At 34.6% G+C, this 461,373-nt stretch carries 465 protein-coding genes, 3 tRNA genes, 2 rRNA genes, 1 other RNA gene and 3 pseudogenes (2 of these 474 running past the window's edge); 141 read left to right on the top strand and 333 right to left on the bottom strand.

The annotated features are described in order from the left end of the window. The 5 genes in view from CVULP_RS04430 to mobB are tightly spaced (at most 9 nt apart) and all read right to left on the bottom strand, a layout consistent with a single transcriptional unit that may run on beyond the window. Nucleotides 1–75, bottom strand: the beginning of a protein-coding gene (locus tag CVULP_RS04430; protein WP_213242854.1) for a hypothetical protein. Its footprint begins 870 nt before the window's first position; 75 of the gene's 945 nt are visible here — the first part of the coding sequence; its start codon is at nt 73–75; its stop codon lies beyond the left edge, outside the window. Next, nucleotides 75–1,952 (bottom strand): methionine--tRNA ligase, encoded by a 1,878-nt coding sequence (metG, locus tag CVULP_RS04425; RefSeq protein ID WP_099507674.1) that lies wholly within the window; start codon nt 1,950–1,952, stop codon nt 75–77. Before metG ends, CVULP_RS04430 begins: the two co-directional genes overlap by 1 nt. A 9-nt stretch (nt 1,953–1,961) precedes the next feature. Next, nucleotides 1,962–2,150, bottom strand: a complete 189-nt coding sequence (locus CVULP_RS04420) for a hypothetical protein (RefSeq protein WP_099507673.1) — start codon at nt 2,148–2,150, stop codon at nt 1,962–1,964. Next, nucleotides 2,143–2,988: a class 1 fructose-bisphosphatase gene (locus tag CVULP_RS04415; RefSeq protein ID WP_099507672.1), complete on the bottom strand. Its 846-nt coding sequence runs from the start codon at nt 2,986–2,988 to the stop codon at nt 2,143–2,145. The genes CVULP_RS04420 and CVULP_RS04415 overlap by 8 nt, the downstream gene beginning before the upstream one ends. After that, nucleotides 2,972–3,469, bottom strand: a complete 498-nt coding sequence (gene mobB, locus CVULP_RS04410) for a molybdopterin-guanine dinucleotide biosynthesis protein B (protein WP_099507671.1) — start codon at nt 3,467–3,469, stop codon at nt 2,972–2,974. Before mobB ends, CVULP_RS04415 begins: the two co-directional genes overlap by 17 nt. Nucleotides 3,470–4,031: 562 nt before the next feature. Between mobB and CVULP_RS04405 the strand changes: the two genes are divergently transcribed. After that, nucleotides 4,032–4,520 (top strand): hypothetical protein, encoded by a 489-nt coding sequence (locus CVULP_RS04405; RefSeq protein WP_099461588.1) that lies wholly within the window; start codon nt 4,032–4,034, stop codon nt 4,518–4,520. On the opposite strand, the gene CVULP_RS04400 is transcribed toward CVULP_RS04405, so the two are convergent. The 3 genes from CVULP_RS04400 to gltX are packed head-to-tail and all read right to left on the bottom strand — an operon-like array spanning nt 4,417 to nt 7,602. Next, on the bottom strand, nt 4,417–6,021 hold the full coding sequence (locus CVULP_RS04400; protein ID WP_099507670.1) for a lytic transglycosylase domain-containing protein: 1,605 nt from the start codon (nt 6,019–6,021) through the stop codon (nt 4,417–4,419). The two genes, CVULP_RS04405 and CVULP_RS04400, sit on opposite strands and share 104 nt — an antisense overlap. Continuing rightward, entirely contained in the window at nt 6,018–6,302 is a 285-nt protein-coding gene (locus tag CVULP_RS04395) for a YggT family protein (protein ID WP_099461590.1), read from the bottom strand. Before CVULP_RS04395 ends, CVULP_RS04400 begins: the two co-directional genes overlap by 4 nt. Nucleotide 6,303: 1 nt before the next feature. Further along, nucleotides 6,304–7,602: a glutamate--tRNA ligase gene (gltX, locus tag CVULP_RS04390; RefSeq protein ID WP_099507669.1), complete on the bottom strand. Its 1,299-nt coding sequence runs from the start codon at nt 7,600–7,602 to the stop codon at nt 6,304–6,306. 103 nt (nt 7,603–7,705) lie between these two features. Between gltX and CVULP_RS04385 the strand changes: the two genes are divergently transcribed. The 10 genes from CVULP_RS04385 (at nt 7,706) to CVULP_RS04340 (ending at nt 17,749) form a co-directional block, all read left to right on the top strand. After that, nucleotides 7,706–8,830, top strand: a complete 1,125-nt coding sequence (locus tag CVULP_RS04385) for a metallophosphoesterase (RefSeq protein ID WP_099507668.1) — start codon at nt 7,706–7,708, stop codon at nt 8,828–8,830. Next, complete coding sequence (locus CVULP_RS04380) at nt 8,827–9,633, top strand: phosphatidylserine decarboxylase (RefSeq protein ID WP_099507667.1); 807 nt, start codon at nt 8,827–8,829, stop codon at nt 9,631–9,633. The genes CVULP_RS04385 and CVULP_RS04380 overlap by 4 nt, the downstream gene beginning before the upstream one ends. A 113-nt stretch (nt 9,634–9,746) precedes the next feature. Further along, nucleotides 9,747–11,951 carry an NADP-dependent isocitrate dehydrogenase gene (locus CVULP_RS04375; RefSeq protein WP_099461594.1) on the top strand — a complete coding sequence of 735 codons (2,205 nt, stop codon included), beginning with the start codon at nt 9,747–9,749 and terminating at the stop codon, nt 11,949–11,951. Further along, nucleotides 11,948–12,850: a malate dehydrogenase gene (locus CVULP_RS04370; RefSeq protein WP_099461595.1), complete on the top strand. Its 903-nt coding sequence runs from the start codon at nt 11,948–11,950 to the stop codon at nt 12,848–12,850. The genes CVULP_RS04375 and CVULP_RS04370 overlap by 4 nt, the downstream gene beginning before the upstream one ends. After that, complete coding sequence (gene sucC / locus CVULP_RS04365; RefSeq protein ID WP_099507666.1) at nt 12,851–14,014, top strand: ADP-forming succinate--CoA ligase subunit beta; 1,164 nt, start codon at nt 12,851–12,853, stop codon at nt 14,012–14,014. Nucleotides 14,015–14,023: 9 nt separating this feature from the next. Continuing rightward, complete coding sequence (gene sucD, locus CVULP_RS04360) at nt 14,024–14,893, top strand: succinate--CoA ligase subunit alpha (protein ID WP_099507665.1); 870 nt, start codon at nt 14,024–14,026, stop codon at nt 14,891–14,893. A 10-nt stretch (nt 14,894–14,903) separates the two neighbouring features. Then, on the top strand, nt 14,904–15,215 hold the full coding sequence (locus CVULP_RS04355; protein WP_099461598.1) for a 4Fe-4S binding protein: 312 nt from the start codon (nt 14,904–14,906) through the stop codon (nt 15,213–15,215). 8 nt (nt 15,216–15,223) lie between these two features. Further along, nucleotides 15,224–16,348, top strand: coding sequence for a 2-oxoglutarate synthase subunit alpha (locus tag CVULP_RS04350; RefSeq protein WP_099461599.1), 1,125 nt, complete (start codon nt 15,224–15,226; stop codon nt 16,346–16,348). Between the two features lies 1 nt (nt 16,349). Further along, nucleotides 16,350–17,195 carry a 2-oxoglutarate ferredoxin oxidoreductase subunit beta gene (locus CVULP_RS04345; RefSeq protein WP_099461600.1) on the top strand — a complete coding sequence of 282 codons (846 nt, stop codon included), beginning with the start codon at nt 16,350–16,352 and terminating at the stop codon, nt 17,193–17,195. Next, a complete protein-coding gene (locus tag CVULP_RS04340; protein WP_099461601.1) occupies nt 17,192–17,749 on the top strand; it encodes a 2-oxoacid:acceptor oxidoreductase family protein in 558 nt (185 codons plus the stop codon). Before CVULP_RS04345 ends, CVULP_RS04340 begins: the two co-directional genes overlap by 4 nt. Nucleotides 17,750–18,211: 462 nt before the next feature. Here CVULP_RS04340 and CVULP_RS04335 read toward each other — a convergent pair whose 3' ends face one another. The 3 genes from CVULP_RS04335 to CVULP_RS04325 form a co-directional block, all read right to left on the bottom strand. Further along, nucleotides 18,212–18,388: a hypothetical protein gene (locus CVULP_RS04335; protein WP_180753078.1), complete on the bottom strand. Its 177-nt coding sequence runs from the start codon at nt 18,386–18,388 to the stop codon at nt 18,212–18,214. 306 nt (nt 18,389–18,694) lie between these two features. Next, the gene (locus tag CVULP_RS04330) at nt 18,695–19,015 is read right to left on the bottom strand and encodes a hypothetical protein (RefSeq protein WP_213276675.1); all 321 of its coding nucleotides are present in this window, start codon (nt 19,013–19,015) and stop codon (nt 18,695–18,697) included. Nucleotides 19,016–19,352: 337 nt separating this feature from the next. Continuing rightward, complete coding sequence (locus tag CVULP_RS04325) at nt 19,353–19,673, bottom strand: helix-turn-helix domain-containing protein (RefSeq protein WP_213276674.1); 321 nt, start codon at nt 19,671–19,673, stop codon at nt 19,353–19,355. A 623-nt stretch (nt 19,674–20,296) separates the two neighbouring features. On the opposite strand from CVULP_RS04325, the gene CVULP_RS04320 reads away from it, so the two are divergent. Beyond that, nucleotides 20,297–20,494 carry a hypothetical protein gene (locus tag CVULP_RS04320; protein ID WP_180753077.1) on the top strand — a complete coding sequence of 66 codons (198 nt, stop codon included), beginning with the start codon at nt 20,297–20,299 and terminating at the stop codon, nt 20,492–20,494. On the opposite strand, the gene CVULP_RS08760 is transcribed toward CVULP_RS04320, so the two are convergent. From CVULP_RS08760 to CVULP_RS04220, 21 genes are all read right to left on the bottom strand, one after another. Then, entirely contained in the window at nt 20,437–20,622 is a 186-nt protein-coding gene (locus tag CVULP_RS08760; RefSeq protein ID WP_099507663.1) for a hypothetical protein, read from the bottom strand. The two genes, CVULP_RS04320 and CVULP_RS08760, sit on opposite strands and share 58 nt — an antisense overlap. A 4-nt stretch (nt 20,623–20,626) precedes the next feature. After that, nucleotides 20,627–20,962 carry a hypothetical protein gene (locus tag CVULP_RS04315; RefSeq protein ID WP_099507662.1) on the bottom strand — a complete coding sequence of 112 codons (336 nt, stop codon included), beginning with the start codon at nt 20,960–20,962 and terminating at the stop codon, nt 20,627–20,629. Further along, nucleotides 20,949–21,344 carry a hypothetical protein gene (locus CVULP_RS04310; RefSeq protein ID WP_099507661.1) on the bottom strand — a complete coding sequence of 132 codons (396 nt, stop codon included), beginning with the start codon at nt 21,342–21,344 and terminating at the stop codon, nt 20,949–20,951. Before CVULP_RS04310 ends, CVULP_RS04315 begins: the two co-directional genes overlap by 14 nt. Nucleotides 21,345–21,354: 10 nt before the next feature. Beyond that, the gene (locus CVULP_RS04305) at nt 21,355–21,813 is read right to left on the bottom strand and encodes a DUF5675 family protein (protein WP_099507660.1); all 459 of its coding nucleotides are present in this window, start codon (nt 21,811–21,813) and stop codon (nt 21,355–21,357) included. A 645-nt stretch (nt 21,814–22,458) separates the two neighbouring features. Then, complete coding sequence (locus tag CVULP_RS04300; protein ID WP_099507658.1) at nt 22,459–22,644, bottom strand: hypothetical protein; 186 nt, start codon at nt 22,642–22,644, stop codon at nt 22,459–22,461. Beyond that, nucleotides 22,641–23,033, bottom strand: a complete 393-nt coding sequence (locus CVULP_RS04295; protein WP_099507657.1) for a DUF1353 domain-containing protein — start codon at nt 23,031–23,033, stop codon at nt 22,641–22,643. Before CVULP_RS04295 ends, CVULP_RS04300 begins: the two co-directional genes overlap by 4 nt. Before the next feature lie 596 nt (nt 23,034–23,629). Continuing rightward, nucleotides 23,630–23,758 carry a hypothetical protein gene (locus tag CVULP_RS04290; protein ID WP_257874403.1) on the bottom strand — a complete coding sequence of 43 codons (129 nt, stop codon included), beginning with the start codon at nt 23,756–23,758 and terminating at the stop codon, nt 23,630–23,632. 11 nt (nt 23,759–23,769) lie between these two features. After that, nucleotides 23,770–24,258 carry a DUF4376 domain-containing protein gene (locus tag CVULP_RS04285; protein WP_099507656.1) on the bottom strand — a complete coding sequence of 163 codons (489 nt, stop codon included), beginning with the start codon at nt 24,256–24,258 and terminating at the stop codon, nt 23,770–23,772. A gap of 490 nt (nt 24,259–24,748) precedes the next feature. Then, nucleotides 24,749–25,972 carry a hypothetical protein gene (locus tag CVULP_RS04280; RefSeq protein ID WP_213276799.1) on the bottom strand — a complete coding sequence of 408 codons (1,224 nt, stop codon included), beginning with the start codon at nt 25,970–25,972 and terminating at the stop codon, nt 24,749–24,751. A 373-nt stretch (nt 25,973–26,345) separates the two neighbouring features. Next, nucleotides 26,346–27,320 carry a hypothetical protein gene (locus CVULP_RS04275; RefSeq protein ID WP_099507655.1) on the bottom strand — a complete coding sequence of 325 codons (975 nt, stop codon included), beginning with the start codon at nt 27,318–27,320 and terminating at the stop codon, nt 26,346–26,348. After that, nucleotides 27,317–28,282, bottom strand: coding sequence for a hypothetical protein (locus tag CVULP_RS04270; protein ID WP_099507654.1), 966 nt, complete (start codon nt 28,280–28,282; stop codon nt 27,317–27,319). Before CVULP_RS04270 ends, CVULP_RS04275 begins: the two co-directional genes overlap by 4 nt. Further along, nucleotides 28,282–29,196, bottom strand: a complete 915-nt coding sequence (locus CVULP_RS04265) for a hypothetical protein (protein WP_099507653.1) — start codon at nt 29,194–29,196, stop codon at nt 28,282–28,284. The genes CVULP_RS04270 and CVULP_RS04265 overlap by 1 nt, the downstream gene beginning before the upstream one ends. 454 nt (nt 29,197–29,650) lie before the next feature. Next, nucleotides 29,651–30,829, bottom strand: coding sequence for a phage capsid family protein (locus CVULP_RS04260; protein WP_099507651.1), 1,179 nt, complete (start codon nt 30,827–30,829; stop codon nt 29,651–29,653). 11 nt (nt 30,830–30,840) lie between these two features. Then, nucleotides 30,841–31,197 carry a hypothetical protein gene (locus CVULP_RS04255; protein ID WP_099507650.1) on the bottom strand — a complete coding sequence of 119 codons (357 nt, stop codon included), beginning with the start codon at nt 31,195–31,197 and terminating at the stop codon, nt 30,841–30,843. A gap of 12 nt (nt 31,198–31,209) precedes the next feature. Beyond that, entirely contained in the window at nt 31,210–31,764 is a 555-nt protein-coding gene (locus CVULP_RS04250; protein WP_099507649.1) for a Coiled-coil domain-containing protein, read from the bottom strand. Nucleotides 31,765–32,460: 696 nt separating this feature from the next. Further along, entirely contained in the window at nt 32,461–34,044 is a 1,584-nt protein-coding gene (locus CVULP_RS04245; RefSeq protein WP_099507648.1) for a terminase large subunit domain-containing protein, read from the bottom strand. Between the two features lie 188 nt (nt 34,045–34,232). Continuing rightward, nucleotides 34,233–34,580 carry a hypothetical protein gene (locus CVULP_RS04240; protein ID WP_099507647.1) on the bottom strand — a complete coding sequence of 116 codons (348 nt, stop codon included), beginning with the start codon at nt 34,578–34,580 and terminating at the stop codon, nt 34,233–34,235. Nucleotides 34,581–34,837: 257 nt separating this feature from the next. Next, entirely contained in the window at nt 34,838–35,089 is a 252-nt protein-coding gene (locus CVULP_RS04235) for a DNA adenine methylase (protein ID WP_099507646.1), read from the bottom strand. A 268-nt stretch (nt 35,090–35,357) separates the two neighbouring features. Beyond that, nucleotides 35,358–35,987, bottom strand: coding sequence for a hypothetical protein (locus tag CVULP_RS04230; RefSeq protein WP_099507645.1), 630 nt, complete (start codon nt 35,985–35,987; stop codon nt 35,358–35,360). Next, entirely contained in the window at nt 35,984–37,657 is a 1,674-nt protein-coding gene (locus CVULP_RS04225) for a portal protein (protein WP_099507644.1), read from the bottom strand. Before CVULP_RS04225 ends, CVULP_RS04230 begins: the two co-directional genes overlap by 4 nt. Nucleotides 37,658–37,660: 3 nt before the next feature. Beyond that, a complete protein-coding gene (locus CVULP_RS04220; protein ID WP_099507643.1) occupies nt 37,661–38,053 on the bottom strand; it encodes a hypothetical protein in 393 nt (130 codons plus the stop codon). Nucleotides 38,054–38,460: 407 nt separating this feature from the next. Between CVULP_RS04220 and CVULP_RS04215 the strand changes: the two genes are divergently transcribed. Continuing rightward, nucleotides 38,461–38,691: a hypothetical protein gene (locus tag CVULP_RS04215; RefSeq protein WP_099507642.1), complete on the top strand. Its 231-nt coding sequence runs from the start codon at nt 38,461–38,463 to the stop codon at nt 38,689–38,691. 96 nt (nt 38,692–38,787) lie between these two features. On the opposite strand, the gene CVULP_RS04210 is transcribed toward CVULP_RS04215, so the two are convergent. Together CVULP_RS04210 and CVULP_RS04205 are read right to left on the bottom strand one after the other, a co-directional pair. Beyond that, entirely contained in the window at nt 38,788–40,233 is a 1,446-nt protein-coding gene (locus CVULP_RS04210) for a hypothetical protein (RefSeq protein WP_099507641.1), read from the bottom strand. Beyond that, the gene (locus tag CVULP_RS04205) at nt 40,233–47,573 is read right to left on the bottom strand and encodes a PBECR2 nuclease fold domain-containing protein (RefSeq protein WP_099507640.1); all 7,341 of its coding nucleotides are present in this window, start codon (nt 47,571–47,573) and stop codon (nt 40,233–40,235) included. The genes CVULP_RS04210 and CVULP_RS04205 overlap by 1 nt, the downstream gene beginning before the upstream one ends. Before the next feature lie 294 nt (nt 47,574–47,867). On the opposite strand from CVULP_RS04205, the gene dcm reads away from it, so the two are divergent. Next, nucleotides 47,868–48,815 (top strand): DNA cytosine methyltransferase, encoded by a 948-nt coding sequence (gene dcm, locus CVULP_RS04200; RefSeq protein ID WP_099507639.1) that lies wholly within the window; start codon nt 47,868–47,870, stop codon nt 48,813–48,815. Further along, nucleotides 48,793–49,674 carry a group I intron-associated PD-(D/E)XK endonuclease gene (locus CVULP_RS04195; protein WP_099507638.1) on the top strand — a complete coding sequence of 294 codons (882 nt, stop codon included), beginning with the start codon at nt 48,793–48,795 and terminating at the stop codon, nt 49,672–49,674. The genes dcm and CVULP_RS04195 overlap by 23 nt, the downstream gene beginning before the upstream one ends. Before the next feature lie 390 nt (nt 49,675–50,064). Here CVULP_RS04195 and CVULP_RS04190 read toward each other — a convergent pair whose 3' ends face one another. After that, nucleotides 50,065–50,847, bottom strand: a complete 783-nt coding sequence (locus CVULP_RS04190; protein WP_099507636.1) for a hypothetical protein — start codon at nt 50,845–50,847, stop codon at nt 50,065–50,067. A 631-nt stretch (nt 50,848–51,478) separates the two neighbouring features. On the opposite strand from CVULP_RS04190, the gene CVULP_RS04185 reads away from it, so the two are divergent. Next, on the top strand, nt 51,479–51,745 hold the full coding sequence (locus CVULP_RS04185) for a hypothetical protein (protein WP_099507635.1): 267 nt from the start codon (nt 51,479–51,481) through the stop codon (nt 51,743–51,745). Nucleotides 51,746–51,749: 4 nt separating this feature from the next. Here CVULP_RS04185 and CVULP_RS04180 read toward each other — a convergent pair whose 3' ends face one another. The 9 genes from CVULP_RS04180 to CVULP_RS04140 all read right to left on the bottom strand — a co-directional run bounded on the left by CVULP_RS04180 (nt 51,750) and on the right by CVULP_RS04140 (nt 57,177). Beyond that, nucleotides 51,750–51,881: a hypothetical protein gene (locus CVULP_RS04180; RefSeq protein ID WP_257874400.1), complete on the bottom strand. Its 132-nt coding sequence runs from the start codon at nt 51,879–51,881 to the stop codon at nt 51,750–51,752. Between the two features lie 195 nt (nt 51,882–52,076). Next, nucleotides 52,077–53,663 carry a DNA primase gene (dnaG, locus tag CVULP_RS04175; RefSeq protein ID WP_180753075.1) on the bottom strand — a complete coding sequence of 529 codons (1,587 nt, stop codon included), beginning with the start codon at nt 53,661–53,663 and terminating at the stop codon, nt 52,077–52,079. Beyond that, nucleotides 53,660–54,856 carry an ATPase domain-containing protein gene (locus tag CVULP_RS04170; protein WP_099507633.1) on the bottom strand — a complete coding sequence of 399 codons (1,197 nt, stop codon included), beginning with the start codon at nt 54,854–54,856 and terminating at the stop codon, nt 53,660–53,662. The genes dnaG and CVULP_RS04170 overlap by 4 nt, the downstream gene beginning before the upstream one ends. A gap of 318 nt (nt 54,857–55,174) precedes the next feature. Further along, complete coding sequence (locus CVULP_RS04165) at nt 55,175–55,531, bottom strand: hypothetical protein (RefSeq protein WP_099507632.1); 357 nt, start codon at nt 55,529–55,531, stop codon at nt 55,175–55,177. Continuing rightward, nucleotides 55,528–55,734, bottom strand: coding sequence for a hypothetical protein (locus CVULP_RS04160; protein WP_099507631.1), 207 nt, complete (start codon nt 55,732–55,734; stop codon nt 55,528–55,530). The genes CVULP_RS04165 and CVULP_RS04160 overlap by 4 nt, the downstream gene beginning before the upstream one ends. After that, nucleotides 55,695–55,898, bottom strand: coding sequence for a hypothetical protein (locus CVULP_RS04155; protein WP_099507630.1), 204 nt, complete (start codon nt 55,896–55,898; stop codon nt 55,695–55,697). The genes CVULP_RS04160 and CVULP_RS04155 overlap by 40 nt, the downstream gene beginning before the upstream one ends. A 1-nt stretch (nt 55,899) precedes the next feature. After that, a complete protein-coding gene (locus CVULP_RS04150) occupies nt 55,900–56,907 on the bottom strand; it encodes a helix-turn-helix domain-containing protein (protein WP_099507629.1) in 1,008 nt (335 codons plus the stop codon). A 1-nt stretch (nt 56,908) separates the two neighbouring features. Further along, complete coding sequence (locus CVULP_RS04145) at nt 56,909–57,046, bottom strand: hypothetical protein (RefSeq protein WP_180753074.1); 138 nt, start codon at nt 57,044–57,046, stop codon at nt 56,909–56,911. Beyond that, nucleotides 57,043–57,177 carry a hypothetical protein gene (locus CVULP_RS04140; protein ID WP_257874399.1) on the bottom strand — a complete coding sequence of 45 codons (135 nt, stop codon included), beginning with the start codon at nt 57,175–57,177 and terminating at the stop codon, nt 57,043–57,045. Before CVULP_RS04140 ends, CVULP_RS04145 begins: the two co-directional genes overlap by 4 nt. Before the next feature lie 49 nt (nt 57,178–57,226). Here CVULP_RS04140 and CVULP_RS04135 point away from each other — a divergent pair, with 49 nt between their 5' ends. Then, the gene (locus tag CVULP_RS04135; RefSeq protein ID WP_099507628.1) at nt 57,227–57,535 is read left to right on the top strand and encodes a hypothetical protein; all 309 of its coding nucleotides are present in this window, start codon (nt 57,227–57,229) and stop codon (nt 57,533–57,535) included. A gap of 6 nt (nt 57,536–57,541) precedes the next feature. Here the strand turns inward: CVULP_RS04135 and CVULP_RS04130 are convergent, their stop codons facing one another. Further along, nucleotides 57,542–58,147, bottom strand: a complete 606-nt coding sequence (locus CVULP_RS04130; RefSeq protein WP_099507627.1) for a hypothetical protein — start codon at nt 58,145–58,147, stop codon at nt 57,542–57,544. Nucleotides 58,148–58,311: 164 nt separating this feature from the next. Between CVULP_RS04130 and CVULP_RS04125 the strand changes: the two genes are divergently transcribed. Then, entirely contained in the window at nt 58,312–58,563 is a 252-nt protein-coding gene (locus CVULP_RS04125) for a hypothetical protein (protein WP_099507626.1), read from the top strand. 1 nt (nt 58,564) lies between these two features. Here the strand turns inward: CVULP_RS04125 and CVULP_RS04120 are convergent, their stop codons facing one another. Continuing rightward, nucleotides 58,565–58,690, bottom strand: a complete 126-nt coding sequence (locus CVULP_RS04120; RefSeq protein ID WP_257874397.1) for a hypothetical protein — start codon at nt 58,688–58,690, stop codon at nt 58,565–58,567. After that, a complete protein-coding gene (locus CVULP_RS04115; protein ID WP_180753073.1) occupies nt 58,687–58,854 on the bottom strand; it encodes a hypothetical protein in 168 nt (55 codons plus the stop codon). Before CVULP_RS04115 ends, CVULP_RS04120 begins: the two co-directional genes overlap by 4 nt. Nucleotides 58,855–58,902: 48 nt before the next feature. On the opposite strand from CVULP_RS04115, the gene CVULP_RS04110 reads away from it, so the two are divergent. Then, the gene (locus CVULP_RS04110) at nt 58,903–59,253 is read left to right on the top strand and encodes a hypothetical protein (RefSeq protein ID WP_099507625.1); all 351 of its coding nucleotides are present in this window, start codon (nt 58,903–58,905) and stop codon (nt 59,251–59,253) included. A 126-nt stretch (nt 59,254–59,379) separates the two neighbouring features. Here the strand turns inward: CVULP_RS04110 and CVULP_RS04105 are convergent, their stop codons facing one another. The 7 genes and pseudogenes from CVULP_RS04105 to CVULP_RS04075 form a co-directional block, all read right to left on the bottom strand. Continuing rightward, complete coding sequence (locus tag CVULP_RS04105; RefSeq protein WP_099507624.1) at nt 59,380–59,676, bottom strand: hypothetical protein; 297 nt, start codon at nt 59,674–59,676, stop codon at nt 59,380–59,382. 2 nt (nt 59,677–59,678) lie between these two features. After that, a complete protein-coding gene (locus CVULP_RS04100) occupies nt 59,679–59,858 on the bottom strand; it encodes a hypothetical protein (protein ID WP_099507623.1) in 180 nt (59 codons plus the stop codon). Nucleotides 59,859–60,072: 214 nt separating this feature from the next. Further along, the gene (locus CVULP_RS04095) at nt 60,073–60,339 is read right to left on the bottom strand and encodes a hypothetical protein (RefSeq protein WP_099507622.1); all 267 of its coding nucleotides are present in this window, start codon (nt 60,337–60,339) and stop codon (nt 60,073–60,075) included. Between the two features lie 18 nt (nt 60,340–60,357). After that, nucleotides 60,358–60,594: a hypothetical protein gene (locus CVULP_RS04090; RefSeq protein ID WP_099507621.1), complete on the bottom strand. Its 237-nt coding sequence runs from the start codon at nt 60,592–60,594 to the stop codon at nt 60,358–60,360. Nucleotides 60,595–60,825: 231 nt separating this feature from the next. Then, the gene (locus CVULP_RS04085; protein WP_099507620.1) at nt 60,826–61,959 is read right to left on the bottom strand and encodes a tyrosine-type recombinase/integrase; all 1,134 of its coding nucleotides are present in this window, start codon (nt 61,957–61,959) and stop codon (nt 60,826–60,828) included. After that, nucleotides 61,946–62,344, bottom strand: a complete 399-nt coding sequence (locus CVULP_RS04080) for a hypothetical protein (protein WP_099507619.1) — start codon at nt 62,342–62,344, stop codon at nt 61,946–61,948. The genes CVULP_RS04085 and CVULP_RS04080 overlap by 14 nt, the downstream gene beginning before the upstream one ends. 987 nt (nt 62,345–63,331) lie before the next feature. Continuing rightward, nucleotides 63,332–63,550: pseudogene (locus CVULP_RS04075) on the bottom strand (S24 family peptidase); the annotation flags it as partial. Between the two features lie 78 nt (nt 63,551–63,628). Between CVULP_RS04075 and CVULP_RS04070 the strand changes: the two are divergent. Then, entirely contained in the window at nt 63,629–64,639 is a 1,011-nt protein-coding gene (locus CVULP_RS04070; protein WP_213315917.1) for an SIR2 family protein, read from the top strand. Nucleotides 64,640–65,180: 541 nt separating this feature from the next. On the opposite strand, the gene cmoB is transcribed toward CVULP_RS04070, so the two are convergent. Together cmoB and rpsO are read right to left on the bottom strand one after the other, a co-directional pair. Beyond that, entirely contained in the window at nt 65,181–66,023 is an 843-nt protein-coding gene (gene cmoB, locus CVULP_RS04065; protein WP_099507700.1) for a tRNA 5-methoxyuridine(34)/uridine 5-oxyacetic acid(34) synthase CmoB, read from the bottom strand. A 38-nt stretch (nt 66,024–66,061) separates the two neighbouring features. Next, nucleotides 66,062–66,334: a 30S ribosomal protein S15 gene (gene rpsO / locus CVULP_RS04060; protein WP_004275432.1), complete on the bottom strand. Its 273-nt coding sequence runs from the start codon at nt 66,332–66,334 to the stop codon at nt 66,062–66,064. A 123-nt stretch (nt 66,335–66,457) separates the two neighbouring features. Here rpsO and CVULP_RS04055 point away from each other — a divergent pair, with 123 nt between their 5' ends. From CVULP_RS04055 to CVULP_RS04035, 5 genes are read left to right on the top strand one after another with little or no spacing between them, the layout of a single operon-like run. Then, nucleotides 66,458–66,859, top strand: coding sequence for an Rrf2 family transcriptional regulator (locus tag CVULP_RS04055; protein WP_099461256.1), 402 nt, complete (start codon nt 66,458–66,460; stop codon nt 66,857–66,859). Continuing rightward, on the top strand, nt 66,852–69,029 hold the full coding sequence (flhA, locus tag CVULP_RS04050) for a flagellar biosynthesis protein FlhA (RefSeq protein WP_099507701.1): 2,178 nt from the start codon (nt 66,852–66,854) through the stop codon (nt 69,027–69,029). Before CVULP_RS04055 ends, flhA begins: the two co-directional genes overlap by 8 nt. A 9-nt stretch (nt 69,030–69,038) precedes the next feature. Next, a complete protein-coding gene (locus CVULP_RS04045; RefSeq protein WP_099507702.1) occupies nt 69,039–70,079 on the top strand; it encodes a DHH family phosphoesterase in 1,041 nt (346 codons plus the stop codon). After that, the gene (locus tag CVULP_RS04040; protein WP_099507703.1) at nt 70,072–70,290 is read left to right on the top strand and encodes a hypothetical protein; all 219 of its coding nucleotides are present in this window, start codon (nt 70,072–70,074) and stop codon (nt 70,288–70,290) included. Before CVULP_RS04045 ends, CVULP_RS04040 begins: the two co-directional genes overlap by 8 nt. A gap of 29 nt (nt 70,291–70,319) precedes the next feature. Next, a complete protein-coding gene (locus tag CVULP_RS04035) occupies nt 70,320–70,898 on the top strand; it encodes a hypothetical protein (RefSeq protein ID WP_099507705.1) in 579 nt (192 codons plus the stop codon). Here CVULP_RS04035 and CVULP_RS04030 read toward each other — a convergent pair. Next, a complete protein-coding gene (locus CVULP_RS04030) occupies nt 70,876–71,022 on the bottom strand; it encodes a hypothetical protein (RefSeq protein WP_004277266.1) in 147 nt (48 codons plus the stop codon). The genes CVULP_RS04035 and CVULP_RS04030 overlap by 23 nt on opposite strands. A gap of 47 nt (nt 71,023–71,069) precedes the next feature. Beyond that, on the bottom strand, nt 71,070–72,134 hold the full coding sequence (locus CVULP_RS04025; RefSeq protein ID WP_099507704.1) for a tyrosine-type recombinase/integrase: 1,065 nt from the start codon (nt 72,132–72,134) through the stop codon (nt 71,070–71,072). 537 nt (nt 72,135–72,671) lie between these two features. Between CVULP_RS04025 and CVULP_RS04020 the strand changes: the two genes are divergently transcribed. Beyond that, nucleotides 72,672–73,295, top strand: coding sequence for a disulfide bond formation protein B (locus tag CVULP_RS04020; protein WP_099462119.1), 624 nt, complete (start codon nt 72,672–72,674; stop codon nt 73,293–73,295). 44 nt (nt 73,296–73,339) lie between these two features. After that, a complete protein-coding gene (locus tag CVULP_RS04015; RefSeq protein ID WP_099462117.1) occupies nt 73,340–73,984 on the top strand; it encodes a thioredoxin domain-containing protein in 645 nt (214 codons plus the stop codon). Nucleotides 73,985–74,010: 26 nt separating this feature from the next. Here the strand turns inward: CVULP_RS04015 and pepE are convergent, their stop codons facing one another. The 32 genes from pepE to CVULP_RS03855 form a co-directional block, all read right to left on the bottom strand. Then, complete coding sequence (gene pepE / locus CVULP_RS04010) at nt 74,011–74,832, bottom strand: dipeptidase PepE (protein ID WP_099462115.1); 822 nt, start codon at nt 74,830–74,832, stop codon at nt 74,011–74,013. Between the two features lie 165 nt (nt 74,833–74,997). Continuing rightward, the gene (locus tag CVULP_RS04005) at nt 74,998–75,645 is read right to left on the bottom strand and encodes a M48 family metallopeptidase (RefSeq protein WP_099506979.1); all 648 of its coding nucleotides are present in this window, start codon (nt 75,643–75,645) and stop codon (nt 74,998–75,000) included. After that, a complete protein-coding gene (locus CVULP_RS04000; protein WP_099462111.1) occupies nt 75,621–76,934 on the bottom strand; it encodes an MATE family efflux transporter in 1,314 nt (437 codons plus the stop codon). The genes CVULP_RS04005 and CVULP_RS04000 overlap by 25 nt, the downstream gene beginning before the upstream one ends. Before the next feature lie 129 nt (nt 76,935–77,063). Further along, nucleotides 77,064–79,073: a methyl-accepting chemotaxis protein gene (locus CVULP_RS03995; protein WP_265415691.1), complete on the bottom strand. Its 2,010-nt coding sequence runs from the start codon at nt 79,071–79,073 to the stop codon at nt 77,064–77,066. Between the two features lie 164 nt (nt 79,074–79,237). After that, nucleotides 79,238–79,771: a molybdopterin adenylyltransferase gene (gene mog, locus CVULP_RS03990; protein WP_099507322.1), complete on the bottom strand. Its 534-nt coding sequence runs from the start codon at nt 79,769–79,771 to the stop codon at nt 79,238–79,240. Between the two features lie 11 nt (nt 79,772–79,782). After that, the gene (gene corA / locus CVULP_RS03985; protein WP_099461946.1) at nt 79,783–80,760 is read right to left on the bottom strand and encodes a magnesium/cobalt transporter CorA; all 978 of its coding nucleotides are present in this window, start codon (nt 80,758–80,760) and stop codon (nt 79,783–79,785) included. A 9-nt stretch (nt 80,761–80,769) separates the two neighbouring features. Beyond that, the gene (gene purU, locus CVULP_RS03980; RefSeq protein ID WP_004277284.1) at nt 80,770–81,594 is read right to left on the bottom strand and encodes a formyltetrahydrofolate deformylase; all 825 of its coding nucleotides are present in this window, start codon (nt 81,592–81,594) and stop codon (nt 80,770–80,772) included. Continuing rightward, complete coding sequence (locus CVULP_RS03975; RefSeq protein ID WP_099507321.1) at nt 81,579–82,691, bottom strand: tRNA nucleotidyltransferase/poly(A) polymerase family protein; 1,113 nt, start codon at nt 82,689–82,691, stop codon at nt 81,579–81,581. Before CVULP_RS03975 ends, purU begins: the two co-directional genes overlap by 16 nt. Further along, nucleotides 82,660–83,154: an effector protein CiaD gene (gene ciaD / locus CVULP_RS03970; RefSeq protein ID WP_099507320.1), complete on the bottom strand. Its 495-nt coding sequence runs from the start codon at nt 83,152–83,154 to the stop codon at nt 82,660–82,662. The genes CVULP_RS03975 and ciaD overlap by 32 nt, the downstream gene beginning before the upstream one ends. Beyond that, nucleotides 83,151–83,399 (bottom strand): hypothetical protein, encoded by a 249-nt coding sequence (locus CVULP_RS03965; protein ID WP_099462039.1) that lies wholly within the window; start codon nt 83,397–83,399, stop codon nt 83,151–83,153. Before CVULP_RS03965 ends, ciaD begins: the two co-directional genes overlap by 4 nt. Before the next feature lie 43 nt (nt 83,400–83,442). Continuing rightward, the gene (locus CVULP_RS03960; RefSeq protein WP_099461955.1) at nt 83,443–84,015 is read right to left on the bottom strand and encodes a LysE family translocator; all 573 of its coding nucleotides are present in this window, start codon (nt 84,013–84,015) and stop codon (nt 83,443–83,445) included. A gap of 8 nt (nt 84,016–84,023) precedes the next feature. Continuing rightward, nucleotides 84,024–84,341: a branched-chain amino acid transporter permease gene (locus tag CVULP_RS03955; protein WP_099461957.1), complete on the bottom strand. Its 318-nt coding sequence runs from the start codon at nt 84,339–84,341 to the stop codon at nt 84,024–84,026. Further along, the gene (locus tag CVULP_RS03950; RefSeq protein ID WP_099507319.1) at nt 84,334–85,005 is read right to left on the bottom strand and encodes an AzlC family ABC transporter permease; all 672 of its coding nucleotides are present in this window, start codon (nt 85,003–85,005) and stop codon (nt 84,334–84,336) included. The genes CVULP_RS03955 and CVULP_RS03950 overlap by 8 nt, the downstream gene beginning before the upstream one ends. Continuing rightward, complete coding sequence (locus CVULP_RS03945) at nt 85,002–85,166, bottom strand: hypothetical protein (protein WP_099507318.1); 165 nt, start codon at nt 85,164–85,166, stop codon at nt 85,002–85,004. Before CVULP_RS03945 ends, CVULP_RS03950 begins: the two co-directional genes overlap by 4 nt. 46 nt (nt 85,167–85,212) lie before the next feature. Beyond that, the gene (locus CVULP_RS03940) at nt 85,213–85,548 is read right to left on the bottom strand and encodes a chaperone NapD (protein ID WP_099461963.1); all 336 of its coding nucleotides are present in this window, start codon (nt 85,546–85,548) and stop codon (nt 85,213–85,215) included. Next, nucleotides 85,548–86,483: a WD40 repeat domain-containing protein gene (locus CVULP_RS03935; protein ID WP_099461966.1), complete on the bottom strand. Its 936-nt coding sequence runs from the start codon at nt 86,481–86,483 to the stop codon at nt 85,548–85,550. Before CVULP_RS03935 ends, CVULP_RS03940 begins: the two co-directional genes overlap by 1 nt. Then, on the bottom strand, nt 86,483–87,004 hold the full coding sequence (locus CVULP_RS03930; protein ID WP_099507317.1) for a nitrate reductase cytochrome c-type subunit: 522 nt from the start codon (nt 87,002–87,004) through the stop codon (nt 86,483–86,485). The genes CVULP_RS03935 and CVULP_RS03930 overlap by 1 nt, the downstream gene beginning before the upstream one ends. Beyond that, entirely contained in the window at nt 86,994–87,785 is a 792-nt protein-coding gene (napH, locus tag CVULP_RS03925; protein ID WP_099507316.1) for a quinol dehydrogenase ferredoxin subunit NapH, read from the bottom strand. Before napH ends, CVULP_RS03930 begins: the two co-directional genes overlap by 11 nt. Beyond that, nucleotides 87,782–88,531 carry a ferredoxin-type protein NapG gene (gene napG, locus CVULP_RS03920; protein ID WP_099461974.1) on the bottom strand — a complete coding sequence of 250 codons (750 nt, stop codon included), beginning with the start codon at nt 88,529–88,531 and terminating at the stop codon, nt 87,782–87,784. The genes napH and napG overlap by 4 nt, the downstream gene beginning before the upstream one ends. Nucleotides 88,532–88,533: 2 nt before the next feature. After that, nucleotides 88,534–91,308: a periplasmic nitrate reductase subunit alpha gene (gene napA, locus CVULP_RS03915; protein ID WP_099507315.1), complete on the bottom strand. Its 2,775-nt coding sequence runs from the start codon at nt 91,306–91,308 to the stop codon at nt 88,534–88,536. A gap of 143 nt (nt 91,309–91,451) precedes the next feature. Continuing rightward, nucleotides 91,452–93,230, bottom strand: coding sequence for a penicillin-binding protein 2 (mrdA, locus tag CVULP_RS03910; protein ID WP_099507314.1), 1,779 nt, complete (start codon nt 93,228–93,230; stop codon nt 91,452–91,454). Continuing rightward, nucleotides 93,230–93,724, bottom strand: coding sequence for a hypothetical protein (locus tag CVULP_RS03905; protein ID WP_099461980.1), 495 nt, complete (start codon nt 93,722–93,724; stop codon nt 93,230–93,232). Before CVULP_RS03905 ends, mrdA begins: the two co-directional genes overlap by 1 nt. Beyond that, the gene (gene yihA, locus CVULP_RS03900; protein WP_099462041.1) at nt 93,721–94,311 is read right to left on the bottom strand and encodes a ribosome biogenesis GTP-binding protein YihA/YsxC; all 591 of its coding nucleotides are present in this window, start codon (nt 94,309–94,311) and stop codon (nt 93,721–93,723) included. The genes CVULP_RS03905 and yihA overlap by 4 nt, the downstream gene beginning before the upstream one ends. Beyond that, nucleotides 94,301–94,765 (bottom strand): LptA/OstA family protein, encoded by a 465-nt coding sequence (locus tag CVULP_RS03895; RefSeq protein ID WP_099461982.1) that lies wholly within the window; start codon nt 94,763–94,765, stop codon nt 94,301–94,303. The genes yihA and CVULP_RS03895 overlap by 11 nt, the downstream gene beginning before the upstream one ends. Beyond that, nucleotides 94,750–95,259: a hypothetical protein gene (locus tag CVULP_RS03890; protein WP_099507313.1), complete on the bottom strand. Its 510-nt coding sequence runs from the start codon at nt 95,257–95,259 to the stop codon at nt 94,750–94,752. Before CVULP_RS03890 ends, CVULP_RS03895 begins: the two co-directional genes overlap by 16 nt. Further along, nucleotides 95,250–95,738: an HAD-IIIA family hydrolase gene (locus CVULP_RS03885; RefSeq protein WP_099507312.1), complete on the bottom strand. Its 489-nt coding sequence runs from the start codon at nt 95,736–95,738 to the stop codon at nt 95,250–95,252. Before CVULP_RS03885 ends, CVULP_RS03890 begins: the two co-directional genes overlap by 10 nt. A gap of 1 nt (nt 95,739) precedes the next feature. Beyond that, nucleotides 95,740–96,570, bottom strand: a complete 831-nt coding sequence (locus tag CVULP_RS03880) for a septal ring lytic transglycosylase RlpA family protein (RefSeq protein ID WP_099461987.1) — start codon at nt 96,568–96,570, stop codon at nt 95,740–95,742. After that, the gene (locus tag CVULP_RS03875; RefSeq protein ID WP_099507311.1) at nt 96,533–97,645 is read right to left on the bottom strand and encodes a lytic transglycosylase domain-containing protein; all 1,113 of its coding nucleotides are present in this window, start codon (nt 97,643–97,645) and stop codon (nt 96,533–96,535) included. Before CVULP_RS03875 ends, CVULP_RS03880 begins: the two co-directional genes overlap by 38 nt. Continuing rightward, the gene (locus CVULP_RS03870; RefSeq protein WP_099507310.1) at nt 97,645–98,442 is read right to left on the bottom strand and encodes a TatD family hydrolase; all 798 of its coding nucleotides are present in this window, start codon (nt 98,440–98,442) and stop codon (nt 97,645–97,647) included. The genes CVULP_RS03875 and CVULP_RS03870 overlap by 1 nt, the downstream gene beginning before the upstream one ends. Further along, entirely contained in the window at nt 98,433–99,674 is a 1,242-nt protein-coding gene (cbrR, locus tag CVULP_RS03865; protein ID WP_180753039.1) for a bile resistance response regulator CbrR, read from the bottom strand. The genes CVULP_RS03870 and cbrR overlap by 10 nt, the downstream gene beginning before the upstream one ends. Before the next feature lie 53 nt (nt 99,675–99,727). Beyond that, a complete protein-coding gene (locus tag CVULP_RS03860; protein WP_099507308.1) occupies nt 99,728–101,251 on the bottom strand; it encodes an AAA family ATPase in 1,524 nt (507 codons plus the stop codon). Then, on the bottom strand, nt 101,251–102,111 hold the full coding sequence (locus tag CVULP_RS03855) for an NAD(+) kinase (protein WP_099461998.1): 861 nt from the start codon (nt 102,109–102,111) through the stop codon (nt 101,251–101,253). The genes CVULP_RS03860 and CVULP_RS03855 overlap by 1 nt, the downstream gene beginning before the upstream one ends. 79 nt (nt 102,112–102,190) lie before the next feature. Between CVULP_RS03855 and aspS the strand changes: the two genes are divergently transcribed. After that, a complete protein-coding gene (gene aspS, locus CVULP_RS03850) occupies nt 102,191–103,942 on the top strand; it encodes an aspartate--tRNA ligase (RefSeq protein ID WP_099507307.1) in 1,752 nt (583 codons plus the stop codon). Further along, the gene (locus CVULP_RS03845) at nt 103,939–104,514 is read left to right on the top strand and encodes an adenylate kinase (RefSeq protein ID WP_099507306.1); all 576 of its coding nucleotides are present in this window, start codon (nt 103,939–103,941) and stop codon (nt 104,512–104,514) included. Before aspS ends, CVULP_RS03845 begins: the two co-directional genes overlap by 4 nt. Nucleotides 104,515–104,611: 97 nt before the next feature. On the opposite strand, the gene CVULP_RS03840 is transcribed toward CVULP_RS03845, so the two are convergent. Beyond that, on the bottom strand, nt 104,612–105,832 hold the full coding sequence (locus CVULP_RS03840) for an argininosuccinate synthase (RefSeq protein WP_099462004.1): 1,221 nt from the start codon (nt 105,830–105,832) through the stop codon (nt 104,612–104,614). Between the two features lie 122 nt (nt 105,833–105,954). On the opposite strand from CVULP_RS03840, the gene CVULP_RS03835 reads away from it, so the two are divergent. From CVULP_RS03835 to CVULP_RS03820, 4 genes are read left to right on the top strand one after another with little or no spacing between them, the layout of a single operon-like run. Further along, nucleotides 105,955–106,200 (top strand): RNA-binding S4 domain-containing protein, encoded by a 246-nt coding sequence (locus tag CVULP_RS03835; RefSeq protein WP_099462043.1) that lies wholly within the window; start codon nt 105,955–105,957, stop codon nt 106,198–106,200. Next, the gene (gene tsaE / locus CVULP_RS03830) at nt 106,197–106,604 is read left to right on the top strand and encodes a tRNA (adenosine(37)-N6)-threonylcarbamoyltransferase complex ATPase subunit type 1 TsaE (protein ID WP_099462007.1); all 408 of its coding nucleotides are present in this window, start codon (nt 106,197–106,199) and stop codon (nt 106,602–106,604) included. The genes CVULP_RS03835 and tsaE overlap by 4 nt, the downstream gene beginning before the upstream one ends. Next, nucleotides 106,597–107,325, top strand: coding sequence for an LPS export ABC transporter ATP-binding protein (gene lptB / locus CVULP_RS03825; RefSeq protein ID WP_099462010.1), 729 nt, complete (start codon nt 106,597–106,599; stop codon nt 107,323–107,325). Before tsaE ends, lptB begins: the two co-directional genes overlap by 8 nt. Beyond that, complete coding sequence (locus CVULP_RS03820) at nt 107,325–108,581, top strand: RNA polymerase factor sigma-54 (protein WP_099507305.1); 1,257 nt, start codon at nt 107,325–107,327, stop codon at nt 108,579–108,581. Before lptB ends, CVULP_RS03820 begins: the two co-directional genes overlap by 1 nt. A 2-nt stretch (nt 108,582–108,583) precedes the next feature. On the opposite strand, the gene flgH is transcribed toward CVULP_RS03820, so the two are convergent. Continuing rightward, entirely contained in the window at nt 108,584–109,282 is a 699-nt protein-coding gene (flgH, locus tag CVULP_RS03815; protein ID WP_099507304.1) for a flagellar basal body L-ring protein FlgH, read from the bottom strand. A gap of 97 nt (nt 109,283–109,379) precedes the next feature. Here flgH and pta point away from each other — a divergent pair, with 97 nt between their 5' ends. After that, nucleotides 109,380–110,885 (top strand): phosphate acetyltransferase, encoded by a 1,506-nt coding sequence (gene pta / locus CVULP_RS03810; RefSeq protein ID WP_180753040.1) that lies wholly within the window; start codon nt 109,380–109,382, stop codon nt 110,883–110,885. Between the two features lie 9 nt (nt 110,886–110,894). After that, nucleotides 110,895–112,091 carry an acetate kinase gene (locus tag CVULP_RS03805; protein WP_099507302.1) on the top strand — a complete coding sequence of 399 codons (1,197 nt, stop codon included), beginning with the start codon at nt 110,895–110,897 and terminating at the stop codon, nt 112,089–112,091. Here CVULP_RS03805 and CVULP_RS03800 read toward each other — a convergent pair. Both CVULP_RS03800 and CVULP_RS03795 read right to left on the bottom strand, forming a co-directional pair. Further along, nucleotides 112,088–112,816, bottom strand: coding sequence for an amino acid ABC transporter ATP-binding protein (locus CVULP_RS03800; RefSeq protein ID WP_099462022.1), 729 nt, complete (start codon nt 112,814–112,816; stop codon nt 112,088–112,090). The two genes, CVULP_RS03805 and CVULP_RS03800, sit on opposite strands and share 4 nt — an antisense overlap. Next, nucleotides 112,809–113,549 (bottom strand): amino acid ABC transporter permease, encoded by a 741-nt coding sequence (locus CVULP_RS03795; RefSeq protein WP_099462025.1) that lies wholly within the window; start codon nt 113,547–113,549, stop codon nt 112,809–112,811. The genes CVULP_RS03800 and CVULP_RS03795 overlap by 8 nt, the downstream gene beginning before the upstream one ends. A gap of 248 nt (nt 113,550–113,797) precedes the next feature. On the opposite strand from CVULP_RS03795, the gene panB reads away from it, so the two are divergent. Genes panB through queA form a run of 6 tightly spaced genes read left to right on the top strand, consistent with a single transcriptional unit; the run spans nt 113,798 to nt 119,125 of the window. Beyond that, nucleotides 113,798–114,622, top strand: coding sequence for a 3-methyl-2-oxobutanoate hydroxymethyltransferase (panB, locus tag CVULP_RS03785; protein WP_099507301.1), 825 nt, complete (start codon nt 113,798–113,800; stop codon nt 114,620–114,622). Nucleotides 114,623–114,631: 9 nt separating this feature from the next. Beyond that, nucleotides 114,632–115,480 carry a pantoate--beta-alanine ligase gene (gene panC, locus CVULP_RS03780; protein WP_099507300.1) on the top strand — a complete coding sequence of 283 codons (849 nt, stop codon included), beginning with the start codon at nt 114,632–114,634 and terminating at the stop codon, nt 115,478–115,480. Nucleotides 115,481–115,520: 40 nt separating this feature from the next. Continuing rightward, a complete protein-coding gene (tatB, locus tag CVULP_RS03775) occupies nt 115,521–115,877 on the top strand; it encodes a Sec-independent protein translocase protein TatB (protein WP_004277326.1) in 357 nt (118 codons plus the stop codon). After that, the gene (gene tatC, locus CVULP_RS03770) at nt 115,870–116,616 is read left to right on the top strand and encodes a twin-arginine translocase subunit TatC (protein ID WP_099507299.1); all 747 of its coding nucleotides are present in this window, start codon (nt 115,870–115,872) and stop codon (nt 116,614–116,616) included. The genes tatB and tatC overlap by 8 nt, the downstream gene beginning before the upstream one ends. Beyond that, nucleotides 116,613–118,106, top strand: a complete 1,494-nt coding sequence (locus CVULP_RS03765) for a methyltransferase regulatory domain-containing protein (RefSeq protein ID WP_265415690.1) — start codon at nt 116,613–116,615, stop codon at nt 118,104–118,106. Before tatC ends, CVULP_RS03765 begins: the two co-directional genes overlap by 4 nt. Beyond that, on the top strand, nt 118,106–119,125 hold the full coding sequence (gene queA / locus CVULP_RS03760) for a tRNA preQ1(34) S-adenosylmethionine ribosyltransferase-isomerase QueA (RefSeq protein WP_099507297.1): 1,020 nt from the start codon (nt 118,106–118,108) through the stop codon (nt 119,123–119,125). The genes CVULP_RS03765 and queA overlap by 1 nt, the downstream gene beginning before the upstream one ends. Here the strand turns inward: queA and CVULP_RS03755 are convergent. The 15 genes from CVULP_RS03755 to rpmH all read right to left on the bottom strand — a co-directional run bounded on the left by CVULP_RS03755 (nt 119,122) and on the right by rpmH (nt 134,128). Continuing rightward, nucleotides 119,122–119,433: an SMR family transporter gene (locus tag CVULP_RS03755; protein WP_245821686.1), complete on the bottom strand. Its 312-nt coding sequence runs from the start codon at nt 119,431–119,433 to the stop codon at nt 119,122–119,124. The genes queA and CVULP_RS03755 overlap by 4 nt on opposite strands. 1 nt (nt 119,434) lies before the next feature. After that, the gene (locus CVULP_RS03750) at nt 119,435–119,776 is read right to left on the bottom strand and encodes a DMT family transporter (protein ID WP_099462722.1); all 342 of its coding nucleotides are present in this window, start codon (nt 119,774–119,776) and stop codon (nt 119,435–119,437) included. A gap of 116 nt (nt 119,777–119,892) precedes the next feature. After that, nucleotides 119,893–122,850 (bottom strand): autotransporter domain-containing protein, encoded by a 2,958-nt coding sequence (locus CVULP_RS03745; protein WP_265415689.1) that lies wholly within the window; start codon nt 122,848–122,850, stop codon nt 119,893–119,895. 151 nt (nt 122,851–123,001) lie between these two features. After that, the gene (locus tag CVULP_RS03740) at nt 123,002–124,717 is read right to left on the bottom strand and encodes an AAA family ATPase (RefSeq protein WP_099507588.1); all 1,716 of its coding nucleotides are present in this window, start codon (nt 124,715–124,717) and stop codon (nt 123,002–123,004) included. A gap of 8 nt (nt 124,718–124,725) precedes the next feature. Beyond that, nucleotides 124,726–125,196, bottom strand: coding sequence for a hypothetical protein (locus CVULP_RS03735; protein ID WP_099507589.1), 471 nt, complete (start codon nt 125,194–125,196; stop codon nt 124,726–124,728). Then, complete coding sequence (locus tag CVULP_RS03730; RefSeq protein WP_099507590.1) at nt 125,193–125,684, bottom strand: YajQ family cyclic di-GMP-binding protein; 492 nt, start codon at nt 125,682–125,684, stop codon at nt 125,193–125,195. Before CVULP_RS03730 ends, CVULP_RS03735 begins: the two co-directional genes overlap by 4 nt. After that, the gene (locus CVULP_RS03725; RefSeq protein WP_099507591.1) at nt 125,674–126,606 is read right to left on the bottom strand and encodes a D-2-hydroxyacid dehydrogenase; all 933 of its coding nucleotides are present in this window, start codon (nt 126,604–126,606) and stop codon (nt 125,674–125,676) included. The genes CVULP_RS03730 and CVULP_RS03725 overlap by 11 nt, the downstream gene beginning before the upstream one ends. A 9-nt stretch (nt 126,607–126,615) precedes the next feature. Next, nucleotides 126,616–127,386 carry a molecular chaperone DjiA gene (locus tag CVULP_RS03720; protein ID WP_099507592.1) on the bottom strand — a complete coding sequence of 257 codons (771 nt, stop codon included), beginning with the start codon at nt 127,384–127,386 and terminating at the stop codon, nt 126,616–126,618. Further along, nucleotides 127,383–129,563 carry a phosphoribosylformylglycinamidine synthase subunit PurL gene (gene purL / locus CVULP_RS03715; RefSeq protein ID WP_099507593.1) on the bottom strand — a complete coding sequence of 727 codons (2,181 nt, stop codon included), beginning with the start codon at nt 129,561–129,563 and terminating at the stop codon, nt 127,383–127,385. The genes CVULP_RS03720 and purL overlap by 4 nt, the downstream gene beginning before the upstream one ends. Before the next feature lie 10 nt (nt 129,564–129,573). Continuing rightward, nucleotides 129,574–130,902, bottom strand: coding sequence for a tRNA uridine-5-carboxymethylaminomethyl(34) synthesis GTPase MnmE (gene mnmE, locus CVULP_RS03710; RefSeq protein ID WP_099507594.1), 1,329 nt, complete (start codon nt 130,900–130,902; stop codon nt 129,574–129,576). After that, a complete protein-coding gene (locus CVULP_RS03705; protein WP_099507595.1) occupies nt 130,895–131,734 on the bottom strand; it encodes a Jag N-terminal domain-containing protein in 840 nt (279 codons plus the stop codon). Before CVULP_RS03705 ends, mnmE begins: the two co-directional genes overlap by 8 nt. Next, nucleotides 131,731–133,341, bottom strand: coding sequence for a membrane protein insertase YidC (yidC, locus tag CVULP_RS03700; RefSeq protein ID WP_099507596.1), 1,611 nt, complete (start codon nt 133,339–133,341; stop codon nt 131,731–131,733). The genes CVULP_RS03705 and yidC overlap by 4 nt, the downstream gene beginning before the upstream one ends. Then, nucleotides 133,342–133,686 carry a membrane protein insertion efficiency factor YidD gene (gene yidD, locus CVULP_RS03695; protein WP_099507597.1) on the bottom strand — a complete coding sequence of 115 codons (345 nt, stop codon included), beginning with the start codon at nt 133,684–133,686 and terminating at the stop codon, nt 133,342–133,344. It lies immediately after the preceding gene. Further along, entirely contained in the window at nt 133,674–133,997 is a 324-nt protein-coding gene (gene rnpA / locus CVULP_RS03690; RefSeq protein ID WP_099460881.1) for a ribonuclease P protein component, read from the bottom strand. Before rnpA ends, yidD begins: the two co-directional genes overlap by 13 nt. Continuing rightward, nucleotides 133,994–134,128 carry a 50S ribosomal protein L34 gene (gene rpmH / locus CVULP_RS03685; protein WP_004277342.1) on the bottom strand — a complete coding sequence of 45 codons (135 nt, stop codon included), beginning with the start codon at nt 134,126–134,128 and terminating at the stop codon, nt 133,994–133,996. The genes rnpA and rpmH overlap by 4 nt, the downstream gene beginning before the upstream one ends. A gap of 134 nt (nt 134,129–134,262) precedes the next feature. On the opposite strand from rpmH, the gene CVULP_RS03680 reads away from it, so the two are divergent. Genes CVULP_RS03680 through CVULP_RS03670 form a run of 3 tightly spaced genes read left to right on the top strand, consistent with a single transcriptional unit; the run spans nt 134,263 to nt 136,540 of the window. Further along, nucleotides 134,263–134,742: a GNAT family N-acetyltransferase gene (locus CVULP_RS03680; RefSeq protein ID WP_099507598.1), complete on the top strand. Its 480-nt coding sequence runs from the start codon at nt 134,263–134,265 to the stop codon at nt 134,740–134,742. Beyond that, a complete protein-coding gene (locus CVULP_RS03675; protein ID WP_099507599.1) occupies nt 134,739–135,347 on the top strand; it encodes a uracil-DNA glycosylase family protein in 609 nt (202 codons plus the stop codon). The genes CVULP_RS03680 and CVULP_RS03675 overlap by 4 nt, the downstream gene beginning before the upstream one ends. Next, the gene (locus tag CVULP_RS03670; RefSeq protein ID WP_099461363.1) at nt 135,344–136,540 is read left to right on the top strand and encodes a hypothetical protein; all 1,197 of its coding nucleotides are present in this window, start codon (nt 135,344–135,346) and stop codon (nt 136,538–136,540) included. Before CVULP_RS03675 ends, CVULP_RS03670 begins: the two co-directional genes overlap by 4 nt. Here the strand turns inward: CVULP_RS03670 and CVULP_RS03665 are convergent. Then, complete coding sequence (locus CVULP_RS03665) at nt 136,532–136,906, bottom strand: YbgC/FadM family acyl-CoA thioesterase (protein WP_099507600.1); 375 nt, start codon at nt 136,904–136,906, stop codon at nt 136,532–136,534. The two genes, CVULP_RS03670 and CVULP_RS03665, sit on opposite strands and share 9 nt — an antisense overlap. Nucleotides 136,907–137,034: 128 nt before the next feature. Here CVULP_RS03665 and CVULP_RS03660 point away from each other — a divergent pair, with 128 nt between their 5' ends. The 5 genes from CVULP_RS03660 to CVULP_RS03640 are packed head-to-tail and all read left to right on the top strand — an operon-like array spanning nt 137,035 to nt 140,731. Further along, nucleotides 137,035–137,712 (top strand): alpha-2,3-sialyltransferase, encoded by a 678-nt coding sequence (locus tag CVULP_RS03660; RefSeq protein WP_265575626.1) that lies wholly within the window; start codon nt 137,035–137,037, stop codon nt 137,710–137,712. A 43-nt stretch (nt 137,713–137,755) separates the two neighbouring features. After that, nucleotides 137,756–137,911 carry an alpha-2,3-sialyltransferase gene (locus CVULP_RS03655; protein ID WP_252195900.1) on the top strand — a complete coding sequence of 52 codons (156 nt, stop codon included), beginning with the start codon at nt 137,756–137,758 and terminating at the stop codon, nt 137,909–137,911. Further along, nucleotides 137,911–138,951 carry an N-acetylneuraminate synthase family protein gene (locus CVULP_RS03650; protein WP_099507033.1) on the top strand — a complete coding sequence of 347 codons (1,041 nt, stop codon included), beginning with the start codon at nt 137,911–137,913 and terminating at the stop codon, nt 138,949–138,951. Before CVULP_RS03655 ends, CVULP_RS03650 begins: the two co-directional genes overlap by 1 nt. Beyond that, nucleotides 138,948–140,063, top strand: a complete 1,116-nt coding sequence (gene neuC, locus CVULP_RS03645; RefSeq protein ID WP_099507034.1) for a UDP-N-acetylglucosamine 2-epimerase — start codon at nt 138,948–138,950, stop codon at nt 140,061–140,063. Before CVULP_RS03650 ends, neuC begins: the two co-directional genes overlap by 4 nt. Then, the gene (locus tag CVULP_RS03640) at nt 140,060–140,731 is read left to right on the top strand and encodes an acylneuraminate cytidylyltransferase family protein (RefSeq protein ID WP_099507035.1); all 672 of its coding nucleotides are present in this window, start codon (nt 140,060–140,062) and stop codon (nt 140,729–140,731) included. Before neuC ends, CVULP_RS03640 begins: the two co-directional genes overlap by 4 nt. A 56-nt stretch (nt 140,732–140,787) precedes the next feature. On the opposite strand, the gene CVULP_RS03635 is transcribed toward CVULP_RS03640, so the two are convergent. Genes CVULP_RS03635 through CVULP_RS03615 form a run of 5 tightly spaced genes read right to left on the bottom strand, consistent with a single transcriptional unit; the run spans nt 140,788 to nt 146,301 of the window. After that, nucleotides 140,788–142,983, bottom strand: coding sequence for an endonuclease MutS2 (locus tag CVULP_RS03635; RefSeq protein ID WP_099507087.1), 2,196 nt, complete (start codon nt 142,981–142,983; stop codon nt 140,788–140,790). Next, nucleotides 142,976–143,320 (bottom strand): hypothetical protein, encoded by a 345-nt coding sequence (locus CVULP_RS03630; RefSeq protein ID WP_099507036.1) that lies wholly within the window; start codon nt 143,318–143,320, stop codon nt 142,976–142,978. The genes CVULP_RS03635 and CVULP_RS03630 overlap by 8 nt, the downstream gene beginning before the upstream one ends. A gap of 13 nt (nt 143,321–143,333) precedes the next feature. Further along, nucleotides 143,334–145,418, bottom strand: coding sequence for an AAA family ATPase (locus tag CVULP_RS03625; RefSeq protein WP_099507037.1), 2,085 nt, complete (start codon nt 145,416–145,418; stop codon nt 143,334–143,336). After that, a complete protein-coding gene (locus CVULP_RS03620) occupies nt 145,415–145,705 on the bottom strand; it encodes an ATP-dependent Clp protease adaptor ClpS (protein WP_099461050.1) in 291 nt (96 codons plus the stop codon). The genes CVULP_RS03625 and CVULP_RS03620 overlap by 4 nt, the downstream gene beginning before the upstream one ends. Further along, nucleotides 145,705–146,301 carry a thioredoxin domain-containing protein gene (locus CVULP_RS03615; RefSeq protein ID WP_252195529.1) on the bottom strand — a complete coding sequence of 199 codons (597 nt, stop codon included), beginning with the start codon at nt 146,299–146,301 and terminating at the stop codon, nt 145,705–145,707. Before CVULP_RS03615 ends, CVULP_RS03620 begins: the two co-directional genes overlap by 1 nt. Before the next feature lie 219 nt (nt 146,302–146,520). Between CVULP_RS03615 and CVULP_RS03610 the strand changes: the two genes are divergently transcribed. Next, entirely contained in the window at nt 146,521–147,546 is a 1,026-nt protein-coding gene (locus CVULP_RS03610; RefSeq protein ID WP_099507039.1) for a hypothetical protein, read from the top strand. Between the two features lie 38 nt (nt 147,547–147,584). On the opposite strand, the gene CVULP_RS03605 is transcribed toward CVULP_RS03610, so the two are convergent. From CVULP_RS03605 to hypB, 14 genes are all read right to left on the bottom strand, one after another. Next, nucleotides 147,585–148,607, bottom strand: a complete 1,023-nt coding sequence (locus tag CVULP_RS03605) for a YeiH family protein (protein WP_099507040.1) — start codon at nt 148,605–148,607, stop codon at nt 147,585–147,587. Between the two features lie 13 nt (nt 148,608–148,620). Beyond that, nucleotides 148,621–149,073 (bottom strand): SsrA-binding protein SmpB, encoded by a 453-nt coding sequence (smpB, locus tag CVULP_RS03600; RefSeq protein ID WP_099461054.1) that lies wholly within the window; start codon nt 149,071–149,073, stop codon nt 148,621–148,623. Continuing rightward, on the bottom strand, nt 149,070–149,831 hold the full coding sequence (locus tag CVULP_RS03595) for a 4-(cytidine 5'-diphospho)-2-C-methyl-D-erythritol kinase (RefSeq protein ID WP_099507041.1): 762 nt from the start codon (nt 149,829–149,831) through the stop codon (nt 149,070–149,072). Before CVULP_RS03595 ends, smpB begins: the two co-directional genes overlap by 4 nt. Next, nucleotides 149,828–150,055, bottom strand: a complete 228-nt coding sequence (locus CVULP_RS03590) for a carbon storage regulator (RefSeq protein ID WP_099461056.1) — start codon at nt 150,053–150,055, stop codon at nt 149,828–149,830. Before CVULP_RS03590 ends, CVULP_RS03595 begins: the two co-directional genes overlap by 4 nt. Next, a complete protein-coding gene (truB, locus tag CVULP_RS03585) occupies nt 150,049–150,867 on the bottom strand; it encodes a tRNA pseudouridine(55) synthase TruB (RefSeq protein WP_099507042.1) in 819 nt (272 codons plus the stop codon). The genes CVULP_RS03590 and truB overlap by 7 nt, the downstream gene beginning before the upstream one ends. Further along, nucleotides 150,864–152,897, bottom strand: a complete 2,034-nt coding sequence (locus tag CVULP_RS03580; RefSeq protein WP_099507043.1) for an ATP-dependent helicase — start codon at nt 152,895–152,897, stop codon at nt 150,864–150,866. Before CVULP_RS03580 ends, truB begins: the two co-directional genes overlap by 4 nt. Further along, complete coding sequence (locus CVULP_RS03575; RefSeq protein ID WP_099461059.1) at nt 152,894–153,325, bottom strand: hypothetical protein; 432 nt, start codon at nt 153,323–153,325, stop codon at nt 152,894–152,896. The genes CVULP_RS03580 and CVULP_RS03575 overlap by 4 nt, the downstream gene beginning before the upstream one ends. Continuing rightward, on the bottom strand, nt 153,319–155,043 hold the full coding sequence (locus CVULP_RS03570) for a M3 family oligoendopeptidase (RefSeq protein ID WP_099507044.1): 1,725 nt from the start codon (nt 155,041–155,043) through the stop codon (nt 153,319–153,321). Before CVULP_RS03570 ends, CVULP_RS03575 begins: the two co-directional genes overlap by 7 nt. 1 nt (nt 155,044) lies before the next feature. Then, nucleotides 155,045–155,929 (bottom strand): aspartate carbamoyltransferase catalytic subunit, encoded by an 885-nt coding sequence (locus CVULP_RS03565; protein WP_099461061.1) that lies wholly within the window; start codon nt 155,927–155,929, stop codon nt 155,045–155,047. Between the two features lie 10 nt (nt 155,930–155,939). Next, on the bottom strand, nt 155,940–157,154 hold the full coding sequence (sstT, locus tag CVULP_RS03560; protein WP_099461062.1) for a serine/threonine transporter SstT: 1,215 nt from the start codon (nt 157,152–157,154) through the stop codon (nt 155,940–155,942). 80 nt (nt 157,155–157,234) lie between these two features. Then, a complete protein-coding gene (locus CVULP_RS03555) occupies nt 157,235–157,627 on the bottom strand; it encodes a group III truncated hemoglobin (RefSeq protein ID WP_099507088.1) in 393 nt (130 codons plus the stop codon). A gap of 30 nt (nt 157,628–157,657) precedes the next feature. Beyond that, entirely contained in the window at nt 157,658–158,746 is a 1,089-nt protein-coding gene (gene hypD, locus CVULP_RS03550) for a hydrogenase formation protein HypD (protein ID WP_099507045.1), read from the bottom strand. Continuing rightward, nucleotides 158,730–159,011, bottom strand: a complete 282-nt coding sequence (locus CVULP_RS03545; RefSeq protein WP_099507046.1) for a HypC/HybG/HupF family hydrogenase formation chaperone — start codon at nt 159,009–159,011, stop codon at nt 158,730–158,732. Before CVULP_RS03545 ends, hypD begins: the two co-directional genes overlap by 17 nt. Beyond that, a complete protein-coding gene (hypB, locus tag CVULP_RS03540; protein ID WP_099462793.1) occupies nt 159,011–159,766 on the bottom strand; it encodes a hydrogenase nickel incorporation protein HypB in 756 nt (251 codons plus the stop codon). Before hypB ends, CVULP_RS03545 begins: the two co-directional genes overlap by 1 nt. A gap of 110 nt (nt 159,767–159,876) precedes the next feature. Between hypB and hypE the strand changes: the two genes are divergently transcribed. Beyond that, nucleotides 159,877–160,851, top strand: a complete 975-nt coding sequence (gene hypE, locus CVULP_RS03535; protein ID WP_099507047.1) for a hydrogenase expression/formation protein HypE — start codon at nt 159,877–159,879, stop codon at nt 160,849–160,851. Continuing rightward, nucleotides 160,851–161,195 carry a hydrogenase maturation nickel metallochaperone HypA/HybF gene (locus CVULP_RS03530; protein WP_099507048.1) on the top strand — a complete coding sequence of 115 codons (345 nt, stop codon included), beginning with the start codon at nt 160,851–160,853 and terminating at the stop codon, nt 161,193–161,195. Before hypE ends, CVULP_RS03530 begins: the two co-directional genes overlap by 1 nt. Nucleotides 161,196–161,522: 327 nt before the next feature. Here CVULP_RS03530 and glpQ read toward each other — a convergent pair whose 3' ends face one another. After that, nucleotides 161,523–162,566 carry a glycerophosphodiester phosphodiesterase gene (glpQ, locus tag CVULP_RS03525; RefSeq protein ID WP_099507049.1) on the bottom strand — a complete coding sequence of 348 codons (1,044 nt, stop codon included), beginning with the start codon at nt 162,564–162,566 and terminating at the stop codon, nt 161,523–161,525. An 18-nt stretch (nt 162,567–162,584) separates the two neighbouring features. Continuing rightward, nucleotides 162,585–163,907 (bottom strand): esterase-like activity of phytase family protein, encoded by a 1,323-nt coding sequence (locus CVULP_RS03520; protein ID WP_099507050.1) that lies wholly within the window; start codon nt 163,905–163,907, stop codon nt 162,585–162,587. Nucleotides 163,908–164,180: 273 nt separating this feature from the next. On the opposite strand from CVULP_RS03520, the gene CVULP_RS03515 reads away from it, so the two are divergent. Next, nucleotides 164,181–164,255, top strand: a tRNA-Asn gene (locus CVULP_RS03515). 85 nt (nt 164,256–164,340) lie between these two features. On the opposite strand, the gene CVULP_RS03510 is transcribed toward CVULP_RS03515, so the two are convergent. From CVULP_RS03510 to CVULP_RS03430, 17 genes are all read right to left on the bottom strand, one after another. Beyond that, nucleotides 164,341–164,673, bottom strand: coding sequence for an ArsC/Spx/MgsR family protein (locus tag CVULP_RS03510; RefSeq protein WP_099462580.1), 333 nt, complete (start codon nt 164,671–164,673; stop codon nt 164,341–164,343). Continuing rightward, on the bottom strand, nt 164,670–166,013 hold the full coding sequence (locus CVULP_RS03505) for a class II 3-deoxy-7-phosphoheptulonate synthase (protein WP_099507051.1): 1,344 nt from the start codon (nt 166,011–166,013) through the stop codon (nt 164,670–164,672). The genes CVULP_RS03510 and CVULP_RS03505 overlap by 4 nt, the downstream gene beginning before the upstream one ends. Nucleotides 166,014–166,066: 53 nt before the next feature. After that, nucleotides 166,067–166,423, bottom strand: coding sequence for a 50S ribosomal protein L19 (rplS, locus tag CVULP_RS03500; RefSeq protein ID WP_099462576.1), 357 nt, complete (start codon nt 166,421–166,423; stop codon nt 166,067–166,069). 10 nt (nt 166,424–166,433) lie between these two features. Beyond that, nucleotides 166,434–167,138, bottom strand: coding sequence for a tRNA (guanosine(37)-N1)-methyltransferase TrmD (gene trmD / locus CVULP_RS03495; RefSeq protein ID WP_099507052.1), 705 nt, complete (start codon nt 167,136–167,138; stop codon nt 166,434–166,436). After that, nucleotides 167,135–167,665, bottom strand: coding sequence for a ribosome maturation factor RimM (gene rimM / locus CVULP_RS03490; RefSeq protein ID WP_099507053.1), 531 nt, complete (start codon nt 167,663–167,665; stop codon nt 167,135–167,137). Before rimM ends, trmD begins: the two co-directional genes overlap by 4 nt. Beyond that, nucleotides 167,658–167,900 carry a KH domain-containing protein gene (locus tag CVULP_RS03485; protein WP_099462570.1) on the bottom strand — a complete coding sequence of 81 codons (243 nt, stop codon included), beginning with the start codon at nt 167,898–167,900 and terminating at the stop codon, nt 167,658–167,660. The genes rimM and CVULP_RS03485 overlap by 8 nt, the downstream gene beginning before the upstream one ends. 1 nt (nt 167,901) lies before the next feature. Beyond that, nucleotides 167,902–168,129 carry a 30S ribosomal protein S16 gene (gene rpsP, locus CVULP_RS03480; protein ID WP_004277416.1) on the bottom strand — a complete coding sequence of 76 codons (228 nt, stop codon included), beginning with the start codon at nt 168,127–168,129 and terminating at the stop codon, nt 167,902–167,904. Nucleotides 168,130–168,191: 62 nt separating this feature from the next. Next, the gene (gene ffh / locus CVULP_RS03475; RefSeq protein WP_099507054.1) at nt 168,192–169,529 is read right to left on the bottom strand and encodes a signal recognition particle protein; all 1,338 of its coding nucleotides are present in this window, start codon (nt 169,527–169,529) and stop codon (nt 168,192–168,194) included. Nucleotides 169,530–169,589: 60 nt separating this feature from the next. Then, nucleotides 169,590–170,342, bottom strand: coding sequence for a pseudouridine synthase family protein (locus CVULP_RS03470; RefSeq protein ID WP_099507055.1), 753 nt, complete (start codon nt 170,340–170,342; stop codon nt 169,590–169,592). After that, nucleotides 170,323–171,468, bottom strand: a complete 1,146-nt coding sequence (gene waaA / locus CVULP_RS03465; RefSeq protein WP_099507056.1) for a lipid IV(A) 3-deoxy-D-manno-octulosonic acid transferase — start codon at nt 171,466–171,468, stop codon at nt 170,323–170,325. The genes CVULP_RS03470 and waaA overlap by 20 nt, the downstream gene beginning before the upstream one ends. Continuing rightward, complete coding sequence (locus CVULP_RS03460) at nt 171,465–172,187, bottom strand: zinc ribbon domain-containing protein (RefSeq protein ID WP_099507057.1); 723 nt, start codon at nt 172,185–172,187, stop codon at nt 171,465–171,467. The genes waaA and CVULP_RS03460 overlap by 4 nt, the downstream gene beginning before the upstream one ends. Before the next feature lie 10 nt (nt 172,188–172,197). Beyond that, a complete protein-coding gene (locus tag CVULP_RS03455; RefSeq protein ID WP_099462560.1) occupies nt 172,198–172,923 on the bottom strand; it encodes a Nif3-like dinuclear metal center hexameric protein in 726 nt (241 codons plus the stop codon). Beyond that, nucleotides 172,910–173,773 (bottom strand): glycine--tRNA ligase subunit alpha, encoded by an 864-nt coding sequence (gene glyQ, locus CVULP_RS03450; RefSeq protein ID WP_099462558.1) that lies wholly within the window; start codon nt 173,771–173,773, stop codon nt 172,910–172,912. The genes CVULP_RS03455 and glyQ overlap by 14 nt, the downstream gene beginning before the upstream one ends. Continuing rightward, complete coding sequence (locus CVULP_RS03445; protein WP_099462556.1) at nt 173,773–174,267, bottom strand: DUF3972 domain-containing protein; 495 nt, start codon at nt 174,265–174,267, stop codon at nt 173,773–173,775. The genes glyQ and CVULP_RS03445 overlap by 1 nt, the downstream gene beginning before the upstream one ends. Then, on the bottom strand, nt 174,268–174,762 hold the full coding sequence (gene purE / locus CVULP_RS03440) for a 5-(carboxyamino)imidazole ribonucleotide mutase (RefSeq protein WP_099462554.1): 495 nt from the start codon (nt 174,760–174,762) through the stop codon (nt 174,268–174,270). It abuts the gene before it with no gap. Beyond that, complete coding sequence (locus CVULP_RS03435; RefSeq protein WP_099507058.1) at nt 174,759–176,015, bottom strand: peptidase U32 family protein; 1,257 nt, start codon at nt 176,013–176,015, stop codon at nt 174,759–174,761. Before CVULP_RS03435 ends, purE begins: the two co-directional genes overlap by 4 nt. Then, complete coding sequence (locus CVULP_RS03430) at nt 176,012–176,713, bottom strand: chemotaxis protein (protein WP_099507059.1); 702 nt, start codon at nt 176,711–176,713, stop codon at nt 176,012–176,014. The genes CVULP_RS03435 and CVULP_RS03430 overlap by 4 nt, the downstream gene beginning before the upstream one ends. A 186-nt stretch (nt 176,714–176,899) precedes the next feature. Between CVULP_RS03430 and glnA the strand changes: the two genes are divergently transcribed. Continuing rightward, complete coding sequence (gene glnA / locus CVULP_RS03425; RefSeq protein WP_099462548.1) at nt 176,900–178,330, top strand: type I glutamate--ammonia ligase; 1,431 nt, start codon at nt 176,900–176,902, stop codon at nt 178,328–178,330. Between the two features lie 64 nt (nt 178,331–178,394). Here glnA and CVULP_RS03420 read toward each other — a convergent pair whose 3' ends face one another. The 4 genes from CVULP_RS03420 to groES all read right to left on the bottom strand — a co-directional run bounded on the left by CVULP_RS03420 (nt 178,395) and on the right by groES (nt 182,131). Next, entirely contained in the window at nt 178,395–179,000 is a 606-nt protein-coding gene (locus CVULP_RS03420) for a thiamine phosphate synthase (protein ID WP_099462587.1), read from the bottom strand. Further along, complete coding sequence (gene thiH, locus CVULP_RS03415; protein ID WP_099507060.1) at nt 178,990–180,123, bottom strand: 2-iminoacetate synthase ThiH; 1,134 nt, start codon at nt 180,121–180,123, stop codon at nt 178,990–178,992. Before thiH ends, CVULP_RS03420 begins: the two co-directional genes overlap by 11 nt. 99 nt (nt 180,124–180,222) lie before the next feature. Beyond that, a complete protein-coding gene (groL, locus tag CVULP_RS03410) occupies nt 180,223–181,860 on the bottom strand; it encodes a chaperonin GroEL (RefSeq protein WP_099507061.1) in 1,638 nt (545 codons plus the stop codon). Nucleotides 181,861–181,870: 10 nt separating this feature from the next. Continuing rightward, nucleotides 181,871–182,131: a co-chaperone GroES gene (gene groES, locus CVULP_RS03405; protein ID WP_099462542.1), complete on the bottom strand. Its 261-nt coding sequence runs from the start codon at nt 182,129–182,131 to the stop codon at nt 181,871–181,873. Between the two features lie 160 nt (nt 182,132–182,291). Here groES and CVULP_RS03400 point away from each other — a divergent pair, with 160 nt between their 5' ends. The 4 genes from CVULP_RS03400 to CVULP_RS03385 are packed head-to-tail and all read left to right on the top strand — an operon-like array spanning nt 182,292 to nt 187,253. Next, nucleotides 182,292–184,832 (top strand): translocation/assembly module TamB domain-containing protein, encoded by a 2,541-nt coding sequence (locus CVULP_RS03400; protein WP_099507062.1) that lies wholly within the window; start codon nt 182,292–182,294, stop codon nt 184,830–184,832. Next, nucleotides 184,832–185,440 carry a riboflavin synthase gene (ribE, locus tag CVULP_RS03395; protein ID WP_099462538.1) on the top strand — a complete coding sequence of 203 codons (609 nt, stop codon included), beginning with the start codon at nt 184,832–184,834 and terminating at the stop codon, nt 185,438–185,440. The genes CVULP_RS03400 and ribE overlap by 1 nt, the downstream gene beginning before the upstream one ends. After that, nucleotides 185,404–186,084, top strand: coding sequence for a polyphenol oxidase family protein (locus tag CVULP_RS03390; protein WP_099507063.1), 681 nt, complete (start codon nt 185,404–185,406; stop codon nt 186,082–186,084). The genes ribE and CVULP_RS03390 overlap by 37 nt, the downstream gene beginning before the upstream one ends. 2 nt (nt 186,085–186,086) lie before the next feature. Beyond that, nucleotides 186,087–187,253, top strand: coding sequence for a glutathionylspermidine synthase family protein (locus CVULP_RS03385; protein WP_099462534.1), 1,167 nt, complete (start codon nt 186,087–186,089; stop codon nt 187,251–187,253). A gap of 16 nt (nt 187,254–187,269) precedes the next feature. On the opposite strand, the gene accA is transcribed toward CVULP_RS03385, so the two are convergent. The 3 genes from accA to acpP are packed head-to-tail and all read right to left on the bottom strand — an operon-like array spanning nt 187,270 to nt 189,684. Continuing rightward, nucleotides 187,270–188,211 (bottom strand): acetyl-CoA carboxylase carboxyl transferase subunit alpha, encoded by a 942-nt coding sequence (gene accA, locus CVULP_RS03380; protein WP_099462532.1) that lies wholly within the window; start codon nt 188,209–188,211, stop codon nt 187,270–187,272. Between the two features lies 1 nt (nt 188,212). Further along, on the bottom strand, nt 188,213–189,427 hold the full coding sequence (locus CVULP_RS03375) for a beta-ketoacyl-ACP synthase II (RefSeq protein WP_099507064.1): 1,215 nt from the start codon (nt 189,425–189,427) through the stop codon (nt 188,213–188,215). Between the two features lie 23 nt (nt 189,428–189,450). Then, nucleotides 189,451–189,684 carry an acyl carrier protein gene (acpP, locus tag CVULP_RS03370; RefSeq protein ID WP_004275459.1) on the bottom strand — a complete coding sequence of 78 codons (234 nt, stop codon included), beginning with the start codon at nt 189,682–189,684 and terminating at the stop codon, nt 189,451–189,453. Nucleotides 189,685–189,793: 109 nt separating this feature from the next. Here acpP and tenA point away from each other — a divergent pair, with 109 nt between their 5' ends. Beyond that, nucleotides 189,794–190,459 carry a thiaminase II gene (tenA, locus tag CVULP_RS03365; protein ID WP_099507065.1) on the top strand — a complete coding sequence of 222 codons (666 nt, stop codon included), beginning with the start codon at nt 189,794–189,796 and terminating at the stop codon, nt 190,457–190,459. A 17-nt stretch (nt 190,460–190,476) separates the two neighbouring features. Here the strand turns inward: tenA and CVULP_RS03360 are convergent, their stop codons facing one another. The 6 genes from CVULP_RS03360 to CVULP_RS03335 form a co-directional block, all read right to left on the bottom strand. Then, nucleotides 190,477–190,911, bottom strand: a complete 435-nt coding sequence (locus CVULP_RS03360) for an META domain-containing protein (RefSeq protein WP_099462525.1) — start codon at nt 190,909–190,911, stop codon at nt 190,477–190,479. Nucleotides 190,912–190,921: 10 nt separating this feature from the next. Then, nucleotides 190,922–192,514 (bottom strand): methyl-accepting chemotaxis protein, encoded by a 1,593-nt coding sequence (locus CVULP_RS03355; protein ID WP_099507066.1) that lies wholly within the window; start codon nt 192,512–192,514, stop codon nt 190,922–190,924. A gap of 85 nt (nt 192,515–192,599) precedes the next feature. Next, nucleotides 192,600–194,132 (bottom strand): bifunctional phosphoribosylaminoimidazolecarboxamide formyltransferase/IMP cyclohydrolase, encoded by a 1,533-nt coding sequence (purH, locus tag CVULP_RS03350; protein WP_099507067.1) that lies wholly within the window; start codon nt 194,130–194,132, stop codon nt 192,600–192,602. Between the two features lie 44 nt (nt 194,133–194,176). Next, the gene (gene hypF / locus CVULP_RS03345; RefSeq protein WP_099507068.1) at nt 194,177–196,360 is read right to left on the bottom strand and encodes a carbamoyltransferase HypF; all 2,184 of its coding nucleotides are present in this window, start codon (nt 196,358–196,360) and stop codon (nt 194,177–194,179) included. Further along, nucleotides 196,341–197,852: a hypothetical protein gene (locus CVULP_RS03340; protein WP_099507069.1), complete on the bottom strand. Its 1,512-nt coding sequence runs from the start codon at nt 197,850–197,852 to the stop codon at nt 196,341–196,343. The genes hypF and CVULP_RS03340 overlap by 20 nt, the downstream gene beginning before the upstream one ends. 13 nt (nt 197,853–197,865) lie before the next feature. Then, nucleotides 197,866–198,627, bottom strand: coding sequence for a thiazole synthase (locus CVULP_RS03335; protein WP_099462514.1), 762 nt, complete (start codon nt 198,625–198,627; stop codon nt 197,866–197,868). 117 nt (nt 198,628–198,744) lie between these two features. On the opposite strand from CVULP_RS03335, the gene pheS reads away from it, so the two are divergent. The 8 genes from pheS (at nt 198,745) to abc-f (ending at nt 209,940) form a co-directional block, all read left to right on the top strand. After that, nucleotides 198,745–199,737, top strand: a complete 993-nt coding sequence (gene pheS / locus CVULP_RS03330; protein ID WP_099462512.1) for a phenylalanine--tRNA ligase subunit alpha — start codon at nt 198,745–198,747, stop codon at nt 199,735–199,737. Next, nucleotides 199,734–202,055: a phenylalanine--tRNA ligase subunit beta gene (gene pheT, locus CVULP_RS03325; protein WP_099507070.1), complete on the top strand. Its 2,322-nt coding sequence runs from the start codon at nt 199,734–199,736 to the stop codon at nt 202,053–202,055. The genes pheS and pheT overlap by 4 nt, the downstream gene beginning before the upstream one ends. Next, nucleotides 202,052–203,329, top strand: a complete 1,278-nt coding sequence (gene aroA / locus CVULP_RS03320) for a 3-phosphoshikimate 1-carboxyvinyltransferase (RefSeq protein WP_099462508.1) — start codon at nt 202,052–202,054, stop codon at nt 203,327–203,329. The genes pheT and aroA overlap by 4 nt, the downstream gene beginning before the upstream one ends. After that, nucleotides 203,319–204,158, top strand: a complete 840-nt coding sequence (locus CVULP_RS03315) for a 4-hydroxy-3-methylbut-2-enyl diphosphate reductase (RefSeq protein ID WP_099462506.1) — start codon at nt 203,319–203,321, stop codon at nt 204,156–204,158. The genes aroA and CVULP_RS03315 overlap by 11 nt, the downstream gene beginning before the upstream one ends. An 89-nt stretch (nt 204,159–204,247) precedes the next feature. Beyond that, entirely contained in the window at nt 204,248–205,918 is a 1,671-nt protein-coding gene (locus tag CVULP_RS03310) for a 30S ribosomal protein S1 (RefSeq protein ID WP_099462504.1), read from the top strand. Between the two features lie 4 nt (nt 205,919–205,922). Beyond that, complete coding sequence (locus CVULP_RS03305; RefSeq protein ID WP_099507071.1) at nt 205,923–206,405, top strand: hypothetical protein; 483 nt, start codon at nt 205,923–205,925, stop codon at nt 206,403–206,405. After that, a complete protein-coding gene (gene serA / locus CVULP_RS03300; RefSeq protein WP_099462501.1) occupies nt 206,402–207,985 on the top strand; it encodes a phosphoglycerate dehydrogenase in 1,584 nt (527 codons plus the stop codon). Before CVULP_RS03305 ends, serA begins: the two co-directional genes overlap by 4 nt. 35 nt (nt 207,986–208,020) lie before the next feature. Further along, entirely contained in the window at nt 208,021–209,940 is a 1,920-nt protein-coding gene (gene abc-f / locus CVULP_RS03295; protein WP_099462499.1) for a ribosomal protection-like ABC-F family protein, read from the top strand. A 14-nt stretch (nt 209,941–209,954) separates the two neighbouring features. On the opposite strand, the gene CVULP_RS03290 is transcribed toward abc-f, so the two are convergent. The 4 genes from CVULP_RS03290 to pgp2 all read right to left on the bottom strand — a co-directional run bounded on the left by CVULP_RS03290 (nt 209,955) and on the right by pgp2 (nt 213,915). Further along, nucleotides 209,955–211,415: an alanine/glycine:cation symporter family protein gene (locus CVULP_RS03290; protein ID WP_099462497.1), complete on the bottom strand. Its 1,461-nt coding sequence runs from the start codon at nt 211,413–211,415 to the stop codon at nt 209,955–209,957. A gap of 99 nt (nt 211,416–211,514) precedes the next feature. Then, a complete protein-coding gene (locus tag CVULP_RS03285; RefSeq protein WP_099462495.1) occupies nt 211,515–211,979 on the bottom strand; it encodes a tRNA (cytidine(34)-2'-O)-methyltransferase in 465 nt (154 codons plus the stop codon). Beyond that, nucleotides 211,979–212,965 carry an alanine racemase gene (locus tag CVULP_RS03280; RefSeq protein ID WP_099507072.1) on the bottom strand — a complete coding sequence of 329 codons (987 nt, stop codon included), beginning with the start codon at nt 212,963–212,965 and terminating at the stop codon, nt 211,979–211,981. Before CVULP_RS03280 ends, CVULP_RS03285 begins: the two co-directional genes overlap by 1 nt. Beyond that, on the bottom strand, nt 212,965–213,915 hold the full coding sequence (pgp2, locus tag CVULP_RS03275; RefSeq protein WP_215728779.1) for a cell shape-determining L,D-carboxypeptidase Pgp2: 951 nt from the start codon (nt 213,913–213,915) through the stop codon (nt 212,965–212,967). Before pgp2 ends, CVULP_RS03280 begins: the two co-directional genes overlap by 1 nt. 155 nt (nt 213,916–214,070) lie before the next feature. On the opposite strand from pgp2, the gene CVULP_RS03270 reads away from it, so the two are divergent. Genes CVULP_RS03270 through CVULP_RS03260 form a run of 3 tightly spaced genes read left to right on the top strand, consistent with a single transcriptional unit; the run spans nt 214,071 to nt 215,476 of the window. After that, entirely contained in the window at nt 214,071–214,490 is a 420-nt protein-coding gene (locus CVULP_RS03270; RefSeq protein WP_099507074.1) for a copper chaperone PCu(A)C, read from the top strand. A gap of 3 nt (nt 214,491–214,493) precedes the next feature. Beyond that, nucleotides 214,494–214,934, top strand: coding sequence for a hypothetical protein (locus CVULP_RS03265; protein WP_099507075.1), 441 nt, complete (start codon nt 214,494–214,496; stop codon nt 214,932–214,934). Continuing rightward, entirely contained in the window at nt 214,931–215,476 is a 546-nt protein-coding gene (locus CVULP_RS03260) for an SCO family protein (protein ID WP_099507076.1), read from the top strand. Before CVULP_RS03265 ends, CVULP_RS03260 begins: the two co-directional genes overlap by 4 nt. Nucleotides 215,477–215,522: 46 nt before the next feature. On the opposite strand, the gene CVULP_RS03255 is transcribed toward CVULP_RS03260, so the two are convergent. Both CVULP_RS03255 and ciaB read right to left on the bottom strand, forming a co-directional pair. Continuing rightward, the gene (locus tag CVULP_RS03255; protein ID WP_099462218.1) at nt 215,523–215,819 is read right to left on the bottom strand and encodes an HU family DNA-binding protein; all 297 of its coding nucleotides are present in this window, start codon (nt 215,817–215,819) and stop codon (nt 215,523–215,525) included. A 92-nt stretch (nt 215,820–215,911) separates the two neighbouring features. Beyond that, nucleotides 215,912–217,756 (bottom strand): invasion protein CiaB, encoded by a 1,845-nt coding sequence (gene ciaB / locus CVULP_RS03250; RefSeq protein WP_099507077.1) that lies wholly within the window; start codon nt 217,754–217,756, stop codon nt 215,912–215,914. A gap of 66 nt (nt 217,757–217,822) precedes the next feature. Between ciaB and CVULP_RS03245 the strand changes: the two genes are divergently transcribed. Beyond that, entirely contained in the window at nt 217,823–218,245 is a 423-nt protein-coding gene (locus tag CVULP_RS03245; RefSeq protein ID WP_099507078.1) for an acyl-CoA thioesterase, read from the top strand. A 23-nt stretch (nt 218,246–218,268) separates the two neighbouring features. On the opposite strand, the gene kcuS is transcribed toward CVULP_RS03245, so the two are convergent. Together kcuS and CVULP_RS03235 are read right to left on the bottom strand one after the other, a co-directional pair. Further along, the gene (gene kcuS / locus CVULP_RS03240) at nt 218,269–218,478 is read right to left on the bottom strand and encodes a KCU-star family selenoprotein (RefSeq protein ID WP_245821642.1); all 210 of its coding nucleotides are present in this window, start codon (nt 218,476–218,478) and stop codon (nt 218,269–218,271) included. Further along, the gene (locus tag CVULP_RS03235; protein ID WP_099507079.1) at nt 218,456–220,567 is read right to left on the bottom strand and encodes a carbon starvation CstA family protein; all 2,112 of its coding nucleotides are present in this window, start codon (nt 220,565–220,567) and stop codon (nt 218,456–218,458) included. Before CVULP_RS03235 ends, kcuS begins: the two co-directional genes overlap by 23 nt. A gap of 168 nt (nt 220,568–220,735) precedes the next feature. On the opposite strand from CVULP_RS03235, the gene CVULP_RS03230 reads away from it, so the two are divergent. Both CVULP_RS03230 and CVULP_RS03225 read left to right on the top strand, forming a co-directional pair. Continuing rightward, nucleotides 220,736–221,332, top strand: coding sequence for an MBL fold metallo-hydrolase (locus CVULP_RS03230; protein WP_099507080.1), 597 nt, complete (start codon nt 220,736–220,738; stop codon nt 221,330–221,332). Beyond that, nucleotides 221,332–221,625 carry a hypothetical protein gene (locus CVULP_RS03225; RefSeq protein WP_099507081.1) on the top strand — a complete coding sequence of 98 codons (294 nt, stop codon included), beginning with the start codon at nt 221,332–221,334 and terminating at the stop codon, nt 221,623–221,625. The genes CVULP_RS03230 and CVULP_RS03225 overlap by 1 nt, the downstream gene beginning before the upstream one ends. On the opposite strand, the gene CVULP_RS03220 is transcribed toward CVULP_RS03225, so the two are convergent. From CVULP_RS03220 to CVULP_RS03170, 11 genes are read right to left on the bottom strand one after another with little or no spacing between them, the layout of a single operon-like run. Continuing rightward, nucleotides 221,612–222,286, bottom strand: coding sequence for a DUF2920 family protein (locus CVULP_RS03220; protein WP_265415688.1), 675 nt, complete (start codon nt 222,284–222,286; stop codon nt 221,612–221,614). The genes CVULP_RS03225 and CVULP_RS03220 overlap by 14 nt on opposite strands. Further along, nucleotides 222,243–222,800, bottom strand: a complete 558-nt coding sequence (locus CVULP_RS03215; protein WP_265415687.1) for a DUF2920 family protein — start codon at nt 222,798–222,800, stop codon at nt 222,243–222,245. Before CVULP_RS03215 ends, CVULP_RS03220 begins: the two co-directional genes overlap by 44 nt. After that, nucleotides 222,790–223,452, bottom strand: a complete 663-nt coding sequence (locus CVULP_RS03210; protein ID WP_265575627.1) for a DUF2920 family protein — start codon at nt 223,450–223,452, stop codon at nt 222,790–222,792. Before CVULP_RS03210 ends, CVULP_RS03215 begins: the two co-directional genes overlap by 11 nt. Continuing rightward, the gene (locus CVULP_RS03205) at nt 223,413–224,027 is read right to left on the bottom strand and encodes a DUF2920 family protein (protein WP_265575625.1); all 615 of its coding nucleotides are present in this window, start codon (nt 224,025–224,027) and stop codon (nt 223,413–223,415) included. Before CVULP_RS03205 ends, CVULP_RS03210 begins: the two co-directional genes overlap by 40 nt. After that, the gene (locus CVULP_RS03200) at nt 224,024–224,536 is read right to left on the bottom strand and encodes a prepilin-type N-terminal cleavage/methylation domain-containing protein (protein WP_099462239.1); all 513 of its coding nucleotides are present in this window, start codon (nt 224,534–224,536) and stop codon (nt 224,024–224,026) included. The genes CVULP_RS03205 and CVULP_RS03200 overlap by 4 nt, the downstream gene beginning before the upstream one ends. 9 nt (nt 224,537–224,545) lie before the next feature. Beyond that, nucleotides 224,546–225,553: a tRNA (adenosine(37)-N6)-threonylcarbamoyltransferase complex transferase subunit TsaD gene (tsaD, locus tag CVULP_RS03195; protein ID WP_099507085.1), complete on the bottom strand. Its 1,008-nt coding sequence runs from the start codon at nt 225,551–225,553 to the stop codon at nt 224,546–224,548. Next, a complete protein-coding gene (pgp1, locus tag CVULP_RS03190) occupies nt 225,550–226,938 on the bottom strand; it encodes a peptidoglycan D,L-carboxypeptidase Pgp1 (protein ID WP_099462243.1) in 1,389 nt (462 codons plus the stop codon). Before pgp1 ends, tsaD begins: the two co-directional genes overlap by 4 nt. Continuing rightward, the gene (gene dxr, locus CVULP_RS03185; protein ID WP_099462245.1) at nt 226,913–227,998 is read right to left on the bottom strand and encodes a 1-deoxy-D-xylulose-5-phosphate reductoisomerase; all 1,086 of its coding nucleotides are present in this window, start codon (nt 227,996–227,998) and stop codon (nt 226,913–226,915) included. The genes pgp1 and dxr overlap by 26 nt, the downstream gene beginning before the upstream one ends. After that, nucleotides 227,995–228,723: a phosphatidate cytidylyltransferase gene (locus CVULP_RS03180; protein ID WP_213243384.1), complete on the bottom strand. Its 729-nt coding sequence runs from the start codon at nt 228,721–228,723 to the stop codon at nt 227,995–227,997. The genes dxr and CVULP_RS03180 overlap by 4 nt, the downstream gene beginning before the upstream one ends. 11 nt (nt 228,724–228,734) lie before the next feature. Further along, nucleotides 228,735–229,112 carry a hypothetical protein gene (locus CVULP_RS03175; RefSeq protein ID WP_099462179.1) on the bottom strand — a complete coding sequence of 126 codons (378 nt, stop codon included), beginning with the start codon at nt 229,110–229,112 and terminating at the stop codon, nt 228,735–228,737. Nucleotides 229,113–229,114: 2 nt separating this feature from the next. Then, entirely contained in the window at nt 229,115–230,425 is a 1,311-nt protein-coding gene (locus CVULP_RS03170) for an NFACT family protein (RefSeq protein ID WP_099462207.1), read from the bottom strand. 64 nt (nt 230,426–230,489) lie between these two features. Between CVULP_RS03170 and CVULP_RS03165 the strand changes: the two genes are divergently transcribed. The 3 genes from CVULP_RS03165 (at nt 230,490) to CVULP_RS03155 (ending at nt 233,888) form a co-directional block, all read left to right on the top strand. After that, on the top strand, nt 230,490–231,062 hold the full coding sequence (locus CVULP_RS03165; protein ID WP_099462181.1) for a molybdenum cofactor guanylyltransferase: 573 nt from the start codon (nt 230,490–230,492) through the stop codon (nt 231,060–231,062). Further along, nucleotides 231,059–232,057, top strand: a complete 999-nt coding sequence (locus CVULP_RS03160) for a phospholipase A (RefSeq protein WP_099462182.1) — start codon at nt 231,059–231,061, stop codon at nt 232,055–232,057. Before CVULP_RS03165 ends, CVULP_RS03160 begins: the two co-directional genes overlap by 4 nt. Nucleotides 232,058–232,232: 175 nt before the next feature. Continuing rightward, nucleotides 232,233–233,888, top strand: coding sequence for a motility associated factor glycosyltransferase family protein (locus CVULP_RS03155; protein ID WP_141085325.1), 1,656 nt, complete (start codon nt 232,233–232,235; stop codon nt 233,886–233,888). Here the strand turns inward: CVULP_RS03155 and CVULP_RS03150 are convergent. The 5 genes from CVULP_RS03150 to CVULP_RS03130 all read right to left on the bottom strand — a co-directional run bounded on the left by CVULP_RS03150 (nt 233,877) and on the right by CVULP_RS03130 (nt 241,471). Continuing rightward, nucleotides 233,877–236,024, bottom strand: a complete 2,148-nt coding sequence (locus CVULP_RS03150; protein ID WP_099462209.1) for a polyribonucleotide nucleotidyltransferase — start codon at nt 236,022–236,024, stop codon at nt 233,877–233,879. The genes CVULP_RS03155 and CVULP_RS03150 overlap by 12 nt on opposite strands. Before the next feature lie 66 nt (nt 236,025–236,090). Continuing rightward, entirely contained in the window at nt 236,091–238,136 is a 2,046-nt protein-coding gene (locus CVULP_RS03145; RefSeq protein WP_099462210.1) for an LPS-assembly protein LptD, read from the bottom strand. Then, the gene (locus CVULP_RS03140) at nt 238,126–238,578 is read right to left on the bottom strand and encodes an RDD family protein (RefSeq protein WP_099507345.1); all 453 of its coding nucleotides are present in this window, start codon (nt 238,576–238,578) and stop codon (nt 238,126–238,128) included. The genes CVULP_RS03145 and CVULP_RS03140 overlap by 11 nt, the downstream gene beginning before the upstream one ends. Then, nucleotides 238,578–239,825, bottom strand: a complete 1,248-nt coding sequence (purD, locus tag CVULP_RS03135) for a phosphoribosylamine--glycine ligase (RefSeq protein ID WP_099462188.1) — start codon at nt 239,823–239,825, stop codon at nt 238,578–238,580. The genes CVULP_RS03140 and purD overlap by 1 nt, the downstream gene beginning before the upstream one ends. A 230-nt stretch (nt 239,826–240,055) precedes the next feature. After that, nucleotides 240,056–241,471 (bottom strand): hypothetical protein, encoded by a 1,416-nt coding sequence (locus CVULP_RS03130; protein WP_099462190.1) that lies wholly within the window; start codon nt 241,469–241,471, stop codon nt 240,056–240,058. Nucleotides 241,472–241,629: 158 nt separating this feature from the next. Here CVULP_RS03130 and CVULP_RS03125 point away from each other — a divergent pair, with 158 nt between their 5' ends. Together CVULP_RS03125 and CVULP_RS03120 are read left to right on the top strand one after the other, a co-directional pair. Continuing rightward, nucleotides 241,630–242,559 (top strand): DNA adenine methylase, encoded by a 930-nt coding sequence (locus CVULP_RS03125; protein WP_099507346.1) that lies wholly within the window; start codon nt 241,630–241,632, stop codon nt 242,557–242,559. Nucleotides 242,560–242,561: 2 nt separating this feature from the next. Next, nucleotides 242,562–243,167: a GIY-YIG nuclease family protein gene (locus tag CVULP_RS03120; protein WP_099507347.1), complete on the top strand. Its 606-nt coding sequence runs from the start codon at nt 242,562–242,564 to the stop codon at nt 243,165–243,167. Between the two features lie 111 nt (nt 243,168–243,278). On the opposite strand, the gene pheA is transcribed toward CVULP_RS03120, so the two are convergent. The 4 genes from pheA to gpmI are packed head-to-tail and all read right to left on the bottom strand — an operon-like array spanning nt 243,279 to nt 247,376. Beyond that, on the bottom strand, nt 243,279–244,340 hold the full coding sequence (gene pheA / locus CVULP_RS03115; RefSeq protein WP_099462195.1) for a prephenate dehydratase: 1,062 nt from the start codon (nt 244,338–244,340) through the stop codon (nt 243,279–243,281). Next, on the bottom strand, nt 244,340–245,095 hold the full coding sequence (locus tag CVULP_RS03110) for an HAD-IIA family hydrolase (RefSeq protein ID WP_099462197.1): 756 nt from the start codon (nt 245,093–245,095) through the stop codon (nt 244,340–244,342). The genes pheA and CVULP_RS03110 overlap by 1 nt, the downstream gene beginning before the upstream one ends. 8 nt (nt 245,096–245,103) lie before the next feature. Further along, nucleotides 245,104–245,847, bottom strand: coding sequence for a 3-oxoacyl-ACP reductase FabG (gene fabG / locus CVULP_RS03105; RefSeq protein WP_099462199.1), 744 nt, complete (start codon nt 245,845–245,847; stop codon nt 245,104–245,106). Between the two features lie 50 nt (nt 245,848–245,897). After that, nucleotides 245,898–247,376, bottom strand: coding sequence for a 2,3-bisphosphoglycerate-independent phosphoglycerate mutase (gene gpmI / locus CVULP_RS03100; RefSeq protein ID WP_099507382.1), 1,479 nt, complete (start codon nt 247,374–247,376; stop codon nt 245,898–245,900). 76 nt (nt 247,377–247,452) lie between these two features. Here gpmI and mraY point away from each other — a divergent pair, with 76 nt between their 5' ends. Then, nucleotides 247,453–248,514 carry a phospho-N-acetylmuramoyl-pentapeptide-transferase gene (mraY, locus tag CVULP_RS03095; protein ID WP_099462203.1) on the top strand — a complete coding sequence of 354 codons (1,062 nt, stop codon included), beginning with the start codon at nt 247,453–247,455 and terminating at the stop codon, nt 248,512–248,514. A 110-nt stretch (nt 248,515–248,624) separates the two neighbouring features. Continuing rightward, on the top strand, nt 248,625–249,983 hold the full coding sequence (locus CVULP_RS03090; RefSeq protein ID WP_099507348.1) for a DASS family sodium-coupled anion symporter: 1,359 nt from the start codon (nt 248,625–248,627) through the stop codon (nt 249,981–249,983). A gap of 239 nt (nt 249,984–250,222) precedes the next feature. Here CVULP_RS03090 and lepA read toward each other — a convergent pair whose 3' ends face one another. The 10 genes from lepA to lgt all read right to left on the bottom strand — a co-directional run bounded on the left by lepA (nt 250,223) and on the right by lgt (nt 266,230). After that, nucleotides 250,223–252,013: a translation elongation factor 4 gene (lepA, locus tag CVULP_RS03085; RefSeq protein ID WP_099462212.1), complete on the bottom strand. Its 1,791-nt coding sequence runs from the start codon at nt 252,011–252,013 to the stop codon at nt 250,223–250,225. Between the two features lie 1,137 nt (nt 252,014–253,150). Next, nucleotides 253,151–253,267: ribosomal RNA gene (gene rrf / locus CVULP_RS03080) — 5S ribosomal RNA — on the bottom strand. A gap of 339 nt (nt 253,268–253,606) precedes the next feature. Continuing rightward, nucleotides 253,607–256,648: ribosomal RNA gene (locus CVULP_RS03075) — 23S ribosomal RNA — on the bottom strand. Between the two features lie 505 nt (nt 256,649–257,153). Next, a complete protein-coding gene (locus CVULP_RS03070) occupies nt 257,154–257,858 on the bottom strand; it encodes a tetratricopeptide repeat protein (protein ID WP_099507349.1) in 705 nt (234 codons plus the stop codon). Then, entirely contained in the window at nt 257,855–259,684 is a 1,830-nt protein-coding gene (locus CVULP_RS03065) for a dynamin family protein (RefSeq protein ID WP_099507350.1), read from the bottom strand. The genes CVULP_RS03070 and CVULP_RS03065 overlap by 4 nt, the downstream gene beginning before the upstream one ends. Then, nucleotides 259,674–261,857: a dynamin family protein gene (locus CVULP_RS03060; RefSeq protein ID WP_099507351.1), complete on the bottom strand. Its 2,184-nt coding sequence runs from the start codon at nt 261,855–261,857 to the stop codon at nt 259,674–259,676. Before CVULP_RS03060 ends, CVULP_RS03065 begins: the two co-directional genes overlap by 11 nt. A gap of 30 nt (nt 261,858–261,887) precedes the next feature. Continuing rightward, entirely contained in the window at nt 261,888–262,613 is a 726-nt protein-coding gene (locus CVULP_RS03055) for a fumarate reductase iron-sulfur subunit (protein ID WP_099507352.1), read from the bottom strand. Beyond that, the gene (locus tag CVULP_RS03050; protein WP_099462057.1) at nt 262,606–264,597 is read right to left on the bottom strand and encodes a fumarate reductase flavoprotein subunit; all 1,992 of its coding nucleotides are present in this window, start codon (nt 264,595–264,597) and stop codon (nt 262,606–262,608) included. Before CVULP_RS03050 ends, CVULP_RS03055 begins: the two co-directional genes overlap by 8 nt. Further along, nucleotides 264,581–265,360 (bottom strand): fumarate reductase cytochrome b subunit, encoded by a 780-nt coding sequence (locus tag CVULP_RS03045; protein WP_099462059.1) that lies wholly within the window; start codon nt 265,358–265,360, stop codon nt 264,581–264,583. The genes CVULP_RS03050 and CVULP_RS03045 overlap by 17 nt, the downstream gene beginning before the upstream one ends. A gap of 45 nt (nt 265,361–265,405) precedes the next feature. Beyond that, complete coding sequence (gene lgt, locus CVULP_RS03040) at nt 265,406–266,230, bottom strand: prolipoprotein diacylglyceryl transferase (RefSeq protein ID WP_099507353.1); 825 nt, start codon at nt 266,228–266,230, stop codon at nt 265,406–265,408. 83 nt (nt 266,231–266,313) lie between these two features. Here lgt and CVULP_RS03035 point away from each other — a divergent pair, with 83 nt between their 5' ends. Further along, nucleotides 266,314–267,165 carry a hypothetical protein gene (locus CVULP_RS03035; protein ID WP_099507354.1) on the top strand — a complete coding sequence of 284 codons (852 nt, stop codon included), beginning with the start codon at nt 266,314–266,316 and terminating at the stop codon, nt 267,163–267,165. Nucleotides 267,166–267,171: 6 nt separating this feature from the next. Here CVULP_RS03035 and pyk read toward each other — a convergent pair whose 3' ends face one another. The 6 genes from pyk to CVULP_RS03005 all read right to left on the bottom strand — a co-directional run bounded on the left by pyk (nt 267,172) and on the right by CVULP_RS03005 (nt 272,542). Further along, the gene (pyk, locus tag CVULP_RS03030) at nt 267,172–268,614 is read right to left on the bottom strand and encodes a pyruvate kinase (RefSeq protein ID WP_099462108.1); all 1,443 of its coding nucleotides are present in this window, start codon (nt 268,612–268,614) and stop codon (nt 267,172–267,174) included. Nucleotides 268,615–268,621: 7 nt separating this feature from the next. Continuing rightward, nucleotides 268,622–269,968 carry an FAD-dependent oxidoreductase gene (locus CVULP_RS03025; protein ID WP_099507355.1) on the bottom strand — a complete coding sequence of 449 codons (1,347 nt, stop codon included), beginning with the start codon at nt 269,966–269,968 and terminating at the stop codon, nt 268,622–268,624. Between the two features lie 113 nt (nt 269,969–270,081). Next, the gene (locus CVULP_RS03020) at nt 270,082–270,714 is read right to left on the bottom strand and encodes a type III pantothenate kinase (RefSeq protein ID WP_099462067.1); all 633 of its coding nucleotides are present in this window, start codon (nt 270,712–270,714) and stop codon (nt 270,082–270,084) included. After that, the gene (locus CVULP_RS03015) at nt 270,701–270,955 is read right to left on the bottom strand and encodes a hypothetical protein (RefSeq protein WP_099462069.1); all 255 of its coding nucleotides are present in this window, start codon (nt 270,953–270,955) and stop codon (nt 270,701–270,703) included. The genes CVULP_RS03020 and CVULP_RS03015 overlap by 14 nt, the downstream gene beginning before the upstream one ends. A gap of 7 nt (nt 270,956–270,962) precedes the next feature. Continuing rightward, nucleotides 270,963–271,967, bottom strand: coding sequence for a hypothetical protein (locus CVULP_RS03010; protein WP_099507356.1), 1,005 nt, complete (start codon nt 271,965–271,967; stop codon nt 270,963–270,965). Next, the gene (locus CVULP_RS03005; RefSeq protein WP_099507357.1) at nt 271,964–272,542 is read right to left on the bottom strand and encodes a hypothetical protein; all 579 of its coding nucleotides are present in this window, start codon (nt 272,540–272,542) and stop codon (nt 271,964–271,966) included. Before CVULP_RS03005 ends, CVULP_RS03010 begins: the two co-directional genes overlap by 4 nt. 115 nt (nt 272,543–272,657) lie before the next feature. On the opposite strand from CVULP_RS03005, the gene gatC reads away from it, so the two are divergent. The 8 genes from gatC (at nt 272,658) to CVULP_RS02965 (ending at nt 278,943) form a co-directional block, all read left to right on the top strand. Then, nucleotides 272,658–272,945, top strand: coding sequence for an Asp-tRNA(Asn)/Glu-tRNA(Gln) amidotransferase subunit GatC (gene gatC / locus CVULP_RS03000; protein WP_099507358.1), 288 nt, complete (start codon nt 272,658–272,660; stop codon nt 272,943–272,945). 68 nt (nt 272,946–273,013) lie between these two features. Further along, nucleotides 273,014–273,577, top strand: a complete 564-nt coding sequence (locus CVULP_RS02995) for a CvpA family protein (protein ID WP_099507359.1) — start codon at nt 273,014–273,016, stop codon at nt 273,575–273,577. Next, a complete protein-coding gene (locus CVULP_RS02990; protein ID WP_004276395.1) occupies nt 273,578–274,048 on the top strand; it encodes a Fur family transcriptional regulator in 471 nt (156 codons plus the stop codon). Continuing rightward, complete coding sequence (gene lysS, locus CVULP_RS02985) at nt 274,049–275,557, top strand: lysine--tRNA ligase (RefSeq protein ID WP_099507360.1); 1,509 nt, start codon at nt 274,049–274,051, stop codon at nt 275,555–275,557. Then, on the top strand, nt 275,554–276,798 hold the full coding sequence (locus CVULP_RS02980) for a serine hydroxymethyltransferase (protein WP_099462080.1): 1,245 nt from the start codon (nt 275,554–275,556) through the stop codon (nt 276,796–276,798). The genes lysS and CVULP_RS02980 overlap by 4 nt, the downstream gene beginning before the upstream one ends. Beyond that, on the top strand, nt 276,795–277,340 hold the full coding sequence (locus CVULP_RS02975) for a DUF1882 domain-containing protein (protein ID WP_099507361.1): 546 nt from the start codon (nt 276,795–276,797) through the stop codon (nt 277,338–277,340). The genes CVULP_RS02980 and CVULP_RS02975 overlap by 4 nt, the downstream gene beginning before the upstream one ends. An 11-nt stretch (nt 277,341–277,351) precedes the next feature. Continuing rightward, nucleotides 277,352–278,164 (top strand): SPOR domain-containing protein, encoded by an 813-nt coding sequence (locus CVULP_RS02970; RefSeq protein ID WP_099507362.1) that lies wholly within the window; start codon nt 277,352–277,354, stop codon nt 278,162–278,164. Beyond that, nucleotides 278,161–278,943, top strand: a complete 783-nt coding sequence (locus CVULP_RS02965; RefSeq protein WP_099507363.1) for a shikimate dehydrogenase — start codon at nt 278,161–278,163, stop codon at nt 278,941–278,943. The genes CVULP_RS02970 and CVULP_RS02965 overlap by 4 nt, the downstream gene beginning before the upstream one ends. Here CVULP_RS02965 and murC read toward each other — a convergent pair. From murC to rho, 16 genes are all read right to left on the bottom strand, one after another. Further along, nucleotides 278,940–280,232: a UDP-N-acetylmuramate--L-alanine ligase gene (murC, locus tag CVULP_RS02960; RefSeq protein WP_099507364.1), complete on the bottom strand. Its 1,293-nt coding sequence runs from the start codon at nt 280,230–280,232 to the stop codon at nt 278,940–278,942. The genes CVULP_RS02965 and murC overlap by 4 nt on opposite strands. A gap of 92 nt (nt 280,233–280,324) precedes the next feature. Beyond that, the gene (locus CVULP_RS02955) at nt 280,325–283,255 is read right to left on the bottom strand and encodes a type I restriction endonuclease subunit R (protein ID WP_099507365.1); all 2,931 of its coding nucleotides are present in this window, start codon (nt 283,253–283,255) and stop codon (nt 280,325–280,327) included. A 1-nt stretch (nt 283,256) separates the two neighbouring features. After that, nucleotides 283,257–284,681, bottom strand: a complete 1,425-nt coding sequence (locus CVULP_RS02950; RefSeq protein ID WP_099507366.1) for a restriction endonuclease subunit S — start codon at nt 284,679–284,681, stop codon at nt 283,257–283,259. After that, entirely contained in the window at nt 284,682–285,065 is a 384-nt protein-coding gene (locus CVULP_RS02945) for a type II toxin-antitoxin system death-on-curing family toxin (RefSeq protein WP_099507367.1), read from the bottom strand. After that, nucleotides 285,062–285,253, bottom strand: coding sequence for a hypothetical protein (locus tag CVULP_RS02940; RefSeq protein WP_099462095.1), 192 nt, complete (start codon nt 285,251–285,253; stop codon nt 285,062–285,064). Before CVULP_RS02940 ends, CVULP_RS02945 begins: the two co-directional genes overlap by 4 nt. A 41-nt stretch (nt 285,254–285,294) precedes the next feature. Next, nucleotides 285,295–287,217 carry a type I restriction-modification system subunit M gene (locus CVULP_RS02935; RefSeq protein WP_099507368.1) on the bottom strand — a complete coding sequence of 641 codons (1,923 nt, stop codon included), beginning with the start codon at nt 287,215–287,217 and terminating at the stop codon, nt 285,295–285,297. 136 nt (nt 287,218–287,353) lie between these two features. Then, a tRNA-Ser gene (locus CVULP_RS02930) sits at nt 287,354–287,443 on the bottom strand. A 58-nt stretch (nt 287,444–287,501) separates the two neighbouring features. Continuing rightward, entirely contained in the window at nt 287,502–288,074 is a 573-nt protein-coding gene (locus CVULP_RS02925) for a hypothetical protein (RefSeq protein WP_099507369.1), read from the bottom strand. Between the two features lie 89 nt (nt 288,075–288,163). Further along, nucleotides 288,164–289,987, bottom strand: coding sequence for an ammonia-forming cytochrome c nitrite reductase subunit c552 (locus CVULP_RS02920; RefSeq protein WP_099507370.1), 1,824 nt, complete (start codon nt 289,985–289,987; stop codon nt 288,164–288,166). Between the two features lie 14 nt (nt 289,988–290,001). Continuing rightward, the gene (nrfH, locus tag CVULP_RS02915) at nt 290,002–290,502 is read right to left on the bottom strand and encodes a cytochrome c nitrite reductase small subunit (RefSeq protein ID WP_099462106.1); all 501 of its coding nucleotides are present in this window, start codon (nt 290,500–290,502) and stop codon (nt 290,002–290,004) included. Between the two features lie 302 nt (nt 290,503–290,804). Then, nucleotides 290,805–292,157, bottom strand: coding sequence for a TIGR00366 family protein (locus CVULP_RS02910; protein WP_213273040.1), 1,353 nt, complete (start codon nt 292,155–292,157; stop codon nt 290,805–290,807). Beyond that, nucleotides 292,157–292,798 (bottom strand): 3-oxoacid CoA-transferase subunit B, encoded by a 642-nt coding sequence (locus tag CVULP_RS02905; protein ID WP_099507371.1) that lies wholly within the window; start codon nt 292,796–292,798, stop codon nt 292,157–292,159. The genes CVULP_RS02910 and CVULP_RS02905 overlap by 1 nt, the downstream gene beginning before the upstream one ends. Before the next feature lie 3 nt (nt 292,799–292,801). Then, on the bottom strand, nt 292,802–293,488 hold the full coding sequence (locus tag CVULP_RS02900) for a CoA transferase subunit A (RefSeq protein ID WP_099507372.1): 687 nt from the start codon (nt 293,486–293,488) through the stop codon (nt 292,802–292,804). 3 nt (nt 293,489–293,491) lie between these two features. Then, nucleotides 293,492–294,673 carry a thiolase family protein gene (locus CVULP_RS02895; protein ID WP_180753044.1) on the bottom strand — a complete coding sequence of 394 codons (1,182 nt, stop codon included), beginning with the start codon at nt 294,671–294,673 and terminating at the stop codon, nt 293,492–293,494. A gap of 180 nt (nt 294,674–294,853) precedes the next feature. Continuing rightward, on the bottom strand, nt 294,854–296,365 hold the full coding sequence (locus tag CVULP_RS02890; protein WP_099507373.1) for a DNA polymerase III subunit gamma/tau: 1,512 nt from the start codon (nt 296,363–296,365) through the stop codon (nt 294,854–294,856). Between the two features lie 3 nt (nt 296,366–296,368). Further along, complete coding sequence (gene rho, locus CVULP_RS02885; RefSeq protein ID WP_099462702.1) at nt 296,369–297,664, bottom strand: transcription termination factor Rho; 1,296 nt, start codon at nt 297,662–297,664, stop codon at nt 296,369–296,371. Nucleotides 297,665–297,769: 105 nt separating this feature from the next. Between rho and CVULP_RS02880 the strand changes: the two genes are divergently transcribed. Further along, nucleotides 297,770–300,124, top strand: coding sequence for a heavy metal translocating P-type ATPase (locus CVULP_RS02880; protein ID WP_099507374.1), 2,355 nt, complete (start codon nt 297,770–297,772; stop codon nt 300,122–300,124). Then, nucleotides 300,121–300,333, top strand: a complete 213-nt coding sequence (gene ccoS / locus CVULP_RS02875; RefSeq protein WP_099507375.1) for a cbb3-type cytochrome oxidase assembly protein CcoS — start codon at nt 300,121–300,123, stop codon at nt 300,331–300,333. The genes CVULP_RS02880 and ccoS overlap by 4 nt, the downstream gene beginning before the upstream one ends. On the opposite strand, the gene CVULP_RS02870 is transcribed toward ccoS, so the two are convergent. Further along, nucleotides 300,334–300,633, bottom strand: a complete 300-nt coding sequence (locus CVULP_RS02870; protein ID WP_099462707.1) for a c-type cytochrome — start codon at nt 300,631–300,633, stop codon at nt 300,334–300,336. Between the two features lie 97 nt (nt 300,634–300,730). Here CVULP_RS02870 and CVULP_RS02865 point away from each other — a divergent pair, with 97 nt between their 5' ends. From CVULP_RS02865 to CVULP_RS02850, 4 genes are read left to right on the top strand one after another with little or no spacing between them, the layout of a single operon-like run. Continuing rightward, a complete protein-coding gene (locus CVULP_RS02865) occupies nt 300,731–301,249 on the top strand; it encodes a D-glycero-alpha-D-manno-heptose-1,7-bisphosphate 7-phosphatase (protein WP_099462709.1) in 519 nt (172 codons plus the stop codon). Continuing rightward, nucleotides 301,240–302,187, top strand: coding sequence for an ADP-glyceromanno-heptose 6-epimerase (gene rfaD, locus CVULP_RS02860; RefSeq protein WP_099507376.1), 948 nt, complete (start codon nt 301,240–301,242; stop codon nt 302,185–302,187). The genes CVULP_RS02865 and rfaD overlap by 10 nt, the downstream gene beginning before the upstream one ends. Continuing rightward, a complete protein-coding gene (rfaE1, locus tag CVULP_RS02855; protein ID WP_099507377.1) occupies nt 302,180–303,577 on the top strand; it encodes a D-glycero-beta-D-manno-heptose-7-phosphate kinase in 1,398 nt (465 codons plus the stop codon). Before rfaD ends, rfaE1 begins: the two co-directional genes overlap by 8 nt. A 31-nt stretch (nt 303,578–303,608) precedes the next feature. Beyond that, a complete protein-coding gene (locus CVULP_RS02850) occupies nt 303,609–304,208 on the top strand; it encodes a glycosyltransferase family 25 protein (RefSeq protein WP_252195542.1) in 600 nt (199 codons plus the stop codon). Between the two features lie 61 nt (nt 304,209–304,269). Here CVULP_RS02850 and lpxD read toward each other — a convergent pair whose 3' ends face one another. From lpxD to CVULP_RS02820, 6 genes are all read right to left on the bottom strand, one after another. After that, a complete protein-coding gene (lpxD, locus tag CVULP_RS02845; RefSeq protein WP_099507379.1) occupies nt 304,270–305,223 on the bottom strand; it encodes a UDP-3-O-(3-hydroxymyristoyl)glucosamine N-acyltransferase in 954 nt (317 codons plus the stop codon). 10 nt (nt 305,224–305,233) lie between these two features. After that, entirely contained in the window at nt 305,234–306,613 is a 1,380-nt protein-coding gene (locus CVULP_RS02840) for a replicative DNA helicase (RefSeq protein ID WP_099507380.1), read from the bottom strand. A gap of 88 nt (nt 306,614–306,701) precedes the next feature. Beyond that, nucleotides 306,702–307,496 (bottom strand): DUF2972 domain-containing protein, encoded by a 795-nt coding sequence (locus CVULP_RS08805; RefSeq protein ID WP_407644559.1) that lies wholly within the window; start codon nt 307,494–307,496, stop codon nt 306,702–306,704. Nucleotides 307,497–308,758: 1,262 nt separating this feature from the next. After that, entirely contained in the window at nt 308,759–310,426 is a 1,668-nt protein-coding gene (locus CVULP_RS02830; RefSeq protein ID WP_252195533.1) for a DUF262 domain-containing protein, read from the bottom strand. A gap of 45 nt (nt 310,427–310,471) precedes the next feature. Further along, complete coding sequence (gene ispG, locus CVULP_RS02825; RefSeq protein WP_372441761.1) at nt 310,472–311,533, bottom strand: flavodoxin-dependent (E)-4-hydroxy-3-methylbut-2-enyl-diphosphate synthase; 1,062 nt, start codon at nt 311,531–311,533, stop codon at nt 310,472–310,474. Nucleotides 311,534–311,584: 51 nt separating this feature from the next. Beyond that, on the bottom strand, nt 311,585–312,418 hold the full coding sequence (locus CVULP_RS02820; protein WP_099507339.1) for a cysteine ABC transporter substrate-binding protein: 834 nt from the start codon (nt 312,416–312,418) through the stop codon (nt 311,585–311,587). A gap of 126 nt (nt 312,419–312,544) precedes the next feature. Here CVULP_RS02820 and CVULP_RS02815 point away from each other — a divergent pair, with 126 nt between their 5' ends. Together CVULP_RS02815 and CVULP_RS02810 are read left to right on the top strand one after the other, a co-directional pair. Next, nucleotides 312,545–313,642: a JlpA family lipoprotein adhesin gene (locus CVULP_RS02815; RefSeq protein WP_099507338.1), complete on the top strand. Its 1,098-nt coding sequence runs from the start codon at nt 312,545–312,547 to the stop codon at nt 313,640–313,642. After that, a complete protein-coding gene (locus CVULP_RS02810; protein WP_099507337.1) occupies nt 313,639–314,373 on the top strand; it encodes a YaaA family protein in 735 nt (244 codons plus the stop codon). The genes CVULP_RS02815 and CVULP_RS02810 overlap by 4 nt, the downstream gene beginning before the upstream one ends. Here CVULP_RS02810 and flhB read toward each other — a convergent pair. From flhB to CVULP_RS02795, 3 genes are all read right to left on the bottom strand, one after another. Further along, the gene (flhB, locus tag CVULP_RS02805; RefSeq protein ID WP_099462606.1) at nt 314,370–315,440 is read right to left on the bottom strand and encodes a flagellar biosynthesis protein FlhB; all 1,071 of its coding nucleotides are present in this window, start codon (nt 315,438–315,440) and stop codon (nt 314,370–314,372) included. The two genes, CVULP_RS02810 and flhB, sit on opposite strands and share 4 nt — an antisense overlap. Before the next feature lie 105 nt (nt 315,441–315,545). After that, the gene (locus CVULP_RS02800) at nt 315,546–315,779 is read right to left on the bottom strand and encodes a hypothetical protein (RefSeq protein WP_141085324.1); all 234 of its coding nucleotides are present in this window, start codon (nt 315,777–315,779) and stop codon (nt 315,546–315,548) included. Nucleotides 315,780–315,964: 185 nt separating this feature from the next. Further along, nucleotides 315,965–316,561, bottom strand: a complete 597-nt coding sequence (locus tag CVULP_RS02795; protein ID WP_099461778.1) for a peroxiredoxin — start codon at nt 316,559–316,561, stop codon at nt 315,965–315,967. A 211-nt stretch (nt 316,562–316,772) separates the two neighbouring features. Here CVULP_RS02795 and CVULP_RS02790 point away from each other — a divergent pair, with 211 nt between their 5' ends. The 6 genes from CVULP_RS02790 to CVULP_RS02765 all read left to right on the top strand — a co-directional run bounded on the left by CVULP_RS02790 (nt 316,773) and on the right by CVULP_RS02765 (nt 320,053). Then, nucleotides 316,773–317,057 (top strand): DUF362 domain-containing protein, encoded by a 285-nt coding sequence (locus CVULP_RS02790; protein WP_099461775.1) that lies wholly within the window; start codon nt 316,773–316,775, stop codon nt 317,055–317,057. A gap of 105 nt (nt 317,058–317,162) precedes the next feature. Further along, complete coding sequence (ndk, locus tag CVULP_RS02785; RefSeq protein ID WP_099461772.1) at nt 317,163–317,576, top strand: nucleoside-diphosphate kinase; 414 nt, start codon at nt 317,163–317,165, stop codon at nt 317,574–317,576. After that, nucleotides 317,576–317,935 (top strand): DUF177 domain-containing protein, encoded by a 360-nt coding sequence (locus CVULP_RS02780; RefSeq protein WP_099461770.1) that lies wholly within the window; start codon nt 317,576–317,578, stop codon nt 317,933–317,935. Before ndk ends, CVULP_RS02780 begins: the two co-directional genes overlap by 1 nt. An 18-nt stretch (nt 317,936–317,953) precedes the next feature. Further along, nucleotides 317,954–318,100, top strand: a complete 147-nt coding sequence (rpmF, locus tag CVULP_RS02775; RefSeq protein WP_004276400.1) for a 50S ribosomal protein L32 — start codon at nt 317,954–317,956, stop codon at nt 318,098–318,100. Nucleotides 318,101–318,105: 5 nt separating this feature from the next. Continuing rightward, nucleotides 318,106–319,086, top strand: a complete 981-nt coding sequence (plsX, locus tag CVULP_RS02770; protein ID WP_099507603.1) for a phosphate acyltransferase PlsX — start codon at nt 318,106–318,108, stop codon at nt 319,084–319,086. Then, the gene (locus tag CVULP_RS02765) at nt 319,067–320,053 is read left to right on the top strand and encodes a beta-ketoacyl-ACP synthase III (protein ID WP_099461768.1); all 987 of its coding nucleotides are present in this window, start codon (nt 319,067–319,069) and stop codon (nt 320,051–320,053) included. Before plsX ends, CVULP_RS02765 begins: the two co-directional genes overlap by 20 nt. Before the next feature lie 26 nt (nt 320,054–320,079). On the opposite strand, the gene serC is transcribed toward CVULP_RS02765, so the two are convergent. The 10 genes from serC to hisC form a co-directional block, all read right to left on the bottom strand. Further along, complete coding sequence (gene serC, locus CVULP_RS02760; protein ID WP_099461766.1) at nt 320,080–321,153, bottom strand: phosphoserine transaminase; 1,074 nt, start codon at nt 321,151–321,153, stop codon at nt 320,080–320,082. A 12-nt stretch (nt 321,154–321,165) separates the two neighbouring features. Continuing rightward, the gene (gene xseA / locus CVULP_RS02755; protein WP_099507601.1) at nt 321,166–322,329 is read right to left on the bottom strand and encodes an exodeoxyribonuclease VII large subunit; all 1,164 of its coding nucleotides are present in this window, start codon (nt 322,327–322,329) and stop codon (nt 321,166–321,168) included. Further along, nucleotides 322,319–323,032, bottom strand: a complete 714-nt coding sequence (gene ubiE / locus CVULP_RS02750) for a bifunctional demethylmenaquinone methyltransferase/2-methoxy-6-polyprenyl-1,4-benzoquinol methylase UbiE (RefSeq protein WP_099507602.1) — start codon at nt 323,030–323,032, stop codon at nt 322,319–322,321. The genes xseA and ubiE overlap by 11 nt, the downstream gene beginning before the upstream one ends. Before the next feature lie 5 nt (nt 323,033–323,037). Next, nucleotides 323,038–324,144, bottom strand: a complete 1,107-nt coding sequence (locus CVULP_RS02745) for a hypothetical protein (protein ID WP_213242994.1) — start codon at nt 324,142–324,144, stop codon at nt 323,038–323,040. A gap of 47 nt (nt 324,145–324,191) precedes the next feature. Next, entirely contained in the window at nt 324,192–324,602 is a 411-nt protein-coding gene (perR, locus tag CVULP_RS02740) for a peroxide-responsive transcriptional repressor PerR (RefSeq protein WP_099461508.1), read from the bottom strand. A gap of 81 nt (nt 324,603–324,683) precedes the next feature. Beyond that, a complete protein-coding gene (dxs, locus tag CVULP_RS02735) occupies nt 324,684–326,522 on the bottom strand; it encodes a 1-deoxy-D-xylulose-5-phosphate synthase (protein ID WP_099507437.1) in 1,839 nt (612 codons plus the stop codon). Next, entirely contained in the window at nt 326,512–327,327 is an 816-nt protein-coding gene (gene fliH, locus CVULP_RS02730) for a flagellar assembly protein FliH (protein ID WP_099507436.1), read from the bottom strand. Before fliH ends, dxs begins: the two co-directional genes overlap by 11 nt. 8 nt (nt 327,328–327,335) lie before the next feature. Beyond that, nucleotides 327,336–328,364 (bottom strand): flagellar motor switch protein FliG, encoded by a 1,029-nt coding sequence (fliG, locus tag CVULP_RS02725; protein WP_099461505.1) that lies wholly within the window; start codon nt 328,362–328,364, stop codon nt 327,336–327,338. Beyond that, nucleotides 328,364–330,046, bottom strand: a complete 1,683-nt coding sequence (fliF, locus tag CVULP_RS02720) for a flagellar basal-body MS-ring/collar protein FliF (protein ID WP_099461504.1) — start codon at nt 330,044–330,046, stop codon at nt 328,364–328,366. The genes fliG and fliF overlap by 1 nt, the downstream gene beginning before the upstream one ends. A gap of 72 nt (nt 330,047–330,118) precedes the next feature. Next, nucleotides 330,119–331,219: a histidinol-phosphate transaminase gene (gene hisC, locus CVULP_RS02715; RefSeq protein ID WP_099507435.1), complete on the bottom strand. Its 1,101-nt coding sequence runs from the start codon at nt 331,217–331,219 to the stop codon at nt 330,119–330,121. Between the two features lie 102 nt (nt 331,220–331,321). On the opposite strand from hisC, the gene CVULP_RS02710 reads away from it, so the two are divergent. The 3 genes from CVULP_RS02710 to CVULP_RS02700 are packed head-to-tail and all read left to right on the top strand — an operon-like array spanning nt 331,322 to nt 333,950. Next, on the top strand, nt 331,322–331,708 hold the full coding sequence (locus CVULP_RS02710) for an HAD-IIIC family phosphatase (RefSeq protein ID WP_099461502.1): 387 nt from the start codon (nt 331,322–331,324) through the stop codon (nt 331,706–331,708). Beyond that, nucleotides 331,699–333,210, top strand: coding sequence for a capsular biosynthesis protein (locus CVULP_RS02705; protein WP_099507434.1), 1,512 nt, complete (start codon nt 331,699–331,701; stop codon nt 333,208–333,210). Before CVULP_RS02710 ends, CVULP_RS02705 begins: the two co-directional genes overlap by 10 nt. Beyond that, nucleotides 333,207–333,950, top strand: coding sequence for a glycosyltransferase family 2 protein (locus tag CVULP_RS02700; RefSeq protein WP_099461039.1), 744 nt, complete (start codon nt 333,207–333,209; stop codon nt 333,948–333,950). The genes CVULP_RS02705 and CVULP_RS02700 overlap by 4 nt, the downstream gene beginning before the upstream one ends. Here the strand turns inward: CVULP_RS02700 and CVULP_RS02695 are convergent. Continuing rightward, nucleotides 333,925–334,554, bottom strand: coding sequence for a MarC family protein (locus CVULP_RS02695; protein ID WP_099461043.1), 630 nt, complete (start codon nt 334,552–334,554; stop codon nt 333,925–333,927). The genes CVULP_RS02700 and CVULP_RS02695 overlap by 26 nt on opposite strands. An 11-nt stretch (nt 334,555–334,565) precedes the next feature. Further along, entirely contained in the window at nt 334,566–334,913 is a 348-nt protein-coding gene (locus CVULP_RS02690; protein WP_099461038.1) for a methionine-R-sulfoxide reductase, read from the bottom strand. 140 nt (nt 334,914–335,053) lie between these two features. Here CVULP_RS02690 and CVULP_RS02685 point away from each other — a divergent pair, with 140 nt between their 5' ends. Genes CVULP_RS02685 through CVULP_RS02675 form a run of 3 tightly spaced genes read left to right on the top strand, consistent with a single transcriptional unit; the run spans nt 335,054 to nt 336,925 of the window. Then, on the top strand, nt 335,054–335,449 hold the full coding sequence (locus tag CVULP_RS02685; RefSeq protein ID WP_099507433.1) for a DUF4878 domain-containing protein: 396 nt from the start codon (nt 335,054–335,056) through the stop codon (nt 335,447–335,449). A gap of 51 nt (nt 335,450–335,500) precedes the next feature. Beyond that, complete coding sequence (locus tag CVULP_RS02680; RefSeq protein ID WP_099461036.1) at nt 335,501–336,115, top strand: YiiX/YebB-like N1pC/P60 family cysteine hydrolase; 615 nt, start codon at nt 335,501–335,503, stop codon at nt 336,113–336,115. Between the two features lie 12 nt (nt 336,116–336,127). Then, on the top strand, nt 336,128–336,925 hold the full coding sequence (locus CVULP_RS02675; RefSeq protein WP_099461035.1) for a ferritin-like domain-containing protein: 798 nt from the start codon (nt 336,128–336,130) through the stop codon (nt 336,923–336,925). Here CVULP_RS02675 and pssA read toward each other — a convergent pair. From pssA to CVULP_RS02620, 11 genes are all read right to left on the bottom strand, one after another. Further along, entirely contained in the window at nt 336,922–337,644 is a 723-nt protein-coding gene (gene pssA / locus CVULP_RS02670) for a CDP-diacylglycerol--serine O-phosphatidyltransferase (protein WP_099461034.1), read from the bottom strand. The two genes, CVULP_RS02675 and pssA, sit on opposite strands and share 4 nt — an antisense overlap. Before the next feature lie 9 nt (nt 337,645–337,653). Further along, a complete protein-coding gene (locus CVULP_RS02665; protein ID WP_099461033.1) occupies nt 337,654–338,268 on the bottom strand; it encodes a phosphatidylserine decarboxylase in 615 nt (204 codons plus the stop codon). Beyond that, nucleotides 338,265–340,187 (bottom strand): ATP-dependent zinc metalloprotease FtsH, encoded by a 1,923-nt coding sequence (gene ftsH, locus CVULP_RS02660; RefSeq protein WP_099461032.1) that lies wholly within the window; start codon nt 340,185–340,187, stop codon nt 338,265–338,267. The genes CVULP_RS02665 and ftsH overlap by 4 nt, the downstream gene beginning before the upstream one ends. Then, nucleotides 340,184–341,020, bottom strand: a complete 837-nt coding sequence (locus CVULP_RS02655) for a 50S ribosomal protein L11 methyltransferase (protein WP_099461031.1) — start codon at nt 341,018–341,020, stop codon at nt 340,184–340,186. Before CVULP_RS02655 ends, ftsH begins: the two co-directional genes overlap by 4 nt. Nucleotides 341,021–341,037: 17 nt before the next feature. Further along, a complete protein-coding gene (locus CVULP_RS02650) occupies nt 341,038–341,427 on the bottom strand; it encodes a chemotaxis response regulator CheY (protein ID WP_099461030.1) in 390 nt (129 codons plus the stop codon). 80 nt (nt 341,428–341,507) lie between these two features. Further along, nucleotides 341,508–342,413, bottom strand: coding sequence for a PDC sensor domain-containing protein (locus CVULP_RS02645; protein ID WP_099461029.1), 906 nt, complete (start codon nt 342,411–342,413; stop codon nt 341,508–341,510). Next, nucleotides 342,407–344,194: a UDP-N-acetylglucosamine 4,6-dehydratase (configuration-retaining) gene (gene pglF / locus CVULP_RS02640; protein WP_099507432.1), complete on the bottom strand. Its 1,788-nt coding sequence runs from the start codon at nt 344,192–344,194 to the stop codon at nt 342,407–342,409. Before pglF ends, CVULP_RS02645 begins: the two co-directional genes overlap by 7 nt. Then, nucleotides 344,191–345,348, bottom strand: coding sequence for a UDP-N-acetylbacillosamine transaminase (gene pglE / locus CVULP_RS02635; protein WP_099507431.1), 1,158 nt, complete (start codon nt 345,346–345,348; stop codon nt 344,191–344,193). The genes pglF and pglE overlap by 4 nt, the downstream gene beginning before the upstream one ends. Nucleotides 345,349–345,391: 43 nt before the next feature. After that, nucleotides 345,392–347,203, bottom strand: coding sequence for an ATP-dependent DNA helicase RecG (gene recG / locus CVULP_RS02630; RefSeq protein WP_099461026.1), 1,812 nt, complete (start codon nt 347,201–347,203; stop codon nt 345,392–345,394). Next, entirely contained in the window at nt 347,193–348,410 is a 1,218-nt protein-coding gene (locus CVULP_RS02625; protein ID WP_099507430.1) for a M16 family metallopeptidase, read from the bottom strand. The genes recG and CVULP_RS02625 overlap by 11 nt, the downstream gene beginning before the upstream one ends. Continuing rightward, nucleotides 348,410–349,456 (bottom strand): dehypoxanthine futalosine cyclase, encoded by a 1,047-nt coding sequence (locus CVULP_RS02620; RefSeq protein WP_099507429.1) that lies wholly within the window; start codon nt 349,454–349,456, stop codon nt 348,410–348,412. Before CVULP_RS02620 ends, CVULP_RS02625 begins: the two co-directional genes overlap by 1 nt. A 153-nt stretch (nt 349,457–349,609) precedes the next feature. On the opposite strand from CVULP_RS02620, the gene CVULP_RS02615 reads away from it, so the two are divergent. Then, nucleotides 349,610–352,219 carry a hypothetical protein gene (locus CVULP_RS02615; protein WP_099507428.1) on the top strand — a complete coding sequence of 870 codons (2,610 nt, stop codon included), beginning with the start codon at nt 349,610–349,612 and terminating at the stop codon, nt 352,217–352,219. Nucleotides 352,220–352,240: 21 nt separating this feature from the next. On the opposite strand, the gene CVULP_RS02610 is transcribed toward CVULP_RS02615, so the two are convergent. After that, nucleotides 352,241–352,996: a HugZ family heme oxygenase gene (locus CVULP_RS02610; protein ID WP_099461023.1), complete on the bottom strand. Its 756-nt coding sequence runs from the start codon at nt 352,994–352,996 to the stop codon at nt 352,241–352,243. Nucleotides 352,997–353,186: 190 nt separating this feature from the next. Here CVULP_RS02610 and CVULP_RS02605 point away from each other — a divergent pair, with 190 nt between their 5' ends. Genes CVULP_RS02605 through CVULP_RS02590 form a run of 4 tightly spaced genes read left to right on the top strand, consistent with a single transcriptional unit; the run spans nt 353,187 to nt 357,850 of the window. Beyond that, a complete protein-coding gene (locus CVULP_RS02605; RefSeq protein WP_099507427.1) occupies nt 353,187–355,319 on the top strand; it encodes a TonB-dependent receptor in 2,133 nt (710 codons plus the stop codon). Further along, nucleotides 355,294–356,277, top strand: coding sequence for a FecCD family ABC transporter permease (locus CVULP_RS02600; RefSeq protein WP_099461042.1), 984 nt, complete (start codon nt 355,294–355,296; stop codon nt 356,275–356,277). Before CVULP_RS02605 ends, CVULP_RS02600 begins: the two co-directional genes overlap by 26 nt. Beyond that, the gene (locus CVULP_RS02595) at nt 356,277–357,053 is read left to right on the top strand and encodes an ABC transporter ATP-binding protein (RefSeq protein WP_099461041.1); all 777 of its coding nucleotides are present in this window, start codon (nt 356,277–356,279) and stop codon (nt 357,051–357,053) included. Before CVULP_RS02600 ends, CVULP_RS02595 begins: the two co-directional genes overlap by 1 nt. Continuing rightward, nucleotides 357,050–357,850, top strand: coding sequence for an ABC transporter substrate-binding protein (locus CVULP_RS02590; RefSeq protein WP_099461021.1), 801 nt, complete (start codon nt 357,050–357,052; stop codon nt 357,848–357,850). The genes CVULP_RS02595 and CVULP_RS02590 overlap by 4 nt, the downstream gene beginning before the upstream one ends. On the opposite strand, the gene CVULP_RS02585 is transcribed toward CVULP_RS02590, so the two are convergent. From CVULP_RS02585 to exbB, 3 genes are read right to left on the bottom strand one after another with little or no spacing between them, the layout of a single operon-like run. Beyond that, nucleotides 357,847–358,452: an energy transducer TonB gene (locus tag CVULP_RS02585; protein WP_099461020.1), complete on the bottom strand. Its 606-nt coding sequence runs from the start codon at nt 358,450–358,452 to the stop codon at nt 357,847–357,849. The genes CVULP_RS02590 and CVULP_RS02585 overlap by 4 nt on opposite strands. Then, entirely contained in the window at nt 358,449–358,838 is a 390-nt protein-coding gene (exbD, locus tag CVULP_RS02580; protein WP_099461019.1) for a TonB system transport protein ExbD, read from the bottom strand. Before exbD ends, CVULP_RS02585 begins: the two co-directional genes overlap by 4 nt. Continuing rightward, nucleotides 358,831–359,256 carry a TonB-system energizer ExbB gene (gene exbB, locus CVULP_RS02575; RefSeq protein WP_099461018.1) on the bottom strand — a complete coding sequence of 142 codons (426 nt, stop codon included), beginning with the start codon at nt 359,254–359,256 and terminating at the stop codon, nt 358,831–358,833. The genes exbD and exbB overlap by 8 nt, the downstream gene beginning before the upstream one ends. Before the next feature lie 142 nt (nt 359,257–359,398). Here exbB and CVULP_RS02570 point away from each other — a divergent pair, with 142 nt between their 5' ends. Continuing rightward, on the top strand, nt 359,399–360,589 hold the full coding sequence (locus CVULP_RS02570; RefSeq protein ID WP_099461017.1) for an MFS transporter: 1,191 nt from the start codon (nt 359,399–359,401) through the stop codon (nt 360,587–360,589). Here the strand turns inward: CVULP_RS02570 and CVULP_RS02565 are convergent, their stop codons facing one another. Genes CVULP_RS02565 through CVULP_RS02485 form a run of 17 tightly spaced genes read right to left on the bottom strand, consistent with a single transcriptional unit; the run spans nt 360,590 to nt 377,808 of the window. Then, complete coding sequence (locus tag CVULP_RS02565; protein ID WP_099461016.1) at nt 360,590–360,877, bottom strand: FlhB-like flagellar biosynthesis protein; 288 nt, start codon at nt 360,875–360,877, stop codon at nt 360,590–360,592. It lies immediately after the preceding gene. Next, complete coding sequence (locus CVULP_RS02560; RefSeq protein WP_099507426.1) at nt 360,874–363,057, bottom strand: flagellar hook-length control protein FliK; 2,184 nt, start codon at nt 363,055–363,057, stop codon at nt 360,874–360,876. The genes CVULP_RS02565 and CVULP_RS02560 overlap by 4 nt, the downstream gene beginning before the upstream one ends. Continuing rightward, nucleotides 363,050–364,240, bottom strand: a complete 1,191-nt coding sequence (locus CVULP_RS02555) for an MFS transporter (protein ID WP_099507425.1) — start codon at nt 364,238–364,240, stop codon at nt 363,050–363,052. Before CVULP_RS02555 ends, CVULP_RS02560 begins: the two co-directional genes overlap by 8 nt. Further along, the gene (locus CVULP_RS02550; RefSeq protein ID WP_099507424.1) at nt 364,233–364,709 is read right to left on the bottom strand and encodes a hypothetical protein; all 477 of its coding nucleotides are present in this window, start codon (nt 364,707–364,709) and stop codon (nt 364,233–364,235) included. Before CVULP_RS02550 ends, CVULP_RS02555 begins: the two co-directional genes overlap by 8 nt. A gap of 2 nt (nt 364,710–364,711) precedes the next feature. After that, nucleotides 364,712–364,975 (bottom strand): AtpZ/AtpI family protein, encoded by a 264-nt coding sequence (locus CVULP_RS02545; RefSeq protein ID WP_099461012.1) that lies wholly within the window; start codon nt 364,973–364,975, stop codon nt 364,712–364,714. Further along, nucleotides 364,972–366,249 carry a glutamate-1-semialdehyde 2,1-aminomutase gene (gene hemL, locus CVULP_RS02540; RefSeq protein WP_099507423.1) on the bottom strand — a complete coding sequence of 426 codons (1,278 nt, stop codon included), beginning with the start codon at nt 366,247–366,249 and terminating at the stop codon, nt 364,972–364,974. Before hemL ends, CVULP_RS02545 begins: the two co-directional genes overlap by 4 nt. Continuing rightward, entirely contained in the window at nt 366,249–366,593 is a 345-nt protein-coding gene (locus CVULP_RS02535; RefSeq protein ID WP_099461010.1) for a c-type cytochrome, read from the bottom strand. Before CVULP_RS02535 ends, hemL begins: the two co-directional genes overlap by 1 nt. After that, on the bottom strand, nt 366,593–367,177 hold the full coding sequence (gene pglD / locus CVULP_RS02530; RefSeq protein ID WP_099507422.1) for a UDP-N-acetylbacillosamine N-acetyltransferase: 585 nt from the start codon (nt 367,175–367,177) through the stop codon (nt 366,593–366,595). Before pglD ends, CVULP_RS02535 begins: the two co-directional genes overlap by 1 nt. Then, a complete protein-coding gene (pglC, locus tag CVULP_RS02525; protein ID WP_099461008.1) occupies nt 367,164–367,766 on the bottom strand; it encodes an undecaprenyl phosphate N,N'-diacetylbacillosamine 1-phosphate transferase in 603 nt (200 codons plus the stop codon). The genes pglD and pglC overlap by 14 nt, the downstream gene beginning before the upstream one ends. Then, nucleotides 367,759–368,889 carry a N,N'-diacetylbacillosaminyl-diphospho-undecaprenol alpha-1,3-N-acetylgalactosaminyltransferase gene (pglA, locus tag CVULP_RS02520; protein ID WP_099461007.1) on the bottom strand — a complete coding sequence of 377 codons (1,131 nt, stop codon included), beginning with the start codon at nt 368,887–368,889 and terminating at the stop codon, nt 367,759–367,761. The genes pglC and pglA overlap by 8 nt, the downstream gene beginning before the upstream one ends. Next, complete coding sequence (locus CVULP_RS02515) at nt 368,886–371,243, bottom strand: STT3 domain-containing protein (RefSeq protein ID WP_099507421.1); 2,358 nt, start codon at nt 371,241–371,243, stop codon at nt 368,886–368,888. Before CVULP_RS02515 ends, pglA begins: the two co-directional genes overlap by 4 nt. Beyond that, a complete protein-coding gene (gene pglJ, locus CVULP_RS02510; protein WP_099507420.1) occupies nt 371,240–372,343 on the bottom strand; it encodes an N-acetylgalactosamine-N,N'-diacetylbacillosaminyl-diphospho-undecaprenol 4-alpha-N-acetylgalactosaminyltransferase in 1,104 nt (367 codons plus the stop codon). The genes CVULP_RS02515 and pglJ overlap by 4 nt, the downstream gene beginning before the upstream one ends. Then, entirely contained in the window at nt 372,331–373,251 is a 921-nt protein-coding gene (pglI, locus tag CVULP_RS02505; RefSeq protein ID WP_099507419.1) for a GalNAc(5)-diNAcBac-PP-undecaprenol beta-1,3-glucosyltransferase, read from the bottom strand. The genes pglJ and pglI overlap by 13 nt, the downstream gene beginning before the upstream one ends. After that, the gene (pglH, locus tag CVULP_RS02500; protein ID WP_099507418.1) at nt 373,248–374,306 is read right to left on the bottom strand and encodes a GalNAc-alpha-(1->4)-GalNAc-alpha-(1->3)-diNAcBac-PP-undecaprenol alpha-1,4-N-acetyl-D-galactosaminyltransferase; all 1,059 of its coding nucleotides are present in this window, start codon (nt 374,304–374,306) and stop codon (nt 373,248–373,250) included. The genes pglI and pglH overlap by 4 nt, the downstream gene beginning before the upstream one ends. Continuing rightward, on the bottom strand, nt 374,303–376,003 hold the full coding sequence (gene pglK / locus CVULP_RS02495; RefSeq protein ID WP_099507417.1) for a BC-type lipopolysaccharide transporter PglK: 1,701 nt from the start codon (nt 376,001–376,003) through the stop codon (nt 374,303–374,305). The genes pglH and pglK overlap by 4 nt, the downstream gene beginning before the upstream one ends. Then, entirely contained in the window at nt 375,997–376,983 is a 987-nt protein-coding gene (gene galE / locus CVULP_RS02490) for a UDP-glucose 4-epimerase GalE (RefSeq protein WP_099507416.1), read from the bottom strand. Before galE ends, pglK begins: the two co-directional genes overlap by 7 nt. A gap of 45 nt (nt 376,984–377,028) precedes the next feature. Further along, a complete protein-coding gene (locus CVULP_RS02485) occupies nt 377,029–377,808 on the bottom strand; it encodes a 3'-5' exonuclease (protein ID WP_099461000.1) in 780 nt (259 codons plus the stop codon). 65 nt (nt 377,809–377,873) lie between these two features. Between CVULP_RS02485 and waaC the strand changes: the two genes are divergently transcribed. The 4 genes from waaC to CVULP_RS02465 all read left to right on the top strand — a co-directional run bounded on the left by waaC (nt 377,874) and on the right by CVULP_RS02465 (nt 382,304). Then, nucleotides 377,874–378,896, top strand: coding sequence for a lipopolysaccharide heptosyltransferase I (waaC, locus tag CVULP_RS02480; protein ID WP_099507415.1), 1,023 nt, complete (start codon nt 377,874–377,876; stop codon nt 378,894–378,896). Continuing rightward, nucleotides 378,886–379,761: a lipid A biosynthesis lauroyl acyltransferase gene (locus tag CVULP_RS02475; protein WP_099507414.1), complete on the top strand. Its 876-nt coding sequence runs from the start codon at nt 378,886–378,888 to the stop codon at nt 379,759–379,761. Before waaC ends, CVULP_RS02475 begins: the two co-directional genes overlap by 11 nt. A 2-nt stretch (nt 379,762–379,763) precedes the next feature. Beyond that, nucleotides 379,764–381,290 (top strand): glycosyltransferase family 2 protein, encoded by a 1,527-nt coding sequence (locus CVULP_RS02470; protein ID WP_099507413.1) that lies wholly within the window; start codon nt 379,764–379,766, stop codon nt 381,288–381,290. Nucleotides 381,291–381,416: 126 nt separating this feature from the next. After that, on the top strand, nt 381,417–382,304 hold the full coding sequence (locus CVULP_RS02465; RefSeq protein ID WP_213276696.1) for a glycosyltransferase: 888 nt from the start codon (nt 381,417–381,419) through the stop codon (nt 382,302–382,304). Between the two features lie 23 nt (nt 382,305–382,327). Here the strand turns inward: CVULP_RS02465 and CVULP_RS02460 are convergent, their stop codons facing one another. The 5 genes from CVULP_RS02460 to mapA are packed head-to-tail and all read right to left on the bottom strand — an operon-like array spanning nt 382,328 to nt 387,141. Further along, complete coding sequence (locus CVULP_RS02460; protein WP_099460996.1) at nt 382,328–382,774, bottom strand: hypothetical protein; 447 nt, start codon at nt 382,772–382,774, stop codon at nt 382,328–382,330. Next, a complete protein-coding gene (gene flgP / locus CVULP_RS02455) occupies nt 382,750–383,271 on the bottom strand; it encodes a flagellar assembly lipoprotein FlgP (protein WP_004275808.1) in 522 nt (173 codons plus the stop codon). Before flgP ends, CVULP_RS02460 begins: the two co-directional genes overlap by 25 nt. A 57-nt stretch (nt 383,272–383,328) precedes the next feature. Further along, complete coding sequence (gyrA, locus tag CVULP_RS02450; RefSeq protein ID WP_099507334.1) at nt 383,329–385,887, bottom strand: DNA gyrase subunit A; 2,559 nt, start codon at nt 385,885–385,887, stop codon at nt 383,329–383,331. A gap of 37 nt (nt 385,888–385,924) precedes the next feature. Beyond that, nucleotides 385,925–386,500, bottom strand: a complete 576-nt coding sequence (locus tag CVULP_RS02445) for a ComF family protein (RefSeq protein ID WP_099460993.1) — start codon at nt 386,498–386,500, stop codon at nt 385,925–385,927. Beyond that, nucleotides 386,497–387,141: an outer membrane lipoprotein MapA gene (gene mapA / locus CVULP_RS02440; protein ID WP_099507333.1), complete on the bottom strand. Its 645-nt coding sequence runs from the start codon at nt 387,139–387,141 to the stop codon at nt 386,497–386,499. Before mapA ends, CVULP_RS02445 begins: the two co-directional genes overlap by 4 nt. Nucleotides 387,142–387,270: 129 nt before the next feature. Here mapA and murD point away from each other — a divergent pair, with 129 nt between their 5' ends. The 5 genes from murD to CVULP_RS02415 all read left to right on the top strand — a co-directional run bounded on the left by murD (nt 387,271) and on the right by CVULP_RS02415 (nt 392,534). Beyond that, complete coding sequence (gene murD, locus CVULP_RS02435; RefSeq protein ID WP_099507332.1) at nt 387,271–388,479, top strand: UDP-N-acetylmuramoyl-L-alanine--D-glutamate ligase; 1,209 nt, start codon at nt 387,271–387,273, stop codon at nt 388,477–388,479. Nucleotides 388,480–388,487: 8 nt separating this feature from the next. Then, entirely contained in the window at nt 388,488–389,012 is a 525-nt protein-coding gene (locus CVULP_RS02430; protein WP_099507331.1) for an adenylyl-sulfate kinase, read from the top strand. Between the two features lies 1 nt (nt 389,013). After that, on the top strand, nt 389,014–389,295 hold the full coding sequence (locus tag CVULP_RS02425; protein ID WP_213273145.1) for a hypothetical protein: 282 nt from the start codon (nt 389,014–389,016) through the stop codon (nt 389,293–389,295). 100 nt (nt 389,296–389,395) lie between these two features. Next, nucleotides 389,396–390,388, top strand: coding sequence for a DUF2972 domain-containing protein (locus CVULP_RS02420; protein ID WP_213315886.1), 993 nt, complete (start codon nt 389,396–389,398; stop codon nt 390,386–390,388). A 55-nt stretch (nt 390,389–390,443) separates the two neighbouring features. Further along, on the top strand, nt 390,444–392,534 hold the full coding sequence (locus CVULP_RS02415) for an RNA degradosome polyphosphate kinase (protein WP_099461398.1): 2,091 nt from the start codon (nt 390,444–390,446) through the stop codon (nt 392,532–392,534). On the opposite strand, the gene CVULP_RS02410 is transcribed toward CVULP_RS02415, so the two are convergent. Next, entirely contained in the window at nt 392,531–392,980 is a 450-nt protein-coding gene (locus CVULP_RS02410) for a low molecular weight protein-tyrosine-phosphatase (protein WP_099507090.1), read from the bottom strand. The genes CVULP_RS02415 and CVULP_RS02410 overlap by 4 nt on opposite strands. A gap of 107 nt (nt 392,981–393,087) precedes the next feature. On the opposite strand from CVULP_RS02410, the gene CVULP_RS02405 reads away from it, so the two are divergent. Next, nucleotides 393,088–393,663, top strand: coding sequence for a hypothetical protein (locus CVULP_RS02405; protein ID WP_099507091.1), 576 nt, complete (start codon nt 393,088–393,090; stop codon nt 393,661–393,663). Here CVULP_RS02405 and CVULP_RS02400 read toward each other — a convergent pair. Together CVULP_RS02400 and CVULP_RS02395 are read right to left on the bottom strand one after the other, a co-directional pair. Further along, the gene (locus CVULP_RS02400; RefSeq protein WP_099461395.1) at nt 393,649–393,837 is read right to left on the bottom strand and encodes a hypothetical protein; all 189 of its coding nucleotides are present in this window, start codon (nt 393,835–393,837) and stop codon (nt 393,649–393,651) included. The two genes, CVULP_RS02405 and CVULP_RS02400, sit on opposite strands and share 15 nt — an antisense overlap. A gap of 8 nt (nt 393,838–393,845) precedes the next feature. After that, a complete protein-coding gene (locus CVULP_RS02395) occupies nt 393,846–394,364 on the bottom strand; it encodes a thermonuclease family protein (RefSeq protein WP_099507092.1) in 519 nt (172 codons plus the stop codon). Nucleotides 394,365–394,421: 57 nt separating this feature from the next. Between CVULP_RS02395 and CVULP_RS02390 the strand changes: the two genes are divergently transcribed. Beyond that, complete coding sequence (locus CVULP_RS02390; protein ID WP_099507093.1) at nt 394,422–395,690, top strand: M20/M25/M40 family metallo-hydrolase; 1,269 nt, start codon at nt 394,422–394,424, stop codon at nt 395,688–395,690. 13 nt (nt 395,691–395,703) lie between these two features. Here CVULP_RS02390 and CVULP_RS02385 read toward each other — a convergent pair whose 3' ends face one another. From CVULP_RS02385 to CVULP_RS02345, 9 genes are read right to left on the bottom strand one after another with little or no spacing between them, the layout of a single operon-like run. Next, nucleotides 395,704–396,483 (bottom strand): enoyl-ACP reductase, encoded by a 780-nt coding sequence (locus tag CVULP_RS02385; protein ID WP_099507094.1) that lies wholly within the window; start codon nt 396,481–396,483, stop codon nt 395,704–395,706. Continuing rightward, complete coding sequence (gene dapA / locus CVULP_RS02380; RefSeq protein ID WP_099461391.1) at nt 396,483–397,379, bottom strand: 4-hydroxy-tetrahydrodipicolinate synthase; 897 nt, start codon at nt 397,377–397,379, stop codon at nt 396,483–396,485. Before dapA ends, CVULP_RS02385 begins: the two co-directional genes overlap by 1 nt. Further along, nucleotides 397,372–398,622: a M16 family metallopeptidase gene (locus CVULP_RS02375; RefSeq protein WP_099507095.1), complete on the bottom strand. Its 1,251-nt coding sequence runs from the start codon at nt 398,620–398,622 to the stop codon at nt 397,372–397,374. The genes dapA and CVULP_RS02375 overlap by 8 nt, the downstream gene beginning before the upstream one ends. Further along, complete coding sequence (locus CVULP_RS02370; protein WP_099507096.1) at nt 398,619–399,674, bottom strand: quinone-dependent dihydroorotate dehydrogenase; 1,056 nt, start codon at nt 399,672–399,674, stop codon at nt 398,619–398,621. The genes CVULP_RS02375 and CVULP_RS02370 overlap by 4 nt, the downstream gene beginning before the upstream one ends. A 38-nt stretch (nt 399,675–399,712) precedes the next feature. Beyond that, on the bottom strand, nt 399,713–401,428 hold the full coding sequence (locus tag CVULP_RS02365; RefSeq protein ID WP_099507152.1) for an ABC transporter ATP-binding protein: 1,716 nt from the start codon (nt 401,426–401,428) through the stop codon (nt 399,713–399,715). Further along, nucleotides 401,428–402,792 carry a cysteine--tRNA ligase gene (cysS, locus tag CVULP_RS02360; protein ID WP_099507097.1) on the bottom strand — a complete coding sequence of 455 codons (1,365 nt, stop codon included), beginning with the start codon at nt 402,790–402,792 and terminating at the stop codon, nt 401,428–401,430. Before cysS ends, CVULP_RS02365 begins: the two co-directional genes overlap by 1 nt. Then, the gene (gene murJ / locus CVULP_RS02355) at nt 402,779–404,233 is read right to left on the bottom strand and encodes a murein biosynthesis integral membrane protein MurJ (RefSeq protein WP_099507098.1); all 1,455 of its coding nucleotides are present in this window, start codon (nt 404,231–404,233) and stop codon (nt 402,779–402,781) included. The genes cysS and murJ overlap by 14 nt, the downstream gene beginning before the upstream one ends. 56 nt (nt 404,234–404,289) lie before the next feature. After that, on the bottom strand, nt 404,290–405,477 hold the full coding sequence (locus CVULP_RS02350) for a glycosyltransferase family 8 protein (protein WP_099507099.1): 1,188 nt from the start codon (nt 405,475–405,477) through the stop codon (nt 404,290–404,292). Between the two features lie 15 nt (nt 405,478–405,492). Continuing rightward, nucleotides 405,493–406,362, bottom strand: a complete 870-nt coding sequence (locus tag CVULP_RS02345; protein ID WP_099507100.1) for a glycosyltransferase family 2 protein — start codon at nt 406,360–406,362, stop codon at nt 405,493–405,495. 49 nt (nt 406,363–406,411) lie between these two features. Between CVULP_RS02345 and CVULP_RS02340 the strand changes: the two genes are divergently transcribed. Then, entirely contained in the window at nt 406,412–407,356 is a 945-nt protein-coding gene (locus CVULP_RS02340) for a glycosyltransferase family 9 protein (protein WP_099507101.1), read from the top strand. Here the strand turns inward: CVULP_RS02340 and CVULP_RS02335 are convergent. The 17 genes from CVULP_RS02335 to CVULP_RS02255 all read right to left on the bottom strand — a co-directional run bounded on the left by CVULP_RS02335 (nt 407,346) and on the right by CVULP_RS02255 (nt 426,767). Beyond that, nucleotides 407,346–407,879, bottom strand: coding sequence for a HyaD/HybD family hydrogenase maturation endopeptidase (locus CVULP_RS02335; RefSeq protein WP_099461383.1), 534 nt, complete (start codon nt 407,877–407,879; stop codon nt 407,346–407,348). The two genes, CVULP_RS02340 and CVULP_RS02335, sit on opposite strands and share 11 nt — an antisense overlap. Next, nucleotides 407,876–408,568: a Ni/Fe-hydrogenase, b-type cytochrome subunit gene (cybH, locus tag CVULP_RS02330; RefSeq protein ID WP_099461382.1), complete on the bottom strand. Its 693-nt coding sequence runs from the start codon at nt 408,566–408,568 to the stop codon at nt 407,876–407,878. Before cybH ends, CVULP_RS02335 begins: the two co-directional genes overlap by 4 nt. A 9-nt stretch (nt 408,569–408,577) precedes the next feature. After that, on the bottom strand, nt 408,578–410,293 hold the full coding sequence (locus CVULP_RS02325; RefSeq protein ID WP_099507102.1) for a nickel-dependent hydrogenase large subunit: 1,716 nt from the start codon (nt 410,291–410,293) through the stop codon (nt 408,578–408,580). A gap of 2 nt (nt 410,294–410,295) precedes the next feature. After that, nucleotides 410,296–411,435, bottom strand: a complete 1,140-nt coding sequence (locus CVULP_RS02320) for a hydrogenase small subunit (RefSeq protein ID WP_099507103.1) — start codon at nt 411,433–411,435, stop codon at nt 410,296–410,298. Nucleotides 411,436–411,541: 106 nt separating this feature from the next. Next, complete coding sequence (gene mnmC / locus CVULP_RS02315; protein ID WP_099507104.1) at nt 411,542–413,383, bottom strand: bifunctional tRNA (5-methylaminomethyl-2-thiouridine)(34)-methyltransferase MnmD/FAD-dependent 5-carboxymethylaminomethyl-2-thiouridine(34) oxidoreductase MnmC; 1,842 nt, start codon at nt 413,381–413,383, stop codon at nt 411,542–411,544. Further along, on the bottom strand, nt 413,380–415,272 hold the full coding sequence (locus CVULP_RS02310) for an N-acetylmuramoyl-L-alanine amidase family protein (RefSeq protein ID WP_099507105.1): 1,893 nt from the start codon (nt 415,270–415,272) through the stop codon (nt 413,380–413,382). Before CVULP_RS02310 ends, mnmC begins: the two co-directional genes overlap by 4 nt. Further along, nucleotides 415,272–416,363, bottom strand: coding sequence for a nitronate monooxygenase (locus CVULP_RS02305; protein ID WP_099461377.1), 1,092 nt, complete (start codon nt 416,361–416,363; stop codon nt 415,272–415,274). The genes CVULP_RS02310 and CVULP_RS02305 overlap by 1 nt, the downstream gene beginning before the upstream one ends. Further along, complete coding sequence (tyrS, locus tag CVULP_RS02300) at nt 416,360–417,568, bottom strand: tyrosine--tRNA ligase (protein WP_099507106.1); 1,209 nt, start codon at nt 417,566–417,568, stop codon at nt 416,360–416,362. The genes CVULP_RS02305 and tyrS overlap by 4 nt, the downstream gene beginning before the upstream one ends. Before the next feature lie 12 nt (nt 417,569–417,580). Beyond that, a complete protein-coding gene (locus CVULP_RS02295) occupies nt 417,581–419,773 on the bottom strand; it encodes a RelA/SpoT family protein (RefSeq protein ID WP_099461375.1) in 2,193 nt (730 codons plus the stop codon). Next, nucleotides 419,757–419,978, bottom strand: coding sequence for a DNA-directed RNA polymerase subunit omega (locus CVULP_RS02290; protein WP_099507107.1), 222 nt, complete (start codon nt 419,976–419,978; stop codon nt 419,757–419,759). The genes CVULP_RS02295 and CVULP_RS02290 overlap by 17 nt, the downstream gene beginning before the upstream one ends. Before the next feature lie 16 nt (nt 419,979–419,994). Beyond that, on the bottom strand, nt 419,995–420,711 hold the full coding sequence (pyrH, locus tag CVULP_RS02285; RefSeq protein WP_099461373.1) for a UMP kinase: 717 nt from the start codon (nt 420,709–420,711) through the stop codon (nt 419,995–419,997). Between the two features lie 50 nt (nt 420,712–420,761). Further along, on the bottom strand, nt 420,762–421,946 hold the full coding sequence (locus CVULP_RS02280) for a murein hydrolase activator EnvC family protein (protein ID WP_099507108.1): 1,185 nt from the start codon (nt 421,944–421,946) through the stop codon (nt 420,762–420,764). After that, on the bottom strand, nt 421,943–422,749 hold the full coding sequence (locus CVULP_RS02275) for an ABC transporter permease (protein ID WP_099461371.1): 807 nt from the start codon (nt 422,747–422,749) through the stop codon (nt 421,943–421,945). The genes CVULP_RS02280 and CVULP_RS02275 overlap by 4 nt, the downstream gene beginning before the upstream one ends. Further along, the gene (locus CVULP_RS02270) at nt 422,736–423,401 is read right to left on the bottom strand and encodes a cell division ATP-binding protein FtsE (RefSeq protein ID WP_004275773.1); all 666 of its coding nucleotides are present in this window, start codon (nt 423,399–423,401) and stop codon (nt 422,736–422,738) included. Before CVULP_RS02270 ends, CVULP_RS02275 begins: the two co-directional genes overlap by 14 nt. 48 nt (nt 423,402–423,449) lie before the next feature. Continuing rightward, on the bottom strand, nt 423,450–424,622 hold the full coding sequence (trmB, locus tag CVULP_RS02265; RefSeq protein ID WP_099461370.1) for a tRNA (guanosine(46)-N7)-methyltransferase TrmB: 1,173 nt from the start codon (nt 424,620–424,622) through the stop codon (nt 423,450–423,452). After that, nucleotides 424,622–425,842: a fibronectin type III domain-containing protein gene (locus tag CVULP_RS02260; RefSeq protein ID WP_099461369.1), complete on the bottom strand. Its 1,221-nt coding sequence runs from the start codon at nt 425,840–425,842 to the stop codon at nt 424,622–424,624. Before CVULP_RS02260 ends, trmB begins: the two co-directional genes overlap by 1 nt. Beyond that, a complete protein-coding gene (locus CVULP_RS02255; RefSeq protein WP_099461368.1) occupies nt 425,790–426,767 on the bottom strand; it encodes an RluA family pseudouridine synthase in 978 nt (325 codons plus the stop codon). The genes CVULP_RS02260 and CVULP_RS02255 overlap by 53 nt, the downstream gene beginning before the upstream one ends. Nucleotides 426,768–426,838: 71 nt before the next feature. On the opposite strand from CVULP_RS02255, the gene CVULP_RS02250 reads away from it, so the two are divergent. The 11 genes from CVULP_RS02250 (at nt 426,839) to CVULP_RS02200 (ending at nt 435,429) form a co-directional block, all read left to right on the top strand. Further along, nucleotides 426,839–427,939, top strand: coding sequence for an FtsW/RodA/SpoVE family cell cycle protein (locus tag CVULP_RS02250; protein WP_099461367.1), 1,101 nt, complete (start codon nt 426,839–426,841; stop codon nt 427,937–427,939). 51 nt (nt 427,940–427,990) lie between these two features. Further along, nucleotides 427,991–428,067, top strand: a tRNA-Ile gene (locus tag CVULP_RS02245). Between the two features lie 234 nt (nt 428,068–428,301). Then, nucleotides 428,302–429,009: a YebC/PmpR family DNA-binding transcriptional regulator gene (locus CVULP_RS02240; RefSeq protein ID WP_099461366.1), complete on the top strand. Its 708-nt coding sequence runs from the start codon at nt 428,302–428,304 to the stop codon at nt 429,007–429,009. Then, nucleotides 429,006–430,115, top strand: a complete 1,110-nt coding sequence (locus CVULP_RS02235; RefSeq protein WP_099507109.1) for a motility associated factor glycosyltransferase family protein — start codon at nt 429,006–429,008, stop codon at nt 430,113–430,115. The genes CVULP_RS02240 and CVULP_RS02235 overlap by 4 nt, the downstream gene beginning before the upstream one ends. Continuing rightward, nucleotides 430,070–430,936, top strand: coding sequence for a motility associated factor glycosyltransferase family protein (locus CVULP_RS02230; protein WP_099507110.1), 867 nt, complete (start codon nt 430,070–430,072; stop codon nt 430,934–430,936). Before CVULP_RS02235 ends, CVULP_RS02230 begins: the two co-directional genes overlap by 46 nt. Further along, nucleotides 430,917–432,773 (top strand): motility associated factor glycosyltransferase family protein, encoded by a 1,857-nt coding sequence (locus tag CVULP_RS02225; protein WP_180753022.1) that lies wholly within the window; start codon nt 430,917–430,919, stop codon nt 432,771–432,773. The genes CVULP_RS02230 and CVULP_RS02225 overlap by 20 nt, the downstream gene beginning before the upstream one ends. After that, entirely contained in the window at nt 432,767–433,249 is a 483-nt protein-coding gene (locus CVULP_RS02220; RefSeq protein WP_099507111.1) for a peptidylprolyl isomerase, read from the top strand. The genes CVULP_RS02225 and CVULP_RS02220 overlap by 7 nt, the downstream gene beginning before the upstream one ends. Further along, entirely contained in the window at nt 433,249–433,857 is a 609-nt protein-coding gene (locus tag CVULP_RS02215; protein ID WP_099507112.1) for a DedA family protein, read from the top strand. Before CVULP_RS02220 ends, CVULP_RS02215 begins: the two co-directional genes overlap by 1 nt. Next, nucleotides 433,854–434,630, top strand: a complete 777-nt coding sequence (locus CVULP_RS02210; protein WP_099461219.1) for a threonine/serine exporter family protein — start codon at nt 433,854–433,856, stop codon at nt 434,628–434,630. The genes CVULP_RS02215 and CVULP_RS02210 overlap by 4 nt, the downstream gene beginning before the upstream one ends. Beyond that, complete coding sequence (locus CVULP_RS02205) at nt 434,627–435,130, top strand: threonine/serine exporter family protein (protein ID WP_099461218.1); 504 nt, start codon at nt 434,627–434,629, stop codon at nt 435,128–435,130. The genes CVULP_RS02210 and CVULP_RS02205 overlap by 4 nt, the downstream gene beginning before the upstream one ends. Nucleotides 435,131–435,174: 44 nt before the next feature. Continuing rightward, the gene (locus CVULP_RS02200; protein WP_099461217.1) at nt 435,175–435,429 is read left to right on the top strand and encodes a TFIIB-type zinc ribbon-containing protein; all 255 of its coding nucleotides are present in this window, start codon (nt 435,175–435,177) and stop codon (nt 435,427–435,429) included. On the opposite strand, the gene argS is transcribed toward CVULP_RS02200, so the two are convergent. From argS to cetC, 15 genes and pseudogenes are all read right to left on the bottom strand, one after another. Further along, nucleotides 435,426–437,018 (bottom strand): arginine--tRNA ligase, encoded by a 1,593-nt coding sequence (gene argS, locus CVULP_RS02195; RefSeq protein ID WP_099507113.1) that lies wholly within the window; start codon nt 437,016–437,018, stop codon nt 435,426–435,428. The two genes, CVULP_RS02200 and argS, sit on opposite strands and share 4 nt — an antisense overlap. Before the next feature lie 9 nt (nt 437,019–437,027). Further along, a complete protein-coding gene (tatA, locus tag CVULP_RS02190) occupies nt 437,028–437,264 on the bottom strand; it encodes a twin-arginine translocase TatA/TatE family subunit (protein ID WP_099461215.1) in 237 nt (78 codons plus the stop codon). Nucleotide 437,265: 1 nt separating this feature from the next. Then, on the bottom strand, nt 437,266–437,883 hold the full coding sequence (gene gmk / locus CVULP_RS02185; RefSeq protein WP_099507114.1) for a guanylate kinase: 618 nt from the start codon (nt 437,881–437,883) through the stop codon (nt 437,266–437,268). After that, nucleotides 437,880–439,295: a hypothetical protein gene (locus CVULP_RS02180; RefSeq protein ID WP_099507115.1), complete on the bottom strand. Its 1,416-nt coding sequence runs from the start codon at nt 439,293–439,295 to the stop codon at nt 437,880–437,882. The genes gmk and CVULP_RS02180 overlap by 4 nt, the downstream gene beginning before the upstream one ends. Nucleotides 439,296–439,349: 54 nt before the next feature. Further along, the gene (gene fliR, locus CVULP_RS02175; protein WP_099461212.1) at nt 439,350–440,117 is read right to left on the bottom strand and encodes a flagellar biosynthetic protein FliR; all 768 of its coding nucleotides are present in this window, start codon (nt 440,115–440,117) and stop codon (nt 439,350–439,352) included. Continuing rightward, nucleotides 440,104–440,739, bottom strand: coding sequence for an ABC transporter ATP-binding protein (locus CVULP_RS02170; protein WP_099507116.1), 636 nt, complete (start codon nt 440,737–440,739; stop codon nt 440,104–440,106). Before CVULP_RS02170 ends, fliR begins: the two co-directional genes overlap by 14 nt. 1 nt (nt 440,740) lies before the next feature. Next, on the bottom strand, nt 440,741–441,817 hold the full coding sequence (gene tsf, locus CVULP_RS02165; protein ID WP_099507117.1) for a translation elongation factor Ts: 1,077 nt from the start codon (nt 441,815–441,817) through the stop codon (nt 440,741–440,743). Beyond that, nucleotides 441,817–442,605 carry a 30S ribosomal protein S2 gene (rpsB, locus tag CVULP_RS02160; protein WP_099461209.1) on the bottom strand — a complete coding sequence of 263 codons (789 nt, stop codon included), beginning with the start codon at nt 442,603–442,605 and terminating at the stop codon, nt 441,817–441,819. Before rpsB ends, tsf begins: the two co-directional genes overlap by 1 nt. A 152-nt stretch (nt 442,606–442,757) precedes the next feature. After that, a complete protein-coding gene (locus CVULP_RS02155) occupies nt 442,758–443,885 on the bottom strand; it encodes a c-type cytochrome (protein ID WP_099461208.1) in 1,128 nt (375 codons plus the stop codon). Next, the gene (locus tag CVULP_RS02150; RefSeq protein ID WP_099461207.1) at nt 443,882–445,132 is read right to left on the bottom strand and encodes a cytochrome b; all 1,251 of its coding nucleotides are present in this window, start codon (nt 445,130–445,132) and stop codon (nt 443,882–443,884) included. The genes CVULP_RS02155 and CVULP_RS02150 overlap by 4 nt, the downstream gene beginning before the upstream one ends. Before the next feature lies 1 nt (nt 445,133). Then, nucleotides 445,134–445,637 (bottom strand): ubiquinol-cytochrome c reductase iron-sulfur subunit, encoded by a 504-nt coding sequence (gene petA, locus CVULP_RS02145; protein ID WP_099461206.1) that lies wholly within the window; start codon nt 445,635–445,637, stop codon nt 445,134–445,136. Between the two features lie 123 nt (nt 445,638–445,760). After that, nucleotides 445,761–447,611 (bottom strand): tRNA uridine-5-carboxymethylaminomethyl(34) synthesis enzyme MnmG, encoded by a 1,851-nt coding sequence (gene mnmG / locus CVULP_RS02140; protein ID WP_099507118.1) that lies wholly within the window; start codon nt 447,609–447,611, stop codon nt 445,761–445,763. A gap of 55 nt (nt 447,612–447,666) precedes the next feature. After that, entirely contained in the window at nt 447,667–448,161 is a 495-nt protein-coding gene (cetB, locus tag CVULP_RS02135; protein ID WP_099461204.1) for a bipartate energy taxis response protein CetB, read from the bottom strand. Between the two features lie 2 nt (nt 448,162–448,163). Further along, nucleotides 448,164–448,922: pseudogene (gene cetA / locus CVULP_RS08830) on the bottom strand (bipartate energy taxis response protein CetA); the annotation flags it as partial. 700 nt (nt 448,923–449,622) lie between these two features. Beyond that, complete coding sequence (cetC, locus tag CVULP_RS02125) at nt 449,623–450,117, bottom strand: energy taxis response protein CetC (protein ID WP_099507119.1); 495 nt, start codon at nt 450,115–450,117, stop codon at nt 449,623–449,625. A gap of 166 nt (nt 450,118–450,283) precedes the next feature. Between cetC and CVULP_RS02120 the strand changes: the two genes are divergently transcribed. Then, nucleotides 450,284–451,645 (top strand): cation:dicarboxylate symporter family transporter, encoded by a 1,362-nt coding sequence (locus tag CVULP_RS02120; protein ID WP_099507120.1) that lies wholly within the window; start codon nt 450,284–450,286, stop codon nt 451,643–451,645. Here the strand turns inward: CVULP_RS02120 and CVULP_RS02115 are convergent. Then, the gene (locus CVULP_RS02115) at nt 451,642–452,466 is read right to left on the bottom strand and encodes an inverse autotransporter beta domain-containing protein (protein WP_099461200.1); all 825 of its coding nucleotides are present in this window, start codon (nt 452,464–452,466) and stop codon (nt 451,642–451,644) included. The two genes, CVULP_RS02120 and CVULP_RS02115, sit on opposite strands and share 4 nt — an antisense overlap. 131 nt (nt 452,467–452,597) lie before the next feature. Between CVULP_RS02115 and CVULP_RS02110 the strand changes: the two genes are divergently transcribed. Further along, a complete protein-coding gene (locus CVULP_RS02110) occupies nt 452,598–454,121 on the top strand; it encodes an inorganic phosphate transporter (RefSeq protein ID WP_099507121.1) in 1,524 nt (507 codons plus the stop codon). Here the strand turns inward: CVULP_RS02110 and mnmH are convergent. From mnmH to CVULP_RS02070, 8 genes and pseudogenes are all read right to left on the bottom strand, one after another. Continuing rightward, a complete protein-coding gene (gene mnmH, locus CVULP_RS02105; protein WP_099507122.1) occupies nt 454,099–455,103 on the bottom strand; it encodes a tRNA 2-selenouridine(34) synthase MnmH in 1,005 nt (334 codons plus the stop codon). The two genes, CVULP_RS02110 and mnmH, sit on opposite strands and share 23 nt — an antisense overlap. Then, nucleotides 455,087–455,575, bottom strand: coding sequence for an HIT family protein (locus tag CVULP_RS02100; RefSeq protein ID WP_099507123.1), 489 nt, complete (start codon nt 455,573–455,575; stop codon nt 455,087–455,089). The genes mnmH and CVULP_RS02100 overlap by 17 nt, the downstream gene beginning before the upstream one ends. After that, a complete protein-coding gene (trpC, locus tag CVULP_RS02095; RefSeq protein ID WP_099507124.1) occupies nt 455,575–456,357 on the bottom strand; it encodes an indole-3-glycerol phosphate synthase TrpC in 783 nt (260 codons plus the stop codon). The genes CVULP_RS02100 and trpC overlap by 1 nt, the downstream gene beginning before the upstream one ends. After that, the gene (locus tag CVULP_RS02090; RefSeq protein WP_099461195.1) at nt 456,344–457,624 is read right to left on the bottom strand and encodes a tetratricopeptide repeat protein; all 1,281 of its coding nucleotides are present in this window, start codon (nt 457,622–457,624) and stop codon (nt 456,344–456,346) included. The genes trpC and CVULP_RS02090 overlap by 14 nt, the downstream gene beginning before the upstream one ends. Beyond that, nucleotides 457,597–457,970: pseudogene (locus CVULP_RS02085) on the bottom strand (YkgJ family cysteine cluster protein). Before CVULP_RS02085 ends, CVULP_RS02090 begins: the two are co-directional and overlap by 28 nt. Continuing rightward, the gene (locus tag CVULP_RS02080) at nt 457,948–458,661 is read right to left on the bottom strand and encodes a tRNA1(Val) (adenine(37)-N6)-methyltransferase (RefSeq protein ID WP_099507125.1); all 714 of its coding nucleotides are present in this window, start codon (nt 458,659–458,661) and stop codon (nt 457,948–457,950) included. The pseudogene CVULP_RS02085 and the gene CVULP_RS02080 overlap by 23 nt, the downstream one beginning before the upstream one ends. Nucleotides 458,662–458,674: 13 nt before the next feature. Next, nucleotides 458,675–459,033, bottom strand: a transfer-messenger RNA (tmRNA) gene (ssrA, locus tag CVULP_RS02075). A gap of 1 nt (nt 459,034) precedes the next feature. Beyond that, nucleotides 459,035–459,445, bottom strand: coding sequence for a histidine phosphotransferase (locus tag CVULP_RS02070; RefSeq protein ID WP_099461192.1), 411 nt, complete (start codon nt 459,443–459,445; stop codon nt 459,035–459,037). A gap of 254 nt (nt 459,446–459,699) precedes the next feature. Here CVULP_RS02070 and CVULP_RS02065 point away from each other — a divergent pair, with 254 nt between their 5' ends. Beyond that, on the top strand, nt 459,700–461,373 hold the 5' portion of the coding sequence (locus CVULP_RS02065) for a S6 family peptidase (protein ID WP_099507126.1). The gene runs 2,265 nt beyond the window's last position; the window shows 1,674 of its 3,939 coding nt (coding positions 1–1,674); it begins with the start codon at nt 459,700–459,702; its stop codon lies beyond the right edge, outside the window.

The raw sequence follows: 461,373 nt of genomic DNA, 5'->3' as shown, positions 1-461,373 counted from the left end.
GCCACCCACACTTAGCATACTGCCTTCATTTAGCACTTTTGCGTTTAAAAGTTCGCTTAAATTTGAAATTTGCATTAGCCTATTAAAGAACCGCTTTCTACAAGTTCCCTAGGGCTAATTAGCACGAGCTTATCGCCACTTTTAGCAGAAAGTATCATACCATCACTTTCATAGCCAAAAATTTTTGCCTTTTTAAGATTAGAGATGAGACAAACTTGTTTTCCTATAAGCTCTTCTGGTTTATAGAATTTTGCTATACCCGAAAGCACCTGTCTTGTTTCGCCATTTTCAAGCTCAAGTATGAATTTAAGCAATTTTTCGCTACCTTCAATCCTTTCGCACTCTTTCACTAAAGCCACTTTAAGCTCGATTTTAGCAAAATCGTCAATCTTAATTTTTGGCATTTGAATTTTTTCTTCTTTTTTTTCTTCGCTTAAAAGTGCTTTTTCAATTTTTGGAAATAATGCCTCACAAGCACTAGCCTTAAAATCTAAAAGCGAATTTTGCAAAATAAGTTTTTGATAAATTTGCGGAGTGATTTCAAAATTTAAGGCTTTAGCCACTTTTTGTGTGCTTTTGGGCAGAGTAGGGTGCAAAAGAATACTAACCTTAGCCAAAATATTCGCACATAAAGAAACTAGGGCATTTGCCTTACTTGCTTCATTATTTTTTATCAAATTCCAAGGCTCATATTTACTAATACTTAAATTTGCTACACTCAAAGCCTTAAAAAGCTCTTCTAAATAGCGATTAAATTGAAAATTTTCTATGAATTCTAAGGCATTTTGAAGATGTAAATTTGCTTCATTTAATTCTGCTTCATAAAAATGCGAAACTTCATTGTGTAAAATTTCACCATTTGAGTATTTAAGACTCATTCCAACAATGCGGTTTAACAAATTGCCAAATTCGTTACTAAGCTCGGCATTAATGCGGCTTATAAGCATTGCTTCGCTAAAGTCCCCGTCATTTCCAAAAGGCACTTCTCTTAGTAAAAAATAGCGAAAAGCCTCTAAGCCATAGGCATCTGCGATGATTTTTGGGTGCAGGGCATTTCCCTTTGATTTACTCATTTTTTCTCCGTCTTTAGTCCACCAGCCGTGTGCGGCGATGTATTTTGGTAGGGGTAAATTAGCACTCATCAAAAAAGCAGGGAAATAAATCGCGTGAAAACGCAAAATATCCTTACCAACCAAATGCACAAAAGCAGGTAAAAAGCCTAAATTTTCGCTTTTTTTATCAAGTTCTAGTGAGCTAATGTAAATAAACAAAGCGTCAAGCCATACATAAATAATGTGCTTATCGTCATTTAAATTTTGAGGGATTTTAATCCCCCACTCAAAGCTCGTGCGTGTGATAGAAAGGTCTTTTAGTCCATTTTCAATAAAATTAATCAGTTCAGTTTTTTTATTTTTAGGCACTATGGGGTCGCTTTCATACCATTTTAAAATATCTTTTTCATATTTTGAAAGCTTGAAAAAATAGCTCTCCTCCTTTAAAAGCTTCGTTTCTTTTCCGCAATCAGGACAGCCACAGCCATTTGTAAGCTGGGTTTGCGTGAAAAAACTTTCACAAGAAACGCAGTAGTAGCCCTCATATTCACCCTTATAAATGTCGCCTTTCTCCCACATTGTTAAAAAAACTTGTTGAACGAATTTGATATGCCTTTCATCTGTGGTGCGTGCGTAAATATCATAGCTTATCTCAAATTCGTCCCAGAGCTTTTTAAATTCAAGACTGATTTTATCGGCGTATTCTTTAGGGCTGTGATTTTTATTTTTAGCGGCTTGTTCGATTTTTTGTCCGTGCTCATCTGTGCCTGTTAAAAAGAGTGTTTTGTGTCCGCTTAGTCTATAAAAGCGCGCTAAAGTATCGGCGATGATGGTTGTATAAGCGTGTCCTAAATGAGGGACATCATTGACATAATAAATCGGTGTGGTAATGTAACGCATTTTACTCCTTTAAAATTCAAATCCGCCTTCGGTTTTACCCTTAGACATACTATTATAAACGGCATCTACATAGCTTTTTCGCGTAGTGCAGTTAAAAATTTCTTCGCACTTATAGCAGGAATTTAAGCCTTTATCATTTTGACATTTTTGCAAAATGTCTTTTTTTACTCTCATATCCTCTTCAAATTTATCAGCCATTGTATGCCTTTAAAAGTTTATTAATTTCATATTTACTTCCAAAAAAACAAGGGCTAGTAGCGTGAATTTGATGAAATTCAAGCTCGAGCAAGGAGGCATTTTGTCCGTTGCTAGTCGCCCCTCCAGCTTTTTCAACGATGAAAGCAAGAGGAAAAATTTCAAAAAAGGCTCTTAATTTTCCATTTGGAGCATCTTTTGTGGCAGGGTAGCTAAAAAGCCCTCCGCCCTTAAGTAAAATTTGATGAATATCGCTTACCATAGCTCCGCTATATCTTAACCTATACCCCTCTTCAAAAAGTTCTTTAATGAAATTTGCGTGTTTATTGTCCCAGAATTTTTGTGTGCCTCCTGTGGCGTTAATTTTGCCTTTTTCAGCCATTTTAAGCTCTTTGACAAAGTCAAATTTGCCACTTTCATTTAAGCGATAAAGCCTCACTTCCTTACCCTCGCAAAAAACAAACTCAAGCCTCGCTCCATAAATGCTATAAAGTGCTGCTTTTAAATTTTTAGGCGAAACTTCCTCTTCGTAAATGGCAAAAATAGAGCCTATGGCAAAATTCACATCCATTAAAGAAGAGCCATCAAGAGGATCGTAAGCTACGATAAATTTGCCCTTTTCATTGAGTTTTAGGATTTCTTCTTTTTCTTCGCTAATGAGAGCCTTTAGAGCTTTACTTTCGCTTAAGTTTTTAGTGATAATTTCATCGCTTAAAACATCAAATTTAAGTTGAGTATCGCCACTTGAGTTTTTTTCTTCACTATATGAGGTGTCTGGAAATTTCAGTGCGTTTGCAATGTCTATCACGGCTTTTTGTATAAGTTTAACGAGTTCTTGCATCAAATTCTCCTTTTAAGGCATTATTAAGTATGAAGGAAGCGATTTGCTCTAAGTCGCTTAAATCAAGCCAAGTAAGATTTTTATAAGAAATTTTTTCATAGCTAGCTACCGCATTTGAGTAAGCAAAATAATCCTCATCAATATCCTTATAAAAAACACTAATTCTAGGCAAATCAAGCTCTTTAAATCCCTCAATCAAACACAAATCAAATTCCACAAATCTCAAAACTTCGAAAAGATCTTTTTTTTCGTGAGAAAAAAGAGTTGTTCTTGTCGGGCTTAAAATGATAGTTTCTGCACCACTTTGAAAGAATTTAAAGCTGTCTTTACCCTCTATATCAAAATTCGCCTTATCGGCTGGGTCGTGCTTAATCACAAGCACCTTTAAGCCCTTTTGAATAAAGTGTTGCGTTAGTTTTTCTATCAGCGTGGTTTTACCAGAATTTGACGGACCACTAAAAGCCATAATGAGTTGCTTCATACATACTTCCTAAAAAATATAAAATTATATCTTTTCTTTTTAATGAAAATTAAATTTTCGCCTTTATTTTTGTTTTAGCTTTGAATATTGTGAATAGTTCATCAGTAAAATGGTCTAAATTTTATCTTGTATCTATTAATAATTTCATCAAAATCTCGCACAATTTCTTACCTGCTAATATTTTTAATTCAAAAATGCTTATTTTTGTTTTAAATATTTTGCTATAAAAAAAGAAATTTTAACACTAAAATTTTGAGAAAATTTAACTCAGTCTTCCTTATTAATACCAAATGTTTCGCCGTTTTTTTTACTTTGATAACTTTACAAATGAATGACCCATTTGCAGCAAAAATGAACGCTTTTTATCTAAAATTAAAGGACTATCCTTATACTTTATCTCGTCTGGTATTTGTAGAAATTTTAATCCGTTTATTTTTTTATTGAGTAATGTCGCTTCTTTATGATTTTATGCTAAATTGTGCATTTTTACCTTTCTTTTAAGCATAATTTGCGTTAAATTATATAATTTTATATAATATTAAGGATTTTTTAAAGGATAAAAATGAAAAAAATAATTTTAATATTCTCTTTATTTTTAAGTGCTTGTGTGCATAAAAATGAGGTGCAAAAAGAAGTGAATTTAAAAACCCAAACGCTAATGTTCGCACAAAAACATAAATTTAGCGTTGCTGATGTAAGCATTGTAGCGACTCTAAGTTATCTTAATCCTACCTTAGATGAGGGGAGTGAGGAGGATATTTTTATTTTATCTTTTACGCCAAATAGCTTGGAACTTCACAATCTAAAAGCCTTTATCAATGGAAGGGAAGCAAAAATTGAAGCACTTGAGATGAAAGATACGCTTTTAAAATATGTGATTAATAATAGCTATACGAAGCATTTTAAAATAAGTTTGCCTAGCTTTAAGAGAGAAAATGCTCTTAAAGCTAAGATTTGTTCGCTTGAGTTTGCGTGTTTTGAATTAAATTTTCAAAGATATCCAAAATCTTTATATTATCGTTCAGAAGATGTCGATACGCAATATAATTAGCCAAAACCTTTTTTCCATAAATTCGAGTCTCTTGATAAGGCACAAGTTCCATAGATAAAAAAGGCTCATATTTTCCCTCTTTAAACATATCATTTCTTTTTAAAAGTCTAGTGGTAAAGCCTATGCCTGCATTATAAGCGTAAAAAACATAAAGCGGAGAGTTTAGGTGCTTTTCTAAATAATTTAAGTGATGATTAGCAAATAAATAGGCAATTTCAGGTTTAAACATAAAATCTTGGTCGAAATTTGCGATTTTAAGCTCTTTATGTCCGATGTGATTTGCTAAAAAGGGCATAAATTGCATAGTTCCAAGTGCGTAAGAAGTCGAAATCGCCGTAGGGATAAAGCGACTTTCTTGTCTAGCTATGGCTAAAATAAGGGCTTGTCTTTTTACATCATAGTCCTTAATATACTCAAAATAAGGCATTATGAAATAATTTTTCTTATCGATTTTTTCTTTTATGAGAGCATAAATGGGTAGAGTGCTTTGCGTTTTGAATTCTTTTTCTAGTCTTTTTAACTCATTTGCATCAGCATTTCTTATGCGTCTGGCAAGCTCTTGCCACGCGAAAGGATTACTCATATCAAATTTGCTTTTTGTATCGGGTGCTTTCAATACCTTAAGTTCAACAAAAGGTGCATTAGTAAGCTCCCTAGCATAAAGACTATAAATATTTAAGGACTGGCTTTTAGCAAGTTCTTTTAGGTGCTTTTCATCTTTTTTAATGAGCCACAGCCAAAAAAGTGCATTATCTTGGTTTGCTTTTTGCTTAAAGCTTTCATAGGCACTTTTAAAAAAATGATACGCTAAATCTTCTTCCTCAAAAACAAGGGCATTAACCCCCAAATAAAAAGCAGTGTCCTCCTTTACCTTGCTAGCATTAACTTCTAAAAGTGATTCTGCAAATTTGGCATTTTCTTTTTTGATAATGATATTTTGTGCAAAATTTTTAAAGCTATCCTGAGTGGTAAGTTTATTAACAAAATTTGCATTTAGCTCAAAATCCGTTTTTTTAGAATAATTAAAGTATTTAAAAAAGGCATTTGCGTCCTCTTTTTTAACGATATAGTTCATAGGATTTTTTTCATTAAAGGCAAGGAGTAGGGTGCTAAAATTTGGCAAATTTTTTGCAAGAACCTTTCTTGTATCTGGCGTGAGAGAGGCGATGAAATTAAGAGAATTTAAACGCACACTTTGACAAGTGGCATTTGCATCAAGTATGGTATCCTTAGTGTAGGTATAGCACTTTGCATATTTTGAATTAACATAGGGCTTTAAGGGGGCGAGCTTATCCAACTCCTTTTTTAATACCCCAACATAGCGAAAAATATGCGAATGTAAATTTTGCACTTCTTTTTTTTCTAGGGATTTTTTTTGCAAAAGTCGGTAAATATAATAATCTTTAGCTATGGAATTTTCATATTTTTTTAAGGTTTCAAGCTCATAATGAGCGGCATTTAAATAACACAACGCAAAAGCAAGTAAAAAAAATTTTTTCATCTTAACACTCCGCCTAAGATTAAATTACTTAAAAGATTATTGATAAACCATAAAGCAAAAACGATGATTAAAGGCGCTAGGTCTATATTTCCTATGCGTGTCGGAATTTTACTTACAAGTTTATAGGCAGGTGTGCTAAGTTTGTATAAAATTTGCACGATAGGATTGTAAGGGTCTGGATTAACCCAACTAATTAAAGCTGTGATAATAATTACCCAAGTATAAGCCGTGATGAAAAATTGCACCGCCTGAATTAAAGATATTAAAATAGCATCTGTCATCTTAAACCTTTCTCGCTAGTTCTTTTATAAAGGGCTTTAGGTAAGGATAAAGCTCGGTAAGCTCGGGTCCGTGTGTGCTGCCTGTAAGCACAATTCTTAAAGGCATAAAAAAGTTTTTACCCCTTAAGCCACTAAGTTTTATTAATTCTTGCTTAAATTCCTCGTAGTTTTCTTTTAGCTCACATTTTTCTAAAGCCTCTTTTAAAATCACACATTCTTTCTCAAATTCACCATAAGCTTTTTTGGCAAAAATGGCTTCCAATTTCTCTTTAAGCTCCACCAAAGTGCTAGCCTCTTGCGTGTAAAATTTCGCTAAAGGGGCTAAGTTTTTATCCGTCTTTAAAAGAGCGTTTAAGCTTGTATCATCAAGTCTTTTAATATGCTCCCTATTGATTTGCAAAAGCTTTTTTAAGTCAAATCTAGCCGGTGCTTTAGAAAGTTTTTGCAAGTCAAACCACGAAATTGCCTCATCAAGGGTAAAAATTTCGCAAGGGGTTTTATTGCCAAGTAATAATAAATAATTCGCCACCGCACTTGGTAAAATCCCACTCTCTAAAAGCCATTTTACGCTAGAATGTGCCTCTCTTTTACTCATTTTTTGCCCCTCTTCATTAAGGATAATGGGCAAATGTGCATAAGTCATAGGCTTTTCATAATTCAAACTTGCACGGATATGCTCTTGCTTGGGCGTGTTAGAGACATGATCCTCGCCTCTTATAATGCACGAAACACCCTCAAGCATATCATCAACCGCACAAGCGAAATTATAAGTAGGCGTTTTATCCGCTCTCATAATGACAAAACTATCGATATTTTCAGGCTCAAAGCAAAGCTCCCCCTTAATAAAGTCTTTAAATTTCATCGCTTTTTCTGGTTTTTTAAGGCGTATAACAAAGGGCTTTTCATTTTCTAAAACATCGTTATCTTGCAAATTCTCACAAGTTCCATCATAGCGGTAAGGTTTATTTTGTGCCTTAGCAGCTTCTTTTTTAGTGTTTAATTCTTCTTCGGTGCAAAAACAAGCAAAAGCCTTTTTTTCGCTGACTAATTTTAAAGCCATTTGGCGGTGAAATTTCAAATTTTCACTTTGCACATAATAATGCTGCCAAGAAATGCCAAAAAGTTTTAAAATTTTCTTAATTTCCTCTTCTTTTCCTGCGATATTTCTAGCCTTATCTGTATCTTCTATGCGTAAGATAAAGTCTGTTTTTTCCTGCTTAGAACAAAGGTAATTAATCAAAGCCGCTCTTAAATTTCCTATATGCATATCTCCAGTAGGAGAGGGTGCGAAACGATACATTTTATAACCTTTTATGGATTTTGAGTGGGGATTATAACAAAAAAGTTTATATGGATATTTAATTTTAGCTTGTTATAATTCGCATTTTATTTTGGAGGGCTTGATGATATTTTTAATTTTTTCTTTTGGTGTAACTTTAATTTTTGGCTTGGCAAATATTTATATTTACAAAAGATTAGTGCTTAAATTCATCACACTTAAATATTTAAGGCGACTTTTTGCCTTAATACTTTTCACACTTTTTTTAGCACAAGCTTTTTTTATGGTTTTTCGCTCAAGCGAATATTTAAATGATACTTGGTATAGTTTTTTTGCTTCTTTATATGCGCCGACTTATTGCTTTTTCTTTGTAACTTTACTTTTAGATTTTTTAAGGCTTGTTTTAACGCTTTTGGGAAAAAGTTTTATGAAAATTGCCTCTTTTCTTAAAGTGAGTTTTGAAATTTTTGTGCTTTTATTTGGAGCTTTCATAACTTATTTTAGTATTTATAGTGCGATTAAAGTGCCTGAATTTAACGAAGTTGATATTGAAATTTCGCATTTAACAAAAGAGCTTAAAATCGCTATGCTAACGGATATTCATTTAGGAAAAAATTTGCACGAAAAATTTCTAAGTGAAATTATAGAAAAGGTTAATAGTAAAAATGTCGATATGATCGTTATCGTGGGTGATTTGGTCGATGCAAAGCCTGAAACTTTAAAGCCCTACATCTCAAAACTCAATGATTTAAAATCAACTTACGGCACTTTTTATGCTTTGGGAAATCACGAATATTATCACGGAATCAATGAAGTTTTAGAGCTTTTAAAAGGTCAAACTAATATGAGAATTTTAGTCAATGAAGGCGTAGATTTAGGCTTTATCAATATCGCTGGAGTAGGGGACTTAGTAGGACTTAGAAAGGGTATCTTAGCACCTGATTTAGCAAGGGCTAAGGTGGATTTAAATTTAAGCAAACCAAGCATTTTACTCGCCCATCAGCCTAAAACCACACAGCTTTATGATGTGAGTGATTTTGATTTGATTTTAAGCGGACATACGCACGGAGGGCAAATTTTCCCTTTTGCACTTTTGGTAAAGCTTCAGCAAGGTTTTGTTTCAGGGCTTTATCCTTTGAGTGAAAAAACGCAACTTTTTGTGAGTCGTGGGGCAGGCTTTTGGGGACCTAGCCTTAGAACTTTTTCTCAAAGTGAGCTTGTTATTTTAAATTTAAGGGGCGATAAATGAGTTTTGATAGAGATAGTTCAAGGTTTTTTGGAATTATAGCGGGTTTTAAATTCTTTAAAGCTTTGCAAAGTTTTATTAATGAGCGTTATGTGAATCATTTTAACATTGATATGAGTGAATTTAAAAAACCAAATGAATATGAAAGCTTAAACGCACTTTTCACAAGAAAGCTAGAAAAACTAAGAAATTTAGAAGATGGCTTTATCTCTCCTAGCGATGGGTGCATTTTGCAAAGCGGAGAGGCTTTTTTGGCAGAAAATGAACTTTTTGCTTTTAGCATTAAGGGGCGAACTTATAGCGTAGAAGAGCTTTTAAGGGATAATTATGAAAAAGAGGAGCTAAAAAATGGGCTTAATTACGCAAATATCTATCTTTCTCCAAAAGATTATCACCGCTATCACGCCCCTTGCAATTTGCAAATTTTAAGCTTAACTTATACGAGTGGCGCACTTTTTAGCGTCAATGAAAAGCATTTGTCAAAAATAGCAAATCTTTACACACAAAATGAAAGAGTGAGTTTAAAATGTAAAAGTGTAGAAAAAAATTTCATTTTTTGGCTTGTATTTGTTGGGGCGCAAAATGTCGGCAAAATGTGCTTTGATTTTGATAAAAGCGTGCAAACAAATATGAAAACGGCACATAATTTTACAAGAAAATATAATGATTTGATTATAAAAAAAGGCGAAGAGCTTGGAAATTTTGAGTTAGGTTCTACCATAGTTGTTTTGTCGCAAAAGGGACATTTAAATTTTGAGCCAAAAACAAGAATTAAATTTGGAGAAAAACTTGCAAATTTTCTTTAAGGAAAATTTGTTTTTTTCTTATTGATAAAACTAAAAAAAAATTTAAACTTACTCTTGCATTTTTTCGAAATTTTATTATACTTTGAAGAAATATTAGCAAATAAGGATAAAAGATGCATATTACTTATACTCTAACTGATGAGTCTCCAGCACTTGCAACTTACTCGTTTTTACCTATCGTCAAAGCTTTTTTAAGTAAAGCTAATATAAGAGTGGTAAGCTCTGATATTTCTTTATCAGGTAGGATTATAGCCGAATTTAGCGAGAGTTTGAAGGAGGATCAAAAATGTGAAAATGCCTTAGCAAATTTAGGCGAACTTGTGAAAAAAGCGGATGCAAATCTTATTAAAACTCCAAACATTTCCGCTTCTATCCCACAACTTAAAGCGGCGATTGAAGAATTGCAAAAAAAGGGATATATGTTACCAAATTACCCAGATGAACCAAAAAATGACGAAGAATTTCAAATTAAATCGAAGTATCAAAAAATTCTAGGTTCCGCAGTCAATCCCGTTTTGCGTCAGGGTAATTCAGACCGCCGCTGCACTAAGGCTGTGAAAGATTATGCAAAGCATAATCCTTACCGCGTTGTTCCGTTTAATCCTCAGTCAAAAAGTAGGGTTTCTTATATGAAAGATGGCGATTTTTTCTCTAATGAAAAAGCAGTTTTAATTAAAAATGATTGTTTAGCTCACATTGAATTCGTTAGTGAAAATGGCACAAAAACGATTTTAAAAGAGGGCTTAAAGCTTGAGAAAAACGAGCTTTTAGACGCAACCTTTATGAATGTAGAAAAATTAATGCGTTTTTATGAGGAGCAAATTAAGCTTTGTAAAGATGAAAATTTGCTTTTTTCCTTGCATTTAAAAGCTACAATGATGAAAGTGAGTGATCCTATTATTTTTGGTTATGCTGTGAAGACTTATTTTAAAGAGCTTTTTGAAGAATTTGGTAAGGAATTTGAAAGGTTAAGCATCAATGCAAATAATGGCTTAAACGAGCTTTTGAGCAAGGTAGAAAATTCAAGTCAAAAAGATGCTATCCTTAAAAAATACCAAGAAATTTTAAGCAAAAGTGCGGATATTTCTATGGTGAATTCAGACAAAGGCATTACAAATTTACATGTTCCAAGCGATGTGATAGTCGATGCTTCTATGCCTGCTATGCTTAAAAATGGTGCAAAACTTTGGGATAAAGAGGGTAAAGAAAGAGACACCAACGCTTTAATTCCCGATAAGACTTATGCGACTATTTATCAAGCGGTAATTGAAGATTTACATAAAAATGGCACTTTAAATCCCGCAAAACTTGGTAGCGTTTCAAATGTCGGCTTAATGGCTAAAAAAGCACAAGAATACGGCTCACATGATAAAACTTTCATCGCACCAGAAAATGGCACAATGAGAATTGTTGCAAATGGAGAAGTTTTACTTGAACATAAGCTTAATAAAAATGACATTTATAGGGCAAATCAAGCTAAATTTGATGCGATATTAAACTGGATTGACTTAGGAATTCAAAGGCAAGAATTAAGCGGCGATGAAGCGATTTTTTGGCTTGATGAAAAAAGAGCAAGTGATAAAATAATGATAGATTTAGTGCAAAAAGAACTTAAAGCAAAAGGCAAAGAAATTAAAATTTTAGCTCCTTATGAGGCTTGTTTGAAAAGCTTAGAATTAATTAGAGCTGGAAAAAATGTCATCGCAATTACGGGTAATGTTTTAAGGGATTATTTAACTGATTTATTTCCTATTTTAGAGCTTGGCACAAGTGCTAAAATGCTTTCAATCGTGCCTATGCTAAATGGCGGTGCAATGTTTGAAACAGGAGCAGGGGGGTCAGCACCTAAACAAGTAGAGCAACTTGTCGAGGAGAATCATTTGCGTTGGGATAGTTTGGGCGAATTTTTAGCCTTACAGGCAAGTTTAGAATTTTACGCACAAAAATGTAAATCAAATAAGGCTGAAGTTTTAGCTAGTTGCCTAGATGAAGCCATTGGCGAGTGGCTTGAAAATAATAAAACACCTTCGCGTAAAGTTGGTGAAGATGATAATCGCACAAGCCATTTTTATTTAGCGATGTATTGGGCAAATCATCTATCAAGACAGGCACAAGATGTGGAATTGCAAAGCTTTTTTAAGGATATAGCTTTGGAATTTAGCTCTAATGAAGAGGAGATTAGAGGACAATTTAATAATGCTCAAGGCGTCAAAGCAGATCTTGGAGGTTACTATAAGTTTGATAATGCAAAAGCTGAGGCAATTATGCGTCCTAGTGCTTTATTTAATGATATTATTGCAAAGATAGGGCAAAGATGAAAATTACCATTATAGGTGCTGGAAATGTCGGCACAAGCGTAGCTTATGCTTTGATTATGAGAGAATTTGCAAAAGAAATTGTTTTAATTGACATTAATGACGACTTGCTTTTAGCAAAAGAACTTGAACTTTCTCAAAGCATAGCAGCTTTAAATTTGGATATAGAATTAATTTGCACTAAAGAGTATTCATATACGCAAAATTCTCAAATTATTCTTTTTACGGCTGGTTTGGCTAGAAAAGATGGACAAAGTAGAGATGAGCTTTTGCAGATTAATGCGAATATTATGCTCGATTGTGCTAAAAGGGTTAAGAGATTTAATGAAGAGCCGCTCTTTATCATTTTAACCAATCCTGTAGATTTTCTTCTCAATACTCTTTATGAAAGTGGAATTTTTAATGCTAAGAAAATTGTCGCTATGGCTGGAGTTTTAGATAATGCACGCTTTAAATATGAACTTGCCAAAAAACTTAAGGTAAAAACTTCAAGTGTAGATACGAGACTTATGGGTTTTCATAATGATGATATGGTTTTGTTAAAATCGCATTCAAGTGTGGGTAATCACAAATTAACAGAACTTTTAAACGAAGAAGAATTTGAAGATGTGGAAAATGAAGTGAAAACGGGTGGAGCGAAAGTTATCAAACACCTTAAAACTTCAGCTTTTTTAGCCCCAGCAAGTGCTTGTCTTAGAATGCTTGAGTCTATGCGTTCTGGAGAATTTTTACCTATGAGTGTAATTTTAAATGGAGAATTTGGGATAAAAAATAAGGCTTTTGGTGTTATGGCAAGGCTAGGACTTGACGGAGTGAGAGAGATAATGAATTTAAATTTATCTTTCGAAGAACAAGAAAAATTAGAAAAATCGTTAATTAAATATCAATACAAAGGAGAATAAATGAACATACACGAGTATCAAGCAAAAGCAATTTTTGCGGAAAATGGAGTGCCTACTTTAAAAGGTAGGGTTGCTTTTAGTGTCGATGAAGCGGTGGCTAATGCCAAAGAGCTGGGTGGCTCTGTATGGGCTGTGAAAGCTCAAATTCACGCTGGTGGTCGTGGGCTTGGAGGCGGAGTTAAGATTGCTAAAAGCTTAGATGAAGTTAAAAGTTATGCTGAGCAAATTTTAGGTATGACTTTAGTCACGCATCAAACAGGACCTGAGGGAAAACTTGTTCAAAAACTTTACATCGAAAGCGGAGCAAATATCGTTAAGGAGTATTATTTAGCCATACTTTTTAACAGAATGGCAGAGCAAATTACCATCATCGCTTCAAGTGAGGGCGGTATGGATATAGAAAAAGTAGCTAAAGAAAATCCAGAAAAAATCGCTAAAGTTGGCATTGACCCACAAATAGGCTTTAAGCTTTTTCACGCCTTAGAAGTGGCGAAAGTTTTAGGACTTGATAAAGATGAGAGTAAAAAACTTGCCGTAATGATAGAAAAGCTTTATAAGCTTTATATGGATAAAGATATGAATATGCTTGAGATTAATCCTCTCATTAAAACAGCTGAGGGTGATTTTTACGCTTTAGACGCAAAATGTAGTTTTGATGATAGCTCTTTATATAGACATAGTGATATAGCAGCACTTAGAGATATTACGGAGGAAAATGACGCTGAGCGTGAGGCGGGAGAATTTGGACTTAGCTATGTCAAGCTTGATGGAGATGTTGCTTGTATGGTTAATGGTGCTGGTCTTGCTATGGCGACTATGGATATTATTAATTATAGCGGTGCAAAGCCTGCAAATTTCTTAGATGTGGGTGGTGGTGCTTCTCCAGAAACTGTGGCTAAGGCTTTTGAGATTATTTTAAGAGATAAAAATGTCAAGGTTATTTTTATTAATATCTTTGGTGGGATTGTGCGTTGTGATAGAATAGCAAATGGAATTTTAGAAGCGACTAAAAATGTCGAAGTTAATGTTCCTATTGTGGTGCGTCTTGATGGCACAAATGCGGCAGAGGCAAAAAGTATTTTAGATAATTCAAATCTTAAAAATATTAAAGCAGCGACTAGTCTTAAGGAAGGCGCTGAACTTGTAAAAAGTCTAGTAGGATAAGGAAGAAAAATGAGTATTTTAGTTAATAAAAACACAAAAGTTATTGTTCAAGGTTTCACAGGTAAGGAGGCGACTTTTCACGCCGAGCAGTGTATGGCTTATGGCACACAGATAGTCGGCGGGGTAACGCCTTTTAAGGGTGGTACAGAGCATTTAGGAAAGCCTGTTTTTAACACAGTTAGCGAGGCTGTTAAAGCCACAAAAGCAGATGTGAGCTTGATTTTTGTTCCGGCTTTTGCAGTGGGAGATAGTGTGATAGAAGCTGCTGATGCAGGCATTAAACTTGCTGTTGTGATTACAGAGCATACGCCAGTTAAGGATATGATGTTTGCTAAACAATATGCAAATAAAAAAGGTATGAAAATCATAGGACCAAATTGTCCGGGCATTATCACTTCCCAAGAATGTAAATTAGGCATTATGCCGGGCTTTATTTTTAAGAAAGGTTGTGTGGGTTTAATTTCAAAATCGGGCACACTCACTTACGAAGCTGCTAATCAAGTCGCACAAAGTGGCTATGGAATTTCAACTGCCGTAGGTATAGGAGGCGACCCTATTATAGGACTTGCTTATAAAGAATTACTAAGTGAATTTGAAAAAGATGATGAAACTAAGGCTATTGTAATGATAGGTGAAATTGGTGGAAGTTTAGAAGTAGAAGCGGCAAAATTCATTAAAGAAAATATCACTAAACCAGTGGTAGCCTTCATAGCAGGTGCAACTGCTCCTAAGGGTAAAAGAATGGGACACGCAGGTGCTATTGTAGGAAGTAGCGATGAGAGTGCGGCAGCGAAAAAAGAAGCCTTAAAAAGCTATGGAATTCATGTTGTCGATTCTCCAGCTTTAATCGGCGAAGAAATTAAAAAAATACTAGCTTAAAGGAAATTGTATGAGTATAGTAGCTCCAAAAGATACGCCCGTTTGGGTTGATGAGCATAGATGTAAAGCGTGTAATATCTGCGTTAGTTACTGCCCTGCTGGGGTTTTAGCAATGCGTGATGATATTCACGCTGTTTTAGGGCAAATGATAGAAGTTGTGCATCCTGAATCCTGTATAGGTTGCACAGAATGCGAGACGCATTGTCCTGATTTTGCAATTATGGTAGCAAAAAGAGATGAATTTAAATTTGCTAAACTTAGCCCAGAAGCCAAAGAGAGAGCTTTAGCGGTGAAAAATAACAAATACAAAAAATTAGCATAGGAAAAGATATGAGAGAAGTTATAGCAACGGGAAATGTTTTGATTGCAAAGGCGGCTATTGATTGTGGGTGTAAATTTTTTGGAGGTTATCCCATTACTCCAAGTTCGGAAATCGCTCACGAGTTAAGCCATATGCTTCCTGCTAATGATGGCACTTTTATCCAAATGGAAGATGAAATTTCAGGTATTAGTGTGGCTATTGGTGCGGCTATGAGTGGCGTTAAGGCAATGACGGCAAGTTCAGGTCCGGGAATTTCACTCAAAGCCGAACAAATCGGTCTTGCTTTTATTGCTGAAATTCCTTTAGTGATTGTCAATGTTATGAGGGGAGGACCATCGACTGGCTTACCAACGCGTGTGGCTCAAGGAGATTTATTCCAAGCTAAAGCCCCCACTCACGGCGACTTTGCTAGTATAGCCATAGCTCCTGCTTCTTTAGAGGAGTCTTATACGGAAACTATTAGGGCTTTTAATTTGGCTGAAAAATATATGACTCCTGTATTTTTGCTTATGGACGAAACTGTGGGGCATATGAATGGTAAGGCACTTTTACCAGATTTAAAAGATATTAAGATTATTAACCGTAAGAAATTTGAAGGCGATAAAAAAGACTATAAGCCTTATGCTGCAGGAGAAAATGAAGCAGCGGTTTTAAATCCTTTCTTTGAAGGTTATCGTTATCACATCACAGGACTTCATCACGGCGACATAGGCTTTCCTACCGAAGATGGGGCTATTGTGAAGAAAAATATAGAAAGATTAATAGGTAAGATTAAAAATAATAAAGATGATATTTGTGCTTATGAGGAATATAAGCTTGACGATGCCGAATTTTTAATCATAGCTTATGGAAGCGTGAGTCGCTCGGCTAAAGAAGCAATCAATCGCTTGAGGGAAGAGGGCATTAAAGTAGGACTTTTCCGTCCTATTACTCTTTATCCTGTGGCGGAGGAAAAGATTGCCGAAGTTGTGGCTAAATTTAAAAAGGTTATGGTTAGTGAGCTAAATATGGGGCAGTATCTTGAAGAAATTGAAAGAGTAAGCTCAAGAAAAGACTTCATTTCACTTCATAGAGCTAATGGACGCCCTATCACACCGAGTGAAATCATCGCTAAAGTAAAGGAGAATTTGTAAAATGGCATTTGATTATGATGAATATTTAAGAGCAGATAAATTACCAACCCAGTGGTGCTGGGGCTGTGGCGATGGAGTTGTGTTAAAGTGCATTATTAGGGCAATTCAAAAATTAGGCTGGAATATGGACGATGTATGTTTGGTTTCAGGTATAGGTTGTAGCGGAAGAATGAGTTCTTATGTGAATTGCAACACTGTGCATACCACGCACGGCAGGGCTATTGCCTATGCTACGGGTATAAAACTTGCTAATCCTAGCAAACATGTTATTGTGGTAAGTGGAGATGGCGATACCTTAGCTATCGGTGGAAATCATACTATACACGGCTGTCGTAGAAATATCGATTTAACGCATATTGTAATTAATAATTTTATTTATGGCCTTACAAATTCACAAACCTCTCCTACAACACCAAAAGGCTTTTATACGGTTACTGCACAATTTGGAAATATCGATCCAAATTTTGACGCTTGTGAATTGACTAAGGCAGCGGGAGCGTCTTTTGTGGCAAGAGGCAATGTTATCGAAGCAGCAAAGCTTGAAAATTTAATTTACAAGGCTCTGGCACACAAGGGTTATAGCTTTGTTGATGTGTTTTCAAATTGCCATATTAATTTAGGTCGTAAAAATAAAATGGGCGAAGCGGTGGCTATGCTTGATTGGATTAAGAACCGCGTGGTTGATAAATCTAAATTTGAAACAATGGATTTTGAAGAAAGAAGAGATAAATTTCCAACGGGAATTTTGCACGAGGATAATACTCAGCCTGAATACTGCCACGCCTATGAAGAGGTGCGTAAAGCAGCGAAAGAAAAAAGAATGGTGGATTTAGGAGCTTTGAAATGAAATATCAATTAAGATTTGGAGGTGAGGGCGGTCAGGGCGTTATCACTGCTGGTGAAATTTTAGCTGAAGCTGCGATTAAAGAGGGGCGTCAAGCTTTCAAGGCTTCAACTTACACTTCTCAAGTGCGTGGAGGTCCTACTAAAGTCGATATTATCATCGATGAAAAGGAAATTTTATTTCCCTATGCGATTGAGGGAGAGATTGACTTTATGCTTTCAACGGCAGATAAGGGCTATAAAGGCTTTCGTGGTGGAGTAAAAGAGGGGGGGATTATAGTCATTGAGCCAAATTTGGTGCATCCTGAAGAAGAGGACTATAAAAAATGGCAAATTTTTGAAATTCCTATCATCACCATAGCTAAAGAAGAGGTTGGTAATGTCGCCACTCAATCAGTCGTTGCCTTAGCCATAGCTGCTTATATGAGTAAGTGCATAGAACTTGATGTTTTAAAAGAAACAATGCTTCATATGGTGCCACCTAAAACTAGGGACGCTAATGCTAAGGCTTTTGATTTGGGCGTAAAATACGCTAGTCAAACAAAACCACATTCATAAATTCAAAGAAGAGTAAAAACTCTTCTTTGAATTTTTAAAATCTTTCTTTAAAAGAATTTTTATTTCATATTAGCTTTTTGTTTTTTACAAAATACACTCTACATTTTACTTAAAAGGATTTTTAGCAAAAAAGTTTTAAAAAATTGCGTTAATGAGCGGTATTTTAGCTTTTGCGTTTTGGTAGTGGTATGATTGATAAATATGAAAAACTGAAAAACCAAATATTATTTTGATGAAACAAAATTAAGATTTGATTTAGAACCCCCATAAAGCCTACTAGTAGCATTTAAATCTTTATTAATGTGTCCTTTTGTGAAAAAAGACCCAAATAAAAATTAACCAAATTTTACGCTAAAATAGGCATTTTGTCAAGGACATTTTTTAAAAAATAGCATTTTTCGCAAAATTTCCCAAAATTTAGCCATTTTCGCCACTTCTTTCAATGTTTCACAAAAAAAGCCCTTATTTTAAGCTAGTTTTAAGCCAAATCACCCAACTTACGCACCCAAATCGCTCACACCACACCCACTTCCAAGCACAGCCTACAAAAGCACGACAGCCCTCAAAGCTCTTTAAAATTTCATTTTCATTTTGCATTTTGATTTTACGCACCTTAAGCAAGGCAAAAAAAAGGCTCAAGCCCTTTTCATACTTATTTTAACGCCCAAATTCACACACAAATAAGCTTTTTTTAAACCGACTTATGCGGGCGGCGGCAAAGGCTCGTTTATCGCTCTTTTATGCGGGCGTGAAAGTCGGCATAAGAAGCTAAGCGTGAAAGGCGACTTGAAACGCCGTGAAAGGATACAAACAGCAAAAGCCGTGAGTGAAACCCCTTTCAAGCGAAGTTTAAGCCAAAAGCAAGGCACCGCAGAACTAACCCAGCAAAGCCGACTTTAAAGCCGCAAATTCATCGCCGCAAAGCACAATCAAACGCCGTGAAAGCTACAAAAGCACCCTTTTTAGCACGCTTTTAAGCTCCTCATACTCCCTTAACTCCTCCCTAAGCCTCACATTTTCAAGCCTCAAAGCCTCCACATTTTCAGCCGACCCAGCCGACCCCAAATCCACGCCAGAGCCTAAAGCCTCGTCGTATTTTTTGGCTTTGATATAGTTTTCAAACCACGATTTAAGGTATTTAGGATAGGGCTTGACACTTCCCCACGCATTGACACTGCTATAATTTAAGCCCAAAAGCTCGGCCAATTCTTGCTTACCTTTAAATCCCGCTTCCACAAAAAGCTTTTTAAAATTTTCTTTAGTCATTTCCAACTCCTTTTTTGTGATTATAACATAAATATTAAAAATAATATTATTTTTATAAAAAAATATGCAAAAGTTTATATTTTTAAGTTTAATTTAATATTATTAAGGCTATAATTATCTTAATTAAATATTCAAAAGGGTATTTAAGGCAGGGTGGGTGGGTAGATACCACTTGAAAGGCTTTGAAATGAAAGTTTTGAAGTTCAAAAAGGTGGTTTTAAAAATTAAGCTCTTAGGGCTAAAAATAGCCCTTAAGCTTAAATAACAACCACTTCCCAGCCCATTTTGGGTTGGGTTTAGTGGATTATAGCTAAAAAGCTTAACAAATCCAAATTTTTTAAGCCAAAGCCTCTTTTAACGCCCTTTTTAAAGCCTCATATTTCTCACACTCCTCCCTAAGCCTCACATTTTCAAGCCTCAAAGCCTCCACATTTTCAGCCGACCCAGCCGACCCCAAATCCACGCCAGAGCCTAAAGCCTCGTCGTATTTTTTGGCTTTTACAAGGGCATTTAAAAAAGGCTCTACATAAGGGGGAAATTTTTGCACATTCCCCCAATTATTCACAGAATTATAGGGCATATTTAAAATTTTTGCTAACTCTTTTTTATTTTTACAACCTAGCTCTTTCATCATAGTTAAAAATTGCTCTTTATCCATTTTTACTCCTCAAATTTTTACAAAATAATACTATTTTAATGTTAAAAAGTCAATATTTTAATAAATTAGTGTTAATTTAAGTTAATATTAAGTATTAATCTAGTATAATTATCACATAAAAACATTAAAAAAGTGTTTTTATAAGGTTTCAGCCAAAGTCGCCTTAAAAGGTCAATGCAAACTTTTTTAAATGAAAGGGCTTTTATGAAGTCAAAGAAGTTTAAAGGGTTTGTTTTAAGGTTTAAAATGAAGCTCTTTAAAATCAAGCTTCAAATTAAACTTTACAAATAAACTCAGCCCCTATTATACAAGGGGCGAGTTTAATGAAAGCTTAAAGGATATAAAATAATTATATCATTACTTACAAAATAAGTAATATCGTTTAAGTTAGCTAGACTTTCTTTAATGCAGAAAGGAGGCTTAAATGTGGATTAAGATTTTAGAAATTTTAATTTTAGCCTTAAGGCTAGTTAAAGAGTTTTTGAAACTCTTTAACTAAAACCAAAACATTTTATAAGCGTTAAATTGTAGTCTTTACCGCCTTAGCTTACGCTTAAACGATACCACGCATTAAAGAAAGGGCGGTTCTTTAATGCTAAAAATCAAACTTAAAAGGACAACAAATGACATTTTTAACCTGCGATTACAACGGACATAAAGAAGTTTATACAGCAGACGGCAAAGAGGTCGATTACTCCACCTTTTGCGATTTACGCACCCAAAACGCCCTAGAGGCAAACCCTCAAAGCTTTCTTAGCAATAGTTACTTGCTTAGCTCCCTTATTTTTTCTATATTTATCACGCATTGCTTATACTTATAAAAGAGCATTGAATAAGCGTTTAAGATGTCTATTTCGCTTTTTATAATGGGCTTTTGTAAAGGCTCAAGCTCTAGCAGCTCACTTGGCACTTTCACCCTCTCCACTCTCACGCTTTGCACGACGCTCACGCCCTTACTCGAACAGCCTATCAAGCATAGCGTTAAAAAGCTTAGTAAGATTATTCTCCCCACGCTCAACCTCCTTATAGATGTATTCTTTGACCTTTTGCACTCTCACATTTTCCGCACTTTTTGCACGACTTGCCTCAAAAGAAAGCTTTAAAGCCTTTTCATTTTCAGCCTTTAAGTAGGCTAAATTCTGCATTAATTGCTTATTGGTATTAATCGTAAGCCTTAAACTATCCTCAAGCCTTGCATTTTCACTCTTTAAAGCCTTGATGTAAAAAAGAGAACTCAAACAAGCAAGAGCCAAAATCCCCACAGCCAAATAGCTCTTAACTCCGCTCATTTTTCTCCTTTAGCATAGCCTCTAAACGAGGATTTAGGCTTATTCTTCGATTAAGCTCACTCAAATCCCCATCTATCTTGCCTAATTTCTCATTTGCTCCAGCACAATGAAGCTCGATAAATTTCATCATATTCTGGTTATTTTCCTTTAAATTCTTTATCTGCTCTTTAGCTAGAGTATTACTCTCCTTTATGCCCTCTTTAATCTCCTCTATGCCCTTAACCTGCTTTTCTTGCCTTACTATGATGATATTTTGTTGTTGTTTATATAAATGTGCGACTATATAAACAAGCACCACCACAAGCAAAGCCAAAAGCCCAGTTGAGGACAAAGAGCTGATTAACTGCCCTTGATTGATTAATTCTACCGCACTAGAACCCATTTTCTCCCCTTTATTCTAACTCATCTTTTACCACTAGCTCGACCATATCTAAATTTACGCCTCGCATTAGCTCATAAAACTCCTTGCAAGCCGCTCTACTTCCTCCAATGCTTTCATTACTTGCCTTTGTCTGCCCAAGTAAAATGCAGCCCTGCGTATCTTTGTCTGTGTTTCCCCAGTGTATCAAAATATGCCTTTCATAAGGCACTAAGTCATTATATACATTTAGCATTTGATCTTTTTCGTTGCCTGTAATTTTCCTCAAAGTTGCCTCAAACCTACTTCCTGGGTGTCTTTTTAGCTTATACACCCCAGCGGGAATTCTTAAGTCCTTGCCACTTTCAAGCCCAGCCGTATCCTCTTGCAAAGCAAAGCACTCAAAGAGCATTTCGCTATTTTCATCATAAACCTTAAACTTGCCAATAACGCAAGATTTCCCCTGATACCTGTTAATAATTTCTATTTTCATTTTATACCTACCTTTTTACCTACTTTCATCAGGCGAAGTAAATTCGCCTTAAAGTAGCAAACCTAAAGGCGTCCCCACCCTTTTGCTAACGCAAAAGCCCCGAGTTACGCCCAGAATTTTCTAAGCCCAGTCCGTCCCAAATGCTTCGCATTTGCCTTGTTTAGCCTTTAAATTTGCTTTTAAGAAATCAAAATCTTTCATAACGAGACGCTTTGACCCTTTAGAAAACCCGTTAGGGTTTAAGTTTCTAAAGTGGGCAACCGCGCCTAAGTTGAAAGCGTTTTGATTTTCGCCTAAATGCACCCCTTTAGTAAAGATTTAAAATAAGCACCTTAAAAATTTCATCTTAAAACAATTTTTTGCAAAATCTTAGAAAAAAGTTAAAAAGAAAAAAAGGGTTAAGAAAGGCAGTTTTTAAGCTAAATTTAGTTAGAATTTGTGCGTTTAAGTTGCTAAACTCGGTGGAGAAAGGTGGCTAAAATGGATTTATGGATTAAGATTTTAAAGCTTATCGTAGAGACATTAAGGCTAATTAAAGAGATTTTAACACTCTTTAACTAACCCAAACCATTTAACGAATTATAGAGTAGCCTTACTTAGCTTATCCTTAAACAATACTTACTGCCGATTTGTAAGGCTCTCGGCTTAAAGCAAATTATGCGTTTTTTCCAAATTTTCCTTTAAATTCTCCAGCGTTTCGCCATATTTATCAAAGATTTCATCATCATTTATAAGTTCAAGCACTAATTCTAAGCTGTCTTCATTTAAATGATAAAGCTCCTCGCAAATCACCCTAGCCTTAACAACCCTATTTTTCATCAAAGGCGTCATTTCCACCCTTTAAAATAGCATTTAAGCTTATGAAACTTATCCACCCAGTGATAAAAGATAAAGCAGGTTAAAGCATTGACATTTAAAGCTTTTAAATGCTTATAAAAAACCAAATCCGCCCTTTTATAAGCCTCTTTTATGCTTGTTTCATGCATTGCACGGCTGCATAGATAATCATGCAGCACGCAAGCGCTAAAATACTCACTTTTATAAGGAGGATAAAAACTCCAAAAAATGCGTGGTATACTTGCTCCATCAGTCGTGTAACCTTTCGGCACGACCCCACTTATAAACTCATTTTCATTTAGCTTTATTTGATAGCTAAAATCCTCCCAAACCTCAAATTTATACCTATCATAAGGCTTTACAACAACCCTTTTTAAACTCATTTTTTATACCTTTTTTTACCTACTTTCATCAGGCGAAGTAAATTCGCCAACCCAAATTTTGCCTTTTAAACTTGCTACACCCAAAGCCCACGCCGTGTCTTTGAATTTGCTTTCCTAGCTTATTTTAAACTTTCCTAAGAAAATCAAAATCTTTCATAACGAGACGCTTTAAGCCTTTCAAGTTTCTAAAGTGTCTTAACCGCGTTGAGTGTGAAAGCGTTTTGATTTTCGCTCAATCTGCCGAATAAGCACCTAAACAAAGCGTTTTAAATTTCACCTTAAAGAGTTTTAGCTCTTGTCTTAATTTTGCAAAATCTTAGAAAAAAGTTAAAAAGAAAAAAAGGGTTAAGAAAGGCAGTTTTTAAGCTAAATTTAGTTAGAATTTGTGCGTTTAAGTTGCTAAACTCTGGAGGCTTATGCTAAAGGAGGTAAGATGGGTGAAATTATTGCTTTTGTAGTAGTTTTAATCGTCCTTATTTTAGCCCTTAAAAGCTAAAATAAGAAACTAAATATAATCTTAAAATTATACTTTGCTCCGCTTAGTTTAAACTTAAACGCTTTTATTTTTAAGCCTCTTTAGCGGAGTAAAGAGGCCCTTAACGCCTTTCAAAAAGAAAATTCACAAAGCAAAAGCCCACCAAAGCACTCACGCTATAAACCAAAGCAAAAAGCCCCGTGATTTTTAAGCACTCTAGCACATCATCAAGCCCAAAAGTGGCAACCACCTCAAACACCTTTAAAACTCCACAGCTATCTTTTCAAGTGCAGCCACGCTTTTAGCCTTTTCGACCCTATCTTTTAGCTCTCTTGCCTTCATCGTGTGTAAATTTACAGCATTAGCCATAATCCCACCTAAATTGATTAAATCCTCCAAAGTGAAACTTACAGCCTCATTATCCTTAGCTATCCATTTAAAGCCCTGCGGCACTTGTTTGGTTATGCTAAAAAGTGCAGTCGTGGAAGTTAGCAAATTTCTATCCTTTTCCCCACTTTGAAAAGTCTTACCTTTATACTCCACACCTCCATTTATAGCCTCGTCCCTTTTTTGTGTAATTTCTCTTTTTTTAAGCTCTTTTTTGACTTCTAAAAGCTCACTAGGCTCTGCATTTTCAAGCCACTGGTTAAAATAAGGATGCGTCAAAGCCCATTCCCAATTTGCCTTTATACTCTCTACACTCAAATCCGCCCACAGCGTGCTTAATTCTACATTTTGCATTTTTGTCATATTTATCCTTTCTATTTAATTTACTTTTTAACGCAAAAATTGCGATTTTTGCTAAAAGTAACTTCTCAAGCGATAGCGTTCGCACCTCGTGGGACGAAAACGCACAGCGTTTGAAGTAAAAAACCTAAAGGCGTCCCCACCCTTTTGCTTACGCAAAAGCCCCGAGTTACGCCCACAACTTTCTAAGCTTATTTTAAATCTTGCGTAATGAGGTAATTTAAGCCTTTAGAAAAGAAAGCTTTTAAGCTTTGGGGTTTCTAAAGTGCTTAACTCTTTGCAAATGCTTTAAATTTCCTTTTAAGCACCTTTTTGAATTCTCACCTAAACTTTCCTAAGAAATTTAAAACCTTTCATAACGAGGCAATTTAGCCCTTTAGAAAAGAAAGGCGAAAGCCTTTCAAGTTTCTAAAGTGGATAACTCTTGCCGAGTGTGAAAGCGTTTTAAATTTCACCTTAAAGAGTTTCTAAACTCAACCAAGCCAAAATTCCCCTAAGTCCTATTACCATAAAAGCACCAGCTACCATGAGCTGACCACACATTAACCGCTTGATTGGCATCATTTCCAGCCCCGCGTGAGTAGCCATTTCCAGCCACGGTGACTAAGGATCCTCTAATTATGGCTAGTTTTTGATTATTCCCCGTGGTGCCGTTTGTGAAATTACAGCCGCCGTGATTGATGAGCCTTGAGCCATCAGCGAGTAAGTGTTGATGAGCGGAGCGTCCGCTTATGGTGATGTTTCCTATATAAGCACTTGAGGAGGTGACTATAAACACGCCGTTATGGCCGCTATTTCCGCTTATGGTGATGTTTTCTATATAAGCACTTGAGGAGGTGCCTATAACCACGCCGTTATAATTATTATTCCCCCCGCTTAGGATTAAGTGCTCCACATAAGCCCTAGAGTTTTCACACACACAAAAGCCTTCATTAGTAGCGGCACTTTTGATAATCTCTATCTTATGAGCCAAAAGCTGTGAGCCATCATCTGTGAAGATGGTATATCCCCCAGCCGTGCCACGCGCCCTAGTTGTTAGCAAACTATCATCAAGCTTTAAATGCTCTATAAACACCTTACTTCCAAAGCGTGAGTAAATATAATTATTAAACCAACACGCATTTTCCGTAAGCTCCTTAGCCTTCGCCTTTAAATTTAGCTTTTTAATGCTTATTTTAGAATTATCTAAATAAAGCTTGACTAGTAAGCCATTATCCGCATGCATATTTTCCCTACTAAAATCGCACATTATCGGCACATCAAAATTCTTTTGCGTTAAGATGATATGAGATAAGTCTATATGATAAAGCCCTATCGGCTCGACCCACTCCCAGCCCTCTTGGATCTCCACAACGACCCTATTTTTTTCACGCGTTACATTTGCAGGTATGCTAGGGGAGTATTTTAAAGCTAGGTTTAAAGCCTCTTTTAAAGAGGCGATTTCCCCATTATCGGCGTTATTTCCTACTTTGATTAAGATTTGATTTTCGTCCGTGATGAAAAGGCTTTCCAAAGCCCTGATTTTCTCACCAAGCTCGGCCTTACTTGCATCAAGTGCCTCTAGTGCCTGTGTTTTTTTAGCTTCAAGCTCATTTTTGCACGCTTCATTTGCCTCATTGATCTTAACCAAAGCCCCGTCATACTTGCTTCTTAAATCCTGCAAAGCCTCACTACTTTGCCTTAAATCCGCCTCGATTTGCGTTAAATTTTCACTCATTTTTTTACCTCCTTTTTTTTATTAAAAACTACCCTAATTTGCCTAAAATCCGTCAGGGTTAAGGCACTTTCCAAAGAAATTTAAAACCTTGCGTAATGAGGTAATTTAAGCCTTTAGAAAAGAAAGGCGAAAGCCTTTCAAGTTTCTAAAGTGCTTAACTCTTGCCGAATTAGCAAGCGTTTTAAATTTCACGCTTAAAGATTTTGAATTCTCGCCTAAACTTTCCTAAGAAAATCAAAATCTTTCAAAATGAAACGCTTTAGCCCTTTTGAAAAGAAAGGCGATAAGCCTTTCAAGCTTCAAAAGTGGATAACCGCGCCTAAGTTGAAAGCGTTTTGATTTTCCCTTTAAGCACCTAAAAAACCTTTAGTTTTCACTCAACAACTGCTTCGCCTAAATTCACCACGCCTTTTTCCATTAAAAGCCTTTCAATGTCAAAGATGTGAGACCAAACCGCACCCAAATTATTCCTAACGCTTTCTTTTAGCTCCTCTTTCGCCTCCTCTTTTGTCTCGTTGATTTCAGCCTTAATGCTCTCTTTTTGGCTTTCAAAATCAGCCCTTGTCATATCCACAAAGGACTTAAAGCCCTCAAATTGTGCGATAGCCTCGTTTAAAGTGTGCGTAAATTCCGCTTTTTTCTCCCCATAAAGCGTTTCAAACTTAGCGATGAGCGTAGCCGCTCTTTCTAGCCTTGTGTCTATGCTATCTAATTCTAGCCTCAAAGCCTCGACCCTAGCTACAAAGAGCTTAATCTGCTCTTTATCGTGTGCGATGTTGTTTTCTGCTTCGATTATCTCGTCTCTAAAACGCTCAACACTTTGCATAATTTCACGCGCATTATTGACCAGTTCTTCGAGCTTTGCACTTTTAAGCTCCATAAGCTTTAAATGAGCTTTTATAGTCTCTTTTACATCTTCATTAAGCTCGGCAGTGCTTTCTTTTATGGCTAGAGTGTCGTTATAAACGCCTCTTGTATCCTCTAGGATTTTATTTGCCTCACTTAAAACAAATTCATAGCCTTTTTTAAGGCTCTCGTGTGTTTTAAAGAGACCATAAACAGCCAAAAGGGTTAGTTTCACTTGCTCTAGCCAAGCGGTATTTTTATCTAGGGCATTTTCAAGCTTTTTTAATAATTCCGCTTCACTTAGTTCAGGCTTTTGCGTGTCAGCCTCGCCGTCAATAGCCTCGCCTTGATTTAAATCCGCTTGCGTGTTCCCGTCAGTCGTGCCGCTTCCGTCAGTCGTGCCGCCCTCTACCGCACCGCCTTGATTTAAATCTCCGCCCTCAGTATCCAAGCCGCCGCCGTCAGTCGTTTCAGCCTTTAAAACTTCTTTTAACTCGCTCACTTTTTACCTCCTTTAAAAAATTCTCCATATTTATACACCTTTTCAAACTCGTCTTTGTCAAATTCATTGCTTTTTAAATACTCGTAAGCCTTTCTATTATTGATGAAATTATTCCGTCCCTCCTCGCCTAAAGCCTCAAAGATTGTCCCCTCATCATAACCCTTACTTTTTAAAACCTTTAGGGCATTATTTTGCCTTTGAAAAAAGTTTTCATAAATGCTTAAAGCCTTTTGCCTTGTCGCCTCGGCGTTCAGTCCTCCGAAATTCAAAGCCTCCGTCATTCTCGCTCTTTCTTTTTGCGTGCCTCCGCTTCTTAGCTTGATGGCGTTTAGGTAGTTTCCATAAAGATTACTTTCATCAAAAATGCGTTGTTGATTTCCCTCATCAGCACTAAAAATGAAATGATTAGTCATATTACTCCATTTTCTTGCTAGATGGTTTTGAATTCCGCTTGTTTCGTTTGAGTTCGCTACTATGCTATTTAAGTTTTCAAAAGCGTTATTAAGCTCTTTTAACTGCTCGTAATCCTTATCGCCATTTAGCCTTTTTACCCTAGCACCAAATTCGCCTTTAAGGCTTAGGCTATTTTCGCCGTTTTCGCCTCCTACAATGACGCTTTTATCTTTCATCGCCTCGTTTAAAGCCGTGCTATTTAAGCCCATTTTCTTTAAAGCATAGATGTCATATAAGCTTAATTCTTTCTTTTTTATCTTTTCATCTAAAATTTTGCTTCCCGTGCTTACATTAGAAGGCAGATTAAGCACACGCGGAGGGGACGGCTCGTTTTGCTCTTGCAGAGCTTCTTTATTTGCCTCATCTAAGGCTTTGATATTTTCATCTAGCTTTTCATTTTCTGTGTTTTGAGCGTTTTCCTCTTTTAAAAAGCTTTCTAAACTTGGTTTTTTAGGCTCTTGTTCCTCAAAAGCCTCTTCGCCTTTATGTCTTAAAACTAAATCACTCATTAAATTACCTTAAATACTTTCTTATTGGCTAAATCCTCGCCGTTCTCAAAGCCTATTAAATTGCTCATTATCTCGCTTATATGTCTTAATTCATTATTTAAATTCATAGCACTTAAAGTAAGGCTTTGTAAAAAGGCTTGTTCCTTGATGAAATGAGAGTTGAAAAAGCCCTCCGCTAAGTCAGCATTTATCTTTAAAAGTGCCTCACTCGTGCTTTCTAAGTGGTTTTGCTCTAAAAATTCCTTAGTCGCTCTTTTACTTTCAGCACTTACCTTGCCTCTAAAATACTCATCATTTAAAAAGCTATCTTTTAAAAAATGCAGTGAAAAGGGCTTAAACACCTCTACGCTATTTTTTGCGATATAGCTTTTAAGTTCCTCATCAGCCTTGATTTCCACCGCTCTTTTTACGCTTAGATCAAGCTCATTTAAGGCCGTGTTTAAAGCCTCTTTTTTAGCCTCTTTTTCGCTTTCAAATTCTTTGATTTGCTCTTTTAAAGCCTCTTTATTTTCAGCGATAAAGCTTTCTAAGTTTTCAGCCTCTAAGAAGTCCCTTGCTATTTGATTAAAGCTTTCTTTATTTTGCTTTAAAAACTCCCTAGCTATTTTTTCGCTTTCATTTTCTAAATTGAGATTTTTCAAAACAAGACTTAAAAGCTCGGTTTTATTTTCGCCAAATAAAGCCGTAGTTTTTTCGCTTATTTGATTATCCATACTTGCCTTAAGCTCGGTAAAAGCATTAAGGCTCGTTTCTGTTATTTTGTCATTTTGTGCTTTTTCAAGCTCTTTAAAACTCCCGCTTAAAAGCTCTTTAGCCTTAGCTTCGTTAAATTCCTCACGCACCTGGCTTATTAGCGTGTTTATCTGCTCTATTTTAGCGTTTATATCATTTAATGCACTATGTTCGTAGTTCATTTTCGACCCTTACCCTGATTACACTTTTAAGAATACAAAAAGCTTTAAGAAATTTAAAACCTTTCATAACGAGGCAATTTAGCCCTTAGTGGATAACTCTTGCCGAATTAGCAAAGACTTTAAATTTCCTTTTAAGCACCTTTTTTTCAATTCTCGCCTAAACTTTCCTTTAAAAAAGCTTCAAAAAAGCCTTTTGAAAAGATTACTTTCTAAGAATTTAAAAGCTTTCAAGTTTCTAAAGTGGATAACTCTTTGCAAAGACTTTAAATTTTGTCCTAAATTCACTTTCCAAGAGAATTGCAAAAATTAGCGTAATGAAACGCTTTAATCCAAATGAAAAAACGCTTTTAAGCGTTTAAGCTTCATTTGTGATTAACCGCGTTGAATAAGCAATTTTTGAATTCTCGCCTAAACTTTCCCTTCTTTTAAAAAACTCTCACAAAACAAAACCATCTTATTCCTTACTGGAGAAAATCCCAATGGTCGCAAAGTCGCTATTATCATACACGCTTAAAACCCCGTTCGCACTTTCAAAACGACCTTTACTAACGGCTAAAAGCCTATCCGCTCCGCATATGATTTTACGCCCTGCATCCTCGCTCTCGCTTACATAAAAATTCACTTGCTCATTCCCCACTAAAACAAGCGCAGAGGCTCCTATTAAAAAGCCTATTGACACCGGCTGGGCGTCAGCGTAAGAAGACGGAGGGGTTATTTTTTTATGATTTGGTGCGTAGATATTAGCCTTAAAGTCCGCATCGCTAATTTCACTATTTAAAAAGCCGCTTTGCATCTTAGTCCATACACCCATATCAATAACTGGGCATTCATCGATTAAGCCTACTAAGCCTGTGAAAAGATTATTTTTATCTCCTCTTACGCCTACTTTTTGCATAGCCACCCACTCTGGGTCGTTTTTAAGCTGGTTGATTTGATAGCTATCAAGTAAGATGATGTAAGAGTAATTTTGTATGCTAATGCCTCCTTGAGTATGTTGCGTGCTTCTTATAGGCTTGATAGGAAAGGCGTCTTTGTTTTTGTAGTTTTTGCCTGCTCTTGCCATAAAAATAGCACGGCGTAAGGCTTTGACATTTAGCACATCTCCTGCTACGATTTTCTTACTAGCATTTGGCACGCTTGTTTCTTTACTCGTATCTTTAAAGCCATCATTTGCATCACACACTACGCAGTTTGTGATGTCATTACTCAAAGCCGTAACAAAATAACGATCCCTTTTATCGACTATCCAGTCCGTCAAACTATCGGTCGCTTCTTTGATGAAGTCGATTTGCTGGATTTTGCTATATTGCTTAATCGGGCTTTTTAAGGCATTTCCTATCACTTCAGGGAATACCGTCTGACTTAAGATTTCCAAATTATCGAAATTTGTATCAAAGTCCGCATTTCCCTTAACTCCGCTTCCTGTTAATTGTGCTTTTAGTCTAGGTCTGTAAGGCTGGTCATCTTGGACTTTATAGGTTCTTATCCCCCTATCATTTCCAGCCCCTACAAAAGGCTGCCAAATGCTTTTTTTCCAAGAGGCTTTTTCTATAACCTTACCTATATTTACGCCAACGCTAGGATCATTTTTCCAGTCGCTAATATTAATTTTATTTAAATCACTCAATGGCATTTTCACTCCTTTTAATATTCAGTCATTATTTCACTAGGTAAGAAGTAAAGCACTCTTAAAGCCACCTTACCGCTTGCCACCTCATTGGCCAATTTAAGCTTCACAAAACTCACTTCCTTAGTTTCGCAGACCTTAGCACTTACGCTGATGCTTTTTTGATTTAAGTCTAAATCATTGATAAAAAAGTCCTGCGTATCGTTTAAACCTACATCAAGCGTTCCCGCAACTTGCTCTAAAACTTCCAAGCTTACCTGTAAAACCTCCGCACCTCTAGGTAAAACTAGGGCTTCATACTCCGTCCCAACGCTATCTAAATCAACAACGATTTTAGAAAGGTAAGAGACATGCTTTACTCTTTGTTGATACATCTTTACTCCTTTTTATAGTCTATTCATAGGCATATCCTCACTGCCTACACTGCTTACACTTGCATCTGCTTCGTTAGCTTCAAGCTCACGCGGCAAATGCTCCTCCTCATCGCCCTTTTTATTTCTCATTTGATAAATCTCATAAAGGGTCGTAAAAAAGTCTTTCGGCTCTAATTTGTCTAATTCTTTTTTGTATTTTGCACCTAATTCCTCCTCATAAAATTCCATTAACGCAGCCATATCAGCGTCTGGGTGTGCTTCTAAGAATTCTTTTTGTGCCGCCTCAATGCCTTGCATTTGCTTTTTACCCTCGATATCACTTTTTAAAGTGTCCGCCCTTTGCATTTTAGCCCTTAAGCCCTCGTTTAAAAAGTCATTTTGCATTTGCAAAATTTTCATTATAAAGGCCTCTTTATCCTCGAAAAATAGCTCTTCGCTTTCCTCGTCTAAATTCTGTGCAGCGTATTTAGCGAAATCTTGCTCCAAACTAGCCTCCGCTTGGCTTATCTCATTTTCTAAAGCACTTAATTCCTCTTCCTGTGTGCTTGTGCTAAAGTCCTCACTCATCTTAACTCCTTTCTTTCTAATGTTCTTTTCATCGGCAAAATTTCGATTTTGCCTAAAAGTAACTTCTCAAGCGATAGCGTTCGCACCTCGTGGGACGAAAACGCACCGCGTTTGAAGTAAAAAACCTAAAGGCGTCCCCACCCTTTTGCTAACGCAAAAGCTCCGAGTTACTCCCAGAACTTGCAAAGCCCAATCCGTCGCTTTTTCCAGAGCAAAAGCCGTGTTTAGCTTTTAATTTACTTTCCTAGCTTATTTTAAACCTTATGCAATGAAGCAATTTTTTCCAAATGAAAAAAGGCGTAAGCCTTTAAGTTTCATTTGTGAAAAACTCTTGCTGAATAAATAAGGGTTTAAAATAAGCCTTTAAAAAGTCTTTTAAATTTCCGCAAAAGCAAATTCGCCTTTAATTTTGCAAAATCTTAGAAAAAAGTTAAAAAGAAAAAAAGGGTTAAGAAATGAGGCTTTTTAAGCTAGTTTTAGTTATCATTGCATTGTTAAGTTGAAACTCTGGAGGCTTATGCTAAAGGAGGTTAAAAGATGACTGAAATTATCGCTTTTATGGTAGTCTTAGTTGTCCTTATCTTAGTTATAAAAAACTAAGATAAGAGCTAAAAGTAATTTCAAAAAAATTATACTTCACTCTGCTTAGTTTAAACTTAACTTGACTTTTTAAGCCTCTTTAGTAGAGTGGGGAGGCTAGATATTCCACCTGCTTTCATAATAGCTTTTTTTTCTTAATTTTTGCATAGGACTTTCCTCACAAAGCTCATTTTCGTCAATGTGAGGGCTTTTCACTTCGCTCAAACTCATCGCACTGGCTATGCAATCTATGCAGTCATCTTTTCTAAAAGGCTTAGCAGGATTAAAGCCTAGCAATTCTTTTTTTATCTGGCCTAAACCCTGTGCCGTGTTTAAAAAGAGCAAAGCACCGCTATTATAATAAGGCTTCATCGCCTTGATTTTCTCCACCTTGCTTATTTTTCTATTTGCGTTGTAAGGAATTATTTCATTTGTGATGATTTCTAAATTTTGCCTTTTAAGCTTTTCATTGACCTTTACGATTTCTTTATTTAAAAGCCGTGTTAAAAGAATTCCCCCGCCCTCGTTTTCGATGTAGCATTTTGCTTTTTTGTATTTGATTAAGGCTTCTATTATCACGCTTAGAGTTTTTTCCTCGTCCCAAACGCCGTAAAAGCAGTCTTTTATAATGTAACGCTCCATTTGCTCGTTTTTATCCACGCCTATGACTACAACGGCCCTATTATCTGCGTTTTGCTCTACGCTTAAAGCATTATCGATGAACATATATTCATTATTTGCGTTCATTTCATAGCTTGGTATTTCTTTAAAATACACGCCTTCAAAAAAGCCCGCCTCACTTGCTTGAGGCTCTTGCTGATACTGCGTGGTAAAGGCGTCTATTCCCATTTGAAGTTCAAGCTCTTTTAACTGCTTTAAATCGTGCTTTTTAGCAAAAAGCGGTTCATTAGCCTTTCTTTCGTAGCTAAAACTGCCTATTTTATAAACCTTAGCTTCTTTATTTAAGGCTTCAAGTTTAAGGATTTTCCACTCATTTATGATGTTTTCCTCGAAATTGCGTTTATCTAGCAAAAAGCCGCACAAATCCTCATAGCCTAGCCTTTGCATTAAAATGGTAATGTTGGAATTTGTATTTTGAAGTCTTGTTAAAACACTTTCCTTAAAGTTTTCATTAACTAGCTTACGCTCGGCTTTAGAACTCATTGCACTCACTTTTATAGGATCATCGATTAAAATCTGATCAGCATGAAAACCTGTAATCGCACTTTTTAAAGTCGTTACAAAAAGCCCACCCCCCTCGCTTAAAACAAATTCTTTAGAATTATCTTGTAAGAAACTTGGCTTTTCCTCAAAGATACTTAAAAAAAAGCTTGATTTTATCAAGTCCCTTACTTGATTACATATTTTTTTACATAGCTCATCACTATAAGAGATATAAATAAATTTGCGTTTTCTATCATTACCTAAAGCCCACGCGATAAAGCTTCTAGCTATGGTTTCTGTTTTACCATAACTTGGCGGCATATTTAGCATTAAACGCCTTAAAATTTCCGCATTATTTTCCTTAGCATAATAGGGCAGGGTAAGGCTTAAAACCTCGCATAAATAATTAAAATGCCAGTTTTCCAAAAACGCCGCCTTGTTGTATCTTTCCCATTTAAGCCGCAAAAAGGTATAAAAATCCTTTTTCGCCAAAGCCCTTAAAATAAGCTCTTTTTTATACTCGCTCGCTTCTTTCACTTTCTTGCCTTTTTGTCAATTTTAAAGCGATGTAAGCCAACAATACCACTTCCAAAACTTCTAAAATTTCAAGCATTTTTAATCCTTTTTTTATATAATGTTTTAAATGCAAATATTAAGGGCATTTAAGCCCTTTTTAAGCTTTTACGAAAAAAGCAAGGATTTAGACGCCCTTTTGAAACTCCTTTCTAAATACCACTAAAAAGGCTTTTTTGCTTGTAAAATATAAAATCATAGTTTTCATAATTGACTAGCTTTCCATTAGCCAAACTCGCCTTTTTAAAATGCAAGTTTTGCAAGTTTTGCAAGTTTTGTGGCTCTTTGCAAAAGTCTATAAAGCTTAAAATTTCGCTTTTAGCACTTGAAAAGAAAATAAAAGGCATTTCTACATTTACAATAAGCTCTAAAAACTCCCTCATGCCAAAAAAGCCACTATAATGAGCCTTATCAGTCTGTATGTAAGGTGGGTCTAAAATGAAAAAGAAATTCCCCCGCTCTTTGGCTTCTTTTATCAAGTCTCTATAATCTTTTTGCACCCTTACAACGCCCTTTAAATAGTCCTTTTTATCTAAAACCTTATTATAATTTAAGCGGTTATAAAACTCTTTGGCTCTGAAAAAATCCTCGCAGTCTTTAGCATAAGACCCGCTAAATCTTAGCCAAGATGAAAGTTGTATGTAGTCAAACTCGCCTTCTTCTTTTAAAAGCTTTTCTATCTTTTGCCTTTCTATGCTTTCTATTCTATCTTTTCTTTTATGCTCTTTCTTTTTGATAATTTCTACGATTTTAAGCCTTAAAGCCTCCGTTTTTTTAGCATATCTAAACGGCTTTGAAAGTCATCAAAATCATTCCACACCACTTCATTATTTGGAAAATTTCTTTTTGTCTCGTGGCTCAAAAGTCCGCTTCCTCCAAATACATCGTAAAAAATCGTATTTTCATTAACATAGCATTTCATATCCTCTAAAGCCTCTTTAAAAAGCTTTAGCATATTTTTCTTATTACCATTAAAGGCTAGCGGGGAAGTTTTGTATTCTTTAAGCATTTTTTACCTTTTTAAAAGTTTTCAAAAAGGCTTATAACATCATTAAAGCATTAAAAAAAGGGTTAAGAAATGAAGAAAATTAAAGATAATTTTGCTAAAATTAAATGGGTGGAGTGCTAAAGGCTGCCACCCTTAGCACTAATAATCGCCCAGAAAGGCGGTGAATTTAATGCTGAAAATTCTAGTGATAATTATACTACTTTGTTTAGTAGTAGTCAAGGCTTATTAAGCCTCCCCCTTTTAAGGGGGCTAGAATACCCTTTAGCGTTTATTCCTCTTTTTCCTTATGCTCTAAGGCTTCCAAATTTTTTAATAATTCTCGCTTTGAAAGTGTGCTTAAATCCTCGTTGATATTAACCACTTGCAGATTAAGCCCGCTATCATCATTGCCGTAAAAGCTCTTTTGTAAAGTGCCTAAAATGCTTACAAATTTTTCAGCCCCTGCTATGATAGCAGGCTCGCTTTTATGCTCTTTTCTTAGATTGACCATTCTTACTAATTCATCTTTTGCGATTAAGGCTCCAAGTGCCATATTTTTTTGTAAGAAATTTAAACTCATTGCCTTGATTAGTATTTCGTCCGTTACGCTATCAAGCAGATTTTTTTGTAAGATTTCATCGACATTATAAAGACTATCACTAAGATTTTCTCTTAATTTTTGCTGGATTTTTTCGCTTTGCATATCGATGATTGTGCCAAATTCCTTTTTTAGCATATCCTTTTTTATTTCGCTTTCCATTATGCCCTTTAAGCCCTTTGCCTTTTCCCACGCTTCTTTATTTACCCATACCATTAAAGTGCGGTATTTGACGTTAAATTTCTTAGCGATTTCTTTATTGTCCTCATCGTGTGTTTCGTAGTAAAGCCTGATTTCATCTTTTAGCTTTTTATCTATCATCTTAAGTCCTGTCCGCCTTTTTGCATACTTTGCTTATTTTCGTCTTGGCTTATTTGATGAGCTAACATACCTTGTGCTGTGTATTTCCCTGCCTTTGCTCTTTTTTCTCTTATCTCTGCCTCGTCTTTTTGAAGTTCTAGTAGCATCTTTTGCTGCTGAAGTTGCGTTAAAGTGTCATTTTGCCTTTGTGCCTGAGCTTCTTTAACCTGCATCATTACTTCCTTGACCTTTTGCACGATAGGGCTGTCGATATCCTCTAAAATGAGAGGTAAAAGCTCGCTTGCAAGTTCAGGCTGGGTTTGTTGTAGGGATTTGAGGATTTCACTCCACTGCACGAAACGTTCCTCATTTGACGCCGTTTTAACCTGCGATTTATATTCTAAATCAAAAGCACCGATTTTAATCGCATTTTGCTCATTATCATTTATACTAAAATAGCGTTCCCCTCTGTCCTTATCTACGATTTTAAAAACTTGTTTTTTGGTGAAATATAATTGCATCAAGTCCATTGCTTTTTTGAAGATGAGCCTATCTAAATCATCGCTTTTGTTTAGAAACTCTTGCAGTCCCATTAGTCCTGCTTCTTTTCTTTGTGCTATGGCGTCGCCGCTTTGCCTGTTATTTGCAATTCCAAGAAATTCATCATTAAGCCCGCTTAAAATCTTAGCCAAATTCCTTTTTTCGTTCGCCTTTACGCTTAAAGCGTTAATGTTGTTGTGCTGGTTTATAAATTGTATTTTATTATCCCTTAAAGAATTGGGTGCTACTTTTACGACCGCATTATCTATGCTTAAAGCCTCGACAAATTCGCTAGCACTCCCGCTCACAGCGTCGGCTTCAAAAAGGGCCTTAAAGCTTCCTAGCATGTTTCCCATTTTATTTTCTGCGAAATTGATATAATCTTGCATAGGCTTTATATCTCTAAAAAGTCCATACCATTTATTATCCTCATCTATTTGAAATTTGCTAATGCAAAAGGGGTGCATACCATTTTTAAACGGGCTTTTTTCATAGGCTAGTATGGCCTTATCCTGCCAAATGTAGCGGTTAAAAACGCCCTTTTCTTTTATCCAACTTTCCACGATAGCCGTTCTTTTATCTACGCTATTTTGATTATTTTCAAGCTCTTTTTTAAATAAGTTCCTAGCCTCGTAATAATCCATATCTAGCCTTTTATGAAACCTCCTCGCATCATTTGCATTTAAGTCCTTAGAGTAAGCATCGATTAAAAAGCTCTTAGTATTTAGCGTTTTAAGCGTGATGAAACGATTTTTTTCACTATCCTCTTTGACCCACAGCTCACACACCGCTAAGCCAAATATTAGTTCATAATCCTTTTTTGACATTTCCTTATTATAAAAGCTTGAGTGTGAAAAAACTTTAAGCAAGTCATTAAGCAAATAAGCCAAGTTTTTATCCTCTTTTTGCCTTCCGCTTACTCTTATTTCGCTGATACTTTGTGCTTTGTAGCCTAGTATTTTGTTAATGATCATTTTAAAGATATTTTCGATTATGGGCGTTTGATTGCGGTTTAAAATGGTTTGCTTGTCTATTTCTCTAAGTTGGTCGCCGTGATAATAACGTTTTGCCTCTTTGTATTCGTTAAGGCTCATTTTATTTGCGTTTAAGTCGTTTTGATAAAGCTCTTTTAACTCCTCTAAACTTAGCATTTTTTACCTTTTTAAAAGATTTGCAAATTCTAGCATTGTGCTTGGTTTTTTCACTTCGTTACTTAAAGGCTCTTGCGTTTTAACTAAGGCTTTAAAATTCACTTTCTCGCCCTTGCTCTGCGGCTCAAAATTTGCTTCAAGCCAAGCATTAAAACGCCTTTTTTCCTTTAAATCCTCCGCACCGCTTTCTATGTTTTGCTCTCTTTCTTTTTGCATTAACTCGTTTGTTTTGATTTGCTCTTCTAGGCTTTTATGTTTATGCAAGGCATTGCCAAAAGTGTGGAAAGCATTTTCTATATTTTTACTTCTTAAAGCCCTTGCATTTTGCAAATTTGCTATGGCGTGATTAACACTTCTTAACGCCCCTTGTCCTGCTCTTATATCTAAAATCGGCATTTTATTCCTTTCTATTTTAATTTACTTTTTAACGCAAAAATTGCGATTTTTGCTAAAAGTAACTTCTCAAGCGATAGCGTTCGCACCTCGTGGGACGAAAACGCACAGCGTTTGAAGTAAAAAACCTAAAGGCGTCCCCACCCTTTTGCTTACGCAAAAGCCCCGAGTTACGCCCACAACTTTCAAAGCTTATTTTAAATCTTGCGTAACGAGGTAATCTAAGCCTTTAGAAAAGAAAGCTGTAAAGCTTTCAAGTTTCTAAAGTGGATAACTCTTGCTGAATTAGCAAGCGTTTTAAATTTCACTAATAAGCACTCCAAAACGCTCTATTTTTAACAAATTTATTTCATTTTTGCATTTTTGCATTTTTAAAAAAAGGGTTAAGAAAATTAAGCTATAATTCTTTTATGAGTAGAAAAGAAAGAGTAAAATATAGCTTAGATTTTGCCAAAAGTCTTATTTTTGCATTGCTAACCGCTTTATTTGGGATTTTTGCCTTTATTGTGATAAATGTTAGCACCATTAATACTATGCAAATTACAGCTTCATTACTAGGCATTATCATTATAGCCTTATTTTTCTATTTCTTAATACGCTATATGATTAAAGCTTTAAAAGAATTAGAAAGGTTGGATTAATGGCTCTTTTTACTGCTATATTTGCGATTACCACTTTCTGTGCGCTTTGCCTTTATGCCGTTATTGCTCTAACTCAAAAATAGCTTTACGCCTTATCTAAGCCTCCTCCTCGCTATCCTTAGCTTCTTTATAATACTTCTCTATATCGATCTTTGTGGCGTTTTTTTCCAAGCTTTCAAGCTCTTTTATAAATTCGCTTTTTTCCTTTAAGCTAAATTCTACAAAATACGCCTTATTTTCAAAGACATAAAATGCAAATTCCCGCTTTTCCTTAAGGCTTCTTTTTTCTATCCTAACATTTAAAGCCATATCCACAAACTTGCTTAAATCCTTATAAGTCTCAAAACTCTCTAAAATTTCAGCCAGAACATTTTCACATTTTTCGCCCATTTTATAAAAGGCCTCATTGACCTTAAAATCCCAGTTAAAAAGCGTTCCGTTTAAAGCGTAATAATGCTCTTTATCGCTTAAAAGGCTTAATAAGTGCTCTTTTTTATTAATCAAACTTATAGCCTTATCGGCTTCATTTTTGTATTTTTCGTGTTCTTTATACTCTGCTTCGATTTCCTCTTGGCTTTTAAAATGCTTTAATTCCAGCGTGTCAAATTCACGCATTAAGGCCTTATTATAAGCCTTGTTTTTTTCTAAAAAATCCCAGCTTTTAAGATTGATTTTATAGCCTAAAAGCGTGAGTTCATCGATTTTTTTGCACGCTCTTTTTAAAAAGTCATTTCCAAGCCCCAGTCCATAGCCATTTTTAATAAGCTCATTAAAGCATTCTTGCGATTTTAAAGCCCTAGCGTGAAAGGCTTCTTTTGTCATTGTAAAATTATCCCTTTCATTTAAGCTTTTAGCTAAGGGGATTTCACTTTTTAAGCTTAAAGAGTGAAAGGCCTCCCCTCCTGCTAGATTAAGCCCATTTCTATTTTGCACCATTTCATCAAGCGGAGAAGTTTTAACATTACCATAAATCCCTTTTGTGGTATCAAAAGCCTCGCCACTTAAAAAATTTGTATCCCTTCCAGGCCTATTATTATTATAAACCGCCCCATTTGCGTAGATGTCATATCCTCCGTAAATCACGCTTTTGCTTAAAGCCTCGCTATTTGCCGCTCTTTCTTTTCTAGCCTCGCTTATATTTGTTAAACTATAAGCCTTCGCCATTTCAAAATACGCATTAAGCTCGGCTCTATAAACTTGCTTTGCGTAAATTTGCATTGCCACAAAACTCACAGCATTAGCCGCTATGACGACATTACCCAAAATCCCCCCTATAATGGCACCTCCCACGACCCCAAGTGCCAACGCCCCTAAAGAAAGCGGATTATCCAAAATCCCCGCTATAAAGCCTAAAAGTCCCCCACTAGCTCTAGCCTTAGCCCAGCCATATTTATCCGCAGGATACTCACACCACCCAGCGTAGTTTTCCCCGCTCATAAATTCGCTCATTTCATACTTAGCACAAATTTTACGCCATTTATTGATAGCTTCTCTTTTATACCTTTTCGCCTTGCGTCTTAATAATAATTTTCCTAAGCCCATTAAGCCTCATTTGATTTTTGATATAAAAGCTTCGCTCTCATTATTTTCTTAATCCTTCCAAAATCCTTTTTATTCATCGGTATAAAAGTCGTGTTGATAATTTCGCCATTTATATCTAAAGCATAGCCTATTAAATAATTAAATTTATTTTTGATTTTATAAGGCTTAAAAAACACATAAGAATCTTTTGTTATACTTTCCTTGCCTTTATTCTGCACTAGTTTGCTATTTTGCGTTTCCCTAGCTCTCGCAGACAACTTAGGATTAAGGGTATATTCTTGCTTAACGACAAAAAGCGGGTCGGTAAGGGTATCAAGGAACGCTCCGCTATATAAACTTCTATCTTTTTTATAGGTATTCCCTTTATGTAAATGCTTCCAAGCGTGTGCTAAATTCACACTTATATCCCCAATAGGTGTTTTAACCTTGCTAAAGCCTTTTTTATCTTTAAAAGAAATTTGATTTAAAAACTCCTCTTCGCTTAAGCTTTTTGGTAAGTCTAAAGCCTGATGATTTAAAGCCTTTTCGTCAATTTTCCCACTCTCATCTAAAAAGCTCTTTTCTAGCTCCCTGCTTAACGCCTCGCCGTGCATTGTGCTTTGTGCTATGGTTTCATTTAAGAGAGGATTTTTAAATTTCATTTTGTCTTTAAGATTTCTATCACTATAAAATGTTATAATTTCCTCCGTAGCGGTGGTGGGGTTAGAGTCCATATCCGCTACATCATTAACCACAACTCTAAATCTAACCCTATCTTTGTTTTCCCACTCATAAATTCTTGCTCCGTTTTTATCTATGAAAGGCTCATAGCTTTCTAAAAACTCCCTTATGCTCTTGCCTAAATTGACGAATTCTAAATCCGTGATATAACCCTCTTTGCTAGGGTCGGTTAAATGCTTTATTCTTTCGTGTTTTGCACCTTTATAGCGTGTTCCTTGCATTAAGGCTATTGCCTCCTCAACCGCTTCTAAATCCTTTTTGATTAGCGTGGCATTTTTTCCATTATAAGCCACATTGAAAAGCCCTTTTTGCTCGCTTTCAAGTTCTTTTAACATAGCCTTTGCTTGAATTTTCCTACCTCTTTCATTTTGCACGATGTAACGCGGCTCTAGTAAGCTTAAAAGAAGATATTTTTCCCTAGCTTTTTCAAATCCAAGTGCAAGCGTATCGCTTAATTCATTGATAATTTTTTCTTTTAATTCAGGGTTTTTTTCTAAATGCTTAAAGCCCACCCCTACCGCCTTACTTCCTAAACTCCCCCCTAAAAAGCCCAGTGCAAATTTTTCAGCATCAAAGCTCAAATTTCCATTTTCATCTTGCTCTACGCCATTGAGTGTGCCTCCCACTAAACCCGCTCCTAAATGCGGATTTGTTTGGTAAATCGTAGAATTTTGATTTTCTAAAATGTGCATTTGCCTTAAAAAATTAGTTATAAAAACGTCTAAACGCCCTCCGCCTTGCATACGAATTAAGTCTTTTGAAAGATTATAAGCTAAGGATAGTTTTGCATTTTGATCGCCCTTATGCTTGTTTAAGTATTGTAAAAAAGCATCATCGTTTGGCTTAAAAACTCCCATTTTTTCAAATTTCAAAAAATCGCCCTTTGTATCGTAGCCTTTCATCAAGGTTTCAAACTCACGCTGGGCTTTTTTACTCTTAAACTCTAAAAGCTCTAATTGTGGGTCATAATCTTTCCCTTTAATTTCAAATCCGCTTAAAACAATGCCATTATTTTTATTTTGCTCTAGCATTAGCCTTGCTGTTTCTTGCGGATAATTGCTATTAATCTGTTCTCCATAATTTTTTAAAAACTCTTTGATTTCCTCCTCTTTAATACTTTTACTTTCTTGTGGTATAATCTCTTGCTGGTTTTGTGAAAGAGGCGTTTTTGCTAGCGGTTCATTTGTAAAGCTATCACCGACTCCTGTCTGCATAGCTTCCAGCCTTTTCTTATTTCTTTTGTCTATTAATTCCGTTACAATAAATTTTTTATCATCTCTTAAGCCTAAGACTAGTGTGTATTTGTCTGTAATAAGCTCGATTTTATCGTTATTTTGCGATAATATCTTTCCATTTTCTAAAATTTGTGGTATTTCGTTTAAAAGCTGCCTGACTTTATATTCCGCTTTATCTTTTTCTAAACCTTGATTAATAAAATCTTGCGTTCTACGCTCTAAAATATGCTTAAGCCCAAAACTATCATTCCCCCATACCAAATCAATCTCCCCTAAGCCCTCTTTATAAAACGCCCCCTTGACTTGTCCCCTTTTTTCCTCTAAAAGCTTGTTTATAGCCTCTTTGCCTTTAAAGCCAGAGAAATTTACGCCAAAATCGGCTTTTTGTGCTATACTTTCCTCGTCAATCTTGTTGGCTGAAGATTTGTCAGTCTGTAAAAGTGTATCAGTGTAAAAAATTGACTTGGCATTTGGAGATTGATAGAGTATTTTCGCCCCGTTTTCTACCTTATTTTTTAAAATATTTTCTTTTTTCGGTGCATTTGAAATGCTTATAAAATAGTCTTTCGTTTCTAAATTTATGCTTGTAAAATACTGCTTATCCTCGATTTGTTTCGCTAAAATGAGCATATTATCTCTATCTCTTAAAGCAAAGTCTGGGCTTTGTAAAGTCTGCTTCACTTGTGGGATATATTTTTCACGCCCTTTTTCTACGATTTTATATAAACTTCCCTTTGTTAGCTTTATTTCCTTGCCTAAAGCCTCTTTTAGCTCATGCGGTAAATTTGGGATAAAGTCCTCATCTAAACTTTTAAGGCCAAAAGTCTCTAACCACTCTTTTTGCGTTTCTTTTGTGAGTGTGTGTTCCTCACTCATCTTAGTAAGCGGACTTTGCGTTGCTTCTAAAATGTCCTTTAAATTATTTTCTTCTTGTGCTTGGTAAAGCTGCTCTTGCTCGGCTTTTATTTTGTTTAGCCTTGCTTGCTCCTCTAGCCTTTTTAACTCCTCTTCCTCCCTTATTTTTGCGAGTTTTGCCTCTTTTTCGGCGTTAAATTCATCTAAGTTTTGCAGAAACTCATTTATCAAACGGCTTGTGTTAGAATTAAAATACGTGCGTTTTAGCTCACGCTCTAACTTTAGCTTAAAATCATCATAATTTAAACTTCTGCTTAAAGCCTTTTTTAGATGATACCTTAACGCCCCTCCTTGAATTTGCTTTGAAAAAAGCCCAAAAAGTATGCCATCAGGCAAAAGTCTAAAGATAGGATCAAAAGCACCCTTAACCACCTTTTGCTTTATCGCACCCTCCGCACTTGTAGCTATGCTCGTGCCTAGCTTTTCGCTTGTTGCGTGAGTGAGGCTTTTGGCTATTAAAGCGTCATTTTTATACAGCTTATCAAAGCCCTCCACTAGCTCTAAAAACTCCCTTGCTTCCTTGCTTTTAAAAAGCGGTTGTGTTATACTTTCAGTGGTAGTCCCTGCGGCTTTGCCTTTACTACCCTGCCGAATGAAAGTAGGGATAATGTCGGCGTTAAATTCTTTTAAAATGGTATTGATTTTATCCGTTTTAAAAGCGGTTAAAATGGTTTCTTTATTATCCTTAGTTGCTAAAAGGTAGAAAAAGTCCTTTCCATCGCTAAATTTTTTGATAAATTTTTCTTTATCCACTCCATTTTCAAGCTTTTTAAAAGAGATATCTGGCTCTTTTAAAGTCGGTTCTATAAGATTTAAATAATCCTTTCTTTTTGGGTCTTTTTCGATATGTCTTAAAAAATTCTCTTTATTTTTAAAATTTTCAAGCGTGCTTAAAAACTCATCTATGCTTATTTGTTTTGGCATAGCACTTGGGCTTAACTGCTCTAAAAACTCCCTTGCTTCCTTGCTTTTAAAAAGCGGTTGTGTTATACTTTCATCAACGACACTAGCACGACTCACGCTTGAAGTGCTAGTATTAAGCCTAGTTAAGTGCGTATCGGCTTGGCTAGGGTCGTTTATTTTATAAGCAGTTATAACCCACTTTTTATCCTTACCCTTATAATCTAAGGCTATTAAAGCACGATTTTCTTTTGTATCTATAAAGGCTCTATTTTTACCTATTTTAACTTCGCCTTGTTCTATGATTTGCGGAATTTTTTCAACAAATTCTAAAGCCTTTTCATAAGCCTCATTTGCATCTAAACCTTGCTTTATAAAGTCCTCTTTCCTACGCTCTAAAATGTGATTTAAGCCCTTTTTGCTATCCCCCCAAACTAAGTCAATCTCCCCTAAGCCCTCTTTATAAAAGGCATTTGCGACTTGTCCTCTTTGCTCTTTTAAAAGCTTTTCAATCGCTTCTTTTCCTTTAAAGCCCTCAAAATTTTCGCCAAAATCAGCATTTTGTGCTATACTTTCATTTGCAAGTCCATTGCCTTGCTTACTTGCTCTGCTAGTGAAACTTTGGATAAGGCTAGCGTTATCAATTTTATTTTTTATAAAATCCTCTCTTGTTTTTGGCAAAAAAGTAATAAGCCTTTTTCCATTTTCCTCAGTGATTAAAAGCGTATAAAAGCCTTTTTCATCTCTAAATTTTTTAATATAATCTTGCCTTTTTCCACTTTGTAAAATCAAATCCGCCTCCTCTAAAGTCGGCTTGACTAAATTTAGATAAGCCAAACGGCTTTTTGCGTCCTCTTTTTTACTTAAATGCGTGATGAAATTCTCCTTATTTTCCACGCTTTCAAGCTCTTTTATAAAGTCTTCTATATTTAGCTTTTCTGGGATTTTAGCACCATTTAAATTTTCTAAAAACAACCTAGCTTCATCTTTATTTAAAGTATATTTAGCTAAATTCTCTTGTTTAGAAGGTCCTTGAGATGCTCCGCTCAAGGCACGAGCCTCTAAATTTGCCCCTAACGGAGCGGGGGTATCTCCCACTAGTTCCTTAACCCTCTTTAAAAAGCCCTCACTATCAAAAACACGCAGCTTAGCTCTGTCATTTTCCACAACGCTTTCTTTAAAAAGGCGATTTAGTATTTGCATTTCTAAAAAGGCATTATTCTCCTCGCCTAAATAATCCTTGATTTTTTGCAAATTATTTACGCCATTTTCGCCTTGTCCTTTGGCATATTTGATTAAAGAATTTACCACTTCATCGGCACTTTTTTGCGTGTCTTGGAGTTTTAGATTTTTAATGCTCTCACCAAGCTCTTTCATCGCGGCATAGTCTTTAAGGCTAGTAGAATAAAGCTCTTTGATGTGCTTATAAGCGTTTGGTAGTTCCTTAAAGATATTATCAATCCCCCTATCAATCTCCGCTTTTAAGCTCGTTTGGGCTATCTTTTTAAGCGTGTTAATGAAATTTGGCGTTTTGTCCTTGTTGAAAATGTAATAATTAAGATTTTTCCTAAAATTATTCAGCTTTGAAAAAGTAACGCCCTCTTTAGAAAAAACATTGTTTTCTAAGTCCCTCAAAAAAGGCGTCATTTCGTCTAAATTTACGCCATTTTCTAAAAAGTCCTTTTTGATATTTTCATATTCATTTCTATCTAAAACGACCTTTATATCATCATTATAAAGCTTTGCGATTTGACTTTCTACCTCTTTAAACGCAGTCTTATTCCCCGCTTCAAATTCATCTAAAATTTGCTTGATTTCGCGCGGATTGATGTTAAGATTTTTAAGATTTTTTTCCACATTTGCGGACGCTAAATTAAGCATATTTTTAAGATTATTTTGGATTTTCACATCATCTTTTGCCACTTCAAGCAAGTAGGCTAAAGTAGAGCCGTCTTTATCACTTCTTATCAAGTCTAGCATTTCTTGCTGCTTCGTTTTTAAGGAATTTGCGTTAAAAATTTCAGCAAGTTTTGCTATTTTTTGCGTTTTAGCGTCCTCTTGTCCGTATTTTTTCGCAAAATTTTCTTTTAATTTTTCAAAGACAGGGCTTGCTAAGTCCTCCCCCCTCACGCCGCCGCCAAACTCCTTTTGTGCTTGTTTTAACTCCTCTTTCATTTCAGGCGTAAAAACTTCATCGATGATTTTATTTGCCGCACTTATATTTTGCGTAGGAACACTACTAAAAAGCCCTAAAACGCTATGATTTTTCGCGTAATTATAAGTGCCTTTCACGCCTTTAATAGCACCCTTAAAAGCAGGTTTTGCCAAGTGATATGCCGTTATTAAAGCCGTATCACCAGCAGCACTTAATAAGCCTGCTTGTAAGGCGTATTCTAAATTCGCCTTGAAATTTGCCTCTTTATTTAGCTTCATGTCGGCTATTTTTGCATCGATAAAGCCTCCCCCAGCACTTCCCACAGCCGCACCGATAACGCTATTAAGTCCCCTTGTAAAGGGCGTTTTGCCTCTTTTAGTCCCAGCAAGTCCCCCTATGATAGCACCTCCTATTTCGTGCTTACTATCCTCAAAAAAGCTTTGCCAAAAATTATCAAAAAAGCCCGTATTCACTAGATATTTTTGCTCTTTTCCCTTTTCATTTTTAATGAAATAAAGCTCGCCCTCCTTATCCAGCCCTACATCATCAAAGCCTTGCAATTCCGCTATTTTATAAGCGTCTTTAAGCATATTTTGCTTAAAAGCCAAAGCCTCTTTTTCATCGGCAAAAAGAGCATTTCTAAACAAATTCCCCTCATCAAACTGCTTTAAGGTATTCATAGCCTTGATTATTTCTTCATTTATCACGGCTTCGCTTTTTCGCTTTTCCTTAAATTCCTTGATATTTTCCGCTCTATCGTTAAAAAGCGTGTTGAAAAAGCCCAAATCCTCCTTGATTAACTCCATTTCCTCCTTGCTAAATTTGTCCTCTTTATTTTCGAGCTTTAGCATAGCCTTTTCACGCTCAATGTTTCTTTTCGTGCTACTTTTATGCCTATTAAAAAGGGCCGTTTTTTGTGCGAAATTTAGATTTTCATCGCCACTTTTTAGCTTTTCTTTTGCCTCCGCTAAAAAAGCCTTGTCAAATTTATCCCTTTGCTCTTTTGTTTTTAAATCAAGGCCTAATTTATTCAGCCCCTTAAAGGCATATTTATCAAGCTCAACCGGGACAAAATCATCTATCAAACCTTCAGCCATATTTTTGAAAAAACGCCCCTTTTCAAGCTCTTTAGAAAAGGCAGTTTTTTCCGCTTCAAAAGCTTTATTTTCCGCTTCTCTTTTTGCTAGTAAATCCGCTCTTTTTTGCCTTTCAAGCTCCTCTTTTTCCGCCTCACTCAACTGCCCTTTATCGCCGTTTTTGATACTTTGCCAAACCGCGTTAAAATCCTTATGCTTTTTTTCCAAATTTGCAAAATCATAACCCAAATTTTGCTTTTCATTATTGTCTTTTAAAAAATTATAAATTTCTTGCTCGTTATACCCAGCTTCTAAAGCCTTGTCAAAATCAAAAGTCATAAGTATCCTTTTTTAATTTACTTTTTCTTACGCGTTTAAAGCTTTTAAGAAAATCAAAATCTTTCATAATGAAACGCTTTAATCCAAATGAAAAAACGCTTTCAAGCGTTTAAGCTTCATTTGTGATTAACCGCGTAGAAGTTGAAAGCGTTTTGATTTTCCCTTTAAACTTTCACGCTAAAAAGGCTTAAATTTAGCCTTAATTTTTGCATTTTTGCATTTTTGCATTTTTTAAAAAAGGGTTAAGAAGTGATTTATATTTTTGCGTTAAAATTTCGCATTTTAAGGAGAGAGATGAAGATAGGCAGTTTATTTGCAGGGATAGGCGGCATTGAGCTTGGCTTTTTAAAAGCAGGATTTAAAACTGCGTGGGCGGTAGAGTTAGATGAGAAAGCTTGTATCACTTATAAAGCAAATCACAAACACAAAATTATTAATAACGACCTAGCAAAAGTGGATTTAAAAAAGCTAAGCAAAATTGACATTTTAACAGCTGGTTTTCCTTGTCAAGCCTTTAGCGTGGCTGGGTATCAAAAGGGCTTTAACGATGAAAGGGGCAATGTCTTTTTTGAAATTTTAAGGTATTTAGATCATTTTAAGCCTAGCATTATCTTTTTAGAAAATGTCAAAAATCTTTTCAAGCACGATAAGGGCAGAACCTTTGAAACGATTAAAGAAAAATTACAAAAGCGGGGCTATTTTTTAAAATATCAAATTTTAAATACAAGCGAATATGGCAATATCCCTCAAAATAGAGAGAGAATTTACATTGTAGGCTTTTTAGATTTTCACACTTATGAAAGCTTTCATTTCCCTGCTAAAATTAAACTCACGCAAAAGATTAAGGATTTATTAGAAAAAGGCGTGGATAAAAGCTTTTACTACACTTCGCACAGATATTATGCCGAGCTTAAAAAAGAGATGAAAAGTAAAGAAACTTTGTATCAATGGCGAAGGCATTATGTAAGAGAAAATAAGAATAATTTATGTCCTACTTTAACGGCAAATATGGGAACAGGCGGACACAATGTGCCTTTAGTGCTAGATGATGATATAAGAAAACTCACGCCCAAAGAGTGTGCGAGGTTTCAAGGCTTTGATGATAGCTTTATTTTACCCTCACAACTTTCAAACGCCACGCTTTATAAGCAAATAGGCAACAGCGTTTCTGTGAGCGTGATAGCAAATATCGCAAAAGAGCTAAAAAAGGCTTTAAAAAATGACCTTAGAAAAGTTTGTTAAAGAAAACATAAAAGCCTTTAACGAAAAGCCCAGAGGCTTTAAAAATTCCCCTTTTAATGAAATGCAAATTAAAGATTATCTAAAAAAGCGTTTTAGAGAAAAATGCGAAAATGAAGCTTTTAAAGAAAAAATTTTAAAGGATTTTGCAAATTTATCTTACCAAAAAAGCAAAATTATAATCCTTGCAAATCAAGAATGCTTATATAAAAACGACCTTTTACACTTTTTAGAAAGGCAAATTTTTTTAGATATTTTTAAAGGCTTAGATTTAGGGCAGTTAAAAGATAAAAGCCTAGCTTACATCAAAGAAAACACAGGCGAGTTACAATTTAAATTCATACAAAACAAACTAAGCAAAATTTTAGAAAAAGCCTTATTTCTTGCTTCTATGGACGGCTTTAAGGCAAATTTGCTTCAAATTAATTCAGGCATTATGCTTTCTAATGCAGGAGATAGTGCGGAGTTTTTATTTATAGCGAGGGCTATTTTAGCAGGATTTAACGCCTCAAGCGTTGATGTAAGAAGTAGTCGTTACGATGCAATAGTCGATTATAACGGCACTCTTTTACGCATACAAATTAAGGGCATCACAGGAGGGCTTATAAGCTTTAAAGATAGGGATAGAGGCGGACAGGGCATAGACTATAAGCACAAAAGCAATCAAGGCAAAAGAATTACTAGCAAGGATTGTGATATTTATGCCGCAGTGGATAAGCAAGTAGGCATTTGCTATCTTATCCCTATGAGTTTTGCGGATAGTTTTGATGATGAAAAATGTGCGAAAGTAAAATTAGAACAAATCAAAAAATATAAAGAAAACTGGGACATTATCAAGCAAATCGCAACTAAAAAAGCTTAAAGCTATCATCTCCGCCGTCATTTTTATCCTTTTTCAAATTCACTTTCAAAGCTTATTTTAAATCTTGCGTAACGAAACGATTTTTTTCAAATGAAAAAACGCTTTCAAGCGTTTAAAATAAGCCTTTTAGTAAAAGTCTTTTTTTGCATTTTTGCATTTTTAAAAAAAGGGTTAAGAAGTGAAAGAAAAGAAAAGAAAATTAAAGATAATTTTGCTAAAATTTCAACGGGTGGAGTGCTAAAGGCTGCCACCTTTAGCACTAATAATCGCTTTGAGAGGCGGTGATTAGTTTGAACTATAAAATTCTAGTGATAATTATACTACTTTGCTTAGTAGTAGTCAAGGCTTATTAAGCCTCCCCCTTTTAAGGGGGCTAGAATACCCTTTAGCTTATATCCCCTCTAAATCAATCTTAGCAGGGATTACATTAAGCGTTATGGTGTCTTTGACCTCCTCGCCTTTTTCGTTTGTGCATACATATTCGACGACCTTACGACCTAATTCCTCGCTTTTAAAAAGATAAGTATCTCCCTCGATTTTGCGTCCCTCGATTAGAAAATACCCGCTACTATTATAAAGCGTTACGCCTCTTAGTATCACGCCCTCATTAACGCATACTTCAAGCTTTGGAGAGACGATAGCTACTTGTCTTAAGCTCTCGTTTATGAATTTGATATTATCCATTCCTTGCGTTATGGAGTTTAGTATAGGTCTAAACTGCTCAACCATATCGTTTCTATTTCCCTTATTATCGCTATCTTTTCCTATGGCATAAATGGCGTTTTTTATCTCCTCAAAGATCTCTTCCCAATTATCGATTTTATTGGTATTTTGCGCGTTCATCACGCTATTAAAAAGCCCTACTAAAGCGTTACATTTATTGATATTTGCATTATCCCATACGCTTTTTATCATAGCTTGAGCTTGGACTAAGCTTTTGACTAATTCAGCATTAGCACTTTCATACTTATTCCTGGCCTCTAAGGCACGCAGTTCAAATTCTTGCCTCGCTCTTTCCTCGTTTAGGCTCATTTCCCTGTTTCTTAGCTCAACTTCCTCTAGTTTCAAGCTTAAATTTAAGGCTATTTCAGCCTTTTTTTCATTGCTTAAACTCTTATCCTTTAAAGCCTCATGTGCTAGTATAAAATTATTTATAAATCCCACAGCGTTCATATTTTTACCTCTTCAATTTACTTTTAGCGGCGAAATGCGATTTCGCCTAAAAGTAACTTCTCAAGCGATAGCGTTCGCACGGCGTGGGACGAAAACGCACCGCGTTTGAAGTAAAAAAGCTAAAGGCGTCCCCACCCTTTTGCTTACGCAAAAGCCCCGAGTTACGCCCACAACTTTCTAAGCCTAATCCGTCCCAAAGCCTCGTCTTAAACTCACTTTCCAAGAGAATTGCAAAAATTAGCGTAATGAAACGCTTTGACCCTTTTGAAAAGAAACGCCTTAAGCGTTTCAAGCTTCAAAAGTGGGCAACCGCGTTGAATAAGCAATTTTTGAATTCTCGCCTAAACTTTCCTTAAGAAATTTAAAACGCTTTCACACTCGGCAAGAGTTAAGCACTTTAGAAACTTGAAAGGCTTTAAATTTCACGCTTAAAGAGTTTTTAGCTCTCGCCTAAATTTACTCACAAACATCTTTTAAATTTTAAAAATATTTTAAGGCTTTTAAGCTTTTTAAAAAAGGGTTAAGAAAGAAAATACATAAAATTTTATGTATAATTTTACGCAGATTTTTAACCCTTTTAAAAAAAGGGGCGTTTTTTTACACTTTTTAAAATTTATGAAAAGGATTTAAAATGTTATCTTTATTATCAAACCCTGCTTTAATGGGAGTAGGCACGGCTTTAAGCGGCGTGGGGTCAGTCTTTTCCGCACTTGATAATGCCTTTGGCACAGGGCGTCAAAATGTCAAAATCGCCAAAGAGGGCTTAAATTTAGCCAAAGCACAATGGGCGGAGGAGAATAAGCGTTATAATGAAAATAAGGCTAATATCCAAAGTAATTTAGATATGATAGGTTCAGTCTTTAGCGATGATAATGACAGCGTTTGGGACAGAAAATAAGGGCTTAAAAGCCCTCTTTTCTAGTTTTGTCATTTTTATCGCTTATTTCTTTTAATTTAAAAACAAAATAAAGTAAAGCAAAGTGGATTAAAAAGAATATCCACAGCGTTATAAATAAAATAGTATCACCGCTCATTTTTAGTTTTCCTTACATAATAAGTCGCATAAATCGCCACTTGTCCCATTATCCGTCTTTTAAGCTCGTTTTTCTTTATAAAATCCATAAGCTAAAGCCACAAAACACAGCACCAACGCCACAGCACCAATTCCTAAAATAATACTCATCTTTTATCCTTTCTAAATTTAATTTCGCCATAGCCAGCAACTAGCATTAAGCTAATTCCCTAAGCCGCTCTGTTAGCTCTATGATAAGACCTACATTAGCCTTAGCCTTAGCCTTGCTTAGCTCTTTGTTTAAAAGCTCTTTTTTATAAGCCTTAAAGCACTCTTTTAACTCCTCGTCGTTTAAAATCTTAAGCCTTTCATCGCAACTAAGTTTCATCAATTCCCTGCTTAAAACCCCGTTTTCAAAATAGGCCTTAAGAGAAGTGCTAAATTCCTTAAAATCCTCACTTTTAAAATAATTTTGTGCTAAAATCAAAGCCTTTTCATTAACAAGTATATTTTTCACCAAAACGCCCAAAAGCGTGAAATTCCCCTCATATTCTAGCCTTTCATTTTGCAAAAAAGCCTTTTTTTCGCAGCCAAAATATTCAGCCGCCTTGCTTATCAAAGTATCTTTTAAAAAGAAATTTGCTTGATTACTAATCAGCTGTTTTACTTGCTTGAAAAAGGCGTGGATTTTCTCTTTATCCTCGTTCGCTCTTTTTAAATTTAGCTTTATATAATACTCAAAGCCCTCATAATCCTTATAGCAGTTTTCCACGCTCTCAAAACCAAGCCTTAAAAAGTCGCCAAAATCTTTCACTTTTTTGCTTATCACTCTCACACTGACATTAAAAAAGCCGTTTTTAAAAAAGATTTCTAGCGTTCTTAAATTCGCATTTTCCCCAGCGTTATCCTTGTCAAAACTTAGTATATATTTAAGCTCACTTGACATTTTATGCAAAATGCTAAGTTGCGAAAGGCTAAAGGCCGTCCCACAGCTTGCCACCACATTTTCAAAGCCAAATTTTCTTAAGGCAAGCACATCGAAATACCCCTCGCAAAGTATCACTTCCTTACGCTTTACGATAGAAGTTTTAGCATTGGAGAGATTAAAAAGCGTGAAGGATTTTTTATACAAATAGCTTTCCTTGCTATTGATATATTTTGCTGGATTACTCACGCCTTGTCTAATGCGTCCGCTAAAGGCTATGATTTTGTGCGTTTCACTGCGAATAGGCAAAGTAATTCTTTTATCAAAATGAGAATAAAATCCTCGCTTTTTATCCTCGTTTATCACGCCTAAATTGATCGCATTTTCAAGCATATTTTTCGCTCTTAAATGTAAAATTAACTTTTCTATTTCATAATAGCCAAATTCAAATTTCTTTATATCCTCCTCGCTTAAACCCCTTTCCTTAAGCTCATTTTTCACAGCCTCATTTTGCTCTAAATTTGCCCTTAAATGCTCATTTATCGCCTCCATACTCTCATATAAAGCGGTGCGGCTAAAAGCGTGCTTATTGTTCTCATAATTTACGCTAATACTACAAATTTTCGCCACTTCCTCCACAGCCTCGCTAAAGTCGCAGTGATTTATCTTTTGTATAAATTTAATGCTATCACCACCCTCATTACAGCCAAAGCAAAAATACAAATTCTTATTAGTATTGACCATAAAAGAAGGCGTTCTCTCACTATGAAAAGGACAACAACCACGATATAAACTCCCACTTTTTTGTAAGGGCATATAAGCCTCCACAACGCTTAAAATATCCGCCCTTGCTTTAATCTCCTCTAAATTCGCTATCAAAATATATCCTCCCTTAGCTCGTTAAAGTCTAGCACCTCTTTGGGCTTATCTTCTAAATTATAAAAGATCCTTTTTTCAGGCTTATAGCCTATGATGTTTTTAAAATGCTTTCCCGTTTGCTTGTTTTTCTTTAAGCTTATGCTACGCCTAAACTCGTCAAATTCATTATAAGCTTGAGCGGTGTCGCTTTTTTCAGGCTTTATTTTTTCAAGCCTTAAAATGATACTTGCCTCGTGTTCGCCTTTTTTACTCCCACTTGGGCTTTCAGGGTCGCTTTTGCTTGTTTGTATGATGAGCATTATAAAGATTTCTAAGCTATGGCAAAGTTTAGCAAGAGTAGAAAATTTTAAGCTTTCTGCTTGTTCTATGTTGGTAATTTTATGATGCGATCCTACTTCTAGCCTCATTTGTGAGTCTATTAAGAAAAACCTAACGCCCTTTTTATAAAGCCTTTTGATATTAGCCGCTACCTCGCTTATCTCATAGCCATCGTTAATGATGTAAAAATTATCAAAAGGGAGTTTTTTATTTTGCTTTTTTACGCTTTCTAAATAGCTATTTATCGTAAATTCAAAGCTAAAAAACGCAACCTTATTGCGTATGGCTAAATGCTCTAGCATTTGCAAACAAAGCGTGGTTTTACCGCTTTCTGCATCCCCACTGATAAGCATAAGTTGAGCCAACTCAAACCCCCCTTCAAAAGCATTGTCTATAAAATCAATGCTTGTAGAGTGCTTCATCATCAAAGGCTTGTCCTCGTAGTATTTAAGCCACTCATCAAGGGTTCTTAAATCCTCGACATTTGCCTCGTCCATTTCCTTGCTAAGTATGCTTAAATCCAAAAGCTCATTATTTAAACTCGCATGATTTAAGGCCTGTGCCATTTCGCCTTGCTTTTTGATTTTATAATTATGAGCTAAAAGCGGTGCTAAATCGCAAAAGAGAGGGTTGGGACTAAGGCTTATGATGTCTAAAAAATACCCGTCCTTTTTTTGAGCCTCGCTCACGCTTTCGCTAAAAACATTGAGGCTTAAAAGCCCTTTTTCCTTAAGCTTTAAGATGATTTGTATATACTCAATCGCACTTTTTGAAAACACCTTTAAGCTTGTTTTATCCAAAAATTCATCAATCTTTAAAGGGTATTCGATAAAGCTTCTTAAAAGCTCTTTTTCTAAATTTATGTTAGTATCCATACACCGCCCTTTTTCCTTTTTTTATTTACTTTTTAGCGGGGGAAGTAAATTCGCCAGCCCCAAGTTACGCCCACAACTTTCTAAGCCCACGCCGTGTGTTTTGCCTTAAATTCACTTTCCAAGAGAATTGCAAAAACTCACGCAATGAGACGCTTTGACCCTTTAGAAAAAACCCGTAAGGGTTTAAGTTTCTAAAGTGGGCAACCGCGTTGAATAAGGAGTTTTTGAATTCTCGCCTCAATCTGCCGAATAAGCACCTAAAAAAGCCTTTAAATTTCATCTTAAGCACCTCTAAACCCATTTTCAAGCCGCAAACCACTACACAGCCCAGCTTGGCAAATTATGAAAAGCCTTTTTTGAAAAATACCTTAGCAAGATTTGCGTTTCTTGCCAAAAGTATTTTTTACTATCATAATTTTTAAGCTTCGTGCTTCTTGCTTTCATTTCCACCCATTCTCTTAAGGCTTCTTTAAAGCAGTCTGTGAAATTTTTAAAATAGATAAATTGATTTTTACTTAGCATCAGGCTGTAAAAATTGTCCATAAAAGTCTCCGCCTCGTCGTTTAAATTCGCCTCTATAATGTTTAAAAGCTCTTCTATCTTGTCAAGTTCCCAAGGGCTTAGCCTTGCATTTTCATAGGCTTTTAAATTCAGCACAAAAGAAAAACCCCTCATCTAAGCTCTCCTAAAAATCCATTTAAAAAGACATTATTTGAGGCGATTTTTTGCATTTTTCTCTTTAAAGCTTCTTGCAAGATAGCATTTTTACTCATCTTGGTTTTTTTGCTTAAACGGCTTAAATTTCTCAATAAAGTCTTTTGCATTTTAAACTTCTTTTTTAGCTCTCTTTTTGCGTTTTTTGTTTTTGCATATCGCATTTAAGCTCCTTTAAATAATCTTTTAAAGCACCATTTACAAACCTAGCCACACTCATCTTTTCAAACTCCGCAAAAGTCTTAATCCTACTCCACTCTTCCTCACTAAAGCTAAAGCTAGGACTATCAATCTTAACACGCGGATTATTTTTGAAAAGATATGCCATTTCACGCACTCACAAGCATAAATTTACGCTCTTCTTTAATCCACTTAACACCGCAGCCATTGACCCTAACTCGGCTTAAGTCGTAATCCTCACGTCCATTGAAATTTGGCTCTTGCTCTAACACAGCTCTTAAAATAGCCTTTTCTTCCATTTCCTTACCAAGTCTAGTTTTAGGATATTTCTTTTTCAAAGCCTCTTTTTTAAAGCTAAAAAGCCCAGCCCAGCCGTTTTCAATGGCTCTATCAATTATCGCTATCACGCTTTCGTTTTGCTCTTTAAACTTGACGCATTTAGCTATAAGGGCGTTTTTACTAGCTATTTTTAACCTTGCTCCATTACTAGCCTTAAACTTAAACCACTCAATGAGCTTGTCTTTTTCTGCCTCGCTTAAATTCTTAAAATCTAGCTCTTGTTTATCTTGCATTTTTTTGGAGAAAAAATAAATTCGATTTTGGCAATTTTCCATTAGGTATAAATTCTTACTACGTAAGAATTCTTTCTTTATATGTGCGAACAAAAACGGCATGCGGGATTTTTTCGCATTTTTTGAAGTATCATTTTTAGGGCTTTTGAAAGGCTCAACCTCGCTCATCACGCCCATTTTTTCATTAGCACTTTTTGCAAACTCTTTATTTTCCACACTTTTTGCCACTTCATCTAGCTCTTCATTTTCCTCACATTTTTGCAAATTTTCTAAGCTTTCGTTTAGCTCTTCTTCGTCGTTATTGACAAAAATCACACTATAACCACGCTTAAATTTCCCAGCCTCATCTTTATGGATTATTTTAGAGATGATTTGCGCATCGATTAAGTCTTTTATAGCATTTTGCACAACCCTTACACTATAACCCATTTCATTAGCGATATGCTTTGCATTTACAACCCAATTTTCAGGCAAACTAGCCATAAATATAGCCACTAATTTCGCCTTATCATTTAAGTCTTTATGCTTTATGATGTCATTTGAGACTATTGTGAAATTATTTTTCAATTTTTGCTTAACTATCATCTTAAAACCCTCCTATTTTGAAATTCTTACTCGCTCTATAAAAAAGCACGATTTTTAGTCTATCCATACGACTTAAAAGCTCTACATTGATGTATTTGTATAGGCCACTTTTTAAATTTGTTATCTTATAAAAGCTCATTTTTTCTCCTTTTTTTTGAATTTACTTAGTAAATAATCCCAACTCCAAACAATAATTCCCGCTAAGAAAATGCTAACAGCCACAGAAAACCAAGCTAAGCTAAACCCAGCTAAAAACGATTCAACGTTCATTTAAAAACCCCCTTTTTGTGTTATACTTTCCTTTTTGAAAGGATATAAAATGGATATTTTCACAGCTTTTACGACCATAGAAACAAACGGCGACTTTTTTAAAGGCTTTATTTTTGGATTAATTACAGCCCTTATTTTGTGCTTTTTGTTTTTTAAGTCTTTATTTAAAGCCTTAGTCAAGCAAAATAATGAAGTCAGAGACAAAATCATAGAAAAAAATAATGAAGCCAATAAAATGCTTTTAAACGATGCTAAAGAAAGCATAAAAAAGCTTAAAGCCGACCTCGCTCTTTGTGATGAACAAAAAGAAGGCTTTAGGTTAAAATTATGGGAATTCCAAAATTCAAGTTTTAAATAAGCCACATCACACCTCATTTACTTTAGAAAAGAGAACTTGCTCTTCACGTGTATTGCTTACTATATCCTTAATGCGGCTTAGCTCATTTTTAAGCAAATTGTCAAAAAAGGCGATTTTTTGCATACTTAATTCGCTATTTTCCGCTTGTAAGATATTCCGCACTAGGCTATATAAAAGTGCATTGACAAACAAATCATTTAAAAACAACTCCTCCTCCTTATCCTTATGAAACACGCATAAATTTACCCACACTTCAAGCCGTCCTAATGCTTTGTTTTTGGGCTCTACGGCCACGCTTTGCATATTTGAAAAGCCCATTAAGTGCGTTGGGACATTATTATCTTTTAAATGCGCTTTGTAGTTTAAAAAGGGCAGATTTACGCCATTAAGCTTAGCTACAACGACCTTAAGCATAAGTTTTGGCAAGTGCAAAACATTATCATCTTCACTAAGCTTTTTTTCAAATTTACAGACATTCATCTCCAAATCACTTATAAGGATATTTTGCTCTTGATTGATACTTGCTAACAATTCCTCATCGCTAAATTTAAGATAAACGCCCTCATCTTTCAAACGCCTTCTTAGACGCTCCATTAATTCCGCAATTTTCATTTAAAACCCCCTTTTATGAAATCAAACATTGTGCAAACAAGCCCTATAATTACCCAACAAATAAGTGGGAACATCACTCCCACAGCTAAACCGCCCCAAAATTCATCACTCATTTTATTAACTCCTTTTTTGTTATAATCGCATTTTTAAAGAAAGGATTAAAAATGGATATTTTTACAGCTTTTGTAACCTTAGAAACAAGTGCAGATTTTTTTAAAGGCTTATTTTTAGGCACAGCCCTTACGGCTACCGCCTCTTTTTTTGTTATGAAATTTTTTACACGCCATTTAAGAGAACATAATGATGAGTTAAGACAAGAATTAAAAGACGCTAAAAATGAAACTAAGGCTTTTAAAGATGCCTTAATCAAACAACAAAATTTAGATATGATAGGCTCAATCTTTAAAGAAAAATAACTCATTGTTTTCCTTTAAAAAGAGACTTGATAAAATCATAAATATTTAAAATCCACAAGCCTATTCCAAAAGCAAAAGCCACACCAAAAACCCCACATAAAATCCCCACGATTAATTCCTCACTCATCTTAGCACCAACCTTACAAATAAATTTAAAGATTTATTAAGCCCTTTTTTAAACGCTTTAAAAATAAAGCTCACCAATTCCCACACGCCGTAAGTTAAAAGAAAAGCAATCCCAGGCATAGCCATACCCACGACCAAGCCCTGAAACAAATCCCCCCAGCTCATATTAATCCGCCTTTTGTTATAATTTCACTTTTAAAGAAAGGATTAAAAATGGACGCTATTTTGGATTTTGTGATTATTAGCTCAAGTTTAGATTTTTTTAAAGGCTTATTTTTAGGCTTAATTGTTAATGCGTATTTTGGCTTAAGCCTTTTTAAATTCCTAGTGAAGGAAAACCGCCTCATTAATGAAAAAATGCTCGAGAAAGATACATACATCAACGATAAATTACTCAAGCAAAGCAACGAGACGCGTGATAAGCTCTTAAGCGAAGCTAAAGAAAACATAAACGCTTTAAAAGCCGAGTTAGACCAAGCTAAAAAAGAGGCTAAAGCCTTTAAAGACGAGCTAATCAAACAACAAAATTTCGACTTCATTGGTAATATTTTCAAAGAAAAATAGCTCATTTTCTCCCCTTTTTAAAAAGATTTTTCACAAAATCCCAAATAATTTCCACCCATAAAGATAAACCAAACACCATTAAAACCATAAGAATTCCCCATAAAATCCCCATGATGAATTCCTGGCTCATATTAAGCCCTTTTTTAACTTCTCTACAAAAGCAAAAAGATTTAAATACGCCTTCATTAAGTTGCTTTTATCTCTAGCTATACGCCCACTTTTATGATGATGTTTGATTTTCAAAGCCTCAATAAAAGCATTTAAAAGCCTTTCAAGCTCCATAAAGCTCAAGCCCTTATGCTTTTTATTTTTCACTTTTAAAAGCTCATTAACGCCTTTAAAATAAGGCTTATTTTTCGCCTCATAAAAAGCCGTCCTCACGCTTGCACTTTGAAAAATATTACTTAAATAAAATCTAGTCATATTTATCCTTTTTTACCTATTTTTTTAATGTTCTTTTCATCGGCAAAATTGCGATTTTGCCTAAAAGAACCAAAACCTAAAGGCGTCCCCACCCTTTTGCTAACGCAAAAGCCCCGAATTTTGCCTTTTAAACTTGCTACACCTAAAGCCCAGCCCTTGCAACCCACTTTTAAGAAAATCAAAATCTTTCATAATGAGACGCTTTGACCCTTTAGAAAAAACCCGTAAGGGTTTAAGTTTCTAAAGTGGATAACCGCGCCTAAGTTGAAAGCGTTTTGATTTTCGCCTAAATGCACCCCTTTAGTAAAGATTTAAAATAAGCACCTAAAAAAGCCTTTAAATTTCATCTTAAGCACCCAAAGCCCATTAGCAAACTTTTCTAAGCTCAAATTCATCTTACACAGCCCTTACTTTTAAGAAAATTCCTGTTATCTCTTTATGGGTAATCTCCACTTTTAAAGCGTTTTCCATAAGCAACTCACACCCTATACAAAGCGGCTTAAACTCTATCACGCCGTTATAATTTGCCTCTTTAACTTGCTGTTTTAAAGCAGGGTTTTTGTCCATATTGAAATTAAAAATGAGACTTTTAAGGGCAGTTTTAGCACACTTATCACAGCTCATTTTTTGCTTATAATCATTAAAAACATAGTTTAAAAACATTTAAATCCTTTACCTTTTTTACCTACTTTCATCAGGCGAAGTAAATTCGCCAACCCAAATTTTGCCTTTTAAACTTGCTACACCCAAAGCCCACGCCGTGTCTTTGAATTTGCTTTTAAGAAATTTAAAGTTTTGCGTAATGAGGTAATTTAAGCCTTTAGAAAAGAAACGCCTTAAGCGTTTCAAGTTTCTAAAGTGCTTAACTCTTGCCGAATTAGCAAAGACTTTAAATTTCGCCTTAAATTCACTTTCCAAGAGAATTGCAAAAATTAGCGTAATGAAACGATTACGACCCTTTAGAAAAAACCCGTCAGGGTTTAAGTTTCTAAAGTGGGCAACCGCCCTATAAACAATTTTTGAATTCTCACTAATTCACTAAAAACCAAAAATCCCAAAGTCTTTAACCCACCCACAACGCAAAAACATTGCTTAAATACACAAAGGAAACAAGTTTAAAGACCCCACTTGTTCCCCTCAAACTAAGGCTTAAAAATCCTCCTCATTAATAAATTTCGCTCTTTCTTTTACGCTTTTATTAATCAGCCTTGCATATTTTGCATAAGTCATAGCCGAATTTGCGTGTCCTAGCATTCTGCGGCTTACCCACTCTACATCTTCGCCACGACTAAGCATTAAAGAGGCGAATGTATGCCTTGTCTCATAGAGCCGCATAGGCTTGGCATTTAGCTTGATTAAAAGCTCTTTGAAAAGAGTGTGTAAATTGCTATATTTTTCAAAAATAAAATCATCATCTTTTTTACCCTCGACTAGCTTAAGCATGACATTTTCAACGACCTTTAGCATGTCGATTGTTCTATAAGAAAACCTATTTTTAGGGGAGTTTGTTTCTTTTTTAGAAATCCTTGTTTTTCTAATGTGAATTTCTTTTTTAACAAAGTCTATATCTCCCTTTTTAAGAGCCAAAATTTCCCCCGTTCTAGCCCCAGTAAAAAAGGCTATGCTTAGATACTCCTTTAAAGGAGAGGGGGCATTTTTGATAAAGAGCGAAATTTCAGCATAATCAAGTGCCTCCTTTTGACTTCTTTCAAGCTCTGCCTCGTCCATTTTAAGGCGTGGCATTTTGATACTTATCGCCTCTCTTAAGCCCTCATCAACGCAGTAATTTATAAAGCGTTTCAAAAAGCTAAATCTAAGCTTTATGCTTGAATTTCGCATATTTTTCCCCTCACAAAAAAGGATAAATTTCACAATATGCCTTTTTTCAAAATCCTTAACACTGCGTAATTTTTCCGACTGAAAAAAGTCAATGATGATTTTTTGCAAGTTTTTATAAGACTTTTGCGTGCCTCTTTTATGCACGATAAAAGAATTAAAAAAGCCCTCAAGCTCCCCTCTTAAATCCTCGCTAAATATCGCCTTATAGTCTTTTTCTTCCCTTAAAAGCTTTTCGCAATAAAGGGCGTTTTCGTAGTCTATGAAGTCCTTGGCTAATTTTTTGATATAGGCTCTATTTTGCAAGATTAAGGGCGTGTTTTTCTTAAAAAACTCCCTTGCTTCCTTGCTATCCTTGACCCCACTAGCTAACCTTTCTCTAAGGCCGTTTTGCCTGATGTCTAAATAAAGCATTTTGCCTCTTGCGTAAGTATTAATCTCTCTCATTAATCCTCCTTGCTAAAAGCTGTTTTTCTTGCAAAAGAACATATAAAATTCTTTCAAAATCGCCTCTTAATTTAAGATTTTCAATATCAACACCTAATGCGGTCGAATTTTCCTTAACTTCATCTTTGTTTATTAATTCAATGAAATTATTTGAGAAACGAAACCCAATGCTTTCAAATCTTCTTAGCTTACGATACATTAAGCATACTATAAGATGAAAAAGCCCTTCTTTTCTTGTTTGTTTTCTTTCGGCTTTTGTTAAATAAACGTTAAAGGTATTTTCCACAAAATCCGCACATTCTGCTAGGTTTTCATCGCTAAAAGCCCCCTTAGTTTCTCTTAAAATCCTTACTTTTGCTCTTTCTAGCTCATACATCTTTTTCATTTTCTTTCCTTTGTGTAAAATTGCCTTTTCTAAAAGGCTTTTTAAATACTAGCAAATAGCACTTAAAAAGCTTTTCTACACGCAGGCCCTGGACTTCTCCCGCATAACTGCGACCGAAAATCCACACGACTTAAGCTTTCAAGCCCCACATAAATGCGGGGCAACTCTACTCAAACCCTTTTCAAAGAACTTTTCATAAGGCTAGGACTTACGCCTTTGCCACCTATGCTAAATTAAGCCCTTACGCTTTCTAAGCTTAAAAAGCCTTAGCTATTGAAAATCACCCGCATAAAGCCAACATTGCTTTTTAATGCTCTTTTCTAAGCTTTTTGCCTAATCAAGCCCAACGTTAGCGACCTTAAAGCCCAGCCCTAAACTTCGTCTGCATAAGCTTTAAATCACGCTTAAATACGCCCCGACCGCAAAGTCCGCACGGCTAAATAAAGCCGTCGTTTTACCGAGTTTGCGTGGCATAACGCTCCAGCCTTACACACCGCTTAAGCTACACACGCAGGCCCTGGACTTCTCCCGCATAAACGGCGATACACGCCCCACGACCCGCATAAAGTCACGTAAGGCTTAGGCTAAGCCGTTTTTACGCTCTAAAGCTGCCCACATAAGCGAAGTTTCAAGCTTAAGCTACAAGGACACAATTTAACAACCCAACAAAACTTAGTTTTTTTTCTAGCTTTTAGCCACATTTTAAGACACATAGCTGGGGATTTACCCTCCCCCTGCTATAATTTCAAAAAATCCTAAAAAGCTTTAATCACTGAAAACCCAAGCTTTGAACCAAAATGCTTTTTATAGGTTTTAAAAAAAATAAGGTTAAATTTAAAAAATGTTAAAAATAACACGCAAACTAAAGGATTTTGATGAGATAAATTTGACAATGCCATTTATGTTTTTGCAAAACAAAAATGTCGTATTTTTGCGACAAATTATCTTTTTTCAACCTTAAATTAAATTGTAATTTAATTAATATCAGCTTATGTTTCTTTGATTTAAAAAGTTTAAGATTTGTGGATAAGAAATGGAGTTTCTCAATTTCATTGTGCTAAAAGTATCTAGGTGGATACCTAATTTTCTTTAGCTATATCTTTTGTTTTTAAATTACGCCTACCTTCACTTGCTAAAATATCTTTTAATTTTTCGATCACTTTTGCATAAAAATTCCTTGATTTTAATTTCAAAGAATTTAAATATAAAATTGCAAAAAGAGAGGAAAAACTTTTGATTTGAAAGCTTATAAAAGTATTGTATATTTGTTAAAAAAGGATTTTTATGAATAGTAATGATATTTTCTTTTTTGGTGCGGGTTTTTCAAAATCTTTAATTGGTTCTTATCCAACTCTTGCTGAGTTATCAAATTCTTTAAAGAAAGAAAAGGATTTTATAAATGAAAATGAAGAAATCTACGAAGATAACTTGGAGCAGCTTTTAACTTATCTTATAACACCTTTACCTTTTAAAACAAAAGAGGATATTTTAAGAGATGAAGCTTCTTATATTGAAAAAATAGATAAGATAAATAATTATTTTATGGAATTACGAGGAAATACAACAATTGATCGGAACAATAATGATATTGTAATATTATCACAATATATTAATGAGAATAGATGCACCTGTATAACATTAAATTATGATTTATTACTTGAAGAAATGTTATTTTTAACAAAAAAATATGAATCATACGATGTTTTTTATAAAATACCAATAAAACAAATTAATGAACGAAAAAAGACAAAAAGCATAGGTTTTAATTTTTACCAAAGTAGTTCCAATAATGAAATAAATAAGTCTCCTGAGATAATAAAACTTCATGGTTCCATTAGTTGGTATTGTGATCAAGTATATCAAAATAGTCAAATATATTCTTATTCTGCATACAAAGAAAGTGTATATTATAACATAGAACGATATAGCGATGAATTATTTATCGATTTAAAACCACTCATTATTCCACCTATACTCGATAAAACAAATATTCTATTGCAATCTTTATGGAGAAAAGCTTTTAGGGCTATACAGAATGCTAAAAATATCTATATTTATGGATTTTCATTTCCTATGACCGATTTGTCTGTTGTCTATCTTTTTCAAAGTGCTTTGCGTTTGAATAAAAATGATTATAAAATATATATTGTTAATACTGAAAGCAATATTGAAAACAAAAAGAAAAGATATAATGAAATTTTTAGCGAAGGCAAGTGTGATTTTAGTTTTTGTTGTGGTGATAATTTAGAAAAACTAGCCAAACATTTAGATAAAAAATTACCTAAAAATATTTAAGTTTTCTATGTAACTATCCTCCAAACCTTAAAGATATAGATAGTTACATGCTATTTTTATATAAAAGATAATCATATAGTGTTTTATGGCGATAGTTACATCAATAAGAAAACATAAGATTATTTAAGCAAAAATGTAACTATCCTAGAGAGTAAAAAACGCTTTTGGGTAAAATCAAAGCTCGTATTTATCCGCCTTTTAAATAGCATTTAATCACTTTTTTGGGACAAAAAGGGATATTTGGGATATTTTACACTTTAAATTGAGAAAGATAAAAAATCATTTTTATATGCTTTAAAAGCCTATTATTTGGTATTTTTGCTAAAATCATTTAGAGATAGTTTTAAAATACCCCTCACAAAAAATACACAAGAATTCATAAAAAAATAAATTTTATTCAAACTATGAGGTAAAAATAATTTTCATTTCTAGTTTAAATGAAATATTTTTGCGGATAATTTTTAAAATCTGGCAAGTGCTTGTAAAAGCGAAATAATAATATTGTGAGTAGATATTTAATAAGATAGCTAAAAAAAGTTACTTACAAACCGAGTCTCACATACACCCTTTTAGGTGCTTCGTATCCCTCGCAAGTTAAATTTTCATCATTTGGGTTAAGAAAATTTTCTAAAGAATAAGAATCTATCCAAGCCGTTTTTCTCTGCTCCTCTTTATCTGTTTTTTTAGTCGCTAAAACCTCAAACTTGTTAAAACCAGCCCTTAAACACCAGTTTCTTAAAGCTTTGATGGAGGGAACAAAATAAATATTTGGAATTTTAGAATAGGTATTTTGTGGCACAAGTGCGATTTCTTCCTCGCTTTGAATATACATTGTATCTAAAAAAATTACGCCATTTTGAGTAAGACTTTTTTTTAAATCCTTAAGCATTTTGATGGGGTCGCTTCTGTGATAAATCACGCCAAGGCAAAAAATTACATCAAATTTCACAGCATAATTTGGCAAATCCTCCACGCCCAAAAGCTCAAATTTAATGTTGGTTTTTGCTAGGGCATTGATGAGCTTAAATTGTAGATGATATTTTAAGGAAGGATCAAAGCCTATGATTTGCTTAGGGGAAAATTCAAGCATTTTAAACATATAATAGCCATTATTGCAACCCACATCAGCGACTATTTTATCCTTAATATCACGCATAAAGGGTTTTAAAATGTCAAATTTGATAAAACTTTGCCATTCTGTATCGATGAAAAGATCATCTATTTTAAAAGGACCCTTACGCCAAGGTTTAAGGGCTATGGCAAGTTCTTTTATTAGATTTTTTTGACTTTTATCGGTGGTAATCTCTACGCTTTGAGTTAGTTTAAATTCACAAAATAATTTTTCTAAAGAAGTAATTTTTGCCTCAAGTGTTTTTATATCCATACTTGCAAATGATGAAAGAAGCCTTATTTCTAAGGCTTTTACTTATCTCTAAGTTTTAATTCTGTAATAATCTTAATGTAAGATTGATAATCTTTTCTTTTAAGATAATTTAACAATCTTTTTCTTTGACCAACAAGCTTTAAGAGTCCTAAGCGTGAAGAAAAATCTTTTTTATAAATTTTAAGATGTTCTGTAAGCTCGGTAATCCTAGCTGTTAAAAGTGCTACTTGCACTTCAGTTGAGCCTGTATCTCCTGCCTTTTTGGCGAATTTCGCAACAATTTCTGCTTTTTTAGCCGAATCCAAAGCCATTTTGACCTCCTGATTGGTAGAATTAAAGTGGGAATTATACTTTAAAAAAGTAAAAAATAAGCTTAATTTCACCTTTTAAACTTTTTTTCGTTATAATACCCAAATTTATTTTAAGGAGAATTTGTGCTTTTAACTAAGGCTAGTGAGTATGCTTTACTTTCTTTGATTTATATCTCTTCTAAATCTACCCCGTGCGATGTTGATACTATGGCGACTGAGCTTGAAATACCTAAAAGTTTTTTAGCGAAAATTTTGCAAAATTTAGCAAGAGATGGTTTGCTTCACTCTTATAAGGGTGCAAAGGGTGGTTTTAGCCTTGTTAGAGAGCCAAAAGCCTACACGCTTAAAGAAATTTTAGCAAGTGCTGAAAAAAAAGAAGTTAGCGTTTTTGAGTGTAGTGGTGGAGTTTGCCCCAATCAAAAGGAAAATTGCCATCTTTTGTCTGTTCTTATGAATTTACAGCAAAAAATTGATAATTTCTTAGATTCCATTACTTTAGAGGATATTATTAAAAATAATGGCTAAAAAGAAAACTTTAGATTTTGTTTTTCCCTTTTTAGGTCCTTTAATTGCACCTATTGTTAAAGCTAAAAGCATAACGATTGTTGTATTTATCGTTTGTATTTTAGCCATTATCATCGTTCCTTTACCCGGACCTGTTTTAGACTTTTTTTTAGCTTTAAGTATAGCTCTTTCTGTTTTAATTATACTTATTTCTATTTATATCCCAAAGCCTACAGACCTTACGACCTTTCCTACACTCATTCTCATTATCACGCTTTTTAGATTAGCCTTAAATATTGCCACGACAAGAATGATTTTAAGTGAGGGGCAAAATGGAGCTGATGCTGTCAGTGAGATTATTGCTGCTTTTGGAGAATTTGTTGTTGGAGGGAATTATGTCATTGGTGTGGTTGTTTTTTCTATTTTGGTTTTAATTAATTTTATGGTTGTAACTAAAGGTAGCACTAGAGTTTCGGAGGTGCAAGCGCGTTTTACTTTGGACGCTATGCCGGGTAAGCAAATGGCTATTGATGCGGATTTAAATGCAGGCTTAATAGACGAGCAAACTGCTAGAGCAAGACGACAAGAGATTATAGCCGAGGCGAATTTTTACGGAGCAATGGACGGCTCATCTAAATTTATTAAAGGCGATGCTGTTGCGGGGATTATCATTACAATCATTAATCTAATAGGCGGTTTTCTCATCGGCTCTTTTCAGCACGATATGAGCTTAAATGACGCTGCGGCAACATTTACCATACTTACCATAGGCGATGGGCTTGTTTCTCAAATCCCAGGACTTATCACCTCTACTGCCACTGCTATCATTATCACGCGAGCAAGTAAAGATGAAGAAAATTTTGCAGAAGGCTCACTCACTCAACTTTTAAGCGAGTATCGCACACTTTTGATTGTGGGTTTTGTTTTATTTATTTTTGCTTTAGTTCCGGGTCTTCCTACGCTTTCACTTGGTTTTATGGCTTTAATTTTTTTGGGTCTTGGTTATTTAACTAAGCAAGTAAGAGAAGGTAAAATCGACATTGTTAATGTTAAAAAAACTAAACCAGCTGCCGCAGGAGTAGGAGGAGGTGCTAGCCATAGTGGTGGAGCTTCAATCGCACCTGTGGCAAAGAAAAGCGAAGAGGAAATTTTAAGAGAAGAAGAAGCGAAAATCAATGATATTTTAAAAGTTGAAATTTTAGAGCTTGAGCTCGGCTATGCTCTAATTAAACTTGCCGAAACAGAGCTAACCGAGCGTATCCGTGCTATGCGTAGAAATATCGCTCAAAGTCTTGGTTTTTTAATGCCAAAAATTAGGATTAGAGATAATTTAAAATTGCAGTCTAATAAATATAATTTCAAACTCAAAGGCGTATCTTTAGCGACTTTTGAAATTTACCCCGATAAAGTTTTAGCGGTCGATGCAGGTTTTGTAACCGAAGAAATGGAAGGCATAGCGACAAAAGAGCCTGCTTTTAATTCTAATGCTGTTTGGATAGACCCCAGCAATAAAGATGAGGCGAATTTAAATGGCTATGTTGTGGTTGATCCTGCTAGTGTGATTGTAACGCATATGACGGAGCTTATTAAAAAACACGCTAGTGAGCTTTTAACGCGTCAAGAAGTGCAAAATATGCTTGATAAGGTGCAGCAAGACTACCCTGTAATAGTCGAAGGGTCTAATATCTCTGTGGGCTTAGTGCAAAAGGTGCTTAAAGACTTGCTAAAATACCGCATACCTATCAAAGATATGCTAACTATACTTGAAACGATGAGTGATGTGGCTGAAGTAAGTAAGAGTCCTGATATGATTATAGAGCATGTTCGCTCTGCTCTTGCGAGAGTGATTACAAATATGTATATGGACGAAAAGGGGGTTGTAGATTTCTTCATCTTAGATTCTGCGACTTCGGCATTTTTGTGTGATTTGGTGCAGTTTAGAGATGGGAGCTATCATGTGCCTTTAAGTGTAGCACAAACAGCGGTTTTAATCGATACTCTAAAAGCAGAATATGACGCCGTTTCAAATGGTCGCATCAAGCCTTTTTTGCTCTGTGTGGAATCTAAGCTTCGCAAATTTTTAGCCGAGCTTTGTCATAATTTTAATATTAATATCGTTGTGATTAGCTTTGCTGAAATCACAGAAAACACAAATTTAAACACAGAAGGCATTATTAAGGTCGAATTTTAAGGATAGAAAATGAAAATTTATCATCTTTCCCACACGGATTTAGATGGATATGCGTGTCAATATATTGTCAATTTTTATTTTAAAAATGTGAAATTTTACAATTCTAATTATGGCAAAGAGATTAATGAAAATTTTATAAGCATTTTAAATGATATTGAAAAAGACGGAGAAAATGAGGCTTTGATTCTCATTAGCGACTTAAATTTAACCCTTACACAATGTGAGGAATTTGAAAAAACTTGCAAAGAAAAAGGCATTAAGCTTTTGCTTTTAGACCATCATCAAAGTGGTTTTGAGTGTATGCAAAAATATGAATGGTATCTTTTGGATAGTTCGCGTTGTGCTGCTAAGATTGTTTATGACTTTTTTTCTAAAATTTGCTTTAAAGATGAAAACTTAGAGCGTTTTGTAAGAGTTGTTAATGCGGTGGATATTTGGCTTAAAGATGATGAGTATTTTGAGCTTGGGAAAGTTTTTTTAGGGCTTATCGCTAATGCAAAAGAAATTAACCGAGTTATGTTTCAAAGAGAAAATGTATTTTATATGTTTTTTTTGCTTGAGAGAGCGAGAAAATTTATAGAAAAAGAAGATGCCCACATTTTGCTTGATAATGCTGTGCATTTCATCAAAAAAGATTATTTTTTGATGAAAAAGCCTGATGATACTTTGGCAAATTTACTTTCCTATTTCATAGTAGAAAAACTAAGCTTGATGAAGGAAGAATTTGTGCTTTATTATGATAATCACAAGGGAATTTTAACTTCAAATATAGGCAATACTTCCATAATAGGCAATGATTTTTTGGTTCAAAATCCCGATTTTGACTTTTTCATCGATGTGAGTTCGCGAAAAACCTTAAGTTTTAGAGCAAATGGCAAAATAGATGTAAGTTTGATGGCTAAAAAATTAGTCGGCGGAGGAGGGCATAAAAATGCTAGTGGAGGACTTTTTGTCGGCTTTAAAGAAAGTGCAAATTATAAATTTATCAAAGCACAGATTGTGGATTTGATTAAGGCAAAAGAACTGAAAAAGGAGAGCGAAAATGTCTAAAGAGCTTGAAGACTTAAGATATGAACTAAGCATCGTTTTAGAGGCTATGCTTTTATATGCTGGGGTTAAAAAAGATAAGCTTGAAAAGGCGATTGAACTTTATATTGATAATATTGATTCTGTGCTTGAAAACTCACAAAGTGAGGGTGTAGAGGAAGTTTTAGAAGTGGTGGAATATCTAAGAAAACATCACAAGGAGTATTTTAAGTGAAGATTTTTTTAAGCTTATGCTTACCCTTAATGCTTTTGGCAAATATTTATGAAGAATTTAGTGATTTTGCCTATGAAAAAAAAGTGGGGCAAGGCTTTAAAATCAGCGATGTAAAGCTTGTTGATTTCTATCAAAATAAGGAATTTTGTTTGCAAATGCTTATAGGCGCTAAAGAAGTAAGAGTGCTAAAAAATTCTGTAAAATGTGAAAAATTAGCTAAGGATAAGAGTTTTTTAACTTTTTTAAATGGCGATTTTCTAAGTCTTTACCATCAAGATGATACAGCGCTTCAAAAAGAACTTCAATCTTTAAAAAAAGCAATGCGTGATATTATGGTGTATTATAAACTTAGATTAAAATTAGATAAAGCCATGATAAAAGATTCAAATGTAAGCATTTTAAAGCTTGATGAAAATGGTGGGACTTTATTTTATAAAATTAATCATCAAGCCTGTGTTGGCATAGAGCTTTTTAAAGAAGATAAGATGAAGATGAAAATTTATGGCATAGAAAATTTAGACAAAGAATGCAAATTTTTCATCTCATCTCCAGCCTTTAAAGAACTTTCTTATACTAAAAACGAATTTAGATTGTATGTTTTGGAGTGAAAAAAGCCTTAATTTTTAAGAAAAAATGGCTCAAAATTTGCCAAAGGTTTTGCTCTTTTGATCCTAAAGCCTTAAAAACGCAATTATCCAAATCTTTTTTTTCTTGAACGCTTAAATTTTTCATTAAAAAACCTTATAAAATATTGCAAGTGCGAATTATACCATAAGATTTTATTTTTTACTCAATTCTTCAGCGACTTTAGCGGCTAATTTTAATTTTTCGCTATCAAAATGCGTGTAAATACGCGAAGTGTTTAAACTAGCGTGTCCTAGAGCTTCTTGCACTAAAACAAGGTCTTTTTGTTTTTTGTAGAGTAGGGTGGCAAAGGTATGGCGGAGCATATGGGCACCATTTTTTTGCTTACGGATTCCCGCCCTAAAGAGTATTTGCTCGACGATACGACTCACATAAGCTTGGGTGAGGGGAGTGCCTTTTTTATTAACAAAGAGTAGGGCGTCTTGACTAAGATAATTAATTTTAACATTATCAAGCAAGGTAGAAATCAACTCTTTTTTTATCATTACAAGGCGATATTTATTCCCTTTAGCGTGAATTCTTATATGATATAAGCCATCTTCCTCGCTAATATCTTTAAGTTTAATATGTAAAGCCTCGCTCACCCTTATGCCAGTAAAAATGATGATTTTAATGATGAGTTTGTTGCGTATAGTGTTGGCTTTAAAGTCGGCATTATCAATAGCCTCAAGGAATTTTTTAAGCTCATCTTCATTCATAAATTCAGGTAGCTTCACACCTCTAGCACCAGAAATTCCCGCCCAATTTTTGAGACTAATATCAAAAATATGGGCTTTAGAATCTTCTTCATTTTGTTTATTTAAAAAATCAAAAAAATTCATCACGGCAATGCGGTAGTTTTTCTTACTCGCATCAGAAAGCGCACCTGTAATGCTAGCTAAAATCTCCACAATCAAAGCTTCATCGATTTGTTTTAAAGAGTGAAGTTTATAAAGAGCGAGAAAATCAAAAAGTTTTTTAAGAGGATTAAAATAGGTGCTAACACCTGTAAGTCCAGCATTTCTAGCCTTTTTTACAAGGGCATCAAGGGCTTCGATGTGATTTGGAGTTTGTGTCAAGGCGTAATTAACCTCCGCTAAAATAGCTGGATTTTTAAGCTCTTTATTAGAAAGAGAACTTAGTTTATATTTTACAAATTTAGCAAGCCAAAATAAAAAAGATTTTTCAAAATTTTCTTCACAATCTAGGGGATATTTCATCATTAAGCCTTAAAATTTTTAAAAGTTATTTTAGTATTAAAAAAGTAACGAAAGACTTTTTAGAGCAAATTTTAATTTATAAAAAATTTAAAAAAATATTTTAAAAAAATTATAAAATAAAACTTAATTTAATCATATAATTTTATGATTAAAAGTAAAAATTGTTAAATTTTATAATTTTGTATTGAAAACTATAATTTTCAAACTTTTATTAAAATATACAAACTAAACTCAAAAATATAGCATTAATCCCTATTTTATAGATTATACATCTCTTTAACTTTTGCATTAAAACAACTTATCCATAAAATTTATCAAAATATTTTTTGTAAAATCTCTTGCATTTTGAAAACTTATATTTTATTTTTTAAATTTTTACAGGATAAATTTATAAATACTATTCTTTTAAAAATTATCAATATTAATATTTTATTGATAAAATTTTTAATTATAAAATGAACTAAAATTGCCCTATTCTCACTTTCTCTTTTTATTATTAGTTTAAGTTTTTTATAATTTTAAAAAAGGAGCTTCATTTTGATTTTAGATGAAAAGAAAATTTATTGTTTGCTTTTTTGCTTTTGCATTTTTTGCCTAGTTTTATCACATACTTTTTTTCAAAACTATCTTTTTATGCGTCCTTGTGAGCAGTGTGTTTATGTGCGTTTGGCTTTTTGCATTTTGACATTTTCTTTCATTTTTCTTTTATTTAAACCTATTCAATTTTTAGGTTTTTCTCTGGCTTTTTTTGGAATTTTTTACGGCTTAAAAGCCTCTTTTAAGCTAATGCAAATTCACTCCGCCCTACTCTCAAATAATCCTTTTCTAGCCTCTTGTTCGACCTATCCGCGTTTTGCTTTTAACTTGCCTTTAGATAGATTTTTCCCATCCTTTTTTGCACCGACAGGCATTTGTGCATTAGATGCACCCACACCGCCTAGTGATATAACTTTAAGCACCTTGCAAAGTTTTTTTACCGAGCTTTACGCACAAGGTTGGTATTTAATACCAAAATTTGAGCTTATTAGTATGGCGGAGGCTTCTTTGCTTATTTTTAGTTTTATTTTGCTTATCATTTCTCCTTTTTTTATTAAGCAGCTTAATTTAAAAGCTAAATTTATAAGCCTTGCTCTCTTTTTGGGCTTGATTTTTCTTGCGTGATTAGGAATTTGTGCTACAATTTTTTTTATTTTCAAGGAGTTTTTATGTTAAAAAAATCTATTTTGACGCTTTTTTGTGCGTTGTCTTTTGCTTTTTCGCAAGATTTTATTACACTCAAAGGCAAAATCGAGGCGAAAAATACTCTCATTGAGGTTTTTTCTTATAAGTGTATCCACTGCTATAATCATCAAAGATTTGGCACTCTTGAGGCTTTGAAGGAGAAAATTCCAAATTTATCTTATGAAATTTATCCCATAAGTATAGCCGATGTGAAATTTGGCACACTTTTAAATGAACTTTTTGCTTATGCTATTTCTGCGGATAGAAAAAATCAAAAAGATGCAAGTTACCAAGACAGCCTAGCACATCGTTTAGCAAAGGCGTATTTTGAAAAATATTTTTTGATGAATAAAAAAGGGCAAGTCGTCGCTACAAAAGATTTTGAAGATGAAAAAAGCTTTTTACAAAATGGACTTAATGTGCTTAAAATCAGCGAAAAAGAACTAAAAAATTTTATCCAAACAAAAGAGGCTAAAGAGCTTTTGGAGCGTTTTGAGTGGGCTAATGAGGTCGCTAAAAACTATGGCACACCCGCTTTTATTGTCAATGGTAGCTATCAAATCAAGCCCGAGGCTATCGATTCTTTTGAAAGTTTGCTAAGAATAATAGAGGAATTGAAAAATAAGTAAGGCAATGCATTGCACTGCCTCTTAATTTAATAGCTAAATTCGCTATCTATGGCGATTTTAGAAATATCTTTTTTATGCTCTAGCTTTAAAAGCGGAGCCTTTTTATCCATACCTAAAACCTTGACTTTTTTACCATCGATAAGTAGAGCTACACCCTCAGGAAGAGCATAAACGATGGATTTTGGATTGAGGATTAAAAATTCCTCCAATCTTTCCTCCCTACTTTCGCCATTATGTCCCACAGGTTTTCCTGAAATAAAATGCGGATTGATTTGATATGGAAAGATATTGAAGGTATTAAAGGATTCAGGTTCTGCGATAGGCATATCGTTAGTTGTTTGCATAGTGGCACCTGCGACATTTGAGCCAGCCGACCAGCCCACATAAGGCACTCCCTCACTCACTCTTTTAGCAATTAATTTTACAAGATCATTTTTATAAAGCTGATTGACAAGCTCAAAAGTATTTCCGCCGCCTACAAAAATGGCGTCCGCATTTTTGACTATATCTGTGGCTTTACCCTTATGCACACTGATGATTTCTACGCCGAGGCTTTGCAGAGCTTTTTGCACTTGTGCCTCATATTCATCATAACTCTTTCTCACTCCAGCATAAGGGATAAAGGCGACTTTTTTGCCTTTGAGATTATTTTTTTCTACAAATTCTTTAAGCCAAGGAAGAGCGTGGTTTAAATAGCCCGTATTTTTATAACCAGAACTTGAAAGCAAAAGTGCTTTTTGTTTATCTTTTGGGAAGTTAAAGCCCTCCTTTGCACTTAGGCTAGAAACGCTAAGACATAAAGCCGCTAAAGATGCAACACCAATTTTAAGAAGCATTCTTCTTTTCATTTAATCTCCTTTAAAAATATTGACCTTTTCATTATAATTTTATTGATTTAAAATTTTGTAAATTTTAAAGATTTCGCACGATAAAACAACTTTTTTATTTTTTGTAGATTTTTCCTACAAATTTTTATATTTATTGATACTTAAATTCAAATAGCTCTTTTTATTTTAAGGGAGATTTTTAAAATATATATTTTCTCTTTGTTTAAAATCTGGCATATTTTCAAGCAAAAAAGCGTAAAATTCTTTGCCGTGATGAGGGAATTTTAAATGAGTGATTTCGTGCAAGATGACATATTCTATCGCTTTTATAGGCTTTTGCATAAGTTTTAGATTAAGGTTGATGTAGGCTTTTTGATGATTACACGAACCCCAACGCGTTTGCATAGTTTTTAAAGAAATTCTTTTAACCCTAAGTCCCGTTTTTCTTTGCCATTTTTTAAGATAAAAATTAAAAATAATCCTAGCATTTTTTCTTATAAAAATTTGCAAATGCTCTAAATTTGGCGTTTTTATCTCATTTTTGAAAAGCCTTGCCTTACTTAAATTTGGCTCTAAAATTACCTTAAATTTATGCCCCAAAAAGATTAATTCATCTTGTTTTTTTAAGGTTTTTTGATAGTTTTCATAAGCATTTTGAAGCCATTTTTCATTTTTTATTAAAAATTCTTCAAGTCTTTCTAGAGGGTAAAAATACGGCACACTTAGCTTAAATTTTCCCTCATTATCTATTCTTAAAATGAGATTTTTTACAGCTTTTTTAAAAATATAAATTTCAAAATGTCGCCAAATTATACGAGTGCTTTGCCTTGCCATTTTTTACTTTTCCACCTATACGCATTAACAAGCCCTCTTAAAAACTCATCAGCACAAAATCCAAGCCACACGCCCACTATCCCAAGTCCAGCATAAAAACACAAAATATAACCCACAGGTAAAGAAACGCCCATCATAAAAACAAGTCCGCTAAAAAATGGAAATTTCGCATCTCCACTTGCCCTTAGAGCATTAACCATCACAATATTAAAAGAGCGAAAAACTTCAAGAAAAATAGAAAGCGTAAAAAGCGGTATCATCAACTCTTTAAGCACATCTTCAAGTTTTAGCATACCCATAGTAAAATCCTGCAAAATGAAATTTAGCAAGGCTACCACCAAAGAAGCAACCAAACTAAGATATAAAGCGACCCAAGTATGCTTATAAGCGACATTAAAATACCTACCGCCGACAAGTTTGCCGATGATGATTTCATTAGCTACGCTTATGGCTTGACCAATAAGCATAATCATCATAGAAATTTGAAAATAAATCGTTTGAACGCTTAAATTTTCTTTACCCAAACTTGCCACAAAGGCAAAAGCTATGGTATATTGCACTATCCAAAGGAGATTTTCCCCAGCTGAAAAGCCGCCTATATTTAGAATTTTTTTAACAACCTCTTTCTCAAGGGTTATCATTTCGCGTAATTTTAGATGAATTTTAAGTTTAAAAATAAGTATAAGCAAAAGTGCCACTATGGCTAAAACACGCCCTATAATATTACTAAGCCCTACTCCAAAAAGCTCTAAGCTTGTATGATGTAAAACAATATAATTTCCAAGAATGATAAATCCGTCCATTAAAAGCGTTACAAGCATTACAAAAAAAGCGTGATTATACACCCTCACAACAGCTGCCATAACTATGCCAACAGCGTCAAAAAAGAGACAAATTGCAAGCGTATGTAAATAAATTTGACTATCTCTTAAAAGCTCATTGGGGATTTTAAGTAAAGTGAGTAGAAAATTTCCCTGCCATAAAATAAAAAGCATACAAAAAAAGCCCAAAAGTGCGTTTAAAAATAAACTTTGATGAATAACCTTTCTTGCCAAAATCAAATTTCTAGCACCCAAAGCCTGCGCGATGACTACGCTACAACCCACACTTAAAAAACTAAAAATGGTAATAAATAAATCTAAGATTTGATTTCCAGCACCCATAGCACCAACTAAGGAATTTGAATATTGAGAAACCATAACGGTGTTGATGATTAAAGAAAGATAGCGTAAAAACATCTCGCAAAATATCGGGACACTAAGCTGTTTTAAAGAGAGTTGCTTGCTCATTTGTTAAAATCCGTATTATTTAAATTTGTTTTGCAAAGTTTGAAATTTAATAAAAATTATAACAAATTTGATTAACTAACCCCCACAAAAAAGTGGAGGTTATAAAGAGTGGATATAAACTAAAATTTTTTAAAACTTCTTCTTCTTCACATCTTCAAGGATATTTGTAGCGATGTCGCTTACTGTGTTAGAGATGATGGCACTTTCATTAGCAATTTCCACATTATCCTTGGTGGTTTGGTCTATTTGAGCCACACTTTCATTAATCTGTGTAATACCAGCAGTTTGTTCCTTAATGCTTTCTGCCATATCATTGATAGATTGAACAAGTAAGTTAGTATTTGCTTCTATCTCACTTAAAGACTTTTGCGTTCTTTCAGCGAGTTTTCTCACTTCATCAGCCACGACGGCAAAGCCTCTTCCGTGTTCCCCTGCTCTTGCTGCTTCAATAGCAGCATTAAGGGCTAGAAGATTGATTTGGTCAGCTATATCACCTATAATGCCTGTAACATTTTTAATCTCTTCACTTTGAGTAATCACATCACTGGTTTTTTGAGAGACATTTTGCATAGAGGAGGTAATCTCTTCTAAAGCAGCAGCAGTTTCTTCTAAAGAAGCAGCTTGAGAATTTGAGCTTGAAGTTAAATTTTGCACAGCGTTTTGAAGTTTGGAGCTTTCATTGGCTAAAGAATTTGCAAAATCAGAACTTTGTTTAAGCATTTTGATGATTTCTTCGCCTAGGGCATTAGTGGTTACTTCTACACTACCTGTGGCATTTTCTATTTTGTTTCTAAAATCTAAGCTTTTAAATTCTTCAAAGATAGAGTGGATTTTATTCATATCTTTACCCACTTTAGTTTGTAAGACATCAAGGAGATTATTAAGCACACTTTTAAGTTCTATGAGTTGTGGGTTTCTAGGATTAGCTGTGATTCTTGCTGTTAAATCTCCGTTTTCAACTATGCCTACTGTGGTAACACTTTCTTTAACAGCTTGTTTATCTTGGTCTAAGCCTTCTTTGGTGGCTTGAATGTTTTGGTTAATGGCGGCTGCCATTTGACCAATCTCGTCATTTGCTCTAGGTTTTAAATTTGCTGGCAGTTGATCGCTTTCAAAATTAATATATTTAAAAAAGGAGTATAAATGCTCGGATACATTGACAATTCTTCTTGTAATGTGAAATTTCACATAATACAAAATCGTAACAATCACCACAAGCAAACTAACCAAAGAAGTGATGATAATGCCAAGAAGAAGATTATAAAAAGGTTGGTAAATGCTTTTTGTAGGAGCTAGAGTAACCATAGTAAAAATGCTATTAGAATTTGCGATTTTGAAAGGTTGCACTCCAGCCATATATTCATCATCTAAATAATCATAAGCATAAATACCTCTTTCGTTATTTATTGAAGCGTTGAGGATATTTTGCCCCCTTTCATCTGTGTTGATATCTTTTAAATTTTTACCCACAAATTCTTCGTTGGAGTGTAAAAATATCACCCCATCTTGAGTCATTAAAAATCTCCTATCACCTTCAAAAATACTGCGTCTTGAGTGCAATAAATCTTCGCTTAAAGCTTGTATATTATATAAAATGCCTAGCGTTCCCATTTTTTGTTTATGGGAATTGAGTATGTTAAAGCTAAAATTAATGGTAAAAATATTTTTATCTTTAATTTGCACATTAAAAGGTTTGGATATAAGCATTTTATCATCATTATTGTTAGCATTTTGATTGAGTATATTTTTAAGATGATTATCCATTGTTTCACCAACTCCATCTCTTGCGATGTAAGATTGAGAATTAGGCAAAACGATGTAGGCATATTCTATAAATTTCGATGAGCCTGATAGAGCTTCTAAAACATCTAGCAATTCTCTTTGACTTAATTCCCCGCGTTCTAAAGCCGCACTAAGTCTATTAACGGCAAATTCGGTAGTTTCGCTTACTTGATTGACATAGCCTTCGACCTTATTGACATTTCTTGCGGTTGCATTAGCAATTAAAAGATGTGCCTCCTTGCTTAAAACCTGATAGCTTTGATAAGAAACAATGAGGGTCAAAAAGAAAATAACTAAAAAGACACAACAAAGAACAATGGCGATAATTTTAGTCCCCAGTTTAAAATTATTTAGCATTATGGTAACTCCTGTTTTAGATTTAAAAAAATTGGATTTTACCAAAAAAAAAAAAAACAAATTCTTAAAATAAAATTAAAATGAGATTTTTTTTGTCTTAATGGCATAAAATTAAGATAAGCCCACAAAATACGGGGCTTAATAAGAGAAATTTAAGCTAAATACTATTTTTTCTTAGGGCGAAAGATTTTAATGACTTCTTCATTATTTTCTATATATGCACCGCCTATTAAATCTATGCAGTAAGGTATAGCCGGAAAAACAGGCTCTAAGCACTCTTTTATGGCTTTTGGATTACCCGGGAGATTTAAAATAAAGCTTTTGCCACGAATGCCCGCACTCTGTCTTGAAAGTATGGCTGTGGGGACAAATTTAAGACTTTCTTGCCTCATAAGCTCACCAAAACCCGGCATCATCTTATCGCAAACCGCTTCAGTAGCTTCTGGCGTTACATCTCTAAGTGCTGGTCCTGTGCCTCCACTTGTAATGATCAAATCACATCTTTTTTCATCACTTAAAAGGATAAGCTTTTTAATAATCTCATCATAATCATCGGCAATTAATTCTTTATGAAAAATGATTTCATTTTTAATGTAAGATCTTAGCACTCTTTCCACCTCACAAGTAGCTTTATCCTCGTAAATTCCGCTACTTGCCCTATCACTTAGGGTTAAAATTCCTATGTTAATAATATCCATTTTTTCTCCTTTTATAACCAGCCTTTTTTCTTAAAAACATACACGGGAACGATGATAGAGATTATCATCACGCCAAGCACCATAGGGTAAGCATAAAGCATTTCAAGTTCGGGCATAAATTTGAAATTCATTCCATAAATTGTTCCAATTAAAGTCGGCGGCATCATCGCCACAGTAGCAACCGTGAAAAGTTTAATCGTTCTATTTTGCTCGATGTTAATTTGTCCTGTGAGTATGGTTTGAATATTATCCAAGATATTAAACTGCGAAACGCTAAATTCAACGAGAGAATTCAAGTCTTTTAAAACTATGGTTAGATTTTGCTTAATATCTTTATCGATTTTGTCACTTTTTAAAAGTGAAGTCATCGCACGGCGTTTATCAAAAAGAGAATCGCGAACACGCATATTTAAATCCTGCAAATTTGAAATGTCCTTTAATAGCTCATCATACCCGCCCTCATTTTTCTTTTCTAAAATACTACTTCTTAAACGCCTCGCCTCTTTATCAATCCACTCTAGCAAGTCCGCATCCTTTTCCACACGCACTTCGAACATTTTATCGATAATATCAAAACCATCTTCGAAATTTTTAGGACTTGCTAAAATACGGGTTTGAATTTCATTAAAAGTGCTAAAATCGCTATAACGCACGGTAAAAAGGATATTTTTAGCCGTAGCAAAGGTGATGATTTCTGTGTGAAGGTTGAGATTTTTCTCATCATCAAGCTTTAAGCCTTTCATTAAAAAATGCGCATTGATTGTAATGCTAGTGCTATCCTCCCAATATTTGGCACTTAGCTCTATCTCACCTCTTTCCTCCTCGCTTGGAAATTGCAAGTTAAAATGCGAAGAAATAAAGCTAATCTCATCAGGCTTTGGGTGTAATAAATCTATCCAAAGGATATTTTGTGGCAAAGCTCCGCTTTTAAAGTCAAATTCTAGCCTCTTCACTAAGGCGTCTGGGGTTTTTGTGTAAATATAGAGCATTAAATTCCTTTAAAAAATAATGGTTTTATTTTTATGGATAAATATTCTATCCTCAAAAACTAAATCTAAGGCGTGAGAAAGAACATTTTTTTCTACATTTCTTCCTGCTTCTTGCATTTGCTTCCAACTAAATTCGTGATTGATATTAATCACATCTTGAGTGATGATGGGACCCTCATCTAAATTATTATTAACAAAATGTGCAGTCGCTCCTATAATTTTAACCCCTCTTTCAAAAGCTTGTTTGTAAGGATTTGCACCGATGAAAGCAGGTAAAAATGAGTGATGAATATTAATAATTCTACCTTCAAAATGTCGCACAAAATTTGGACTTAAAATTCGCATATATTTAGCTAAAACTAAATAATCAAATTGATAATTTTCAAGGCACTCAAGCACCCTACCCTCTTGCTCCTCGCGGCTTGTATTTTCAGCACTGATGAGATGATAAGGGATATTAAATTTATCAACCAAGTCTTTTAATTCATTATGATTAGAAATCACAGCTTTAATGTTTGCTTCAAGCTCATTACTATAATGGCGTATGAGTAAATCCCCCAAACAATGACTTTCTTTAGTGGCAAAAATGACAATATCTTTTTTTCTTTTTTCGTGAAGTTCTATTAACGCTCCCTCTCCAAGCATAGCTTCAAGTGTTCCCACAAAGGCTTTTGGCTCAAATTCTCCCTCTAAAAGTGCACGGAAAAAAAACATCTCTTCACCGACAAATTCATCGTTTTTAATAATATTAATATGATATTTAAAAATCACATCAGCAATTCTATAAATAAGCCCCTTAGCATCTTTTGTGCAAATTTTTAAGACATAGTGCATTTTAATCCCTCTAAATAAGCTATCATTTCTTTTTCTTTTTCACTTTCGAGTTTTAAGCCTAGCATTTTACCAGAAATTCCTTGTTTTAGATAAGTTTGAGCTTGAATTTGGCTATAAAATTTCTCCTCATAAACCCCTAAAAATTTAGCTCTTTCAATACGCTTTTTATCCCAAAGCCCTAGCCAAGATTTAAGTGGCATTAAAGAAGCAATTTTTAAAAGCTCCAAATCACTTATCTCTTTTTTAAAAAAAGGCTGAGAGGCTTTATTTAAAAGCTTTTTTTTAAGCTTAGTTTTTTTGCAAAATGGCTCTTTAATGTTAAAATAATTAAGATAAAGATATAAAAATAAAGCCTCATCTTTGACAAATTTCCCAGCATTTTCTAATAATTTTAAAAAATTATCATCATCAAATTCTACACCAAAAAGCTTTTTTTCCAGCCCTAAATCCTGCAAAGTTTTATAAGCTAAAGCTAAATGCTCCCCTTTAAAAAATTTATAAAGCTCAGCATTAATTCTATCCTCGCTTAAATCGCTTATATCCATATCTTGCATTAATTTTAAGCTTTGAGGAGCTAGATGAAAATTAAAGCGAGAGACAAAGCCCACAGCCCTTAGAACCCTAAGACTATCCTCCATAAAACTTTTATCATCAATATGCCTTAAAATTCCGCTTTTTAAATCTTTAAATCCGCCATAAAAATCCAAAAGCTCACCGCTAAAAATATTAATCATCAAAGCATTGAGAGTAAAATCACGCCTCTTAGCCGCCAAAGCCTCATCGTTGCAAAGTTGGACTTCAAAGCCCTTATGACCGGGGGCATTTTTGTTTTCCGTTCTAGCTAAAGCTAAATCATAATTTTGAAATTTATAGACAAAAAAGCTTTTTCCATAGCCATTTGCACCAAGTTTTTGCATTAAAAGGTCGAATTTTTCAGGACTTATATCATAAACTTCTATATCAAAATCCCTAAGTTCAAGCCCTAAAAAAAAGTCCCTCACACTCCCCCCGACCAAATAGGCTCTTTGAGTATGAGGGCGTAAAAAATCGCTTATAAATTGAAGCTTATTTATTAAGCCTATCTTCGATATTTGCAAGTAAAAACTCTAAAAAATTAATCGTTAGCTCAAGTCTAGCGTCCAAATCTTCTTTTTTAGTATCATTAAGCCCCTCAAAAAGCACCAAAATACGCTCTTTTAGGTTTTTCAAAAAGATGTCTTCATTTAAACTTTGCACCTTAGCTATGATGTTAGGATTTAAAATTTCACTTTCTTCGACAAGCTCTTCTTTTAAAGGCTCTTCCTTCGTTTTGTCCTCATCGTTGATTTCTAAATTTTCTTGCTCCTCTTGAAATTTTGCCATTTGAATTTGCTCTAAAATGTCTTCTTGGCTTGTTTCTAAATTTTCATTTTCAAGCACCTCTATTTTAGCTTCATCTACTTCATTTTCTTTTTGATGCTCTTCTTCTTGCTCTTTTAAGCTTTTAAGTTGTCTTTCTTGCTCTTTGATTTGATGATGCACTTCATCAATCGTCTTTTTTGCTAAATCCTCTAAATTCATATTTTTATCAACCACCTTTTAAATTCGTTAATCTCTTCTTCGCTTTGCATAGTGAGAAAAAAATCAAGCATTTGTATGTTTAAATCCTTATTTTTAGAACGCAAACCACTCAACCTTCGAATAGCCACAATGGCATTTTCATTACTAGGATCATTTTTAAGTATCTTTTTATAAATTTCTAAAGCCTCGTTTTTAAGTCCCTGTGCTTCATAAATAGAGGCTTCTGTGATAGTATTTTTCATTATTTTCCTTGAAAAAATTTGAAATATTTTAGCACAAAGCTTTATTTTATTCAAGCAAAAAACTAAGGGCAATCCCAACGATACATAAGGCACTAAATTTTCCAATTTTATCCAAATGAGCATTCATAAAACGCTTAAAAACACTTCCGCCCAAAGCGTAAAGACTTAGGCAAGAAAATTCTATGCTAAGAATTAAACCCATAAGAAAAAATAAATTTAAATGAATAAAAGAGGGCAAAAGAGAAAGGAAAAAAATCCATACCTTTGGATTACTTACTGAAGTGATAAAGCCTTGCAGCATAAGATAAAAGCGGCGTTTTTTTGTGATTTTATCCTGTTTTATGCTTAATTTTGTTCGCCACAATTTAAAACCCATATAAAGCAAAAAAGCTATGCTAAAATATTTTAAAATTTGAAAAATAAACTCAAATTGTGATAGAAAATTTAAGCTCAAAATGCAAATTCCAACAGCCAAAGCAAGTCCTACCAACTGCCCCACCATAACCCATAAAGTCGCCCTATAACCCAAACTAAGTCCCAAAGAAAAGGCTAAAAGCATATTAAAACCTGGCAAAAGAGAAAGAGGCACAAGCGTAAGAAATAATAAAAAATATTCCACAAAAATCCTTATAATCTTAAGCAAATCATATAAAAAATCGTTCCTAAAATGATACTTAAAAGTGCATTTTTAAATTTAAGATGAAAAAGAAAGACAAAAACACAAGCTAAAATCATATCCAGCCCGTAAGGAGAATGCGTAAAATCTACTCCATAAAAAGTGTAAAAAAATAAAACGATAATAATGAGCAAAGGCATATTTTTCTGTATAAAAAGCAAATTTTGACTTTCTTTTTTGTGCTTAAAGAAAACATAGGGTAAAACTCTAGAAAGATAAGTGCCAAGAAAAGCCGCAAAAATCATCATTAAAATATATTTTTCAAACATACTTTTTCCCCAAAAAAAGTAAAGCAAGTCCCATACTTAAACAAAAAGCAAACATATATGCCTTATCGATGTAAAAAAGTGCGATGAGTGAAAGCAAAGTGGCAAAAAGAAGAATTTTAAATTTGGGATTTTGTTTATAAAGCTCATAAGCTAGGACGATAAAAAGTGCATTAAGAGAAAATTCTATCCCACTATAATCAATTTTAACATTTTGTTGAAACAAAAATCCAAGCAAAGAGCCTAAAATCCAATAGCTATGATTTAAGAAACAAATGGCAAAAATAAGTTGAGAATGCCCTTTTTGCTTTAAATTTTTTATCTGTCTTTTCTTAGAACTAATGATGGCAAAACTTTCATCAGTGAGTGCAAAAATGGCATAATGTTTTAAAAAATTCATCTTTTTAAATTCTTCTAGCAAGGATAAGGTGTAAAAAAAGTGCCTGAAATTGACTAAAAATGAGGTTAAGGCGACTTCTAAAAACCCTGCTCCAGCACTTATTAAAGCGACTAAGATAAACTGCCCTGCCCCAGCATAAACAATCACAGAGCTTAAAAGCACTTCATAAAAGCTAAATCCAGCACTTGAAGCTAAAATTCCAAAAGCCATTCCAAGAGGGATATAGCCCATTAAAACGGGCAGAGTAATCACTAAAAGTTTTTTCATTTGTTTCTAAAAAGGCTTTCTATATGCTTGCGTTTTTCTTCTTCTAGGCTAAAATTATTTTCTTGTTTTTGTGCTTTTTCTTGCTTGACATCGTTAAAATAATAATAATCTATGCCAAAAAGTAAAGTGATAATAAAAAGCAAGGGAAGTAAAAAAACCATTCGCACAACTTTCTTTAAATTTTAAAGAAAGAATTGTAGCGAAAATTTAAGACATTTTTTGAAAAACGCTGCCATTATAAATGACATTTTCGGCTTTTTCGTTTTTTTCTATACTCTCTATTGCACCGCTATTAAGTGCTTTTTGTATATCTTCATCTAAATCCTGATAAGAAAAGACCATATTAATGCTAATTAAATTTGGTAAAGCCTCAAGCTTTTTGTAGGCTTTAAGCTCACTATCTAAATTTTCACTCTCTATCACTACGATTAATTTATCTTTTTCTTTAAGTTCCACAGAGCAAAGCTCTATCTTAGCGATACTTTCGGCTAAAGTGTCAATCAGTTCTTCTTTGGCGACAATCAAAACGCTAGAAAGATTCATCACAAACTCCTCATCAAAATTACCTTGCCAAAACCAGAAATCAGCAAAGTGCTATCATCTAAAAATATAATAAATTCGCTCATCATATCCAAATTTTTAAATTGTTTTATGCTTTTTAAAGTGCTAGTTTCAAAAAGCTCCGTAATGCCACTATTATTATCACTAAAAGCAGCTAATTTTCCACTAGGACTTAAAGCACAAGCATAGATTAAAAAATCTTTTTGTAAAAAATTTTGCTCTTCTTTTCTCACCACACCTACACGCCTATCCGTGCCACAGCTTAAAATTACGCCATTTTTATAACTCACTTGATAAATATTATCCTTATGTATAGCATTATAATTTTTAAGAATTTGCCATTTTTCTAAATCAAAAAGCTCCACCTCTCCGCTTTCAAACCCAGCCACAAAACTCTTTTTATCTTCACTTAAAACAATGTCATTAAGACTAGAATGAGAAAATTTAAAGCTTTTTAATTCTTTAAAATCTAAATTTAAAAGTTTGACTTCAGAACCTATCAAACCAACAAGCAGGGTATTTTCATCGATAAAAAAGGCACGACTTACGCCTTCAAATTCAAGTTTTTTAGTTTGGATTAAATGATTATTTTCATAAATGCTTAAATTTTTACTACCAAAATCACCCTCACTTAAAACAAGCATTTTATTATTAAGCACATCAATATAATAAATTTTAGCTCCTAAAGTTTCATAATAATTTTGCACTTTTTCAAATTTAACAAAGGGTTCATTTAGAAAAAGGTATTCATTTTGCCCTTTTAAATTTTGTGTTTCTAGGATATAAATTTCCCCCTCATCTGTGCCTATATATAAGCTTTTTTCTTCAAGTTTTAAAGCAGTAACATTAGAATTTAGCTCGATTTTAAAACCCATAAGCTCCAAACTCAACACAAAAAGAAGGAGAAAATTTTTCATTATTTTACGCCCTCGTTCATCACATCAAGAAGATTTGATTTTTTCTTACTTGCTTCATTTTTAAATTCCGCTTTAAAGGTATTACCCACCAAAGGCTTAGCATCACTTTGTGCGACATGGCACTGAGTGCAATTATATCTTATCTCGCTAATCATATCGCCCGTTGGTTTATTTTTCCAAAAATCATAATAATGGCTTGCAGGAGCAGCGATAGCACCAACATCACTAGCAATAGCCTTATCGTGGCAAGTTAGGCAAGAATTACTCTCCTTTGTGATAGGGAGCATACCATCAAGATTATGTGAGATGAGTGGCGGAGCATTTTCAAAAGCTCTTTCTAAAAGAGCTGATTCTCCAGCACCTAAGCCACTATAATTAATATCGCTTAAAATAACGCTATTTTCATTGTTTAAATTCGCCTTTCTAAGTCCAATTTGCTCAGAACTTACCCCATTATTCATCGCACAAGCTGCTAAAAATAAAGCCGCCGCCGCAGAAACTAAGAAAATTTTATTTTTCATCTTTTTTCCTTAAATCAAAAATATTAAAACTCAAAGCATCATCGTTGCATACATCAATGCACCTACCACACCTTATACACTCGCCAGAATTCACACTTGCACTTTCTTTTCCTATCATCCAAAGCACTTGCTTTTCGGGGCAAACGCTCACGCAGTGATAACATTTAGTGCATTTACTTACCTTATGCTCAATTTTAAGCAAGGCAAAACGCGTCATTAAAGCATAAAAAGCTCCTAAAGGACATAAATGCGAACAGGTTGCTCTAGGACTTAAAAATGCGTCAATGCAAAAGATTACAAAAGCAACAAAAAGCCAAGAAGCTCCTCCAAAAATAATCCCTCTATGCACGATTCCTATATAAGAAATTCCTTCAAATACAGGCAAAGAAAGTGTGAAAGATAGGATTAAAACTAAGATTAAAAGATAATAACGCAAATTTTTGCTTAAAACCAAGCTTTTATTTGATTTAAATCCAAATTTCACTCTTACAAAAGCAGCAAAATCTGTAATTAAATTCACAGGACACACCCAAGCACAAAAAGCTCTACCCAAAAATACTCCATATAAAACAAGCACCACACAAGCTCCAAGCAAAGCCATAAAATCTATGCTAAAACTAGCAAGATAAATTTGAAGCACAGCAAAAGGATCGCTTAAAGGTATGGTAGAAAAAAGCTTAGATGAGCTTAAATCACCCTTTAAAATGAAGTCAAAGGCACTAAAAGCAAAAAGTGCTAAAATCAAAATTTGAACCACGCGTCTTAAAATGAGATATTTCACAACAAATCCTCCGCGTTTAGATAGTCTTTAGCCTTTTTATCATCAAGCTTTCTTTGTGTGCCAACATTTTTAAGCTTATTTTCATCTTGCTTATCCCAGCCTTTAACATAATGTGCTCCAGCTTTACCCAAAACATAGTTTCTTGGTAAAACGCGTATCGCTGCCTCTTCGGTAATGCAAGCTTTCTCGCAAAGCCCACAGCCCACGCAATACTCGTGATCAACCACAGGTAGTAAAAAAGCGTGTTTAGCGGTGCGTTCATTTCGCTTTGTTTCGATTTTTAAAGCTTTATCTATCAAAGGACAAGCCCTATAACACGCATCGCATTGTATGCCCCAGTGTGCCACACAAGAAGCACTATCGACTATGGCTATACCCATTTTAAGCTCTTTAACGCCATTTTCTTTTTTAAGATAATTTTTATCTAAAGCATCGGTTGGGCAATCTTTAATGCAAGGAATATCCTCGCAAAGATAACAAGGAATTTCACGCGGCTTGAAAAAAGGTGTGCCATTTGCGGGTGCATCTAGTAAAGAAGCAAGTTTTAGAGTATCGTAAGGACAGGCTTTCACGCATAATCCACAACGAATGCACTTACTCAAAAACCTCTCCTCATCTTCAGCACCCGGAGGACGCAAAAATACGCCCTCATCAGCCTTTAGGGCTAAAGTTGCTAAAAAACCTCCTCCAGCACAAAGGCACAAGCCCTTAAAGCTTTTGATGAAAAATTCCCTTCTGCTTTCCATCATCAAGCCTTAGTAATCTTTACCGCACATTTTTTAAAGTCTGTTTGCTTAGAAAGCGGACAAGTCGCATCAAGGGTTACTTTGTTAATATACACATTTTCATCAAACCACGGCACATAAACAAGCCCCTTAGGCGGTTTATTTCTTCCTCTCATATCAACTTTGGCTTTAACCTTACCGCGTCTTGATTCTACCCACACTAAATCGCCTTGCTCAAGCTTGAGTTTTTTACAATCTTCCTCGTTCATATAACAAAGTGCTTCAGGCACAGCACGGTAAAGCTCTGGCACACGCATAGTCATCGTTCCACTATGCCAATGCTCTAAAACCCTACCCGTAGAAAGCCAAAATGGATACTCCTCGCTTGGTCTTTCAGGTGCTTTCATAAAAGGTCTAAAGAAAATTTTAGCCTTATTTTTAATGCTAAATTTCTCTTCCGTTCTAGGTTCAAGTAAATCGCCTTTTTGTAAATTTTTATCAAAATCTCCATAGAAAGCAAAATCACTTTTTGGTGCAGCTTTTTTCGCATAATAATCAAATTTGGTATTAAATCTCCACTGGGTTTCTTTGCCATTTACCACAGGCCATCTTAATCCCCTTACTTGATGATAAGTGTTAAAGTCTGCTAAGTCGTGTCCGTGTCCTAAGCCAAATTTGCGGTATTCTTCCCAAAGATATTTCTGCACGAAAAAGCCATAGCCCTTAAATTCCTCTCCATCGCTACCGACAATTCTTCTTTCATCGCCATTGACTTCACTATTATCATAACCTTTAGCAATTTTATCATCAGCCTTAAATTTCTTAGCCTCCGCATTAGCAAAAAGCACATCATAAAGCGTATCTTCTTCGCTATATCCCATAGCCTTAGCTTCGTCTAAAACGCTTGGTAAATTTAATTTCTCATCGACTTTTTTCTCTCCCCAAACCTCTTTAAGTTTAAAGCGTTTTGCAAATTCCATTACCTGCCAAGTATCACTCATCGCCGCACCCACAGGCAAAACTTGCTGTCTCCAGTGCTGCGTTCTTCTTTCTGCGTTACCATAAGAACCCCATTTTTCATAAATCATCGCACTTGGCAAAATCAAATCCGCCACTTTCGCTGAAATTCCCGGATAACAATCGCTCACAACGATAAAATTATCCATATTACGCGCCGCTTCTATCCAGTGATTCGCATTAGCGGTATTTTGCCAAGGATTATTGACTTGAACCCAAGCAAATTTAATCTTGCCGTCTTCTAAATCACGCATAATTTTAAGATAAGGCGAACCCGGCTTTGGATTAATTGTCCCATTAGGAACTTTCCAAATTTTTTCAGAAATAGCCCTGTGTTTAGGATTAGCCACGACCATATCTGCTGGTAAGCGGTGTGAAAAAGTGCCAACCTCTCTAGCCGTGCCACAAGCTGAAGGCTGTCCTGTAAGTGAGAAAGCACCATTGCCCGGTTTTGCTTGTTTGCCTAGTAAAAAGTGTATCATATAAGCTTGTTCATTGACCCACGTGCCTCTTGTGTGCTGATTAAAACCCATAGTCCAAAAGCTCACAACTTTGCGATTTTTTTCTATATATAAATTTGCAAGCTCTTGCAATTTTTTCTTATAATCTTCCAAACTCTCATCATCATCGCCCTTAGAAACCTTAGCTACATAGTCTAAAGTATAAGGCTCAAGTGCCTTTTTAAAGTCCTCGAAAGAAATTTCCCAGTTTTTATCTGGCACATTTTGATGTGTCATTTTAAGCGTATCACCAGCCTTTACACCCAAATAAGAAAGAGCAGTCGCCTCCTCCTCATCTAAGATGATGCTATTTTCTTTCGCAACTATATCTTTTTCGCTTTTTTTGAATTTGGGGTGATTAGCATTTGCCCTCATACCATAACCTATATCGGCATATCCTGTCGCAAAAACGCAGTGATTTTTAATAAAATCTTTATCCATAGCCTCAGGGTGATTATAAACAATTTCTCTCGCTATGAAATTTAAAATCGCTAAATCCGTGTTTGGTTTAAAAATAATTTCGCTATCAGCTATATGACTTGTGCGGTTTGAAAAGGTGCTAAGATTCACAACTTTAACCTTATCTAAATTACTTAGCTTTCTATCACTTACCCTAGACCATAAAATAGGGTGCATTTCAGCCATATTAGCTCCCCAAGTAATGATAGTATCGGTTAGCTCTATATCGTCATAACAGCCTGATGGCTCATCAACGCCGAAAGTTTGCATAAAGCCTACAACAGCTGAAGCCATACAATGCCTTGCATTTGGGTCGATATTATTTGTTCTAAAACCAGCCTTTGCAAGTTTAACAGTCGCATAACCTTCTTGAATGGTATATTGCCCACTACCAAAAATTCCAACGCCAGTAACTCCAAGCTCATTGTAAGCTTTTTTAAATTGCTTTTCCATCTCATCAAAAGCTCTTTGCCACGAAACTTGCTGAAATTTACCTTTTTTGTCAAATTCTCCCTTGCTATTGACACGAAGTAAAGGCATTACAAGGCGGTCTTCACCATACATAATTTTAGCATTGAAATAACCCTTAATGCAGTTAAGCCCACGATTTACAGGAGCAACAGGGTCTCCTTTAATAGCGACTATTTTTCCATCTTTTCTAGCCACCATAATTCCACAGCCCGTTCCGCAAAATCGGCATACAGATTTATCCCATTGCCATTCTTCCTTAGGTGCAGCCATTAAAGAAGTTGGCATACTGATACCTGCGACACTTGCAGCACTTGCAATTGCCGTATTTTTGATAAAATCCCTTCTATTCATTTTTTTCCTTTCAAGGTAAAATCGATATATTTTACCATTTAAAATCTTAACAAGATACAAAAATATTAAAAAAATGAATAATTTTAAAGTATGGATTTATAGGACTTTTTTACTCTTTTTAATGATTTTAAAACATAAAATTATTAGTTTTTAAAATAACCCATTTGAACCATTTTTTGATAAATTTGTGCGGTTAAAATTCCTGTTGTTGTGCTTTTACCGCCGTGTTCAAGAAGTATTGTAACAACATAACGAGGTTTATTATAAGGTGCATAGCTTGTAATCCAAGTATGAGAACGCGTGTAGTATTTAAGCTCGGCTTCATTGACCCTATTTTTATCCGCTTGAGAAAAGCCTATAACTTGTGCTGTGCCTGTTTTGGCTGCGATTTTAACAGGCAAATGATTTAAATAGCGATAAGCTGTTCCACCTTGCTCATTTGCCACAGCATACATTGAATTTCTAAGGTAAGGAAGTTGGCTCTTTTCAAAAAGTGTAAAAATTTCCTTAGGAGAGCTAAGATTTTTATCCTTTAAAAAATGAGGATTAACCTCCTCGCCTGTGGCAATTTGCGCAGTGTATTTGGCAATTTGCATAGGAGTTACTAAGAAATTACCCTGCCCTATGCTAGTATTAAGCGTTTCGCCTTGATACCACGGCTTTTTGTAGCGTTGCATTTTCCACTCTTTACTTGGCACAACCCCGACAAATTCATTAGGCAAATCTACACCCGTTTTTGCCCCAAAGCCTATGCGTGAGAGGGTTGAGGAAATCGTATCAATGCCTACTTTCAAACCACCTTCATAAAAATAAACATCACAACTATGCTTTATGGCGTGTTTTAAGTCCATATTTCCGTGTCCGCTTCGATTCCAACAGCGAAAATTTCGCCCCGCCAACTCAACAGAACCAGAGCAATAAAACTCAGTGGCGGTATTAATGGAATTTGAATTTAAAAAAGCAAGTCCAACGCCCATTTTTACAACGGATCCGGGTGGGTAATTTGCATTAACCAAGCGATTTGTAAAGGGGTGGTCTAAATTTTCTATTAAGGCTTTCCAGTCTTTTGTTGAAATACCACGCACAAAAGGATTAAGGTCATATTCAGGAAAGCTTGAAGCAGCTAAAATTTCACCACTATAAGCGTCCATTATCACAGCTGCTCCACTATTATCAGCAAAAATTTCACTCAAATAACTCTGCAAAGCTATATCTATACTTAAACTAATATCTTGTGAGCTAGAGTCCTTGTAAGAAAGCTCCTCTAAAACTTGATTGAAAGCATTAACCTTATAAACTCTCTCGCCTTTTTGCCCTTGCAAAATTTCATTATAATAACGCTCAATGCCACTTTTTCCCGTGTAATTAGTCAGTTTTGCTATCTCATTTTCACTTATATCTTGCAAATTTGCCTTTTGAGTATAGCCTATCACATGTGAGGCTAATTTGCCATAAGGATATTTACGCTTAGTCGTGGGGATAATGCGGACATTTTCATTTTGAGAAAGCTGTGAAAAATGCGGACTAATCTCATCATAGCTTAGAAAATCAATCACCTCAATAAAATCTTGATTATAATAAGAATCAGCTCTTTTATAAGTTCTTGCCAACAGCGTTGCATTAAGGTCTGGAAAATGCTCTTGTAATTTAGCAATTTCAAGATCTAACTTCCCCCTATGTTCCTTTTTAATACTTAAATAAGGCTTAAGTGCTATGCTAAATCCCAAATCGTTCATCGCTAAAATCGAGCCATTTCTATCTAAAATTTCACCTCTTGTTGGGACTAAATATTCTGTTTTAATCGAATTTTGTCTTGCAAGCTCCTCATAATAGACATTAGATTTTATACTAAGATAATACACCCTACTTAACAAAAGCACAAAAAAAAGAAAAATAAAAGCCACAACAAGACGCATTCTCATTATATCTTACCTTTAAAAAAGATAAAAGCAAACAAAGCTTCAAAGCATATAGAAATAAAATAAGAAAAACTAAATAAGCTTGTTTTTTCATTATTTGCATAAGAAAAAACAAGCTCCAAAATAGCCACAAAAAGATAAGCGCAAAAGACGAAAATAATGGGGGTCGTGCTTGACATCTTTAAATTAGTCTTAATCCACCCCGCAAAAGCATAGTAAAAAATAAAAAAAGCTATCCAAGAAGAAAAAGGGAAAAAATCGTGAGTTATATCCACAAAAAGTAAGAAAAATAAAGAAAAATACCAGCGAAAATCGAGCTTTAAAAGCGTTTTCTCTCTCTCTTCTAAAAGCATAAACATATAACAAAAAAAGAAGCCGTAAAATAAAGGAAGATAGGAAAAAACCGAACTTAAAATTTCATAAAAAATGAAAAAAATTCCCAAAAGAACATAAGAAAAATTTAAGTTTTTATTATAAACACTCACTCTTTTCATCATAATCCTAGCGTCTTTTCTAAGATAATATTTTCTAACAAAGTTAAACCACTTTTATTTAAATTTGAAATCAGTAAAGAATTTTCAAAATCATTTTTAAGTTTTGTTTTTTGACTTTGATTAAGCTTATCTGCCTTGGTAAAAACCTTTAAAATTTGCTGATCGCCCCTTAAAAAACTTTTTAAATACGCATCGACACCTAAATCAATTTCTAAATTTGTATGCCTAGAATCGATAAGATGTAAAAAAAGCTTTATGGAAGTGCGAAATTTAAGAAACTCATCTAAATTTTTATTCCAAATTTCTTTAAGATTTTTAGAAACTTTAGCGTAACCAAAACCGGGCAAATCAATAAAATGAATTTTAAATTCTTCTTCGTTTTTCTTACATTTGATTTCAAAAAAATTGATAAGCTGGGTTTTTCCCGGTGTGCTTGAGCTTTTTGCGAGTTTTTTCTGCTTACAAAGGGCGTTAATGAGAGAGCTTTTACCAACATTTGAACGCCCTAAAAATGCCACTTCAGCACAATTTACTTCAAAATTTGGGTCAAATTTAGCCAAAGAAGTGAGAAAGATGGCACTACTTATCATTTTCAAGCTCAAAAACAAAACGCGCAGGTTTATTTTGCCTACTTTGCACTTGATAGACATTTGCCTTTCTATCAACTATGATTTTATCTCCATAAAGTTTTTTATCCGTGTTAAGCTCGTGGATAAAGGCATTACCATTAATCTCATAAGTATCTTTAGCGACATTGTAGATGAATTTATCCCCGCTTCCTTTATAGGTTTTACCTTTAAGATTAATGCTAAATTTGGGATTTTTACTCGCTTCATAACGCAAAGGCTTTCTATTTTTATCCATAAAAATGACAAGCTCTTCAGCATTTAACACATCTTTACCTCTACTTACGATGACATTACCACTTAAAATGCTTTTACCTGTATTTTCATCGGCATAAAAATTAAGTGCCTTAATTTCAATTTTATCAGCAAGTAAAATATTAAAGCTTAAAAAAAGTCCAATGATCAATCTACAAGCCACGCATTAACTCCTTGCACTTTTAGAATTTTGTTTTTAGTATCGTAATTTAGCGTATTTCCCTTAACTACATTATCATTAAAAAGAGCTTTAAACTTCGTATCGCTGCTAATTTGCTTATTTGCCGTATTATATTTGATCTTTTCACTCATAATTTTAACTTCATCACTAATATAAACAACATCTCCCTCAAAAACGATATTTTCTTGCTTTTCGCCCAAAACCTCCAAAGAATTTGCACTCAAATTAAAATCTCCACCCAAATTAATGAAATTTTTAAATACATCTTTATCATTATAACGAGTCCAATTTTTTGCCTCATAATAAGACTTTACGCTACTTGCATTTAATTCATAAGCATATAAATGATGTGCCTCAACATTTTTAAAATCAAGTGCATAGTTTTTTAAATCCATAGTGTAAGGATTTTGCATACCAACCAAAGCAAAAATAATGCTAAAAAGAGCGATTAAAATTCCAAAAATTTTTATCGCCAAAGTTCGTCCCACTCTTTTTGCATAGCATTTTTTTCTATGATAAGCTCTATCATCTGTGCCACAGCACCGCGTCCGCCTTTGTTCTTAAGCTTCACATCGACTTTTAATTTTTCATGTGCATCTTTAGGCTTAAAACTCAGCCCAACAGCAGTTAGCAGGGCTTTATCGTTGTGATAATCCCCTATGGCGGCACATTGTGAAAAATCTAAATTTAATTTTGTCAAAAGCTCTTTTGCGCAGCTTAATTTATCTTTAATACCCTGAAAAACAAATTCGATTTTTAAATCCTTAGCTCTTTGCTCCACGCAAGGACTATTACGCCCTGTGATGATAGCTATTTTTTTACCAAGTTTAAGCCACGCTTCAATGGCAGCACCGTCTTTTACATCAAATTCTTTAATCTCGCCACCATTTTGTGTGTAAATAATCTTACCATCAGTTAAACAGCCATCAACATCTAAAAAAATCAATTCTATCATCTTATTCTCTTACGACAAAAGCTCCAGCAAAAGCTCCGCTACTAGCAAAATCTCTTGCCTCTTCTTCACTTCTAAAACCTGTTAAAAAAACGCGATTTAGCCCATCAACAGAGCTTGTGCGTATAGTCGAGCTATAAGTTCGGTAAGTTTTATATTTTGACGCGGTAATTTCGGCTCCAGAGCGGTTTTTAAATGCACCGATTTGCACCATAAAATTCCCCCCTTCATAGACATTTCCTCCGCCAGAAATTGCACCGCCACTTCCATAATTTACATTAGAATGCACGACTTCATTACCTGAATTTTTATTACCAAAGCCTATAACCTCAAGTCTTACAGGTGCTGTTCCAGCGTGAATCATATCAATTTTCCCTGCTGCACCTTTTGATAGATCAATAATGCGGTTATGTGCAAAAGGTCCGCGGTCATTTACACGCACGGTAACTTGACGATGATTATTTAAATTTGTAACCCTTAAAATCGTATTCATTGGTAAGGTTTTGTGTGCTGCTGTTAGTCCATTTTGATCATAAGTTTCACCATTACTTGTTTTTTTGCCGTGAAAACCCGGTCCATACCAGCTTGCTATCCCATCGGCAGTTTCGCCCACTTCAACGACGGTTGGATAATAAGTCTTACCATTAATTGTATAAGGCTTCATCGTGCCTTTGCTACCTGACTTAGATGGGTCGCTTTTAAAGTCATTAGTAGGGTAATAAACCTGTGCGTTTCCATTAAAATTATCTCTAATATAGCTTGTAACCCCGCAACCACTTAAAAGCAAAAGTGTAGAACTAGCGAGAACTAACTTGAGCGTATGAATTTTTTGCATTTTTCTTCTCCTTAATCGGTATAATAAGTTTTTGATTAATACTTAAATGATTTTTACGAATTTTATTTAATTCTCTAATATCTTCTGTGCTAATGCCGTGCATTTTAGCGATTTTATAAAGCGAATCGCCAGCTTTAACAATATAGGTTCTTGTCATCGGTATGCTTGTATCGACCTTTTCAAGCTTGACATTTTTGAAATTTTTTTCAAAAAAAGCAACCTTATTAAGTGGGATATACATATAATAACCCTTTCCAGGAGGCGTGAAGCTGTGTCTAAATTGCGGATTATATTTTTTAAGCGTAGCTAAATTAAGTCCTGCACCCTTTGCTATGTCTTTAAGTGCCACAGATGAAGGGATATCAACCTTAACAAAATCATTACTTAAAGCATAATTCATCAAAGATGGGTCTTTTTGTAATAAAAATTCCCTATCGCTTGCTAAAAAAGCAAGAGTTAAAATTTTGCGTATAAAATCTCTTGTTTCTAAAGAAAGATATTTTTTATCCGCATCAAGCAAAACGCGTAAATTATCACTTCCAGCTTGTTTAATCGCCTTTCTTAACTTACCATTACCACAATTATAAGCCAAAAGCGCTAAATACCACTTGCCAAATTCATTTTTAAGTTCTTTGATATAGGTAGCAGCAGCGTGGGTGGATTTCACTAAATCCAGCCTTTCATCAACATAAGCATCAACCCTAAGCCCTAATTTTATCGCCGTTGGACGCATAAATTGCCAAACGCCAGCAGCCTTAGCATTTGAAACGCTTCCTACTTTTAAGCCTGATTCTACCATAGCAAGGTATAAAAGTTCTCCCGGAACTTCTTCTTGAGATAAAATTTTTCTAATCATAGGAGTGATTTTAGAAAAATTTTGCACAGAATTTACCAAAACACCCGCGTGTTTTGACTCTAAATCCTTTCTCACCTCCACAAAAATCAAATCACTCATAAAATCAGGTTCAATGTCTAAATGTCTTAAAATTTGCACTTGTTTTTCATAATGCTCTGGTGCATAAGTTTGAGAAAAAGCCGAAGTAAATAACAATAAAATTAAAATAATTTTTTTCATCATTTTCCTTTAAAAAATAAATCCTTAGAATTTTTTAAGCAAAGTTCCAAAAGTTCTTGTTTGGATAATTTTAAAAGCTCACTCATTTTATCCGCGACAAAATGAGTCAAAAGAGGCTCATTTCTTCTCCCTCTAAAAGGCTCTGGGGTAAGATAAGGTGCGTCTGTTTCGATGAGTAATTTTTCCTTAGGGATTTGAGGTAAGATTTCTACCAAATTTTTGGCATTTTTAAAGGTCAAAACCCCTCCTATACCAAAATAAAAACCATCATTTGCTAAATCAAGCAAAAGCTTACTTGCATTAAAACAATGCAAAACCCCACCACAAAGCTCTTTTGCGTGTTCTTTTAAAATATGATAAGTATCCTCATTTGCTTCACGGCTATGGATAATAATAGGTTTTTTAAATTCCCTAGCAAGTTTAATTTGAGCCAAAAAACAATCTTTTTGCATTTTTTTTTCACTCTCATCTTTCAAGCGATAATAATCCAGCCCACATTCTCCCACAGCTACACATTTTTCATCTTTCAAATATGTTTTCAATAATTCTTCATCATAGCCTTTTAATTCATAAGGATGCACACCTGCTGCGAAAAAGACATTTTCATAAGTATGGGCTATTTCACAAGCTCTTGGCAGGTCTTTAAGGTCTGCTCCGGGGATAATGATTTTTTCTATGCCATTGTTAAAAGAGTGTCTTAAAAGCTCGTCTAAATCATCAAAATAACGCTCATCGTCCAAATGACAATGCGTATCAATGATTTTCCCCTCATCTTTAAATTCAAGGTTTAAGAACATACTTCTATTCTATCCTTGCCGTTATTTTTGGCGACACTTAAAGCTTTTGTCGCTTTTTCAATTAAATCATCAAGCTTAGCACCAGAATTTGCAAAAACAACACCTATAGAAGCAGTAAAGAAAAGTTCATCTAAATTAATCAAAATACCGGCATTTTTGATATTAACCCGTATGCGAGAGAGGATTTTAAGGGCTCTTTCTTGGCTAATATTTTTAAGTAAAATTCCAAATTTTTCCCCACTATAACGCCCCAAAATATCACGCCCTTTCGTCTCAGCAATCATCTCATCGGCACAAATTTTAATAATATTATCACCTACTTCAAAGCCGTATTCATCATTAATACTTTTTAATTCATCAATGTCTAAAAACGCAAAGGCAAATTCTTGTTCCCCACTCGCAATATCATTAAGATAATCCTCCACTTCAGTCTTAAAGGTATAATGATCCTTAAGTCCTGAAGTATGGTCTAAATTATTGTAAGTTTTAAGAAAATTTTTATCCTGCATATAGTTTAAAACTCTATCTAAACGATAATTAAAAAGCTCTTTGAGTAAGGGTTTTATCAAATAATCATTTGCACCATTTTTAAGCACTCTAGCTTCTGTTACATCATCTTTTTCACCTAATAAAATCACTCCTAATTCACTATCATCATAATTTGCTCTAATTTCAGCCAAAAATTCCTCTCCGCTTACCACGGGCATCTTTACATCGGCTATGACAAGCTTAGTGTCATTATTATCCTCCAAATACACAAGTGCTTCTTCACCATGTGCAGCGGCTAAAACATTAAAGAGTCTTTGAGAAAGAAATTTTTTAATTTCATTTCGCTCTGGAAGTTTTGCCATAGCTAAAATGACCTTTGTCTTAGCATAATAACTAAGTGTAGAAATAGCATCTAAAATTTGCTCGACACAAGTATCACTTTCTTTAAAGATATAATCAAGGATATTTTTATGCATAAATTCTTCACGCTTGTTTGTATCATTACTAGCGGTTAGAACGATTGTGGGGATTTTATCAGCGACCACATCGACAATTTCACCATTCATCGCATCAGGCAAACACAGATCCACAAAGGCTAAAAAATACTCATTTTTAAGCATAACAATAGCTTCAGCCATAGTATGAGCAATATCAACTTCGTAATTTAAAGTATTTTGTATCTTTTTAGCTAAAAGCTTACTTAGCATTTTATTATCATCAATTAGTAGAATTTTTCTCATCACTTTCCCCTACAAAATAAAAGTCAAAATTGTAGCAAATTTAAACCACACTTTAGTTAATCCTCAAACAAAGTCTTTGCAAATTGCAATGCTTCATCGCTAATTTGCTCTCCGCTTACCATTCTCGCTAGTTCCTTAATTCTCTCCTCTTTTTCAAGCTTTTTGACCCTACTTTGTGTGCCATTTTTTTCCACCAAAAAATGATTATGTGCTTTTGAAGAAAGTTGAGGCAAATGAGAAATAGCAAAAATTTGATAAAAACAGCTCAATTCTTCCAAAACTTTCGCTATACTCATCGCCTCCTTTCCACTTAAATTTGCATCAATTTCATCTAAAAATATAATGCCTCGCCCCGCATTTAAAATTTTACATTCTGTGGCGATAAAAGCAAGTCTTAAGCGGTTTAATTCCCCAGAGCTAAGATTTTTAAGCTTGGTTTCACTGACGCTTAATTTAATTTCATCTCTTCCCAAAAGGCTCATTTCATCATTTTGCACACAATCAAGTTTTAAATTTTTCATATAAAGTTTAGCCAAATAGTCGTTTAAAAAATCCTGCAAAACTCCCAAATTTCTCAATCTAGCCTCACTTAAAATTTGCGCTTTCTTTTCTAATTTTTCTTTTAATTTTTGACTTGTAAGCTCCAATTCTTTTTTTTCAAAGCTCAAATTCTCATAATGCTCAAGTTCTTTTTGCTTAAGCTCAAGTGTTTCTAAAGCTCCCTCAATGCTCTCATAACGCTTGATAAGATAAGACAAGTCGCTAATGCGGTCCAATAACGCTTCAATGTCAAAGTCGAGTTCCTCCATTTTTTGATTTTCGGCGATAATGCGTAATTCATTAAAACACTCGCTAAAAAAATTCGCATCCACTTCGCTCAAATTTAAAGCATCTAAAACCGCCTTTTCATACTCAAAAATCCCATTCGCCTTGCTCCAAGCTTCCTCGATTTTATCCTGTTTTGAAAGTCTTTTTTTAAGCTTTAATAATTCCTCATATTCGCCGGGTTTTGGGTTGATTTTAGAAATTTTTTCAATTTGCGTTTGGGCAAGTTCCTTTAACTCTTCCACTCTTTTTTCTTCTTCTAAAACCTTATTAAGCTTTAAAGAATTTTCGCTATATGCTTGAAAAATTTGCTTAAAATTTTCTTTAAATTCATTAAAATTTGGATTTTTCGCACTTTCTAAGGTATCTAAAAGTGTGAGAAATTTTTCATTACTAAATTCGTTATTGTCCTTAACACTAAGATATTTTATAAAGCTTTTACTAAGATTTTGAAGACTTTTTTTGCCTATGCTTTGATTATTGATAAAATATTTTGTGCTTTTTTCTTTAAGCATTTTAAAGACATTTTCACTCTCGCTTTCTATGCCAAAGCTTTCTAAATCAAGCTCATCATCAAGCTCAAGCTCGACAAATTTAGCCTCACTTTCTCCAAAACCAAAAGTTGCAAGTATCCCCCTAAATAGCACAGATTTCCCCGCCCCACTTAATCCGCTAAAAACAGTTAAGCCCCCACTAAGCTTTAAATTTGCTTCTTTAAAGCTCAAATTTTCTTTCATCAAAATACGACTAATCATCAATTACCCCAGTTTAATTTCTCTTTTAAAATTTGAAAATAATCCCTATTTTTAGGGTGAATTAAACATACGCCCTTATCACTTAAGCCCACTTTAATACTCTTAAATTCATCAACTTCATAATGCTCTTGCCCATCGACACACAAAACGCAATCTTTCGCTCCCACTTCAAGCTCAAAACCACGCGGCAAAACAATGGGGCGTTGAGTAAGAGAGTGTGAGCAAACAGGCGTAAGTATGAAAACCTCTGCCAAAGTATAAACTATGGGACCATTTGCACTTAAATTATAAGCAGTAGAGCCAGCAGGAGAGGCTATGATAAGCCCATCTCCAAAGTATTGATTAAAAATTTTGCCCTTTCTAAACACCTCAATACTCACCATAGAATTCATTTGCTTTCTAAAAAAAACGATGTCATTAAAGGCATTTTTGCGTAAAATTTCTCCCCTCTTTGTTTCAAGGATAAGTTCAAGCATAAAGGGCATTTCAAGTCTAAATTCTCCTTGAAAAAACTCTTCAAAAAATTTTGGAGTATCTTGCAAAGAAAGCGTTGTTAAAAAACCCAACCTACCCGCGTGAATACCTAAAATCGCCTTTTCATACTCATAAGCCTTTCTACAAAGCGAAATTAAAGTGCCATCACCTCCTAAAGAAATGATAAAATCACTCTTTTCAAAAAGCTCATTAAGCTCAAAACTTGCTAAATTTAGCCTTTGTGAGCTTTCTTTAAAAAGCAAAAGCTCAACGCCCTTTTTTTTCAAAATGCTTTCAAGATTTGTAATTTCTGCGTCTAAATTTGAATTCGGTCTTGCAACAAGTCCAATTTTTTTGACATTTTTATAATTAAATTCCTTTTGCATAAAAAAATTATAACAAAACTTAGCAAAGCAAAAGAATAAAGATATTATAATTCCAAAAAATTTATTTTCAAGGAAAAAAATGCGTAGTCATTATAATACAGACTTAAATAAAGCTAATATCGGCGAGGAAGTGAGACTTTGTGGCTGGGTTAATAGCTACCGCGACCACGGCGGGGTAATTTTTATCGATTTAAGAGATAGAAGTGGGCTTATCCAGCTTGTGTGCGACCCAAATGATAGTCAAAAAGCTCATCAAATCGCCTCTAGCGTAAGAAATGAATTTGTTTTAATCGCTCACGGAAAAGTGCGTCCAAGAGGCGAGGGGCTTGTCAATGCCAAGCTTAAAACGGGAGAAATTGAAGTGGTAGTTGATGAACTAGTAGTAGAAAATGAAAGTGCCGTGCCGCCTTTTGCCATAGGAGATGAAAGTGTCAATGAGGAACTTCGTTTAAAATACCGCTTTTTAGACCTTAGAAATCCACGCCTTTACGAAAATTTCGCCTTACGCTCAAAGGCTTGTATAGCAGCTAGAAATTCTTTGGCAAATATGGGTTTTTTAGAGGTAGAAACGCCGATTTTAACTAAGGCTACACCAGAGGGGGCGAGGGATTATTTAGTGCCGTCTCGTGTGCATCAGGGCGAATTTTATGCCCTACCTCAAAGTCCGCAGCTTTTTAAGCAGCTTTTAATGTGTGCGAATTTTGACCGCTATTTTCAAATCGCAAAATGCTTTAGAGATGAGGATTTAAGAGCAGACAGACAGCCTGAATTCACGCAAATTGATGTGGAGATGAGCTTTTGTGAGCAAAAAGATGTGATAGCAGTGGCGGAGACCTTTTTAAAGGATATTTTCGCAGCTTGTGGTAAGCAAATTAAGACGCCTTTTAGACAAATGAGCTATAAAGAGGCTATGGAAAATTATGGGAGCGATAAGCCTGATTTAAGATTTGATTTAAAATTTATCGATGTAATAGACATTTTTGCTAAGTCAAACAATGAAATTTTTGCAAATATTGCAAAAGATCCTTATAAAAATCGCATTAAAGCCCTAAAAGTGCCAAAGGGAGATATGATTTTTTCAAAAAGGCAAATGCAAAGATTTGAAGAATTTGTGCGTAAATTTGGCGCACAAGGCTTAGCTTTTATACAAGCTAAGGAGGACGGGCTTAAGGGTCCGCTTTGCAAATTCTTTAATGAAGAGGATTTAAAAGAGCTTGAAAAACGCTGCGAACTTGAAGTCGGCGATGTCGTGTTTTTTGGTGCTGGAGTGAAAAAAATCGTGCTTGATTATATGGGACGATTTAGACTTTTTTTAGCGGAGGAACTAAAGCTTTTAAATCCTAGCGTTTTGGAATTTTTGTGGGTTGTGGATTTCCCTATGTTTGAGAAAAATGATGACGGCTCTTATTCTGCGATGCATCACCCTTTTACTATGCCTAAGAACATTGATGAAGAGGATTTAGAAAACATTTCTTCCATAGCCTATGATGTGGTTTTAAACGGCGTTGAGCTTGGGGGTGGAAGTATAAGAATTCACAAAAATGAAATCCAACAAAAAGTCTTTAAACTTCTTAATATCAACGAAGAGGAGCAAAGAGAAAAATTTGGCTTCTTGCTTGATGCCTTAAGCTTTGGAGCACCACCACACGGAGGTATAGCCATAGGGCTTGATAGGCTTATTATGCTAGTGAGCGGAGCAAGTAGCATTAGGGAGGTTATAGCCTTTCCTAAAACGCAAAGAGCGCAGTGCCTTATGACAGAAGCACCAAGCGAGGCGAGTAAGGAGGCTATGAGAGAACTTGGACTAAAATTAAGGGAGAGTGTAAAATGAAAGAATTATTTTTAATCATAGGTGCGCCAGGTAGTGGCAAAACAACGGATGCGAGTTTAATCGCTAAAGCAGACGCAAATGTAACGCACTATTCTACGGGCGATTTATTAAGAGAGGAAGTTGCAAGTGGTAGCGAGCTAGGTAAAACCATCGATAGTTTCATTTCTAAAGGAAATTTAGTGCCTTTAGATGTTGTCATTAATACTATCGTTACTGCACTTAAAAATGCCCCGACTAAAACCATTATCATCGATGGTTATCCTAGAAGCGTAGAGCAAATGATGGAATTTGATAAGGTTTTAAATGAGCAAAATGAAGTCATTTTAAAAGGCGTGATTGAAGTTCGTGTCAGTGAAGAAGTCGCTAAAGATAGAATTTTGGGTAGAAAGCGTGGGGCTGATGATAATGAAGAGGTGTTTTATAACAGAATGAAAGTTTATATTGAGCCTTTGGAGGAAATTTTAAACTTTTATCAAAAGAAAAAATTACACTTCATCATAGACGGCGAAAGAGCGATTGAACCAATCGTAGCAGATATGAGAGAATTAATCAAAAAAATTCAAAATATTTAAGCATTTTAAACGAAAGATGTGGCACTTGCTGAGATTAAAGCATTTGCCAAACTTTCGCTTAATAAATCTTACTTACCAAATTTAAGCAAACTATGGTCTAAAATTTGCGTCCATTTTTACCCGCGATGATAAAACGAAGAGCATTAAGTTTAATAAAGCCTTCGGCATCTTTTTGATTATACACTTCATCTTCTTCAAAGGTGCAAAAAGCGGCATTAAAGAGGCTATCATTCGCACTTTCACGCCCCACAACCATCACATTGCCCTTATAAAGCTCGAGTCTTACCTTACCATTGACACATTTTTGACTCTCATCGATTAAGGCTTGAAGCATTAATCTTTCAGGTGAAAACCAAAAACCATTATAGATAAGATGAGCGTATTTAGGCATTAATTCATCTTTTAAATGCGCCGCTTCTCTATCAAGCGTAATGCTTTCAATGGCTCTATGTGCTTTTAGCAGTATCGTCCCGCCCGGCGTTTCGTAACAACCTCTACTTTTCATACCTACAAAGCGATTTTCTACGATGTCAAGGCGTCCTATGCCGTGTTTTGCACCTAGCTCGTTAAGCTTTGCTAAAAGTCCTGCTGGGCTTAAAAACTCATCATCAATCGCCACCAAATCACCCTTTTTAAATTCAAGCTCTATGATTTGACTTTCATTAGGTGCTTCTTTAGGACTTTTAGTCCATCTCCACATCTCATCTTCTGCCCTTGCTGCAGGGTCTTCTAAAACAAGTCCTTCATAAGAAATATGCAATAAATTTGCGTCCATTGAATAAGGCGATTTACCCTTTTTCTTAGAAATATCTATGCCGTGTTTTGCTGCGTAAGCTAAAAGTTTTTCACGACTATTTAAATCCCACTCTCTCCAAGGAGCGATGATTTTTAAATCAGGATTAAAGGCTAAATAACCAAGCTCAAAACGCACTTGGTCATTACCCTTGCCGGTGGCACCGTGGCTTACAGCATCAGCTCCTGTTTGGAGGGCGATTTGTGCTTGAGTTTTAGCGATTAGAGGGCGCGCTATACTTGTGCCAAGTAGATATTCTCCCTCATAAATAGCATTTGCTCTAAACATAGGGAAAACATAATCTTTAACAAATTCATCTTTTAAATCTTTAATGAAAATATTTTCTTCTTTAATGCCAAGAGATAAAGCCTTAAGCCTAGCGGGTTCAAGCTCCTCGCCCTGCCCTATGTCTGCTGTGAAAGTAAGCACTTCACAATTATACTCATCTTGCAACCATTTTAAAATAATGCTCGTATCAAGCCCACCAGAATAAGCCAAAACGACTTTTTTAACCTTATCTTTCACCTTAAACTCCTTTATAAAATTCTTGCAAAATTTTAGCAAAAAAGCCTTAAGTAAAAGTTTTTTAAAGCAAATTTTGTTCCAAAATAATTTTTAATTTGCATTTTTTTGCTAAAATCCCCCTTATGAGAGTTGATAAATTTTTAAATGTAGTTAATATTACCAAACGCCGTAGCATTGCGGAGGATATGTGTAAGAGTAAGGTTGTGGATATTAATGGCGTGATTGTAAAGCCTAGTAAAGATGTGAAAATAGGAGATATTATCACGCTTCATTTAAATGAGCGTAAAGAAAGCTATAAGGTCCTTGCCCTACCTACGAGTAAAAATATACCAAAAAACGCACAAAGCGAGTATGTGAGTAGGCTGTGAGAGAATTCATTTTAATGCAAGATGAGCTTGAGGAGCTTTTGAAATATTTGCCAAATAAGGGCATTGTGCTACTTCGTGGAGATTTAGCAAGTGGAAAAACAAGCCTAGTTCAAGCCTTGCTAAAAAAATTAAATTTTGACGAAAAACCAAATTCACCAACCTTTTCTTTAATGCAAAGCTACGAAAAAGATGCAAAAAAAATTTATCATTATGATATTTATCAAGTAGGCTTAAGGGGTATTTTACAAAATGGACTATTTGAAAATTTTTTTGAAGAAGGCTTGCATTTGGTTGAGTGGGGTGATGAAAATTTAGAAAAAGCCTTAAAAAAAATGGGGATTAAGCCCTATATCGTAGAAATTTTTCCTTTAAATTCCAAAAGAAAGTATGTGATTTATGAGTAAATTAGAGGTTTTGCATTTAGAAAAAGTGATTAAAAAAACAAAGATTATTCACGGTATCTCGCTTGAAATTCAAAGCGGGGAGGTCGTAGGACTTTTAGGTCCTAATGGTGCTGGCAAAACAACAACCTTTTATATGATATGCGGTCTCATTACACCTAGTGGAGGTCAAGTTAAGCTCAATGGCACAGACATCACCAAAGAACCGCTTAATAAAAGAGCAAGGCAAGGCATAGGCTATTTACCGCAAGAAAGTAGCGTTTTTAAGGATTTAAGTGTGGAAGATAATTTGTTTTTAGCTGCTGAAATTTTTTATAAAGATAAAAAAATTTTAAATGAAAAAGTAGAAAAAATGCTAGAACTCTTAAGCATAGAACCCATACGCCTTAGAAAGGGCTTAAGTTTAAGCGGAGGGGAGAGAAGGCGTTGCGAAATCGCAAGAAGTTTGATGTGTGAGCCTAAATTTTTACTTTTAGACGAGCCTTTTGCGGGAGTTGATCCCATCGCTGTGGCTGAAATTCAAAACCTTATCAAAGAGCTTAAAAGACTTGGTATTGGAATTTTAATCACAGACCACAATGTCCGCGAAACCTTAGCTATTTGTGATAGGGCTTATGTTATTAAACAAGGCACACTTTTAGCTAGTGGAAATGCTAAAGAAATCGCACATAATCAAGATGTGAAAAAATACTACTTAGGAGCGGAGTTTAAACTCCTTGATTGATGTTAAGACAAAAATTAAGCCAAAGTCCCAAAACAAAGCTTTCTAACACCTTACGCTCTTGGCTTCCTCTTTTGCAAGCAAATATCGAGGACTTGAAAGAAAGCTTAGATAAATTTGCTGAGGATAATCCCTTTTTAAACATAGAAGAAAAAACGCAAACACAGCAAAATGGTAAAAATTATTACGAAAGCTTTTTTAAAACAAATGCTCATAGCGAATTTGTCGAGCAAAGAGCCTTACAGCAAAAAAGCGTTTGGGAGTTTTTAGATGAGCAAATTATCCCCCCTCTTTTTCCTACTGAAAAGTCTCAAAGCATAGCTCATAAAATCATACAATGTCTCAATCACGAGGGCTATTTTGAATATGATGAAGAGATTTTGAGCGAATTTTCTAGGGAAGAGGTAGAAAAAATTCGCACACGCTTTAAGTATTTAGAGCCTGTGGGCGTGGGGGCAATGGATTTTAAGGAGGCTTTTTTATTTGCCTTAGAAAATATAGAATTTAAAAATGATGAACTTTATGAATTTAGCAAAATGCTTATTTTAGATTTTGAAAATATCCAGCAATATACAAAAGAAAAGCTTTATAAAGAAGCCATTGAGCTTATTAAAAAATTTTCTATTCCGCCTTTTTTGGAGTATTTTGAAGAAAGCAAAGTGATAGTGCCTGATATTTTTATTTTTAGAGAAAATGGAGAAATTAAGGTTAAAATTAACGATGATTATTACCCAGAAATTCATATAGAAACAGACGGCTTGGAACACGAATTTTTAAGTGGCTATTTAAAAGAGGCGAGAAATTTAGTCGATGCCCTTGCTATGCGTAAGGCGACCTTATATAAAATAGGCTTGATGATAGTTGAGCATCAATATGAATTTTTTTTAGGAAAAGAAATTAAACCTATGACTTTAAAAGATTTGGCACAAGATTTGGAGCGAAATGCCTCGACCATTTCAAGGGCTATTGCAAATAAATATTTAAGTTGCGATAGAGGACTTATCCCTCTAAAAGATTTTTTTGCTTTTGCACTCGATGGAGAGGGAGAAACTTCAAATGCAAGTGTAAAAGATTTTGTCGCAAATTTGGTAAAAAATGAAAATAAACAAAAGCCCCTAAGTGATAGTAAAATTTTAGAGCTTATCTTAGCGGAATTTAAAATCGACATAGGAAGAAGAACGATTACAAAATACCGCAAACAACTAGGCATCGCAAGCTCCACAGATAGAAAAAAACTTTACGAGCTAGAAGGCTCGTAAAATTAAAATGGCCACACCGCTTCGATAAATTTACTTCCCCAAGGCTTTCTCGTGCTTCTATCTACTTCACCTTCAGTTTTATAAAGAATTTTCGCATCGGCTATATATTTACTATCTATGGTATTATCCTGCCCTATATCATAAGGACGAATCACGCCACTAAGCTGTATAATTTGCTTTTCACCATTAATCAAAAGCTCCCTAGAACCTTCAATGAAATAATTTCCATTAGAAAGAATTTTAATCACCCTTGTTGAAATAGTCGTGTTAAAGCTTTCATTTCTACTTTGTGTGCCTGTGCCTGTGTAATTATTTGTGCTATTTGTTTGAAAACCTATATTAGAGTAAGAATTAACCTTGTTTAAGACTTGATTGACAGCACCTGTGCTACCTGTTAAGGCACCTCCGCCCAAATTTGCATTATTTGTTCTACTAGTCGTTTTGTTCGCCTGTGTGCTTTGCGTTGTGCTTTCTTGTATGATGACGGTAACTAAATCATTAACATTCATCGCTTTTTTATCGGAGAATAAAGGATTATCTCCCTTACCAAATAAGGACCCGGGTGCTGATTCTACATTATGACTTTGCTTAGGTGCAAGCTCTTCAACATAAGCTGGTGGCTTCATCGAAATTTCAGGATCTACCACAGCACTACATCCAAAAAATGCAAATGGTAACATATATACGAAAACTTTTTTCATTTCTGTCCTTTGATATGAATTTTTTATATTTTTTCGTTACAATAACTTCAAAACCTTAGAAAGCAAAGAGCGTTCCAAGTTTAAATGCAAAGGAAAAATAATGGCAAATCTTTATCTTATGCGGTCAAAAAGTGATGATTTAAATACCCTCATTACCAAAAAATTTTTAGCACACTACACAAAATATTATAAAAATATAGCCATTTACTGCCCCGTGATTTATGTGCATAGAATAGCCGCCGTGCAAGAATGGCTTGAAGAATTTAACATCAAACAAAGTTCAAAAGAAAGCTACGGCTTTACCTTACGCGATGCGATGAATACCTTTAGCCACGATCCTCACTATTTTTTCAACAAAATTTTAGAAGAATATGAAAATTTAAAAGCTAAATATGACTTTGTTTTAGTAACAAGTTTTTCGGAATTTGGCATTTTAGATGGCTTTGAATTAAGCGTTAAACTTGCCAAAAATCTTAACACACCCATAGCTGCCATTATCGACCAAAAGGATCAAAATATAGCGAGAAAAATTTTCGATGAAAGCCTTAAGGGAGAAAATTACGCCTTAATTGACGCAAATTTTGATTTTAATGAGCTTATGAATTTGAAAGAATATGAATTTATCACACCTAATCGCTTTAAATTTGAACTCATTAAAAAAAGTGTGAAAAATAAAAAAATCGTTGTTTTACCAGAAAGTGATGATGAGAGGATTTTAAGAGCGAGTGAAATTTTACTTAGAAGTAATGTCGTTCATCTCATCTTACTTGGAAATGAAACTAAAATCAAAGAAAATGCTCTAAAGCTTGGATTAGATCTTAATGGCATTGAGGTGCTAGATCCCACAAATTCGCCCCTATGCGAAGAATTTAGCACTATGCTTTATGAGGCAAGAAAGGCTAAGGGTATGAGCCTAGAAGAAGCCGCCAAACTCGTTAAAGATAGAACTTATTTTGGCACTTTACTTGTGCATAGTCAAAAAGCCGATGCTATGGTAAGTGGTGCTTCAACAACTACGGCTGAAACTATACGCCCTGCCCTTCAAATCATCAAAACAAAAGAGGGTATTAATTCTGTCTCTGGTATCTTTTTTATGGGGCTTGAAGATAAGGTTTTAGCCTTTGCGGACTGCGCGGTTAATCCAAACCCAACAGCCGAGCAACTTGCTCAAAGTGCTTATGTAAGTGCTTTGAGTGCTAAGGCTTTTGGGCTTGAACCGCGTATTGCTATGCTATCTTATTCTAGTGGAGATAGTGGCAAGGGCGAAAGCGTGGATTTAGTCAATGAGGCTTTAAAAATCGCTAAAGAAAAATATCCAAACCTTCAAATTGACGGACCTATGCAGTTTGACTGCGCTTACGATGCCAAGACCGCTGCAAAAAAAATGCCAAATTCTACCATAGCAGGCAAGGCAAATGTTTATATCTTCCCTAATCTTGACGCGGCAAATATCTGCTACAAAGCCGTGCAAAGAACGGCAAATGCCCTTGCCATAGGACCTATTCTACAAGGACTTAAAAAGCCTGTTAATGATTTAAGTAGGGGCTGTTTAGTAGAAGATATAGTCGATACCGTGATTTTAAGTGCGATTCAAGCACAATAAGGATAAAAAATGAAAATTTTAGTTTTAAATTCAGGCTCTTCTTCTATCAAATTCAAGCTTTTTGATAATAAAGTCGTCTTAGCGAGTGGTTTAGTTGAAAAAATAGGCAATAATCAATCTAAAATCGAGCTAAAAAACGCCAAAACAGGCACAAAAATGCGTCGCGACACACATATAGCCAATCACGAAAAAGGTTTGCAATTAGTCGAAGAGCTTTTTAATGAAAGTGGAATTTTAAGAGATTTAAACGAGCTTGATGGTTGCGGACATAGAATCGTGCATGGGGGAAAGAATTTAACGGAGCATTGTTTGGTGGATAATTTTGTATTAGAAGAAATCGACCGCGTTAGTGCCATAGCTCCGCTACACAATCCAGCCCATTTAGCTGGGATTAAAACTATGCTAAAAGCCGCTCCTAAAGTGCCAAATGCGACCATTTTTGATACGGCTTTTCATAAGAGTATGCCTGATTTCGCTTATATGTATGCTTTGCCTTATGATTATTATACAGAATATAATATTAGAAAATACGGCTTTCACGGCACTTCGCACTCTTATGTAAGCTCAAGAGCGGCAATTTTAATGCAAAAAGAAAATATTAACGCTATAAGCGCACATCTTGGCAATGGTGCTAGTGTGTGTGCCATAGAAAATGGAAAAAGCATAGATACCTCTATGGGCTTTACACCTCTTGAGGGCTTAATGATGGGAACAAGGTGCGGAGATATCGACCCTGCTACCCTGCCCTTCATCGCTAAAGCAAAAAATTTAAACGCCGATATGCTTGATACTATGATGAATAAGCAAAGTGGGCTTTATGGCGTTTGTGGTTATAATGACTTTCGCGATGTAGTAAGTGAAATTCAAAATGGTAATAATCTCGCACGCCTCGCCCTTGATATGTATTGTTACCGCTTGGCTAAATATATAGGCTCTTATTTTGCCATTTTACCGCATACAGACGCTTTGATTTTTACTGCTGGAGTAGGAGAAAATGCCTCTTTAGTGCGTCAAAAAACTTGCGAAAGATTAAAACATCTAGGCTTTGAACTTGATGAAAGTTTAAATGAAAAAAGTGAAAGCGGAGAGAGGGAGATTAGCAAAGCAAATTCTAAAGTGAAAATTTTTGTTATCCCCACAGATGAAGAGCTTGAAATCGCTAAAATCACAGAAGGGCTTATTAAAAAGCTCAAAATTAAGGCTTAGTGATTTAAAACCTTATTTAAAAATTCTCTAAGCCTTTCATTTTTAGGATTTTCAAACACGCCTACTGGACTTTCATCAACGGCGATTTGTCCTTTATCCATAAAAAAAATGCGATTTGCTACATTTTTCGCAAAGCCCATTTCGTGGGTAACTACAAGCATAGTTAAACCCTCTTTAGCTAAATCTTTCATAATGTTTAAAACCTCGCCTATCATTTCAGGATCCAGTGCAGAAGTCGGCTCGTCAAATAAAATCACATCAGGACTCATCATCAAACTTCTAGCTATGGCTATGCGTTGCTTTTGACCGCCTGAAAGTTTGTGTGGCATATAGGCTTTTTTATCTGCCAAGCCCACTTTAGAGAGTAAAATTTCTGCCTTAGCTATGGCTTCATCTTTGCTTAAAATCCTTGTTTTAATGGGCGTTAGAATTAAATTCTCAAGGACATTTTTATTCGCAAAAAGATTAAAATGCTGAAAAACCATACTTACTTTTTGACGAATTTGATTGATGTCAATCTTTTCATCTAAGATATTTTCGCCTTTGATGAAAATTTTACCACTATCAGCAAGCTCAAGCCTATTAAGACAGCGTAAAAAAGTGCTTTTACCACCTCCACTAGGTCCTATCAAAGCTACAACATCGCCTTTTTGAATTTGGGTGCTAATGCCTTTTAAGACTTCCAAATTTCCATATTTTTTACATAAATTTTCGGTTTTAATCATTTTGATTGAGCCTTTTTTCTAATAATCTTACACCTAAGCTAAAAATTTTCACACTCACATAATATACAAGTCCTGTGAAAATAATAGGCTTAGGATTATAAAGCACCGCTTGCAAACTCTTACTTTGCATTGTAATATCCACAACGCTTATAAAACCAACCACCGAAGTTTCTTTAAAAAGAGAAATAAATTCATTTGCAAGAGCGGGCAAAATATTTTTAAGTGCTTGAGGTAAAATAATCTCCCTCATCGTGCTTTGATAATCAAGCCCCATAGCCCTAGCCGCTTCCATTTGTCCCTTATCAACGCTATTAATCCCACTTCTTACAATCTCAGCAATATAAGCCGAGCTATTAAGCCCAAGTGCTAAAATCGCCGCATATAAATTATCTAAAAAGGTAAAAATCACAAAAGCAAATATCATAAGCTGTAAAATGACAGGCGTTCCGCGTATAATGTCGATAAACTCATCAACGATGAAATTAAGCACCCTAAAAGGAGAAAAGCGAATCAAAGCCAAAATAAAACCAACAACAAGTCCTATACAAACTGCACAAAAAGTCAGCAAAATCGTAGTGCCATAACTTAGCACATAAGCCTTAGCATTAGGGGTAAAAGCGTAACGCACCCCAGCTTCATCACTCACTTGTAAAATTTCGTAAGGGAAAGAAAAATATCCCCATAAAATAATGATAGTAAAAAATACAAATGCTTGGATACTCTTTTGGGTCAAAATAAAGCCTTATGATTAAAATTAAAGCCCAAATTTTAGAAAAATAATCTTTTATTTTTCTTTAAAATGTGTTAGAATTTTTAAAATTTAAAGGGAAAAAATGGCAATTTTAGAATTTATTTTAATCTTTCTTTTTGTTTTGCTAATGGCATTTTTAATCATAGGCTTTAACCGCCAAATGCTAGAAAAAGCTAAAGAAAGAGAAAAAGGCTAGAAAAGTATAATAAGGCAAAATCAAAGGATAAATGATGAGAAAAAGCATTATCGACTTTCAAAAACAAAAAGCAAATAGAGACAAAATCACTATGGTGGCAGCTTACGATTATCCTAGTGCTAGGGCTTTAGATGAGGCTGGGGTGGATATGATTTTAGTGGGCGATTCTGTGGCTATGGTGCTTTTAGGACACGAGGATACGCTAAGTGTGAGTATGGAGGAAATGCTTATTTTCACAAAAGCTGTTTCAAAAGCCGCTAAAAATGCCTTTGTATTAGCTGATATGCCCTTTATGTCCTATCAAAGCTCCACTTATGACGCCTTACAAAATGCGGCGAAATTTATGAAGGAAGGTCGTGCAAATGGCGTGAAATTAGAGGGAGGAAGTGAGTTTAGTGAGTGCATTAGAGCTTTAAGCCGTGCCTCTATCCCCGTCATCGCTCACATAGGACTTACCCCACAAAGTGTCAATGCTATGGGAGGATATAAGGTGCAAGGCAAAAGCAAAGAAGCCGCTAAAAAACTCATCGACGATGCCAAAGCCGTGCAAGATGCGGGTGCTAGTATGGTTTTAATGGAATGTGTGCCAAGCAAATTAGCACAAAAAATCACCCAAATCCTAGAAGTGCCAACCATAGGCATAGGAGCGGGGAAACACTGCGATGGACAGGTTTTAGTCTATCACGATTTTTTGGGACTTCATCAAGGATTTAAGCCCAAATTTGTGAGAAAATTTGCCAATTTAAACCCAAATGAGGGCATAAAAGCCTACATTAACGCCGTAAAAAGCGGAGAATTTCCAAGTGAAGAATATAGCTTTTCTTTAGAAAATGATGAGTGGATTGAAGAATTATATTAAAGGAAAAAAATGCAAATTATAAACAATATCACGGATTTAAAAAAAGTCATTAAAGAGTGGAAAAGTCAAAATTTAAGCATAGGCTATGTGCCGACTATGGGTTATTTGCACGAGGGACATTTAAGCCTTATTAAAAAAGCAAGTCAAAACGATAAAATTATCGTTAGCATTTTTGTTAATCCTATGCAATTTGGCGTTAATGAGGACCTAGCGACCTACCCAAGAGACTTAGAAAGAGACGCTAAGCTTTGCGAAAATGAGGGCGTAGCAGTGCTTTTTACGCCTAGTGTAGAGCAAATGTATCCTAAGGGCTTTAGCTCTTATGTAGATATGGACTCACTTACCGATAAATTATGTGGAGCAAAAAGAGAGGGGCATTTTCGTGGAGTTTGCACCATTTTGATGAAATTTTTTCATCTTATCACGCCTGATGTGGCGTATTTTGGGCAAAAAGACGCCCAGCAATGTGCTGTGGTTAAACATATGGTAGAGGATTTAAATTTAGACCTTAAAATAGAAATTTGCCCCATTGTAAGAGAAAAGGACGGCTTGGCAAAAAGTTCGCGTAATGTTTATTTAAACGAGGCGGAGAGAAAGGCGGCTCTAGTGCTTTCAAGGGCGATTTTTTTAGGAGAAAATTTAATCCAAAAGGGCGAAAGAGAGAGCAAAATTATACTTCAAGCTATGCGTGAAGAATTGCAAAAAGAAAGCCTTGCTAGGATTGATTATATCGAGCTTGTTAATCCTAAAACTATGGAAAATTTAGAACGCATTGAAGAGGGCGTTTTGGGTGCTTTAGCCGTTTATATAGGCAAAACAAGGTTGATTGATAATTTTTTGCTTTTAAATCTTAAATAAGTATTTTTAGATAAAATGCTGTCTTTTTTAAGGCTTTTTTATGAGTATGGGTGAAATTATCGTTATTTTAATTGTCGCTATTTTGGTTTTGGGACCGGATAAACTTCCAGACGCCATAGTGCAAATTGCCAAGATTATCAAGGCTATTAAGCGTAATATCAATGACGCTAAAGCCGGCATTGAAAAAGAAATTCGCATTAAAGAGCTAAAAGACGAAGCGCAAAAATACCAAGATGAGTTTTCGCTAAGTAATGAAAACATACGCAAAAAGCTTAGTTTTGAGGAATTTGACGACTTAAAAAGAGATATTTTGGATAAAACAAAAGTGGATTTAACTTTCGATAGTAGAGAAAAAGAAACTCCCCCACAAAATCCTACGGAAAAAGCAAATGTTTGAAGAGCTAAAACCCCATTTAATCGAACTTAGAAAAAGATTGCTCATAAGCGTTTTATGTGTTATTGTGATGTTTTTTATCTGTTTTGCTCTTAATAAATATATCCTAGATGTCCTTACTATGCCCCTTGAAGCTGTTTTGCCTGAAATTTCAAAGCAAATCAATTTCATCGAAATGGCAGAGCCTTTATTTACCGCGATGAAAGTAGCATTTTTTGCGGGGTTTTTGCTATCTTTACCTGTGATTTTTTGGCAGTTTTGGAGCTTTGTCGCACCCGGACTTTATGATAATGAAAAACGCCTTGTCGTGCCTTTTGTCATCTTTGCTAGTTTGATGTTTATTTTGGGCTGTTTGTTTTGCTATTTTGTCGTTGTGCCTTTTACTTTTAAATTTCTCATCGATTTTGGTGCAAGTGTGCAAAATTTCAAGCCTATCATTAGCATAGGGGCTTATGTGGGCTTTTTTACAAAACTAATGATAGCCTTTGGTTTGGCGTTTGAAATGCCTGTTTTGACCTATTTTTTCGCTAAGCTTGGCTTGATTGATGATGCTTTTTTAAAAAGGCAATTTAGAATCGCCGTTTTAATCATCTTCATCTTTTCTGCGATGATGACCCCGCCCGATGTTTTTTCACAATTTTTGCTAGCAATTCCACTTTGCGGGCTTTATGGAATTTCCATTTTAATCGCTAAAAAAGTCAATCCCGCCCCTACCGACAATAATGAAAGGAATAAACAATGAAATATGACGGTTATATTCAATCTAGTGATTACGAAGATTTATATTTTGATGTAATTCAACCTAATATTATTAATCTTAATCTCCTCTTTGCAGGCTTTAAACCGGTCAAGAATAAGCATTATTTAGAACTAGGCTTTGGTATGGGACGCTCACTGCTAACGCATGCTGTGAGTAATGAGGGGTATTTTGTCGGCACAGATTTTAATGAAAATCAAGTCGCATTTGCTAAAAATATCTGTGAACAAGCTAAGATTTCAAATCTTACCCTTTATGCAGATAGCTTTAAGCAGCTTTTAGAACGCTTTAGAAAAATGAAAGCCAATGGCGAAGAAGTAGGTTTTGATTTCATAGTTTTGCATGGAATTTATTGTTGGGTTAATGAGGAAAATCGTCAGATTATCCTTAGTATTATCAAGGAATTTTTGCGTGAGGGGGGCGTTGTGTATGTGAGTTATAACTGCTTGCCCGGTCGCTCTGTGAGTATGGACGCTAGGCACATCTTTAAACTCTACTCACAAAAGGAAAACACGGATAATTTTGATGAGATTTTTTCTTTCACGCAGGAATTTGCAAATTTAGAGCCTGAAAATACACTTCATAAAAATATACTAGCGACCATCGATACGCACCGTCATTCTCATCATAATTATTGCATGCACGAATTTTTGTGCGATTCTTGGTATTTGCCCTATTTTAGTGATGTGGCTGAAACGATGAGGGGGGGGGGGTTGAGCTATATTTGTGAGTGTATGTTAGCTTATCATTTTAAGCATTTTTCTCCTAAGGAGGAGAGTTTTTTAGCACGAATTCATAATAAAAATTTCAAAGAGCAAATGAAAGATTTTATCCAAAATAAGGCATTTCGTTATGATTTATATGGTAAGCAACTTTTTAAGCTTAATAAAAAGCAAACCCAACAACAACTTTTTGAAATGCAATTTGTGCTTTTAGACTATCCTACAAGCCAGACTTTTGAGGGTTGTGAGGAGAATTTAAGATGGGCTTATATTGAGCTTATTTCAAAGCTTGAGAGCGAGAATTTCGCACCAAAAAGGGCTAAAACGCTTATGAGTGGTGCTTTTGCAAATAGTGAGGTTCTTTTCCACCTTTTAACCAATCTAATGGCGTTTAATCTTGTAGGCATTTGTGTGCCAAATACAACACATAAAATTGACGAGGTTAAATTTTATAATCACAGCCTCTTAAAAGAGCAAAAATTAAGCCAAGAATACATTTTTGCCTGTGCGCTTACTGGAGGAGGAATTTCACTAGATAGCCTAGAAAGGGCTTTTCTCAATCATTATTTTAACGAAAATCAAATGAATTTAGAAGAGCTATTTGAGCGGATTTATCAAGATGAAAATTTTCACTTTCATGACGCAAATAACCAAGCTTGTAAAGACAGAGAAAGCGTTTTCACTCAACTCAGCTTACATTACAAAAAATTTTTAAGGCGTCTGCCTATACTAATGAAACTTGAAATGTTTTAATGGATAAAGATTTAAGCCTTTCAAATTACGATTATACCTTACCAAAAGAGCTTATCGCCACACACCCAGCCCAGCCCAAAGAAGCGGCGAGGCTTTTGATTTATGAGCGTGGAAAAGATAGGGTTACACACAGCACTTTTGCGAATTTGGAGCAGTTTTTGCCTGATTGTGCTATATTTTTTAACGATACTAAGGTCATTAAGGCTAGAATTTATGGGACAAAAGAAAGCGGAGGGAAAATTGAGCTTTTTCTACACTCTAGCGTGAGCGAGTGCGAATTTAACGCACAAATTAGAGGCAGGGTCAAAAAGGGCGATATTTTACATTTTAAAGAGGGCTTGAGTGCTGAAATTTTAGAGCTTTATGCGGACGGCTTACGCAAAGTTTGCTTTAAACAAGATGAAAATTTACTTAACACCCCTAAGCTTTACGCCCTTTTAGAAAAGATAGGGCATATCCCCCTACCGCCCTATATCAAAAGAGCCGACACGCTTAAAGACACGCAGGACTATCAAAGCATTTTTGCTAAAAATTTAGGTGCTGTGGCAGCCCCTACGGCGAGTTTGCATTTTAGTAAGGCTATGTTAGAGAGCCTTAAAAAACGCCACGAAATTTACACTATCACCCTACACATAGGCGCAGGAACTTTTAAAAGCGTAGAATGCGAAGACCTAAGAGAGCATCAAATGCACAGCGAATTTTTTCACATCAATGAGGCTGCAAAAGCGTGTATCGACAGCAAAAAAGCAATTTTAGGCGTAGGAACGACTGCGACTAGAAGCATTGAGTATTATGCTAGGACGGGGCTTTGTAGTGGGGCGTGTGATTTATTTTTACACCCTTTTAATAAGCCTTTAAGGCAAAATTTTCTCCTAACAAATTTCCACTTACCAAAATCCACACTTATAATGCTTGTATCCTCTTTTATAGGGCGTGAAAAGACTCTAGCACTCTATAAAGAGGCGGTTGCGTTAGAATACCGCTTTTATTCTTACGGCGATGCGATGTTAATTCTTTAAGCCGTCTTAAGCGTTATTACTGCGATAATGATGATAAAAATCCCCACCCAGCCGATAGGCTTTAATTTCTGCTTAAAAAAATACCACCCCCCCAAAGTCGTGCCTAAAATTCCTATACTTCCCCAAAGCGTGTAAGCGACAGCTAGTTTCATACCCTCTAAACTTAAGGCAAGGAGATAAAAGGCAAGCCACACGAGCAAAACGGACACAATGCCCCATTTAAGATTCCTAAAGCCATTAGACTTATTTAAAGCGAGATTAGCCACGATGTCTAAAAGTGCGGCTAAAACGACATAAAGTAAATAGATATTAAACATCTTTAGCCTCGTGTTTCTCCCCCAAATTTACAAGCACAATGCCCACAATAGCAAGTGCCAAGCCTATGTATTCTTGTGTTTTTAAAGAAGTGCCAAAGATAAAAACGGCGATAAGGGTTATCAAGCTAAGCCCCACAATTTCCCAAATGGCATACGCCACGCCTACGCTAATCGTGCGTATAGAAAGAGACATAAAATAATACGCCACCCCTATCATAGCAAACATAAAGCCATAAACGAAAATTTGCTTACCCTCCTGCGAATAATTCATCACAGAAACGCCAAAAACCTCACACACAATAGCAAGCATTAGAAAAATCCATGCTTTTAGCATAAGTCTCTCCTTAAATTTGCAAAAGCAAGATTATAGCATAAGTAAAATTAAAGTCGTTTAAAAAATATTTATAAACCAAAAGCGTGAGCCCATAGGCTCACATAGTAGTTAAACTCTCACCACCACCAAGCATATCTAAACATAAGGGCGTGAGATCTTATAGTATTAGCTGAAGAGAAAATTCCACTATATCCTAAAGAAATATCAGAATCCTTAGTCAAGTCATACGAAACTCCCCCTTGCACCACTCCATAAAGCCTAGCGATGTCAAGTTCAGCATTTAAGACATTGCTATCAAGGTGTAAGGTTCCTTTTGCGTCCTTATAGACATTAAAGATTGTTCCTAGTGCCACAGCTGTTTTAAAACGATTAATCCAAGGCGTTTCATATTTGATTGTCGCAACTGCATCGATGAAATTAAAACTTTGTGCTAGATAATGCTCTCTTGTGCCTCCTAAGTGATTAAGAGTAAAAGGCTTATTATGCATACCTAGATAGTTAAAGCCTATTTGAGGAGTGATTTTCGCATCATTGTGAAGATAATGGCTTAACCCTACTCTAGCATTTGCCCCATATCCAAATACCTTTGCAGTAGAACTAGCAGAGCCTATATAACCACGATAAGTTTTTTCTACATCTCTTTCTATATAGTCAAGCTTAGTAGTAAGATTCATAAAATAAGTTGTTAAATCATCTTCATAAAAGCTATGATTATAAGTTAAACCTGCATAGTAAGAATTCCCGTCCATTTCTATTCTTTGACCTGCGACCTTTTGGTCAGCATTTTCAAAGCCTGCATATACTCCAAAGACTCCATAATCATTTGGTAATTCTCTTTGCGTAGCGATAAGCATACCAGAGGAATTTGATTTTAATTTCCCCGTATGACTTCCTAAGTCTGCACTAAAGTTTTGATAGTAAGGAATCACAAAGGTATGATTTTTTGTATTCTCATCTCTGTGATTGGTGTGGAGTTGTTCTAGTTGGCTTAAGCTTTTACCATTAGCATTAACTTCACTTTCTTTACCTGAAACAAAGACTTGAGTGGTGGCTTCTCTTAGTATCCTTGAGAGATTGACATTTCTTACTCTTTGAGAATAAATGATCGATTGTGCTAGGGTTCTACCACTTAGCTCATCTCTGTTGATATTAGCTCTATACTGACCAGCTCCTCCGAAATTTTCAAAGCTATAAATGCCTGAAACAGAGTGCAGTTTATTCACATCTATGCCTTGACCATTATTGACCTTATCTCCTACGGCATTGCCGTCTTTATCTGCGATGAGGCTATAAGAATTATAAAGCTTATCCACATCTAAGCCCTTTGTGTTGATAAAGGAATCTCCTATGCTTATGTTTGCAAAATCTCCATCTACTAGTAGGGCATTTGCTTTTCTTTCTTCAGCTGTGGCGTAATCTTCTTTATTAAAATACCAAGCATTAATGTGAAGTTTGCCTCCACCCTTATTTTCTATATGGACACCACTTGCTGTTTTACCTATCTCTCCTATGGTGTGATAACCATCTGCTGCGTTTTCATCTCTTCTAAAGTCATTGATAACGGTTAAAGTTCCACCATCATTGATGATACCACTTTGAATTTTGCCTTGATTGTTGATTTTTGCTGTGCCGTGGTTTGTGATTTGCTGACTTACTGTTCCTGTATTTGTGATAGTGGCATTTGCACCTGTTTGATTTGTGATATTTGTGGTTGTGCCTCGGTTGTTAATGGTAGCTGTGCCGTGGTTTGTGATGCCACCTGTAACATTACCTCTTTGATTATTGTTAATATTAACGGCATCTTTTCCTTGATTTTCTATTTTACCATTGATAGTGCCTGAGTTATGGATACCGCCTCCAACCTTTCCTGTGCTTTCAATCTTAACATCGCCTGTGATAGTGCCGCCTTGGTTATCTACGGCACCGCCGACTTGTCCTTTGACTTCTATGCCGTTTGCACTGATTGTGCCTCGGTTGGTAACTTTTGTTTTTATCTTGGCATTTTCTTTTATAACTATACCTTGGCTTACGGTGGAGTTATTTAGATTATAAACTCCACTGTGCCCACCTTGAGTATTGATAGTTCCATCAACTTCTATTTTGCCATTTATAACGCCTTGGTTCCATATACCATTACTTAAGGTAGCAGTGTCTTTTATGATAATATCTCCATTAATCGTAGCAAAAATATTAAAAATATCATATTGAGAGGCTCTATCGGTATAAATTTTCCCGGCGACTTCGATATTACCATTTAGCACTGCTACGCCATTTTGACCATATGGATTTGCATTTGCAATTCCACCCATTAAGGTAGCGTTTTCACCAACTTTTATGCTTCCATTAAGCATTTTGTGATTATACACACTGATATAATAAGACCTCCACTGCGTTGCATTTCTACCCCCCGTCAAAGTCCCACTTTCTATGTCAATGCCTCCATTGATAGTGCCGTGATTTTCTATGGCTGCTGCACTATTATCACTTGACATAATACTACCTGTTACTTTAATGCCATTAGGGCTACTTGTCCCCGTCCCATTCACCCCTATGGTTCCACTATTAAAAACTCCTCTTCCGCCAGTGATACTGCCTTGCACATCAATATGATTAACTTGCCCACCTGTATTGACTATAATGGCCCTTCTATTTGTAGAGCTTAGAATTCCAGTAGCTCCTATAGTAATGGTTTCAACTCTGGCATTTCTATTTACTTCAATCCCTTGTCCGTGTGCGTTAATCGTTCCATTATTGGTGATATTATTGACTTGAGTTCCGCCATTGATAATAATGCCTTTGCCGTCATTTTTATTTGATGAAATGGTAACGCCGTCATTTATGGTTAAACTTCCCATTTGACCGCTTCCGCTAGTGGTGGTATAAACTGCTGAATTTTTATTATTTAAAGTGATATTGTTGGAGATTGTGGCGTCTATGCTATTTGTTGTATTTGCTGTATCACTAGTATTAATAACCCAGTCCGCTTGACTATAACAGGCTAGTGCAAAGATACAGGCGAGTGATAAAAGAGGCTTTTTAGAACTCTGTGAGTTACCCCCCCCCCCCCCCCGCAAGAGAGTTGATAAGATGTTTTTGCATTATAGACCTTTCGTAATTAAGATAAAAATAATCGCAATTATAAAGAAAAATTAACAAAAAGTAAAGAGAAATTCAAAAAATCGTTTTTTTTTTTTTGTGAAATGTGGATAAATGGGGGTTTTAAAACTAAAATCCTACGATTTTATGCTTATCAAAACTTCCCTCAAGCTCCTTTTGTATGCTTTCTAAAAAAGCCCTCATCGTAAAAATGCCGTCCTTTGAAATGGCTGTTTTTAGGGCTGTGTTTTTCACAACCATAAGAATTTGTGCGCCGCTTAGCTCATATTTAGCTAGAGTTTCAAGCTCAAAAGCCTCTTCAAAATCCGCATTTTGAGGCAAAAATTTCTCCCACATCTTAAGCCTGTCCTTAAAATCGGGCTTTTTAAACTCAATCTTTAAATCAAAACGCCTAGAAAAGGCACTATCAAGGCTTTCTAAAAAATTGGTCGTGGCGATTAAAACCCCACTAAAACGCTCGATTTGCTCTAGGAAGATATTTTGCATTTGATTGTGCATTTTATCGCTTCCGCTACCTCCCTCTATGCGTGTGCTTAAAAACTGGTCTGCCTCATTTAGCAGTAAAATGGGGCTTTGCTTACAAGAATTGGCTATTTTTTTGTAAGTGTCAAAAATTTTCCGCACATTTTGCTCACTCTCGCCTACCCATTTGCTTAAAATCTTAGAGCAATCAAAGCTTAAAACCGCCTTTTTCATAGCCTTAGCCACGCCAAATGCTGACATCGTTTTACCTGTGCCAGGAGGTCCGTAGAAAATGATCTTTGCTTCGATATTTTTAGAAGTTTTAATCCCCCATAAACTAAGCCTTTCAAGGACTTTTTTATCTTTTTGTTTTAGGATATTGCTTAAAAGTTCTTTGGTATTTTCAGGTATGATGATGTCATTGATGTCGATATTTGGCTCGATGAGTTCGAAAATTTCTTGCTCTTTGACAAGGCTTTCAAGTTTGATTTGGCTTTGTTTAGTGGGGGAATTAATCACTCTTTCTAAAATCTCATCACTGATAAAAAAACTCTTAGAAAGCTCACCAAAAGCGTTTAAATACTCATCATACTCCACTAAAAAACTACTCAAAAGCTTAGAATCATCTTCTAAAAGCTTTTTATTTTGACGCAGTTCAAGCTCATTTTCGCTAATCAAATTTAGCAAAGCGTTTTGCTCTCTGGTGCTTGAGTTTTCGTGGCTTAGGGCGTATTCTTCCTTTAAAAGTGCTAGGAAGAGAATTTGCTCTTTAGCGTTTAGGGCGTATTCTTTAAAAATAGCATTTAATACATTATGAAATTTGCTAAGTTTCAAGCACTCTTTAATATACTTTTCAAATTCTTTAATGTGGCTTTTAAGCACGGCATAATACTCGCTACGCCTCGCAAAGGAAAGCCTTTCATAAAGCTCTATGCGTAAAAACTCGTCCTTTAAATACTCCAAATAAGCCCCATAAGCCTTACTTTTAGGCACTTTAAATAAACTCTTGCTGTCTAAAAAGTCTAAAAAATACTGACTAAGGCTTAGTTCGCTTTGGAGTAAGACTAGCTTAGAATTGCTTAATTTATTTGAGTCTATGTTTTTAAAAAAACCTAAACCACTCGTTACAAAACCGCGTTTAATCAAGCCTTTTAAATCCTCTAAATAATCCAAATAAGCATAATCTTTCTCCCCAAAAAGTCCAGCAAGTAAGCTAAAGGCACTCACGGAGGCACTGGCACAAACATAGCTTTTACAAAGCTCTTTCAAAATCAAGGCTTCATTTTTAGAGCATTGAAGTCTTTGATAAAGCTTGCTTTTTTCAATTTTAGGCTCATTTAAAAATTCTTTAAGTTCAAGCATTATTTCCCCTAAAAACGGCTAATCATTATCCTAAGCCCTGAAATTTCATCTTTAAAACGCAGTTTTTCATCACACACTTCATAAAATATGACGCTATCTTTACGGCGTAATTTTTGGCTAAAACCGCAAGGCGTTTTTTCTAAATTCTCGCCCTCAAAAAGAGGCTTTGCCTCTAAAATATGGCGTAAAAAGTCCTCATAATAGGCATTTTTTAGGTATTTTTGATTAAATTCTTTTTTGGCATAACAAACGCCATTAAGACAAATTTTTTCTTTAAGATTAAGCTTAAAAAAGGGCTTGGCAAATTTATAAAGCTCTAAAGAAAGGGCGGAGTTTTCACGCTTTAAAAAGCCCGTTTCGTTAATCTTAAAGCTAGATGAAGAGATAAAAACCTGCATACTTTGGGCTTTTTTACTCTCACTTTTTGCCGCACACGCACACAAAAACAAAACGCAAATTAAGCTTATAAGATATTTCATTTTAAATTTTTAAAGCTAAGATTAAGCTCTAAATCAAGCTCTTTAACAAGCTTCATCACCGCTTGTAAATCGTCAATTTGCTTCCCACTCACACGCACTTCCTCGCCTCTTATTTGAGAGCTTACCTTGAGTTTGCTATCCTTAATCGCCTGATTGATTTTTTTAGCGTTTTCGCTGTCTATGCTATTATTAACCTTTAAATTTAGCTTAAATAAAGCCCCACTCTCGCGGGAAAGCTCCTTAATGCCCTTAGGATTAATCCCTCTTTTGATAAGCTTTGAAATCACAATATCCTTTAAAACTTCAAGCTTTGCTTCACTTGAACATAAAAGTTTAAAAAGGCTTTCTTTTTCGCTAAATTCTAGCTCACTTTTCACGCCTTTTAAATCGTATCTGCTCTCAAGCTCTTTTTTGGCTTGCTCTAGGGCGTTTTTAAGCTCCCCGCAATCAAGCGCCCCGCTAATGTCAAAACTATGCTCACTTGCCATTTTCTACCCACTCTTTCAAATTTTCATAAAGCTTTTGGATTAAAGTTGCTAAACTTTCCTTACTCGCCCACGCAATGTGCGGGGTGATTAAAAGCCTATTTTTATCTTTCACGCTTAAAAGGGGGTGATTTTTAAGCATAGGCTCGTTTTCTAAAACATCAAGCCCCACTCTAAAATTCCCCTCGTCCATCGCCCTTGCTAAATCCGCTTCATTGATAATGCCTCCACGCCCAACATTAATCAAAATCGCCTCATTTTTCAGCATTTTAAGCTCTTTATAGCTTATAAGATTGTGCGTTTTTTCATTTAAGGGGGCGTGAATACTAATAATATCGCAAGTTTTTAAAAGCTCCTCAAGCTCTAATTTTTCATACTCTGCGTTATGATTTGCCCCACTTGTAGAATAATAGCACACCCTAGCTCCAAAGGCACTTGAAATTCTAGCCACCTCTTTACCTATCGTTCCAAGCCCTATAATGCCGTGTTTTTTACCGCTTAAATCACTTAGCATTTGGGTAAAATCGGTAAAAATTTCACTTTCACACCATTTACCCTTTTTTACCCAGTCATTATAAAAAATCGTTTGATTTAAAAAAGCAAAGATTAAAGCAAAGCTATGTTGAACGACACTTTTTGTCGAGTAAGCGGCGACATTTTTCACAGCAATACCCTGCTTTTTGGCGTATTCAATGTCTATATTATTAAGCCCGGTTGCTGTTTCTAAAATGAGTTTTAAATTGGTATTTTTAAGGACATTTTCATCTAAAATGACCTTATTAACCATCGCTACATCGGCATTTTTAAGCCTTTCAATAACCTTATCTTTGGGTGTTAGCTCATAACTTACAAAGTTCCCAAATTCGCTAAACTTACTTAAATCCGCTCCACCTAAGGTCGCAGAATCTAAACATACAATTTTCATTTTTACTCCTTAACTTAACTTTTTCTTTAAAAATTCATAAGCTTCGTTGATTTTTTGAAATTGCTCTACGCCTCTTTTAAGCTCTTCTTCGCTGACATTATTTGCGTTTAAAATGTCGGGGTGGTATTTTTTCGCTAAAGTTCTATACTGCTTTTTGACCTCGCTTAAACTTGCCCCAGTGTTAAGCTCTAAAAGTGCGTAAGCTTCATTTTCGTTTAATTCTTTTTTAGGACTTTTGAGCTTAGAAAGGCTTTCTATAAAGGCTTCAAGCTCGTTTAAGCTTATGTTAAAGGCTTTTGCGATTTGCTCTAGGAGTTCTCTTTTTTTCGCATTAAATTCCCCGTCAATCAAAGCCATAAAAACAAGCACTCTAAGCACATTAAAACGCTCATTTTTAGGTAGAGGGACCTCCCTTAAAAAGTCCTTAGCCACTTCAAAAACATCATTTAAATTTTCTTTATGCTCGTTAAAAGCGGACTTTAAAAACGCTCTTTCTCTCTCATCTTTAGCATTAGCGTCTAGGAGTTCGCTTATCATTTCAGCTTCTTTTTCACTGACCCTGCCATCACTTTTAGCAATCTTAGCCAAAAGTGCGATGACATAGTAATTCATACGCCTTTTAAACTCCTCAACCCTCTCTTGCATCACTCCTCTAGCAAAACCCCTTGCAAAGCCTTTAGCACCACGACTAGCTGAATTTACAAATTCACTTTTACCCCATTTTTTATAATACAAATAAAAAACCAAAACGACTAAAATAAGAAGTAAAATTCCACTCATAATATCTGCTCTTTAAAACTCTCAAAATAAAGCCTTTTAAGCTCCTCACAGCTTAAAATAAGACTATCAAAAATGAATTCTTGCTTTTTCGTGCTAAGTCCTAGTTTGTAAGCTTTCACGCCATATTCTTTTGCCAAAGTTAAAAACGCCTCCTCATCACTCACGCCCACAACAGCCCTTGAAGAACTTTCCTCAAAAAGCCAAGATTCATCTTTAAATTCGCTTTTTAAATCCGCTCCCACGCAAGAAAGAGCAAGCATTTTAGCCACGCTTAAAGCCACGCCTCCCACGCCTACGCTATTAGCACACTCTAAAAGCCCTCTTTCATTTGCACTTATGAGTAAATCCCAAAGCGTAAGCTCGGCTTTATAATCCATGCCTTTTATACTTCCTGCCGCCTTTTTATCTTGCACTTTCATCGCTAAAGAAGCACCAAATTCCCCAAAGCTCTCTCCTAAAAGATAAAGGGCTATATTTTCTCTTTCTATCCTTGCTTTAAGGGTCAAATTTGCGTTTTTTTGCACTCCAACGCCCACTATGGTAGGGCTTGGATAAATGCTAATGCCGTCTGTTTCATTATATAAAGAAACATTACCGCTTACAACAGGCGTATTTAAAGCCTTACAAGCTTCTTTTATACCCTCGCAACCTTGTGCGAACTGCCACATAACTTCGGGATTTTGCGGGTTGCCATAATTTAGACAATCACTAATCGCCAAAGCCCTAGCCCCAGAACAAGCTATCTTTCTCCCCACAGCCGCCACAGCCATAGCTGCACCTTTTTTAGGGTCGATGAAATTAAGCCTTGAATTACACTCCATCGCCATAGCTAAAGCCGCACCATTTTCTTTAACTCTAAGCACACTCGCACCTAAAGCGCCGTCCGCTTTTATGGTATTTGTCCCTACACTTGAGTCAAATTGCTCGTAAATAAAGCTCTTATCATTAACACTTTCATTACTTAACATTTGCTTAAAAAGCTCATTTATGGGGAGTTTTAACTCAAATTCATCATTTTGAATTTCCTTTAAATAGCTAGGCTCTCTTACAGCTCTATCTAAAATCGGTGCTTTTTCGCTTAAAGGCTCAATAGGGATAAGCCCTACCCTTTCCTTATGCCAAAAAAGCTCCATTAAGCCCGTATCCGTAACCTCGCCCATAACCACGGCATCAAGCTGCCATTTTTTAAAAATCTCAATAACCTTATCTTCGTAGCCTTTTTTTGCACAAATAAGCATTCTTTCTTGACTTTCGCTAAGCATTAATTCATAAGGACTCATACCCTCTTCACGCATAGGGGTTTTATCTAAATAAAGCCGCATTCCACTTCCGCTACGCCCTGCCATTTCAAAGCTTGAGCTAGTAAGCCCAGCTGCACCCATATCCTGTATGCCTACGATATAATCTTCTTTAAAAAGCTCTAAACAAGCCTCCATTAGAAGTTTTTCGCTAAAAGGGTCGCCTATTTGGACTGTGGGGCGGAGTTTTTTACTCTCCTCACTAAAGCCTGAAGAGCTCATCACAGCCCCACCAAGCCCATCACGCCCTGTTTTTGAGCCGACATAAATGACAGGATTACCCACGCCCTCTGCCTTAGCGTAAAAAATATCTTCTATTTTGCAAATTCCAAGCGCAAAGGCATTGACTAAGATATTGCCATTAAAGCAAGGCTCAAAGGCACATTCTCCGCCTATTGTTGGCACTCCCATACAATTTCCATAATGTGAAATTCCACTCACAACGCCTTTGAGTAAATATTTTTGATGTTTAGCGACTTTTGCGTCTTTAATGTCTCCAAATTTTAAAGAATTAAGCCCTGCAACGACCCTAGCGCCCATAGTAAAAACATCTCTTAATATCCCTCCAACGCCAGTGGCTGCTCCTGCAAAAGGCTCGATAAAGCTTGGGTGATTATGACTTTCGACCTTAAAAACCGCTGCCATACCTCCGCCTATGTCAATAACGCCGGCATTTTCCCCCGGTCCTTGTATGACCCAAGGTGCTTTTGTGGGAAAGCCATTGAGGTATTTTTTACTTGATTTATAAGAGCAATGCTCACTCCACATCGCAGAAATCACGCCAAGTTCAAGTAAATTTGGCTCTCTACCTAAGATGTTTAAAATTTCAGTATATTCCTCATCGCTGATTTTATGGGCTTTTATCGTTTCTTTGTCCATTTTATATCCTTTATTTTCCTAAGCAAAAATTACTAAACATTTCATCTAAAATTTCTTCTCTTTTGAAATCTTTAGTAAATTTTGCAAGTTCTTCTATCGCCACATTAAACTCAAAGGCAAAAAGCTCTAAAACACTCTCATCTAAAAGCGTTTTCGCCCTTTTTATCGCTTCACTTGCTTTTTTGCAAGAGTGGATAAAATCAAGTGAGCTTACCAAAAATCCCTCGCTATCTAAGCTATTTAAATAAGTCTCTAAAGCCTTTTTTAAGGGACTTATGTCCTCTTTGGCACTGATTTTTAAAAAATGAATTTCACTAGGACTTTCAAATTCCTTTTTTAAATCGCACTTATTTAAAAGATAAAAAACCTTTTTTTCACTAGCTTTTAAAAGGCTTAAAATTTCTTTATCCTCCTCATCAAATTTTCTTGAAGAGTCAAAAAGTGCAAGGATAATGTCCGCTTCATCAAGGCTTTTTTTACTTAGCTCAATGCCTATTTTTTCGATTGTCTCCTCACTTTTTCTAATGCCTGCGGTGTCCATGATTTTGACTAAATGTGTGCCGATTTTAAAGCTTTCTTCTATAAAATCTCGCGTCGTTCCAGCTAAGGGCGAAACTATGGCTCTTTCATAAGCTAAAAGGGCGTTTAAAAGCGAGGATTTGCCCACATTTGGTTTTCCAACAATGGCGATTTTAAAGCCCTCCAAAAGGGCTTTTTTGCTTTGAGAAAGGGTATAAATTTCTTCTAAAATTCTCGCATTTTCCTCACACATCGTGCGAATTTGAGCCATTAAATCACTAGGCAAATCATCGTCCGCATAATCGATACTTGTCTCCACAAAAGCCAAACTTTTCACTAAATCAAGCCTAATTTTTTCTATCAAACCGGCTAAAGTTCCTTGCATATTTCTAGCAATGATTTTAGCAGCCATCGCAGACTTTGCCTTGATTAAATCTTGGATATTTAGGGCTTTTAAGGCACTCATTTTGCCGTTTAAACACGCTCTTTTACTAAATTCTCCCGCTTTAGCCAATCTAATGCCATTTTTTTGCAATTCCTCTAGCAAAATTTCACTCACACTAAAGCCGCCGTGAATTTGAAACTCCACCACATCTTCGCCTGTAAAGCTAAAGGGTGCTTTAAAATAAAGCATAATCGCCTCGTCAATGAGGGCATTTTCATCATTAAAAAGCTTGACAAAATACGCATAACGCGGACTTAGCTCACTTTTTTTAGAAAGCTTTAAACCAAGCTCTAAAGCCCTACTTCCGCTTACTCTTATGATAGAAATAGAACCTGTGCCATAGGCTGTTGCAAGGGCGGCTATGGTATCATTCATCTTTTTTTACAAAATCATTAACGACAACAAAACGCTGTTCGCCATTTTGCTTAATGCCTACATATTTGTGAGGAAACATTGCTCTTAATTCCTCTAAAGCGATTTTAATCAAAACCCCATCAAGCGGCTTAGTCTGCCCTCTTCCACTTTGCTTAATTTTTTCTGCTACGCCTTGTAAATAAAATTGCATTCCTTGAATTTGTTTTTCTAAAAATTCGGCAATTTCAAGACGAACTAAAAGATTGTATTTTAAATTAATCCAATTATGCAAGAGATAAGAAAAAGCCTTGTAACGATGTGCCTCTTTGCCTATTAAAAGTGCGGAGTCTTCCCCATCTAGACGGATAAAAATGCAATTTTCATCATACATTTTAAGCTCTTTTAAATAAATTTTAAAGCAAGAAATTTTTAAAAGTCTTTCTAGCTGAATTTTAATCTCATCTAAAAGATCATCTTGATTAGCGTAGTCTTCTTTATGAAAGCTATCAAAAATGGCATCGCTTTTAACAATATATGCTTCCTTTTTAATCGGCTCAATTTTCATTTCATTTTTAAGCTCATTTTCCTCGCTTATTTTTTTAGATTTATTTTCTTTTTTTTCAAATTTATTGAGTTTTTCTTCATTTTTGAAATGAGATTTATTTTCTCTCTTAAAGCTCTTTTTCTTATGCTTTTTTACTTCAACTTCTATAATGGCATTTTTACGCCCAAAGCCTAAAAAACCACTTTTATGTTGCTGCAAAATGGTATATTCTAAATCTATTACAGAACATTCAAGCTTGATAGAAGCCTCCGTTAAGGCACTTTGCAAGTCTTTAGCCTCTATCTTCATTTTGCTTTCTCGCTTTCTCTTTTGTGATGTTCTTTTTCAAACATCTTATTAATAATCCATTGTTGCACTAAGGAGCAAAGATTATTGACAAACCAATAAAGCGTAAGTCCCGCAGGGAAAGTGATGAAAAAGATTGTAAAAATCACAGGTAAAAATTTCATAATCTTAGCTTGCAATGGGTCCTGGATTGTCATAGGAGTGATGAGTTGTTGTAAAAACATTGTCGCACCCATTAAAATCGGTAAGATAAAATAAGGATCCATCGCCGATAAATCTTGTATCCAAAAAATCCACGGCGCATCTTTTAGCTCAATAGCATTAAATAAAACGCGGTAAATCGCAAAGAAAATAGGAATTTGCAAAAGTATAGGTAAGCACCCACTCATAGGATTTGCACCGTGTTTTTTATAAAGCTCCATCATATGCATATTCATCTTTTGCGGGTCGCCCTTATAACGCTCCCTAATCTCTTTCATTTTAGGAGCTAAATCCTTGAGTTTATTCATAGAAATCATAGATTTATAAGTAAGTGGGAATAAAATCACACGCACAATCAAGGTCAAAACAACAATAGCCCAACCCCAGTTTCCTATATGCTTAAATAAAAAGTCAAGTCCCTCATACATAGGCTTAGCAATAAAGGTAAACCAGCCAAATTCCACAACATCTTCAAGCCTTTTATCAATAGCTCTTAAGGCTTCGTGTTCTTTAGCACCTATATAACCACCGGCTTTAAATTCTCTATCTGCATAGGCAAATAAAATAGGATTATCATTTGTATCTTTAGAAATGGTAAGGTTTAAAGGCTTGTCAAAATTATAAAAAAAACTCGCATAATATCTATCAAAAGCTGAAGCGATAAAGGCTTTATTTATACGCTCTTCCATATCCATATCTCCATCTTCAAAGGTATGGATAGTATTCTCACTATCTAAAACTAAAGCTCCATGCACAGTGTAGGCATCTACGGCTATACTGGGTCTAAAGCCCGGAGTGATGAAAAAAGGTGCATTTTGACTTAATTTAACTTCAATTTCATAATTTCCCCTTGGGTCAAAAGTGATGATTTTTTCCACTTTTAAATTTGATAAATTCTGCGTTAAAACAAGCTTTTTGCTTTCATTTGTGTCTAAAAAAAGCTCATTTGTGCTAGTTTTATAATCTGTTTTGAAGGCTTCTTCATTGATAACATTATTTGAAAAACGCAATTCTAAGGGGCGAGGATTTTGCTCTTTAGCAATAAGATTAATTTGCGTTTTATCTTCATTAAGATATTTTTTATCTTTAAGATAAAAGCTAGCAATTCGTCCCAAAGTGTCAATTTCTGCTTTAAAATGTGGGCTTTCTACACTTGCTAAAATTCCATTTTTGGCACCATTTAAAGCCTCATTTGTCTCCATACTTTTACTTAAATCTTCTTGTAGCTTGGGTGCAGCATTAGTATCTAAATTTTGAGTTTTTGTCGCATTGTTTTGCGTAATGTTTTGTTCGTTTAAATTTGGCTTAGGTAAGAAAAAATAATCATAAGCCACAAAAAAGATAAAAGAAAGCACAACGGCTAATAAAATGCGTTTTTGTTGAAAAATGTTGTTATTTGAATGATTCACTTAATTTCCTTTAAAGATAATTTTTACGAGATAAAAGCCTTTATCCTCGCAAGGTATATATAAAAAATGCAATTTTTTTTGCGCTAAAAATTTAGGTTTAAAACATAAAGTATCACTTTTGAAAATCTTAAAAACTTTAGGATAATCAAAGCCGCCACGAAAAAGAGGATTGCATCTTACAATTCTAAAAAAAGTTAAAAAGAAAGCAAAAAGAGCATTATTTTTTTCAAACTGCCAAAAAGCATACTCCGAACAACTTGGATAATACCTACAAACTGGAGGTTTTAAGGGGCTTAAAAATCTTTGATAAAAACGCAAGGAAGTCAAAAATACTATCTTAAACATTGTATTCTCTTTAAACCCCATTTTAGACTTTTTTCTAACTTCAAAAAGGAAAACTCATTTAAATCCGCCTTTGCAACAAGAACATATTTGCCATCTTTTAGGTCATTTTCAACCTTTGCAAATAAAGCTCTTAAAACACGCTTTGCACGATTTCTTACCACAGCTTTCCCAACTTTTTTGCTCGCAACGACCGCCTTTTTCTTCTCATTTGCAGGAAGATAAAAAAGAATAAGCCCATCGCAAAACCATTTTTTACCAAATTTATAGACAGTAGCAAATTCTTCAGTATGATCAAATTTAGAAAAATTCACACAGCAAGTCTTTTTCTTCCCTTAGCGCGTCTAGCATTAATCACTTTGCGACCATTTTTAGTTTTCATACGCACACGAAAGCCGTGAGTGCGTTTCTTAGGAGTTTTATGCGGTTGATAAGTTCTTTTCATTATTTTTCCTTAAAATAAAAATTTAAGCAGGGATTATAATCTAAATTTACTTATAAAATCTTTTAATTAAGAGTAATTTTTAAGTTATTTTGCTAAATTTCAATTTTTGAAATGATGAATTTAAGGAAATTATAATGAAAAATTTTAGTATTAAACCCTTAGAAAAAGAAAATTTAAGCGAACTTTTAACTATGCTTAAAGAATTTGCCGCGTATGAAAATAAACTTGCCTATTTAAAATGCGACGAAACAAAACTTTCAAATTTATTTTTAGAAAATGAGTATGCAAAAGCCTTTATATTAAAAGAAAACGAGCAAATTATAGGTTATTTAGTCTTTTTTTATACCATTTCTTCCTTTTTGGGTGAGAGAGGAATTTATATAGAAGACATTTATATTAGAGAAAATTTTCGCAAAAAAGGCTATGGGCGTAAGGTTTTTGAGTTTATTGGGAAACTTTGTCAAAAAGAAAATATCGCTATGCTTTCGTGGGTTTGCCTCAATGATAACGCTCAAGGCATTAATTTTTACGAAAAGCTTGATGCAACACATCTTAAAGACATTCGCACCTACCGCTTAGATGGACAAAATTTAGCTAAACTTAACGATTTATGATACGCTCTTTACATTATCTTAAGGCTATGGGCTATGATTTTAGTCCTCAAAATTTTTCTAAACTAGACAGACTAGATGATTTTAAAACCTTACGCGATAAAATTGCAACTTGCACTCTTTGTAATTTTTCAAAAACGCGTAAAAAAATTTTAATGGAGGAAAGACTAAAGTCTTGCAAACTCTTTATTTTAGATACTCACGCCTCACAAAATGAAAATGAAAGCGGAATTTTACTTCAATCTAAAAAGGGCAAATTTCTTCTTGATTCTTTAGAAAAAATTCTCAATTTAAGCAGAGATGAATTTTATTTTTCTTATATTTTCAAATGTTTTAGTGCAAATAAAAATGATGATTTTGCTTTGCATTCTTGTTTGCCTTTTTTGCTTAATGAAATCAAACTCATTAAACCAAAAATCCTTCTTTGTCTAGGAGAATATGCCCTAAAAGCTTTAGGTTTTTCAAATTTTAAAGCTCTTAAGGGTGAGCTTTTTGCTTATGAAGATTTTTTCATTTTAGCAAGTTTTGATGGGGAATTTTTAGAAAGAAATCCCAGTTTCAAAGAAGAATTTTTTAACGATTTAAAAAAACTTAAAGGATTTCTATGAAAAAAATATTTTTGTGTCTTATTGTGCTTTTTACTTTCGCACAAGCAAAAAAGCAAGAGCTTTTAAATTTTATCCCACCTGAAGAAAGCTATGTCAATTTAGAAAATAAAAAATGCAATGAAAGCTGTTTATTAGGACTTTTAGAAGAAAAAATGTATCTTAGTTTTTTGAGTGAATTTGTCGAAAATCAAAACCAAATTTTATCCAACATTTACGCAAAGCTTCTAAATTCCATCACGGATTTTGAAAAAAATTTACAAAAAATTGATGATAAAAATGCCATTTCCGTAAAGCTTGCACTCATCATACCTGAAAAAACCATTAAAAATTATTCTAATATCATTATCAATTCAAGCATTGCTTATCTTTTAAAACAAAGAGCTGAAATTAAGGTTGAAGTTTTTTTAATCGGCACCGAAGAAGAAAAGAAAATAAAAGAAACTTTATACAAAATCAGTTCTCAAGGCTATAAATTTGCCATTGCTGGCTTTACTAATAAGGGCGTGAAAGCCTTAGAAGACTACCAAGGAGATGTAAAAATTTTCATTCCAACCGCTCACAAAAGCACAGCACAAATTCATAATGAAAATATTTATTTTGGTAGCATAGACTATGATGCACAAATTAAAAAATTACTCGATAAATCCAACGGCTTTAACGCCATATTGAGTGATGAAAGCACTCTTTCAAAAGAACTCAATTCTAAAATAAAAGCCCAAGACCCCAACGCAACGATCTACAAAATAGGCGATGAAAAGATTGATTTTGCAAGGGTTTTAAGGGGACTAAGGGGAGCTTCTGTATTTTTTAACACTCCTTTGATTAAAACCGCTCTTTTAAGCTCTCAAATTCGTGTGCATAATATCCGCACTAATATTTTATTTTCTACCCAACTTAATTACAATCCAGCCTTTTTAAGTCTCACTCAAGAAGGTGATAGGCGTCAATTTATCATTGCAAATTCTATTGATAAAAACGATGAAGATTTAAATTATCTTAACGAAATGTTTGCACAAAATTTAGATTATAATTGGGTTGCTTATGCGACTAGCGTGGGGCTTGATTATTTTTATACAAATTTTTTAAATCCAAAAAGTGAAAGAATTTTCGAAGAAAAATTAATCGACTCTCAATTTGTTTATAAAGTCCGTTTAATGCAGGGTAAGGCTGGAAATTTTGAAGAGTTAGAATAGCTCTTCAAAAAGTCTTTTAAGCGTATCATCTATCCTTGTGGGCTTTGAGTCTTTCACAAAAGCAAGGGTAAATTCTCCCCTAAATAAAAGCTCCTCCTCTCTAAAAATCTCCTGTTCTATCATAAGCGAAGCCTTTTTAAAATTTAAAATTTTTGTCTTAACTTCCACAATATCTCCAAGTTTAGCAGATTTTAAAAAAGCACAATTAGCACGAGTTAATAAAAAATGCCCACTTTTTGCATCGAAAATATCAATATTTTTTTTAAAAAAAAGCTCACTTCTAGCGCGTTCGCAAAATTTTAAATAATTGCTATGATACACCACTCCCCCAGCGTCCGTATCTTCATAATAAATTCGCATTTTCATCTTTAAAAATCCTCAAATTGTATATTTTAATCAAAAAAAGTTTTTTTGTCATCATATCTAATTTTATTTTTTTTTTTTTTTGTATAATAATTAAGATAAATTACAACATTATTTACAAGGTTTTTAATATGGACACAAAAAAAGCTATCATCGCTGGCAATGCTCCTAGTTTAAAAAATATAGACTACACTCTTTTACCGCAAAGTTATGATGTTTTTCGTTGCAATCAATTTTATCTTGAAGATAAATACTATTTGGGAAAAGAGCTTAAAGCTGTATTTTTTAACTCTTGTGTCTTTTTTGAAAATTATTATACTCTTAAAGAATTGGTTAAAAATGAAGAATATACCACCTCTTTAATTTTTTGCTCCTCACATAAGCATCTCGAGGAGAAAAATTTTTTGGAAAATTTTAAGGATTTTTACCCAGATAGCACTATGGGGCATGAAATTTTAAGTCAATTAGAAAAGTTTTATGCCTGGACCATTTTTAACGATGTTTATAAAAATCGCCGTTTTACAAGTGCGATTTATATGTGTGCAATTGCCGTAGCTATGGGTTATAAAGAGCTTTATTTGGCTGGGATTGATTTTTATAATTCAGGTTCAACTTATGCTTATACGCAAGGAAAGAATCTTACGCGTATTTTTGGCGATTTTAAAAAATATAATGGACATACTCAAGAGATAGAATTAGAAGCCTTAGAATTATTAAAAGAGCTTTACGATGTAAAAATTTATTGCCTTTGTCCCACCAGTCCCTTAGCCAAATTTGTAACCCCCCCCCCCCTCAACTTCTCATCTTAATCATTTTATATTAGAAAATAAACCGCAAAACCGCATTAATGATATGCTCTTACCATCAAAAAGAGCTTATAAAAATGCACGGAAACTTAGAAATTACGATAGTTCAAAATTAACAGATAATTTTTACTACCAACTCATAAAAGATCTTATTAAACTTCCTAGTAATATCAAGCATCACCTTAAAACAAGGAGATTTTAATGCAAGAAATCAAAATAGAAAAAGTCATCATTTCGCAAAATACCCCACCTCTAGTCGTGCCTGAAATAGGTATTAATCATAATGGTAGCTTGGAATTAGCTAAACTTATGGTTGATGCTGCTGCAAGGGCTGGAGCTAAAATCATCAAACATCAAACGCACATTATAGAAGATGAAATGAGCAAGGAGGCTAAAAAAGTCATACCCGGGAATGCAAAGATTAGCATTTATGAGATTATGAAAAAATGTGCGTTAAATGAGAAAGATGAAAGAGCTTTAAAAGAATATACGGAAAAACAAGGACTTATCTATCTTAGCACCCCCTTTAGTAGAGCTGGGGCAAATCGCTTAGAAGATATGGGAGTAAGTGCCTACAAGATAGGCTCTGGAGAGTGTAATAATACTCCCCTTATCAAACACATCGCCGCTTTTAAAAAACCCATAATATTAAGCACCGGTATGAACGACATTGAAAGCATAGCTGGGAGTGTGAAAATTTTAAGAGCTTTTGAGGTGCCTTTCGTGCTTTTACATACGACCAATCTTTACCCAACTCCCCCTCATCTTGTGAGACTTCACGCTATGCTGACCCTACAAAAAGAATTTAATGCTCTTGTGGGATTAAGCGACCACACAACCGATAATCTTGCTTGTTTAGGTGCTGTGGCACTTGGTGCTTGTGTGGTAGAAAGGCATTTTAGTGATACAATGGATAGACAAGGACCCGACATCATCTGCTCTATGGACGAAAATGCCCTAAAAGAACTCATCATACAAAGTGAGCAAATGGCATTAATGAGAGGTTTAAATGCCAAAAAAGAAGCTGCAAAAGAAGAGCAAGTTACTATCGATTTTGCTTTTGCAAGTGTGGTAAGCATTAAGCCCATTAAAAAGGGTGAAATTTTAAGCGAGGAAAACATTTGGGTAAAAAGACCCTCACTAGGCGGTATCCCAGCTTGTGAGTTTGAAAGCATTTTGGGTAAAAAAGCCTTAAGGGATATAGAATTTGATGTTCAGCTTAAAAAAGGGGATTTTGCGTGAAAAAAATCGTCTTTATCACAGGCACTAGAGCGGACTTTTCTAAAATCAAATCTTTAATGCTAAAAGTTGAAAAAGCAAATGATTTTGAACTTTTTATTTTCGCAACAGGTATGCATATGAGTAAAAATTTTGGTCTAACGGTGCGAGAGATAGAAAAATGCGGCTTTAAAAATATTTTTAAATTTATCAATCACGACAAATATTTTCAAATGGATAAGGCTTTAAGTGCGACCATAGACGGCTTTTCGCGTTTTATCCACGAGTTAGAGCCTGATTTAATAGTCGTTCATGGCGATAGAATCGAGCCTTTGGCTGCTTGTATGGTGGGAAGCCTTAATAATATCTTAGTCGCACATATTGAAGGGGGTGAGATTTCAGGCACGATTGATGATAGCATAAGGCATGCTATCTCCAAACTTGCACATATTCATTTAGTCAATGATCAAATAGCTAAAAAACGCTTAATTCAAATGGGAGAGGCTGAAAATTCCATTTTTATCATAGGCTCACCCGATTTAGAAATCCTAGCACACAATGAAATTTCACTTGAATTAGCAAAAAGCTACTACGATATTTCTTACGAAAACTATGCTTTAGTGATGTTTCACCCCGTTACCACAGAATTGCATAGCCTTAAAGAGCAAAGTGATAATTTAATTGACGCTCTTAAAGAAAGTGGGAAAAATTACCTCATCATTTATCCTAACAATGATATAGGCTTTGAATTTATTCTTCAAAGCTATGAGAGGGTAAGGGGGCATAATCATTTTAAAATTTTTCCCTCTTTGCGTTTTGAGTATTTTATAGCCTTACTGAAAAACGCCGATTTTATCATAGGAAATTCTAGCTGCATTTTGAAAGAAGCACTTTATTTAAATACCCCCGGCATACTTGTAGGCTCAAGGCAAAATGGAAGAATGGGTCAAGAGAGCGTTAAATGCGTAGAGGCAAAGACAGAATCAATTTTAAAAGCCATAGATACACTTCAAAAACCAAATAAGAAAAATGAGAAATTAGAAATTTTAAATAGCTCAAAATTATTTTTTAAACACTTGCAAAATGGCGATTTTTTCAAAATCAAGCAGCAAAAAATTTTCAAGGATTTAAGATGACCCTAGCACTTATCCCAGCTCGTGGTGGCTCAAAAGGAATCAAAAAGAAAAATCTCGTCCTACTTCTTGGCAAACCTCTACTCTACCACACTATAAACGCTGCTAAAAATTCCAAGTGCATTGACAAAATTGTATTAAGTAGTGATTGTGATGAAATTTTGCGTTATGGTGAAAGTCAGGGTATAGAGCCTTTAAAGCGTCCCAAAAAACTCGCCCTTGATGATACTACTAGTGATAAGGTTATATTGCATAGTTTGCAATTTTATAAAAAATATGACAACATTATTTTACTTCAACCCACTTCACCGCTTAGAACAGCTCTACACATCGATGAGGCTTTTGAGCTTTTTAAACGAGAAAAAGCCGATTCTATTATTAGCGTGTGTGAATGTGATAATAAAATTCTCAAAGCTTTTATAAGCGATAAAAAAGGTCATTTAAAAGGAATTTGTAATAATGATTATCCCTTTATGTCTCGCCAAAACTTACCCAAAACTTTTATGAGTAATGGTGCTATTTATATCTTAAAAACGAAAAAGTTCTTAAAAAATCCTCATTTTTTACAGAAAAAAACAAAATACTATCTTATGGACGAAAAAACAAGCATAGACATAGACACTTTAGAAGATTTAAAAAAGGCAGAAATGCTTCTTAAAATCACACAATAGAATAAATTTAACAATAATTCCTTTTTATAATCCTCACAATAATGCTTTTTTGCGTTCTATAATCTTACAAGTTTTGCGCCAAAACCGCCTTGATTGATTGGGGCGTCTTTAAAGTCCTTTACACTTTTATGTGATTTTAAAAATTCTCTTACCGCAAAGGCTAATTTGCCCGTGCCTATGCCATGATAAACTAAAACTTCATCAAGTCCAGCTATTAAGGCGTCTGAAATGAATTTATCTAGCCTTTCTAAAGCCTCATCGCTTCTAAGTCCGTGTAAATCAAGACTAAGAGCTAAATTTGTGGGCTTTGAAAGGCTAATTTGCGTTTTTGTTTTAGGTTTGGGAGTGGGGGTGCTTTTTCGCAGTAAATTTAAGCCTATGCGAAGTTTTAAACCCTCACTTTCTATCAAGGCATCGTTTTTAGAAATGCCCACAATCACACCTTTTATTTTTTCATATTTGACAAAATCCCCCACGCAAAATTCCTCTTTTTGTGTCGAAGTGGGTAAAATGATGGCTTTTTTAAGTTCGTTTGCTTTGTTGAGACTTCTTTGCTTTTCTTTGGTGTCGTGGAGTTTGATTGTTTTTTTTGCCTCTTCTATGGCTTTGTGAAATTCTAAGCTAAGTGCGTTATATCTAGCTCTAAACTCATTTTCATTTCTCTCTTTTTGTTCTTTGAGACTTTGTAGGATTATGTCGGCTTTTTTCTCTTTTTCACTCACATTTAAAAGCTTTTCTCTAAGCTCAAGCTCTAAGTTGATATTTTTACCAACCAAATCCTCCAAGCCTTGCTTCTCCTCGCCGTAATTTTGCCTCGCCTTAGCAACTAAATTTGGCGGAATTTGATAGCGAAGTGCCGTTTCAAAGGCGTAGGACTTGCCTATCGTGCCTTTTAAAAACTCAAACTTAGGACGTGCTAAAGCCTCATCATACAAAGCAGCTAAAAGCTCAACCTCACTATTTTTAGATAAAAGCATAGCAAGGCGTTTGTGGTGCGTTGTGATGATGATTTTAAGCTTATTTTCTATGAGTTTTTCTATCAAAGCACTATAAAGACACGCCGCCTCTTCAAAATCTGTTCCAAGCTCTATCTCATCGACTGCTAAAAGCAGATTTTTTTTTGTAAAAAGTTTAGAAAAGGCTAACATTCTACCCGCAAAGGTGGAGATGTCATTTTTCGCATTTTGCGGGTCTTCGATAATGGCTTCAAAGTCCTTAAAAGAGCCGATTTTACTTTCGTCCGCTTTAATGTGCATAGGGAGTAAATATTTAGCCAAAAATGCCGCACTTAAAATGCTTTTAAGTAGCATTGACTTTCCACCCGCATTAACGCCTGTAATGATTAAAACCTGTTTATTAAATTCCACACTAATGCTTTTTGGATTTTTAAGGGCGGGGTGAGCAAAGTTTTTAAGAATGATATTTGAGCTATTTTCACAAAGCATAAATTCATAATCTTTCTTTTTTGCAAGTAACACCCTCGCACTATAATGATCAAATAAATCAAAAACTTGATTGATAAATTTCAAAAACAAAAGATTTTTATGCAGCAATGCGGAGAAATTTTTCGCATATTCATAATAAATTTCTTCTTTTTTTTCCTCCAAATCATCAAGCTCACTTTGCAATTTTTCCACACCAAAAGGCACGACATAAAAGCCCCCACCACTACTTCTACCTATAATCTTAGCTTTTAGCGCGTGGTTGAAACCTCCCCTTACAAGTAAGGCTTCAAAACCGCTAATAAAATGAATTTGGGTATCGATGAGATAAGGATTTAAAGCCTTTGTGTGGGTAAGTTTTTTAAATTCAAGACTGATATGTTCTTTTTTAATTTTAATCGCCTCATTTAAATTTAGCAATCTTTCATCAAGACTTTCTTTTAAAACGCCCTTTTCATCAAAAGCATTTATAAAGACTAAAAGTTGAGGCAAAAGTTCAATTTTATCAAGCCAAGCCTTTAGTGAGCCTTCAAATTTTAAGCTTTTAAGATAAGAAAAATAGCGTAAAATTTTCACAAATTCAAAAAGCTCATCAAGATGCAAAATACCCTGTTTGCTAAGATGAGTAAGGGCGTAATCTAAGGCTTTAACGCTTAAGGGTGGATTAAACTCAAGCTCACTAAGCTCACGCAAACGCTTAAAATGCAAATGCGTATCCCCTTCTAAAAAAATCTCCTTTTCCCTTGCAAAAAGCGTCTTAAATTCGGCAATATAGTCTTTTAAATCAAGCTTAATCAAAAGCTCATTCATCGTCAAGCTCACATTTTCTAATATCAAGCACCACGCCTTTAAATTCTTTACTTTTAGCTATAAAGCTTGAAGTGCCAAATTCGTAGTTAAAATGCTCTTTAGAGACATTAAAATCCTTACATTTTAAAACTTTTCCTTGATGAAAAGCGTAGAGTAAATCTTGCTTTTTATCACTTAACTTAAGATTTTTGCTCTCAAAAATCACAGCAAAAATGATAAAAATGACAAGCAATGCTATAAAAAAAGGTTTTGTTTTCTTGCCTAATTTTTTTCTTAATGCAAAAGAAATCAAAGCTAAACATAAAATAATTAAAATAAAAATGAGAATTTTTGCCATTTTACCCCACCCCTTATCTTAAAATAATTTTGTTGTTTTTATCTAGGTCTATTTTAATTTTCGCACCATTTTTAAGCTCTTTGCGTAAAATTTTATCACTGAGTTTTGTGCCAATTTCTTCCGCTATAATGCGCTTTAGTAGCCTCACTCCAAATTCTTTTTGATATGCTTTTTTAGCTAAATATACCTTAGCCGCTTTTGTCGCATTGAGGCTGATGTTTTTAAGATTTTTAGAAAGTTCATTTAATTCTTTTTGGACGATTTTTTCTAAAATATCATCATCAAGCTCATTAAAATGTAAAATTTTATCAATTCTATTAATGAATTCTGGTGCGAAAAAATCCTTAATGGCACGCTTTGTTTTCTCCCCATTTTGACTTAAAAAACCAAGTTCATTGCTTTCCTTAAGTCCCAAATTTGAAGTCATTACAATGATAGTATTTTTAAAATCAACCTTTAAGCCACTATTGTCCGTTAGCATAGCGTTGTCAAAAATTTGCAAAAAAGTATTAGTTAAATCAGGATGTGCCTTTTCTATCTCATCAAAAAGCACGAGAGAGAAAGGATTTTTACGCACAGCATTGCTTAAAAGTCCGCCATCTTCATAGCCCACATAGCCAGCTGGTGAGCCGATGAGTTTGCTAAGGGCGTGTTTTTCAGCGTATTCACTCATATCAAAACGTTCTAAATGAAGTCCTAAAAATTCGGCGATTTTTTTACAAAGCTCGGTTTTGCCAACCCCGCTAGAACCTGTAAAAAGAAAAACCCCCCTAGGTGCATTTTCACCCTTAAAACCCACATAGCCTTGCTTTAGAGTATCACATAAACCATCAATCACACTATCTTGCCCAAAAATTTGTGTTTTTAAATTAACACTGAGATTTAAAAGGGCTTTATTTTGATTAAATTCAAAAATTTTATGCGTGTGTGTCATTTTAGCTACGACTTCATTTAAATCTTTTAAATTTGGATTTTTCTTAGCTTTTAGGGTAAAAGAAGCTCCCAACTCATCAATTAAATCGATTGCCGAGTCTGGCAGGAATTTATCGACAAAAAATTTTTTTCCAAGCTCTATACTTTCTTCCAAAAGCTCATCGCTTAATTTAATATGATGAAAACTTTCATATTTTTCCCTAAGTCCCTTAAGTATGAGAAGACACTCTTGCTTACTTGGCTCATCAACACTAATTTTGGCAAAGCGGCGTGAAAGGGCTTTATTTTTCTCAAAGCTGTTTTTATACTCCATAAAAGTGGTCGCACCGATACATTTTAAAGTGCCATTGCTAAGGGCTGGTTTTAGCAAATTAGAAAAGTCTGTATGTCCCTCGCCCGTAGCTCCCGCTCCCACTATGGTATGAATTTCATCGATAAATAAAATCGCCCCCTCAATCTGCATCAATCCCTCGATAATCTCCTTAATCCTACGCTCAAAATCACCGCGGTATTTCGTGCCTGAAAGAAGTCCTGTCAAATCTAGGCTAAAAATCTTAGCATTTTTTAATTTTTCAGGCACTAAGCCTTGCGAAATTTTTAAAGCTAAACCCTCGACAATCGCTGTTTTACCAACGCCTGCCTCGCCGATTAGGATAGGGTTATTTTTCTTACGGCGAAGTAGAATTTGCATCATTCTTTCAAGCTCAAATTCACGCCCAATTAAAGGATCAATTTTACCCTCACTTGCCAAAGCATTAAGATTGATAGTGTAATTTAAAAGAGGATTTTGACTCTTAGGATCATCTACTTTTAAGCCGTGCTTTTTTAATAAATACGCACTAAAAGAACGCCCATCTTTCAAAAGCTCCTCAATAAACTCTATCACATCAACTTGTGAATTTTTCGCCAAAAGTTCTTCTAAAATAATAGAAAATTCAGGCTTTACCTCTTTGCCTAAATTTTCATTTTTGGAGGCTAAATGATTTTTAAGCTCCCTTTCTAAAAGCGAAAAATCGCCATCTCCGCATTTCTTAAATAAATCTTTAAAATCGTGACTTAATTTAAGCAAAACAAAAAGCAAATGCTCGCAAGTAACAAATTCGTGGTGATTGATAAAACTGAGATGTTTAGCATTATCTAAAAATTCATTGATTTTTTCGTTCATTCTTCCTCCACTCTACTTTGCAAAGGAAATTGTGCCTCTTTTGCCATATTTTGCACTTTTTTTTGTTTAGAAAGGGCTATCTCTTGCGTGTAAATTCCACACACTCCACTTCCCTCACAATGAATTTTTAGCATAATTTCATTTGCCTTTTCAAAGCTATGAAAAAACACACGCATTAAAACCTCAATCACAAAATCCATAGTTGTAACATCGTCATTTAAAAGCACAACCTTATACATTTTTGGCTCTTGCAAATGCTCTTTTTGCAGACTTTCAAGCTTTTCCATTAGTTTTGCCCTTGCAAAATAGCGTTTATATCCTCTTGCATTAGCTCACTTGGAACCTTGCCAAGATAGAATTTCACTTTTTTGCCCTTATTCCAAAAATCACTTACATTTTGATACACTCCATTTTTTAAAACGACTTTAAAGGGCAATTGCTCCATATTTTGATAAGCTATATCCTTTAAAATTTGTGCAATTAGCCTGTCTTTTTCTTTAGAATTACTTAAAAAATAAAAAGCGTTATAATCTTTAGCAAATTTCAACACCTCTTCATCGCTCACCTCTTCAAAATGGCTTAAACCTATAATGACAAAGTGCTTAGCATTATTTTGCCATAATTTGCTAAGCTCCAAAGCCTCTTCCTTGCACGGCTGACAAAAAGTGCCAAAAAAATCAAACATTATAATTTTGTCCTCTTCTCCCTCTATAACAAAACCTTTTTCCTTACGCAGAAAAGTTTTTTCTCCTCCATTAACGCTTTTTAAAAGCACTTTTTCACCAAGTGCAAATTCTTTAAAATCCAACTCATTTTTAACATCTTCACTCGCACAAGCCACAAAAAGAAATGTGATTAAAAAAGCTGAAAATATAACTTGCATTTTTTGCATTGAAATTCCTTGTAATAAAATAAAGCCCATTATATCGTAAAAAGCTTATTTTAAAATGCGAAAATTTTTATATCTAAACTAATTCACATAAGCTACAAATATTAATTAAATGTAACTTAAAGTTACACTAATGTCTATTATTTGTCAGCATTTGCTTTTAATTATCTAAAAAAGAGTGATAATTATGAAATTCAACACAAAGGAGTGGCAATGAAAAATTTTAATCCTTATGACGAAAAAGTCGTGTTTGAAAAACTTAGTAACCTTATCAATGGGCTTGATTGCTCCAAGCAGAGTGTAGAGCAGCACAAAGAGCAAGAGGGCATAATCTATGCTAAAAATGGGCAAAGTATCCAATCCTCTAGCACAGATAAAAGAATTTCTTTTGCAAACAAAATTTTAAATGGCGGAATTTTGCAGCAAGATGGAAGTTATCTAAGTGATGATAGAGAGTTTATTTATAGCCTTGATACAAGCGGAGCTGGAATTTTGCGTATCACTTCCACTTGTAAAAAGACAAGCTTTACAATTATAAATTTTTCGCAAAAAAATTGTGATTTTGGAATTCACTTGTGCGAGATCCCCTATAAAGAAATGAGCTTTGTGTATTGCAATACTTTTAGTGTGCATCCTTACATCAAAGCATTTAAAGAAATCGCCCCTTATATCGCTAAAAGAATTTATAAATCTAAGCATTTCACAAAAGCGGTGGTAAATGATTATAAAAGTGAAAAAATTAATATTTTAGGTCCTTTTTATGATGAAAAAATATTTACAAAAAGTGTCCAAAATATCCCTATGAATTTAGAAAATCTCTATTTGCTAAATGACGCAATGATTGAAAGTATGAGATATTTTACTAAATATAATGGATTGGTAAAAGAGCTCTATATTTTTGGAGCTAATCCTACACCACTTGATCAATTCCGTGCAGACTTGGTAGTAAAAATGATGAAAAATCTCAATCATAACATCACGCAAGGTAAGCCAGAACTTGCCATTAATCAAGTTATATTTCATAGCTTTGCTTTAGGCGAAGGGGTGGAGTTTTTGCAAAAATTAAGCAAGGATAGCGGTGGAAAGTATTATCAAGTAAATTCTACGCTAGAATTTAAAAGAGCGTTGCTAAGTCATCTTGATAATGGTAAAATGCCCGATCCCAAAGAGCTAGGCGATGATGCGACAATTCATTCTAGTAAAACTGAAAAAATGCACGATGACACACCACCACAATAAAATAAAAGCACTAGAATTCTAGTGCTTTGATAAATAATCTATATAAAATAATACACAAGCAAAAAGCCACCAAAAATTAAGATTAAAAACAAAATAAAAGCGAGTAAAAATGCCTTTGCACCACTTTCCAAAAAACTTTTAAAATCTACCTGAAGTCCTAAAGCACTCATCGCCATTACTAACAAAAAGCTAGATAAGAATCGCAAAAATTCCACAAGTTCTGCAGGTAAAGCTATAAAAGAATGCAATACCACAACACCCAAAAACCAAAACGCAAACCAAGGTATAGGAAGCTTTCTACGCTCTCCCTCTTTACTTTGTGCGAAGAAATAAGGCACGATGAGTAAAACGGCTACGAGTAAAATAACGCGTATCATTTTAACAATTAAAGCAACTTCTTGAGTGTGAGGAGAAATAGCCCCTGCTGCACCTACGACATTTGCCAACTCGTGCAAAGTAAGTCCTATAAAATATCCCTCCTGTGTGTGAGAAAAAGACGGGATATGAAAGGCATAAAATAAAGGATATAAAAACATACCCAAAAGTCCAAAAAGCACCACAGTCCCGACAGCTATAACACCTTTATAAGGCTTAGACTTAATCGAAGATTCTAAGGCTAAAACCGCCGCCGCTCCACAAATAGCACTTCCAGCACTTACCAAAATGGCAATTTCTTTATCAAGTTTTAAAACTTTCACACCGATGATGTAGCCAAGCACCAAAACCCCCGCCACCACGACAACACTCAATAAAATTCCACTCAAACCCACAGAAGCAATGCTACCAAGCGTAACATTAAAGCCAAAAAGTATAATGCCAAGCCTTAAAAGTTTTTTAGCACTAAAAACGACCGCCCTTTCGCAACTTTTTTTAGAAGCTCTAAATAAAGGTGCTGCAACTATGCCAAGTAAAACGCTTAAAATCAAAGGTGATAAATGAAGGCTTTTGATCCACGGCAAAAAACTCACATAATAACTCGCAAGACTTACTAAAAGCACCAACACAAAGCCGTTCATATAAGCTTCACTCTGCTTTAAAATGATATTTTTTAAATTTTTCATTATATAAGCTTTCTCACTTGTAATTTTTCATCGCTATTTTAGCCTCCAAATCGGCTTGCTTTTTCTTTAAAACCTCTCTTTTATCATGTAGGGTTTTTCCCTTTGCTAAAGCTAGGGTTAATTTTGCTTTATTTTTAGCATTAAAATACAAATCCAAAGCCACTAAAGTATAACCCTCCACACTCACCTTTCCTAGCAATTTATCAATTTGTTTTCGATGCATCAAAAGCTTTCTAGAACCTCTTTCCTCGTGTTTATAAAAGCTATGAGTTGTGCTAAGTAAAGAAATGTGGGCATTGAGTAAAAAAAGCTCCCCTCTAATAATACGCACAAAAGAATCTTTCAAATTCGCCCTACCAGCTCTTAAAGCCACCACCTCACTACCCTTTAGCACAATACCAGCCTCAAAACGCTCTATAATATGATAATCAAATAAAGCCTTTTTGTTTCTAGCGATAATTTTCATATTTTAGCCTTAAAAACACTACTTCCACTTCCGCTTAAAAAGTAGCCTGTTTCTAAAAATTCACTCATTTTAGGATAAAGCCTTATGCAAGGTTTAAAAAGGTCATTAAGAGCTAAATTTTCATACTCTAAAAGTTCTTTTGTGTTTAGTTTTTCATAAATTTGTGCGTCTTTTAAAGCCTTACTAAAATCAAATACTTTTTTATCAAATTCCTCATAAACCTTAGCTGTTTCACAAGCGATGTTTGGAAAGTGAAGTTCAAACGGGACTAATTCATCATCAAATTCTTCAATTACTTCACCGCAGCCCTTCACATTTGCACTCTTTACACCACTGAGAAAAAAAGCAAGATCTGAACCTAATTTAACGCTTAAGCGAAGCATTTTTTCTTTAGAAATTTTAAGATTCAACTCCTCATTTATCAGCCTTAAAAACGCCGCAGCATCACTACTTCCGCCCCCAAGTCCCGCACAAGTTGGAATATTTTTAATTAGTTTTAAACTTTTTTTATTAAAAAATTCTTTAAGCTCATTTTCAAAGCCCTCCTCGCAAAGCAAACGATAAGCTTTATCGATGATATTATTTTCACATTTAAAGTCGCTAATAAGCTCAAAGCCTTCTTTTTGCTTTTCATTGCTTAAAAAAAGTTCATCATAAAGCGTATCTAAAAGCACAAAACGCGAACTTAAAAGATGATAACCCCTCTCATCAAGTCCTATAATTTTTAAAAAAATATTTACCTTTGCGTATGCTTTCATTGCTTAAGCTTTTTGCTTAAATCATCGAGTTTAATTTCACTTTGAGCGACAGAATGTAAATTTTCATCTTTGATTTGCATAATTAATTCTTTTCTTAAAATCAATAAAGACCTAGGTGCTTCAATACCTATTTTAGCGTAGCCTTTACCCGTTTGAACGATTTTGATTTCTATATCTTCGCCTATTTGTAAGCTTTGCCCTTCTTTTCTTGATAAAATTAACATTTCTCAACCTTATTTAAAATATATTCTACTTTTTTATTTTCTATTTTTATAATGGAAAAATTTTTTTCATTTTCCAAAAAATATTCCCCATCTTCCCTAATTTCAAGTTCCTCTAAAGCAATTTTCGTGCCATTTTCAAGCTTACTTAGATCTCTGAGAGAATTTTTTTTAAGATTTAAATATTCTAACACATTTAAACTTTTTTCATCATTATAAAAAAATTTTCCCTCACTCAAACGCTCCAAAGAACTTAAAGTCGCATTGATTTCAAGCTTTTGTGCTAAAAGCTCGCACCAAGACCTCACATAAGCTCCTTCGCTTAATTTTAATTCCACGCTTAAAAAGGGGTGAGTGTAGTGCAAGATTTCATAAGAAAAAACTTGCATTTTACATTTTTTAAGTGGGGCTATTTCACCTCTTTTTGCAAATTCATAAGCTCTTTTACCCTCTATTCTTTTGGCGCTAAATTGCGGTGGATAAAAAGAAATTTCCCCTAAAAGCTCCTCACAAACCTTTTGAATTTGCTTATAATCAAAGGGCTTTAAAAGACGGACTTCTTTAATATTTTGCGTATCAAAACTTAAAGATTTAACACCTAACCAGATTGTAGCACGGTAGCTTTTTGGACTTTTATCTAAAAAGCGGAAAAGCTTAGTGTATTGATGAAAGGCTACGATTAAAACACCCTTTGCAAAAGGATCTAGCGTGCCTGAATATCCTGCTTTTTTAACTTTATATTTTCTTTTGATTTGACTTAAAAAAGCATTGGAGCTGATTTGTGGAGGTTTATAGGCGACAAAAAGTCTATTCATACCGCTCTTTCGACATAAGAATTAAGAATGACCCTTTCAATACCACCAAAATTAATGCTTAATTTGTCCTCATTAATTTTCACAATTCTCCCTACTCCAAAAATTTTATGTCGCACCAAATCGCCCTTTTTAAACCTCTCTTCTCTCTCAATTTCTTCATTAAGCACCCCACTTTCCTCCAAAAAACAGCTTTTTTGCAAATAAGCCCTACTTCCTTGATGAAAACGCGAATTGACATAACTCAAACACAATCGTTTTTTTGCTCTAGTGAAAGCTACATAAGCCAAACGCCTCTCCTCTTCTATATTATCATAGCTCACAGGAAAAAAGCCCATTTCTAAACCTATAACAAAAACATAGTCAAATTCCAAGCCCTTGCTTGTATGCACACTCATTATACATACACCCTTGGCTGTTTGATCTTGCTCACTTAAAAGCGAAATTTCGCTTAAAATTGTTTCTAAATCTTCAATATTTTCATTATTGATTCTATCTTTTAAACTTGCACAAAATTCATTAATATTTGCTATTTTATCCTCACTATCATTTTGATTTTCATAGTATTCTTTGAATTTAAATTTTTCATCAAGTCCATCAATTAAATCTTTTAAATTTGAAAGCTCTCTCAAGCTTTTAATATTTTCTACAAAATCACACAATTCATTTTGCAATTTTTGACTAAAAGCACCACTTCCCTCCAAATTACACAAGGCTTCAAAAAGTGAAATTTGATGCGTTTTTGCGTGCTTTTCTAGTTTTTGAAATGCCACCTCTCCAAAGCCTCGCTTAGGCTTATTGATAATGCGTTTAAAAGAAAAATCGTCCTCTAAATTATTAACCAGTCTAAGATAAGCGATTAAATCCTTAATCTCCGCTCTTTCATAAAAACGCATTCCGCTTAATAAAAGATAAGGAATTTGCTCTTTCATTAATGCTTCCTCCAAAGCACGAGAAAGAGCATTAACGCGAAATAAAACGGCAATTTCGTCTGTTTTTACACCCTGCTTTAAGAGAGACTTAATTTTCTTTGCGACCATAATGCTTTCATCTCTTTCATCTTCACAAGCACAAATTTCAATCTCCTCTCCCTCATCTTTAGTGCAAATTAAAGTCTTACCTAATCTTTTTTGATTGTGTGTGATAAGTTCATTTGCCGCTTTTAAAATTGTCCCGACAGAGCGGTAATTTTGCTCCAATTTTACCAATTTAACATTTTCAAATTCATTTTGAAAATTAAGGATATTTTCGACCTTAGCACCCCTCCAGCTATAAATACTTTGATCATCATCACCCACAACGCAAAGATTTTCGTGGCTTTTACAAAGACTTTTTAGAATTTGATGCTGTAAAAAATTCGTATCTTGATACTCATCAACCATAATGTAGCGATAAATCAAACTCTGTTTTTTTGCAAATTCCTCATCTTCAAGCAAAAAGCAAGTTAGCAAAAGCAAATCGTCAAAATCGACAAAATTATATTTTAAAAGATAAGCTTGATAATTTTTATAATAAGTCGCAAGCTTAAAAGCTTTCTCATATTCTTGCCCTTCTTTTTTCAGCTTTTTTGCCTCTTCAAAAACATCTTCTACGCCAAAAGCCATATTTTTAAAACGTGAAATTTCACTCATAATAAAACTTATACTATCCTTTTCCGCCCCTATAATTTCTTTAAGAATTTTTTTAACATCATCACTATCAATGACTACAAAATCATTTTTTCTCCCAAGCCTTGCAATGTGAAGTCTTAAAAACATCAATCCAAATTTATGAAAGGTGCAAAGTAAAGGCATAGCCTCCTTAGCTCTAATCAGCTCCAAAGCCCTAGTTTTCATCACCATAGCAGCCTTATTAGTAAAAGTAAGCGTTAGGGTGCTTTGTGCTGGAATTCCAACCTCATCGATAAGATAAGCAAGACGCGTTGTGATAGTCTTAGTTTTACCACTTCCCGCACCCGCTAAAATAAGCATAGCCCCATCTATATGTCTCACTGCCTCCTTTTGACTTTCATTAAGGCTTTTTAAAATTTTCATTGAAATAAGTCTTTATTGTTTTTCAAAAAGATATTTTTGGAATTTTTAACATTTTCTTCGTCTGTTCTACCCTTATAAATGCTAAAATTGACAAAAATAATGGTATTTTCAATTTGAATTTGCGTAATGGCTCCCAAATCCACACTTACATAAGTTGCAAAGTCATCAGCTCCAAAACCCGCGTGAAAATATAAACGTTCCTTATTTAGCTCCATTGATTCAAAGGTATAACCAGCCAAAGCAAACATTACAAAAGGATTATTTTTAAGGCTTAATTCTTTGGGTAATTCAGGATCAAATTTGACAAATTGCATATTTGCAACTATGGAAAATTCTATCTTTTCTTCCTGCAAAAATTGAAGCACCTCAAAACAATGCTCTCTCATTAAAGTAACAAATTTTTGTTTTTTTAAAATTGCCTCTAGCATTTTAAAGCCTTTATTTTAAATTCCTTTAATAATTTTTCAATCTCACAAATACCAAATTGCCAAAAATTCTCATCTTCCACATCAAAACCAAAAACGCCTATTAACTCTTTAGGGCTAACACTTCCACCACGAGAAAGCATTTCAATGTAAAGCTCTTTAAAATTCTCACATTTTCCACTCTTATAAAGCCCATAAAGTGCCAAAACCAAAAGCTGGGCGTAAGAATAAGCATAACAATAAAAAGGAGAGTGGACAAAATGCGGAATATAGCTCCACCAAGAAGCGTAATTTTTAGTGAGTTTCACGCTTTTACCAAACATTTTAGCCGACTCTTCCATCCAAATCGCATCAATTTGCTCTTTTTTTAACTCATTTTCCTCTTTATGAACACGTCTTTCAAAGCAAGTAAAGCTAATTTGTCTATAAAGCGTTGCGAAAATATCCTCAATCTTAGCTGCGTAAAGGGCGATTAATTCCTCATTTTTCAGCTTATCTTTTACATAGTCAAACACAAGCATTTCCGCAAACACAGACGCCGTTTCGGCTGTGGTTAAAGGCGTGTTTTGATTTAAAAAGCTTACCTTATAAGAAAGTTTTTGATGAATACTATGTCCTAATTCGTGTGCTAAAGTAAAAAGGTCGCGGCGTTGATTGGTGTAATTTAATAGCACAAAGGGGTGTGCTGCGGAGGTCGCAGAGTGTGAAAAAGCACCTCCTTGCTTATTTTCTTTAGGATACACATCGATCCAACCATTTTCAAAAGCCTCTTTTGCGATGCTTTCAAATTCGGGCGAAAAGTTCCTAAATGCTTTTAAAATTATCTCCTTGCTCTTTTCAAAGCTGAAATTTGCTTCTTTGCCTAAAGGCGCATATCTATCATAATCTTTTAATTTTTTAAAACCTAAAATTTGCTTTTTAATCAAATAAAAATCTTCCACCAAATGATAGCTTTTCTCCGCACTTAAAATTAGTGCATCAACGCTTTTTTGTGAAATTTGGTTGCTTAAATGTCTTGGCATTTCAGCATTTTCATAGCCTCTTAAATGGCAAATATTTTTAAGTTCTGTTTTGATCATATTTAAAATAAAGCTTAATAAAGAAGCATTTTGCTTTAAAGCCTTAGTGAAATTTTTTGCCGCCTTTTTTCGCACCCTGCGGTCATTATGATAAAGCTTACTTAAAATTTCTTCCTCACTTAGCTTTTTACCCTCAAAATTAATTCTTAAAGCACTCATACTTTCATCAAAAAGCCTAGAAAATGCACTTGCACCAGTATTTGAGAGATAAAGCAAAACGCGCTCTTCCTTTTGACTGAGATTAAATTTCTTATTTTTCAAAAGACGATTTAAATAAAAGGCATAACTCTCACAAAACTCCACAAATTCACTGCTTTTTAAAGTTTCCAACTCACAAAATTCTAATTCAAAAAAAAGTAAATTTTCTTCTATTTTTTTACATTTTTCCTCGTATCTTGCGTAAAAATCGCCATTTGAAGTATTTTTAGCAAAGCATAAATAAGCGTAAGTCATTATTTTTGCGACATTTTCATTTAAATTTTCATAGTTTTTTAAGCTAATTAAAAATTCTTCCTTATTTAAGTGGGCTATTTTTTTTTCATATTTTTGCCTAAATTCCTCTGCTTGCCTTACACTTTCACAAGTAAAACTTTCAAGTTTTTCTTCGCTTTTAAATAAAGCACTTAAATTCCATTCCAACATCTCATTTCTCCAAAATCAGCTTTTTTAAAATCGCCATTCTTATCGCCACGCCATTTTTAACCTGTCTTAAAACAAGACTTTGAGAACTTGCCATCACCTCATCGCTTAAATCAATATTTCTATGCACAGGTCCAGGGTGTAAAATAATAAGCTTGGGATTTTTAGTCAATACATTTGCCCTTATACAAAAATCATTCGCATAATCTTTCAAAGAAGCATAAATTGCCTTTTGATGTCTTTCCGTTTGTGTCCTTAAACTCATAATAATGTCCGCTTTTTCAATTAACTCTTCACTTAACTCATAAGAGCTTTTAAGTGAAGTTTGAGGCATAAAATGTGGTGGTGCAACTAGGGTAATGTCAAGCCCAAAACGCCCTAAAAGCTCGATATTTGAAGTTGCAACACGCGAATTTTTTACATCGCCTACAATAAGAATTTTTCGCCCCACAATATCACCCTTAAAATGCTCTTTAATGGTAAATAAATCAAGTAAAGCCTGACTAGGATGAGCGTGCTTACCATCTCCTGCGTTTAAAACGGGGCAATGCAAGTGTTTTGCTAAAAGATAAGGCACACCTGAATGCTGATGTCTTACTATAATGGCGTGAGGTCCCATAGCGTCTAAATTTGCCGCTGTATCGTAAAGCGTTTCACCCTTACTCGAGCTTGACCTTGAGACATCAAGCCTTAAAACCCTAGCACCAAGCCTTCTAGCCGCACTTTCAAAGCTTGAAAGTGTTCTAGTGGAATTTTCAAAAAATATAGTCGTTACACTTTTTCCTTCAAGTAAAATTCTAGGTTTTTCATCTAAAAATTCACGCGTATCTTCAAAAAGCGCCTCAATCTCATCTTTGTCAAAATCCCTAGTCGTAATCAAATGCTTCATCGTTTCTTACCTACAAACGTAAATCATCATTTGAGCAAATCGCCGTAAAAAGCACATCGGTAGAGCTATTAAGTGCTGTTTCTACACTATCTTGAATCACGCCTATAATAAAACCTATTGCCACAACCTTCATCGCCACATCGTAATTGATATTAAACAAAGAGCAAGCAAGAGGAATTAAAAGCAGTGAACCGCCAGCCACCCCACTCGCCCCACACGCCGCAAAAGTTGCAATAATGCTAAGTAAAAATGCTTGAAAAAAACTAACCTCAATGCCCACAGTATAAGCGGCAGCAAGGCTTAAGACAGCTATGGTAACTGCCGCACCGCCCATATTAATGGTTGCTCCAAGTGGGATAGAAATGCTATAAAGCTCCTTATCAATGCCAAGTTTAGCACAAAGTGCCATATTTACAGGGATATTTGCCGCTGAACTGCGTGTAAAAAAAGCAAAAAATGCACTTTCTTTAATGCAGATAAAAATAAGTGGAAATGGGTTTTTACGCGTGTAGAGAAAAACGATAAAAGCGTTGATGATAAAAGCTACAAAAAGCATCGTTAAAACCAAAACGAGCAAAAGTTTCGCATAGCTAATAAGTCCCGCCGCACCCGTGTTAGCAACGGAATTTGCCACCAAGCCAAAAATTCCAAAAGGAGCTAACTTGACAATAAACTGAACGATTTTTAACACACCTTCATTAATATCCACAAAAACTTGCTTTGCCTCTTTTGAGCAGTGTCTAAGCGCTACCCCTCCAGCGATAGCCCAAGCTAAAATTCCCAAATAATTCCCACCTGAAAGAGCATTTATGGGATTATCCACGATTTTTAAAATCAAATCTTTAAAAATTTCACTGATAAAAGCAGGGGAGCTTTGTGAGGCTTTCTCTACTCCCTCCAAAACAAGCTCCGTTGGCATTAAAAAGCTTATCCCAACAGCACAAGCAGAAGCCAAAAATGTTCCCACAATGTATAAAAAAACAATATTTTTCATTTTTGTGCTTTTTTGTGTAAAATTTTTTGTGCAAATGGAAGTTAAAATGAGAATAAACACAAGAATGGGAGCAATAGCCTTAAGTGCATTTGTAAATAAAACTCCCAAAAAATTTGCCACCACCGCCATATCTTTAGATAGCAAACCCACAAAAATTCCAAGCACTATGCCGATACAAATTTGTAAGATTAAATTTCCTTTAGAATACCCTTGTATAAGTTTGGCAAACATTTACCTTCCTTTAAAAATAAAAATTATAGCACAAAAGCACTTATTAGAATTAAAACTTACAAAATCAAGCTCTTAAATTTTTAACTGACATAATCGCTTTCATACAACACATATTGAAATCTCTGTGCTATCATTTCAGCTCTTTGAAAAATCAGTCTTTGATGCTCTGGCTCTTTATAAACACATTCTAAACTTTCTTTAAAAAGCTTAAGCCATACAGAAAAAAGCTCTCTAGGAAAAGGTGCTAAATCAATATGCGTTCGCATAGGATTTCCTTTAAAATTCCCACTTCCTAGTAATAAACCCTCCCAAAAATTCGCAATTTTTTCCTTATGATTGCTCCAGCTTGTATCATCTGTGCCGATTTTAGCATTAAAAATCTCCCCAAGTCCGTTCTTATCAACTCTTACTTTCGCATAAAAAATATCCATAAGACTACGGATAGAATTAGAATCGATGCTTTCAAATTTCATTTTAAATTTCATTTTTATTTCTCCTTTAAATTAACGCCCCTTAGCATATTTATAATACGCCGCACAAGCACCCTCACCTGAAACCATACAGCTACCTATGGGATTTTTCGGTGTGCAAGCCTTGCCAAAAACCTTACATTCATAAGGCTTTGCCAAACCTCTTAAAATTTGACCGCAAATGCAAGCTTTATTTTCGCCTCTACTCTTAACCTCGCAATCATAAAGCTTACTTGCGTCATAATTTGCAAATTCCTCTCTAAGCTCTAAACCGCCATTTTTGATAAGTCCTAAGCCTCTAAATTCAAAATCGCAAGGCTTAAAATATTTCTCCACTAAATTTTGTGCCTTGACATTGCCATTGCGGCTCACAACTCTTGAGTATTGATTGTAAATTTCGGCTTTTTGAGCATTTTTTTGTAAGATAATATTTAGCACACTTTCCATAATATCCACAGGTTCAAAACCACTCACAGCTATGGGTGTGTGAAAATTTTTAACTAAAGACTCATAAATTTGATAGCCCGTTATAACACTCACATGAGAAGGACCTAAAAAAGCGTCAATTTTGACATTTTCATCACTCATTATCGCTTGTATCGGAGCTGGGACGGTGATATGATTGGAAAAAATAGAAATATTTTCTAAGCCCTGTTCAATGACTTTTTCTAAAAGCAAAGCACTCATCGGCGTGGTTGTTTCAAAACCTATGGCGAAAAAAATGACTTTTTTATTTTGATTTTCTTTTGCAATTTGTAAAATTTCAAGCGGAGTATAAAGCGCTCTTACATCGGCACCCTTAGCACGTAAATCAAGTAAAGATTCTTTACTTCCGGGGATTCTTAATAAATCTCCCAAAGTGCAAAATATCACATCTTCTTGTTGTGCTAGTTTTAAAGCTATATCGATACGCTCTCTTGGCATTACGCACACAGGACAACCCGGTCCGTGTATGAAATTCACTTCCTTAGGAAGTAAGTCGCATAAAGCATATTTCATAATGCTATGCGTGTGTCCGCCGCAAATTTCCATTATATTAATAGGTTCTTTAATATTTTTCCTAATTAAAGCATTGAGTGCTAAGAGGGTATTTTTATCTCTAAATTCATCGATATAATTCATTAAGCCCCATATCTCCCTCGTGCGTTTCTATCTCTCCGTTTTGCATTTTATCCACTATCTCTTGATAGGTTTTAATGCTTAAAAGTGCAGCTTCCTCGTCTATTTTCTCCATCGCCACGCCTACATGGATTAGCACAAAATCACCCTGTTTCAAAGGCTCACTAATAAGGTCCAAATTCACCTTTCTTTTAACGCCCAAAGTATCCACCAAAGCATTGTTAAACTCATCGATTTCTAAAATTTTTGAAGGGATAGAAAGACACATTAAAAAAGCTCCTTTTTAAGTCTTAGATACTGATACCAAAGTTCTAAATTTTTCCCAGTTTTGGAATCTAAAATCAAAATATCCACCTTAGGATTAAGCTTTTTGCATTCCTTACTTGCCTCTTCGATGTCAAAGTCAAAATGATGTGCCAAATCTGCTTTTGAAATAATGACCAAATCCGCTTTTTTAAACATCACAGGATATTTTTGCGGCTTATCACTACCTTCCGTAACGCTTAAAAGCACAACATTTATATGCTGTCCCAAATCATAACTTGCAGGGCAGACCAAATTCCCCACATTTTCGATAAAAAGTAAATCACACTCCTTTAAGCTTAAATGATGTAAAGCTTCATGCACCATAAAAGCATCTAAATGACAGCTCTGTCCCGTGGTGATTTGAAACGCTTCTGCTCCAGCTTCTCTTATGCGTTTAGCGTCATTTTCACTTTCTAAATCACCCTCAATAACGCTGATTTTCATCTCATCTTTTAAAGCTTTTAAAGTGCTTTCTAAAAGCGTAGTTTTCCCACTTCCTGGTGAGCTCATTAAATTGATACAAAGCACCCCAGCTTCATTAAAATGCTCCCTATTATGCTCTGCTTCGTGGTCGTTTTTGCTTAAAATTTTGCTTAAAACTTCTAGGGTTTTTTCCTCTTTAAGCTCGGGATTTTCATAATTTTGATAATGATGATGGGAGTGAGTGTGATGGTCGTGTGTATGTGGAGTTACCGAACAGCCGCAGTCTTTACACATAATTTTCCTTTTTCTACAATTTTTATCCTAATTCTAAATTATTTTAATTAATCACTCATCAATATTTTATATTTAATGTTAAAATTGCATAAAATTTAAAAGGTAAAATGATGAAACAAGTTACATTAGCACACGGAGGCGGTGGCGAGGAAATGAATGAATTTTTAAAAGGCGTTTTTAAGCTTTTTGACAATGAAATTCTAAGAGAAGCAAATGACGCTGCAATTTTGGGAGATATGGCTTTAAGCACAGATTCTTTTGTTTTAAGTCCCATTTTTTTAGATGAGGAGGTCAATATAGGCAAACTTTGCGTGTGCGGTTCAATCAATGATATTTTAATGGTCGGTGCAAAGCCCTTATATTTAAGTCTTGCTTTGATTTTAGAAGAGGGATTTGCTTTTGAAAAATTAGAAAAAATTTTAAAAAGCATTAAAAATGAATGCGATAATATAGGCGTTAAGCTTGTATGTGGAGATACTAAGGTCGTGCCAAAGGGAAAAGGTGATGAAATTTACATCAATACAACAGCCCTAGGGCATATCATAAAACCCTGCCAAACGAAGAATTTAAAAGGGGGTCTAAGTGTGCTAATAAGTGGTGATATAGGCAGACACGGTGCAAGCGTGCTGATAAAAAGAAATGCACTTGAGGCGGATATTAAGAGTGATTGTAAGTGCGTGAAAAACGAGGTTTTGGAGCTTTTGGAAGCGAATTTAAATATAGCGGCAATGCGTGATGCTACGCGTGGCGGTTTATCAGCCGTTTTAAATGAGTGGGCGAGTTTTTGCGGGAAAGATATTTTGATTTATGAAGAAAAAATCGCTGTTAAAAGCGAAGTTTTAGGACTTTGTGAGCTTTTTGGCTATGAACCTTATGAGCTTGCTAATGAGGGCACTTTTGTGCTTTGCATGGAGCAAAAAGACGCGCAAAAAGCCTTAGAAATCTTACAGAAATATAACAAAAAAGCAAACATTATAGGTGAAATTTTACCAAGCGAAAAAGCAAGGGTGATTTTGCAAAATAGCTATGGTGCAAAACGCTTTTTAGAAAGCCCTAAGGGTGAGCTTTTACCTAGGATATGCTAATGCACGAATTAAGCGTAGTTGAGTCCTTAATCACACTTTGCGAGGAAAATGCCAGAGAGCAAAATGCTAAAGAAATTAGCGAAATTTATATCAAAATTGGGCGTTTAAGCGGAGTAGAAATCCCGCTTTTTGAGCGTTGTTTTGAAACTTTTAAAGAAAATTCTACACTTTGTCAAAATGCCAAACTCTTTATAGAAATTGCTGAACTTGAAATTTTATGTCTTTCTTGTGGGGAGAAGAGCATTTTGAAAGAAAATGTATTTCAGTGTCCTTTGTGTCAAAATGTGGATTTAAAAGTCCTAGACGGCGACGAGATGATTTTAATGCGACTTGTGATACATTAAATAAACTGCGAAACATTTGTAAAAAACAAAGATTTTTTAAAAAAATTTTTAAGTTAATTTGTAAAGAATTAAAATCGTTTTCGAAATTTATTGTTTATTTTGATTTAAATTTTAACAACTTGTCAAATGATTAAATACTTATTCTACATTTTTTTTGTTAATTAAAACCCATTTAAAAATCTTAAAATCACCCTCCCTCCCCCTCATTATATTCTTGTCTAAATCTAAGAAGAATGACAAAAAAATTAGGAATACAGAAAAACATCAAACTAGTTAATTTGTCAATCGAACATATAACTTGTAAGAATTGAGCGAGAAAAACTCATCCTATCTTACTTTCTTTAAAAATTCCAAACCCAAATCAGGAAAATCTGTAAAAACTCCATCGGCTCCTGCCTTAAACAAAACAGCCTCAAAAAGCTCATCGACAGACTTAGTCCAGTTTGGAAGTGCATCTGCTCTAATGGTATAAGGATGCACTTTCATATTATATTTATGAGCATTTTTAACAAAATCATTTGGCACAATTTCATTATTTTTAAGCTTATTTTCATCAAAGAGTAAAATATAAGTCGGTCCTAAACCATCGACAATTTTTGAAATTTCAGCGTAATTTTTAACATCTAAAAGATAAGAAAAATCATAATTTTGCCACACGCCATTTTTATACTCAAAAGTCTCCTCCCACTCATTTAAACCTATAAGGGCGATGAGCTTAATATCCATACCCATTTGTGGCAATAACTCCTTTTTCACACGCACCAAATCAGGATAATCAAAACTTTGAAAATAGACCTTAGAATCCTTGTTTGTGTAGCCATATTTTTTAAGCACTTCCAAGGTGATTTTAGAAATATCTTTGCCCTCTTGCTTATGAAACCAAGGGCGCTTAACCTCCACATAAATTCCCACATTTTTACCAAGCATTTTGTTAAGTCCTTGAATGAGCTCAATCTCTTCTTCAAGAGTATTGATAGTAAAGTCCGCCTTTTTAGCAGGGAAGCGGTTAGGATAAGCATTTGTGCTGTCATTTTCTCCCTTAAAACCCTCACTCATTTTTAAACTTTTAAGCTCAGCTAAAGTAAAGTCGATCACATAATAATGCCCATCTTTACGCTTTTTATCCGGAAATTTTTGTGCTACATCACTTGTTTTGTCTAAATACAAATCGTGGATAACAATCAAATGATTATCTTTACTTAAAACCACATCTTGTTCGATGTAAGGCACTCCTTGAGCAAATGCCAAAACCTTACTCTCAAGCGTATGTTCTGGCAAATATGCACTAGCACCTCTGTGTGCAATGATAAGTTTATCACTTGCAAAAAGATTAAATCCTAAAAACATTAAGATAAAAGCAAGTTTTTTCATTTTTACTCCTCAAATTTATTATTTAATTTTTAAAAATTCCTCGACTTCTAGCAAAATAATCTCATTATCATCTGGGACATAAGGCTCTCTACTTGATGAAAAAGGAAAATTATTGTCATTTGCTACAACAATGTGTTTATCATCTACAATATCCACATCTTCAATGGTAAAAAAAGGAAAGACAAATTTGCCATTAACCAAAGGTTTTTTGGCAATTTTATTCGTATCGTTAATATTCATAAGATCAATATAGGCAATCTTCTCAGCCACACCCTTTTTATCATCAAGTTTAACTTTGTAAATTCTTTTAAATTTGACAGGATTTTTAAAGCACGATTTTGTTTCCTGTCCCCTACAAGCCTTATCCATAGTGCCTTCCGTATCATCGCGTTCTATAATTAATCCATACTCTTCATCAATCATATTAAAATCGCCAATAGAATGAGCATTACTTTCTAGTATATATGCGTAGCTTTTATCTGTAAATTTTCTAGCCTTAATGTCAAATTCTAAAATCCTTAAATAGTTTTTGCCACCTTTATTTTCATACTTACCATCTTTAAATATTGCATATTCTAACATAGGATAAAGCTTCGTTTTATCCTTAGAACTAGCCATTGCTTCAAAACCTTTAGAGCGTTTAATATTAGCCTTGTTTTCTAAGATGTCTGGGTTTGAAAGCTGTAAAGATGGATTATCAGGCGATAAAATAGGTTTTCTATTTAGACTAACATCAAAAAGCTCCTTTAAGGTTCCTTTTTCATCAAATTCTAGCAAAAAGGGACCAAATTCATCACCGACCCAAAAACTTTTACCTACAATTTGAAAACTTTCAGGGTCTATGTCAGCTCCCGTTAGATACCTACTTTTAGTGCTTTCAAGGGTGATAAGATAAGGAAATTTTTTATCTTTATCATTAAAGAAAATGGTTTTAAGATGTTTATAAGAACCCTTTTGAAAATCAAATTCATAATTGTGGATAAAGGTCATAGAATCTGGTGAATTTTTCTTAGTGCCTAAGCCATTATCACTTAAAAGCCAATAGCTTTTATCCCCTGTAAATTTAACTCCACTATGCCCTTGCAAAGCTTGTTTTTTAAAAGGGATTCTAAAGGTATTAGAACTTTCTTCTTCTGTATAATTTGCATTAAATGCACCTAAGTTTTCATTTCTTATTGTGCGTAAAAACTTCCCCGTGCTTTGCAAAAATTCTGGCGCATCTTTAGGGGCATTGATGAAATTTTCTGCCGGGATAACGATATGTCCTGCCAAATTTGCCTCATATTCATTTGCCGCAAATAAAATACTGCACAAGCATAAAGAACCTACAATTTTTTTCATTTTTATCCTTTTTAATCATATAACTTCTTGTCAAAATGTTTGAAATTTTAAATATTTTTCAACATTTTGCAATTGGCACTAAGGATTATAAACTGCTCTTGTATGTAAAATATATTAAACGCGTAAAATCTTTGTAAAATTTGTCAAGTTAAAAATTAATTGGGAAAAAGACCCGTTTGAAAAATAGAATACAAAATTTTATATTTTCTTTTATTTTGCAAAATTTTCTTGACTTTTTTTACATTTTTTATTAGAATTACATTTTTAATTTATTCCGGATTAGCTCAGCGGTAGAGTAGTCGGCTGTTAACCGATTGGTCGTAGGTTCGAATCCTACATCCGGAGCCACTTTTAAGATCCCCACTCTTACTAAACACAGAGGATATTTTCAAAGCCTTATCTAAGATTAAGCAATATTAACTTCAAAAATTACTTAAGAAATTAAATTTTCATATTCTTTAGCAATATAAATTTGTCCTCTATATTCTATCACTGGGCGTTTTATGAGGCTTGGAGTTTCTAAAATCATCGCCTTTAATTCTTCTTTGGCTAAAGCCTTCATTTTTTCTTTATTAAGATTTAATTTTCTCGCACTCATACCTGAAAGATTTGGAAAATCCTCAATCTTTCTTTTTTCAAGCCACGAATTTAAAGTGCTTTCATTGATTTTTTTAATATCTAAAAATTCAAATTCTACACCCTTAACTTTTAAAAATTCCATAGCCTTTTTGACGCTACCGCAATTTTTAATCCCATAAAGTTTCATTTTCGCGCCCTTTTAAGCAAATCTGCTATTAAAAAGGCAAGCTCCAAAGCTTGGTCGGCATTAAGTCTTGGGTCGCACTGGGTTTCGTAGCGATTTTGTAAATTTTGCATTGTTACATTACTCGCACCACCTGTGCATTCGGTAACATCTTGTCCAGTCATCTCCAAATGCACCCCACCCGGATACACTCCCTCACTAATAGCCACCTCAAAGAAATATCGCACTTCTTGCATAATTTTATCAAATTCACGCGTTTTAAAATCTCCAGCCTTAACGGTATTTCCATGCATAGGGTCTATGCTGTAAATTAAATTAAGTCCTTCTTTTTTTAAATCTTTAAAAATACTTGGTAAATTTGAGGCAATTTTATCCGCTCCCATACGAATAATAATATTAAGCCTACCCTCTTCATTGTTAGGGTTAAGTTTATTTGAAAGTCTTATAATATCTTGAGCTTTGGCACTTGGACCAATTTTAACACCCAAAGGATTTTTCACACCGCTTAAAAAATGCACATGAGCTCCATCAATCTCGCGGGTTCTTTCGCCTATCCAAAGCATATGTGCTGAACAATCGTAAAAATCGCCACTTAAACTATCCACACGCGTTAAAGCTTCCTCATAAGGCAAAAGTAAAGCCTCATGTGAAGTGTAAAGTGAAACTTCTCTTAAATTTGGAGTATTATTTGCATTAATTCCACAAGCCTCCATAAAAGCTAAAGCGCTGGAAATTTTTTCACTTAAATCTTCATATTGTTTATGCAATTCACTCTTTTTCACAAAACCCAAATTCCAGCGTTGAACCTCACGCAAATCAGCCAAACCGCCTTTAGCAAAACCCCTTAACAAGTTAAGTGTCGTCGCACTTTGATAATAAGCTTCCAGCATACGCTTAGGATCAGCAATCCTTGCTTTTTCACTAAACTCAAAACCATTAATAATATCTCCACGGTAACTCGGCAAACTCACACCATTAAGCTCTTCATAATCTGCACTTCTAGGTTTAGCAAACTGCCCTGCTATACGCCCTATTTTCACCACAGGACAACCTCCAGCAAAGGTCAAAACAATCGCCATTTGAAGAAGAATTTTAAACATATCGCGTATATTATTTGCACCGAAATTTTCAAAGCTCTCCGCACAATCGCCACCCTGAAGCAAAAAAGCTTCTTTTTTGGCAACTTTAGCTAAAGATTTTTTAAGCTGTCTAACTTCCCCCGCAAAAACAAGTGGAGGTAATTTTTCAAGTCTCTCAAGATTTTCTTTTAGGGTATTTTCACAAGGATAAACTGGATGTTGTTTAATGGGATAGGCTCTCCAAGAATCTCTCGTCCATTGCATCGCAAACTCACTTTAGATAAATGAAAGAGCCATAAAATAGCTCTTTGTAGAAATTATTTTTTAAGCTCTTTAATACGAGCAGCCTTACCACGTCTATCTCTAAGATAAAATAGTCTTGCACGACGTACACGACCGCGTCTTAAAACACTAATGCTTTCTAAACTTTCACTATAAATAGGGAAAATTCTTTCAACACCTACATTATTTGCACCGATTTTACGCACCATAAAAGTTTCACTCACTCCATTTCCTCTTCTAGCAATGCAAATTCCTTCAAAATTTTGAATTCTAGTCTTATCGCCCTCTTTAATGCGAATAGCAAGTTTTAAAGTGTCTCCAGCACGAAAATCTGGCACATTTTTACCTTCAATTTGTTTAGCCTCAAATTGCTCTATATATTTGTTTTTCATCATAATTTCCTTAAATTTTGCGTTCATGCTCCAAAAATAAATCGGGACGAAAAAATTTTGTCTTGCAAGACGCTAAAGTATTTTTTAAAGCCGCAATTTTAGCGTGATTACCCTTTAAAAACACTGAATTAGCATAAAATTTCTTCAAGTTTTTTTCAAAAATTAAAGGTTTTGCAAAAGAGGGTGCTTCTAAAAGCTGGTTTTCAAAGCTTTCCTCTTCTAAACTTTGTGAATTTCCAAGCACTCCATTAACATTGCGTAAAATCGCATCGCAAAGGCAAAGAGCAGGAAGTTCTCCTCCAGTCAAAATAAAATCCCCCACACTAAAAAGCTCGTTAGCAAATTCTTCCACTACACGCTCATCTATGCCCTCATAACGACCACAAACGAAAATCAAATTTGATTTTTGACTAAGGCGTTTAGCATCTTTTTGATGAAAACTTTTTGCACTTGGACTAAGAAATATAAAATGGGGATTTTTCTCTTTTTGACGAATTTGTTCCAAACACTCAAAAAGTGGAGCTATCTGCATCAAAAGTCCTGCTCCACCACCAATTTTATAATCATCAACCTTTTTATATTTATCTTTGCTAAAAGATCTAGGATTTTGGAAATCAAGACTAAAAATGCCCTTATGCAGTGCTTTAGCAAGGATAGAATCTTTAAAATAAAATTCTATCAAATGAGGAAATAAAGAAACAAAAGTAATTTTCATGAATTTTCTAAAATATAAAAAGCTTCATTTGAGCATAGAATTTGCTTTTTTTGCACATTAATTTTCAAAATATATTTATCAATATAAGGGATAAAAAAAATCTTAGAAAGACCTTGAGCTATCAAGTTCTCATCGCTTTTAATTTCAAACAAATATCCCCCGCCACTTTGTAAAATATCTTTAACTTGCCCCAAAATTATTTGCTCATCTCTCACTTCACAGCCTACAATATCAAAATAAAAAAACTCGTCTTTTTTTAATCTGCAAAGCTCTCTTGTCTTTTCTATACTTTGATAAAGTTCCAAATTAACAAGTTCCTTAGCTTTTTCAAGACTTTCATAAGCGTAAAATAAAACACTTTGACGATTTTTATCATAATCTTTAATGGTAAGTTCCCTTTTATCTTTGGTAAAAAAAGTAAGATTTTTTTGAAACTGAGAGGGGAAATCGCTAAGATTATGTAATTTTAAATAGCCCTTCAAGCCTACACTTCGACCTATTTTAGCGACTAAAACAAATTCACTCAAGGGCTTTTACCGTAACGCGGTAAGAGATATTTTCTTTACTTTTACAAGCTGAAATGACCGTCTTAATCGCATGAATCATTTTGCCATTTTTACCTATAAGCTTACCTGTATCACTTTTATCTGCAAAAAGAAAAATTTCAAAGAAATTTTCCTCTATTTTTACTCTTTGCGTATCGATTTTCTCGGGATAATCGGCAATAAGTTTGGCATATTCTTTTAAAAAATCTTCAACCATATTATTTACTTGTAATAGAAGCGACCTTATCGCTAAGCTTAGCACCCACGCTCTTCCAGTAAGCCAAACGCTCTGCATCAAATTTAATTACTTCAGGTTCAACCATAGGATTATAATAACCTATGCTCTCTATCCAACCGCCATCACGGCGTTTTCTACTATCAGTTACGACAATACGATAAAAAGGTCTTTTCGTTCTTCCCATTCTTGTAAGTCTAATCACTGTCATTGTGTCTCCTTAAAAATTAAAAATCAATTATAGATACTAAAATTAGTATTTATAAGTGAAATTTAAAACTGCCTACGAGCCTGATTCATCATCGTCATCAAACTATCCATTCCTTTTTTGCCTGAAAATTTCTTTGCTAATTTAGCCGCATTGTTAAACTGTTTTAAAAATCGATTGACCTCCATTTGTGAAAGTCCAGCACCATTTGCTATACGGCGTCTTCTAGCATTATTTAAAAGATCGGGATTTTCCCTTTCTTTTGGAGTCATAGAAGAAATCATCGCTTTAATATGTAAAATTTCCTTAGAATTATCTAAGTCCAAATCTTTCACACTAGAAGCCACATTAGAAAGCCCCGGTATCATACCAATGAGTGATTTCATACTGCCTAATTTTTTAACGCTTTCCATTTGAGTTAGAAAATCATTAAAATTAAAATCGCCTTTTTTGATTTTTTGATTTAATTTTTTTGCTTCTTTTTCATCAATAATTGCCGCAGTTTTTTCCGCCAAAGTCGCCAAATCGCCCTCTCCCATAATACGACCAACAATTCTATCTGGGATAAAAACCTCCAAATCTGCAACTTTCTCGCCCACACCGATAAATCTTAACGGGATACCAACTTGCCTTGCTATGCCAAGTGCCACACCGCCTTTAGTATCTGCGTCAAATTTGGATAAAATCACTCCACTAAGGTTTAAAGCTTCATTGAAACTTGATGCAGTCTTTACTCCATCTTGACCACTCATTGCATCAGCAACATAAAAAATTTCATCAGGATTTAAACTTGCTTTAACTTCTTTCAACTCGTTCATTAAGGATTCATCAATAGCCAAACGCCCAGCCGTATCTACAAGTAAAACATCAAATAAGCCGTCCTTAGCCTTCTGTAAAGCCTCTCTTGCAACTTTGATGGGATTTGTCTCATTTTCTATGTAAAAAAGCTGAGCTTCATTAATCTCGCAAAGTTGTTTTAATTGCTCCACCGCTGCTAAGCGTTGTAAATCGCACGCTGCAACAAGAACTTTTTTATTACGAAGTTTAAGATAATTTGCCAGTTTTATCGTGCTTGTCGTTTTACCACCCCCTTGCAAACCGACCATCAAAACAATAGTTGGAGGCTTAGGGGAAAAAACAAAACCTTGATTTTTACCATTAACGCTTAAAATGTCTTCTAAATTTTTCTTAATCGCTTCTAAAAACTGCTTTTGTCCTATGCCGTTTTTTTTCACATCTTCTTCAATTAAGCTTAATAGTTCTTTTGTAACTTTATGATGGACATCAGCTTTGAGTAAGGATTTTTTAAGGGTTTCTAAAGCGTTTTTTAAAGCTTTCTCATCATCGACAAAACGAAGCTTATTTACAGCACTTTTAAAAGACTCGCTGACAAGTTCAAACACTCCAAAACCTTTCCCTATAAAATAAAAGCGAGATTATACAAAATTTTTGCTTAAATGGCTTTAAAAGTCTAAATTTTTTAGCTCAAAGCCCAATTTTGCAAAACTTTCATCTAAATTTGCCTTAAACTCATAATCCAAAATTTTAAGCTCATAACTATGCAAATACATTCTATCCGCTACTATTTTTCCATACTTTTCATCACCTACAACAGGGTGTTTTATAAAGGCACTATGCACTCTTATTTGATGCGTTCTACCTGTTTGAATGCAAATTTTTGCTAAAGTTTTTTTGCTCTGTATCATTAAAGGACTTATAGTGCTTAAAGCATTTTGTCCGTCTTTTACAATTTTGCTAAAAGCACCATTTTTACTCTTAGATGTGGATATAGGCTCATCAACAACAACTTTTTCTGCTAAAATTCCATCAAGAACAGCTATATAGCTTTTATAGACCCTTTGTCTTTTAAATTCTTCTATGCAAAGTTGTCTAAAAGTCTCGTCCTTGCAAAGCAAAATAAGCCCACTTGTTTCTTTATCTAATCTATTTAAAAGTTTAGCCTTAAATTCACTCTCTAATTCCTCACTAATGTAAGAATAAGGCTTATTTATTGCTAAAATTTTTTCATCTTCAAACAAAATTTTGGGCTTTTTCGTCTTAAGCAAACTAAATTTCGTTCCCTCTCTCATCAAAGCTCTGGCAAGGACGACTTTTTTACCACTAGAAAAAACCAAGCCTCTATCTATCAAATCCTTAGCTTCTCTATTTGAAATATTTTCTTGCAAAGCAAGTAATTTATAGGCTTTTTCTTGCATTAAGTCCCTCCTTTATCGCATTTTCTATCACGCTTAAGTCTTTATTTTGCGAGATTCTAGCTTTTTTACTTAAATGATGTATCATAAAATCAAGCCTTGTCAAATCCTCACAAAAATTGACATTTTCAACTTCTGCAAATAAATTTTCTTGATTATGAATAAAAATACCTGTAATGAGAATATTATTAAAACTTGCTACCTCAATGGGATTATGCCCTCCAATCCCCTCAACAAAAGAACCACCAAGCACGACTACATCACTAATCGCATAAAAATTAATTAATTCTCCCAAAACATCGAGCAATAAAATTTGTCCCTTAAAATCTTCCCATTTTTTTAAATTTGAAAATTTTTCATAAGCATGGTGTTGCAATAAATTTTCGACTTCCAAAAAACGCTCTGGGTGTCTTGGAGCGATAATAAGCTTTTCATTTTCTTGTAAAGTAACAAACTTTAATAAAAGCTCCTCTTCTTTTTGATGTGTGCTAGCAAAAACGATAAGTCTTTCTTTTAGCTTAGTATAATGCTTACTAGGTTTAATTTCTAAATTTGCCTTAATGTTCTTAAAAATTTTCACATTTTTAGCACCTAATTGCTCAAGTCTTTGCTTATCTTTCGCACTTTGAGCAAAAACCTTATCAATGTAAGAAAAAATCAAGCGGTAAAAAAAGGCAAAACGCAAATAAGTCTCATAAGAGTGATTTGAAATTCTCGCATTAATCAAAAGCACTCTCGCACCTCTTAACTTCGCCATAAAAACAAGCATTAGCCAATATTCCGCTTCAAAAATCACCAAAACTTCACAAGGCTTAAACCAAAAAGGCAGCCAATTTTCAAAAGCTAAGAAATTGACTTTTTTGCAAAAATTTTTCGCACACTCAAAGCCTGTTTGTGTAATCACGCTAATTCTAGAATCAAATTTCTCACTTAAAATTCCAATGCTTTTAACCTCTCCCAAAGAACAAGCGTGAAAATGCACCTGTGCTTTTTGACAAGAATTTTTATAAAGAAAAAATCTCGCTTTCAAACTTTTTTTGTATTTTGCTTTAAAAAATGAAAGAAAAAATAAAGGGATAGCACCTAAAAAAAATGCCACCCAAGTGAGGAAATAGTAGGCAATTATCAATTCTTTTTCGCTTCTTCAAGCTCTTTATATAAAATTCTACCACAATGCGGACAAGTTACAATCTCCTCGCCCTTTATCACAGCCAAATAAGTTTTATCATAAATTTTCATAAAGCACCCATAACAAGCTTGTTTTTTAACAGGAACAACGGCAGTATTTTTCGCCCATTTACGAATTTTTTCATAAAAGCCAAGCACTTTTTGATTCATTTCACTCACAAGCTTTGTTTTTCTATTATAAATTGTCATTCTTTCTTTTTCAAGGTTTGAAATTTGCACCTCAATTTCCTTTTTAATTCCCTCTAAATTCGCCTCTTCTTTACTTCTGTTTTCTAACAATTCCTTCTTAAAATGCTCTTTATTTTCTAAAATTTTATCGAGTCGCACAATTTCATCATTAGCTGCATCAAGCTGTTCTTTGGCGATATCCTCCTCTATTTTGAGTGCATTCGCTTCTTTTTCTGTCTTGACTGCACCACTTTTTTTACCAAGCTCCTTAATTTTAGCTGAAAATTCTGCTATATGAGCATTATTTTGTGCTTTTTGTGCCTCTATATCCCCAATCTCTCCATCAGCAGCTACAAGCTCCTCACTCATCTTAGCTATCCTAGCTTCAGCATCTCTTAAGGTCTTACTTACACTACTAATTTTAGGCTCAAAACTATCGATTTCTTGGTCTATTTGTGATAAATGAACTAACTGCTCTAAATATTTATTCATTAAATTTTCCTTAAAAGTATTGAAATGGATTTTTTGAAACCGACATTATAACCTTTAGCGGCAAATTTTGCAAGTATTTCGCTAGATTTTCACTAAAATAACGCTCACTTTCATAATGTCCAAGCTCAATTAGGCTCAAATTATTACTTAAAGCTTCAAAAGCTTGGTGATACTTAAAATCTCCACTTAAAAAACAATCCGCCTTCACACTAGAAATTAAATCCCCTCCACTACCAGTGCAAATAGCGATTTTCTCAAGCTTTTCCTTACCACTAAAACTAACTTTAAGCTGCGATAAACCAAGCCTTTCTTTCACTCTCTCACAAAGCTCGTTAAAGCTTAAATCAAGTTTTACATAAATCAAATATTCCTCTTGATAAAAACTCTCAAAACCCAAAACTTCCTTAACAAAATACGCATTAAGGTGACCTAAATCATAATTTGTATGTAGGGAAATAAGAGCGATATTTTTTTTAATCATTTCTTTAAGCAAATTTTTGGGATAAGCCATTCCACTTAAATCACGCAGAGGCTTAAAAATTAAAGGATGATGGGTAATGAAAAGTGAATTTTCCTCTGCATTTTGTATTAAATTTTCATCAACATCAAGACTAAGATAAATTGTATCAATTTCATCTTGTAAATTTCCTAGCAAAAGTCCGCTATTATCCCAACTGGCTTGCTTTTCAAAAGGACTAAGCTCATTTAAAAAAGCATAAATTTCATTCAACTTCATTTAAATTTTTCTTATAAATTTCAGCACAATGCTTAGAAAGTTCACGGATTTTAAGCATATAATCCTGTCTTTTTGCCACAGAAATAGCTCCTCTTGCATCAAGTAAATTAAAAGTATGTGCAGCCAACATACAATAATCATATGCAGGTAAAGCCAAACCTTGTTCTAGCGTATTTTTACACTCCTCATAAGCATTTTGAAACTGCAAATTTAAAAGCTCTACGCTACTTGTTTCAAAATTATATTTACTATATTCATACTCACTTTGCTTATGCACATCGGCGTATTTGATTAATTCCCCATTAAACTCACTCCACACTATATCATAAACACTATCAACATTTTGCAAATACATAGCAATTCTCTCAAGCCCATAAGTTATCTCCACACTCACTAAATCCACAGCGATGCCGCCCACTTGCTGAAAATAAGTAAATTGCGTTACTTCCATACCATCAAGCCAAACTTCCCAGCCAAGCCCCCACGCCCCAAGGCTCGGACTTTCCCAGTTGTCCTCCACAAAGCGTATATCGTGGCTTTTTAAATCAAAGCCCAAATTTTCAAGGCTTTTTAAATAAAGCTCTTGGATATTATCCGGACTTGGTTTGATTAAAACTTGAAATTGATAATAGGCTCCTAAGCGATTAGGATTCTCTCCATAACGCCCATCTGTTGGTCTTCTACTTGGTGCCACATAAGCACAAGCCCAAGGTTTTTTACCTAAGCTTCTTAAAAAAGTCGCAGGATGAAAGGTTCCAGCTCCAGCTGGCATATCATAAGGCTGCATAATTGCACAGCCATTTTCTTGCCAAAAATTTTGTAAATTTAGTATCATTTGCGAAAAAGTCATTATTCACTTTCCTCTTCTTTAGCCTTATCGCCATAAGTTTCTATGGTTTTATTCCACATTAATTTATATTTTCTTTTCATAAATTCCGCTTCTTCTCTAGCGTGCTTTAGTTCCTCATTTAAAGTTTCTATAGTTTTTCTATCCGCATCGTAAAGCTCTTGCATAGAATAGAGTGCATCTTTTAAAAATTTATTCTCATTTTTTAAGGCTTCAAGGGTTTCGTCCTTAGCGTCTAAAACTTTCTCGTGTAAATTTAAAATTGTTCCTATGGTCTTTTCCACAAAGCTTTCTCCAGCTAAGGTCATAGAATTAACCATAGAATTTTGATTTGCTCCACTTGGCACGACACTAAAAGTGCCTTGATTTGCCTCGATGTAAATCACCCCATCTTCTTCTTTAAAATTCAAAGAGCCATTTGCCATCATACCCTTAACGACATCTTCGTTTAAATGCACCAATTTGCAAAATTCGTCCAATTCTAAATAAGTTTGCATTTATAAAATCACCTCTACACTTTTAGAATCTTTAATAAGCTTATCTTCTTTCGCTTTACGCTCTTCTTTTAAAGCCTTTGCTAAATTCTCGTCATTAAGAGCTAAAATTTGCACCGCCAAATAAGCTGCATTCATAGCTCCAGCCTTACCTATAGCTAAAGTTCCCACAGGAATTCCGCTTGGCATTTGCACAGTGGAAAACAAAGAATCCATACTTGCCAAGCTGCTTCCACTCATCGGCACTCCCAAAACGGGCTTAGTTGTATAGGCTGCCACTGCTCCTGCTAAATGTGCCGCCATACCAGCTGCCGCGATGAAAACTTTTGCTCCTTTTTGCTCTGCTTCCTTAATGTAATCTTTCGTTCTTTTTGGGCTTCTGTGTGCTGAAGTGATAAAAAGCTCATATTTAACTCCAAAGCTTTCAAGCACCCTAGCCGCCTCGCTCATTACCTCATAATCACTCTTACTTCCCATAAGTATCGCTACAAATTTCATACAATTTCCTTTCTCAAAAAGCTAAATTTTGGCACTAAACTCGGCATTTTAATAGCATTTTCATTCCCACTATGAATTTCTGTATATTCTTTATGATTTTGAGTGAGCATTTTTTTAAATTTCACAAAATATTTCCCTTCTTTTTCATAAATTGTGCCAAGCTCATTCTCACAAGGCGTAATTTTAGAATCTAAAGGGCTTAAAATTTCATAAGCTTCATTTAAGACAACTTTGCCTTTACACTTAAAAAACTCTCCATCTTCTGCAAATCCTTGCACCTGATGTGTCCCCTCTTCAATGCTTGTGAGATGATTTTGCGTGTCTATTTTCTCCAAAGGGCGTGAGATGAGATAGCCATCTGTAAAGCCTCTATTTTTAAGTGTGTGAATTTCTTTTTCATATCTTAAAGCGTCAAATTCCCCCTTTAAAACATCTTCAATCGCCATTTTATAAGTGCGTGTAGTCAGTGCGACATAATACTCACTCTTCGTGCGACCCTCTATTTTAAAGGCACTAATGCAATTTTCTTTCATGATTTTTTCTATATAAGCACACAAATTTAAATCCTTAGAATTAAAAATATGCGTTCCATTTTCATCTTCTTCTAGGCGAAATAAAACCCCATTTTCGGGATTTTTAGCAAAAAGCTCGTAAGAAAAACGGCAATCATTCGCACAAGAGCCACGATTACTCATTCTACCACTTTGCACAGAACTAATTAAACAGCGTCCAGAATATGCAAAGCACATTGAACCATGCACAAAAGCTTCTAATTCTATATCACAATTTTCTTTTAAAATTTTAGCATCTTTTAAGCCCAATTCTCTTGCAATAACCACGCGTTTTGCACCCATTTCTTTATAAACTTTAGCGTCTAAATAATTTAAAACATTAGCTTGCGTGGAGATATGTAAAGGAATTTCAGGGGCTAGTTCCCTTACCAAAGCCATAGCCCCTACACTTGCCACGATAAAAGCATCAGGCTTCATAGCCTTAAGCTTTAAAATATGCCTTTTAAGTCCCTCAACTTGCCCACTTAAATGAAAGCCATTGAGCGTTACATAAATTTTCTTGCCCTTTTCGTGCGTGTAATCAACCGCCTCTTTAAAACTTTCATAATCAAATTCCCGTGCCGTTCTAGAACGCAAAGAGAAGTTATTTACTCCCGCATAAACGGCGTCCGCACCATAAGCAAGGGCGATTTTAAGTTTAGTAAAATTCCCCGCTGGAGCGACAATTTCAGGTATAATCATTTCTGCCCTAAAGACGCAATCAGTGCTTCTATATCATCATTACTCACAACATCAGCTGTGGTATCACCCTCAATATGTATGGCAGAACTAACTCGTTTTTTATCATCAATCTTACCCTCAAATAAAGAACTCATATAGCGACTTAACGCACGCATAACATTAATTACTCTTTCAATTTTCTGTCTATGGATATCTTGATATTGCATAGCGTCCATAGCCATCATCACTTCATCTTGTCCGCTTTGTAAATTTTCGCCTATTTCTTTTGTTTTTTCCTTAATATCTTGATTGAGTTTTAAAGCCTCGCCAAAACTCTCAACATTAGGAAAACGCTCACTCAATTTATTAAAAATGTCAATATTTTTATCAAAAACATTATTTAATTCATTAAGCAAAGTTTCAGAATCTGCAAAAAAATTACTAATGCTCTCAAGCTTGTCCATCATCTCGGTCGCTTTTTCTTCACTATCTTTCGTAACATCATCAAGCTGATGAACAACTTTATGTTCGTCATTTGGTGGGGGAGGTGGCCAAAGTATGCTAGGATTTGGTTGATACTCGGTAGATTTCATATTTTCAACTATGGCTCCATTTTCACCAGTCTCACTTTCTTCAACCACACTAGGCTCTTCACTCGAATTTGGCGCATCAATATCAACATCGCCATTCATTAAGGCGTCAAGTTCTTCTTGAGTCATTTTTTTCCTTAATATTAAAATTATTTTGAAATTATAATGCAAATAAATTAAAACTAAAAGATAAAAAATAAAAATTTTTATGTAAAAATGAAATTTTCAAATTCATAAAAAAAATTATCTTAATTAAAACTGAATTAAAAATTTTATGATACAATTTTGTAATTTAATTTTAATCAAGGAGAAAATATGGGCAAATTTGTCAATAATGTCGAGGAATTTTTTACTTATTGCAAAGAAAATGAGGTTGTGTTTGTGGATTTTCGTTTTACCGACATCATAGGCACTTGGCATCATATCACTTACAATTTTCACTCCATTAGCGAAGAGACTTTTGAGCTAGGAATTCCCTTTGATGGCAGTTCTTTGGAGGGTTGGCAGCCTGTTAATAAATCGGATATGATTTTAAAACCAGACGCTCCAAGTGCCTTTTTAGACCCTTTCACAGCAGACCAGACCATTATCGTTTTTTGCGATGTTTATGATATTTATAAGGGACAAATGTATGAAAAATGTCCGCGTTCTATGGCAAAAAAGGCTTTGCAATTTTTACAAGAAAGTGGCATAGCTGATATGGCTTATTTTGGACCTGAAAATGAATTTTTTATTTTTGATAGTGTTAAAATAGTAGATAGTCCTAATTGTGCTAAATATGAAGTTGATACCGAAGAAGGTGAATGGAATGATGATAGAGAATTTGTCGATAGCTATAATACCGGACATCGTCCAAGAAATAAGGGTGGATATTTCCCAGTTGCACCCATTGACTCTTTGGTTGATATTAGAGCTGAAATGGTACAAACTCTAGAAAAAGTCGGCATTAAAACCTTTGTGCATCATCACGAAGTTGCACAAGGACAAGCTGAAATAGGCGTTCATTTTGGCACCTTAGTTGAAGCAGCTGACAATGTGCAAATTTACAAATATATCGTTAAAATGGTCGCTCATCTCAATGGTAAAACTGCAACCTTTATGCCAAAACCTCTTTATGGCGATAATGGTAGTGGTATGCATGTGCATATGAGTTTATGGAAAAATGGCGTGAATTTATTTTATGATAAAGACGGATACGGCGGACTTAGCCAAAATGCTATTCATTACATAGGAGGAATCCTCAAAAACGCAAGAAGTGTTGCTGCCTTTACAAATCCTAGCTCAAATTCATACAAAAGAATCGTCCCGGGCTTTGAAGCACCTTGCATACTGACTTATTCTTGTCAAAATAGAAGTGCAAGTTGTCGCATTCCTTATGGTATGGGGAAAAATTCAGCACGCGTTGAAATTCGCTTTCCAGACAGCACGGCAAATCCTTACCTAGCCTTTGTTTCACTGCTAATGGCGGGACTTGATGGGATTAAAAATAAGCATATCCCAGTGGGTCCTATGGAAGAAAATTTGTTTGATTTAACTCTAGATGAAGTGCGTGAAAAAGGCATAGAGCAACTCCCTCACACCCTAAGGGGAAGTCTAGAAGCACTTATCCGCTATAATAGTTTTTTAAAGCCTGTAATGAGCGATCTTTTTATTGATGATTATCAACACCTTAAATTTGCCACTCAAGTGTGGCCTGTGGAAGCACGCCCTACAGCTTACGAATTTAAAACTTGTTATTCTTGTTAAGATTTAATCCCACAAAAGTGGGATTATAAAATCCTTAAAACAAATATATAGAAAAACTTGAAATTTATAGAAATTCCTTTTTGCAAAGCGTGAGATATTTTTTAGGATTATTCTCACGCATTAAAACTTCTCTCATACATACTCCAGCGACATTTAATTCTCTAAAAGCACCAATATTTTCAGCATTAATCCCCCCTATGGCATAAAGTGGTATAGAACTAAAACTTAGCAAATCTCTTAAAAGCTCCATTCCGTAAGGTTTTAAATTTGGCTTACAAGAACTCTCAAAAATATGTCCCACAAAAGCGTGATTTGCTCTATAATTAATCGCTTCCAAAAGCTCCTCTTTGCTATGAACGGAAGTGCCTAAAATGTGAAAATATTTTGCCAAATTCGACTCTTTTCTAAGTAGGGTTAAGGGAGCTTGGAAATACTTATGCTCTAACTTTAAAGTGGGCGTTAAATAGCCGTGCAAAAAACAAATTGTTTTATACTTCACACAAATACCTAAAACCTCCTTAGCCAAATCATAATACTCATACTCGCTTAAATCTTTCTCCCTGAGCACAAAAGCGTCTATCTTAGCCTTTGCAAGTTTTTCAACCTGCGTTAAAAATTCACTCCCTGCTAAATTTCTATCGCTAATTGCGATGATTTTTTTACCCCACATAAACACTATCACTCATCACGGGCTGTAATTTTAAATTTCTAAGCTTAGTTATAATCTCCCCCACACTTCTATCATCACAAATTTCAAACTGCTCATCGCCTTTTTTAGCACCAGAATGCTCCCCTATACCAACGCTTACTCCAGCACTCATTTTACTTACGCCCAGCTTAATAGCTTCATCTCTAAAGCCAACTCTTTCGCGACTTGAAAGGCTAATGTGAGCAAAGGGTAAAAAAAGTCTATAAGCACATAAAACCTGCAGAAGTCTTTTTTCACTCACATCTTTAGGAGAAATTTTCGTATTGTTAATAATAGGTCTTAAACGCGGGATAGAAAGAGAAAATTCAGCGTGAGGGTATTTTTGCTGTAAAAAATAAGCGTGAAGCACACAAGCAAGGGCATCTTTTCTAAAATTATCAATCCCAAGCAAAGCCCCAAAAGCCACCCCCCTCATACCAGCCATTAAAGCCCTTTCTTGCCCAAAAAAACGATATTTAAACACACTTTTTTCACCAGCTAGATGAATTTTAGAATATTTAAGTTCATTATAAGTTTCTTGAAAAATCGTTACATAATCACACCCACTTTTATGCAAGAGGGCGTATTCATCAACATTCATAGGATAAATCTCCACACCTACAACCTTAAAATACTCTCTTGCAATTTCACAAGCCCTAGCAATATATGCAACACTTGCAAATTCCCTCCCCTCTCCTGTTAGCATTAAAATTTCTTGCAAACCACTTTGAGCTATGGCAGCCATTTCTGCGTGAATTTCCTGCTCATCTAATTTTGCTCTTGTGATTTTATTACCCTTTTGAAAACCACAATAAACGCATTTAGAATTACAAAAATTTGACAAATAAAGAGGGGTAAATAAAGCAATATTATTTCCAAAATATTTAAGTTTTAATTTTGAAGCCTTGAGAGCTAAGTCCTCTATAAAATCCTCCGCAGCACTGCTTAGAAGAGCTTTTAAATGCTCTATATTAAGATGATGAGAATTTAAAGCTTCTAAAACATCACTTGCTTGATACCTTGCCTCATCATAATTCTCAACTTCTTTCATCACTTTAGCTAAAATATCGCTTTGAATCACTTGCATATGGGGAAGATAATCCATAAAATTCCTTTTGATTTTTAAGGATTGTAACAAAGAAGGGTTAGTGAAATTTAAATAAGAGAATTTGCCCTCAAAAGAGGGCAGGAGTTAGAGGAGGTATTACATCATTCCTCCCATTCCTCCCATACCGCCCATAGCACTCATATCTGGCATAGCAGGTTTATCTTCTTTAATCTCACTAATTGTTGCTTCAGTCGTTAAGAGCATAGAAGCCACAGAAACAGCGTTTAGCAAAGCTATTCTCTCCACTTTCACAGGGTCGATAATACCCGCTTTAAACATATCCACATACTCGCCCTTAGCAGCGTCAAAGCCCGCATTTTCATCACTTGAGCTTTCTACACTATTGACAACCACACCAGCGTCAAAGCCCGCATTTTCTGCGATTTGTCTTAAAGGTGCTCTTAAAGCTCTTTCCACAATAGCAGCACCGATAGCCTCATCGCCTTCTAAATTTAACTTAATCTTAGCTTTAGCCTTAATAAGTGCCGCACCACCACCGATAACAATACCTTCTTCAACCGCTGCTTTTGTCGCACTTAAAGCATCATCAACGCGGTCTTTTTTCTCTTTCATTTCTGTTTCAGTTGCCGCACCGACTTTAATAAGTGCCACACCGCCACTTAGTTTCGCAAGTCTTTCTTGTAATTTTTCTCTATCATAATCACTCGTTGTTTCAGCAATTTGTGCTTTGATTTGATTTACTCTTGCGTCAATATTTGCTTTATCTCCAGCACCATTGACTATGGTCGTATTATCTTTATCGATAATCACACTAGAAGCCTGCCCTAAATCCTCCAAAGTCGCACTTTCAAGCGTTCTACCAAGCTCTTCAGCTATCACTTCACCGCCTGTTAAAATAGCAATATCTTCAAGCATAGCCTTTCTTCTATCACCAAAGCCCGGTGCCTTAACGGCAGAGATATTTAAAACTCCTCTTAATTTATTCACAACTAAAGTTGCCAAAGCCTCACCCTCAATATCTTCAGCAATGATTAAAAGCGGTTTTCCCGTCTTTTGAATTTGCTCTAAAATAGGCAATAAATCTTTCAAGCTTGTGATTTTTTTATCAAAAAGCAAAATGTAAGGATTTGAAAGCTCAACTATCATTTTATCCGCATTAGTGATAAAATAAGGACTTAGATAACCTCTGTCAAATTGCATACCCTCGACAACGCTTAATTCATCGTTAATAGACTTTGCCTCTTCCACCGTGATAACACCATCTTTTCCCACTCTTTCCATAGCATCGGCAATTAAAGCACCGATTTTTTCATCAGAATTTGCTGAAATTGTCGCCACTTGAGCGATTTCTTTCTTATCTTTAACTTCTCTTGAAAGCTTTTTAAGCTCATCGACGATAGCCTCGCAAGCTTTGTCCATACCTCTTTTAACTTCAATAGGATTCGCTCCTGCTGTGATATTTCTTAAACCTTCTTTAAAGATAGCGTGTGCCAAAACAGTCGCTGTGGTTGTGCCATCACCTGCTTGGTCAGCTGTTTTACTCGCAACTTCACGCACTAAAGATGCACCCATATTTTCAAGATTTTCTTTAAGCTCAACTTCCTTAGCCACACTTACGCCGTCTTTTGTAATGCTTGGTGCACCAAAGCTTTTTTGAATTAAAACATTTCTACCTCTTGGTCCCATAGTTACTTTAACTGCGTCATTAAGTTTTTTAACACCCTCATAAAGCTTATTTCTAGCCTCATCTGAAAAAATAATTTCTTTTGCCATTTTCTACTCCTTATTTTAAAATTCCTAAAATATCATCTAAATTTAAAACTAAATATTCGCCATTATCGAGTTTAATCTCTGTGCCGCCATACTTAGCAAATACAATTTTATCGCCACTTGCTATATCGCTTACTTCTTTGCTTACTGCGACAACTTCCCCCATCAAAGGTTTTTCTTTAGCATTATCTGGTATAATAATGCCTGAAGCGGTAGTTTTAGTTTCTTCAACTCGTTTAACTAGAACGCGTTTTCCTAAAGGTTGAAAATTCATTTTGTCCATCCTTAAAATATTGATTTTTAGCACTCTTTAATTTGAGTGATAAAATCATACTAAAAAAAATGAATTTTGTCAATACTTTAAGTAAAAATATTTATAAAACTTTAGCTTAATTGACTAAAGTTAATTTATAAAAATAACTCAAGGAGAAACAATGAAAAAAATTCTTTACGCACTTTTAGCCTTTTTTTTAGTGCTTTTTGTCGTTATTTATGGCTTGATTTTTAGTTCTTTTGGCAATCGTTTAATTGCTAATGTTGCCCAAACTAAAGTTAAGGAACTTTCTGGACTTGATTTAAATATCTCTCATTTTTCTTTAAGTCCATCTTTCTTAAATTTAGAAGCAAATTTAAATCAAATCGCTCAACTTAAAATCGAAGGGAATTTAAGCCTCTTAAGTCTTGGTTTTGAGCTTGATTATGCTCTTTCTTTAAATAAAAATCTCGCCAAAACACTCAATCTAAATTTAAAAGAAAATTTAGAGCTAAATGGCGATATAATAGGCTCTATCAAAGATTTTGAAGCAAAAGGAAGAGGGAGGGTGTTTGGCTCAAATTTAAATTACGACGCAAGAATTTACAATTTTTCTCCTATTGCCTTAAATTTAGATGCTAAAAATTTAAAAATCGAGGAAATTTTAAGCTTTTTAAACCAAGCTCCTTATGCAAGTGGGGAATTAAACGCCTTAGCAAAAATTAGCGCAAAAGATTTAAAACCTGAGGGTAATGCCATTATACAACTTGATATGAGTTCTATAAACTATAAGCAAATTCAAAAAGATTTTAACCTTAATTTACCACCAAATTCTAATCTTAAATCAGAAATTTTAGCCATTATAAAAGATAATCAAATTCACGCTACAAGCCAAACGCAAAATGGCTATTTGAGTCTTACAAGCCAAAAAACACTTTATGATTTAACGAATAATACTCTCAATACGGATTTTAAACTACAAATTCCCGACTTAACTAAACTTGAAAGCCTCACAAAAACGAAACTTCAAGGTTCTTTAGGTCTAAATGGTAATCTTATCTTTACCAATAATGTCCTAGATAGTCTTAACGCCAAACTTGACGGACTTGGAGGCGAATTTAATGCTAAACTTAAAGATAACCATTTAGCCGTGCTTTTAAACGCTGTAAGACTTGAAAAAATTCTTGCTCTTGCAGGTTATGGTGCTTTAGCAAATGGTAGCTTAAACGCAAATTTAAATAGTAAGGGTTTAGATTTTAAAAATTTTGACTTGAAAGCTAATATTGATAACGGCAAAATTGATTCAAAAGAGCTTAAAAAACTCACAAAACTCGAATTTCCTCAAACTAATTTCAAACTCAACGCCACAGCAAATGCTCTAAATGGCAAGATCAATTACAATGCACTTTTAGCCTCAACCTTACTCAACATTAAAAAATTAAATGGAAGCTATGATTTAAATAATGCAGAACTTGCACTTAATACAGAAGCTTTCATTGAAGATTTATCCAAATTTAATAGCATTGCTGGACAAAAATTACAAGGCGAAGTTACGCTTAATGCTAAAGCCAAATTAGAAAATTCCAATATCCAAAGTCTTGACGCTAACGCAAATTTAGCAGGAGGGACAATCAAGGCAAATTCTAACGGACAAAATCTCAATTTTGACATTAATAAGCTTGACTTAGCTAAACTTTTCATTATAGCAGGGCAACCAAATTACGCAAGTGGGATACTCAATGCCAAAGGCGTCTTAACAAATCTTGATTTAAAAAAGCTAAATGGCAATGTCAGTTTAAACGCTAAAGGAGTGCTTAATCATACAACTCTTTCTAAGCTTTTGGAAGTTAAATTTCCAAATAATGCAAACTATGATCTAAATGCCAAAGCAAATATAAATAATTCTCTTGTTAATTTTGACACAAATTTAAACTCAAGTCTTGCAAATATCCCAAGCTTAAAAGGAAGCTTTGACTTAAATAATGTCGCTTTAAAATCCACTTTCAAGCTTAACTTAAACGATTTTTCCAAATTAGGTTTTTTACTTGAGAGAAAACTCAGCGGAAAAGCAGATTTTGATGGGAAATTTGATTTTAATGCGAAGGGAATTGATGCTTTACTTATAAGTGAAAATTTATTTGAAGCAAAGCTTAATGCCTCACTTAAAAATAATCAACTCCAAGCAACTTTAAATGGACTTAACCTCTCTTCTTTAGCTAAAGGCATTGATATAATAGACCTTTATCAAGGAAAGGCAAATGCTAATATCAATTATAATCTTCTAAACGAAAAAGGCGATATTAAACTTGACATCAATGAAGGTCATTTAAAAGAAAATGCCATTACAAAAGCTTTACACATTCTTACCTTAAAAGATGTAACAAAAGAAGCATTTAACACCGCTTATGCCAACGCACACATCGATAAAGAACATATTGATTTTAATCTCAATATGCAAGCACCGCATTCGCACATCATCATAGAAAAAGGCAGTTTAAATTCTAAAAATGGTGCATTAAATATCCCTTTTGATGCGAAAATTGATAGGGCAAATTTCAAAGGTTTTATTACGGGAACAAGCCAAAAGCCTAAAATTAAACTTGATGCAGGAAGCGTTATTAAATCTTTGGGTAAAGTTTTAGGACACGAGGCTACAAAACCCGCTCAAAAAGCGGGCGAGGGACTTGACAAGCTTTTCAATAAGCTTTTAAAGGATCAATAATGTTTAATGGCTTAATTAGAGAGATTGCTAAGGTAAAATTTTACCAAAACAATATCTTAAGCCTAAATGCCAAATATCGCCCTAAAATAGGTGATAGCATAGCGGTTAATGGAGCGTGTTTAAGTGTGATTAGTGTGCAAAAAAATGGCTTTGAACTAGAGCTTTCTAAGGAAAGTAGGACACATTTAGCCTTAGAAAATTTAAAAGATAGAGTGCATATCGAACCTGCTTTGCGGTATAAAGACCGCATTGATGGGCATTTGATGCAAGGACATATTGACGGACTTGGAGTGCTTGAAAAAATTGTCCCTAATGAAAATGGACTTGACTTTTATCTTTCTTTACCCGCTCATCTTATGCCACTTATGGCAAATAAGGGTAGCATAGGCGTTGATGGAGTGAGCCTTACCATCAATGAAGTCTTTGAAAGCCAAATTCGCCTCACTCTCATACCATTAAGCCTTAAAGATACGCTTTTTAAGGAATATAAAATAGGCAGACGCATTCATATAGAAAGCGACTTGCTTGCACGCTATATAAGGTCGCAACTTCAAGCTAAAAAGGGGCTTTCGTGGGAAGAAGTCGAAAGAATTTCATATCTGTATTAGAGACTAAAAAGGTTAGTATTTTTTGTGCTTATGATAAGGATTATAGCGAATTTAGAGCAAAAATTTGGCAAGAAAATTTATTTGAGCATTTAGGCTTTGAAAAAATTAAAAAATGTGTTTTTATGAATCAAATTCACTCAAATAAAGTTGAAATTTATGATGCAAATTTCAACAATTTTTCTTGCGATGGTTTAATCACAAAAGAAAAAAACATCGCTCTTTGCGTTTTGAGTGCGGATTGTTTGCCCCTCATTTTATACCATAAAAAAGGCTTTATTGCAGCCTTACATTCTGGGCGTGAAGGCACTTTTAAAAACATCTTAAAAGAGGCACTAAGTCAATTTAAAAATCTTGATTTAACGCTTAAAAATGAAGATTTTATCCTCTTCATCTTACCCTCTATTTGCCAAAAAAATTATAAACTTAGCGGAACGATTTTAAATTACACACAAAAACATTTTGCCCCCTTTTTAAGGGACGATAAGCTTGACCTAAAAACTCTTGCGAAAGAGCAAGCGAGAACTTTAGGGCTGAAAAATATTAATGATTTAGAAATTTGTAGCTTTGAGGATAAAAATTTATTTTCTTATCGCCGCAATCAAACAAAAAAACGCTTTGTAAGTGTTATTTATTTAAAGGAGTAAAAATGCAATTTTTAACGCTAGAAAAATTAGAAAAAAACTATCTAGAAAGCATAGGATTTTCTTGGCATACAGATGAGGACGGGAGTGATTATTTAGACAATCGATTCATTTGTGTCAGCAAAAATGAAGCAAATGCCTACTATGAAGCAGCTAATGAGCTTTATGATATGTTTATAGCAGCGGCACAAAATGTCATCGATAATGATAGATTTGACGAGCTTGGCATACCTTTTAATCTCATCGATGCTATTAAAATGAGTTGGGAAAATGAAGTGCATTGGCATTTATATGGGCGTTTTGACTTTGCAGGTGGGCTTGATGGTAAGCCGATAAAACTCATCGAATTTAATGCAGACACGCCAACTTCACTTTTTGAAAGTGCCATTTTACAATGGGCTATACTAAAACAAAATGGCTTAGATGAGCATTCGCAGTTTAATAGCATTTATGAAAGTTTGATGGATAATTTTAAACGACTCATCACCCTTGATGAAAGTGTCGAAAATTTTGAGGAGCATTATAGGGGCTGGAAAATTCTTTTTTCAAGTGTGGCAGGAAGCAAAGAGGAAGAACTTACAACCAAGCTTTTAGCACATATAGCAAAGGATGCGGGTTTTGAATGTGATTTTGCCTATGTTGATGAAGTGGAATTTGGCGAGGAGGGTATTTTTAAAGATGGAGTGAATTATGAATACTGGTTTAAGCTCATACCTTGGGAGGAAATTGCCATTGAGGAAGGAGAACTTGCTATGCTTTTAACGCAAATTATGCGTAATCAAAAGGCGATTATTTTAAATCCTGCTTATACACTATTGTTTCAATCTAAGGGGATTTTAAAAATTTTATGGGAACTTTACCCAAATCACCCTTTACTTTTGGAAAGCTCCTATGAGCCTTTACAAGGTAAAGATTATGTGAAAAAGCCTGTTTTTGGTCGAGAGGGGGCAAATATTAGCATAGTGAAAAATGGTGAAAATATTAAAGAAAATGTCGGTCCATACGGAAATAATAAAATGATTTATCAAGAATATTATGAATTAAATTCTAGTGAAAATGAATATTATCAAGCTGGAGTATTTTTCGCTTATGAGGGTTGTGGCTTGGGTTTTAGAAAAGGAGAGATGATTATAGATAATGCCTCCAAATTTGCAGGACACATTATCAAATAAATACAGAGAAAATTCTTTAAGAATTTTCTCTAAAAGCTCCAAGTTTAAGAATTTTTTGCATTCTGTTGGCTACAAGCTCCCTAGAATCAATGTTTTCTAACTCATCTAAAGCTTTTTTAACATAATCGGCAATTGCCACAGCCGCATTTTCTTTATCTCTATGTGCTCCCATTATAGGCTCTTCAATAACATCGTCGATCAAATTTTGAGTTTTTAAGTCATCAGCACTGACTTTCATAGCCTTAGTTGCTGCTTCGCTTTTAGCAGGATCATTCCAAAGTATCGCCGCACAACCCTCAGGAGAAATCACAGAAAAAACAGAATTTTTCATCATCGCAAGTTTATCTGCTACACCGATAGCTAAAGCTCCCCCACTTCCCCCTTCGCCTATAACTATGGCTATGGTTGGAGTTTTTAAATCGCTTAATTCATACAAATTTGTCGCAATGGCTTCACTTTGTCCCCTTTCTTCAGCTCCTATGCCCGGATAAGCACCCGGAGTATCAATAAGAAATAAAATAGGAATTTGAAATTTCTCCGCCATTTTAGCAACTCTTAAAGCTTTTCTGTATCCTTCGGGATGTGGCATTCCAAAATTCCTTGCTATTTTATCCTTAGTGCCGCGTCCCTTTTGCTCCCCTATAATTATAAGTTTTTTATCACCCAAGTAGCCCATAAAACAGACAATGGCGGGATCATCTCTAAAGGCTCTATCTCCGTGAATTTCATATTTATTATTTAATATTAAATCAATATAATCGAGTGCATAGGGTCTATCAGGATGTCTTGCCAATTGTAAGCGTTGAAAGTCGCTCAAATTTTTATAAGTTTTAGAAATTTCTCTTTCAAGATTTTTTTTCAAAATGGCTACGGCTTCAAAATCACTCTTAATCTGTGCATTTATAATATCTTCATCAATTTGTTGGATATTTTTTTCAAAATCTAAATAAAAAGCCATATTAATCCACTCTTTTAAAAATCACACAGCCATTTGTTCCACCAAAGCCAAAAGAATTACTCATCACAACGTCAAGCTTTGCTTCCTTAGCGACATTTGGCACATAATCAAGATTGCAATCTTCATCTTTTTCAATTTGATTAATTGTAGGAGGGACTAGCCCTTTTTCCATAGCCATTAAAGAAATCACCGCTTCAATAGCTCCTGCCGCACCCAAACAATGTCCAATTTGTCCCTTTGTAGAACTGACAAAAGGCAAATTCTCACCAAAAACTGCTTTTATAGCAGCAGTTTCATTTTTATCATTAACAGGAGTTGAAGTGCCGTGAGCATTAATATAATCAACCTTAACACAAGATGCCATTTTTAAAGCTTTTTGCATAGCTCTTAAGGGACCATCTAAAGTTGGAGCAGTGATATGGTGTGCATCTGCACTCTCTCCAAACCCTACAAGTTCAGCATAAATTTTTGCTCCGCGTTTTTTTGCCGCCTCGTATTCTTCAAAAACTAAAGCGCCAGCACCCTCACCCATTACAAAACCATCTCTTTCTTTGTCAAATGGGCGTGAAGCTCTTTTAGGATCATCATTTCTAGTCGATAAAGCCCTCATAGAAGCAAAACCTCCTATGCCTACTGGACAAATAGCTGCTTCAGCTCCCACAACTAGCATTTTATCTGCTGTGCCTAAAACTATACTTTTATAAGCTTCACCTATAGCATGCGTTCCAGCCGCACAGGCTGTTACACAAGAAATATTAGGACCTTTAAGGGCGTGTTCTATGGACACTAAACCTCCTAGCATATTAACAAGAGCTGAAGGGATAAAAAATGGGGAAATTTTACGCGGTCCTCTTTCTTCGCAAATAACAGAATTTTTCTCTATATTTGGCAAACCGCCTATGCCAGCAGCAGAGACAACACCAAATTCCTCTTTATCCAAATCTTCATCAAAATTCGCATCTCTCATCGCCTCTCTCGCGGCTTTAAGTCCAAGCTGTATAAAGCGGTCGATTTTCTTAACTTCCTTAGCATCTACCACTTCTAAAGGGTCAAAATTCTTAACCTCCGCAGCAATTTGGACGGGAAATTCGCTTGCGTCAAAAAGTGTGATTTTATCCACTCCACTTTTACCCTCACAAATCGCCCTAAAAGAACTCTCCTTATCTAAGCCTAAAGCGTTTATCATACCAATGCCAGTAACCACAACCCTTTTCAAGACAAGCTCCTTATGCGTATCTTTTATTTTTTAAGATTTTCAAGATAATTAACAACATCCTCGATTTTAATCAATTTCTCCGCATCACTATCTGAAATTTGCACACCAAATTTTTCCTCTAAAGCCATTACAAGCTCAACAACATCTAAAGAGTCAGCACCCAAGTCCTCAACAATTTTAGATTCCATTTTTACAGCATCTGCTTCTATGCTTAACTGCTCCATTACTACTGCTTTTACATCATCAAATGTTGCCATTTGTTTCTCCTTAAATTAAAAATAAAGCGACATTTTACTATAAAAAACTTAAATTTATTTATAGTTTTTTAATACACTTATGCAAATATCAAATTTTAAAGGAACTACAATGCTTTTTCAAAAACTTTTAAAAGAAAATTTTCAAATTTGGGACTCATATTTACATCACGATTTCGTAAAACAATTAGAAAATGGCACTTTGAAAAGTGAAAATTTCTTATTTTATCTCAAGCAAGATTATATTTATCTCATTCACTATGCTAAATGTTACGCCCTACTTGCTCTTAATGCAAATAATGCTAGAGAGCTTCGCTTTGCTATGAAATTTCAAAACTATATCGTTGAGGGAGAGCTTGAACTACACAAAAGCATTTTAAAACTTGGCATTAATGCTGATAAGTTAGGCGTTAAAGATGAAAGCTTGGCAAATATCGCCTACACCCGCTATATGTTAAGCGTTGGACAAAGTGGAGATTACTTAGATCTTTTGGTTGCTCTTAGTGCTTGTGCGATAGGCTATGGCTACATAGGTAAAGAAATTTATGAAAATATAGGAGCTAAAAAACTAGAAAATCACCCCTACAAAGAGTGGATTTTAACTTATAGTGGAGAGGCTTTTCAGGACGAGATTAAAGAATTTGAAGATTTTTTAAATAGTTATGAAAAAAGCGTTTCAAAAGAAAAATTTGCGAAACTAAGTGAGATTTTTTATTCTGTCGTTCGTTTAGAGGTTAATTTCTGGCAACACGCTCTTGATTTAAAATTAGAGCTTTAAGTACCTTTAAAAGGCACTTATTTAAGATAAATTTTTGCCGCATTACCTTCTAAAATAATTTTACCATCTTCGTTAATAATTTTAAAATTCCCTTTAAAATTCATTAAAAAAGCACTTTCAAATTCCATTACACTTTGAGGATGGCAAAGCATTTGTGTTGAAGCAGCACCGTCAATTTGAATATTCATATCTTTCTTTTCATAATTTCCAAAAAAGCGATTACAGCCCGCAAAACCATAAAATTTATCTTTGTCAAAACTTATATTAGGGTTTTCCTCCATATTTTCAGGATTGAAGCTTTTTCCACTAATTACAATTTTTTCTATTTTTAAATTTTGACCCTCCAAAGAAAGAGTTTTCATAACTTCTCCCTCCATTTTATCTGCTCCATTATGACTTGCACAGCCTACAAAAAACGCTAAACTTGCTAAGGCAACACCAAATTTTTTCATATACTCTCCTTTAAACTTGAAATTGATTGATTTGAACTTCTAAATTATTACACACTATTTTTAACTCATTAGAAATTTGCAAAAGAATTTTGGCAATCTCTTCATTTTTTTCACTTACCTCCACAGTTTCTTGCATAGAAAAAAGAAGTTTTTGAATATTTTCTTGAGAAATTTTAATTTTTTGTGTGCATTGAAGAACTAAATTTTTAGCCTCCTGATTACAAATTTTAACTTCATTTGCAGAATCTACAAGTAAATTTGTGTTTTCATTTAAAGATTGAACGCTATGGGCATTTTCTTTAAGCTCATTACTTACATTTTGTATGCTTTCTAAAAGCTCCTTAGTAATTTGTGCAACACTTCCCAAAAATTCTTCACTACTTTGTGCCAAATTTCTAATATCCTCCGCGATGACGGAAAATCCACGCCCAAATGTCCCAGCTCTAGCCGCTTCAATCCCAGCATTTAAAGAAAGCAAATTTGTCTTATCAGCGATTTCATCCATCATAGTTGTTGCTTTTTGTATATTGTGTGCTTGTTTAACCATATTTTCAACTTTTTTAGCAAGTTCATCTTCATTTGTCGCTACACTATTAACCTTTTGTGCCACATTAAAGAGAGAACTTAGCATTTCCTCAAGCAAGGTATAAGATTTATCATTTGCCACATTTGCCTCACTAGAAAGTGATGCAAGTTCAGTCAATTCTGATCCTATATTATTGCTCAAATCAAAACTTTCATTAGTTTTATGATGACTTTTCATAGTGATTTCATTTAAACTAGTCGCGTTTGAATTTAAAACACCTGTTTGATCTTCGACTTTTTTAACGCTTGCTCCCGTAGAGATTACGGCATTTTGCGTTTTTTCTATAAATTGATTGATATAGCTACAAGCTTGCGAAATTTCATCTCGTCCCTTAATTCTAATTCTTGCACGCAAATCGCCCGTGCCTTGAGCTAACTCTTTAGCGTGCTTTAAAAGCTCCAAAACAGGATTTCCCACAACTTTTTTTAACACCAAAAGGACAACAATGAGTGTAAAAAGCAAAGCAAAGCTAAAAATTAAAATATACGACCTACTTGTCCTTGCTATATCATCTTGCACACTTTGTAAGGAATGATATACATCCATAACTCCCAAAACACTACCATTTTTAGCATTTGCATGACAAGCCACACAAGAATCATCGGCAATCAAAGGGCGTATAAGCCTCAAAGATGGAGTTCCATTATACATTTGCTCTAGGGTTTTAATTTCAGGTTTATCAAACTGCTCTAAAATGATACTATCTTTTGCAATTTGTGGATTTTTCATTTCAAAAAGCTCAATGGTATCTTTCGAAGGATAAATGTAAATATCACTAATACCCTTGATACTCCTCGCATCCTCAATAGCTTCTTTAATTTTTTCGGGATCGCCCAAATTCATAGCCATACGCATAGTTTGAAAAACTGAAGTGCTTATAGTGTCTAAATTTTCTCGTCCCATTTTATCTGCAGTATTTTTAAAGTCTAAATTTAAAATAAACCATACAACCACAAAACTGATAAACAAAATAGAAAAAATCGTCGCAGAAACCTTAAAACCTATGCTTTTAAACATATAAACTCCTAAGTCTAAGTTCCATCATTTTACTTTTTATTTATTTAAAATGAATTAAATTATAAATAATTTACTCAAAAATTTATCAATGTAAAAAATGTCTCACACCCGTAAAATATAAGGCTATATCATACTCATTTGCCGCCTTAATAACCTCATCATCTCTTATGCTACCTCCGGGCTGAACTATGGCTTTCACACCCACTTTTGCCGCTTCATCAATGCTATCTCTAAATGGAAAAAATGCCTCACTCGCTAAAACACAACCCTTTAAATCAAGCTTCATCTCACACGCTTTATGAATCGCCGCCTTAGCCGCATCAATACGGCTTGTCATACCCATACCTATGGCGACAAGTGCGCCGTTTTTCACATAAGCGACATTATTAGACTTGGTTAAAGCGGCGATTTTAAGAGCGATTTCTAAATCTTTTAACTCCTCCTTGCTCGCACATTTTTCACCCACACACTTAGCTTTTAAAAGCTCATCTTCACGCACTTCATCACTATTTTGATACACAAAGCCCCCATCAATATGCTTAAAGTCAAATTTATCGTAACTTCTTAGCAAATAAGGGCTTTCCTGCGTGAAAATCTTAATCCTCTTCTTCGTCTCAAACACAGCCAAAGCGTCTTCATCGACATTAGCTGCGACGATAAGCTCAACATAAATTTCATTAATTTTTTCCGCTAAAGTCTTATCAAGCTTCCCATTTATCGCCACAACACCCCCATAAGCACTCACACTATCACATTTTAAAGCCTCGACATAACTTTCAAATAGGGTATTTTTCACAGCAAAACCACAAGGATTCCCGTGCTTAATAATCGCCACAGCAGGAGCCTTATCAAAACTTGCAGCGAGACTAACAGCAGCGTTAATATCTGTAAGATTATTAAAACTAGCCTCGCCCTTTAAAGCCTTAAAATGTGTGCTAAAAAAGGCATCAAATTCATATAAGGCACCTTTTTGATGTGGATTTTCCCCATATTTTGTATCAAAAACCTTTTGCCCTACGATGAACTTATGCTTTCCAAAGCCCCCATTAAAACGCTCATTCATATAATTTGCTATGTAAGAATCGTAATTTGCTGTATGTTCATAAGCTTTTATCATCAAATTTAAGCGAAAATTCTCATCATTTCTTTCATTTTTTAAAGCCTCAATCACACTTTGATAATCCATAACATCACAAACGACTAAAACATCTTTATAATTTTTCGCCGCACTCCTTATCATCGCAGGTCCGCCTATGTCGATATTTTCAATAATCTCATCAAAATCATCACTCATAATAGTCGTTTTTTTGAAAGGATATAAATTCACGCAAACTAAATCTATGCCTAAAATTCCATTATCTTTAGCTTGTTTTTTATGATTTTCGTCTATTCTTTTATGTAAAATTCCGCCGTGAATTTTAGGATGCAAGGTTTTTACCCTACCCTCAAAAAGCTCAGGACTATTTGTAAATTCGCTCACTTCTACCACGCTTAAATTATTTTCTTTTAAAAGCTTATAAGTTCCACCCGTAGAAAGTAATTCAAAGCTTAAATTCTCAAGCTCTTTAGCAAATTCGATTATGCCTTCTTTATCACTCACACTTAATAATGCTCTCATTTTTTCTCCTCGATAAATCTAAGTGAAATTAAACAATAATTTATTTAATCCTTAGCACATTTTAAAAAATGCACCATTTGCCCAAGTGCTATGGAGCTGTCATTGCAAGGAAATTCTAAGGGGACAAAATAATCAAGCCCCTTTTTTCGCAAAAGCTCAAGTAAGGTTTTATTTTGAAAAACGCCCCCACTCACAAGCACTTTTTTACCCTCACTAAGCTCAAGCATACAATTTGCCAAGCCGTTAAAAAAACCCGTTACCGCCCTAGTTTTATCATCTTTTAAAGCACCCAAAAACGCTTCTTTAAAATCGATTATGCCATTTTCAAAGCTAAAATTATAAGTCAAATTTAGCTTTTTATCGTAAAATTTCTCACACATTAGCCCAATTTGTGCTTCGTAAGAAGAATGTGTAAGGTCAAAAACAATGCTTCCAAACGCATCAATAATACGCCCCAAAGAACTCGTATAAAGTGTGGAATTTTCATAAATTTTTTCTAAATTTCTAAACTTAATGCTTGGTATCTTACTTAAAAATTCTGTCGCTTCCTCTTTTAGATCATAATGAAAAATCACACTTAAGGCTAAATTACGGATATTTTTCACATCGCCATTAATCAGCTTAAAGCTTTCAAAATGCCCTATTCTTTCATATTTCTCCAAATCACCTTTTAAAATTTCGCCGCCCCAAATTCGCCCATCATCACCATAACCCGTGCCATCAAAAATAAAACCCAAAATCTCACCCTTAAAACCTGCCTCAAAATACGCCGCACAAAAATGTGCATAATGATGTGATATAGGGTATAAAACGCATTTTTTAAAATCTTTAACATAATCAAAATGCGGATGCTTATCACACAAAAGCTCCTCAAATTCCAAGTCATAAAGCTCCTTAAAAAAGCCCAAAAGCTTCTCAAAACGCTCTCTTACATCAAGACTTTTTAAATCACCTAAGTAAGGACTGATTAAAAGCTTATTTTCGTAAAAAATCACAAATTCATTTTTAAGTTCCGCCCCAAGTGCAAGTAAGGGCTTTTTTCTCTTGCTAAAATCTAGGCTTAAATAACGCGGATTTAAAGCTCTTGAAGTGCGAAGATACATCGTTTTACCATTGATAATTTGTGCTATGCTATCATCACTAGAATTTATAATCTCTCTTTCGTAATCTAAATAATAATCAAAAACTTCCCCCAGCTTTTGACGCAAACTATTCTCCTCATAAATAATGCTCTCCCCACTTAAATTCGCACTTGTAGCCACCAAAACGCTCTTAAAATATTCAAACAATAAGAGATGTAAAGGAGTATAAGCTAAAAAAATTCCTATCTTATCGACATTTGGAGCAATTAAGTCTGGAACTTTTTTAGCTTTTAAAAGCACGATAGGGGCAACCTTGCTTGTAAGTAAATTTGCCTCATCTTGATTGATATGGGCTAAAGCTCTCGCTTCTTTTATATCTTTGCACATCAAAGCAAAGGGTTTTAAGGGACGATTTTTACGCTCTCTTAAGGCTTTTAAGGCATTTTCATTAAAAGCATCACACATCAAATGAAAGCCTCCCAAACCCTTAATTGCCACAATCTTACCCTCTTTTAAAAACTTAGCGCAAAGCTTAAAAGCCTCATTTTGACAAGCTAAAACCGCCCCATTTTTATCCTTTAAAAAAACAGGTATCGCACAATTAGGACAGCTTATAGGCTGAGCGTGAAAGCGTCTGTTTAGAGGATTTTCATACTCATTTTGACAAAACTCACACATTACAAAATGACGCATTGAAGTGTTTTTTCTGTCGTAAGGCAAATTGTTAATAATTGAAAACCTAGGACCACAATGTGTGCAAGTAATAAAAGGATAAAGATAACGCGGATTTTTAACATCGTAAAATTCTTTTTTGCACTCTAAGCACAAATTAAAATCGCTTAAAAGTGGGGATTTTTTAGGGCTTTGCTGCGAATTTACAATGCGAAATTTTAAAAAATTTTCGAAATTTTCTTGCGTAATTTTAAGCTCATCTATCCTAGCAAGGGGGGGCAAGTCCTGCCTTAAAAGCTCTAAAAAGCTCTTAAGGGTATTTTCACTAGCATTGAGTTTAATTTGCACACCAAAGCCGTCATTAAAAACCTCACCCTTAAGCCCAAGCTTTAGGGCAAGAGTATAGATAAAAGGACGCATTCCAACACCCTGAACTAAGCCTTTAAGCCTTATTTTATATGTAAAGTGGCACATCGCTTAATTTTGAGTTTTTAAGATGTTTAAGAGTGATTTTAAGCAAGGATTTATGCGAAAAAAGTGAGCCACTAATAAGGGCTTTATCCACTTGCTTTTTTTCTCTTAAATCATCGTAAGTATCGCGTAAAAAATAACCCAAACTCTCCACAGCTCCATAAGCAATATTATTTTTCTCAACCCCTGCCAACATAAAGCTCATCGCACTTCTTAGCGTTCTTGTATAATCAAATTCCTTATTTTCCTTCAAGCGATAATCAATCTTCACCCCACGTGGGATTTTCGCACTATCAGCCAAAGCTAAAAGTGCGAAAGCTGCTTCCTTTAAAGTAGGCTTTAAGTCCAAAATTCGTCCTAAAATTCCAAAAAGCGAGAAAAAATTATTTTGCGTTTCTAAGGCTTCATCAAGCAAGGCAAATTCTTTTTGAAAATTTGTCAAAAGTCTAGAACCTATTTCATCTTTTCTTATCTCTTCATAAAGTTCTTTGCTATGTTTTGGTAGTTTTAAATTAAGTAAATTAAGCTCCCTATTCAAAAGTAAAATATCTTCATAATCTTCACTAAGCTCTAAAATTAGTGCATTTTCTCCCTCCAAACTTGCAAGATAAGAAAGTCTTGCCATATTCTTATCTTCTTTGGAAAAAATAAGCTCCCTAGCCCTCTTAGCTACAAAATCAAACCCTCTTAAAACCACAAGTCTCTCTTCGTAATTCAAAAGTTCAAATTCTTCATTAAAACTTTCCAGTTTTTTAAAGCTTAAAAAATGGCTATCCTCAAATTTAAGTCCTAAGGCATATAAAAAAAGATCATCGGCTAATTTGACCTTAAATTCATTAAAATTTAAGGCGTGTTTTTGCCTAAAAACAGCATTAATTTTAAGGCTAATTAAGGGCTTTTCCACACTTGCTAAAAGCTTTAAAATTTGGTCATTGCACACAAAAATAGAGCGTAAATCCTCTAATTTGCAAGGCATTAAAAAATCTCCCTTAAAATCCTTAGCAAAAAGTGAAATGGCATAAATTCCGCTATGATTTTTAAGATAAATTGACTGATGATTTTTCAGTAATTTTAAACTTTTTTCAAGAAAAAAATTAAAATTCTCCTTTGTAATTCTTTCAAAATTTTTCCCTATTTTTAGCTCACTTTCGCAAAAAACGCCCCACTCATTTTCACACAAAAACCCATTTTTATCATAAGCATTAGCGTTTAGATGCGTTAAGAGGGCGTATGTTTGATATTCTCTTTCTTCACTTTTTTTAGGGGTAAAATCCTGTGCTGCTTTTACCTCAAAATCCTTTAAAAACACACTATAACTCATCTTAGATAAGATATCGCAAAAGTCCTTTAATTCCTCTTCTTCACCACTTATTTTAAGTGTATAATTTTCCTCTTCTTTTTTGAATTCAAAATGATAATTTTTCGCATAAAATTTCAAAAGATACTCAAAAATTTCATTATTTGCCAAATAAGTAAAATTAAATTCTAAAGTCAAATTCTATCCTTTATCAATCTCTTAAAAAGCCTGTGAGTGGCGAACTTGCCCTAGCCTCATTTTCCCTAGCTAAACCAGCCAAATATCCAGCCCTACCTGCCTTCACAGCTAAAGCAAAAGCTCTAGCCATAAGGGGGATATTTTTCGCCTCTGCTAAAGCCGTATTTAACATTACAGCCGCAACACCCATTTGCATAGCCTCGCAAGCTTGAGCGGGAGTGCCAAGCCCTGCATCAACAATGATGGGCAAATTTATTTCATTAAGCAAAATTTGGATAAATTCCTTCGCACATAAGCCCTTATTACTCCCTATAGGTGCGGCTAAGGGCATAATAGCCGCCGCTCCTGCATCGCGCATAGCCCTAGCCACATACAAATCCGCACTCATATAAGGCAAGGGAGTAAAGCCGTCTTTTGCTAAAAGCTCAACAGCTTTAATGCTCTCATAATTATCAGGTAGCAAATATTTACTATCCTTAATCACTTCAATCTTAATCAGCTCCGCTCCACAAAGCTCCCTAGCCAACCTCGCTATGCGTAGAGCTTCCTCTGCATTTCTAGCACCTGAAGTATTAGGTAAAAGCGTGATATTTTTAGGGATAAAATCTAAAATATTTTCTATACCATTTGCATTAACCCTACGCAACGCAAGGGTAATCAGCTCCGCCTGTGCCTCCTTAATCGCACTATCAATTAATTCTAAAGAATACTTCCCAGAACCTAAAATAAAGCGACTTTGAAATTCAAAACGACCGATTTTTAAAAGATCTTGCATTTTCAACTCCGTTTTTGTAAATCATAGCAAATTTTGACTTAATTCATAAGCTTAAAAGAAAGTTTTAACTTTACTTTTGTAAAATTAGGGCTTTAGATTGTGATTTAAGGAAAAAATTTGCAAAAATTCATCGATGAAATACAAAAAGCTAAAACGCTAGGTGAGCTGGAAAATCTTAGGATTGCTGTGTTAGGAAAAAAAGGAAGTTTGACAGCACAATTTGCCAAACTCAAAGATTTAGAGGGAGAAGCAAAAAAGGAATTTGCGGCTAAAATTAACAATTTAAAAGAAGATTTTAATAAAGCTTTTGATGAGAAATTAAAAATTCTACAAAATCTTGAACTTGATGAAAAAATGCGAAAAGATGCTCTTCATTTTAGCTATTTTGATGAAAATGCACAAAAAGGAGCTTTACACCCAGTTTTAAGCACGATGGATAAGATTATAGAATATTTTGTCGCACTGAATTTCAGCATTGAAAAAGGTCCTTTAATCGAAGATGATTTTCACAATTTCGAAGCTCTTAATTTACCCAAATCTCACCCAGCAAGAGATATGCAAGATACTTTTTATTTTGACGATGAGAGACTTTTACGCACGCATACCTCGCCTGTGCAAATTCGCACGATGCTTTCGCAAAAACCGCCCATTAGAATGATAGCTCCCGGGGCTGTTTTTAGGCGCGATTTTGATCTCACACACACGCCTATGTTTCATCAAATCGAGGGCTTGGTTGTAGAAAATGGTCAAAAAGTGAGTTTTGCAAATTTAAAAAGCGTTTTGGAGGACTTTTTGCGTTATATGTTCGGTGAGGTTAAGGTGCGTTTTCGTCCTAGCTTTTTTCCTTTTACAGAACCTTCTGCGGAAGTGGATATTAGTTGCGTTTTTTGTAAGGGTTGTGGGTGTAGAGTGTGTAAAAATACCACTTGGCTTGAAGTGATGGGCTGTGGAGTGGTCGATCCTAATGTCTATGGTTTTGTGAATTATAAAAATGTTAGCGGTTATGCCTTTGGACTTGGAGTTGAAAGATTTGCAATGCTTTTACATCAAATCCCTGATTTACGCTCTTTGTATGAGGGCGATTTAAGATTACTGGAGCAATTTCGATGATAATTACAAGAACTTGGTTAAGCGAGTGGGTTAATATTGATGATAAAAACTTGGAACTTTTAGTTAAAACTCTAAATTCCATAGGCTTAGAAGTTGATAAAGCTTATAGTTTAAAAGCTCCAAATAATGTGGTCGTGGGCTTAGTCGTAGAAAAAGAAAAACACGAAAATGCTGAAAAATTAAGCGTTTGCAAGGTCGATATTGGCACAGAAATTTTACAAATCGTCTGCGGAGCAGCTAATGTCGCACAAAATCAATTCGTCGCCGTAGCCTTAAATGGTGCAAAAATGCCAAATGGCTTAGAAATTAAAAAGGCAAAATTAAGAGGCGTAGAATCAAATGGTATGCTTTGTTCTAGTGTTGAGCTTGGCTTTGGTAAAACAAATGAGGGAATTTTAGTTTTAGATGAGAGTATGGGTGAGCTTGAGCTAGGCAGAGAATTAAATAGTTATAATATTTTTAACGATGAGCTTATCGAAATCGAACTGACGCCTAATAGAGGCGATTGCCTTAGTGTTTATGGAGTGGCTAGAGATTTAGCCGTAGCTTTAGAACTAGATTTAAACGAAAAGAAAAATTTTAAAGAAAGCGAAAACGCCCTTGGCATAGGGCGTATTTTAAGACTTGGTGTAACGAGAGATCTTAACAGCCTTCTTATGTATAGAGCTTTCGAACTTAAGGAAAAATTACACAATAAACTTTTAATTAATCTAAGACTTGCACAAGCAGAACTTTTAAGTCAAAATCCTATCGAGAATTTGCTAAATTATGCTACACATTCAACGGGGGTTTTATTTAATGCTTATGACTTTGATAAACTTAAAAAAAATAATGATGAGCTAAATTTTACCCTTGATAAAGAAGAGCAAGGCGAAAGTAAAATTAGCTGCCAAGAAGAGCTTTTAAGCATTAGCGGAATTTATCAAAATGCAAATTCAAAATGCGACGAAAAAACAAAAATAGTAATCCTAGAAGCACACTACACAGACCCTAGCGTAATCGCACAAAGTAAGGGAAAATACAAAGAAGTTGATGAAAAGACTTTTTATAGAAGTTTTAGAGGAAGCGAACCTAAACTGGGTGTTGGAATGGACTTTTTGCTACAACAAATAGCGACAATTCAAGATATTATGATTTATAGCTCCTCACAGCAAGTTTTAGACTATAAAAAAGAACAAATCATAACCATCAGCATAGAAACCATTAACAACACCATAGGGCAAAATATAGACAAAGATGAAATTTTGAAAATTCTTAAAAAACTAGGCTTTGAGCTTTTGCTTTCAAATGACGGCTTAATTAATATCAAAGTGCCATTGCATCGTAGCGATATTAAAAATATATTTGACATTTGCGAAGAGATTGTGCGTATTATAGGAATTGATAACATCATCTCAAAAGGCTTAGAATTTGTAGAAAAAAATCATCTCAATCAAAGCTATAAAGACTACAAAGAACTCTTAAATTTGCGTCAAAATGCAGTTAATAGCGGCTATTTTGAAAGTTTGCATTATGTCTTAGACAATGAAAAAGAACTTGAAATCTTTGGCTTTGATAAGCTAGGCTTAAAATTAATCAATCCCATAACAGAAGAATTAAACACTCTACGCTCCACGCTTTTAAACCAGCTTTTAAACGCGGCAAGTCTTAATGCAAAAAATTCGCAAAAAATTATTAAACTCTTTCAAAGTGGGGCTGTTTTTAACGCTAAAAATGAAGAATTGCACCATATAGCTTTTATCCATAGCGGCTTTAAAGAGGAGGCGAAAATCGCAAATAAAGCTAAACCCGCCTTAGTCAATTTTTACGATTTTCTTTTGGATATGAGAAATATTTTAGGAACATTTGAGCTAAAAACTTCAAATTTTAGCTTTTTAAGTCCGTATGAGCAAGCCTATATTTATAAAAATAACCAAAAAATAGGCTTTTTGGGTCGTGTGCATTTAAATTTAGAAACACAAAAAGATTTAGCTAAAAGCTATATTTGTGAGCTTGATTTAAAATTGTTAAAAAATGAGCCAAAAACCGCTAAACCTTATTCAAAATTTCCAAAGGTTAGCAGAGATTTAAGCATACTTGCACCTAAAAATTTTCCTTATGAAAACATCAAAGAAGCAATTCAAAAGCTCAAACTTGACCTTTTGGAGAATTTTAGACTAATCGACATTTATAGTGATGAAAATTTGAAAGATTTATACAGCTTAACCTTAAGTTTTAACTTCAAATCCTTTGAAAAAACCCTAGAGGATAAAGAGGTTAATCTATGCTTAGATACTATCTTAAAAGCCCTTGAAGAATTGGGGCTGAAACTAAGATGAAAATCAAAGCTCTTAAAGATGGATTTAAAGCGGAGTTAGAAAATGTCGCAGCGGATAAAAGCATTAGTCACAGATTTGCCATTTTTGCACTTTTAAGCGATAAAACTAGCACGGCAAAAAATTATCTTTTAGCAGAAGACACACTCAATACACTCAAAATCATCGAAAATTTAGGTGCTAAAGTCGAAAGAAACGGCAGTGAAGTTTGCATTAGTCCTAGTGCAAGAATTAAAGAGCCAACTTGCATTTTAGAATGTGGAAATTCTGGCACAGCAATGCGTTTAATGATAGGTTTTTTAGCTGGGGTTGCAGGATTTTTCGTTTTAAGTGGAGATAAGTATCTTAACAAAAGACCTATGAAACGCATTTGCGAGCCTTTAAGAGAAATAGGGGCTAAAATTATGGGAAGAGAAGACGCAAATTTCGCACCCATTTGCATAGAGGGACAAAAGCTTAAAAACTTTAATTATATCAGTGAAATTTCCTCAGCTCAAGTTAAAACGGCAATGATTTTGGCAGGATTTAGAGCTGATAAAATAAGTTATTTTAAAGAAAGTTTTTTAAGTCGTAATCATAGTGAGAATATGTTGAGCTTTATGGAAGCGCCGCTGAAAATTAAGCAAACAAGCCTTGAAATTTCTCCACTTAAAAAGCCATTAAAACCTCTAAATATCACTATACCAAATGATCCCTCTTCAGCCTTTTATTTTATCCTCGCCGCACTCATTTTGCCTAATTCTCAAATTTGCATTAAAAATGTTCTTTTAAATCCTACGAGAATCGAAGCTTATAAGGTTTTAGAAAAAATGGGTGCAAACATTTCTTATAAATTTGATGAAAAGAATTTCGAGCAAATTGGCACAATTTACGCCTCAAGTAGCAAACTACAAGCCATAGAAGTGAGTGAAAATATCCCCTGGCTTATCGATGAAGCCCCTGCTCTTGCCATAGCTTTTGCTCTTGCAAATGGCACAAGTGTGCTGAAAAATGCTAAGGAACTTCGCGTGAAAGAAAGTGATAGAATCAAGGCTATGATTACAAATTTGCAAAAATGTGGCATTGAGGCAGAAGAATTAGAAGACGGCTTTAAAATCACAGGAGGCACACCAAAATCAACGCTTATAGAAAGCTTTGGAGACCATAGAATTGCTATGAGTTTTGCCATTTTAGGCTTAGTTTGCTCTATGGAGATAGATGATTGCTCTTGCATTGCGACCTCTTTTCCTAATTTTATCGCATTACTTGAAAATTTGGGAGCACAAATTGATTATTGAATTAGCAAAAAATTACGGCTTTTGTTTTGGTGTCAAAAGAGCTATTAAAAAAGCTGAACAAATTAAAAACGCTGCTAGTATAGGTCCTCTTATTCATAATAATGAGGAAATCTCGCGTTTGCAAAATGATTTTAATGTTAAAACCATACAAAGTATCAACGACTTAAGTGATGAAAAAAAAGCTATCATAAGAACGCACGGGATCACAAAGCAAGACTTAGCTCTCCTTAAAAAAAGAGACATAGAAATTTACGATGCCACCTGCCCCTTTGTAACTAAGCCTCAACAACTTTGCGAAAAAATGAGTGCTGAGGGCTATGAGATCGTAATTTTTGGCGATGAAAATCACCCTGAAGTTAAGGGAGTAAAAAGCTATGTTAGCACGAAAGCCTATGTGATTTTAGACGAAAAAGAATTATACAATATCAAACTTCCAAGTAAAATCGCTGTCGTTTCTCAAACCACGAAAAAAGTGGAAAATTTTATGAAAATTGTTAATTATTTAATACTTAAATGCAAAGAGGTTAGAGTATTTAATACCATTTGCGATGCCACTTTTAAAAATCAAGAAGCCATTTTAGAACTTTCTCAAAAAAGCGATGTGATGGTGGTCGTAGGAGGTAAAAACTCAGCCAACACTAAACAACTTTTTCTCATTGCTAAACAGCATTGCAAAGATAGCTATTTAATCGAAACTCAAGAAGAGTTAAAAGCAGAATGGTTTAAGGATAAAAAGCATTGCGGAGTAAGTGCTGGAGCTAGCACACCTGATTGGATCATTAAAAAAGTGCTTGAAAGATTGGAAGAATTTAATAGAGAAAATTCTTAAAAATTTAGAAAAAATATGCAAATTTAAGACTTATTAACAAATTTTTAGATAAAATTTAGCACTTATTTAAATCAAAAAAAAGGACCACGATGAACGAGGCGAACAAAAAAGTTCAAAACAATATGGAAGATTTTCTTGAGGAAGAAGATTTTGGAAAGCTTTTGGATGCTTATGATAAATCCAAAGAAGAGGCGATTTTTGAAGGTAAAATAGTCGCCATTAAAAATGATGAAGTCTATGTCGATATAGGCAAAAAATCAGAAGGCTTGTTAGCTCTAGAAGAAATTCAAGATGACAAAGGAAATTTAACTTTTAATGTAGGCGATAGCATTAAGGTCGCTACTATGGGTTCTCGTGGTGGTAGAGTTGTTGTTTCTCACAAAAAAGCTTTGAGAAAAGAGAAGGTTGTCAAATTTATTAAAAGCTATAATGAAGAAAATGAAAACATCTTTGATGTCAAGGTAATAAGCAAAAACAAAGGTGGGCTTGTCGCGGTTGATAGCGATGATGTAGAATTTTTCATCCCTAAATCTCAATATAGCTTTAAAGACTCCAGTAATCCTGTTGGTAAAAATTTTAAAGTCAAGATTATTAAAGTTGATAAAGAAGAGCAAAGCATTATTGCTTCTAGAAAAAGAGTTTTAGAAGACGAAAGAAAAAAACGCAAAGAAATTATTAACGAAATTTTAGATAAAAATGAACTTATTGAAGGGCTTGTGAAAAAAATTACCACTTATGGTATGTTTGTTGATGTAGGTGGTATAGATGGACTTGTGCATTATAGTGAAATTTCATATAAGGGCCCTGTTAATCCTAGCTCTCTCTACAAAGAAGGCGATAAAGTTCCTGTGAAAATTATCAGCTATGATAAAGATAAAAAACATCTGTCTCTATCGATAAAAGCTGCCTTACCTGATCCTTGGAGTGAGATAAAAGATAGCTTGGAAGTGGGAGATACTATTAAGGTTGTCGTTTCGAACATTGAGCCTTACGGAGCTTTTGTTGATTTAGGCAATGATATTGAAGGCTTTTTGCATATTAGTGAAATTTCTTGGAATAAAAACATAAAAAATCCAAAAGATTATATCAGCAAAGGTGAAGAAATCGATGTTGAAGTTATAGAAATTAACCCAGATGAAAGAAGATTGCGAGTTTCTCTTAGAAATTTACTTTCAAAACCTTTTGATGAATTTAGCAAGATGCATAAAGTAGGCGATATGACTCAAGGGATAATTACCTCCATTACTGCTTTTGGTGCTTTTGTAAAAATTGACAATGTTGAAGGACTTTTGCATAATGAAGATGCCTCTTGGGATAGAAATGACAAATGCAAAGAGCTTTTTAAAATCGGCGATGAAATCAAAGTAAAGATTATCAAAATTGACGAAGATAATCAAAAAATTTCGCTCAGCACAAAAGAATTAAAAAATAGCCCAGTCCAAGAATATGCTAAAACTCATAAAATCGGCGATGTAGTTAAGGGCGTAATTCGAGACATAAAGGATTTTGGAGTATTTGTAGAGCTTAGCGAAAATGTCGATGCATTGATTCACAAGGAAGATATTAATCCAACTATGCTTGAAAGTCTAAAAATCGGCGATGAAATAGAGGCGGCTATTGCTTTTATTGATGAAAAGAAAAATAGAATTCGTCTAAGTGTCAAAAATTTATTGAGACTCAAAGAAAGAGAAGTTTTAAATGAAATTAATAATGATGACAAAATGACTTTAGGCGATATTATTAAAGAACAGCTATCGTAAAGATATGAAAAAATACGCCCTTATAGGCATTTTAAGCGTTTTAACGCTTATTTTGCTTATTGTTGTTTTTATTTTATTGTGGAATTTTAAATCAGACTCGGATTTTTTTCCACAATTTATAAAAGAAAATAATGCTACAAATGCCGTTTTAGATAAAACTAAAACTTGGCAGCAAGAACTTGCAATGTGGCCCGTAAAAGACTTTACTCCAGCAGCGGAACAATTTCGTTTATATTTTGATGCAGATACAAGTGAACTTAAAGAAAAAAATAAATACTATCAACTCATTATCAACAAATACGATATTTACTCTATGTTTTGTTTAAGACAAACGCTTGATTCTTTTAAAGTTAAATACTTTTTACTAAAATCCGTAGAAAGTCCCCAAATTTTCTTAGATACGGACAATCAAAAGCTTATAGAAGAGATTATAAATGAACTTAAAAAATACAAAATTAACACTCAAGCAAAGGAGATTTGGTTATGAAAAAAAAGATTATAGTATGCGATGCCATCTTAGATAAGGGCGTGCAGCTTTTAAGAGAAGCAGAAGATATAGATCTAATCGAAGCAGCTAAAGTGCCTAAAGATAAACTTTTAGATATGCTCGAAGATGTTGAAGTTGCTATTACAAGAAGCTCAACGGATGTCGATGATACATTTCTTAAACACGCTAAAAAACTTAAAGCTCTCGTTCGTGCTGGTGTTGGCGTTGATAATGTCGATATTCCAAACTGCTCCAAACAGGGCGTTATAGTGATGAATGTCCCAACCGCCAACACCATAGCAGCCGTGGAACTCACTATGGCACATCTCATAAGCTCGGCAAGATCCTTTGTAAATGCACATAATTTTCTTAAAATCGAAAGAAAATGGGAAAGAGAAAAATGGTATGGCATAGAATTAAAAGGTAAAACCTTAGGTATTATAGGCTTTGGCAATATAGGCTCAAGAGTTGCCATTCGCGCTAAAGCTTTTGGTATGAAAATTTTAGCTTACGACCCATATATTAGTGCTTCCAAAATCACAGATTTGGGTATGAAGCAAGTAAAACATTTAGATGAAATTCTAACTCAAAGTGATTTTATTACAATTCACACTCCCAAAACAAAAGAAACAAATGGTATGATAGGCAGTAAAGAGATCGCAAAAATGAAAGATAAGATTAGACTAATCAATTGTGCAAGAGGTGGCTTATACACAGAAGACGCCTTATGTGAAGGGCTTAAAAGTGGCAAAATCGCTTGGCTTGGAATTGATGTGTTTGACAAAGAACCAGCCACAAATCACCCCCTTTTAGAATTTGAAAATATCTCCGTTACCTCCCATCTTGGTGCAAATACTTTAGAAAGTCAAGAAAATATCGCCATAGAAGCGTGTGAGCAAGCTTTAAGTGCTGCTAGGGGCGTGGCTTACCCTAACGCTTTAAATTTGCCTATTAAAACGGAAGATTTACCACCCTTTGTTGAGCCTTATATTGAGCTTATATCTAAAATGGCGTTTTTGGCTGTGCAAATTGATAAAAATCCTGTTAAATCCATAAAAATCGAAGCTGAGGGAAATATAAGTGATTACGCAAATTCTATGCTAACCTTCGCAACGGTTGGTGCATTAGGTGGAATTTTGGGAGAGAATATTAATTATGTTAATGCCGAATTTGTTGCCAAAGAAAAAGGTATAGAACTTTCTTGCGAAACTCTACCAAATAGCGGTTATAATAATAAACTTAGCGTAAAAATAGCGACAGACAACTCAAGCATTAGCGTTTCTGGCACAGTTTTTAATGAAAATGAGCAAAGAATAGTAGGACTTAACGGCTTTAAAACAGACTTTAAGCCAAAGGGTAAAATGCTTATCTTTAAAAACAAAGATATTCCGGGAGTTATTTCGAAAATAAGTTCTACACTTGCAAAACAAAATATTAATATAGCGGACTTTAGACTAGGACGAGATGGTTTTGGCTATGCTTTGGCTGTTGTTTTAGTCGATGAAGTAATTTCAAAAGAAGTTTTAGATGAGCTTAATAAGCTTGAGGTTTGCGTCTTTGTTCAATATGTAGAAATTTAATTTATGTGTGTATAACGCACATTTCAAGGACATAAGTGGCACTCATTGATATTATTGAAGCAAGTAAAAAATTTGGCGAAAAAACTATTTTAAACAATGTAAGCTTTAGTGTTAATGAAAATGAAAAAATTGCCATTATAGGTAAAAATGGTGAGGGGAAATCAACCCTACTCAAAACACTTTTAGGCACTCTCAATTTAGATAGCGGTAGGGTTATAAGACAAAATAATAAAAGCATTGCCCTACTTTCACAAAATGTGAATTTTGACAGTAATTTAAGCGTAGAAGAAACGATAAAAATAGGACTTAAAGAAATTTATGAAGCCTTACAAACTTACGAAAAACTACAAAGTGCTTTAGAAAAACACCAAAATAATGCTTTACTCAAAGAAATCGATGCGGTAATTGATTTTATAGAAAGTAAGGACGCTTGGAATATCAATAATAAAATTATGCGTTTTCTTAAGGAGCTAAAGCTAGAAAGCTATAAAAATAGAAGTCTATCCACACTTAGCGGAGGGGAAATTCGTCGCGTTGGACTTTGCATACTTTTGTTGCAAAATCCAGACATTTTACTTCTTGACGAGCCTACCAATCATTTAGATGTTTATATGTGCTCCTTTTTGGAAAATTTGCTAAAAAATTCTAAAATGTGTGTCATTTTTATCTCTCATGATCGTTACTTCATCGATGAAGTAGCACAGAAATGCTTAGAAATAGAAGAAGGAAAAATTCGCATTTTTAAGGGTGGCTATACGCATTATTTGGAGAAAAAAACAGAGCTTTTAGCTTCACTTTCTAAAAGCCACGAAACCCTGCTTAAACAACTTAAAAGCGAAGAAGAGTGGCTAAGAAGAGGTGTAAAAGCGCGTTTAAAACGCAATGAGGGGCGTAAAGAGAGGCTTTTGAAAATGCGAGAACTGGCTAAGAAAAATCCAAGCGAAATAAGAAAGATAAGACTTGAAATAGAAAGAGCAAATTTAAATTTCAATCAAACTCAAAGCACAAACCGCAAAAAAATGCTTTTTGAGCTTAAAAACATTAATTTGAGTTTTGGCGAAAAAAGGCTTTTTTCAAATTTTAATGCAAGAATTTTACAGGGCGAAAGAATAGGAATAGTGGGGCGTAATGGTAGCGGAAAATCAAGCTTTTTAAAACTTCTTTTAGGTGAAATCAAAGCTGATAGTGGGGAGTTTAAAAGAGGAGATTTAAAAATCGGCTATTTTGACCAAGCGAGAAATTGTATCGATGAAAATAAAAGCTTAGTGGAAATTTTTTGCCCAAATGGAGGCGATAGAGTGGAGGTAAAAGGGAAAAATATGCACGTTTTTGGCTATCTTAAAAGCTTTTTATTTCCTAAAGAATATTTAGATAAAAGTGTCGCCTTGTTAAGCGGAGGTGAAAAAAATCGCCTCGCCTTAGCCCTACTTTTCACTAAAGAATATGATATTTTAATTCTTGATGAGCCTACAAATGATCTTGATATAGCGACTATTAATATTTTAGAGGAATATTTGCAAAATTATGAAGGAGCCATTTTGCTTGTAAGCCACGATCGCTATTTTGTCGATAAAATCGCTACAAAAATTTATGCCTTTGAAAATGAAAGTATTAATGTGTTGCATATCCCCTACACACAATACTTAGAAAACGAGCAAGAATTAAAAGAATTTGACGAATTTATAAAATTTGAAGAAAAAAATTCAAATATGAAAGAAAAAACAAGCAAAAAGCTAAGTTATAAAGAAAATGAAATTTTGCAAAAACACCCCGAGAAAATAGAACAATTAGAACGCGAAATTAAAGAGCTTCAAAATGCTCTTTCTAATCCACAAATTTATGAAAGGCTTGGAATTGACAATCTTTACAAACAGCTTGAAGAGGCTCAAAAAATACTAGAAATCTTAGAAAATGAATACTTCCTCGTTTTGGAAAAAAGCGAAAAGGAAGCTTAAGCTCCCCTTTCTTATCAATCCCAGCATTCAGCATTTTTAATGCCAAGTTTTGAAGCGCTAAAACTAGGATCAAGCCCTGCTCTTTTTTGCGTTGTATAATCATTAAGCACTTTTGAAACAATGCCACCTAAAAGCAATAAGGATATAATGTTAGTCGTAGCCATAAATGCCATCGTTAAATCCGCCAAACTCCAAGCGAGTTTTAAGTCCATTTGTGCCCCAATGAAAATCATCGCCACGGCAGTGATTCTAAATAAATTCATTACAAATTTAGAATCTGTGAGATATTTAACATTTGCTTGCGCATAGTAATAATTTCCTATCAAAGAAGTAATCGCAAAAAGCACAATAGCAATACTTACAAAATGAATTCCAAAACTACCATAATACTCTCTCATTGCTTCTTGCACTAAAGGCATAGCAGTAAGCAAAGGCTTTCCATCTGCTCCTACATTAAAATATGCCATAGAAAAAAGCACTAAAAAACCTGAAGCGGTGCAGATAATGAGGTCAATTAAAACGGCAAAAGCTTGAATTATCCCCTGTTTGGCAGGGTGATTTGTAAGTGCAGAGGCAGCAGCATTAGGAGCTGAACCCATACCTGCTTCATTTGAAAAAAGTCCCCTTTTAATCCCTATAACCAAAGCAGAACCTGCAAAACCACCAAAAATCGCTTTAAAATCAAAAGCACTTTCAAAAATAAGACTCAAAACGGAAGGAATTTTCTCCAAATTCATAAATACAGCAATTAAAGAAAGTCCTATATAAGCCAAAGCCATAAAAGGCACGATAACCGAACTTACCTTACCTATTTTAGTGTGATGAGAAAAAAACATCCAAAGACCAAATAAAGCCAAAATCGTCCCTATAATAACAGGCCAAGAACTTTGAGCAAAAGTTTGAGTAGCGTTTGGATTAAACATATTATAATAAATTTCAAAAGAAGAAGTCATCGTTTGACTTTGAAGACCATTAAAGCCATAAGCATAAGTGATAATTAAAATAACAGCAAAAAATGCTCCAAGCCACTTAAGTCCTAATGCTTTTTTTATATAATAAGCAGGACCACCCTTATAGCCTCCTCTTGGATCTTTTGACTTATAAACCTGTGCTAAAGTGCTTTCCGCAAAAGCCGAGGCTCCCCCAAAAAATGCCATAGCCCACATCCAAAATATAGCTCCAGCCCCACCTAAGGTAAGAGCAGTCGCAATCCCTGCGATATTACCTATACCTACCCTTGAAGCCGTTGAAATCATTAGGGCTTGAAAAGGCGAAATGTGCTCCTTAGTGCGTCCGTCATTTTTTTCCGTTAAAATGCTAAAAACTGAACCTAGCATTCTAAATTGCACGAAGCCTGTCAAAAAGCTATAATAAATCCCGCACACAATTAAAATGACAACCATCATTGTGTCAGTATAAGGGATAATATGCGTTGCACTTGATAAAAAATCAAGCAAAGGCTTTAAAAACTCCATTAAAACTCCTTAAATAAAGATAAAGGTAATTTTAACATTAAACTAACAAAAAATAGCTTATTCCTTAAAGTTTATTTCTTTAAATGTGTAAATTTGAAACTATTTAAAACAATCAAAATTCTGTCTTAAAGCCTCGTAAGAAACTATCCCAACACTAGTAGCCAAATTTAAACTTCTACCATAAGGCTTCATAGGTATGGTTATTTGATGTGCTTCATTAAGTTTCATCAGCTCATTTGGCAATCCAAAACTCTCACTTCCAAAAAATAAAAAATCCCCCTCCCTAAATTTCACGCTAAAATAAGGCTTTTTACTTTTAGTTGTCGCAAAGAAAAAACGCTCTTTATATTGTAAATTACATTTTAAAAATTCCTCTAAATTCTCCCAAATCATAGGTTCAAGTTTTTTCCAGTAGTCAAGTCCCGCCCTTTTTACCGCTTTTTCACTCAAATCAAAAACGCAAGGCTTAATAATATGAAGTTTAAAGCCCGCATTAAAGCACATTCTACCTATGCTACCTGTATTTTGAGGAATTCTAGGATGAACTAGGACAATATGGAACATTAAATAAGCACTCTTTTAATATTGGCATTAAGCTTCACTAAAATTTCATAATTTATAGTGTGAAAAAAATCAGCCCACAAATTCGCATCGTCAAGCACACAAATTTCCTCTCCACTATCTTCACAAGAAAAGCTATCCATAGACATCTTGCCCAACATTTTCTTGCCATTTGCAAGTCTTAAATGACCCCTGCCATCGTAACGAAAAAGTCCATCTGCATAACCCAAATCATAAGTGGCTATTTTAAGTGGCTCGTTTGCTATATAAGCTCCACCATAACCTACACTTTGCCCCTTTTCAAGCACTCTTGAACTTAATTTATGGGCGTAAAGTTTTAGAACTTTTTTAAGTCTATCATCTCCTCCATAACCAAACTGCACAAGTCCCACTCTACACATTTCATCTTGCGACATTTTTCCCCTAAAAAGTGCGGAAGAATTGAAAGAATGAAAAATTAAAGTTTCTTGTGTAAAATTTTTAATAATCTTTTTAGCTTTTTGAAAATTGTGTCTTTGCGTAAAATAACTAGCGTCAAATTCATCAGCCGACATAAAATGCGTAAAGGCACCTTCTAAATTCAAATAGCGAAGCTCTTTTAAAAAAGCTTCTAAACTATTTAAGTTTATACCATTTCTATGCATATTTGTGTCTATTTTAAGGTGAATGCGTGTATTTTTTTTAAATTTTGTAAAACTTGAAGGATCGTTTAAAGCATAGATAAAATTAAGACTTTCATTTCCTGTGGGTCTATGCGAAAGGATTAATATGTTATCGAAATATTTTTCTAATAAATATGCCTCATTTTCATCTTTTACAGCTACAAAATTTACTCCACAAGCTTTAGCTACAGGAGCTAAGAGCTTAATCCCATGTCCATAGGCATTATCCTTCAAAACACAAATAAGCTTATCATAGCCACCAGCTCTAGTGGCTATGGAAGAAAGATTATATTTATAAGCATTTGAATCTAATGTAATTAAAGACATTATTGTTCTGCTAAAATTTTCATTCTACCTTTTTTATCAAGCTTAACATAAAGAACTTTATTTCCCTTAAATTGATAATTTTTTGTATAATAATCCTCATAAAAAGAAATTCTATACATTTTTTCATCTTTCAAGTTTGGATAAGGACTAATATTAATATTAGAAAATTTGATAATCTTATGCTCTTTTCTCGCAAAAATAATTTTTTTCATTGAAGCAAATTGCGAAAAACTACTTTTATCAAAACGTCTAAAATCCTTTTCGTCATAAAAAGCTAAATACGCATTAACATCACTCACAGTCCAAGCATATTTCCAAGCAAATAAATCAGCCATTATCGAAGCAATTTCTTCTTTTTTAGCTTTAACCTTATCTTTTTCTTCTGTTAAAACATAGACTTTTTTACCTGCTACAACCTTAGCAAAATCTTCCAATTTATCATTAAATAAAGCAATGCAACCTCTTGTTTTAAATTCATCTAATCTCGTCCCATCAAGAGGATAGCCGTGTATCCAAATACCTCCACCCGTCTTATCTTGTACCTTGTCGAGCAAATTTGGATAACTCGTTGCGAAAGCGAAAGGTCCATAATATTGATCTCCGGGGCTAAATTTCATTCCAAGCTCGTAAAAGCCTATAGGCGTCTTTAAGTCTCCCTCTTTTTCCTTATCGCCCATAAGCCCTGTAATAACTTCCTTTTGCTCAAATTCCTCTTTAATCTTACCATTTGTGTAGGAAAAAACTTTTAAGATCTTATCATTTTTGTTTGTTTTGACTATCATAACATCTCTATCATAATAGCCAAGGCTTAAATTTTTGTCTCCTAATTCTTTAAGCCAAAAATCTTTATTTCCAAGCTCTTTTTCTATCGCGACACCTACAGCATCTAAGCCATTGTTTAAATATATTTTTACCAAATCAGAGGCACACAAACTTGATAAAAAAGCCATAAAAATTAGCAAAAATTTCAAGATATTTCCTTAAAAATTTAATTTCAAAAGTGAAATTATAATATTTTTTTCTTAAAAAATATTAATGATTTACGACAAAATAAAGCTTTTTTGTTATACTTTATATTAAAACATAATTGTATTTGGAGATGACAATGTTAAACAAAAAAATTTTTATTTTAAGTCTTCTTAGTTTGAGCTTAAGTGCCACAGAAATGGAAATTAATAATGCTTACATTAAGCAAACTCCACCAAATTCGAAAAATACAGCCATTTTTCTTACTCTTACCAACAAAAGCGAAAAAGAAATCGCACTTATTGATGCAAAAAGCGATTTAAGCGAAAAAATAGAGCTTCATACGCATATTCATAAAGACAAAAAAATGTCTATGATACAAATTCCCAAAATTACAATCAGCCCTAATTCCACTACCGAATTAAAACCGGGTTCTTTTCATATTATGCTCTTTGATTTAAAAAATCCCGTAAATGCCGAAACTAAAGCAAATTTAACGCTTTATTTTGATAATAATACTAGCTTAAAAATCGAGCAAATTCCATCTAAAAAGCTCTAAATTTTGAAAAAATTTTTTTTTATTTTTAGTCTTGCATTTATTTTGCTAGGATTTTATCTTTATCTTAAGTTTGATTTTGATAAAGATAAAAATTTTACCGATACTAACGCCTCTTTATCTTGTGATTTAAATATTAAAGATTGTGTTTTTGATTTCAAGGGTAAAAAAATCAACATTTTTTTAAATCCAAAACCCTTACAAGCTATGCAAGAGCTTGATTTAAAAATAGAAAATTTAGACTTTTATGAAAATTTAAGCCTTAAAATTTATGGTTTAAATATGTTTATGGGAGAAATAAAACCGCGTCTTATTTACAAAAATTCTCACTACGAAGCTAAAATTCTCTTAAGCGTATGCACACTTGATACTATGCGTTATAGAGCGGAATTTTTTAAAGATGACAAGCCTTTGGGTTTTCATTTTGACTTTGAGTTAAGACGATGAAAAAGATTATTTTTATTTTAACCCTTTGCTTTATTTTGGGATTTGGTTATTTTTTTTATCCTAGTCAAAATTATGATTTTTCCCTGCAATCAAGCTCTTCGCATCACACAAGTTTGAAAGATTTTAGAGGTAAAAAACTAATTGTATATTTTGGTTACACTTTTTGTCCGGACATTTGCCCCGGCACACTTTCTTTGCTTTCTTTGACCCTAGATAAAATAAAAAATAAACCTCATCTTCTTTTTATTAGCCTTGATATAAAGCGAGATAAAGACCCTGTCAAACTTGAAGAGTGGCTTAAATATTTTTACCCAAATTCTACCGCTCTCATTGCTAAAGATGAAAAAAGTTTGAAAAAGCTAACAAAAAACTATGGAGTTTTATATGAAGAAATTGACCTTAAGGACTCTTTTATGCAGTATTCTATCGCTCATAGCAACGAGCTTTACCTCTTTGACGAAAAGGGACATTTTAAAGGCTCCATAAATGACTTAAGTCAAAAGGAACTTTTAAGAACTTTAAGTGAATTTTTAGAAGAATAAAAATGTAGAAAACAAGTAAGCTAAGGCTGAAAATTCAGCCTTATAATTATTTTTTCTTTTTTCCAGCTTTAGCAGCAACTACTTCTTTAAGATTTTTACCTACCTTAAATTTAGCAACTCTAGTCGCAGGAACTTTAATTGTCTTACCTGTGCTTGGCACTCTAGCTTCTCTAGCAGCTCTTTCAGTGGTTGAAAATGTTCCAAAACCAATAAAACTAATGCTATCACCCTTAGCCAAAACTTCAGTAATGGTAGAGATTACCGCATCTGTTGCAGCACCTGCATCTTTTTTTGTAAGCCCAGCATTTTGAGCAACCTGTGAAATGAAATCTGCCTTAGTCATTTAAGACTCCTTTTAAATTGATTTAAAACGCCTAATTCTAGCACACTTTAAACAAAATAGCAAGAAAAAAGGCTATTTTTGGGCTTTTATCTTCATTTTTCATCATTTTTTCTAGTGTAGCGTTCAAATTCTCCACTTTCATCAAGCTCATTGCCGATTTTTTCATAAAGAGTATGATAGAATTCCACAAATTCTCTGCATTCATTATGCTTAGGTAAAAAAACCTCATTTTCCAAAACGCAAAAAATGTCTAAAAATTCTTTAGCATCAAGTCTAAGTGCATAATGCTTAGCTAAGGTGTGGTAAGTTTGCAAACAAAGCTTTTTAAAATTTTCATAAGCTTCAAGATTAAAATTAACTCCTAGTTTTCCTTTTTTAAATTCTAAAACTCCACTTTCAAACAACAAGCAAAGATGAATAAGTCCTTCCGTGTAATAAGCTTTCACTTCTTCAACCCTCTGCCACGCTATAAGTCCCACGGCTCTTTTAATAAGCTCGTGAAAAACGGGCATTTTAAGCTCTTCTTCCTCGTGATAGAAAAAATTCACAAGCCCTCCACAAGTAGCCTTATACTCTTCGATATTTTTGAAAAATCCACTTTGATTCATCAATTTTTCACTATCTTTTGCGATAAAAAAGATATGTCCAAACTCGTGTCCTATGGTTGAAATTTCATAAATTCTTTTCCAAAGCTTTTCATTATAAAATAAAATATCGCGCCCATAAGTTAAAAATTCCCTATCAAAAATTTCACTTGCTATTTTCATAAAGGGCTTTGTTTTGCTATTTTCATACACAAAATTTAAAAAAGCAAAGATTTTTTTACCTGCTTTTGAACTGACAAATTCATCGTTTGGCACAACTTGTGCTGAAAAAAGCCCCTTTAACTCCGCCCCATAATAAATCATCGGCAGACAAATATAAAGTTGAGTTTTATCTATATTTTCACATACTTCCTTTTTTAAATCTTCATCTTCAATGCCAATATTTTCATATATTTTTAAGAAAGTTTTTTTAATATTTTTTGTAAATTTTTGCTCATCAAAAACACTAGTATCACTTAATCTAATGTCCCATTCTAATGCTACTGCGTGCGTGTATTGATCCTCATAATACTCAAGAGGATGTCCTACTTGTAAAGGGGATTTAACTTTCATCCAAGCAAACTCAGCTTCTTGCCACGCAGAAATAACCCTTTCGTCCTCCTTCTCACAAAAAGCATTTTTAAGCTTTTCAAAATACTCTATATAAGCAAATTCTTCTTCATTTTGTGCCAAAGGACGCAATTTTTCAATCATATTTTCAAAGGCAAATTCTAAACGCAAAATTTCATTTTCAAAAAATCTAGCATAAGGGACAAAACGCCACAAAGAGCCTATTTTAACGATAACCCCATAACTTCTTTCGCAAATTTTACCAAAATTATCCACTTGATAAAGTTTATTTTTACGCAAAAACTCAAGTGCATCTTCTAAATTTGAAAAGCTTGATTTAAGCATTTTATTATTTTTTTCTATAATTTCTTTCGTCCAAACAAGCTCAAAGTTATTTATCACAAGTCCTACACTATGAACGCCCTCAATTAAAGTTTGATAAAAATCATTTAAAAGCTTTTTTTCTCTCACTTCTCCTATCAATTCTTTATGCTCTCGCTCGTAAAATTTTCTTACCTCTTCGTAAAGAGAGTGTTTAATGAGCGTGATTTTCTCTTCTTTAACGCCCCTTTTTTCTAATTCTTTTACCAAATTTTCTTCTTTTAAATCAACCAAACGCCGTAAAATCACCAACAAAGCAGTTTTTTCATATTCTAAACCGCTATTTTTTAAAAGCCTTTCTAAAAATTTGTTTTTTTCTTTACTTTCTAAAAAATGATAAAGCTCATTAATTTTATCCCTACGCTTTTTAGCAAGTTTTGCGACTTCTTTAAAATTATTCATCAAATTCTCCTTAAAGCCATTAACTTTTTTAATTATAATTTTCTTTTTAAAACAAGGAGTAATTATATGAAAGATATGGGGGAACCGAAACTTAAAATAGTCGCTATGCCAAGCGATACCAATCCAGATGGTAATATTTTTGGCGGATGGATTTTATCGCAAATCGACTTAGCAGGGGCGATTACGGCTAGAGAGCTTTCTCCTGAGCGTGTTGTAACGATTTCTATGGATAAGGTGATTTTTAAAGAGCCTGTTTATGTGGGCGACATACTTTCTTGCTATGCTAAGATAGAAAAGGTTGGTAATACTTCCATAGGTGTTAAAATCGAAGTTGTCGTGCAAAGGGTTGATGACTTAGGCTGCACTTCTTGCATTAATGTAACTTCCGCTTTTGCGACTTACATTAGCGTGGATAAAAGAGGTAGAAAAAAGCCTATAAGCAAAGAACTTAAAAAAATTCACGGCTTTTTGGCTGAATATATTGTCTAGCAAAACCTTTGCTCTAAATTTTATCAGCACTTATTTAAGCCACCCTGATTGTATTTTTTATCAAGGCATTCTTTAAAAAATTCCCCTCTACTTTTGGGCGGAATTTCGGGGTGATTCTCCCTCATATGTTCTAAATACTTGTCATAACTTGAAAGCCCCACTAAGGGGTGAAAAAACCTCTCGGCTTTTTCGTAATAAAACTTGATTTTTTTAAACAATTTGTTTATTATCAAGCTTTATATAAGGGCTTTCTTTGAGTGGAATTCTTATCTTACCAAAGCAAATTCCCGCACAAGAGATGATGACAAGTAAGGTTGTTATCATAAAGAACACACATAATATGGCATTTAAAATATTTGCAAATTTCGCCTGAGTGGCGACAGAAATATCTTTTTGAATTTTCGCTTTTTCTGCCTCATCACTTATAGTTGCTAACTTAGCTTCTAAAGTAGTGATTTTATCACTTTGAATTTTTGCTGTGGCGACATGACTTACGGCATTACGCACCTTATTACCCTCTTCATAAGGTAGGATTTTTTGAATACCACCATAAAGTGTAGCGATTAAAACAAAGGTCGCTGGCACAAGGGTTACCCAAGTATATTTTGCTTTGCCCATTTTAACTAAAATCGCCGTTACTAAAAGTAAAGCCATACCCGCTAACATTTGATTACTCACGCCAAATAAAGGCCAGAGTGTGTAAATTCCGCCCTTAGGATCAATGGCTCCTTGATAGAGAAAATAACCCCACCCAGCCACACTCAAAGCAGTTGCAAAAATCCCCGCTGGTATGCTGTGGATATTTCCTAAAGGCTTATAAACATTACCCAAAATATCTTGCACCATAAAACGACACGCTCTAGTGCCAGCATCAACAGCTGTTAAGATAAATAAAGCCTCAAATAAAATGGCAAAGTGATACCAAAACGCCATTAAATCCACCCCACTAAATAGCTCGTGCAAAATCAAAGCTACACCGATAGCAAAGGTCGGTGCACCACCTGTTCTTGAAAGTATAGTTTCCTCACCTATGCTTTTTGTAAGAGAAATAATCTCTTCAGGACTCACACTAAAACCCCAGCTAGAAATAGTCGCCGCAACACCAGCTACATCAGTGCCTATTAAAGTACTCGAAGAATTGATAGCAAAATAAATTCCCGGATGTAAAATACAAGCACAAATCAAAGCCATTATAGCCACAGCACTCTCCATAAGCATAGAGCCATAGCCCACTGCTAAAGCGTGTGTTTCGTTTTCTAGCATTTTAGGTGTTGTGCCACTTGAAATCAAAGCGTGAAAGCCACTAATCGCCCCGCACGCAATGGTAATAAATAAGAAAGGAAAGATAGCTCCAGCAAAAACAGGTCCCGTTCCGTCAAAATACTGCGTATTTGCCTTAGGCATTTGCAAATCCGGAGCGACTATCACAATAGCCACAGCCATTAGCACGATAACGCCGATTTTCAAAAAGGTAGAAAGATAATCCCTAGGCGCTAACAAAAACCACACAGGTAAAACAGCCGCCACAAAACCATAAATCATCATCACAATAGCCAAGGTCGGTGCATCAAGGGTGAAAAATTCTTTCCAATACACATCAGCAGTTACAACACTACCATAATGAATAGATAAAATCAAAAGCACAAAACCTATGATAGAAGCCTCTCCCACTCTACCCGGACGCAAAAATCTCATATAAATTCCCATAAAAATCGCAATAGGAATTGTCATCGCAATGGTAAATAAACCCCAAGGAGACTCCGCTAAAGCCTTGACAACAACCATAGCCAAAATGGCAATAATAATAAGCATAATGCCAAAAATCGCCACCATAGCCACACCACCTGTGAAATTTCCCATCTCATCTTTAATCATCTCTCCTAAAGAGCGACCATTACGCCTTGTAGAGATGAAAAGCACGACAAAATCATGCACAGCACCCGCCAAAACACCACCGACTAAAATCCAAAGCATAGAAGGCAAATAGCCCATTTGAGCGGCTAAAATAGGACCGACCAAAGGACCAGCCCCTGCAATGGCGGCAAAATGATGTCCAAATAAAACAATCTTATTTGTAGGGACAAAGTCGCGTCCGTCATTTTGCGTCAAAGCTGGAGTCGCACGACTTTTATCAAGCTCTAAGACCTTATAAGCTACAAAGCGACCGTAAAATCTATATCCTATCATATAAATACACACCGCCGCAACGATCAAATAAATCGCAGAGACACTTTCGCCGTTTTGTAAAGCCAAATAGCCAAAACACACAGCGCCAAGAGCCGCCACGAAAAGCCATAAAATTTTTGTGCCAAGAGAATTCATAGCTATCCTTTCAAACTTAAAATGCTTTATAATAGCAAAAAAGACTAAAAAACAATCGATAAAAATCAAAACTTAAAAATAAAGTAACAAAAAGTAACAAATTTACGCATACAATCATTTCAATTTGTAAAGAAAAAAGGTTATAATTTTGAAAAAATAAGGAAAAAAATGCAAATTTATAAACAAGCTTGTGGGGCTTATGAGACAAATTGTTACATTTTAAGCACAAAAAAAGGCGAATTTATCATTGATCCGGGTGTGGGAGCTTTAAAATTTGTAAAAGAAAATGCTAAAAATCCTTTAGCTATACTTAACACTCACGGACATTTTGACCACATTTGGGACAATGTGGCAATAAAAAAGGAATTTAATATCCCTCTTTATATCCATAAAAATGATGCCTTTTTTTTAGAAGATCCCTTTAATCAGGGTTTTGAAAAGCATAAAGCCGATGTTTTGATTGAAAATAAAGAGGCTCTAGAGCTTTTTGATAGCGTTTTTAAATTCCACTTTCTCCCCGGTCATACACCGGGCTGCTGTATGATAGAAGTTGTGGGAGAAGGCGTGATGTTTAGTGGGGATTTTTTATTTTATAGAAGTATAGGGCGATGGGATTTTCCCTATTCTAACGCTCTTTTAATGAAACAAAGTTTAGAAAAAATTTTAACTTATAAAGAAAACTACACGCTTTTGCCCGGACACGGCGTAAAAACGACACTTAAAGAAGAACAAGAGCATTTGCCAACTTGGCTAAGGTATTTTTAATGGATACTTTGCTGATTTATTATTTTGCATTTTTGATTATTTTTGGACTTTTAGGCTTGAAATTTCAAAAAAAAGCCAAAACGAACGATAAAAAATTCTACCGCCTCTGCCCTTGTAAGAAAATGGCTGAAAATGGCTCTTTAAGTATGATTTGTATGTATAGTGCTATGGGAGGCTTTTTATATAGTGCGACTTCTTTAAGCTTTATAGGTTTTAGTAACTTAAAACTCGATGCACTTTTCGTGCTTTCTTTGCTTTGTGCTTATGTGGGCTGGAGGCTTAAAGGGGAGTGATTTTAAGCTCGTATTTATCTTTTGTATCTTTAAAATGATAAATTTTATCATCGCTTGGAAAGCTAAGGGATTTCTCCTCCCTTTGAAAGTCTTTTCCCTCAAGCTTTTCTAAAATGAGTGGCAATTCTTTTTTAAACACTCTTTCATTTGAAATTCCATCGTGCTTTAAACCCCTTATGAGCTTACCATCAATATCATTTTTATCTTTTACTAAATGCAAACTCGCATCAAAACCTAAATCCACATAAGTCTTATAAAGCCTTTCTTTCTCATCGGCGGTTTTAAACTCATCTTTTTGCGAGTGATAGCTTACAAAAATGCAGTCCTTACTAAGCTCACTTTGAATTTGCAAGTGTTTTAATTCTAAAAGATTTCTTATGCTAAATGCAGCTTTGCTAAAATTATGTGGTGTCCAAAAACTTTTTGTATGACAAGATATTTCTAAATGCTGGGTGTAAAAATAAAACTCCCCCTCCGCCGTTCGCATAAACATTTGCTTTCTTGGTAAAACCGCACAAGCGACATCAATCACGCCTTGCGTATAATGCGGAGCGATTTTAGCGATTAAATGAGCGATTTGTGAGCCGTAACACCCACCTGCATAAATGATGGGTAGCTTACCCCCCCCCCCCGTGAGTTTTAAATAAATGCTTAAGGGCATTAATGTGATCAAGTGCTGGCATTAAAAGATAGTTTTGATACTCATCATTTGTCGGCAAAATAGTATAACTTAGTCCTTTTAAAAAAGCATTTTGCGTATAAAGTCCTGCTTCTTTTTGCTTTTTCATCATATCTTCAAGTAAGAAATAATAGGCATTATGTGGCAAATTTGAATGATAGGGCAAATTTAATTTTGCAAGGACTTTTTTGATATTTTCAACATCTTCTTTTTCTATGCTATATTTAGCACTATAAGCTTCCTCGCTTGAAACACGGCAACAAAAGCCGTGATAAAAAACATTCATCGCCAAAACACCAAAACGCAAAGCAAATTGACGCCTTGTAAAATCAAGCATCCTAGTATCCGCACTAGAGCCAAAGCCTCCTACTATAACAAAAATCGCCCTTATGGGCTTGGTTTCATCATAGCTAATGCGATATTCTAGCTTTGAACTTCTTTTGATATTAAGCTCCACATCATCACAAGAATCAATAAAAAAACTTCTATCTATCATAATACTCAATTTCTAGTTTCATCTTATGATTTTTCTCACTAAAATGATAAATCAAATCATAGCAAGTATAACTGACGCTTTTTTCACGGGACTTTTTCTTTTGCTTTTTGATTTTTTCTAAAAGCGGCGGGAATTCTTTATTAATCAAGGCTTTAAAAGGAATTCCTAGTCCGTGTTCTAAATTTTTAATAAATTTACCATCAATCTCGCTTTCATCTTGTATCAAATGCAAATGTGCGTCAAATTTAAGCTTTTTTAAAAGCTCAAAAAGCTCGACTTTTTCAGTATAAGGGGCTAAAAAAGTGTCATTTTTAGAATGATAACTTACAAAGATAATATGATTAAATTTGGCTAAAGTTTCTAGGTGCGTAGGATTAAGGATATATCTTATATCACTTCTTGATTGTGAAAAGAAATAAGCAGAGTGTGCATCAAGAGTCCAAAAAGTCTTATCACTCAGCAAAAAATGCACATCGCCTATCCTAGCACCACAACCACAATATGTTTTAAAATCAAGCTCCTTGCCAAAGCCTATCATTCTCCACGAAAATAGCCCAGAGCCTGAATTATCAATCACACCATCAATAAGCCAAGGCGCTATCTTAGCACACATTAACGCCAAATATCCTCCATAAGAACCCCCTGATACCACAACACGCAAACTCCCCCCCCTGTCTTAAAGGGCGGATTTTTCTTAAGATGTAAAATGGCATTGATAATATCCATAGCAGGCATAATGCCCCAGTTTTGATACTCATCATTTAAAGGATCTAAACTGCAATGCATAATCGCCGCATAATCTTGCTTTAAATCACCTTTTGACTTTTTATAGGCTATGTGGATATTAAGTTTTTCTAAAATTTTTTCAGGGGAATTTGTTTGAAAAATTTCCTCATCTAAAGCGATATTAAGGCTTTCACAAAGCTCATACATAATCTTTTTATCAAGCTCGTCAAAATAAGGCTTCGCACCTGTTTGAGGGCGGTTATGAATTCCAAAATAATTTGGACTAATGATAGCAGCATTATACTTTTTAGCTAGGCTTTGCATAATAATCTTTAAAAAAGAATTATTCGCATCATCTCCCGTGCCTTGTATCAGCACCAAAATCGCCTCAATCTCCTTTTCATCATCATAACTTAGCTTAAATTCCAACTTAGATTTTCTTTTAATGCCAAGCTCTACATCATCGGTTGAATTGATTTTAAGACTTTTGAAAACTATCATCTCGTGCCTAACAATAAATAGGTTTTATTTGCCAAAGCCTTAAAGCTCTCACTCTTACTTAAAGCCACGCAAGCTTTATTTTGAGAGAGGCTTGTAAAATCGGCATTATTTAAAACACTCTCATCAGCTCCATTTGCCACCGCTTTAATGGCATTTTTGACATTATCATTGCTAGAAATTCCCATCAAAACAAAACTGGCTCCTTGCACGAAGACAAATTCCACACACCTTTCATCTTCTCCTACCTTAAACGCCACATCGCTCAAATTACGCGACAAATCCACTTCCTCTATACCGCTAACATTGCTAAGAAGTTTAGTATTTGCAAGTTTGTCATTTTTAAGAGCGTAAATGCTTACATCGTTGATGAAAGTTCTAAGATTATTTAAAGCCTTGCTAAGCTCCGCCTCATCTTTACTAGAGCTGAGTTTTGGTAGGGCAATGGCTGCTAAAATTCCAAGTATTATAATCACAAAAACAAGTTCTAAAATCGTAAAAGCCTTATTCATCATTTCTCCCTAAAGTCTTGCTAAATTTGTGTTTTTGGGGCTTAAAATATCCTCATTTACACCCACAAATTCACCTCTTTCATATGCACTGATCGCCGCTCTTGCTATCATTAGGGCATTATCAGCACAAAATTCAAGCGGAGCTAATTTTAACTCGCACTCAAATTCCTCACAAAGTGTTTGCAAACGCCCTCTTAAATTCAAATTTGCACTCGCCCCCCCCACGACTCCAAATTTTTTAAAACGATGTTTGGTAAAAATTTTACGACACTTATCAATAATGTGCAAACAAGCCGCCTCCTCAAAGGCATAAGCTATCTCACTTTTAGTATTTTCATCTAAATGTTGATGTTTTGTAAGCTCAAGTCTTGTTTGATTTTTAAGTCCCGAAAAAGAAAAGTTAAGTTCTTTTGAGTGAATCATAGGCACAGAAAAATGGAAATTTTTTATCCTTGCTTTTTTTGCCAAATTTTCTATCACAACCCCACCCGGATAGCCCAAATTCATCATTTTAGCTACCTTATCAAAACTCTCGCCAAAGCTATCATCATTGCTTTTTGCTAAGATTTCTAAAAAGCCCTTCTCATCGACTTTCAAAACCATAGTATGTCCGCCACTCACTAGCAAAATGCCCATATCATACTCCTCTTTTTGCTCCAAAAAAAGTGAGTAAATATGTCCTTTTAAGTGATTAATAGCAATAAGCGGCACATCAAGGGCTAAAGCTAAGCTTTTAGCCATAGCAATACCTCCCACTAAACTCACACTAAGCCCCGGTTCATTTGTAACGGCTATGGCACAAAGTTTATCAAAATAGCTCTTACACTGCTGCAAAATTTTAGGCAAAGCTTCACTATGAAGTCTAGCGGCTAGTTCAGGGACAACCCCACCATAATGAGAATGCTCTTTTTCTTGTGAAATTTTTTTATGAAAAAGGCAATTAAAATTGTCTTTATCAAGGATAGCTATAGAGCTATCATCACACGAACTTTCTATGGCTAAAATGCAATTTTTCATTCAAATTCTACCAAAACAGAGCCTAAAAACTTATCTTTTCTCGCCGCCTCTTTAAGTGTATTGATGTCTGGCATTTTAGCGTTTTTAATGATCTTAGTGCCTTTTTGATATTCGAGAAGTTGCTGTAAATTTGCTCCGCGTAATTCATAAAATTCCACCCTATAAATCTTACCTGCATCATCAAGGGCATATTGAGTTTTCATTTTATTTTTTGTTACGATGATATTACTTTCATCTTTTGAATGATCAAAACCTATGATATTAACACGCACATTTTGAATTTTTGGTATTACAAATTCCTTCTTAACCTTAACTCTAGTTGCAAAAGGCACGGAAGTCTCATTTCCATCGATGATAAAATCCACCTCTTCAAAGGCATCGCTAAATTCTAAATATTCTGGATAAATTCGGCTTTGAAAGCGATTGCCATACTGGATAAAAAAATGATTATTCTCCGCAACCACAGCGGTTAGCTCGTTACTTGTTTGATAGTTTAACTCTTTATTGACAGGAAAGGGGATATAATTCATACTTTTTCTAGGATTTTTAAGATAAAGCAAAATTTTATCATCAAAAAGCTTAACTTCAATCTCTCTATTAATAGCTCCATACACACCATCAGGACTCAGCTCAAAGCTTCTTTCCCACTCAAGCCCAGCTGTTTTAAGATAATTTTCCACCGCTAAAAGATGATAATAAGCTCTTAAATGCACAGGTAAATTCTTGCTCGCTTCATTGGCAAAGGCGGCTTTTTGATTTGAAATCACAAAATAAGTGAGGGCTTTAAGCATTTCCGTATCGTTTAGCTCTTCTGTTTTGGTGTTCTTAAGAAAATATTTATGTCTAGGGTCAGCCAAAGAAGCATTGACACTTTCAACCGTCTGCTTTGCAATGCTTTCTAAATTATGATAAGCACTAGCATTAATTTCTTTAGTATCAATCACACTTGAATTTCCCCAACGCTTAGGGTTTTTAAGCTCATTTTCATAAGTAGGACGATAAAAACCCCAGCCATCGTGAAGATTAATTACCATACTTACTTCAGGCTTTAAAATGAGGCTTTTAATCCTTTGCACCGTTTCAAAATCAGGGTCTTTAGGATTAATCTCTGCGAATTTGCGGTTTAAATCCCCACTCACACCCCGACTTCGCTTAATAATGCTCTCAAAAGCTAAATTTGGAGCCACGATAATCTTGCCTTTAGTAATATTATAATCACTAAGGAGCAAACTAGCCGCATGAAAGCCACCCGGCTCATCGCCTTGCATACCGCCAAGAATTAAAATAGTATTATTATTTTCACTGCTCGTGCCATTTTCCCCCACGCTAAATTCAAGAGCAAAAATACTCACAATAAAACTAAACAATAAAGCTAAAATTTTCACAATATTCCCTTACCTTTCTATCATACTCAAACACTTCTTCAAGTTCTCTTATTTTAGGCTCTCCAAAATGATCTAAAGTTTTAAAAACACCTTTTGAAATGTCTAAAAATTCGCATTTTTGCTTTAAAAATTTCTCAACCATCACTTCATTTGCCGCATTGATGATGACCCCCAAATTTGGATTATTTAAGAGAGCATTTTTAAGAGTAAAAAGCGAATATTTTTTAAGACTAATTTTGTGGAATTTTAAATGAGAAAGTTTAACAAAATCAAGCGGAGGCAAAATTTCAAATTCGTGCGTGTCAAAAATAGCTTCAGCGATTGCTAGTTTCATATCAGGCTTAGAAAAATACGCACTTGTAGCACCATTTTGAAATTCACAAAGAGCGTGCAACAAGGATTTAGGCTCGATAAAAGCGTCAATTTCTTTAATGTTAAAAAGATGATAAGCCTCGATAATTTCAAAAAGCTTATTTGCCATCGTTGCGCTATCGATGGTGATTTTAGAACCCATAGACCAGTTAGGGTGCTTTAACGCATCACTTGGCTTGACGCTTTTTAAATCTTTTGTTTTCAATTTAAAAAACGCCCCTCCACTCGCACAGACATAAAGCTTTTTGACATTTTGTCTCTCTTTAAGCAAAGCGTTTAGGGCAGAATGCTCACTATCCACAGGGATAAGATTTGCTCCCTTTAAAAATTCCCCCGCCACAACTAAACTTTCTTTATTTGCCAAGGCGATTTTTTTATTAAGTTTATGAGCTTTTAGTGTGCTTTTAAGCCCTGCAAAACCGACAATAGCATTTAGCAAAAGGGTATCACTACTAAGTTCTAAAATTCTCTCAAGCCCCTCTTGACCCACAAAAACATTTTTATGTTTAACTAAATGCCTATCTTTTGCCTCTTTAATGCAAACAAATTCAGGCTTAAAACGCTCAATTTGTTTATTTAAAAGCTTAATATTCCCCCCACACGCCAAAGCACTAATGTGTAAATTTTTCAAAATGGCAAGTTTTAGGGCATTAACCCCTATACTTCCCGTGCTTCCAAAAACTATCATAAAAGCACAACCATAGCAAAAGAGGCTATCATCACAGCATCAATTCTATCTAAAATGCCTCCGTGTCCGGGGATTAAATCTCCGCTATCTTTTAAATTTGCCACCCTTTTAAAATAGCTTTCTATCAAATCTCCTATCACAGCCAAAACAGCCACAAAAAAACTAATCACAATCCACAGCCAAAATCCCCCCATAATAATGCCTACTAGCCCCCCACCCACAACAGCACAAAGCACACCGCCTATAACGCCCTCTAAGGTTTTATTAGGGCTAGTTTGTGAAAAAGGCGTTTTACCCAACATTTTACCGATAAAATACGCCCCGCTATCACACAATACAACAAGTAAAATTAGCAAAAAAAGCGTAATCATACCCTCGTTTAAATACACCTGCCAAAGAGTCAAAATAGGCAAAGTAGGATAAAGATAAATCAAGCTTAATCTTAAATTTTCCGCCTTTTTATAAGATAAATATCCCACGACCAAAATCACAAGAAAAAGCCCAAAAAACAAGGCTTTTTCATAATAACTTCCTAGCAAAAAAGCTAAAAAGACAGGGATAAAAGAGGCATTAGACACATCAAAAAGCTTTTTTGCCTCATCAAAAGCAAAATAAAGCAAAAGTCCAAACACCACAAAATTAATCCAAAAAACATCAATCAAAGCGATGATGATAACAGCCGCTATCATCACAAAGCCAGATATTATCCTTGTCGTATCAAACATACATTTTCCTTTTAAATACTAATATCAATGTGGGGGATTTTTTGTGCGTTTTTAAACAATGCATCTTCCTCATCTAATTTTTCTAAATCCCCACTCTCCTCCACTTCCTCTAAATCCTGCTCTTCGCCGTTTTCCTCGTCCTCTTTTTCATTTTCTTCGTGTTTTTTCTTCTTTTCTTCCTCGTCAGCTTTTTCTTTAATCTCCTCATCGACCTCGTGGCTTTTAGCGACTTTTTCTAATTTTTCTATTGTTTTTTCCTTTTCGCTAAACTCACTTAAATTTAAATTTGCCGCAAAGCCCTCTTTAGCAAGCTCATTACTCATTTGAGTCGCCGGATAAGCCATATTTTGATTGATGTAATTCATATTTCCTATGGGACTTACGGGCATTTTCACTCCTTTAAAACGCTAAGGGTTTTATAATTTGTATAATTAACAAAAGCCTTTTCTCTTATTTTGACAAAATTCCTTGTTGTATAATCGACCAAAACACTCCCGGGGTTTAGCTTAGAAAAGCTTACGCAAAGTTTCGCGGCAAATTCTAGCACCTCTTGGCTAATATTTTGTTTATTGTGTATAATGAAAGTGTGTGAGCTTGGCACATCTTTGATATGTAACCACACATCATTTTTTTTAGTGTTTTTTAGCAAATAAATATTACCCTTTTCATTTTTACCCACACAAATTTTAAATTCTTTATAATAAAAACTTGCAATTCCTAGTTCATTTTCATCTTTTTTTACAAGTTCTTTTTTGCTTTTTTTAGGGAGTAAAATTTCAAGCTCAAACAAACTTTGACAATTTTGAACCATTTTTTTTAAAGCAAATAAGAATTCTAATTTTTCCTCCAGATTTTCTCTTTGCAAACAGATATTTTTAGCCTTTTGTTTGAGTTTTTTTGCCAATTTATAATAAAGATTTGCACTCATTTTAGGACTATTTTCAAGCACAAATTCCACTTCTTTTCCCTCAAAATCTAAAAGTTTAAAATTCCTTTCATATTCCTTTAAAACGCTTAAATTTGCAAATAAAATATCCGCTTTTTGACTGAGCTTCATCGCCATTAAAAGTAAATCCTCTTCACTTTCTAAGGCATTTAAACGATTCTTTAATTTTTCAATTTTACCTTGCAAAAGAATTAATTTTACTCCTTGAATTTGCAAAAATTTTTTAGAGTATAAAGCGTGAAATTTTTCCTCAAAATACGCCTTAAAATCCTCGATTTTAACGAAATTTGTATCCATTTTAAAGGGCTTTAGCTCTAAAAGCATTAAATTAGGCTTTACTTGACGATAGCTTTTATCTATATGCCTTAAAGCCTCTAAAATTAAGCCTTTACTATCTGTGATAATCGCATTTGTATTTTTACCTGTGAATTCAAAATAAATCACACTTTCATAGCTTTTATAAGATTTGTTAAGCTCCACTTTTAAACATAAAATGCGGTTATTTTCAAGCACTTTCAATTCTTTAATTAAAGCATTGCTAAAGTATTTTTTAAGCGCATAATCAAAAGGAGCGTTGTAGCTTTTCATCTTTAAATTTGCTGTGTAAATTCCGCTTTCATTTTTATTTAAATCAAAAACATAATACACCTTATCAAAACTAAGACACAAAACATTATCATCAATTCTTCTAATAAAATCAAGCCTCTTATACTGCTTTAAAAATTCGCAAATTTGCACTAATTCTGTATATTTCATAACCAAATTATAAGATATTTTGGAAATTTATGCTAGAATTCGCCATTTTTTATTAAGGATTAAGATGAGTTCGCTTTTAAATGCGGTAATTTTGTGCGGAGGTAGGTCTTCTCGTATGGGAAGAGATAAAAGCCTACTTCAAATAGGACAAAAAAGCCTCGCTCAAAATGCTTATGAAAAGCTTACTCCACTTTTTAAAAAGGTCTATCTCTCTAGTAAAGATGAAAAATTCGACTTTAAAACAGATATCATCAAAGATGATAAAGGCTTTCAAATTCACTCCCCTATGCTTGCACTTTATTCTATTTTGAAACATTTTAAAGATGAATTTGTGTTTATTTTAGCTGTGGATTTTGTCCGCTTTTCTGGGGAAGAATTAGAAAATTTAACGCCCTTTTTAAAACAAAATTATAAAATCATTATCCCGCAAACTAGGCTTTATAAACATAGTCTCTGTGGCTTTTACCACTCATCTTTAGCACCCTTATGTAAAGAAATGCTTGAAAAAAATGAGCAAAAAATAGGACTATTATTTGATAAAGTGCCAAGCAAATTTGTGCCTTTTGAAAGCGAAGAGCCTTTTTTGAATCTAAACTATTATGATGAGTTTTTAAAGTATCAAAGCGAGTGTTTATGAAAAAATTTTTTCTTATTTTCAGTCTTTTTTCCTTATGCTTGGCAGATGATTTAAGTAAGGCTTTAGAGTATGAAAAAAAAGGCGATTACAAAAGAGCTATGCAAATTTATAAAAAACTAGCCCTGCAAAATCAAACGCCCATTTTAACCCAAACGCCAAATTCCACCGAAATTTTAGCAAAACAAAATGAGGCAAAAAGCACTCAAACTCCAAAAAATCAAAAACGCCAAAAGGATAATTTTTCTCAAATCGCTCTAGCAAATTATTTAGGAGATGAAAATTCCTTTAATCCACTTGGCATTAGCTCTTATAAGATGAATTATTTTTTACCCTTTTCACACACCAATCACGACTTAAGTGGCTCTAAAAATGAAGTCAAATTTCAAATCAGTCTCAAAAAACGCCTTTTTGAAAATTTATTAGGACTTGATGAAAAATACTACTTAGGCTACACGCAAACTTCACTATGGCAGCTTTACAAGCACTCTTCTCCTTTTAGGGAAAATAGCTACCAGCCTGAATTTTTTGTCGATTTTCCTATCCATTTTGACGGCTATGATCATTTTAATAATCTTAGATTAGGATTTTTACACGAAAGCAATGGCAAGGACGATGACCACGAGCAATCACGCTCTTGGAACAGACTTTACGCCTCCACGACTTTTTTATATAAAAGATTTTTAATTGTTCCTAGAATTTGGTATAGAATTAACGAGGACGGCGGAGAGGATGATAATCCTGCTATGGAGCATTATATGGGAAATTTTGATGTGAATTTGGGCTATTTGGGGGACGATTTTTTTCTTAATGCAATGCTAAGAAATAATCTTAATTTCTCTCGCAACAAAGGTGCAGTGCAAGTGGATATAGGTTATGACATTTTTGACAATGGCATTTATTATTATGTGCAGTATTTTAACGGCTATGGCGATAGTCTCATTGACTATAACAAACGCTTAGAGCGTATTTCTACGGGCTTTTTAATCTCTTACTAATGTTTTTAGAAAAAAATTTATCCGCCCTAAATTCTAGTGTTTTTAGCGAATTAAGCCTAAAAATTGTCTCTTACCTTCAAGGTAACGAAAAAAGCCAATTAAGTAAAAACGGGGGGGTCTTGCGTATGAAGAGGGTGAAAAAGAGCAGCTTTTTAGTGAGATTAAAACTCAAAGTTTGCGTTATCCTTTCATCTGCCTTTTTGGCATAGGAGATGGCGAACTTATAAAAAGGCTTATTCCCTCATACTCTCTTATTATCGTCTTGGAAGAGAATTTAGACTTTTTCATTTCGGCTTTTTCTCGTTTTGATTTTAGTGAGGATTTTAAGCAAGGCAGGGTCATTTTTGTCGATACTAGCAGTGAAAAATTAGAGCTTTATCTTACTATGCTTTTTTCAACTAAGCCTTATTATCAATACCTTAGCCTTTTTGAGCTTTTTATGAACGGGCAATATTATCAGCATTTTTATTTAGAAAAAGCAAAAGCCGTGCATAGACTTTGCGAAAGTGCCATTTTTACAACCCTAAGCACACTTGGGGTATGGGCTAGGGACATTTTATTTAGCGTGTATGAAAATTTTCTTTTCAATGTGCCTTTAATGCTTGAAAATATCCCTATAGCAAGACTTATTGAGGAAAGAAAAAACAAATTTGAAAATGCCATTGTCATCTCAGCAGGTCCAAGCCTTAGCAAACAACTTCCCCTTTTAAAAAAGGTGCAAGAAAACGCCGTGCTTTTTTGTGCGGACGGAGCTTTAAACATAGTCCTAGAGCAAGGCATTGAGCCTGATTATATCCTCAATACAGATATTAGTGATTTTGCAAAGGCTTTTTTACACGAAATTCCAGCTAAAAGCCTCATCATTAATGGTTACTCTACTCACCCAAAAACCCTAAAAAGCCTTAAGGGTAAAAATTTAAGCGTGGTGCTGGGCACGAAAGACGGCGTATGTCAGTATAATTTCTTTAAAGACTTTGGTTTTATAGAGCTTGGAGGGAATGTCAGTCATTTTGCTTACGCCTTAGCCTTAGAGCTTGGCTTTAAAAATATCATTATGCTGGGGCAGGATTTAAGCCTTGATTTTAACGGAGACTCGCACGCTAAAGGCTATGCTTATGGGGAAAATTTCGAAACAGAGGCAGACATAGAGTATTTTAAAATCAAGGCTTATGGAGGAAAAGGTGAGGTTACAACGCATATTACTTGGGATTATTACAGAAAAGATTTAGAAAGACTTTTTCTTTTAAATAAAAACAAAGCGACTTTCATCAATTCAACAGAGGGTGGGGCTTTCATCAAATTTAGCAAGGAACTTAGCTTTGAAGAAAGTGCGAAATTACTCACTAATAAAAAGCCAAATTTTAGCCTCACAAAACCCATCACGCACAATAAAGCAAAAAAAATTTTAAGCAAATTTAACACTAAAGTCAAAGCGGATCTTAGAAAAAGCCAAGGTATGCTAGAGGGAGCAAAAGAGCTTTTAAACGCCTTAAATACCATACTTGAAAGTCATAAAACTCTCCCCCTTAACTTTTTAGAAAAAGTCAAAAAGATGATTGATGAATTTGATGGGAAATTAGAAGAGGACGAGTTTTTGAATGATGGGAAATTAGAAGAGGACGAGTTTTTGAATGATGGGAAATTAGGCTTTGTTTTTTATAAAAAAGGAGAACTCATCTGTGAAGTTTTAAAAGCAAAAATAGAAGATGAAAGCTTATTTCATCTTTACTACATCAATCATTATAAAGAGTGGCTAGGATTTTTCATAGAAAATTTAGAACGCAAAATCCAAATTTTAAACAAAGGCTTGGAAAACTCTCTAAGAGAGTAAATCCACTGAAATTTTGCCGTTTTTAATCTCGCTAATTTTCACATCAAGCCTGTCATTTTCGCTTAATTTAGTCTTAATTTTAGAATTATGAAGCAAACCATCGACCCCGTCTTTTAAAGCGATGAAAGCTCCAAAAGGTGCTACCTTTTTAACCTCTGCGCCGTGAAATTCCTCGCCGACTTTAAACTGCGTTAAATCCTTTTTCTTGCCCTTATTTGTAATGCTGATGATATAATCTTTCGCCGCTTTGATTTGCTCACTTTGATTTCCTGCGATTTTAACCTCACCCTTTTCGCGGTCAAGGTCGATAGAAACGCCAAATTTTTCGATAATCTCTTTAATCGTCTTACCCGCTTGTCCTATAATATCAACAATCTTACTAGGCTCTACGCTAAAAAACTCTAATTTTGGCAAAATCTCTTCATTAACGACAATTTGAGAATTTGCCTCCTCCATTAAATCTAAAATGTGAAGCCTCGCCTCTCTTGCTTGATAAAGAGCGTTTTTAAGAATATTTTCATCAATTCCGCCTAATTTAATATCCATTTGAAGTGCGGTAACGCCATCTTTACTCCCAGCAACTTTAAAATCCATATCTCCATCGTGATCTTCAAGTCCCATAATATCAGTCAAAATAGCATACTCATCACCCTCTAAAACAAGCCCCATAGCCACACCTGCCACAAGCTTAATGCTAGGCACTCCAGCCGCCCTTAAAGCTAGTGAGCCACCGCACACACTCGCCATAGAGCTAGAGCCATTACTCTCTAAAATTTCACTCACTAAACGCACCACATAAGGATAATTTTCATCAACACTTGGATAAAGTGCTCTTTTAGCCAAATTTCCGTGTCCAAGCTCTCTTCTGCCCGGTGCCTTAATAGGACTTGCCTCACCCACAGAAAAGCCTGGAAAATTATAATTAACCATAAAGCGTTCGCTAATAGGATTTTTCTCGCTTAGTAAATCTGTCATTTGTGCATCATTTTCCCCACCCAAAGTCGCCACAACTAAAGCTTGTGTTTGTCCCCTTGTAAAAAGGCAAGAGCCGTGTGCATTTGGTAAAATATTTGTTTCTATTTCTATGGCTCTTACCTCGTTCAAAGCGCGTCCATCTGCTCTTTTTCTTTCTTTTAAAATTTGTGTTCTTATCAGTTCTTTTTTGACTTTGGAAAGGGCATTAAAAACTTCTTCTTGGCTATATTTATCTATGATATTTTCAAGCTTCATAAGCTCTTTGGCGATTTTTTCTAACTCACTTGCTCTTTCGCTTTTTGCCATTTGATTGATGGCAAATTTAACTTCATTTGTGTAATTTTGCTTGATAAATTCAAAAAGTTCTACATTTTCAAGCTCTGCTTTAAGCTCGATTTCTTCATTTTTTCTATGTTTAGAAAATGCCTCCTCATAAGCGTTTGAGCCATTGAGTATAGCTTTTTTTGCTACACTTAAAGCCTGTAAAATCTCATCTTCGCTTAATTCATTCATCACTTGCTCATAAATGCTAGTTCCCGCTAAAGCCTCCGCAAAGCTAGTTTCTACCATAACCTCACCCTCACTCTCACTTGGTAAAGCTCTCATTTCTATCATCAAAAGCTCATCTTTAACTCCAGCTACATAAAGATCTAGTGTGCTTTCTTTAAGTTTAGAATTGCTTGGATTTAGCACAAACTCATTATTAATTCTAGCGATTCTTACCCCACAAACAGGTGCTTTCATAGGAATTCCACTCAAATATAAAGCCACGCTTGCCGCATTTAAGCTCATCACTTGTAAATCCACCTCATCATCAGCTGAAAGCACCATTACAACTATTTGTGTAGGATAAGCATAACCCTTAGGAAAAAGCGGTCTTAAACTTCTATCAATAATCCTTGCCGTTAAGGTTTCATTATCTCCTGGCTTTGTTTCTCTCTTAATGTAGCCTCCGGGAATGCGTCCTACGGCATAAGCTTTTTCGATGTATTGCACAGTAAGAGGTAAAAAGTCCTCCTCGACTTGCTTATCCTCTCTTGCTACGGCTGCTAAAACAACACTTTTACCCACTCTCATTAAAACAGAGCCAGCTGCTTGTTTAGCGACCTTATTGATGTCAAAAATTTCTAAATTTTGATTCACTTCTATGCTGTATTGCATTATATTTCCTTTATCATTTGATAGTAATTTTTTAAAATTTTTAAATAAATTAAACACGCTTTTTCCTTAAATTTTATTTTCATCATCTTGTAAAGCAAAATCATAGCCCACGCCCCCAAGTGGATAAAAATTAAACACAAGATAAAATCCACTTTGATTTCTAGCACTAATACCAGCACTTGTAAGTTTTGGGTCTATCCTTTCTTTATACATTAAAGAATAATTCCAACACTTACGCTGATAGGTATAACCTAGCTCCCACATATTCGCATGCGCTCTTTGAGTATCAAGCCAAATTCCACCAAAAAAATTATAATTTGCGTTTAAATAATAATTTGCCCTTGTGCCTATGAAGCTATATTTTCCATATTCATCATTTTGATAAGCGTGAGAGAATTCCCAATTAAACTGCGGATTTAAGCCTAGCTCAATTTGACTTAAAATATTACTAAAATGCCTATCTAAATGAGAATAAATCACTTCGTTATTAAGGCTAATATTTTCATTATAATAATAAGTAATGAGATTTTTACTCTCTTCAAATTCATCGCGTCTGCTTAAATAACTCACATCGATGCGATTTTTAAGTTTTTTCTCGCCATTTTCATTGTAAAAATATTGCACTAAATAAGGACTTAATTTTTCATCAATTTTTTCCAAATTTAAATAATCCTCACTAATACCTCCTGATTTACCTCCGGGTAAAATATAACTAACCCCCAAATTTAAAGTATGAAAAAAGCTATCATAAGCCTTAGAAAGATCTGTATAAAAGTCAAATTCGTGTGTGTTTCTATAAAAATGCTCGTGTTCTTTTTGTGGGTCGTTGCTGTAATTAACAAAAGAAGCGTCAAGCCTTTCCGTAAAAGCAAAGTGCAAAAAATTATCAAAAAAAGCATTGTGGTATGATAAAGGTAAGCTTAAATTAAGATTATTCGCATAAGGTCCTACGCGTCTGTAATAATTATTAAAACTCACATCAAAAGAGTAGCGTATCCTCTCATCAAGCAAAGAATTTAAAAAGCGGTGGTATTGAAATGAGGGATATTCTTGTAAGGTGTCTTTATTGTGGGTTTTAGAGGTGTCGATATAGTATTTTCCATAAGCTCCATAAAAATTATTTTCATCGGCAAGAAAATAATTAATTTTTGAAGTAATTAAAGAATTCACATCTTTATAATCGCGTCTTCCCAAATTTAAATAATCCACATCATTTAAATAAGTCGCATCAACCCACAATCCTTCTTGAAAATTATCTCCAAGTAAAGATTTAATCAAATCCGTTCTTAGATATTTAAGCTCAGCACCTACATGGGTTTGATTTTCCAAATTTTCATCTTTAAAATAATCTGTATTTTCCCTAAAAACTCCAAAATTCCACTCCCCCATAGAAGAAGCAGAATCGATAAATCTTAAAGTTGAGTAAAGTCCATAACCCCTATGTGTTCTTATTTGAGGATTAAACTGCAAATCCCAATTTTCCTGCATAGTGAAATAAATAGGTTGCTCATAAAAAAAGCCTTCATCACCCTTTATGCTAAATTTAGGCACTAAAAGTCCTGTGCGTCTTTGCGTATCTGTACTAAAACCAAAATAAGGCATATAAAATACAGGCACATCTTTAACATACAAGCGTGCATTATAAAGATGGACAAAATTTGTCTCTCTATCTAGCCTACCTTCACTAAATTTAATCTCCCAGTCAGGACTTTCGACATTACAGCTTGAAACGGAAGAAAGCGTAGCCTTAAAGCTCTTATCATCTAAGCAGCTCTTATCGCTTTTAAACCATACTTCAAGGTCATTATTTGCAAAGAAAAATTTTTCAAAATTTGCTTCATTTGTGTCAAGTTTTATTCTAGCATAATTTGAATGCGACCTTTCATTTTGCCCCCTTAAAATATTCACATCGCCAAAAAGCTCAACTTCGGAGGTTTTTTCATTATAAATTGCCTTATTTGCCGTGATGAAATAAAAATCGGAAAATATAACTACATCTTGATTTGCAATAAGCTTATCTCCCTCTTTTTTAGCATTTGTAGCGTAAATATCTACTTGTGCAGCATTTAAAGTAAGAGAAGTTGCCAAAAAGAAAGAAAAATTACGCCACATCAACAACCACAGTCCTAGCTAAATAATCTTGCCAAGTTTTACGCAAATTATTCCCCAAAGCCCACGCAAAACCCAGCATAAAAGCCATACCGCTAAACTGCCTAATTAAAGCCCTAATACAACTTTGCGTCCAATTTGGCTTATCCAAAAGCTGCTCATCAATCACGATAATTTTACACACCATCTTTCCCAAACTTGCCCCATAAAGTGCCGTAAAAATAGTGTGATAACTAAACTGAAGCACAAACAAGCCCAAAGAAAAATTTCCTAAAATTCTTACTGCTTCAAGCGGGTCGCTCATCTTTTGAAATTCATTAAAAAAAATCACAAAAACTATACAAGAAAGCAAAAATTCATCAATAGTGTAAGCCAAAGCTCTTTTGAAAAAACTAGCGATTTTTAAGCCCTCTCGATCTAATTTATCTTGTAAATTTTCGTTCATTAATCCACCTGATAAGCTATATCTTTTCTAAAATGCTTCCCTTCGTAATTTACATTTTCACAAAGTTCATAAGCCTTTTTTTTCGCCTCTTGTATGGTTTTACCCGTGCCAACACAAACCAAAATCCTCCCTCCATCAGCGATCAACTCATCTTTTTCCAAACTCACACCAGCATAAGAAATGTGTGAGTTTTCAGGTATTTTTGAAATTTCTATCTTGCTTTTTGGGGAAGCTTTAAAAGGATAATTTTTCCCTGCACAAACAACCCCCACAGCAACCTCATTTCTCAAATCAAGCTTGAAATTTTTAAGTCTTTTTTCACTTGCTGCCATAAAAAGCTCAAGCGGATTATTAATTAAAGGCATTAAAACTTCACACTCAGGATCGCCAAAACGCACATTAAATTCCAAAACAAAAGGCTCATTTTTCACAACCATAAGTCCCACAAAAAGCACTCCACAAAAGGCGTTATTTTCCTCTTTCATACCCTTAAGCGTTGGCTTAATCATCTCATCTTTCACACGCTCTAAAAGCTCCTTACTTGCTAAAGAGCTTGGAGCGTAAGCACCCATACCACCAGTGTTTGGTCCTTCATCATTATCATACAATTTTTTATGATCTTGTGCGGCAGGTAAAAGCACAAAATCCTCCTCATCACAAAGAGCGAAAATGCTTAATTCAAAGCCGTCTAAAAATTCCTCCACCACAATTTTACGCCCCGCCTCGCCAAAGCTCTCTCCACTAAGCATTTTAGCGGCAACTTGCGTGGCTTCTTCCTTGCTTTTAGCAATAATCACGCCCTTTCCAGCACATAAGCCATCGGCTTTCACAACAATAGGAGGCGTTAAACTTTCTATAAATTCACACGCTTCTTTAAATTCGCTTGTGTTGATAAATCTTGCCGTTTTGATTTTATGTCTTTGCAAAAATTCCTTCATAAAAGCCTTAGAACTTTCAAGCATAGCCGCACTTTTTGTCGGTCCAAAAATTTTAAGATTGAGCTTTAAAAATTCATCGACAACTCCCTGCTCTAAAAAACTCTCGCTTCCCACTATGCAAAGCTCTACGCCCTCATTTTTCGCATACAAAGCAAGCTCTTTAACATCTTTAATATCTACATTTTGACCAAGTTTCGCACTCGCTCCATTTCCTGGCACAAAAATAAATTCTAAATTTTCTCTTTCTTTTTTTAAGGCTAAGGCTATAGAATACTCCCTAGCACCCGCCCCTAAAATCATAATTTTCATTATTTCTCCTTAAAAACCCAAGCAGCCGTTTTACAAAGATTGACCCCAAAAAGTCAAAAAACCACTAGGCGACTTTTAAAGGCTGCAACTTCTCGCTTCTTTCGAAACTCAAACGACGCCACAGACACGGTAAATCGCACACTCGCAGTTAGTAATAATGTGTTGGATCACTTTAAATAGCACAAACTACTCAGGCAAGTGAAATTATAGTCTTATTTAGCTTAAAATTCTTATATTAACTTAAATTTTGTCTTTCCCGTCTTATCAAAATGCTTTCCTTGCAAAATGATATCCGCAGCACTCTCCCAAATATGTGCCTCATCGATATAAACAATGTCAAAATTATTATCTCTCATTAAAGATTGATAATTAACTTTTTTGGGAGCATATTTAACGATATAATAAGGATTTAACGCAAAAACCTCCACTTTCACTTTACAAAGCAAGTCTAAATCAGAAGTTACCACGAGGAATTTCTTTCTTTGCTCCTTAGTGATTTTTTGGATATAAACTAGAAGTTTTTGGTCAAATGGATTAAGTGCTGCCTTATTAAGCCTACTTAAATAATGCTCCGCAAAAGCTAAAGAGCAAAAAGAATTTTCAATATTACTTCTCGTAAAATAGGAATTTTTAACCCCTGATGATTTTAAAGATAGCTTCCAAATTTTCATATCCATAATAGTCGCACAGAGGTTTAAGCCTGTAACGATTTTATTAAAAAGCTTTTCTCTTGAAAGCTTAAAGGCATTTTCAAAAATACTAAAATTTTTCTTATAAAAATCATCGCGAATCGCCTCCAAACGCTTTAAGGAAGTGCGGTAATAAGTCGCCTCTTTAGCAAGTTTATCAAAACGCTCTTGTTTAGCTTGCATTTTAGCAGGATCCATAGTCGCCGCCCTTGCATTCATTTCTAAAGTTAAAGTTTTCATTTGAGCTTCTAGGGACTGGGCACGATTTTTCCTTGTATCTATGGTGGAAATAAGAGCTTGATAATGACATTGTAAAGACAAAAAAGTCTCGTTAAAAATTTTCGTTATATTAATCATCTTATGCTTATCTTTCATATCATTATAAGAATTTTCTAGGTGCATAATGATACTTTTTAAAGAGCTAAACTGCGTTTGATCAGTAGAATGATCCATAAAAATGAGCGTATCTAAAGATTTTGTCAAAAAGCGTTTTAAGATAAAGTAATCCAAAATGCAAGGAATTTCCTCTTCATCATCGACATTTTGTTTTAAAGCCTCCACAGAAAGAATTTCTCCCGCAAAATACTTTTGAATCGCTTGAGGTATGGTAAAAGAAAGCGGAATTTTCTCTATGGTATCATAGTCCGTCCCTCTATAAAGCTCGGTAATGTAAGCACTACGCCTTGAGCCTTGTAAATCCTCTAACGCCTCATCGCTATCCGTTCGCCAAAAGTCATTTTCAGTGATGAAATCACCCTCTTTAAATTCTTGATAACGCGAAGGACGAACGCTTGTTATTGTCTTACCCTCAGCACGAAATTCCACAAGCATACCCACACTAGGCATACTTCTTTTATCACTCCACGACTGGCGATTAAATTCAAAAAAAAGCTTCGCCGAATTTGTAACGGTGCCTCTACCTGTGGAGTCCATATAAATCGCTATTTTCCCGTGCATTATTTCTTCCTTGAAATTTCATAAGTTAGAAATTTAGCACAATTAAACTTATTTTTTAATTTTTTCTTGCAAATTTTAAACTGCAAAATAAAGAGAGCAATTTAAACTAAAATGCTAAACTTTTACATTTATAAATTTGATAAGGATTATTCAACACGGTGAAAAAAGAAACTTTTTTACATCATCTCAAAGGCAAAAATTTAACCTATAAACGCTACACAAAAAGCCCCTTGCGTTATGGTGGGGGTAAATCTTTGGCGGTGGGGTTAATTTTAGAACAGATTCCTAGTGATATAAAGAGACTTATTAGCCCATTTATTGGCGGTGGGAGTGTGGAAGTAGCGGTAGCTTTAGAGCTTGATATTGAAGTTTTAGCTTTTGATGTATTTGATATTTTAGTGAATTTTTGGCAAGTTTTATGCAAGGATTCTAACGCGCTTTATAATGAGCTTTTAAAGCTTGAACCCACAAAAGAAAATTACGCAATCATCAAAAATGAGCTAAGTTTATTTTGGAATGAAAGGCATAAAAACCCCAACAATAAGCCCAAAATAGAGCTAGATTCTCTCATACTTGCAAGGGATTATTACTTTAATTTTAATCTAAGCTATGGACCCGGATTTTTAGGCTGGATGAGTAAAATCTATGAAGATAAAAATCGCTATTTAAAAGCCTTAGAAAAAATTAGAGCTTTTAAAACGCATAATCTTAAAGTAGAAATGGCGAGCTTTGAAGCGGTGTTTGAAAAATATCCTACTGATTTTTTCTATTGCGACCCGCCGTATTTTTTAGAGGGAGATTCTAAAATGTTTAAAGGAATCTATCCTATGCGAAACTTTCCTATTCATCACAATAGCTTTAATCATGAGCTTTTAGCAATTTGTCTTAAAAACCATAAAGGCAAGTTTGTGTTAAGTTATAATGATTGTGAGTTTATCAGGGAAGCTTATAAGGATTTTAAAATCTTAGAGCCAAAATGGCAATATACAATGGGACAAGGCGAAACAAGAATAGGTAAAAATCGCATTGAAAGGGGCGATGCAGACAACACCAAACAAAGCCACGAACTTTTGATTATAAAGGAGTGAAAATGAAAATAGGGCAAGTCAAAACGGCATTTAAAATCGCTGATGTAGAGTTTGTAAGTGGTAGCACAAAGCTTAATTTTAATTATCTAAAAGATTTAAAAGATGAAAATGGCAAGGCACTATCACAAAAAATATTAAGTGAAAATGTAGCTAGAGTGTATCTTATTGTAGTAGATGGCGAGATTAAAAAAATCGGTGGAAGCCAAGCCGCAGGGGGAATCAAAAGCACTTTAGAAATTTATAGAGACGGCGGAGTAAAAGGGCGACCAAGTATTAGAAGTTTTGGCGTGTGGTATTTTCTCTATCACACGATTTTACAGGGTAAAAAAATAGAATTTTATATGATTTACCAAGAGAATTTTGAAAAAGAAGTCAAAGGGTTGTTTGGGCTGAAAAAAGTCAAAAATGTTTCTATTTCTTATAAATTTATAGAGCAGTGTTGTGTGGAGGATTATTTAAGTGTGGAAAGCGAACACCCAGAATGGAATGTGCAAGAACAAGGCGCGGACTGGCCACTTGAAATAAAAAACCAACACGCAGAACTTCAAGCCAACGCACAGAGTAGAGAAAAGAAAATTAAACGCAAGGAAGTGAGATTAAACAAATAAATGTAGCACGATTTAAAGCCTATAAAGAAAGGTAAAAAGAGCCTAACTGCACATTAAAATTCTCCAAAGGGTATGAATTTTATAAAATAGTCCAAATTTACCAAAAGTATTCTAACACTCTTTCAAATAAGAGCCAAGCCACACAATGTCTTCATTGCCACTTAAGGCTCTTTTGACATTTTCATCTTCTATATGCCCTTCAAAATCGATGTAAAAGCTATGGAGAAATTCTTTTGCTTTCACGGGACGCGATTCTAGCTTAGTGAGATTGATATTTTCTTTTTTAAAATTTTCTAGCAAGGCACTAAGTCCGCCCGGCTTATGTGCTGTGTGTGCTAAAATAGAAGTTTTACAATGATTCATTTTAGGCGTTATAATATCACTTAAAATCAAAAAACGCGTCCTATTTGCCGCATTATCCTCAATTTTATCAAAAAGTAGGGGCACATTATAAATTTTTGCTGCGATTTTAGAACAAATGGCAGCAGACTTTTTATCCTGTGAAGCAAGGTGAGCGGCGTTTGCAGTCGATTTAGCTGGGACGAATTCCACAGCATTTAAGCCGTGACTTTCCAAGAATTTTCTACACTGATTATAACCTTGCGGATGGGAGTAAATGCGTTCAATTTCCTTAATATTTTCATTAATCCCCACAAAAGAATGATGGATATCCATATAAATTTCGCCAAAAATTTTAAGCTCCTCATACGCCCCCAAGCAATCAAGCGTCACGCCTACCGCACCTTCAGTATTATTTTCTATCGGCACGACTCCAAATTTCGCCTCTTTATTTGCAAGCTCTTTAAAAACATCTTCAATGGTCGCTAAGGGGATATAGCGACTCATCGCACCAAAACGCATTCTAGCGGCTTGATGTGTGTAAGTTCCCTCAGGTCCAAAATACGCCACCGCTTGAGGCAATTCCAAATTTCTAGAAACCGCAAAAATTTCCCCATAAATCGCCTCAATGGCATTTTGGTCTAACAGCCCTAAATTCTCACTTTTCAAGCGATTTATAATCGCTCTTTCTCTTTCAGGTCTATAAATGGCTGCACCTAAACTTTGCTTTAATTCCCCTATCCTTTTAACATAGCTCATTCTTTCATTTAAAAGCTTCAAAAGCTCATCATCAATGGCATCAATTTTAACCCTAAATTCCTCTAAATTTGGCATCACAGCTCCTCTTTAAACTCCCAAACGCTTTCATACACTCCGCTTAAAATGCTCACATCTAGCCCCTTAATGCTTTTAATTTTCCCACTTAAAACTAAAATAGGACGCATTTTAAGTGCGTAAGCTTTTAGCAAATCGCCCTTAAAATCATCGCTTATTATGCTTATATCGCTAAACTCAATCCCATTTTTTTGCAAATTTATCAGTCTTAAAGCCTCTTCGTAAAACGCCTTGCTAGGCTTTCCTACGACTTCATAACTTAAATTTGTCGCATTTTTAAGCATAGCCATCACACTTCCCACACCCGGATACAACAAGCCGTCCTTTTTATAAAGGCTTGTTTCGTGCATTGCTATAATCTTTACACCCCTTTGCGCGAGTTCTATCATCTTAGCAAAATCTTTAAATTTAAAATCATCATAACTTGCCACCAACAAAGCCTCAGGCGTTTCAAAATCAAGCATAAAGCCCAAATTTTCAAGGCTATTTATAAACTCATCAGCACCAAAAGCCGCCACCTTGCAAGGCTTAAGATAAGAGCTTAAAACACAAAATGGGTCTAAATATGCCCCCTCCTTTATCTCAAGTCCCTTTTGACGCAAATTTTCTAAAAAATTTAAATCTTTAGTATTATTTGTAATGATGACATAGGGGATATTTTTATCATTTAAAAGCCCTAAAAGCTCCTTTGCACCAGTGATTAAAGACTTATCTTTATCGCTAATTAAAGTCCCTTGCACATCTAAAAACAGCATTATATTCCTTACATATATAAGCCACCATTAATCTTAAGCACATCTCCCGTTACATAAGAAGCATAATCACTTAGCAAAAATGCCACGCAATTTGCCACCTCACAAGGCTCGGCAAAACGCTTAAGTGGAATATTTTCTGCGTAAGTTTTTTTCACTTCATCACTTAAATTTTCAGTCATATCGCTTTTAATAAAACCCGGCGTTACGCAGTTAAAACGCAAATTTCTACTTGCTCCCTCTTTCGCAAAAGACTTGGTCATCGCTATCATACCGCCCTTACTTGCACTATAATTAACCTGCCCAGCATTTCCCATTTCACCAACAATAGAAGCAATATTAACCACCGCTCCAAAACGCTTTTTACTCATCACTTTTAAGGCTTCTCTACAACCTAAAAATGCCGAACTTAAATTCGTATCAACCACACCACTAAAGTCCTCAAAGCTCATTCTAAGGGCTAGTTTATCATTTGTAATGCCTGCGTTATTTACCAAATAACTAAGCTCCCCATCGCTTTCTACGATGAGTTTTACAGCATTGGTAAAGTCCTCTTCTTTACTTGCATCAAATTTAATCAAAGCTACCACACCTCCCTCTTTTTCAATTTCTTCTTTTAAAGCATCGGCAAGTTCAGGTTTTGAACGATAATTAATCCACACCTTTAAACCAAAATTCGCCAAAACTCTAGCGATTTCAGCACCTATACCCTTGCTCGCACCTGTGATTAAAACATTTTTTCCGCTAAATTTCATTTTCTTCCTTTTTCAAAAATTCTCAAATTCTACTTTAAAATCTTAAATGCTTAAAATAAGGTTTCGTTCATTTCTTTGGGAATTTCAAGGTTTAAAATTTTAAGCACACTTGAAGCTATATTGCTTAAACCCATATTTTGCTTGATTTGCTTACAAATTTGTGCCTCAATGAAAACAAAAACATCAAAAGTTGTATGATTTGTTAGCAAATTTCCCCTTTCATCTTGCATCGCTTCGCAATTTCCATGATCGCTTGTGATGATAAAGGCGTAATTTTGCCTTCTCGCCTCTTTTATAATCTCTCCTAAGCAAGTATCCACAGCCTCCACCGCACTCACAGCCGCATTAAAATCACCTGTATGCCCGACCATATCGCCATTTGCAAAATTCACTACGATGAAATCCTCGCCCTTTTTTATCCCCTCCTTTACCACCTCACACACTTCAAAGGCACTCATTTGCGGCTTTTCATCATAAGTTTTTATCTTGGGGCTTGGGATTAACACCCTTGTTTCATTTTCTAGCAAATCCTCTTTTCCGCCGTTAAAAAAGAAAGTTACATGGGCATATTTTTCCGTTTCTGCTGTGTGAAGTTGGCTAAGACCTGCATTTGAAATCACTTCTGCAAGGGTATTTTTAAGCTCCTCCTTTTCAAACAGCACGGGGATATTAAATTTATCATCATAAACACTCATCGTTAGCAGATTTGAAAAATGCTTTTTTTGCTTTAAGGGAGTGAAATTTTCAGCACTTAAAAGCTCGACTAATTGCTTCATTCTATCATTTCTAAAATTGATAAAAATTAAGCCATCTTCTTCATTTAAGCCCTCAAAATCCCCGCTAATCACAGGTTCGATAAATTCATCAAAAATATTTTTTTGATAATTTTCCTCCATATAAACACTCATCTTTTTAACTCTTTTTGCCTCCCCTAAAAGTGCCTTATAATACGCCTCCACACGCTCCCAACGCTTATCCCTATCCATTGCATAAAATCGCCCAGCCAAACTTGCTAAATGCACTTCTTTAGCCTCACAAAATTCCTCTAAATTTTTAATAAAATTTAAACCACTTTTTGGCGAAACATCGCGTCCATCACTAATAGCGTGTGCGAAAACCTCCTTACCCTCATTTTTACAAATTGTAAGCAAGGCATTAAAATGCGTATGTAAAGAATGCACCCCCCCATCGCTATAAAGCCCTATAATATGCACTTTTTTGCATTTTTCAAGCAAAGCTTTTAAATTTGCATTATCTTTAAGCGTATCTTGCTCTATCGCTTGATTAATCTTAACCAAATTTTGATAGATAATACGCCCACTTCCTATACACATATGCCCTACTTCACTATTTCCCATTTGTCCCTTAGGAAGTCCCACAGCCAAGCCGCTCGTTTTTAAAAGCGAATTTGGCACTTCTTTGAAAAGTTTGTCATAAGTGGGCTTTTTAGCAGCGTTAAAAGCGTTAAATTTTGCGTTTGGATTATATCCTATGCCATCTGTTATGATTAAAATACATTTTTGTCTCATTTTTGCTCTTTTATAAGAATATTTTTGGGGAAATTCTACTAAAATTAAGCTTTTAAAAAGCAAATAAAAGGCTAAAATGTATTATTTTTCCGAATTAAGCTCCTATGCTTTCTTTACTTATATCAGTGTGCGTGCGGGTTTTGCGTTTTTCATCGCTTTAATTTTAAGCTTGTTTTTAATGCCTAAATTTATTGCTTGGGCTAAGAGAAAAAACGCCTCCCAGCCCATTTACAAACACGCTCCGCAAAATCATCAAGAAAAATCTCACACCCCAACTATGGGAGGGGTTATTTTTGTATTTTGTGCGATTTTTGCTAGTTTGCTTTGCGTTAAATTTGATAATTTATTTGCCATAATGGGACTTTTATGCTTGATTAGCTTTTGTCTTATCGGCGTTATTGATGATTTAGGTAAGGTCCTTAAAAAAGATAATCATTCAGGTCTAAGTCCTAAGGCTAAAATGTTTGGCTTGATTTTTGCCTCATTGTTGTGCTTAGCTCCTTTATATTTTAGCGGAGTTTTAAGTGCTGATTTTTACATACCTTTTTACAAATATCCTCTTTTTAATATGTATATTTTCGCCCTTTTCTTTTGGATTTTGGTGCTAATCTCAAGCTCAAATGCTGTCAATTTAACAGACGGCTTAGACGGACTTGCGACCGTGCCTTCCATTTTTTCCTTAGCGACTTTAGGCGTGTTTTTGTATTTAAGCGGAAATTTAATTTATAGCGAATATCTCTTTTTGCCAAAAATCAATGGTTTAGGCGAATTAGTTGTCATTTGTGCAGCTTTAATCGGTGCTTTAATGGGCTTTTTGTGGTTTAACTGCTATCCTGCTCAAATTTTTATGGGAGATAGTGGAAGTCTTGCTCTTGGCGGTTTTATAGGCTTTTTAGCCATAGTAAGCAAAAATGAAATTTTACTTATTCTTATAGGATTTGTGTTTGTTTTAGAAACAATTTCTGTTATTTTGCAAGTGGGAAGCTTTAAAATTTGGGGCAAAAGAGTCTTTAAAATGGCACCCATTCATCATCATTTTGAAAAAGTTGGCTGGGTGGAAAATAAAATTATCGTTCGTTTTTGGATGATAGCCCTACTTTCTAATCTCCTCGCCTTAGCCTCTCTTAAGTTGAGATAAGTGAGTAAATTTGTAAAGTTTCAATGCAAATTTCGTTAGATTTAAAACAAAATTTCATCATTTTAATGTTATACTTCTCACTTAAAACGACTTATTAAGGAGAACTTGTAATGTCAAATTCTACAAAAACCTTTATTATTGTAGCTGATATTATTTTATTTATCGCGCTGCTTGCCTTGTTACCTTTTGAAACAAAAGTTAATCAAGGTTTGGCTATTCTAGCATTTATCGCAGTCTTATGGCTTAGTGAGGCTTTGCATGTTACCATCACTGCGATTTTAATTCCCATTTTAGCTGTTATTATGGGCTTGATGCCGACTAAATCTGCGCTACACGGCTTTGCCGATCCAAATATCTTTCTCTTTTTTGGTGGCTTTGCCTTAGCTGCTGCTATGCATTTTCAAGAGCTTGATAAAATCATCGCTCACAGAATACTCATACTAGCTAAAGGAAATTTTGCTCTTGCAGCACTTTACATCTTTTTTACGACCGCATTTTTATCGATGTGGATGTCAAATACTGCCACAGCTGCAATGATGCTTCCTCTTGCCATAGGTATGCTTTCGCAACTTGACTATGAAGAAAATAAAAACACTTATGTTTTTGTGCTTTTAGGCATAGCTTTCAGTGCTAGTATAGGTGGTATAGGGACCTTAGTGGGAACACCTCCAAATGCCATAGTTGCAACGAATTTAAATATCACTTTTGCCGAGTGGCTTCAATATGGCATTCCTATTGTCATCATTTTTATGCCATTAATGATACTCGTTCTTTATGTAACTTTTAAGCCAAATTTAAAATTTCAAATCAATACTGACTTAGAGCAAAAAATTCCTATGGATACTCAAAAATACATCACTTTGGTCATCTTTGCTGTTGTGGCTACGTGTTGGATTTTTAGCTCTCATATTAATCCTTTCGTTTCAAATTTGTTAGGATTTGAGAAAAAAATCGCCGATTTTGACAGCGTTATCGCTATATTGGCTGCTGTTTTAGTCTGTGCTTTTAGGGTAGTAAGCTGGAAAAAAGTGCAAGAAAATACCGACTGGGGAGTTTTAATGCTCTTTGGTGGTGGAATTACACTAAGTCTTGTCTTAAAAGCAAGCAAAATTATGGCTGATGGCATCATCAATCTAATCGCTGGGGGACATTTATTCTTAATCGGGCTTTTAGTTTCTTTATTTATCGTATTTTTAACAGAATTTACTTCAAATACAGCTTCTGCCGCACTTTTAGTGCCGCTTTTTATCTCCATAGCAGAATCCTTAGGGGCACCACCGCTTGGTTTAGCACTCATCATAGGCATAGGAGCGAGTTGTGCCTTTATGCTACCTGTTGCAACTCCGCCAAATGCCATAGTCTTTGGCACAGGTTATATTAAGCAGTCTCAAATGGTGCGTGTAGGAATTTATCTTAATGTTCTTTGCTCTACCATCATCGCTTTAATGGCGTATTTCTTCTGGCTTTAAGCCTCAAGGAGAAATCTTAGTGTTGGCTAAGATTTCTCTTATTAAAAAATTTAACCTTGTTAGATATTTGCCTTAAACTTTCCCTTTCGCAAGCTACATACAAACGCTTTTAGCTTAAATACATCTACAAAAAGCAAATCAAATTGTTCAAATTGAAAGAATAAATAATACGATAAGAGTTAAAGATAGAAAAAGATTTTCAACAAAAAACGCAATGCGTATCAAAACGCATTACAATTTTAATCAATCTTAAGCACACTCAAAAAGGCTTCTTGCGGTAAATGCACCTTGCCTATGGCTTTCATACGCTTTTTGCCCTCTTTTTGTTTTTCTAAAAGCTTTCTTTTACGCGTTATATCTCCGCCATAACACTTTGCCGTTACATTTTTACCCATAGATTTGACATTTTCACGCGCTATGATTTTATTACCTATACTTGCTTGAATTGCCACTTCAAAAAGCTGCCTTGGCACTATCTCTTTCATCGCTTTAACAAGCTCTCTGCCCTTACTCAAAGCCTTAGAATTTGGCACAATAATGCTTAAGGCATCGACATTTTCTCCCGCAACTTTAATATCAAGTCGCACCAAATCCCCCTCTCTATACTCAATAGGCTCATAATCAAAACTCGCATAACCTTTAGTAAGACTTTTAAGCTTGTCATAAAAATCCATTACAATTTCATTTAAAGGCACATCATATTCTAGTAAAACTCTATCTTGCGTAATATAGTCCATTTTAATCTGCAAGCCTCTTTTATGATTTAAAAGCGTGATTAAATTTCCCAAAAACTCACTGGGCGTGATAATAGTCGCTCTCACATAAGGTTCTTTTATCATTTCAATTTTATTAACAGGAGGCAGTTCGCTAGGATTTTGAATTTTTAAAAGCACTCCGTCTGTTTGATAAATTTCATAAGTTACCGTAGGTGCTGTGGCGATAAGTTCTAAATTAAACTCACGCTCCAAACGCTCTTTAATCACCTCCATATGCAAAAGCCCCAAAAAACCCACACGAAAGCCAAAACCCAAAGCTAAAGAAGTTTCAGGCTCATAGCTTATGGAGCTGTCGTTGAGCTTTAATTTATCAAGAGCGTCTCTTAAATCCTCAAATTTATCCGTTTCAATGGGATAAAGCCCTGCAAAAACAAAAGCCTTAGCCTTTTCAAAACCACCTATGGCTTCTTTAGCTTTATTTTTGCTTAAGGTTATCGTGTCGCCGACTTGTAAATCGCCGATATTTTTAAGTCCAAGCACCACAACACCCACTTCGCCACTTTCTAATTTTTGCGTTTTTTTGGGATTTAAAGGGTGCGGATAAAATAAGTCTTGCACTAAATGCTTTTTCTCCGTGCTCATCACTAAAATTTCATCATTTTTGGCAATACCACCCTCATAAATTCGCACTAAAGCCAAAGCGCCCAAATAATTGTCAAACCAAGAATCATAAATTAAAGCCTTAGTCGCCGCCGTATCGTTTGTTTTGGGAGCTGGAATTTTTGTAATAATAGCTTCAAGTAGCTCCTTAATCCCCTCACCCGTTTTTGCACTCACACAAATGGCTTCTTTACAATCAATACCGATAATATGCTCGATTTCGTGCCTCACTTTTTCAATATCTGCTGATGGAAGGTCGATTTTATTAATCACGGGGATAATTTCTAAATTATTTTCTAAGGCTATATAGACATTAGCTATGGTCTGTGCTTCCACGCCTTGCGAAGCATCAACGACAAGCAAAGCCCCCTCACAACTCGCCAAAGAACGGCTCACCTCATAACTAAAATCCACATGTCCGGGAGTATCAATAAGATTAAGAATAAAAGGCGTATTATTTAGCGTGTATTCAAGTCTCACAGACTGGGCTTTTATAGTAATGCCCCTTTCTTTTTCTATATCCATAGTGTCCATCACTTGATGACTCATTTGCCTCGCACTAATCGCCCCACACTCGCTAATAATTCTATCTGCCAAAGTACTTTTACCATGATCAATATGTGCTATAATGGAGAAATTTCTAATATTTTTCATAAAAAATCCGTCAATAATAATATAAAAAATTATAACAAAATTATGTAAAGCCGAGAAAACTTTTAGGTGTTTATACAAAAAACTCCATATTGTCATTAAATCTAGTGCAACAATTTTTATTATTCTTATCTTAACTTCACACTTAAAATGCTTTGATAAGCAAAGGAAAATGTCTTTAAGTAGAATTTTAAGCAAAACAAAGGCGGTATTTTGTTTTGATGATTTTGGAGCTTTTCTACATTAGGGCTTTAAAGGCAACTTTGGTTTAGATAAGAGCTTTATTATATATATCGTGGCATTTTTTATGCTGACTTTTTGACACTTCGCACCAATTTTACTTCGCACATAAAAGAGAAAATGGACAATAAATAAAATTGACAAACTTAATAATTAAAATGGTTTAAAGAATGTGAAAATGAATTTTTGTAATATTTTGTGTTTGATAAATTTATTTTTTCGACGATTATTCACTTATGTCTTGTTTAAAATAAGTATTTTAAATAAATTGGCTTTTAAACCATTTAGCTTTTTTATATCATTTTTGAGTATTAAAGGCTAAAAAAATTTGATTTAGATTTCTTAATTTTCCTTATAAAAGAGAATTTTAACCAAACCCTCACAGCAATTAAACATTAAAAACTTAGTTTCAACTTTTTGACACTAAATTTTCAACAATCAAATTTCAAAAATCAAACAAAAATTTTTTAATACGACTTTATAAGGTTTTTTAAGAGAGTTTAAAAAAACTTAAAGCAATAAAAACTAAGTTCTTATTAAGGCTTTCATAAAGAATTCAACGGCAAGAAGACATTATAATAAAAAATAATAGGCTTAAAAAAAGAGCTTTTTAATAGCTCATTTATATTATGCAAAGTAGTCAAATATAAGATAATAATAATTCCAAATTCATCAATTTTCATCATTTTAAATCGATACTTAGAAAAATTAGCAAATGAGTTATGTGGCATTTAATGTCGTTTTATTTTGCAAATTATTTTACCTGTGCTAAAAAATTTAATTTTGTGTCATTTTAATTCATTAAAACTAATTAAGGAGCATTCAAACAAAAAGTGCTTAAAATATCGGCATTTGTTTATTGTATAACTTGGCTTGAAAGGAAGTTTGTAGAAACTAACAAGTCCGCAATGAGCTACTTTCCCCCTGCCAGTAAGGCGTAGTATCATCACCCACGATGTGCTTAGCTTCTTGGTTCGGGATGGAGCAAGGCGTTTCCACATCTGTATAATCACGGACATTGTTATTTAAATGTTTTATGGATATTTTATTTAAACTTTCAAAGATAAGCTTAATTTAGGATAAATTCCTAGCTATGAAATATATCAAATCATATCTTGCTAATAAAGCTTAATGAAATCTCATCTTTAGTTTAGAACTAAAAACACTTAAAAAACAATGTTAAGAGCAAGTTTTAATCAAACTTTTTACACTTATATTAAGGTTAAACCTTAACAAGGAAGTGATGCTTATTTGTTTTTTATTTTTTGTCTTAGGCTAGGCAGAGTGAGCGTAGCATATTGATAATATGTGAGCGAACTCTAACGACACATAAGCAAAAAAGAATAACAAATATTTTAAGATAAGCCAAACGCTCTATTAGTACTGGTCAGCTAAAGGACTTTCATCCATTACACACCCAGCCTATCAAACTAGTAGTCTTCTAGAGAGCTTAGAGAAGATTCATCTTAGAGTTGGCTTCACGCTTAGATGCTTTCAGCGTTTATCCTTTCCAAACTTAGCTACGCTGCGATGCTCTTGGCAGAACAACAGCTACACCAGTGGTTTGTTCAACCCGGTCCTCTCGTACTAGGGTCAAATCTCTTCAATCTTCTTACGCCCACGGCAGATAGGGACCGAACTGTCTCACGACGTTCTGAACCCAGCTCGCGTACCGCTTTAAATGGCGAACAGCCATACCCTTGGGACCTGCTCCAGCCCCAGGATGCGATGAGCCGACATCGAGGTGCCAAACCTCCCCGTCGATGTGAGCTCTTGGGGGAGATCAGCCTGTTATCCCCGGGGTACCTTTTATCCTTTGAGCGATGGCCCTTCCACACAGAACCACCGGATCACTAAGACCGACTTTCGTCTCTGCTTGACTTGTATGTCTTGCAGTTAAGCTGGCTTATACCTTTATACTCTACTAGCGATTTCCAACCGCTATGAGCCAACCTTTGTAAGCCTCCGTTATTATTTGGGAGGCGACCGCCCCAGTCAAACTACCCACCAGACATTGTCCCACTTGAGGATAACTCAAGCTGGTTAGCTACCCAAATAAGAAAGAGTGGTATCTCAACAATGGCTCATATACAACTGGCGTCATATACTCAAAGCCTCCCACCTATCCTGCACATTCTTATCCAAATAGCAGTGTCAAGCTGTAGTAAAGGTCCACGGGGTCTTTCCGTCTTGCCGCGGGTAGGAGGAATTTTCACCTCCACTACAATTTCACTGGATCCCTCTTTGAGACAGCTCCCATCTCGTTACGCCATTCATGCAGGTCGGTATTTAACCGACAAGGAATTTCGCTACCTTAGGACCGTTATAGTTACGGCCGCCGTTTACTCGGGCTTCGATCAAGAGCTTCGCTAATGCTAACCCCATCAATTAACCTTCGAGCACCGGGCAGGCGTCACACCCTATACATCCTCTTACGAGTTAGCAGAGTGCTGTGTTTTTGGTAAACAGTCGGGAGGGACTCTTTGTTGTAACCTTCTTTGCTTTCGGAGTAAATCCTAATACAAAGGGAGGCACACCTTATACCGAAGATACGGTGCTATTTTGCAGAGTTCCTTAAAGAGAGTTCTTCCACGCGCCTTAGAATACTCATCCCACCCACCTGTGTCGGTTTACGGTACGGGCAACATTAGCTAAACTTAGAAACTTTTCTTGGCTCGACGGCATCAGGGGTTCTTCTCGCTGTCCGAAGACTTTGAAAAGCCTTTCAGTTCTCGGTGTATTCTTACACGGATTTGCCTGTGTAAGCACCTACGACCTTAGACTAGCACTTCCATCCGCTAGCCCCCTTAGCCCTAAGCGTCCTTCCATCGCACACTAATGTTGGTATAGGAATATTAACCTATTTGCCATCGCTTACCCCTTTCGGACTCAGCTTAGGACCCGACTAACCCTACGATGACGAGCATCGCGTAGGAAACCTTGGGTTTACGGCGTTAATGATTCTCACATTAATTATCGCTACTCATGCCTGCATGCTCACTTCTATTCGCTCCAGCACTCCTTGTCGGTATACCTTCGACGCAAATAGAACGCTCTCCTACCACTTGCACACAACTTAAATGACTTAACTTTTAATCTAAGAATATTTTGACTAAATTCACTAAGTTTATTTCTATTCTTACTCTATATAAATCAGTAAAAATATAACTTAGTTTCTATATTCTAAACTTAAATAATCTAAGTTGTGTGCAAGTCTAAAGCTTCGGTACTTACTTTAGCCCCGTTATATTTTCCGCGCAAAATCACTAGACCAGTGAGCTATTACGCTTTCTTTAAAGGATGGCTGCTTCTAAGCCAACCTCCTGGTTGTTTAAGTAACTTCACATCGTTTTCCACTTAAGTAAGATTTGGGGACCTTAGCTGTTAGTCTGGGTTGTTTCCCTCTTGACGACGGATTTTATCACTCGCCGCCTGACTGCTGTGATTACATATAAGGTATTCGGAGTTTGATAGGGTTTGGTACATTGGTGTATGCCCTAGCCCATTCAGTGCTCTACCCCCTTATATTACGACACAACGCTATACCTAAATATATTTCGGAGAGAACCAGCTATCACGAAGTTTGATTGGCCTTTCACCCCTATCCACAAGTCATCCCATAGCTTTTCAACGCTAGCGGGTTCGGTCCTCCACTAGTTCTTACACTAGCTTCAACCTGCTCATGGATAGATCACTTCGTTTCGGGTCTGCAGCATCTGACTTAGCGCCCTATTCAGACTCGCTTTCGCTACGGCTTCGCGTTAGCTTAACCTTGCCAGACACCACAACTCGCAGGCTCATTATGCAAAAGGCAGTCCATCACCCTGGATTGCTCCATAGGGCTCTGAATGATTGTAAGCAAATGGTTTCAGGTTCTATTTCACTCGGCTCACCGCCGTTCTTTTCACCTTTCCCTCACGGTACTTGTTCGCTATCGATCTGGTAGGAGTATTTAGGGTTGGATAGTGGTCTACCCAGCTTCAGACAGGATTTCTCGTGTCCCGCCCTACTCAGGATACTGCTAGCTAAGGTTAGGTTTTTGCATACGGGACTATCACCCTCTATGGCTACACTTTCCAGAGTGTTCTGCTAACCTTTCCTCTTGCACATTGCAGTCCTACAACCCCCAGTGCAAGCACTGGGTTTGCCCTCTTACGCTTTCGCTCGCCGCTACTGACGCAATCTCTTTTGATTTCTTTTCCTGAGGGTACTAAGATGTTTCAATTCCCCTCGTTCGCTCCATTATGGTAATGTATATCTCTATACATTGGGTTGCCCCATTCGGAAATCTAGGCATCAAAGCTTCTTGACAGCTCCACCTAGCTTATCGCAGTCTAGTACGTCCTTCATCGCCTCTACCAGTCAAGGCATCCACCATTCGCTCTTAGTAGCTTACCTTTTTTCAACCTTCTTTAGCGTCAAGGCAAAGCCTTGACTAAGAAGCAAACTAAAGGCCTACCCCGCCAAGCCTAATGTAAAATTAAGCTAAGTAGATAAGGCTAACTTCCTTCTTATTAAACTAAATCAGGTTTTAAACATAATCAACTGATTGTGTTAATTCTAAAACGCATCACTTCCTTGTTAAAGTTTAATGATAAAAGAGCTATATAAATTTTTGATGATTTATATAAAGACGGAAAGTGTTTAATCTTTAGTTTCATATTGAAAAATAAAGTCAATGATGTGAAGCTAAAGTCGTGTATTAAACTTTGAATTTCTTCTATCCTTTAACAAGTTCAGTAAAATTGTTTTTATTAAAACTTGCTTGTGACTCTTAACAATGATAAGTTAAAGAACACCTTTCTAAAAGGAGTTAAAATATTTATTTAGACTTTTTTTTAGAAAGTGAAAGTTGAAATTATACATAAAGAAACTTAAGGGAAGATGAAATGTGGGGAAGAAGTTAATAAATATCAATCTTCCTATCATTTAATTCCCTATATGCCGCACAAGCCTCTTTGTGTTTTTTATCGCAAGCTATGCCAAAATAGCGTTTTGCTTTTTTTATATCCCTTTTTTCAAGCTGATTATAACGCCCCAAAATATAGCAACTTTCCCCTAAGCCAAAAGTGCAAGATTGAGAATAAAAATGCAAAGCAGTATCTAAATTTTGCCTAATTTTCTCACCCTTTTCATAAAGCAAACCAAGTTTATAGCAGGCATTAGCGTCCTTTAAGGTGCAAGATTTTTTATAAAAATAAAGACTCAATTCGTCATCTTTTTCTTCCTCATAAAATAAAGCTATATTGTTACAACTTCTGGAATCGCCCAATTTGCAAGCTCTGTTATAAGCTAAAACTGCCTCATTTTTATAGCCATTTTCTTCCAAACTTAAAGCTAAATTTGAACAGCCTCTAGAATAGCCGAATTTACAAGCCTTATCATAAAATTGATGAGCCTTTCTCAAATCTTTTGAAACACCTTGCGCTTTCTCATTCATATAACCCAAAGAAAAACAAGCTCTTGGATTATCTTTTTCACATAAACTTTCAAAAAGTTCGTAAGCTTTGATAAATTTATTTGCTTCATAAAGCTTTAAGGCTTTTTCTATATCCTGTGCCAAAAGCTCATTAAGTCCCAAAAATAGTAATAAAACTAATCTTTTCATAAAGCTTTAATCCTTTCCTCTAAAGCTAAAATATAATTTAAACGCTCATTATTTTCCTCTTTTTTGGTTGAAATCAACGCCCTTTTTTGTGCAATTAAGTCTAAATTCTGCTCAAAAAATGTGTTAATAACTTTCAAAATAACGGGCTTTGCAACCAATAAATTTTCAAATTCATAAACATTTAGTTCGGTCAAAACCCTTTCGTAAATCTCATTTTTTTTAGGATAATATAAAGAAAATTGTGAGCTGTCAAGCTCGTAAAATATGCGACTTTCGTTAATTTTACGACTAAAAAAACTTAAACTTAATTTGCAAGCATTTTCATAGTTTGCAAAAGCTTTAAGATTTAATTTTTCAAAAAAAAGTTCTAAATCCAAATTATTTTTAAACAAGATATTTTCAAAATCGCGCAAAAAATACTCTTCACTCGCACTCGCAAAAGTTCTAAGGTCGGCAAAATTTTTCTCACTTTGCAAAAAATCATCTTTTTGAATGTTAGAAATTCTTGCCTTAAAAAGTAGAATTTCTTTTTTTAAAGTCTCAAAACTCTCTTTCAAATTTGATTTTAAATTTTCAAAAGAAAACTCAAATTCTTTTTTAATATGCCTAAATTCCTTATTCATCACATCAGAATGATAAAACATCGCCAAAAAGGCATCGTCGCTTGAAATATAAGGGGTTTTGTAGCTGTATTTGCAATATAAGTTTTTCTTAAAAAAACCTTGCGCCTCCTTATAAAAAAAACCTTCTTTTTCTCTAACAAAATTAAAAATTTCTACACTCAAACGCTCGGCTATACTTTTAAGCTGTTCTAAAATTTGATGATTTAAAAGCTCAATTTTCTCTTTTAAATCAACAAAATAATGTCTCAAATATACTTCATAATCTTCAAATTTAGCTTCAAGCTCGTTGAAAATAGTATCAAAAAGAATACTTTCTTCTCTAGTAATTTGACAAAATTCAAGTAATTTCCTCTTACTAAATTCACGTTTTAATTCTTTTGTATCAATATTTTCCAAGTATTTTAATAAAGTGCTAAAATTAGACTTTTCATAATTTTGCTCTTCTTTAGCCTCCTTACAAGAAATGGCGATAATTTGTTTAAAATATTTTCCAAAAACACCTCTTGCATATTCAAGAACTCTTTCAAGTTCCACCTGACTTAATTTATCCTTTTGATTTAAGACGCACAAGCTATTTTTACCAAGAATTCTTAAATTGGCTTTGATGGCGTCTTCTTCGCTTTTCTTGCCCGCGTTATCAATCAAACTTAACCAAATCACGCAGTGGATATCCTCAAGCTCTTTAAAAGTTGTTAGCGTATCGCTTTCATTTGCATTAAGTCCGGGAGTATCCACAAGACTTAAATTCCTTAAAAGTGGTACAGGAGCATAAATGTGTATGCTTTTAGCCTCCTTTAAACTTTTTCTTTGATCTGTATAAAATCCAAGCTCACTAAGCTCTGTGATAATATCGCTTCCATCTTCAAATTCTACACGTAAAATATAATCTTTTCCATAATGCAAAAAAGTAGGTTTAAAAGTAACAGGCACAACACCTGTTGGCAAACATTCACGCCCCAAAATCAAATTTAAAAGGCTTGACTTTCCACTAGAAAATTGACCTATAATGGCTATTTGTATATTTTTCTCCAAAGAAAAAATAAGGCTTTTTAAACGCTCTTTTAAGCCTAAACTAAGATGCATAAAAGGCTCATCAAATTCACTACAAAGTCTTCTTATCTTACCCTCAAAACTTTCATCAAATTCTTTTTTGTAGGCATTTTCATAAGCATTAATAAATTGTTTTAAAAGCTCAATTTGCATTTAAAAGATCCTTTTGAAGTTCTTTTAGTTCGGCAATTTTTTCTAAATTTGTTTCATAATTTTGCGTAAAATCAAATTGTTCTTTTTCTAAATTTTGAAGTAAATTTGTGAGATTGTTTAACTTTTCTCTCACATTTTTTTCAAAATGTATCAACTTTTCATTTAAAAAATTCAAAAAATTTCCATTTATATTCAAGTCTTCCAAAATCTTATCAAGCTCAAACCTCCTAAAGGCTTTAATTATAAGCTCATCTAATTGTTTTTCCATGGTGAAAATATCACTTTTTTCTTGCATTATTTGACCAAGTTCTATTTTTAAAAATACAAATTGATCTGTCGCAAAAATATCCTCTATCGTCTTTGAAATACCCTCTTTAAAGTCTTCAAAGCCATTATCAAATTCTGCTTGCAAGAAGTTATATTTTAAGCTTAAATTTTTCTTAATATCATCAATTTTCTTCAAATTTTCAAATTTCACTTCTCTCAAAATATCATTAATCCCATCTCTTGTTGTGATATCAATTATATTTAAAATGCGATTTAAATCAAGTTTTTTGGCATTACTATTAAGATATTTTAACTCATCAATTAAGCGTTCTTTAAGTTTTTTGGCTAAGAGTAGGACAAGTTGATTTATATCATTTTGAGAATTTCTAAGCTTTGAAATAGAATTTTCAATATCATCTTTAGCATTTAAAAGCTCTTTTTCTTGTTTTTTAAATTCCGTTAAAAATTGCATATTTTCATCTTGAGTGGCGTGTGAGCTTTCTTTAAAAAATTTATTTTGCATTTCATATTCGCTTAAAATTTGCATAAGTTCCAAGTTAAGCTCTTTTTTATAGGCATTTAAAGTCGTTTTACTTTTTTCTCCAGAATAAAGTGCATTCAACAAATATCTTTCAAATTCCTCCATTCCACTTTGTTTAAATTCCTCTTTGCTTACTAAATTTTTATAAAAATCATTTGCTTTTTTTGCACTCACACAAAGAAAATCGATTTTTTCAATCAACATTTCTTCGCCCTTAAGTCTTTCTTTTAACGAATTTTTCGTATAAGTAATGACTTCTTTTAAATCTTCTTCGTTCAATAAATCCGCTTTAGTCAAAACGACTAAAAACTTACCAAGACGCGAATTAAGAAGACAAGAAACTAAAAATTCCATATCTTTTTGAGTTAAACTTTGAGAAGCGTTCATTAAATGAATCAAAAAATCGCTTTGCTTTAAATAAGCCTTCGTTAATAATTCTCTTTGAACAACGACATCATCAAGCCCCGGAGTATCCACTATAGAAATATTATTTTGCAAAAATTCTAAATCTGCCTCAAGTTCAATTTTTTTAATAAAAGCTGAAATTTGATTTTTAGCACTACTAAATTCCTTAAGTTTCTCTTGGGAAATCTCTTTTACTATGCTTTCTTTTTGGATAAAATCAGCAATATTATATTTACTAGAAAGCTCACGCACAAAACCTTCAAGTTCCGTACTAAATTTAGAGTTTGAAAGGATATTTTCCCACTCTTTTTCATTCCAAAAATATAATTTTGCTTTTTTAGATTTTCCATACTTTAAAACGCTTAAATTTGCGGTTTCTGGGATATTTGAAACACCCAAATATTCCTCTTTTAACAAAGCATTTAAAAGGCTTGATTTGCCAGCATTCATCACACCTGTAACAGCAACACTAAATTCTAAATTTTTAAATTTTTCTAAAGCTTTTTGTAAATTTTCTTTACTAACTTGACTAAGGGCTAAAGATTGGAGCTTGAGATTAATGGTGTCTAACTCATTGAAAGAAGTTTCAAAAAGAATCTTTTTATCCTTTTCTTCTAATTTGACATTTTCTATAAATTTAATTATCAAATCATTATTTGCTATCCTTTCCAAAATTCTTAAAGCACTTAATAAATCCCGTTGATTTAAAAAACCTTTTTGCAAAAGATTTAAGGTGCAAATTTGAGCATACTGAATACTAAAAATATCCACTCTTAAAGCAATTTTTTTCATAATATTTGCAAATTCTTTTAAGAGAAAATACCTTTCATAATTTGTCTCATCAACACTTAAAATGATGGCGAATTCACTAAGATCAAGTTGGATTGAATTGTCAAAAATCGAGTTAAAATCTAAAAATTGTAATTTATTTTGCCAAAGTTGTTGAAGAAGATTTTGCATTAAAATCCCCCTTTAAAAAGGGGGAAATATTTATTTACATTTTTGTGCAACAAGCTGTCTTCTCATATAAGCTATTTTACTCTGCAAAGGCAATTCCTTAGGGCAATTATCCTCGCAAGCAAGCAAAGACATACACCCAAAAACCCCATCATCATCGCCTACAAGTTCGTAAAAATCCTCCACAGTTCTATGATCGTGCGGATCTTGCAAATATCTTGCAGTGCGAAGAAGTCCTGTCGCTGCAATGAAATTTGGACGCATTAATTTAGTCGCACACGAAGCTACACAAATCCCACACTCGATACAACGATCTAGCTCAAAAGTCTCATCAGCTACTTCAGGCTCAATGCGTTCTTCAATTTTGGAAATATCGGTTTCTTTTTCATTATGCACCCAACTTTCCACTCTTTTACACATATCCTCAAACCACTCGCCCGTATTGACACTTAAATCCTTAATATGCTTAAATGCCGGCATAGGCATAAGCTCAATTACGCCATCTGGATAGTCCTTAGTTAAAGTTTTGCAAGCGAGTTTTGGAACACCATTTATCATCATCGCGCAACTTCCACAAATCCCTGCACGACAAACAAAGTCAAAACTCAAATCTGCATCCATTTTTTCACGTATTTGTGTCAAACACACAAAAACTGTCATAAAAGGAGTTTCCTCAAGCTCATAAGTTACAAAATGCGGCTTTGAAATTTTGCTTAAAGGGTTATACTTAAACGCCTTTATTGTTAATTTCCTACTCATAATCCACTCCTATTCTTTGATTTGGTGCTTTATATTTGGCTTGAAGTTCATAGGGCATTAAAGCATTTTGAATTTCATAACGACCCTTACCCTCGCTTTCCATTTTTTCGCGAATCGCATCAACCTCAGCCTGACGCTTTTCACTCAATGGATTTTCAATGATATTACCCTTAGCACCGTATCCTCTAAAGGCTGGTGGCATTTCCATTTTCATAATATCAAGCTCATCATACTCTACTTTTGGCAAAGTTTCGCCCTCAACCCAATAAGTTAGCGTCCTTTTCATCCAATTTAAATCATCTCTCTTTGGATAATCTTCTCTATAATGTGCCCCACGACTTTCTGTTCTTAAAAGCGCACCATAAGCAACACATAAAGCAACTTTTAACATTCTAGGCACTCTATAAGCCTCCTCAAGCTCTGGATTTGCGGCGTCTAATTCCTTACAATGCACCTTAACATTTAAAGATTTTTTATAAAGCTCTTCAAGCTCATTAACAGCCTCTTTTAAACCTTCGCCTGTTCTAAAAATCGCAACCTTATCCCACATTACTTCTTTCATTCTGTTTTTGATTTCAAAAACATCGTTTTGCCCTTCTTTATCAACAAGGGATTTGAGGTATTGATACTCTTTGCTTAAAAAGTCTTTTACAACATTAGTATCTACAACTTCGCCGTTGTTTTTACAATAATCCGCAAAATAATCACCTACTATCATACCCGCAACAACGGTTTCTGCACAAGAATTTCCACCCAAGCGATTAAAGCCGTGCATATCCCAACACGCCGCTTCACCACAAGCAAAAAGCCCATCAAGCCACTGACTTTCACCCGTTGGTTTGGTGCGAATTCCACCCATTGAATAGTGTTGCATAGGAAGAACTGGCGCCCAACCTTTAGGACCCTCATCAGCAGGATCAATGCCGTTGAAAGTTTTGCAAATATCTTGCACATCACGTAAATTCTTTTCAACATGCGCTCTACCCAAAATAGAAATATCGAGCCACAAATGATCTCCATAAGGACTTTTCACACCCTTACCCTTACGGATATGCTCCATCATTCTACGACTTACAACATCACGGCTGGCAAGCTCTTTTTTCTCCGGCTCATAATCAGGCATAAAGCGATAGCCATCAACATCACGCAAAATACCACCATCGCCACGGCACCCTTCAGTAAGTAAAATTCCGCTTGGCACGATAGGGGTTGGGTGAAATTGCACAGCTTCCATATTAGAAAGTCTGCAAAGTCCTGTCTCAAGAGCTATAGCAGCACCCGTTCCCTCACAAATGACCGCATTAGTTGTTTGCTTATAAATTCTACCATAGCCTCCAGTAGCTATCATCGTGCCTCTTGCAATGTAAGCAATGAGTTGTCCATTTGTCAAATCTCTAGCAATTACACCCAAACATTTTTTACCATCGTGAATAATACGCACAGCCTCCATTCTATCAATAACCTTAACCTGATGTTTAATCGCCTCATTTGCTACACCATAAAGCATACAATGCCCTGTTGCATCGGCGATATAACAGGTTCGCCATTTTTTCGTTCCTCCAAAATCCCTTGCGTTGATAAGTCCGTGGGCTTCTTCTTTTTCTTCAATCACAGTTTTTTGTGCGTTGATGACAACCGTTCTAGGACCTTTAGTTACTCTAGTCCAAGGCACACCCCAAGCCGCAAGTTCTCTAACAGCCTTTGGTGCAGTTTGAGCAAACATTCTTGCAACCTCTTGATCGCATCCCCAATCAGAACCTTTCACAGTATCTGCAAAGTGTAAATCCTCATTATCTCCCTCACCTTTAGCACCATTTCCAAGACTTGCTTGCATACCACCTTGCACAGCTGCCGAGTGGGAACGCTTCACGGGACAAATACTTAAAAGCGTAACGCTTTGCCCACTTTTCGCCACTTCAATGGCTGCTCTAAGTCCTGCTAAACCGCCGCCTATTACTAAAGCATCACTATATTGTATATTCATAATTTGCTCCATTATAAGTTTTAACCAACGCACTTTGTGCTTGATTTTGATAATTTTCAAAGCCTATTTTTGCAAATGCGGCAAGGGATAGCACGCCTAAAACTAAGAAAAATACGCTAATAACCCATTTTGCCATTTTAAGCTTTTTGCGACTTTCTTTAGCGTTTTTGCCCTCAAACCAGCCCCATTTGACACAAAGTCTGTAAAGTCCTATACTTCCATGAAGTTCAACGCAAATAAGCAAAACAATATAAAAAAGCCACATAAAGTGGTTGATTACTCTTTCTCCAGACATATCACCGCTGATTTTATCAGCATTTGTAATAATGAAGATAAGATGAGCTGAACCTAAGAAAAACATTACAAAACCTGTGAAAGCTTGCACCCACCAAAGCGTAGTGTCTTCGTGCTTCATCTTTTTTGTGTGCGTTCTTAAAAGTTGATATTGACGAAAATTAATAGGAAATTTTCTCATCGCTAAACCAGCATGCACAATGAAAACAATCAAAACACAGGCTGCAAGGAATGAAGTAATGTAACTCATAATAGGGTTATCATAAACAAATTTCAACTCTAAAAAATGGACAACAGAGTTAAAAAAATCTTCACTCACCAAAATAGTGGATACAAAAAGCATATGTAGCCACATAAAAAGTCCCAAAAAAAGCCCTGAAGCACTTTGGATAAAGTCAAGTCTCGCAGGCATTTTGCTTTTTTTGCCCTCAATGCTCTTACCCAAATAACCTTCGATAAGATCACTCATCTTTTCTCCTTAGAATGAATTTAAAAACTATTAATTATAATTTTATTAGCCTTTAAGATACATTAAATTTTTTTTAAAAAAAAGATAAAAAAATAAAGCTACTATGAACATTATTAAACTTAAAATTTGTCCCATACTTAGCCCAAAAGCCACAAATCCAAGCTCAAAATCAGGTTCTCTATAAAACTCACACACAAAACGCGCTAAAGAGTAAGCTCCAGCATAAACGATAATAAGCTCTCCCTCAAATTTTTGTCTCAATTTAAACAAATAAACGATAATAAAAACAACAACACCTTCCAAAAATGCTTCGTAAAGTTGAGAGGGGTGCCGTAATAAACCATCAACATAAATTCCCCAAGGCACATCACTCACACGCCCAAAAAGCTCTTGATTGAGGAAATTTCCCACTCTTCCAAAAACATAAGCCAAAGGAACACTCAAAGCTACAACATCAAGATAAAGCCAAAGTCTTTGCTTATATTTTTTACAAAAAAGAAAGGTTGCCAATAAAAAACCAATAATAGCACCGTGATAACTCATACCACGAATACCTACAAATTCGCCATTTATATCAAAAGGGTTAAAAATTTGCCAAGGATGCGTAAAATAGTAAAGTGTATGAGAATCATAAATTAAAATATAACCAAGTCTAGCACCTAAAATCACGCCAAGTTCAACCCAGATAAAATAATTATCTAAATGCTTACTATCTATATCTAAATTAAATTTTTTAACAAAAAATTTCGCCAAATATAAGGCTAAAAGTAAGGCTATCACATACATAATGCCATACCAATGCACCTTAAAACCAAAAAACTCAAAAGCTACAACATCAAAATTTGCATAAATATTTTGCCAAAATTCCATTTTAAGTCCAAATTTTTTAAGAGAAATATAGCAAAAAAACTTTAACTTGCTATAATTACGTTTAAAAAATAAAAGGTTAAATAATGAAAAAAGCTTTTTTACTTAGCACAGCTCTACTCTTTATAGCTTGCTCAAATACAAGCTCAAATTTCGTTCATCTTTCTATGCCAAATTTTAAACCTCAAGCTCCCACTCAAATTCAAGCTATAAATTCTGGCATTAAAATTGCCTTAGAGCCTTTAATTTTAGAACAAAATAATAATTATTCGGATAATTTTGAAAATTCTGTGCTTAAAATTCGCATCGATAAGGAAAATGAGCTTTTAAAACAAAATTTAGAGGAACAAATCAAAACTATTGCAAAGCTTAAGGGCTATGAAATAGATAATGCAAATCCCGATTATAAACTTAAAGGCGTAATTAAAATTTTCATTGATGAAAAAGAAATTCAAAAAACAAGCGAATGGCTTAGTGGAGATTCAATAGACTCAAAACTTGGTTTAAAATTTGAGGGGAAAATCGAATTTATCGATGCCCATAATCCACAAAATAAAACTAAAATTTCAAGCAATACCAAACTCGATTCTTTAATCGATTTAACCTATCCTATTAAAAGTAGTGATGGAGTGAGTATGTTTAAAACTACACTTAGCAATGTTCCAACCCAACTTAACAAAGGTTTAGAACGTCCAGCTTTTGAAATAGACAAAGCTTATTTGGCTTTTTACAAAAATACTCTAAATTCTCTTCATATAAATCTTCCAAAAGCTCTAGATTTAGGCAAAAGTGAGCCACAAAATGCCAAAGAATATAATGAATTTACAAATGAGAGCTTTAGTGAAGAAAATCCTACCGAACAAAGGTATAAAAAAGAAAGTCAAACGCAAGAAACTTCAACAGACAATGAGGAAGATGGGGTTATTATCTTTGAATAACCCTTTTTATCTAAGATAATAAGCAATTTGCTCTCTCTTTAAAATGCGTATAAGATTGCTCGTTCCCTCAACACCCGTTGGAAAACCAGCACTTAAAATATAGCATCTATCTTTACTCATAAAACCTTTCTCTACACTTGATTTCACAGCATCTTTAAGCAATTGTGTTAATTCATCACTTTTATTAACTAAAATGGCAGGATTAACTCCCCAAACTATACTAAGAAAATTGAGTGTTTTTTCACTATGTGCTATGGCAATAATTTCTATATTGGGACGATAGCGTGCGATTTTAATGGCAGATTTACCACTGCTTGTAAGAGCAAAAATAGCGTCTGCATTTAAATCTGTTGCCAAATGAGTGCTTGACTGCATAATTTTATCCGTATCATCTAAGTAATCAAAACGATTAAATTTATTATAAGGATAGCTTTTTTCCACTTCCACTATGGTCTTGCACATTACATCAACGGCATTAGCAGGGTCAATCCCTACGGCACTTTCCTCACTCAGCATTACCGCATCTGTTCCGTCTAAAACCGCATTTGCTACGTCAGAAATTTCGGCTCTTGTTGCTGTTTTTGTCTTTGCAAGAGAAAAAAGCATTTGCGTCGCCGTAATGACAGGTTTTGAGGCATTATTTGCCTTTTGGATAATGGCTTTTTGTATATTTGGCACTTTATAATAGGGCACTTCAATACCTAAATCCCCACGAGCTACCATTATGCCATCGCTTGAAGCAATAATTTCATCAATGTTTTCCACAGCATCAAATTTCTCAATCTTAGCAAAAATAGCAATCTTCGCCCCATTTTGCACTAAAATTTCTCTCACTTCATCAATGTCGTGAGCGTTTTGCACAAAAGAGATTGCAAGAAAATCTACACCATTTTCAATACCCCAAAGCAAATCTCGCCTATCTTTTTGTGTAATGACATCAATATTAATACGCGTGTTGGGAAAATTAATCCCCTTATTAGAATTTAAAAATCCATCGTTTTCAATTACGCTTTGAATAAAATTTTTATTAATATCCACAATTTTCGCACGAATACTGCCATCGTAAAGATAAACATATTCTCCCACTTTTAGCATATTTAAAATATCGCTTTGATTAATGCTTAATTTATAATGTGTTAAATCAACTCTTTCTCCAAGAATTTTACTACGATAAAAATCTAATCTATCGCCCTTTTTAAGCTCAAAAGGCTCTTTAAGCTCACCCGTGCGAATTTTAGGACCACTAATATCTTGAAGTATCCCTATTCTCGTATTCAGCTCACTTGCTACCTTGCGAATTTTTTCTAAATTCTGCTTATGATACTCGTGAGTTCCGTGAGAAAAATTAAGTCTAAACACATTAACACCATTAATAATCATTTGGCGTAAAATCTCTTCGCTTTCACTAGCAGGACCAACCGTGGCAACTATTTTAGTTTTCTTAAGCATTTTTACCTCATAATAATTCTGTGCTAAATTTATCTTCATCAAATTTAGCACCCAAATAATCACAAATTGTTTTTGTATCTCTTTCGGCATTGCCAAGACAACTTGTCGCACCAGGACTTGGTGTCATATTGAAGATAATTCCTTCCACCTCGTTAATACTAGCTTCACCTAGCATAAGTTCTCTTTTTGTTTTATCAATCACTTGCGGACGCACCCCACCAAATCCTTTAGCATAATAAAGCTGGTCGGATTTTAAGCTTGGGACAATTTTTCTTGCATTTTTAACAAACAAGCTTTTATTGATAAAAGGAAGTTCATATAAATAATTATAAAGGATATAATTTCGAATCGTAGCATCTTTAAACATACCCAAACTCACACTCAGCACAACTCTATCAAGTTTTAAAGCTTCAAAAAATTCTGGCACAGACTTCAAACCCTTATAACGCTCAAGCTTAGGGATTACTAAAGCTGTTGGACCAAAACGCGTATTCATATCTGCCATTAAATCAGGATCTCCGTGCAATGCCGCAAAAGGAAGTTTAGGATTTTGCACCATATAAACCTTGCCATTTAAAAGTTTTTGCTTAGTAAGATAAAAACTGCCAGCCACAGGCCAACAAGATTTATCAAGCCCTAAGCCCATTTTATGTGCGAGATACAAAGAGTGTGCGCCAGCATTTACGACAACAGCCTTAGCTTTATATTCTTTAAAATTTGCCGTCCTTATCGTAAAAATTCCCTCATTTTTAGAGATATGCACTACCTCCTCATTAAAAGCCACTAAAGTGTTTTTGCCCTGTTTTTGCCCCTCTTCAACCAAACTTTCACTCATTTTAGCAAAATCAACGGTCGTGAAAACTTCCCCAGCCTCAACGCCCATAGCGACAATATTTTCTTTTCTATCATTCACACCATCCTCACCCAAAGCGACCTTAGGCTCAATTTGCTTGATCTTATCCCTATCATAAAAATGAATGTAAGGATAAAGCTCTTTAAATTCCTCGTATCGTTCTTTCATATAGGCACACTCCGCATCATCTACGGCTAAAGCCATTTTTTGATGCGAAAACATAAATTTATTTTGTGCATTTTGCAAAAGTCCATATTTTACTATCATATCGGCTGTGCGTTTGACTTTTTGTGCCTTTTCTAAAGTATAATTTGTCTCTATATCACCACAATGTATGGTTTGCGAGTTACTTGTGCTTTTGCTATTTATAGTTGCTGGGGCGTGATACTTTTCTATTAAAGCGATATTTTTAATATCCGTATATCTAGCAAGCTCATAAAACAAAGCTGCACCAGAAATTCCAGCTCCTATAACCAACACATCAAATTCTTGCTGGCTCATCGATTTTCCTTAAAATAGTTTATTTCTTTACAAAGTAAAAGTGTAATTCATTTTATTTTATAAAAAAATAAAAGTTATAAAAGCTTAAAATTTATGAGTAAAATAGTAACACTTTAAAGTTTTAAAATGCGAGGATTTTCACCGATAAGCTTTTTCATTCCTCTAAAAATTAATAATTTATCATAAATAGCATTATCAAAAAAATTTGCCAAAAACTGACCATCTCCTCCTGTAAAATATAGTTTCTCGTTTTTTGCCACATCTTTGATGAGCAAATAAATTCCTTTAAAAACAGCATAGCTGAGAGCATCATTTGTTTTTTGCGGAAAAGCATCAAAGCTAATTTGTGTATTAAATTCGCCCTTTAAACGCGGAGATATATGAGCGTAAATTTTTTTATAATTAGCAATCCCGGGCAAAATAAATCCTCCTAAATGAATAAAATTTGACACCAAATCCACAGTAATTGCACTTCCAGCATCCACAACCACTCCATCGCTTATAGTATAGCAAGCCGCAATTCTATCCACGCCAAGTCCTTGATAAATCGTATCAAAAGCGAAATAAGGCTCAAGATTAATAAAATGACTTTGTGTAGATAAATAAGTCTTAAGTCTTTCATTAACATTAATATAATAGATTTTTTGCTCACTTTTAAATTCTAAAAATTGCTCTATGTTTAGAGTAAAATATTTATTATCATCCAAAAAATTCGCACTAGAATTACCTATATCACATAGAAGCATTGATACTAAAACCCTTCATTTGCAAATAAGCCTTAGCCTTAGAACAAAGTGCCGAATGCGAAACAAAAGAAAAATTAACATTTTTAATATTATATTTTTCTAAAATATCAAGACATAAGTGTTCTAAAAATACCGCATCTTTTAACACAAATCTCGATTTACCTACATAAGAAAAAATTAAATTTTCCCCACTTAAAACACAAGAAAAGTTTCGCTTCTTAGTAAATTCACTCAAATCCACATCAATCCTATAAAATTTTATCTAAATCCAAAATACGATTGTCATAATAAAATTTATTTCCATTCATAAAAGATTTTTTATCAACAGCACCCTCGAGTTTAAAAATTTCTATATTTTCAAGTTGAGTGTCACACTTAATCAAAAAGCCCATTTTTTCAAAAATATATAAATGATTCCCATAAATACTTGCTTTATTAAAAATAGCAAATTCAAATTTCTTTTCATCAAGCTTTTTTAATTCAAAATCCGTCTTTATCACACTTCCATCTTTTCCTAAGATAAAAATAGCATTTTCATCAACAAGCACTTCTTTGATATCTGTATCCAAATAAAAGGTCTTTGCAGGAGTAACAACTATAATCTTTTTTCCACTTGCAGCTATCATTTTATCATCCAAAACACTTAAATGAATAATGTTATTAAAAAAGTCTTGCGATGAAACAATCACATCTTTTACAATTTGAGAATTGAATCTAGAAAAAACGATAAGTTTTCCGTCTAAGGTAGGATAAATAATTAATTCTCCTAAAAATACAGGAGCGGCAAAGCGATAATCTTGTGCCACGGCTTGCGTGAAAGTTTTAGAAAATTTCACACCTAAACTACGATTTGCTAAGACAATGGTATTATTCGCTAAAATTAAAGCAATATCATCTCCACTCAAAGCCACACTTAAAACACTCGCATCAAATTGATATGCGTAAAGTTCTTCTTTATCTGCATTTAGAATTTTCAAATTTCCTTCATTATCCGCTACAACAAATTCGTCATTTTGATAGTGCAAAAGTGTATAATTTTTCTCTAACTTAAAATCTAAAACGCCATCATTTTCAAAGATCACTTTGCCATTATTTAATTTAGCTGAAGCAATATTATAGTCAATGATTTTAGCCCCTAGACTTCCACTAGAATTTAAAATTCCATCCTCATAGCTAGGTGTAAAATACTGCCTTTTTGTGCCACAAGCACAAAGCAAAAAAAGACAAAAAAGAGTTATTGCGATATGTTTCATTGTGATATGCCTTGATAATGTTTGAAATTTTTAGCAATTTGTTCCAAAGGCGTATTTGACTTAATTTGAGCAAGAAGAACATTTGCCTCTTCTATTTTCTTTTGTTCTAAAAGCATATAAGCCTCCAAAATTTTAGCATAATCTTTTAAAAATATGGATTTATCATTGTTGGCTAAAGCTATAATATTACGAAATAAGGGTTCAACTTTTTCATTTTCACTTAACGCGTTGAGCTCTTGTAAAATTTGCGTATCCATTGGATTTTTAGCCAATTTTTGCATTAAAAAAATAGCATATAAATTAAGATTTTTATCTTTTAATCTATCCAAAAGAGCTTTATCATCATTTTTTATAAGTAAATTAGCGTAAATTTCATTACTTTCCTTCACATTGCTCTCTTTTATGGTATCCATAATAAAACTTACTATTAACCATAAAACAAAAATGATTACAAAACTTACAAAATAAAGCTTATATTTGCGTATAAATCTCTCGCCCTTGATGAAATTTTCCAAAAATTGTTCTTCTGTATTGATTTCCGTTTTTATTGCTTTCAAATTCTCTTTTAATGCCAAAATAGTTCCTTTTTGAATTTTTGCAAAATTGTAACATAATAAAACAAAATATTCTAAACAATTAAGCCTTTTATGTTATAATTCGCTTGAAATTTTGAAAATTTTAGGATTGCAAATGCAAATTGATGAAAAACTTTTAAATAAACTTGAAAAGCTTAGTGCTCTAAAAATTAATGAAGAAAAAAGACAAAGTGTTATTAATGAATTAAGCGAAATTGTCAATTTTGTTGATAAGCTCAACACGCTAGACTTAAGTCAAAACGAAGTTGCAATAAGCACATTAAAAGGCGGCACACCTCTAAGAACTGATGATGAAAAAACATCTGAAGTGGTAGAAAATGTATTAAAAAATTCGCCCTGCCACGAGGGAAAGTTCTTTTCTGTGCCAAAAATCATAGAGTGATTTACTCATCATTTTTAGATTTAAAGTAGAATATATTTGCGGATTTTTATTTTTAAGGTAAGATTAAAATGAGTTTTTATTGGTTTGATGCTTTTATTATCGGCTTTACTTTATTGCTGGGACTCAAGGGAATTTTAAATGGATTATTTAGGGAAATCTTTGGACTTTTAGGGATAGTGGGCGGAGTTTTTGTCGCCTCAAAATATGCCAACGATGGCGCTTCTTTCATACAAAATACCTTTTATAAAATAGAAAATGAGTCCTTGGCTTCTTTTGCGGGCTTTTTAGCAATCTTAATTATTTTTTGGATCGCTTGTTTATTGCTTGGAAATTTTTTAGCAAAGCTTATTAAACTCAGCGGTTTAGGATTCTTAGATAAAATTGGTGGTTTTTTGTTTGGTGGAGCTAAGGTCTTTTTAATTTTTGCAATTTTAGTTTTTTGTGTTGCTAGAATAGATTTTTTAAACGATAAACTAGAAAATTTCGCTAAAGATAGCTATACTTTAAATTTGCTTAAAAATACCGGTGCATTCATTATGAATCAACCTTTAGCCAAACAAAACCTAGAAGAAGCACAACAAAATTTAAAAGAAAGCGTAGAAAATATATCCAATGAAGCTCAAGGACAATAAATGCTAATGGAAAATTTAGAATACGATGTTTTGCTTGAAAAATTTAAAAAAATCTTGCGTGAAGGTGGTCTTAAATATACCAAACAGAGAGAAGTTTTGCTTAAAACGCTTTACCACAGCGACACACACTATACACCAGAAAGCCTATATATGGAAATCAAACAGGCAGAACCAGACTCTAATGTCGGCATAGCCACAGTGTATAGAACACTCAATCTACTTGAAGAAGCCGAGATGGTAACCTCCTTATCCTTTGGTTCTGCAGGTAAAAAATACGAACTTGCAAACAAACCTCATCACGACCATATGATTTGTAAAGTTTGCGGGAAAATTATAGAATTTGAAAACCCTATCATAGAGAGACAGCAATCTTTAATTGCCAATGAACATCATTTTAAACTCACAGGACACTTAATGCAGCTTTATGGAATTTGTAGTGATTGCAATCATAAGACAAAGGTGAAAATATAAATGTTTGATAATGTTTTAGAGCAACAAAGAATCGCCAAGGCAACGGAACTTAAAACGGCGGGATTTAATCCTTATCCGCATTTTTTACAAAAAGAATTAAGCATTAAAGAATTTAAAAATAAATTTGCCTACATCACACAAAATGATGAAAAAAGAGATGAAAATGTTTTTGTAAGCATAGCAGGACGCATTAAGCTTTTGAGAATAGCTGGAAAGTCCATCTTTGCAAATATAGAAGACGAAAGCGAAAATGTTCAAATTTACTTTTCTAAAGATAGTATAGGCGAAGAACAATTTAATCTTTTTAAAAAAAATCTAGAGGTGGGCGACATTATCTTAGCTAAAGGCTATCCTTTTCTAACTAAAATGGGAGAATTTAGCCTACACATTAGCAAATTAACCCTTGCGGCAAAAAGCATCGTGCCTTTACCTGAAAAATTTCACGGACTTACAGACATTGAACAAAGATACCGCAAACGCTATGTAGATATGATTATGAATACTGATGTTAGAAAAGATTTTTTTACGCGTTCTAAAATTGTAAGTTTGATTCGACATTTTTTTGAAAATAAAGGTTTTTTAGAAGTAGAAACCCCTATGATGCACCCCATTGCAGGAGGAGCAAATGCCAAACCTTTTGTAACTTTTCATAATGCCTTAGGTGTGGAAAGATTTTTAAGAATTGCTCCAGAACTTCACTTAAAAAGGCTTATTGTAGGAGGATTTGAAGCTGTTTTTGAGATTAATCGCTGTTTTAGAAATGAAGGTATGGATCTTACCCACAACCCTGAATTTACTACCATAGAATTTTACTGGACTTATCACAATTATAAGGATTTAATGGATTTAACAGAAGAGCTTTTTGCTCTACTTTTAAAAGAATTAAAATTGGAAAGCAAAATAAAATTTGACGATAAAACCATCGATTTTTCTAAACCTTTTGAAAGAATTAGCTATAAAGAAGCCTTAGAAAAATATGGAAATTTAAGTAAAGAAATCATAGAAAATAAGGAACAAATTTTAAATAAACTCAAAAGCGATGGCTTTGAAGCAAATGAAAGACTAGATTTGGGACATTTGCAAGCAGAACTTTTTGATCATTATGTTGAAGATAAGCTCATCAATCCCACTTTCATCATAGATTTTCCTATATCCATAAGTCCTCTTTCAAGGCGTAGCGAAAAAGATGAAAATATAGCGGAACGCTTCGAGCTTTTCATCGCCGGAAAAGAAATTGCAAATGGCTTTAATGAATTAAACGATCCACTTGATCAGTATGAAAGATTTTTAAAACAAATCGAAGCCAAAAACGCCGGCGATGAAGAAGCGTGTGAAATGGACGAGGATTTTGTTAATGCTCTAGGTTATGGTATGCCTCCAACTGCTGGCGAGGGCATAGGCATCGATAGACTTGTTATGCTTTTAACGGGAAAAAAGTCAATTCGCGATGTAATTTTATTCCCTGCGATGCGTCCATTAAAATCAGAACTTAAGGAGGATAAAGAATGAGTTTAGAGCAATTTGATGAAGAAATTTACAATCTTACCAATGCAGAATTAAAGCGTCAATGCGATGGACTTGAAATGATAGCAAGTGAAAATTTTACTCTACCTGAAGTGATGGAGGTAATGGGTAGCGTTTTGACAAATAAATATGCCGAAGGTTATCCGGGGAAAAGATATTATGGTGGTTGTGAAATAGTCGATGAAATTGAAACTCTTGCTATCGAAAGATGTAAAAAACTTTTTAATTGTGCCTTTGCTAATGTCCAGCCAAATTCAGGCTCACAGGCAAATCAAGGTGTGTATGCTGCCCTGCTTAATGCAGGAGATAAAATTTTAGGTATGGATTTAAGCCACGGAGGACATCTCACACACGGTGCTAAAGTTAGTAGCTCGGGTAAAATGTATGAAAGTTTTTTTTATGGAGTTGAGCTTGATGGGCGTATTAATTATGAAAAAGTAAGAGAGATAGCTCATATTGTTAAACCTAAACTCATTGTATGTGGAGCGAGTGCTTATGCTAGAATTATTGATTTTGCGAAATTTAGGGAGATAGCCGATGAAGTCGGGGCTTATCTTTTTGCAGATATTGCCCATATTGCTGGACTTGTCGTAGCAGGAGAGCATCCTAGCCCTTTCCCTCACGCACATATCGTTAGTTCCACTACACATAAAACTTTAAGAGGTCCTAGAGGTGGGATTATTATGAGTAATGATGAGGAAATTGCTAAAAAAATTAATTCTGCGATTTTTCCGGGAATTCAAGGTGGTCCCTTAATGCATATCATTGCCGCTAAGGCTGTTGGTTTTAAATTTAATTTAAGTCCTGAGTGGAAGAATTATGCTAAACAAGTGGTGCAAAATGCTAAAGTTTTAGCAAAAATTTTAATGGAAAGAAATTTTAAGCTTGTCAGTGATGGTACAGACAATCATCTTGTTTTAATGAGCTTTTTAAATAGAGAATTTAGCGGTAAAGATGCGGATTTAGCTTTAGGAAATGCAGGAATTACTGCTAATAAAAATACTGTCCCCGGTGAGACACGCAGTCCTTTTGTAACCAGCGGTTTAAGACTTGGCACACCAGCACTTACTGCAAGAGGCTTTAAGGAAAAAGAAATAGAAATGGTAGCACACTCCATTGCAGATATTTTAGATGATATTGACAATACAAATTTGCAAATCAATATAAAAGAAAAGCTTAAAAAACTTGCAAGTAATTTTATTATTTATCCAAAGGCTATGTTTTGATTTCCGCTATGGATATGTCGCTCATAAAAATGATAAGCGACCATTATTATATTAAACGAGATAAGATTGTCAGTAAATGTGAGCATAGAGGAAGATATTTTTTTAATAAATTTGAAAGGATTGATGCCCCCCTTAATGCGAACATTTTGAGAGAACACGCCAGTAAAAAAATCGTTGTAGCTCACGATCTTATCACGAAGGATAATAAGGTCGAAAATATCGTTTTTGACTATAATGGATTTAACGCTGAGAGGTTTTGGCATAGAGCACAGCTTATCCTACGTGAGGAAGGTTTTATTAATTTTACAGCCTATAAAACTAAAACGCCGGGGCATTTGCATCTTTATATTCATAAAGGGCACACGGCTTTAAACGAAGGCTATTCTCTAGCTTCCAAACTTTCTATGATGTTTGCTAGTAAAATGCCTATTGAATGGAAAGTTTTTCCTAGTATGGATATGCCAAGGGATTTTAATATTTTAGTGGTGCCTTATGAGGTTTATCAAAAAGAACGCGGTAGTTCGTGGTCTAAACATATGTAAAAAGGAAAATTATGGAAAACAATAAAAAAAATGAATTTGATGACATCATCTTAGAAAAAAGCAATAAAAATGAGAAAATTAAAAAAATTCTCCTTAGAGCTATTGCTCTCATTATACTTTTTTTAGTTGTTATGATAGTTATGAAGCTTATCAATAGTGATGAAAGCACAGAACAACTAACTCCACCAAGCGAACCAATCACTCAAGTTTCAACAGAATCTAATAATGGCTTTGAAAATATGCCTATCACAGAAAATAGGCCTGAAGATCAATTTGATTTGTTAAGAAAACAACTTCAAGGCGAAGAGAGTAACGAAAGCTCTCAAATTCAAGCAGAACCTAGTGTCAATAGTGAAACACAAACACCTCCACCTGCTATCCAAGAACCCGCAGAGGTGGAAGAACAAACTCCTGTTGCCAAGCAAGAACCAAGCCCAATAAAACAAAACACACCTAAACCAAAGCAAGAAGCACCTAAAAAAACAGAAGCACCAAAGGTAAATACACCAAAAGAAAGTCCTAAAAAAGAAGCTGATCCTAAGGATTTATTTAAAAATGTCGAGGCTATCCCAACACATTCAAGTGGTCTTGCTATGGGTATGTATGTGCAAATTTTTTCAGTTAGCAATCTAGACCAAAAATCTAAAGAACTTGCCAATGTCAAAGCTAAAGGTTATGACTATAAGCTCTTTAAAACGACAATTAACGGCAAAGAAATTACTAAAGTTTTAATTGGTCCTTTTGAAAAAGACAAAATCGCAAATGAACTTGCAAAGATTCGTCAAGAAATAGCAAAAGACGCCTTTTCTTTCACACTAAAATGAATTTTTTTTGTGTCATAGGCGATCCTATTTCTCATTCTAAATCGCCTAGAATTCACAATAATGCCATTAAACTCTTAGGGCTTAATGGCATTTATACTCGCTTTCATCTTAAAGATAAAGAAAAACTTAAAGAAAATCTTTTCAAACTTAGACTTGATGGAGCAAACATTACCCTGCCCTTTAAAGAAGAAGCGCTTAAGATAGCCGATTTTAAAGATGACTTAGCTACTCAAATAGGCTCTGCTAATACACTTATCTTAAAAGAAAATCGAATTTATGCTTACAATACAGACGCATCGGGCTTTTTAAAAGCTATTGAGGAATTTAAAGATGTTAAAAAAGCCTTAATTTTAGGTGCAGGAGGCACGGCTAGAGCGATCGCTTATGCCCTCAAGCAAAAAAATATTCACGCTATCATAGCTAATCGTAGTGAGAAAAAATTGACACATTTTAAAGACTTTCAATGTGTGCTTTATGAGAATTTAAAGGACTTTGAATTTGATATTATCATTAATAGCACTTCGGCAGGTTTAAATGATGATCATTTACCCTGTGATGTCAATTTATTAAAGAAAATACGAACAAAATACGCTTTTGAAGTGATTTATGGTAAAAAAACGCCTTTTATTAAATTTTATGAAGAAAAAAATATCAAACACAAAGACGGACTTCATATGCTTTTATGGCAAGGTATTTTTGCTTTTGAGCTTTTTTTTGACTTAAAAAATCAACAAAAACAAATTCAAAAAGCTATGTTAGAGGCTCTAAATTTACGCTAATTAGCTCTTAATTTTACGCTAATATCTCCCGCACCAAAGCCTATAATAAGCCCCTCATCAAAAAGTTCTCCCTTGTTTGCCACTAAAAATTTCCCCTCTCTTTTAATATCATCTACAAACAAAGCCTTAGGAAAATGCGCCCTTAAATCAAGCTCAATCTCATCTTCTCCAGCCGCATAAACAGGCAAAATAACAAGCATATCCACATTCTCGAAAGCCTCCTTAAAATGCTCCAAATTTGCCACCAAACGCGTATAGCGATGTGGCTCAAAAATAGCTGTGATTTTAGAATAATTTGCAAGTTTCGCATATTCTTTTGCGGCACTCAAGGTTGCTTTAATTTCTGTTGGATGATGCCCATAATCATCAATAATAGCCAAATCTTCATCTGCATATAAAATATCAAAACGCTTCTTAATCCCTTGATAATTTTTAAGTTTCAAACGCACCTGCTCCACATCTTCAAATTCTAAAGCTGCCATTATCGCCAAAGCCGCATCAAGAGCTAAATGATAGCCCATACCAAAAACACTAAATTGCCCCAAATCCTTAAATTCAAAACAAGTAAGTGGCTTATAATCTTCAATTTGCATAGAAATATTTTTAATATCCACACTAGGATAAAGCCTTAAAGCTTCGCCTTTATAGTTTTTTAAAAAATGATCTTCAGCATTAATAACACGCATTTTGGCAACATTTAAAAAATCCGCATAAGCATTATGAAGCTTAGAAAGATCGTTGTTGTAATGCTCTAAATGTTCAGCTTCCACATTTGTAACTATGGCTAGATAAGGATTTGAATTTAAAAAAGAGCTATCACTCTCATCTGCCTCAAAAACAAGCCTTTCGCTTTCTTTATAAATCATATTTGAACCAAATTCCTTAAGCACTGCCCCAATAATCACACTCGCATCATCAAGCAAAGAAGCCAAAATACTAGAAGTCGTGCTTTTTCCGTGAGCTCCAGCCACAGCAAAGACCTTTTTGTCTTGTAAAATTAAAGGTAAAGCCTCTTTTCTTGAAAGACAACGAATTCCTAGTTTTTTTGCGTGTTTAAATTCCTTATTTTCCTCTTTGATTGCTGCAGAATAAATCACCAAATCCTTACCGCATACATTTTCTTCACTATGCGGAATGGATACTTTCACACCCTCTTCTTCAAGCTCTTTTGTAATTTTACTAGGCTTTAAATCACTCCCGCTAATCTCATATCCCCTCTCTTTTAAAAATCTAGCCAAAGCTGAAATTCCAATACCACCTATACCTATAAAATGAATTTGACGCATAATAAACCCTTTTATAAAAGTGAGAATTCTAACAACTTATATTGAACGCTTGATTAAGAAAAATTTAAAATTGCTTTACGAGACTAGAAAGTGATTTAAGCATTTAAACCCTCGCAAATCATCTCAAATATCACGCTAGAAACTTTCTCTTTAAATTCTGCTTGTTTGTCCCCTAGCTGTTCTAAAAATGGTAAGTTTTCCAAATAGAAATTAGCATACTTGCTTTTAAAAATATCCACAAATAATTTATGCGAATTTTGCCTATCTCCCAGAGAATCCTTAAGCGTTTGATTTTCTCTAATTTCATCTTTCAATTTTACAAGAGAGTTTGCTATCTTCTCATCTGTGCTAAAATCTATATTGCCAAATTTATCATTAAATGCCTTAACGATATTTGATAAGCGTTCAAACTCTACTTCTTTTTTGCTAGAGCCATCAGCACTTGATGGCTTAACCCCGCCTTTATCCTCTTCTAGCTCTATGTCCTTTGTGTCTGTAAGTATTATGCGAATACTCTCTAAATCTACATTATTTAATATCCCCTTTGCTAAGTCCTCCGTGCGTGGTGGGGCAATCTTTGTAATAAGCATTTTTAGCAAGATATATAGCTTTTCAAGCTCTGTATCATTAAAGGGAAGAATGTGTGCGAGAAAGGAGTATTCTCTCAAATACGCCTTTGCTTTTGTGTAAAACTCTGTCTTTTCATCATCGCTTTTTGCGTTATATTCCTTTACCATACTATCAAGTTTAGAGTGGATTCTATCCTCGCTTTGCCTTTGTAAAATAGCTTCTACAAAAGAATCTAGCTCATATTGCGTATAGATTCCATACTCAAATAGATTGCTTTTAAGTGTAAAAATCTTTTCAATATCGCTTGGCTCTTTGAGATAAGTCTGCCCATAAAAAGTGCTAAAAGACTCCCCAATCTCTTCGTGCGTGTTTGCAAAGTCTAGCACACAAGTATCCTCTTTATTTTTACAGATTCTATTCAGGCGTGAGAGTGTTTGCACCGCACTTATGCCCTCCAAGCGTTTATCCACATACATTGTGTGTAAAAGCGGCTCATCAAAGCCTGTTTGATATTTTTCTGCGACAATTAAAAAGCGATAATTATCCTTTTTAAACTCATCTTTTAGCATAGCTTCGCTAAAGCCATTAAGACCCGCTTCGCTATAACTCTCCCCATTTATTTCCTTATCCCCTGAAAATGCTACTAAAGCTTTATACTGCGGGTAATTTTCTTGTAAATATTCCCTAAAGAAAAGATAGTATTTAACCGCATTTTCCCTAGAGCTTGTAACGACCATTGCCTTTGCCTTGCCACCGATTTTTTTACAAGTATTTTGGAAGAAGTGTTCTATCATTATTGTTGCTTTCTTTTCAATCGTTGCGATATGATTTGTTACATACTTTTTTAGTTTCGCATTTGCCTTTCTTTTGTCATATTTTTTATCATCATCTATGCTAGAGATGATTTTATAATAACTTTTATAAGTGATATAGCCTTTTAATACATCAAGGATAAAGCCCTCTTCTATGGCTTGTTTCATAGAGTAAAGATGAAAGGGGATAAACTTTCTCTCCCCATTTATCTCACAAGGGATTCCAAACATTTCTAGCGTTTTTGGCTTAGGCGTAGCAGTGAAAGCAAAATAACTTGCATTTTTTTGAAATTTCTTATTTTCAATGATTTTTATCAGCTCTTCTTCTATGTCTATTTCATCTGCCTCTTTATCATTTTTATTACTTATGGCTTCTCCCATTTTCTGTGCGTTTTTGCCACTTTGGCTTGAATGTGCTTCATCTATGATAATAGCAAAGGTTTTATTCTGTAAATGCGTGATTTCATCGGCGATATAGGGGAATTTTTGTATCGTTGTGATGATGATTTTTTTATCATCTTCTATGGCGGCTTTTAGCTGCTTACTTCCATCTGTGATAGCTTCTACGAGACCTTTATTTTCCTCAAAAGACTTGACATTTTCTTGTATTTGTCTATCTAGCACCTTTCTATCTGTTACGACTAAAATGCTATCAAAGATAGGTTTTTCTTTATTATTTTCTATTTTGTGCAAACTTACTAGATTGTGAGCTAGCCACGCTATTGAGTTGCTTTTCCCACTTCCTGCACTATGTTGAATAAGATACCTTTGCCCCACGCCCTTTTCTTTTGTATCATTTAAAAGCTTACGCACCACATCAAATTGATGAAATCTAGGAAATATCACAAATTCCGCCTTATCTTTTTTCACAATTTGTGCGAAGTTAAAAAGCAAATTTGCTAAAGTATCTTTTTGTAAAATCTCTTCCCAAAAATAGCTCGTTTTCATCTTATCTTTTACCGCAGGATTCCCACTGCCACACTCAAGCCCTATTGCCCCGCTACCATTATTTAGCCCTCTATTAAAGGGTAATAATTTACTCCCCACTCCCTCTAGCTTTGTGCTCATATAAATTAAATCACTATCAAGGGCAAAATGCACCACACTTTGCTTAAATATACGCTCTCTTGGGTCTCTATCTGTTTTATACTGCTCTATGGCATTATAGACATTTTGATGCGTGAAAGGGTTTTTAAGCTCCATAGTGATAAGCGGCAGTCCATTTAGGAAAATCACCATATCTAAAGAGTTGTTATTTTTCTCACTATAATAAAGCTGACGCGTGATAGAAAAGATATTTTTCTTATAGTCTTCTATGGCTTTTTCATTCGCACTTGAATTTGGCTTAGAGTATGCAAGAAAGAGTTTAACGCCCATTATTTCTATGTGAGTTTGCAGGGCTTTTAAGATTCCTTTCTCGTTTATTTGTGAAGCTACTCTTTTTAGCAACTCTTGCTCTTTTATATTTCTTTTTTCTAATTCTTGCAGGGCTTTTGCTTGAGTTTCTTGCAAAAAGCGTTCAAATAGCTCTTTATCCATACATAAGCTTTTATCATAATCTTTACTTTCTCTTTTGATATAGCCATTTTCTAATAAAGCAGATTCTATAAAGCTTTCTAGCATTTTTTCTGTATATTTACGCATTTTACTTCCTTTTGTTAGTTTTTATTTTTGTCATTTTGAGCGTTAGCGAAAATCCAGATTTCATTTTGTCATTTTGAGCCGTAGGCGAAAAATCTCTGCTACAAGCTACCCTACCACAAATGGCTTCGTTTATGAGTGTGTTTTTATATTCTTTGATGAGTTCTATTTGCTTTTTTGTTTTCTCTATGACTGAATTGATTTGTGCGACTTTAGAATCTAAAAATTCCGCAATCTCTTTTTGTTCTTGTAATGGGGGTAAGGGGATTTTTAAATCTCTTAAATTTGAAGCATAAATATGAATTATAATTTCACCTTTACTTACTACTGCTTTTTGATATTTTATGTAATCACTATTTAAAACATAGGATAAAAACAAGCTATCTTGCCCCATTTGCCTTAATACAATTACATCGCCACCAACATACGCTTTTTCGTTACCTAAATAACAAATACATTTTCCTATATCTTCTTTTGTTTCGCCAGAACCAGAAAATAACAAATCGCCAAATAAAATTTGTGTTTTATCCTTAGCAAAATTTTCTGCTATTTTTGAATGAAATTGTTTTGTTTTTATCTCATATTTTGTATATATATCGCCATATAAAACAACGCAAACGCCACTATCTTGCAAATCATTTTTTGAAATATTACTCCCCTTAAAAAATTTTCCAAGCGTTGCGACACGCCTTACTTCCCAGTGGTGTGGAATAAGCCCGAGATATTCTATACCGCTAGGTTTAAATTCTATATTTGGATTAAGTCCTTTTGTAACGGCTTGGTTAATTAGGGCTTGTTTTTTCTCTTGTAAAAGTGTGATTAGCTTTTGCTTTTTGTTGATGTAATTTTGAATTTTTTCACATTTTTTATCTAAAAATTCCGCAATCTCTTTTTGCTCTTGTAATGGTGGTATAGGTAAAAACATCTTTTTAAATTCTAAATAATCTATACTTTCCCTAATTTCCATAATACCATAAGCAAATTTTCTTAAAAACTTTTGGATAGATTTTGTTTGAAAAAGATAAGAATAATAGGCTATCAAATAGTTTGGATTTTCAATATATAAAACTAGATAAATGGGACTAACCAAACCATCATATTTTGAAACACCTAATGAGCCGATTACAGCATTCATTTTGTTTAATACTAAATCATTAACTCTTGCAATCTTATAGCCCTGCAAATCGTCTTTTGCTTTGTTGCCGACATTTCCTTTTTCTTCATAAGGTATTACGCCGACATCTTTAACTAGTGAAAGAATTGTTTGAAATTCTAAATTGTTATTTTGTTCATTTCTTTGATTAAAAATAGCCTGAAGTGGTTTAACTTCCCAATGGGTTGGGATTTTACCCCCCCCCAGCCATTCTATCCCGCTAGGTTTGTAGGACACTTTGCTACTTTCATAAGGGGATTGAGTATGCTTTTTCATTTAGTTGCCTTTTAGCATAGCACTTAAGATTTGTGTTAGCTCATCTTTGCTTAGCTCATCACTTGCTACGCTTACAATTACATCTTCTAGCCTTTGGTAGAAATCAGTAGGGAGAGAATCTGGGCGGTTTAGCTTGATAAAGGCTTTTGCTATGTAAAGTGCGGTGCGTTTATTGCCATCTGCAAAGGGGTGGAACTTCACACAAGCAAACATTAAGTGCGTAAGCTTATCTATAAAGCTTGGGTAATAATCATCATTTTGGATTTGTGTTAGTGCGGAATCTAAAAGGGCGATTTGCTTAGGATTTGCCCCACTTAGTCCGCCTATTTCATTGATAATATCATCGTGCATTATTTGCACTTCTTGTAAGCTTAGATATTTCATTTATCTTTAAGCCTTTCAAACACGGCTTTATTTTCTGGCTTTTTTAAATCTTGTAGCATAGCTTCGCGTAATTGTTGAAAATCATCGGTTTGTGTTTGCTCTATGCTTAAATGTGCTTGTGCCTTATCTGCTAGGGCTTTAAAATCATCTAAAAACTCTTGCTTGACATTTTCTAGTATCAAAGTCATTTTCTACTCCTTTTCGTGTAAATTTTAGCACATTAGTCATTTTAACATAGAATCTGCTTTAATAAATCCTGCGTTTCTTGCTCTAAGTCTTGCAAATCTTTATTGATAGCTTCTAGGCTGCGTGGGGGCGTGTAGGTGTAGAAATATTTGTTAAACAAAATTTCATAGCCTACCACTTTGCTTTCCCACGCTATCCACGAGTTTGGCACATAGGGCTTTACTTCGCTTTCATAGTAGCTTTGTATATCTTGTGTTAGGGGGATTTTCTCTGTGTTGTTTGTGGTGTTAGAATCTATAAGTAAATTTTCCTCGGCTTTTTTGAGTTTGACATCAAGGAAGTTTATAAAGTCTGCTCTACTTGTGAAATCTTGCGGACTTATTTCTAATTCTTGTAATTTTGCTAGAATCTTATCTTTGTCTTTTAGGGCTTGAAATTTTTCATCATTGACTAAAAGCTCTATGCTTTTTGGTCTTTCAATAGTAATTTTAGCATAGCCAAACTCGGCATTATCAAAAATCTTACAGTCATCATTTTCTTTATTTGCTAAGAAAAGTTCTGTGATTTTATCTATATGTTCTTTTAGCATACTATTTTGCTTTTGCCCTAGAGATTTTTTCATCTTTGTATAATATGTCTCTTTTGTTGCGTTTATGAGCTGGACTTTGCCTTTTTTCGCTTTTGTCTTATTATTGGTTAGAATCCATATAAAAGTAGGAATACCTGTGTTGTAAAACATATTTGTAGGCAAGGCGATGATGGCTTCTAGGAGGTCGTTTTCTATGATGTATTTGCGGATAGCTACCATACCGCTATCGCTATTAAAAAGTGAGCTGCCATTATGCACGGAGGCTATGCGAGAGCCTACGCCATTATTCTCGCTTGGCTTTTTCATCTTGCTTAGTTGGTTAAGTAAAAACATCATTTGCCCATCGCTTTTACTTGTGATGCCTACTTGAAATCTTGGGTCATTGCAAGTGGTGATTCCGCCCTTTTTGCTGACATCTAATTCTTTTTGGTCTTTTTCCCACGATTTGCCATAAGGGGGATTTGTCAGCATAAAGTCAAATTTTTCGCCACTTAGCTTATCTTCGCTTAGGGTTGAGCCGTATTTGATATTGTCGGGATTTTCACCCTTTATCAGCATATCGGCTTTACAAATGGCGTAGGTTTCTGGGTTTATCTCCTGCCCATAGAGTAGGATTTGAGCTTTAGAGCGGATAAGTCCCTTTTCATCTGTGATAAAGTCTTTAGATTCTGTAAGCATACCGCCGCTTCCACACGCATTGTCATAGATAGTAAAAGTGCCTTTTTGGATTCTATCTTTTATAGGCAAAAAGACTAAATGCGTCATAAGCTCTATAAGCTCTCTGGGTGTGAAGTGCTCGCCGGCTTCTTCGTTATTCTCCTCATTAAACCTTCTTATAAGCTCTTCAAAGATGTAGCCCATACCAAGATTGCTTAAGCCTTTGTGGATAAGCTCATTTTTATCATTAAAAATGGGGTGCATAGAGAGATTTATTTTTGTAGAGCAGAATCTCTGTATCACTGCGAATAAAATCTTTGCTTCTTCTAAGGTATCAAGCTGATTTTTGAATTTAAACTTTGCGATAATGTCTTTAATGTTTTCACTAAAGCCTTCAAGGTAGTTTTCAAAATTGATTCTAATGTTTTTAGGGTCGTTTAAAAGCTTTTTAAGTGTGAAATTTGAGTGATTGTAAAATGTGGTCTCACTTGCATTGCATAGTAAAGTATTTAGAGTATCTTTGTCTTGCATATCTTTATGCTTGGTGTAAGTCCCTAGGACTTTATCTTTTGTCGGCTCTAGGATAACATCTAGTCGCCTTAGAATCGTCATAGGCAGGATAACATCGCGGTATTTACCCTTAACATACACATCACGCAGTAAATCATCTGCCACACTCCAAATAAAACTAATGATGGGCTGAAATTGATGAATTTGCATAGACACTCCTTACAAGGCACATATTATAACAAGATTGTATCAATAAGAAATTGAAACAAAAATCTCAATAAGCTAATCAAATTTAAAAAACGATTATAAAAATACTATAAATAAAGCGATAAAAACTTAATAGAAGTGGCGGACAGAGAGGGATTTGAACCCTCGAGACCCGTTAAGATCTGCACCCTTAGCAGGGGTGTGGTTTCAGCCACTCACCCATCTGTCCGTAAAAAGAAAGTGTGATTATAATAAAATTTAAATAATACCCAGCTTAAAGCTGAGCATTATAAACTTAAATAAGCCAAAAGTATTGTTACTAAAAGCCCGATTGCTAAAGTTGCAAGCTGCTTAACTCTATCTTTTTTACTTGCAAAAAATGTTATCATAAGCCCTGAAAGATAAAGTAAAAATAGCACCACTCCAAAGCCCACAGAAAGCACGGAAAAATACCACGCTCCCTTATCTTTATGCAGCATTATCATATCTCCTAAAATACTTCTAGTTTTAAGCGTAATCTCATAACGATTTACCATAGGCTTCATTTCTACACTATAATGCGTCCCACCCATTAGCATCACATTAGCCGAATTTCCATTGCCCTTACCTTTACCAACACGAAGTTCGGTATTGTTTGGAATTTTTAAATTATTTTCTTTCAAAAATTCCAAAAGTACTTCACGCTCCTTACCCACCTCTATGTTTTTTTGTAAAATATAATTTTGCGTTTTAAGTCCAACATCTTGATTAAAGCCAAAAATATAAGCCAAGCCAGTAAAAGCAAAAAGCACCGCACAGGGTAAGAAAAAAAGACTGGTATAAATGTGGATTTGTCTAAAAAGCTTGTTTTTGTTAATCATATCTCACTCCTTGAAAGATTTAGCGTATTATAAATATAATCTGTGAAGTGAAAGTGAAATGAAGATAAGCCCGACTTTGCGGGCTTAAATTATTGCTTATCAACGACTTGATAATTATAGGGCTTAAGATTTTTATCCCCTTCGATTAGAGCATTTGAAGGGCTACCATTAACATTATCGTGTTCATAATAACGCTCTCCAGCCTTGTGATTATTAACATCAACCTTATAGCGTATCTCGCCAGGATTTAGCTTTTGCATATCTTCAAAGCCTAAATTCGAGGTTTTAAAATCTGCTATGCCATTTGCGTTAGCGATTTCTACAAGCTTAGTTTGACCCATTCTAGCCATATCCACAGCTTGTAAAAGCATTCTAGAACTTTCTCTTGGATTATGAAAGCCTGTTGAATTTTCCGCACCAATAAAATCAGCTCTCATTTGTGCTTTTCTGTGAAGCTCTAGCACTTCTTGCAATTCTTCGTTAATCTTCTTCACATCTGCCTTACCTTCGCTTTGATAAGATTCTAAAGCACCAAGTGAATCACGCATTGTTTTAATGTCTGTGATAAGACTTACGATTGCGTATTCTGCTGTTCTTAGATTATGTGCGGTTGAGTTTTGAATATCTTTAATTTGAGCTTTAAGATAATCCTCGCTTTGATTATGGCAAGTCTTACAAGCAGAGTTAATATCTGCTAAAGGCGAAGTGATATTATGCTGAGTCATTTTCTTTGCACCTTTTCTAATATAAGGCATATGACAATCCGCACAGCTTACGCCATTTGCCGCATGCACACCGCCACTATAAAGCTCACTTTCAGGGTGTTGAATTTTAATCATAGGTGCACCGCTGATTTTATGTGCCCAGTCCTTATCAAAAACCTTACGCACTTTTTCATAATACTCATCAAACATTTCTATTCTAAATGGCTCACCCTTTTTCCACTCACTCCAAGGGAAAACAAGCTCTATCCCCGCTACTTCGATTTCGGTAGGCTTGTTACCATCTCTCCAAGTGTCAAATTCATCGTAAGTTTTTTGTGTGCCGTTCCACCATTTTTTGCTTGTATCATTTGCTATGCTTTCACCTATAACCTTAACTTTTTCGCCTGTTGGTTTGAAATAATACTCCACATGGCATTGTGAGCAAACTAAAGTTCTCATTTCCTCTCTAGTCGCTTTCACGCCTTGCTCTACATCTCTTTCATAACCTCTAGCCACTAAGGCATTAATGGCTGCTGGGCGTGTAAGTCTTAAGCTCATATTATTTGGAGTATGGCAGTCCGCACAAGTTACGCCCATTCTCTTGCCTCCGTGTGGTCCGCTATGCTCTACTGAACCTTCTTTATAGCCATTAACTGCTGGAACATTTTTAATCATTGTCCAGTATTTAGTCGAGTTAAACGCTACCCAATCATCTTTAGCGACATTTTTCAAAAGCCAAGGAGTCCAGCCACTATGACAATTCATACAGGCTGTCGGCTGTCCGCCAAAACCCGCAAAGCCGTGAGCGTTAAGAAAATCCTTATTATTTCTAGCTGTGTCCATTTGATCAACTTGTATCCAAAAATGCCCTCTTTCTTCATTTGCATCTATGGAGAAAGGATACCCAGCCCAAAGCACGGTAAGTTGTGGATAACGAATGAGCTTAGAATAAGCCAAATTCCCACCAAAATCTGTTTCAAAAGGCTTTTCTTTCTCCACAGTTAAATACATATCCAAATAATCAGGGAAATTTTTGCCCCACTCATCAAAAGTAGGATTATCATCACTCATCTCTACGAAATTTTTACTCGCAATGCCTCCTACACTTTCTGCTTGCTTTTGACTTACATCATTATTAAGCCACAAAACTCCGCCAATTAAGGCAATAACTACGATTATACCGAAGTATAAAGGACCTTTATTATTCATTAAAACCTCCTAATTTAAAATCCGCGTTTATGACCAACATCACTATGACACGATACACAACTCAAAGAGCTGTCTGCGTGAGGATTTGTTGTCGAATTTACAGCCACCGCAGCGTAATCACCGTGGCAACGAATGCAGTTATTTTGCACCATTTCCTTACTTTTTTGCGTTGCACTCAAATTTGTCGGCAACTCATCAAGTTTAAAGGTAAAAGCATAAGCGTGAGCTAGACCACTTTCAGCTTTTGCTATCCATTTTTCCATTCCTTGATGTGGCAAATGACAATCCGCACAACTTGCACGCGATTCGCCTTTCACTTTCTTGGAGTGCGAACCTGCCAAGTAATCATTATAAACCTCGTTCATAATATGACAATTATTGCAAGACTCACTTGAATTGCTAAAATAAGAAATGCCTTTTGCGTTGTAAAAAGTATAAAAACCCACCGCAAACAAAGCAAAAATCAAAAGTAAAAAAATTCCAAAAAGATTCGTAAAAGCTCTTTTTTGCCCCAAAATCCCCTCCTTGTAAAATGATTTACAATCGTAATGAAAAATTATAGTAAGAAATATTTAATTTTTATTTAAGGATAAAATAAGTCTTTAATATATATTTATAATTCACACAACTTACACTATTACAAATTCTTTAAGATAAAAAAATAAAATTTTTTATTAATAATTTATTTAATTTTTCAAATAAATTTTCTAACAACGAATATACATATTTTATTATAAAAACACCTCACTTTTATTGATAAAGTGAGGTTTAAAAGCTAAAATCTTAAAATATCAACAATTTTAAACTAGTCTGTTGATTAGACCAAAAATAAAAACCCAAGACTAATTACCAAGCCCGTAAATAAAAGCGTAATAACACAATAGCCCATAATGTCTTTCGCACCAAGTCCTGCGATAGCAAGTGCTGGTAAAGCCCAAAATGGCTGAATCATATTTGTCCAAGCGTCCCCCCAAGCAATAGCCATAGAAGTTACCGCAGGACTTATCCCAAGCTCTAATCCAGCAGGTATCATAATAGGTGCTTGCACAGCCCACTGCCCTCCACCTGAAGGCACAAAAATATTCACAAAACCTGCACTCCAAAAAGCAAAAAGTGCAAAGGTATCGGAATTTGAAATGCTAATGAAAAATTGCGATAGCATACTTGCAAGACTATGCTCTCCACCAGCAACCATCATGCCGATAATCCCCGCATAGAAAGGAAATTGCAGTAAAATCCCCGCCGCATTTTTCGCAGCAGTATTGATAGCCTTAATATACGAAGCAGGTTTTTTATGAAGTAAAATTCCTAAAAATAGAAAAATTGTATTAATAATATTTAAATTTAAATCCCCACCCTTAACAAAATACGACACAATATACACAAAACCCAAAATAGAAATGGAAGCACTAACCCAAAAACTATTCTCAAGCCAAACGGCTAAACTTTTATCTTTGCTATGATTAATAACCTCTAAATCTTTATTTTCTTGCTCTAAAAGCTTTTTGTCTATCTCTAAAGTATTTTCTTTAGTAGGGTGGATAGAAGCAAGTAAAAAGGGCAAACACACTACAATAATAGCAATAATAGTAAGATTAAAACCCGAAAATATCGTCATAGAGCTAGGGATACCCTCAGTCAAAATTCCCGCCGTGCTTTTCGCTAAAGCTTCACCTCCGCTTGATAAGGTTAGCGGTATAGAGCCTGAAAGTCCGCCGTGCCATACTACAAAGCCAGAATAAGCTGCCGCTATAAGCAAACGATAATCCACACCTTTAACCTTTTTTGCAATTTCTTTTGCAAAAATCGCTGATATAACCAGTCCAAAACCCCAATTTATAAGATTAGCCACAAGTCCAAGAAAAGTAACCAACAAAATAGCACTAAAATAACCCTTAGGTATGGAGGCAAGTTTTTGCAAAAAAGAGGATATAATCTTAGCGCTTGCTAGGGCTTGACCCAAAACTAAAACCAAAGCCATTTGCATAGAAAAAGCAAGTAAATTCCAAGCCCCATTACCCCAATTTTGCACAATTTGTAAAGGCTCTTGACTTGTAAAACCCCATACCGATAAAAAAACAAAAAGCGTTAAAACAGCCACCAAAACAAAAGAATCAGGAAGCCATTTTGATGCTAAATTAACACAGATTTGAGTAAAAGCTCTTAACATTAAACACCTTTCAATTTTATTTTAAATTCCGCTTCAGTTTTTGCCTTTAGCTCTTCTAAGCTAACTCCTTGCATCAGTTCCACCAAAAACATTTCGCCATTTTCAAATTCAAAAACTCCAAGCTCCGTGATAAGCTTATTTACCACTGCTCTTCCTGTTAGAGGTAGGGTGCATTCTTTTTTTACCTTACTTTCTCCGTGCTTATTCGTATGCTCCATAACCACCACTATGCTTTTCGCACCGCTAACTAAATCCATAGCCCCGCCCATACCCTTGACAAGTTTGCCCGGTATCATATAATTAGCCAAATCCCCCCTTTGTGAGACTTCCATTCCTCCTAAAATCGCTAAATCAATATGCCCACCGCGTATCATCGCAAAGCTTTGGGCACTATCAAAAAAGCTAGCCCCCTTAACCGCCGTAACCGTCTCCTTGCCTGCGTTGATTAAATCCGCATCAACTTGCTCTTTTGTAGGATACGCACCTATACCCAAAAGCCCATTTTCAGACTGCAAAAAGACTTTTAAATTCATCTTTTCTATTTCGTCAGCGATGAGAGTTGGGATACCAATGCCTAGGTTAATATACATTCCATTTTGAATTTCCTTAGCTGCTCTTTTAACTATGAGTTCTTTTGACATTTTTTATCCTTTTGTGATAATTTTTTCTATGCGTTTTTCATAGTCTTTTCCCTGATAGACAAAATCCACATAAATTCCGCTTAAATGCACACTATCAGGCTCTATTTCATCAACGATTTCTTCCACTTCAGCTAGGGTTATTTGACCTGCCATCGCACAAAGGGGATTAAAATTTCTAGCTGTTTTATTAAAGATAAGATTTCCAAATTTATCTGCTTTTTGTGCCTTAACTAAGGCAAAATCACCCCTAATGCCTCTTTCTAAAATATAAGTTTTTCCGTCAAATTCTTTATGCTCCTTTCCCTCCGCAACCAAAGTGCCAACGCCTGTTCGCGTATAAAAGCCAGCTATTCCAGCCCCACCTGCTCTAAGCTGCTCGGCAAGTGTGCCTTGCGGTGTGAGAACAACTTCAAGCTCACCGTTAATAAATTGCTGTTCGAAAGTTTTATTTTCCCCAACATAAGAGGCGATGATTTTTTTAATTTGCTTATTTTGCAGCAAAATCCCCAAACCAAAATCATCAACACCGCAATTATTACTCACTATGGTCAAATCCTTAACTCCAAGTTCTTTAATCTTTGCGATAGCATATTCAGGAATCCCACATAAACCAAACCCACCAACCAACAGCGTTACGCCGTCTCTTATGTCTTTAAAAGCCTCATTTAAATTTGTAATGATTTTATTCATTTTTTACCTTTCTATCTCAAGCACAGCAGCGATTCCTTGTCCGCCACCCACACACAAAGTCGCTAAACCTAAATTCTTACCTCTAGCTCTTAAGGCATAAATGAGACTTGTTAATATTCTCGCTCCACTCGCTCCTATGGGGTGTCCTAAAGCAATAGCACCCCCATTGACATTTACCCTATTAGCGTCAGCTTTAAGCTCTTTAAGTGTAGCTAAACTTTGTGCTGCAAAAGCCTCATTTGCCTCTATAAGCTCCATATCATCAATGCCAAAATGCGTTTTTTCAAGCACCTTTTGTGCTGCAAAAGCCGCACCTATACCCATAATGCTAGGCTCTACACCCACACTAGCAAAGCCTTTTAAGGTTGCTAAAATGGGTAAATTTAACTCAAGGGCTTTTTCTTTAGAGCTCAATAAGAGCATAGCTGCTCCGTCATTAACCCCAGAAGAGTTACCAGCAGTAACAGTGCCATTTTTATCAAAGGCAGGTTTTAAACGCGACAAGGCTTCCAAACTTGCATCTTTACGCACAAATTCATCTTCACTAAAAAGAAATTCTTTTTTCTTATCTTGAATTTTTAAGGGTAAAATTTCTGCCTCAAAAGCCTTATTTTTAATAGCTTCTGCGGCTTTTAGTTGAGAGTTGAGTGCAAATTCATCTTGTTCTTCGCGTGAAAGCTCATATTTTTTCGCTAAATTTTCTGCTGTAATGCCCATATGACAATCACTCAAAGCACACCAAATTCCATCTTTTATCATACTATCGGTTAAATTTTGCTGTCCCATTTTATAACCAAGTCTAGCATTTTCAAGCAAAAAGGGTGCTAAGGACATATTTTCAACGCCTCCACATAAAAGCAAATCTGCATTATTAAAACGGATAGAGTCAAAACCAAGCTGGACAGCTTTCAAGCCCGAACCGCAAAGCATATTGATTGTATATGCTGTTTTTTTGACACTTATACCGCTATTTATCAAGGCTTGGCGTGCCACATTTTGCCCACAGCCAGCTCCTAAAACTTGTCCTAAAATAAGCTCATTAATCAAGCCCTTATTAGCCCTCGTTTCATCAAGCAAAGACTGAGTTAGCATACTTACAAGCTCTACGGCTTTCGTTTGCTTTAAGCTCCCCAAAAAAGAACCAATAGCCGTTCTTTTCGCGGCTACTACAACCACTTCTTGAATTTTCATCATTTCTCCTTTTCATTAAAAGATTAAAATAGCTTTGTTAATATATGTGAGTAAAGAAGCAATTTTTAAAAAAAATTTAAGATAAAAGTTACTTTTAGTAATATTTATTTGTAGAATTTAGAAGTCAATAATATTTTGCACCATTAAAAAAAGTTACAAAAAGTAATACTTATATTACTCTACTCGAGGATCGCCAAAACACTGCTTTAAAGCCTCTTTAGCTTCGCCTTGTGGGTCTGCCTTTTTAGCATCTTTACGGAGTTCATCAAATTGCGAATTTAAATCATTTTGATTAACATTTTGCTTAAGACTTTGCAATTTACTTTCGTCTATGACGAGCTCTTTTCTTACTTCTATCTTAGCATTTGTGCCAAAATTTTCTCTTAATAATTCTCGTATGATCTTAAAGCCTTGATTGAGTAAAGTGCGGTTTTGCCCTTGTGCATGAGAACTAATAATCAAAACCTCATTTTCATAAGCTATAAATTTCGTGCTTTGCTTAAAGCATTCAGCGAGTTCATAATCCCTATCATAAATTTTTTCAAGCAAAAGCTCATAAGCATTTTGACTTATTTGCGGTTTTAAAATTTCTAGCTTAATATTTTCTTTTTGAGGCTCATTTGTCGGGGTTTTAATTTGATTTTGAAGTTCATTTATTTGCGTATCGATTTCTTTTAAATGACTCGCTTCCATCATCATAAAAGCCATCACGCAAAGCGTAAATCCATCATCATCGCAAAGTAAATTCTTAGCTCTTGAAAGTATTCTAAAAAATCTTTCATAAATTAAGGTTGAAAACTCCTCACTTCTAGCAAAAAAGCTTTCTTTAAGGTAAAATAACATTTCATCAATTACGCTACTTGCCTCATAGTCCTGAAGTTCCTCTAAAAACTCAAACACTTTCTCTCTATCTTTATGCAAAATAGCACGGTAAAATTCCTTAATTTTGGACGGGTCTAAAAAGCCTAGCATTTCTGTGATTTTCGCCGTGCTAATGTGATTTTCACTAAAAATAATCGCTTGGTCTAAAAGCGTGAGTGTATCTCTTAAAGAGCCATTTCCACTGCGTGCTAAAAATTTCAAAGCTTCCTCTTCAAATTTCACATCTTCTTTATTTAAAATATCTTTAAGATGCGTTAAAATTTCATTTTGTGCGATTTGTTTAAAGCGAAAATGTTGAGTGCGTGAAAGCACTGTGGCAGGAAGTTTCAAAGGGTCAGTCGTAGCAAGTATAAATTTAACATAATTTGGTGGCTCTTCAAGGGTCTTAAGTAAAGCATTAGCCGCTTGAGTGGTGAGCATATGCACCTCATCAATGATGAAAATTTTAAAACGTGCCATTGAAGGGGCGTATTTGGTCTGCTCTATAAGACTTTGTATATCTTCAAGTCCTCTATTACTCGCAGCGTCCATTTCTATAATGTCGATGTGCTTACCCTCAAGTGCAGCTACGCATTGCTTACAAACCCCGCAAGGCGTGGCATTTGGTCCCTCATCGCACACCAAAGCACGAGAGAAAATCCTCGCACTTGAAGTTTTCCCACTCCCACGAAGTCCTGAAAAAAGATAGGCGTGTGCGAGGCGTTTAGAATTAAGTGCATATTCTAAACTCGCACTCACAGCCTTTTGTCCGATTAACTCATCAAAAGTTTTTGGACGGTATTTAATGGCTAAAGCTTGAAGCATATTTTACTCATTCATTATAGATAAAAGCTCGATATTATCTTTTGTTTTAAGCATTTTAGAATAAAGAAATTTCAACGCCTCCACATCGTCCATTTGCGAAATAGCAGAGCGAATCGCCCAAATTTTTTGCAGATTTGTAACCCCTTGTAAAAGCTCCTCTTTTCTTGTGCCTGATTTGATAATATTAATCGCAGGATAAATTCTTCTATCTGAAATATTTCTATCTAGCACGATTTCACTATTTCCCGTGCCTTTAAATTCCTCGAAAATCACTTCGTCCATTCTTGAACCTGTGTCAATAAGAGCCGTGGCAATGATGGTTAAAGAACCTCCGTTTTCTATATTTCTGGCTGCACCAAAAAAGCGTTTTGGTTTATGCAAAGCGTTTGCATCCACGCCTCCACTTAAAACCTTACCAGAGCTTGGAGTAGCAGTATTATAAGCCCTTGCAAGGCGGGTAATGCTATCTAGCAAGATGATGACATCTTTACCCATTTCTACCATTCTTTTTGCTTTTTCTATAACAAGCTCAGCCACACGCACATGATTATAAGCAGGCAAATCAAAAGTCGAGCTAAATACTTCTCCCTTGACACAACGCTGCATATCAGTAACCTCCTCAGGTCTTTCATCAACTAAAAGCACAATTAAGTGCATTTCTGGGTGATTTTTGGCAATCGCTGTGGCTAATTCTTTCATCAGCTCTGTTTTACCCGTGCGAGGAGGTGCGACTATAAGTCCTCTTTGTCCCTTACCTATGGGCGTGAAAAGATCTAGCACTCTGCCGGTAAGCTTCATCGCCTCATATTCAAGCTTGATTTTTTCTGTGGGAAAAATGGGGGTAAGATTATCAAAAAGCGGTCTTTCTTTCGCCTCTTTTAGTGGGAGATAATTAATCGCTTCAATCTTTAAAAGTGCATAATATTTCTCTTGATCCTTTGGCTCTCTAACCTGTCCTGTAACGATATCGCCTACTCTTAAAGCGAATTTGCGAATTTGCGAATTTGAAACATAGGCGTCATTTACGCTATCACTTAAATTTGCATCCATACCCCTTAAAAAGCCATATCCTTCGGGACTAAGCTCTAAAATCCCCGTAAAAAGGATAAAGCCGCCTTTTTTAGTTTGTGCTTTTAAAATTTCAAAAATTAACTCTTGTCTGCGAAATTCTCTAGGATTTTCTATCTCACATTCGTTTGCAATCTTAACCAAATTTTCTAAGTCAAGCAGCTTTAAATCTTCTATTTTATAGCCCTCAACGGGAATGTGGGTTCTTTGATGTTTTTTCTCTTTTTCCATAAGTCCTCTGTAAGATGTAGCAGTAATTAAAAGTGTGATTTTAGTAAAAAATTCTTATTTTTGTCAAATTTAGTTTATACTTACAAAAAAATTCAAAGTAAAAAAATGAAATGCGAACATTGTAAATTAAATTTCAAGCCAGAACAAATGCGTGAAAAAAATGGCTTGTTTTTTTGCTGCAAGGGCTGTGAAAGTGTGTATGAAATCTTACAAGATAATGGACTTGATGAGTTTTATCAAAGACTTGGCAATCAAAGCCTAAAGCCCGTTAATTTTAGCAAAGAATTAAAAAATTACGATGATTTTATCCATACGACTAAAGATGGCTTTAGCGAAATTCATCTCCTTATACACGGCATAGAATGTGCTGCTTGCATATGGCTAAATGAAAAAATTTTAATCCGCCAAAAAGGGATTTTAGAGCTTGAAATTAATCATCTTAATCATAAAGCCAAAATCGTTTTCGACCCGAAAGAAATAAGTCTTAAAGAAATTTTAATACTTATTGAGAGCATAGGCTATAAAGCAAGTGCTTATGATGCAAATAAAAATGAAAAAAAAGCAGAGAATTTAAAGCGTGAATTTTACTCCAAAATGATAGTTGGCATTGCTTGCGTGATGAATATAATGTGGATAGCTGTGGCAAAATATGCGGGTTTTTTCAGTGGTATGGAAAGGGACACAAAGGATATTTTAAATTTCTTCGAATTTGTCTTAGCCACCCCTGTGCTTTTTTATACAGGTTCAAGTTTTTATAAAAGTGCTTTTAAAGCCTTGAAATATAAGAATTTAAATATGGACACTCTTGTCATTAGTGGGGCGAGCTTAGCTTATATTTATTCTTTATGGGCGATGTTTTTTAGGGTAGGGGAAGTATATTTTGACTCTGTGGCTATGATTATTTGCTTTGTTTTTATAGGTAAATATTTGGAGATTTTTAGCAAAAAACGCGCCCTTGATACCATAGATGGCTTAAATGATTTTTTGCAAAGCGAAGTGATGGTTTTTAATGGAGAGAAATTTGAACCAAAAGATGTGCAAAAAGTAGAGCTTAATGATATTATTTTGCTAAGAACTGGAGATAAAATTTTAATAGACGGAGTTTGCGTAAGGGGTGAAGGTAGTGTTGATTGCTCTTCCTTAAACGGCGAAAACGCTCCACAATTTGTCAAAAAAGCAGATGAAGTAAAATCCGCTTGCATTTTAATAGACGGAAAACTAGAATACAAAGCTACCAAACTTTACAAAGACTCCACTCTCTCACAAATCATCAAACTTTTAGAATTTGCAGGCTCTAAAAAGACAAGGTTGGCTAATCTTGTCAGTCAAATCAGCGGCTATTTTTCAAGGACAATTTTAAGTCTAGCCTTGCTTTGCTTTTGCTTTTGGTTTTTCTATCTTAATGAAGGCGTAGAACTTTCACTCATCAATGCAATTTCTGTTTTAATTATAGCCTGTCCTTGTGCCCTAGCCCTTGCAACTCCTGTAAGTAATTTAATCGCCCTAAGCAAGGCTTTTAAGCATCATATTCTTTTTAAAGATTCTAGTGTCATTGAGAATTTAAATAAATGTGATTTTGCCGTTTTTGATAAAACAGGCGTTTTAACAAAAACAGAACTTAAAATCGGGCAGTTTTACCTTAATGAAAAACTTAATCTTGATGAGCTTTACACCTTTTTAGCCCTTTCAAAACACCCCATAGCAAAAAGTGTTGGAGGATTTTTAAAGCAAAGAGGAGCTAAAGAGCTAAATTTAAATTTTAAAGAACTTCAAAATATCAGTGCTAGGGGATTGAAAGCAAAATTAAATGGAGAGCTTTTTTTAGGAGGAAATGAAGTTTTTTTAAGAGAAAATCACATTAAAATAAAAAAACGCTTCACAAATTCCCATTTTATCTTCGCTAAAAATAACGAAATTTTAGCATTTTTTGAGCTAGAAAGCGTCTTAAGAGAGGGAGCTAAAGACCTAATAGCATATTTACAAAAAGAAAAAAAACAAATGATGATTCTAAGCGGAGATAATGAATTTGCCGTTAGTAAAATCGCCAAAGAGCTTGGAATTTCATATTTTAGAGCTTCTTGTTTGCCAGAAGATAAAATGAGAGAATTGGAAAAACTTTCGCAACACCACAAAATTTTATTTGTGGGAGATGGGGTTAATGACGCTTTAGCCTTAAAATTTGCTTCTGTTTCTATCACGCTAAGAGAGGGGAGTGATTTGGCTATTGAAAATAGTGATATTTTGCTTTTAAAAAATGACTTAAATTCCTTAAAAACAGCTCTTAAACTTTCTAAATTTACTTTTAAAATTATCAAGCAAAATTTAGCTTTTTCACTTTTTTACAATGCTCTTAGCCTACCTTTAGCCTTTTTAGGTCTCATTAATCCTCTCATCGCAGCACTATCGATGTCTTTTAGTAGTATAATAGTCGTTTTAAATGCACTAAGGATTAAAAAATGAATTTGGTTATAATGATGATGATGGGCGTTTCTATCCTCGTTTTTTTCATCATACTTGCGACCTTGCTTTGGGGGATTAAAAATAGGCAATTTGACGATGATTATAAATTCACAACACTAAATGATGATGAAGAAAATCTAAAAGAAGCAGTAGAATTAGAGCGTAGAAAGAAAGAAGCAGTAGAAAAAAAGGCTCAAAAAGAGCCTTAATTACAGGGTTTCGATATAAGCTTCAATAGCTTTAAAATCTTCCTCCGTTAAACCTTTAAGGTTGATTTTCATAATCGCACCTTGTCCATAAGCATTTCTTTTGCCCTCTGAATACTCTTTCATATACTGGAGTCTTTCAGCACTTGAAATGCTTTTAAGTGCTGGGACCTTATTAAGATACACTTTATCAGCCTTTGGTCCGTGGCAAACTGCACATTTTTTATAAAGTGTAGCACCATCTGCCGCATAAGCTGAAACACCTAAACAGGCTAAAGCTGAAATTGCAACAAACTTTTTCATTTTATCTCCTTTTTACAAAATCTCGTTAGTATATCTTTAAAAATTTAATACTTCTTAAATTTCTTAATCATTTAAAAAATTTAATTATAATTGACTTATGAAAAGAGCTTTATTTTTAGATAGGGACGGCGTGATAAATGTCGATAAAAAATATGTGTATAAGATAGAAGATTTTGAATTCTGTGAGGGAATTTTTGAGCTTTGTCAAATTTTTATGCAAAAAGACTATCTCATTTTTGTTATAACAAATCAATCAGGCATTGCAAGAGGCTATTATGGCGAAGAAGATTTCGCAAAATTAAGCACCTTTATGTGCGAAGAATTTGCTAAAAAAGGAATTTTCATAAATAAAATTTATCATTGTCCGCATTTGGAGGGTTGTGAGTGTAGAAAGCCAAAGCCCGGTATGTTTTTTAAAGCTTATGAAGAATATGACATTGATAGAAAAAATTCTCTTTTCATAGGCGATAATCTCACAGATATGCAAGCTGGACTTAAAGCTGGACTTAAAAAACTCTATCTTATCAACCCTAATCAAAAGGGTGATTTTTTTCATCATTATGCAAATTTAAATGCACTTTTAAGTGATATCAAAAAGGGGGAAATATGCGTATAGTCATCACAGGAGGAGCGGGCTTTATCGGCTCAAATTTAGCTCTTGCTCTACAAGAAAAGCACGAAGTTTTAATCATCGATAAAATGCGAAGTGATAAAAGGCTAGATAATGGAAATTTAGAGAGCTTTGGGCATTTTAAAAATTTGCTTGATTTTAAGGGAGAACTTTTTGTAGGTGATATTTGTGAGGCTAAAAGCTTTGATGTGATGCGTGAATTTAAACCTGATATTATCTTTCATCAAGCAGCCATTTCGGACACCACAGCTTATAATCAAACCCAGGTTTTAAGCGTGAATTTAAATAGCTTTAAAGATTTTATTAAACTTGCCATTAAGTGCGATTCTAAACTCATTTATGCAAGTTCGGCTAGCGTGTATGGAGATATGCCAAGCCCTCAAAAAGTAGGCTTTGAAGAGCCTAAAAACCCTTACGCTTTTTCTAAGTTAATGATGGATAAACTTGCACAAAAATATTTCAATGAACTTCACATCGTGGGGCTACGCTATTTTAACATTTATGGAAAAAATGAATTTTTTAAGGGTAAAACCGCTTCGATGGTTTTACAATTTGGCTTACAAATTTTAAGTGGGAAAAATCCGCGTTTATTTGAGGGAAGTGAGAAAATTTATAGGGATTTTACCTATATAAAAGATGTTGTAAATGCGAATTTAAGAGCCTTAGAGACAAAAAGTGGAATTTATAATGTAGGCAGTGGTAAGGCAAGGAGTTTTAAGGACATTGTGGATATTTTACAAAAAGAATTTGGCACAAATTTAGCCTATAAATGGATAGAAAATCCTTACAAAAAAGCTTATCAATTTCACACCCAGGCACATTTAAGCGAGAATTTTTATAAGGGTGAATTTGAGCTTGAAGATGGGATTAAGGACTATTTGCCTGAGATTAAACGCATTTTTGAAAAGGAATATAATGCTTGAAAATTTAAGCAAACAAAGCCCTAAAATTCTTGTTGTGGGCGATTTTATGGTGGATAATTACATTTGGAGTGCGTGTGAGAGGATAAGCCCAGAAGCTCCCGTTTTAATCGCAAAAGCCCTAAAACAAGATAAAAGGCTAGGTGGAGCGGCAAATGTCTATGCAAATTTGACTAATCTTAATGCCGAAGTTTTCGCGCTTGGCGTTGTGGGTGATGATGAGGCGGGAGAGTTTTTAAAGCGTCATTTAAAAGGTATTATTCTTACGCAAAAAGGACGCAAAACTCCTCTTAAAACGCGCATTCTAGCACACAATCAGCAGGTTTTAAGACTTGATGAGGAGGACAGCTCTAAAATCGAATTAGAAGAGGAGTTAATCTCAAATTTTAATGAGATAGCAAAAGATTTTGAGGCAATTATCTTAAGCGATTATGGAAAGGGGGTGTTGAGTAAAAAAGTATGTCAAGCCCTTATTTGTAAAGCAAATGCACTTAATATCCCTATTTTAATCGACCCAAAAGGAGACGATTATAGTAAATATGAAAATGCCACACTTTTAACACCTAATAAAAAAGAAGCCTTAGAAGCTTTGAAATTTAAAGATTTAGAGGGGGAAAATCTAAAACTTGGCATCAAAAAGCTTAAAAACGACTTTCATTTAAAATACTCCCTCATCACGCTTTCAGAAGACGGCATAGCCTTGTTTGATGAGGATTTACATCTAATCAGTGCTAGAGCTTTAGAAGTTTATGATGTAACAGGAGCTGGAGATAGTGTTATTGCCATTTTAGCCTTTTGTCTAGCTTGTAAAGTGCCTATTTTAAAGGCTTGTGAATTAGCCAATGAAGCCGCGGCTGTGGTTGTGAGTAAGATAGGAAGTGTGAGTGTGAGCTTTGAGGAAATAAAAAGCTTGAGTTTAAGCACTTTTGAAAAGAAAATTAAAAGCAAGGAAGAGCTTGTAAGTCTTCTTGAAAAGCAAAAAGATAAGAAAATCATTTTCACAAATGGCTGCTTTGACATCGTGCATTTGGGGCATTTAAGCTATTTGGAACGAGCGAAAAGGCTTGGGGATATTTTAATAGTGGGTTTAAATGATGATGAGAGTGTCAGGAGGCTAAAGGGAGAAAAACGCCCTATTAATAAAGCGTATGAGAGGGCTTGTATGCTAGGGGCTTTTTATTTTGTCGATTTTGTGTGCATATTTGAGGAGGACACGCCCTTTGAGTTAATCAAAGCCTTAAAACCTGATGTTTTGGTTAAGGGGGCGGATTATGAGGGTAAAGAGGTCGTAGGAAGTGAGCTTGTAAAAGAAGTCAAGCTACTTGAATTTGAGCGAGGCTTTAGCACAACAAGCATTATAGAAAGGATGCGAAAGGAAAGTTTTTATCATTAATCTTTTACGCTCTACACACAGAAAAAAGGCTATGAGAGAGCAAATTTCTAAACTTTTAAGCGAAAATCCCTCTTTGAAAGATAGCTTAGACTTTATCTTTTTTGAAGCTATTAATGGAGATGGAGGAGAGGAATTTGCCAAATTTCACCCTACTTGGACGAAATATTTAAATGGTAGAGGGTTAAGCTCTGGGGAGAAAGGCTGTTTTGCAAGTCATTATAAATTATGGCAAAAGTGCTTAGAGCTTGATGAGAGCATTTTTGTGCTTGAGGACGATGTGGAATTTACTCAGGCTTTTAACGCACAAAATGTAGAAAAAATTTTAAAAAGTCCTTATGAGTATGTGAGACTTTATCACATAAAAGAGGCTCGTTTTTATGATTTAGAGCCAAATTTCAAAATTACCTTTTCTAATGTCGCTGGAACGCAGGGTTATTATCTCAAACCTAGTGCGGCTAAAAAATTCATAAAACACACGCAAATTTTAATCAATCCTATTGATGATAGTATGGATTATAGTGGCGTTTTAAATGTCGCTTTTATGCCGCTATTTTTAAAAGAACTACCCTTGCAAAGTGATATAGCAACTACAAGAGAGAGAGAGAGAGAACAGCTACAAATTCACGCGTGAGCTTTACCGCCTATGGCGTAATGCAAAACACTTTTTTCTCACACTCAAAACAAGACTTCGTTTAATCTTTATCCTTAAAACTTAAAGCGATTTTAGCCTGCATTTTAAGCCAATCTTTTTGTAACATTATAGGAAAGCCCCCATACACACGCCCACCTTCCAAACTTTTACTCACGCCCCCTCTTGCTGCTATGGTGCTAAAATCCCCTATTTTAAGATGTCCGCTTGTCGCACTTTGTCCGCCCATTACAACATTACGCCCTAGTTCAGTTGAGCCTGAAATTCCCGTTTGCGCGACAATGATACAATTTTGCCCGATTTGAGAATTATGTCCCACTTGCACCAAATTATCCACCTTAGTCCCAGTCTTAATAATAGTGCTTCCAAACACAGCCCTATCGATAGTCGTGCAAGCCCCGATTTCGACAAAATCCTCCAAAATCACATTGCCATTATGATAAATTTTATAATGCTCTCCATTTTTATTATGTGCATAGCCAAAACCATCACTTCCTATAACGCAATTTGCTAACAAATGGCATTTTTTACCGATTTTTGTGTCATTATAAATCACAACATTAGGGTGAATTACACTTTCATCGCCTATGTTGACATTATCCCCCACAAAAGCCCCCGCCATAATCACTACATTTTCGCCTATATCAACATTATTTCCCAAATAAACATTAGGCATTATTTTCGCGCTTTTTGCGATATTTTGAATTTTAACCTCACCAAAAAGAGGTTTAGCAAAAATTTTACTTAAAAAAGCAAAGCTAAGATGAGGATTAGGAGAAATGAGAGCCTTAGTGTCTTTTGGAACTAAATTTTCATATTCTTTAGCAACTATGATAGCTGCGGCACCTGTATTTGGGATATCTTTAGCATTTTTCTCCCCATCACAATATGTTAGCTCCGTAAAACTAGCCCTTAGTAAAGAATTAAGCGCACTAATTTCTAAATCCTCTCCCTCATATTCTAAACTCAAAAATTCTGCTATCTCTCTTAATTTCATTTTTTCTCCTTTAACCATTAAAAGTTATTTCATCTATGTTTGACTTATCTACAAAACGCGAATTTTCCTTTTGAAATTCCACTTCAGTCGTGCCAACAGGACCATTTCTATTTTTACCTATGATGATTTCAGCACTTTCTTGCCTTGGATTAGGCACGAAATTTGGATAATATTCTTTCCCTTCTGCTTTTGCCTTATTTTCTCTTTCTTTTTCCTCTTGCTCCCTGTATACTTCATCACGATAAACAAATAAAATCGTATCCGCATCTTGCTCAATTGCCCCGCTCTCACGCAAATCGCTTAACATCGGGCGTTTATTGGACCTATTTTCTAAAGAACGGTTAAGCTGTGAAAGTGCGATGATAGGCATATCAAGCTCTCTTGCCAAAAGCTTAAGTCCGCGTGAAATTTCACTTACCTGCAAATGTCTATCACTAAAATTTGAATGGCTCATCATAAGTCCTATATAATCAACTACACATAAAGAAATATCATTTTCTTGAGCCTTAAGCCTTCTTAAAATCGCCCTAATATCTGTAATACTAGCATAACCGCTATCATACAAAAAAAACTTGGTTTTAGAATAATAATTGCAAGCATCACTCACTCTATCCCACTCATTATCATTTAAATCGGCGGTAATGATTTTTTGCAAGGGGATAGAAGTTTTAGACGCAAGTAGTCTTTGCATAATTTGAATTCCGGGCATTTCAAGTGAAAACATCACTACACCTTTGTTTTGCCTTAACACATTATCGATAAAATTTAGACATAAAGTTGTCTTACCCATACCCGGTCTAGCCGCAACGATAATAAGCTCTCCGCCCTTAAAACCTTTTGTTTTATCATCAAGCTCATCAAAACCGCTTTCAAGTCCTATAATGTGCTTATTTTCTAAACTTTTTTGTCTTTTAAATTCCTCTAAAAGCTCACCTAAAACTTCATTGACATTTTTAATATCAGCCGAATTAACACGGCTAATAATGCTAAAAATATCTTTACTGAGCTCATCAGAAATTTCGCTCACAGCCCTATTTGCACTAATGCGACTTGGTAAAAGATGGGCAAAGCCTAGAAGTTGTCTTTTAATAGCCTTTTCCCTTAACTCTTTAGCATAAGCACTAAGATCTACCATCGAGGGCGTGGCTATAATTTCGTTTAAAATTTGCTCATCTAATTTACCATATTTTTTCAAAAAACTAAGACTAATCGGCTCTCCAGCATTCACACAGGCAATAATGGCTTTAAAAATATCTTGATGTGCTTTTAAACTAAAGTCCTTAATCTCAATATCTCCAGCGATATTAGCATAAACTTCCCCACCGCCCAATAAACAAGAGCTTAATATCATACGCTCCAAATCTAAATCATAATGCTCTTCATTATTCATCAATTTACTCCATTTAAAAAGCAAATTTTAACAAAACTATGTAATAAATTAAATATCTTTAATAAATTTCTAAAGAGAGCCCTTTAGCTTAATTTCTCTCCAGCTCCTCACAAATTTTTTCAAACTCCTGATAATACTTCCACGAAGCTACGATGTCGGGACGATGGGTTTTGAGATAGTTTAGTTCTTCGTCAAGTAGCTTTTTAATCTTATTTCGTATCTGCGTATCTCTTTTAAGATATTCTAAAACTTTCTTTTCTGTGATGAGATTTTCTTTAGTTTTATTAACATTTTCTCTTAATGCTTGAAAATAACCATCGAGGAATTTTTTACTCTCTTGCAATAATTTTTCATTACGCAAAATATCCTTGCAATCGTCCTTTATATAAGCGATGATTCTACTATCATTAATATTTATTTCATCGATGATAATAATATCTTCTTTAAGCGTTTGTTTTATATCTGCACTAATATAAATTTCATAACCTCCCTCTTTATTGAGACTACTTCTATCTTCTTCATTTTTAGTTACATCTTCTTCTAATGCGTAAAGACATGTGGGAAGAACCGATAATCCAAATCTCACAGTCTCCATTCTTATTTCAAGCAATAATCTGTCTGGTATAGAAAAATGAAATAGTTTGGCTAATTTATTCCAAGTCAAAAATACATTTTTTGGTTCAAATTCGTTAAAATCAAAAAAGTAAATGTCTGTAATACTAGGAATTTTTTGAATTAAACTATCAAAGCTAAGACAACCATATAAAAGCCAACTATCCTCAAAAGTAACATCACATCTTGGATATTCTCCCTCGTGCTTCCAATATTTATTTTTGGGTATAAGTTTGCTATATTCTTTGCAAGTAAGATTAAAACGCTTCATAGTTGATTTGATATAGTCAAGTGCATTTAAGCCACAGATAAAATGATTTGAGATAGATTTAAGCTTAGAAATAGGATCTCTCGTAACATAAAGTGCTGGAACTTTTTCTATTAACAAATAAGGCAATTTTGAATAATGAACATGCACAGCCACAGCTACAAAATTATTTTTATTTAACAAATCATTATAATACAAATGATAATTTTCTTCTTGAGGCACCCAATACTCATAAATTTTAACGCCCGATAAAGAAAAATAATTCAAAATAGCCGAAGAAGCTGAGGCACCATTGTTTAAATAAATAAATTTATATCCTCTTGGCAAAGGCAAGTTCATCTCCCAAGCTTTTTCAGCAGGGATTAGTCTATAATCAAGCTTAGCATTGATATAAGCTAAAGCTTCCTTGCTTAGCTTGAAGGCTTGTTCTTTTAAAACACTTTTTAAGTTTTGTTTATCATCACATTCTATGAGTAAAAGCTCATTTAAAATATCAGGATTTAATAAAGGTGGATAAGGGTGATTTTCTTTCTCATATTTTTCTTTAAATTCTTTAGAGTTTAGCCATAAAGAAATTTCATTAAAATGCTCTAACACAAAAGCCATATTTAATACAATAATTTCATTTAAAGCCTCATAATGTGTAAGTAAATTTTCTATCAAAGCATAGTTTTTAATGAGGAAGTCAAAATCTTCTTCATTTTTAAATTTTAGTTCATCTTTTAGTTGATAAACCTTACTTTCTTTTAAGACCTTAAATTCTTTTTTAGCTTGTTTGATTTTAGAGAAAAATTTAAAATAACCCCCTTTAAATTTATCCCTATCACATTCAAGCAAGACCCTGCCAAGTCTATAAGTAAGCCAAGTTTTTATCCATAAAGCTTCGTTAAAATCAGGACATTGTCTAAGTGGAGGATAGGCTAAATCTGCCCTTGCAAGTTCAAGTGTTTTTCTAAATTTGGTAAGTTTTTTATGATGAAATTTGATTTTAAGTAGGCAAAAGATTAAAGAAAGAGGATTACCCCCCCCCCCCCCCGTGTCATACTTAATGAGTTCTTGACCAAGTTTATAAGAAAGATGATTTTTAATTCTTTGTGTGGCTGAGTTTGGATTAGTAATCATTATGTTCCTTTTGTGTTCGTTGTGGTTAAATTTAATTCAAAATGAAGTTTAAAATTAAAAAGAGGGATTATATCAAAAAAAAAAAAAATGAAATCAACCTCATCAATTTTAAACTCTTTGCAATAAAAAAATTTTATTAAAACTTACAATTTCCAAGTTTTTAAGATAAATTTTTGTATTTTTTCGTGACGGTTATTAATAGAATCTTTATCCCATATTTTACCATTAGCAAAATTTTTAATTTCTCTATGTTGTAACATAGGAGAATTTTCATAGCTTGATAGTTTTTCACTAAAGACTTTATTGCCGATAGAAATATTATGTGCACCTGAAATAAGCATAAGATTGCCTATGCAATTTAAATGTTTTTCTTTAAAATCTTCATCATATTCACAGTATCCACCTGCGAGTTTTTCGTCATTTTCTGTTTGCGGAGCGATATGCTCTATTTGCGGTTCTTTCACATCGTCAAGTTTGAAAATATAGCCCCTATCTCTCGCATTTTCATTTTTTAAGGCATTTTCATAACGCATAAAAATATAAGGAGATATTTTGCCTAAAGTGTATCCTTTTGGTTTTAATATAACATTGATTTTATCATCACTCCAATGTGAAGCACAGGCATTTTTAATGCTCTCTTCAAGCTTTTCTATGCTAAATTCTTTCAAAGATTCATTTAAATGCTCTCCCATTTTTGCCCTAGTTCCTATCAATTTATGTCTAAAAGAAATTATCTCAAGGGCTTTAAATATTCTTTCTAATTTTTGTGCATCATTTCTAAAAAGCCCATAAGCCTTAATCACGAAAGGATAAGCATCCGCCACATTTAAAAAAAGCAAATATTCTTTAAATTCACTTTTAGATTCCTCAAAGCTTTTAAAGTCAATGAAAGCATTTTTAAGCCCCTTGACATAATTGTTAATCCAAGCAAGTTTAGCCTCATTATCCCTTATATCTTTTAGCTCTTTTTTATAGTTTAAACTATCATCATTTTCTCTGTAAGAAAAGCCATATTTTGAAGTTGCGATATTAAAATATCTAAGTATAGCATCCTCGTCCAAGCACTTTATGCCATTTAAAATGCGGTAAATTTCCTCAAAAACGCCCACCATTTCATTAAGCTTATTTTCAGCAGATTCTTTATCACTATAAGTGTAAATTTGATAGGCTAGATAGCTTTTTAACTTCTCCATATTTGTCAAATCTTTGCCACGGTTATTTTGCAGCTCAAACATCAGCACGGAGTCTTTTTTATTATCAAATTCAAGCTTAATAATTTGTGCATTTTGCATAGCTTGAAATATATTTTCGAGTTGCTTTATCTCTTTCTTTTCTAATTCTTTTATGAAAAATTCTTTTGCCTTTAAAATGCGTTTTTGCGAGGGGGTTTGCGGCTCGTGTTTATTGTCATCATTATGGATAATCACATCACAAAAATAATCTCTATCATATTCCAAAGCCTTTAATTTTGACATTTTTCTAAATTCTAAATAATCCTCCTCTATTTCTTTTAGCCTCTCTTTATCATAATCTTTGAGATTTAGTGCATTGATTAAACAACGCACAAAAATAACAATAGTGCTAAGTCTTTGCTGCCCATCGATAATGTCAAATTTGCCATTATTTATTTTTTCTAACAGCACATTGCCGAAAAAATAGTGATTTTCCCCCTTTGTAGCTTCCTCTAAATCCTCTAAAAATGTCTTCCACTGCGACTCTTCCCAAGAATACGCCCTTTGATACACAGGGATTATAAACTGCCTATCTCCTTGAAAAAATTCCTTAAGTGTAGATTGTGTCGGTGTCATCATTGCTCCTTAAATAAAGGGTGCATTATAATCAAAAAAAAAAAAAAATCAATCGTCCCTTAATCTCACTTCGTCCTCGACCTCCTCTAAAAAACGCTCAACTAATTTATCCTCCTTAAGCTTTGCTACGACCTCGCCCTGCCTTATCACAAGTCCTTGTCCCTTACCAAAAGCTATGGCGACATCAGCACCCTTAGCCTCTCCTAAAGCATTGACTACACAGCCCATAACGCTGATATTTAGGGGAGTTTTAATGTGCTTGGTTTTTTCTTCCACCACTTTTATCGCTGATACTAAGTCGCTTTGAATGCGTCCGCAAGTTGGACAAGAAATGATATTTACCCCACTTTTTTGCACACCGCTATCTTGCAAAATAGCCCTTGCTACGCGAATTTCTTCCTCTAGCTCCCCAGTCATCGACACTCGCATCGTATCACCTATGCCTTTTAAAAGTAGATGTCCTAAAGCAATAGAGCTTTTAATGGTGCTGTGAAATTGCGTCCCAGCCTCCGTCACGCCCAAATGAAAAGGATAATCACAAAGCGGACGCAACCTCTCATAAGCCTCAATGGTCGTTTGCGTGTGCGAGGTTTTCATAGAAATCTTAATGTCCCTAAAATCCAAATCCTCCAAAAGTCCTATATTATATTTCGCACTTTCAAGCATAGCATCAACTCCATAGCCAAATTTATCACTAAATTGCTTTTCTATGGAGCCGTGATTTATGCCTATTCTTATGGGAATTTGCCTTTCTTTGCACGCTTTTACCACTTCTTTGACATTTTCTTTAGAGCCTATATTACCCGGATTTATCCGCACTCCGTCTATAAATTCCGCACAAAAGACGGCAAGTTTATGATTAAAATGAATATCTACGATTAAAGGCAGAGGACTTTTTGCCTTAATCTCCTTTAAGGCCCTAGCATCTGCCATATCCAAACAGGCAAGTCGAACAATATCCGCTCCTGCAAAATAAAGGCGGTTAAGCTGTTCCAAACAGCCCTCAATGTCCCTTGTTTTTGTAAAAAGCATAGATTGCACCGAAATAGGTGCGTCCCCACCGATAGCCACTTTACCAACTTTAATTTGTCTCGTTTTAAGTCTTTGCATAGAAACTCTTTTTGCCATTATTGGGCAATTTAAGCAAATTGCCCTTAAATTTTAAAGTTTTCCGCCCTCAATGACGACATCATCAGCCTTAATATCTGCTCCAAAATGCACCTTTAAACTCTCATCATAAGCCTTGTGAAAAAACTGCTCTGCGGCTAAAGAAATGATTAAATTATCAATAAATTCTTTCAATTCTTTATCGCCTTTTTTAACCGCTGGAGCAATAACATCTTGATTTCCAAGCTCCTTAATCACAACCTTATAATCAGGTCTTTCCTTAACCCAAGCAAAAAGCAAGGTATTATCGTGAGCTAGAGCATCGCCTCTTTTATCCATTAGGGCTGCGAAAGTTTCAGTATTTTGGTCAAATTTCAAAGTTTTAATATCGGCGTGATTTTTAGTAAAATATGCATCTGCTGTTGTGCCTTTATTTAAAATCAAAGTTTTATCCTTTAAATCTTCCACGCTTTTAATCTCACTATCTTTAGGCACTGCCACGCCTAAAGCCACTTTCATATAAGGCAAAGCGAAATCAACCTGCTCCGCTCTTTCTGGAGTTTGCGTGAAATTTGCAAGGATAATATCGACCTTATTAGACTTTAAAAACTCGACACGATTTGCCGCCTCGACAAGCACAAATTCGACTTTATTTTCATCACCTAAAAGCTCTTTTGCTATACGTTTAGCAAAAATAATGTCATAGCCTTGATTTGCACCCTTTTCATCGACATAACCAAAAGGAGGCTTATCACCAAAAACACCGATTTTAACTACTCCTGAGTTTTTAATTCTTTCAATGGAATTTACTCCACTCTCACTACTACCACAAGCGGCTAAAAATACCGCAACAAAAGCCGTAAAAATACTTAAAAATATTTTTTTCATTTTTGTCCTTTCCATTAAATTTGTGTTTATTTTAATACAAAAAAATTAATTAGGATAAAAATTATCGAAAAAAAGTTAAGAAAAAATTGCTATAATTTCGCCTTATTTTAATGGCAAAGGAAAAAAATGAAAAAGAATTTAGCTCTACTTGGTGTTTTAGCACTTTTTTTGGCTGCTTGCTCATCAAATGATCTTAGCGATGAAATTGTTAAAAAATATGAAAAATCGCTTAATGACTCCGCACAAAAAACTATACAAGAGCAAATGAATGCCTTTCCAAATCTTAAGGTCGATTTTAAAAATTTCACTTGTAAAGCTGATGGGGCTTTTATAGAGTGTCAAAGCTCTAATTTTTCGTTAAGCAATAAAGAATCAAAACTTTTCGATATTCAAAACATTAAATTTCGCTCAAATGAAATTTACACAGAAAATAATACTTCCGGTTTAATTTCTTATAAAGATTATTACACACATCTTTTCGCTAAGCACGAGAAATTAGAAGCAAATTTGGTATTTGAAAGTCTAAAACTAAGTGATGAGAGCATTAAAGCGATAGAAAATGCAAGCAAACAGCTCATAAATGATGAAAAAATCTCCAAATTAATTCAAGACTTAAGTAAAGATACCTACAATTTTACATATACATTGCTAACAACCAAAAATGATAAAAAGCTAAATTATACTTTTTCTTATAAGCTTGATAACAATAAAGAAAATGTCATTTCTACAAATTTAGAAGGTAATTTTAAAGAAGAAATTTTTACTCTATTAGATCATTTAAATGTGAAATTTGACACCAATCAATTAGCCTTTAACTTAGCAAATTCCTCTAAAGAATTTGAAGAAGGTTTTAATAATAACTTTGAAGAATTTTTAAAACAAAGCACATTTAAAGAATTTAAATTTAATTTCAATCTTCAAACAAATAATGCCTTTAGCCCTTACATCAATATGGCAAAAGCTTCCCTAGAAGCATTACAAAATCAAAGTGCAAATGAAGAGCAAAATTTGCTTTATTCCCAAGTACTTGAGCTTATCAATGACATTAGCAAAGACCCACTTTATAAGCTAAATCTTGTGCTTGGCTTTAAAGATATGCCTGTGAGTGATTTTATCAACTTAAAAGAAGAAAGTGTTGCAAACATTACCATTAATGGCAAAGATTTTAGCACCATACTTAAAACCATTAATCAGCTTTCGCAAATAGGAGAGATTTATCCTTGAAAATTCTTTTCTCTCCTAGTGAAAGTAAAAGTAAAGAGTGCGATTTAAGTCCTTTTGATGAAAGCTCCTTTATCTTTAAGGAGCTTTTTAAATATAGACTTGAAGCGTTGCAAATTTATGAAGATTATCTTAAAAACGCCAATTTAAAAGAGCTTGAAACTCTTTTTGGCATTAAAAATCCCACACAAGAATTTTTACAAGATTTAAAAACGGCTCCCACAAAACAAGCAATCAAACTTTATACAGGCGTGAGTTATGAATATTTAAATTTCAAAACTCTTCACAAAAAAGCTCAAAATTATATCCTAGAAAATACTTTAATTTTTTCCAATCTTTTTGGCGTAGTAAGAGCAAATGATACCCTGCCCTTTTATAAATTTAAACAGGGTGCAAAGCTTAAGGATTTTAACATAGAGCATTTTTATAAAAAACATTTTAGTAAAGCTTTAGACAAATTGTTAGAAAAAGAAGAAGTGCTTGATTTAAGAGCGGGATTTTATGATAAATTTTACACGCCACAAAAGAAAGTTAGCACTTATAAATTCCTTAAAAATGGTAAAATAGTTAGCCATTATGCTAAGGCTTATCGGGGCATTTTACTAAGAGTGGCTGCGGAAAATGAAGTTAGCTCAAATCAAGAATTACTCTCTAAACTTCCCCCAAATTTAAAGCTAAAAGAAGTCAAGCAACTCAAACTTAAAGAAGAAATTACCTTAGAAATTTTAGATTAAGATTTAGGAAATTTCTTTTTATTTGCCTGATAAACAAATTTAAAGACTTCACTTACCGCCTTAAAAAGTTCTCTAGGGATAAGTTGGTCGATATCGCAATCCTTATAAAGCTGCCTTGCAAGAGGAGGATTTTCATAGACGATAACATTGTGTTTATATGCCATTTCTTTAATGCGTAAAGCAAGAAAATCCACCCCCTTAGCCACCACTCTTGGGGCATTTTCTTTAGTCGTATCATAACGCAAAGCCACAGCATAATGTGTAGGGTTAGTGATGACCACATCGGCACCTGCGACATCTTGCACCATTCTACGCCTTGCCGCTTCCATTTGCAAACGCCTAATTCTACCTTTAACCTGTGGATCCCCTTCCATTTGCTTATACTCATCTTTAATTTCCTGCTTACTCATTCTAAGACCCTGAAAATATTGAAAACGCACCAGAAAAACATCTAAAATAGCGATAATCAAAAAAGCAATAATCACAATAGCTGCCAAAATCAAAGTTTTATCCCTCAACCAGACCATTTGTGCAGCAAGACTATAAAGCTCGACTTTAGGAAGTTCTTTGACAAATTGAAGTAGAACAATAAAAGCTATGGTAAAAACGACGCTCACTTTAAGAATAATTTTGACACTTTCGATGAGTTTTTTGAGAGAAAAAAGATTTTTAAGTCCTTTAAGAGGATTAATTTTACTTAAATTTGGCATAATGGGCTTGGTTGTAAAAATAAAGCCAAATTGCATCACATTACCAATAATTCCTGCAACCATAATGCTTAAAACTATGGGAGCTAAGATAATCAAAACCTCAAAAATGCTCTTCATCATAATGGCTTGAATAATGCGTAAATCAAATTCCACACCAATAAAACTTTGATAATAGCGATACAAATTCGCCACTCTCTCACCCATAAAACCCAACAAAAATAAGAGCAAAGTAATCGCCACAATCAAGGTTACCACAGCGGCTGCGTCTTGACTTTTAGGAACATTACCCTCTTGTCTAGCATCTTCTATTTTTTTGGAGGTGGGTTCTTCCGTTTTTTCTTGGTCTTCGCCTGCCATATTTACCCTTAAAAAATTTAAAGCTAAATTATAATGAAAAAATATAAATTTGTAGAATTTTATCTAAGAAAGTGTGGTCTAAAACAAAAGTTTAGACCAAGAATTTTAATCTTTGTTTTTTAAAGCTTCAACCATCTCTTGATGATTTTTTTTATTGGTATTTTGCAAAATGGCTATAATGCCCCAAATCGAAGCAATGAGACAAAGAAAACCTCCAAATAAGAGCATTATCGTAAAATAGCCTATCACACAAAGGATAAAGTTAAAAATCGCTTGTATCCAAAGACCTCTAACAAGTAAGGCAACATAGGGGAAGAAAAATGCTAAAATATAAATCATATAATTCTCATAAAAGTAAAATAAAAGCTCATATGATACCCCCCCCCCCCCCTTAAAATTTGCTTAAATTTACTTTAAGTCGAATTTAGATAGAAAATCAGTTTAATTATGTTTGTAAAAAATCAGTTTGAAATGAAGAAAAAGGGTTAATAATGAAGAAAAAGCCTCAAAAAGAGGCTTTAAGATTAAAGTTTGCTTTCGTTTTTGTCAAGATATTCAGCTACGCCTTTAGGATTAGCTTTCATACCTTCATCGCCTTTATTCCAACCAGCAGGGCAAACTTCTCCGTGCTCATTTGTGAAAAGCATAGTATCGACCATTCTTAGCATTTCATCAATATTTCTACCAAGCGGCAAATCGTTAATCACAGCGTGACGAACCGTGCCATCAGCATCAAGTAAAAATGAGCCACGAAGTGCGACAGCTTCAGCAAAGAGCACATCGAAATTTCTAGCAATTTGCTTAGTTAAATCGGCAACAAGTGGAAATTTAACTTGACCAATACCACCTTGATTAACAGGCGTATTTTTCCAAGCAAAATGAGAAAATTCATTATCTCCTGAAATTCCTATCACCTCAATGCCTCTGCTTTTAAATTCTTCATATCTCTTATCAAAAGCGATAATTTCTGAAGGGCAAACAAAGGTAAAATCTTTTGGATAAAAGAAAACGACAGCACCCTTTGGACCTATGTTTTTGTAAAGATTAAAATCATTTACAATCTCATTATTGCCTAACACTGCTGGAGCAGTGAAATCTAAAGCTTTTTTTGTAACAATCATTGTGTTCTCCTAAATAATAAAATTTATTGATGGCAAAATTATATCATTTAAAACTTTAAATAAGATTTAAAAATATAATAGAAAATGTAAAAAACAATAATTATTATCAAAAATAAGGCTTTTTTGATTATCAAAAAACGATAAAATTATATTTCTTTAAGATTTTACCGATAAAATACTCAACAAACATCAAAAGTTATAAGGAGTTAAAATGGCTGTAAAAATCACAGATAGTTGCATTGCTTGTGGGTCTTGCATTGATGAATGTCCAGTTAGTGCTATCGTAGATGACGTTAGCAATCCTGAGGGAGAGGATAGATACTATGTTTATTCAAACAAATGTGTTGAATGCGTTGGACATAATGATCAACCAGCCTGTGCTAGTGCCTGTCCAACTGATGGTTGCATTGTTTGGAGCGAAGTTGCTTCGGGACAACCAAGCAGAGAAAATATATCAAATGATATGAGAAGTGGCGATACTCCTGTATTTGCTTAAAATTTTTAAAGCTAGTTTTCACTAGCTTTTCTTTGTTTAATTTTCTTATAAACAAATTTAAGTATAATTCCAAGTTTTATTTACAAAAATTGTCAAGGAGTGATTATGGAAAAAACTTTATCTATCATCAAACCAGATGCCGTTAAGAAAGGTGTTATAGGTAAAATTCTAGACCGCTTTGAAAGCAATGGCTTAAGAATAGCAGCGATGAAAAAACTGCAATTAAGCAAAGAGCAAGCTGAGGGATTTTACGCTGTGCATAAAGAAAGACCATTTTTTAAAGATTTAGTTGAATTTATGATTAGCGGTCCTGTAGTTGTTTCTGTTTTAGAAGGCGAAAATGCTGTGCTTAAAAATAGAGAATTAATGGGTGCAACAAATCCTAAAGAGGCTAAAGCTGGAACTATTAGAGCGGACTTTGCTGAAAATATCGACGCAAATGCTGTTCACGGAAGTGATAGTCTAGAAAATGCAAAAATAGAGATTGATTTCTTTTTCAAATCTAATGAAATTTGCTGATGAAAATCGCTTTTTCTAGAATTAATTCTACCGCTTATCCTTTTAGATTAAATTTGGAAAACATGGTCTTTGAGGGAAATTTAAGCAGAGTTAATTCTCAGCTTGTAAAAATTCAAGCAAAAATGCAAGGTTTTGTTTATAGACCTTGTGATAGATGTGGAGCGGAATTAGAACTTCATATTGATGAAAAACTAAATCTCTTAGCAAGCGATGGTCTTTATAAAGATCCTAAAAATGAGCTAAGTGATACGATAGAATTTTTTGATGCCCATATTGACTTATTAGAAATTGCTATGGGCGAATTAGAAGCTTATTTAAGCGACTATTTTTATTGCAATTCTTGCAGTGAGAAAGATTAAATTTAAAAAGGAGAAAAAATGGCAGTCCCTAAGAGAAGAGTGAGTAAAACTCGTGCAGCTAAACGCAGGACACACTATAAAGTTAGTCTTCCTAAGCCTATAAAAGATAAAGATGGAAGCTACAAAATGCCTCACCGTGCTAATCCGCTAACTAAGGAATATTGAAAATTATGATAAACATTGCCATTGATGCAATGGGGGGCGACTTCGGTGAAAAGCCTATTATAGAGGGCGTTATAAAAGCTTTAAATGTCAAACCTTTTAATGCTATCTTGGTAGGCAAAAGTGAGGTTTTAAAACCGCTCATTCCAAAAAATTTGGAACACTTGGTTCAATATGAAGAAGCTAAGGAGGTTTTTTCTATGGAGGAAAATGCCACCGATGCTTTAAAACGCAAAGATACGAGCATATACAAGGCTGTCGAGCTTGTTAAAAATGGCAAAGTCCAAGCCGTAGTTTCGGCTGGACATAGTGGAGCTAGCATGTCTTTAGCAACACTTAGACTTGGGAGATTGCAAAATGTCTTAAGACCAGCAATAGCGACATTAATGCCGAATATTGCAGGGACAACTCTACTTTTAGATGTGGGTGCAAACACGGATTGTAAAAGTGAAAATTTGTTTCAATTTGCTGTTATGGGCGAGGTTTATGCAAAGGAAATTATGCAAATTGCGAAACCAAGAATCGCCTTGCTTTCAAATGGAGAAGAGGAATGCAAGGGCAATGAGCTTACCAAAGAAACGCATCAACTAATGAAAAAACTTCCAAATTTCATAGGTAATGCTGAAGGGCGTGATATTTTTAATGCAAATGTCGATGTTTTAGTTTGCGATGGTTTTAGTGGCAATGTCATTTTAAAATCCTGCGAAGGTGTGGCTGGAGCGATTTTTAAAATCTTAAAAGCAGATATTAAAACAAACTTAATCTCCAAATTTGGAGCAATACTAATGAAACCTTCCTTTATGCGTCTTAAAAAGAAAATTGACTGGCAAGAATACGGTGGTGCACCTCTACTTGGCGTAAAAGGCTGTGTGATTATCAGTCATGGAAAAAGTGATGCGAGAGCTATTCAAAATGCTATTTTTCAAGCACTTCATTTTAGCGAAGCTAATATTAATAAAGCCATAGAAAATGAACTTTCCAAATTTTAAAGCCTCTCTTAGAAGTATAGCATCTTATGTGCCTGAACAAATTCTTAGCAATACAGATCTTGAAAAAATGGTTGATACAAGTGATGAATGGATACTGCGCCGGACAGGTATCAGTGAAAGAAGAATAGCCGCAGATGACGAAAATACTAGCGACTTAGGTACAAAAGCTGCACTAAAAGCCTTAGAAAGAGCGAGGTTAAAGCCAAGCGAAATTGACGCCATACTTGTAGCAACTTTGAGTCCTGATTATTTCACTATGCCTTCAACAGCTTGTAAAATTGCTGCAAATTTAGGGCTTTATAATATCACAGCCTTTGATATATCCGCAGCTTGTTCGGGCTTTATCTATCTTTTAGAGCTTGCCAAAAGTTTGGTAGAGAGCGGTGCTAAAAAAAATGTCCTTATCATAGGTGCAGAAAAAGCAAGTTCGCTTATGGATTATAAAGATAGAAGTATTTGCATTCTCTTTGGAGATGGAGCTGGAGCTGGAGTTATAAGCCTTGATAAAGAAAATCCTATCATCGATGTGCATACAGCAAGTAATGGGACTTATGGAGATTTACTTATGACAGAGCGTTCCAAAAATGTAGAAATTTGCTCTCCTTTGGCGATGAAAATGAAAGGTAACGAAGTTTTTAAAATAGCCGTTCAAACCCTAAGTAATGATGTTGTAGAACTCTTAGAAAAAAATCATATTCGCTCATCACAAATTGATTTGTTTGTCCCCCATCAGGCAAATCTTAGAATCATCAAAGCCGTGCAGGAAAAGCTCGGCTTAGAAGATGAAAAATGTGTTATTACTGTGCAAAAGTATGGCAATACTTCCGCAGCCTCCATACCTATGGCAATGAATGATGCTTATGAAGAAAAACGCCTTAAAAAAGGCTCTTTAATCTTACTTGATGCTTTTGGTGGCGGTTTTACTTGGGGATCAGCCCTGCTTCATTTTGGGGGAGAAAATTTTTAAGAAAGTCAAAAAACTTTCTTAAATTACTAGGCATATTTATGGCGAAATTCTTTCATAAAATCACATAGGATTTTTACTTGTTCTAAAGTTATAGCATTATAAATACTCGCACGAATTCCACCTAAAATTCTATGCCCTTTAAGTCCTATCATACCAGCTTCTTCAGCCTCTTTAACAAAGACATTTTCAAGCTCACTCTTTGCTATATTAAAACTTATATTCATTAAGGATCTATCTACTTTTTTTGCATATCCCTTGTAAAAACTCTCACTTTTATCTATCGTCTCATATAAAAGATTTGCTTTTTGCATATTTTTTTGATGGATTGCATCTAAGCCACCTAAATTTAAAAGCCACTGCATTTCAAGATTAAACATATAAATTGCAAAGGTTGCAGGAGTGTTAAAAAGAGAATTGTTTTCCGCGTGGATAGCATATTTTAACATACTTGGGATATTTTTCCCCCTACTTCTTTCAAGCATATCTTTGCGTATAAAAAGACAAGAAAGTCCTGAAATTCCAGCATTTTTTTGCACACCACCATAAAAAAGAGCAATATCGCTAAAATCCACCTTCCTAGAAAAAAAATCACTCGAAGCATCGACAATTAAAGGCGTTTTTGTTTTTGGATATTCTCTATACTGGGTGCCGTAAATGGTATTATTTGAGCAAATATAAGCATAATCAGCCCTATCACTAAATTCCACCTTAGGAATATAAGAAAATTTTTCCTCCTCACTGCTTGCTACAATCCTAACATCAAGTCCTAAGATCTGCGCTTCTTTAATCGCCTTTTTCGTCCAAACTCCCGTATTTGCATATTCACAAACGCCTCCCATAGTCAAATTCATAGGAATCATCGCAAATTGTAAGCTAGCTCCTCCTTGCAAAAATAGCACCTCATATTCTTCCCCCAAACCATAAAGTTCTTTAGCCTTTTGCATCGCACCAAAATGCACCTCTTCAAAAATCTTAGTCCTATGACTAATCTCCATAATAGAATAACCCAAACCCTTATAATCACAAAACTCCTCCTGCGCCTCTTTTAAAAGCTCTAATGGCAAAGTTGAAGGACCTGCACTAAAATTAATCTTTCTCATACTCTCTCCTTACTATAAAATTTTAGCTTCTTTTTCTACATTTTGTGAGCTAAGAAGTAAGGTATCACCACTCTTTAACTCTTCCAAATGCACTATTTTACCATTTTTTCTAAGCGAAACTAGATGTTTGCTTTTTTCAAAAAAATTTTCGTGCTGCAAGTAAGCATTTTTTAACTTTTCAAATTCCAAAAAACTGACTTGAATTTTATTTTTAATCAATAAATCCAATTGTTTTTTGAGGCTTTCTAAATGCTTTATTTTTTGCCCTATCATCAAAGGCAAAGAATTTGCTTTGAAAATTTTTTCTAAATTTGAAAGTTTATTATCTAAATTTTTACAAATCATCATAAAACTTGTTTTTAACCTATCCTCTATAAAATCAAGTTTTTGTTCCAAATCCTCTTTGGAAGGTAGCAAAATGTTAATGGCAGCACTTGGAGTGGGCGCTCTTAAATCCGCCACAAAATCACTAATCACATAATCAATCTCGTGTCCTATGGCTGAAATTATAGGCGTTTTAGCAGCGAAAATTTCTCTTGCTAAAGCTTCATTATTAAAACAAAACAAATCCTCTCTGCTCCCCCCTCCTCTTGCTATAATAATCACATCAAGCCCTGTCATATCAGCCTTTTTTAAGGCATTAATTAAAGAAAGTGGAGCGTTTTGTCCTTGCGTAAGAGCGTTAAAAATATAAATTTTCGCCAAAAAATAAGCCTTTTGAGTAATGATTTTAAGCATATCCTCCAAAGCAGCCGAAGTAAAAGAGGTGATAATTCCAACCCTTAAAGGAAATTTTGGAAGAGTTTTTTTATGAGCTTCATCAAATAAACCCTCCTTTTGCAAACTCTCCTTAAGTGCCAAAAAACGCGCTTCTAAATCTCCAAAACCCTCTTTTTTCATATTCTTAGCGATAAATTGATAACGCCCACTTTCAGCATATAAACTCAAACTCCCCTCAAGCTCTAAAAAATCACCCACCTTTGGCTCAAAATCGACCTTAAGATTATTCCCCTTAAACATCACGCAAGCTACGCTTGAGCGTTCATCTTTTAATTCAAAATACCAATGTCCGGAATTATGCTTTGTAATTTTAGAAAGCTCTCCACTCAAAAATATATCGTCAAAATGCGATTCAAGCAATGCTTTAGCTCCTAAATTTAACTCACTAACGGTCATTTTTTCTCACTATAAACATAGAGCTTACTCCAAAGCTAAAGCTTTTAAAATCTACATTTTTAAAGCCTACACTTTCAAGTTCTAGCATAAATTCTTCCTTACTTAAAAATTCTTCAATAGAATTTGGCAAATAAGCATAAGCTTCCTTGTTTTTACTAATAAAACCTCCCAAACTTGGCAAAATATTTTTAAGATAAAAATCTCTAAAAAACGCTACAAAACCACCTTGCTCTCTTTTAGTAAATTCTAAAACAAGCAAAATGCCACCCTTTTTTAATACTCTAGCAAATTCACCTAAAGCCCTTTGCCTCTCAACCACATTACGAATTCCATAACTGATACTTAAAATATCCACACTCTCACTTTCTAAAGGTAAATCCTGTGCCCCAGCTTCGATAAATTCAACACTTTTAAATTTTCTCTTCGCCTCTTTAAGCATTTGTGAGCTTGGATCTATGCCTCGTATTTGCTTTATGTTTTTATGAATTTTTTGCACACTTTCTTGCCAAATTTCTATCATATCCCCCGTGCCACAAGCCACATCGACTATATTTAAATTATCGTTTTCATAAATCTTTAAAACTCTTTCGCAAGCCTTCCTTCGCCAGCTCACATCTACACCAAAACTCAAAATTCGATTTGCTTTATCATAAGTTGGAGCAATTTGATTAAACATTTCTATAATTTTTTCTTGTTTTTGCATAGTTTTTATCCTTTATAAATTTTTAAATTTTTACTCGTTTTTTCTATTAATTTTAAAATTTTCATTTGTTTTTTTATAAATTTAATAAAAATATCTTCATCAAAGACTGCTTTTAATTTTTCTAAATTTTTATCATTAAAAAAATCTGCAAAATGCTCAAGAAAAATACGGAGTTCTAGACATTGAAACATAAATTCGTCATAAGAAAAATTTCTAATGAAGAATTTTTTAAATAAAATAAGTTTTAATCGCAATTTTTGTGCCACAAAAACTTTTAAAAAAACATCTTTCTTTGCACTTTTATAAAACTCTCCCTCTCTTAAAAATAATTCAAAATCATTCAATAAATTCTTATAAAGCCTAATATTAAAGCGTTTTTTTGTATTTACATTTTGTTTAAGTTTTTCTTCTAATTTTTCAAATCCTGCTAACAATTTTTGTGCCATTTTGTCATCAAAAAGTTCAATTGCATTTCTTAAAAATACACAAATTTTTAAAACGCAAAAATGTAATTTTACTCTGCCATTTTCTTTTTTTGCTTGACTTTTAAAAGCATAAAGTAAATAAAATAAAAGCACCCTAAAACCATCATTTGCGTATAAAGATTGAGGAAAATTAAGTGTAAAATTTTGATTTTTTTCTATAATATTAAAGCAAGTGTGAAGGTCAAAAAAAGCATTTTTATACTTATAAAGTATTAAATTTTTAGAATTAAATTTTTCATCAAGTTCTCTTAAAGGTCTTATTTTTTCATCAAGTTTGAATTGACGAGCATCTTCTTCATTTTTAAATAAAACCTTTAAAATGAAAAGCTTTTTTTCTTTATAGATTTGAAAAAGAAATTTTCTATCTCCATCTAAAAATTCATAACTTTTTTTAGAAAGCACCTCAAGTAGAGCTTTTTCTTTTGCTTTCTTAAATTCTTTTTTAGAAATTTCCTCTCTCAAACCATTTTTTAATAAAAAATATTTCTCATCGATACTTTGAAATTTCAAGGTTTCTTTAGGAGAAATTTTTGTGTAAAAAGTCGTTATAGATACACTTTGTGGCATTTTCTCCGTATTCAAATCAAAAGAGTGAAGTAAAAAAATTCTTTGAAACAAATCATTCACAATAAACCCTTACTAAAAGGCTTATTTTAGCCTTTTAAGTTTAATATTTATTGACATTTTTTACAATTTTTCACATAAGCACAAACGGACAAATGCTCAATCAAATTTGAAATCTTTTTTTCAAGTTTTTCTTGATATTCATTTAATTCTATTTCGTCAAAATTTTTATCCTCGATATTTCCGCATCCGCTGCAAATAATATGAATATGTTCTTTTTCATAAATATCATAGCAGGATTTTTGATTTGCAATATTAATTTCTACAACCAAACCCTGACTTTGAAGCGTGTTAATGTTTTTATACACGGTGGCTAAAGAAATGGAGGGATATTCTCGTTTAATCTCAGCATAAAGCTCATCAATATTTGGATGTTCGTGTCTTTTTAAAATTTTCAACACACAAAGTCTTTGTGGAGTCGCTTTTAAATCATATTTTTTAAGCATTTGCAACAATTCCATAATCTCACCTTAAATTAAGTTTCAAGCAAAATCATATAAAAAATTTATTTAAAAAATGTTTATATCAAAGAATATTTTTTATTAAATAATATCAAGTATTTTTTGACTTAATTTTTTTACATCTAAACCCAAACTTACTTCAACTTCATTTAAATTTCCGTGTGTAATGAAGGCATCTTCATACTCAAAACTCACAATCTTTATGTTTAAATCATACAGGGCTACAAATTCCCTAAGCAAACTCGCCACTCCACCAATTTTAACATTTTCGCTAAAAACAAACCATATCTTAGTTTTACTGGCTAATTCTTTTAATAAAAGCTCATCTAAAGGTTTAATGAAAATCAAATCAATTAAATTTGCAAAATTTTCTCCCAAATTCTGCAAAACTTTCCACGCCTTGCCAACACCCTGCCCAAAGCCTAAAAACGCCACCTCGCTTGAATTTTTAATCAGCCATTGCGACTTAGCTAAAGAAAGTTTGCAAGAAGTAAATTCCTCCTCCAAAATAAAACTACCACGCGGATAACGAAAGGCTAAGGGACCTTGATGAAAATAAGCATATTTCACACATTCTCTCATCATCTTAGCATCTCTTGGAGCCATAAGGGTTAAATTTGGCACAGCACTTAAAAAACTCACATCAAAAACGCCCTGATGTGTCTCACCATCTTCACCAACAATCCCAGCCCTATCCATAGCAAAAACGACACTTAAATTCATAATTGCACAATCGTGAATGACTTGATCATAAGCGCGTTGTAAAAAGGTGCTATAAATCACTATAAAAGGCTTAAAACCCTCTTTTGCCATAGCTGCCATTGAGGTAACGGCGTGTTGCTCGGCTATGGCAACATCCCAAAAGCGATGAGGATATTTTTCAATCAAAGCATCAAGCCCTGTCCCACTAGGCATAGCCGCTGTAACACCGACTACATTTTCATACTTTTGTGCTAAATGAAGCAAATTTTGACTAAAAATTTCTGTCGCACTAGGCTTAGAATTTGCTTTCTTAAGACTTTCTCCGCTATCAATATCAAAAGCACCCACACCATGCCATTTTGCGTGCTTACCCTCAGCTAGTGTATAGCCCTTACCTTTTATGGTTTGTGCGTGAATAATGCAAGGTTTTTGCATCATTTTAGCTTGTTTTAAAGCATTAACAACTTCATTAATATTATGCCCATCAACAGGACCTATATACTCAAGTCCAAGTTCTTCAAACAAAAGTCCGGGCGTAATAAGCTTAAAGCTTTCCTCAAAACGCTTCGCCATATAAGTCGCACTATCTGGTAAAAAATCAAGCATTTTTTCTATGCGTTTTTTAAATTTTTGATAAAACTGCGTTGCCATCGCTTGAGAAAGATATTTTGAAATCGCACCTATGGGCTTAGAAATACTCATTTCATTATCATTTAAAATAATAACGCAAGGATATTTTCTATCGCCTAGCTCATTTAAAGCCTCATAAGCCATACCCGCACTCAATGCTCCATCGCCTATTAAAACCACAGGCGTTCTCTCTTCCTTTTTAAGATTTATAGCCTTACAAGCTCCTATGGCTAAAGAAATAGAAGTGCTAGAATGTCCAGCAATAAAATAATCTCCCTCCTCCCCTTTCGTATAACCACTTAGACCCCCAAAAGTCCTTAATGTATGAAAACTTTCTTCTCTTCCACTTAAAAGCTTATGGGCGTAAGATTGATGAGAAACATCGAAAATGAAAGGATCTTTTGCACTATCAAACACGCAGTGCATTGCTATACTAAGCTCGACAACGCCCAAATTTGAACTTAAATGTCCTCCATTTTGACTCACAACCTCTATGATTTTTTGTCTTAAATTATCGGCAAGTGTTTTAAGCTCTCCCTCGTTTAAAGCACACAATTCTAAATTTGTATGAGCCAACTTAATCATTATGAATCATTTTTTTGATTTTGTTTAAGCGTGAATTAAGGTTAGACTCTATGTTTCCAGCATTGCTTAAAATTACAACACTTCCTTTACTAATGGCATCATCTAAACTTACTTTAATATGATTATCTTGACTAAAATGCTCTTTTAAATATTCAAAATCCTCTGCATTAACTCTTAATTCAAGCTCACTAGCACCCTTAAGCTCTTCCATCAAATCCTTAGCCAAAGCATAAGCGATTTTTCTAGAATCCTCCTCAAGCTCTTTTAAAATCACTTCTTTGGCAATATCCACAGCCGTATCGGCTAATTCTTTTTCATTTTTAATCACAAAATTATCTAAATTAGCACAAGCCTCCTCAAGCTTAGAAATGCTTTTTAGATATTTATCTTTTAGAGCATTAAGCTCTTTTTCAAATTCATTTTTTGCTTCTTCAAAGCCCTCTTTTGTGTATTTTTCTTTAGCATTTTCAAGTTCACTTGCAAGGCGGTTGTTAAATTCGTTTTCTTGACTTTCAATTTGCATTTGGAGCTTGATAATATTATTAGACATTTCGTCAGTTTTTTTAAGTAAATCCTCTACAAAACTAGGTTGAAAAGCGACTTCTTGCTCCTCATTTTTTTCTTCTTTTGCCTCTTCGTTTTTTTCTTCTTTTATAGGCACTTGAGGTATGGGAGCTTCGTGATGCACTTGCTCATTTTGTGCTTTTTCTTGCTCACTCGCAAATTCAGAAATGACCTTAAAGCGATATCCCTCAATCACATGTTGTTTTGAGGTTTCGTTTGAAATTACATTACTGCGATTAATCATATTCTAACCTATTCTATCATTTCATCAGCATCGCCTGTTTGGACTAAGCCTTGTTCTGCTAACTTTTGCACAACTTCCACAACTTTTCTTTGTGCCTCTTCAACATCTTTCACCCTAACAGCACCCAAAAAGCCCATTTCCTCCAAAAAAGCCTCACTTGCACGCGTTGACATATTTGAAAGGAATTTTTGCTTAAGCTCTTCGCTTGCACCCTTTAAACCTACCATCAAATCACGCTTATCAGCCACTTTAAGAATTTCTCTAATCGCTGGAGTGCTAAGCTTTTGAATATCATCAAAAGTAAACATCAATTCTTTAATTGTTTCAGCCAAACGTTCATCACTTTGCTCGATGTAAGTAATAGTCGATTTAGACGCCTTTTGACCTAAGCGGTTAAGCACTTCTGCCACAGCCCTAGGACCACCCACTTCAACCTTATAAGAAGTAAGGCTTTCTAACTTACTTTCAAGCACGGCAGAAACCCTTTTAATGATACTTGGAGAAATATCGCCCAAATTTGCCATTCTTATCACAACTTCAGCTCTTAATTCATCACTAAAATATTCCAAAGTCTCCGCCGCTTGAATACTATCCATATGTGCCAAAATCAAAGCAATGGTTTGCGGGTGTTCTTTGGTGATAAAATCAGCTAATTGCTGTGGTTTGATTTGTGCTAAGTATGCGAAATTTTGATTATTTTCCATACTTTTTGTGAGTTTTTCTAAAATTTTATTAGCAATTTCTGGTCCAAAAGTGCGGAAAAGAATTTCTTTAGCGTATTCAAGACCACCACTTTTAATAAATTGATTAGACTGAAGTAAGGTATAAAATTCTTCCAAAACAGCCGTAGCCACAGAACGATCAACATTTTTAGCCATAGCGATATAGCGAGAAATTTCGGTAATGACATCGATTTCCATATGAGAAAAAACCGAAGTTGTCGAATCTTCACCTAGCTGTATGAGAAATATCGCCACCTTTTCAGGCATAGACAAATCATCATAAATCATTTTTTGTTCTTCACTCAGCTTTATCATTATATATCCTTATTTTCGCTAAAATCAGAGTCGTTTTGAATGAGATTTTGCAAAAGTGCCGCTATTTCTTCACTCTTATCACCCACCAAAGCCCTTAATTTTTCAAGTAAGACATCATATTGTATGGAGTCCTCATTAAAATTATCACCAAAACCAAGCTGCTCTTCGACCTTTTTTCTAGCCGCATTAAATTTCTCCAACGCATCCTCTGCATCATCGATAAGCGGACTTGGACCATGCTGTGCCTCTTCTTGAGCGGCAACATCCTCGAGCATTTTTTGCGTAAAAGGGGCGATAACTTTCTTGTAAAAGAAGAAAAGTAAAATCGCCGCAATGAAGTATTTAACAGGCGGTATAAAAGGCTCAATAAAGCGTCCATAAAAGGTCTTAACCTTACTTTCAACCTTAATAGACTCTCTATAAAATGGTAAATTTTGCACCACAACACTATCGCCTCTTGCCGCATTAAAATTAATCGTGCTTCTAACAATGCTCTCCACTCCACTAAGCTGGGCTTGTGGTAAAGGCACATATTCACTTTTAACCTCGCCATTTTCATCGACAACATCTTCATATTTTCCATCAATAGTAACTGCAGCTGAGATGCGTAAAGGCACACCAAAAGACTTTTTGGTATTTGTGATGGTTTTTGAAATTTCGTTATTTGTTGTAACTTGATTTTTCTTATAAGAGTCTATCACACCATTATTTGCTAAGCCCTCAACAGGACCTATATTAGAAACAGCACCGGGCACTCCTTGAATTTCTGGATCTTTTCTACCCTGCTTTTCTTCATTAAGCGTTTGCTCACTTCTAACTACGGTGTTAGGATCGTAAATTTCGCTTTGGGATTCCTGCTTAGAAAAGTCATACTCTATATTAACGCTCACTTGAAGTTTATCGCGTCCTCCTGCAAAAGGTGCAAGAGAATTGATAATTTTTTCTTCAAGCTCTCTTTCACTATCTCTTTTGTAACGAATTTGCATAGCTAAAACCTCGCCGGATTCTAGTTGCTGCTCGTCTAAAGTATTACCATTTTGATCACTAATTTTAACATTTTCTTTAGTGAGTCTTGGCACAGAAGCGGCGACTATATTTTTAACCCCATCAATTTGCTTTCTTGTAAGCCTAAAGCCGTCTTTAATGTTGATGGTAACTGAGGCTGTTGGGGGAATTTGCCTTTCTGTAAAAACGCTCTCTTTAGGTAAAGCTAAGATGACTGAAGCACTGCGAATCGGTTCTAAAGTTTCTATAATCCTTGCAATTTCTCCTTGCAAAGCTCTTTGTGCTCTAACCTTTTCCTCCGCACTTGTTGCCCCAAAAATTTGCTTATCAAAAACCTCAAAACCAACGCGATTATCTTTAATCAAACCCTCACTAGCAATGAACATTTTTTGACGATTGACCTGATCTTGAGGAACTAAAATGGTGCTTTCATTTTCTAAGCGATAAGGAACTCCATTTTGCTCAAGTCTTGTAACAATAGCTCCCGCTGTGCTTGGATTTGCATTTTCTATTAGAGGAACATATCCATTTGACCCAGCAGGACCATTACGAAAAAGAGCTAAAAAAACCAAAAATCCCACAACAACAACAATGGAGGCAGCTATAACGATACGCTGTTTTCGCGTTAAATTTTGATACAGCTGTCCAATTTGTAGCAACATATTTTTAAAATCCATAGACTCTCTCATACCTTAATTTGCCATTATTTTATAATCAAAAAATTAATTATTTTTTAATCAATATCAAATTTAATTTTTCTTTAAAATATCTTCAAATTCCTCAAAAAAGCGTGTGTTTTCATAAGGCTTACCTATGGTAATTCGCATAGCATTTAAACCATAGCTCTTTAAATCTCTCACAATTATACCCTTTTTAAGTAATTTTTCACTCAAATTGCTACTATTTTGTTCTTCAAAAAAATAAGTGATAAAATTCGTATAAGATGGGATAAACTCAATAGCATTAAATCTAGCAAAATCTTCAAATTTTTGCATTTGAGAAAAGTTATTTTCTAAGCTACTTTTAACAAATTCTTCATCATCAAGTGCTGCAACTGCGGCTTTTAAGGCTAGAATATTCACATTAAAAGGTGCTCTTAATTTATACAAAGCATCAATAAGATCTTCATTTGCCACACCATAGCCCACACGCAAACCCCCAAGCCCATAAAGCTTTGAAAAAGTGCCGAGATAGAGAAGATTAGGGAATTTTTCGATGAATTTTGCAGGATTTATATGCTTTTTTTCGTCCTTAAAACTTGCAAATTCATTATAAGCTGCGTCAATAACAACTAAACAATCTTCATCAAGATCTTTTAAAAACTCCTCCACATCAAATGCGTTTAAACACTCACCTAAAGGATTATTTGGCAGACAAAGATAAAGAATTTTTATCTCATCTTTATACATCTCATAAAGGCTTTTAAACTCGTTTAAATCGTGAGTTATACTCCTAGTTTTATAAGCTTTAGCACCTACTTGCTTTGCGTAAATTTCATACATAGCAAAGCTTATACCGCATTGTAAAAAAGCATTTTGATGATTTAATTTAGCATGTGTGGCAAGTTCGATAATTTGATCACTTCCCGCTCCTATAATGACATTTTGCATTTTAAGCCCAAATTTCAAGGCTAACGCATTTCTTAACTCACTTGCACTATCATCAGGGTATAAATAAGCTTTTGAGGCATTTTGGATAATAGCTTCTCTTGCTTTTTGCGAAGTGCCAAGCGGATTTTCATTACTCGCTAGTTTTATCACTTCTTTAACGCCATATTCTTTAGCAATTAGCTCTATATCTTTACCCGGCTCATAAGTTTTAAGTCGATTTAAATTTTCGTTAAATTGCATATTTTCTCCTTTAAGGCTTGTTATCTTAATCAATTCTTACTTAAGTTTTGATTTACAAGCTTAAGTTACAATATAACCTTATTTATTTTTTTAAGGAAAAGCGTGAAAAATCTTATTATTGATCTTGATGGCACCTTAACCCTAGATGAAAAAAATATCCCTTATGAGGACAAAAAGCCCAATTTAGCTTTCATTAAACAATTGCAAAACTATCAAAAAATGGGCTTTAAAATCACAATTTTCACCAGTCGCTCTATGCGAACTTTTAAGGGTGATGTTGAAAAAATTAAAACGCACACTTATCCTACAATTTTGCAGTGGCTTCACAAGCATAAAGTGCCTTTTGACGATCTTATTGTTGGCAAGGCTTGGTGTGGAGATGAGGGCTTTTATGTCGATGATAAGGCTATTAGGCCGAGTGAATTTATTAGTTTAAGTTATGAAGAAATTCAAAAACTTCTCGCCAAAGAAAGCTCACAATGCTTTTAATCACTTCAGCTAAGTATTCTTCCGCGGACTTTACTTTAGAATTTGGCAAGATAGTGCCGTCCTTTTTACCACTTGGCAATAAAAGACTTTACGAATATCAAGCAAAATTATTTCAAAAAGAAAAAATCGTCCTATCCCTACCAGAAAGCTTTAAAATCAGTCATTATGACTTAAAAAAACTTGAAGAGTTAAACATTGAGCTTATTTTTGTTGATGAAAATTTAAGTCTTGGTGAGTCCATTGTTTATTGCATTAAAGCCCTAAATATCAATAAAAAACTAAGCATTCTTCATGGAGATACCTTTTTTCAAAACCTAAGATTACAAAACGATAGCCTTTGCATCACAAGTGTAAAAGAAAACTACGAATGGGCTTATTTGAACGAGGAATTTAACATTGTAAATGAAATAGGAGAAAAGAGAGGTAAAATCCTCGCCGGTGCTTTTTGCTTTAGCGATGCAAGACTACTGGCTAAACACTTAATTAAAAATCATTATGACTTTGTAAAAGGTATAAAAAGCTATTCTAAAGAAAGAAAAATGAGAGCGATAGAAAATGAAACTTGGCTTGATTTTGGCTTAATGACAAATTATTTTCACTCCAAAAAAATCATATCCACACAACGAGGCTTTAACACTATGCAAGTTTCACAAAATTACATCGTTAAAAATTCCTCTTGGACTGAAAAAATAAAAGCCGAAAAAGCGTGGTTTAAAAATCTGCCAACTCCACTTTTAATTTACGCACCAAAATTTTTTACCAAAAAGGACGGCTACGCCTTAGAATATCTTTATCATAATACCTTAAGTGAGCTTTTTGTTTTTGGGTCTTTACCTGATTTTATTTGGAGAAAAATTTTTCTTTCCATCAAAGATTTTTTAAACCTTTGCCACACTTTTAAGAGTGAAGGTAGGTTAAATTTTAACTATAAAGAAAAAACTTTATCAAGACTTAAAGAATTTTCCAAGCAAAGAAATATAGATCTTAATAAACCCTTTATCCTTAATCACACTCCAAAACCATCTTTAAACGAACTTGTCGCTCAAACAAGTGAAATTTTGCCAAATATAAAAGAATTTAGTCTCATACACGGGGATTTTTGTTTTTCTAATATAATGTATGATTTTAGAAGTGGTTTAATTAAAACTTATGATCCAAGGGGTATGGATTTTGACTCTAAAATCAGTATTTTTGGAGATAAAAATTACGATTTAGCTAAGTTGGCACATTCCATTTTTGGACTTTATGATTTTATCGTCGCAGGTTTTTACGAGTGTGAGCTAAAAGGATATGAACTTGATTTTAAACTCGAAATCAATGATAATATTATTAAAACTCAAAACATCTTTAAAGAACTTTTCGAAATCAATCAAACTCACATAGCCCTTTGTCTTCATCTTTTTTTATCGATGTTGCCACTTCACAATGATGACGCAAAAAGACAAAATGCCTTTTTAGCAAATGCTTATCGAATTTATGATTTATTAAAGGAAGAAAGATGACGATTATTTTTCCTATGGCTGGGCTTAGCTCACGCTTTAGTAAGGCTGGTTATACTTTACCCAAATATATGCTAAATTTGCAAGAAAAAAGCGTGTTTTTCTGGGTTTTAGAGGGCTTTAAGACATATTTTAAGACAAATGATTTTTTATTTATTTATAGAAATATCAATCACACAAAAGAATTTATCAAACAAGAATGCCAAAAACTTAATCTTAAAAATTATCAAAGTATAGAGCTTGATAGTCCTACTCTAGGACAAGCACATACCGTCGCACTAGGACTTGAAAAAATAGGCATTAAAGATAGCATTTTGATTTTTAATATCGATACCTTACGCCCAAATTTTCACCTCCCACAAAATCTTGATTTAGACAAGATTGATGGCTATTTGGAGGTTTTTAAGAGTGAAGGAGAACAATGGAGCTTCATAAAAGCTAGTGATGAAAAACTTTGCAAAGTCGCTAAAACAGCAGAAAAAACACGCATTTCATCATTTTGTAGTAGTGGGCTTTATTATTTTAGAAAAAGTGAAGAATTTTTAAGCATTTTTAAAACAATGCAAGAAAAAAATAATTTAGAAAAAGGCGAATTTTACATCGCACCTATGTATAATGAACTCATCAAACGCAACGCCGATATAAGATATGAATTAATCGCTTTAAATCAAATTCTATTTTGTGGAACTCCAAGAGAATATGAAGCTTTAAAAAAACTTAATTTAAGCCAAAAATTCCTTTAATCCCCACTATCATCATTTTAACACCCATAGCCACAATGAAAACTTGAGCAATGCGTGAAAACACATGTAAAATAAGCTTTCCTACAATCTTTTCAATTGTCGCCGCATAATAAAACAAAAAAGCCATAAATAAAAATGCCATCAAAACAGCACCCAAAGCGACCTTAACTCCTCCATCTTCAGCAATCACAACCACACTAGCCAAAGTCCCCGGACCTACTAACATAGGAAAAGCCATAGGAATAAGACTGCGTCTTAAAAGCTCTTTTTCATCAAATTCTTGATAATGAGAAAAATCCTGCGTAGCTAATTTAGCCGAAAAAAGCAAATTTTTAACCGCCATTATAATAAGTATCAAACCTCCGGCAATTCGTAAATCGTCCAAATCCACGCGAAAAACATAATTCATAAAAAAAGAACCCGAAAACAAAAAAACTAAGACGATGATAAAAGCCGTGTAAAGTATAGTCGCAAAGAGTTTTTTTCTAAGTTTGAGGGGCAAACCCTCGCTCATAGCCAAAAACTGCGTCAAATTTCCAAAAGGATTTAGCACCGCAAGTATGGTAATGGCTGCAAAAAACATAAGGTAAAATTCGTTTTCTATATTCGCAAACATCATTTTCTCACAAATTTCAGCGATAAAGAATTGACACAATGTCTCACATTTTTAGGCGTAAAACCCTCATTTTCAAAAATATGTCCTAAATGCCCATCGCATTTCGCACACAAAATTTCAATTCTAACTCCGTCTTTATCGGGCTTTCTTCTAACAGCACCCTTAATCTCGTCATCAAAACTAGGCCAACCACAATGCGACTTAAATTTATGTGTAGATTCATAAAGTTTTGCCCCGCACTGCTTACAAAGATAGACGCCAACTTCGAAAAAATCATTATATTCCCCACTAAAAGGTGCTTCTGTGCCTTTATCTATAATGATTCTTTTTTCCTCTTCGCTTAGCATCATTTATCCTTTTATAAATTTAAGGATAAATTTTAGCACAAAATATAAAAATAGCTTTCTTTTTTTGCGATATTTTAATCACTTTATTAATCTTTCTTATCTATAATTAATCCTATCTTAACATATAGGGAAAAGTGAAAATGATAAAGACATTTTTAAATGTAGGTTTAGCTTTTGTAACGCTACTATTCGTAGCTTGTGGAAGCAATTCACCAAGTGAAGTGGCAAAAGAATTTATAACAAAAGCTTATGATGGTAATGGCGAAGCGTTGATTGAATTTGTTCATATACCAGACAATGCAAAAAAAGGCGAAAAAGAATTTGTCGATGGTAAATTAAAGGCTCATAGTGTCCAAACAAAAACAATGGCAGATAAAAAAGGTGGGGTAAAATCCATTGAGATTTTAAACGAAGAGCTTGATGATGATAATAATGCAAAAGTGCAGATTAAAGTTGTTTTTAAAGACAATAGTAGTCAAAATGAAACTTTTAATCTTAATAAAATCGATAATCAATGGAAAATCAAAATATTTTAATTTATTCTTACTTGATGCAATGAGCGTCAAGATTCGCTAATTTGATTTAATATGTTTGATTTTCTTTCTTTAATTTTAATTTCTTGTGCTGTATTTTTATATTTTAATACAGCTACATCTTCCTTTTTGCAACCCTCCAAACAACAAATTCAAATTTCTAAAATGGAAAATTTAAAACTACCTAAACTTGAAATAGGCGACCTCATCTTTAGGCGTGGAAATAGCCTTGAAAGTGTGATAATATCTCAAATTTCAGGGCATTATTATACACATTTAGGGATATTGATTGCAAGCACTCCGCCACTTATCATACACGCCACAACAGATGATAACCTAAATAAACCCAATCAAGTCATTTTAAGCTCACTTGAAGAATTTGCCTCACGCGCTCAAGCTCTAGCTATCAAACGCCTACCGCTTACAAAAGCACAAAAAGAAATCATTGCATTAACAGCAAAATCACAACTTGGAAAAAAATTTGTGCTTAATGAAGGAAATGACACGCTTTACTGCACGACCTTTATAGAAAATTTACTCACGCCACACATTAAGCTAAATTTAACTTATGAAGAATTAAATCTACCTACCTTAAGCGGAAAATATCTTTTTCCCAAAGCCTTTTTTAACGAAGTTCAAGCTAAACTTATCTATGAAAAAAGATTTTAAAAAGAAGCAAAGATGAAAAAAGAATTTTTTAGTCAAATAGAAAAAATTTTATATGAAAAAAACTTAAAACTTAAATTTGAGCTTTTTGATGATTTTTACGAAGAGGTTAAAAAGGAAAATTTTATCTTTAATCACGAGCATTTTGCTATTTTTCAAAATAATACTTATGAGAAAATCAAAATCTTGCATCCTACTCGCATACGCCGTCCCAAAAACACAAATAGCACACAAGCTCTAGCAAAGATAATACACTCAATCGCACATATAGAATTTAGTGCCATTAATTTGGCTTTAGATGCAAGCTATCGTTTTAAGAATTTACCCCTTAAATTTTATAAAGACTGGCTTGAAGTCGCAAGTGATGAAATCAAGCATTTTAAGCTTTTAAATAGGGCTCTAAAAGAACTTGGATTTAAATATGGCTCTTTTGAAGCACACGATAATTTAGAAGACGCCTTAAAAGCGACTAAAAATTCGCTTAAATACAGAATGGGTGTGGTGCATAGGGGACTTGAGGCTAAGGGACTTGACGCAAATCCCTTCGTTCTTAAAAAAATTCAAAATTCAAATCATAGTATTAAATCATTTTTAGAGGAAATTTTACATATCATTTTGCAAGAAGAAATTACGCATGTAAAAAAAGGCGATTTTTGGTGGAATTTTGCTAAAGATGAAAAAGATGATTATTTAAGTCTTTGCAGGCAATTTAAGAAATTTAACCTAGCTGGAAAAACACTTAATGAAGAAGCAAGACTTAAAGCTGGTTTCAGTAAGAAAGAACTTAAAGAACTCAAAAATTTTTACTCTTAACCCTTAGTCTTTTTTCTTACCCCAAAAAAGGTCAAAAAGAAGCGTAAAATTCCATACACTACATATAAACTCGCCAAAATCACCAAGCTTTCTAAAGGATACAAATATAAAAAAGAAAAAAGCATCATTAAAAAAACGAGCACTTTCAAAACGCTGGAGCGGTTAAAATTAAGTTTCTTAAAGCTTGGATAGCGTATATTACTTACCATTAAAATTCCCAAAATCGCTTGTAAAATCACAAATAAAAGCCCATAATCTTTCAAAAAATCATAACTCAAATAAGTATAAGTATAAATCGCACTCACAATTGCTGCTGTTGGTATGGGAAGTCCTATAAAAACAGAAGGTTCATAAGTACCTGTGGTTACATTAAAACGTGCCAATCTAATCGCTCCAAAAACGACAAAAAACGCCGCAACCAAAGAGCCAAATTTACCATAATATACCCCTATACTTGTATAAAAAAGCACAGCAGGAGCAACCCCAAATGCCACTAAATCAGCTAAAGAATCAAACTCCACTCCAAATTTAGAAGTTGTATTAGTAAGTCTTGCTATGCGTCCATCAAGCCCATCACAAAGCAAGGATAAAATAATATAAATCAAAGCCTTTTCAAAATCACCGTGTATCGAAGAAATAATCGAAATAACACCTAAAAAAGCCGAAGCGGCGGTAAAAAGATTAGGTAAGATATAAATGAGTTGAAGTTTATGATTCATTTTTAAGCCTTAAGAAAGATAAGCAAGAAGTGAACCTGCTTTAATCTCATCATTTAAACCCACATGCACCCTTGTATCTTTTGGCAAAAGTAAGCTTACAGATCCATTGAGTAAAAAACCCATTTTATCACCTGCATTTAAATGATGTGGATTATTCATAAGCTTTAATTTTCTATCTAAAGAACCTGCACAAATTCGCATTATTATGCTCTTATCTCCCGCAAAAGCACGGATTATCATTCTCTCGTTCATCTTTTTAGCAACTTCAAGCTCACTACATAAAAAAAGCCCGTGCCTTAAAGTTAATTTTTCAAACTGCATTTTTATAGGAGCACTTAAACTTCCACAATCATAAAAAGCATTTTTGATATTTAACTCCAAACATTCTCCAAAATCCTCATAATAAGCATTTTCAATACGCGTAATCCTTCCATCAATGGGAGCCAAGATAGCCTTCTCATCGTTACATACCAGATAAGGTTTTGAAGCCCTAAATAAAAATAAAAAGGCTAAAAACGCCAAAAGTAAAATAAAGCTAAAACCCCAAAATATCCAAACTAACAGCAATAAGCCTAGCAAGGTAAAAACGACAGTCCAGCCCTCTTTTGCAATGAAACGATTCATTCTTGCTCTTTTTTCTCCTCAACTTGCAGACGCGTCGGCAGAGCATTTTGCTCCTCAAATTCCTTAATAATCTCACGCACCTTAGCGCCCTCTATGGTCTCCTCTTCATACAAAGCATTTACCATAGTTTCAATAGCACCTTTGTAGGTATTTAGCGTTTGTTTCACATCAGCATAACGCTCATCTAAAGTCTTTTTAACATAGTCATCTAAGGACTCTGCCATTTTTTCAGAATAATCTTTAATACTTTGACCACCTGTTAAAAAGGTATTTCTTTGCTTCTCAAGCACCATAAGTCCAGCAATCTCACTCATACCATACATAGAAATCATTGCTTTAATAATGTCAGTGGCTCTTTCTAAGTCATTACTAGCACCTGTGGAAATTTCACCTATGAAAACCTCTTCAGCCGCTCGCCCACCTAAAAGCACATCAACCTCAGCAATAAGTTCGTGTTTTTGCATAAGAAATTTATTTTCTTCAGGGGTATTAAGGGTGTAGCCAAGTGCCGCTAAGCCTCTAGGGATAACCGAAACCTTACTTACTCTTTTTGCACCCTTTGTCGTTTCAGCAATAAGCGCGTGTCCGCACTCGTGGTAGGTTACTATTTTTTTCTCCTTATCATTAATCCGGCGTGATTTTTTCTCAAGCCCCGCAATAGCTCTTTCAACAGCCTCTACCAAATCATTTTGTTCAACATATTTTTTAGAGTCTCTACCTGCTAAAAGTGCAGCTTCGTTAATGATATTTGCCAAATCAGCCCCAGCCAAACCAGCTGTGAGTCTGGCGACATCTTCAACTTTAACCTTAGGCGAAATTTTCACATCTTTCATATGCACCTTTAAAATTTCGCAACGCCCTTTAAAATCTGGCTTATCTACTAAAACTTGCCTATCAAAACGACCAGGTCTAAGCAAAGCCGCATCCAAAACTTCAGGACGATTAGTCGCTGCTAAAACAATCACTGGAGAACTTTCTGTGCCAAAGCCGTCCATTTCAGCTAAAAGTTGATTAAGCGTTTGTTCTCTTTCGTCATTACCGCCCATTAAGCCATTTGCCGCACGACTTTTTCCTATGGCGTCAATCTCATCGATAAAAACTATGGCGGGTGCTTCTTTTTTTGCATTTTCAAACAAATCTCTTACCCTAGAAGCACCTACCCCTACAAACATCTCTATAAAAGAAGAACCTGAAACGCTAAAAAACGGCACATCAGCCTCACCCGCTACAGCCTTAGCCAAAAGCGTTTTACCCGTTCCCGGAGGTCCCACAAGTAAAAGTCCTTTTGGAATTTTTGCCCCAAGCTTAATATAACGCTCGGGATACTTAAGAAAATCAACTATCTCTTTGACTTCTTCCTTAGCTTCCTCAACCCCAGCAACATCAGCAAATTTAACCTTAGGCTTTTCGGAATTAACGAGCTTTTTTGAACTTCCTATACCCAAAATCGAACTTCCCATATTCTTTTGCATTCTAGAAGCCAAAAACATCCAAATTGCAAAAAAGATAAAAATAGGCAAAACCCAAGAAAAAATCATATCTGTAAACCAGTTTGTTTCAGAATAAGCCCCATAAGCAATGTTTTTGCTATCGAGTAATTTTACTAATTCAGCGTCATTAACCTTTTTTGCATTATAAATAGTATTATTCGCACTAGAAACAGCCTTAATGGTGCTTTGCCCTATGCTAACTTGACTAATTTGACCACTTTCAATCAACTTCTTAAGCTCAGAATAAGGCACATTTTTACTCACTTCACTACCACTTAAATTTCCACCAAAAGAACTAGCTCCTCCATCAAAAAAACTTTTAAATACAACCACCATAACTATCGCAAAGATAGCAAAAACAAAAATGGGATTTTTATTAAAAAAATTATTGTTTTGCGGATTGTTATTATTCTTATTATTTTCGTTCATTTTTTTCCTTTTTTATAAACTAAACTTAGCCATTCATTTTTTCTAAGCTCACAAATGAGACTTAAATCCTTAAATTTATCCTTGATTCTAGCTTCATATTTGTCTAAAATCCCAGATAAAATAAGTATAGCATTTTCCTTTAAACAATTTTTCATATCCTTTTCCAAAATCAAAATAACATCAGCTATAATATTTGCCACAATGAAATCATATTTTTCTTTAGCCTTATCTAAAGAACCCTGCCAAGACTTACAAAAATTTACATCGTTAAGCTTTGCATTATCTAAAGCACTTTTAAGGGCTAACTCATCTGTATCGCAAATATCAACCTTTAAACCGAATTTAGCCAAGATAATGGCTAAAATTCCACTTCCACACCCTAAATCTAGGGCTTTCATATCTTTTTCGGCGAATTTTTGCAAAAGCTCTATGCAAGAATGGGTGCTTTCGTGATGTCCCGAACCAAAAGCTAGAGCGGGATTAATTTGTATATTTAAATACTCTTTTTTGGGTTCTTGCCAAGTGGTATGGATATAAATTTGATCAATCAAAATAGGCTCAATGCCTTTTTTATACTCTTCTATCCAGTTTCTATTTTCTCTTTTTTTGAGAATAAAATTAAAATTTAAAGGATAATTTTTTAAATGCGAAAGTCTTTCGCAAAAAAGTTCTAAAGCCCAAGCAATCTCATCTAATTCTTCACTTGAGCGTATATAAAAGCCTTCATCTTTTTCCTCTACTGCCTCAACTCCCAAATCAAAAATAAAGTCAAGCACCAAATCCTTATAGGGCTCACCTATCTTAAAAAACAACTCGTAGTAAAATTTTTTCATCTTTAAAAAAATGAAATTTATTCAGCTGAAGCATCACTTCCCACACCCAAAACATCTTCAAGTTTTTCTTTTAAAACTTGAGGTGTAAAAGGCTTAACGATATAGTTATTTACTCCGGCTTTTAAGGCTGTAATAACTTCAGCCTTGCCACCTTCAGTCGTTACCATAATAATAGGCATATCTTCGTATTTTTTCTCAGCTCTTACTTTTTTAACAAGGTCAAGTCCATTCATCTCTGGCATATTCCAATCCGTAATTAAGACTTTAACATCGTCATTTTTCTCAAGCAAGTCCCAAGCTTCAACTCCGTGCTCAGCTTCAAGAACATCATTATGCCCCAATCTTGCCAAAGTGTTTTTAATAATCCTTCTCATAGTGGAGCTATCATCAACAACAAGTAATTTCACGGCTTCTTCCTTTCAAAATTCTCATATTATAAACCAAAAATGTAAAGCGAAATTATAGCATTGTTTGCTTATATTTTTATTTAATCTGTCTCTAAAACATTATTATTTTTATATTTTACGGCAAAAATATACACACTAAGCCCAGCTAAAAGTAAAGTAACCCCGCAAATAAGATAAATCACATAAACCATTTGCGATAAATCTCCAACAGCAAGTTTAAAGACAAGCATTAAAGCCTCAATAGCCAAAGCAATGATAATGCTCCCTAAAAACCTTACCATAGTCTTTTGTATGCCTGTTTTTTCTTTGCGACTTCTGCCTAAAACCTCTTCTTCTATGATAGTTTTAGCCAAATCAAAAATCGCCAAAGCCAAAGTAATGGCAATCGTGCTTTCAAAAATCTTTTGAATATCAACGCTATGATAGTAAAAAAGACTCAAAAAGCCTTTTTGAAATAAAAAACAGGTAATAACAAAAAGCACAGCTGCAAAACAAAAATACACCAAACGACTAAATTGTAAAAAGCTAAATTCAAAATTACTTGCTTGAATAAGTTTTAAAATATCTCTTAATTTAATATCAATACAAACAACAAAAAGCAAATTTTCTTTATCATCATAAATGGGCATAGAAGCAGTAACGCAAAGCTCATTATTTAAAATAGAAGGGTAAGGATCGCTTAAAATACAACGCCTAAGCTTCACAGCTCTATAAAAATAAGCCTTAGAGCTTCTATCCTCTCCTGCACCTCTTTCATATTTTTTCTCTAAGGTTATAGCATTTTCTATTTGAGTGCCTGAATTATCCAAAATATACAAAGCATCAAAGACAGAAACATCGTGAGCGATTTTATCTAGTGCTTCTCTAACGCTTTCTAAGTGGATATTTGGCAACCTATCGGGTAAATTTCTTATGAGTATATAACTCATATAAGCCCTTGCTTTATAGCGGTTATCTTCAAATTTTTGTATATCTTTAATTAACATACATTTCCTTCTTTATTATGTTTAAATTCAGGCACGATTTCTTGCAAAATCGCAACAATTTCTTCAGCTTCTTCGCTTTTGATGAGTTTAGCAATTTGCTCTTTTAAAAGGCTTAAATTTACTTTTTCATTTTTGGCTACAAAAATACTCTCATACTGCGTTTTGGCGTCATTTTCGTCTATTAATAATTCTTCAAAAAGCTTCTCTCCCTTTCTAAGTCCCGTGATTTTAATCTCTAAATCCGTCCGATTAGATAATAAAAGCATCTTTTTAGCTAAATCCATAATCTTTACAGGCTCACCCATATCTAAAACAAAAAGCTCTCCACCTCTAGCAATAGCACCTGCTTGTAAAACAAGCTGCACCGCCTCATCTACAAGCATAAAATATCGCACTATATCAGGGTGCGTTAAACTAAGTGGCTCATTTGCGGCAATTTGTGCTTTAAATTTAGGAATCACACTCCCACTTGAGCCTAAAACATTTCCAAACCTCACACAAGCCACTTCAAATTCCTCGCTAGAAAGCCCCAAGGTATAAAGCTCACAAACCCTCTTCGAACAACCCATAATACTAGTTGGTCTTACAGCCTTATCTGTGCTTATCATCACAAATTTTTTCACGCCATTTTTCTTAGCACAATCAACCAAAATTTGTGTTCCTAAGATATTATTGATGACGGCAGAGTGAGGATTTTGCTCACAAAGTGGGACGTGTTTATAGGCTGCGGCGTGTAAGATAAGCTCGGGCTTCATCTGCTTTAAAAGCTCATCAAGTGCCTTTTCGTCCAAAATGCTTAATAAAATCGGCGTAATTTTTTCTTTATATTTGCTTAAATTTTCATTAATTTGATAAAGATTATATTCGCTATGGTCAAGCATAATTAAATGTTTCGCACCAAATTTAATGCACTGCCTACAAAGCTCACTTCCTATCGTGCCTCCCGCACCACTAACTAAGACGACCTTATCTTTTAAAAATTCCGCCACGACTACATTGTCTAAATCTTTAGGTTTTCTAGCAAGTAAATCTTCTATGCTAATGTCTCTTGCTTCATTATTGGTAAAAGAAAAGATTTTCACATCGCTAATGCCATAGCCAACAAGCTCTTCAAAAAGCTCCTTAAGCTCTTCTCTTTCAAGCTTTAAGGCAATAATAGCCGTCCTAACACCCTCTTCCACAAATTTTTTAATCTCACCCTTTTCTTTAACGACAAATTTATCACAATATGTGCCAATAAGCTCTTTTCTCCCATCGACAACAGCCACAGGAAAAAGTCCCAAACTTCCCTCTTTAGCTCCCTTTAAAAGATGTAGCGCCTTAGAAGTCGCACCCACAACTATGCAAGGACTAAGCTCATCTTTAAGGCGTGAGGGTTTAAAGTCAATCAGCATTCTTTTTGAAATTCGCAAAGTGCCGATAAACATATAAGAAAGCACAAAATCAATCCCCACCACACTTCTTGGAAAAGGATTAAAAAAACTAGGATAAAAATAAAAAATTATCAAAAACACAAGTTCAGCCAAAGCAAGTGCGAAAAAAATCTTTCTCGCCTCACCCAAAGAAAAAAATCTCCAAGCAACCTTATAAATTCGAAAAGCAAATAAAAAAACTATCTTAAGCACTAAAAGCAAGAGTCCAGCTTTTATCATACCCATATAAAAGCTTTTAGGAATTTCGCCGCTAAATCTTAATTCAAAAGCTAAAAAAATGCTTAAAGCAATTAAAATAACATCACAGCTTAAAAAGAAAATCAGGCGTTTATTTTTCGCTAAATTCATTGCAAACTCTCTAAAATAAGCTCTGCAACCTCACGCACCTCGTCCTTAGTCATCGCTGTGCCACTTGGAAGACAAATGCCCTTTTTGAAAAAAAGCTCGGCATTTCCATTTAAATATGCTTTTTCGCCCTCAAAAACCCCTTGTGCGTGCATAGCCTTCCATAAAGGACGCGTTTCAATCTGTGCAGCTTGCAAATCTTTAATAAGCTTTGCAATTTTAGGGTGTAGTGGCAGTTCTTTCGCCCCACTTTTAACACATTCATTTTTTGCAAAAAGCTCATTTTTATTAAAATCTATCAAAGCCGTGCTAAGCCACCTATTTCCCCTTGAATTTTCAAGCTCATCTAAAAAGCTAAATTTTTCTGCTAAAAATTCCTTATACCACTCATAAATTTCACGCTTTTTAAGCACTCTTTGCTCTAAAACCTCCATTTGTGCTACGCCAATAGCTCCTAAAACATTACTAAGCCTATAATTATAACCATAATCTAAATGCTCATAATGCAGACAATTTTCCCTCGCCTGAGTGCTGTAAAATCTCGCTTTTTCCATTAAAGCCCTATCCTTACCCACAAGCATACCGCCACCTGAAGTTGTGATGATTTTATTACCATTAAAAGAATAAACCCCAAAATCTCCAAAAGTCCCTAAAGCCTGCCCATCATAAAAACTTCCTAAAGCCTCTGCGGCGTCTTCGATTAAGATAATGTTATTTTCCTTGCAAATTTGTGCGATTTGCTTAATTTTTGCCGCATTTCCATAAAGATGTGTCAAAACAAGGGCTTTAGGTTTCTTCTCGCTCTTTTTTATCGCTTGTTTTAATAGTTCAATGTCCAAATTTAAAGTTTCATCACAATCAATAAAAACAGGCTTTGCCTTAAGATAATAAATTGGTGCAACCGAAGCGATAAAGGTAAAAGAAGAGGCTAAAACTACATCTTCTTGCTTTACTCCCGCCACTCTTAAAGCTAAATGTAAAGCCGATGAGCCAGAATTAAGTGCAAGGGCATAAGGAGCTTTGGTATAATCCTTAATGCTTTCTTCAAAACGATTCACAAATTCGCCCAAAGGTGCAATATAATTACTCTTAAAAACCTCATCGATATATTTTAGCTCATTACCTCCCATATGCGGAGGAGAAAGAAAAAATTTCATTTTTTATCCTTTTCTTAAAGTGAAAAATTATAACGCAAATTATTTAACCTAAATCCTTTTTCACTCTAGCCAAAATTGCCTCATCGTTTGCAAAGTCAAAGAATTTAAACTCATTGCCGTGCTGGATATAGCCGTCTAGTAAATCTCCGCTTAGGCGGTTTTTTAAATCAAGCTCGGCAATTTCAAAGCCGTCCAAAGTTTTCGCAAATTCGCTTAATCTTTGTGGAATTTCCCTAAGCTTAGTATAAAGATAACAATAACTCTTAAGCCCCACACGCCCTACTCTACCTCTAAGCTGATGCAAGGTCGCTAGTCCTAGTCTTTCAGCTCCTACAATGACTATGGTGCTAAGGCGAGGAAGAGAAATGCCTACTTCTACAACGGTCGTGCTAAGTAAAATATCGCCCCTTTCTTTAAATTCTTGCAAAATGACATCTTTTTCTTTATCCTTGCCGTGCGTTACAAAGACCTTTTCATAATGCTTTTGCCAATACACTTTTGCTTGTTCTAACGAAAGATAGGGGATTTTCTCACTCTCATTTACAAGAGGATAAATGATAATCACCTGATGTTTTTTAGCAATTTCTGCGTCAATTTTAGCCTTAATTTTAACAAAGTCTTCATTTTGAACGCAATAGGTGCTTATGTCCTTTTTAAAGGGCATTTGTTTGATAAAACTAAAATTTAAAAGCTCTGATTGTATCATACTTAAAGTGCGTGGTATGGGCGTGGCGGAAAATTGTATAAAATGAGGACTTAAGCCCTTTTTACTTGAAAGCTGACTAATTTTTTGCCTTTGATTTGAGCCAAAGCGGTGCTGCTCATCTATCATCACCAAAACCGCTTCAAAACTCTCCTCATAAATAAGTGCGTGTGTGCCTATAATCAAATGAGCGTTTTTAATCTGCTCTTTTAAGCCTTTTTCTTTTTTGCCTCCTTTAATGAAGAGTATATTCATAAAAGGTGGTAAAAGCTTCTTTGCTTCTTCAAAGAGCTGCTGAGCTAAAATGCTAGTAGGTGCCATTAATAAGGCTTGTTTAGGATACACACTTAAAGCCGCTGCAAGCAAAACAAGGGTCTTTCCGCAGCCTACATCACCCATTATCACGCGTCTTTTAGCCACATCTTTACTTAAATCCTCCCTTATATCTTTTATGGCATTAAGCTGGTCTTTTGTCGGGCTAAAAGGCAAGGTTTTAAGCCATTTTTCAATGTCAAAAAGCTTGATTTTATAGGCTTTTGATGGATTTTTTTTATGTTTAAGTCTTTTCAAAAAATTATAAATTTCAATATATTTTAAATCCTCCAAAAAATGCTCCAAATTCTTAAACAGCTCAAAACTTTTTTCATCATAAGCGTGCAAATTTAAAAGCAAAAAGATAAATTTATCCGCTATACCACTTTCTTTTAGATTTTCATAGCTCACATAAGTTTCAATAAGACTTTGAATTTTACTATCTTTGATGCCAGAAATTTGATATTTAGGCTCAAAAACTCCCGCTTTTTTGATGATTTTGGGATTATAAAATTGCCAAGTATGGTTAAAAAAGCCAAGTTTTCCACTCAAAAGTAAGCTCGCACCTACCTTAAAAACTCCCATATGCCATTTACTAAAATGAAAAAAAACTAAAGAAACATCGACTCCCCAAGCCTCACAATACGCTTTTACTAAAAGCATATTTGTCTTAAAAGAGTGTGAAAGTATGCGTAATTCTTGCACACAATTTTCATTTTCCATAGGTTCTTTTGTGAGGGTTAAATTTTCAATTTTCTTCGGTAAAATTAAAGCCAAATCAATGGCACTTTTAAGCTTTAATTTTCTAAAAAGCTCTAAATCGCTTTCTTTAACTTTCATCTTGCACGCTTACAAAGCTTAAATTTAAAATTTCATTATGCTTTTTAATGTAGGCGTTAAGCTCCTTTAAATTTGCATTTTTGATTTTGGCAAGTTCCTCTTTAAAAGCACCGATTTTTAAACCTTGATAAAATTCTGCAAAAGCGATGGAAAGCCTTTTACTAAGACTTTCATAACGCAAGGGTGTGCTTCCAAGTATGAAATTTTTCGCTTGTTTTAGCTCTTCCTCATTCACGCCTTTTTTAACAAAATCGGCAAAAATTTGCTTTATCACCTCTTTAGCCTCTTTTGCATTTTCATTTTGTGTTTGTAAATAACCAAAAACACGGCTATAAGAATGACTCATATCCAAACTTGCATAAGCAGAATAAGCCAAGCCCCTTTTAACACGAATTTCCTCCATAATCCTAGAACCAAAGCCCCCTTGCCCTAAGATAAAAAGAGCGATTTTAGCCAAGTGCAAATCCTCATCTTTAAAATTTGCATTAAAAGGCGTAGCAAAATAAATATAGGCTTGTTCGCTAGGCTTTTGTAAAATCACATCTTGAGTTTTATCCTTAAGCTCGTAGCGTTTTTGTGAGCTTTGCCTACCCTTTTCTAAGTTTTTGAGTAAAGTTAAGCTTAAATCTCGTGCTTCTTCCTCCTCTAAAGCTCCACCTAAAACCACCGCTACATTATTAAGATGAAAAAAATTCTTATAAAAAGCTTTTAAATGCTCTAAATTTATGGCTTTAATGCTTGTTTCATCGCCCTCATTTGCACTTTGGAATTCCTTTTCTTTAAAGATCGTTTGATTGAGTAATTTTTTCGCTACATCATCATAGTCATTTTGCAAACTTGCAAGTTCTCCAAGCGTATTAAGCTTAAGTCTTTGTAAAATTTTCTCCTCGAAACGAGGATTTTTAAGCAATTTTGCAAGGGCTTTAAAAGCGTAATTTTTATGCTCACTCAAACAAGAAAAGCTTAATTCTAAATTCTCAAAGGCACTACTAGCTTCCAAATTAATCGCTCTAAATTCCAAGTCTTTAAAAAAGCTATCATTAACGCCCTCATTTAAAATCCTTGCAAACATACTAGCCACACCAGCTACCTCATCAAAACTTCGTCCGCAGTTTCTAAAAACAAGACGCAAATAAATAACAGGAAAATCGCTATTTTTTTCAAAAATAAAAGGAATTCTAACGCCCTTAGTCTCTAAATACCTCATCAAAAACGCTCCAAAATTTCATAAGCTGTATTTCTTTTCGCAGGTTTTTCTCCAAGACTTCTAATAAGCCTTATCATCTCATCTTGATTCATTTTATAACTAGCACCCGCTGCTGAGACGACATTTTCCTCCATCATCGTAGAGCCTAAGTCATTTGCGCCGAATTTCAAAGCAAGCTGCCCTATGAGTGAGCCTTGCGTTACCCAAGAGCTTTGTAAATTTTTAAAATTATCCAAATAAAGCCTAGCAAGTGCGAGTAATCTTAAATATTTATTAGAACTTTGCTTTAAAATTTCAGGGTGTTTAAGCTTTAGCTTCGTATTTTCACTTTGAAAACTCCATAAAATAAAAGCCCTAAAGCCTCCCGTTTCATCTTGCAGCTTTCTTAAATGCTCGAAATGCTCGATTAACTCCTCATCATTTTCCACCGTGCCAAACATCATCGTAGCCGTGCTTTTCATACCTATTTGATGGGCGTTTCTATGCACTTCAAGCCAAGTTTGCGTATCGCACTTGTGCGGAGCTATCTCATCTCGCACCCTATCACTTAGCACTTCAGCCCCCGCTCCTGGTATGGAGAAAAGCCCTTTTGCTTGAAGTCTTTTTAAAACCTCTTTTATACTTATCTTAGAAATTTTAGCAATATATGCTATCTCAACAGCCGAAAATCCGTGCAAGGTAATGTTAGGATAATGCTTACTAATCCACTCTACCAAGTTTTCATACCACTCGATTTTAAGCTTAGGATGCACACCGCCTTGAAAGAGAATTTGCGTTCCGCCGATAGCCTCTAATTCCTCTATCTTTTTGCCTATTTCTTCATAGCTTAAGATATAAGCGTCCTTTTCCTTTGCGTGTCTATAAAAAGCACAAAAATCGCAATCAATACAGCAAACATTGGTATAATTGATATTTCTATCCACAACAAAGGTTGTGATTTTTTCAGGGTGAAGTTCTAATTTTCTCTCATAAGCTAAAGCACCAAGCTCTGCTAAGGTGGCATTTTGAAGTAAGTCAAACGCTTCTTTTTTGTCTATTCTTTTCACTTTTAAGCCTTAAAATTTTTTATTATTATAATTAAAAATTCTAACAAAACTAAAAACGAAATTTAAAGCACATCAAGCTTTCATCAAATCATTTCAAACAAAAACGATTTAAATTTAAATGCTAAACTTTCACATTTAAAATAAGGAATTTTGATGTATCCCCTAAATCTCCCCGAAGAAGAGCTAAAGCACAAAGTCGCAGCTGATTTTTTCAGCCCAAATCCACAAAGTGAAATTATAAAGCTAGACAAAGAGCAAAGGTCCCTTTTGAAAAACCTAGATTCCACGCAGATTCTAGGGCAGATTGACTTTTGCATAAGCTACAACGCAAAGACACTTTTCCAGCCTATAAACTTCCTGTGGGCAGAAGCCAAAAAGGGCAATAAAAGCGATATTATAGAATCTTTTATCCAGCTAATCCTAACCATAGGCAAGGAAAAAACTTATGAAAACAATCTCCCGCCCATTTTCTTGGGAGCTTTTGATTGTGAGAAAATCGCCTTTATCCCCTACCACGAGCTAGATTCTATTTTCACGCAAAATGACTTTAATTGGAATGTACCGCCAAGTAAGCACGACACAAAAGAGTTTAAGACACTTTACGCTCTAGCAAAAGAGCTTTTAGAATCTAAAAAATTACAATTTAACTTCAAAAGCGATACCAAAGAACTACAATCTTTCATACAAGCAAACTTCACGCTAAATAATCAAAACATCGCCAAAATCCCCATAACCAAAAACAACTTCACTACCATTTATCAAAAGTGGCTTACAAGCGTAGCTCCTAGCATTGGCATTGATTGGAATCTTGCTAAAAATGCAGGGATTTTAGACGCAGATTTCTACCTAGCAGATTTACTAAGCAGTGAAAATCAAAGCCTATTAGACAAGCTCTTTGTCGTGCTAAAACAAACGCATTATGAGTTTAATAAAACCACCACATTTATGGGGACACGGCAAAAAGATACCGCAAGTTTTAATGATAATCAAAAAGCCCACACAGCCTTTTGGAATCTCTATGAACGCCCACCAAAAGAAGAGTATTGGAGCTACATTATAGATAGGCGAGACTTGCTAGTGCCAAGTGATATCAGGGAGCGAAAGGGGGCGTTTTTCACCCCGCAAATTTGGGTAGGCAAAGCGAGGAGTTACCTAGAAAAAGCCTTAGGTGAAAACTATCAAAGTGAGTATTATATATGGGACCTTGCCGCAGGGACGGGCAATCTACTCACAAACCTTACAGAATCTCACAGACTCTATGCCTCGACACTCGATAAAGCTGATGTAGAAATTATACAAGAGCTTTCAAGTAAAAATGCCCTGCACCTACTGCCAAAGCATATTTTTCAATTTGACTTTTTAAATCATGAGTTTTTTGACACAATTTGTGAAAAGCATCAAAAAGAGGGCTTAAATTTCGCAGACGAAAAGTGTGAAAAATGTCAAAAATCCAAAGTCCCAAAATCCTTACAAGAAATTCTAAAAGATGAGGCAAAACGCAAAAAGCTTATTATTTTCATCAATCCACCCTATGCGGAAGCTGGCACAACAGCACAAACCACAGGCACAGGCAAAAATAAAGATGGCGTAAGCCTAGGCAATGCCACTTATGAACGCTACAAAGATTCTATGGGAAAGGCGAGTAATGAGCTTTTCGCGCAATTTTTCTTTAGAATCTATAAAGAGATTCCACACTGCCACCTAGCTGCCTTTTCAAAGCTTAAATATGTCAATTCTAGTAATTTCATAAAGTTTAGAGAGACTTTTCAAGCAAAATTTCTAAAAGGCTTTATCGCTCCAGCCTATACCTTTGATAATGTCAAAGGAAACTTCCCCATAGGCTTTTTAGTGTGGAATTTAGCTCAATCTCAAACCATAAAAAACATTACGCTAGATATTTTTAACGACAGCGGAGCAGGTTTAGGAAAGAAAAAATTCTATACTATGCAAAATACGACCGCAAATATAGGCAAATGGATAGCAGGATATAGGATTAAAAATCCGCCTCTTCATTTAGCGATGCTAAATTCCGGGCGGGTGGATTTTCAAAATCAAAAGCTTGTGTATATCAAACATTATGTAGGCGATGAGAGCCACGCTCTTACTCTTACTCTTACTAATCTAATCCCTTGTGCGGTGTTTTTTGCTGTGCGTCATTGTATCAAAGCCACTTGGATAAATGATAGAGACCAGTTTCTAGCCCCAAATAAAAAATGGGAGAAGGACACAGAGTTTCATAACGACTGCCTTATTTTTATGCTTTTTCACGGACAAAACAAAATCACTTGCAAAGAAGGTATAAATCACTTTATCCCTTTTAGCGAAAAAGATATAGACGCAGCGGAAGCCTTTGAATCTCACTTTATGCTTGAATTTATACAGGGTAAAATCAAAATTTCAAATAAAAAGAAAAAAGGACAGCAAGAATTTGACTTTCAAAGCGATGAGCTAGAATCTACCTTTATCCCCACAAAGCCGCTAATTTTTAGCGATGAAGCAAAAGAAGTGCTACAAGCAGGAAAGGAACTTTTTAAGCACTACCACGAACAAGCAAAAGATGAGAAAAGCTACAACCCAAACGCCGCGCTCTATGACATCAAAGCCCACTTTCAAGGCTTTAATGATAAAGGCAAAATGAGCCCTCCCCAAAAAGCCCAAGATGAAGCCTATAAAGAAAGATTAAGCACACTCAACTACGCCCTAAAAAGCTTGGCCAAAAAGATAGAAGTAAAAGTCTATGAATATGAATTTTTACTAGAATAATAAGGAGCGTTTATAACGCTCCTAATGCTTATGCGGGAATTTGTGGGGGTTAGAATTAGCGCCTACTTGCTTAATCGTGCCATTTTCTATATCATAAGCCGCCCCAAAGCCTTTCACAAAACGCCCCTTGCCAAATTCAAGTTTTACTAAGTGAAAATCAAGCATTTTGCGTATAGTCTTAATGCCTCCCTCGCCTCCTGTTTGCCTCTCAAATTCATCATAAATCCCATCAAATTCCTCCCCACGCTCTATAAAACTCGCCCTCACTCTATAACGAAGCCTTTTTCTAAGTATCACAGAAGCGGCTTTGCTCTCATCTTCTAAAAACATGATTTCTATATTATCAGGGTTTGCTTTGATATTTTCAAAATGCTCACTCACCTCGCTAATATAGATGAAATTCCCCCACTGCGTGCTAACAAAGGGGGCGTAAGAGCATACGACCTCGCCATTTTTATTTAAGGTCGCTAAAGATATGGAATTAAAACTAAGCATAAATTCCTTTAGCTCCTTTTCCACGCCACTAGTATCCCCTACACTTTTTGCACTCATACAAAGTGCGATGATAGTATCTTTTATCGTGCTTTCATCGGCTTTTTTAGGAAATTCTACGCGTAAATTTTCGTCCCCATTATAAACAATGTCCAAGCCGTTAAAATCCACACTTTTTAAAAAAACCTCTTTGACATCTTCCACGCCGCCAAATTTTTTACACAAATCCACCAAATTTGACCGGTGATGCTCGTTCATATGAGAAATAATACTTTCGTAATTCATTTTTTTCCTTTCTTTTTGCAAAATAAAATATGATTGAAAATAATAGCAATTATCAAATTAAAAAGGACTTAAAAAATTTTAAATTCCTATTTTTTCGTAAATTTATCAAATATTAAGTAAAGAAATATTAAATTTTCGCCTCTTTTATTATGATATACATTATCATTATTTATTTTATTTAGGAGTAAAAATGCAAGAATCAAAAATCATCAAACTTTCTTTACTCACCGCACTTTTTTTAGTCAATTTAGAATCTAAAGAGCTAAGTGAAGATGTGAATTTGCAAAAGGTCGTTGTCAGTGCTTCAGGTTTTGAACAAGAGGCGGACTCTAATTTACGCAATGTCATCAGCATAGAGGGTAAAGACTTGCAAAATAAGGGCTACACTTCGTTAGAACAGGCTTTAGAAAGGGTCGCTGGGATAAACTTTGTCAATTTTGGCTTAGGTCGCAACATCGACTTAAGAGGGCAAGGAAATAAATCAAACATAGCCGTAAAGGTAATGATAGACGGACGCTCTATTAATGTGCTTGACAATTCTCACGGCGTAACTCCACTTCAAAGTGTGAATTTGGATAATATCGAGCGTATAGAAATCGTGCCCGGCGGAGGCTCTGTGCTGTATGGAAATGGCACGAGAGGCGGAGCGATTAACATCATCACTAAAAAGCAAAAAGAAGATGCCCTTGCCTTTAGCGTGAGTGGTGGAGGCTTTGACGGGGGGCATCTTGGCGGAAATTTTGGACTAAGTGGGGCGAAAAAAATCGATGAAAACTTAGCCTTTAGCTTTGACTTGCAAGGCTTTAACAAAGACGGCTTTCAAGAAGGCTATAATCAAAAAGGCTATAATATTAATACAAAAAGCTATATTGATTTAAGTGAGGATAGCGATTTAACTTTCACTTATAATTATTTTAGAACTCTTAATACAAGTAGCGGCTATCTTACCAAAAAACAAGCGCAAAATAATCCTAGTCAAAAGGGAAATAGTGAAAACATCACGCAGATTAACCGCCCTGAACTTGCTCTTAATTATCATCATTATTTTAACGATTTTTATGAATTTAGCCTTGAAACTTTTTGGCAAAATCAAAAAATACACTATCTCAAAGATGTCTCCACTATGACTAGTGGAGGAATGAGTGTGCCTGTGTATCAAAATGGAAGTGCTTTTGAAGATACACTTATGGGAGTGAATTTTAAAAATAAACTAAATTACGCTAATAATTCTTATTTCATCTTTGGCTATGAATTTGCCAATCACGATGCAAAAAGAAGAAGCATTATCCACTATGATGTGAATGTCCCTATGCCTCCCCCAAATGGCTTTTCGATGAGCCACACAATGACAACGCTTATGGATATGGATAAGCAAAGCCATTCCTTTTTTATGCTAGATTCTCACGAATTTAACGACTTTTTCACTCTTTCAGGCGGAACAAGGTATGAGTATAGCCTCTATGATACAAGTAGAAATTACAATTCAAATATGATAATGATGGGACGCCCTACAAATACTAAAGAATTTTTTAATACCGATGACACAAGCCATAATCTTGCCTTTGAAATCACGCCAAATTTCACATACTCAAACACAGGAAAAATTTACGCAAAATATGAAAGAGGCTTCATTTCGCCTAGCCCTTCGCAACTAGTCAATAAAGACCAAGCAAGTCAAAAATATCAAAGTGCAAATTTAGACCCTGAAGTTTTTGATACTTTTGAACTGGGGATTGATGATTTTTGGTGGGATTTTTATGGCTTTAATTTAAGCGTTTTTTATACTCTAAGCAAAGATGAAATTTCATATCTTGGTAATCCACACTCCACGCAAGGTGCGTTTTGGAAGTATTATAATATCGATGAGACAAGGCGTTTTGGAGTGGAGTTAAATCTTAGTCAATTTTTCTTAAATGATGCTTTGATTTTGAAAGAAAGCTTAAGCTACCTTGACGCTAAAATTTCAAAGGGCATTAATGACGGACTTAAAATCCCTTATGTTTCTAAGATAAAAGCCACCACGGGAGTGGAATATGCTTTTACAAACAATTTTTCAAGCTTTGTGGATTTGACCTATTTTTCAAGGGCAAAAGATGGAGGAAGCATTGATGAAAAAACGGGTAAAATGTCTAAAAATGCTTGGATAAAAGATTATTTTCTCACCGATGTGGGGGTGAATTATCATTACAAAAAATTACAAGTTTTAGCAGGAATTCGTAATCTTTTTGACAAAAAATACTACACTTATCAAGACAGCATTAACGACCAATATCTCGTAGGAAATGGCAGAAATTATTATGTCGAATTTAAGTATGCGTTTTAAAACTTTAAGCCTAGCTCTTTTTTTAGCCTATGCTCTTGTTTGCTTTGCCTCTCTTTGTTTAGGTGATGAAAATTTAAGTCCCGCTAGGCTTTATACCTATCTTTTTGAAGATGATGAAATCCTGCGTCAAATCATCATCGATGGACGCTTACCACGCATTATAATGGCGATTTTAATCGGTATGCTTTTAGCAAGTAGTGGGGCGATTACGCAAACTATCTTTGCAAATCCCATAGCAGATCCTTACATCATAGGCATAGCCTCCGCAGCGACCTTTGGGGCGGTTTTGGCGTATTTGCTAAATTTGCCTGATTATTATTATGGAATTTTGGGCTTTGTTTGCTCGGCTTTGTTTGCTTTGGCTATATTTAAAATTTCTGCTAAAGCCTCCATAGCAACCCTACTCATCATAGGTATAGCCACTTCGTCTTTTTTGGGAGCTTTTACTTCGTTTTTTACCTATCTTATCGGTGAAGATTCTTTTAAAATAGTCGCTTGGCTTATGGGAAGTATAGGGAGCGCTTCGTGGCTTAGAGTGGGAATTTTAAGCCTACCTTTAATCTTTTGCCTACTTTACTTTTACATACACAAAAATGAGCTTAACATACTCTTAAGTGGTGATGAAGAGGCTAGAAATTTAGGCGTTAATGCTAGAAAATTAAAAATCAATCTTCTCATTGTTTCCTCTTTAGCCGTGTCTTTTGCAGTCGCTTTTACGGGACTTATCGCCTTTGTGGGACTTATCGTGCCTCACATCGTAAGACTTTTGATAAAAAATTATGATAACGCCCTTGTTATCCCACTTTGCACGGCACTTGGAGGACTTTTTTTACTCCTTTGCGACACTATATCAAGGACGATTTTAGCACCTGTGCAAATTCCCATAGGAATTTTAACTGCATTTTTTGGGGCGCCGCTATTTTTATACTTAGCCTTAAAAGTTAGGAGTTTTTTATGATACTAAAGATTAAAAATTTAAACTTCTCTTATCATCAAAAAGCCTTACTTAAAAATATCAATTTAGAGCTTGAAAATAATGCTTTCATAGGCATTTTAGGACCAAATGGCTCGGGTAAAAGCACACTTTTAAAGCTTATCCTTAATAATTTAGACTTAAAAGAGGGAGAAATCGCCCTTTTTAACACAAATATTAAGCATTTTGACCTTAAAGAATTTGCTAAAATTTGCGGTTTTGTCCCACAAAACTCAAAATTAAACGCCCCGCTAAAACTCATCGATGTGCTTTTGATGAGTAAATATGCAAATTTAAAGCACGCCTTTAGTTCTTATTCTAAAGAAGATGTTTTAGAAGTGGAGGAATTTGCTAAAGAATTGAAGCTTGAGAGCTTTTTGCAAAGAAATGTGCTAAGTTTAAGCGGAGGAGAATTTCAAAAAGTGCTTTTAGCTAGAGCCTTACTGAAAAAGCCTAAAATTCTTTTTTTAGACGAGCCAACCTCTGCTCTTGATTTAAATCACGCCATAGAGCTTTTAAGCCTATGCGAAAGGTGGATAAAGCAAAAAAATATTGCCGTGCTTGCCATTTTGCACGATTTAAATTTAGCCTCTTTATTTTGCGATAAAATTATCTTTTTAAAAAAGGGAGAAATTAAGTATTTTGGGACAAGTAAGGAGCTTTTTACCAAAGAGATTTTAAAAGAAATTTATAATTTAAATTGCGAATTAATTTATCACAATTTTAAACCTTACATCTTAGCTTTAAAGGAGACACAATGAAAAAATTTTTACTTATTCTAGTTTTGCTTTTTGCAATATCAAACGCAAAAGAACGCCTAGTCGTGCTTGATCCTGCTAGCGTTGAAACGCTTTTTATGCTTGATGCTGGGGAGCAAATCGTAGGTATTGCGAACTTACAGCACTCAAACATTTATCCAAGCGATAAAATTTCACAACTCACAAGTGTAGGCACTTTTTCAAACCCATCTTTAGAAAAAATCATCTCTTTAAAACCTAGCTTGGTCATTTTAAGTTCTTATTCTTTAAATTTAGAAGAAGGGCTTAAAAATTTTGGCATTAAAAGCCTTTATTTAAAAGCTAATCGCTTTGATGATATTAAAGAAAATATCCAAATTCTCGCTAAAATCACACATAAAAATGAAGAGGGTAAAAGGCTTATAAAAGAATTTGAAAAAGGACTTGAAAGCTTAAAAAATGAGCCTTTAAATCAAAGTGCGATTTATCTTTACTCAAATAATCCTCTTATGGCTTTTAATGACAATTCTTTAATGGCAGATATTTTAACCCTCATAGGCATTAAAAATCTAAGTCCAAAAAGTCAAATAGAACGCCCCATTATCTCGGCTGAGTTTATCCTTAAGCAAAATCCTGATTTACTCATACTAGGTATAAATGCAAATCAAGCTTTTTTAACGCAAAACACACTTTTAAACAAAACAAAAGCCCTCAAAACAGGGCGAATTTACACAAACGAAAAAACGCATATTTTACTGCGTTTAAGCCCTAAAATCATCGAAAGAATAGCAGAATTTAAACAAGCCTTAAAAAAGCTTTAAAGGCTCTTAATTTCATAAGATATAGGCAGGGTAATTTTTAAATTTCTCTCATAACTTGGGAAATTTAAAGATGCCTTGCGTATGCTTTCTAAGGCACTTTTATCAAGTAAAGCATAGCCTGAGCTTTGGATTATCTTTAAATTTGCTAGGGTTTTATTTGCCATCCACATAAACTCCACTTTTACCACGCCGCTCATACGCCTTTTTTGTGCGATTACTGGATAATTTTGAGCCTTTTGTATGGCTTCTTGTATTTTATTAAGGGCAATTTCTTCGCTTTGTTTAGAACTTAAAATTGAACTTTTGGTGCTTTCATTAGATTTTAAATTTGAGTTTTCAATTCTTTCATTAAGTGGCTTTGCTGGAGTTTTGCTTTGTGATTTTTTAGGAGCTATTTTGAAGGGGTCTAAAGTCTGCTTTTCTGGCACCAAATGATTGTCTTTTTGAGTAAAATAACTCATCTTTAATTCAAAACTTTCTTCATTTTTTATTTGAGTTTTAAAAAGACTATGCGTATAAATTAAGGCAAAAAGCAAGGGTATGAAAGTTAAAAAAGTGATGTAAGAAGCCTGAAATTTAGTGTTTAATAGTGCATTTTTCATTGATTTTTCTCCGTAATGATTTGAATTTTTTCGTGCTCTTTAGCTTTTAAAAGATCGATGACTTTGACAAAATTTTCAAATTTAGCAAATTTGTCGCTTTTTAGTGCAACCATAGTGTTTTTATCAAGTGCCAAAATGGCGTTTTCAAGCTGCTTTAAACTTATTTTTTCATCATTTAAAAAGAATTCATCTCTCTCATTAATGGCTATGAAAAGCTTATTTTGATCCTCATTAAAACTTGTCGAATTCTCACTTACTGGAAGTTTAAGCTCTATTTTACTATGTGCGATGAAGCTTGAAAGGCTTAGCACTATGGCAAGTAAAACGAGCATAATATCTATAAAAGGGACTATATTTAAACCCTCATTTTTAGGGAGTTTAAGCATTTTTACTCTCCCTGTAAGCATTGCTTAAAAGAGAAATTTTACGAAGCAAAGCATTATAAGCCATTAAACAAGGAATGGCGACTAAAAGCCCTAAAGCTGTGGCTTTTAACGCTAAAGATAAGCCTATAACTATGGACTTTACATCAATATCCCCCACCACACCCATTTCATAAAAGGTAATCATAATACCCACAACAGTGCCTAAAAGTCCTATATATGGGGCATTGGAATAAATAATATAAATCATCGTCAAATTTTCGCTAATCGCATCGTCAAATTGCTCTTGATTTTTGTAAGTCTTAAAATCAATCTTTCTAAAAAATAAAATTCTTTCAACCACGCACCAAAAGGCTAAAAGTGCCATAATGCCAAGCGTTAAAAAGATGATTAAATCCATATAGTTTTTTAAAAATTCCACAACACACACTCCAAATTGATTTTCATTATTATAAACTATATAATTTAATATTAATATTAATTATCAAAATTTTAAAACAAAATTTGACAAATCTTACCGCTTTTTCCAACTAAATTCTATGAATTTTTGCTACAATTTCGCAATGAAACATTTAATCTTATTAAAAACCAATCAAAACATTCGCATCTTAGCCATAGCCCAGTTTATCGTCTATTTTGGTGCTTTATTTTCACAAATAGGCGTTTTTACTCTCTTAGTTCAGCTCAATGCCCCCACTTGGGTAACCGCTACTAGTGCGATGTTAGCCTTTTTACCCGGAGTGCTTTTTGCACCTTTTAATGGAGTCATTGTAGAAAAAAATAAACCCAAAACACTCCTTATTAGCACGGTTAGCATAGAGCTTATTTCTGTTTTTTTACTTATTTTTGTAACAAGCTTAAATGACCTTTGGCTTTTATTTACGCTCATTTTTGCAAGGCTTTGCGTGGCTATGATTTATGGACAAGCTGAAATGAGCCTTATGGCAAGGCTTTTAAATGCAGAGGATTTGAAACTTGCTAATGAAATTTACAGCATCAACTGGTCGGTTTCTTATACGCTTGGTATGGCTGGAGCGGGATTTTTTATCCATTTTTTCGGTGTTAAGGCTGCCTTTTTATTTGACACTTTTTTACTGCTTATAGGCATACTCATTTTATTTAAACTTTCTTTGCCAAATTTCGTGCAAAAAGTCGAGGGGCATTTTTTTGCTATGATAAAAGAAGGCTTTTGCTATGTTTTAAACAACAAAACCATTCTTCATCTTATCATACTTCATGCTTTTATAGGATTTACAGCTTATGAAACCTTAGTAACACTTCTAGCACAGCACGAATATAAAGAAATTCTATCCGCAGGGCTTGTTATGGGTTTTTTAAACGCCGTTCGTGCTCTCTCTTTAATTGTAGGACCTTTTATTTTAAGTCGCTTTTTAAAAGATAGTGTCATTAGTTTTTTATATGTAGGGCAAGGACTTGGAATTTTACTTTGGGCTTTGACGCAATTTAATTTTTATATCAGTTTCATAGGGCTTATCGGGGCTGGTTTTTTCACAACCTCACTTTGGTCTTATACTTATACTACCATACAAAAGCACTGCGATGAGAAATTTTACGGACGCGTTTTAGCTTATACAGACATGGTATTTTTAGCCTTTTCGGCTTTTATCTCGCAATTTATGGGCTTTTTATTTGAAGCTAAAATGAGCCTTATGAATATCACAGCCTTACTTGGCATAGTATTCATTTTTGCAGGGCTTTACTGGCATATTTTTTATAAAAAATATCTTTGTTAGCTATTTTTGCGGCAGGGTTTTATTTGCCATTTGATAAATAAAGGCAAAAACCTCCGCCACAGCCTTATACATATTTGGCGGTATCTCATCGCCTAAATCAAGCTTACTTAAAATTTCTATCAAATCCTCATCTTCTTTAATCGGCACACCGTGTTCTTTAGCAAGGGATATAATTTTAGCCGCACTCTCACCCTTACCACTTGCTAAAACCTTAGGAGCAGACTCCTTTTTCTCCCTTTGATAGCCAAGCGCTACGGCTTTTTTAATAGATTTTTTAATCTTACTCATACCTTTTTATCCATACCCATTTGCAAATCATAATTTTTTAAATCCCTTGGGTCAAAATGAGAGCGGATAATGTCTCCCACAAAAAAATTCGAGCTTAAAAGCCCAGCTTTATTGATATTTCTTTTTAATTCGTGAGCATTTTCATAAATCATTTTTCTAAATTCTTTATTTTCCGCCATTATATTAATATCAATATATTTTTCATTATTTAAAGAAACAAGAATTTCTAAATCGCCCAACTTTGCAAATTCAAGCTTAATTTGTGCGAAAAATTTATCCTTTTTTCCGCGTCTAAAAATGATTTTAGATTCATTTAAATCCTCCCACGAAAAGGGTAAATAGGTATTGATAGAGTCATTTGCCAAGGACATTAATTGATTCATCTCAATTTGTGCTAAGAGGCGGTTTGCCTGATTGTAAATCGCATCATTATTCTCGGCTTTAGCTTGACTTGCCACTTGAAGGAGGGTTGATTTCACATCGTTTTGAATTTCATAGCTTACATCTTGCACACTTTTAAGCTTAATGTTTTGCAAGTCTTTAACCGCACCGATTAATTTATTTTCCAAACCCTTAAGCTCATTTAAATTCAGCTTTGCATTTTGTGCTAAGGGGTCAAGCTGCTTTAAATTTTCATTGATTTTTCTATTTAAGCTTGTAATATCCTTACTCAAGCTTTCAAGCCCTTCTAAATTCTGTCCTTGTGGGACTTTAAAGGCTAGATTTTTAAACACCTCTTTGCTAAATTCTTGCTGTTTAAAAATGCTTTCTCTTGCTTGAGTATTTAAGGGCTTTTCTTCGTGATGTTTAATCCCCTCTTTTAAAGTTTCTTTAGAATGCTCCTTTACCTGCTCTTTTAATGTCTCTTTTGCCCTCTCTTTAATTGGCTCCTTAGGATCTTCCTTAGCATCAGTTTGCCTTTTGATGACTTCTTTATCTAAATTTTCTGCGTTTTTTTCCGTGTCTTTTTCTAAATTTTCCCCCACATTTTCCTCTGCATTTTCTAGCTTTTCATCTTTGCTAAAATCTTCTTTTTGCACACTTTCTTCTTCAAATTCTCTCTCAACTTCTTTTTCATTTTCAATTTTTTCTTTTTCATTTTCAATTTCGTTTTTTAATTTCTCTTTGTGTTCTTTTATTTGTTCTTCTGGCTCATCTTGCTTTATTAATTCCTCTTTTGTATTCAAAATTTCATCTTGACTTTCTAATAGCTGCTTTAGTAAATCTTCGCTCTCTAGCTTAACGCCAGTTTCTGCTTTTTGAATAATTTTATCCAAATGATTTTGTAATTTTTCAAAGCTTTGCATAGCCTGTTTTAAAAGGATAGGATCTTTAATGAGTAAATTTTCAGGTTTAGATAAAATTTTTACAAAATCATCTTTCACTTTGGCTAATTCCTTTGCGAAATTTTGTGCTAAAAAATTCATCTTATTTTCTGCTAACTGGGGATTTTTATTAATGTATTTTTTAAAATTTTCTAATTTTTGAGAAAGCTCAAGTAAAGGCTTAAAGGTGCTATGATTGACAATGATTTTATTTTCATTTTTGTTTTGAATAATAACATTGGCTAACTCCTTAAGAGAATCTTTAGCACTCAAATTCTTATCCGCCAAAGTGGCTATTTGCGTGGCAATTTTTTCACTACTTAAAGACTTTATAGTATTAATAAGCTGATAAAAACTCTTCGGCAAAAGCTCTTCATTTAAAGCATTTTTAAGTTTAGCTTCAAAAAAAACACCTGAATTCTTAAGAAGAGGAGCAAGGTCCTTAGCCTTTATTTCACTTGCTGGCTTTAAAAGCAATTCTATCTTATTAAGCAAGGGAGCAAAATTCTCATTTTTACTAAGTTCCTTGCTTAAAAGTTTTAATTCATTAATAAAATTTGGAGCGAAATTAAGCAAATTTGCCTGTTTTAAAATGGGTGAATTTGGATTTTTGTGAGCGTTGATTTGATTTAATAATTTATTAACGATTTCTTGTAATTTTTGATTAAGCTCATTTTGTGCGAATTTTTGTAAAGCCTCACTGGGCGGAGGCATTTGCTTACTAAGTCCTAATTTTTGTCTTAAATTTTGCGTTAAAAGCTCATTTGGACTTAATTTTTCTTTGTCTAATTTTAAATCGTTTTTTATATCCGTTCTTTGCGTGGCAACTTGCGAACTTAATTTTGTATTAATCATTAAAAATCACCGCATTACCAAGATTTTTCTTAAATTTCTTATTTAAAATATTTGGCTTATTAAGTGCAAAAAGAATTAATGTCCCAAGTAAAATAACATAAAACCACACAAAACCCCTAAAACCATAATACTCCATCAAAACACCCAAAATAAGTGGAGCAAGCAAAGAGCCTAAAGAATAGCAAAAAAGCACCCCCCTACCAAGCTCTACCGCCCTACCCTTATCTTGCAACATATCATTAGCTCTTGCCAAAGCCAAGGCGTAAAGGCAAAAAATTCCCATACCTAAAAAAATGGCAAGGACATATTGCAAATAAAGATGTAATGTGAAAAAAGCATAGCAAAGCATAGTCGCAAAGCCTATACTAGCACAAAGCATAATGGCGATTTTACGCCCCATCTTATCACTAATCACACCGATGAACATTTGTGCGATAAATCCTCCCATAATGGCACAAAACATAAAATAAGAAACAACCTTAGCATCATAATTTTGAAGCAGTATAAACAAAGATGCCATAGAAAAAAAGCCATTAATTAAAAGTCCTGCAACAAAACTCGTCATAATCGCCAAAGGAGCAATATCAAAAACCTTAGGGATAGAAACCTCACTCGCTTTTGGCAAAAGTGGCTCCTTAATTTTAATTAAATTAAGCGGCAAAGAAGAAAATAAAATCAAAGCCGCCGAAATGATAAAAACAGCGTGAGGGTCTAAATCAAAAGCAATGATTAAAATCCCCACTCCAAAAGAAAGATAAAAAACAAGCTCATAAAAGGCTAAAATACGCGACCTAACGGCATTTTTAGCCTTTTCATTAAGCCATGATTCTATAATCATTAGCAAACTATAATAACAAATTCCTATCAAAAAGCGTAAAAATGCCCAAAATATCAAATTTTCACTTAAGCTATGTAGCATCGCAGAAATGCCAAAAATAGCCCCAAAAAGCCCAAAAGAACGGATATGTCCTATGCGTGAAATGATTTTTTGCGAAAAAATCGTCCCGCACATCGCCCCTATAAAAAAACAAGCACTCACAATGCCCACAGCAAAAGAACTTGCACCATTATGCTTTAAAATCACGCCTATGGAGCTTATAATTAAAGCATTTCCGGCGAATAAAAAACCCATACCAAAAAAAAGGGCTGTCATTGACTTAATAATTCTTTTTGCACTACTCATTTTTCACACACAACATATACGCAAAAATTCCCATCAAAAAGGCAGAAATTCCGCCCAAATATCCAGCTATAAAAAGTAAATTTTGCCTTTGTAAAAACAAAAATCCACCCACCAAAATTCCATAAGCTAAAAGCTTAAATAAAGAAAAAAACAAAGAAAAATTTTTAAATTTATCTTTAAATTTTATCACTAAATCGTCATTGTAGTGTTTAAAATTTATAATTTTGGAATTTTTTGGAATTTTTTTAATAAAAAGTGCCTTAGGCTTAAAATCATATTTCAAACTTCTAGCTAAAATATTTTTTTTATAATGCAAATAAGAGCTTAAAATCACAAGCAAAGTGCTAAAAAAAGCCATTTCGTAGCTTAAAATTAAAGCCAAATTTAAGTCTTTAAAAATAAAAAAAGCAAATAAAAAAAACGCATTAAAAATACAAAGGACTAAAAAAAGAGTCTTTTTTTGAGTCATTTTCACTCTTTTTTAAGGCTTTCTTGTATCAAAGTGTCGCGTTTTTCAAATTCCTCATAGCTTTTAATCTGTGCCTTATAAGCCTTATAAACATTTAAAATCGCCGCAGCTACGCCGATAAAAACACCCACCCAAAACAGCCAGGGCGTGATATTTTTCAGTAAAAAACCAAGCCCAACGCCTAGCAAAACCGCTACAACCATAGAAATGCCAAGACTTAAACCATCAGCTGCCTCTAAGCCCTTGCGAATAAAAACTTTTCTCATAGGGCTTTAAAACTCTTTCTAGCGGCTTCTAGGGTTTTTATCATCATCTTCTCATTCATTTTGTCGCAGATAAAACCTGTTTCAAACTGCGAAGGGACTAAATAAATTCCTTGCTTTAGCATATTTTGATGAAACTTAGCAAAAAGCTTTAAATTTGACCTTAAAGCATCTTGATAATTTTTGACAGGATTTTCTGTAAAAAAATAGCCAAACATCGACCCCACAAAAGTCGCACTAAAAGGCACTCCTCTTTCCTTTGCCAACTCACTTAAGCCTTGCGTTAAAATTTTAGCAAGTCTTGCCAGTCTTTTATAAAGCTCCTTGTCCTTTTTCGCTTTTGAAATGCTAGCTATGCCAGCTGCCATTGCCAAAGGATTGCCACTTAAAGTTCCTGCTTGATACACACCTCCTAAAGGGCTTAAAATGTCCATTATCTCGGCCCTTGCCGCAAAAGCTGCCGCAGGTAAGCCCCCACCTATAACCTTACCAAAGGTTACAATATCGGCTTTAATTTTATTTATCCCAAAAGAGCCTAAAAACGAAGCTCTAAAGCCACTCATAACCTCATCAAAAATCAACAAAGTGCCATTTTGCTTACAAAGCCTAGCAAGTTCTTCTAAAAATTCCTGCTCCCCTAAAACAAGCCCCATATTACCAGCGATAGGCTCAATAATCACACAGGCAATTTCCTCTTTATGCTTTTCAAAAAGCTCTTTCACGCTCCCTATATCATTATATTTTGCAACTAAGGTTTGTTTAGCGACTTCATTTAAAACACCCAAAGAACTAGGAGCATTAAAAGTCGCTGCCCCACTTCCCGCACTCACAAGTAAAGAATCGCTATGTCCGTGATAACAACCCTCAAATTTAAGAATTTTCTCTCTTTTTGTAAAACCACGTGCTAGGCGAATCGCACTCATTGTCGCCTCTGTGCCACTATTTACAAAACGGATTTTATCTAAATGCGAAAAGTTTTCAAGCACAAGTTTAGCCAAAACACTTTCACTCAAAGTCGGCGCTCCAAAGCTTGTGCCTTTTTTAAGAGACTTTTTACAAGCTTTTATTATGTCCTTATCGCAATGTCCAAACAGCAAGGGTCCCCAGCTTTGCACGAAATCTATATAACGCTTTCCCTCTATGTCCTTGATGTAAGCACCCTTACCCTCCGCGATAAAACAAGGCTCACCCCCCACACTCGCAAAAGCCCTCACAGGCGAATTCACCCCACCTGCTATAAAGTCTAAAGCCTCTTTAAATGCTGCTTTGTTTGTCATCATTTCTCCTTGCTAACTTGTTTAATATAATTATATAAAGCATTTATCTCATCGTTGGTTAATGAATAAGTTGGCATTATAGACTTAACATCTTGCTCCTTAGTTAAAGCCTCCTTAAAACGCTCGAAACTTAAATTTTGAATATTAGGAATTTCATAAGCCTTTTTTTTATCCTTATGCGTGTAATAACCCAAAATTTGCCCCTTGCCTTCAGCTCCGTGGCATTTTTTACAACTAATGCCTCTTGGATTTTCATAAAGCATTTTTGCATATTCTTTTGGCGTGATAAAATCTGCACCAAACGCTAAATTTAAACTCAAAATTACAAAGAAAAACCCTCGCATTAATTTTTCCTCGCAGGAACACCCACATAAATGCCCTTTTCTTTCGCATCTTTAGTCAAAAGCGCTCCTCCTCCTAAAATGCTCTCATCACACAAGCTTAAATTTGGCAAAATGGCAGAATTTATCCCCATCAAACAGAATTTTCCTACCTTAACATTTCCCGCACACTTTGCCCCCACACTAATATGAGAAAAATCCCCTATCTCACACTCATGCTCAATCACACAAGCCGTATTTAAAATCACGCCCTTCCCCACACTAGCTCCAGCATTAACCACAACTTTAGGCATAACCAAAACCCCACTTTTTGCTATCTTCGCACTTTGACTAATGATAGCACTTTTGTGAATTAAATTTACTATATTAAAGCCACATTGCTCGACCTTTTGAAAGATTTTTTCACGAATTTCATTTGTGCCTATGGCAATAAAAATGTCAAAGTTCTCAAGCTCTTTGTTAAATGCCAAGCCCTTATAATCGTCCAAAAATATCACTTCCTCATAACCCACATCAAAAGCGACATCTGCACACACAAGCCCGTGTCCGCCTGCTCCATAAATATAAATTTTTTTAGTTCTTTCCATTAAATTTCTCCGTTGTGGCTTGTCCCTCTTTACTCACTCCGCTTCGTTTTAGCACCTTAAAGGCAGTTAAACAAAGAATTTTCAAATCTAAAAAAAAGGAAATATGCTCGACATAATATACATCAAGCTCAAATTTCCTCTCCCAAGAGATATTATTACGCCCATTCACCTGTGCCCAGCCCGTGATACCCGGTCTTACCCTATGTCTTAATTTTTGCCTTGCATTATAAAGGTTTAGATACTCCATTAACAAAGGTCTAGGTCCCACAAAACTCATATCACCCTTTAGCACATTAAAAAGTTGCAAAAGCTCATCTAAACTAAGGCTTCTTACAAGCTTACCAAAAGACTTTAAACGCAACTCATCAGGTAAAAGTTCGCCTTTTTCATCTCTTTCATCGCTCATTGTTTTAAATTTATAAATCACAAAGGGCTTTTCATCTTTTCCCGGTCTAAGCTGCGTGAAAATCACGCTTTTTTGTGTGATTTTAAGAAATAAGGCTGTCAGCAAAATCACAGGTAAAAAAAGCAGTAAAAGCACCAAAGCCAAAACAAAATCAAACGCCCTTTTTATCACATTTTCATACATTTTTTACACTTTCATCATAAAGTTTTAAATACTTCCTAGCTATCTCATTTTCATCGTATTTTAAAGCCTCTTTAGCGGCATTTTGTGCCAAATTTGCTCTTAATTTTTCATCATCTAAAAGCAGGTTAATTTTTTCTGCCAAATCTTTCACATCAGCTGTTTTAGCCCAAAGTCCATCATAAGCATTAGAAATAGCCTCCACGCACCCCTCGCAATCACTCACCACACAAGCCTTAGCACAAGCCTTAGCCTCCATAATGGTAACAGGAAAGCCCTCTTTATAGCTTGGCAAAACAAACACATCGCAAAGCCTTATTAAATCAACCACATCGCCCCTAGCACCCAAGTAAAACACCGCTTTATTTTTAAGAAATTCCAAACTCGCACAGGAGATATTATCATCTCTTCCTCCTACAAAGATGAAATTTGCTCTTTCTTTTAAAAGCTCTGCCACTTCATAAAATTCTCTCACGCCCTTATGCCACAAGGCTCTAGCTATCATCAAAACTATGGGTTTATCAGGCATTTTGTGCGTGTTTAAAAAGGCGTGTTTTTGCTCTTTTGAGATAGGCAAGGGAAAAAATTTTTTAAGATTAATGCCAACGGACTTAATCACGCAAATTTTTTCCTCTTTTAAGCCTAAATCTCTCATAAATTTAGCATTGCTTTCATTGACAAAGATAAATTTATTCGCACATTTAAAGGCTAATTTATAAAGAAAATTAATATTTAAACGCACCAAAGCACTTTTAAAACTCGTATCGATGTAAAAAGAGCCAAGCCCCTCAACAAGTGCGAATTTATGAGGGATTTTAGCAAAATATGCAGCGAAAATTCCAAAGGTATTACTTTTGTGTGCACTTGTTTGCAAAAGCTCTAAATTCAAACTTTGAAGAACTTTTTTAAGGTGTAAGAAATTTTTTATCACCACAAAAGGATTAAGGCTTGAGCGTTTTAACTCATAAAAAATAATGGGACATTCAAGCTCTTCAAGCCTCTTAGCATATTCATCATTTGGCACTAAGATAAACACCTCATCACCCCTAGCCTTTAAAGCTTTAATAATGGGTGCTCTAAAATGATACACACTCGCACCCGCGTGGCTTAAAAATCCTACTCTCATAATTTTAATTTATACACCTTTGCTTCTTTACTATCCACAATTAATTCATACAAACTTTCATCATATTTACCAAAGAAAAACATTTGCACGAAAGCACTCTCATACATCGCCTTATCCATTAAAATAAACTGCACATTAGGGATATTAGCGTCTTTGATGTGAAAGAGATAATATTTCGCATTTTTATCAATCTCCACTACGCTATAATATTTTTGCTGCACCGAAGTAAATTCCACTAAAGAATTAATAGCATAATTCTTGCCATTAAGATCAAAACTTCTAAAATCGCTATGAAGGAGCATATTATTACTTAAGACAAGTTTGCCGTCCTCATTTCCCAAATAATACGCCACACTATAAACAAAAGGATTTTCAAGCTCACCCGTTTCTAAACTCATATGAGAAAAACTCGCCACCGTGCCAAAAATCGCCGCCATACGAGCTGGCATATAAATGTAAATATCCCTAGTTTTAGGCGTTTGTATCTCAAAATCCCTTTTAGCAAGTGCAGCTAAAAATAAATTCACATTATTAAAATTATAATCTTTCATCATCGCTTCCAAAAGGTCGTTATAAGGTGTTTTAAAACCTTTTTCTGTGTATTCTACACTAAGTCTTGCCATATTTGCCGCTGCGCGTGGATTTTGACTTAGCACAAAAGAAGGGAAAAAATTATCCTTACCCAAATGCTTACCCCCATCAGCTAAGGTCTTTACATCACTATAATAGCGAATAGGATAACCATAATCCCACCACGCTACCACATAATCCTCCCTAGAAACTCTATCTTTAAGACTATCTAAAATTGCCGCTTCGTTATAACTAAAAACCGTGTGTGCTCTATAATTATAAATATGACTTAAATTCGCCCATAAAGAAAAAAGCAAAACCCCCATAATATAAAAGCTACATACAAAGCGAATATCCTTTTTTCTCCACAAAAGCTCGAAAACCAAAGGTGTAAAAATCATTAAAATTAGCAAAGAAAAAAGCAAACTATCCTCTATAAAAAAGCTCACAAAGCTCTTTTGAAATTCCACTCCCATACTCTCATAAATAGCACTTTGACTAAGATAAAAATAAACCCCAAGCAAAAGCACAAAAAGCGGAAATACTGCGTAAAAGAATATTCTTAATTTTCTAGCCTCTTTTAAAGGACGCATTTTTTGGATTAAGCTTAAAAGTTGAACGCTTAAAAAACCAAAACCAAGTGCCATAATAGGCACAGCATAAATCGTAAATCTAAGCCCTCCCCTAAGTGCTAAAAAGCCAAGTAAAAGCATAGGTAGGGTTAAAAGCATTACCTTATGCTTTTTTAAAAGCCATAAAAAGCCAAAAAAAGAAAGTAAAAACACAAGCTCACTTCCGCTAATTCTTTGCATAAAAGTGCTCAAATCAATACTTTCAACCTCTTGTATGGTTAAATTTACATTAAAATACGCAAAACCACGCGCTAAACTTGCACTCTCATCACTTCTTAAAAGATAAAATTTAAGCTGATACAAAATAGGGTCAATCCCCCCACTAAAAGCTAAAAAAATCAAAACTCCCAAAGCCAAAAGCACGATAAATTTAAAATTAAACAATGAGTTTTTCAGCATAAAAAAGGCAAAAAGTAAGACAATGGTAGCACTTTGATAAAACCAAGCAATATTTGAAAGAGTAATGGCACATAAAAGTGCAGCTATATAAAAAGATCTTTCTTTTCTATAAAATACAAAAACAAAAAGCACAAAAAGTGCGATAAAAGCGACATTTAAAGTATAGCTTGAGGGATACCACCAAAGATAAAGCCCCATAAAAAATGGCAAAGCAAGTAGAGAAATGTCATCTTTTCTTAAAATAAGCCTGATGAAAAAATATAAAATAAACATAGGAAGCACAATGGCTAACATATCTGTATCATAATAACCTGCCATCGTGCGATTATAATAACTTTTTGCAATGCTTGCTAAAAATGCCGCAAAAAGTCCCATTAAAGGGCGTTTAAGCTCATTAGCAATTAAAATCAAAGGCACAACTATAAGCGAAGAAAAAAATACACTCATATATAAAATAATGCTTTCAAAACTAAAAGGCGTGATTTTATAAAGCACATAAGTTAAGATAGAAAGAGAGGAATTGATAAAGCTTAAATCATTTTCTTGATGAAAGCCCGCTATCTTATCTCTAGCACCCTCTGCGAAAGTGTAGCCGTCATTTGAGCTTATCATAAGCTGATTATTAAAAAAATACTCGTTAAAATCACTCGCCCAATAAATCCAATAAAAGCGACATAAAACACTAAAACCAAAAGCTAGTAAAATAAAAAATACTAGCCTCAAATTCGCATTTTTCACAGCCTCATTTTTCATTTTGTCCCCATTAAGTATTTTAAAGCCACTCTTGCGATTTTGACCTTATCAAATTCTAAAGCTCTCATTTTAGCCTTTTTTTTATAAGCTGTTCTTAATGTGTCATTTTCTAGCATCGTTTTTAAGCCTTGCAACATAGAATTTTCACTACCCACCTCAACCAAAAGTCCAAATTCATCACGCCCAAAAAGCTCTAAAGCCCCACTTTGATGCTCGGTGCAAACCACAGCACAACCGCAAGCTAAAGCCTCAATTAGCACATTAGAAAAGCCCTCAAATACGGAAGCAAAAGCGAAAAATTCACATTTTGCCATATATTTGTAAGGATTATTATCAAAACCCAGTAACAAAACCCTATCTTCTAAACCAAGCTCCAAAACAAGACTTTCAAGCTCCTCCCTTAAAACGCCCTCACCCAAAATCACAAGTTTTAAATTTGTCTTAAGTTTAGAAAAGGCACGGATTAAAAGAGCGTGATTTTTCCCCTTATCAAGTCTCCCCACGCTTAAGATAAAAGGTTCTTTAAGTGAAATTTCTTCTTTCATTTTTAATTCAATAGCCTCTAAATCCACAGCATTATAAAGCAATTCGCATTTTTCCAAAGCTATGTTAAAATGGCTGATTAAATCCTCTCTATTCCCCTTAGAATTGGGTAAAATCAAATCCGCCTTAGGATATAAAAACTTAATTAAAAGCTTATTTGCCAAAGCGTTGAAATTATTTTTCGCATACATCACACTAGGCGTGGTGCATTCATTAATAACCAAACGCGTTTTAGAGCCAAACAAACGCGCCATTAAAGCGATATAATTAGGGCGATTTAAAAAGACAAATTCTGTATCTATACCCAAATTCTCACAAAGCTTTTTATATTTTAAGGCTAAAAAAGGTAATTTGATGAATTTTAACAAAGCATTTTCATTGGGGCTTGATTTTTCTAAAAAATGCAAATGACAATCCTCTATATCATAAGAAATTTTCTCATTCATCAAAACAAGATGCACTTCAAAATAAAGTCTTAAAAGCGGAACTAAGGTTGCCACAACCCTTTCAGCCCCTCCACTACCTAAAGAATAGATAAAAATTGCTAATTTTTGCATAAAGCCACCCTTAATTTTGATAAATTCGCCACCACGCCCCTTGGCACTATGCTTAAAAATAATAAAATCAAAGCAGGAGCATTAAACTTAATCCTTAAGCTTTTCAATAAACACACATACATTTTTTGATACTCATTTGCAAATTTTGCATAATACGCCGCCATTTTGTAATAATTCGCACACACCGCCCTATAATCCTCATCATTTTTAAGTTCATTTTCTAAAATTTTTGCAAGTTCTAAATAGCCAAGATATACCCTAAAGGCGTGTTTTTGTGCACCCAAGGTTACGCTATCTTCTCTTTTAATGCGGTAAATGCGTAAAGCCTTATGGATATAAAAGCTCTTTTCATCATACAAATGCACCCAAAGTGTGGCTTCATTACCATAAAAATCCTCATTAAAACGCTGATTTTTAAGCAAAGATTTTTTAAAAATGCTTAAAAATTCGCCGTGGAATTTTTGCATTAAAAATTCTTTCTTGCTCACTTCACAATCTTCATTTAAGCCCTTGCCGCTAAACTCCTCGCTTAAAATCCCATCTTTTTCTATCACACAATTACCAAAAATATGCGAATAACCCTCATTTGCTTTTTGCATTAAAAGACTTAGCGTTCCTTCAAGCATTTCATCGTCATCATCTAAAAAGCCTATAAATTCGCCACTTGCATAATCAAGCCCGTTATTTTTATTTCCATTAGGACCTTGTTTATAGCGAGTATTTAGCACATACTTAATGCGACTATCCTCTTTTTGTAAATCCTCTACAAGCTCTTTTGTGCCGTCATTTGAATTATCATCGCTAATGATGATTTCATACTCTTTAAAATCCTGCCTTAAAACGCTCCTAACTGCCTTTTTTAAAAGTTCTGCCCTATTATAAGTGGCGATGATGATAGAAAGTTTCATAAAAGCTTTCCTATCAACTTAAGCCATTGTTGTTTAATGTTAGAAAGTTCATAATCTTTTTGCCTTTTTCTTGCATTTTGCACTAAATTTCTTCTCAACTCCTCATCATTTAAAACTCTCTCAAGTGCTAAAGCAAGGGCTTTTTCATCATTTTGTGGGACAATTAGTCCATCTTTTTCATCAGCTATTAAGTCCTTAACGCCATTATAATACGCACTTGAAATTCTACACACATCAAAATACAAACTCTCAATCAAAACGGTTGGCAAACCCTCAACAAAAGAGCAAAGGCAAAGCACCTTAGCCCTCTCATAAAGCCCCGCCATATCCTCCACTTTGCCTAAAAACTCAACCCTAGCATTTAAAGCTCTAGCTTCATTTTCCAAATTCTCTCTTAACTCCCCATCACCCACTATACAAAAGCGGTATTGCGTAAAAGCCCTTAAAGTAGCCACCGCCTTTATAAACATCGAAGCATTTTTATTCCTATCCAAACGCCCCACAAAAAGCACCAAATTTTCCTTTTGAAAATGCGTTTTGTGATTTAAAGAAAAATGACAAGGATTATTTAAAACCACAACCTTTTTTACAAATTTTTCATAAAAAACCTTATCGCTTGAGCCAAGCACACTTAAAGCCTGTGCGTAAGGGTAAGTAAGCCTTCTTAAAAGCCTCCAAAATTTAGACTTTAAATAAGCCTCATTACTATGCTCACAAATCATCAAAGGCGTTTTAAGTCCTATTTTAGCAATAATGCAAGCAATGTTAGTTGTATCTAAGAAAGAAATAAAAATATCATTTTCATTTTCTTTTAATGCCTTTCTTAGAGCAAAAATTTTCTTAATGCGACTTGCGATTTTATGGTAAAGATTATGAAAACTAAACTGCGGAAGAGTCTTAACAAGCACTTTATTTTCAAGCTTATAAAAAGAGGGTTCTGGGTGAAATTTGATGATTTTTACCTCATGTTCCTCACAAAGGGCGTTGGCTAAAGTTACTAAAACCCTCTCCGCTCCGCCAGAATTAAGAGTAGCTATAATGAAAGTGATTTTCATACACCCTGCTCCAAAGTGATTTGCCCATTTTGCACCCTATAAATTTTATCGCAATTTTTAATGGTAGAAAGGCGGTGTGCGATGATGATGAGAGTTTTATCCTGTGAAATTTTATAAATTTCGCTCATTATTTTTGCCTCGCTTTCACTATCAAGTGCTGAAGTGGCTTCATCTAGGATAAGAATTTCAGGCTTAGTATAAAGTGCTCTTGCTATGGCTATTCTTTGTCTTTGTCCTCCACTTAGATGACTTCCACCATCACCTACCTTAGTATGAACACCCTCTTTTAAACTTTTGATAAAATCCTCCAAATTTGCCTGTCTTAAGACTTCTTTGAGTAAATTCTCATCGACCTCATCATTAAAACTAATGTTTTTAGCTATGCTGTCATTAAAAAGATAAATTTGCTGAGGGATATAGCCTATTTTCCTGCGATAAGTCTTAATATTTTTTTCACAAAGCAAGATTTCATCAACATAAATTTGCCCCTCCACAGGTTTTAAAAGCGAACTTAAAATATCCACAAAAGTGCTTTTTCCACTTCCACTCTCGCCTATAAAGGCTATTTTTTCACCTTTTTTAAGGGTAAAATCGACATTTTCAAAAAGCATAGGCTTATTTTCATAATGAAAGCTAAGCTTTTCAAGGCGTATTTCTTTAGTAAATTTTAAATCTTCTGCCTCATTTTGCTCTTCTTTCTCTTGCAAAATGTCAAAAAGTATATCCAAAGAAGAACGATAATAAATTAAATCGTGATAAGAACTTATAATGCGATTTGCACTTGGCATTAAGCGGTAAAGCGCCAAAACAAAAATGGAAATAGTCGCCAAAATATGTGAAATATCGCTTTCATACTTAAAAACTAAAAACACCACAATCAAAACAAGCACACAAAAACCCACCGCCTCAAGGTAAATGCGTGGCAGGGCATTAATGCTTTCATTTGTGATATTTGCCTTAGAAAAAGCCTCACTTTGCTCTTTAAAAAGCCTTGCTATACTTTCTTCTTTTGTTTTGAGCTTTATGAATTTAAAATTATTTAAATTTGTATTTAAAGTTTCAAAAAAACTCTTCATCGCCTTTTCTCTTTTAACACCTGCTTTTTTAATGATGGGACTTAAAATTTTGACTAAAATAAGGGCGTTGATAAACATAAAAAGACTTAAAAAAATTGTAATTTTATAATCAATAAAAAGCATTAAAGCATAAAGTAAAAGCACCACAAAAATTTCACTCATCATCAATAAAAATGAGGAAAGCATAGTAGTGAGATTAAAAACCTCTCCCGTGGTCGCTTTTAAAATGGCGGATTGATTTTTTTGGGTAAATTTTTCATAAGGAAGGCGTAAAAATTTAGCAAAAATTTTTGATGAGATTGCGTGGTAGCGTCCCTTAGAAAAACGTGCTAAAAGATGAAAATAAAAGGCATTTAGCACAGCTCTTAAAAGATAAAAAGCAACCATTATAAGCCCTAGATAAACGATGATTTCAAAGGCTTTTAAATTTAAACTTTGCTTGATATTTAGCAAGATTGCATTATTTTCGAAATAAGAAAAATTACTCGCCAAAGTGATAAAAGGCATTATCAAAGATATGGCAAAAGTTTCTATAAAAGAAATGAATATAGAAAAGACTAATAGGGAGAATAAAAAGCGTTTATCCTCCCTAGAAAGTATGAAAAAAAGCTTATTTAGCACTGCTTTTCCCACTCATACGAAGACTTGCAAATCAATTTTAAATCATCATATTTGGGCTTCCACGAAGTGAGTTTGCGAATTTTTTCTGCGTTTGAGATTAAAACAGAGGGATCTCCCGCCCTTCTAGGTGCTAATTCGACTTTAAAATCCACTCCGCTTACTTCTTTCATCGCTTCGATAACTTCTTTAACTGAAAAGCCGTGCCCATAACCCACATTAAACACATTGCTTTCATTATTCTCTAAATATTCAAGAGCTGCTAAATGAGCACTTGAAATATCATCAACATGGATAAAATCCCTAATGCAAGTGCCATCTTTAGTCTCATAATCATCGCCAAAAATATAAAGCTTCTCCCTTTTTCCAGCAGCCACTTCCGCCGCCACTTTAATCAGCAAAGTTGCCTTAGGATAGCGTTGCCCCAGTTTAAAATCCATACAAGCACCAGCGACATTAAAATAACGCAAAATGCAGTGTTTAAATTCAGGTTTTGCCCTACTTGCATCGCGTAAAACTTCCTCGCTCATTAACTTTGACCTACCATAAGGATTGATAGGATCAAGAGGACTTGTTTCACTCACCACAGCACTTTTAGGCTCTCCATAAGTCGCAGCCGTAGAAGAAAAAATGAATTTATTAACATCATTTTCTAAACAAGTTTGAATAAGACTTGAAGTATTAGTCGTATTATTCATATAATATTTTAAAGGATCTTGCATACTCTCAAAGACCTCAATACTTGCTGCAAAATGCACCACAGCGTCAAATTTTTCTCTCTTAAACAAGTCCTTAACGCCCTTAAAATCACTCAAATCTTGCTCAAAAAAGTCAAATTCTCTTATACTCTTTAAATCTTCAAGAGCGATTTTAGAGCCTTTGCTAAGATTATCTAGCACACAAATTTCGTGCTTGGTATTTAAAAATTGTCTAAGCGTATGAGAGCCGATGTAGCCAGCACCGCCTGTGATTAAAATTTTCATTATTTTCCTTTGCTATTAAACTTTATAGCATTTTATAATAATTCTTTAAATGCTTAACTTCAAAAACTCCTCTTCACAAGCCTTTATAAAATATGGCACATAGGCACGATTTGCCTTTTTTTCCCTTAAATATTCTGCCATTAAATTTAAATAAAGCCCATAATCCTCCTCCACTAAATTTCCCTTAATTAGCTCATATTTTAAAAAAAGCATATAGGTGTTTAAAACATCGCTTTCACAATATTCGTGAATTTTTTCCATTTTATTTTGATAATAAAGGCTCATCACATCAGCCCCACTTACATCATATTTTCCCGGTAGTCCAGCCATAGCACAAACACTATCGAGTCTAAGGCGTCCCCCCAAACTTTCAAGCAAATCACAATGCTTAAGCTCAGAAAAGCGTGTTTTATAATTATTCCACTTATCCTGCGTGTCAAGGTAAGCACCTGCCTTAATGTTATATTTTAAAGCTCTTAAAACAAACAAAGGGCAATCATAATTTTTCCCATTAAAGCTCACAAGCTTAGGCTCACTTTTTTCGATGAAGGCAAAAAAATTTCCTAACATCTGCTTTTCGTCTTCGCCCTCAATCTTATTAACCTTAATAAATTTACCAAAATGATCAGCTATCACCGCACAAATACTAATGATTTTATGAAAAGGCAAGGGTAAAAACTCGCTTCCGTTTTGTTCTTTTTGCCACGCAAGTGCCTGTAAGCTTACCTCCTCATCACTTCCCTCAAAACCTAAATTTTTTCTTATAAGCTCGGTATCTGGCACACTTTCACAATCAAATATGCAAATATAACCCTCATTTTTCATCTTATTTAACCTTTTTTTAAACAACTTCGCTACAATCATAACAAAAAAATTAAAACTAGGTTTAAATGAAAATAGCAATTGTCCGCCTCTCTGCACTTGGAGACATCATACAAAGTGCCATTGTTTTACAATTTATCAAAAAATTTCGTCAAGACATTGAAATTCACTGGTTTATCGATGAGAGATTTAAAGAAATTTTAGAAAATCACCCCCACATCGACAAACTTTACGCCCTACCCTTAAAAAATAAGAAATTTTTCTCCAGTCTTAAAATCGCCTTTGAAGCTAGGAAAAACCACTATGATTTTGTTTTGGACCTGCAAGGCTTAATTAAATCTGCTCTAGTTAGTCGCATTTTAAGCCTCAATAATTTTGGCTTTGACAAAGACAGCCTTAAAGAAAGTTTTGCACATAATTTTTATAATCAAAAACTTAGCATTGACTACGCAGAAAATGTCTTTGTGCGTTATCTCGCCTTAGCAGCTTTTATGCTTAATGCACCCTTTGAGCCAAAGGATATTTATTTTAAGCAGCCCATTTTTAAAGCCGATGAAGAGCTTAAAAACTCTTTAAAACAAAGGTTTAATTTAGGCGAAAAAAACATTTTAATTCATGTAGGCTCAAGTGTGCAAAATAAAATTTATCCTATGACAAAACTGGCTATACTTTGCAAACTTTTGCTTCATTATGATGAAAGACTTAAAATTTATCTTACTTGGGGGAACGAAAAGGAGAAAATTTTAGCCAAAAGAGTGCTTTCTCTTAGTAAAATCGACAAAGAAAACCTTATTTTGCTCGATAAATTAAGTCTTAAAGAACTCATCGCCCTCACTCAACTTTCAAGCCTAGTGATAGGAAATGACAGCGGACCCACACATCTAGCCTTTGCGATGAATAAACCCTCCATTACGATTTTTGGGGCAACTCCACATTACCGCAATGCTTTTGTTACGGATATTAATAAAACCATAAGTATCCATAAAAAAATTGCCAATGTTAAGCATATCGATAAAAGCGATTTTTGCATTAGAAATATTGATGAAGAAGATATTTTTTCCCTCGCTAAGGATCTTTTAGATGAGAGATAAGCTTTATCTTTTTTTATACTATTTGCTTCAATTTTTAATGGCGACTTTGCCCGAATTTGTTCTGCAAAAATTAGCCTTACTAGTCGCTAAAATTATCTTTCATCTTAATCAAAAACATCGTAAAATCATCGACATCAATCTTCAACTTTGCTTCCCCGAAAAAGATGTAAAAGAAAGAGAGCAAATCGCCTTAAAAATCTATCAAAATTTCGCCAAATTTGGCTTAGATTGCATTAAAAACCGCAATGCTACAAAAGAAAAAATTCTTCAAAAAGTGCATTTTGACAATGAAGAAATTTTAACACAGGCTTTAAAAAGTCAAAAAGCCCTTATCTTAACCACAGCACATTATGGTAACTGGGAGCTTTCTTCTTTAGCCTTTGCTGCGAAATTTGGTAAAATGTCCATAGTAGGACGGGGGCTTGATAGCAAAGCTATGGATAAAATTTTAAGCAAAAATAGAACGCAATTTGACATCGAGCTTATTGATAAAAAAGGCGGACTTAAAAAAATGCTCAAAGCCCTCAAAAATCGCCGCACTTTAGGCATACTCACAGACCAAGATTGCGCGTTAAATGAAAGCTTAAGGCTTGAGTTTTTTGGTAAAGAGGTGAATTATCAAATGGGAGCAAGTGTCATAGCAAAAAAAACAAATGCCCTAATAATCCCCGCTTTTATCTATCAAAAGGCTGGAATTTTTCACATCAAATGCTTTGAAGCTATGGACGCTACATTAAAAAGCATAGAGGAGCTAACGCATTATCAAGCAAAATGCGTGGAGGATATGATAAAATTTAAGCCTGATGAGTATTTTTTCTTTCATAAGCGTTTTCGTAGCTTTGATGCTAACATTTACAAAGGATAAAAATGAATCTTAAAGAAATTAGTGCGGTTTTAATCGTCAAAAATGCCACTAAAACGCTAAAAAAATGCTTAAATTCCCTAAAAGAATTTGGTGAGATTGTGCTTTTAGATAATCAAAGCGATGATGATACACTTCAAATCGCAAAAGACTTCGCAAAAGACTTTTCTAACATACGCATAGAGCAAAGTGAATTTATAGGCTTTGGAGCGCTTAAAAATAGGGCGATTAGCTATGCAACAAAGGAGTGGATTTTTAGCATTGATGCTGATGAAGTGCTAGAATATGAAGCCTTAAAAGAGCTTGAAAAGCTTGATTTAAAAACGCATCACATCGTAGCCTTTGCTAGGAAAAATTTATACCGCGGAGAGTGGATTAAGGCTTGTGGCTGGTATCCTGATTTCGTTTTGCGTTTGTTTCACAAAAACTACACAAAATTTAATGATAACTTAGTCCATGAAAGCCTTATTTTGCCTCCAAATGCAGAAAAAATTTATCTTAAAAACGCCCTTAGACATTATGCTTATAACGGAATTTACGACTTGCTTGAAAAATGCCAACGCTACTCCCAGCTTTACGCCCAGCAAAATTTACACAAAAAAAGCTCTATGCTTAAAGCAATTACGCACGGAGTGTGGAAATTTCATAGGGATTATTTTTTCAAAAAAGGCATTTTTTATGGCTATAAGGGCTTTATCATTAGTCTTTGTAATGGGCTTGGAGCCTTTTTTAAATATGCTAAACTTTATGAGTTTCAAAATAAAAAACCTAGCATTGCCTTAATCATCACTACCTATAATAGCCCCACCTACCTAAAAGCCGTGCTTGAAAGCGTGATGAAACAAAACACTATGCCAAATGAAATTTTAATCGCCGATGATGGAAGCACGGAAGAAACGGCAAATTTAATTAAAGAATTTCAAAACAAATTTAGTATGCCCCTAAAACACATTTGGCAAGAAGATAAGGGCTTTAGAGCTGCAAAAAGTCGTAATAATGCCGCTAAAAAGGTAATAAGTGAGTATATCATCATCATAGACGGAGATATGGTTTTAGAAGAAAATTTCATCAAAGACCACTTAGATTTTGCGAAAAAGGGTGTTTTATTGCAAGGCTCAAGAGTGATTTTAAATGCAACTAAGAGTCAAAACATACTAAGGGGAGGGTCGTGTGATAAGCTTAAAAGAAGCTTTATTTTGTCAAAAATTTATTATCACTTTTCTAAAATTAGGGCAGATTTTTTTGACAAAAAAGACTTTATTAAGGGTGTTCGTAGTTGCAATATGAGCTTTTTTAAGAGTGATTTTGACGCCATTTGTGGCTTTAATGAAAAATTTAGTGGCTGGGGTAGAGAAGATAGTGAATTTGTTGCGAGATTTTTATTTAAGGGTGGGGAATTTAGAAGACTTAAATTTAAGGCTTTAGCCTATCATCTTTATCATAAAGAAAACGATAAAGCCTGCCTAGATGAAAATCATCAACTTTATCTAAACACTATCAAAAATAAAAAAATTTCTTGGAAGGAACAATGAAAATCATCTTGCTAATAGGTGATATCACTACCGGGGTGTTGAAAGAGTTGTTAGCAATCTAGCTAATGCTTTTTGTCAATATTACAAAGTAGAAATTTTAAGCCTTTATAGTGAGGGGGGGGGGGGGTGAAACCCGCCTTTTTGCTTGATGATAAAATTACACTTCGCTTTTTACATACTAAAAAAACGCAAACTAGAGGGGTATTTTATAAACTCATTTATAGATTTTATGAGGATTATCTTTTAAAGTTAGAATGTAAAGAAGCTGATGTTATAATTTATAATAATATCCCTCATTATGCACTTTTTAAAAATAAAAATACGCATTATTTATATTTATCTCACATTACACGAACAAAATATTCGAAAAAATTTAATCATTTTGATTTTATCATTACTCTCAATCAACAACAAAAACAATTTTTTGAAAATAAACATAAGCATACCATTTATATTCCAAATTTTATCCCGCAACTTCCCCTCCAAAGCACAGATACTAGCCAAAAAGTCGTTTTATACTTAGGGCGTTTTTCAAAAGAAAAGGGGGTTTTAAGACTGATTGATATTTGGAAAAAGGTGCAAGAAGAAGCTAAATTTAGAGAATGGAATTTGGTTTTTGTAGGGGATAGGGTGCTAAAAGAAGCGATGCAAGATAAAATCAATAAGCTAAATCTAAATGACACTATCATCATCAAAGGCTTTACTAACGATGTTGAAAAAGAGTATTTGGGTGCTAGCATTTATGTTATGGGAAGTTATCAGGAAGGCTTTGGTATGGTGTTGATAGAAAGTGCCTCTTATGCGTTGCCTAGCGTGGCTTTTGACATTGCTGGATTAAGTGATATTATAGAAAATGATAAAAGTGGTTTTTTAATCGAAGATGAAAATTTAAAAGATTACGCCGATAAACTTCAAGCTTTAATGCGTGATGAAAATTTAAGAAAAACAATGGGAGAAAACGCCAAAATTCACACAAAAAAGCATTTTTCAAAAGAACTTGTGCTTCAAAAATAGCAAGATTTATTTTATTCTTTATCTTAATCTTTCTTTTTAAGATAGTAAATCAAGGCTGAATTCTCACCAAAATCAACACTAAAACGCAGGGGTAAAATTTTCACATAAGTTTCACTTTTTGCCTTAAGCAAGTCCGCTTTTACTATATCTTTAACGCTGATTTTCGCCCCTATAAAACACTCGCTTAACTCGTCTTTATGTGCGTTTAAAAAAGCAAGTTGTGTCATTTTCGGCACTTCTATAAGTCCTAGTGCATTTCTTGGTAAGGTTTTTAAATCTTTTTCATTATAAGGAATTTCACAAGCATACTCACTTGATCTATTCTTACTTTTAGTCATTGCTAAGGAGATATTTTGACTTTGATGAAAGAGAACGAAGTCTTTGCTTGAAAGCTCTGCCCAAAAGATAAATTCTTCTAAGGCAAAGCATTTTAAGCTAAGAAAGATTAATAAGCAAACAACTCTTTCCACTTGTCTGCATCGATTTTAAGTTCTAAATTTACTCTATAAAGTCCTTGATTAAAATTCTCATCAATAATACTAGCATTTTTGATAAGTCCATTAACCTGTGCTGTGATAGTTGAGCTTCTTAACATAGCATCTTTAACTGTGTCTTTACCATTGACTTTCACACCATAAAGCTTACTAGCAAGCTGTCTATAACCATCTGTAATCGCCGCTCTTTTGGCTAAAGCCAGAGCTTGTGCAGAAGAAACCGTATTTAAGGGAGCAATGCCTTCACCAACCGCCGTAAAACTTAATTCACTCTCGCTTGCATCATAAGGGGCGAGCATTTTTTCTTCCCTAATGATATCACGCACATCGTCTTTATCGACCTTTTGCACAACCACATCAGAACTTCCACCACTCGTATCTGCGGTTTTGTTAGTCTTCGCAGTGCTTGTTGCACTTGGGACACAGCCACCAAAAATTGCTGCTACAAGGAGCATAAAAAACAAATTTTTCATATTTACACCTTCAAAATATTGTAATATATCCTAAGAAAGCAATAAGCGTTCCAAGTCTTATTCTAAACTTAGATTAACATCTTCTTCAATGTCCTCTTCTTCGCTTTGCTTAGGACATTTTGCGATACTAACCACCTCATCATTTTCGACATTTACGACAATCACGCCACTAGTATTACGACCCGCTTTTCTTATACTATGCATATCTACGCGTATCATTTTGCCACTACTTGTAAGTGCCATCAAATCCATACTCTCATCGACAATCACTACGCTAATAAGCTCTTTAGTCTTATCGGTTAGCTTCATACAAATCACACCCTTACCGCCGCGACTTTGAAGTCTATACTCCCCAGCATTTGTGCGTTTGCCTATGCCTTTTGCACTCACGCTTAAGACTTCTTGCTCGTCATTTTCTATGACGACCGCACCGACTAGCTCGTCATTTTTTTCTTTAAATTTAATCGCCGTTACCCCACGACTTACACGACCGATTTCACGCACTTTAGCAAGCGGGAATTTGATACACATACCTTTTTTGGTAACAGCAAAGAGCATTTTACCGCCAACATTTTCTAAATTTTCTTCACTTGCCTCTTCGCTTAAATTTTCATCTTGTGAGGCTTGACTTAGCTCGATTAAATCTCTTTCTACGATAATAGCCGTTACAAGCTCGTCATTTTCGTCCAAATTAATCGCTCTTACACCCACACTGCGTATATTTTGATATTCGCTTAAATTTGTGCGTTTGACTATACCATTTTTTGTAAAGAAACATAAAGATTTACTTTCATCAAAATCCGTAGTAGGGATAATCGCCATAATCTTTTCTTCTGCTTGAAGATTAATGAGATTAACCACAGCCTTGCCTTTAGCTGTGCGTGAGCCTTCAGGGATTTTATAAACCTTTAGCCAGTAGAGTTGCCCCTTATCAGTCACAAACATTAGCGTATCGTGCGTGTTTGCCGTAAAAAAGCTCTCAATAAAGTCATCATCATAAGTCGTAACCGCAAGCTTACCCTTGCCACCACGCTTTTGCTTTTCATACTGCTTACTTGGCACTCTTTTAATGTATCCGCGGTGCGTAATGGTAACGACCATATTTTCATTAGGAATCAAATCTTCCACATCAATATCATCATAATCATCTTCAATCTGCGTAATACGCGGCACATCAAATTTAGCCCTAATTTCCTTTAACTCCTCGCGGATTAAATCCTCAAGCAAGGCTTCGCTTTTTAAAATTTCATCAAGTCTTGCAATCTCTTTAAGTAAATCTGCCAATTCATTTTCTATCTTTTCACGCTCAAGCCCCGTTAAACGCCCAAGTTTCATATCTAAAATGGCATTTGCTTGAAGTTCACTTAAGCCAAATTTCGCCACTAAACCCTCACGAGCAGCGTTATTATCCGCACTATTTTTGATTAAAGCTATCACTTCGTCTATATTATCTAAGGCGATTTTAAGCCCTTCTAAAATGTGTGCCCTAGCTCTAGCCTTTTGAAGTTCATAAATGGTGCGTCTTATAATAACTGTTTTTCTGTGCGTTAAAAATAAATTTAAAAGCTCAATTAGTGAGAAAATTTTCGGTTCTTTATTATGAATAGCTAACATAATCACACCAAAAGTGCTTTCCATAGTGGTAGATTTAAAAAGATTATTTAGCACAATTTCACTCATCGCATCGCGTTTAAGCTCAATCACAACGCGAATTCCCTCCCTATCACTCTCATCACGCACTTCAGCAATGCCCTCAATTTGCTTTTCTTTCACAAGCTCGGCAATTTGCTCTATCAATCTCGCTTTATTGGTTTGATAAGGCAACTCATCAATGACAATGATGTCCTTATTTGCTCTTTTTTCAATATGCGTTTTAGCACGGATTTTTACCCTACCTCTACCCGTGCGATAAGCGTCAATAATGCCCTTTTTACCATAAATAATCCCAGCCGTTGGGAAATCAGGTCCTTTGATAAATTGCATTAGCTCTTCCAAACTTGCTTCTTTATTATCTAGCAAATGCAAAAGTCCATCAACAAGCTCATTAAGACTATGCGGAGGGATATTTGTCGCCATACCCACAGCAATCCCACTTGAGCCGTTTAAAAGTAAATTTGGGACACGACTTGGTAAAACATCAGGTTCTTGCATAGAATCATCGTAATTTGGAACAAAATCCACCGTGTCCTTATCAATATCCCTTAAAAGCTCCTCCGCTAAAATGGTCATTCGAGCTTCTGTATAACGCATAGCCGCCGCACCATCTCCGTCAATCGAGCCAAAATTCCCCTGCCCATCAACACTTGGATAACGCATAGAAAAGCTTTGAGCCATTCTCACAAGAGCGTCATAAACAGCCGTATCGCCGTGTGGGTGATATTTACCGATAACATCGCCCACGATACGTGCAGATTTCTTATAGGCACTACGGCTTCCCACGCCCAAATCATTCATCGCATAAAGTATGCGTCTATGCACAGGCTTTAAGCCGTCTCTAGCATCAGGCAAAGCACGCCCAATAATCACGCTCATAGAATAATCTAAATAGCTACTCTTAATAGAATCCTCAATATCGATAATTTGAGTATCGGAGTCTTTGTTAAAAAGATTTTCCATAAAATTCCTTTTGTTATAAAAAAATTATTGTAGCAAATTAATCTTTCGCATCAGCTAAAACTAAAGCAAAAAGCACAGAAATTTTGTTTTTTTCTAAAATTTCTTTAGCTTCAAGTATGCTAGAGCCAGTTGTTACAATATCATCGACTAAAATCACAGGATATTTAATTTCTTTTAAAAGCTTAAAATTTCTTTTATTTTTGCGTCTAAAATCTAAGCTTTTTCCACTATATTTAATCTTATTTTGTGCTTGTAAGGCGTGAAAAAGTGGCTGAATAAAAGGAGATTTTAAAGCCTTAGCTAAAATAGCTGCGTGAGAATAAAGTCCTTTTTCCACCCTATCATCAAGAGCAATAGCATTAATTTTAGTTTGAGGTTTAAAAATTTGATAAAATTTTGCAAAACTCAATTTTGCAAGAAATTTAAAAACAAAATAACCATAAAACTGATGTTTGGAGTGAAGTAAATGCTTGATTTCACTATATTTATAAAAATAATAAACTTTAAAGTCATTTTCTAATTTTCTCACTCCCCAACTTTGCTCACTTAGCTCTTTTAAACAGCTATCGCAAAAAGCTAGAAGAGTGAAAGAATGGCAGCTAATGCACCTCACAGAGAAGAAATTAAACTCGCAGCTTTATTTGCCATTTGTTTAATAAGTAAATGTGTATAAAAGGATAAGTCGCTCAAATTTTCAAAGCCTTGCACATCTTGCTTGGTTCTTAGGGTGAATTTTTTATTGCGATTAATATCATTTAAACTCATCACGCCAACTAATCTTGAGTGAAGTCCTAAACTATCTTGCTTAGATGCAAATTGCATAAAGGACAAATCAACCTTAGTTACATAAGGAGAGTTTTTATCATTGCCATCAAGCACCATAATACCTCTTGCTTCAAGCTCCTGTCTAAGATAAGTATAGAAAATGGCATTGAAATTTAAATCGATGTAGTATTTTTGATTTTTGATATAAACCACCTTTTGCTCTTCTTTTAAATCATAAAAGCGGTGCAAATACACTTTTTTCAAAGCCACGCCCGTATCAAGTGTCCTTTTATCCGCACAGCAATTTATCCCCATATCGCTAATGTATAAAAGTCCCTTAATCTTTGCTTCAAAACCCTGCGCACTATCACAAGGATAACATTTAGTGTTTTTAGAGATTTGATTAACTTGAGCGAAAGTATCTTGCTTTGCCGAACAACCTGCAAAAATCAAAAGTGCAAATAAAGCTAATAAGCAGTTTTTCATCATTTTTTATCCTTTTTAAATTCAAATTTTCAAATTGTATTTAAAAAGTTAGTAAATTTCAAGGTTTTTTATAATTGATTTAAAAAAATTAATTAGAATTTATGCTTTTAAGTTTGATTATAAAGATATAAAATGAAAAAATCACTTTTTGGATATGGAAAAACGACAAAGGCTATCGCTCAAACTTTAGCGCAAAAAATGGGAACTTTTAGCATTTATGATGATGATTTTAAAGAAAAAAACCTTGATGAATTTGGCAATGAGCTTTTACCTGTGAGTGCTTTTGAGCCTGAAAAAAGTGAGCTTGAAATCCCAAGTCCAGGCTTTCCTCCCACACACAGCCTAATTAAAAAAGCAAGAAATTTACAAAGTGAGTATGATTTTTTTTATGATATTATGCCTAAAAGCGTATGGATAAGTGGAACAAATGGCAAAACCACCACCACGCAAATGAGCCAACACTTACTTGCAAAAATAAGCTCACAAATGGGCGGAAATGTCGGCACACCCTTAGCTTTGCTTGATCCTTTTGCAAAAATTTGGATTTTAGAAACCTCATCTTTTACCCTACACTACACTAAAATTGCAAAGCCTGAAATTTACGCACTTTTACCCATAAGCAATGACCATTTATCGTGGCACGGAAGTTTTGAAAAATATGTCAAAGCAAAACTTAGCGTTTTAGAAAGAATGAATGAAAATAATGTCGCCATTTTGCCAAAAATGTATGAAAACACTCCCACAAAAGCCCATATTATAAGCTATGAAGATGAATTTGACTTAGCGAAAAAAATGGAGATTGATTTAACCCAAATTTCTTTCAAGGCTCCCTTTTTACTTGACACACTCCTTGCTTTAAGCATAGAAAAAATTTTGCTTGATAGCCTAAGTTATGAGCTTTTAAATAGCTTCGTAATGGAAAAAAACAAGCTTGAAGAGTTTTTTGATGCACAAAATAGACTCTGGGTCAATGACACTAAAGCCACAAACCAAGCAGCGGTTATGGAGGCACTTAAACGCTATCAATTTCAAAAAATCCATCTCATCATAGGCGGTGATGATAAGGGAGTGGATTTAAGCGACTTATTTGCCTTTATGCAGGGTTTAGATATCGAACTTTACGCCATAGGTGTAAGCTGTGAAAAAATGATAACTTATGCAAAAAGATTTAAATTAAACGCTACAAAATGTGAATTTTTACCGAGGGCTGTGAAAGAAATTTCAAAAAAGCTTAAAGTGGGCGAAGTGGCACTTCTAAGCCCTGCTTGTGCGAGTTTGGACCAGTTTAGCTCCTATTTAGAAAGGGGCGAATGCTTTAAAAAAAGCATAGCAAATTTGTAAGGATTAAAATGGAAAAATTAGAAAAAGGTGGGGTGATTTGGTTTAGCGGTTTAGCAGGAAGTGGGAAAAGCTTTTTAGCGGAGGCACTTTGCGAAAAATTACGCACAAAACTTCGCAATGTCATTTATTTAGACGGCGATGAATTAAGAGAGCTTTTAGGGCATTTTGGCTACGACAAGTCTTCAAGGCTTGAGGTTTCTTTTAAGCGTTCTAGATTTGCACATTTTTTAAGTGAGCAAAATATGCTAGTCATTGTCAGTGCCATTTCGATGTGGGAGGAAATTTATAAATTTAACCGCAAAAATTTAAAAAATTATTTTGAAATTTATGTTAAATGTGATTTTGAAGAGCTAAAAAGACGCGATAAAAAGGGGCTTTATAGCGGGGCTTTAAGCGGAGAAATTCAAAATGTCGTGGGCGTGGATATAGCATTTGACACACCAAAGGCACATTTGGTGATAGATAATAGTGAGCTAAATGGAGCAGATGAAAAGATAAAACTTATCTTAAACGCACTAGGTTTTAAGGACTAAAATGCAAAATTTACTCTCAACCTTCAAATCCAAACAAGCTGGAATTTTACTAGACGCCCTTCAAAAAGCTAATGATGAGGAATTTTCTCGTTTTGTTTTAGAAAATATTAACGCCATTAGCGCGTGGCTTCATAGTGAGGAATTTGAAAAAGAACATTTGCAAGAGCCTTTTCCTCCGCTTTTAAATCCTAAATTTTTAGAACTTGAATCTTCAAGGTATTGTGCGAATTTAGCGTGGAATTTAAATTTGCCTCTTAACATTGCTGGGGGGGGGGGGGGGTGAACGCCTCAAATTCATTTATATCTCACCTCACGGAGTGGGAGCGGCGGCTTTTGTTAGCTATCTCTTTTTTTGCGATCTTTTTTGCAATCCCTCTTGGAATATGCCCCTTGATTCAAAAGAACGCTATATCCAAAATTTCATCGATATAAGCGAAGGGAAATACCAATACTATGGAGTAAATATTAGCGAATTTAACATTAAAGATTTGGAAAAATTTTGTCATTTATTAGGTAAAGATACGCCCGTAATCATTGGCACAAGGGATAGCATAGGTATTTTAAAGCACTGTGTAGGGCGTAACTGGGATAAGCATATTATAAATTTTAATCATGAATTTAATCTTAGCCACGATTTTAGAGACTACATTAGGCACATCACACACAAAGATATGGAGTTAAATATCGATTTTAAGGACCTTGAAAACTCTTTCACTAGCACGAAAATTCTGCCCTTTTTTCGCAATATCACGCCTATTGATTGTGAGGAAATTCTGCCCCATAATGCCCTTGAAACGATGGAGAGATTAGCAACTAAGTTTAATTTTAATCCACCTAAAAATAAAACATATTTTCAAAACTATGAATTTAAGGGTTATTTGCGTTATATTTTACCTTTAGTGCTGTATGCTAATGAGAAAGACCCTATTTTTAGCCTTGAAAAAAGTGTGGAAGAAACGCCACTTGATAGGGAAAATAGCTTTGTTTTTATCATTAATGTCAATACAGAGCCTAATGAAGATCATAAAAATATCTTTAAAGAATTAAGTCAAGACCCCATTTCTAAGAATTTGGGAGTGTATGTAAAAAAGGAGGATTTAAAACGCATCGATAAAGAATTTTATGCAAAAATTAAGGCATATTTGAGTGAATTTATCGCAGAAATTATTAGGGTTACAAAAGAAGCGGAGGAGAAAATCTTAAAAGAAAAAGATGTTTTAGAATATCTTAAAAAACACAAAGACATTAGTTTGAAATTTAAACAAATGTGTGATGAGGAGTTAAAATATTTTAAGCAAAATCACCCAAATTTAGTCAATTCTTGGCATTATTATAAGAAATTTGAAAAGCTTTGCGAAACTTTTGCTATTAACTAAAAATTGACTAAATATTAATAAAAAATGCTAAAATACAAGGAAAAAAGGACTGCCTGTGCAAACTCAACCTAGTATGTTTTTAAATAGGGAGCTTTCTTGGCTTCGCTTTAATTCCCGTGTTTTAGACCAGTGTAGTAGAGATTTACCCGTGCTTGAAAGGCTTAAGTTTATAGCCATTTACTGCACAAATTTAGATGAATTTTATATGATAAGAGTTGCAGGACTTAAGCAGCTTTTTAGTGCAGGGGTAAATGCAAGTAGCAGCGATGAAATGTCTCCTTTAACTCAGCTTAAAGAAATTCGTAAATATCTACACGAAGAAAAAAAGCTTTTGGAAAAATATTTTCATCAAATTATCAATGAGCTTTCAAGCGAAAATGTCTTTATCAAATCCTACGAAGAACTTGGTAGTGAGTTAAAAGCTAAATGTGATGAATATTTTTTCTCAAATATTTTCCCCGTTATCGTGCCTATCGCTGTGGATGCGACTCACCCCTTTCCACACCTTAACAATCTTTCTTTTTCTTTAGCGGTTAAAATTTGTGATAAGTCTAATCCTGAGTTGGTTAAATTTGGTATGATACGCATTCCTAGAATTTTACCTCGCTTTTATGAGGTCAATTCCAACACCTATGTCCCCATAGAAAGCATAGTCAAACAACATGCCGAAGAGATTTTTCCTGGCTTTAAACTTCTCGCTTCAACTGCCTTTAGGGTTACAAGAAATGCCGACATTATCATAGAGGAAGAAGAAGCTGATGATTTTATGCTTATTTTAGAACAGGGACTTAAACTACGTAGAAAAGGGGCTTTTGTGCGTCTTCAAATCGAAGAAAACGCCGATGCGCAAATTTTAGAATTTCTTCACACTCACACAAAAATTTTTCATAAAGATGTGTATGAATACTCCACCTTGCTTAATCTCCCGTCCCTTTGGCAAATAGTGGGAAACAAGGCTTTTGCACATCTTTTAAGTCCTCTTTACACGCCAAAAACTCTGCCACCTTTTGATGAAAATTTATCCATTTTTGAAGCGATCGATAAAGAAGATGTTTTAATTATCCAGCCCTTTGAAAGTTTTGATCCTGTCTATAAATTTATAAAAGAAGCAAGTGATGATCCTGATGTGATTTCCATAAGAATCACGCTTTATAGGGTGGAAAAAAACTCAAACATTGTTCAAGCTCTCATAGACGCCGCTAGTGAGGGTAAGCAAGTTACTGTAATGGTCGAGCTAAAAGCAAGATTTGATGAAGAAAATAATCTTCACTGGGCTAAAGCCCTAGAAAATGCTGGTGCACATGTTATTTATGGAATCACAGGTTTTAAGGTGCATGCTAAAGTTTCTCAAGTGATTCGAAAAAATGGAGATAGGCTTAAATTTTATATGCATCTTAGCACGGGAAATTATAATGCCTCAAGTGCAAAAATTTACACCGATGTGAGCTATTTTACTTCAAGAACGGAATTTGCTAAGGATACAACAAGCTTTTTTCACATACTTTCAGGATTTAGTAAAAATCGCCGCCTAGAAAGCCTTGCAATGAGTCCTAATCAAATCAAGGAGCAAGTTTTAAAAATGATAAGGCTTGAAAGTGAAAAAGGAAGTGAGGGAGTTATCATTGCCAAAATGAATTCTTTAGTTGATGCTGATGTCATCGGTGCCTTATATGAAGCCTCTTGCAAAGGAGTGCAAATTGACTTAATCGTGCGTGGAATTTGCTGCCTTCGCCCCCAAATGGAATATAGCAAAAATATACGCGTAAGAAGTATAGTAGGCAAGTATTTAGAGCATGCTAGAATTTTTTATTTTAAGCATAGTAGTCCAAATTATTTCATCTCGAGTGCAGACTGGATGCCTAGAAATTTGGAAAGAAGACTAGAGCTTATGACGCCTATTTATGATGAGCGTTCTAAAACCAAACTTGCACAATTTTTAAAGCTAGAGCTTAATGACAATGCCCTAACCTACGAGCTTAAAGAAGATGGAGAGTATCACAAAGTCCTCCCAAAAGAAAATGATAAAATCATCGACTCGCAACAAACCCTAGAAGAAATTGTGAGTAAAATTTACAAAACCATACAAAAAGAAAATGATGAAAGTAAGGCAACTCATCTAGCCTCCAAACTTTTCAAGGAGAATTAAAGCTCCTTGATTAAATTCCTACAAGCGTGCAAAACGATATGATAGGTTTCGTCAAAATCGCCACTATACCAAGGATCAGGCACTTCATCATAGCCTAAATCCTTGGCAAAATCTGTCATTTTTTTGAGTTTCAATTCAACATTTTGATAAAAACACTTCACATTTTGCAAATTCATATTATCCATAACGATAATCATCTCACTTTCATCACACATTTTTTGCGTTAATTTTTTACTGATGAAATTCTTGGCTTTGATATTTTTAGCATTAAGCTTATTTTTCGTGCCTTGATGCATACTTTCGCCATTATGCTCCCCTGAAGTACCTGCACTTGTTATTTCAAATTCACCCTTCCTACCCTCTTTTTCTAGTAAATCTTTCATTACAAATTCAGCCATAGGAGAGCGACAAATATTCCCCAAACATACAAAAATAATTTTTTTCATCTAAAACTCCTTCCAAACACTATCTTACAACAAATCCCTAAATTTAAAACAAAAGCATATTAAAAAAAAACTTTTTTAGTCGATATAGTAATTTAGAAAGGTTTGCTATGAAAAAAGACAATTTTGATGAGGGAACTCAGCTAGAAGAATTTGTATCTCAAGAGGATATGGCACGCATTAAAACGGAGCTTGTAAGTTGCCCTGATGCAAATAATTCTTTGGTAGGGACTATTACTGCTTTATCGAAAAATTATGCTAAATCTGTGCTCATCACAAATTCAGAAATGATTATAGACGAGCAGGGATTAATTATGGATGCCTTTATTTTTGCTGCGGCAAATTATGTCGCACAAGCAGCTGTTAATAAGGAATTTTCCGTTCTCATAAGCTCAAAGTCCTATTTTTACGCTCCTTTAAAGATGGGTGATATATTAGAATTAGAAGCACACGCTCTTTTTGACGAAAGCTCAAAAAAAAGAAGCGTTAAAGTTGTAGGTAGAGTTAAAGAAATCAAAGTATTTGAAACAAGCATACAAATCATTTGCACAGATGAACACATCTTCAAGCTTAAACGCCCACCGACTCAAGCCGTCAAGCAAGAAGAAGCTCCACAACAAACTCCAGCCTCTAACATCAATCCAGAAGCTATGGCAGCCTCCCTACTTGCCTCAATGGGAAAATGACTCTGGAGTCATAGGCACATCAACCCAATTTTTGGGACATTCTTTATGATATGTCCCACTTGCGTCATAATATTCCTTGCAGTCATCATAGTAGCGGTTAGAAATGCCTCTTTCATTGACAAAACAGCCTGTCAAATTACAAATTACGCCTAAAATTATAATGCATCGTTTCATTTTTATCCTTATCGATTTGCCTTACGCCATTTAGATGGCTCTTTAGGATTTTTAGCTCTCCAAAGACCCTTTTTTTGTTCTTTAGCTTTCATTTGCTCTAGCTCATAATTCTTAGCCCAATAAGCCCAAGCATAGCCCTCACTCACCAAACGCTTCCCTACATCTTCCTCTCTTCGAGTGATACGAGCGACTATTCTATCATATCTATCTTTATCTTTATAAAAAATTGTAAGTTTTTGATTTAAAACAAGCTGTTGCAAATAAGCTTTTGATTGGGGTCCAAATTCCTGCCCCAGTTCAGGGGCATCAATGCCATAAATTCGCACTCTTTCTTGCCCTCTAACACTTAAAATATCTAAAGTATCCCCATCAATCACCCTTACAACCTTAGCCTCAAAGCTTTCATCATTTTGAGTAAAATTTTGTAAAAAAAGTGCGAATAATACAAAAATTAAAACTAAAAATAATTTCTTAGGACTACTTGCAAGTTTTCTTAAATTTGAAATTTGCCTTAAATTAACTCTCAAAATTTACCCTAAAAACAAAAAATAATGGCATAATTTTAACAAAATTAAGGAGTAAATATGCAAGAGGTTATCGAAAATTTTAAAAAAATCTGCACAATTCCTCATTGTAGTTTTGAAACAGAAGAATTAAAAAATTTTTTAGCAAGTTATGCTAAAGAATGCGGTTTTAAAGTGCAAATTGACAAAGTGGGTAATATCCACTGCATTAAAGGAGAGCCAAAAATTTGTTTGCAAAGTCATTATGATATGGTTTGTATGGGCGATGCACCTAAACTTGAGCTTTACGAGGAAAATGGCTTTTTAAGGGCTAAAAATGCCTCTTTAGGAGCAGATAATGGCATAGGTGTGGCGATTATGATGGAGGCGATGAGGCGATTTTCTCATTTAGAATGCCTTTTTACAAATGATGAAGAGGTTGGACTTTTGGGCGCAAATGGCTTAGAATGCGAACTTAAAGCTAAAAAACTTCTCAATTTAGACCACGAGGGCGAAAATGAAATTATGATAGGTTGTGCTGGGGGTGTGGATATTAGAGCAAGTCAAAGCTTTAGCACACAAAAAGCGTATGGAAAAGTTTATGAGCTTGAAGCTAGAAATTGCAAGGGTGGGCATTCTGGCATTGATATTATCAAAAATCATAAAAATGCTTTGAAGGAAATGGCAAAATTCATCACGCAAAATGAGGGCAAAATCATCTCTTTTGAGGGTGGAGAGAGGATTAACTCCATACCAAAACACGCTAAAGCCTTAATTATCTGTGAAAAAGAACTAAAAGAAAATGAGTGGGTAAAATGCACTTTTAAGGGAGAGCAAGAGGTGCAAATATGTGAGCAGGGCACACTTTTACTAAGTGTAATCAATGCCTTTTCTAATGGCGTTAGAAATTATGACACCAAACTTAACATTGTGCGAACAAGCATTAATCTTTCTCTTTTAAAAATGCAAGAAAACAAAATTATTTTTGAGCTTTTTGCACGCTCAAATGCCCTCGATGAGCTTGAAAATATAGAATTTGAAAGCTTAGAATTTTTTAAAAGCTATGGTTTTGAAGTTGAAAGCTATAATTTTTATCCACCTTGGGAGGGCAAGGAAAATGCTTTTAGCAAAGAAGTTTTTAACGCTCTTAGCCTCTTTGTTGAAAATGTCAAAATTTCAGCTATTCACGCAGGGCTTGAATGTGGCATTATAGAGAAAAAATTTCCTCTTATGTGTGCCTCCATAGGTCCAAATATTTATAATCCTCATTCAACAGATGAAAGATGTGAGTTAAGCTCTGTGGAGAAAATCTCTAAAGCAGTCTTTGAGGTGCTAAAAAACAATCAATAAGGCTTTTTAAGCCTTATTTGAAAGTCGTGCCTCCATCAACGATGAAGGTATGTCCTGTAACCCAACTCGCCTTATTTGAACAAAGAAACAAACAAGCCCCTGCCAAATCTTCAGGCTGCCCCATACGATTTAAGGGGCTTAGATTAATAGTTGCTTGTTTTACTTCTTCGTAATTTGTAAAAGCCCTTAAAGCGTCTGTTTCAATGGGTCCTCCACTGACAACATTCACGCGTATATTTTTATCTCCAAGCTCTGTGGCAGCGTATCTTGCCATAGCTTCCACCGCCGCTTTTGCTGTGCCATGTCCTGCATAATTTTCTATATGCACCAAATTTCCCGTTGATGAAATAGAAACAATACTTCCTCCACCCACCTTTTCCATTCTTTTAGCGGCTTCTTGCGAACCCACGACAAAGGCATTAACTGTGGCTGTAAAAATATTATTAATCCCTCTAGGCTTTAACTTCATAAATTTCGTATAACCCCCCACAACAGCACGCCCTGAAATAATTGCATTTGAGATGAAAAAATCAATGCGTTCAAAATCCACATCAATCTTTTCAAAAAGCTCCTTATAAGTTTCAGGCTCTAAAATATTAAACTCATATGCTCTTGCCTTGATTTTATACTTTTGCTCTAAATCTTTTACCATATCCTCAGCAATTTGGGCGTTAGAATTATAAGTAAAAGCGATATTTACACCCATTTTAGCAAATTCATAAACAATAGCCTTACCAATGCCCCTCGTCCCACCGCTAATAACTAAAGTTTTTCCTTGAAATTCCTTATCCATTAAAATCCTTTAATTTCATAATTTTTCATCACGGCTTCTATTTTAGCAAAATTTTCCTTACTAGGAGGGCAAAGTGGAAGTCTAAATTCTAAATTTTCAATCAAACCTGCAATAAACATCGCCGCTTTTATCGGGATAGGATTGCTTTCACAAAAAAGAATTTTGTTAATATTATAAAGCTCATCGTTAATTTTCTTAGCCGCTTTATAATCTTCATTTAAAGCCTTTTTAGTTAGCTCACTTAGTCTGTCAGGAAGCAAATTTGAACTGACTGAAATAATGCCCTTGCCGCCGTTTGAAAGTATGGGATAATTAATCGCATCATCACCAGAAATCAAAACAAGACGCGGTTCGTGTGCAAGTAAATCCACACATTTATCAATATTCCCACTTGCCTCTTTAATGCCGTAAATATTTTCACAGTCTCTAAAAAGTCTAATCGCCGTGTCCGTAGCGATCTCACAGCTTGTGCGTCCTGGGACATTATATAAAAGCACGGGGATTTCCACGCTTGAAGCTATGGCTTTATAATGCTGGTAAAGCCCCTCTTGCGTAGGCTTGTTATAATAAGGCGTAACGCTTAAAATTCCGTCCGCTCCGCATTTTTGTGCAAATTGCGCTAAACCCACCGCCTCGTGAGTGGCATTACTCCCAGCTCCTGCTAAGACCTTAACTTTAGAGCCTTTGCAAATATCCACAGCAATTTCTATGCAAGTCCTATGCTCTTCGTGCGTTAAGGTCGCACTTTCTCCGGTTGTCCCCACAGGAACAACAGCATCAATTCCATTTTGAATTTGTCTTTTGATAAGTTTAGCATAGCCTTGCTCGTCTAATTTTCCATTTTTAAAAGGCGTGATGAGTGCGCTCATCGCTCCTATAATGCAATTTTTATCCATTATTTTCCTTTCTTAAAATTAAAGTTGTTGAATTTTCTTTTACAAAATACTTTGAGGCTACTTTAATCAAATCTTCAACTTCAAGGGTGGCTATATTTTTTTCGTAATTTAATAAAGGACTTAAATCTCCTCTTGCCAAATAACTTCCATAAATGTTAGCCAAGGAACTCGCATTATTTAAAGAAAAGATAAAATCACTTCTTGTATTATTTTTCACTCTTTGTAAGGATCTTTTTGAAATTTTACCCTGCTTGAGAAAGTGCAAAATATCAAGGAGTTTTTTCTCCACCTTTTCAGCCTTTACGCCCGGATTACAATTTGCAATGAAAATGAACAAATTCTCATCAACACTATCATTTACAAAAGCGTAAAATTCATTCACAAGGCTTAATTTATCCACCAAAATTTCGCTTAAAATTGCACTCTTACCACTTCCTAAAAGCTCAGCCAAAGCATTTAAAGCTGGAATGTCTTTATGCTTGAAATTTGGAATTTTAAAAGCTAAGGCTAAAAGCTCTGTTTGAGTCTCTTTAAAAATTTCCGCTCGTCTTGCGCCGTCTTGCTTTGGCTCTTTGGTGTGAATTTTTGGAATTTTACCCGTATTTTTAATGCCCTCAAAATGCTTACTAGCCTTTTTGAAAAGCTCACGCGTCTCCACATCGCCACTTACAAGCAAAATTGCATTTTGTGGTTGATAAAAGCTTTTATGAAAGGCTTTAATGTCCCCAATGTCCCAATTTTCAATGTCTTTATAAAAACCTATGGGAGTCCAGTGATAAGGGTGATATAAAAAAGCGTGATTATAAAGCCTAAAATACAAATAACCAAGTGGATTATTATCCGTTCGCCAACGCCTCTCCTCTAAAACCACCTGCCTTTCAGGCTGAAATTCCTCATCTTTTAAGCTTAAATTTTGCATAAGTTCAGCAAATAAAGCTAAAGCCTTATCTAAATTATCCTTAGCACATTTAATATAATAATGTGTATAATCAAAGCCCGTGCTAGCATTATCCACGCCGCCAAAACCTTTAACAATTGCATCAAATTCCCCAGCACGCAAATTCTTTGTGCTTTTAAAATTAAGATGTTCAAGCATATGTGCTATGCCGCTTTTTCCCATAGTTTCATTGCGTGAGCCAACTTTATAAAAAATATCTACGCTAATGACTCCGCTATTTTTATTGACAGGAAAAGCGTAAATTTCAAGCTTATTCTTTAAAACCTTTTTTTCATAACTTATCATTTTAACTCCACTCCAACCGCCTCACTAAGATGGTAAAAACCATCTTTTTTCAAAAGCTCTATTAAGCCTTCATTAATGTCTTTAATCAAACTTGGACCTTTAAAAATCAATCCCGTAAAAACCTGCACCAAATTCGCTCCCTTTTTAATCCTATCATAAGCCACCTCCGCACTATCTATCCCCCCACTTGCTATAAGTAAGGTTTTGCCAAAAAGCTCTTTTGAAAGAGCGTGAAAGAATTCTCCGCTTTTTTGCGTAATGAGCCTACCGCTAATGCCGCCAAAAGTGCGGTTATTACTAAGTAGACTATAATCTGTGCTTGTATTTGCTACAATAAAGCCACTCACGCCTTTTTCAATCGCACTCTCACAAAGACTTAAAGCCTCTTTTAAATCCATATCAGGTGCAATTTTTATCAATATAGGCTTCTTTGTAATTGCTCTAGCCTCTTTTAATAAAACGCTTAAAAATTCCTCATTTTGCAAGTCTCTTAAATTTTTAGTATTGGGTGAAGAAATATTGATGATGAAATAATCACACAAATCCTTAAAGCTTCTAAGCAAGGTAAAATAGTCATTTAGAGCATTTTCATTACTTGTAAGCTTATTTTTGCCGATATTTGCTCCAAGGGGCAGAACAAAGGGATAATTTTGTGTCATTCTTTTAGAAATTATATCTGCACCTTGATTATTAAAACCCATAGCATTTTGTATGCTTTCTTGCTCAATTAGACGAAAAAGTCTGGGCTTTTCATTACCCTCTTGTGCTTTTGGAGTGAAAGTGCCAAATTCCAAAAAACCAAAACCAAGCGTGCTTAAAGGGCGTATCATCGTGGCGTTTTTATCAAAGCCACCCGCCAAGCCTACGGGATTATTAAATTCCAGTCCTAATAATTTTTGTCTTAAAATTTCATTATCAACGATGTATTTATAAGCTAAAAAACTCAAAGCTCCCGGAAAAACGGCATTTAAAGCTCTTAATGAATGCTCTACTAAACTATGTGCATTTTCAGGGTCTAGCTTAAAAAGTAAGGGTTTGAAAAAATCATACATTTTTATCCTTTCAAATGCCAAATTTTAGCGAAAAATCTTTACAATTTGACTTCATCTTTCATTTTTAATTTACGATAAGCTTCACAGCTTTCTAAAAGCACAGCATCGCTCCCGCACGCTACAACCTTACCTTTGTCAATGAGGGCGATTTTATCGGCATTTTCCACAGTGCTTAAACGATGTGCTACAAGTAAAATTAGCCTATCTTTTTTCAAATTTTCTATGGTTTTGACTATGGCTCTTTCGCTTTCATTATCAAGTGCTGAAGTTGCCTCGTCAAAAATGAGTAAGTCAGGATTTTTATACAAGGCTCTAGCTATGGCTATTCTTTGTTTTTGACCACCGCTTAAGTTCTTGCCATTTTCAAAAAGTTGGGTATAAATGCCTCCCATTTTTTCTACAAATTCATAAGCATTTGCAAGTTTTAAACTTTCAATTACTTTTTGTGCGTCAAATTCCTCACTATAAGCGACATTTTCAGCAATGCTATCATTAAAAATATAAATATCCTGCGTCACTAAAGCCATTTTTAAACGCAAAGATTTAAGGCTAAATTCATCAATACTTTGATTATTAAGTAAAATTTCCCCACTCTTTCTTTTAAAAAAGTGAAGTAAAAGCCCTATAATAGAGGATTTCCCCCCACCACTCGCTCCCACAAGGGCTAAAATTTCGCCTTTTTTAAAGTTTAAATTCAGTCCATTTAACACGCTTTTTTCCTCATAGGCAAAAAATACATCTTTAAATTCCACCGCATTTATGCCCTTAAGCTCCTTTTCTCCACCCTTAATTTCAGGCTTTAAATCAAGTAGATAAAAGGTCCTCTCACTCGCCACTATGGCAGTTTGTAATCTCCCATACAAATTTGTAAGCTTTTTAATAGGCTGATAAAGCGCAAAAAGAGCCGACACAAAGGCTATGAAAGAACCAGCACTCATACGCCCTGCTATGACTTCCTTACCACCTATAATAATCACCAAAGCCACACCCAAAGAGCCAATAAGCTCCATTATAGGTGAGATTAAAGCATCAATTCTGCTTGTTTTAAGCGTAACCTTGCAAAGCTTTTCATTGTGCTTATTAAATTTATTGCTTTCTTTTTGCTCTGTGCTATTTGCCTTAATTAGCTCGATATTTGTAAAAATTTCTCCTAAACTAGAAAGTAAATCCGCCCCAGTTTCTTGCGAATTTCTGGCATATTTTTTAAGCTTTTTAGCAAACCATATTAAAGGTAAAATTGCACAAGGAAGCACGATGAGTGCAAAAAATGCAAGGCGTGGGCTATTATAAATCACAACGCTTAAAAGTCCTATGGCTGTCATCATTTCACGCAAAAGTTCAGGCAACAAGGTAGAAACTATGCTTTGAAGTGCGCCTATATCGTTCGTGCAACGACTCATTAGCTCCCCACTTCTATAACGCTTAAAAAAATCCATATCTAAACGCAAAAGATTATCAAGCACATTTTTGCGTAGGGTTTTTAGGATATTTGTGCCAATATAAGCGACATAATAGCTTTGCATATAAAGTCCCGCATTTTTAATCAAATATGCAAAAACGATAAAAAAAGGCACGATGTAAAGTAAATCCACCCTTTTTTCTATAAAAATATAATCTAAAATGGGTTGTAAGGAGTGAAAGCTAGCCGCCGTGCCTAAGGCTGCCATCATCATACCCAAAAAAGCAAGTAAAAAATATCTCAAATACTCTATATAAAAGGGCTTAAAACGCCTTAAAACCTCCCTTAAGCTCATCAAGCTTTCTCCCAAATCGTGCCTTGCGCTGTATCTAAAAGCACAACGCCAAAATCTGCCAAATCTTGCCTTAATTTATCAGCCAAAGCGTAATTTTTCGCCTTTTTAGCCTCAGTGCGTTTAAAAATTTGCTCCTCTATCCACGCTTTTTGCTCCTTGCTAAATCCTTGCTGAAAATATAAAATCGCATCTTCAAAACCCAAGCCAAAAATAAAAGTAAGCTCCTTAAAATCCTCCCTCAAATTCTCTTTTAAAGCCTTATTTTCGTCAAGTTTTAAATTTGCATTTGTGATAAATTCATCAAGTAAAGCCAAAGCCTTAGAAATATTTAAATCATCTTGTAAAGCCTGTAAAATAGCAGTTGAAACTTCTCTTTCACACTTTTTAGGTTTATCTTCCAATTCGTTTAAATCAAGGCGTTTTTTTAAGCGGTAAAGCTTATCTAAACGCTTTTTACACAAAGCTAAATCCTCTAAAGAATAATTAAAATGTGCCCTATAATGCACACTCATTAAATAAAATCTCAAAGCCTCCCCACAAAACTCCCTTAAAGCGTCCCTTACAAAAAAGCTATTATTAAGGCTTTTGCTCATCTTTTCGCCGTCAATCTTTACAAAGCCATTATGAAGCCAATGCGTGGCTAGGTTTTTCCCAAAGGCACAACGACACTGCGTAGCCTCATTTTCGTGATGAGGGAAGAATAAATCCACCCCCCCAGCGTGTATGTCAAGCCCGTCCTTAAATAAAGCCTCTATCATCGCCACACACTCACTATGCCAACCCGGACGCCCCTTACCAAAAGGAGCGGTGTAAAAATTTTCATCAAATTTCCACAGCACAAAATCAGCTTCATTTTTCTTTTCTTTTTGTTCGTTTAATCTTGTTTGATTATCCTCAAAGCTGCGTTTTGAAAGGCTTAAATAATCCTTATCTTTACTGGTATCAAAATAAATTCCATCTTCTAAAGTGTAAGTAAAACCCTGCTTTTCCAAACACAAAATAAGCTCTATCATCTGCTTAATAAAATCAGTTGCCTTAGGCTTTAAGTCAGGCTCTAAAACACGCAAATGCCTCATATCTCTTTCATAATGTGCGATATATTTTTGCGTGATTTGCTCTAAACTTTCGCCGCTTTCTTGCATTTTTTTTAAAATTTTATCATCGATGTCAGTATAATTTCTCGCAAAGCAAAGCTTTCTTCCAAGAGCAAGTAAAGTCCTACGCAACATATCAAAACAAATGTTATTTCTAGCGTGTCCTAAATGTGCATCATCATACACTGTGGGACCACACAAATACATATTAACAACGCCCTCTTTTTTAAGGGCTAATTTCTCCTTTTTCACACTATCAAATAAAAGCACTAAAGCCTCCTTTAATCCACTCAAAAACCCCTACAAAAAGGCTGATTATCATCATCTTACTTTCTAGCAACACATACGCAAAAAGTGCTAAAAATAACACGGCGAAAAAGCTTTTTTTCCAAGAAATCAAGCCCCAAAAACGCCTAAAACCAAATTCTTTAATATTAGCCAAAAGTAAATAAAAAGCACTTAAAGAACTTGCAAATGCCACTGCTAAAACCTTTAAATTCTCATCTTTAATCAAAAAAATTAAAACGATAGAAACAAAAGCACTCAAAATAAGAGCTTTTATGGCGATAATAGCGGCGATTTTTTGCTTAAATTCCGCATAAAGCCACAAAGAGAGTAATTTTTGTAAGCCAAAAGGCAAAAGTCCTAGTAAATAAGCCATTAAAACATAAGCGCTTAAAAGGCTATCTTTTTGCGTGAAATTTCCCCTCTCAAACAAAAGCTGACAAATTTCTTTTGCAAAAATAATGCCCACTATGCTCGAAACAACAAGTAAAAAGCTAAGTCCTGCTAAAGCCCTACGCATAAAGCTTAGAGCCTCTTTTTCTTGACTGCTTTTTAAAAGTCTTAAAATTTTAGGAAAGGCAACTTGAGTTAAAGCAATGGCAAAAAGTGCGAGAGGAAGCTGAAAAACGCGGTTTGCATAGTAAAGATAAGAAATGCTCCCTGTGATAAGAAAACTTGCGATTGTTGTGTCTAAAAGAGAACTTATTTGAGTTGCTGAAGAGCCTAAAACCCCGTGTGAAAAAGTAGTGTAAAAACCCTTTAAATTCGCCTTATAACGCCTTAATTTAAGGCTTAAACCCATAGCACGAACCGCAACATTATTTTTCAAAGCAAAAAGATGTAAAATAAGCTGTGCCACCCCACTTAAAAGCGTGGCATAAGAGAAGTAATAAAGCGTTTGATGAGGATTATTTTTATCCACAAAAAAGGCGGCGATGACTATGCTAAGATTAAACAAAGAAGCTGAAAAAGAGGTCAAAAAAAATTTGTGCCTATAATTTAACAAGGCACCAAAAAAAGTTACCACGAAAATAAAAAATAAATACCAAAAATTTATAGCCACCAAAGGAGAGGCTAAAGCGATAGTCTTTGCATCAAAACCAAAGGCAAAAATTTTTGTAAAAAAAGAGGCAAAAAAGCTTACTAAAAGGCAAAATAAAAAGACAATGAAACCAAATTGCAAAAGCACACTTACACAAAATGCACCCTTTTTCCTTGCTTTGACAAAATTAGGTAAGAAGCTTTGTCCAAAAGCTCCTTCTGCAAAAATGCGTCTAAAAAACGCAGGCATTTTAAGTGCAACGAAAAAAATATCGCTATAAAGCCCAGCCCCTAAAAAAAGGGCAATTAAAATATCCCTAGCTAGTCCTAAAATGCGTGAAAATAAAATCCCTAAGGCATTAACGATGTAATTTTTAAATATCAAATTATTACTCTAAATGAAAATAAGCGAAAATTCTAACACGCTTATTTTAATGCTTTTTAACGCCTCGCATATTTTTCATAAGAACTTATACATTTTAAAGCCTTTAAAAACACGCTAAAAACACCTTTTTTCTTAGCCCTAGCGTGTAAAACCATTTCGCCTAAAAGCAAAAAAAGGGCAAAGTCTTTATCATTGAAATTTTGGGCATTTTGAGCGATTTTTAAATCCTCATCTTGATGTTTGATAAGATGAACAATTTTAAGCACATTAAAATTTTTCGTGTAGCGGTAAAGTAAAGAACCAAGCCCAGCATAAAGCAAATGATCTTTGATGTGTCTTTTAAGCTCTAAAAGCTCGGTACTAAAGGCAGGAGTAAAAGCTGCCTCCTCCCACCATAAATCATTGACATTACGCCCCTTGCTATCATTAAAAGAGCGTAAAAATTTCCAAGGCTTAAAGCATAGATGGAGAATTTTAGGACTTTCAAAGCTATGTTTAAATTCCTCTTTTGTGTAGTTTAGATAGCCCAATTTATCGTCCTTTGTAATGGCATAAGCATAGGCATTAATAAAAAAATTCCAAGCAAAATCAAGTTTTAGCCTCTTTTTTGACTCTATACAAGCATTAAGCAAATCTTGGTCAGCACCCTTAATATAAAAACATTTTGAGGCTAGCTCCTCGCAACGCTCCTCAATCTGTGCTTTTTGATACTCTTTGACATTAATAAGCAAAAGTCCTGCATTAAAATAATTTTCATCAAAATAAAAGGTCTTTTTCTCACTTCCCTCCATAAATTTAATCTTAGCCCTCTTACTTCCCATATCTCCAACAACAGCAGCGATATTATCTTTCAAATCTAGCGCAAAAAGTTCTCTTAAATCCTCCAAAACAAGCATATCGCTATCAAGATAAAGGCAGGTTTTTACATTATCATTTAAACAAGATAGCATTTTAAGACGATAATAGGATAGTTTATTATTTTGTGCGGCACCCGAACTTGGGAATTTATCAAATTTGGCATTATCTTGGATATGAATTTTAATCTCACAAGGATAAATTTCACTTAAAGTTTTTTGTAAAATTTCTAGCTTTTTTCTTGTTACATCACTGATAAAATCACTCAAAATATGAAAACAAAAAGGTTTTTTCTCATAAGCTTTTGTCGCATTTTTAACAATACTAGTCATCAAAACGCTAGTGAATTTTATGTAATTTTCATCAGCCGTGAAAAAAATGTGATACATCAAAATCTCCCACAATCATCTATCAAGAAGCTCACTTATTTGTATTAATTCTACTTTCTCTTTCTTAATCGACTTTAAATATCTTTTTTTTAAGTCTAAACTCTCCTTTTCTAAATGCGAAAAAAGCCTTTCGTTTAGGGAATTTTGTGGGAAATTTTTAGCGATATTTTTGATAAGCTTAAGGCTTGTTGTTTTGTCTTCATAATTTTGCCTTAAAATTTCTCTATCCTTACTCTCATAACGCCCAAAAGCGTTAAATTCATAGCGGTAAATACTATGCTTAACAATGGCTATTTTCTCACAAAGCATAAAATAAACATAACAAAAAAGCACATCTTCCCCATAACACAAACACGCCTTTTTATCCACAAACTCAAAGCATTTTAGAGCTAAATCCCTGCGAAAAACCTTAGCCCAAAGCGACCAGCAAAAATGCCTTTGTTTTCCTAAAAAGTCAAAAAACTCGCCTTGATTTAAAATTTCATCTTGTTTAAAGCGGTAGAAAAGCTTAGTTTTCACCCTATGCACAAAAGCATCAAAAAGCACAAGATCAGCCTTTAAATTTAGACTTTCAAAAGCTCTTTTTAACGCTCCTTCGCATAAAAAATCATCTGAATCCAAAAACATCAAAAAAGGCGAACTAGCTCTTAAAATTCCCTCATTTCTACTCGCAAAAGTTCCCTTATGAGAAGCATTGCAAAAAAGCTTAAAACGCTTGTCGTTTTTGATGAATTCTAAAACGACTTTAACGCTTTCATCTTCACTTTTATCATCGATGATAAGCACTTCGAAATTTTTAAAATCTTGATTTTGACAGCTTTTTAAAGCCCTGCAAATCCATTTTTCGCAGTTATAAAGCGGGATAATGATAGAAAATATTGTCATTTTTAGCCTATTTTGTTAAAATTGAAAGTTTAACATAGAAGGGCAAAAGATGAAAATTTTTATCAATCTTCCCACTTGGCTAGGCGACTGCGTTATGGCTAGTGCGGCGATTTATGGCATTAAAGAGAAATTTAAGGAAGCGGAATTTATCTTTTTTGGCTCTTTTGTGGCAACAGCACTTTTTAAGAACTTTCCTAACTCAAAATTTATCATAGAAGATAAAAAAAAGCGTTATAAACAAGCTCTTCATTTACGCAAAATATATCAATTTGACCTCGCTTTTTCCTTTCGCTCTGCCCTTTCTGCTAAACTCATTTTAAAACTTTTAAAAGCGAAGAAAAAATTTTGTTTTGATAAAACTATCATTAAAGAAGAACATCAGGTTTTAAAATACTTAAATTTCATTGAAAACACTCTTTCTTTTAAAATCAGCCCACAAACCCTGCAACTTCCTATAAAGGCGAAATTTAACGCCCCTTTAACGCTTAAAAATGGCAAAAAAATTCTAGCCTTAAATCCGGGGGCTAGCTATGGAAGTGCGAAGCGATGGGAGGAAGAGTATTTTGCTAAAGTGGGACTTTATTTTGCGAAAAGCCACGAAATTATCCTTTTAGGAGCGGGCGGAGAAGAAGCTAAAATTTGCACCAAAATCAGCGAAATTCTCGCACAAAACGGCGTTAAAGCTAAAAATTTGTGTAATAAAACAAGCATACATACCCTTACGCAAAACATTGCTTTAAGCGATTTATTTCTCACAAATGACAGCGGCACTATGCACTTAGGAGCGGCTTTAGGGGTAAAAATGCTCGTGCTTTTTGGACCGACTAAATTCACACAAACTTCGCCTTGGCAGAGCAAAAATGCTAAAATCATTCATCTTAATCTAGCCTGTATGCCTTGTATGAAGCGCGTTTGTCCACTAAAACATCACCGATGTATGAAAGATTTAACTCCGCAAATGGTTATAGAAAAATTAAAAGAATTTAAGACTTAAAAGAAACACGCGCTAAATCCTGCAAAGCAAAATCCGCCACCTTTTCGTAGCTAAAACCCTTTTTAGCTAAAAAATCTAGCAAAGTTTTCTCCATTACACTAGCAGCCCTAATAATCTCGCTTGAAAGCTCAAAACTCATAGGCTTAATGCGTCTTGGCACAGCGGCTAAAATTTGTGTGCGAGGTAAATCACCTACCAGTTCCATATATTGCAAAGTTTGTAGCATTTCTACCTCGTGCGCACTCCCGCTCCAATTCACCCTCTTTGGCATAGCCTCATAAGGAAAGAAAAAAACTTCTCCCACTTCAGAATCATCAGCGTCAATACAGTCAAGCACAATCATCTCATCATACTCGGCTATAATATAACTTAACTGCAAGGCTAAAGTGCCACCATCGATAAAGCTTAAGGAGTGATTTTGATGAGTGAATTTGTAGTTTTTTTCAAGTTGTTTGCAAAGATGAACGCCTAAGCCCTCATCTGCAAACATAATATTTCCTATGCCAAGCACAAGAAATTTCAATTTTTCTCTTCCTTGACAAATTTATAACCGCTAATAATAGCATCTAAAGCACCATCTCTACCTTTAATCGCATTAAAAACAGCCATATAAATATGCACAGGCACAAAAATCAAAACCACCCACATCAGAATTCTATGATAAGTTCTCACTTCAGCCAAGCCTCCCATCATAGCCTCAAGCGGTCTTAAAGCATTATAAAGCATACCGCCTAAGCCCTCGTGATAAGTGTGCGTATAAAGAATAAGTCCTGTAAGGATAATACCTATCATTACAAGATAAAAGAAAAGATAGGTTACATATTGTAAAGGATTATAAACGCCCTTTAAAGGCGGGTGCTTTCCTAAAAAAAGATAAAATTTAATCTGTTCTACCCAAATTTTAAGACTAAAAACATCAGCTATACTTGCCTTTTCCTTACGACTCCATTTATCAAAAAAGAACAAATAGCCCTTAAAAATAATGCACCCTATTAAAACAAAACCCACAGCCTGATGCACTAAGCGGTATTTTGCCTGCATAAAATTACTAGGATCACTTGGCAAATTTGGACTTTGAAAAACATAAGAAATATAGTATCCTGTCCCCACTAAAATCACAATCGCCACAGCCCTTATCCAGTGCGTTAAGCGTAAGCCTATGCTAAATTCATATTCCGCTTTTCTTTGCAATTTTTCCTCTTGTTTTTGCATAAAGTCTCCTTATAAATTCACATTGACTTTATATTCGCTTAAATTATTTCCCTTAGCGTCCATCACATGCACGGCACAAGCAATGCAAGGGTCATAAGAGTGAATTTTGCGTATAATTTCTAAAGGCTGCTTTACATCAGCAATTTTAAGCCCGATTAAACACTGCTCATAACTTCCACCAACGCCTTTTGCGTCTTTTGGAGAAGCATTCCAAGTGCTAGGAACAACAGCTTGCCAATTTTCAATCACGCCGTTTTTAATCCTACACCAATGGCTGAGTGTCCCACGCGGCACATGTCCCATATAACGCCCTTTGTATTCTTTATTTTTATCAATCACATAAGGCGCACAAGTGCTTTCATCAACCTTTAAATTTTCAACTAAATTATCAAAAGCTCTTAAGGTATTATCGGCGATAATTTTAGCCTCCAAACAACGAGTTGCAGTTCTTCCTAAAGTGCTAAATACCGCTGTTAAAGGAAGATTTGTCTCTTTCAAAAAGGTATCGACAACAGGCACAACATATTGATTTCCTTTTGCGTAATTTACAACGATATTTGCCAAAGGTCCCACTTGCATAGGCTCACCCTCATAACGAGGTGCTTTTATCCAGCTATACTTACCTTTAGTATCAAAATTCTTAGTGTGAGCGACTTTGCCGTGATGGTCGATACTTTCACCATCGACAAGCCCTGTATAATTAGGATTTGTTTTGCCATCATAAGGGTGAAGTGGTTCATTATCCGCATACCAAGAGTGCGTTGCCTCTTCAGTAATTTTATCTTCTTCTACCTCATAAACCTTACTTAAATCGCCATTTTTAATAATACCACTTTCAAAAAGCCACTCATCGCGACCCATTTGAAATTCTTTAAAGGTATAAAGATTTGCCACGCCTACATCATTTAACACGCTAGGCTCATTTGCATAAACCTTTCCAGCCATTACCAAATCAGGATAATAAGCACGATTGACAAAATCTGCCACTTCTTTAAATTTCTCCATATACTCACCCATTCTAGAAGGGCTAAGTAAGTCCATAACGCAAGTAACCCCGCCCACAGTTAAGCTTTGTGGATGTGGATTTTTAGAACCGAAAATCGCCATACATTGCGCGATAATTCTTTGAATTCTTAAGCATTCCAAATAATGCGAAAGGGCGATGAGATTTTGCTCTGGGTTAAAGCGGTAGGTGCTATGTCCATAATAAGCATTTGCAAAAGGTCCTAAATTTCCTTTATCAACAAAAGCTTTAAGTCTTTGCTGCACTTCTAAAAGCTTATCCGCACCTGTGGCGTAAGGATTTGGGGTATAATTAAAGGCTAAATCACTTGCCTTTTTCACATCAGCACTTAAAGCACTCACTACATCAACCCAATCTAGTGCGTGAAGTTGATAAAAATGCACAATATGGTCGTGTAAAAATAAAGCCGCATTCATTAAAGTTCTAGTTAGTAGGGCGTTAAGCGGAGGGGTAATACCTAAAGCATTTTCCACAGCGACAATTCCAGCTTTATAGTGTGAAAAGGTGCAAACTCCGCAAATTCTTTGAGTCATAAAACCCGCATCTCTTGGATCGCGCCCTTTAACGATAGTCTCAATCCCACGCCAAAGCGTAGAGCCAGTATAAGCTTCTTTGACAATATTATTATCATCAACGACAACCTCAACCCTTAAATGTCCCTCTATTCTTGTAATAGGATCAACGATAATTTTTTGACTCATTTTTACTCCTCATTTTTCTTCATAGAAGCAATTACCGCGTGTGCAGCTACGGCAACTCCTGTGAGTGTTAAAACGCCTATGCCTATTTTATCCGAAACATTATCCGCCCCAAGCCCCAAAACTGGGTCAAACTGACGGCTAGCAAGCGGCTCTTCAAAAGGTCCCATAGTATCCCAGAAATTTGGCTCTGAGCAGCCTATACAGCCGTGTCCTGCTTGAATAGGCCAAGAAGTGTGCTGATTAAATCTCTCTCTAGAGCAATTATTGAAAGTATAAGGACCCTTACAGCCCACTTTATAAAGACAATAGCCCTGCTTTGCACCCTCATCACCAAAGCTATGAACAAATTCGCCCGCATCAAAACGCCCTCTTCTTTCACACAAATCGTGAATTCTCAAGCCATAAGCCCATTTAGGTCTATTATACACATCAAGGCTTGGAAGCTCTTTGAAAAGAAGGAGTTGAAGGACATTACCTACGATATTTTTTTCACTTGGAGGACAGCCCGGAACATTGATAATAGTTTTATTTGTTACCTTACTTAAGGGTTGAGAATTACTTGGATTAGGGCGTGCTGCTTGAATTCCACCAAAGCTAGAACAGGTGCCAATCGCCAAAATTGCATAAGCATTTTCGCAGGCTAATTTTGAAATTTCATAACCCGTTTTTCCGTGAGGTCCTATAGTAAGATAGCCCTCTGTATCACCCATTGGAATACCACCCTCTACCATAAGAACATATTTGCTCTTATGTTTTTCGATAGCATTTTCCAAATTTTCCTCTGCTTGCCAACCCGAAGCTGCCATCACCGTTTCGTGATATTCTAAGGAAATATAATCAAAAATGAGACTATCAATAGTTGGCGTATCACTTCTTAGCAAACTTTCACTACAACCCGTGCATTCAGCCATATGAAGCCACACAACAGGAAGCCTATCAGCTAATTCAGCCGCCCTTGCTACCATAGGTGCAAAACTTGCAGGAAGTGCTAAAAACGCCGTCATAGCTCCTGCCCATTTCATAAAATCTCTTCTTGAAAAGCCCGCTTTCTCTAAAGCCTTAGGGATAGAGCCATTAGACTTTAAAGAAGGAAGTTTTTCAAGTGTCGCTAAGCGTTCTTCGATTTGCTTTAGTTCAACCATCACTTTTCCTTTCCAAATTTTTATTCTTTAGAATAATAAAATAAAGCTTTTTAAACTTAAATTAAAATTTCGCAAATCTTAGAAAAATTTTATAAAAAATTTAAACTTAGCTTAATAAACCCTTCTTAAGCTTTCTTATTAAAAATCTAGCAGGATGAATATGAGAGATAAGGTCTGCATAAAAGCCCAAAGGCTCATCATTTATCAAGGCACAAAGATACCTAGCCGCAAGCACACTTGAACTAAAAGCCCTTGAGCCGTGAGCGAAATTTAAATAAAGATTTGGGATATTTTGTGGGGGAATTTGAGCCTTATTTTTATGCCACAACAAGGCTTTGTAATTTTGCTTATAAAATTCCTCATCATAAGCCGCACCTACAATGCAAAATCTATCGCTAGAATAAGAGCGAAATCCCACCCTAGAGCCTATAATCTCAAGCTTTTCATCGCCTTTTAAAAATTCCTTAATATTTGCCAAATTTTCTTCATCATCTTTCATTTGACTTTTACAACTTGCATTAAGCCTATCATAAGTTGCACCGATAACTTGCAAATTTGGCTTTGCTGGGCAAATATAAGCCTTAGACGAGAGGGGAAATTTTGTCTTAAAAAAAGGCTTTAAATGCGTCAGCTGTCCTCTTACCTTACTCAAAAGCATAGCATCATAATGCAAAAAGTCCTTAGCATCTGCTCCTAAAGTATAGATTAAAAGCCCAAATTTACATCTTTTAGAAGCGTTTTTAAAGATAAGATTAAAGGTCTCATTTTCACGCTCATAATGGCTAAAATGATGATTAAAATGAATTTTTGCCCCCGCTTTTTCAAAAAGCTTTCTTAATATATTTTTAGGCTCAAGCTCTCCACCATAGTCCAAAAAAGCCTTATTTTGCGTGATTTGAAAATAAGCATTATCTTTTTGCGTAAGAAATCTTTGCTGCATTTGCGAAGTATAAGCAAATTCATAAACGCCCTTTAATTTTAAATTCAAAATTTGTCTATAAAAGCGACTTGCCTCCACAAAAGCATTTAAAGAAAATTTTCCCAAAGCACTTTCAGGCTTTAAAATCAAAGAACTTAAAATCCCACTTTCATTCGAACTAGCACCCTCATAAAGCGTGGCATTTTTCTCAAAAATTTCTACCTCAAAACCCCTAAGACTAAGCTCATATGCCAAAATCGCCCCACTAATACCAGCACCTATGATGGCGACTTTTTTATTTTTAAATTGAGTGGGGATTTTTTGAAAATAAGCCTCCTTACTTGCATTTTGCACCTCTTTTGTCAAAAAAGCCCTTATCATCTCTCTTTTTCTAAAACCCTTAACTTTTTGCACTTCAAAACCACAATTTTTAAGATTTTTTTGCAAAAAAGAAGATGATGAAAAGCTCAAAATCATCGCATTAAGCTTAGATAATCTTGCAATTTCAAAAAGGGTATTTTCATCAAACATAAGAGAATTTTTACTAGGAGAAAAGCCGTCTAAATACCAAATATCCGCCTTAAAATTCAAGCGTTTCAAAACGCTAATATCATCAAAAACAAGGTCTAAAAAGCAATCTTTAAAATAAAAACGATAAATTCCCTTAGCACATTTAGGATAAAAAAGCAAAAATTGCTCTAAAAGCTCTTTAAAATCTTCGTAAATTCCAAGTCTTTGATACGCCTCACGCAAAAAGCTAGACTCTAAATAAAAGCCCTCCACACTCACATAAAAAAGCCTTTTGGGACGCTCTTTAGCTTTTAAAAATCGTTGTAAAGTTAAGAAAAAATTAAGCCCTATGCCAAAACCAGTTTCAGTGATAGTGAAATTTTCGCATTCTTTCCACTCAAACGCCTCCGCATAAACAAAACGGCTTTCCTCCACGCCTTGCTGTGAATTAAAATAAAAATCTTCAAAATCCAAAGAATAAGGCGTATTATCTTTAAAAATGACCCTAGCTTTTTTCATCGATTATGATAAAAATAATTTTCCACCCCATCGGCAATGCCTTTGGCTAATAAATCTTGAAAGCTCTTATTTGCAATTCTTTCACCCTCATTTGGATGCGTGATATAGCCAATTTCAAGTAAAATAGCTGGCATAGAAGCACCAACTAAAACCCAAAAAGGCGCCTCCCTCACTCCACCATCGACTACCTTATAACGCGTTCTAGTCTTAGCTAAAACGCCCTTTTGTATATCAATGGCGAGCTTATTAGAAGCGACAATTTTTTCTCTATTTAAGAAATTTAAAATGCTTTGTTTAGAAAAATAATTCATCTCTTCAAAATCACCCTGGTTCTCCTTCTCGGCAGCTTTTTTGCTACGCTCACTTCTTGCTGGACTTAAAAAGAAAGTTTCTAAACCTTCGGTACTTTTAGCCTTAGAAGCGTTGGGAGCGGCATTAGCGTGTATGGATAAAAATAAATCAGCCCTTTTATCATTAGCGATTTTAGTTCTATCTCTAAGATTGATAAATTTATCCGTAGTTCTTGTGTAATAGACTTTAAAACCCCTTTTTTTAAGCTCATTACCAATCTTTAGTGTTGTGCTTAAAACAATGTCTTTTTCTTTTAAACGCTTATTTTTACTTAAAGCCCCACTATCCTTACCGCCGTGTCCTGCGTCTAGAACTATGATTTTACTCGCTTTATAATTTTTATTAAGAGTGCTTTTGCTAGAACTTACTTTGGCTGGGCTAGAATTTTGATTTTTAAGATCATTAAAAGCTAAAATTAAAGTTTTATCATCAATATCTTTATAAAGCTTAAATTCTTTGGGTGAGCTTAAGACCACACGAACGATTTTTGGATTATATTGTGTTACGGTAATGGCGTTTTTACCATAAGTATAGCTTTTTCTATCTCCGCCTAAAACACCCTTAAAACTGATGATTTGTCTATAAAATTTAGAATCCTTTGTGTTGGAAATTTCAAAATCTTCTTCATCAAGCTCCTCATCAAATTTCAAAATAACTCCATTTACACCCTTATCCACATCAGTAATATAAAGGGACTTTTTCTCATTTTTTTGAATTTTTAAACCGCTTCCTTGCCTTTCAGGCTTTTTTTCAATTTTTTGCGTTTTTATATTTTGATTTTCCTTTGGAGTGTTTTTCAACTCACCTATTAAAATGCTTAATTTTTCTTCCTCTCTTTTTAAATTTAAATTTATTTTTTCCTTAGCTCTAAGAACTACACGAACAATTTTTGGATTATATTGAGAAAGGATAATATTATAATTTTTAAACTGAAATTCTTTCCTGCCTCCCTCCAAAATCGCTTCAAAATCGACAATGTGACGATAATTCCCCTTTTCATCTAAAACAAAATCCTTAAACTCACCCGAATTTACATTTAAATTAAGCTCCACTCCATTTGCTAACTTTTTGGAATTTAAGATGTAGATTTTTTCCTCTTTTTTTGTCGTATCACTTTTCTTTAATTCTTCTTTTTTTACGACCTTTACGACTTCTTTTTTGGAATTTTCTTTTACATTTTCAAACGCAGGTTTTTCCATAGGCTTTTTATTTTCGAGCTTCACATCTTTAACAACAGCTCTTCTTAAAGACTCAATGTTTGCCTTATTTATACCACTTTCTTCAAGTTCCTTAGCATAAGATGTATCATCAAGTTTTAATGTATTAGAACTAATGATAAGGCGTTTTAAAATTTCAACCTTTGTTTTTTCATCGTCATTAATCACGCTTTGTATATAAAGGCTTTTAAGTTGTTGATGAAATTTCACCTGTGAATCGTTTGCAGAATTTATAAAATTTTTATCAAATTCTTCTATTTGCTTTTCAAAAGCCCCAAAACAAAAACAAAATAATAAAAAAAGTGCGACTAAGCTTCGCATTATTCACCATTTACAAGTTTATCCATAAGCTCTTTAACGCTAATGAGCTTATTCAGCTTATAACCATTTGCACCTGTGAAAAAAAGACCCGTCTCTTTTTTTCCAGACCAAGCATCAAAAAGCCTATCTGCGATACAATAGCCCACTTTAGTCGCCTCTTTACCCCTACCGCAAGGCGCGACACAATTACTTATACAATTAATTTTTGGACCCATTCTTTTGGCTACCAAATCAAGTAAATTTGTCTGCACACCTCTTGCAGGGTATCCTACCGGCGATTTTATAAGCTTAATATCTTCCTCTTTGGAGGCTAACAAAACTTCTTTAAAATTATCACTTGCATCACATTCAAAAGTGCCTATAAATCTTGTCCCCATTTGCACTCCACTTGCACCCAAACTTAGCATTTTTTCAATATCATTTTTATCCCACACTCCCCCAGCTGCAATCACAGGAAAAGAACCCCAATTTTTCGCCTCTTCCACCACAGGAGCAACTAAATTTTCTAGGGCAAAATTTGGATCTAGGCATTGCTCATAGGTAAAGCCTTGATGTCCGCCACTTTTTGGACCCTCTAAAACCACAGCATCAGGCAAACGATTATAACGCCCCTGCCATCTTTTACAAATAATCTTTAAAGCCTTAGCTGAAGAGATAATCGGCACTAAAGCCACATCGGGAAAATCTGCCGTAAATTCGGGCAAATTAGTCGGCAAACCCGCCCCTGAAACGATGACATTAAAACCCACCTCACAAGCATCACGAGCTATTCTAGCATAATCATTACTCGCACAAAGGATATTGCAACCCAAAGGTGCGTCTCCACAAAGCTTTCTAGCATTTGTAATTAAGGCTTTCAAACCCTCTTTAGAATAAAAATTTTCACTTCCATAAGGTTTAGCATTTAATTCCTTGCTAATATGCGCCCTCTCCTCATAATAACCCGTTCCCACAGAAGAGATAATGCCAAGTCCTCCATTTAAAGACACTGCCGAAGCAAGCCTATCCCAACTAATGCCAAGTCCCATTCCTCCTTGAAAAATGGGATATTTAATTGTATGTTTTCCTATTTTAAGGGGTTTAAAGCTCATTTTTTAACCTTTAATTTAGCAAATTTTCTTTTTCCTATTTGTAAAATATACTCACCTAATTCAAGTTGCATTTGCTCGTCCTTGATTTTTTGAGAATTAACGCTCACACTATTTGCCACTATGGCTCTTCTCGCCGCTGAAGTTGAATTTTCCAAACCACATTCAACCAAAGCTTTAGCCAACCACACACTACCACCACTTAGTTCAAATTCGGCTATCTCACTTGGTAAAGCATTTGCACTATGCACCCTGTCAAATTCAGCCTTTGCCTCATTTGCAAGTTCTTTAGAGTGAAATCTCTCCACAAGCTCTAGGGCTAAATTTTCCTTAGCAATTTTAGGATGTAAAGTTCCATTTTTAATATCTTCTTTAATTTTTTCAATCTCTTTTAAACTTTTCTTGCTTAATAATTCATAATATCTAAACATAAGCTCGTCGCTAATGCTTAGAATTTTAGCATAAATATCCTTAGCATTTTCAGTTACGCCTATGTAATTGTTAAGACTTTTACTCATTTTATTAACCCCATCAAGTCCCTCCAAAAGAGGCATCATAATGATGGCTTGTTCTTTTTTTGCATCATAAATTCTTTGTAAAGCTCTACCCATCAAAAGATTAAATTTTTGGTCAGTTCCGCCCATTTCTATATCGCTTTTTAAGGCTACACTATCATAGCCTTGCAATAAAGGGTATAAAAACTCACAAATGCTGATTGAACTTTGCTCCCTAAAACGCTTTGTAAAGTCCTCTCTTTCAAGCATTCTAGCCACACTAAAGGTCGAAGTTAGTTCCACAATCCCAGTCGCACCAAGCTCATTAAGCCATTTAGAATTAAAAACGATGTCTGTTTTATCTTTATCTAAAATTTTAAAAACTTGACTTTCATAAGTTTTGGCGTTTTTTAAAACTTCTTCTTGACTTAATTTTTTACGCGTAGCGTTTTTACCGCTTGGGTCGCCTATTTGCCCAGTAAAATCACCGATTAAAAATTGCACTCTTGCACCGTGCTTTTGCAAAAATGCCATCTTGCCTAAAACTACACTATGTCCCAAATGCAAATCAGGAGCTGTTGGGTCAAACCCCGCCTTAACATAAAAATTCTCACCCTTTTCGTAATAATTTTTAATCAAATCTTCAATTCTAGCCTCATCAATAATCTCCGCACAACCTCTTTTCACTTCTGCCAAAATTTCTTTTATATCCATAAAAACCTTTCTTTAACCCTCTTTATACGCATCATCAAGCGAAGTAAAATCTAAAAGCTTACAATTATCCTTCAATCTGTCTTTGACTCTATCTGGGTTGATATTATCAGGAATTTCTATAAGCATTTCAAAATAATCTACCGAAGAATTTAAATTGCTTGATAAATTAATTGTTAATAAATTTATTTGCATTTTAGCAAGTAAAGATAAAAATTCAGCCAAAATTCCCTTTTTATTTTCTAAAGTAAGAAGTATTTTATAGGATTTTGGCATATGAGAATCCCAAGCGATGAAAACCATATCTTTATTTTCCAACATCCTATCCGCCCTATCACAAAGCTTATGATGCACTATAACATTCCCAGCTTCAACAAAAGCCATCACCTCATCACCTCTTTTTGGGTGGCAGCAAATGTCAAATTCCACACTCACAATTTTATGATTAGAATAAAATAAAAAATTTCCTATTTTCTGTTCTTTAATTTCATATTTATCAAACCAATAAGATTTTTTAGCATATTTTTTTAGTCCCTTAACAACATCGTTAAAATAAATACTATCCTTAGCAACCTTACGAATATGACGCATTAAATTTTCTTTTTCTATCCAAGAAAGGATTTTTTCTTTTCTTTCATTGAAAACAAAACAAAGTATATTTATTGCACTAAAATAGTGAATTTCTCGCATTTTTTGCTTACAAAATTCTCTAATGCTTGCCTTAGCTTTCCCTGTCTTAACGCTATCTATCCAAGAACAGCGATAAAATTTATCATTACTTGTAACCACACGCACAATGTCGCCATTTTTAAGCTCTGTTAAAAGTGGAACTTTAACACGATTAACATAGGCTGTTTTAGCGTGAAGTCCCACCTTAGTATGCACTTCATAAGCAAAATCAAGCACCGTAGCACCACGCGGCAAAGTAAAAATTTCTCCCTTAGGAGAATAAACAGCCACATCTTCGACATATAAGCTATCTTTAGCATATTCATAAAGCTCGATAGCATTATAATCTTCAGCATTTTCTAAATTATTTGCACTTTGCATAGAAATATCACTAATCCAATCTAGCTTCGGTGCAACAATACTACCATCTTCTTTATATTTCCAGTGTGCAGCTACGCCAAATTCAGCAATTTTGTGCATATCAAAAGTGCGAATTTGTGCCTCAATAATATTTTTTGTATCAAAAATAGTTGTATGTATGGTCTGGTAGCCATTTTGCTTAGGCAGGGCAATATAATCCTTAAAACGCGAGACGAGAGGATTAAAATTCGTATGTAAAATTCCAAGTGCAAGGTAGCAATCACTCACCTTCTCTACCAAAATTCTTACCCCAAGTAAGTCAAGAACCTCTTCAATACCAACGCCCTTTCTTTGCATTTTAAGATAAATAGAATAGCTATGCTTAATGCGTTTTTGTATCTCAAAAGTGCCTTGCCTAAAGCCATTATTTAAAAACAAAAGCTCAATTTTAGAGATAAATTCATTAAGCCCAAGTTGCATTTGCTGATCATTAGAATTAATGTAATTAAAAATTTGCTGGTATTCTTCTGGCATTAAATAGCGAAAACTTAAATCCTCCAAATAATTTTTAATGCTAGAAATTCCAAGCCTGTGCGCTATGGGTGCATAAACAACTAAGGTCTCTTCACTGATGCGTTTTTGCTTATCTTCCCTTAGGGCATCAAGGGTAAGCATATTATGAAGCCTATCACAAAGCTTAACGATTAAAACGCCTATATCCTCGATACTCGCTAAAAGCATATTGCGAAAAGTGAGGGCGGATTTGGTGAGAGATTTTTTAGATTTAGAAGAGATGAGATTATCCTCTCTTATTTCTATGATTTTAGTCAGCCCCAAAACAAGCCTTAAAACTTCCGTGCCAAATTGCTCTTTTAACTCTTCCTCCGTGCAAGCAGTATCTTCTATCACATCGTGAAGTAAGGCGGCTAAAATGGTAGCCCTATTCTCACTCAAAAAAGCAACCAAACTAGCTACCAAAATAGGATGCACAGCATAAGGTTCACCGCTTTTTCTAAGTTGTCCTTCGTGATATTTAATGCAAAACTCAACTGCCTTTTCTAAAATCGCATCTTTTTCACAAATGCTATATAAAAGTGTCTTAGCATTTTCTAAATCTTTGCAATTTTTTGCATTTTCGATTAGTTCTTCAAGAAATACTTCCTCATCGAGTGCTTTCAACGAAACCCTCTAAAGTGATTTTATTTTCTGCTATCTCAAAAAGCGCAATGTCGGCGAATTTGATTTTATTTTTATCAAGGCTAACTAAAGGAGCCGCTCCATTTGCTAACTGCTCGGCTCTTTGTGCTACAACCAAGGCAAGTCGGTAGCGGTCATTGCCCATTTTTTCTAAAGCTTTTGCTGTAATTTCTTCTATTCTTTGCATACTTTCTCCTTAAAATTTAATTTTTAACAATTGAGCAAAGGCTCGTATCACCCTGTATGATTTTAAGCAAATTTCCACTTTCAAACATATTGCAAACTACGATAGGTAAGGCATTATCCTTAGCTAAAGCTATAGCTGTATCGTCCATAACCTTAATGCTATCTTTCATCGCATCATCATAGCTTAAAGTGCTTAAAAAGACTGCATCGTCAAATTTCTTTGGATCCTTATCATAAACGCCATTAACCTTAGTCGCTTTAATGACCATTTGCGCATCAATCTCCACAGCTCTTAAAATCGCGGTTGTATCCGTGGTAAAATAGGGATTACCTGTCCCAGCAGCAAAAATGACCACACGCCCCTTTTCTAAATGCCTCTGTGCTCTTCGCATAATATAAGTCTCACAAAAAGCTTCCATTTGTATCGCACTTTGCACCCTTACATCAAGCCCGTAACTTTCAAGTGCTTCTTGAATAGCAATAGCATTAATCACCGTAGCTAACATACCCATATGATCACCACTTGTGCGTTTTATAAGTCCCCCTTTAGCCGCTAAAGCCCCTCGCATAATGTTTCCTCCGCCTATCACTATGCCAACTTCAATATCATTTAAAATTAATTCTTTAATTTCGCAAGCAATAAATTTAAGGATAGAGTCCTCAATTCCAAAGCCCGTTTCCCCAGCCAAAGCCTCACCAGAAAATTTAACTAAAACTCTCTTCCTACTTTGCATTTTTTCTCCTTGTTAATGGCTAATTATAATGAATTTTGCTTTAAAACTAGCTAATTTAAGCTAATCAATTCCAAAGGATTGATATGAAAATTCTTCTGTGTTACCTCAAAAGTCAAATCATCTTTAATTCTACCCACAACAGCACCCTTTTTAACTCTCTTTCCCACTTTAATATTAGGAGCGATTTTATCTAAATGTGCATAAATAGTATGAATTCCATCACTATGTTCGATAATTACAACCCTTTGAAGCATAGTGGTATTTTTTGCAAAAACAACCCTACCATCTAACACACTTTTAACGGTTGCATCGGTTTTTTTACTTCTTAAAACCACATTTTCATTAAAAATTTTAATATTATAAATGGGATCAACATAATTGCCAAATTTTTGTTTAATAGTAAAAGAATCAAGTGGTGCTATGGTCTTTTTTCCAGTGTATCGCTTTACAGAACTTCCTTGGTAGCTTGAGCCAATTTGTCTTATTTTTTGATTATTATTAGCAACTTTGCTAGTTTCTTCTTTTTGCCCTTTAGTCTGCTCTTTTTTATCAATGATTTTAAGCTTATCTAAAGTTGCCCTTAGCTCCTCTTGCTGTGCCTTTAAATTATCAAGTTTTTTTGCGTAAATTTGTCGGTCTGTCTTTTGCTGATTAATTTCTTTTATTTGCCTATTTTTAAGGATTTGAAGCTCTTTTAATTGCTCGTTATAATTTTTAAGATTAAGGCGAATTTGCTCAATTTGCTTTTGCTTATTTTCTATTAATAAATTCACTCCCTCATAATCCTTAGAAAGCTTTGAAATTTCCTCACTTAAGACCTTATCCAAGCTTCCTAAAAGTTCAAAAGCCATAAAGCTTTCTTCTCCTTCAATATAACCCTCAGGTATAGGCAAATTATAAGCGAAATCCTTAGCCATTAAGCTTATAAGCTTACTTTCCATTAAAGATTTAATTTTCAAAAGTTCTTTATTTTGATTATTTAAGGTGCTAAGTTCTTTGTTTTGAATTTTGACATTAGCTTCTAATTTACTCGTTTGAGAAGAAAGGATATTAATTTGCTCACTTAAATTTTTAAGATTCTTCTCTCCACTTAAAATATCTTGTGCTAAATCCTCAAGCTTCTTACTAAGCTGTTGTTGGACACGCTCATTTTCTTTCAAGTCTTTCGTTTTTTCAGCGATACCATTTGCAAAAAGTAGGAGAGAAAACAAAGAAAAAAGGAATAATTTCCTCATTTTTTAACCTTAAACATCACAAAATTCACACAAAGCAAACAAACCGCCAAAGTGCCTAAGAAAATCAAACTTAAATGTAAAACAAAATTAATCTCAGGCAAACTAATATCCACAGCTTTCAAACTCTCTTGTATTAAAGAAAAATGATAAATTTGCGTAAAAAAGATAAGTAAAATTATAAAAGCAATTAGGCAATCTACTATCACCACCTTATAAAGCATAAAAGAGCGAAACCAAAAAGGAGCTCCAAAAAGACACATTATCTCCACTCTTTGTGTATGCTCATAAAGCCAAATTCGCATTTGTTTTAAGAAAAGTATAAAACTTAGCAAAATAATAATTACTAGAAAAAACCAAAAAATAAATTTCATTAAAACAAGAAGAGAATAGACCTTATTATGCGTTTTAGCAAAGGTTTCGACCTTACTAATACCCTTAATACTTAAAAGCTGATTTTCTACATCACTTAATTCGCTTTGAGTTGGCAAATAATTAAGTTTAATACTATAAAATTTCGGCAAAGAATCACGCAAAAGCTTTAAATTCTTATCCGAAATGTCATTTTTAAGCCTTTCAATCAAATTTTTAGGATCCAAAAGTTCAAAAGAAACAAAGCTATTTAGTTTTGTTTTAAGTATATTTTCATCAAGACTTACACTACTTGTAACGATGATATTATAGTCTTTATTGACAACTTTTTCATAGTGATTTAGCGTTGCATTAGAAAATAAAATAAACTCAAAAGCAAACATCATAAAAAGCAAAGGTAAAATCAAAGATAAGTGCGTTCTAAAAAATTTCATTCATTTTTCCATTTTCTATATTAAATCTTCTGTAATTTAATCTTAAATTACTAGGAATTCTATGCGTTACAACCACAACACAAGTGCCCAAAAGCTCACGAGCAGACTTTAAAAGAGTCCAAATAATATCAGAGGAATACTCGTCCAAATTCCCCGTTGGTTCATCACAAAGCAAAAGTTTAGGATTATGTGCTAAAGCCCTAGCCATAGCCACTCTTTGCTGCTCACCACCTGAAAGCTGGTCAGGCTTTTTATCAGCTTTAAAGGTCAAATTCACATGTTTTAAAAGTTTAGCCGCTTGTTCTTGGCAAATTTTTTTAGAATAACCCTTAATCATTAAGGGAAGCATCACATTTTTTTCTATGCTATATTCTTGTATGAGTTTATAATCTTGAAAGATAATTCCTATCCTTTGACGCAGCTTTAAAAGCTCTAAATTTCCTATCTTTCTCATACTTGCCCCACACACTTCAAGCTGCCCTGAAAGCAGCTCTAAATCTCCATAAAAAGACTTTAAAAGTGTGCTTTTACCACTTCCACTCTTGCCCGTGATAAAAATAAAATCATCATTTTTAAAAGCAAAACTTACTTCTTTTAATACCAACTCATCATAACCTAAAGAAAGTTTTTTTGCCTCGATAAGATTTGCCATTTTTTACCTTTTCTTTTTTTGCAATTTTGCTTTAATTTTGCTTAAAACTTAAGAAAATTGTTCAATTTTATGCTTTAATTCTTCTAATGCCTTTAAATTTTCTTGTGTTTTTAAAGGATTTTTAAAAAGAAATTTCGTCTTTTTGCCCAATAAAATATAAGCGTGCGATGGTGCATTAAAAGCTCCAAAAGCACATTTTAAAATAAAACCCTTTTCGCTTTCATAAAGATTTCTAAAGCTTAAGAAATAATCCTTACTTTTTATGCTTTTCTTTTCAAACCGCTGCCAAAAAGCTTTTATTTGATTTGCGTTTAAATATAAATTTGCAAAATCAAACTTTTCTTCGCCCTGATTTTGCTCTGGCATATCAAGTCCCCAAACAATTAAATCATAAATGTCTTTTTCTTGCTTTTTCCACCTATCCTCGTATTTGCTTGAAATTTCTAAATTTTCATTTTTTTTCAGCAAAAATTGCGGTTTGGAAAAAATTAAAAATTCTTTCAAGGTAAAATCAAAATATTCAAAACTATCCGTTCTAAGCTCAAATTCCCCCCTCAAAACTCTCGCACACTCCTTGCAAAACGCCTCACTTATCACCCTCCTATGTGGCTTATCCTCCCAAGGCACTGGAAAGTGCAAAAAAATTTTTTCAATAGATTTAGTTTTCAAAACGCTTAATAAAAGCCTCGCATCACTTTGAACTAAAAGGATATTATTTAAATTATGTGCCTTAGCAAGTTTGGCTACTTGAGTGAGAGCTGGAGTGTAAATTTCTACTCCAAGCATTAAAATTTCAGGATTTTGCTTCGCCTTAAAGAGCAAGTGTCTGCCCGAGCCAAAGCCTATTTCTATATAAATTTTCTCTTCTTTCTCAAGTCTTACTAAAAGCTCTTCAAAATCTTTGACAATCAAGGGTGTTTGCTCCACTAAAGCATTATTTTTTAAGCCGAAAGCCTCATTTAAAATTCCCTCGCAAAAATTCTCCTTAAAAACCTTCAAAGCCTTTTGCAAATAGCCTATTTTAGACGGCTTAGAGTGTTTATCTGCCTTGATGATAAAGGTGTTTTTTTCCTTTTTGATTTGTAAAAAAAAGCTTTGCTCCAAAACTTGTGTAAAAATCAGCGTAATGTTCGTATTTTCCGCCTTAAAAAGAAAGCTTACTCCGTCTTTTTCAAAAGGCAAAGTTAGCTCTTTTATGATTTTAGCTTTAAAATTTGGCATTATTGTGCTGCTTTGACCCTAGATGAGGGTGCTGAGCGTTGTCCAAGTTCATCAATGCCAATCACCTCATAACTATACTCCACTCCTGCTAAAGCCTTAATATCTCTTAATCTTTTTTCTTTAATTCCTTTAAAAACAGCGTTTTGCTCCCCTCCATAACGCCTTACTTCATATTCTACGGCTCTATTATCGTTATCTACCCACTCTAGCACAATGCCCTCACTTGTAATTTGTGCTAGGATAATGCTAGGACTAGCAGGAAGTCCCAAAGTCTTACCCTCGACACTCTTTTTAGGCATAGGACTTTCCAAGCCGTCTTTATCTACCATAGTGATTTTATATTGCTTACTTTCTCCAGCACCCTGCACGATGTCCTCATAGTTATTTTTATCTGTTTTTGCCAAAAGCGTAAAGGGTAAAAAGCTCGAACTTGTCGCATAAATTTTAAAATAAGAAAAATCCTCATATACAGGCGTATCCCAACTTAATATAATTTTTCCGTTAAGATCATTACTTGCACTTAAATGCGTTATTTCAGGCGGCAAAGCTTTACTGGTCGAATTTAACACCTCGCTAGGCTCACTTTGAATCCCATCAAAGGTCAAAGCACTCACTCTATATAAAAAATTTTCATTTGCCTTAACCTCATCGATAAATTCGGCACTCAAGCGATTTTTCACTTCACCAATTTTTGCAAATTTTTTATCCTCCACTCTCTTTTTTTCAATAATATAGGCATTGACCCTTAAATCTGTATGTGGACGCCAAATAAGTTTAATGCGTTCAGGCAAATTTGTAATTGCTTGCACAAAGGCTAAAGGCTCTGGGCGTGGCTGGGTTGCAATTTCTATTACCTGCCCTTCCTCTGAAAAATGTCCTTGCTCGTTGAAAGTTTTCATCATATATTGATACTTCGTCCCACTTTCTAATTTTGTATCAACATAATGCGTTTGAAATTTATCCTTAATAGTCGCTACAAGCTTCATTTGCGGCTCTTTTTCGCTTGAGCGGTAAAGATAAAAGCCTTGTATATTCTCACCATACAAAGGCTCCCACTCAAAGGCAACATTACTTAAATCACTTATACTTTTAAGATTTTGCACCTTTGGTAAGCTTTCATTGAGTTGCATTTGCTTAGGTGTGGTAAGTTCAGCCACACTACAAGCACTAAATAAAAGAGTTAAACTCGCCAAGCAAATGCTTAAGTGAAATTGTCTCATTATCTTCTCCTATTAAAAGTTTTTTTTCTAAAAGCTCTTTAAAATCTTGCATTAAAGGTGCTTTAACAAAAATTGTTTCATTTGTTTTTGGATGTTTAAAATACACATAATAAGCGTGCAACATCACCCTACAGGCTTCATTTCCCTTATAACCATAAAGCGTATCACCTAAAATATGGCGGTTGATACTTGCTAAATGTGCTCTTATTTGATGCGTTCTCCCGCTAAAAAGCTTTGCTGCGATTAAATTGACATCTTTACCAAGTGCCAAATTTATAAAAGCACTTTTAGCCTCTTTTGCCTGCATTTTTGAAGTCAAATCTCTCTCTTCAAGAGCAACTTTTTTAATGCGATTTTGCATACTTCTTGCTAAAGCTTTATTGAGAATTATTTTATCCTCTTTTAGTGGCAAGTCAATTAACGCAAGGTAAATTCTACCCAAGCTTTTATCTTGGAGTTGCTCACTTAAAAACTGATGAGAAAAATTATTTTTCGCAATGATAATTGCCCCACTCGTTTCTTTATCTAGCCTATGCACAAGCCCGGCACGCAGCTCTCCTGCTAAATTTGAAAGCGTATATTTTTTCGCAAGTAGCCAATCAACCAAAGTTGCCTCTTTCACGCTACTTGCACCGTGAACAACCAAATTTTGAGGCTTATTTAAAACCAAAATATCATCATCTTCAAAAAGAACATCAACATCAAAATTCACTTCATATTGTGTTTTAAGTTCTTTTTGCGGCAGGGTTTTAAGTGTGATAAGATCGCCTTGTTTGAGTTTAAAGGAATTTTTATTTTGAACGACATCATTAACTAAAACGGCGTTATTTTCTATGAGTAGGCTAATTTGTGAGCGACTTTGATTAAGAATTTTAGCAAGTTTCACATCAAGTCTTAAATTCTCATCAACCAAAAAAGTTTGCATTTTATCCTTATCTTTCCTTGCAATTTAATATTCTAGCGTATAATTGCGTATTTTATCACAAAAGGCAAATTTTGTTTAAACTTGACAGAAGAATACTTACGCATTTTGACTATATTCAGCCCATACTTATCCTACCTATCATTATACTTTCTTTTTTTCTTATTTATGAAGCAAGTGCGAGGCTAGCCGAAAAGCAGTTTATTTACATTTGCGTGGGCTTTTTGACCTTTTCTTTCTTTTTTCTTTTACCACTTAGAAGATTTATTTGGCTTATCCCTGTGCTTTACTGGATTAATATCGCTTTACTTTTAAGCGTAGATTTATTTGGCGTGGAGAATTTGGGAGCAAAAAGATGGCTTGCTATCCCTTTTACTTCCTTTACTATCCAGCCTTCCGAGCTTTTTAAACCTGCTTTTATTTTAATGTTAGCCTATCTTATCTACCAAAATCCTCCGCCAAAAGAAGGCTATGGAGTCAAGGATTTTATGAAATTAAGCTTTTTCATACTCTTGCCCTTTCTTCTCATCACGCAAGAACCAGACCTTGGAACAGCAAGCATTCTTTTAATTGTAGGTTTTGGTGTGCTTTTTATCATTGGGGTGAATTACAAAATTTGGCTTAGCATCTTTTTAGCTCTAGCTCTTGCCTCACCGCTTATTTATACACATTTTTTAAAACCTTATCAAAAGCAAAGAATTCACGATTTTTTATCTGAAAAGCCCAGTCATCAAGTCGCACAATCCATCATCGCCATAGGTAGCGGGGGACTTAGCGGTAAGGTGCAAGATGAAGCCACGCAAACACATTCTAAATTCCTGCCTATTTCAACAAGTGATTTTATCTTTGCTTATGTTGTAGAGCGTTTTGGCTTTTTTGGGGCTTTATTTTTAGTGCTTTTGTATGCTTTACTCATTTTTCATTTATTAAGTTTAAATTACAAATTTAAAGAAGATTATTTCACACGCGTTGTGATTAATTGTGTTGCTTTGTTTATCTTTATTTACACAGCCGTTAATATCTCTATGACTGTTGGCTTTGCACCGGTAGTTGGTGTGCCTATGCCCTTTTTTAGCTATGGAGGAAGCTCTTTTACAACCTTTATGGTCTTTTTCGGCATTTTACAGCACTTAATTACCTTTAGATTTTTTTGGACGGATAAAATAAAAGGTTAAATTTCTTTTTAAGGATTTTAAGCTATAATTTCGGCTTTAAACCAAGCCAGTGGATTTATAGCTCAGTTGGTTAGAGCAACCGGCTCATAACCGGTTGGTCGCAGGTTCGAGTCCTGCTAAATCCACCATTATTTTATTCCGTATTTTCACTAACCCCTTTCAAACAATGGAAAAATATGACTTTTATAAAAATCAAAAAATGGAAACCCTATTTTTATTCGTTATATTTCGCTAATATTTTTATACCCATTTTATACCCAGCAAGATATTAGGAGATTTTTGGGTATAAAATTAAATTTTAAACACCCTTAAAGCCTTATTATTTTATACTTTCAACTTTAAAAAGACTAAGAAAGGACACTATGGGACGTGCATTTGAATACCGCAGAGCCTCAAAAGAAGCCAGATGGGACAAGATGAGTAAGCTTTTCCCCAAACTTGCTAAAGCCATACAAGTCGCAGCAAAAGAGGGAGGAAGCGACCCTGATATGAATCCTAAACTCCGTTCTGCCATCGCCACCGCTAAGGCAAATAATATGCCAAAAGACAACATCGACGCCGCAATCAAAAGGGCAAGCGGTAAGGATAGTGCGGAGATTAAAAGCATACATTATGAGGGTAAAGCACCGCACGGAGCTTTGATAATGGTTGAGTGTATGAGTGATAATCCAACCAGAACCGTGGCTAATGTCAAGGCTATCTTTAACAAAAATGGTGGAGAAATGTTGCAAAACGGGGCTTTAGGTTTTATGTTTGCTAGAAAGGCGGTTTTTCATTTAGAAAAATTTGAGGGCGATTTAGAGGAGCTTGAGCTTGACCTCATCGATGCAGGACTTGAGGAACTAAATCAAGATGAAGAAGAGCTTTTAATTAGCGGTGATTATACTGCTTTTGGGGAATTAAGCAATGCCATTGAAGCTAAGGGCTTGGTGCTTAAAAAGGCAGGGCTTGAATATGTGCCAAATTCGCCTGTAAGTTTTAGTGAGGAGCAACTAGCCGATATAGAAAAACTGCTCGATAAATTAGAAGATGATGATGATGTCCAAGCTGTTTATACGAATATAGAATGACTATTTTAGAAAAAAATTTAAATGCTCTTGAAAACCAAACGCTAAAATTAGAGCTAAGAGGCATTAAACATACGCACATTAAGCCCGTCTTTGGAAAGGATAGTTTAGAGCTTAACCTTTCGAATTTAGAGGAGGGGGTGATGTATCAAAATCCCTTAAATGAACTTAAGCAAAATTTAGAGCGTTACAATGATAAATTTGCTCTTTATCCTGTGCTTTATTTTTACGGCTTTGGCAATGGGCTTTTGTATAAAGCCTTACTTCAAAACCCACACCATAAGCATTTGGTAATATTTGAAAGAAATTTAGAGCTTTTATGGCTGTGCCTGAGTCTCATTGATTTTTCAAAAGAGCTAAAAGAGCAAAAACTCATCATCTATCATCAAACAAATAATGAAATTTTAAGAGAGCTTTGCACAAAAGAGCCTTTTTTAGCTTATGCTAAGACTTTCGTTTTGCATTTGGGTGCTAAGTATTATGAAAATTTTCAGCAAGATTATGAAAGACTCGCCCTTGATTTACAAGAAACCTTTTCTCAAGCGATGTTTAGCAAGGGTAATAACCTAGAGGACGCCTTACAAGGTGTGGGGCATTTTATCCATAATCTTCCTTTCATTGTAAGTCGTCCTAGCGTTAAGGAACTTTTAAACAAAAGAGGGAACATTGCCAAAACTGCCATCATCGTAAGCACAGGACCAAGCCTTATGAAGCAACTTCCTCTTTTAAAAGAGTATAGAGAAAAAGCCTTAATCTTTTGTGCGGATAGTGCTTATCCTATTTTAGCAAAGCATAATATTAAGCCTGATTTTGTATGTATGGTGGAAAGAAGTGATTTTACGGCGGAATTTTTTAAGCACGATTTTGGGGATTTTGATGAGGGAATTTGCTTTATCCTTAAAAGTGTCGTGCATCCAAACGCTCTTAAATATATGGAGCAATACAAAAGAAGCTATATTGTATTTAACGAAACCCTGCCTTTCATCAAGGCTTTTAAGCTCGATGATTTTGCCCTGCATTATGGAGGTCCAAGCGTGGCGAATTTAGCTTTTGTGCTATCTTTATGCTTGAAAGTGCAAAATATCATCTTAATCGGGCAGAGGATTTAAGCTATGATGAAAGTGGCTTTTCTCACCCTAAAGACTATCAACACGGGCAAGATTATGAGAGTGAAAGTAAGAAATTTAGCGTTTTAGCTTATGGTGGGGAAGGTTTTGTGAAAACAAATTTATATTGGAATATGTTTAAGCATAGTTTTGAAAAAGATATTTTAGAGGCTAAGAAGTGGCTTGACATTCGCATATTTAACGCTACGCAAGGAGGTGCTAGGATAGAAGGAACGATAGAAAAAGACTTTAAGCAGTGTTGCGAAGAGCTTTTAAAAGAGGAATTAAAAAGACCTTTTGAAAATTTAAAACCCTTAAGCCAAGCCAAACAAGACGAGCTTTTACTCAAATGCTATGCTAAAATTTATCAAAGTTTAAGTTTAAGCGAAGCATTTTTACAAGAGCTTGAGGAAAATGAAGGTGAAATTCAAAAAGCCTACGAGACTTTTTCTCTTTCTAATCCTCAAACTTTCAAAGAAACGCAAACAAATTTAGTCGAACTCATAGAAAATTGTAAGGAAAAAATAGAAAACAATAAAAGCGACAAGGCGATTTTATTTGATGTTTTAAATCCTCTCTTAGCACAATTTGAATTTGACCTTGCTATGATTTTGGTAGAAAATACTAAAAATATCCAAGAAAATTACGAAAAAACCTTGCTTTACGCCAAGGCTCATCTAAGCCTCATCGCTCTAGCTAAACAAGGCTTAAAAGCACAAAAAGACACACTTATTAAACACTTAAAACCTCTTGAAAACGCTTTGCAACATTTAAGCTTCTACAAGGACAAAATAAAGGAAAAATATGCAAAAAGTCTTTTTTGAAAAAAATTTAAACGCTCTTAAAAATCCTCTTTTAAAACAAGAACTTCTTAGTATAAAAGAAAGCAAATTTAAACTCATCGTAGGCGAAAATGAACTTGATCTAAATTTGCTTGACGAGGGGGGGGGGGTGATGTATCAAAATCCCTTAAATGAACTTAAGCAAAATTTAGAGCGTTACAATGATAAATTTGCTCTTTATCCTGTGCTTTATTTTTACGGCTTTGGCAATGGGCTTTTGTATCAATTTCTCCTTCAAAATCCTAATTTAAAACACATTGTCATTTTTGAAAAAGAACTTGAAATTCTTTACACTATCTTTCATTATATCGATTTTTCAAAAGAACTTGCAGAGCAGAAAATCTTAATTTTTAACGCTAATACCATAAACGCCGAGGAGCTTCGCTGTCTTTGCTACTTAGAGCCTTTTTTTAGCTATGCTAGAGTGTATTTTTTAGAACTTTGTAGTGATTATTATGAAAAATTTAGCGATGATATTATAAAGCTTAATCAAACCCTACTTCAAAGCTTTAGCTACGCCATTTGCTCTCAAGGAAACGACCCTCTTGACTCCTTGCAAGGCATAGAGCAATTTATTCTCAATCTCCCCTTTCAACTGACACGCCCAAGCCTCAAAGAATTCTTAGATAAAAGACGCAATTTAAGCAAAACTGCCATCATCGTAAGCACAGGACCAAGCCTTATGAAGCAACTTCCTCTTTTAAAAGAGTATAGAGAAAAAGCCTTAATCTTTTGTGCGGATAGTGCTTATCCTATTTTAGCAAAGCATAATATTAAGCCTGATTTTGTATGTATGGTGGAAAGAAGTGATTTTACGGCGGAATTTTTTAAGCACGATTTTGGGGATTTTGATGAGGGAATTTGCTTTATTTTAGTTTCTTTAGTGCATCCAAATGCTACCACTTATCTTAAAGATAAAGATTGTATTCTCATTAATAAAGCTTTATATTTTGCTGATTTTATGGACTTTAAGGACTATGATTTTGAGCAACCACTTTCTAATGTTGCCTGTATGTCTTATGCACTTGCCAGTGCTCTTGAGGTTCAAAATATCATCTTAATCGGGCAGGATTTAAGCTATGATGAAAGTGGCTTTTCTCACCCAAAAGATTATCAAAACGGGCAAGATTTTGAGAGCGAAAATAAGAAAATTAGCGTTTTAGCTTATGGTGGAGAGGGCGAGGTTCTCACTCATAACACTTGGTTTTTATTTAAACAAAACTTAGAGGATATGATTTTACGCCAAAGCCCCACTTGCTATAATGCCACTGAGGGAGGTGCTAGGATAGAGCATTGCATAGAAAAAGCTTTTAAGTCCTGTTGCGAAGAGCTTTTAAAAGAAAAGCTAAAAAGACCCTTTACGCCCCTTACAAAACCTACAAATTCCAAAGAACTTTTGCAAAAAGCAAGTGAGAAAATCACACTCGCACAAAAACATAGCAAGGAATTTCAAGCCACACTTTCGCATTTTCACAAACGCATACAAGAGGAAATCATAAGGCTTGAAAGTGCTAATTTAAAACATTACAAACTTGAGCTTTTAGACGAAATTCAAAACTCTCTTTCACAGGCTAAGGAAAAATATTATGAATTATTTGAGCTTTTAAGTCCTTACATTACCCAGTTTAAACTAAATCTTGCTAGAATTTTGGTTTTAAATCCAAGAACTTTAGAGGATACATTTAATAAAAACTTAATTTTATTGCGAGAAAATTTAAAGCTGATAGAATTTATCTTTCAAGCCTTACAAACGCTAGATTTAAGATTAGAAAACGCTCTAAAACTTTTGGAAAACACCATAAAGGAAAATCAATGCTAAAAACCATAGACACCAGCAAGGTAAAAGAGTATCAAGTCGCCCTCATCAAAACCGAAAAAGGCGACATCAAGCTTAAACTTTTTGGCGAAGAAGCTCCGCAAACTGTGTGTAATTTTGCAAATTTAGCTAAAGAGGGTTTTTATAAAAATTTAAACTTTCACCGCGTCATAAAAAATTTTGTGATTCAGGGAGGCTGCCCACACGGAAATGGCATAGGAGGAGCAGGCTATAAAATCGCTTGCGAATGCGATAATCAAACACACAAACATTTAAGAGGCACACTCTCTATGGCACACGCAGGACGTGATACGGGTAGTTCGCAATTTTTCATCACGCACAGCCCACAGCCTCATTTAGACGGCGTTCATACCGTTTTTGGACAAATTGACGAAAAAGATACAAAAAGTCTCGAAGTTTTAGACTCCATTAAACAAGGAGATAAAATCATAGACATTGAGATTTTAGACCAAATTTAATGCAAGAGATATTTAATTTCATCATCGAAACGGCAAGTGCGTGGGGCTACCTTGGCATTGTGCTTTTGATGACTTTGGAGAGTTGCTTTATACCCTTTCCAAGCGAAATTGTGATGATACCTGCTGGTTATTTGGCACATAAGGGGGAGCTTGATCTTAGCCTTTGTATTTTAAGCGGGATTTTTGGTTCTATTTTGGGAGCTTTAATTAACTATTATCTTTGCTTTTTTTGGGGAAGAGATTTTATCTTGCGTTATGGGCGATTTTTTGGCATTACAGAAGAAAAATTTGCTAAATTTGAAGACTTCTTTAATAAACACGGCGAATTTTCTACTTTCGTTTGTCGTTTGCTTCCGGGCATTCGTCAATACATCTCTATGCCGGCTGGCTTAGCTAAAATGAGAGTGATTAATTTTGTCATTTTTACCGCCGCTGGAAGTGGAATTTGGGTCAGCATACTTGTCTTTTTGGGCTATTTTTTAGGAGAAAATGAAGACTTGATTAAAGAATATTTACATCAAATTTTACTTTTCATCTTGCTTTTTGTCCTCATCATTAGCCTTATTTACATCAAATTTAAAAAACCTTTCATCAAAGAAAAACAATGAAAAAGCCCCAAGTTCAAGCTCTAAGCGATTTTTTGACAGAATATACAAAACTGATGTTAAGCTCAGGCACTTACACGGCAAGGGTTTCAAAATGTGTTGGTAGAATTGCACAAATTTACGGCTATGAGGTTAATATCAACTTCTTTTTTCATCATTTTTCTATTAATATAGTCGATAAAGATGATAATTCCATTAATCGCACCTATATCATACCCAACAAACACGCACATTTAAATTTTAAGCTGATTTTAGATTTAAGCGCTTTAAGCTGGGCGATTTATGATAAAAAATACGAACTAGAAAACGCTAAAAAACTTTTTTATCAAATCAGCACACAAAAAAAGCACCCTTACGCCCTAACTCTACTTCTCGTTTCACTTGGAAATGCTGCTTTTTGTAGGCTTTTTGGGGGAGATTTTGGGGGCTTTTGTTTAGTGTTTTTAGGCACACTTGCAGGACTTAGTTTAAGATATATTTTAACTAAAATTAAAATTGATTTAAGAATTCAATATCTCATTTGTGCTTTTATTTCATCGTGGATTGTTTTTTTAGGAATCGATGCAAATTTAACAAAAGAAGCCGATATAGCTTTAGGTTCAAGCATCTTATATCTCATACCTGGAGTATTTTTCATCAATTCCATTATCGATATTTTAAAAGACCACATTTTGATGGGACTTAGTCGTATTATTAGTGTTGTGATTTTAGTATGTTGCATTGCTATGGGTATTTATGCAACCTTAAGTCTTTCAAATTATGGAATTTTACAATGAATGCCCTACTTAATGATATGCTTTTTGCAGCGATTGCTGGATTTGGCTTTGCTTATGCTTGCAATCCCCCCTTAAAAACACTCATTTTTTCAGCTCTTCTAGCTGCCATTGCACACGGATTGCGTTTTGCTTTGTTAAATTATTTTCATTTTCAAACTCTAGCCATAGCGACCTTTGTAGCTTCTTTTTGTATAGGTTGTCTAGGGATTTTATGCGCTAAAATCAGCAAAACACCCGCTGAAATCATCACCTTTCCAGCTCTAATTCCTATGATACCCGGAATTTACGCCTATCAAGCCATTTTATACCTTTTCTCTTTTATAAGAAGTGAAGATTTACAAGCTAAAACAAATTTTTTAATCAGTTTTTTTGATCATTTTTTTACAACCCTTTCTGTAACCTTAGCTCTAGCCGTTGGTGTATCTGTAACCCTACTCATCTTTTTTGAACAAAGCTTTATGATGACTAGAAATCGCCAAGAATTTAAACGCATTATTTAGAAAACTATGCTTAAATTCAATAAATTTCAAAAAAAAGGATAAATATGCTTTGCCCTGTTTGTAATGTTGATTTAATGATGAGTGATAGAAGTGGCGTAGAAATTGACTATTGCCCTAAATGCCGTGGCGTGTGGCTTGATAGAGGTGAGCTTGATAAAATTATCGAACGCAGCACTCCAGCCGCCAATACAAACTCTTCTTATACAAGAAATGACTACCACCATCACCCTCACCACAACGACGGCTACTATAAAAAGAAAAAGAGAGAAAGTTGGATAGGGGAACTTTTTGACTTTTAATGCTCCATCTTATCCTTTGCCCGAATTCCCATAAGGGCAAACCCCGTCCTAATACTAAGTGCCACTAGAGCAAAAAGCTTTAATAAGCTTTCTTCATTTTCTGTTCCTATAACCCTGTTTTCATAATAAAATTTATGAAAAGATGCCGCTAGATTTTTAAGATAATCTGGAATTTTCTGTAAGGCTCTTTGCTCAAAAGCATCATTTAAAATTGCTCCCAAATTTAAAGCTTCAAATAATAAATTTGTCGCCTCATCATTTAAATTTGATAAATCAGCTTCTAAAACATCATCAAGGCTTTTTCCTGCCTTAAGAAAAATTTGCCTCACCCTTGCATGGGCGTAATTGATGTAAAATACAGGATTGGAACTATCCTCTTTTTTAAGAGTATCAATGTCAAATTCTAAATGCGTGTCGCATTTTTTACTTAAAAAAATAAATCTTAAAGCATCGCTTCCTATTTCGTCTAAAATCTCGCTCATCAAGATGAAATTTCCAGCTCTCTTGCTCATTTTGTAAGGTTGATTATTTTTCAATAAAGACACCATTTGTGCAAGGATAATTTCCAAATTTTGTGGATTAAAACCTAAAAATTCAATCGCAGCCTTCATTCTTGGGATATAGCCGTGATGATCAGCACCCCAAATATTAATACACTTATCATAGTTTCTACTCATTTTATCCTTATGATAGACTATATCCGCAGCTAAATAAGTCCCACGCCCATCATCACGCACGATAACGCGATCTTTTTCATCACCCTTTAGCGAAGAAGCGAGCCAAATTTTATAATCCTTTTCATAAATACCGCCGTGTGCTTTTAAGGATTTGATCGTATCCTCCAAAGCGTTATAATAAGACCTTTCGCTCACATAATGATCGATTGTAATTTTTGCCTGTGCTAAATTTTGCTTAATCAAATCAAGCATTTTATCCTTAGCCCAAAAAGCTAAATTTGGCACATTTTCCATTGTAAAAAAATCTTTTTCAAAATTTGCAAATGCCTCACGCGCCAAATCATCAATATACTCGCCCTTATAAGCATTTTCTGGGTATTCAAGCTCTTCATTTAAACAAAGTATCTTAACCTTAGATAAAACTGAAAGTCCAAGCAAGTCGATTTGATTGCCCGCATCATTAACATAATACTCCGTATCAAACTGATAGCCCAAATGTCTCGCCACTCTTGCCAAGGTATCACCAAAAATAGCCCCCCTCGCATGCCCTATGTGAAGAGGACCTGTGGGATTTGCACTGACATATTCAAGCAAAAAGCTTTCACTTTTCACCTGTCCCTTACCAAATTTATCAGGCTGCTTTAAAGCTTTTTTAGCAAGAGTATCCAAAAAAGTTTTAGAAAGTCTAAAATTTAAATAGCCATTTACCGCTTCAACCTTTTCGAAATAAAAATGATTTTCAAATTTCAATGCCAAATTCGCAGCGATCAAAGCAGGAGATTTTTTAAATTCCTTAGCTAAAGAAAAGGCAAGTGGGGTAGCAAAATGTGCTAAAGTTTTATCTTTTGGATTTTCAAGGATAAAATCTCGCCCTAAAATTTTATAAATTTCTTCATAAACTACATTTTTCAAAACAAAACCTTAAGCTTTTTTGACTTCATCTAAATTTGCTTCACTAGCAGTCTTTTTCTCTTCAGGCTTTTCTTCTATTTTCGTTGCATTTTTTGGCTCATCATCATTATCCATTTCACTTCTAAAGGTTTTAATGCCCTTACCAACGCCTTTAGCAAGTTCTGGGATTTTTTTCGCTCCAAAAAGCAAAATGACAATCACCAAAATAATAATCCAACCACTAACACCTATATTTCCTATACCCATATCATACTCCTTCATTCCATAAATTTCGAATCTGCTCTATATTTTGTCTCTTTGTTTTATGTTTTAAAGAAAGAAAAATAGAACGCAAAGCCTCATAACTCTTTTCTAAATTATCATTAATAATGAGATAATCATATTCCCTAAGCTCTCTCATCTCTTCACTAGCATTTTTGAGCCTTTTATCAAGCTGTGCTATTGTATCAGTGTTTCGCTTAAGAAGCCTTTTTTTTAACTCCTCCTTATTTTTCGCTGTAATGAAAATAGAATCGATTTTATCTCCCAAATTCTCTTTTGCAATTTTAAAGCCTTGCACATCAATATCAAAAACGACAATTTTACCTTCATCTAACGCCCTATTTGTATGCTCTAAAGAAGTGCCGTAAAAATTCTCATGCACCCTAGCCCACTCCAAAAAATCTCCATTTTTTATACCATTTTGAAATTTTTCTTGACTGATGAAATGATAATGCACTCCATCTATCTCACCATCTCTAGGTGCTCTTGTTGTAGAAGATATAGAAAAATAAAGCTCACCTGCAAATTCTTCAAAAAGCTTTTTAAGTAAGGTTGATTTTCCAGCTCCACTAGGACCTGAAATGAGTAAAATAAAGCCTCTCAATGCCCTTCCTCATCAAAACTTATCTTAATGTTAATATTCATATTCATACCCTTAAGTGCAGCTTTTAGCGTGTCATCTTTAATACTTGCATTTATCGCCTTGCTAATGCCTTGACTAAGCTCATTCATAAGCTCATCTTGTGAAATTTTAAGCTCTTGCTTTTCAAAATCATTTTGCAATTCCGCCTCTTTTGCAGTTTGCTCCTCTTCAAAATTCACTTCCTCACCTAAGGCTTGTTTAATATCATTTTCTTTTAAATCAGCAAATTCGTCCAGCTCCACATTTGGCACGACAAGCTCCTCATCGCTAACGCCTAAAACTTCATCATCTAGCACAGGTTCATCTTTAAATTCTTCCAAAACTTTTACCCTATCTTCTTGATTAATATCCATATCAAGCTCATCAAGTTGTGCCAATTCTTCCTTAATTTGCTCCTCTGTGCTCAAAGGCTCAGTTTGCGTATCTTCCTCTGAATTTTCCTCGACCATAGGTAAAGTTTCCTCAGCTTCAGCATCTTGCTCTTTTTCTTGTCCTAAAAATTCAGCATCTTCTGGAAAGTCATCAAAACTTACCTCGCCCTCTTGCTCCTCAACCACAGGCAAAAGCTCTTCTTCATTTTTTAACTTTTCGTTTTCTACATTTTCGCTTTCTTGTTCATTTTCTAAAGTTTCAAATTCTAAGTTTTCATCTTTTTTATTTTCATTTTCTAAGGCTTCTTGTTCGTCCTCTTGCTTTTCTTCTTCATTTAAATTTAACTCCAAATTTTCTCCCTCAACATCTTCTTTTAATTCCCCACTCAAATTTTCATCTAAATTTAAGTCTTCAGGATTTTCTTCATTTGAAATCTCTTGACTTTCTAAATTTTCGCTCTCTAATTTTTCATTCTCCAACTCTTCAGTCTCCAAATTCTCCTGTTCGTCTTCTTGCTCGCTTAAATTTTCTTCTAAAGAAAGAGCAGTTTCGTTCAATTTTTCATCTAATTTTTCACTCTCTTGTTCCTCATCTAAGCTTAAATCTTCAAGTCCCACTTCCTCTTCTTCACTTGGCACATCGTCCAAATTTAAAGCATCTAGATCAAGGCTTAAGTCAGCGTAAGGATTTTCATCTTCTATCACAGCTTCTTTTGACGGCTCTTGGCTTAATAAATTTAAAAGATCTGTTGGCAAAAAAGGCTTGGATAAAATTTCCACATCAAGCTCACATTTTTTATTACGAGGATTAAGATAAATAAGTCTTTTGCATTTTTCTTTCAAGAAGTTAATATCAGTCTGCGTGTCGCTATCTACAATAATCACATCATAAATTCCATCCTCATAAGCACTTAACTCATTAATTTCATAAGACATTTTTTGCGCACTAAGATTGATAAGCTTAGAAACAACAGGATTTTCATTTAAAAGTAAAATTTTCATCATCTTTCCTTAAAAATAATTGCTTATTTTATGATAATTTTTTTTATTATTAGCTTAGGTAAAGAAAAGAGTTTGCATATTTGAAAAAACCTCCACAATAAGTTCTTTAAAATATTCCATCATAATGAGTAAAATAGCGATTAATACCACAAAAGCAAGAGCGATTTTAATAGGATAGCCAATTACTAAAAGATTAAATTGTGGCATAGTTTTCATCAAAATTCCAAAAATAACATCGGCAAGCAAAGAAATGGCAAGTATAGGAAAAGCCATAGTAAAGCCTATCACGAACACGCTCAACATACCAGAATTTAGATATTGCATAAAATTTTCGCCAGGATAAAAGCCACCGAGATTAATATAAGTTAAACTTTGACTTAAAAATAAAAGCATTAAATGATGTCCGTCAAAAGCCAAAAAGAAAAGCAAAGCGAGTAAATTTAAAATTTGTGAAGTAACAGGCATATTAATACCCGAACTAGGATCTAGCACACTTGCCATAGTAAAACCCATAGTAAAAGCTATTTGCTCACCGGCCATCATTATGATAACAAAAACAAATTGGATAATAAGTCCTGCTATCATACCAAAAAGCACCTCGCTTAAAAGCTGCAAGATAAAAAAACTATCCAAATGTAAAACCTCAATTTTCGCTAAAGGATATAAAAACATCGTTAGAAAAAACACTATAGTTGTTTTTACCACCATAGGAATGCTATTATGCGAAAAGAAAGGAAAAAATACAATAAGACCACTAAGTCTAGCAAACAAAAGCATAAAAGTTGCTACATTTTTATCGCCTAGATAATTAACAAATTCCATTTGCTTTTAAAGTGTAGGTTTTATCACAAAGACTTGCAAGCGTATCATCGTGAGTTACGAAAAACAAAGCGGCATCATTTTCTTTAACATAATCCATCAAAATGCGTAAAACATTTTTAGCATTAGTAAAATCCAAATTTCCTGTCGCTTCATCAGCAAAAATAATGCGTGGTTTTTTACAAAGCACCCTAGCTATGCTCACTCTTTGTTGCTGTCCACCACTTAATTTGCCAATTTTTTGATCCAAAAGCATATCTATACCTAACTTTTTTAATAACTCTTTATCTAAATCCTGCTTAGATAAAACACTAGCAAGCTCTATATTTTCTAAAACGCTAAAGCCTTTGAAAAGATAATGTGCTTGAAAAATAATGCCAAAATCTTTACGGCGGATTTCAAGTCTTTTATTTTCATTTAAATCATATAAATTTTGATTTTGATACAAAACGACACCCGAATTTGGCTTTAAAAAAGAAGATAAAATATGTAAAAGCGTAGATTTACCACAACCGCTACTTCCTTGAACGGCTATGCAATCTTTAGCTCTCAAAGATAAATCTAAATTCTCAAAGAGCGGATAATCAAAGCTATGACTTAAATTTTCCGCTCTTAGAAGTTCCATTTTAGCCTATTTGAGCGGCAACCTCTGCCGCGAAGTCTTCAGTCTTTTTCTCCAAACCCTCACCTACTTCAAAGCGGATAAATTCAACTATTTTAATTGAACCTCCCAACTCTTTTTCTTTTTCAGCAATAATCTGTGCGATAGTTTTTTTATCGTCCATTACATAAAATTGCCCCATTAGGGTTAATTTGCTATCAAGCTGTGAATTTTCAGCAATAAAACTTTCTATCTTACCCGGGATAATTTTATCCCAAATCTTCTCAGGCTTATTTTGTGCTTTAAGTTCCGCCTTAATATCTTCTTCCGCCTGCTTTAAAATAGTATCATTAAGCTGCTTACGACTAGCAAATTTAGGGATTTTATGTTCTGGCTTATTAGGGTCCTTAAGTCTTCTTCTTTCTTCATTTTCCTTTTCAAGTTCTGCGACTAAAGCCTTATATTCACTCTCTACAAAACCCATATCAAGTTCATCATAACTTAAATAAGTTGGCTTCATCGCTGCTATATGCATACAAATTTGTTTTAAAAAATCCTTAGCCTTACTTGCCACTTTAGTGCTTTCGCAAGCTGCCGCGATGATAACTCCTACGCGTCCATTCGTGTGGATATAGCCATTAACCACGCCTTTTTCACTTGCCTTTAATGTGGCAAATCTCCTTACAACCAAATTTTCTCCTATGGTCGCAATTTGACTTTTTAAATATTCTTCAAATTTCACACCATCAATCACACTAGAATGAAGTTCTTCAATACTCTTAAGACTATGATTTTGAATATGTGCCGTAGTATCTTTAGTCAAAGCGATAAATTGTTCATTTTTAGCGACAAAATCTGTTTCTGAATTAATCTCACTCACAGTTGCACTAGTAAAATCATCACTTACCTTAACGCTTACTAAACCTTCAGCTGCAAGTCTATCAGCTTTTTTAGCAGCCTTACCCAAACCTTTCTCTCTTAAAAGCTGGATAGCCTTTTCAAAATCGCCTTGAGTTTCTTTTAAGGCATTTTTGCAATCCATCATTCCAGCACCCGTGCTTTCGCGTAGCTCTTTAACCATTTGTGCAGAAATTTCAGCCATTATTCTTGCTCCTCTTCAAAATCTTCTTCACTCATAGCTTCTTCTAAAACTTCTTGTTTTTCTTCTTCACTAATTTCTTTTTCTTCGCTTTCTGTAACACCGTCTTGCTCTCTTAAAGCCTTACCTTCATTAATAGCTTCAGCCATTTCTTGACAAAAAAGTTGCACAGAACGAATCGCATCATCATTTCCTGGGATAGGATAAGTTACTAAATCTGGATCACAATTTGTATCAAGTGGTGCTACCACAGGAATTCTAAGTCTATTTGCTTCAGCAACAGCAATTTTTTCTTTTACAGTATCAATCACAAAAATCATATCTGGTTGTGATTTCATATAGCGAATTCCGCCAAGATAAGCAAGTAATTTTTCCTTTTTTCTTGTTAGCATTAAAGCTTCTTTTTTAGTTAAAAGCTTAATACTTCCATCTTCTTCCATTTTTTCTATCACTTCAAGCTTACGAATACTTTGTCTTATCGTGCCAAAATTTGTCATCATACCACCAAGCCAACGATGATTCACATAAGGCATACCGCATTTTTCAGCATATTCTTTAATGGCTCCACCTGCTTGCTTTTTAGTGCCGACAAAAAGTATAGTTTTACCCTCAGCAGCAGCATCGCGGACGATATTATAAGTGTATCTAAAATATCTTAGGGTCTTTTGCAAGTCTATAACATAAATACCCTTTCTCTCACCAAAAATGTATTTTTTCATCTTTGGATTCCAGCGTCTTGTTTGGTGCCCAAAATGCACACCACATTCTAACAAATCCCTCATACTAACCATGAGTTTCTCCTTGTAATTTTAGCTTTTTCCTCCGCATCCCTTAATTGACACAAGCTAAAAAGGATTGATGCGTGTGAAATGAGGCAGAATTATACAAAATTTAAGTTTAGTTTTTACTTAGATAAAGAAAAGTCGCCAAAAGGCGACTTAAATTAATGCAGTTTAGACCAGATAGAACGCTTCCATAAAATCGCAAAAACGCTAAGAATTACAAAGAAAATCATAATGTAAATTCCAAGACTTTCTCTTTCTTCTTTTTTACTATCGCCTACTTTTTCAATGTAAGAAATCACTTTCGCTTGTGTGGCTTCATTTAAACCTACCCTTGGCATAGCCGTTCCTGGAAGAAGTTTTTGCGTATTATTGACAAAATCGTTAAGATACTGCTCTCCTCTACTTCTTATCATCATCGATAAATCAGGCGGAATTGAGCCTAAATAGCCCTTTAAATCATTTTTAGCTGAAGGACTAAAAAAGCCATCATACCTCATATCGTGGCAACGACCGCAAGACTCGACAAAAAGCATTCTTTCTTTAGCAAAGATTGTTTCTTTCTCCATTAAAGCAGTTTTTTCAGCACTTTCCTCAACTTTAGCGTATTTTTCTTCGACCTCTTGCTTAATTCTAGCATTTTCTTTTTCTTCAAATTTTAAAGCCATTTCTTTAAGATAAGCAATAACATCGGCTATATTTTGATTGACAATCTCCTCGCTCTCGCCAGAAGTTTCACTATTATAAGCTGTCATAATAAAGGCATCACCGAATTTATGATCAACCTTTAATGCTAAAGCTGGATTTAAAATCAAAGCAGCCAAAAATTTCTCATCATAAAGCAAAGCAGCCGAGCTTAAATCAGGCGGTATCACACCATAAGCAGAAGAATCTGTGAAATTTGAAGCAATTCCATCTTCTTTTAAGCCATGGCAGGCAAAACAATTACCTTCAAAGAACGCCTTGCCCTTGCTCGCATCGCCTTTTGCAAAATCTATTTTCTCCACACTAGCCCAAAGAGCTTCATTTTTTGCCAAATTTTCTTTAGCCACATCAAGTGCTTTAGTTGCATTTTCTATTTGAGTGGCGTTATTTTCTTTTTGTGCTTGAACTAAAAGCATCTCTTTGTCTGCAACTATACCCTTAGCAAAGCTTAAATCCTCTTCTGCGAAATTAAAATTCGCAGGGCTTACATGAGGCTTCATTATAGAGTGTGCGTAAGGCTCAACACCCCAGTATGTAAGGGCTGTAAATGCAACTACAACTAAAAATATCTTTAATTCTCTCATTTTTTAGCTCCTTTTTTTTCCATTATTGTAATCACAGGCAAAACTACAATTAGCAACAATAAAAATACGATAGAAGCATAAAATCCTACCCAAGCATTGATGCCTGTTGGAGGTAATTTACCATACACGGTTAAAACAATTAAATCGATAAGTAAAACCCAAAACCATATGAAAAATAAAGGTCTTTCGTGAGCTGGTTTAACAACATCACTTCTATCAAGCCAAGGAAGTAAAAAGAAAATCACTTGAGCGATACCAAAAGCAGCTAAGCCTATATCAAAAGCCTTAACGCCACCCACATCAAAGAAAAAGCCCCTTAAAACCTCATAACTCCATAAAAAATACCACTCAGGATAAATATGTGCTGGAGTTTTAAGAGCGTCTGCTGGGTCAAAATTGATAGGATCCATAGCAAAACCAAATTTAAAGCTTACCAAATAGAAAAAGAAAATCATAAATAAGCTTATATATACAAAATCCTTACTTAAAAAGCCCGGCCAAAATGGTATTACCTTAGAACCTTTCGTATCTCCTGCCATATATTTTTCTGCTTCTAGGTCAAAGTCTAGTTCTTCAGCTATTTCATTATTAACATGTGGAATTCTTAAAGAATAAAAGTGAAACACTATAATCATAATAATAACGATAGGTAGCAAACAAACATGAAGCATAAAAAATCGCGTTAAGGTTGGGTCAGATACCGCATAATCGCCCCTTATCCACACAACTAAAGCATCGCCTATAAAAGGAATTCCACCAAAAAGATTTGTGATAACTTGTGCAGCCCAATAGCTCATCTGTCCCCAAGGAAGCATATAGCCACTAAAAGCCTCGGCAGAAAACACGACAAATAAAAGCATACCACTTATCCATATCATCTCACGACCCTTTTTATAAGAGCCATAATAAATTCCCGTAAGCATATGAATATAAATCACCAAAAAGACCACAGACGCCGCCACGCCGTGCATATGACGCCAAAGCCAACCATACTCAACCTCTTGCATAATCGTCTTATTGACACTATCAAATGCCAAAGCCACATCAGGCTTATAATACATCACAAGCAAAAGTCCCGTTACAAAAAGTATGGTAAAAAGCGTGGTTAAAATCACACCCATAGCCCATAAAAAGTTAATTTGTTTTGGTATCCAGTATTTATTCATCAATACATCAAGCAATTTATGAACCGCAAGTCTTTGATCAAGCCAATCCACTATACCATTTGCCTTTCTAATTTGTGCCATTTTAAGCCTCCGCTACCATTTTTTGATACTCAGGACCTTCCTCGCCTAAGACGAGTTTTGTCCCCTCTATTTTAAAAGGAGGAATGTCAAGCGGTCGTGGAGGAGGTCCAAAAACATTAACTCCACTAATATCAAATTCGCCTCCATGACAGGCACATTTAAAAAGCTGTTCGCTTGGAGCATAGGCAGGAATACAGCCCAAATGAGTGCAAAGCCCGATTACAACGGTGTAAGAAGCATTATCTATCACCACATCACGCTTTGAATCTTTTGTCATATCTGCAGCCTTTTTTAAAATAAAAATAGGCTTTTTACGCCACTCTATCGTCCTAAGTTCGCCATCTTGCATAGAGCTTAAATCCACAGTAGTAAAACCAGCCGCCTTAACGCTAGGAAGCGGATCCCAAGTCTTCTTCATCGCTACAAGAGAAAAAGCACCACCCACAGCAGCCACAGCTCCAAATGCAAAGCCCATAAAGCTTCTTCTACTTTCAGAGATAGCCATAATTTTCCTTTCCTTGAAATTTAATTTAATAAATCTAGCAGTTTATCTAAAATAAAATAAATTTTTTCTTTTTTACTATTTTTGTTTAAAATTTCTAGTTTGAAGCTTAAAAAATATTTACTTTTATTTTTTTGTTTTTATGTAAATGTGTAAAATATCTAAAGCTGCAGGAGTAATGCCACTAATTTCACTTGCAGCAAAAAGTGTAGGCGGTCTAAATTTTTCAAGCTTTTCGACTACCTCATTGCTTAAACCACTTACTTTTTTAAAATCAAAATTCACTGGAATTTTAAGGGAACTTAAACTTTTCATTTTTTCTACTTGAGTCTTCTGCATAGTGATATAATGATAATATTTTGCCTCACTTAAAATTTCTTGCAAAGAATATGCGTCCATATTCTCAAAAAATGGGTCAAGTTTGCGTAATTTTTCCACATTAAAACCCACTCTTGCGACTATCTTTTGAAGACTTACAATAGAAGTGATTTTCTCCTCACCCAACTCTTTTAAAAAAGCGTTATTTTCGTTGCTTGGAGTTAATTCTTTAGTGAGCAAAAAGCTTAATCCTTTCTCAATATTTTCTCGGCTTTGCTCTATCATTTGAAATTCATCTTCGCTTAAAAGTCCAAATTTAAAGCCGTATTTACCTAATCTAATGATAGCATTTTCCTCTCTTAAAAGTAGTCTAAACTCCGCCCTTGAAGTAAACATTCTATAAGGCTCTTTCGTGCCTTTCATTACCAAATCATCAATCAAAACCCCTATATAAGCCTCATCACGTCCTAAAATAAAAGGTTCTTTATCCTCTAAAGCTAATGCGGCATTAATCCCTGCCATAAAACCCTGAGCAGCGGCTTCCTCATAGCCTGTCGTGCCATTAATCTGCCCTGCACAATACAAATTTTTAACCTTTTTAAGCTCTAAACTATGATAAAGCTCAGTTGGATCGATATAATCATACTCAATAGCATAACCAAAACGCGTTATTTTAGCATTTTCAAAACCCTTAATGCTTTTTAACATTTGCGTTTGCACCTCGTAAGGTAAAGAAGTCGAAAAGCCGTTAATATAATACTCACTAGCCTCTTTAGTTTGCGGCTCTATGAAAAGATGATGACTTTCTTTATCGCCAAAGCGGTTAATCTTGTCTTCTATGGACGGACAATACCTAGGACCAACGCCCTCAATTTGCCCAGTAAAAAGTGGAGCTCTATAAAAATTATCTTTAATGATTTGATGTGTATTTAAATTTGTTCTTGCAATAAAGCAAGGTAATTGCGTGGGTGAAAAATCTTTCGTTCTAAAACTAAAAGGCTTAGGCTCCGCATCTCCGTGTTGAATTTCCAAAACGCTAAAATCAATGCTTTTTGCATCCACTCTAGGACAAGTTCCTGTTTTGAGTCTGCCTATCTTTAAGTCAAGTTTTCTTAAAGAATTTCCAAGCATTACAGAAGCCATTTCGCCCACACGCCCCGCCTCAATTTGATTTTCCCCTATGTGGATAAGTCCATTTAAAAAAGTGCCTGTGGTAAGAATCAATTTTTTCGCGTAATAATTGTGATTTAAATTTGTTCTAACGCCTTTTATTTCATCATTTTCAAAAATTAATTTAGTAACTTGCTCTTGAGAAATTTCTAAATTTTTAAGCTTTAAAAGCTTATTTCTAGCAATAATACGGTAGCGGTCCATATCAATTTGTGCCCTACTACCTCGCACAGCTACACCCTTGCTTTCATTTAAAATACGAAATTGAATACCCGCCTCATCGGTAATTTCTCCCATTAAGCCACCCATAGCATCAAGCTCTTTTACCAAATGTCCTTTAGCCAGTCCTCCTATGGCAGGATTACAACTTGCTGCACCAATTTGCTCAATGAGAGTTGTTAAAAGAAGAGTTTTTTTACCCATTTTAGCAGTAACGGCACTTGCCTCTATGCCAGCGTGTCCGCCACCTATTACGATAATATCATACATTATAAGCCTTAATTTTTTTAAAGGCTGAAATTATATAAGAATTTAGCAAATAAAATCACTTTGCTTCTTGCAAAGAAAAAATAAATTCATTATAACTTTTGTGAGAATTTTTACAAAAATCTTTTAAAAATTCCACACCCCTATCCAAACTCATTTGCTCAAATTTTAAAAGCTCTTGATAAAGAGGCTTAATTTGCTCTAAGGCTTTAGGATTAGGCTTTCTACGCACAGAATAATAACCTATGATTTGATTATTTACATCAAAAGATGGCGTTACATTAGCAAAAACCCAGTAATAATCATTATTTTTTGTTTTGTTTTTGACATAGGCAAAAATTTCTTCGCCTTTTTTCATATAATCCCACAAAAATTTAAACACTGTGCGTGGCATATCCTCGTGCCTGACTATATTGTGTGGTTTATATAAAATTTCGTCCATTTTATAGCCCGCATATGCTAAAAAATCATCATTTGCATAAACAATCTTGCCTTTTAAATCCGTCTTTGAAGTAATAAGGCAATCCTTTTCTAAAAAAATTTCCTTTGCCATACTTATTCCTCTATTTTAAGCTTTGCCAAAATTTCCGCACTCTTACCCTCTAGTGCTGTTACCTTGCTAACTATGGAGTCATAGGTTTCTTGTCCTATATATGTAGCTTTTGATTCTTCTATCGCACGACTTGCGTTTTCTTTAATTGCCGCTCTTACTTCATCTAAATCTTCATCACTCACAAGCTCATTAATAATCATTTTAGTTCTTTCTTCGTGGCAAAGATGCGAAATTGCATCAAGACTATTAAGATCAAAGTTATGTGTGCCATTAAGAGCAAGATAAATATTAGATTTATAAAGTATATGATCAATCTTTGCGACAGATAAAATTAATTTTTTTGCAAAGGAGGTAAAATTTACACCAAGTTCGGAGCTGTTTTCTTCAAGTCGCTTAAAAGCTTGAGAGAAATTTGAAATGCGTTCTTCTGAATTACTAACGATATCAAAAACTTGTTCGCTTCCTGATTGTATATTGTCAAAATCTTGCTGCATTGTTTGTATGGCTATGGAAATTTCACTCGTTGATTTTTGCGTTCTTTCTGCTAGTTGTCTCACTTCATCTGCCACAACCGCAAAGCCTCGTCCGTGTTCTCCCGCACGAGCAGCTTCAATGGCAGCATTAAGCGCTAAGAGATTTGTTTGGTCTGCTATATCACGTATAACCTCAACCACAGAAGTAATATTTTGTGAATTTGCCACAAAAGCCTCAACTGTTTCTTTACTAGAATTGACAACCTCCATTAAGGTATTCATAGACTCTTGCAAGGATATAACCTGCGAACCATTTTCGGTAGCAACTTTAGTGATAGAATAAACCACATCGTAAATATTATTCATCGCATTAATATCCGCATTTAAGGAAGTTGTAATACGCGACATATCTCTATTTTGACTACCTAAGCTTAAATCCATTAAAGTTTTAGAAAGAGCGTTTTTAAAGGCTGATTTTGCCGTTGATTCTATATTAGATAAAGCCTTATTGATAAATTCTATATTGTGAGCAAAAATTCCTTTCAAACCTTCGGGCAAAGCCTTACGATAAAATTCATTATTTTGCGAACAGGTGATGGAGGTATTAATCTCTCTTAAATAAGCCTCAAGTCCATCTATCATATTGTTTAAATTGTCGGCAATTTGAGAAAGCTTCTTGCTTTTACTCTTAATATAAATTACCCTTTTGTCAAAATCTCCCTCTTTAAGATAATTAGAAAGCACAAAAAGCTTTTCTATCATCTCACTTTCATCTTTATATAGCAACACAGCATAAACAAGCAATGCCACCGCAGCGACAAAGCACACTGCTCCTATGTAAATATTAAGCATAAAACTTAGCAAAAGTCCAACTATATTTAGCGTAATTGCCGATACAAAAATACCCTTCATCATCTTCCTTACTTAAACAATTTTCAAAATTTTAAGATAAAATTACGAATTATATTTAATAGAGATTAAAAAACTCTTAATTATTTTCTTGCAAATCAAAAATTAACTGATTATAAGTAACCTTATAGGAATTAACAACTTCCATCAAAGTTTCCACGCCAGCCTTGATGCCACCTTGTTTTTCCTTTTCAAGTAAAGTTTTATAAACACTTTCCATTATAGGAATGGCTTTAGGATTAGGCTTTCTACGCACGGAATAATAATTAATAATATTACCATTTTCATCAAAAGAAGCTGTAATATTTGCAAAAACCCAGTAATAATCTCCACTTTTTGCCTTATTTTTCACAAAAGCAAAAATTTCGTGTCCCTTAGTGATATAATCCCACAAGCATTTAAACACGGTGCGTGGCATATCCTCGTGCCTGACTATATTGTGTGGTTTATATAAAATTTCGTCCATTTTATAGCCTGCATATTTTAAAAAATCATCATTCGCATAAATAATATCGCCTCTTAAATCTGTTTTTGAAGTAATGAGTGTATTATCCGCTAAAACTATTTCTTTCATCACCAACCCTTTCATAAAATATCTTTAAAGATATTTTATTCTATATAATTGCAACAAAAACTTTATCCATTATACCAAAAATTTAGCCTTAAATCGAAAAAGCACTTAATAGAGCTATATTTTTGCTACAATTACTAAATAATTTTTATTACAAAAAGGGTAAATTTTGTCTCCTTTTATCGCAAAAGAAAAATGCAAAAATATATTCAAAAGTCTTGCTTTTTGGGTTATTTTAGGCATTATTTTGGGAATTATTTTAGGCTGTGTGCATAAAGAGTTAGCTTTGAGCGTTAAGGTTGGAGTGGATTATTTTATCCACGCTTTAAAAATTCTCATCGGTCCTATTATTTTTGTAACAATTATTCTAGGAATCATTAGTCTTGATAATCTTAAGAAAGTCGGCTCCATAGGACTTAGAGCGGTAATTTATTTTGAGCTTGTTAGCACCCTTGCTTTGACTGTTGGAATTTTTATCACAAATGTTTTAAAACCGGGTGCGAATATGAATTTAGATCCTAATGAAATCGATAGTAAAAGCGTAGAGCAATATCTTACAAAAAGTAATGCCGACATTAGTGCAAGTTCTGAAATCATACACATCTTAAAAGATGCTATCCCAACGGATATCATCAGTCCTTTTACAGAGGGAAAAACGCTGCAAGTTTTAGTTCTTGCTATACTTACAGCCCTTGTCATTTCTTTAATGAAAAATGAAGATAAGCAAAGCATACAAAAAGTCTTTGAAGTCGTGCAAAATTTCGTTTTTAAAATCCTACAAATCATAATGTATTTTAGCCCAGTAGCTGCCTTTTGTGCTATGGCTTTTCTCATTGCACAATATGGCTTAAACTCGCTTCTTAATCTTGGCTATTTGCTTTTAGTGATGCTTTTTGCTTGTCTTGTATTTATCTTTGGAATTTTAGGGATTATTTGTTATTTGGCTAGGGTCAATATCTTTAAATTTATGCGTTTTATCGCCGCAGAGGTTTTAATCGTCTTTGCCACAAGCTCAAGCGAATCCGCCCTCGCCCCTTTAATGAAAAAACTCGAAAAAGCAGGAATTTCAAAAGCCACAGTAGGACTTGTTTTACCGACTGGATATAGCTTTAATTTAGACTGCACCAATATCTATTTATCCGTATGTCTCATCTTTTTAGCACAAGCTTTTGGCGTAAATTTATCTCTTAGCCACGAACTTAGCATTTTACTTGTTTTAATGATAGCCTCAAAAGGAGCAGTTGGCGTTACAGGCTCTGGCTTTATCGTTCTTGGAAGCACTTTAGGTGCATTAGGGGGTATGCAGATAGAAGAAGCCGGAGGCACTTTAGCTGAAGTTCTACCTATAACTGCCATTAGCATTTTGCTCGGGGTCGATAAATTTATGTCAGAAATGAGAGCTGTGGGGAATTTGTGCGGAAATAGTGTCGCTGCACTTATTGTTGGTATTTGGGATAAGCAAATTGACTGGGAAAAATTCAACTACGCCATCAATCACCCCGAAAAATTTCGCAACGAGGCTTTAAATTAACGATTTCTTTGAAAGAAATCGTAGCGATTGATTTCTTCAAATTTACTTTCATCTTCTTTTAATTGCTCTAAAAAGCTTTTGTTTAAATTGAAATTAAAGCCTACACGAACGGCATTTTGAGTTTCATTTTCTTTATTTTGACTTTGAAAAAGATTGAAATTTAGGACCTTATAAGGCTTATAGGTAATTTGATAATTTGTCTTTTCATTATCTTTACTCACATCAAAAATGACAGATTCATAAGTTGGAATGATGAAGCTAAGACCTAATTGTAAATTTTTCTCCACGCTTTTATCTTGAGGCATATAATAATTTGTATAAGCTTTAAGTGTGTCCGCATAGCCAAATTCCGCACCCCAACTTGAGCTATCACTATTTTCTTCTTTATGCTTATCGATAAAACCATTAACGCCAAACAAAAGATTTTCGTGTATATAGCGATTAATCAAGCCACCAGAATAATTATAACTTTCTTGAGAAACGAAAATTTCTTTTTGAAAAAGTAAGGAGTCGTTTTCTCCTTCATAAAGAGAAGTGAGATTTTTCATTTGAAAATTTTCATTTTGAAAATCCAAATTTCCCTCCGTTTGATCGATGCCATTGTTTTTTTCAAAAGCACTTGAGAGAGTCGAATTTAAAGCTGCTTGAAAATCTACGCTTTCTTCTTGCACTTCTGGCGTATTATTTTCATATCTAAATTTAAAACGCGTCCAATTACCCTCTTTATTTTCTTCTAAAGCCTTGCCCAACGCATCTGCAAAAATAAAAGAATTCTGTGTAAAAAGGCACAACAAAGTCCCTATCAATGTCTTTTTCATCATTTCTCATTATAAAAAATAAAAACAAATAAAAGTAAATTTAGATTTTATTAAGTTATATTTAAAACACTTTTGCTAAATTTTTCAGTTAGGATATTACAATTATAATTTTAATTTAGCACAAAGGTTTCGCCTTGAAAAAAGATAATCTTCTCGCCTTTAGTATTTTTGCCATTAGTTCAATTTTTTTTATGATTTGGGGTTTTAATTATGTTGCCTCTCATCAAGTCATACTTTTTATCCTTGCCTCTATCTTTGGTATTTTTATGGCATTTAATATAGGCGGTAATGATGTAGCAAATTCCTTTGGAACAAGTGTTGGAGCTAAGACTGTTACCATTAAACAAGCCTTAATTATCGCTGCAGTTTTTGAACTAAGTGGAGCGATTTTCGCGGGAGGAGAGGTAACTAAAACGATAAGAAGTGGGATAGTCAATTTCCCAAGCTCACTTGATCCTATGCTTTTTGTCGCCATTATGTTGGCTGCACTTTTAAGCTCTGGACTTTGGATTTTTATAGCAACTAAAAGGGGGTTGCCCGTCTCAACAACACATAGCATAGTAGGCGGCATAGTTGGAGCTAGTATTATGATGGGACTTTTGGAATTTGATGGCACTCAAACTTTAGCTATGGTAAAATGGAGTGAAATTCTAAGAATAGCCATAAGCTGGATTGCTTCGCCACTTTTAGGCGGTTTGGTCGCTTACATCATCTATTCTTATATAGATAAAAAAATTTTAAAGCCTGCTAAAAATTTAAATGAAGACATCAAAGAGCTTAAAAAAGCAAAAAAACAATTTAAAGAAGAATTTTTTAATGAGCTTAGAAAAAAAAGCGATGAAGAGCAAATTAGAGAACTTAGCATTATAGCTTTAGATGAGGACGATGATGAAAGTTTTTATAAAAATAAAATTAAGGAATTTAAAGAAAAAGAAAAAGCCATTGATATTTATGGAATTTTAAAAACCCATATGCCAATTATCGCTTGTTTAGGAACTATGGTTATTGCCTCAATGTTTTTATTTAAGGGCTTAAATAATGTCAGCACTTTAGATGTTTTGCAGAATTTTTGGATAGTGGGAATTTTAGGCACAATTAGCTATGTTGTTACCTTTGCGGTTGTAAGCATAGTAAAAAAAACAGAGCTTAACAAAACAACTGATAGAATTTTCTCTTGGTTTCAAATTTTTACCGCTTCAAGTTTCGCCTTTTCACACGGAGCAAATGATATTGCCAATGCCATAGGTCCTTTTGCAGCCATTTTAGATGTGCTTAAAACTAATGCCATTAACGCCACCTCTCCTGTGCCTTTTGCCGCTCTTGCTATGTTTGGCGTATCTTTGGTAATAGGCTTATGGTTCTTAGGAAAGGAAGTTATCACAACAGTTGGCTCAAAACTCGCCTCCATACGCCCCACAACGGGCTTTAGTGCAGAACTTGGTGCTAGTATAGTCATACTTTTAGCCACTCAGCTTGGAATTCCTGTAAGCTCTACACATATCTTAATCGGTGCGGTTTTGGGCATTGGACTTTATTCTAAAAATGCAAATTGGATTATGATGAAGCCTATAGGCTTAGCGTGGATTATAACCCTACCAGCAGCAGGTTTAATGGCAGCAATCGTATTTATGGGCTTTAAAATTGCTTTAGGACTTTAAGTCTTTCTTCATAAAGAGCCATAAGCTCTTCTTTAGCCCTTAAAAGATCATCTGTCAAAAGCTCATAGTGAATTTGCGAGCTTTTTTTATAACTTTTATCATAATACTCCAAAAGCATAGCAATGAGTTTTTGCCATTGTTCCCTTTTAAAAGCGTTCTCTAAATCAAGCCTTAAATTAAGACTAATATAAGGACTAATCTTTCTTAAAGAAGTATAAAAATTGACCGCATTCATCTTAGCCTTATAAAGCCTTTCTATACGCTCAATTCTCTTTTCTAGTGAAGCAAAGCAATGGATTTTAAAGCCCTTTTGCATCGCCTCATAAAACTTTAAGGGCAGAGTTATAGAGCCTATTTTGCGACTTTCACCCTCTACAAAAGCAAGTTTTGTCTGCATAGAGTGAAATAAAGCCTCATCAAAAGCCTTTTGGCTAGGCTGCTTTCCTAAAATATCCCCAAAAGAAGAACCTAAATGATTTGCCATTTTTTCCAAATTGATAGAATGTTCTAAAAGCTCCAAAAGCTCTGTTTTCCCACACCCTGTATGACCGCACAAGACAAGCAATTCGCATTGTAAAGGCTTTGAAAAAAAGTCATTTAAATACGCCCTATAAGCCTTAAATCCTCCCCTTAAACGCACGACCCTATACCCTAGCTCACTTAAAATCACCGCCATAGACTTTGAACGCAAACCCCCTCTAGCACAATAAATCCCAACCTTAGCACCTATTCTAAATTGATGTGTAAAAATGGGGATATGTCTTGCCATATTTGCACAAATATACTCAGCACCCCTTGCCTTAGCTTTAGCTTGATTTTTCTTATATAAAGTGCCTATTTCTTGATGTTCTTCGCTATTTAAAGCATAAAAATTTAAAGCATTTTTAAGATGAGAATGAGAGTATTCAAGCGGACTTCTCGCATCAATTAAGGCATCAAATTTTTGCTTTAAAAACTCCGCATAATCAAGCTCCTCTAGCATTAAAAGCCTTAAAAAGTTTTTGATACATTTTTTCTAAATCCGCTCCACAAACCCTCGTCTGCCCTATGGAAGTGATGAAATTCGTATCCCCTCTCCAGCGAGGCACTAAGTGATAATGACAATGAGACGCTATCCCAGCACCAGCAGCCACGCTTAAATTCATACCGATATTAACCCCACTTGCCTTTAAATGCTCTTTTAAAATCTTAACCCCCTTACGCACAAAAAGGCTCATTTCTCCCCATTCTTCCTCGCTCAAATTTTCAATATGTTCCTCGTGTTTATAAGGAATAATCATAAAGTGTCCAGGCGTATAAGGATAGCGATTCATCACGCCAAAACAATGCCTTGCTCTAAAAAGCACTCCAAGCTCTTCATCGCTTTTAAGCTTTTTCGCACACACACAAAAGGGACAAAACTCACTTTTCTCCTCCAAATATTCACTCCTCCAAGGTGCGTAAAGATGCTCCATTAGCCCTCACATAAGGCTTTAAGAGCCTTACCCTCATCATCTTGCCTCATAAAATATTCGCCGATTAAAAACGCATCAACGCCGATTTTTTGAAGTTCTTGTAAAAATTCTCTATTTTCTAAACCACTCTCCGCAATGATAATTTTAGAATTTGGAATCTGAGGGATAAGTTTCTCGCAAAGACTCATATCCATAGTAAAATCGTCCAAATTTCTATGATTAATCCCAATAATATCAGCTCCAGCTAGAATAGCCTTTGTTAAATCTTCTTTATTGTGAATCTCCACTAAAGCTTCAAGTCCCAAATGTCTGCTAAATTCCAAAAGTCTCTTAAGCTCCTTTGTGCTTAACATTTTAGCAATCAACAGCACAAAATCCGCCCCATAAACCAAAGCTTCTAAAATTTGATACTCATCGAAAATAAAATCCTTTCTAAGTAAAGGAATTTGTGTATAACGGCGTATGAGACTAAGATATTCTAAAGAACCTTTGAAGTAAAAAGGCTCGGTTAAAATAGAAAGTGCAGCGGCAGAATTTTTTTCATAATTTAAGGCTATACTTAAAGGCTCAAATTCCTCTCTTAAAACCCCCTTACTAGGACTAGCTTTTTTCACTTCAGCGATGATTTTTATCTCCTTATCGATTCTTTTTAACGCCCTGCGAACATCTTTTGGAAAAAAGGGATTTGCCGCTAAAGAACGTCCTAACATATCGTAAGGTAGGGTAATTTTACGCCTTTCTAATTCTTCTTTTGTTTTTAAAAAAATTTCATCTAAGATCATTTAAACAAGCCTTTATCGCTTTTTGATGTTCTTTGCTTTCACTGGAATTTGCAAATTCTTTATCCACAAAAGTCTTTTCTAAAAGCTCCCAAGCTTTTTTGCAATTTTTTAATTTGTAATAGCCCCACGCCAAAGAATCTAAATAGTAAAAATTATTCGGCTCTTTTTGTAAAGCAAACTCCACAAATTCCATACCCTTTTTAACATCTAAATCATAATCAATCAACAAATAACCATAATAATTTAAATAAAGAGGCGAATTTTCTTTTGTTATCGCCTCTTCAAATTTTTTAGCCACACTTTTAGCGACCTCTAAATTAGGCTTTGCATTGAGACTAGCCTCTTCAAATTCAAATACCGCTGCACGGAGCAAATGTTCTTTATCTTCACTTTTTTCATAAAGCTTTAAGCTTAATTCTTTTGCCTTGTCAAAACGCTTTAAATTTTGCAATAAAAAAACCTTAAGCTCGTCATCTAAATCATACTGAAAAGCTAAATCTAAGGCTTTTTGCTTTTGATTTTGTTTGATATAAATTTCAATCAAAGCAAGTAAAAAATTATCATTAAAGCTTAATTCATAAAGCTCCAAATAAATACCTTCAAGCTCCTTATAATTTTCTTCATCTAAATAAATTTTTGATAAAAACGCACAAGTTTTTAAAGTGCAACCCTGTTTTTTACGCATATCAACAAGAAATTTCTTCATACTTTCAATATCATTTAAAAGCGTATAAATTCCTATCATTTTTAACGCCATTGCTTCATTTGGTAATTGTTTATAAGCGATTTTATAATATTTTAAGGCTTCTTTTAGCTGATTTTTCCTTAGTAAAATATCTCCATAAAGTTCATAATTTCCCGGATAATCATCACTTTTTAAAAGCTCGAGGACTAATTTTTGTGCCCTTGCTAGGTCCATATTTGAAAGAGAGTAAAGCACACTTAAACGCTTAATATTAGGACTTGTTTGAAGAAATTTTTTCGCCTTTTCATTAAGCTCTTTTGTTTTATCTAAATTATGAGAAAGACTTAAAAAAAAAGCCTGCTCTAAAAATTTAAGCTCACCATTTTCTTCATATAAATTTAGATAAATATCTCTAGCACACTGAAATTCTCCATAATGCTCACATACGAAAGCCCTCATTAAATCCTTATCAAGGGTATTTTCTTTCATAGGTTTAAAATCTGCATAAATTGGAGTATTTTTACCTGCACAAGCACCTAAAAAAAGGCAAGTGATTATGATAAATAAGTAATTCCTATACATTCTTTTTCTAATTCCTTCTTATGTGTTTTAAAATAATCCCAAAAGGGAAAAGTTTTACACTGCGTAGGACGCAAGGCGTAAATGGAGCAATTTCTTTTTTTTGTATCAAAAAAATACAAGCAAACCCGTCCTCAAATTCTTTTTCCTTTAAGCTAAACTTAAAGCCAACTTTCCTTAAAAAACGCTCCCTAAATTCTAATTCTCCAAGCCTAAAATGCTCTCTTAAAAGTTTAATCTCTTCTTGATTGACAAAAATATTCCCACTTTCTCCCGTGCAACATTTGCCTCCACAACTCTCACATTTACTTTCATCAAAGCTGTATTTAAAGCCCTCTTTCAAAATCATAACTTTCAATCCTAAATTTCACACCAAGCTCTCTCATTTCCTCACTCAAACACCCATTTTCATAAACAAACAAAGGCGAAGCCACTTCGCAAGGGCTTTTTGCATTTTTAATGACCTTCACTAAAACAAGTCTCGCTTTAATGCCCTTTTTGCTATGAATGAAACGAATTTTAGTCATTTTTAGCTTGTATTTCTCTAAAATCACACAAATTTCACTCAAAGCTAGAGCTTCATAGCAAAAATAAAACACCCCACGCGGAGCAAGTAAAGAATCAACACCCTTAACTAAATCTTCAAGCGGTAAAAAAGAAGCATTTTTACTTATGCTTTTATGCAAATTTGTGCTTTTTTGCGTCCCTTGTCTATAAAAAGGCGGATTACAAACGATATAATCAAATTGCTTTTCGCTTTTAAATTCCTTAAAATCACTATGAAAAAACTCCGCTTCAAGTGCATTTTGCCTTAAATTTTCTTTAATAAGCAAAATATTTTCTTCTTGAAGATCCAGTAAAGAAAGCTTTAAATGATGATAATAATTTTTCAATAAAATTCCTATAATTCCACAGCCAGCACCCACATCTAATAGCGTTTTTTTACTCAAATTATCTTCTAAAATAAAAGCACTTAAAAGTAAAGAGTCGCTATTGTAACGATAAGCATTTGGAAATTGAAAGAATTTTAAAATTTGCATTGTAACCTTGTAATGGTGGAGACGAGGGGAATTGAACCCCTGTCCAAAAATAGCCCAAAAAAGACCTCTACATACTTAGCAAAGATGACTTTTTCATCAAATTCCGCTCATCTTCCAAAACTTACAAATTTGACTAGACTAAACTTCGCTCTAAGGTGCGTCAAGCCTTAAAACTACACTACCAAAGATGACTAAAACTTAAGCTAGATAGTATCGCTCAAGCTCTAGGCTCAACTGAACTCACGCAACTTTAGCGTAAGCAGGAGCGAATTTCGCGTTGTTTGCGTTTAATTTTATTTAGGCTTTTTACGCTTTGCCCAAAGCGGTATGCCATCTTAGTCAAACTACTCCTGTCGAAGCCAAATCGTCCCCATTATCTAGAAATAACATTTGGAACATTAACAATTAAAGGATTAAAAATAGCTAAAACAGAAGCGTCATTTTCATAACTTTTACAATATTTTTCAAACTGATCACCAAGTAAAAGCATCCAATCCATAAATTCCTCACTTGCAGGCCCCTCAAAACGCTTTGCTTGTGCCATCATCTCTTCGCAAAATACACAAAGATCCGTTACCTCATCTAAGCTAAGTCTTCTCGCAGCCCAGGCTGTATTATGTGCTAAGGTTTCAAGCTCATTAATAGCTTCTTTATATTTCATTTTATCATTTCCAAGTTTGATAATTAAAGGCTCAAACCCATCACACATTTTACGAAAAAATTCTAAAAATTTCTCCACTTCATCGACATCATATTCAAGTTCTAATTTTGTCAAAATTCCCATAATATTATTCTAACTCCAAACCAAACATTTTTAAATTATAGCAAATGTTTTAATAAAAAACACTTTTAAATATCGTAAAACAAAATCAATGCGCCTATATTTTTCAATCATCTATATTTGTAAAATGACTATATTTATATATCAGTATTTTATTCGAATAAAAAATTTTATTTCATTCTTGTTCTAGCTCTTATTATATTTATTTAATATTGATATAATGTCTATTTCTTAGCATATTTAATAAAGGTTAATTAATGAAAACAAGGATACTATTGCTGTCTATCGCTACGGCACAAAGTTTGTATGCGATGAATGTGGATAGGCATAATTTTTATACAAGAGATTATCTAGATTTTGGGCAAAATCTAGGACAATTTACCCCAGGCTCTAAAAACCTTAGCATTATCAAAAAGGACGGCACAGAAGTGGCATTACCTAACCTGCCTTTTCCTGATTTTTCCAAATTTAATGGTTCGAATCGAACTTCAGTAGGTGGGGCTTATACTGCTTCGGCTAAGCATATAGTAGATCCGACTGGTAATAGATCCGTATTAAATCCAAGCATTAAGATAGGCGATTCAAGTTATAGCGATATAGGCATTAAAAAATACGCCAGCGATTCTGCATACACAAGGACAAATAAATTTATCGTAGAGGGGGGGTATAAGGTTACTGATTTTCGCACGATAAAAAATAAAAAAGAGGATTATGTTACCCACTATGAGGGGCAGGAGCGTTTTATCGTGTATAGAACGGGTAATGGGCTGATGAGCTTTGATAACTGGAAAGCATCGCCGAATAATAAAAAGGATTTTACTTCTAGTCCCGGCACAGCAGGGGGGATTTTTTATATGAATCCCAATAGTGGAGAATTACTCATAACAACAAATGATAGCAATTATGGTCCGCTAAAGGGTGCCATTAATACAGGAGATAGTGGAAGTCCTGCCCTTATTTTTAACAATAAAACGCAAGAATGGGAGCTTATAGGCACAGTTCACGGTGCCACGCCCAATGGTCAAAATAGACAAGAGGTCTCAAATACCTTTTGGGCTGTTGTCAATCCACAGGAGCTTGAGAGTTTCAAACAGCAATTTGAAGAGCAAAAAACCATAGATGGTGGCGAATATAGCAAAACGGATAATAAGGATAGCGTTTATACAGATAGCGGAACAATTAATATTAACACTCAAATCAATCAACAAAATGGAGGCATTATTCTAAGGGGTGCTGATAAAACCCTTACAATCACAGGAAGCGGCTCTTTCGCTGGGGCTGGCATAGACATAGATGAAGAAAATTCTAAGGTCGTGTGGGCTACGGGTGTGAGTGGTGATTTACATAAAATCGGCAAGGGGGAGCTTGAGGTTAGTCAGCAAACAAATGGAAATTTGCGTATGGGAGAAGGGGTAGTAAGATTAAAGGCGGAAAATAGCTTTAATAGCGTGTATTTAGGGAATAGAGAGGGGAAATTAATCCTTGATAATCAAAATGCAATGCGGGATTTTAATCAAATCAGCTTCAGCAAAAGTGGAGGGAGTGTCGATCTTAACGGACATAGCATTAGTATGAGTGGGATTAAGGCTTATAATGCGAGTGCCTTGATTACAAATGAAAATGAAAATAAGGTTTCCACACTCACGCTTAATAATGCAAATAAAACAATCATACATGCTAAACTTGAAGGAAATATCAATATCCAAGCAAGTGCCGCCCATACTAGCGTTAGCGTAGCAAATGCAAATAATGACGATAGGGCAGTTATCTTTGATGGAGGCTTTGAGATACAGACTTTAAGCGGGAGTAATCAACACATCGTTTTACAAGGAAAACCCGTGCCGCACGCCACTTGGACGCCTGCAAGTTGCCCGCCGCCATTTTTAATTTCTATATCTGGTTGTAGCATAGGACAGCATATTAATAAATAT

This window comes from Campylobacter vulpis, assembly GCF_014217995.1.
GTDB classification, from domain to species: domain Bacteria; phylum Campylobacterota; class Campylobacteria; order Campylobacterales; family Campylobacteraceae; genus Campylobacter_D; species Campylobacter_D vulpis.
This window is presented reverse-complemented; position numbering and strand designations above follow the sequence as displayed.

Coding starts and splice junctions, on each gene's coding strand:
- metG (WP_099507674.1), bottom strand. CDS start 1,952: ATGCGTTACATTACCACACCGATTTATTATGTCAATGATGTCCCTCAT.
- CVULP_RS04420 (WP_099507673.1), bottom strand. CDS start 2,150: ATGGCTGATAAATTTGAAGAGGATATGAGAGTAAAAAAAGACATTTTG.
- CVULP_RS04415 (WP_099507672.1), bottom strand. CDS start 2,988: ATGCAAGAACTCGTTAAACTTATACAAAAAGCCGTGATAGACATTGCA.
- mobB (WP_099507671.1), bottom strand. CDS start 3,469: ATGAAGCAACTCATTATGGCTTTTAGTGGTCCGTCAAATTCTGGTAAA.
- CVULP_RS04405 (WP_099461588.1), top strand. CDS start 4,032: ATGAAAAAAATAATTTTAATATTCTCTTTATTTTTAAGTGCTTGTGTG.
- CVULP_RS04400 (WP_099507670.1), bottom strand. CDS start 6,021: ATGAAAAAATTTTTTTTACTTGCTTTTGCGTTGTGTTATTTAAATGCC.
- CVULP_RS04395 (WP_099461590.1), bottom strand. CDS start 6,302: ATGACAGATGCTATTTTAATATCTTTAATTCAGGCGGTGCAATTTTTC.
- gltX (WP_099507669.1), bottom strand. CDS start 7,602: ATGTATCGTTTCGCACCCTCTCCTACTGGAGATATGCATATAGGAAAT.
- CVULP_RS04385 (WP_099507668.1), top strand. CDS start 7,706: ATGATATTTTTAATTTTTTCTTTTGGTGTAACTTTAATTTTTGGCTTG.
- CVULP_RS04380 (WP_099507667.1), top strand. CDS start 8,827: ATGAGTTTTGATAGAGATAGTTCAAGGTTTTTTGGAATTATAGCGGGT.
- CVULP_RS04375 (WP_099461594.1), top strand. CDS start 9,747: ATGCATATTACTTATACTCTAACTGATGAGTCTCCAGCACTTGCAACT.
- CVULP_RS04370 (WP_099461595.1), top strand. CDS start 11,948: ATGAAAATTACCATTATAGGTGCTGGAAATGTCGGCACAAGCGTAGCT.
- sucC (WP_099507666.1), top strand. CDS start 12,851: ATGAACATACACGAGTATCAAGCAAAAGCAATTTTTGCGGAAAATGGA.
- sucD (WP_099507665.1), top strand. CDS start 14,024: ATGAGTATTTTAGTTAATAAAAACACAAAAGTTATTGTTCAAGGTTTC.
- CVULP_RS04355 (WP_099461598.1), top strand. CDS start 14,904: ATGAGTATAGTAGCTCCAAAAGATACGCCCGTTTGGGTTGATGAGCAT.
- CVULP_RS04350 (WP_099461599.1), top strand. CDS start 15,224: ATGAGAGAAGTTATAGCAACGGGAAATGTTTTGATTGCAAAGGCGGCT.
- CVULP_RS04345 (WP_099461600.1), top strand. CDS start 16,350: ATGGCATTTGATTATGATGAATATTTAAGAGCAGATAAATTACCAACC.
- CVULP_RS04340 (WP_099461601.1), top strand. CDS start 17,192: ATGAAATATCAATTAAGATTTGGAGGTGAGGGCGGTCAGGGCGTTATC.
- CVULP_RS04330 (WP_213276675.1), bottom strand. CDS start 19,015: ATGACTAAAGAAAATTTTAAAAAGCTTTTTGTGGAAGCGGGATTTAAA.
- CVULP_RS04325 (WP_213276674.1), bottom strand. CDS start 19,673: ATGGATAAAGAGCAATTTTTAACTATGATGAAAGAGCTAGGTTGTAAA.
- CVULP_RS04320 (WP_180753077.1), top strand. CDS start 20,297: ATGACATTTTTAACCTGCGATTACAACGGACATAAAGAAGTTTATACA.
- CVULP_RS04315 (WP_099507662.1), bottom strand. CDS start 20,962: ATGAGCGGAGTTAAGAGCTATTTGGCTGTGGGGATTTTGGCTCTTGCT.
- CVULP_RS04310 (WP_099507661.1), bottom strand. CDS start 21,344: ATGGGTTCTAGTGCGGTAGAATTAATCAATCAAGGGCAGTTAATCAGC.
- CVULP_RS04305 (WP_099507660.1), bottom strand. CDS start 21,813: ATGAAAATAGAAATTATTAACAGGTATCAGGGGAAATCTTGCGTTATT.
- CVULP_RS04300 (WP_099507658.1), bottom strand. CDS start 22,644: ATGACGCCTTTGATGAAAAATAGGGTTGTTAAGGCTAGGGTGATTTGC.
- CVULP_RS04295 (WP_099507657.1), bottom strand. CDS start 23,033: ATGAGTTTAAAAAGGGTTGTTGTAAAGCCTTATGATAGGTATAAATTT.
- CVULP_RS04285 (WP_099507656.1), bottom strand. CDS start 24,258: ATGACAAAAATGCAAAATGTAGAATTAAGCACGCTGTGGGCGGATTTG.
- CVULP_RS04280 (WP_213276799.1), bottom strand. CDS start 25,972: ATGAGTGAAAATTTAACGCAAATCGAGGCGGATTTAAGGCAAAGTAGT.
- CVULP_RS04270 (WP_099507654.1), bottom strand. CDS start 28,282: ATGAGTGATTTAGTTTTAAGACATAAAGGCGAAGAGGCTTTTGAGGAA.
- CVULP_RS04265 (WP_099507653.1), bottom strand. CDS start 29,196: ATGAACTACGAACATAGTGCATTAAATGATATAAACGCTAAAATAGAG.
- CVULP_RS04260 (WP_099507651.1), bottom strand. CDS start 30,829: ATGCCATTGAGTGATTTAAATAAAATTAATATTAGCGACTGGAAAAAT.
- CVULP_RS04255 (WP_099507650.1), bottom strand. CDS start 31,197: ATGTATCAACAAAGAGTAAAGCATGTCTCTTACCTTTCTAAAATCGTT.
- CVULP_RS04250 (WP_099507649.1), bottom strand. CDS start 31,764: ATGAGTGAGGACTTTAGCACAAGCACACAGGAAGAGGAATTAAGTGCT.
- CVULP_RS04235 (WP_099507646.1), bottom strand. CDS start 35,089: ATGCTTAAAGAATACAAAACTTCCCCGCTAGCCTTTAATGGTAATAAG.
- CVULP_RS04230 (WP_099507645.1), bottom strand. CDS start 35,987: ATGATAGATAAAAAGCTAAAAGATGAAATCAGGCTTTACTACGAAACA.
- CVULP_RS04225 (WP_099507644.1), bottom strand. CDS start 37,657: ATGCTAAGTTTAGAGGAGTTAAAAGAGCTTTATCAAAACGACTTAAAC.
- CVULP_RS04220 (WP_099507643.1), bottom strand. CDS start 38,053: ATGCCGATTTTAGATATAAGAGCAGGACAAGGGGCGTTAAGAAGTGTT.
- CVULP_RS04215 (WP_099507642.1), top strand. CDS start 38,461: ATGAGTAGAAAAGAAAGAGTAAAATATAGCTTAGATTTTGCCAAAAGT.
- CVULP_RS04210 (WP_099507641.1), bottom strand. CDS start 40,233: ATGGGCTTAGGAAAATTATTATTAAGACGCAAGGCGAAAAGGTATAAA.
- CVULP_RS04205 (WP_099507640.1), bottom strand. CDS start 47,573: ATGACTTTTGATTTTGACAAGGCTTTAGAAGCTGGGTATAACGAGCAA.
- dcm (WP_099507639.1), top strand. CDS start 47,868: ATGAAGATAGGCAGTTTATTTGCAGGGATAGGCGGCATTGAGCTTGGC.
- CVULP_RS04195 (WP_099507638.1), top strand. CDS start 48,793: ATGACCTTAGAAAAGTTTGTTAAAGAAAACATAAAAGCCTTTAACGAA.
- CVULP_RS04190 (WP_099507636.1), bottom strand. CDS start 50,847: ATGAACGCTGTGGGATTTATAAATAATTTTATACTAGCACATGAGGCT.
- CVULP_RS04185 (WP_099507635.1), top strand. CDS start 51,479: ATGTTATCTTTATTATCAAACCCTGCTTTAATGGGAGTAGGCACGGCT.
- CVULP_RS04180 (WP_257874400.1), bottom strand. CDS start 51,881: ATGAGCGGTGATACTATTTTATTTATAACGCTGTGGATATTCTTTTTA.
- CVULP_RS04170 (WP_099507633.1), bottom strand. CDS start 54,856: ATGGATACTAACATAAATTTAGAAAAAGAGCTTTTAAGAAGCTTTATC.
- CVULP_RS04165 (WP_099507632.1), bottom strand. CDS start 55,531: ATGAGGGGTTTTTCTTTTGTGCTGAATTTAAAAGCCTATGAAAATGCA.
- CVULP_RS04160 (WP_099507631.1), bottom strand. CDS start 55,734: ATGCGATATGCAAAAACAAAAAACGCAAAAAGAGAGCTAAAAAAGAAG.
- CVULP_RS04155 (WP_099507630.1), bottom strand. CDS start 55,898: ATGGCATATCTTTTCAAAAATAATCCGCGTGTTAAGATTGATAGTCCT.
- CVULP_RS04150 (WP_099507629.1), bottom strand. CDS start 56,907: ATGATAGTTAAGCAAAAATTGAAAAATAATTTCACAATAGTCTCAAAT.
- CVULP_RS04145 (WP_180753074.1), bottom strand. CDS start 57,046: ATGAGCTTTTATAAGATAACAAATTTAAAAAGTGGCCTATACAAATAC.
- CVULP_RS04140 (WP_257874399.1), bottom strand. CDS start 57,177: ATGAACGTTGAATCGTTTTTAGCTGGGTTTAGCTTAGCTTGGTTTTCT.
- CVULP_RS04135 (WP_099507628.1), top strand. CDS start 57,227: ATGGATATTTTCACAGCTTTTACGACCATAGAAACAAACGGCGACTTT.
- CVULP_RS04130 (WP_099507627.1), bottom strand. CDS start 58,147: ATGAAAATTGCGGAATTAATGGAGCGTCTAAGAAGGCGTTTGAAAGAT.
- CVULP_RS04125 (WP_099507626.1), top strand. CDS start 58,312: ATGGATATTTTTACAGCTTTTGTAACCTTAGAAACAAGTGCAGATTTT.
- CVULP_RS04120 (WP_257874397.1), bottom strand. CDS start 58,690: ATGAGTGAGGAATTAATCGTGGGGATTTTATGTGGGGTTTTTGGTGTG.
- CVULP_RS04115 (WP_180753073.1), bottom strand. CDS start 58,854: ATGAGCTGGGGGGATTTGTTTCAGGGCTTGGTCGTGGGTATGGCTATG.
- CVULP_RS04110 (WP_099507625.1), top strand. CDS start 58,903: ATGGACGCTATTTTGGATTTTGTGATTATTAGCTCAAGTTTAGATTTT.
- CVULP_RS04105 (WP_099507624.1), bottom strand. CDS start 59,676: ATGACTAGATTTTATTTAAGTAATATTTTTCAAAGTGCAAGCGTGAGG.
- CVULP_RS04095 (WP_099507622.1), bottom strand. CDS start 60,339: ATGTTTTTAAACTATGTTTTTAATGATTATAAGCAAAAAATGAGCTGT.
- CVULP_RS04085 (WP_099507620.1), bottom strand. CDS start 61,959: ATGAGAGAGATTAATACTTACGCAAGAGGCAAAATGCTTTATTTAGAC.
- CVULP_RS04080 (WP_099507619.1), bottom strand. CDS start 62,344: ATGAAAAAGATGTATGAGCTAGAAAGAGCAAAAGTAAGGATTTTAAGA.
- CVULP_RS04070 (WP_213315917.1), top strand. CDS start 63,629: ATGAATAGTAATGATATTTTCTTTTTTGGTGCGGGTTTTTCAAAATCT.
- cmoB (WP_099507700.1), bottom strand. CDS start 66,023: ATGGATATAAAAACACTTGAGGCAAAAATTACTTCTTTAGAAAAATTA.
- rpsO (WP_004275432.1), bottom strand. CDS start 66,334: ATGGCTTTGGATTCGGCTAAAAAAGCAGAAATTGTTGCGAAATTCGCC.
- flhA (WP_099507701.1), top strand. CDS start 66,852: ATGGCTAAAAAGAAAACTTTAGATTTTGTTTTTCCCTTTTTAGGTCCT.
- CVULP_RS04045 (WP_099507702.1), top strand. CDS start 69,039: ATGAAAATTTATCATCTTTCCCACACGGATTTAGATGGATATGCGTGT.
- CVULP_RS04040 (WP_099507703.1), top strand. CDS start 70,072: ATGTCTAAAGAGCTTGAAGACTTAAGATATGAACTAAGCATCGTTTTA.
- CVULP_RS04035 (WP_099507705.1), top strand. CDS start 70,320: ATGCTTTTGGCAAATATTTATGAAGAATTTAGTGATTTTGCCTATGAA.
- CVULP_RS04030 (WP_004277266.1), bottom strand. CDS start 71,022: ATGAAAAATTTAAGCGTTCAAGAAAAAAAAGATTTGGATAATTGCGTT.
- CVULP_RS04025 (WP_099507704.1), bottom strand. CDS start 72,134: ATGAAATATCCCCTAGATTGTGAAGAAAATTTTGAAAAATCTTTTTTA.
- CVULP_RS04015 (WP_099462117.1), top strand. CDS start 73,340: ATGTTAAAAAAATCTATTTTGACGCTTTTTTGTGCGTTGTCTTTTGCT.
- pepE (WP_099462115.1), bottom strand. CDS start 74,832: ATGAAAAGAAGAATGCTTCTTAAAATTGGTGTTGCATCTTTAGCGGCT.
- CVULP_RS04005 (WP_099506979.1), bottom strand. CDS start 75,645: ATGGCAAGGCAAAGCACTCGTATAATTTGGCGACATTTTGAAATTTAT.
- CVULP_RS04000 (WP_099462111.1), bottom strand. CDS start 76,934: ATGAGCAAGCAACTCTCTTTAAAACAGCTTAGTGTCCCGATATTTTGC.
- CVULP_RS03995 (WP_265415691.1), bottom strand. CDS start 79,073: ATGCTAAATAATTTTAAACTGGGGACTAAAATTATCGCCATTGTTCTT.
- mog (WP_099507322.1), bottom strand. CDS start 79,771: ATGGATATTATTAACATAGGAATTTTAACCCTAAGTGATAGGGCAAGT.
- corA (WP_099461946.1), bottom strand. CDS start 80,760: ATGCTCTATATTTACACAAAAACCCCAGACGCCTTAGTGAAGAGGCTA.
- purU (WP_004277284.1), bottom strand. CDS start 81,594: ATGCACTATGTCTTAAAAATTTGCACAAAAGATGCTAAGGGGCTTATT.
- ciaD (WP_099507320.1), bottom strand. CDS start 83,154: ATGAATTTAGAGGATTTAGCAAAAAAGACGATTGATGAAGTGCATCAT.
- CVULP_RS03955 (WP_099461957.1), bottom strand. CDS start 84,341: ATGTTTGAAAAATATATTTTAATGATGATTTTTGCGGCTTTTCTTGGC.
- CVULP_RS03950 (WP_099507319.1), bottom strand. CDS start 85,005: ATGAAAAAACTTTTAGTGATTACTCTGCCCGTTTTAATGGGCTATATC.
- CVULP_RS03945 (WP_099507318.1), bottom strand. CDS start 85,166: ATGGTTTTTTTACTTCCCTTGCTTTTTATTATCACTTTACTTTTTGGC.
- CVULP_RS03940 (WP_099461963.1), bottom strand. CDS start 85,548: ATGAATCTTTCTAGCGTTTTGATTGTCGCCAAAGAAGAACTGATTGAC.
- CVULP_RS03935 (WP_099461966.1), bottom strand. CDS start 86,483: ATGAAAAATTTTCTCCTTCTTTTTGTGTTGAGTTTGGAGCTTATGGGT.
- CVULP_RS03930 (WP_099507317.1), bottom strand. CDS start 87,004: ATGAAAAATAAAATTTTCTTAGTTTCTGCGGCGGCGGCTTTATTTTTA.
- napG (WP_099461974.1), bottom strand. CDS start 88,531: ATGGAAAGCAGAAGGGAATTTTTCATCAAAAGCTTTAAGGGCTTGTGC.
- napA (WP_099507315.1), bottom strand. CDS start 91,308: ATGAATAGAAGGGATTTTATCAAAAATACGGCAATTGCAAGTGCTGCA.
- mrdA (WP_099507314.1), bottom strand. CDS start 93,230: ATGAGAATGCGTCTTGTTGTGGCTTTTATTTTTCTTTTTTTTGTGCTT.
- CVULP_RS03905 (WP_099461980.1), bottom strand. CDS start 93,724: ATGATGAAAAGAGTGAGTGTTTATAATAAAAACTTAAATTTTTCTTAT.
- yihA (WP_099462041.1), bottom strand. CDS start 94,311: ATGATAAGTAGTGCCATCTTTCTCACTTCTTTGGCTAAATTTGACCCA.
- CVULP_RS03885 (WP_099507312.1), bottom strand. CDS start 95,738: ATGATAGAATTGATTTTTTTAGATGTTGATGGCTGTTTAACTGATGGT.
- CVULP_RS03880 (WP_099461987.1), bottom strand. CDS start 96,570: ATGCAAAAAATTCATACGCTCAAGTTAGTTCTCGCTAGTTCTACACTT.
- CVULP_RS03875 (WP_099507311.1), bottom strand. CDS start 97,645: ATGAAAAAAATTATTTTAATTTTATTGTTATTTACTTCGGCTTTTTCT.
- CVULP_RS03870 (WP_099507310.1), bottom strand. CDS start 98,442: ATGTTCTTAAACCTTGAATTTAAAGATGAGGGGAAAATCATTGATACG.
- CVULP_RS03860 (WP_099507308.1), bottom strand. CDS start 101,251: ATGATTAGTCGTATTTTGATGAAAGAAAATTTGAGCTTTAAAGAAGCA.
- CVULP_RS03855 (WP_099461998.1), bottom strand. CDS start 102,111: ATGCAAAAGGAATTTAATTATAAAAATGTCAAAAAAATTGGACTTGTT.
- aspS (WP_099507307.1), top strand. CDS start 102,191: ATGCGTAGTCATTATAATACAGACTTAAATAAAGCTAATATCGGCGAG.
- CVULP_RS03845 (WP_099507306.1), top strand. CDS start 103,939: ATGAAAGAATTATTTTTAATCATAGGTGCGCCAGGTAGTGGCAAAACA.
- CVULP_RS03835 (WP_099462043.1), top strand. CDS start 105,955: ATGAGAGTTGATAAATTTTTAAATGTAGTTAATATTACCAAACGCCGT.
- lptB (WP_099462010.1), top strand. CDS start 106,597: ATGAGTAAATTAGAGGTTTTGCATTTAGAAAAAGTGATTAAAAAAACA.
- CVULP_RS03820 (WP_099507305.1), top strand. CDS start 107,325: ATGTTAAGACAAAAATTAAGCCAAAGTCCCAAAACAAAGCTTTCTAAC.
- flgH (WP_099507304.1), bottom strand. CDS start 109,282: ATGAAAAAAGTTTTCGTATATATGTTACCATTTGCATTTTTTGGATGT.
- CVULP_RS03805 (WP_099507302.1), top strand. CDS start 110,895: ATGAAAATTTTAGTTTTAAATTCAGGCTCTTCTTCTATCAAATTCAAG.
- CVULP_RS03800 (WP_099462022.1), bottom strand. CDS start 112,816: ATGATTAAAACCGAAAATTTATGTAAAAAATATGGAAATTTGGAAGTC.
- panB (WP_099507301.1), top strand. CDS start 113,798: ATGAGAAAAAGCATTATCGACTTTCAAAAACAAAAAGCAAATAGAGAC.
- panC (WP_099507300.1), top strand. CDS start 114,632: ATGCAAATTATAAACAATATCACGGATTTAAAAAAAGTCATTAAAGAG.
- tatB (WP_004277326.1), top strand. CDS start 115,521: ATGAGTATGGGTGAAATTATCGTTATTTTAATTGTCGCTATTTTGGTT.
- tatC (WP_099507299.1), top strand. CDS start 115,870: ATGTTTGAAGAGCTAAAACCCCATTTAATCGAACTTAGAAAAAGATTG.
- CVULP_RS03765 (WP_265415690.1), top strand. CDS start 116,613: ATGAAATATGACGGTTATATTCAATCTAGTGATTACGAAGATTTATAT.
- queA (WP_099507297.1), top strand. CDS start 118,106: ATGGATAAAGATTTAAGCCTTTCAAATTACGATTATACCTTACCAAAA.
- CVULP_RS03750 (WP_099462722.1), bottom strand. CDS start 119,776: ATGCTAAAAGCATGGATTTTTCTAATGCTTGCTATTGTGTGTGAGGTT.
- CVULP_RS03740 (WP_099507588.1), bottom strand. CDS start 124,717: ATGCTTGAACTTAAAGAATTTTTAAATGAGCCTAAAATTGAAAAAAGC.
- CVULP_RS03735 (WP_099507589.1), bottom strand. CDS start 125,196: ATGAAATATCTTATAAGCTTAATTTGCGTTTTGTTTTTGTGTGCGTGT.
- CVULP_RS03730 (WP_099507590.1), bottom strand. CDS start 125,684: ATGGCAAGTGAGCATAGTTTTGACATTAGCGGGGCGCTTGATTGCGGG.
- CVULP_RS03725 (WP_099507591.1), bottom strand. CDS start 126,606: ATGAAAATTGTATGTTTAGATTCTGCGACCTTAGGTGGAGCGGATTTA.
- CVULP_RS03720 (WP_099507592.1), bottom strand. CDS start 127,386: ATGAGTGGAATTTTACTTCTTATTTTAGTCGTTTTGGTTTTTTATTTG.
- purL (WP_099507593.1), bottom strand. CDS start 129,563: ATGGACAAAGAAACGATAAAAGCCCATAAAATCAGCGATGAGGAATAT.
- mnmE (WP_099507594.1), bottom strand. CDS start 130,902: ATGAATGATACCATAGCCGCCCTTGCAACAGCCTATGGCACAGGTTCT.
- CVULP_RS03705 (WP_099507595.1), bottom strand. CDS start 131,734: ATGAAGATAGAGGCTAAAGACTTGCAAAGTGCCTTAACGGAGGCTTCT.
- yidD (WP_099507597.1), bottom strand. CDS start 133,686: ATGTTTAAGATAGTATTTTTGACTTCCTTGCGTTTTTATCAAAGATTT.
- rpmH (WP_004277342.1), bottom strand. CDS start 134,128: ATGAAAAGAACTTATCAACCGCATAAAACTCCTAAGAAACGCACTCAC.
- CVULP_RS03680 (WP_099507598.1), top strand. CDS start 134,263: ATGAAAAATTTTAGTATTAAACCCTTAGAAAAAGAAAATTTAAGCGAA.
- CVULP_RS03675 (WP_099507599.1), top strand. CDS start 134,739: ATGATACGCTCTTTACATTATCTTAAGGCTATGGGCTATGATTTTAGT.
- CVULP_RS03670 (WP_099461363.1), top strand. CDS start 135,344: ATGAAAAAAATATTTTTGTGTCTTATTGTGCTTTTTACTTTCGCACAA.
- CVULP_RS03665 (WP_099507600.1), bottom strand. CDS start 136,906: ATGAAAATGCGAATTTATTATGAAGATACGGACGCTGGGGGAGTGGTG.
- CVULP_RS03660 (WP_265575626.1), top strand. CDS start 137,035: ATGGACACAAAAAAAGCTATCATCGCTGGCAATGCTCCTAGTTTAAAA.
- CVULP_RS03655 (WP_252195900.1), top strand. CDS start 137,756: ATGCTCTTACCATCAAAAAGAGCTTATAAAAATGCACGGAAACTTAGA.
- CVULP_RS03650 (WP_099507033.1), top strand. CDS start 137,911: ATGCAAGAAATCAAAATAGAAAAAGTCATCATTTCGCAAAATACCCCA.
- CVULP_RS03640 (WP_099507035.1), top strand. CDS start 140,060: ATGACCCTAGCACTTATCCCAGCTCGTGGTGGCTCAAAAGGAATCAAA.
- CVULP_RS03635 (WP_099507087.1), bottom strand. CDS start 142,983: ATGAATGAGCTTTTGATTAAGCTTGATTTAAAAGACTATATTGCCGAA.
- CVULP_RS03630 (WP_099507036.1), bottom strand. CDS start 143,320: ATGGCAAAAATTCTCATTTTTATTTTAATTATTTTATGTTTAGCTTTG.
- CVULP_RS03625 (WP_099507037.1), bottom strand. CDS start 145,418: ATGAACGAAAAAATCAATGAATTTTTAGATAATGCTAAACATCTCAGT.
- CVULP_RS03620 (WP_099461050.1), bottom strand. CDS start 145,705: ATGGAAAAGCTTGAAAGTCTGCAAAAAGAGCATTTGCAAGAGCCAAAA.
- CVULP_RS03615 (WP_252195529.1), bottom strand. CDS start 146,301: ATGCAAGTTATATTTTCAGCTTTTTTAATCACATTTCTTTTTGTGGCT.
- CVULP_RS03610 (WP_099507039.1), top strand. CDS start 146,521: ATGAAAAATTTTAATCCTTATGACGAAAAAGTCGTGTTTGAAAAACTT.
- CVULP_RS03605 (WP_099507040.1), bottom strand. CDS start 148,607: ATGAAAAATTTAAAAAATATCATTTTAAAGCAGAGTGAAGCTTATATG.
- smpB (WP_099461054.1), bottom strand. CDS start 149,073: ATGAAAATTATCGCTAGAAACAAAAAGGCTTTATTTGATTATCATATT.
- CVULP_RS03595 (WP_099507041.1), bottom strand. CDS start 149,831: ATGAAAGCATACGCAAAGGTAAATATTTTTTTAAAAATTATAGGACTT.
- CVULP_RS03590 (WP_099461056.1), bottom strand. CDS start 150,055: ATGTTAATTTTATCAAGAAAAGAAGGGCAAAGCTTACAAATAGGCGAA.
- truB (WP_099507042.1), bottom strand. CDS start 150,867: ATGAATAGACTTTTTGTCGCCTATAAACCTCCACAAATCAGCTCCAAT.
- CVULP_RS03580 (WP_099507043.1), bottom strand. CDS start 152,897: ATGAAAATTTTAAAAAGCCTTAATGAAAGTCAAAAGGAGGCAGTGAGA.
- CVULP_RS03575 (WP_099461059.1), bottom strand. CDS start 153,325: ATGCTAGAGGCAATTTTAAAAAAACAAAAATTTGTTACTTTAATGAGA.
- CVULP_RS03570 (WP_099507044.1), bottom strand. CDS start 155,043: ATGTTGGAATGGAATTTAAGTGCTTTATTTAAAAGCGAAGAAAAACTT.
- CVULP_RS03565 (WP_099461061.1), bottom strand. CDS start 155,929: ATGAAGCATTTGATTACGACTAGGGATTTTGACAAAGATGAGATTGAG.
- sstT (WP_099461062.1), bottom strand. CDS start 157,154: ATGTTTGCCAAACTTATACAAGGGTATTCTAAAGGAAATTTAATCTTA.
- CVULP_RS03555 (WP_099507088.1), bottom strand. CDS start 157,627: ATGAAATTTGAAAGCATCGATTCTAATTCTATCCGTAGTCTTATGGAT.
- hypD (WP_099507045.1), bottom strand. CDS start 158,746: ATGAATTATATCGATGAATTTAGAGATAAAAATACCCTCTTAGCACTC.
- CVULP_RS03545 (WP_099507046.1), bottom strand. CDS start 159,011: ATGTGTCTTTCTATCCCTTCAAAAATTTTAGAAATCGATGAGTTTAAC.
- hypB (WP_099462793.1), bottom strand. CDS start 159,766: ATGTGTAAAGACTGCGGCTGTTCGGTAACTCCACATACACACGACCAT.
- hypE (WP_099507047.1), top strand. CDS start 159,877: ATGAAACAAGTTACATTAGCACACGGAGGCGGTGGCGAGGAAATGAAT.
- CVULP_RS03530 (WP_099507048.1), top strand. CDS start 160,851: ATGCACGAATTAAGCGTAGTTGAGTCCTTAATCACACTTTGCGAGGAA.
- glpQ (WP_099507049.1), bottom strand. CDS start 162,566: ATGAAAAAACTTGCTTTTATCTTAATGTTTTTAGGATTTAATCTTTTT.
- CVULP_RS03520 (WP_099507050.1), bottom strand. CDS start 163,907: ATGAAAAAAATTGTAGGTTCTTTATGCTTGTGCAGTATTTTATTTGCG.
- CVULP_RS03510 (WP_099462580.1), bottom strand. CDS start 164,673: ATGAAACTTTATGGGATTAAAAATTGCGGTAGCGTCAAAAAGGCTATG.
- CVULP_RS03505 (WP_099507051.1), bottom strand. CDS start 166,013: ATGCAATGGACGAGAGATTCTTGGAGAGCCTATCCCATTAAACAACAT.
- rplS (WP_099462576.1), bottom strand. CDS start 166,423: ATGAAAAACAAATATATAGAGCAATTTGAGGCTAAACAAATTGAAGGT.
- trmD (WP_099507052.1), bottom strand. CDS start 167,138: ATGAAAATTACTTTTGTTTCTTTATTTCCTCATTTGATAGAATTTTAT.
- CVULP_RS03485 (WP_099462570.1), bottom strand. CDS start 167,900: ATGGTTGAAGATTTTTTAAAAGAATATGCCAAACTTATTGCCGATTAT.
- rpsP (WP_004277416.1), bottom strand. CDS start 168,129: ATGACAGTGATTAGACTTACAAGAATGGGAAGAACGAAAAGACCTTTT.
- CVULP_RS03470 (WP_099507055.1), bottom strand. CDS start 170,342: ATGCAAGAAAAAGCCTATAAATTACTTGCTTTGCAAGAAAATATTTCA.
- CVULP_RS03460 (WP_099507057.1), bottom strand. CDS start 172,187: ATGAATAAATATTTAGAGCAGTTAGTTCATTTATCACAAATAGACCAA.
- CVULP_RS03455 (WP_099462560.1), bottom strand. CDS start 172,923: ATGAAGTTGAATGAAATTTATGCTTTTTTAAATGAGCTTAGTCCTTTT.
- glyQ (WP_099462558.1), bottom strand. CDS start 173,773: ATGACTTTTTCGCAAATGATACTAAATTTACAAAATTTTTGGCAAGAA.
- CVULP_RS03445 (WP_099462556.1), bottom strand. CDS start 174,267: ATGCAAACTTATTTAGAATTGGACGAATTTTGCAAATTGGTGCATTTA.
- purE (WP_099462554.1), bottom strand. CDS start 174,762: ATGAAATTTGTAGCGATACTTATGGGAAGTAAGAGTGATTATGAGGTA.
- CVULP_RS03435 (WP_099507058.1), bottom strand. CDS start 176,015: ATGATTATACCTGAAATTGTCGCTCCAGCGGGGAATTTTACTAAACTT.
- CVULP_RS03430 (WP_099507059.1), bottom strand. CDS start 176,713: ATGACTCAAGAAGAACTTGACGCCTTAATGAATGGCGATGTTGATATT.
- glnA (WP_099462548.1), top strand. CDS start 176,900: ATGGGCAAATTTGTCAATAATGTCGAGGAATTTTTTACTTATTGCAAA.
- CVULP_RS03420 (WP_099462587.1), bottom strand. CDS start 179,000: ATGTGGGGTAAAAAAATCATCGCAATTAGCGATAGAAATTTAGCAGGG.
- thiH (WP_099507060.1), bottom strand. CDS start 180,123: ATGGATTATCTTCCCCATATGCAAGTGATTCAAAGCGATATTTTAGCT.
- groL (WP_099507061.1), bottom strand. CDS start 181,860: ATGGCAAAAGAAATTATTTTTTCAGATGAGGCTAGAAATAAGCTTTAT.
- groES (WP_099462542.1), bottom strand. CDS start 182,131: ATGAATTTTCAACCTTTAGGAAAACGCGTTCTAGTTAAACGAGTTGAA.
- CVULP_RS03400 (WP_099507062.1), top strand. CDS start 182,292: ATGAAAAAAATTCTTTACGCACTTTTAGCCTTTTTTTTAGTGCTTTTT.
- ribE (WP_099462538.1), top strand. CDS start 184,832: ATGTTTAATGGCTTAATTAGAGAGATTGCTAAGGTAAAATTTTACCAA.
- CVULP_RS03385 (WP_099462534.1), top strand. CDS start 186,087: ATGCAATTTTTAACGCTAGAAAAATTAGAAAAAAACTATCTAGAAAGC.
- accA (WP_099462532.1), bottom strand. CDS start 188,211: ATGGCTTTTTATTTAGATTTTGAAAAAAATATCCAACAAATTGATGAA.
- acpP (WP_004275459.1), bottom strand. CDS start 189,684: ATGGCAACATTTGATGATGTAAAAGCAGTAGTAATGGAGCAGTTAAGC.
- tenA (WP_099507065.1), top strand. CDS start 189,794: ATGCTTTTTCAAAAACTTTTAAAAGAAAATTTTCAAATTTGGGACTCA.
- CVULP_RS03360 (WP_099462525.1), bottom strand. CDS start 190,911: ATGAAAAAATTTGGTGTTGCCTTAGCAAGTTTAGCGTTTTTTGTAGGC.
- CVULP_RS03355 (WP_099507066.1), bottom strand. CDS start 192,514: ATGTTTAAAAGCATAGGTTTTAAGGTTTCTGCGACGATTTTTTCTATT.
- purH (WP_099507067.1), bottom strand. CDS start 194,132: ATGAGAGCATTATTAAGTGTGAGTGATAAAGAAGGCATAATCGAATTT.
- hypF (WP_099507068.1), bottom strand. CDS start 196,360: ATGTGCCACTTTACATATAAAATAAGGCTTAAAGGCTTAGTTCAGGGT.
- CVULP_RS03335 (WP_099462514.1), bottom strand. CDS start 198,627: ATGCAAGATCTTTTAAAAATCGGTCGTTTTGAATTTCAAAGTCGCTTT.
- pheT (WP_099507070.1), top strand. CDS start 199,734: ATGATAATTACAAGAACTTGGTTAAGCGAGTGGGTTAATATTGATGAT.
- aroA (WP_099462508.1), top strand. CDS start 202,052: ATGAAAATCAAAGCTCTTAAAGATGGATTTAAAGCGGAGTTAGAAAAT.
- CVULP_RS03310 (WP_099462504.1), top strand. CDS start 204,248: ATGAACGAGGCGAACAAAAAAGTTCAAAACAATATGGAAGATTTTCTT.
- CVULP_RS03305 (WP_099507071.1), top strand. CDS start 205,923: ATGAAAAAATACGCCCTTATAGGCATTTTAAGCGTTTTAACGCTTATT.
- serA (WP_099462501.1), top strand. CDS start 206,402: ATGAAAAAAAAGATTATAGTATGCGATGCCATCTTAGATAAGGGCGTG.
- CVULP_RS03290 (WP_099462497.1), bottom strand. CDS start 211,415: ATGGAGTTTTTAAAGCCTTTGCTTGATTTTTTATCAAGTGCAACGCAT.
- CVULP_RS03285 (WP_099462495.1), bottom strand. CDS start 211,979: ATGTTCCATATTGTCCTAGTTCATCCTAGAATTCCTCAAAATACAGGT.
- CVULP_RS03280 (WP_099507072.1), bottom strand. CDS start 212,965: ATGTCTTTAATTACATTAGATTCAAATGCTTATAAATATAATCTTTCT.
- pgp2 (WP_215728779.1), bottom strand. CDS start 213,915: ATGGCTTTTTTATCAAGTTTGTGTGCCTCTGATTTGGTAAAAATATAT.
- CVULP_RS03270 (WP_099507074.1), top strand. CDS start 214,071: ATGTTAAACAAAAAAATTTTTATTTTAAGTCTTCTTAGTTTGAGCTTA.
- CVULP_RS03260 (WP_099507076.1), top strand. CDS start 214,931: ATGAAAAAGATTATTTTTATTTTAACCCTTTGCTTTATTTTGGGATTT.
- CVULP_RS03255 (WP_099462218.1), bottom strand. CDS start 215,819: ATGACTAAGGCAGATTTCATTTCACAGGTTGCTCAAAATGCTGGGCTT.
- ciaB (WP_099507077.1), bottom strand. CDS start 217,756: ATGAATAATTTTAAAGAAGTCGCAAAACTTGCTAAAAAGCGTAGGGAT.
- CVULP_RS03245 (WP_099507078.1), top strand. CDS start 217,823: ATGAAAGATATGGGGGAACCGAAACTTAAAATAGTCGCTATGCCAAGC.
- CVULP_RS03235 (WP_099507079.1), bottom strand. CDS start 220,567: ATGAATTCTCTTGGCACAAAAATTTTATGGCTTTTCGTGGCGGCTCTT.
- CVULP_RS03230 (WP_099507080.1), top strand. CDS start 220,736: ATGCAAATTTATAAACAAGCTTGTGGGGCTTATGAGACAAATTGTTAC.
- CVULP_RS03225 (WP_099507081.1), top strand. CDS start 221,332: ATGGATACTTTGCTGATTTATTATTTTGCATTTTTGATTATTTTTGGA.
- CVULP_RS03220 (WP_265415688.1), bottom strand. CDS start 222,286: ATGCCCTTAAGCATTTATTTAAAACTCACGGGGGGGGGGGGTAAGCTA.
- CVULP_RS03215 (WP_265415687.1), bottom strand. CDS start 222,800: ATGATAGATAGAAGTTTTTTTATTGATTCTTGTGATGATGTGGAGCTT.
- CVULP_RS03205 (WP_265575625.1), bottom strand. CDS start 224,027: ATGATAGTTTTCAAAAGTCTTAAAATCAATTCAACCGATGATGTAGAG.
- CVULP_RS03200 (WP_099462239.1), bottom strand. CDS start 224,536: ATGAATAAGGCTTTTACGATTTTAGAACTTGTTTTTGTGATTATAATA.
- tsaD (WP_099507085.1), bottom strand. CDS start 225,553: ATGAAAAATTGCATTTTAGCCATAGAAAGTTCGTGTGATGATAGCTCT.
- dxr (WP_099462245.1), bottom strand. CDS start 227,998: ATGATAGTTTTTGGAAGCACGGGAAGTATAGGGGTTAATGCCCTAAAA.
- CVULP_RS03180 (WP_213243384.1), bottom strand. CDS start 228,723: ATGTTTGATACGACAAGGATAATATCTGGCTTTGTGATGATAGCGGCT.
- CVULP_RS03175 (WP_099462179.1), bottom strand. CDS start 229,112: ATGCCCGTAAGTCCCATAGGAAATATGAATTACATCAATCAAAATATG.
- CVULP_RS03170 (WP_099462207.1), bottom strand. CDS start 230,425: ATGAAATATACAGAATTAGTGCAAATTTGCGAATTTTTAAAGCAGTAT.
- CVULP_RS03165 (WP_099462181.1), top strand. CDS start 230,490: ATGAGTTCGCTTTTAAATGCGGTAATTTTGTGCGGAGGTAGGTCTTCT.
- CVULP_RS03160 (WP_099462182.1), top strand. CDS start 231,059: ATGAAAAAATTTTTTCTTATTTTCAGTCTTTTTTCCTTATGCTTGGCA.
- CVULP_RS03150 (WP_099462209.1), bottom strand. CDS start 236,024: ATGCAATACAGCATAGAAGTGAATCAAAATTTAGAAATTTTTGACATC.
- CVULP_RS03145 (WP_099462210.1), bottom strand. CDS start 238,136: ATGTGGCGTAATTTTTCTTTCTTTTTGGCAACTTCTCTTACTTTAAAT.
- CVULP_RS03140 (WP_099507345.1), bottom strand. CDS start 238,578: ATGAACGAAAATTTACAAGATAAATTAGATCGAGAGGGCTTAAAAATC.
- purD (WP_099462188.1), bottom strand. CDS start 239,825: ATGAAAATTATGATTTTAGGGGCGGGTGCTAGGGAGTATTCTATAGCC.
- CVULP_RS03130 (WP_099462190.1), bottom strand. CDS start 241,471: ATGCACGGGAAAATAGCGATTTATATGGACTCCACAGGTAGAGGCACC.
- CVULP_RS03120 (WP_099507347.1), top strand. CDS start 242,562: ATGAAAATAGGGCAAGTCAAAACGGCATTTAAAATCGCTGATGTAGAG.
- pheA (WP_099462195.1), bottom strand. CDS start 244,340: ATGCCAAATTTAGAGGAATTTAGGGTTAAAATTGATGCCATTGATGAT.
- CVULP_RS03110 (WP_099462197.1), bottom strand. CDS start 245,095: ATGCTGTTTTTAGATGTGCAAGGGACTTTAATTAGCGATAAAGATAAG.
- fabG (WP_099462199.1), bottom strand. CDS start 245,847: ATGAAATTTAGCGGAAAAAATGTTTTAATCACAGGTGCGAGCAAGGGT.
- gpmI (WP_099507382.1), bottom strand. CDS start 247,376: ATGAGACAAAAATGTATTTTAATCATAACAGATGGCATAGGATATAAT.
- mraY (WP_099462203.1), top strand. CDS start 247,453: ATGTATTATTTTTCCGAATTAAGCTCCTATGCTTTCTTTACTTATATC.
- CVULP_RS03090 (WP_099507348.1), top strand. CDS start 248,625: ATGTCAAATTCTACAAAAACCTTTATTATTGTAGCTGATATTATTTTA.
- lepA (WP_099462212.1), bottom strand. CDS start 252,013: ATGAAAAATATTAGAAATTTCTCCATTATAGCACATATTGATCATGGT.
- CVULP_RS03070 (WP_099507349.1), bottom strand. CDS start 257,858: ATGAAAAGATTAGTTTTATTACTATTTTTGGGACTTAATGAGCTTTTG.
- CVULP_RS03065 (WP_099507350.1), bottom strand. CDS start 259,684: ATGCAAATTGAGCTTTTAAAACAATTTATTAATGCTTATGAAAATGCC.
- CVULP_RS03060 (WP_099507351.1), bottom strand. CDS start 261,857: ATGCAAAATCTTCTTCAACAACTTTGGCAAAATAAATTACAATTTTTA.
- CVULP_RS03055 (WP_099507352.1), bottom strand. CDS start 262,613: ATGAGTAGGAAATTAACAATAAAGGCGTTTAAGTATAACCCTTTAAGC.
- CVULP_RS03050 (WP_099462057.1), bottom strand. CDS start 264,597: ATGAATATACAATATAGTGATGCTTTAGTAATAGGCGGCGGTTTAGCA.
- CVULP_RS03045 (WP_099462059.1), bottom strand. CDS start 265,360: ATGAGTGATCTTATCGAAGGTTATTTGGGTAAGAGCATTGAGGGCAAA.
- lgt (WP_099507353.1), bottom strand. CDS start 266,230: ATGGAATTTTGGCAAAATATTTATGCAAATTTTGATGTTGTAGCTTTT.
- CVULP_RS03035 (WP_099507354.1), top strand. CDS start 266,314: ATGAAAAAAGCTTTTTTACTTAGCACAGCTCTACTCTTTATAGCTTGC.
- pyk (WP_099462108.1), bottom strand. CDS start 268,614: ATGCTTAAGAAAACTAAAATAGTTGCCACGGTTGGTCCTGCTAGTGAA.
- CVULP_RS03025 (WP_099507355.1), bottom strand. CDS start 269,968: ATGAGCCAGCAAGAATTTGATGTGTTGGTTATAGGAGCTGGAATTTCT.
- CVULP_RS03020 (WP_099462067.1), bottom strand. CDS start 270,714: ATGCTTCTATGTGATATAGGTAATTCTAGTGCGAATTTTTTGGATGAT.
- CVULP_RS03010 (WP_099507356.1), bottom strand. CDS start 271,967: ATGAAACATATCGCAATAACTCTTTTTTGTCTTTTTTTGCTTTGTGCT.
- gatC (WP_099507358.1), top strand. CDS start 272,658: ATGCAAATTGATGAAAAACTTTTAAATAAACTTGAAAAGCTTAGTGCT.
- CVULP_RS02995 (WP_099507359.1), top strand. CDS start 273,014: ATGAGTTTTTATTGGTTTGATGCTTTTATTATCGGCTTTACTTTATTG.
- CVULP_RS02990 (WP_004276395.1), top strand. CDS start 273,578: ATGCTAATGGAAAATTTAGAATACGATGTTTTGCTTGAAAAATTTAAA.
- lysS (WP_099507360.1), top strand. CDS start 274,049: ATGTTTGATAATGTTTTAGAGCAACAAAGAATCGCCAAGGCAACGGAA.
- CVULP_RS02980 (WP_099462080.1), top strand. CDS start 275,554: ATGAGTTTAGAGCAATTTGATGAAGAAATTTACAATCTTACCAATGCA.
- CVULP_RS02970 (WP_099507362.1), top strand. CDS start 277,352: ATGGAAAACAATAAAAAAAATGAATTTGATGACATCATCTTAGAAAAA.
- CVULP_RS02965 (WP_099507363.1), top strand. CDS start 278,161: ATGAATTTTTTTTGTGTCATAGGCGATCCTATTTCTCATTCTAAATCG.
- CVULP_RS02955 (WP_099507365.1), bottom strand. CDS start 283,255: ATGCGTAAATATACAGAAAAAATGCTAGAAAGCTTTATAGAATCTGCT.
- CVULP_RS02950 (WP_099507366.1), bottom strand. CDS start 284,681: ATGAAAAAGCATACTCAATCCCCTTATGAAAGTAGCAAAGTGTCCTAC.
- CVULP_RS02945 (WP_099507367.1), bottom strand. CDS start 285,065: ATGAAATATCTAAGCTTACAAGAAGTGCAAATAATGCACGATGATATT.
- CVULP_RS02940 (WP_099462095.1), bottom strand. CDS start 285,253: ATGACTTTGATACTAGAAAATGTCAAGCAAGAGTTTTTAGATGATTTT.
- CVULP_RS02935 (WP_099507368.1), bottom strand. CDS start 287,217: ATGCAAATTCATCAATTTCAGCCCATCATTAGTTTTATTTGGAGTGTG.
- CVULP_RS02925 (WP_099507369.1), bottom strand. CDS start 288,074: ATGATTAACAAAAACAAGCTTTTTAGACAAATCCACATTTATACCAGT.
- CVULP_RS02920 (WP_099507370.1), bottom strand. CDS start 289,987: ATGAATAATAAAGGTCCTTTATACTTCGGTATAATCGTAGTTATTGCC.
- CVULP_RS02910 (WP_213273040.1), bottom strand. CDS start 292,157: ATGTTAAGAGCTTTTACTCAAATCTGTGTTAATTTAGCATCAAAATGG.
- CVULP_RS02905 (WP_099507371.1), bottom strand. CDS start 292,798: ATGTCAAAAGAACTCATAGTTAAAAGAGCAGCTAAGGAAATTCAAAAT.
- CVULP_RS02900 (WP_099507372.1), bottom strand. CDS start 293,488: ATGAATAAAATCATTACAAATTTAAATGAGGCTTTTAAAGACATAAGA.
- CVULP_RS02890 (WP_099507373.1), bottom strand. CDS start 296,365: ATGCTTCAAGCTTTAGCCATTAAATACCGTCCAAAAACTTTTGATGAG.
- rho (WP_099462702.1), bottom strand. CDS start 297,664: ATGGAAAAAGAGAAAAAACATCAAAGAACCCACATTCCCGTTGAGGGC.
- CVULP_RS02880 (WP_099507374.1), top strand. CDS start 297,770: ATGAAATGCGAACATTGTAAATTAAATTTCAAGCCAGAACAAATGCGT.
- ccoS (WP_099507375.1), top strand. CDS start 300,121: ATGAATTTGGTTATAATGATGATGATGGGCGTTTCTATCCTCGTTTTT.
- CVULP_RS02870 (WP_099462707.1), bottom strand. CDS start 300,633: ATGAAAAAGTTTGTTGCAATTTCAGCTTTAGCCTGTTTAGGTGTTTCA.
- CVULP_RS02865 (WP_099462709.1), top strand. CDS start 300,731: ATGAAAAGAGCTTTATTTTTAGATAGGGACGGCGTGATAAATGTCGAT.
- rfaD (WP_099507376.1), top strand. CDS start 301,240: ATGCGTATAGTCATCACAGGAGGAGCGGGCTTTATCGGCTCAAATTTA.
- rfaE1 (WP_099507377.1), top strand. CDS start 302,180: ATGCTTGAAAATTTAAGCAAACAAAGCCCTAAAATTCTTGTTGTGGGC.
- CVULP_RS02850 (WP_252195542.1), top strand. CDS start 303,609: ATGAGAGAGCAAATTTCTAAACTTTTAAGCGAAAATCCCTCTTTGAAA.
- lpxD (WP_099507379.1), bottom strand. CDS start 305,223: ATGAAATTAAGAGAGATAGCAGAATTTTTGAGTTTAGAATATGAGGGA.
- CVULP_RS02840 (WP_099507380.1), bottom strand. CDS start 306,613: ATGAATAATGAAGAGCATTATGATTTAGATTTGGAGCGTATGATATTA.
- CVULP_RS08805 (WP_407644559.1), bottom strand. CDS start 307,496: ATGAAGCGTTTTAATCTTACTTGCAAAGAATATAGCAAACTTATACCC.
- CVULP_RS02830 (WP_252195533.1), bottom strand. CDS start 310,426: ATGATGACACCGACACAATCTACACTTAAGGAATTTTTTCAAGGAGAT.
- ispG (WP_372441761.1), bottom strand. CDS start 311,533: ATGCAAAGACTTAAAACGAGACAAATTAAAGTTGGTAAAGTGGCTATC.
- CVULP_RS02820 (WP_099507339.1), bottom strand. CDS start 312,418: ATGAAAAAAATATTTTTAAGTATTTTTACGGCTTTTGTTGCGGTATTT.
- CVULP_RS02815 (WP_099507338.1), top strand. CDS start 312,545: ATGAAAAAGAATTTAGCTCTACTTGGTGTTTTAGCACTTTTTTTGGCT.
- flhB (WP_099462606.1), bottom strand. CDS start 315,440: ATGGCAGGCGAAGACCAAGAAAAAACGGAAGAACCCACCTCCAAAAAA.
- CVULP_RS02800 (WP_141085324.1), bottom strand. CDS start 315,779: ATGATTTATATTTTAGCATTTTTCTTCCCCTATGTTGCCTTACTTGTT.
- CVULP_RS02795 (WP_099461778.1), bottom strand. CDS start 316,561: ATGATTGTTACAAAAAAAGCTTTAGATTTCACTGCTCCAGCAGTGTTA.
- CVULP_RS02790 (WP_099461775.1), top strand. CDS start 316,773: ATGGCTGTAAAAATCACAGATAGTTGCATTGCTTGTGGGTCTTGCATT.
- ndk (WP_099461772.1), top strand. CDS start 317,163: ATGGAAAAAACTTTATCTATCATCAAACCAGATGCCGTTAAGAAAGGT.
- CVULP_RS02780 (WP_099461770.1), top strand. CDS start 317,576: ATGAAAATCGCTTTTTCTAGAATTAATTCTACCGCTTATCCTTTTAGA.
- rpmF (WP_004276400.1), top strand. CDS start 317,954: ATGGCAGTCCCTAAGAGAAGAGTGAGTAAAACTCGTGCAGCTAAACGC.
- plsX (WP_099507603.1), top strand. CDS start 318,106: ATGATAAACATTGCCATTGATGCAATGGGGGGCGACTTCGGTGAAAAG.
- CVULP_RS02765 (WP_099461768.1), top strand. CDS start 319,067: ATGAACTTTCCAAATTTTAAAGCCTCTCTTAGAAGTATAGCATCTTAT.
- serC (WP_099461766.1), bottom strand. CDS start 321,153: ATGAGAAAGATTAATTTTAGTGCAGGTCCTTCAACTTTGCCATTAGAG.
- xseA (WP_099507601.1), bottom strand. CDS start 322,329: ATGACCGTTAGTGAGTTAAATTTAGGAGCTAAAGCATTGCTTGAATCG.
- ubiE (WP_099507602.1), bottom strand. CDS start 323,032: ATGCAAAAACAAGAAAAAATTATAGAAATGTTTAATCAAATTGCTCCA.
- perR (WP_099461508.1), bottom strand. CDS start 324,602: ATGGAATTGTTGCAAATGCTTAAAAAATATGATTTAAAAGCGACTCCA.
- fliH (WP_099507436.1), bottom strand. CDS start 327,327: ATGATTAATCGCAGTAATGTAATTTCAAACGAAACCTCAAAACAACAT.
- fliG (WP_099461505.1), bottom strand. CDS start 328,364: ATGATAAAGCTGAGTGAAGAACAAAAAATGATTTATGATGATTTGTCT.
- fliF (WP_099461504.1), bottom strand. CDS start 330,046: ATGGATTTTAAAAATATGTTGCTACAAATTGGACAGCTGTATCAAAAT.
- hisC (WP_099507435.1), bottom strand. CDS start 331,219: ATGCAATTTAACGAAAATTTAAATCGACTTAAAACTTATGAGCCGGGT.
- CVULP_RS02705 (WP_099507434.1), top strand. CDS start 331,699: ATGCTTTTAATCACTTCAGCTAAGTATTCTTCCGCGGACTTTACTTTA.
- CVULP_RS02700 (WP_099461039.1), top strand. CDS start 333,207: ATGACGATTATTTTTCCTATGGCTGGGCTTAGCTCACGCTTTAGTAAG.
- CVULP_RS02690 (WP_099461038.1), bottom strand. CDS start 334,913: ATGCTAAGCGAAGAGGAAAAAAGAATCATTATAGATAAAGGCACAGAA.
- CVULP_RS02685 (WP_099507433.1), top strand. CDS start 335,054: ATGATAAAGACATTTTTAAATGTAGGTTTAGCTTTTGTAACGCTACTA.
- CVULP_RS02680 (WP_099461036.1), top strand. CDS start 335,501: ATGTTTGATTTTCTTTCTTTAATTTTAATTTCTTGTGCTGTATTTTTA.
- CVULP_RS02675 (WP_099461035.1), top strand. CDS start 336,128: ATGAAAAAAGAATTTTTTAGTCAAATAGAAAAAATTTTATATGAAAAA.
- pssA (WP_099461034.1), bottom strand. CDS start 337,644: ATGAATCATAAACTTCAACTCATTTATATCTTACCTAATCTTTTTACC.
- CVULP_RS02665 (WP_099461033.1), bottom strand. CDS start 338,268: ATGAATCGTTTCATTGCAAAAGAGGGCTGGACTGTCGTTTTTACCTTG.
- ftsH (WP_099461032.1), bottom strand. CDS start 340,187: ATGAACGAAAATAATAAGAATAATAACAATCCGCAAAACAATAATTTT.
- CVULP_RS02655 (WP_099461031.1), bottom strand. CDS start 341,020: ATGAAAAAATTTTACTACGAGTTGTTTTTTAAGATAGGTGAGCCCTAT.
- CVULP_RS02645 (WP_099461029.1), bottom strand. CDS start 342,413: ATGTTAATTAAAGATATACAAAAATTTGAAGATAACCGCTATAAAGCA.
- pglF (WP_099507432.1), bottom strand. CDS start 344,194: ATGAATTTAGCGAAAAATAAACGCCTGATTTTCTTTTTAAGCTGTGAT.
- pglE (WP_099507431.1), bottom strand. CDS start 345,348: ATGAAATTTTTTCTTTCTCCTCCGCATATGGGAGGTAATGAGCTAAAA.
- recG (WP_099461026.1), bottom strand. CDS start 347,203: ATGAAAGTTAAAGAAAGCGATTTAGAGCTTTTTAGAAAATTAAAGCTT.
- CVULP_RS02625 (WP_099507430.1), bottom strand. CDS start 348,410: ATGAGGTATTTAGAGACTAAGGGCGTTAGAATTCCTTTTATTTTTGAA.
- CVULP_RS02615 (WP_099507428.1), top strand. CDS start 349,610: ATGTATCCCCTAAATCTCCCCGAAGAAGAGCTAAAGCACAAAGTCGCA.
- CVULP_RS02610 (WP_099461023.1), bottom strand. CDS start 352,996: ATGAATTACGAAAGTATTATTTCTCATATGAACGAGCATCACCGGTCA.
- CVULP_RS02605 (WP_099507427.1), top strand. CDS start 353,187: ATGCAAGAATCAAAAATCATCAAACTTTCTTTACTCACCGCACTTTTT.
- CVULP_RS02600 (WP_099461042.1), top strand. CDS start 355,294: ATGTCGAATTTAAGTATGCGTTTTAAAACTTTAAGCCTAGCTCTTTTT.
- CVULP_RS02590 (WP_099461021.1), top strand. CDS start 357,050: ATGAAAAAATTTTTACTTATTCTAGTTTTGCTTTTTGCAATATCAAAC.
- CVULP_RS02585 (WP_099461020.1), bottom strand. CDS start 358,452: ATGAAAAATGCACTATTAAACACTAAATTTCAGGCTTCTTACATCACT.
- exbD (WP_099461019.1), bottom strand. CDS start 358,838: ATGCTTAAACTCCCTAAAAATGAGGGTTTAAATATAGTCCCTTTTATA.
- CVULP_RS02570 (WP_099461017.1), top strand. CDS start 359,399: ATGAAACATTTAATCTTATTAAAAACCAATCAAAACATTCGCATCTTA.
- CVULP_RS02565 (WP_099461016.1), bottom strand. CDS start 360,877: ATGAGTAAGATTAAAAAATCTATTAAAAAAGCCGTAGCGCTTGGCTAT.
- CVULP_RS02560 (WP_099507426.1), bottom strand. CDS start 363,057: ATGATTAATACAAAATTAAGTTCGCAAGTTGCCACGCAAAGAACGGAT.
- CVULP_RS02555 (WP_099507425.1), bottom strand. CDS start 364,240: ATGAGTAGTGCAAAAAGAATTATTAAGTCAATGACAGCCCTTTTTTTT.
- CVULP_RS02550 (WP_099507424.1), bottom strand. CDS start 364,709: ATGACTCAAAAAAAGACTCTTTTTTTAGTCCTTTGTATTTTTAATGCG.
- CVULP_RS02545 (WP_099461012.1), bottom strand. CDS start 364,975: ATGAGAAAAGTTTTTATTCGCAAGGGCTTAGAGGCAGCTGATGGTTTA.
- hemL (WP_099507423.1), bottom strand. CDS start 366,249: ATGACAAACAAAGCAGCATTTAAAGAGGCTTTAGACTTTATAGCAGGT.
- CVULP_RS02535 (WP_099461010.1), bottom strand. CDS start 366,593: ATGCGAGGGTTTTTCTTTGTAATTTTGAGTTTAAATTTAGCGTTTGGT.
- pglD (WP_099507422.1), bottom strand. CDS start 367,177: ATGGAAAGAACTAAAAAAATTTATATTTATGGAGCAGGCGGACACGGG.
- pglC (WP_099461008.1), bottom strand. CDS start 367,766: ATGTATGAAAATGTGATAAAAAGGGCGTTTGATTTTGTTTTGGCTTTG.
- pglA (WP_099461007.1), bottom strand. CDS start 368,889: ATGAGAGTAGGATTTTTAAGCCACGCGGGTGCGAGTGTGTATCATTTT.
- CVULP_RS02515 (WP_099507421.1), bottom strand. CDS start 371,243: ATGAAAAATGAGGCTGTGAAAAATGCGAATTTGAGGCTAGTATTTTTT.
- pglJ (WP_099507420.1), bottom strand. CDS start 372,343: ATGCAAAAATTAGCAATTTTTATCTATTCTTTAGGTAGTGGAGGGGCT.
- pglI (WP_099507419.1), bottom strand. CDS start 373,251: ATGAAACTTTCTATCATCATCGCCACTTATAATAGGGCAGAACTTTTA.
- pglH (WP_099507418.1), bottom strand. CDS start 374,306: ATGAAAATCACTTTCATTATAGCTACTCTTAATTCTGGCGGAGCGGAG.
- galE (WP_099507416.1), bottom strand. CDS start 376,983: ATGAAAATTTTAATCACAGGCGGTGCTGGCTACATCGGCTCTCATACG.
- CVULP_RS02485 (WP_099461000.1), bottom strand. CDS start 377,808: ATGAAAAATGAGGGTTATATTTGCATATTTGATTGTGAAAGTGTGCCA.
- waaC (WP_099507415.1), top strand. CDS start 377,874: ATGAAAATAGCAATTGTCCGCCTCTCTGCACTTGGAGACATCATACAA.
- CVULP_RS02475 (WP_099507414.1), top strand. CDS start 378,886: ATGAGAGATAAGCTTTATCTTTTTTTATACTATTTGCTTCAATTTTTA.
- CVULP_RS02470 (WP_099507413.1), top strand. CDS start 379,764: ATGAATCTTAAAGAAATTAGTGCGGTTTTAATCGTCAAAAATGCCACT.
- flgP (WP_004275808.1), bottom strand. CDS start 383,271: ATGAAAAATTTGTTTTTTATGCTCCTTGTAGCAGCAATTTTTGGTGGC.
- gyrA (WP_099507334.1), bottom strand. CDS start 385,887: ATGGAAAATCTTTTTAACAAAGACTCCGATACTCAAATTATCGATATT.
- mapA (WP_099507333.1), bottom strand. CDS start 387,141: ATGATGAAAAACTGCTTATTAGCTTTATTTGCACTTTTGATTTTTGCA.
- murD (WP_099507332.1), top strand. CDS start 387,271: ATGAAAAAATCACTTTTTGGATATGGAAAAACGACAAAGGCTATCGCT.
- CVULP_RS02430 (WP_099507331.1), top strand. CDS start 388,488: ATGGAAAAATTAGAAAAAGGTGGGGTGATTTGGTTTAGCGGTTTAGCA.
- CVULP_RS02425 (WP_213273145.1), top strand. CDS start 389,014: ATGCAAAATTTACTCTCAACCTTCAAATCCAAACAAGCTGGAATTTTA.
- CVULP_RS02420 (WP_213315886.1), top strand. CDS start 389,396: ATGCCCCTTGATTCAAAAGAACGCTATATCCAAAATTTCATCGATATA.
- CVULP_RS02410 (WP_099507090.1), bottom strand. CDS start 392,980: ATGAAAAAAATTATTTTTGTATGTTTGGGGAATATTTGTCGCTCTCCT.
- CVULP_RS02405 (WP_099507091.1), top strand. CDS start 393,088: ATGAAAAAAGACAATTTTGATGAGGGAACTCAGCTAGAAGAATTTGTA.
- CVULP_RS02400 (WP_099461395.1), bottom strand. CDS start 393,837: ATGAAACGATGCATTATAATTTTAGGCGTAATTTGTAATTTGACAGGC.
- CVULP_RS02390 (WP_099507093.1), top strand. CDS start 394,422: ATGCAAGAGGTTATCGAAAATTTTAAAAAAATCTGCACAATTCCTCAT.
- CVULP_RS02385 (WP_099507094.1), bottom strand. CDS start 396,483: ATGGATAAGGAATTTCAAGGAAAAACTTTAGTTATTAGCGGTGGGACG.
- dapA (WP_099461391.1), bottom strand. CDS start 397,379: ATGGATAAAAATTGCATTATAGGAGCGATGAGCGCACTCATCACGCCT.
- CVULP_RS02375 (WP_099507095.1), bottom strand. CDS start 398,622: ATGATAAGTTATGAAAAAAAGGTTTTAAAGAATAAGCTTGAAATTTAC.
- CVULP_RS02370 (WP_099507096.1), bottom strand. CDS start 399,674: ATGTATGATTTTTTCAAACCCTTACTTTTTAAGCTAGACCCTGAAAAT.
- CVULP_RS02365 (WP_099507152.1), bottom strand. CDS start 401,428: ATGAGCTTAAGGGAGGTTTTAAGGCGTTTTAAGCCCTTTTATATAGAG.
- CVULP_RS02350 (WP_099507099.1), bottom strand. CDS start 405,477: ATGTATCACATTTTTTTCACGGCTGATGAAAATTACATAAAATTCACT.
- CVULP_RS02345 (WP_099507100.1), bottom strand. CDS start 406,362: ATGACAATATTTTCTATCATTATCCCGCTTTATAACTGCGAAAAATGG.
- CVULP_RS02340 (WP_099507101.1), top strand. CDS start 406,412: ATGAAAATTTTTATCAATCTTCCCACTTGGCTAGGCGACTGCGTTATG.
- cybH (WP_099461382.1), bottom strand. CDS start 408,568: ATGCAAAAACAAGAGGAAAAATTGCAAAGAAAAGCGGAATATGAATTT.
- CVULP_RS02325 (WP_099507102.1), bottom strand. CDS start 410,293: ATGAGTCAAAAAATTATCGTTGATCCTATTACAAGAATAGAGGGACAT.
- CVULP_RS02320 (WP_099507103.1), bottom strand. CDS start 411,435: ATGGTTGAACTAAAGCAAATCGAAGAACGCTTAGCGACACTTGAAAAA.
- mnmC (WP_099507104.1), bottom strand. CDS start 413,383: ATGAAAAAAGCTAGGGTCATTTTTAAAGATAATACGCCTTATTCTTTG.
- CVULP_RS02310 (WP_099507105.1), bottom strand. CDS start 415,272: ATGCGAAGCTTAGTCGCACTTTTTTTATTATTTTGTTTTTGTTTTGGG.
- CVULP_RS02305 (WP_099461377.1), bottom strand. CDS start 416,363: ATGAGCTTTAAACCCCTTAAAATAGGAAAACATACAATTAAATATCCC.
- tyrS (WP_099507106.1), bottom strand. CDS start 417,568: ATGGATATAAAAGAAATTTTGGCAGAAGTGAAAAGAGGTTGTGCGGAG.
- CVULP_RS02290 (WP_099507107.1), bottom strand. CDS start 419,978: ATGCAAAGAATAGAAGAAATTACAGCAAAAGCTTTAGAAAAAATGGGC.
- pyrH (WP_099461373.1), bottom strand. CDS start 420,711: ATGCAAAGTAGGAAGAGAGTTTTAGTTAAATTTTCTGGTGAGGCTTTG.
- CVULP_RS02280 (WP_099507108.1), bottom strand. CDS start 421,946: ATGAGGAAATTATTCCTTTTTTCTTTGTTTTCTCTCCTACTTTTTGCA.
- CVULP_RS02275 (WP_099461371.1), bottom strand. CDS start 422,749: ATGAAATTTTTTAGAACGCACTTATCTTTGATTTTACCTTTGCTTTTT.
- CVULP_RS02270 (WP_004275773.1), bottom strand. CDS start 423,401: ATGGCAAATCTTATCGAGGCAAAAAAACTTTCTTTAGGTTATGATGAG.
- trmB (WP_099461370.1), bottom strand. CDS start 424,622: ATGCCAAATTTTAAAGCTAAAATCATAAAAGAGCTAACTTTGCCTTTT.
- CVULP_RS02260 (WP_099461369.1), bottom strand. CDS start 425,842: ATGAGACAATTTCACTTAAGCATTTGCTTGGCGAGTTTAACTCTTTTA.
- CVULP_RS02255 (WP_099461368.1), bottom strand. CDS start 426,767: ATGCAAACTTTTTTGGTTGATGAGAATTTAAGACTTGATGTGAAACTT.
- CVULP_RS02240 (WP_099461366.1), top strand. CDS start 428,302: ATGGGACGTGCATTTGAATACCGCAGAGCCTCAAAAGAAGCCAGATGG.
- CVULP_RS02235 (WP_099507109.1), top strand. CDS start 429,006: ATGACTATTTTAGAAAAAAATTTAAATGCTCTTGAAAACCAAACGCTA.
- CVULP_RS02230 (WP_099507110.1), top strand. CDS start 430,070: ATGCTTGAAAGTGCAAAATATCATCTTAATCGGGCAGAGGATTTAAGC.
- CVULP_RS02225 (WP_180753022.1), top strand. CDS start 430,917: ATGCAAAAAGTCTTTTTTGAAAAAAATTTAAACGCTCTTAAAAATCCT.
- CVULP_RS02220 (WP_099507111.1), top strand. CDS start 432,767: ATGCTAAAAACCATAGACACCAGCAAGGTAAAAGAGTATCAAGTCGCC.
- CVULP_RS02215 (WP_099507112.1), top strand. CDS start 433,249: ATGCAAGAGATATTTAATTTCATCATCGAAACGGCAAGTGCGTGGGGC.
- CVULP_RS02210 (WP_099461219.1), top strand. CDS start 433,854: ATGAAAAAGCCCCAAGTTCAAGCTCTAAGCGATTTTTTGACAGAATAT.
- CVULP_RS02205 (WP_099461218.1), top strand. CDS start 434,627: ATGAATGCCCTACTTAATGATATGCTTTTTGCAGCGATTGCTGGATTT.
- CVULP_RS02200 (WP_099461217.1), top strand. CDS start 435,175: ATGCTTTGCCCTGTTTGTAATGTTGATTTAATGATGAGTGATAGAAGT.
- tatA (WP_099461215.1), bottom strand. CDS start 437,264: ATGGGTATAGGAAATATAGGTGTTAGTGGTTGGATTATTATTTTGGTG.
- CVULP_RS02180 (WP_099507115.1), bottom strand. CDS start 439,295: ATGAAAATTTTACTTTTAAATGAAAATCCTGTTGTTTCTAAGCTTATC.
- fliR (WP_099461212.1), bottom strand. CDS start 440,117: ATGGAATTTGTTAATTATCTAGGCGATAAAAATGTAGCAACTTTTATG.
- CVULP_RS02170 (WP_099507116.1), bottom strand. CDS start 440,739: ATGGAACTTCTAAGAGCGGAAAATTTAAGTCATAGCTTTGATTATCCG.
- tsf (WP_099507117.1), bottom strand. CDS start 441,817: ATGGCTGAAATTTCTGCACAAATGGTTAAAGAGCTACGCGAAAGCACG.
- rpsB (WP_099461209.1), bottom strand. CDS start 442,605: ATGGTTAGTATGAGGGATTTGTTAGAATGTGGTGTGCATTTTGGGCAC.
- CVULP_RS02155 (WP_099461208.1), bottom strand. CDS start 443,885: ATGAGAGAATTAAAGATATTTTTAGTTGTAGTTGCATTTACAGCCCTT.
- CVULP_RS02150 (WP_099461207.1), bottom strand. CDS start 445,132: ATGGCACAAATTAGAAAGGCAAATGGTATAGTGGATTGGCTTGATCAA.
- petA (WP_099461206.1), bottom strand. CDS start 445,637: ATGGCTATCTCTGAAAGTAGAAGAAGCTTTATGGGCTTTGCATTTGGA.
- mnmG (WP_099507118.1), bottom strand. CDS start 447,611: ATGTATGATATTATCGTAATAGGTGGCGGACACGCTGGCATAGAGGCA.
- cetB (WP_099461204.1), bottom strand. CDS start 448,161: ATGGCAAAGGAAATTTTTTTAGAAAAGGATTGCCTTATTACTTCAAAG.
- cetC (WP_099507119.1), bottom strand. CDS start 450,117: ATGAAAGAAATAGTTTTAGCGGATAATACACTCATTACTTCAAAAACA.
- CVULP_RS02115 (WP_099461200.1), bottom strand. CDS start 452,466: ATGATGAAAAAGACATTGATAGGGACTTTGTTGTGCCTTTTTACACAG.
- mnmH (WP_099507122.1), bottom strand. CDS start 455,103: ATGCTAGAGGAGCTTGATTATGCGGAGTTTTTAAAGCAAAAATTTGAT.
- CVULP_RS02100 (WP_099507123.1), bottom strand. CDS start 455,575: ATGGAGCATCTTTACGCACCTTGGAGGAGTGAATATTTGGAGGAGAAA.
- trpC (WP_099507124.1), bottom strand. CDS start 456,357: ATGATCTTAGATGAAATTTTTTTAAAAACAAAAGAAGAATTAGAAAGG.
- CVULP_RS02090 (WP_099461195.1), bottom strand. CDS start 457,624: ATGTATAGGAATTACTTATTTATCATAATCACTTGCCTTTTTTTAGGT.
- CVULP_RS02080 (WP_099507125.1), bottom strand. CDS start 458,661: ATGCAAATTTTAAAATTCTTTCAATTTCCAAATGCTTATCGTTACAAT.
- CVULP_RS02070 (WP_099461192.1), bottom strand. CDS start 459,445: ATGGGAATTTTGACAAAATTAGAACTTGAATATGATGTCGATGAAGTG.